The organism is Acidovorax sp. LjRoot118, from assembly GCF_964253575.1.
GTDB lineage: Bacteria > Pseudomonadota > Gammaproteobacteria > Burkholderiales > Burkholderiaceae_C > Acidovorax.
Genome location: NZ_CAXURB020000001.1, coordinates 4,651,835 through 5,099,681, shown reverse-complemented (window position 1 = coordinate 5,099,681; position 447,847 = coordinate 4,651,835). Strand labels below are relative to the sequence as shown.

At 65.7% G+C, this 447,847-nt stretch carries 409 protein-coding genes, 5 tRNA genes and 3 pseudogenes (1 of these 417 only partly in view); 207 read left to right on the top strand and 210 right to left on the bottom strand.

Annotated elements, in window-relative coordinates; all coding sequences use genetic code 11:
• The 4 genes from secA to ACSQ9E_RS23965 form a co-directional block, all read left to right on the top strand.
• Nucleotides 1-480, top strand: the 3' portion of a protein-coding gene (secA, locus tag ACSQ9E_RS23980; protein ID WP_436219378.1) for a preprotein translocase subunit SecA. 2,286 nt of this gene lie to the left of the window's left edge; the window shows 480 of its 2,766 coding nt (coding positions 2,287-2,766); its start codon lies beyond the left edge, outside the window; the stop codon is at nt 478-480.
• Between the two features lie 101 nt (nt 481-581).
• Complete coding sequence (gene argJ / locus ACSQ9E_RS23975; protein WP_436219377.1) at nt 582-1,811, top strand: bifunctional glutamate N-acetyltransferase/amino-acid acetyltransferase ArgJ; 1,230 nt, start codon at nt 582-584, stop codon at nt 1,809-1,811.
• 19 nt (nt 1,812-1,830) lie between these two features.
• Nucleotides 1,831-2,703 carry an ATP-binding protein gene (locus ACSQ9E_RS23970; RefSeq protein ID WP_436219376.1) on the top strand — a complete coding sequence of 291 codons (873 nt, stop codon included), beginning with the start codon at nt 1,831-1,833 and terminating at the stop codon, nt 2,701-2,703.
• Nucleotides 2,681-3,154, top strand: a complete 474-nt coding sequence (locus ACSQ9E_RS23965; RefSeq protein WP_436219375.1) for an NUDIX domain-containing protein — start codon at nt 2,681-2,683, stop codon at nt 3,152-3,154. The genes ACSQ9E_RS23970 and ACSQ9E_RS23965 overlap by 23 nt, the downstream gene beginning before the upstream one ends.
• Nucleotides 3,155-3,284: 130 nt before the next feature.
• On the opposite strand, the gene ACSQ9E_RS23960 is transcribed toward ACSQ9E_RS23965, so the two are convergent.
• The 8 genes from ACSQ9E_RS23960 to ACSQ9E_RS23925 form a co-directional block, all read right to left on the bottom strand.
• Nucleotides 3,285-3,506, bottom strand: a complete 222-nt coding sequence (locus ACSQ9E_RS23960; protein WP_057265295.1) for a DNA gyrase inhibitor YacG — start codon at nt 3,504-3,506, stop codon at nt 3,285-3,287.
• Between the two features lie 14 nt (nt 3,507-3,520).
• Complete coding sequence (gene zapD, locus ACSQ9E_RS23955) at nt 3,521-4,276, bottom strand: cell division protein ZapD (protein ID WP_436219374.1); 756 nt, start codon at nt 4,274-4,276, stop codon at nt 3,521-3,523.
• Nucleotides 4,277-4,365: 89 nt separating this feature from the next.
• Nucleotides 4,366-4,965, bottom strand: a complete 600-nt coding sequence (coaE, locus tag ACSQ9E_RS23950) for a dephospho-CoA kinase (protein WP_057204988.1) — start codon at nt 4,963-4,965, stop codon at nt 4,366-4,368.
• 3 nt (nt 4,966-4,968) lie between these two features.
• Nucleotides 4,969-5,877, bottom strand: coding sequence for a prepilin peptidase (locus ACSQ9E_RS23945; RefSeq protein ID WP_057204985.1), 909 nt, complete (start codon nt 5,875-5,877; stop codon nt 4,969-4,971).
• Nucleotides 5,877-7,097, bottom strand: coding sequence for a type II secretion system F family protein (locus ACSQ9E_RS23940; RefSeq protein ID WP_057204982.1), 1,221 nt, complete (start codon nt 7,095-7,097; stop codon nt 5,877-5,879). The genes ACSQ9E_RS23945 and ACSQ9E_RS23940 overlap by 1 nt, the downstream gene beginning before the upstream one ends.
• Before the next feature lie 28 nt (nt 7,098-7,125).
• Nucleotides 7,126-8,862: a type IV-A pilus assembly ATPase PilB gene (gene pilB / locus ACSQ9E_RS23935; RefSeq protein ID WP_057204979.1), complete on the bottom strand. Its 1,737-nt coding sequence runs from the start codon at nt 8,860-8,862 to the stop codon at nt 7,126-7,128.
• A 129-nt stretch (nt 8,863-8,991) separates the two neighbouring features.
• Nucleotides 8,992-9,068 (bottom strand) — tRNA-Pro (locus tag ACSQ9E_RS23930).
• A gap of 50 nt (nt 9,069-9,118) precedes the next feature.
• Nucleotides 9,119-10,048: a polyprenyl synthetase family protein gene (locus ACSQ9E_RS23925; RefSeq protein ID WP_057205233.1), complete on the bottom strand. Its 930-nt coding sequence runs from the start codon at nt 10,046-10,048 to the stop codon at nt 9,119-9,121.
• 226 nt (nt 10,049-10,274) lie between these two features.
• Between ACSQ9E_RS23925 and rplU the strand changes: the two genes are divergently transcribed.
• The 4 genes from rplU to proB all read left to right on the top strand — a co-directional run bounded on the left by rplU (nt 10,275) and on the right by proB (nt 13,354).
• On the top strand, nt 10,275-10,586 hold the full coding sequence (gene rplU, locus ACSQ9E_RS23920) for a 50S ribosomal protein L21 (protein ID WP_024814187.1): 312 nt from the start codon (nt 10,275-10,277) through the stop codon (nt 10,584-10,586).
• Nucleotides 10,587-10,601: 15 nt separating this feature from the next.
• On the top strand, nt 10,602-10,859 hold the full coding sequence (rpmA, locus tag ACSQ9E_RS23915; RefSeq protein WP_007854552.1) for a 50S ribosomal protein L27: 258 nt from the start codon (nt 10,602-10,604) through the stop codon (nt 10,857-10,859).
• A 181-nt stretch (nt 10,860-11,040) separates the two neighbouring features.
• Nucleotides 11,041-12,111, top strand: a complete 1,071-nt coding sequence (gene cgtA / locus ACSQ9E_RS23910) for an Obg family GTPase CgtA (RefSeq protein ID WP_436219373.1) — start codon at nt 11,041-11,043, stop codon at nt 12,109-12,111.
• 100 nt (nt 12,112-12,211) lie between these two features.
• On the top strand, nt 12,212-13,354 hold the full coding sequence (gene proB / locus ACSQ9E_RS23905; protein WP_436219372.1) for a glutamate 5-kinase: 1,143 nt from the start codon (nt 12,212-12,214) through the stop codon (nt 13,352-13,354).
• 175 nt (nt 13,355-13,529) lie between these two features.
• Here the strand turns inward: proB and ACSQ9E_RS23900 are convergent, their stop codons facing one another.
• Nucleotides 13,530-14,231 (bottom strand): RNA pyrophosphohydrolase, encoded by a 702-nt coding sequence (locus ACSQ9E_RS23900; RefSeq protein WP_057204967.1) that lies wholly within the window; start codon nt 14,229-14,231, stop codon nt 13,530-13,532.
• Nucleotides 14,232-14,323: 92 nt separating this feature from the next.
• On the opposite strand from ACSQ9E_RS23900, the gene ACSQ9E_RS23895 reads away from it, so the two are divergent.
• Together ACSQ9E_RS23895 and ACSQ9E_RS23890 are read left to right on the top strand one after the other, a co-directional pair.
• Nucleotides 14,324-16,066: a proline--tRNA ligase gene (locus ACSQ9E_RS23895; RefSeq protein ID WP_057204964.1), complete on the top strand. Its 1,743-nt coding sequence runs from the start codon at nt 14,324-14,326 to the stop codon at nt 16,064-16,066.
• Complete coding sequence (locus ACSQ9E_RS23890; protein ID WP_057204960.1) at nt 16,063-16,734, top strand: lytic transglycosylase domain-containing protein; 672 nt, start codon at nt 16,063-16,065, stop codon at nt 16,732-16,734. Before ACSQ9E_RS23895 ends, ACSQ9E_RS23890 begins: the two co-directional genes overlap by 4 nt.
• A 13-nt stretch (nt 16,735-16,747) precedes the next feature.
• Here the strand turns inward: ACSQ9E_RS23890 and ACSQ9E_RS23885 are convergent, their stop codons facing one another.
• The 6 genes from ACSQ9E_RS23885 to hemA all read right to left on the bottom strand — a co-directional run bounded on the left by ACSQ9E_RS23885 (nt 16,748) and on the right by hemA (nt 23,115).
• Nucleotides 16,748-18,079: a hemolysin family protein gene (locus tag ACSQ9E_RS23885; RefSeq protein WP_057205230.1), complete on the bottom strand. Its 1,332-nt coding sequence runs from the start codon at nt 18,077-18,079 to the stop codon at nt 16,748-16,750.
• 114 nt (nt 18,080-18,193) lie between these two features.
• A complete protein-coding gene (locus tag ACSQ9E_RS23880) occupies nt 18,194-19,201 on the bottom strand; it encodes an AAA family ATPase (RefSeq protein WP_436219371.1) in 1,008 nt (335 codons plus the stop codon).
• A gap of 185 nt (nt 19,202-19,386) precedes the next feature.
• Nucleotides 19,387-19,710 carry a Grx4 family monothiol glutaredoxin gene (grxD, locus tag ACSQ9E_RS23875; RefSeq protein WP_057204954.1) on the bottom strand — a complete coding sequence of 108 codons (324 nt, stop codon included), beginning with the start codon at nt 19,708-19,710 and terminating at the stop codon, nt 19,387-19,389.
• 52 nt (nt 19,711-19,762) lie between these two features.
• Nucleotides 19,763-20,614: a peptide chain release factor N(5)-glutamine methyltransferase gene (gene prmC, locus ACSQ9E_RS23870; RefSeq protein WP_057265130.1), complete on the bottom strand. Its 852-nt coding sequence runs from the start codon at nt 20,612-20,614 to the stop codon at nt 19,763-19,765.
• A 24-nt stretch (nt 20,615-20,638) separates the two neighbouring features.
• Nucleotides 20,639-21,727: a peptide chain release factor 1 gene (gene prfA, locus ACSQ9E_RS23865; protein ID WP_057265128.1), complete on the bottom strand. Its 1,089-nt coding sequence runs from the start codon at nt 21,725-21,727 to the stop codon at nt 20,639-20,641.
• 86 nt (nt 21,728-21,813) lie between these two features.
• On the bottom strand, nt 21,814-23,115 hold the full coding sequence (gene hemA, locus ACSQ9E_RS23860; RefSeq protein WP_057265126.1) for a glutamyl-tRNA reductase: 1,302 nt from the start codon (nt 23,113-23,115) through the stop codon (nt 21,814-21,816).
• 73 nt (nt 23,116-23,188) lie between these two features.
• On the opposite strand from hemA, the gene ACSQ9E_RS23855 reads away from it, so the two are divergent.
• Complete coding sequence (locus ACSQ9E_RS23855; RefSeq protein WP_436219370.1) at nt 23,189-23,467, top strand: hypothetical protein; 279 nt, start codon at nt 23,189-23,191, stop codon at nt 23,465-23,467.
• Between the two features lie 22 nt (nt 23,468-23,489).
• Here the strand turns inward: ACSQ9E_RS23855 and ACSQ9E_RS23850 are convergent, their stop codons facing one another.
• From ACSQ9E_RS23850 to ugpB, 6 genes are all read right to left on the bottom strand, one after another.
• The gene (locus tag ACSQ9E_RS23850; RefSeq protein ID WP_436220258.1) at nt 23,490-25,949 is read right to left on the bottom strand and encodes a DUF3772 domain-containing protein; all 2,460 of its coding nucleotides are present in this window, start codon (nt 25,947-25,949) and stop codon (nt 23,490-23,492) included.
• Between the two features lie 264 nt (nt 25,950-26,213).
• Nucleotides 26,214-26,981 (bottom strand): glycerophosphodiester phosphodiesterase, encoded by a 768-nt coding sequence (gene ugpQ / locus ACSQ9E_RS23845; protein ID WP_436219369.1) that lies wholly within the window; start codon nt 26,979-26,981, stop codon nt 26,214-26,216.
• A 5-nt stretch (nt 26,982-26,986) separates the two neighbouring features.
• Entirely contained in the window at nt 26,987-27,997 is a 1,011-nt protein-coding gene (gene ugpC, locus ACSQ9E_RS23840; RefSeq protein ID WP_436219368.1) for a sn-glycerol-3-phosphate ABC transporter ATP-binding protein UgpC, read from the bottom strand.
• 78 nt (nt 27,998-28,075) lie between these two features.
• Complete coding sequence (gene ugpE, locus ACSQ9E_RS23835) at nt 28,076-28,927, bottom strand: sn-glycerol-3-phosphate ABC transporter permease UgpE (protein ID WP_057204931.1); 852 nt, start codon at nt 28,925-28,927, stop codon at nt 28,076-28,078.
• 150 nt (nt 28,928-29,077) lie between these two features.
• Complete coding sequence (gene ugpA, locus ACSQ9E_RS23830) at nt 29,078-29,959, bottom strand: sn-glycerol-3-phosphate ABC transporter permease UgpA (protein ID WP_057204929.1); 882 nt, start codon at nt 29,957-29,959, stop codon at nt 29,078-29,080.
• A gap of 123 nt (nt 29,960-30,082) precedes the next feature.
• Nucleotides 30,083-31,393, bottom strand: a complete 1,311-nt coding sequence (gene ugpB, locus ACSQ9E_RS23825) for a sn-glycerol-3-phosphate ABC transporter substrate-binding protein UgpB (protein WP_436219367.1) — start codon at nt 31,391-31,393, stop codon at nt 30,083-30,085.
• A gap of 300 nt (nt 31,394-31,693) precedes the next feature.
• On the opposite strand from ugpB, the gene serA reads away from it, so the two are divergent.
• The 15 genes from serA to nudB all read left to right on the top strand — a co-directional run bounded on the left by serA (nt 31,694) and on the right by nudB (nt 50,994).
• A complete protein-coding gene (gene serA, locus ACSQ9E_RS23820; RefSeq protein WP_057204923.1) occupies nt 31,694-32,923 on the top strand; it encodes a phosphoglycerate dehydrogenase in 1,230 nt (409 codons plus the stop codon).
• 121 nt (nt 32,924-33,044) lie between these two features.
• Complete coding sequence (locus tag ACSQ9E_RS23815) at nt 33,045-36,959, top strand: DUF3683 domain-containing protein (protein ID WP_436219366.1); 3,915 nt, start codon at nt 33,045-33,047, stop codon at nt 36,957-36,959.
• Entirely contained in the window at nt 36,956-37,390 is a 435-nt protein-coding gene (locus tag ACSQ9E_RS23810) for an HIT family protein (RefSeq protein ID WP_436219365.1), read from the top strand. Before ACSQ9E_RS23815 ends, ACSQ9E_RS23810 begins: the two co-directional genes overlap by 4 nt.
• Before the next feature lie 101 nt (nt 37,391-37,491).
• Nucleotides 37,492-37,917 carry a gamma-butyrobetaine hydroxylase-like domain-containing protein gene (locus tag ACSQ9E_RS23805; protein WP_057205228.1) on the top strand — a complete coding sequence of 142 codons (426 nt, stop codon included), beginning with the start codon at nt 37,492-37,494 and terminating at the stop codon, nt 37,915-37,917.
• Between the two features lie 215 nt (nt 37,918-38,132).
• Complete coding sequence (gene ubiE / locus ACSQ9E_RS23800; protein ID WP_057204914.1) at nt 38,133-38,864, top strand: bifunctional demethylmenaquinone methyltransferase/2-methoxy-6-polyprenyl-1,4-benzoquinol methylase UbiE; 732 nt, start codon at nt 38,133-38,135, stop codon at nt 38,862-38,864.
• A 36-nt stretch (nt 38,865-38,900) separates the two neighbouring features.
• Entirely contained in the window at nt 38,901-39,947 is a 1,047-nt protein-coding gene (locus ACSQ9E_RS23795; protein WP_057204912.1) for a Tim44 domain-containing protein, read from the top strand.
• 75 nt (nt 39,948-40,022) lie between these two features.
• Complete coding sequence (locus tag ACSQ9E_RS23790) at nt 40,023-40,655, top strand: ubiquinone biosynthesis accessory factor UbiJ (protein ID WP_057204909.1); 633 nt, start codon at nt 40,023-40,025, stop codon at nt 40,653-40,655.
• The gene (gene ubiB / locus ACSQ9E_RS23785) at nt 40,652-42,235 is read left to right on the top strand and encodes a ubiquinone biosynthesis regulatory protein kinase UbiB (protein ID WP_436219364.1); all 1,584 of its coding nucleotides are present in this window, start codon (nt 40,652-40,654) and stop codon (nt 42,233-42,235) included. Before ACSQ9E_RS23790 ends, ubiB begins: the two co-directional genes overlap by 4 nt.
• A 41-nt stretch (nt 42,236-42,276) precedes the next feature.
• A complete protein-coding gene (locus ACSQ9E_RS23780; RefSeq protein ID WP_428002385.1) occupies nt 42,277-43,722 on the top strand; it encodes a sodium:solute symporter family protein in 1,446 nt (481 codons plus the stop codon).
• Nucleotides 43,723-43,841: 119 nt separating this feature from the next.
• Complete coding sequence (locus ACSQ9E_RS23775) at nt 43,842-44,189, top strand: FmdB family zinc ribbon protein (RefSeq protein WP_057265287.1); 348 nt, start codon at nt 43,842-43,844, stop codon at nt 44,187-44,189.
• A gap of 10 nt (nt 44,190-44,199) precedes the next feature.
• A complete protein-coding gene (locus tag ACSQ9E_RS23770) occupies nt 44,200-44,823 on the top strand; it encodes a DUF502 domain-containing protein (RefSeq protein ID WP_057204902.1) in 624 nt (207 codons plus the stop codon).
• 44 nt (nt 44,824-44,867) lie between these two features.
• The gene (gene aspS, locus ACSQ9E_RS23765; RefSeq protein WP_436219363.1) at nt 44,868-46,682 is read left to right on the top strand and encodes an aspartate--tRNA ligase; all 1,815 of its coding nucleotides are present in this window, start codon (nt 44,868-44,870) and stop codon (nt 46,680-46,682) included.
• A 133-nt stretch (nt 46,683-46,815) separates the two neighbouring features.
• A complete protein-coding gene (locus ACSQ9E_RS23760; protein ID WP_436219362.1) occupies nt 46,816-47,622 on the top strand; it encodes a curli production assembly/transport component CsgG in 807 nt (268 codons plus the stop codon).
• A gap of 223 nt (nt 47,623-47,845) precedes the next feature.
• Nucleotides 47,846-50,509 carry a chemotaxis protein CheW gene (locus ACSQ9E_RS23755; protein ID WP_436219361.1) on the top strand — a complete coding sequence of 888 codons (2,664 nt, stop codon included), beginning with the start codon at nt 47,846-47,848 and terminating at the stop codon, nt 50,507-50,509.
• Nucleotides 50,506-50,994: a dihydroneopterin triphosphate diphosphatase gene (nudB, locus tag ACSQ9E_RS23750; protein WP_436219360.1), complete on the top strand. Its 489-nt coding sequence runs from the start codon at nt 50,506-50,508 to the stop codon at nt 50,992-50,994. The genes ACSQ9E_RS23755 and nudB overlap by 4 nt, the downstream gene beginning before the upstream one ends.
• On the opposite strand, the gene ACSQ9E_RS23745 is transcribed toward nudB, so the two are convergent.
• Nucleotides 50,969-51,874 (bottom strand): LysR family transcriptional regulator, encoded by a 906-nt coding sequence (locus tag ACSQ9E_RS23745; RefSeq protein WP_057205221.1) that lies wholly within the window; start codon nt 51,872-51,874, stop codon nt 50,969-50,971. The genes nudB and ACSQ9E_RS23745 overlap by 26 nt on opposite strands.
• A gap of 126 nt (nt 51,875-52,000) precedes the next feature.
• On the opposite strand from ACSQ9E_RS23745, the gene ACSQ9E_RS23740 reads away from it, so the two are divergent.
• From ACSQ9E_RS23740 to ACSQ9E_RS23710, 7 genes are read left to right on the top strand one after another with little or no spacing between them, the layout of a single operon-like run.
• Nucleotides 52,001-53,476, top strand: a complete 1,476-nt coding sequence (locus ACSQ9E_RS23740; protein WP_436219359.1) for an FAD-binding oxidoreductase — start codon at nt 52,001-52,003, stop codon at nt 53,474-53,476.
• Between the two features lie 31 nt (nt 53,477-53,507).
• A complete protein-coding gene (locus ACSQ9E_RS23735) occupies nt 53,508-54,983 on the top strand; it encodes an aldehyde dehydrogenase family protein (RefSeq protein ID WP_436219358.1) in 1,476 nt (491 codons plus the stop codon).
• Nucleotides 54,984-55,012: 29 nt separating this feature from the next.
• A complete protein-coding gene (locus ACSQ9E_RS23730; protein WP_436219357.1) occupies nt 55,013-55,906 on the top strand; it encodes an extradiol ring-cleavage dioxygenase in 894 nt (297 codons plus the stop codon).
• Nucleotides 55,903-56,847, top strand: coding sequence for a fumarylacetoacetate hydrolase family protein (locus ACSQ9E_RS23725; protein WP_436219356.1), 945 nt, complete (start codon nt 55,903-55,905; stop codon nt 56,845-56,847). The genes ACSQ9E_RS23730 and ACSQ9E_RS23725 overlap by 4 nt, the downstream gene beginning before the upstream one ends.
• Before the next feature lie 26 nt (nt 56,848-56,873).
• Complete coding sequence (locus ACSQ9E_RS23720; protein WP_436219355.1) at nt 56,874-57,872, top strand: Bug family tripartite tricarboxylate transporter substrate binding protein; 999 nt, start codon at nt 56,874-56,876, stop codon at nt 57,870-57,872.
• Between the two features lie 9 nt (nt 57,873-57,881).
• Complete coding sequence (gene hpaH / locus ACSQ9E_RS23715; RefSeq protein WP_436219354.1) at nt 57,882-58,697, top strand: 2-oxo-hept-4-ene-1,7-dioate hydratase; 816 nt, start codon at nt 57,882-57,884, stop codon at nt 58,695-58,697.
• A gap of 10 nt (nt 58,698-58,707) precedes the next feature.
• Nucleotides 58,708-59,553 carry an aldolase/citrate lyase family protein gene (locus ACSQ9E_RS23710; protein WP_436219353.1) on the top strand — a complete coding sequence of 282 codons (846 nt, stop codon included), beginning with the start codon at nt 58,708-58,710 and terminating at the stop codon, nt 59,551-59,553.
• Nucleotides 59,554-59,560: 7 nt separating this feature from the next.
• On the opposite strand, the gene ACSQ9E_RS23705 is transcribed toward ACSQ9E_RS23710, so the two are convergent.
• The gene (locus tag ACSQ9E_RS23705) at nt 59,561-61,372 is read right to left on the bottom strand and encodes a response regulator (RefSeq protein ID WP_436219352.1); all 1,812 of its coding nucleotides are present in this window, start codon (nt 61,370-61,372) and stop codon (nt 59,561-59,563) included.
• A 132-nt stretch (nt 61,373-61,504) separates the two neighbouring features.
• Between ACSQ9E_RS23705 and ACSQ9E_RS23700 the strand changes: the two genes are divergently transcribed.
• From ACSQ9E_RS23700 to ACSQ9E_RS23665, 8 genes are all read left to right on the top strand, one after another.
• The gene (locus tag ACSQ9E_RS23700; protein WP_057204869.1) at nt 61,505-62,242 is read left to right on the top strand and encodes an endonuclease/exonuclease/phosphatase family protein; all 738 of its coding nucleotides are present in this window, start codon (nt 61,505-61,507) and stop codon (nt 62,240-62,242) included.
• Between the two features lie 2 nt (nt 62,243-62,244).
• Nucleotides 62,245-63,462, top strand: coding sequence for a cardiolipin synthase ClsB (clsB, locus tag ACSQ9E_RS23695; protein ID WP_436219351.1), 1,218 nt, complete (start codon nt 62,245-62,247; stop codon nt 63,460-63,462).
• A 118-nt stretch (nt 63,463-63,580) separates the two neighbouring features.
• Nucleotides 63,581-64,309, top strand: coding sequence for a GTP cyclohydrolase I (gene folE / locus ACSQ9E_RS23690; protein WP_057265281.1), 729 nt, complete (start codon nt 63,581-63,583; stop codon nt 64,307-64,309).
• A gap of 2 nt (nt 64,310-64,311) precedes the next feature.
• A complete protein-coding gene (locus ACSQ9E_RS23685; RefSeq protein WP_436219350.1) occupies nt 64,312-64,734 on the top strand; it encodes a BLUF domain-containing protein in 423 nt (140 codons plus the stop codon).
• Nucleotides 64,735-64,838: 104 nt separating this feature from the next.
• Nucleotides 64,839-65,720: a DMT family transporter gene (locus ACSQ9E_RS23680; RefSeq protein ID WP_436219349.1), complete on the top strand. Its 882-nt coding sequence runs from the start codon at nt 64,839-64,841 to the stop codon at nt 65,718-65,720.
• A gap of 2 nt (nt 65,721-65,722) precedes the next feature.
• Nucleotides 65,723-66,577, top strand: a complete 855-nt coding sequence (locus tag ACSQ9E_RS23675; RefSeq protein WP_436219348.1) for a DUF429 domain-containing protein — start codon at nt 65,723-65,725, stop codon at nt 66,575-66,577.
• Between the two features lie 4 nt (nt 66,578-66,581).
• On the top strand, nt 66,582-66,824 hold the full coding sequence (locus tag ACSQ9E_RS23670; RefSeq protein WP_082607907.1) for a hypothetical protein: 243 nt from the start codon (nt 66,582-66,584) through the stop codon (nt 66,822-66,824).
• 120 nt (nt 66,825-66,944) lie between these two features.
• Nucleotides 66,945-67,634 (top strand): histidine phosphatase family protein, encoded by a 690-nt coding sequence (locus ACSQ9E_RS23665; protein ID WP_305742004.1) that lies wholly within the window; start codon nt 66,945-66,947, stop codon nt 67,632-67,634.
• A gap of 47 nt (nt 67,635-67,681) precedes the next feature.
• On the opposite strand, the gene ACSQ9E_RS23660 is transcribed toward ACSQ9E_RS23665, so the two are convergent.
• From ACSQ9E_RS23660 to ACSQ9E_RS23605, 12 genes are all read right to left on the bottom strand, one after another.
• Complete coding sequence (locus ACSQ9E_RS23660) at nt 67,682-68,377, bottom strand: hypothetical protein (RefSeq protein WP_057265077.1); 696 nt, start codon at nt 68,375-68,377, stop codon at nt 67,682-67,684.
• Between the two features lie 30 nt (nt 68,378-68,407).
• A complete protein-coding gene (locus tag ACSQ9E_RS23655; protein ID WP_057204838.1) occupies nt 68,408-68,809 on the bottom strand; it encodes a response regulator in 402 nt (133 codons plus the stop codon).
• A gap of 24 nt (nt 68,810-68,833) precedes the next feature.
• Complete coding sequence (locus ACSQ9E_RS23650; RefSeq protein ID WP_436219347.1) at nt 68,834-71,065, bottom strand: ATP-binding protein; 2,232 nt, start codon at nt 71,063-71,065, stop codon at nt 68,834-68,836.
• Nucleotides 71,062-71,679 carry a biliverdin-producing heme oxygenase gene (locus ACSQ9E_RS23645; RefSeq protein WP_436219346.1) on the bottom strand — a complete coding sequence of 206 codons (618 nt, stop codon included), beginning with the start codon at nt 71,677-71,679 and terminating at the stop codon, nt 71,062-71,064. Before ACSQ9E_RS23645 ends, ACSQ9E_RS23650 begins: the two co-directional genes overlap by 4 nt.
• A 209-nt stretch (nt 71,680-71,888) precedes the next feature.
• Nucleotides 71,889-73,232 (bottom strand): tetratricopeptide repeat protein, encoded by a 1,344-nt coding sequence (locus ACSQ9E_RS23640; protein WP_436219345.1) that lies wholly within the window; start codon nt 73,230-73,232, stop codon nt 71,889-71,891.
• A gap of 44 nt (nt 73,233-73,276) precedes the next feature.
• Nucleotides 73,277-73,885 carry a hypothetical protein gene (locus tag ACSQ9E_RS23635; protein WP_436219344.1) on the bottom strand — a complete coding sequence of 203 codons (609 nt, stop codon included), beginning with the start codon at nt 73,883-73,885 and terminating at the stop codon, nt 73,277-73,279.
• A gap of 6 nt (nt 73,886-73,891) precedes the next feature.
• Nucleotides 73,892-75,295 carry an amidase gene (locus tag ACSQ9E_RS23630; RefSeq protein ID WP_057204828.1) on the bottom strand — a complete coding sequence of 468 codons (1,404 nt, stop codon included), beginning with the start codon at nt 75,293-75,295 and terminating at the stop codon, nt 73,892-73,894.
• 189 nt (nt 75,296-75,484) lie between these two features.
• Entirely contained in the window at nt 75,485-76,975 is a 1,491-nt protein-coding gene (locus ACSQ9E_RS23625; RefSeq protein ID WP_057204827.1) for an ABC transporter substrate-binding protein, read from the bottom strand.
• A 95-nt stretch (nt 76,976-77,070) separates the two neighbouring features.
• Complete coding sequence (locus tag ACSQ9E_RS23620; RefSeq protein ID WP_436219343.1) at nt 77,071-77,949, bottom strand: ATP-binding cassette domain-containing protein; 879 nt, start codon at nt 77,947-77,949, stop codon at nt 77,071-77,073.
• On the bottom strand, nt 77,946-78,986 hold the full coding sequence (locus ACSQ9E_RS23615) for an ABC transporter ATP-binding protein (protein WP_436219342.1): 1,041 nt from the start codon (nt 78,984-78,986) through the stop codon (nt 77,946-77,948). The genes ACSQ9E_RS23620 and ACSQ9E_RS23615 overlap by 4 nt, the downstream gene beginning before the upstream one ends.
• A gap of 15 nt (nt 78,987-79,001) precedes the next feature.
• Nucleotides 79,002-79,895 carry an ABC transporter permease gene (locus ACSQ9E_RS23610; RefSeq protein ID WP_436219341.1) on the bottom strand — a complete coding sequence of 298 codons (894 nt, stop codon included), beginning with the start codon at nt 79,893-79,895 and terminating at the stop codon, nt 79,002-79,004.
• Nucleotides 79,896-79,912: 17 nt separating this feature from the next.
• Nucleotides 79,913-80,875, bottom strand: coding sequence for an ABC transporter permease (locus tag ACSQ9E_RS23605; RefSeq protein WP_057204820.1), 963 nt, complete (start codon nt 80,873-80,875; stop codon nt 79,913-79,915).
• 230 nt (nt 80,876-81,105) lie between these two features.
• Here ACSQ9E_RS23605 and ACSQ9E_RS23600 point away from each other — a divergent pair, with 230 nt between their 5' ends.
• Nucleotides 81,106-81,363, top strand: a complete 258-nt coding sequence (locus ACSQ9E_RS23600) for a YfhL family 4Fe-4S dicluster ferredoxin (RefSeq protein WP_057204818.1) — start codon at nt 81,106-81,108, stop codon at nt 81,361-81,363.
• 6 nt (nt 81,364-81,369) lie between these two features.
• Here the strand turns inward: ACSQ9E_RS23600 and pth are convergent, their stop codons facing one another.
• The 7 genes from pth to ACSQ9E_RS23565 form a co-directional block, all read right to left on the bottom strand.
• Complete coding sequence (gene pth, locus ACSQ9E_RS23595; RefSeq protein WP_436219340.1) at nt 81,370-82,032, bottom strand: aminoacyl-tRNA hydrolase; 663 nt, start codon at nt 82,030-82,032, stop codon at nt 81,370-81,372.
• 937 nt (nt 82,033-82,969) lie between these two features.
• Nucleotides 82,970-83,602: a 50S ribosomal protein L25/general stress protein Ctc gene (locus ACSQ9E_RS23590; protein ID WP_057205494.1), complete on the bottom strand. Its 633-nt coding sequence runs from the start codon at nt 83,600-83,602 to the stop codon at nt 82,970-82,972.
• A 179-nt stretch (nt 83,603-83,781) separates the two neighbouring features.
• Nucleotides 83,782-84,756 carry a ribose-phosphate pyrophosphokinase gene (locus ACSQ9E_RS23585; protein WP_057205491.1) on the bottom strand — a complete coding sequence of 325 codons (975 nt, stop codon included), beginning with the start codon at nt 84,754-84,756 and terminating at the stop codon, nt 83,782-83,784.
• A gap of 50 nt (nt 84,757-84,806) precedes the next feature.
• Nucleotides 84,807-84,883: transfer RNA gene (locus ACSQ9E_RS23580), tRNA-Gln, on the bottom strand.
• Between the two features lie 24 nt (nt 84,884-84,907).
• Entirely contained in the window at nt 84,908-85,771 is an 864-nt protein-coding gene (ispE, locus tag ACSQ9E_RS23575; RefSeq protein WP_057205488.1) for a 4-(cytidine 5'-diphospho)-2-C-methyl-D-erythritol kinase, read from the bottom strand.
• 24 nt (nt 85,772-85,795) lie between these two features.
• Nucleotides 85,796-86,314: a lipoprotein insertase outer membrane protein LolB gene (locus ACSQ9E_RS23570; RefSeq protein ID WP_428002348.1), complete on the bottom strand. Its 519-nt coding sequence runs from the start codon at nt 86,312-86,314 to the stop codon at nt 85,796-85,798.
• On the bottom strand, nt 86,314-88,110 hold the full coding sequence (locus tag ACSQ9E_RS23565) for a tetratricopeptide repeat protein (protein ID WP_436219339.1): 1,797 nt from the start codon (nt 88,108-88,110) through the stop codon (nt 86,314-86,316). The genes ACSQ9E_RS23570 and ACSQ9E_RS23565 overlap by 1 nt, the downstream gene beginning before the upstream one ends.
• A gap of 29 nt (nt 88,111-88,139) precedes the next feature.
• Between ACSQ9E_RS23565 and mutM the strand changes: the two genes are divergently transcribed.
• From mutM to mutY, 3 genes are all read left to right on the top strand, one after another.
• Nucleotides 88,140-88,955, top strand: a complete 816-nt coding sequence (mutM, locus tag ACSQ9E_RS23560) for a bifunctional DNA-formamidopyrimidine glycosylase/DNA-(apurinic or apyrimidinic site) lyase (RefSeq protein ID WP_057205480.1) — start codon at nt 88,140-88,142, stop codon at nt 88,953-88,955.
• 159 nt (nt 88,956-89,114) lie between these two features.
• A complete protein-coding gene (locus ACSQ9E_RS23555) occupies nt 89,115-91,088 on the top strand; it encodes a dynamin family protein (protein WP_057205478.1) in 1,974 nt (657 codons plus the stop codon).
• Nucleotides 91,088-92,158, top strand: a complete 1,071-nt coding sequence (gene mutY / locus ACSQ9E_RS23550) for an A/G-specific adenine glycosylase (RefSeq protein ID WP_436219338.1) — start codon at nt 91,088-91,090, stop codon at nt 92,156-92,158. Before ACSQ9E_RS23555 ends, mutY begins: the two co-directional genes overlap by 1 nt.
• An 11-nt stretch (nt 92,159-92,169) precedes the next feature.
• Here the strand turns inward: mutY and rapZ are convergent, their stop codons facing one another.
• The 3 genes from rapZ to ACSQ9E_RS23535 are packed head-to-tail and all read right to left on the bottom strand — an operon-like array spanning nt 92,170 to nt 95,670.
• Nucleotides 92,170-93,048, bottom strand: a complete 879-nt coding sequence (rapZ, locus tag ACSQ9E_RS23545; RefSeq protein ID WP_436219337.1) for an RNase adapter RapZ — start codon at nt 93,046-93,048, stop codon at nt 92,170-92,172.
• Nucleotides 93,038-94,762, bottom strand: coding sequence for a DNA repair protein RecN (recN, locus tag ACSQ9E_RS23540; protein WP_436219336.1), 1,725 nt, complete (start codon nt 94,760-94,762; stop codon nt 93,038-93,040). The genes rapZ and recN overlap by 11 nt, the downstream gene beginning before the upstream one ends.
• Nucleotides 94,763-94,764: 2 nt before the next feature.
• Nucleotides 94,765-95,670: an NAD kinase gene (locus ACSQ9E_RS23535; RefSeq protein ID WP_436219335.1), complete on the bottom strand. Its 906-nt coding sequence runs from the start codon at nt 95,668-95,670 to the stop codon at nt 94,765-94,767.
• A gap of 200 nt (nt 95,671-95,870) precedes the next feature.
• On the opposite strand from ACSQ9E_RS23535, the gene hrcA reads away from it, so the two are divergent.
• From hrcA to greB, 7 genes are all read left to right on the top strand, one after another.
• Complete coding sequence (hrcA, locus tag ACSQ9E_RS23530; RefSeq protein WP_305742642.1) at nt 95,871-96,869, top strand: heat-inducible transcriptional repressor HrcA; 999 nt, start codon at nt 95,871-95,873, stop codon at nt 96,867-96,869.
• A 52-nt stretch (nt 96,870-96,921) separates the two neighbouring features.
• Nucleotides 96,922-96,998 (top strand) — tRNA-Ile (locus tag ACSQ9E_RS23525).
• A gap of 591 nt (nt 96,999-97,589) precedes the next feature.
• The gene (locus ACSQ9E_RS23520) at nt 97,590-98,651 is read left to right on the top strand and encodes a hypothetical protein (protein ID WP_057205470.1); all 1,062 of its coding nucleotides are present in this window, start codon (nt 97,590-97,592) and stop codon (nt 98,649-98,651) included.
• 327 nt (nt 98,652-98,978) lie between these two features.
• A tRNA-Arg gene (locus ACSQ9E_RS23515) sits at nt 98,979-99,055 on the top strand.
• Between the two features lie 210 nt (nt 99,056-99,265).
• Nucleotides 99,266-99,595: a hypothetical protein gene (locus tag ACSQ9E_RS23510; protein ID WP_057265041.1), complete on the top strand. Its 330-nt coding sequence runs from the start codon at nt 99,266-99,268 to the stop codon at nt 99,593-99,595.
• Nucleotides 99,585-99,779, top strand: coding sequence for a hypothetical protein (locus tag ACSQ9E_RS23505; protein WP_157421873.1), 195 nt, complete (start codon nt 99,585-99,587; stop codon nt 99,777-99,779). The genes ACSQ9E_RS23510 and ACSQ9E_RS23505 overlap by 11 nt, the downstream gene beginning before the upstream one ends.
• A gap of 52 nt (nt 99,780-99,831) precedes the next feature.
• Entirely contained in the window at nt 99,832-100,425 is a 594-nt protein-coding gene (gene greB / locus ACSQ9E_RS23500; RefSeq protein ID WP_436219334.1) for a transcription elongation factor GreB, read from the top strand.
• A gap of 26 nt (nt 100,426-100,451) precedes the next feature.
• Here greB and ACSQ9E_RS23495 read toward each other — a convergent pair whose 3' ends face one another.
• From ACSQ9E_RS23495 to ACSQ9E_RS23465, 7 genes are all read right to left on the bottom strand, one after another.
• On the bottom strand, nt 100,452-102,728 hold the full coding sequence (locus tag ACSQ9E_RS23495; RefSeq protein ID WP_057205462.1) for a RelA/SpoT family protein: 2,277 nt from the start codon (nt 102,726-102,728) through the stop codon (nt 100,452-100,454).
• A gap of 98 nt (nt 102,729-102,826) precedes the next feature.
• Complete coding sequence (gene rpoZ, locus ACSQ9E_RS23490) at nt 102,827-103,030, bottom strand: DNA-directed RNA polymerase subunit omega (RefSeq protein WP_005794722.1); 204 nt, start codon at nt 103,028-103,030, stop codon at nt 102,827-102,829.
• Nucleotides 103,031-103,049: 19 nt separating this feature from the next.
• A complete protein-coding gene (gmk, locus tag ACSQ9E_RS23485) occupies nt 103,050-103,670 on the bottom strand; it encodes a guanylate kinase (protein WP_057205460.1) in 621 nt (206 codons plus the stop codon).
• A 281-nt stretch (nt 103,671-103,951) separates the two neighbouring features.
• Complete coding sequence (locus ACSQ9E_RS23480; protein WP_436219333.1) at nt 103,952-104,620, bottom strand: hypothetical protein; 669 nt, start codon at nt 104,618-104,620, stop codon at nt 103,952-103,954.
• A gap of 126 nt (nt 104,621-104,746) precedes the next feature.
• Nucleotides 104,747-105,136 carry a type II toxin-antitoxin system VapC family toxin gene (locus tag ACSQ9E_RS23475; RefSeq protein WP_436219332.1) on the bottom strand — a complete coding sequence of 130 codons (390 nt, stop codon included), beginning with the start codon at nt 105,134-105,136 and terminating at the stop codon, nt 104,747-104,749.
• The gene (locus tag ACSQ9E_RS23470) at nt 105,136-105,348 is read right to left on the bottom strand and encodes an AbrB/MazE/SpoVT family DNA-binding domain-containing protein (protein ID WP_436219331.1); all 213 of its coding nucleotides are present in this window, start codon (nt 105,346-105,348) and stop codon (nt 105,136-105,138) included. The genes ACSQ9E_RS23475 and ACSQ9E_RS23470 overlap by 1 nt, the downstream gene beginning before the upstream one ends.
• A gap of 83 nt (nt 105,349-105,431) precedes the next feature.
• Nucleotides 105,432-106,349, bottom strand: a complete 918-nt coding sequence (locus tag ACSQ9E_RS23465; RefSeq protein WP_082604384.1) for a YicC/YloC family endoribonuclease — start codon at nt 106,347-106,349, stop codon at nt 105,432-105,434.
• A 75-nt stretch (nt 106,350-106,424) separates the two neighbouring features.
• Here ACSQ9E_RS23465 and ACSQ9E_RS23460 point away from each other — a divergent pair, with 75 nt between their 5' ends.
• The 5 genes from ACSQ9E_RS23460 to hemW all read left to right on the top strand — a co-directional run bounded on the left by ACSQ9E_RS23460 (nt 106,425) and on the right by hemW (nt 111,247).
• Nucleotides 106,425-107,441: a serine/threonine protein kinase gene (locus ACSQ9E_RS23460; RefSeq protein ID WP_008905072.1), complete on the top strand. Its 1,017-nt coding sequence runs from the start codon at nt 106,425-106,427 to the stop codon at nt 107,439-107,441.
• 82 nt (nt 107,442-107,523) lie between these two features.
• Entirely contained in the window at nt 107,524-108,426 is a 903-nt protein-coding gene (locus ACSQ9E_RS23455) for a PP2C family protein-serine/threonine phosphatase (RefSeq protein ID WP_057205454.1), read from the top strand.
• A gap of 141 nt (nt 108,427-108,567) precedes the next feature.
• The gene (gene rph, locus ACSQ9E_RS23450) at nt 108,568-109,296 is read left to right on the top strand and encodes a ribonuclease PH (RefSeq protein ID WP_436219330.1); all 729 of its coding nucleotides are present in this window, start codon (nt 108,568-108,570) and stop codon (nt 109,294-109,296) included.
• A 55-nt stretch (nt 109,297-109,351) separates the two neighbouring features.
• A complete protein-coding gene (gene rdgB / locus ACSQ9E_RS23445; RefSeq protein WP_436219329.1) occupies nt 109,352-109,951 on the top strand; it encodes an RdgB/HAM1 family non-canonical purine NTP pyrophosphatase in 600 nt (199 codons plus the stop codon).
• 18 nt (nt 109,952-109,969) lie between these two features.
• Nucleotides 109,970-111,247 (top strand): radical SAM family heme chaperone HemW, encoded by a 1,278-nt coding sequence (gene hemW, locus ACSQ9E_RS23440; protein WP_436219328.1) that lies wholly within the window; start codon nt 109,970-109,972, stop codon nt 111,245-111,247.
• Here the strand turns inward: hemW and ACSQ9E_RS23435 are convergent, their stop codons facing one another.
• Together ACSQ9E_RS23435 and ACSQ9E_RS23430 are read right to left on the bottom strand one after the other, a co-directional pair.
• On the bottom strand, nt 111,248-112,441 hold the full coding sequence (locus ACSQ9E_RS23435; protein WP_436219327.1) for an MFS transporter: 1,194 nt from the start codon (nt 112,439-112,441) through the stop codon (nt 111,248-111,250).
• Nucleotides 112,442-112,568: 127 nt separating this feature from the next.
• The gene (locus ACSQ9E_RS23430; protein ID WP_157421872.1) at nt 112,569-112,904 is read right to left on the bottom strand and encodes an I78 family peptidase inhibitor; all 336 of its coding nucleotides are present in this window, start codon (nt 112,902-112,904) and stop codon (nt 112,569-112,571) included.
• A 241-nt stretch (nt 112,905-113,145) separates the two neighbouring features.
• On the opposite strand from ACSQ9E_RS23430, the gene ACSQ9E_RS23425 reads away from it, so the two are divergent.
• The 3 genes from ACSQ9E_RS23425 (at nt 113,146) to ACSQ9E_RS23415 (ending at nt 115,387) form a co-directional block, all read left to right on the top strand.
• The gene (locus ACSQ9E_RS23425) at nt 113,146-113,346 is read left to right on the top strand and encodes a hypothetical protein (protein WP_436219326.1); all 201 of its coding nucleotides are present in this window, start codon (nt 113,146-113,148) and stop codon (nt 113,344-113,346) included.
• Nucleotides 113,347-113,369: 23 nt separating this feature from the next.
• Nucleotides 113,370-113,708: a hypothetical protein gene (locus tag ACSQ9E_RS23420; protein WP_436219325.1), complete on the top strand. Its 339-nt coding sequence runs from the start codon at nt 113,370-113,372 to the stop codon at nt 113,706-113,708.
• A 512-nt stretch (nt 113,709-114,220) separates the two neighbouring features.
• Entirely contained in the window at nt 114,221-115,387 is a 1,167-nt protein-coding gene (locus ACSQ9E_RS23415; RefSeq protein ID WP_436219324.1) for an ABC transporter substrate-binding protein, read from the top strand.
• 9 nt (nt 115,388-115,396) lie between these two features.
• Here the strand turns inward: ACSQ9E_RS23415 and ACSQ9E_RS23410 are convergent, their stop codons facing one another.
• Nucleotides 115,397-116,428 carry a Bug family tripartite tricarboxylate transporter substrate binding protein gene (locus tag ACSQ9E_RS23410; protein WP_436219323.1) on the bottom strand — a complete coding sequence of 344 codons (1,032 nt, stop codon included), beginning with the start codon at nt 116,426-116,428 and terminating at the stop codon, nt 115,397-115,399.
• A complete protein-coding gene (locus ACSQ9E_RS23405) occupies nt 116,412-117,347 on the bottom strand; it encodes a LysR family transcriptional regulator (protein WP_436220257.1) in 936 nt (311 codons plus the stop codon). The genes ACSQ9E_RS23410 and ACSQ9E_RS23405 overlap by 17 nt, the downstream gene beginning before the upstream one ends.
• A 179-nt stretch (nt 117,348-117,526) precedes the next feature.
• On the opposite strand from ACSQ9E_RS23405, the gene ACSQ9E_RS23400 reads away from it, so the two are divergent.
• Nucleotides 117,527-118,912, top strand: coding sequence for a hypothetical protein (locus ACSQ9E_RS23400; RefSeq protein ID WP_436219322.1), 1,386 nt, complete (start codon nt 117,527-117,529; stop codon nt 118,910-118,912).
• A gap of 24 nt (nt 118,913-118,936) precedes the next feature.
• Here the strand turns inward: ACSQ9E_RS23400 and ACSQ9E_RS23395 are convergent, their stop codons facing one another.
• The gene (locus ACSQ9E_RS23395; RefSeq protein WP_057205423.1) at nt 118,937-119,557 is read right to left on the bottom strand and encodes a hypothetical protein; all 621 of its coding nucleotides are present in this window, start codon (nt 119,555-119,557) and stop codon (nt 118,937-118,939) included.
• 158 nt (nt 119,558-119,715) lie between these two features.
• Between ACSQ9E_RS23395 and ACSQ9E_RS23390 the strand changes: the two genes are divergently transcribed.
• Nucleotides 119,716-120,231, top strand: coding sequence for a GlcG/HbpS family heme-binding protein (locus ACSQ9E_RS23390; RefSeq protein WP_436219321.1), 516 nt, complete (start codon nt 119,716-119,718; stop codon nt 120,229-120,231).
• A complete protein-coding gene (locus tag ACSQ9E_RS23385) occupies nt 120,228-120,680 on the top strand; it encodes a nuclear transport factor 2 family protein (protein ID WP_436219320.1) in 453 nt (150 codons plus the stop codon). The genes ACSQ9E_RS23390 and ACSQ9E_RS23385 overlap by 4 nt, the downstream gene beginning before the upstream one ends.
• 96 nt (nt 120,681-120,776) lie before the next feature.
• Here the strand turns inward: ACSQ9E_RS23385 and ACSQ9E_RS23380 are convergent, their stop codons facing one another.
• Genes ACSQ9E_RS23380 through ACSQ9E_RS23370 form a run of 3 tightly spaced genes read right to left on the bottom strand, consistent with a single transcriptional unit; the run spans nt 120,777 to nt 123,689 of the window.
• A complete protein-coding gene (locus ACSQ9E_RS23380; protein WP_436219319.1) occupies nt 120,777-121,868 on the bottom strand; it encodes a TRAP transporter substrate-binding protein in 1,092 nt (363 codons plus the stop codon).
• A gap of 7 nt (nt 121,869-121,875) precedes the next feature.
• Nucleotides 121,876-122,859: a tripartite tricarboxylate transporter substrate binding protein gene (locus tag ACSQ9E_RS23375; RefSeq protein WP_057205411.1), complete on the bottom strand. Its 984-nt coding sequence runs from the start codon at nt 122,857-122,859 to the stop codon at nt 121,876-121,878.
• Nucleotides 122,860-122,885: 26 nt separating this feature from the next.
• Nucleotides 122,886-123,689, bottom strand: a complete 804-nt coding sequence (locus ACSQ9E_RS23370) for a maleate cis-trans isomerase family protein (RefSeq protein WP_057205408.1) — start codon at nt 123,687-123,689, stop codon at nt 122,886-122,888.
• 179 nt (nt 123,690-123,868) lie between these two features.
• On the opposite strand from ACSQ9E_RS23370, the gene ACSQ9E_RS23365 reads away from it, so the two are divergent.
• Together ACSQ9E_RS23365 and ACSQ9E_RS23360 are read left to right on the top strand one after the other, a co-directional pair.
• Nucleotides 123,869-124,558 carry a GntR family transcriptional regulator gene (locus ACSQ9E_RS23365; protein WP_057205405.1) on the top strand — a complete coding sequence of 230 codons (690 nt, stop codon included), beginning with the start codon at nt 123,869-123,871 and terminating at the stop codon, nt 124,556-124,558.
• Between the two features lie 54 nt (nt 124,559-124,612).
• Entirely contained in the window at nt 124,613-125,557 is a 945-nt protein-coding gene (locus ACSQ9E_RS23360; RefSeq protein ID WP_436176893.1) for a LysR family transcriptional regulator, read from the top strand.
• Here the strand turns inward: ACSQ9E_RS23360 and ACSQ9E_RS23355 are convergent.
• The 5 genes from ACSQ9E_RS23355 to ACSQ9E_RS23335 form a co-directional block, all read right to left on the bottom strand.
• Nucleotides 125,515-126,705 carry an L-dopachrome tautomerase-related protein gene (locus tag ACSQ9E_RS23355; RefSeq protein WP_436176894.1) on the bottom strand — a complete coding sequence of 397 codons (1,191 nt, stop codon included), beginning with the start codon at nt 126,703-126,705 and terminating at the stop codon, nt 125,515-125,517. The genes ACSQ9E_RS23360 and ACSQ9E_RS23355 overlap by 43 nt on opposite strands.
• A gap of 147 nt (nt 126,706-126,852) precedes the next feature.
• Nucleotides 126,853-127,731 carry a 2-keto-4-pentenoate hydratase gene (locus ACSQ9E_RS23350; RefSeq protein WP_436219318.1) on the bottom strand — a complete coding sequence of 293 codons (879 nt, stop codon included), beginning with the start codon at nt 127,729-127,731 and terminating at the stop codon, nt 126,853-126,855.
• Nucleotides 127,732-127,870: 139 nt separating this feature from the next.
• The gene (locus ACSQ9E_RS23345) at nt 127,871-128,422 is read right to left on the bottom strand and encodes a hypothetical protein (RefSeq protein WP_057201514.1); all 552 of its coding nucleotides are present in this window, start codon (nt 128,420-128,422) and stop codon (nt 127,871-127,873) included.
• A 1,041-nt stretch (nt 128,423-129,463) separates the two neighbouring features.
• Nucleotides 129,464-130,261 carry a carboxymuconolactone decarboxylase family protein gene (locus ACSQ9E_RS23340; protein WP_436219317.1) on the bottom strand — a complete coding sequence of 266 codons (798 nt, stop codon included), beginning with the start codon at nt 130,259-130,261 and terminating at the stop codon, nt 129,464-129,466.
• Nucleotides 130,224-130,697 carry a (R)-mandelonitrile lyase gene (locus ACSQ9E_RS23335; protein WP_436220256.1) on the bottom strand — a complete coding sequence of 158 codons (474 nt, stop codon included), beginning with the start codon at nt 130,695-130,697 and terminating at the stop codon, nt 130,224-130,226. The genes ACSQ9E_RS23340 and ACSQ9E_RS23335 overlap by 38 nt, the downstream gene beginning before the upstream one ends.
• A 200-nt stretch (nt 130,698-130,897) precedes the next feature.
• Between ACSQ9E_RS23335 and ACSQ9E_RS23330 the strand changes: the two genes are divergently transcribed.
• A complete protein-coding gene (locus ACSQ9E_RS23330) occupies nt 130,898-131,794 on the top strand; it encodes a LysR family transcriptional regulator (RefSeq protein WP_428002331.1) in 897 nt (298 codons plus the stop codon).
• 103 nt (nt 131,795-131,897) lie between these two features.
• Here ACSQ9E_RS23330 and ACSQ9E_RS23325 read toward each other — a convergent pair whose 3' ends face one another.
• Nucleotides 131,898-132,803 carry a LysR family transcriptional regulator gene (locus tag ACSQ9E_RS23325; RefSeq protein WP_436219316.1) on the bottom strand — a complete coding sequence of 302 codons (906 nt, stop codon included), beginning with the start codon at nt 132,801-132,803 and terminating at the stop codon, nt 131,898-131,900.
• A gap of 169 nt (nt 132,804-132,972) precedes the next feature.
• Between ACSQ9E_RS23325 and ACSQ9E_RS23320 the strand changes: the two genes are divergently transcribed.
• The 9 genes from ACSQ9E_RS23320 (at nt 132,973) to ACSQ9E_RS23280 (ending at nt 141,905) form a co-directional block, all read left to right on the top strand.
• Nucleotides 132,973-134,115: an alpha/beta hydrolase gene (locus ACSQ9E_RS23320; protein WP_436219315.1), complete on the top strand. Its 1,143-nt coding sequence runs from the start codon at nt 132,973-132,975 to the stop codon at nt 134,113-134,115.
• A complete protein-coding gene (locus tag ACSQ9E_RS23315) occupies nt 134,115-135,332 on the top strand; it encodes an MFS transporter (RefSeq protein ID WP_082604115.1) in 1,218 nt (405 codons plus the stop codon). The genes ACSQ9E_RS23320 and ACSQ9E_RS23315 overlap by 1 nt, the downstream gene beginning before the upstream one ends.
• On the top strand, nt 135,329-135,862 hold the full coding sequence (locus ACSQ9E_RS23310; RefSeq protein ID WP_436219314.1) for a cyclophilin-like fold protein: 534 nt from the start codon (nt 135,329-135,331) through the stop codon (nt 135,860-135,862). The genes ACSQ9E_RS23315 and ACSQ9E_RS23310 overlap by 4 nt, the downstream gene beginning before the upstream one ends.
• Nucleotides 135,863-136,071: 209 nt before the next feature.
• Entirely contained in the window at nt 136,072-136,911 is an 840-nt protein-coding gene (locus ACSQ9E_RS23305; protein ID WP_436219313.1) for a 2Fe-2S iron-sulfur cluster-binding protein, read from the top strand.
• Nucleotides 136,898-137,890: an FAD binding domain-containing protein gene (locus ACSQ9E_RS23300; RefSeq protein ID WP_436219312.1), complete on the top strand. Its 993-nt coding sequence runs from the start codon at nt 136,898-136,900 to the stop codon at nt 137,888-137,890. The genes ACSQ9E_RS23305 and ACSQ9E_RS23300 overlap by 14 nt, the downstream gene beginning before the upstream one ends.
• Before the next feature lie 13 nt (nt 137,891-137,903).
• The gene (locus ACSQ9E_RS23295) at nt 137,904-140,096 is read left to right on the top strand and encodes a xanthine dehydrogenase family protein molybdopterin-binding subunit (protein WP_436219311.1); all 2,193 of its coding nucleotides are present in this window, start codon (nt 137,904-137,906) and stop codon (nt 140,094-140,096) included.
• Between the two features lie 44 nt (nt 140,097-140,140).
• Entirely contained in the window at nt 140,141-140,497 is a 357-nt protein-coding gene (locus ACSQ9E_RS23290; RefSeq protein WP_428002323.1) for a cyclophilin-like fold protein, read from the top strand.
• A 193-nt stretch (nt 140,498-140,690) separates the two neighbouring features.
• On the top strand, nt 140,691-141,284 hold the full coding sequence (locus tag ACSQ9E_RS23285) for a Csu type fimbrial protein (protein ID WP_057264944.1): 594 nt from the start codon (nt 140,691-140,693) through the stop codon (nt 141,282-141,284).
• A gap of 216 nt (nt 141,285-141,500) precedes the next feature.
• On the top strand, nt 141,501-141,905 hold the full coding sequence (locus ACSQ9E_RS23280) for a hypothetical protein (RefSeq protein ID WP_057201505.1): 405 nt from the start codon (nt 141,501-141,503) through the stop codon (nt 141,903-141,905).
• Nucleotides 141,906-141,914: 9 nt separating this feature from the next.
• On the opposite strand, the gene ACSQ9E_RS23275 is transcribed toward ACSQ9E_RS23280, so the two are convergent.
• Nucleotides 141,915-142,709 carry a glutamine amidotransferase gene (locus ACSQ9E_RS23275; protein ID WP_369819450.1) on the bottom strand — a complete coding sequence of 265 codons (795 nt, stop codon included), beginning with the start codon at nt 142,707-142,709 and terminating at the stop codon, nt 141,915-141,917.
• 365 nt (nt 142,710-143,074) lie between these two features.
• On the opposite strand from ACSQ9E_RS23275, the gene ACSQ9E_RS23270 reads away from it, so the two are divergent.
• From ACSQ9E_RS23270 to ACSQ9E_RS23260, 3 genes are read left to right on the top strand one after another with little or no spacing between them, the layout of a single operon-like run.
• On the top strand, nt 143,075-143,317 hold the full coding sequence (locus ACSQ9E_RS23270; protein WP_082604113.1) for a FeoA family protein: 243 nt from the start codon (nt 143,075-143,077) through the stop codon (nt 143,315-143,317).
• A complete protein-coding gene (gene feoB, locus ACSQ9E_RS23265) occupies nt 143,314-145,215 on the top strand; it encodes a ferrous iron transport protein B (protein ID WP_436219310.1) in 1,902 nt (633 codons plus the stop codon). The genes ACSQ9E_RS23270 and feoB overlap by 4 nt, the downstream gene beginning before the upstream one ends.
• A 1-nt stretch (nt 145,216) precedes the next feature.
• The gene (locus tag ACSQ9E_RS23260; protein ID WP_436219309.1) at nt 145,217-145,474 is read left to right on the top strand and encodes a DUF6587 family protein; all 258 of its coding nucleotides are present in this window, start codon (nt 145,217-145,219) and stop codon (nt 145,472-145,474) included.
• A 415-nt stretch (nt 145,475-145,889) separates the two neighbouring features.
• Here the strand turns inward: ACSQ9E_RS23260 and ACSQ9E_RS23255 are convergent.
• The 8 genes from ACSQ9E_RS23255 to ACSQ9E_RS23220 form a co-directional block, all read right to left on the bottom strand.
• Nucleotides 145,890-145,977 (bottom strand) — tRNA-Ser (locus tag ACSQ9E_RS23255).
• A gap of 19 nt (nt 145,978-145,996) precedes the next feature.
• The gene (gene ureG, locus ACSQ9E_RS23250; RefSeq protein ID WP_436219308.1) at nt 145,997-146,683 is read right to left on the bottom strand and encodes an urease accessory protein UreG; all 687 of its coding nucleotides are present in this window, start codon (nt 146,681-146,683) and stop codon (nt 145,997-145,999) included.
• On the bottom strand, nt 146,680-147,396 hold the full coding sequence (locus ACSQ9E_RS23245; protein WP_436219307.1) for an urease accessory protein UreF: 717 nt from the start codon (nt 147,394-147,396) through the stop codon (nt 146,680-146,682). Before ACSQ9E_RS23245 ends, ureG begins: the two co-directional genes overlap by 4 nt.
• A gap of 42 nt (nt 147,397-147,438) precedes the next feature.
• Nucleotides 147,439-148,035: an urease accessory protein UreE gene (gene ureE, locus ACSQ9E_RS23240; RefSeq protein ID WP_436219306.1), complete on the bottom strand. Its 597-nt coding sequence runs from the start codon at nt 148,033-148,035 to the stop codon at nt 147,439-147,441.
• Between the two features lie 27 nt (nt 148,036-148,062).
• Complete coding sequence (gene ureC / locus ACSQ9E_RS23235) at nt 148,063-149,781, bottom strand: urease subunit alpha (RefSeq protein ID WP_057201499.1); 1,719 nt, start codon at nt 149,779-149,781, stop codon at nt 148,063-148,065.
• Between the two features lie 71 nt (nt 149,782-149,852).
• On the bottom strand, nt 149,853-150,158 hold the full coding sequence (locus ACSQ9E_RS23230; RefSeq protein WP_057201498.1) for an urease subunit beta: 306 nt from the start codon (nt 150,156-150,158) through the stop codon (nt 149,853-149,855).
• 34 nt (nt 150,159-150,192) lie between these two features.
• Entirely contained in the window at nt 150,193-150,789 is a 597-nt protein-coding gene (locus ACSQ9E_RS23225; protein ID WP_436219305.1) for a HupE/UreJ family protein, read from the bottom strand.
• Nucleotides 150,790-150,812: 23 nt separating this feature from the next.
• Nucleotides 150,813-151,115, bottom strand: a complete 303-nt coding sequence (locus tag ACSQ9E_RS23220) for an urease subunit gamma (protein ID WP_055399013.1) — start codon at nt 151,113-151,115, stop codon at nt 150,813-150,815.
• A gap of 209 nt (nt 151,116-151,324) precedes the next feature.
• On the opposite strand from ACSQ9E_RS23220, the gene ACSQ9E_RS23215 reads away from it, so the two are divergent.
• Together ACSQ9E_RS23215 and ACSQ9E_RS23210 are read left to right on the top strand one after the other, a co-directional pair.
• Nucleotides 151,325-155,176, top strand: a complete 3,852-nt coding sequence (locus tag ACSQ9E_RS23215; protein WP_436219304.1) for a hybrid sensor histidine kinase/response regulator — start codon at nt 151,325-151,327, stop codon at nt 155,174-155,176.
• Nucleotides 155,059-155,988, top strand: coding sequence for a response regulator (locus tag ACSQ9E_RS23210; protein WP_436220255.1), 930 nt, complete (start codon nt 155,059-155,061; stop codon nt 155,986-155,988). Before ACSQ9E_RS23215 ends, ACSQ9E_RS23210 begins: the two co-directional genes overlap by 118 nt.
• Here ACSQ9E_RS23210 and ACSQ9E_RS23205 read toward each other — a convergent pair.
• Nucleotides 155,985-156,311, bottom strand: a complete 327-nt coding sequence (locus tag ACSQ9E_RS23205) for a plasmid stabilization protein (protein ID WP_436219303.1) — start codon at nt 156,309-156,311, stop codon at nt 155,985-155,987. The genes ACSQ9E_RS23210 and ACSQ9E_RS23205 overlap by 4 nt on opposite strands.
• Nucleotides 156,312-156,346: 35 nt before the next feature.
• On the bottom strand, nt 156,347-156,511 hold the full coding sequence (locus ACSQ9E_RS23200) for a hypothetical protein (RefSeq protein ID WP_157421862.1): 165 nt from the start codon (nt 156,509-156,511) through the stop codon (nt 156,347-156,349).
• Between the two features lie 205 nt (nt 156,512-156,716).
• On the opposite strand from ACSQ9E_RS23200, the gene ACSQ9E_RS23195 reads away from it, so the two are divergent.
• Together ACSQ9E_RS23195 and ACSQ9E_RS23190 are read left to right on the top strand one after the other, a co-directional pair.
• Nucleotides 156,717-157,613, top strand: coding sequence for a hypothetical protein (locus tag ACSQ9E_RS23195; protein WP_057264927.1), 897 nt, complete (start codon nt 156,717-156,719; stop codon nt 157,611-157,613).
• Nucleotides 157,614-157,883: 270 nt separating this feature from the next.
• Nucleotides 157,884-160,868, top strand: a complete 2,985-nt coding sequence (locus ACSQ9E_RS23190) for an EAL domain-containing protein (protein WP_436219302.1) — start codon at nt 157,884-157,886, stop codon at nt 160,866-160,868.
• Nucleotides 160,869-160,886: 18 nt separating this feature from the next.
• Here ACSQ9E_RS23190 and ACSQ9E_RS23185 read toward each other — a convergent pair whose 3' ends face one another.
• On the bottom strand, nt 160,887-161,519 hold the full coding sequence (locus ACSQ9E_RS23185) for an FMN-binding negative transcriptional regulator (RefSeq protein WP_436219301.1): 633 nt from the start codon (nt 161,517-161,519) through the stop codon (nt 160,887-160,889).
• Nucleotides 161,520-161,612: 93 nt separating this feature from the next.
• Nucleotides 161,613-162,512, bottom strand: coding sequence for a LysR family transcriptional regulator (locus tag ACSQ9E_RS23180; RefSeq protein ID WP_436219300.1), 900 nt, complete (start codon nt 162,510-162,512; stop codon nt 161,613-161,615).
• 74 nt (nt 162,513-162,586) lie between these two features.
• Between ACSQ9E_RS23180 and ACSQ9E_RS23175 the strand changes: the two genes are divergently transcribed.
• A complete protein-coding gene (locus ACSQ9E_RS23175; RefSeq protein ID WP_436219299.1) occupies nt 162,587-163,309 on the top strand; it encodes a glutathione S-transferase family protein in 723 nt (240 codons plus the stop codon).
• A gap of 52 nt (nt 163,310-163,361) precedes the next feature.
• Here the strand turns inward: ACSQ9E_RS23175 and ACSQ9E_RS23170 are convergent.
• A pseudogene (locus tag ACSQ9E_RS23170) lies at nt 163,362-164,063 on the bottom strand (DUF6597 domain-containing transcriptional factor); the annotation flags it as partial.
• A gap of 39 nt (nt 164,064-164,102) precedes the next feature.
• Nucleotides 164,103-164,807, bottom strand: a complete 705-nt coding sequence (locus ACSQ9E_RS23165; RefSeq protein WP_057201492.1) for a DUF3334 family protein — start codon at nt 164,805-164,807, stop codon at nt 164,103-164,105.
• Nucleotides 164,808-164,973: 166 nt separating this feature from the next.
• Between ACSQ9E_RS23165 and ACSQ9E_RS23160 the strand changes: the two genes are divergently transcribed.
• Entirely contained in the window at nt 164,974-166,161 is a 1,188-nt protein-coding gene (locus ACSQ9E_RS23160; protein WP_436219298.1) for an S-methyl thiohydantoin desulfurase domain-containing protein, read from the top strand.
• Between the two features lie 14 nt (nt 166,162-166,175).
• Complete coding sequence (locus ACSQ9E_RS23155) at nt 166,176-167,249, top strand: sensor domain-containing diguanylate cyclase (protein ID WP_057264917.1); 1,074 nt, start codon at nt 166,176-166,178, stop codon at nt 167,247-167,249.
• On the opposite strand, the gene ACSQ9E_RS23150 is transcribed toward ACSQ9E_RS23155, so the two are convergent.
• The 3 genes from ACSQ9E_RS23150 to ACSQ9E_RS23140 all read right to left on the bottom strand — a co-directional run bounded on the left by ACSQ9E_RS23150 (nt 167,246) and on the right by ACSQ9E_RS23140 (nt 170,707).
• Nucleotides 167,246-167,707 carry a (2Fe-2S)-binding protein gene (locus tag ACSQ9E_RS23150; RefSeq protein ID WP_436219297.1) on the bottom strand — a complete coding sequence of 154 codons (462 nt, stop codon included), beginning with the start codon at nt 167,705-167,707 and terminating at the stop codon, nt 167,246-167,248. The genes ACSQ9E_RS23155 and ACSQ9E_RS23150 overlap by 4 nt on opposite strands.
• A 20-nt stretch (nt 167,708-167,727) precedes the next feature.
• Nucleotides 167,728-170,001, bottom strand: a complete 2,274-nt coding sequence (locus ACSQ9E_RS23145) for a molybdopterin cofactor-binding domain-containing protein (protein WP_436219296.1) — start codon at nt 169,999-170,001, stop codon at nt 167,728-167,730.
• Between the two features lie 97 nt (nt 170,002-170,098).
• Nucleotides 170,099-170,707 (bottom strand): glutathione S-transferase, encoded by a 609-nt coding sequence (locus tag ACSQ9E_RS23140; protein ID WP_436220254.1) that lies wholly within the window; start codon nt 170,705-170,707, stop codon nt 170,099-170,101.
• Between the two features lie 147 nt (nt 170,708-170,854).
• Between ACSQ9E_RS23140 and ACSQ9E_RS23135 the strand changes: the two genes are divergently transcribed.
• The 6 genes from ACSQ9E_RS23135 (at nt 170,855) to urtE (ending at nt 178,088) form a co-directional block, all read left to right on the top strand.
• Nucleotides 170,855-171,313, top strand: a complete 459-nt coding sequence (locus ACSQ9E_RS23135) for an Lrp/AsnC family transcriptional regulator (protein WP_057201527.1) — start codon at nt 170,855-170,857, stop codon at nt 171,311-171,313.
• A 235-nt stretch (nt 171,314-171,548) separates the two neighbouring features.
• Nucleotides 171,549-172,811 (top strand): urea ABC transporter substrate-binding protein, encoded by a 1,263-nt coding sequence (urtA, locus tag ACSQ9E_RS23130; protein WP_057201488.1) that lies wholly within the window; start codon nt 171,549-171,551, stop codon nt 172,809-172,811.
• Nucleotides 172,812-172,933: 122 nt separating this feature from the next.
• Nucleotides 172,934-174,514, top strand: coding sequence for an urea ABC transporter permease subunit UrtB (gene urtB, locus ACSQ9E_RS23125; protein ID WP_436219295.1), 1,581 nt, complete (start codon nt 172,934-172,936; stop codon nt 174,512-174,514).
• Between the two features lie 16 nt (nt 174,515-174,530).
• A complete protein-coding gene (gene urtC, locus ACSQ9E_RS23120) occupies nt 174,531-175,679 on the top strand; it encodes an urea ABC transporter permease subunit UrtC (RefSeq protein WP_436219294.1) in 1,149 nt (382 codons plus the stop codon).
• Nucleotides 175,676-176,551: an urea ABC transporter ATP-binding protein UrtD gene (urtD, locus tag ACSQ9E_RS23115; RefSeq protein ID WP_436219293.1), complete on the top strand. Its 876-nt coding sequence runs from the start codon at nt 175,676-175,678 to the stop codon at nt 176,549-176,551. The genes urtC and urtD overlap by 4 nt, the downstream gene beginning before the upstream one ends.
• A gap of 844 nt (nt 176,552-177,395) precedes the next feature.
• Nucleotides 177,396-178,088 carry an urea ABC transporter ATP-binding subunit UrtE gene (gene urtE / locus ACSQ9E_RS23110; protein ID WP_057201484.1) on the top strand — a complete coding sequence of 231 codons (693 nt, stop codon included), beginning with the start codon at nt 177,396-177,398 and terminating at the stop codon, nt 178,086-178,088.
• Here the strand turns inward: urtE and ACSQ9E_RS23105 are convergent, their stop codons facing one another.
• Entirely contained in the window at nt 178,089-178,937 is an 849-nt protein-coding gene (locus ACSQ9E_RS23105) for a phosphatase PAP2 family protein (RefSeq protein ID WP_436219292.1), read from the bottom strand.
• Between the two features lie 213 nt (nt 178,938-179,150).
• Here ACSQ9E_RS23105 and ACSQ9E_RS23100 point away from each other — a divergent pair, with 213 nt between their 5' ends.
• The 3 genes from ACSQ9E_RS23100 (at nt 179,151) to ACSQ9E_RS23090 (ending at nt 182,362) form a co-directional block, all read left to right on the top strand.
• Nucleotides 179,151-180,242 (top strand): diacylglycerol/lipid kinase family protein, encoded by a 1,092-nt coding sequence (locus tag ACSQ9E_RS23100; protein WP_436219291.1) that lies wholly within the window; start codon nt 179,151-179,153, stop codon nt 180,240-180,242.
• 29 nt (nt 180,243-180,271) lie between these two features.
• Entirely contained in the window at nt 180,272-181,084 is an 813-nt protein-coding gene (locus tag ACSQ9E_RS23095) for a metallophosphoesterase family protein (protein ID WP_436219290.1), read from the top strand.
• Between the two features lie 192 nt (nt 181,085-181,276).
• On the top strand, nt 181,277-182,362 hold the full coding sequence (locus tag ACSQ9E_RS23090; RefSeq protein ID WP_428002282.1) for an adenylate/guanylate cyclase domain-containing protein: 1,086 nt from the start codon (nt 181,277-181,279) through the stop codon (nt 182,360-182,362).
• 4 nt (nt 182,363-182,366) lie between these two features.
• On the opposite strand, the gene ACSQ9E_RS23085 is transcribed toward ACSQ9E_RS23090, so the two are convergent.
• Nucleotides 182,367-183,095: a haloacid dehalogenase type II gene (locus ACSQ9E_RS23085; RefSeq protein WP_436219289.1), complete on the bottom strand. Its 729-nt coding sequence runs from the start codon at nt 183,093-183,095 to the stop codon at nt 182,367-182,369.
• 204 nt (nt 183,096-183,299) lie between these two features.
• Here ACSQ9E_RS23085 and ACSQ9E_RS23080 point away from each other — a divergent pair, with 204 nt between their 5' ends.
• From ACSQ9E_RS23080 to ACSQ9E_RS23070, 3 genes are all read left to right on the top strand, one after another.
• Nucleotides 183,300-184,532: an MFS transporter gene (locus tag ACSQ9E_RS23080; RefSeq protein ID WP_436219288.1), complete on the top strand. Its 1,233-nt coding sequence runs from the start codon at nt 183,300-183,302 to the stop codon at nt 184,530-184,532.
• A gap of 134 nt (nt 184,533-184,666) precedes the next feature.
• Nucleotides 184,667-185,899 (top strand): alanine transaminase, encoded by a 1,233-nt coding sequence (gene alaC, locus ACSQ9E_RS23075; RefSeq protein ID WP_436219287.1) that lies wholly within the window; start codon nt 184,667-184,669, stop codon nt 185,897-185,899.
• A 178-nt stretch (nt 185,900-186,077) separates the two neighbouring features.
• Nucleotides 186,078-186,593 (top strand): GAF domain-containing protein, encoded by a 516-nt coding sequence (locus tag ACSQ9E_RS23070; RefSeq protein WP_436219286.1) that lies wholly within the window; start codon nt 186,078-186,080, stop codon nt 186,591-186,593.
• Here the strand turns inward: ACSQ9E_RS23070 and ACSQ9E_RS23065 are convergent.
• The 3 genes from ACSQ9E_RS23065 to ACSQ9E_RS23055 form a co-directional block, all read right to left on the bottom strand.
• Nucleotides 186,583-187,485: a hypothetical protein gene (locus ACSQ9E_RS23065; RefSeq protein WP_436219285.1), complete on the bottom strand. Its 903-nt coding sequence runs from the start codon at nt 187,483-187,485 to the stop codon at nt 186,583-186,585. The genes ACSQ9E_RS23070 and ACSQ9E_RS23065 overlap by 11 nt on opposite strands.
• Nucleotides 187,486-187,689: 204 nt before the next feature.
• A complete protein-coding gene (locus tag ACSQ9E_RS23060; RefSeq protein WP_436219284.1) occupies nt 187,690-188,793 on the bottom strand; it encodes a M14 family metallopeptidase in 1,104 nt (367 codons plus the stop codon).
• A 215-nt stretch (nt 188,794-189,008) separates the two neighbouring features.
• Nucleotides 189,009-190,409 (bottom strand): tryptophanase, encoded by a 1,401-nt coding sequence (locus tag ACSQ9E_RS23055; RefSeq protein ID WP_436219283.1) that lies wholly within the window; start codon nt 190,407-190,409, stop codon nt 189,009-189,011.
• On the opposite strand from ACSQ9E_RS23055, the gene ACSQ9E_RS23050 reads away from it, so the two are divergent.
• Together ACSQ9E_RS23050 and ACSQ9E_RS23045 are read left to right on the top strand one after the other, a co-directional pair.
• Complete coding sequence (locus ACSQ9E_RS23050; protein WP_436219282.1) at nt 190,408-190,563, top strand: hypothetical protein; 156 nt, start codon at nt 190,408-190,410, stop codon at nt 190,561-190,563. The two genes, ACSQ9E_RS23055 and ACSQ9E_RS23050, sit on opposite strands and share 2 nt — an antisense overlap.
• 38 nt (nt 190,564-190,601) lie before the next feature.
• Nucleotides 190,602-191,075, top strand: a complete 474-nt coding sequence (locus ACSQ9E_RS23045; RefSeq protein ID WP_436219281.1) for an Lrp/AsnC family transcriptional regulator — start codon at nt 190,602-190,604, stop codon at nt 191,073-191,075.
• A 670-nt stretch (nt 191,076-191,745) separates the two neighbouring features.
• Here ACSQ9E_RS23045 and ACSQ9E_RS23040 read toward each other — a convergent pair.
• The 12 genes from ACSQ9E_RS23040 to ACSQ9E_RS22985 form a co-directional block, all read right to left on the bottom strand.
• Nucleotides 191,746-192,594 (bottom strand): urease accessory protein UreD, encoded by an 849-nt coding sequence (locus ACSQ9E_RS23040; RefSeq protein WP_436219280.1) that lies wholly within the window; start codon nt 192,592-192,594, stop codon nt 191,746-191,748.
• A gap of 69 nt (nt 192,595-192,663) precedes the next feature.
• The gene (locus ACSQ9E_RS23035; protein WP_436219279.1) at nt 192,664-194,025 is read right to left on the bottom strand and encodes an FAD-binding oxidoreductase; all 1,362 of its coding nucleotides are present in this window, start codon (nt 194,023-194,025) and stop codon (nt 192,664-192,666) included.
• A 108-nt stretch (nt 194,026-194,133) separates the two neighbouring features.
• Nucleotides 194,134-194,919: an ABC transporter permease gene (locus ACSQ9E_RS23030; protein WP_057201525.1), complete on the bottom strand. Its 786-nt coding sequence runs from the start codon at nt 194,917-194,919 to the stop codon at nt 194,134-194,136.
• A 104-nt stretch (nt 194,920-195,023) separates the two neighbouring features.
• A complete protein-coding gene (locus tag ACSQ9E_RS23025) occupies nt 195,024-195,854 on the bottom strand; it encodes an ABC transporter ATP-binding protein (RefSeq protein WP_436219278.1) in 831 nt (276 codons plus the stop codon).
• A gap of 74 nt (nt 195,855-195,928) precedes the next feature.
• Nucleotides 195,929-196,933, bottom strand: a complete 1,005-nt coding sequence (locus tag ACSQ9E_RS23020) for an ABC transporter substrate-binding protein (RefSeq protein WP_436219277.1) — start codon at nt 196,931-196,933, stop codon at nt 195,929-195,931.
• Between the two features lie 76 nt (nt 196,934-197,009).
• Nucleotides 197,010-197,873, bottom strand: coding sequence for a creatininase family protein (locus tag ACSQ9E_RS23015; protein ID WP_436219276.1), 864 nt, complete (start codon nt 197,871-197,873; stop codon nt 197,010-197,012).
• 38 nt (nt 197,874-197,911) lie between these two features.
• Nucleotides 197,912-198,382, bottom strand: a complete 471-nt coding sequence (locus ACSQ9E_RS23010) for a RidA family protein (RefSeq protein ID WP_436219275.1) — start codon at nt 198,380-198,382, stop codon at nt 197,912-197,914.
• Nucleotides 198,379-199,737 carry an amidohydrolase family protein gene (locus ACSQ9E_RS23005; protein WP_436219274.1) on the bottom strand — a complete coding sequence of 453 codons (1,359 nt, stop codon included), beginning with the start codon at nt 199,735-199,737 and terminating at the stop codon, nt 198,379-198,381. The genes ACSQ9E_RS23010 and ACSQ9E_RS23005 overlap by 4 nt, the downstream gene beginning before the upstream one ends.
• Before the next feature lie 10 nt (nt 199,738-199,747).
• On the bottom strand, nt 199,748-200,335 hold the full coding sequence (locus ACSQ9E_RS23000) for an NAD(P)H-dependent oxidoreductase (RefSeq protein WP_436219273.1): 588 nt from the start codon (nt 200,333-200,335) through the stop codon (nt 199,748-199,750).
• A 16-nt stretch (nt 200,336-200,351) separates the two neighbouring features.
• Entirely contained in the window at nt 200,352-200,654 is a 303-nt protein-coding gene (locus ACSQ9E_RS22995; protein WP_436219272.1) for a 2Fe-2S iron-sulfur cluster-binding protein, read from the bottom strand.
• A 278-nt stretch (nt 200,655-200,932) separates the two neighbouring features.
• Complete coding sequence (locus ACSQ9E_RS22990; protein ID WP_057265004.1) at nt 200,933-201,517, bottom strand: TetR/AcrR family transcriptional regulator; 585 nt, start codon at nt 201,515-201,517, stop codon at nt 200,933-200,935.
• Nucleotides 201,518-201,641: 124 nt separating this feature from the next.
• Nucleotides 201,642-202,169, bottom strand: a complete 528-nt coding sequence (locus tag ACSQ9E_RS22985) for a nucleoside deaminase (protein WP_179683766.1) — start codon at nt 202,167-202,169, stop codon at nt 201,642-201,644.
• 375 nt (nt 202,170-202,544) lie between these two features.
• Between ACSQ9E_RS22985 and ACSQ9E_RS22980 the strand changes: the two genes are divergently transcribed.
• Nucleotides 202,545-203,573: an isopenicillin N synthase family dioxygenase gene (locus ACSQ9E_RS22980; RefSeq protein ID WP_436219271.1), complete on the top strand. Its 1,029-nt coding sequence runs from the start codon at nt 202,545-202,547 to the stop codon at nt 203,571-203,573.
• Nucleotides 203,574-203,588: 15 nt separating this feature from the next.
• Here the strand turns inward: ACSQ9E_RS22980 and ACSQ9E_RS22975 are convergent, their stop codons facing one another.
• The 9 genes and pseudogenes from ACSQ9E_RS22975 to ACSQ9E_RS22935 form a co-directional block, all read right to left on the bottom strand.
• Complete coding sequence (locus ACSQ9E_RS22975) at nt 203,589-204,044, bottom strand: hypothetical protein (RefSeq protein ID WP_436219270.1); 456 nt, start codon at nt 204,042-204,044, stop codon at nt 203,589-203,591.
• Nucleotides 204,045-204,113: 69 nt separating this feature from the next.
• Nucleotides 204,114-204,536 carry a VOC family protein gene (locus tag ACSQ9E_RS22970; protein WP_436219269.1) on the bottom strand — a complete coding sequence of 141 codons (423 nt, stop codon included), beginning with the start codon at nt 204,534-204,536 and terminating at the stop codon, nt 204,114-204,116.
• Complete coding sequence (locus ACSQ9E_RS22965) at nt 204,533-205,513, bottom strand: isopenicillin N synthase family dioxygenase (protein WP_436219268.1); 981 nt, start codon at nt 205,511-205,513, stop codon at nt 204,533-204,535. The genes ACSQ9E_RS22970 and ACSQ9E_RS22965 overlap by 4 nt, the downstream gene beginning before the upstream one ends.
• 13 nt (nt 205,514-205,526) lie before the next feature.
• Entirely contained in the window at nt 205,527-206,558 is a 1,032-nt protein-coding gene (locus tag ACSQ9E_RS22960) for an ABC transporter substrate-binding protein (RefSeq protein ID WP_436219267.1), read from the bottom strand.
• A gap of 283 nt (nt 206,559-206,841) precedes the next feature.
• A complete protein-coding gene (locus tag ACSQ9E_RS22955; protein WP_436219266.1) occupies nt 206,842-207,888 on the bottom strand; it encodes a patatin-like phospholipase family protein in 1,047 nt (348 codons plus the stop codon).
• Between the two features lie 68 nt (nt 207,889-207,956).
• Nucleotides 207,957-208,328, bottom strand: a pseudogene (locus ACSQ9E_RS22950) (nucleoside deaminase).
• Nucleotides 208,329-208,398: 70 nt separating this feature from the next.
• Nucleotides 208,399-209,166: an ABC transporter permease gene (locus ACSQ9E_RS22945; protein ID WP_057264854.1), complete on the bottom strand. Its 768-nt coding sequence runs from the start codon at nt 209,164-209,166 to the stop codon at nt 208,399-208,401.
• 12 nt (nt 209,167-209,178) lie between these two features.
• Entirely contained in the window at nt 209,179-210,015 is an 837-nt protein-coding gene (locus ACSQ9E_RS22940; RefSeq protein ID WP_057201457.1) for an ABC transporter ATP-binding protein, read from the bottom strand.
• 104 nt (nt 210,016-210,119) lie between these two features.
• Complete coding sequence (locus ACSQ9E_RS22935) at nt 210,120-211,151, bottom strand: ABC transporter substrate-binding protein (RefSeq protein ID WP_436219265.1); 1,032 nt, start codon at nt 211,149-211,151, stop codon at nt 210,120-210,122.
• 319 nt (nt 211,152-211,470) lie between these two features.
• Here ACSQ9E_RS22935 and ACSQ9E_RS22930 point away from each other — a divergent pair, with 319 nt between their 5' ends.
• Nucleotides 211,471-212,289 (top strand): HDOD domain-containing protein, encoded by an 819-nt coding sequence (locus ACSQ9E_RS22930; RefSeq protein WP_057201455.1) that lies wholly within the window; start codon nt 211,471-211,473, stop codon nt 212,287-212,289.
• 58 nt (nt 212,290-212,347) lie between these two features.
• Here ACSQ9E_RS22930 and ACSQ9E_RS22925 read toward each other — a convergent pair whose 3' ends face one another.
• The 18 genes from ACSQ9E_RS22925 to ACSQ9E_RS22840 all read right to left on the bottom strand — a co-directional run bounded on the left by ACSQ9E_RS22925 (nt 212,348) and on the right by ACSQ9E_RS22840 (nt 233,928).
• Nucleotides 212,348-214,648 (bottom strand): NADP-dependent malic enzyme, encoded by a 2,301-nt coding sequence (locus ACSQ9E_RS22925; protein ID WP_436219264.1) that lies wholly within the window; start codon nt 214,646-214,648, stop codon nt 212,348-212,350.
• A 239-nt stretch (nt 214,649-214,887) separates the two neighbouring features.
• Nucleotides 214,888-215,205 carry a DUF6471 domain-containing protein gene (locus tag ACSQ9E_RS22920; RefSeq protein WP_057201453.1) on the bottom strand — a complete coding sequence of 106 codons (318 nt, stop codon included), beginning with the start codon at nt 215,203-215,205 and terminating at the stop codon, nt 214,888-214,890.
• Nucleotides 215,202-217,037, bottom strand: coding sequence for an ATP-binding protein (locus ACSQ9E_RS22915; protein WP_057264846.1), 1,836 nt, complete (start codon nt 217,035-217,037; stop codon nt 215,202-215,204). Before ACSQ9E_RS22915 ends, ACSQ9E_RS22920 begins: the two co-directional genes overlap by 4 nt.
• Before the next feature lie 75 nt (nt 217,038-217,112).
• Nucleotides 217,113-217,817, bottom strand: coding sequence for a PspA/IM30 family protein (locus ACSQ9E_RS22910; RefSeq protein WP_007861927.1), 705 nt, complete (start codon nt 217,815-217,817; stop codon nt 217,113-217,115).
• Between the two features lie 16 nt (nt 217,818-217,833).
• Entirely contained in the window at nt 217,834-218,688 is an 855-nt protein-coding gene (locus tag ACSQ9E_RS22905) for a hypothetical protein (protein ID WP_436219263.1), read from the bottom strand.
• A gap of 8 nt (nt 218,689-218,696) precedes the next feature.
• The gene (locus ACSQ9E_RS22900) at nt 218,697-219,587 is read right to left on the bottom strand and encodes a hypothetical protein (RefSeq protein WP_057264842.1); all 891 of its coding nucleotides are present in this window, start codon (nt 219,585-219,587) and stop codon (nt 218,697-218,699) included.
• Nucleotides 219,584-220,426 (bottom strand): ABC transporter ATP-binding protein, encoded by an 843-nt coding sequence (locus tag ACSQ9E_RS22895; protein WP_436219262.1) that lies wholly within the window; start codon nt 220,424-220,426, stop codon nt 219,584-219,586. The genes ACSQ9E_RS22900 and ACSQ9E_RS22895 overlap by 4 nt, the downstream gene beginning before the upstream one ends.
• A gap of 48 nt (nt 220,427-220,474) precedes the next feature.
• Nucleotides 220,475-221,278 carry an ABC transporter permease gene (locus tag ACSQ9E_RS22890; RefSeq protein WP_057201447.1) on the bottom strand — a complete coding sequence of 268 codons (804 nt, stop codon included), beginning with the start codon at nt 221,276-221,278 and terminating at the stop codon, nt 220,475-220,477.
• A gap of 10 nt (nt 221,279-221,288) precedes the next feature.
• Nucleotides 221,289-223,001, bottom strand: coding sequence for a phosphate ABC transporter substrate-binding/OmpA family protein (locus tag ACSQ9E_RS22885; RefSeq protein WP_436219261.1), 1,713 nt, complete (start codon nt 222,999-223,001; stop codon nt 221,289-221,291).
• 14 nt (nt 223,002-223,015) lie between these two features.
• Complete coding sequence (locus ACSQ9E_RS22880) at nt 223,016-223,711, bottom strand: hypothetical protein (protein WP_428002251.1); 696 nt, start codon at nt 223,709-223,711, stop codon at nt 223,016-223,018.
• 243 nt (nt 223,712-223,954) lie between these two features.
• Nucleotides 223,955-225,442, bottom strand: a complete 1,488-nt coding sequence (locus ACSQ9E_RS22875) for a nucleobase:cation symporter-2 family protein (protein ID WP_057201444.1) — start codon at nt 225,440-225,442, stop codon at nt 223,955-223,957.
• 332 nt (nt 225,443-225,774) lie between these two features.
• Nucleotides 225,775-226,542: a GntR family transcriptional regulator gene (locus ACSQ9E_RS22870; protein WP_057201443.1), complete on the bottom strand. Its 768-nt coding sequence runs from the start codon at nt 226,540-226,542 to the stop codon at nt 225,775-225,777.
• Nucleotides 226,543-226,588: 46 nt separating this feature from the next.
• Entirely contained in the window at nt 226,589-227,365 is a 777-nt protein-coding gene (locus tag ACSQ9E_RS22865) for an aspartate/glutamate racemase family protein (protein WP_436219260.1), read from the bottom strand.
• A 4-nt stretch (nt 227,366-227,369) separates the two neighbouring features.
• The gene (locus ACSQ9E_RS22860) at nt 227,370-228,854 is read right to left on the bottom strand and encodes an NCS1 family nucleobase:cation symporter-1 (RefSeq protein ID WP_428002250.1); all 1,485 of its coding nucleotides are present in this window, start codon (nt 228,852-228,854) and stop codon (nt 227,370-227,372) included.
• 221 nt (nt 228,855-229,075) lie between these two features.
• The gene (locus ACSQ9E_RS22855) at nt 229,076-229,768 is read right to left on the bottom strand and encodes a GntR family transcriptional regulator (protein WP_436219259.1); all 693 of its coding nucleotides are present in this window, start codon (nt 229,766-229,768) and stop codon (nt 229,076-229,078) included.
• Between the two features lie 14 nt (nt 229,769-229,782).
• Nucleotides 229,783-231,624: a methyl-accepting chemotaxis protein gene (locus ACSQ9E_RS22850; RefSeq protein WP_436219258.1), complete on the bottom strand. Its 1,842-nt coding sequence runs from the start codon at nt 231,622-231,624 to the stop codon at nt 229,783-229,785.
• A 169-nt stretch (nt 231,625-231,793) separates the two neighbouring features.
• Nucleotides 231,794-232,645, bottom strand: coding sequence for a transporter substrate-binding domain-containing protein (locus tag ACSQ9E_RS22845; RefSeq protein WP_436219257.1), 852 nt, complete (start codon nt 232,643-232,645; stop codon nt 231,794-231,796).
• A 2-nt stretch (nt 232,646-232,647) separates the two neighbouring features.
• Nucleotides 232,648-233,928 (bottom strand): C4-dicarboxylate transporter DctA, encoded by a 1,281-nt coding sequence (locus ACSQ9E_RS22840; protein ID WP_436219256.1) that lies wholly within the window; start codon nt 233,926-233,928, stop codon nt 232,648-232,650.
• Nucleotides 233,929-234,265: 337 nt separating this feature from the next.
• Between ACSQ9E_RS22840 and ACSQ9E_RS22835 the strand changes: the two genes are divergently transcribed.
• The 4 genes from ACSQ9E_RS22835 (at nt 234,266) to ACSQ9E_RS22820 (ending at nt 240,280) form a co-directional block, all read left to right on the top strand.
• Nucleotides 234,266-235,456, top strand: a complete 1,191-nt coding sequence (locus ACSQ9E_RS22835; RefSeq protein WP_436219255.1) for a hypothetical protein — start codon at nt 234,266-234,268, stop codon at nt 235,454-235,456.
• Nucleotides 235,453-237,228, top strand: a complete 1,776-nt coding sequence (locus ACSQ9E_RS22830; RefSeq protein WP_436219254.1) for an ATP-binding protein — start codon at nt 235,453-235,455, stop codon at nt 237,226-237,228. The genes ACSQ9E_RS22835 and ACSQ9E_RS22830 overlap by 4 nt, the downstream gene beginning before the upstream one ends.
• A 422-nt stretch (nt 237,229-237,650) precedes the next feature.
• Nucleotides 237,651-239,576, top strand: coding sequence for an SIR2 family protein (locus tag ACSQ9E_RS22825; RefSeq protein ID WP_436219253.1), 1,926 nt, complete (start codon nt 237,651-237,653; stop codon nt 239,574-239,576).
• A 491-nt stretch (nt 239,577-240,067) separates the two neighbouring features.
• Nucleotides 240,068-240,280, top strand: coding sequence for a hypothetical protein (locus tag ACSQ9E_RS22820; RefSeq protein ID WP_436219252.1), 213 nt, complete (start codon nt 240,068-240,070; stop codon nt 240,278-240,280).
• 160 nt (nt 240,281-240,440) lie between these two features.
• Here ACSQ9E_RS22820 and ACSQ9E_RS22815 read toward each other — a convergent pair.
• From ACSQ9E_RS22815 to ACSQ9E_RS22785, 7 genes and pseudogenes are all read right to left on the bottom strand, one after another.
• Nucleotides 240,441-240,718 (bottom strand): annotated as a pseudogene (locus ACSQ9E_RS22815) (gamma-glutamyltransferase); the annotation flags it as partial.
• A gap of 268 nt (nt 240,719-240,986) precedes the next feature.
• Nucleotides 240,987-242,669 carry a PAS domain-containing protein gene (locus tag ACSQ9E_RS22810; RefSeq protein ID WP_436219251.1) on the bottom strand — a complete coding sequence of 561 codons (1,683 nt, stop codon included), beginning with the start codon at nt 242,667-242,669 and terminating at the stop codon, nt 240,987-240,989.
• Between the two features lie 351 nt (nt 242,670-243,020).
• Nucleotides 243,021-244,814 carry a gamma-glutamyltransferase gene (gene ggt / locus ACSQ9E_RS22805; protein ID WP_057201432.1) on the bottom strand — a complete coding sequence of 598 codons (1,794 nt, stop codon included), beginning with the start codon at nt 244,812-244,814 and terminating at the stop codon, nt 243,021-243,023.
• 173 nt (nt 244,815-244,987) lie between these two features.
• Complete coding sequence (locus ACSQ9E_RS22800) at nt 244,988-246,244, bottom strand: M20 family metallopeptidase (RefSeq protein WP_436219250.1); 1,257 nt, start codon at nt 246,242-246,244, stop codon at nt 244,988-244,990.
• Nucleotides 246,241-248,025 carry a 2-oxo-4-hydroxy-4-carboxy-5-ureidoimidazoline decarboxylase gene (gene uraD / locus ACSQ9E_RS22795; RefSeq protein ID WP_436176966.1) on the bottom strand — a complete coding sequence of 595 codons (1,785 nt, stop codon included), beginning with the start codon at nt 248,023-248,025 and terminating at the stop codon, nt 246,241-246,243. Before uraD ends, ACSQ9E_RS22800 begins: the two co-directional genes overlap by 4 nt.
• Before the next feature lie 5 nt (nt 248,026-248,030).
• On the bottom strand, nt 248,031-248,999 hold the full coding sequence (gene puuE, locus ACSQ9E_RS22790) for an allantoinase PuuE (protein ID WP_057264816.1): 969 nt from the start codon (nt 248,997-248,999) through the stop codon (nt 248,031-248,033).
• Between the two features lie 4 nt (nt 249,000-249,003).
• Nucleotides 249,004-249,693, bottom strand: a complete 690-nt coding sequence (locus ACSQ9E_RS22785; RefSeq protein ID WP_436219249.1) for a GntR family transcriptional regulator — start codon at nt 249,691-249,693, stop codon at nt 249,004-249,006.
• Nucleotides 249,694-249,783: 90 nt separating this feature from the next.
• Between ACSQ9E_RS22785 and uraH the strand changes: the two genes are divergently transcribed.
• On the top strand, nt 249,784-250,134 hold the full coding sequence (gene uraH / locus ACSQ9E_RS22780; RefSeq protein WP_057201427.1) for a hydroxyisourate hydrolase: 351 nt from the start codon (nt 249,784-249,786) through the stop codon (nt 250,132-250,134).
• Here the strand turns inward: uraH and ACSQ9E_RS22775 are convergent.
• Nucleotides 250,131-250,682, bottom strand: a complete 552-nt coding sequence (locus ACSQ9E_RS22775; protein ID WP_436219248.1) for a hypothetical protein — start codon at nt 250,680-250,682, stop codon at nt 250,131-250,133. The genes uraH and ACSQ9E_RS22775 overlap by 4 nt on opposite strands.
• Between ACSQ9E_RS22775 and xdhC the strand changes: the two genes are divergently transcribed.
• A complete protein-coding gene (xdhC, locus tag ACSQ9E_RS22770; RefSeq protein ID WP_436219247.1) occupies nt 250,681-251,571 on the top strand; it encodes a xanthine dehydrogenase accessory protein XdhC in 891 nt (296 codons plus the stop codon). The genes ACSQ9E_RS22775 and xdhC overlap by 2 nt on opposite strands.
• A gap of 218 nt (nt 251,572-251,789) precedes the next feature.
• Nucleotides 251,790-253,085, top strand: a complete 1,296-nt coding sequence (locus tag ACSQ9E_RS22765) for a urate hydroxylase PuuD (protein WP_057201425.1) — start codon at nt 251,790-251,792, stop codon at nt 253,083-253,085.
• A 13-nt stretch (nt 253,086-253,098) separates the two neighbouring features.
• Here the strand turns inward: ACSQ9E_RS22765 and ACSQ9E_RS22760 are convergent, their stop codons facing one another.
• Nucleotides 253,099-254,970, bottom strand: a complete 1,872-nt coding sequence (locus ACSQ9E_RS22760) for an EAL domain-containing protein (protein WP_436219246.1) — start codon at nt 254,968-254,970, stop codon at nt 253,099-253,101.
• Nucleotides 254,971-255,082: 112 nt separating this feature from the next.
• On the opposite strand from ACSQ9E_RS22760, the gene ACSQ9E_RS22755 reads away from it, so the two are divergent.
• Nucleotides 255,083-256,426, top strand: a complete 1,344-nt coding sequence (locus ACSQ9E_RS22755; RefSeq protein WP_436219245.1) for a glycerate kinase type-2 family protein — start codon at nt 255,083-255,085, stop codon at nt 256,424-256,426.
• Nucleotide 256,427: 1 nt separating this feature from the next.
• Here ACSQ9E_RS22755 and ACSQ9E_RS22750 read toward each other — a convergent pair whose 3' ends face one another.
• A complete protein-coding gene (locus ACSQ9E_RS22750; RefSeq protein WP_057201423.1) occupies nt 256,428-257,465 on the bottom strand; it encodes a porin in 1,038 nt (345 codons plus the stop codon).
• Between the two features lie 245 nt (nt 257,466-257,710).
• Between ACSQ9E_RS22750 and ACSQ9E_RS22745 the strand changes: the two genes are divergently transcribed.
• Nucleotides 257,711-258,334 (top strand): Crp/Fnr family transcriptional regulator, encoded by a 624-nt coding sequence (locus tag ACSQ9E_RS22745; RefSeq protein WP_057201517.1) that lies wholly within the window; start codon nt 257,711-257,713, stop codon nt 258,332-258,334.
• A gap of 324 nt (nt 258,335-258,658) precedes the next feature.
• A complete protein-coding gene (locus ACSQ9E_RS22740; RefSeq protein WP_436219244.1) occupies nt 258,659-260,761 on the top strand; it encodes a diguanylate cyclase domain-containing protein in 2,103 nt (700 codons plus the stop codon).
• A gap of 6 nt (nt 260,762-260,767) precedes the next feature.
• Here the strand turns inward: ACSQ9E_RS22740 and xdhB are convergent, their stop codons facing one another.
• Together xdhB and xdhA are read right to left on the bottom strand one after the other, a co-directional pair.
• On the bottom strand, nt 260,768-263,194 hold the full coding sequence (gene xdhB / locus ACSQ9E_RS22735; RefSeq protein ID WP_436219243.1) for a xanthine dehydrogenase molybdopterin binding subunit: 2,427 nt from the start codon (nt 263,192-263,194) through the stop codon (nt 260,768-260,770).
• Nucleotides 263,191-264,687, bottom strand: a complete 1,497-nt coding sequence (xdhA, locus tag ACSQ9E_RS22730; RefSeq protein WP_436220253.1) for a xanthine dehydrogenase small subunit — start codon at nt 264,685-264,687, stop codon at nt 263,191-263,193. The genes xdhB and xdhA overlap by 4 nt, the downstream gene beginning before the upstream one ends.
• 255 nt (nt 264,688-264,942) lie before the next feature.
• Between xdhA and ACSQ9E_RS22725 the strand changes: the two genes are divergently transcribed.
• The 16 genes from ACSQ9E_RS22725 to ACSQ9E_RS22650 all read left to right on the top strand — a co-directional run bounded on the left by ACSQ9E_RS22725 (nt 264,943) and on the right by ACSQ9E_RS22650 (nt 281,151).
• Nucleotides 264,943-265,614 (top strand): GntR family transcriptional regulator, encoded by a 672-nt coding sequence (locus ACSQ9E_RS22725; RefSeq protein ID WP_436219242.1) that lies wholly within the window; start codon nt 264,943-264,945, stop codon nt 265,612-265,614.
• A gap of 90 nt (nt 265,615-265,704) precedes the next feature.
• A complete protein-coding gene (locus ACSQ9E_RS22720; protein WP_436219241.1) occupies nt 265,705-266,340 on the top strand; it encodes a flavin reductase family protein in 636 nt (211 codons plus the stop codon).
• 5 nt (nt 266,341-266,345) lie between these two features.
• Nucleotides 266,346-266,816: a nucleoside deaminase gene (locus ACSQ9E_RS22715; RefSeq protein WP_057201417.1), complete on the top strand. Its 471-nt coding sequence runs from the start codon at nt 266,346-266,348 to the stop codon at nt 266,814-266,816.
• Between the two features lie 183 nt (nt 266,817-266,999).
• Nucleotides 267,000-267,932 carry a LysR family transcriptional regulator gene (locus ACSQ9E_RS22710; protein WP_436219240.1) on the top strand — a complete coding sequence of 311 codons (933 nt, stop codon included), beginning with the start codon at nt 267,000-267,002 and terminating at the stop codon, nt 267,930-267,932.
• Nucleotides 267,933-268,012: 80 nt separating this feature from the next.
• Nucleotides 268,013-269,602, top strand: coding sequence for an ABC transporter ATP-binding protein (locus tag ACSQ9E_RS22705; RefSeq protein ID WP_436219239.1), 1,590 nt, complete (start codon nt 268,013-268,015; stop codon nt 269,600-269,602).
• On the top strand, nt 269,595-270,668 hold the full coding sequence (locus tag ACSQ9E_RS22700) for an ABC transporter permease (RefSeq protein ID WP_057201414.1): 1,074 nt from the start codon (nt 269,595-269,597) through the stop codon (nt 270,666-270,668). The genes ACSQ9E_RS22705 and ACSQ9E_RS22700 overlap by 8 nt, the downstream gene beginning before the upstream one ends.
• A 51-nt stretch (nt 270,669-270,719) precedes the next feature.
• Complete coding sequence (locus ACSQ9E_RS22695; RefSeq protein ID WP_057201413.1) at nt 270,720-271,640, top strand: ABC transporter permease; 921 nt, start codon at nt 270,720-270,722, stop codon at nt 271,638-271,640.
• A 189-nt stretch (nt 271,641-271,829) separates the two neighbouring features.
• Complete coding sequence (locus ACSQ9E_RS22690) at nt 271,830-272,999, top strand: BMP family ABC transporter substrate-binding protein (RefSeq protein WP_057201412.1); 1,170 nt, start codon at nt 271,830-271,832, stop codon at nt 272,997-272,999.
• 134 nt (nt 273,000-273,133) lie between these two features.
• A complete protein-coding gene (locus ACSQ9E_RS22685; protein WP_436219238.1) occupies nt 273,134-274,111 on the top strand; it encodes an aromatic ring-hydroxylating dioxygenase subunit alpha in 978 nt (325 codons plus the stop codon).
• The gene (locus tag ACSQ9E_RS22680) at nt 274,111-275,163 is read left to right on the top strand and encodes an adenosine deaminase (RefSeq protein ID WP_428002230.1); all 1,053 of its coding nucleotides are present in this window, start codon (nt 274,111-274,113) and stop codon (nt 275,161-275,163) included. Before ACSQ9E_RS22685 ends, ACSQ9E_RS22680 begins: the two co-directional genes overlap by 1 nt.
• 252 nt (nt 275,164-275,415) lie before the next feature.
• Nucleotides 275,416-276,990, top strand: coding sequence for a methyl-accepting chemotaxis protein (locus ACSQ9E_RS22675; protein WP_057201409.1), 1,575 nt, complete (start codon nt 275,416-275,418; stop codon nt 276,988-276,990).
• Between the two features lie 115 nt (nt 276,991-277,105).
• Nucleotides 277,106-278,239: a BMP family ABC transporter substrate-binding protein gene (locus ACSQ9E_RS22670; RefSeq protein WP_057201408.1), complete on the top strand. Its 1,134-nt coding sequence runs from the start codon at nt 277,106-277,108 to the stop codon at nt 278,237-278,239.
• An 80-nt stretch (nt 278,240-278,319) separates the two neighbouring features.
• On the top strand, nt 278,320-279,627 hold the full coding sequence (gene guaD / locus ACSQ9E_RS22665) for a guanine deaminase (protein ID WP_436219237.1): 1,308 nt from the start codon (nt 278,320-278,322) through the stop codon (nt 279,625-279,627).
• 23 nt (nt 279,628-279,650) lie between these two features.
• Nucleotides 279,651-279,953, top strand: coding sequence for a hypothetical protein (locus ACSQ9E_RS22660; RefSeq protein WP_436219236.1), 303 nt, complete (start codon nt 279,651-279,653; stop codon nt 279,951-279,953).
• A gap of 129 nt (nt 279,954-280,082) precedes the next feature.
• Nucleotides 280,083-280,655 carry a dCTP deaminase gene (gene dcd / locus ACSQ9E_RS22655; protein ID WP_057201405.1) on the top strand — a complete coding sequence of 191 codons (573 nt, stop codon included), beginning with the start codon at nt 280,083-280,085 and terminating at the stop codon, nt 280,653-280,655.
• A 142-nt stretch (nt 280,656-280,797) separates the two neighbouring features.
• Complete coding sequence (locus ACSQ9E_RS22650) at nt 280,798-281,151, top strand: hypothetical protein (protein WP_057201404.1); 354 nt, start codon at nt 280,798-280,800, stop codon at nt 281,149-281,151.
• On the opposite strand, the gene ACSQ9E_RS22645 is transcribed toward ACSQ9E_RS22650, so the two are convergent.
• From ACSQ9E_RS22645 to pcp, 3 genes are read right to left on the bottom strand one after another with little or no spacing between them, the layout of a single operon-like run.
• Complete coding sequence (locus ACSQ9E_RS22645) at nt 281,082-282,800, bottom strand: diguanylate cyclase (RefSeq protein WP_436219235.1); 1,719 nt, start codon at nt 282,798-282,800, stop codon at nt 281,082-281,084. The two genes, ACSQ9E_RS22650 and ACSQ9E_RS22645, sit on opposite strands and share 70 nt — an antisense overlap.
• Nucleotides 282,797-283,801 carry a delta(1)-pyrroline-2-carboxylate reductase family protein gene (locus ACSQ9E_RS22640; protein ID WP_436219234.1) on the bottom strand — a complete coding sequence of 335 codons (1,005 nt, stop codon included), beginning with the start codon at nt 283,799-283,801 and terminating at the stop codon, nt 282,797-282,799. The genes ACSQ9E_RS22645 and ACSQ9E_RS22640 overlap by 4 nt, the downstream gene beginning before the upstream one ends.
• Before the next feature lie 52 nt (nt 283,802-283,853).
• The gene (gene pcp / locus ACSQ9E_RS22635; protein WP_428002223.1) at nt 283,854-284,525 is read right to left on the bottom strand and encodes a pyroglutamyl-peptidase I; all 672 of its coding nucleotides are present in this window, start codon (nt 284,523-284,525) and stop codon (nt 283,854-283,856) included.
• A 138-nt stretch (nt 284,526-284,663) separates the two neighbouring features.
• On the opposite strand from pcp, the gene ypfJ reads away from it, so the two are divergent.
• The 3 genes from ypfJ (at nt 284,664) to ACSQ9E_RS22620 (ending at nt 289,485) form a co-directional block, all read left to right on the top strand.
• Entirely contained in the window at nt 284,664-285,554 is an 891-nt protein-coding gene (gene ypfJ, locus ACSQ9E_RS22630; RefSeq protein WP_057264778.1) for a KPN_02809 family neutral zinc metallopeptidase, read from the top strand.
• Nucleotides 285,555-285,629: 75 nt separating this feature from the next.
• Nucleotides 285,630-287,804 (top strand): SulP family inorganic anion transporter, encoded by a 2,175-nt coding sequence (locus ACSQ9E_RS22625; RefSeq protein ID WP_436219233.1) that lies wholly within the window; start codon nt 285,630-285,632, stop codon nt 287,802-287,804.
• A gap of 160 nt (nt 287,805-287,964) precedes the next feature.
• The gene (locus ACSQ9E_RS22620) at nt 287,965-289,485 is read left to right on the top strand and encodes a DEAD/DEAH box helicase (protein WP_436219232.1); all 1,521 of its coding nucleotides are present in this window, start codon (nt 287,965-287,967) and stop codon (nt 289,483-289,485) included.
• Between the two features lie 20 nt (nt 289,486-289,505).
• Here ACSQ9E_RS22620 and ACSQ9E_RS22615 read toward each other — a convergent pair whose 3' ends face one another.
• Nucleotides 289,506-290,348, bottom strand: coding sequence for a symmetrical bis(5'-nucleosyl)-tetraphosphatase (locus ACSQ9E_RS22615; RefSeq protein ID WP_428002221.1), 843 nt, complete (start codon nt 290,346-290,348; stop codon nt 289,506-289,508).
• 21 nt (nt 290,349-290,369) lie between these two features.
• Between ACSQ9E_RS22615 and ACSQ9E_RS22610 the strand changes: the two genes are divergently transcribed.
• Both ACSQ9E_RS22610 and ACSQ9E_RS22605 read left to right on the top strand, forming a co-directional pair.
• Nucleotides 290,370-291,674 carry a hemolysin family protein gene (locus tag ACSQ9E_RS22610; RefSeq protein ID WP_428002220.1) on the top strand — a complete coding sequence of 435 codons (1,305 nt, stop codon included), beginning with the start codon at nt 290,370-290,372 and terminating at the stop codon, nt 291,672-291,674.
• A 137-nt stretch (nt 291,675-291,811) separates the two neighbouring features.
• Nucleotides 291,812-292,102, top strand: coding sequence for an H-NS histone family protein (locus ACSQ9E_RS22605; protein WP_057201395.1), 291 nt, complete (start codon nt 291,812-291,814; stop codon nt 292,100-292,102).
• A 137-nt stretch (nt 292,103-292,239) separates the two neighbouring features.
• Here the strand turns inward: ACSQ9E_RS22605 and ACSQ9E_RS22600 are convergent, their stop codons facing one another.
• Complete coding sequence (locus tag ACSQ9E_RS22600; RefSeq protein ID WP_057201516.1) at nt 292,240-293,112, bottom strand: helix-turn-helix domain-containing protein; 873 nt, start codon at nt 293,110-293,112, stop codon at nt 292,240-292,242.
• Between the two features lie 119 nt (nt 293,113-293,231).
• Between ACSQ9E_RS22600 and ACSQ9E_RS22595 the strand changes: the two genes are divergently transcribed.
• From ACSQ9E_RS22595 to ACSQ9E_RS22575, 5 genes are all read left to right on the top strand, one after another.
• Complete coding sequence (locus ACSQ9E_RS22595; protein ID WP_057201394.1) at nt 293,232-293,636, top strand: hypothetical protein; 405 nt, start codon at nt 293,232-293,234, stop codon at nt 293,634-293,636.
• A gap of 172 nt (nt 293,637-293,808) precedes the next feature.
• On the top strand, nt 293,809-296,709 hold the full coding sequence (locus ACSQ9E_RS22590; protein WP_436219231.1) for an aconitate hydratase: 2,901 nt from the start codon (nt 293,809-293,811) through the stop codon (nt 296,707-296,709).
• 179 nt (nt 296,710-296,888) lie between these two features.
• Nucleotides 296,889-300,200, top strand: a complete 3,312-nt coding sequence (locus ACSQ9E_RS22585; protein WP_436219230.1) for an EAL domain-containing protein — start codon at nt 296,889-296,891, stop codon at nt 300,198-300,200.
• Nucleotides 300,197-302,758 (top strand): putative bifunctional diguanylate cyclase/phosphodiesterase, encoded by a 2,562-nt coding sequence (locus tag ACSQ9E_RS22580; RefSeq protein WP_436219229.1) that lies wholly within the window; start codon nt 300,197-300,199, stop codon nt 302,756-302,758. The genes ACSQ9E_RS22585 and ACSQ9E_RS22580 overlap by 4 nt, the downstream gene beginning before the upstream one ends.
• 37 nt (nt 302,759-302,795) lie before the next feature.
• On the top strand, nt 302,796-304,034 hold the full coding sequence (locus tag ACSQ9E_RS22575; RefSeq protein ID WP_436176989.1) for an FAD-dependent monooxygenase: 1,239 nt from the start codon (nt 302,796-302,798) through the stop codon (nt 304,032-304,034).
• Here the strand turns inward: ACSQ9E_RS22575 and ACSQ9E_RS22570 are convergent.
• Complete coding sequence (locus ACSQ9E_RS22570; RefSeq protein ID WP_436219228.1) at nt 304,031-304,384, bottom strand: MerR family DNA-binding protein; 354 nt, start codon at nt 304,382-304,384, stop codon at nt 304,031-304,033. The genes ACSQ9E_RS22575 and ACSQ9E_RS22570 overlap by 4 nt on opposite strands.
• A gap of 91 nt (nt 304,385-304,475) precedes the next feature.
• Between ACSQ9E_RS22570 and ACSQ9E_RS22565 the strand changes: the two genes are divergently transcribed.
• Nucleotides 304,476-304,934 (top strand): hypothetical protein, encoded by a 459-nt coding sequence (locus ACSQ9E_RS22565; protein ID WP_436219227.1) that lies wholly within the window; start codon nt 304,476-304,478, stop codon nt 304,932-304,934.
• Here the strand turns inward: ACSQ9E_RS22565 and ACSQ9E_RS22560 are convergent.
• The 7 genes from ACSQ9E_RS22560 to ACSQ9E_RS22530 form a co-directional block, all read right to left on the bottom strand.
• Nucleotides 304,906-306,087 carry an MFS transporter gene (locus ACSQ9E_RS22560; RefSeq protein ID WP_436220252.1) on the bottom strand — a complete coding sequence of 394 codons (1,182 nt, stop codon included), beginning with the start codon at nt 306,085-306,087 and terminating at the stop codon, nt 304,906-304,908. The genes ACSQ9E_RS22565 and ACSQ9E_RS22560 overlap by 29 nt on opposite strands.
• Before the next feature lie 178 nt (nt 306,088-306,265).
• Nucleotides 306,266-307,156, bottom strand: coding sequence for a tryptophan 2,3-dioxygenase (kynA, locus tag ACSQ9E_RS22555; protein WP_057203454.1), 891 nt, complete (start codon nt 307,154-307,156; stop codon nt 306,266-306,268).
• Nucleotides 307,157-307,159: 3 nt separating this feature from the next.
• Nucleotides 307,160-308,467: a kynureninase gene (kynU, locus tag ACSQ9E_RS22550; protein WP_436219226.1), complete on the bottom strand. Its 1,308-nt coding sequence runs from the start codon at nt 308,465-308,467 to the stop codon at nt 307,160-307,162.
• A gap of 25 nt (nt 308,468-308,492) precedes the next feature.
• Nucleotides 308,493-309,149, bottom strand: a complete 657-nt coding sequence (gene kynB, locus ACSQ9E_RS22545) for an arylformamidase (protein WP_057203456.1) — start codon at nt 309,147-309,149, stop codon at nt 308,493-308,495.
• A gap of 110 nt (nt 309,150-309,259) precedes the next feature.
• A complete protein-coding gene (locus ACSQ9E_RS22540; protein ID WP_057203457.1) occupies nt 309,260-309,595 on the bottom strand; it encodes a YkgJ family cysteine cluster protein in 336 nt (111 codons plus the stop codon).
• Between the two features lie 15 nt (nt 309,596-309,610).
• The gene (locus tag ACSQ9E_RS22535) at nt 309,611-311,044 is read right to left on the bottom strand and encodes a sensor histidine kinase (RefSeq protein WP_436219225.1); all 1,434 of its coding nucleotides are present in this window, start codon (nt 311,042-311,044) and stop codon (nt 309,611-309,613) included.
• The gene (locus ACSQ9E_RS22530) at nt 311,041-311,697 is read right to left on the bottom strand and encodes a response regulator transcription factor (RefSeq protein WP_057264750.1); all 657 of its coding nucleotides are present in this window, start codon (nt 311,695-311,697) and stop codon (nt 311,041-311,043) included. The genes ACSQ9E_RS22535 and ACSQ9E_RS22530 overlap by 4 nt, the downstream gene beginning before the upstream one ends.
• 95 nt (nt 311,698-311,792) lie before the next feature.
• On the opposite strand from ACSQ9E_RS22530, the gene ACSQ9E_RS22525 reads away from it, so the two are divergent.
• From ACSQ9E_RS22525 to ACSQ9E_RS22515, 3 genes are read left to right on the top strand one after another with little or no spacing between them, the layout of a single operon-like run.
• On the top strand, nt 311,793-312,014 hold the full coding sequence (locus tag ACSQ9E_RS22525; protein WP_157421849.1) for a hypothetical protein: 222 nt from the start codon (nt 311,793-311,795) through the stop codon (nt 312,012-312,014).
• A gap of 42 nt (nt 312,015-312,056) precedes the next feature.
• Complete coding sequence (locus ACSQ9E_RS22520) at nt 312,057-314,021, top strand: alpha/beta fold hydrolase (protein ID WP_436219224.1); 1,965 nt, start codon at nt 312,057-312,059, stop codon at nt 314,019-314,021.
• Between the two features lie 10 nt (nt 314,022-314,031).
• Nucleotides 314,032-314,421 carry a hypothetical protein gene (locus ACSQ9E_RS22515; RefSeq protein WP_436219223.1) on the top strand — a complete coding sequence of 130 codons (390 nt, stop codon included), beginning with the start codon at nt 314,032-314,034 and terminating at the stop codon, nt 314,419-314,421.
• A gap of 20 nt (nt 314,422-314,441) precedes the next feature.
• Here ACSQ9E_RS22515 and ACSQ9E_RS22510 read toward each other — a convergent pair whose 3' ends face one another.
• From ACSQ9E_RS22510 to ACSQ9E_RS22500, 3 genes are read right to left on the bottom strand one after another with little or no spacing between them, the layout of a single operon-like run.
• A complete protein-coding gene (locus ACSQ9E_RS22510; protein ID WP_436219222.1) occupies nt 314,442-315,122 on the bottom strand; it encodes an HD domain-containing protein in 681 nt (226 codons plus the stop codon).
• Nucleotides 315,123-315,133: 11 nt separating this feature from the next.
• Nucleotides 315,134-316,042, bottom strand: a complete 909-nt coding sequence (gene argF / locus ACSQ9E_RS22505; protein WP_057203464.1) for an ornithine carbamoyltransferase — start codon at nt 316,040-316,042, stop codon at nt 315,134-315,136.
• Nucleotides 316,043-316,075: 33 nt separating this feature from the next.
• Complete coding sequence (locus ACSQ9E_RS22500) at nt 316,076-317,272, bottom strand: aspartate aminotransferase family protein (RefSeq protein ID WP_436219221.1); 1,197 nt, start codon at nt 317,270-317,272, stop codon at nt 316,076-316,078.
• Nucleotides 317,273-317,518: 246 nt separating this feature from the next.
• On the opposite strand from ACSQ9E_RS22500, the gene ACSQ9E_RS22495 reads away from it, so the two are divergent.
• On the top strand, nt 317,519-317,854 hold the full coding sequence (locus tag ACSQ9E_RS22495) for a DUF3579 domain-containing protein (protein ID WP_057203466.1): 336 nt from the start codon (nt 317,519-317,521) through the stop codon (nt 317,852-317,854).
• A gap of 195 nt (nt 317,855-318,049) precedes the next feature.
• On the opposite strand, the gene rpsT is transcribed toward ACSQ9E_RS22495, so the two are convergent.
• A complete protein-coding gene (gene rpsT / locus ACSQ9E_RS22490) occupies nt 318,050-318,349 on the bottom strand; it encodes a 30S ribosomal protein S20 (RefSeq protein WP_057203467.1) in 300 nt (99 codons plus the stop codon).
• Nucleotides 318,350-318,642: 293 nt separating this feature from the next.
• On the opposite strand from rpsT, the gene murJ reads away from it, so the two are divergent.
• Entirely contained in the window at nt 318,643-320,208 is a 1,566-nt protein-coding gene (murJ, locus tag ACSQ9E_RS22485) for a murein biosynthesis integral membrane protein MurJ (RefSeq protein ID WP_057203503.1), read from the top strand.
• Nucleotides 320,209-320,297: 89 nt separating this feature from the next.
• Nucleotides 320,298-321,149 (top strand): SirB1 family protein, encoded by an 852-nt coding sequence (locus ACSQ9E_RS22480; RefSeq protein WP_057203468.1) that lies wholly within the window; start codon nt 320,298-320,300, stop codon nt 321,147-321,149.
• Nucleotides 321,150-321,185: 36 nt separating this feature from the next.
• On the opposite strand, the gene ACSQ9E_RS22475 is transcribed toward ACSQ9E_RS22480, so the two are convergent.
• Both ACSQ9E_RS22475 and ACSQ9E_RS22470 read right to left on the bottom strand, forming a co-directional pair.
• Nucleotides 321,186-322,022 (bottom strand): plasmid replication/partition related protein, encoded by an 837-nt coding sequence (locus ACSQ9E_RS22475; RefSeq protein ID WP_179683856.1) that lies wholly within the window; start codon nt 322,020-322,022, stop codon nt 321,186-321,188.
• A gap of 65 nt (nt 322,023-322,087) precedes the next feature.
• Nucleotides 322,088-323,170 carry a transporter gene (locus ACSQ9E_RS22470; RefSeq protein ID WP_436219220.1) on the bottom strand — a complete coding sequence of 361 codons (1,083 nt, stop codon included), beginning with the start codon at nt 323,168-323,170 and terminating at the stop codon, nt 322,088-322,090.
• A gap of 142 nt (nt 323,171-323,312) precedes the next feature.
• On the opposite strand from ACSQ9E_RS22470, the gene ppk2 reads away from it, so the two are divergent.
• Complete coding sequence (gene ppk2, locus ACSQ9E_RS22465) at nt 323,313-324,227, top strand: polyphosphate kinase 2 (protein WP_179683858.1); 915 nt, start codon at nt 323,313-323,315, stop codon at nt 324,225-324,227.
• A gap of 45 nt (nt 324,228-324,272) precedes the next feature.
• Here the strand turns inward: ppk2 and ACSQ9E_RS22460 are convergent, their stop codons facing one another.
• The 6 genes from ACSQ9E_RS22460 to ACSQ9E_RS22435 all read right to left on the bottom strand — a co-directional run bounded on the left by ACSQ9E_RS22460 (nt 324,273) and on the right by ACSQ9E_RS22435 (nt 328,233).
• A complete protein-coding gene (locus ACSQ9E_RS22460) occupies nt 324,273-324,656 on the bottom strand; it encodes a histidine kinase (RefSeq protein WP_179683859.1) in 384 nt (127 codons plus the stop codon).
• Nucleotides 324,653-325,177: a GAF domain-containing protein gene (locus ACSQ9E_RS22455; RefSeq protein ID WP_436219219.1), complete on the bottom strand. Its 525-nt coding sequence runs from the start codon at nt 325,175-325,177 to the stop codon at nt 324,653-324,655. The genes ACSQ9E_RS22460 and ACSQ9E_RS22455 overlap by 4 nt, the downstream gene beginning before the upstream one ends.
• A gap of 62 nt (nt 325,178-325,239) precedes the next feature.
• Nucleotides 325,240-326,244, bottom strand: coding sequence for a GlxA family transcriptional regulator (locus tag ACSQ9E_RS22450; protein ID WP_436219218.1), 1,005 nt, complete (start codon nt 326,242-326,244; stop codon nt 325,240-325,242).
• Entirely contained in the window at nt 326,226-326,855 is a 630-nt protein-coding gene (locus ACSQ9E_RS22445) for a DJ-1/PfpI family protein (RefSeq protein WP_179683862.1), read from the bottom strand. Before ACSQ9E_RS22445 ends, ACSQ9E_RS22450 begins: the two co-directional genes overlap by 19 nt.
• Nucleotides 326,856-326,877: 22 nt before the next feature.
• On the bottom strand, nt 326,878-327,654 hold the full coding sequence (locus ACSQ9E_RS22440) for a carbon-nitrogen hydrolase family protein (RefSeq protein ID WP_436219217.1): 777 nt from the start codon (nt 327,652-327,654) through the stop codon (nt 326,878-326,880).
• 15 nt (nt 327,655-327,669) lie between these two features.
• Complete coding sequence (locus ACSQ9E_RS22435) at nt 327,670-328,233, bottom strand: cysteine hydrolase family protein (protein WP_436219216.1); 564 nt, start codon at nt 328,231-328,233, stop codon at nt 327,670-327,672.
• 293 nt (nt 328,234-328,526) lie between these two features.
• Between ACSQ9E_RS22435 and ACSQ9E_RS22430 the strand changes: the two genes are divergently transcribed.
• A complete protein-coding gene (locus ACSQ9E_RS22430; protein WP_179683865.1) occupies nt 328,527-329,633 on the top strand; it encodes an extracellular catalytic domain type 1 short-chain-length polyhydroxyalkanoate depolymerase in 1,107 nt (368 codons plus the stop codon).
• A 19-nt stretch (nt 329,634-329,652) separates the two neighbouring features.
• Here the strand turns inward: ACSQ9E_RS22430 and ACSQ9E_RS22425 are convergent, their stop codons facing one another.
• Entirely contained in the window at nt 329,653-330,639 is a 987-nt protein-coding gene (locus ACSQ9E_RS22425; protein ID WP_436220251.1) for an AI-2E family transporter, read from the bottom strand.
• A gap of 173 nt (nt 330,640-330,812) precedes the next feature.
• Nucleotides 330,813-331,856, bottom strand: a complete 1,044-nt coding sequence (gene purM / locus ACSQ9E_RS22420) for a phosphoribosylformylglycinamidine cyclo-ligase (RefSeq protein ID WP_179683866.1) — start codon at nt 331,854-331,856, stop codon at nt 330,813-330,815.
• Between the two features lie 476 nt (nt 331,857-332,332).
• Here purM and hda point away from each other — a divergent pair, with 476 nt between their 5' ends.
• From hda to folK, 4 genes are read left to right on the top strand one after another with little or no spacing between them, the layout of a single operon-like run.
• The gene (gene hda / locus ACSQ9E_RS22415) at nt 332,333-333,031 is read left to right on the top strand and encodes a DnaA regulatory inactivator Hda (RefSeq protein WP_057203477.1); all 699 of its coding nucleotides are present in this window, start codon (nt 332,333-332,335) and stop codon (nt 333,029-333,031) included.
• A gap of 42 nt (nt 333,032-333,073) precedes the next feature.
• Nucleotides 333,074-333,778, top strand: coding sequence for an HAD family hydrolase (locus tag ACSQ9E_RS22410; protein WP_436219215.1), 705 nt, complete (start codon nt 333,074-333,076; stop codon nt 333,776-333,778).
• On the top strand, nt 333,775-335,427 hold the full coding sequence (gene pcnB, locus ACSQ9E_RS22405) for a polynucleotide adenylyltransferase PcnB (protein WP_436219214.1): 1,653 nt from the start codon (nt 333,775-333,777) through the stop codon (nt 335,425-335,427). Before ACSQ9E_RS22410 ends, pcnB begins: the two co-directional genes overlap by 4 nt.
• Nucleotides 335,428-335,441: 14 nt before the next feature.
• On the top strand, nt 335,442-335,942 hold the full coding sequence (folK, locus tag ACSQ9E_RS22400; protein WP_436219213.1) for a 2-amino-4-hydroxy-6-hydroxymethyldihydropteridine diphosphokinase: 501 nt from the start codon (nt 335,442-335,444) through the stop codon (nt 335,940-335,942).
• On the opposite strand, the gene ACSQ9E_RS22395 is transcribed toward folK, so the two are convergent.
• Nucleotides 335,939-336,667 (bottom strand): TetR/AcrR family transcriptional regulator, encoded by a 729-nt coding sequence (locus ACSQ9E_RS22395; protein ID WP_436219212.1) that lies wholly within the window; start codon nt 336,665-336,667, stop codon nt 335,939-335,941. The genes folK and ACSQ9E_RS22395 overlap by 4 nt on opposite strands.
• A 116-nt stretch (nt 336,668-336,783) precedes the next feature.
• Between ACSQ9E_RS22395 and ACSQ9E_RS22390 the strand changes: the two genes are divergently transcribed.
• Nucleotides 336,784-338,097 (top strand): aspartate aminotransferase family protein, encoded by a 1,314-nt coding sequence (locus ACSQ9E_RS22390; protein ID WP_436219211.1) that lies wholly within the window; start codon nt 336,784-336,786, stop codon nt 338,095-338,097.
• A 42-nt stretch (nt 338,098-338,139) separates the two neighbouring features.
• Here ACSQ9E_RS22390 and ACSQ9E_RS22385 read toward each other — a convergent pair whose 3' ends face one another.
• Entirely contained in the window at nt 338,140-339,123 is a 984-nt protein-coding gene (locus tag ACSQ9E_RS22385; RefSeq protein ID WP_179683872.1) for a tripartite tricarboxylate transporter substrate binding protein, read from the bottom strand.
• A gap of 91 nt (nt 339,124-339,214) precedes the next feature.
• Nucleotides 339,215-340,276 (bottom strand): CDP-6-deoxy-delta-3,4-glucoseen reductase, encoded by a 1,062-nt coding sequence (locus ACSQ9E_RS22380; RefSeq protein WP_436219210.1) that lies wholly within the window; start codon nt 340,274-340,276, stop codon nt 339,215-339,217.
• 43 nt (nt 340,277-340,319) lie between these two features.
• Between ACSQ9E_RS22380 and ACSQ9E_RS22375 the strand changes: the two genes are divergently transcribed.
• Nucleotides 340,320-341,267 carry an SDR family oxidoreductase gene (locus ACSQ9E_RS22375; RefSeq protein ID WP_436219209.1) on the top strand — a complete coding sequence of 316 codons (948 nt, stop codon included), beginning with the start codon at nt 340,320-340,322 and terminating at the stop codon, nt 341,265-341,267.
• Between the two features lie 30 nt (nt 341,268-341,297).
• On the opposite strand, the gene ACSQ9E_RS22370 is transcribed toward ACSQ9E_RS22375, so the two are convergent.
• The 9 genes from ACSQ9E_RS22370 to ACSQ9E_RS22330 form a co-directional block, all read right to left on the bottom strand.
• Nucleotides 341,298-342,197, bottom strand: a complete 900-nt coding sequence (locus tag ACSQ9E_RS22370; protein WP_436219208.1) for a hypothetical protein — start codon at nt 342,195-342,197, stop codon at nt 341,298-341,300.
• Nucleotides 342,198-342,376: 179 nt separating this feature from the next.
• Complete coding sequence (locus ACSQ9E_RS22365) at nt 342,377-343,090, bottom strand: DUF4124 domain-containing protein (RefSeq protein ID WP_436219207.1); 714 nt, start codon at nt 343,088-343,090, stop codon at nt 342,377-342,379.
• A 23-nt stretch (nt 343,091-343,113) separates the two neighbouring features.
• A complete protein-coding gene (locus ACSQ9E_RS22360) occupies nt 343,114-343,899 on the bottom strand; it encodes a hypothetical protein (RefSeq protein WP_436219206.1) in 786 nt (261 codons plus the stop codon).
• 30 nt (nt 343,900-343,929) lie between these two features.
• Nucleotides 343,930-344,451, bottom strand: coding sequence for a hypothetical protein (locus tag ACSQ9E_RS22355; RefSeq protein WP_436219205.1), 522 nt, complete (start codon nt 344,449-344,451; stop codon nt 343,930-343,932).
• Between the two features lie 262 nt (nt 344,452-344,713).
• On the bottom strand, nt 344,714-345,673 hold the full coding sequence (locus ACSQ9E_RS22350) for a chemotaxis protein (protein ID WP_057203486.1): 960 nt from the start codon (nt 345,671-345,673) through the stop codon (nt 344,714-344,716).
• A gap of 192 nt (nt 345,674-345,865) precedes the next feature.
• Nucleotides 345,866-346,162, bottom strand: coding sequence for an antibiotic biosynthesis monooxygenase family protein (locus ACSQ9E_RS22345; protein WP_436219204.1), 297 nt, complete (start codon nt 346,160-346,162; stop codon nt 345,866-345,868).
• Nucleotides 346,163-346,227: 65 nt separating this feature from the next.
• Complete coding sequence (locus tag ACSQ9E_RS22340; protein ID WP_436219203.1) at nt 346,228-347,088, bottom strand: LysR family transcriptional regulator; 861 nt, start codon at nt 347,086-347,088, stop codon at nt 346,228-346,230.
• A 15-nt stretch (nt 347,089-347,103) separates the two neighbouring features.
• Nucleotides 347,104-347,511 carry a hypothetical protein gene (locus ACSQ9E_RS22335; protein ID WP_057203489.1) on the bottom strand — a complete coding sequence of 136 codons (408 nt, stop codon included), beginning with the start codon at nt 347,509-347,511 and terminating at the stop codon, nt 347,104-347,106.
• Between the two features lie 116 nt (nt 347,512-347,627).
• Nucleotides 347,628-348,530, bottom strand: a complete 903-nt coding sequence (locus ACSQ9E_RS22330; RefSeq protein WP_436219202.1) for a LysR family transcriptional regulator — start codon at nt 348,528-348,530, stop codon at nt 347,628-347,630.
• A 108-nt stretch (nt 348,531-348,638) separates the two neighbouring features.
• Between ACSQ9E_RS22330 and ACSQ9E_RS22325 the strand changes: the two genes are divergently transcribed.
• Entirely contained in the window at nt 348,639-349,280 is a 642-nt protein-coding gene (locus ACSQ9E_RS22325) for an NAD(P)-dependent oxidoreductase (protein ID WP_436219201.1), read from the top strand.
• Nucleotides 349,281-350,527: 1,247 nt separating this feature from the next.
• Nucleotides 350,528-350,899: a hypothetical protein gene (locus ACSQ9E_RS22320; protein ID WP_235514680.1), complete on the top strand. Its 372-nt coding sequence runs from the start codon at nt 350,528-350,530 to the stop codon at nt 350,897-350,899.
• A gap of 603 nt (nt 350,900-351,502) precedes the next feature.
• Here ACSQ9E_RS22320 and ACSQ9E_RS22315 read toward each other — a convergent pair.
• Complete coding sequence (locus ACSQ9E_RS22315) at nt 351,503-352,165, bottom strand: hypothetical protein (RefSeq protein WP_436219200.1); 663 nt, start codon at nt 352,163-352,165, stop codon at nt 351,503-351,505.
• A 138-nt stretch (nt 352,166-352,303) separates the two neighbouring features.
• On the opposite strand from ACSQ9E_RS22315, the gene ACSQ9E_RS22310 reads away from it, so the two are divergent.
• The 3 genes from ACSQ9E_RS22310 (at nt 352,304) to ACSQ9E_RS22300 (ending at nt 355,348) form a co-directional block, all read left to right on the top strand.
• A complete protein-coding gene (locus ACSQ9E_RS22310) occupies nt 352,304-352,639 on the top strand; it encodes a hypothetical protein (RefSeq protein WP_157412585.1) in 336 nt (111 codons plus the stop codon).
• A 352-nt stretch (nt 352,640-352,991) separates the two neighbouring features.
• Nucleotides 352,992-354,689, top strand: a complete 1,698-nt coding sequence (locus ACSQ9E_RS22305) for a sensor domain-containing diguanylate cyclase (protein ID WP_057203493.1) — start codon at nt 352,992-352,994, stop codon at nt 354,687-354,689.
• 254 nt (nt 354,690-354,943) lie between these two features.
• A complete protein-coding gene (locus ACSQ9E_RS22300) occupies nt 354,944-355,348 on the top strand; it encodes a response regulator (RefSeq protein WP_057203494.1) in 405 nt (134 codons plus the stop codon).
• 63 nt (nt 355,349-355,411) lie between these two features.
• Here the strand turns inward: ACSQ9E_RS22300 and ACSQ9E_RS22295 are convergent, their stop codons facing one another.
• From ACSQ9E_RS22295 to ACSQ9E_RS22280, 4 genes are all read right to left on the bottom strand, one after another.
• On the bottom strand, nt 355,412-357,580 hold the full coding sequence (locus tag ACSQ9E_RS22295) for a hybrid sensor histidine kinase/response regulator (protein ID WP_082604269.1): 2,169 nt from the start codon (nt 357,578-357,580) through the stop codon (nt 355,412-355,414).
• 506 nt (nt 357,581-358,086) lie between these two features.
• Nucleotides 358,087-358,554 (bottom strand): MerR family transcriptional regulator, encoded by a 468-nt coding sequence (locus ACSQ9E_RS22290; protein WP_057203496.1) that lies wholly within the window; start codon nt 358,552-358,554, stop codon nt 358,087-358,089.
• Nucleotides 358,555-359,038: 484 nt separating this feature from the next.
• Nucleotides 359,039-359,410 carry a hypothetical protein gene (locus tag ACSQ9E_RS22285; protein WP_057203497.1) on the bottom strand — a complete coding sequence of 124 codons (372 nt, stop codon included), beginning with the start codon at nt 359,408-359,410 and terminating at the stop codon, nt 359,039-359,041.
• A gap of 486 nt (nt 359,411-359,896) precedes the next feature.
• A complete protein-coding gene (locus ACSQ9E_RS22280; RefSeq protein WP_157412587.1) occupies nt 359,897-360,451 on the bottom strand; it encodes a hypothetical protein in 555 nt (184 codons plus the stop codon).
• Between the two features lie 33 nt (nt 360,452-360,484).
• On the opposite strand from ACSQ9E_RS22280, the gene ACSQ9E_RS22275 reads away from it, so the two are divergent.
• The 4 genes from ACSQ9E_RS22275 to hxsA all read left to right on the top strand — a co-directional run bounded on the left by ACSQ9E_RS22275 (nt 360,485) and on the right by hxsA (nt 364,800).
• A complete protein-coding gene (locus ACSQ9E_RS22275) occupies nt 360,485-361,369 on the top strand; it encodes a competence protein CoiA family protein (protein ID WP_057203499.1) in 885 nt (294 codons plus the stop codon).
• A 160-nt stretch (nt 361,370-361,529) separates the two neighbouring features.
• Nucleotides 361,530-362,963, top strand: coding sequence for a His-Xaa-Ser system radical SAM maturase HxsB (hxsB, locus tag ACSQ9E_RS22270; RefSeq protein WP_082604270.1), 1,434 nt, complete (start codon nt 361,530-361,532; stop codon nt 362,961-362,963).
• Entirely contained in the window at nt 362,963-364,096 is a 1,134-nt protein-coding gene (gene hxsC, locus ACSQ9E_RS22265) for a His-Xaa-Ser system radical SAM maturase HxsC (protein ID WP_057203500.1), read from the top strand. Before hxsB ends, hxsC begins: the two co-directional genes overlap by 1 nt.
• On the top strand, nt 364,093-364,800 hold the full coding sequence (hxsA, locus tag ACSQ9E_RS22260) for a His-Xaa-Ser repeat protein HxsA (protein ID WP_082604271.1): 708 nt from the start codon (nt 364,093-364,095) through the stop codon (nt 364,798-364,800). Before hxsC ends, hxsA begins: the two co-directional genes overlap by 4 nt.
• A gap of 13 nt (nt 364,801-364,813) precedes the next feature.
• Here hxsA and ACSQ9E_RS22255 read toward each other — a convergent pair whose 3' ends face one another.
• Nucleotides 364,814-368,740 (bottom strand): AAA family ATPase, encoded by a 3,927-nt coding sequence (locus ACSQ9E_RS22255; RefSeq protein ID WP_436219199.1) that lies wholly within the window; start codon nt 368,738-368,740, stop codon nt 364,814-364,816.
• A 234-nt stretch (nt 368,741-368,974) separates the two neighbouring features.
• On the opposite strand from ACSQ9E_RS22255, the gene ACSQ9E_RS22250 reads away from it, so the two are divergent.
• The 5 genes from ACSQ9E_RS22250 (at nt 368,975) to ACSQ9E_RS22230 (ending at nt 380,112) form a co-directional block, all read left to right on the top strand.
• Nucleotides 368,975-369,247, top strand: coding sequence for a hypothetical protein (locus tag ACSQ9E_RS22250; protein ID WP_057201370.1), 273 nt, complete (start codon nt 368,975-368,977; stop codon nt 369,245-369,247).
• Nucleotides 369,248-369,293: 46 nt separating this feature from the next.
• Nucleotides 369,294-370,574, top strand: a complete 1,281-nt coding sequence (locus ACSQ9E_RS22245) for a metallophosphoesterase family protein (RefSeq protein ID WP_436219198.1) — start codon at nt 369,294-369,296, stop codon at nt 370,572-370,574.
• Between the two features lie 25 nt (nt 370,575-370,599).
• Nucleotides 370,600-374,082 (top strand): YhaN family protein, encoded by a 3,483-nt coding sequence (locus tag ACSQ9E_RS22240; RefSeq protein WP_057201368.1) that lies wholly within the window; start codon nt 370,600-370,602, stop codon nt 374,080-374,082.
• Nucleotides 374,083-374,145: 63 nt separating this feature from the next.
• Nucleotides 374,146-374,526, top strand: coding sequence for a VOC family protein (locus tag ACSQ9E_RS22235; RefSeq protein WP_057201367.1), 381 nt, complete (start codon nt 374,146-374,148; stop codon nt 374,524-374,526).
• 954 nt (nt 374,527-375,480) lie between these two features.
• Nucleotides 375,481-380,112 carry a DUF4347 domain-containing protein gene (locus tag ACSQ9E_RS22230; RefSeq protein WP_304439133.1) on the top strand — a complete coding sequence of 1,544 codons (4,632 nt, stop codon included), beginning with the start codon at nt 375,481-375,483 and terminating at the stop codon, nt 380,110-380,112.
• A 324-nt stretch (nt 380,113-380,436) separates the two neighbouring features.
• Here the strand turns inward: ACSQ9E_RS22230 and ACSQ9E_RS22225 are convergent, their stop codons facing one another.
• From ACSQ9E_RS22225 to ACSQ9E_RS22215, 3 genes are all read right to left on the bottom strand, one after another.
• Nucleotides 380,437-381,012 (bottom strand): OmpH family outer membrane protein, encoded by a 576-nt coding sequence (locus ACSQ9E_RS22225; RefSeq protein ID WP_235514373.1) that lies wholly within the window; start codon nt 381,010-381,012, stop codon nt 380,437-380,439.
• A gap of 352 nt (nt 381,013-381,364) precedes the next feature.
• The gene (locus ACSQ9E_RS22220; RefSeq protein WP_057201365.1) at nt 381,365-381,814 is read right to left on the bottom strand and encodes a transcriptional regulator; all 450 of its coding nucleotides are present in this window, start codon (nt 381,812-381,814) and stop codon (nt 381,365-381,367) included.
• A gap of 187 nt (nt 381,815-382,001) precedes the next feature.
• Nucleotides 382,002-382,181 (bottom strand): hypothetical protein, encoded by a 180-nt coding sequence (locus tag ACSQ9E_RS22215; RefSeq protein WP_436219197.1) that lies wholly within the window; start codon nt 382,179-382,181, stop codon nt 382,002-382,004.
• Between the two features lie 311 nt (nt 382,182-382,492).
• On the opposite strand from ACSQ9E_RS22215, the gene ACSQ9E_RS22210 reads away from it, so the two are divergent.
• Entirely contained in the window at nt 382,493-382,702 is a 210-nt protein-coding gene (locus ACSQ9E_RS22210) for a DUF3606 domain-containing protein (RefSeq protein WP_082604098.1), read from the top strand.
• A gap of 80 nt (nt 382,703-382,782) precedes the next feature.
• On the opposite strand, the gene ACSQ9E_RS22205 is transcribed toward ACSQ9E_RS22210, so the two are convergent.
• Complete coding sequence (locus ACSQ9E_RS22205; protein ID WP_057201391.1) at nt 382,783-383,457, bottom strand: response regulator; 675 nt, start codon at nt 383,455-383,457, stop codon at nt 382,783-382,785.
• 325 nt (nt 383,458-383,782) lie between these two features.
• Between ACSQ9E_RS22205 and ACSQ9E_RS22200 the strand changes: the two genes are divergently transcribed.
• The 3 genes from ACSQ9E_RS22200 (at nt 383,783) to ACSQ9E_RS22190 (ending at nt 384,519) form a co-directional block, all read left to right on the top strand.
• On the top strand, nt 383,783-384,016 hold the full coding sequence (locus ACSQ9E_RS22200; protein ID WP_082604097.1) for a DUF3072 domain-containing protein: 234 nt from the start codon (nt 383,783-383,785) through the stop codon (nt 384,014-384,016).
• Between the two features lie 82 nt (nt 384,017-384,098).
• Nucleotides 384,099-384,347 (top strand): hypothetical protein, encoded by a 249-nt coding sequence (locus ACSQ9E_RS22195; protein WP_057201364.1) that lies wholly within the window; start codon nt 384,099-384,101, stop codon nt 384,345-384,347.
• Nucleotides 384,348-384,360: 13 nt separating this feature from the next.
• On the top strand, nt 384,361-384,519 hold the full coding sequence (locus ACSQ9E_RS22190; protein WP_157412433.1) for a hypothetical protein: 159 nt from the start codon (nt 384,361-384,363) through the stop codon (nt 384,517-384,519).
• A 145-nt stretch (nt 384,520-384,664) separates the two neighbouring features.
• Here the strand turns inward: ACSQ9E_RS22190 and ACSQ9E_RS22185 are convergent, their stop codons facing one another.
• From ACSQ9E_RS22185 to imuA, 3 genes are read right to left on the bottom strand one after another with little or no spacing between them, the layout of a single operon-like run.
• Complete coding sequence (locus ACSQ9E_RS22185) at nt 384,665-387,763, bottom strand: error-prone DNA polymerase (protein WP_436219196.1); 3,099 nt, start codon at nt 387,761-387,763, stop codon at nt 384,665-384,667.
• Between the two features lie 28 nt (nt 387,764-387,791).
• Entirely contained in the window at nt 387,792-389,117 is a 1,326-nt protein-coding gene (locus tag ACSQ9E_RS22180; RefSeq protein WP_057201362.1) for a Y-family DNA polymerase, read from the bottom strand.
• Nucleotides 389,053-389,850 carry a translesion DNA synthesis-associated protein ImuA gene (imuA, locus tag ACSQ9E_RS22175; protein WP_057201361.1) on the bottom strand — a complete coding sequence of 266 codons (798 nt, stop codon included), beginning with the start codon at nt 389,848-389,850 and terminating at the stop codon, nt 389,053-389,055. Before imuA ends, ACSQ9E_RS22180 begins: the two co-directional genes overlap by 65 nt.
• 269 nt (nt 389,851-390,119) lie before the next feature.
• Between imuA and ACSQ9E_RS22170 the strand changes: the two genes are divergently transcribed.
• From ACSQ9E_RS22170 to ACSQ9E_RS22125, 10 genes are all read left to right on the top strand, one after another.
• Nucleotides 390,120-390,326 (top strand): hypothetical protein, encoded by a 207-nt coding sequence (locus ACSQ9E_RS22170; RefSeq protein WP_436219195.1) that lies wholly within the window; start codon nt 390,120-390,122, stop codon nt 390,324-390,326.
• On the top strand, nt 390,323-392,056 hold the full coding sequence (locus tag ACSQ9E_RS22165; RefSeq protein WP_057201360.1) for an exodeoxyribonuclease VII large subunit: 1,734 nt from the start codon (nt 390,323-390,325) through the stop codon (nt 392,054-392,056). Before ACSQ9E_RS22170 ends, ACSQ9E_RS22165 begins: the two co-directional genes overlap by 4 nt.
• The gene (gene xseB, locus ACSQ9E_RS22160) at nt 392,053-392,319 is read left to right on the top strand and encodes an exodeoxyribonuclease VII small subunit (protein ID WP_057201359.1); all 267 of its coding nucleotides are present in this window, start codon (nt 392,053-392,055) and stop codon (nt 392,317-392,319) included. Before ACSQ9E_RS22165 ends, xseB begins: the two co-directional genes overlap by 4 nt.
• 35 nt (nt 392,320-392,354) lie before the next feature.
• The gene (locus tag ACSQ9E_RS22155; RefSeq protein ID WP_057201358.1) at nt 392,355-393,263 is read left to right on the top strand and encodes an alpha/beta fold hydrolase; all 909 of its coding nucleotides are present in this window, start codon (nt 392,355-392,357) and stop codon (nt 393,261-393,263) included.
• Between the two features lie 511 nt (nt 393,264-393,774).
• The gene (locus ACSQ9E_RS22150) at nt 393,775-396,195 is read left to right on the top strand and encodes a catalase (protein ID WP_057201357.1); all 2,421 of its coding nucleotides are present in this window, start codon (nt 393,775-393,777) and stop codon (nt 396,193-396,195) included.
• Nucleotides 396,196-396,246: 51 nt separating this feature from the next.
• Nucleotides 396,247-396,747 carry a DUF4142 domain-containing protein gene (locus tag ACSQ9E_RS22145; protein WP_057201356.1) on the top strand — a complete coding sequence of 167 codons (501 nt, stop codon included), beginning with the start codon at nt 396,247-396,249 and terminating at the stop codon, nt 396,745-396,747.
• A gap of 48 nt (nt 396,748-396,795) precedes the next feature.
• Nucleotides 396,796-397,119, top strand: a complete 324-nt coding sequence (locus tag ACSQ9E_RS22140) for a hypothetical protein (protein WP_157412432.1) — start codon at nt 396,796-396,798, stop codon at nt 397,117-397,119.
• A gap of 1,225 nt (nt 397,120-398,344) precedes the next feature.
• Complete coding sequence (locus ACSQ9E_RS22135) at nt 398,345-398,914, top strand: heme NO-binding domain-containing protein (RefSeq protein WP_057201354.1); 570 nt, start codon at nt 398,345-398,347, stop codon at nt 398,912-398,914.
• On the top strand, nt 398,914-401,568 hold the full coding sequence (locus ACSQ9E_RS22130) for an EAL domain-containing protein (protein ID WP_057201353.1): 2,655 nt from the start codon (nt 398,914-398,916) through the stop codon (nt 401,566-401,568). The genes ACSQ9E_RS22135 and ACSQ9E_RS22130 overlap by 1 nt, the downstream gene beginning before the upstream one ends.
• Before the next feature lie 405 nt (nt 401,569-401,973).
• The gene (locus ACSQ9E_RS22125; RefSeq protein ID WP_436219194.1) at nt 401,974-402,198 is read left to right on the top strand and encodes a hypothetical protein; all 225 of its coding nucleotides are present in this window, start codon (nt 401,974-401,976) and stop codon (nt 402,196-402,198) included.
• Nucleotides 402,199-402,345: 147 nt separating this feature from the next.
• On the opposite strand, the gene ACSQ9E_RS22120 is transcribed toward ACSQ9E_RS22125, so the two are convergent.
• Genes ACSQ9E_RS22120 through ACSQ9E_RS22110 form a run of 3 tightly spaced genes read right to left on the bottom strand, consistent with a single transcriptional unit; the run spans nt 402,346 to nt 406,192 of the window.
• Complete coding sequence (locus tag ACSQ9E_RS22120; RefSeq protein WP_057201351.1) at nt 402,346-404,685, bottom strand: xanthine dehydrogenase family protein molybdopterin-binding subunit; 2,340 nt, start codon at nt 404,683-404,685, stop codon at nt 402,346-402,348.
• Nucleotides 404,682-405,719 carry an FAD binding domain-containing protein gene (locus ACSQ9E_RS22115; protein WP_057201350.1) on the bottom strand — a complete coding sequence of 346 codons (1,038 nt, stop codon included), beginning with the start codon at nt 405,717-405,719 and terminating at the stop codon, nt 404,682-404,684. Before ACSQ9E_RS22115 ends, ACSQ9E_RS22120 begins: the two co-directional genes overlap by 4 nt.
• Nucleotides 405,716-406,192, bottom strand: coding sequence for a (2Fe-2S)-binding protein (locus ACSQ9E_RS22110; RefSeq protein ID WP_200961091.1), 477 nt, complete (start codon nt 406,190-406,192; stop codon nt 405,716-405,718). The genes ACSQ9E_RS22115 and ACSQ9E_RS22110 overlap by 4 nt, the downstream gene beginning before the upstream one ends.
• Nucleotides 406,193-406,404: 212 nt before the next feature.
• Here ACSQ9E_RS22110 and ACSQ9E_RS22105 point away from each other — a divergent pair, with 212 nt between their 5' ends.
• Nucleotides 406,405-406,590, top strand: coding sequence for a hypothetical protein (locus ACSQ9E_RS22105; protein WP_157412429.1), 186 nt, complete (start codon nt 406,405-406,407; stop codon nt 406,588-406,590).
• A 155-nt stretch (nt 406,591-406,745) separates the two neighbouring features.
• Here ACSQ9E_RS22105 and ACSQ9E_RS22100 read toward each other — a convergent pair whose 3' ends face one another.
• Nucleotides 406,746-406,991, bottom strand: coding sequence for a hypothetical protein (locus tag ACSQ9E_RS22100; RefSeq protein ID WP_057201348.1), 246 nt, complete (start codon nt 406,989-406,991; stop codon nt 406,746-406,748).
• 59 nt (nt 406,992-407,050) lie between these two features.
• A complete protein-coding gene (locus tag ACSQ9E_RS22095; protein ID WP_082604096.1) occupies nt 407,051-407,548 on the bottom strand; it encodes a hypothetical protein in 498 nt (165 codons plus the stop codon).
• A gap of 677 nt (nt 407,549-408,225) precedes the next feature.
• Between ACSQ9E_RS22095 and ACSQ9E_RS22090 the strand changes: the two genes are divergently transcribed.
• The 3 genes from ACSQ9E_RS22090 (at nt 408,226) to ACSQ9E_RS22080 (ending at nt 409,819) form a co-directional block, all read left to right on the top strand.
• Nucleotides 408,226-408,465: a hypothetical protein gene (locus tag ACSQ9E_RS22090; RefSeq protein ID WP_057201347.1), complete on the top strand. Its 240-nt coding sequence runs from the start codon at nt 408,226-408,228 to the stop codon at nt 408,463-408,465.
• Nucleotides 408,466-408,573: 108 nt separating this feature from the next.
• Complete coding sequence (locus tag ACSQ9E_RS22085) at nt 408,574-408,924, top strand: nuclear transport factor 2 family protein (RefSeq protein WP_057201346.1); 351 nt, start codon at nt 408,574-408,576, stop codon at nt 408,922-408,924.
• A gap of 310 nt (nt 408,925-409,234) precedes the next feature.
• On the top strand, nt 409,235-409,819 hold the full coding sequence (locus tag ACSQ9E_RS22080; protein ID WP_057201345.1) for a cysteine hydrolase family protein: 585 nt from the start codon (nt 409,235-409,237) through the stop codon (nt 409,817-409,819).
• 187 nt (nt 409,820-410,006) lie between these two features.
• On the opposite strand, the gene ACSQ9E_RS22075 is transcribed toward ACSQ9E_RS22080, so the two are convergent.
• Nucleotides 410,007-410,267: a hypothetical protein gene (locus ACSQ9E_RS22075; RefSeq protein WP_436219193.1), complete on the bottom strand. Its 261-nt coding sequence runs from the start codon at nt 410,265-410,267 to the stop codon at nt 410,007-410,009.
• Between the two features lie 523 nt (nt 410,268-410,790).
• Here ACSQ9E_RS22075 and ACSQ9E_RS22070 point away from each other — a divergent pair.
• Nucleotides 410,791-411,837: an SDR family oxidoreductase gene (locus tag ACSQ9E_RS22070; RefSeq protein WP_057201343.1), complete on the top strand. Its 1,047-nt coding sequence runs from the start codon at nt 410,791-410,793 to the stop codon at nt 411,835-411,837.
• Between the two features lie 60 nt (nt 411,838-411,897).
• On the opposite strand, the gene ACSQ9E_RS22065 is transcribed toward ACSQ9E_RS22070, so the two are convergent.
• Nucleotides 411,898-412,230, bottom strand: coding sequence for a hypothetical protein (locus ACSQ9E_RS22065; RefSeq protein ID WP_057201342.1), 333 nt, complete (start codon nt 412,228-412,230; stop codon nt 411,898-411,900).
• A gap of 186 nt (nt 412,231-412,416) precedes the next feature.
• Between ACSQ9E_RS22065 and ACSQ9E_RS22060 the strand changes: the two genes are divergently transcribed.
• The 6 genes from ACSQ9E_RS22060 to ACSQ9E_RS22035 all read left to right on the top strand — a co-directional run bounded on the left by ACSQ9E_RS22060 (nt 412,417) and on the right by ACSQ9E_RS22035 (nt 416,725).
• Nucleotides 412,417-412,818: a hypothetical protein gene (locus ACSQ9E_RS22060; protein WP_057201341.1), complete on the top strand. Its 402-nt coding sequence runs from the start codon at nt 412,417-412,419 to the stop codon at nt 412,816-412,818.
• Nucleotides 412,819-412,845: 27 nt separating this feature from the next.
• Complete coding sequence (locus ACSQ9E_RS22055; RefSeq protein ID WP_235514372.1) at nt 412,846-413,460, top strand: hypothetical protein; 615 nt, start codon at nt 412,846-412,848, stop codon at nt 413,458-413,460.
• Between the two features lie 242 nt (nt 413,461-413,702).
• Complete coding sequence (locus tag ACSQ9E_RS22050; protein WP_235514371.1) at nt 413,703-413,996, top strand: hypothetical protein; 294 nt, start codon at nt 413,703-413,705, stop codon at nt 413,994-413,996.
• 189 nt (nt 413,997-414,185) lie between these two features.
• A complete protein-coding gene (locus ACSQ9E_RS22045) occupies nt 414,186-414,977 on the top strand; it encodes an SDR family NAD(P)-dependent oxidoreductase (protein ID WP_057201340.1) in 792 nt (263 codons plus the stop codon).
• A gap of 14 nt (nt 414,978-414,991) precedes the next feature.
• Nucleotides 414,992-415,546 (top strand): low affinity iron permease family protein, encoded by a 555-nt coding sequence (locus tag ACSQ9E_RS22040; RefSeq protein ID WP_057201339.1) that lies wholly within the window; start codon nt 414,992-414,994, stop codon nt 415,544-415,546.
• A gap of 153 nt (nt 415,547-415,699) precedes the next feature.
• On the top strand, nt 415,700-416,725 hold the full coding sequence (locus ACSQ9E_RS22035) for a hypothetical protein (RefSeq protein ID WP_436219192.1): 1,026 nt from the start codon (nt 415,700-415,702) through the stop codon (nt 416,723-416,725).
• A 549-nt stretch (nt 416,726-417,274) separates the two neighbouring features.
• On the opposite strand, the gene ACSQ9E_RS22030 is transcribed toward ACSQ9E_RS22035, so the two are convergent.
• Complete coding sequence (locus tag ACSQ9E_RS22030) at nt 417,275-418,642, bottom strand: cation:proton antiporter (protein ID WP_057201337.1); 1,368 nt, start codon at nt 418,640-418,642, stop codon at nt 417,275-417,277.
• A 506-nt stretch (nt 418,643-419,148) separates the two neighbouring features.
• Here ACSQ9E_RS22030 and ACSQ9E_RS22025 point away from each other — a divergent pair.
• On the top strand, nt 419,149-421,137 hold the full coding sequence (locus ACSQ9E_RS22025) for a response regulator (RefSeq protein WP_436219191.1): 1,989 nt from the start codon (nt 419,149-419,151) through the stop codon (nt 421,135-421,137).
• A gap of 97 nt (nt 421,138-421,234) precedes the next feature.
• On the opposite strand, the gene ACSQ9E_RS22020 is transcribed toward ACSQ9E_RS22025, so the two are convergent.
• Nucleotides 421,235-421,843 (bottom strand): histidine kinase dimerization/phospho-acceptor domain-containing protein, encoded by a 609-nt coding sequence (locus tag ACSQ9E_RS22020; protein WP_057201335.1) that lies wholly within the window; start codon nt 421,841-421,843, stop codon nt 421,235-421,237.
• 186 nt (nt 421,844-422,029) lie between these two features.
• Here ACSQ9E_RS22020 and ACSQ9E_RS22015 point away from each other — a divergent pair, with 186 nt between their 5' ends.
• From ACSQ9E_RS22015 to ACSQ9E_RS21985, 7 genes are all read left to right on the top strand, one after another.
• Nucleotides 422,030-422,926, top strand: coding sequence for a Ku protein (locus ACSQ9E_RS22015; RefSeq protein ID WP_057201389.1), 897 nt, complete (start codon nt 422,030-422,032; stop codon nt 422,924-422,926).
• 33 nt (nt 422,927-422,959) lie between these two features.
• On the top strand, nt 422,960-423,142 hold the full coding sequence (locus tag ACSQ9E_RS22010) for a DUF3606 domain-containing protein (RefSeq protein ID WP_057201334.1): 183 nt from the start codon (nt 422,960-422,962) through the stop codon (nt 423,140-423,142).
• A 7-nt stretch (nt 423,143-423,149) separates the two neighbouring features.
• Nucleotides 423,150-426,593 (top strand): DNA ligase D, encoded by a 3,444-nt coding sequence (gene ligD, locus ACSQ9E_RS22005; RefSeq protein WP_436219190.1) that lies wholly within the window; start codon nt 423,150-423,152, stop codon nt 426,591-426,593.
• Nucleotides 426,590-427,021 (top strand): GFA family protein, encoded by a 432-nt coding sequence (locus ACSQ9E_RS22000; RefSeq protein WP_082604094.1) that lies wholly within the window; start codon nt 426,590-426,592, stop codon nt 427,019-427,021. The genes ligD and ACSQ9E_RS22000 overlap by 4 nt, the downstream gene beginning before the upstream one ends.
• 518 nt (nt 427,022-427,539) lie before the next feature.
• Nucleotides 427,540-427,788 carry a hypothetical protein gene (locus ACSQ9E_RS21995; RefSeq protein ID WP_157412427.1) on the top strand — a complete coding sequence of 83 codons (249 nt, stop codon included), beginning with the start codon at nt 427,540-427,542 and terminating at the stop codon, nt 427,786-427,788.
• A 40-nt stretch (nt 427,789-427,828) separates the two neighbouring features.
• Nucleotides 427,829-428,506 carry a glycosyltransferase gene (locus ACSQ9E_RS21990; protein WP_082604093.1) on the top strand — a complete coding sequence of 226 codons (678 nt, stop codon included), beginning with the start codon at nt 427,829-427,831 and terminating at the stop codon, nt 428,504-428,506.
• 21 nt (nt 428,507-428,527) lie between these two features.
• Nucleotides 428,528-428,779, top strand: a complete 252-nt coding sequence (locus ACSQ9E_RS21985) for a hypothetical protein (protein WP_057201332.1) — start codon at nt 428,528-428,530, stop codon at nt 428,777-428,779.
• Between the two features lie 136 nt (nt 428,780-428,915).
• Here ACSQ9E_RS21985 and ACSQ9E_RS21980 read toward each other — a convergent pair whose 3' ends face one another.
• From ACSQ9E_RS21980 to ACSQ9E_RS21965, 4 genes are all read right to left on the bottom strand, one after another.
• The gene (locus ACSQ9E_RS21980) at nt 428,916-429,071 is read right to left on the bottom strand and encodes a hypothetical protein (RefSeq protein ID WP_157412426.1); all 156 of its coding nucleotides are present in this window, start codon (nt 429,069-429,071) and stop codon (nt 428,916-428,918) included.
• 223 nt (nt 429,072-429,294) lie between these two features.
• Nucleotides 429,295-429,912, bottom strand: a complete 618-nt coding sequence (locus tag ACSQ9E_RS21975) for an SAM-dependent methyltransferase (RefSeq protein WP_057201330.1) — start codon at nt 429,910-429,912, stop codon at nt 429,295-429,297.
• Nucleotides 429,909-430,703: a PIG-L deacetylase family protein gene (locus ACSQ9E_RS21970; protein ID WP_057201329.1), complete on the bottom strand. Its 795-nt coding sequence runs from the start codon at nt 430,701-430,703 to the stop codon at nt 429,909-429,911. Before ACSQ9E_RS21970 ends, ACSQ9E_RS21975 begins: the two co-directional genes overlap by 4 nt.
• Complete coding sequence (locus ACSQ9E_RS21965) at nt 430,691-431,674, bottom strand: acyl-CoA dehydrogenase (RefSeq protein WP_436219189.1); 984 nt, start codon at nt 431,672-431,674, stop codon at nt 430,691-430,693. Before ACSQ9E_RS21965 ends, ACSQ9E_RS21970 begins: the two co-directional genes overlap by 13 nt.
• Nucleotides 431,675-432,109: 435 nt before the next feature.
• On the opposite strand from ACSQ9E_RS21965, the gene ACSQ9E_RS21960 reads away from it, so the two are divergent.
• The 4 genes from ACSQ9E_RS21960 to ACSQ9E_RS21945 all read left to right on the top strand — a co-directional run bounded on the left by ACSQ9E_RS21960 (nt 432,110) and on the right by ACSQ9E_RS21945 (nt 436,233).
• The gene (locus tag ACSQ9E_RS21960) at nt 432,110-432,370 is read left to right on the top strand and encodes a hypothetical protein (protein WP_057201327.1); all 261 of its coding nucleotides are present in this window, start codon (nt 432,110-432,112) and stop codon (nt 432,368-432,370) included.
• Between the two features lie 52 nt (nt 432,371-432,422).
• On the top strand, nt 432,423-433,376 hold the full coding sequence (locus tag ACSQ9E_RS21955) for a N5-glutamine methyltransferase family protein (protein ID WP_057201326.1): 954 nt from the start codon (nt 432,423-432,425) through the stop codon (nt 433,374-433,376).
• On the top strand, nt 433,373-434,671 hold the full coding sequence (locus ACSQ9E_RS21950) for a phosphoribosylamine--glycine ligase (protein ID WP_436219188.1): 1,299 nt from the start codon (nt 433,373-433,375) through the stop codon (nt 434,669-434,671). The genes ACSQ9E_RS21955 and ACSQ9E_RS21950 overlap by 4 nt, the downstream gene beginning before the upstream one ends.
• 170 nt (nt 434,672-434,841) lie before the next feature.
• Nucleotides 434,842-436,233: an iron-containing redox enzyme family protein gene (locus ACSQ9E_RS21945; protein WP_436219187.1), complete on the top strand. Its 1,392-nt coding sequence runs from the start codon at nt 434,842-434,844 to the stop codon at nt 436,231-436,233.
• Between the two features lie 111 nt (nt 436,234-436,344).
• Here the strand turns inward: ACSQ9E_RS21945 and ACSQ9E_RS21940 are convergent, their stop codons facing one another.
• From ACSQ9E_RS21940 to ACSQ9E_RS21930, 3 genes are all read right to left on the bottom strand, one after another.
• On the bottom strand, nt 436,345-436,974 hold the full coding sequence (locus ACSQ9E_RS21940; protein ID WP_436219186.1) for an HAD family hydrolase: 630 nt from the start codon (nt 436,972-436,974) through the stop codon (nt 436,345-436,347).
• 383 nt (nt 436,975-437,357) lie between these two features.
• Nucleotides 437,358-437,699: a hypothetical protein gene (locus ACSQ9E_RS21935; RefSeq protein ID WP_057201322.1), complete on the bottom strand. Its 342-nt coding sequence runs from the start codon at nt 437,697-437,699 to the stop codon at nt 437,358-437,360.
• An 815-nt stretch (nt 437,700-438,514) separates the two neighbouring features.
• Nucleotides 438,515-438,964: an HAD domain-containing protein gene (locus tag ACSQ9E_RS21930; RefSeq protein WP_057201321.1), complete on the bottom strand. Its 450-nt coding sequence runs from the start codon at nt 438,962-438,964 to the stop codon at nt 438,515-438,517.
• Between the two features lie 1,052 nt (nt 438,965-440,016).
• Between ACSQ9E_RS21930 and ACSQ9E_RS21925 the strand changes: the two genes are divergently transcribed.
• The 4 genes from ACSQ9E_RS21925 (at nt 440,017) to ACSQ9E_RS21910 (ending at nt 443,777) form a co-directional block, all read left to right on the top strand.
• The gene (locus ACSQ9E_RS21925; RefSeq protein ID WP_369819447.1) at nt 440,017-440,142 is read left to right on the top strand and encodes a YgiT-type zinc finger protein; all 126 of its coding nucleotides are present in this window, start codon (nt 440,017-440,019) and stop codon (nt 440,140-440,142) included.
• 156 nt (nt 440,143-440,298) lie between these two features.
• The gene (locus ACSQ9E_RS21920; RefSeq protein WP_082604090.1) at nt 440,299-442,035 is read left to right on the top strand and encodes a TnsD family Tn7-like transposition protein; all 1,737 of its coding nucleotides are present in this window, start codon (nt 440,299-440,301) and stop codon (nt 442,033-442,035) included.
• 65 nt (nt 442,036-442,100) lie between these two features.
• Complete coding sequence (locus tag ACSQ9E_RS21915) at nt 442,101-442,436, top strand: helix-turn-helix domain-containing protein (RefSeq protein WP_082604089.1); 336 nt, start codon at nt 442,101-442,103, stop codon at nt 442,434-442,436.
• 21 nt (nt 442,437-442,457) lie between these two features.
• Nucleotides 442,458-443,777, top strand: coding sequence for a TniQ family protein (locus ACSQ9E_RS21910; RefSeq protein ID WP_157412424.1), 1,320 nt, complete (start codon nt 442,458-442,460; stop codon nt 443,775-443,777).
• A 19-nt stretch (nt 443,778-443,796) separates the two neighbouring features.
• Here the strand turns inward: ACSQ9E_RS21910 and ACSQ9E_RS21905 are convergent, their stop codons facing one another.
• Together ACSQ9E_RS21905 and ACSQ9E_RS21900 are read right to left on the bottom strand one after the other, a co-directional pair.
• A complete protein-coding gene (locus tag ACSQ9E_RS21905) occupies nt 443,797-445,026 on the bottom strand; it encodes an AAA family ATPase (protein ID WP_057201320.1) in 1,230 nt (409 codons plus the stop codon).
• A gap of 25 nt (nt 445,027-445,051) precedes the next feature.
• Nucleotides 445,052-447,316 (bottom strand): DDE-type integrase/transposase/recombinase, encoded by a 2,265-nt coding sequence (locus ACSQ9E_RS21900; RefSeq protein ID WP_057201319.1) that lies wholly within the window; start codon nt 447,314-447,316, stop codon nt 445,052-445,054.
• Between the last annotated feature and the right edge of the window lie 531 nt (nt 447,317-447,847).

The following is a 447,847-nucleotide window of genomic DNA, read 5'->3' as shown; positions in this document are numbered from 1 at the left end:
GAGCAGGTCGGCCGCGAGAACTTCACGCAGTTCGAACGCGTGGTGCTGCTGCAGAACTTCGACTCCAACTGGCGCGACCACCTGAGCTCGCTCGATTACCTGCGCCAGGGCATCCACCTGCGCGGCTACGCGCAAAAGCAGCCCAAGCAGGAATACAAGCGCGAAGCTTTCGAGCTGTTCCGCCAGTTGATCGATCAGGTCAAGAACGAAGTCACCAAGGTGCTGATGACCGTGCAGGTGCAGTCGCAAGCCCAGCTGGACCAGGCCGCCCAGGACATGGAAAGCCGTGCTGAAAGCATTGCCAATGTGACCTACACGGCGCCCACCGAAACCGGCGATGTGGAAACCACGTTGGAGCAGCGCCAGGCCGCAGGTGCCCAGGAGTTGCCTTTGCCCGAAGGCATGCGCGTGTCGCGCAACGACCCCTGCCCTTGCGGCAGCGGCAAAAAATACAAGGCATGCCACGGCAAGCTGGCTTGATCTTCTGACGATTGCAACACGGGCTTCGGCCCGTGTTTTCATTGGCGCGCCACGGTTTTCCGCATAATCGGACGCAGTTTTTCACGAAAGAGCCTCCTCCCATGCCTGTCCATCTTCTTGCCCCCGTTGCCGCCGATCTGCATGCGATTGCCGGTGTCCGCATTGGTGTCGCCGAAGCCGGTGTCCGCAAGGCCCACCGCAAGGACCTCACCGTGTTCCTGCTCGACGAGGGCGCCAGCGTGGCGGGCGTGTTCACGCAGAACCGCTTTTGCGCGGCGCCGGTGCAGGTCGGGCGCGAGCACCTGGCCGGCGGGCAGGGCATCCGCGCGATGGTGATCAACACCGGCAATGCCAACGCCGGCACCGGTGCCGACGGTCTTGCGCGTGCGCGTGCCACCTGCGTGGCCATGGCGCGCCAGCTGGACGTGGCGCCCGAACAGGTGCTGCCGTTCTCCACCGGCGTGATCATGGAGTCCTTGCCCGTTGACCGCATCGAGGCCGGCCTGCCCGCTGCCATTGCCGATGCGCAGCCCGACCACTGGGCGCGCGCCGCTGAAGGCATCATGACCACCGACTCGCTGCCCAAGGCTTTTTCGGCCCAGGTGCAGATTGCGGGCACGACGGTGTCCATCACCGGCATCAGCAAGGGCGCCGGCATGATCCGCCCGAACATGGCGACCATGCTGGGTTTCATGGCCACGGATGCCTGCGTGCACCCCTCGGTGATGCAGCAGCTGGCGCGCGAGCTGGCCGATGGGTCGTTCAACCGCGTGACCATCGACGGCGATACCTCGACCAACGATTCCTTTGTGGTCGTGGCCACGAACAAGGCGGCGCACGCTCCGATCACCGATCTGGCCAGTGCCGAAGGCAAGTCCCTGCAGGCAGCCATGCTGCAGGTGGCGCAGAAGCTGGCCCAGGCCATCGTGCGCGATGGCGAAGGCGCCACCAAGTTCATCACCGTGCGCGTCGAAGGCGGCAAGACCGGCGACGAGTGCCGCAAGGTGGCCTACGCCATCGCCCATTCGCCCCTGGTCAAGACGGCTTTCTTCGCCAGCGACCCGAACCTGGGCCGCATCCTGGCGGCCGTGGGCTACGCCGGCATTGACGACCTGGACCAGACCGGGATCGATTTGTACCTGGACGACGTGCACGTGGCCGTGAAGGGCGGGCGCAACCCGGCCTACCGCGAGGAAGACGGCCAGCGCGTGATGAAGCAAAGTGAGATCACCGTGCGCGTGGTGCTGGGCCGGGGTGATGCGGCCGACACCGTGTGGACCTGCGATTTCAGCCACGAGTACGTGACCATCAACGCGGATTACCGCTCCTGAACACGCGAGCCTCTGGCACATGAACCAAGCACTGGAACACCTGATCGCGCGCGCGGAGCAACTGATCACCCGCATCGAGGCGGCCTTGCCGCAGCCGCTGTCCGCGCCGGACTGGACGGCCTCGATCGCCTGGCGCTACCGCAAGCGCAGCAGCGGCCATGGCACGCTGGAGCCCGTGCGCCATGTGGCGGCCATGGCCCTCAGCGAGCTCAAGGAGATCGATGGTCAAAAGGACAAGATCGAGCGCAACACGCGCCAGTTCGTGCAGGGCAAGCCGGCCAACAACGTGCTGCTCACGGGCGCGCGTGGCACGGGCAAGTCCTCGCTGATCAAGGCCTGCCTGAATGCCTACGCGCCGCAGGGCCTGCGCCTGATCGAGGTGGACAAGGCCGACCTGACAGACCTGCCCGACATCGTGGACGTGGTCTCGGCACGGCCCGAGAAGTTCATCGTCTTCTGCGATGACCTGAGCTTTGAAGAGGGCGAACCGGGCTACAAGGCGCTCAAGTCCATCCTCGATGGATCGGTGGCCGCAGCCACGCCGAACGTGCTGATCTATGCCACCAGCAACCGCCGCCACCTGCTGCCCGAGTACATGACCGAGAACCTGACCTATACGCACAGTGAGGACGGCGAGGTACACCCCGGCGAGGTGGTCGAGGAAAAGATCTCGCTGTCGGAACGCTTTGGCCTGTGGGTGAGCTTCTACCCGTTCAGCCAGGACGAGTACCTGGCCATCGTGGCACAGTGGCTCTCGTCGCTGGGCGTGGATGCCCCGGAGATTGCAGCGGCATGCCCCCAGGCCCTGGTGTGGGCGCTGGAGCGGGGCTCGCGCAGCGGCCGCGTGGCCTACCAGTTCGCACGCGATTATGCGGGGCGCCAGGGTGGCTGAGTTCGTGGTTGGCGAGGCGGCGGTGCGCAAGCACACCGAGGTGGCGGTGGGCATCCTGGTGCGCCCGGACGGCGCGCTGCTGTTGTCCACCCGCCCACCAGGCAAGCCCTATGCGGGCTACTGGGAGTTTCCAGGCGGCAAGCTGGAAGCCGGCGAGACGGTGGAGCAGGCACTGCGGCGCGAGCTGGTCGAGGAGCTGGGCGTGAGCATCGGGCCCGCTGAGGTCTGGAAGGTCACCGAGCACGACTACCCGCACGCGCTGGTGCGGCTGCACTGGTGCAAGGTGTACGCATGGACCGGGGAATTCGAGATGCGCGAAGGCCAGGAGATGGCCTGGCAGCAGTTGCCCCTGGAGGTCAGCCCCGTGTTGCCAGGGGCCTACCCGGTGCTGCAATGGCTGTCCGAGGAGCGCGGCCTGGCGTTCGCGGCGCCGGAGCTTCCAAAAGCCTGAAGCCGAGGGCCCCTACCTGCTGCCCATACGGATTTGCCTTCAGCCGTATAACGAGGCGGGAAGCCGCAGACAGTGCTGTAGCACGGCAAGGCGGACCAACGAAGTTAGACGGCTGAAGGCAAATCCGTATTCAGTGCTGTAGCTTGGGGTCGCCGTACTGCGCGTCTGCTGGCGGCGCTTCGGCGGGCATGCGGAAGTCTTCGCTGGCCCAGGCGCCCAGGTCCACCTGCTTGCAGCGTTCGCTGCAGAACGGCCGGTAGGCGTTGGCGGGGCTGTAGATGCTGTCGCCCCCGCAGGTGGGGCAGACAACGATGCGGGCAGCGGTGCTGCCAGGGGGGGTTTTGGGGGCCATGGTGGGCGTCTCCTTCACGCGCACAGGGTCAGTTCAAACGCGGCATCCTCCGCGCAGGAATGCAGGCGGCCATCGGCCTCCTGGCGCATGAGCCGCACTGAGACGATCAGGCGGTTGCCGCTGATCTCGGGAATGAGCCCCAGCGATGGGTCCATGCGCAAGCGCAGCAACTGGAAGGTGCGACCCTGGGGCAGGTTCTGCTGGAACTGGCCGCGCTCGGCGGCCACCTTCTGCGGCACGCCCGAGTCGCGCAGCAGCTTGAGCAGCACGTAGATGGATTCGGCCATGGGCGCGAGGGTGGAGGCCCATTCCTGCAAGGCGTTCTGGCGGTAGGCCACGTCCCGGTGCTGCCAGGCGTAGTAGGCAGGCAGATCGAACCCGCAGGTTCCGCCCGGAATCCCGACGCGGCTGCGGATGCTCATCAGCCAGTCGTTCTCGGTGAGGGCATGGCCTGACTTGCCGTTCTGGGTGTTCAGGGCGGTGAAGCAGTGGTCGAGCTGCGCGATCACGGCGTCCAGCGCCGCCTCGGAGATGGAGGGGTTGCCGCGGTAGCCGTCGAGCTGGTGCTTGTGCTTTTCGATGTCCTTGAGCACGTCCGACTTCAGGTCGGCCCGGGCGGCCACATCCATGATTTCGAAGATCGTGACCAGCGCAAAATGGTGGTCCAGGGCGTGGGAGCGCGGGATCAGTTCGCCGAGCCGGCGAAACAGCTGCTCCAGACGCAGGTACGTTCTGAGGCGCTCGTTGAAAGGGTATTCGTAAAGGATCACGCTGGCGGGTTCCCGGGGCTCTCAGGGGTATTCTGTGGCACCGTTGGCGTGCACCCTGCAGAAACAGGGCGCAACAGGCTGCGCGTGCATCATAGCCCGAACAGCTGCCCAAGCTGCGCGGCCTGGGCCTGCAATTGCGTCAATGTGCAGTGCGGGCCGTTGAACACCACGGTATCGGCCGCTGCGCGGCGCACCGGACGGCTCGCCTGGTGGGAGAGGATGGCCTGCACGGCCTCCCTGGTGAGGCCGCTGCGCTGCGCCACGCGCTCGATCTGGGTTTCGGGAGGGCAGTCGATCACCACCACGGCATCAAGCTGCCGGGCCCAGCGCCCCGACTCCACCAGCAAGGGGATGTCGTGCACGATCAGCCGCTTGCCGTCCTGCAGGGCCTGGCGGGCTTCGTCGGCGCTGCGTTGGGTCACCAGGGGGTGCACGATGGATTCCAGGCGCACCCGTGAATCGCTGTCCGAGAAGGCCAGGGCGCGCATGCGTGCCCTGTCGAGCGCTCCGTCCGCATCGACATAGTCGGCGCCGAACGCCTGCCGGATCGCTTCGATGGCCGCACCGCCGGGCCCTGTGACTCTGCGCGCAATCTGGTCGGCATCGATCAGTGCTGCGCCCAGGGCGGCCAGCAGCTGGCCGAAGGTACTCTTGCCGCTGCCGATGCCCCCGGTCAGACCGATGCGCATGGGCTACAGCCCCATCAGGCCCAGCACCGCCTGGAAGACGGCGTCGGGGGTGAACACCATGGACACCAGGCCCGCGCCGACCAGGAAGGGGCCGAAAGGAATGTAGCCACCTTCGCGCAACCGGTTTCTGAATTTCATGAACAGGCCCACGATGGCGCCGATCACCGAGGCCATGAGGATGATGGGCACCAGGGCCTGCCAGCCAAACCAGGCGCCGAGCGCGGCGAACAGCTTGAAGTCGCCATAGCCCATGCCTTCCTTGCCGGTGACGAGCTTGAAGCCCCAGTAGACGAGCCACAGGGACAGATAGCCGGCAGCAGCACCTGCCACCGAGGCAGCAGGCGGTATGCCTGTCCACCCCACAGTGGAGGCAATCAGTCCAGCCCAGAGCAAGGGCAGGGTGATGTCATCGGGCAACAGGGTCGTATCCCAGTCGATCAGGGCAAGCGCCACCATGGCAGCGGCAAAGACACACCAGACCAGGGTCGGAGCCGACAACCCTCCCCAGTGGCCCAGGAAGGCAAACAGGGCTGCGGTGCCAAGTTCCACCAAGGGGTAGCGCACACTGATGTGAGCCCCGCACGAAGAGCATTTGCCGCGCAGGAACAGATAGCTCAGAACGGGAATGTTTTCGTACCACCGGACCATGTGCCCACAGGTTTGGCAGCGTGACCGGGGAACCATGAGATTGAATGGCTCTGCTGCGGGTGGCTGATGTCCTTCGACGGCTCTTTCCGCCTCGCTGCCAGGTGCCTGCCGCGCCGTCTGCTCTGCGGCGTATGCGGCCACTTCAGCATCCCACTGCCGCTCCATCATCTTGGGCAACCGGTAGATCACCACATTCAGGAAACTGCCGATCAACAAGCCCAGGACGCCGACCAACGCGGCGCTCCACCATGGATCCAGAAGCATTAAACGACCTGGCCGAGCTTGAAGATGGGCAGGTACATCGACACCACGATCCCGCCAATCAGTGTGCCCAGGAACACGATGATGATGGGCTCCATCAGGCTGGAAAGGCCGGCGACCATTTCATCCACTTCGGCTTCGTAGAAATCGGCGGCCTTGCCCAGCATGTGATCGATGGAGCCGGACTCTTCACCAATCGCGCACATCTGGATCACCATTGATGGAAAGATGTTGGCGTTGCCCATGGCTGCCGTGAGGCTGGTGCCGGTCGAAACTTCCTGCTGAATCTTTTCGGTGGCTACAGCGTAGACCGAGTTGCCCGAGGCGCCGCCGACGGAGTCAAGCGCTTCGACTAGCGGAACACCGGCGGCAAACATGGTGGCCAACGTCCGCGTCCAGCGGGCTACGCAGGACTTGTCAATCAACGCGCCAAAAATAGGTATCTTCAGCAGGGCGCGGTCCATGAACTTCTGCATCTTTTCGTTACGGCGCCATGCCTCCATGAAGAAATAGAAGCCGCCGCCAATAACCCCGAAGATCAGCCACCACCATTTGACAAAGACGTCGCTGATGGCCATCACGATGAGTGTGGGTGCCGGTAGCTCAGCCCCAAAGGATGAAAAGACTTCCTTGAATGCTGGGATTACAAAAATCATGATTACAGTCACCACGACAAAGGCGACGATCAGCACGGAAATCGGATACATCAATGCCGACTTGATCTTGGACTTGATGGCCTCCGTCTTTTCCATGTAGGTCGCCAAGCGATCCAGCAGCGCTTCCAGAATACCGGCGGCCTCACCGGCTTCCACCAGGTTGCAGTACAGGGTGTCGAAGTACAGGGGATGCTTGCGAAACGCTGCATTCAGCGACGTCCCTGTTTCCACATCGGTGCGGATGTCGTTGAGCAGCTTGGTGACGCTGGCATTGGTATTACCGCGGCCGACGATGTCGAACGATTGCAGCAGGGGCACGCCGGCCTTCATCATGGTGGCCAACTGGCGCGTGAACAGGGCGATGTCCTTGGGCTTGATCCTCTTGCCCGACTTCATCCGCCGTTTCTTGATCTTGGTCGGGAACACGCCCTGGCGGCGCAGCGTGGCCTGGACCTGGTTTTCGCCGCCCGCACGGATTTCGCCGCGCACGATCTTGCCGGCGCGGTCCTTGCCTTCCCACTCGAAGACGAAGTCCTTGATGTCCTTCGCTGCTGCTGCTGTCGCCATGGTATTCCCCGTCGCTATTCTGTAATGTTTATTCGTTGGTCACGGCCAACACCTCTTCAAGAGAGGTCTGCCCCAGCTTGGCCTTGTAAAGGGCTGCATCGCGCAGGGATCGCACCCCCTCCGACCGGGCCTGTTCGGCGATTTCCAGCGCACTGCCGTCGCGCAGGATGATGCGCTGGATTTCCTCGGTGATGGGCATCACCTGGTAGACCCCGACGCGGCCTTTGTATCCGTTGTTGCAGGCAGAGCAACCCACCGGACGGTAGGGGACCCAGGATCCATCCAGCTCTTCCTCGGAGTAGCCCGCATCCACAAGCGCCTCATGAGGAATGTCTGCAGGCACCTTGCACACGGGGCACAGTCGCCGTGCCAATCGCTGCGCAGTAATCAGGATCACGCTGGACGCGATATTGAAAGGTGCGATGCCCATGTTGCGCATGCGCGTGAGCGTCGTGGGGGCATCGTTGGTGTGCAGCGTGGACAGCACCAAGTGACCCGTCTGGGCCGCCTTGATCGAGATATCGGCTGTTTCCAGATCGCGGATTTCCCCCACCATGATGATGTCTGGATCCTGGCGCAGAAAGGACTTGAGCGCCACGGCAAAGGTCAGCCCGGCCTTGTCGTTGACGTTGACCTGGTTCACACCGGGCAGGTTGATTTCCGAGGGGTCTTCTGCCGTGGCGATGTTCACCCCCGGCTTGTTCAGCAGGTTCAGGCAGGTGTAGAGCGACACCGTCTTGCCCGAGCCGGTGGGACCGGTCACCAGAATCATGCCGTAAGGGCGGCTGATCGCGTCCATCAGGCGCGCCTTTTCTTCGGGTTCATAGCCCAGTGCGTCGATGCCCAATTTGGCGCTGGAGGGATCGAGAATACGGATCACGATCTTTTCGCCAAACAGTGTGGGCAGGGTGCTCACCCGAAAATCGATCACCCGGTCGGGGCCGATTTTCAGTTTCATCTTTCCGTCCTGCGGCACGCGCTTTTCGGAAATATCCATGCGCGAGATCACCTTGATGCGCGAGGCCAGCTTGTCCTTGATGGCAATCGGAGGCGATGTGATTTCGCGCAATTCACCGTCAATGCGAAATCGCACGCGGTACTGGTGCTCATAGGGTTCAAAATGCAGATCGGATGCCCGCATATTGAAGGCATCGAGCAACATCTTGTGCAGGAATTTGACAACCGGGGCATCCTCGACGTCGGAGGCGCCTGCATCGGCTGGATCTGCCGCTTCTTCGATGGGGACATCGTCGAACTCAAAATCGCCCCCGCTGGTCATGCTCTCCATCGACTCACTGGTCGATTTGGTGCTGCTTTCTACCAGTCGATTCAGTTTGTCATATTCGGCAATAATCCAGTCCACCCCCATCTGGGTCGTGAACTTGATTTTCTCGGCGGCTTCCTGGTCCGTGGGATCGGCCGTTGCAACGATCAGGCGGTTGTTGCGCTTGCTCAGCACCACCACCCGGTAGGACTGGCAGATTTTGGCGTCCAGCAGGTCCTTGGGCAGCCGCAGAGGGTCGATGGCTTCCAGGTCCAGCAACGGGGCGCCGAATACGGCCGATACCGTGTGGGCCAGGTCCGTCGCGGACACCACCCCCGAACCTGTCAATTCCGCAATAAAACTGGTGCGGCTGACTTGTGACTTTTTGTAAATATCTTCGGCTGCCTTTTGGGTCAGCTTTCCCGCAGACATCAACGCCCGCCCCAAGCCCGGAAGGGCTATTGCAGGTGTTTCTTTCTGAGCAGTATCTACAGCAGCCATGTAACCGGTAATGTGTTAAGGGTGGACAACGAGCCATCCTATCATCGCCTATTGGCATTGACCTGTACAGCGCTGCATATTGGCGCTGGCACCACACCTTGAGCGTGATTTTGTGCAGGCAGGAAGATGTGGTCGGGGTGAGAGGATTCGAACCTCCGGCCTCTACGTCCCGAACGTAGCGCTCTACCAGGCTAAGCTACACCCCGCATGGCGCCCGCAAGAGGCGCCGGGACCGCACGCTGCATGAGGGTGTGGCCTATGCGCGACGGTCCAGCAATTGCGATGCCAAGTGTAGCAAGCCGGCGGTGAAATCGTTGTCGGGCAAGGTCTTCAGGGCGGCGATGGCCCGGTGGGCTTCCGAGACGGCTGCGGCGCGGGTAACTTCCAGTGCGCCGGTTTCCCGGACGATGGCGACAATGGCTGGCAACTGCTCGGTGGACCCTTGCTCGATGGCTTCCCGGATGATGGTGGCCTGGGCGCTGGTGCCGCGCTGCATGGCCGCGATCAGAGGCAGGGTGGATTTGCCTTCGCGCAGGTCGTCACCGAGGTTTTTCCCCATCTCGCTGGCATCGCCATCGTAGTCGAGCACGTCGTCGATGATCTGGAACGCCGTGCCCAGCGCCTGGCCGTACATGGCGCAGGCTTCTTCGAGTTCGGGCGGGCTACCCGCCAGGATGGCGCCCAGCCGGGCGCTGGCCTCGAAGAGCTTGGCAGTCTTGGAGCGGATCACGCGCAGGTAGCCCTCTTCATCCAGCGAGGCGTCGTGCATGTTCATCAGCTGCTGCACTTCGCCCTCGGCGATCACGTTGGTGGCCTCCGAGAGGATCTCCATGACACGCATGCTGCCGGTTTCCACCATCATCTGGAAGGAGCGCGTGTGCAGGAAGTCGCCCACGAGCACGCTGGCCGGGTTGCCGAAGGCCTCGTTGGCCGTCGCGCGGCCGCGCCGCAGGGTGGATGCGTCCACTACGTCGTCATGCAGCAGCGTGGCGGTGTGGATCAGTTCCACCACGGCGGCCAGGCCAAAGCGATGCGCGCCGCGGTAGCCGAGGGCGCCACAGACCAGCAGCAGCAGCGCAGGGCGCAGACGCTTGCCGCCCGCCGCGATGATGTACTGCGAGATCTGCGCGACCAGGGGGACGGAGGAAGTGAGGCGTGCTGCAATCACCCGGTCCACCTCGTGCATGTCGGCGGCGATGAGCGTGAGTGCGGGCGTGGCGGCTGTTTGGGAATGGTCAGTCAAGATAGGAGCGCTCAGAGTGCAGCGGATTATAGGAACGGCCATGGCCTTCCCGTCCTGGCGATGTGCTGCGTACGGTGCAGATGTCGCTGGCTTGCTACGATCCATGGGCTATGCTAAACTAGCTGGCTCTGCAGAAATTCGTCTGCGGAACTCATATCAAGAGGTCAACATGTACGCGGTCATAAAAACCGGCGGCAAGCAGTATCGCGTTGCTTCCGGCGAAAAAATTAAAGTAGAACAGATTGCTGCGGACGTAGGCCAGGAAATTGTGATCGACCAGGTTCTGGCTGTCGGCAACGGCGCTGAACTGAAGGTGGGTACGCCCCTGGTGTCCGGTGCAACGGTCAAAGCCACTGTCGTGGCGCACGGCAAGCACGACAAAGTGCACATCTTCAAGATGCGCCGTCGCAAGCACTATCAGAAACGTCAAGGTCACCGTCAGCAGTTCACCGAACTGCAAATCGGCGTGATCGCTGCTTAACAGGGAGCTGATGTCATGGCACAGAAAAAAGGCGGCGGCTCTACGCGAAACGGACGTGACTCCAAGCCAAAGATGCTGGGTGTCAAGGCGTTCGGTGGTGAACTGATCAGTGCTGGCTCCATCATCGTGCGCCAGCGCGGTACCCGTTTCCACCCCGGTACCAACGTGGGCGTGGGCAAGGACCACACCCTGTTCGCATTGGTGGACGGCCACGTGTCGTTCGGCACCAAGGGTGCCCTGTCCAAGTCGACGGTCAATGTGACGGCCGCCTGAGGGTTTTCACCCCGGCAGCAAACGAAGCCCCGCCTGGTCGGGGCTTTGTTGTTTGGACAGCCTGGTACTTCCTGCCGGCGCGTCCTGTCGGCGTATTGCACGCCCCTCGAAATGAGCAAAGCCCTGCTGCTCCTTCACCGGTGATTTTCTTGCGCAGCGCTCTTTTGTAAACTGGATACCCATGAAGTTCGTCGATGAAGCCTATATTGACATTGCCGCCGGTGATGGTGGCAATGGCTGCGTGTCGTTCCGGCACGAAAAATACAAGGAGTTCGGCGGTCCCAATGGGGGCGATGGCGGCCGGGGCGGGCATGTGTTTGCCGTAGCCGACCCGAACCTGAACACCCTGGTCGATTTCCGCTACTCGCGCCGGCACGAGGCCAAGCGCGGCGAGCATGGCATGGGCTCCGACATGTTCGGCGCCGCTGGCTCGGACATCACGCTCAAGGTGCCCGTGGGCACCATCTTCACCGACGCCGAAACCGGCGAGGTGCTGTATGAGCTGCTCACCCCGGGCGAGGTGGTCACCATTGCCAAGGGCGGCGATGGCGGCTTCGGCAACATGCGCTTCAAGAGCGCCATCAACCGTGCGCCGCGCCAGAAGACGCCCGGCTGGCCCGGCGAGAAGAAGAACCTCAAGCTCGAACTCAAGGTGCTGGCCGACGTGGGTCTGCTGGGCATGCCCAATGCAGGCAAGTCCACCTTCATCGCCGCCGTGTCCAATGCGCGGCCCAAGATCGCGGACTACCCTTTCACGACCTTGCACCCCAACCTGGGCGTGGTGCGCGTGGCTCCCGAGCAGAGCTTCGTGATCGCCGACATCCCTGGCCTGATCGAGGGTGCCTCCGAAGGCGCGGGCCTGGGCCACCAGTTCCTGCGTCACCTGCAGCGCACCCGCCTGCTGCTGCACATCGTGGATCTGGCGCCGTTCGACGACGCGGTCGACCCGGTGGCGCAGGCCAAGGCCATCGTGGGCGAGCTCAAGAAGTACGACCAGCAACTGCACGACAAACCGCGCTGGCTGGTGCTCAACAAGCTGGACATGGTGCCGGCCGAAGCGCGCGAGGCGCGCGTGAAGGATTTCGTCAAGCGCTTCAAGTGGAAGGGCCCGGTGTTCCAGATCTCCGCGCTCACCCGCGAAGGCTGCGAGCCGCTGATCCATGCCATCTACCGGCATGTGCAGACGCAACAGCGCGTGGAAAACACGCCCGAGGAAATCGATCCGCGCTTTGCGGGCGATGCGCCCGACTGAAAAACCGGGCAGCACAGGCCCATGACCATGGGCCTGTACAGAACAATGCAGTGATGGCAGCCATCCTGGCCGCCCAGCGACAGAGGCAAAAGAAGCAAAAATGGTTTCCAGTGTGCTGCGGGATGCCCGCCGAATCGTCGTCAAGGTAGGCTCCAGCCTGGTCACCAACGAAGGCCGCGGCCTGGATGAGGCGGCCATCGGCGAGTGGAGCCGGCAACTCGCTGCGCTGGTGCGCGGCGAGGGCGGTGGGGTGCCGCGCGAGGTGATCATGGTCTCCAGCGGCGCGATTGCCGAGGGCATGAAGCGCCTGGGCTGGACCACCCGCCCGCATGAAGTGCATGAGTTGCAGGCTGCCGCCGCCGTCGGCCAGATGGGCCTGGCCCAGATGTACGAGACCAAGCTGCGCGAGCAGGGCATGGGCAGTGCCCAGGTGCTGCTCACCCATGCCGACCTGGCCGACCGTGAGCGCTACCTGAACGCGCGTTCCACCCTGCTCACCCTGCTGCGCCTGGGCGTGGTGCCGGTGATCAACGAGAACGATACAGTCGTCAACGACGAAATCAAGTTCGGCGACAACGACACCCTGGGGGCGCTGGTTGCCAACCTGGTGGAGGCCGACGCCCTTGTCATCCTCACCGACCAGAAGGGCCTGTACACGGCCGACCCGCGCCGTGACCCCGCCGCACAATTCGTGCACGAGGCCAAGGCCGGAGACCCCGCGCTTGAAGCCATGGCCGGCGGCGCCGGCTCCAGCATCGGCAAGGGCGGCATGATCACCAAGATCCTGGCGGCCAAGCGCGCGGCCGGCTCGGGCGCCTCCACCGTCATCGCCTGGGGGCGCGAGCAGGAAGTGCTCGTGCGCCTGGTCAAGGGCGAGGCCCTGGGCACCCTGCTGGTGGCGCAGACGCAGAAAAAGCAGGCCCGCAAGCAGTGGATGGCCGACCACCTGCAACTGCGCGGTGCCGTGCTGGTCGATGCCGGCGCCGCTGCCAAGGTGCGCGACGAAGGCAAGAGCCTGCTGCCCATCGGCATGACGGCCGTCGAGGGAGATTTCTCGCGCGGCGACGTGATCGCCGTGCGCGACCTGGCTGGCGTGGAGATCGCCCGGGGCCTGGCCAACTATGCCAGCGCCGAGGCCCGCCTGCTGTGCCGCAAGTCTTCCTCAGAGTTCGAACGCCTGCTCGGCTACGTGGCCGAGGCCGAGATGGTGCACCGCGACAACATGGTGCTGACAATCAAGTAGGCGGTCAGTAGGCGATCCACAGCCTGCCAGGGCAATTCTGGTCAGAAAAATGTCCCGGTCGGGGCGTATCTCCCGCCAGTACGCTCGGCTGCATGGGGCAGACACCCGGTATGGCTGCCTCGGGCGCGGAGCATGGCAAGCCGCCAAGGCCTGCCTGCACACGCATCGGTGCTTGTTATTTGGGCGTGGGAGGGAAGCTGCTGCTGCTCCCCGTGTCTGAAGAAATGGCAGGCAACTCTTCCAGCGCCATGGGCCGGCTGTTTTGTGGATCGGGGTCGAAACTCGCACCCGGCGGAAGCTCCATGCCCGGGTTCACCAGCAGTGAACCGGTGCGGAACATGGCACTGCCCGCGTGTTCATCGCGCGCACGCATGCCGCTGCGCAGGTAGCGGTTGCGCTGCTCGTTGCGGGGCAGGAAACGCGCCAGCTCCGTCAGCGCCATTTCGTAGACGCCGCGCTTGAACTCCACCACCACGTCCAGCGGCACCCAGTAGTCGTTCCAACGCCAGGCGTCGAACTCCGGGTGGTTGGTGGCACGCAGGTTCAGATCCCAGTCGTGTCCGACCAGTTGCAGCAGATACCATATCTGCTTCTGGCCCTTGTAGTGTCCGCGCGCATCGCGGCGGATGTACCGGTCAGGCACCTCATAGCGCAACCAGTCCCGTGTACGGGCCACCAAGCGCACGTGGTTGGGGTGCAGGCCCACTTCTTCGTGCAGCTCCCTGAACATGGCCTGTTCCGGGGTTTCCCCCCGGTCAATGCCACCCTGTGGAAACTGCCAGCTGTGGGTGCGGATGCGTTTGCCCCAGAACACCTGGTTCTTCTGGTTGAGCAGGATGATGCCGACGTTCGGCCGAAAGCCGTCCCGGTCAAGCATAATCAAACCCCAAATTTTTAAACTGTGTCCATTATGCACGGCGCTTTGAGCGCAGCAAGTGGGCTGCACCCAGACGCCCTCTGCCGAAGCCGATGAAAGCCTCCCAATTCTTTATTTCCACCCTCAAGGAAGCGCCTGCGGACGCCGAGGTGGTCAGCCACCAACTCATGACGCGGGCCGGCCTGATCAAGAAGCTGGGCGCCGGCATCTACAACTACATGCCCATGGGCCTGCGCGTGGTGCGCAAGGTCGAGGCCATCGTGCGCGAGGAAATGAACCGTGCCGGCGCCGTGGAGCTCGCCATGCCCGTGGTGCAGCCCGCCGAGCTCTGGCAGGAGACAGGGCGCTTCGAGAAAATGGGCCCTGAACTCCTGCGCATCCAGGACCGCCATGGCCGCGACTTCGTCATCCAGCCTACCAGCGAAGAAGTGATCACTGACATCGCTCGCCAGGAGCTGCGCAGCTACAAACAGTTGCCAAAGAATTTCTACCAGATCCAGACGAAGTTCCGTGACGAGCGCCGTCCCCGCTTCGGCTTGATGCGGGGGCGCGAGTTCACCATGAAGGACGCCTACAGCTTCGACCGCGACCAGACTGCTGCCAAGGCGAGCTACCAGGTCATGGCCCAGGCCTACCGCCGCATCTTCGACCGCTTCGGCCTGACCTACCGTGCCGTGGCCGCCGACAGCGGCGCCATCGGCGGCGACCTGAGCGAGGAGTTCCAGGTCATCGCCGCCACCGGCGAAGACGCCATCGTCTACTGCCCCGGCAGCGACTACGCCGCCAACATGGAAAAGGCCGAGGCCCTGGCGCCCGCGGGCCCACGCGGCGCCGCCACCCAGGCCCTCGCCAAGACCCCCACGCCCGGCAAAAGCACCTGCGCCGACGTGGCCCAACTGCTGAACGTTCCGCTGAACACCACCGTCAAGTCGCTGGTGCTGGCCACCGACGAGACCAACGATGCGGGCGAAATCGTCAAGACGCAGGTCTGGCTGCTGCTGCTGCGCGGCGACCATGACATGAACGAGATCAAGGCCGGCAAGGTGCCAGGCCTGGCGGGCTTCCGCTTCGCCACCCTCGGCGAAATCGAGGAGCACTTCGGCTGCAAGCCCGGCTACCTGGGCCCCCTGGGCCTGAAAAAGCCCGTGAAGACCGTTGTGGACCGCGACGTGGCCCTCATGGCCGACTGGATCTGCGGCGCCAACGAGGCCGATTTCCACATGACCGGCGTGAACTGGGGCCGCGACCTGCCCGAGCCCGACGCCGTGGCCGACCTGCGCAACGTCGTGGCCGGCGATGCCTCGCCCGACGGCAAGGGGGAACTGGCGATCGAGCGCGGTATCGAAGTGGGCCATGTGTTCTACCTCGGTACCAAGTACAGCCGCGCCATGAACGCCACCTTCCTTGACGAGAACGGCAAGCCCCAGCCGCTGGAGATGGGTTGCTACGGCATCGGCATCACCCGCCTGCCGGCCGCAGCCATCGAGCAGAACCACGACGAGCGCGGCATCATCTGGCCCGACGCCATCGCCCCCTTCACCGTGGTCATCTGCCCCATTGGCATGGACCGCAGCGAAGAGGTCAAGGTCGCGGCGGACAAGCTGTACGCCGAGTTCCTCGCGGCCGGCGTCGATGTGCTGCTGGATGATCGGGGCGAACGCCCAGGCGCCATGTTCGCCGATTGGGAACTGATCGGCGTGCCCCACCGCGTGGTGATTGGTGACCGGGGCCTCAAGGAAGGCCAGGTCGAGTACCAGCACCGCCGCGACAGCGCTGCCACCAAGGTGGCCATCACCGACATCTGGGCCCATGTGAAGGGCCGCATGGCGGTATGAGTGGGGTGCACGGCTTCGGTGGCGGGGGCCCTGGCCTGTCCCGTCGCACCTGCCTTGCCGCGTCGCTCCTGGGGCCGTCGGCGTGGCTGGCTGCGCCCACGCTGGCGCAAGCTGGGGGCCAGCTCGAAGAGCCGTTGATGGACTCGGTGCGCACCGCGCTGAGCTCGGCCATCGCCAACCAGGCCCCACCCGAGCCCGAGTTCTTCACCACCGACACCCGCCTGCACTACACCCGCTGGCTGGCCGCGATGAGCGACCGCCTGCGCCGGCGCAAGCCCGAGTGGGAGGTGCGCCGCGACTTTCTGCAGACCGTCTGGTACGAATCCAAGCGCGCAGGGCTCGATGTGTCCCTGGTGCTGGGCCTGATCCAGGTAGAGAGCGGGTTCCGCAAGTTCGCCGTCTCCAGCGTGGGCGCGCGCGGCTACATGCAGGTCATGCCGTTCTGGACGCGCGTGATCGGCGACGGCGACGCCGGCAAGCTGTTCCACATGCAGACCAACCTGCGCTTTGGCTGTGTGATCCTGCGCCACTACATCGACCGCGAGCGCGGTGATCTGTTCATGGCGCTGGGCCGCTACAACGGCAGCCGGGGGCGCCCGCCCTATCCGAATGCCGTCTTCGGTGCCCAGCGCAGCTGGGAGTATGTCGACCGGCCCGCAGCAGGCTGATCTCTCGCGGGAGCTAGACGATGGTTCCGGGGGTGTTGGCGTTGTCCTGGCTGCCGGCCTGCGACAGGCGCGAAACCATCACCTGGTCGATGCGGTAGCTGTCCACGTCCAGCACCTCGAACTTGTAGCCACCCCAGCTCACACTGTCCGTTCTGCGCGGTACGCGGCGCAGCATCACCATCAAAAAGCCGGCCAGGGTCTCGTACTCCTCGGCATGGGGCAGCTCGTCGAGCGACAGGGCGCGCAGCACGTCGCCGATGGGCGTCACGCCGTCGATGAGCCAGGAATTCTCGTCGCGCCGCACGATCTGCTCCTCGTCCAGTGGGGATACGAGATCGCCCATCACCGTGCTCATCACGTCGTTGAGGGTCACCACGCCCACCACCAGGCTGTACTCGTTGACGATGACCGCGAAATCCTCGTGCACCTGGCGGAACTGTTCGAGCACCTCGGAGAGGGTCAGCCGGTCCGGCACGATCAGCACCTTGCGCACCAGGCTGTCGTCGGCCAGCGAGATGGGCTGGTTGTTGAGCACGCGCTGGAACAGGTCCTTGGCGTCCACATAGCCCACCACATGGTCGATGTCGCCCTCGCACACCGGGTAGGTCGAGAACGGCTCTGCCGCGATGCGCAGGCGTATCACCGCGTCTGACTCGTCGCGCAGGAAAAAGGAGACCCGGTCGCGCTGCGACATGGCGCTCGACACCATGCGTGTGTCCAGCTCGAACACGTTGGTGATCACCTGCTGCTCACGCGCTGCCAGCACGCCGGCCCGGGTGCCGGCCTCCATCATGGCCAGGATGTCATCCGAGGTGATGCGGTCATCGCGCAGCGAAGACAGCCCCAGCACGCGGAACAGCGCATCTGCCAGCCGGCTGTAGAACCACACCACCGGGCGCAAAATCGTCATGCACCAGGCCATGGGCTTGGCCAGGCGCACCACCAGCCGCTCGGGCTCGGCCATGCCCAGGCGCTTGGGGAACAGGTCGGCAAACAGGATGAACAGCGAGGTGATGACCAGGAACGAGGCCAGAAAGCCCGTCGTCTGCGCATTGCCCTCGCTGAGCCACCAGCCGAACAGCGTGCTGAAATGCGGGCTCAGCGCCCCCTCGCCGACGATACCGCCGAGGATGGCCACTGCGTTCTGCCCGACCTGCACCACCGTGAAATAGTCGCCCGGCTGCTCCTGCATGCGCAGCACGCGATCGGCGCGCGCGTCGCCTTCGTCCGCCATCTGGCGCAGGCGCAGGCGGCGCGCGGCCGCGAGCGAAATTTCGGCCATGGAAAAGAAGGCGCTGGCTGCAATCAGCAGCCCGATCACGAAAAAGCTTTGGGTCAGGGACATGAAGAGCGACAGAACGTGGCGCTGCGGCACACCGGGCTACAGAGTGTATCTGCCTGCCCGGTGCACCACGGCGCCCTTTGGCGCGCTACCGCTGCGGGACTGCGGCCTGGCCGCCTACTGCACGAAGCCGATGCGCCCACGCCCGGCGGCGGCCCGCGGCAGATCGGCCACCTCCACCGTGGAGCGCCGTTCCAGCCGCGCATTGCCGAAACCGGTCATCAGCGCCCGGCGCATCTCGCGCGGTGGCATCGTGGCCAGCAGGTCCAGCACATCGCCCTGCGGCTCGGGGTCGATCAGGCGGCCCCAGTCGTGCCCGGCGCGTATGCCCTGGTAGAGGTTGCGCGCGATGGTGCGCGCCTGCGCCAGCGTGGGCGCTTCCACCTCGAACACGTTCATGCGGTTCAGGATCGGGTCGGGGATGCCCCGCGTGTCGTTGGCCGTGGTAATCCAGATGACCTGGCTCGCGTCGATGGCCACCTCGGCGAACTCGTCGGTGAAGCTCTGCGCCGTGTCGTGCTCGAGCAGGCTGTACAGCGCGCCCAGCGGGTCGTACTGCGCGTCCGACGCGGCCTTGTCGATCTCGTCGACCACGATCACCGGGTTCGCGTATTCGCCCTCCACCAGGGCCTCGAAGACCTTGCCGGGGCGTGCCCCCTTCCACTGGGCCGACGAGCCCGACAGCAGCCAGCCTGCGGTCATGGAGCTCATGGGCAACAGGTTCATGCCCGTGCCCAGCAACTCGGCCAGGTGGCGCGCGAAATGGGTCTTGCCGATGCCCGGGGGGCCCAGCAGCAGCATGGGCGTCACTTCCAGCCCGTCGCAGCTGTCCTGGGCCAGGGCCACATGGCGCTTCACGTCGTCCAGCACGTCCGTGAAGTTGGGCAACTGCTCGTAGAGGCTCACCATGTCGGGCACCCCCGAGGGCTTGACCTGGAAGCGTTCCGGCCCGCGCTCCAGCATGCGCTCGTAGACGGTGCGCAGGGTTTCGTACTCGCGCTGGTTGCCCGACTCCTGCAGCCGCGAGAGCTTGCGCTCGACGTCGCCGGGGTGGAACACATTGCGCATCTGGGCCACCGGCAGGCGCAGGGTGGGTGGTTGGGGAACAAGGCTATGGCTGGTCATCGCATGCTCTCCTTGTGAGTTGCAAAAGCGTCACGTCACACAAGTATTCAAGCACACAACATGCCCGGCCAAGCGCAGGAAAAGCCCTGACAACCGGTTTTGCGCAGCTGTTACCTTCGTTTGTTGCCGCCATGCAAAAGGCCGCCCGAAGGCGGCCCCACCGAAGGTGCCGGTACAGGGCGCAATTACTCGCCGGTGCCCAGCACCTGCTTGAGTTCACCCGATTCGTACATCTCCATCATGATGTCCGAGCCGCCGATGAACTCGCCCTTGACGTACAGCTGCGGGATGGTGGGCCACTGGCTGTATTCCTTGATGCCCTGGCGGATCTCGTCGTCTTCGAGCACGTTCACCGTGACCACGGACTTGGGGTCCACGCCACTGGCCTTGAGGATCTGGATCGCGCGGCCCGAAAAACCGCACATGGGGAAGCTGGCGTTGCCCTTCATGAACAGCAGGATGTCGCTGGATTTCACGAGGGCGTCGATGCGTTGCTGGGGGTCGCTCATGGGAATACTCCTTGAAAGGGCTGGCGGGCCTCGGAGACCCGCAATAACCAGATTATTTCACTGTCGGCCATTGTCCGCCGGAGCAGCGTGCTATGCCGGCCAGATCCATGCGGCTTTGCACCTCGCCGAACCCCTCGGCGCGCAGCAGTTCGCACACGGCATGCGCCTGGTCGTGGCCATGCTCCAGCAGCAGCCAACCCCCCGGTGCAAGGTGATTGGGGGATTGCACCACAATGGTGCGTATGTCGTCCAGCCCATCGACGCCGCTGGCCAGGGCCTGCAGCGGCTCGTGGGTCAAGGCGGCCAGGTGTGGGTCGGCAGCAGCAATGTAGGGCGGGTTGGAGACGATGGCATCGAAGCGGCCTTCCACGCCCTGCAGCCAGTTGGCCTGTGCAAACTGCACGGGCAGTGCCAGGCGGTGCGCATTGGCCTGCGCCACGGCCAGTGCGTCGGCGCTGGCGTCCACGGCCAGCACGCGCGCGGCCGGGCACTGGTGCTGCAGTGCCAGGGCGATGGCGCCGCTGCCTGTGCCCAGGTCCAGCACGCGGGGGGCGGGCATGGGGGAGATGATCTCCAGGGCCCAGTCCACCAGTGTTTCGGTGTCGGGGCGCGGGTCCAGCACGCGGGCGTCCACTTGCAACGCCAGGCCGTAGAACTCCTTGTGTCCCGTGAGGTAGGCCACCGGCTCGCCCGCCGCGCGGCGCAGGCACAGGGTCTGGTAGCGATCCGAGGCATCCGGTGCGAGCACATCGGTGTCGTGCGCCAACAGCCAGGCGCGGTCGGTGGTGGCGCGGCCCAGCACGTGCAGCAGCAGCAGTTGTGCGTCGATGCGCGCCAAGCCCAGGGTGCGGGCCTGGCCCAGGGCGTCAACCACGGTGGCGGGTGGATTAGCGGTGGTATCCATGGCGGCGAGGGCGGGTGCCGGCCGTCAGGCGGCAGCTCCCATCTCCAGCTCTTCGAGCTGCTCGGCCTCGCGCGCATGCGCCATGGCCTGCAGCACGTCGGCCAGGTCGCCCTCCATCACCAATAGCAGCTTGTACAGCGTGAGGTTGATGCGATGGTCCGTGAGCCGGCCCTGCGGGAAGTTGTAGGTGCGGATGCGGTCGCTGCGGTCGCCGCTGCCGATCAGGCCCTTGCGCAGCGCGGCCTCCTTGGCGGCGCGCTCGCTGCGCTCCTTTTCCTGGATGCGCGCCTGCAGCACCTGCAGTGCCTTGGCCTTGTTGCTGTGCTGGCTGCGGCCGTCCTGGCATTCGGCCACGATGCCGGTGGGCAAGTGCACCACGCGCACGGCCGAGTCGGTCTTGTTGATGTGCTGCCCGCCGGCGCCGCTGGCGCGGAAGGTGTCGATGCGCAGGTCTGCCGGGTTGAGCTTGATGGCCTCGGTCTCGTCGGGTTCGGGCATCACGGCCACCGTGCAGGCGCTGGTATGGATGCGGCCCTGCGTCTCGGTCGCAGGCACGCGCTGCACCCGGTGCCCGCCGGATTCGAACTTGAGGGTGCCGTAGACGTTGTCGCCTTCGATGCGCAGCACGATTTCCTTGTAGCCGCCGAGCTCGGCCGCGTTTTCGCTCACCACCTCGACCTTCCAGCCCACGTTGGCCGCGTAGCGCGAGTACATGCGCGTGAGGTCGCCCGCGAACAGGGCCGACTCGTCGCCGCCCGTGCCCGCGCGGATTTCCATGAAAGCATTGCGCGTGTCGTCCGGGTCCCTGGGCAGCAGCAGGCGCTGCAGCTCGTCCTCCAGCTGCAGCAACTCGGCTTCGGCGCCGGTGACTTCCTCCTGCGCCATCTCGGCCATGTCGGGGTCGGCCAGCATCTCGCGCGCGCCGGCCAGGTCGGCCTCGCGCTGCACGTAGCGCGCATAGCGGCCTGCCACCTGGGTCACCTCGGCGTGCTCGCGCGACAGCAGGCGGTACTGGGCCATGTCGCCCATGATGTCCTCGCGCGAGAGCAGGAAATCGAGCTCGCCCAGGCGCTGCGCATAGCGCTCCAGCTGGTTTCTGAGAAAAGTCTTCATGCGGTGAAAAAAGGGGAGGGGCTACGTGTTCGTAGCGGGCGCTGCCCTTGCGGCGGGCAACGTGCCTGGTGGAGTGGCGGGCGCCGCTACAGGCCGCTGTTCTTGCTTTGCGAGCGCAGGAACAGGCGCGAGACGGTCTGTGCCGTCTGGGCGCGCATCTCGGCATCGCCCGCATGCAGCTCGGCCATGGTGCCGTGCAGCATCTTCTGCGTGATGCCGCGCGACAGGGCTTCCAGCACTGCGTCCACGTCCTCGCCACGGGCCAGCAGCTTCTTGGCGCGCGCGATCTCGGCCGCGCGCCAGCTGTCGGTCTGGGCGTTGAGCTGCCGGATCAGGGGCACCACGCCGCCTTCGGGGTGGCGCTGGTCCATCCAATGCATGAAGCTCTGCACACCGGCATCGATGATGGCCTCGGCCTGCTCCACGGCCGCCTGGCGGTTGGCCTGGGCCGTCTGCACCACGCTGGCCAGGTCGTCCACGGTGTACAGGTAGACGTCGCCCAGGGCCTTGACCTCGGGCTCGATGTCGCGCGGCACCGCCAGGTCGACCATGAACATGGGGCGGTGGCGGCGCTTCTTGAGCGCGCGCTCCACGGCTCCGAGGCCGATGATGGGCAGGCTGCTGGCCGTGCAACTGATCACCGCGTCGAACTCGTGCAGCCGCTCGGGCAGGTCGGCCAGGCGCATGACCTCGCCGCCAAAGCGCGTGGCGAGCTTTTCGCCACGCTCCAGCGTGCGGTTGGCAATCGCGATCTGCTTGGGGTTCTTGGCCGCGAAGTGGGTGGCGCACAGCTCGATCATCTCGCCCGCGCCCACGAAGAGCACGCGGATCTTGCCCAGGTCTTCGAACAGCTGGCCTGCGAGGCGCACGGCGGCAGCCGCCATGCTGATGCTGTGCGCGCCGATCTCGGTGGAGGTGCGCACCTCCTTGGCCACCGCAAAGCTGCGCTGGAACAGCTGGTTCAGCGTGGTGCCCAGGGCGCCAGCGGTTTCGGCGGCGCGCACGGCGTCCTTCATCTGGCCCAGGATCTGGGCTTCGCCCAGCACCATCGAGTCGAGCCCGCTGGCCACGCGAAAGGCATGGCGCGCCACCAGGCTGTCTTCGAGCGAATAGGAGTGCGAGCGCAGCAGCGCCGGGCTCACGCCGCCGCTTTGCGCCAGCCAGCCCAGGGTATGGTCGATGGCCGCCTGCTCGCCCGCACAATAGATTTCGGTGCGGTTGCAGGTGGAAATGATCGCGGTTTCCACACCGGGGTGGCGGCTTTCCTGGCCCAGCGACTGGCGCAGGCCGTGCAGCGTGGGAGCGATCTGGTCGAGCGCGAACGCGAACCTGCCGCGCAAATCGAGGGGCGCGGTGGTGTGGTTGATGCCGAGGGCCCAGACTGCCATAGACGCTGATTATAAAATTGTTGGCACATCCCGGTACAACTGCCTGGGAAAGCCTTGATATGGGTCAATTGCCATGGGTCCTCTGGACACGCTCAACCACCTGCTGAATTTCCTCGCGCCCGCCGCCGCCATGGCCGTGCTGATGGTGCTGGGCGCCCGCCTGCTGGGCTGGAAATCCGGTGCATACCGCGCCACGTGGGCCCAGGCTGCTATCCAATTCGCAGTGGGCAGCGCCGTGCTGCTGGGCGGACTGGTGCTGCTGGGCCGCGACGGCAAGATGGCCACCTATGCCGCGCTGGTGCTGGCCTGCGCCACCTGCCAGTGGGTGCTGGGCAAAAGCTGGAAGGGCTGAGCCCCCTTTTCGCGCAGGCCGATCAGGCCTGTGCGACCGGCGCCAGCGGCGTATCTCCCCCTTGGGCACGGGTTCCATGCGTGATGGCCGTCGTAGCGGGTGGTGACAGGGCCAGACCCGCGTCGCGCAGGCTGTCCAGGATGGAGAACAGCAGGTCGCTGCGCACCCCGCCCGCATTGCGCGGGTTGCTCACATAGCCGATCGCCAGAAAGGTCAGCGTGCCGTTCAGGATGCCTTCGAGCTGCACTATGGGCTCGGGGTCGGCCATGATCCCTTCGTGGGCCGTGAAGGCCGCCAGGATCACCTCGCGCATGCGCTGGGCGTCGGTATCGAGCGGTGCCGGCAGGCGCAGCAACACGCGCCCGGGGGCGCCGGTGAGCGTCATGTTGCGCACGGTCTTGGTGATGAACTCGGAGTTGGGCACGATCACGGTGGAGCGGTCGCCGAGCTGGATCTCGGTGGCGCGCACGTTCACCCGGCGCACATCGCCCTCGGTCTCGCCCAGCACCACCCAGTCGCCCACGCGCACCGGTCGCTCGGCCAGCAGGATCAGGCCCGAGATGAAGTTCTGCACGATGGCCTGCAGCCCGAAGCCGATACCCACCGAGAGCGCGCTGGCCACCCAGGCAATGCGCTCCACGCTGATCCCCAGCCCCGCGAGGGCCACCGCGACCACCGCCACGCCGCCCACGTAGCCCAGCAGGGTGACGATGGAGCTGCGCATGCCCGGCTCCAGCGAGGTGTTCGGAAAGAACTGGTCGCTGAGCCAGCGCTTGAGGATGCGGATCATCACAAAGCCGGCGCAGGCGATCGCCAGCGCCGTCAGCAGCGCCTGCGGCGCCAGCGTGACGCTGCCCACCTGCAGGGTCTGGTTCACGCTGCCACCGCGGCGGAACACCTCGTCCGGCGCCGTGCCCAGCGGGGCCAGCAGGGCAATCACCATGTAGAACAGCAGCACCACGCGCAGCGCACCCGAGGCCACCACGGCGCTCTGGTCCAGCAGCTTGCCGTCGATGCCCAGGCCCTTGTGCAGGCGCTGTCCGAAGCCCCCGCGCGAGGACAGCACGGCCTGCGCCAGGTCTTCCACCAGTTCGAACAGGAGGTAGGTGGTGGCGAACACCACCCCGGTCCAGACCATCTGGCCGGCCAGCATGTGCGCCAGGGCCACAAAGCCCAGCACCAGCAGCACCAGGATGGCACAGGCCGTGGCGGCTGCCGCTGCCACCAACAGGCCCACCCAGATCGGCCGGGGCGTGGGCGGCGGCTCCTGCGCAGGGGTTTCGGTGGCCGGCGCGTCTCCGGTGGCCGGCTGCGCAGCCGCCGGCGCGCGCAGATGGCGCAGGGCGCATAGGATGACCAGCGCCATCAGCAGGGCCGACAGGGTGTGTGCCGACACCTCGGCCGACAGGCTGGCGCCCACCACGCGGTTAACCTCGATGATGAGCCCGCCCAGCAGGGCCGTGAGCGCCATCCACCAGGGGTAGGGGGCCAGGCGCGTGGCCAGCTCGTCCGACAGGGCCGTGAGGCGCCAGGAACTGCGCTTGCGCGAGATCAGTGCATGGCCCAGCGCGATCATGAAGGCGGCAAACACCACCAGTTGCATGGTCGCCCGCTCAAGCGCCTGCAGGCGCGGGCCCAGGCCGCCGTCCACCGTGAGGCTGCTCCACGCCAGTTGCGCCGCCAGCCCGAGCAGCAGGGTGTGCGCCACCACCGAGGCAAAGGCCAGCAGCGAGCGGCGCAGCCGGCCCTGTGGCAGGCGCGCCGGGGCCAGGCGCAGCAGAAGGCGTTCTGCCAGCCAGGTGCCGGCTATGGCCACGAAGAGTGCCATGGCCAGGCTCACTGCAAAACCTGTGCGGTGCCGGGGCTCCCAGGCTTTTTCCACCGCCTCCTGCATTTCGTAGCCCAGGGACTGCAGGCGCATCCAGTCGCTGGGGAACGAGCTGCGCACATTGCGCCAGAAGGTGCCGGTCAGCGGCGAGTCGATGCGTGTCGTCAGCGCCGTCTGGAACAGCTCGCGCCGCTGGCGGATGATGTCGGCGCTGCGCTGCTCGGCATCCACCGCGATCAGGCGCGCCAGCTTGAGTTCGGAGTCGATGCCGCTGCGCTCCTTGGTCAGCGCGCTGCGCTGCTGCGCCACGTCGGGCGCCTCGGCCGATGCGCCCTTGTCCGGCGCGGGGCCCAGGCCCGCAAGCCGGGAGTCGACGTCCGCCAGCGCCTCGGCGCGCCGCGCGGCCACCTGGCTCGCTGCCGTGCCGATGGCCGAGACATCGCTGAGCCATTGGCGGTAGTCGTCGTCTTCGCCGATCTTGGCCGGGATGGCCTCGAAGCGCTCGCGCAGCGCGTCCACGCTGGGCAGTTCGGGCTTTTCGCCCGCGGCGCTGCTGGCTGCGGCGGTGGGTGCCGCAGCTCCACGGCCCTGGGCCCAGGTGGACGGGAGGGCGAACGGTCCGATCAGTAGCGCCAGGAGGACGGCCAGCCGCATGCCGGGCAGGCGGCTGGAATGCCAGGGCGCAAGAAGGGAAGCCGTGCAGGCCGCAAGGCGGTCACGGAAGCGGTGCAATGTCATGCGTGCATTGTGGCGCGCCCACTGCACCGCTTGTGAGAGAGTGTGTTCCAGCCGCAGCAAGGCCGGAACACCTGTTCATACGGATTTGCCTTCAACCGTCTAACTTCGTTGGTGCGCCTTGCCGTGCTACAGCACTGTCTGCGGCTTCCCGCCTAGTTATACGATTGAATGCAATCCGTATTAGCCCGCAGGGCTGAACAGATCGACCCGGTCGGTGATGATGCCGTCCGTGCCCAGAGCGATCAGGCGCTGCGCGGCCCAGGGGTCGTTCACGGTGTAGCTCAGCGTGCGCATGCCCTGGCCATGCACGGTGGCCACCAGCGCGGCATCCCACAGCGCGTGGTTGCAGACGATGGCCACGCAACCCAGGCCGTGGGCTTCGTCCACGAAGCCCTGGCGGTGCACGTCGACCAGCAGTGCGCGCGGCAGCTGCGGTGCCGTGGCGCGCGCGCCCGCCAGCGCGGCTGGCTGGAAGGACGACAGCAGCGGTGGCACGGCCTGGCCCTGCCACAGGCGGGCGGCGGTCTCGGCCACCACGCGGCCGGTGGTCTCTTCCAGTCCGGGCGTGGGCTTGATCTCGATGTTCAGGAAGTAGGCATTGGCGATGCAGTAGCGCGCCAGGGCCTCCAGGGTAGGCAGGGGCTCGCCCGCATGGGCGCGCGAATGCCAGCCACCGGCGTCGAGCTGGGACAGGGCGCTCCAGTCCAGGTCGCCGCCGGTGCCCTGGCCATTGGTCGTGCGCTGCAGCGTGGCGTCGTGCATCAGGAAGGGCACGCCGTCGCGGCTGAGCTTGGCGTCGCATTCGAACATGCGGTAGCCATGCTGGGCCCCGAGGCGAAACGCTGCCAGGGTGTTCTCGGGCGCGAGCTTGCCCGCGCCGCGGTGCGCGATCCAGCGCGGGTAGGGCCAGGCGGAGGTCGCGTCGGCCTTGGTTGGCGCGTCACTCATGGCGCTCAGCCCGGAATGCGCTTGCCCGTGGAGACGTCGAAGGCGTGCAGGCGGTCGGCGCGCGGCACGACGTGGATGACCGAGTTGGGTGCTGGCGAATGCGTGCCTTCTTCTACGCGCACGATGAGCTGCTCGCCGTGTACGCGGCCGTAGATCAGGCGTTCGGCGCCCAGCAGCTCCACGGTTTCCACGGTGACCTCCCAGCCCTCGCTGCGCACGTCCAGGTGCTCGGGGCGGATGCCCAGGATGGTGCCGGGCTTGCCGCTCGGTGCGTTCTTGAGCAGGTTCATGGGTGGCGAGCCGATGAAGCTGGCCACGAAGGTCGAGGCGGGCGTGTGGTAGACCTCTTCGGGCGTGCCGAACTGCTCCATGTTGCCGGCGTTCATCACGATCATGCGTTCAGCCAGCGTCATGGCTTCGACCTGGTCGTGGGTCACGAACAGGCTGGTGATGCCCAGCTCGCGGTGCAGCTTCTGGATCTCCAGGCGCGTCTGGGCGCGCAGCTTGGCGTCCAGGTTGGACAGCGGCTCGTCGAACAGGAACACCTGGGGCTGGCGCACGATGGCACGGCCCATGGCCACGCGCTGGCGCTGGCCGCCCGAGAGCTCGCGCGGCTTGCGTTCAAGCAGGTGGCCGAGCTCCAGGATCTTGGCGGCCTTGTCCACGCGCGCCTTGATCTCATCCTTGGGCACCTTGGCGATCTTCAGGCCATAGGCCATGTTCTCGAAGTTCGTCATGTGCGGGTAGAGCGCATAGTTCTGGAACACCATGGCGATGTCGCGCTGGGCGGGTTCCAGGTCGTTCACGACGCGGTCGCCGATGCGCAGCTCGCCGCCGGAGATTTCTTCGAGGCCCGCCACCATGCGCAGCAGGGTGGATTTGCCGCAACCCGAGGGGCCGACGATGACGACGAACTCGCCGTCCTTGACCTCGGCGTTCACGCCATGGATGACCTGGTTGGCCTTGGGGCCGGTGCCGTAGCGCTTGACGATATTGCGAAGGGAGATGGATGCCATAACAACTTTGGGATCTGGGTTGTGTCTGGGCGGCACGGGTGGTGGCCGCCACGGTCATTGGGTTGCGGGGTGGTCGCCTTACTTTTCGGTATCGACCAGGCCCTTGACGAACCAGCGCTGCATGAACACCACCACCAGCGCGGGCGGCAGCATGGCCAGCAGGGCCGTGGCCATCACGATGTTCCATTCGTTGCCGGTATCACCGCCGGCGATCATGCGCTTGATGCCGATCACCACGGGGTACATGTCTTCCGAGGTGGTCACCAGCAGCGGCCACAGGTACTGGTTCCAGCCGTAGATGAACTGGATCACGAACAGCGCGGCGATCGAGGTGCGCGACAGCGGCACCAGGATGTCCTTGAAGAAGCGCATGGGGCCGGCGCCGTCCACGCGCGCGGCCTCCACCAGCTCGTCCGGCACCGTGAGGAAGAACTGGCGGAACAGGAAGGTGGCCGTGGCCGAGGCGATCAGCGGCACCGTCAGGCCCGCATAGCTGTTGAGCATGCCCAGGTTGGACACCACCTGGTAGGTGGGCCCGATGCGCACTTCCACCGGCAGCATCAGCGTGATGAAGATCAGCCAGAAGCAGATGCCCTTGAAGGGGAAGCGGAAGTACACGATGGCGAAGGCCGACAGCAGCGAGATCGCGATCTTGCCCACGGTGATCACGATGGCGGTGACGAAGCTCACCCACATCATGCGCGCCACGGGTGCGGTGGAGCCAGCACCCGAGCCGCCGCCGAACAACGTGTCGTGGTAGGTCTGCCAGAAATTGCTGCCGGGCAGCAGGGGCATGGGCGCCTGCACGATGTCCTGGGCGGTGTGCGTGGAGGCCACGAACGCCAGGTACAGCGGGAAGCCGACGATGATCACCCCCAGCACCATGATCAGGTGCGAGAAGAGTTTGAGGTAAGGACTGCGCTCTACCATGCGAGGGCTCCAGGAGAGAGGGGCGATGACGAAGAAAGATGGGCTGAAGGGAGCGCAAATGCGCGTGCCACCGCGGAACCGGCTTTGCCGGGCCGCTGGAGGCGCCCCCTCGAGGGGGAGGCGCCGCAGGCGCTTCGGGGGGGAGTCATTTCAGTACTGCACTTTCTTTTCCACGTAGCGGAACTGGATCACCGTCAGGGTCACCACGATGAACATCAGCACCACCGACTGCGCGGCCGAGCCGCCCATGTCCATGGCCTTGAAGCCGTCGTAATACACCTTGTAGACCAGGATCGAGGTGTCACGGCCCGGGCCGCCCTGCGTGGTCGAGTCCACGATGGCGAAGGTGTCGAAGAAGGCGTAGACCACGTTGATCACCAACAGGAAGAACGTGGTGGGCGAGAGCAGCGGGAACTGGATGCTCCAGAACCGGCGCCAGGGGCCGGCCCCATCGATGGCGGCGGCTTCGATGAGCGACTTGGGGATGGACTGCAGGCCCGCCAGGAAGAACAGGAAGTTGTAGGAGATCTGCTTCCACACGGCCGCCACCACGATCAGCGCCATCGCGTGGTCGGAGTTGAGCATGTGGTTCCAGTTGAAGCCCGACTGGCGCAGCATGTACGTCACCACGCCGAGCGAGGGCGAGAACATGAACATCCACAGCACGCCGGCCACGGCCGGGGCCACGGCATAGGGCAGCAGCAGCGCGGTCTTGTACGCCAGGGCGCCCTTCACGATACGGTCCGCGAAGATGGCCAGGATCAGGGACAGGCTGATGCCGCTGACCGCCACCAGGATGGAGAAAAACGCCGTGGTCTTGAACGAGGCCAGGTAACCCTCGTCCTGGAACAGGGCCTTGAAGTTGTCAAAGCCCACCCACTCGTTGGAGAAGCCGAAGGTGTCCTGCACCTGGAACGACTGCACCAGGGCCTGGCCCGCAGGCCAGAAGAAGAAGACGCTGATGATGACCAACTGGGGTGCCAGAAGCACCCACGGCAGCCACGCAGAGCGGAAGAGAACGCGTTTTTCCATGTCCAGACTCTCAAAAAGACAACCCGCCACCCAGCAAACCGGGTCGGTTTGCGCGGGAGGCGGGCTTTCGGCAGCGCCCCGGCCGGTGTGCCGGGGCTGCTGCCATGAGCGCTCGGGGAGCGCTTACTTGTTGGCGCGTGCGAAGCGCACCAGTTGCTCGTTGCCGCGGGTCACGGCGGTGTCCAGGGCTTCCTTGGGGGACTTCTTGCCGGCCCAGATCTGTTCGGTTTCCTCGTCGATGATGGTGCGGATCTGCACGAAGTTTCCGAGGCGGATACCGCGCGACTTGTCGGTGGCCTTGCGGATCATCTGCGTCACGGCCACGTCGGTGCCGGGGTTCTTCTCATAGAAACCGGAGGCTTCGGTCAGCTTGTAGGCCGCCGTGGTCACGGGCAGGTAGCCCGTGCGCTGGTGGCTGGCGGCTTGCACCTTGGTGTCGTTCAGGAAGTTCAGGAAGTCGGCCACGCCCTTGTACTCTTCGGCCTTCTTGCCGGACATCACCCACAGGCTGGCGCCGCCGATGGCGGTGTTCTGGGGCGCGCCCTTCACGTCGTCGTAGTAGGGCAGGGCCGCGATGCCGTAGGCAAACTTGGCTTCCTTGGCCACGCGGGCATACAGGCCCGACGAGCCGGTGATCATGGCGCATTCACCCGACGGGAAGGAGGCGTCCGGGGCATTGCCACGGCCCTTGTAGACGAAGCTGCCGTCCTTGGATGCCTTGGCCAGGTTCTCGAAGTGGCGCACATGCAGCGGCGTGTTGATCTGCAGCTGGGCGTCATTGCCGTCAAAACCGTTGTTCTTGGACGCGAACAGCGTGTTGTGCCACAGCGAGAAGCTTTCCAGCTGCGTCCAGCTGATCCAACTGGTGGTGAAGGGGCAGCTGTGGCCGCTTGCCTTGAGCTTGGAGGCGGCAGCGAACACTTCGGGCCAGGTCTTGGGCGGCTTGTCGGCGTCCAGGCCGGCTTTCTTGAAGGCGTCCTTGTTGTAGTAGAAGATGGTGGTGGAGCTGTTGAGCGGGTAGCTCAGCATCTGGCCGTTGGGCGCCGTGTAGTAGCCGGCCACGGCCGACACGTACTGGGTCGGGTCGAACTTGAAGCCGCCGTCGTTGAGCACCTTGGCCGCCGGCACGATGGCGCCCTTGCTGGCCATCATGGTGGCGGTACCCACTTCGAACACCTGGATGATGTGGGGGGCATTGCCTGCGCGGAAGGCCGCAACCGCACCGGTCATCGACTCGTCATACGTGCCCTTGTACGTGGGGACAACCTTGTACTTGGTCTGGCTGGCGTTGTACTGCTTGGCCAGGTCGTTCACCCAGTCGCCCAGGGCGGCGCTCATCGAGTGCCACCACTGGATTTCTACTTGTTGGGCCTGCGCGGGCGCACAGACGGACAGGGCGATGGCAGCAGACAGTGCCAGGTGCTTGAGTTGCATGGATGGTTCCTTCCGGGGATGGCGAAATGCACAAAGGGCGGATGCTAGGCACCCCTTGTGACAGTGATGTGTCGTTGTCGCACAGCACTGTAGTGGTCACAACTGGGGAAATCCCCTTGCACAGGTTGCAATGTGTCCAATTGTGACGCTTTTGTGACAGCATTTTGCCATTCACGGAGCCCTGCAAGGTTTTGTGCATTGCACCATCCTTGGTGCATAGTTGGTGCATGCGCTGCACACATCCGGTGCGCGACCGCATGCCCTGACCTGTTCCGATTTCATACGCAACCACCAACTGCCATGGCCAACAACTCTCTGGACAAGAACAAGATCAAATTCCTGCTGCTCGAAGGCATCCACCCGTCCGCGGTGGACGTGCTGCGCTCCGCAGGCTATACCCAGATTGAAACCATCTCCGGGGCCCTGTCCGACGAGGAGTTGAAGGCCAAGATCGCCGACGTGCACTTTCTGGGCATCCGCTCGCGCACGCAACTGACCGAGGAAGTCTTTGCCAAGGCCAGCAAGCTCGTGGCCGTGGGGTGCTTTTGCATAGGCACCAACCAAGTGGACCTCGATGCAGCGCGCGAGCGCGGCATCGCCGTATTCAACGCCCCGTATTCCAACACCCGCTCCGTGGCCGAGCTGGTGCTGGCCGAAGCCATCCTGCTGCTGCGCGGCGTGCCCGAGAAGAACGCCGTGGCGCACCGTGGCGGCTGGCTCAAGTCGGCCGACAACGCCTACGAGATCCGCGGCAAGACCCTGGGCATCGTCGGCTACGGCTCCATCGGCACGCAGCTGTCGGTACTGGCCGAGGCCCTGGGCATGCACGTGGCCTTCTTCGACGTGGTCAACAAGCTGCCCCTGGGCAATGCGCGCCAGGTGCACAAGCTGCATGACCTGCTGGCGCAAAGCGACATCGTGACCCTGCACGTGCCCGAGCTGCCTTCCACGCAATGGATGATCGGCGCCGCCGAGATCGCCGCCATGAAGCAGGGCGGCATCCTGATCAATGCTGCGCGCGGCACGGTGGTCGAGATCGAGCCGCTGGCCGAGGCGCTCAAGTCGCGCAAGCTGCTGGGCGCCGCCATCGACGTCTTCCCCGTGGAGCCGCGCACCAACAAGGACGAGTTCCTGTCGCCCCTGCGCGGGCTGGACAACGTGATCCTGACCCCGCACGTGGGCGGCTCCACCATGGAGGCGCAGGCCAACATCGGCCTCGAAGTGGCCGAAAAACTCGTGAAATACAGCGACAACGGCACCAGCACCTCGTCGGTCAACTTCCCCGAGGTGGCGCTGCCCGCCCACCCCGGCAAGCACCGCCTGCTGCACATCCACCGCAATGTGCCGGGCGTGCTGTCCGAAATCAACCGCATCTTCTCGGACAACCAGATCAACATCTCGGCCCAGTACCTGCAGACCAACGAGAAGGTCGGCTACGTGGTGATCGACATCGATGCCGCCTCGTCCGACCTGGCGCTGGACAAGCTGGCTGGCGTCACCGGCACGCTGCGCAGCCGGGTGCTGTTCTGAACGGCGCCTGAGGGGGTGCGCGGGGTGGGGCAGGGGCCCGCCCTGCGCCCGCCGGGCCTCTGGCGTAAAATCATGCCCCCGAGGCTCATGGGCGCGCAGCGCCCACCCCAGGTAGACCCCCATGAATGTTCCGATAGCGTTGGCTGCCTTGCAGACGCAGGCCGCCGAGCCTGTGCGTCTGCGCGAGATCCCCTATAACTACACCTCGTTCTCCGACCGGGAGATCGTGATCCGCCTGCTGGGGTCCCCGGCCTGGGAGGTTCTCGATCAACTGCGCAAGGAACGGCGCACCGGGCGATCCGCCCGCATGCTCTACGAGGTGCTGGGCGACATCTGGGTGGTGCAGCGCAACCCCTACCTGCAGGACGACCTGCTGGACAACCCCGGCCGGCGCAAGCAGCTGGTGGAGGCCCTGCAGCACCGCCTGGCCGAGATCGACAAGCGCCGCACCCCGGGCGACGACGCCGGGCGTGACCGCCTGGTGGGCGAGCTGGTGCAGGCCGCAGGCAAGGCCGTGGCCGCGTTCAACGCCACCTTCGTGCAGGCCACCGAGCTGCGCCGGCGCATCCAGCGCACGCTGGGGCGCCTGACGGCCAAGGACAACATCAAGTTCGACGGTCTCTCGCGCGTGAGCCACGTGACCGACGCCACCGACTGGCGCGTCGAATACCCGTTCGTGGTGCTGGTACCCGACACCGAGGTCGAGATGGCCCTGCTGGTCAAGGGTTGCATCGAGCTGGGCTTGACCATCATCCCGCGCGGGGGCGGCACCGGCTACACCGGCGGCGCCATCCCGCTGACCTGGAAGAGCGTGGTCATCAACACCGAGAAGCTCGAAGCCATGACCGAGGTGGAAATGCGCCGCCTGCCGGGCATGGACAGCGAGGTGGGAACCGTCTGGACCGAGGCCGGCGTGGTCACCCAGCGCGTGGCCGATGCGGCCGAGCGCGCGGGCTTTGTCTTCGCAGTGGACCCGACCAGCGCCGAGGCTTCGTGCATCGGCGGCAACATCGCCATGAACGCCGGCGGCAAGAAGGCCGTGCTCTGGGGTACTGCCCTGGACAACCTGGCCAGCTGGCGCATGGTGACGCCCGAGGCCCAGTGGCTCGAAGTGACCCGCATGGACCACAACATGGGCAAGATCCATGACGTGGAGACCGCCACCTTCGAGCTGCAGTATTTCGAGGCCGACGGCAAGACGCCGGTGCGCACCGAGCGCCTGGCCATTCCGGGCAAGACCTTCCGAAAGGAAGGCCTGGGCAAGGACGTGACGGACAAGTTCCTCTCGGGCCTGCCCGGTATCCAGAAAGAGGGTTGCGACGGCCTGATCACCAGCGCGCGCTGGGTGGTGCACCGCATGCCCGAGCACACGCGCACCGTGTGCATGGAGTTCTTCGGCAACGCCAAGGATGCGGTGCCCAGCATCGTCGAGATCAAGGACTACATGTTCGCCGAGCAAAAGCGCTCCGGCGTGCTGCTGGCCGGCCTGGAACACCTGGACGACCGCTACCTCAAGGCCGTGGGCTACGCCACCAAGAGCAAGAAGGGCAACGGTGGTTTGCCCAAGATGGTGCTGATCGGCGACATCGCGGGCGACAACGCCGACGAGGTGGCGCGCGTGACCAGCGAGGTGGTGCGCATCGCCAACTCGCGCAATGGCGAGGGCTTCATCGCCATCAGCCCCGAGGCGCGCAAGAAATTCTGGCTCGACCGCAAGCGCACTGCGGCCATCAGCCGCCACACCAACGCCTTCAAGATCAACGAGGACGTGGTGATCCCGCTGCCGCGCATGGCCGAGTACACCGATGGCATCGAGCGCATCAACATCGAGCTGTCGCTGCGCAACAAGATCAAGCTGTGCGATGCGTTCACCGACTTCTTCGAGCGCGGCAACCTGCCCCTCGGAAAGCAGGACGACGCCAACGAGATCCCCTCGGCCGAACTGCTTGAGGACCGCGTGGCCCAGGCCATCGCCCTGGTGGCCGAGGTGCGTACGCTGTGGGCCACCTGGCTGCAGAACGTGGACAGCCTGTTCCCCCAATTGCAGAACCACACCCTGCGCGCGAGCTGGAAGACCCAGTTGCGCGCCCCGCTCTCGGGCATCTTCGCGGGCGCGGCTTTCAAGCCCATCCTCGACGAGGCCACGGCCATCCACAAGCGCGTGCTCAAGGGCCGCGTCTGGGTGGCCCTGCACATGCATGCCGGTGACGGCAATGTGCACACCAACCTGCCGGTCAACAGCGACGACTACGAGATGCTGCAGACTGCGCACCGCGCGGTGGAGCGCATCATGGTGCTGGCGCGCAGCCTCGATGGCGTGATCTCGGGCGAGCATGGCATCGGCATCACCAAGCTCGAATTTCTGACCGACGAGGAGCTGCGCCCCTTCGCCGAGTACAAGCAGCGCGTGGACCCCGAGGGCCGCTTCAACAAGGGCAAGCTGCTGCGCGATGCCGCGCCGGTGCTGGCCATGGACGCCACCCCCGGCGGCCAGGCGCGCGACCCGGCGCTGCTGCACGCCGACCTGACCAACGCCTACACGCCGAGCTTCGGCCTCATGGGGCACGAGTCGCTGATCATGCAGCAGAGCGACATCGGCGCGATTGCCGATTCCGTCAAGGACTGCCTGCGCTGCGGCAAGTGCAAGCCCGTGTGCGCCACGCACGTGCCGCGCGCCAACCTGCTGTACAGCCCGCGCAACAAGATCCTGGCCACCTCGCTGCTGGTCGAGGCCTTCCTCTACGAGGAGCAGACCCGCCGCGGCGTGAGCATCAAGCACTGGCAGGAGTTCGAGGACGTGGCCGACCACTGCACGGTGTGCCACAAGTGCGAGAGCCCCTGCCCGGTGAAGATCGACTTCGGCGACGTCACCATGAACATGCGCAACCTGCTGCGCAAGATGGGCAAGAAGACATTCCGCCCCGGCAACGCGCTGGCGATGACCATGCTCAACGCCACCAACCCCGAGACCATCAAGTTCATGCGTTCGGCCATGGTCGGCGTGGGCTTCAAGGCGCAGCGCATGGCCGTCGAGCTGCTGCGCAAGGTGGGCCGCAAGCAGACCGCCAAGCCACCGGCCACCGTGGGCACCGCGCCGGTCAAGGAGCAGGTGATCCACTTCATCAACAAGAAGCTGCCCGGCGGCCTGCCCAAGCGCACCGCGCGTGCGCTGCTGGACATCGAGGACAAGGACTACGTTCCCATCATCCGCAACCCGAAGGCCACCACGGCCGAGGCCGAGGCCGTGTTCTACTTCCCCGGTTGCGGGTCGGAGCGCCTGTTCAGCCAGGTGGGCCTGGCCACGCAGGCCATGCTCTGGCATGCGGGCGTGCAGACCGTGCTGCCCCCGGGCTACCTGTGCTGCGGCTACCCGCAGCGCGGCAGCGGCCAGTTCGACAAGGCCGAGAAGATGATCACCGACAACCGGGTGCTCTTCCACCGCGTGGCCAACACGCTCAACTACCTCGATATCAAGACCGTGGTGGTCAGCTGCGGCACCTGCTACGACCAGCTGCAGGGCTACGAGTTCGACAAGATCTTCCCGGGCAGCCGCATCATCGACATCCACGAGTACCTGCTGGAAAAGGGCATCACCCTGCAGGGCAAGGGCGCCTACCTCTACCACGAGCCCTGCCACAACCCCATGAAGCAGCAGGACGCCCTGAAGACCGTGAAGGCGTTGGTGGGCGAGCAGGTGCTCAAGAGCGAGCGCTGCTGCGGTGAATCGGGCACGCTGGGCGTGACGCGCCCCGACATCTCCACCCAGGTGCGCTTTCGCAAGGAAGAAGAGATCAAGAAGGGCGAGGCCACCCTGCGTGCCAGCGGCGCCGTGGGCGAGAAGGACAACGTGAAGATACTCACCAGCTGCCCGAGCTGCCTGCAGGGCCTGAACCGCTACCAGGACGACCTGAGCAACGGCCTGCTCGAAGCCGACTACATCGTGGTCGAGATGGCACGCGAGATCCTGGGCGAGAACTGGATGCCCGAGTACGTCGAACGCGCCAACCAGGGTGGCATCGAGCGGGTTCTGGTATGAGCCAGGGGATTTGCCCCCTGTGCGCCGCCGAGGGCGGCACACAGGTCTGGCGTGGCACGCGCGTGCGTGTGATTCGCGCGGAAGAAGCCGGCTTTCCGGCCTTCTACCGCGTGGTGTGGAATGCCCATGTGGCCGAGTTCTCCGATCTGCCGGCCGCTGACCGCATGCACTGCATGGAGGCCGTCACGGCCGTGGAGCAGGCATTGCGCCAGCACCTGGCTCCCACCAAGGTCAATCTGGCGGCCCTGGGCAACATGGTGCCGCACCTGCACTGGCACGTGATCGCCCGCTTTGCCTGGGACAGCCATTTCCCGGCGCCGGTGTGGGCTGCGGCCCAGCGGCCCGGCCCAGCGGATGAGGAAGCCGCGCTGCGTGCGCGCCTGCCGGCGGCCGAGGCCGCCATGGTGGCGGCGCTGCAGGCACTGCAGTAACCGCGCAGCCCAGCGGGTTGCACGCTGTGCAGCCTGCGGGTGGGACAATGCAGGCCGGCCTGGCGGTCGTCGCCAAGGACGTTTTTCACAGGTGGATATCCATGGCAGGTTTGAAAGCGGGTTCGCCCACGCCCCAGGCGCTCACGGTGCATGGCAAGTCGCGGGTGCTCGAAGTGGTGTTCTCGGACGGCGCGGCATTCCGCATCCCCTTCGAGCTGATGCGCGTGTACTCGCCTTCGGCCGAGGTGAAGGGCCACGGGCCCGGCCAGGAGGTGCTGCAGACCGGCAAGCGCGACGTGGCCCTCGAAGGCCTGGAGCCCATCGGCAACTACGCCGTCAAACCCATCTTCTCGGACGGGCATGACACGGGCATCTTCACCTGGGAATACCTGTACGAGCTGGGCCAGCAGGAGGCCGCGCTGTGGGCACAGTACGAAAGTCGGCTGGCCGATGCCGGGGTGGACCGCGATGCGCCCATGGCCCCCAAGGGCCACGAGCACGGCGGCAGCGCCTGCAGCAGCCACTGACCTTGTCAGGGCGTGGCCAGTGTGGCCCGCGCGCACCACTGTCGCGCCAGAAACCCTGGCTTGCCTGCTCTGCTTAAGATAGCGAACCCGGTACGCATGGACAGGCTTCGCCTGCCTTTTGATGTTGCCGTCTTCAAAACCCTTGCGGCAGATGCCCCGTTTCAGTGCGGGGTTGTCGCTGTACCTTGGGCGCCCACGCGCCTAGCATGAATCCCATGAGCACCACCCATTTCGGTTTCCAGTCCGTCGACGAGCAGGAAAAAGCGCGCCACGTGCGCGGTGTGTTCGATTCCGTCGCCTCCAAGTACGACGTCATGAACGACCTCATGTCGGCGGGCCTGCACCGCGCCTGGAAGGCCTACACCGTGATGGTGGCCAACCTGCGCGAGGGCAGCCAGGTGCTGGACATTGCGGGCGGCACGGGCGACCTGGCCCTGGCGTTTTCGAAGAAGGTCGGCAGCACCGGCCGCGTGGTGCACACCGACATCAACGAGGCCATGCTGCGCACCGGGCGCGACCGCCTGATCGACGCGGGCGTGGTGCTGCCCACCCTGGTCTGCGATGCCGAAAAGCTGCCGTTTCCCGATACCCAGTTCGACGTGGTGAGCGTGGCGTTTGGTTTGCGCAACATGACGCACAAGGATGTTGCGCTCAAGGAAATGTGCCGCGTGCTCAAGCCCGGCGGCAAGCTCCTGGTGCTCGAATTCTCCAAGGTGGCCAAGCCGCTCACCAAGGCCTACGACTGGTACTCCTTCAAGGTGCTGCCGCAACTGGGCAAGCTGGTGGCTGGCGATGACTCGAGCTACCGCTACCTGGCCGAGTCCATTCGCATGCACCCGGGCCAGGAAGAGCTCAAAAGCCTCATGCAGCAAACTGGCTTTGGGCATGTGGACTATCACAACATGACTGGCGGCATAGTGGCCTTGCATGTTGGAATCAAGTGCTGAGCAGCAAAGTTCAGCCGTATACAAGATGGAGATGACATGATGAAACTGTGGTCTGTGGTTCTGGTGGCAATGCTGGCGTTCGCGCATGCGGATGCCGACGCCCGTCGCCTGGGTGGCGGCAACTCCGTGGGCAAGCAGTCCAGCAACGTGACGCAGCGCGAATCTGCGGCACCCGGCGGCCCCGCGCAAAACGCCAACAGTGCGGCCAGGCCAGCCGCGCCCGCTGCCGCGCCTGCCGCTGCAGCCCCCAAGAAGCCCTGGGGTGCCATGCTCGGTGGCCTGGCTGCGGGCCTGGGCCTGGCCTGGCTGGCCAGCTCGCTGGGCCTGGGCGCAGGCTTCGGCAACATCCTGATGATCCTGCTGCTGGCCGTCGCGGCCTTCGCCATCTTCAAGATGGTCATGCGCTCGCGCAACGGTGCTGGCAACCAGGGTGGTGCAGCGGCTGGTGGTTCGCCCTTCGCCTTCCAGGGTGCCGGTGCAGCCACGCCGGCTGCGGCCCAGGTGCCTGCGCAGTACAGCCCCAACAATGTCGGCAACGATGCATCGGCCCGTCCCTGGGAGCGCAACAGCATGGCCTTTGATGCAGCACGCGCCCAAGCCGGCGCCACCGGCGCGGGCACGGTGATCGGCTCCGGACTGACCGGCGCTGCAGCAGGTGCGGCCGGCTCGGCTTTGTCGGGTTCGCAGAACTGGGGTGTGCCCGAGGGCTTCGATACGCCCGGTTTCCTGGCTGCAGCCAAGCGCAACTTCGTGACCTTGCAGGCCGCGTGGGACCGCTCGGACATCACCACCCTGCGCTCCATGATGACCGATAGCATGCTCGAGGAGATCCGCTCGCAGCTGGCCGAGCGCGAGACGCACCGCGGTGCCGAGCCCAACCACACCGACGTGGTGATGATCGACGCGCAACTGCTGGGCATCGAGGAGCTGGACGATGGCTACATGGCCAGCGTGGAGTTCTCGGGCATGATCCGCGAAGAGCCCTCGGCAGGCCCGAGCCCCTTCCGCGAAGTGTGGAACATGACCAAGTCCCGCAGTGGCGCCAGCGGCTGGCTCGTGGCCGGCGTGCAGGCCCTGCAGTGAGCACGGCTTTGTAAATCACCCCGGATCGGTCCAAAACCCATGTTTTGGGCCGAGTTCAGGGAATAATCGGGGACTATGGCAACACAGTCCCCTTTTTCGTTCCTGGATGGCCTCTTTGAACGGCTGGCCGCCGGCCCGCAACCGCCGCAATGGCTCGTGCACGAGGTGCAGCAGCGGCTGGTGCTGTTCCTGAACCATGTGCTCATGCAGGAGAAGGAAGCCATGGACCGCCTGGTGCGCCAGCGCGGGCGCGTGGCACGCGTGCAGTGGCGCGCGTTCTCCATGGCGCTGGTGATCACACCGGCCGGCCTGCTGAACCTGGCCGCCGAAGGCGCCACGCCCGACCTGCAGCTCGAAGTGACCGAGACCTCGCCCCTGGCGCTGGCCCAGGTGGCGCTGCGCGGCGACAAGCCCGCCATCCGCATCGAGGGCGACGTGCAGCTGGCGGCCGAGATCAACTGGCTGGTGGACAACGTGCGCTGGGACCTGGAGGAGGACCTCTCGCGCGTGGTGGGTGATGCGCCTGCGCACACCATCAGCGAAGTGGCCCGCAAGGCCGCGCAGGCGCTGCGCCAGTTCGTGGGCTCGCGCGTGCCCCCAGCCGATGGCAGCGCCACCGCCGCCCCGTACCCGGCGCCTGCGGCCCATGTGCCCCCAGCCCCGGCAGGCAGCAGCAACAGCCCTGGCGCTGACCGGACCGGTCCATGAAGCGTTTTCTCCGGGGTGTGGCCATCCTCTGGGTGGTGTTCCGCTATGGGCTGGACGGGCTGGTGCTCGACAGTTTCCAGAAGCCGTGGCTGCGCCTGGTGTCCCGCGTCGTCTCCATCGGGCGCAACCTGGATGCCCCGCGTGGCCGGCGCCTGCGCGAGGCGCTGGAGCGCCTGGGCCCCATCTTCGTCAAGTTCGGCCAGGTACTGTCCACCCGCCGCGACCTGCTGCCGGCGGACATCGCCGACGAGCTGGCGCTGCTGCAAGACCGCGTGCCGCCGTTCCATTCCGACATCGCCATTGCCACCATCGAGCGCGCCTTCCGCCGCCCGGTGGACGAGGTCTTCACCTTTTTCGACCGCACACCGGTGGCCAGTGCCTCCATCGCCCAGGTGCACTTTGCCACGCTGCGCGACCGCCACGGCATCGAACGCGAAGTGGCCGTGAAGGTGCTGCGCCCGGGCATGCTGCCGGTGATCGAAAAAGACCTGGCGCTGATGCGCATGATGGCCGGCTGGGTGGAGAGCCTCTCTGCCGACGGCAAGCGCCTGAAGCCCCGCGAGGTGGTCGCCGAGTTCGACAACTACCTGCACGACGAGCTGGACCTGGTGCGCGAAGCGGCCAATGCGGCGCAGCTGCGGCGCAACATGTCGGGCCTGGACCTGGTGCTGATCCCCGAGATCTTCTGGGACTTCTGCCATGCCGAGGTGATGGTGATGCAGCGCATGAACGGCGTGCCCATCAACCAGATCGAGCGGCTGCGCGATGCGGGGGTGGACATCCCCAAGCTGGCGCGCGACGGCGTCACCATCTTCTTCACCCAGGTCTTCCGCGACGGCTTCTTCCACGCCGACATGCACCCTGGCAACATCCAGGTGAGCCTGGATGCAGCCACCTTCGGGCGCTACATCTCTCTGGACTTCGGCATCGTGGGCACGCTCACCGAGTTCGACAAGGAGTACCTGGCGCAGAACTTCACGGCCTTCTTCCGGCGCGACTACAAGCGTGTGGCCGAGCTGCACATCGAGAGCGGCTGGGTGCCGCCCGACACGCGGGTGAACGACCTCGAATCGGCGATCCGCACCGTCTGCGAGCCCTACTTCGACCGGCCGCTCAAGGAGATTTCACTGGGCATGGTGCTGATGCGCCTGTTCCAGACCTCGCGCCGCTTTCACGTCGAGATCCAGCCGCAACTGGTGCTGCTGCAAAAGACGCTGCTCAACATCGAGGGCCTGGGCCGCCAGCTCGACCCGGAACTGGACCTGTGGAGCACCGCCAAGCCCTTTCTTGAAAAATGGATGCTCGATCAGATGGGGCCGCAGCGCCTGTGGCGCGAAATCCAGGCCGAGGGGCCGCACTTTGCCAAAATGCTGCCCGAGCTGCCGCGCCTGCTGCACGACTACCTGCGCCACAAGCCCCAGGACCATCGGCGTGAACTGCTGGAGCTGATGGCGGAGCAAAAGCGCACCAACCGCCTGCTGCACGCCATCATCTACACGGGCGCAGGCTTCGTGCTGGGCTTGCTGGCCCTGGTGCTGGTACAGCAGTTGCAAGTGCTTTTCCGCTTCCGGATTTTTTAGGTTCCACTTCCCCACCCCTTCGCGACATCGAGGAGCATGCCGTGCTGTTGACCCTGGTCATTGTCTATCTGTTGATCACCATCGCCATCGGCCTCGTGGCGGCCCGGCGCGTGAAGAACGCGGCGGATTTCGCCATTGCCGGGCGGCACCTGCCGCTGTACATGATCATCACCACCACGTTCGCCACGTGGTTCGGCTCGGAAACGGTGCTGGGCATCCCGGCCAAGTTCATCGAGGGGGGGCTCGGGAACGTGGTCGAAGACCCCTTCGGCGCGGGCTTCTGCCTGATCCTGGTGGGCCTGTTCTTCGCGGGCAAGCTCTACCGCATGACGCTGCTCACCATCAGCGACTACTACCGCGAGCGCTATGGCCGCCTGGTGGAAGTCGTCTGCTCGCTGATCATCATGCTCAGTTACCTGGGCTGGGTCTCGGCGCAGGTCACGGCGCTGGGGCTGGTGTTCAACCTGCTGTCGGGTGACGCTATCAGCATCCCCATGGGCATGACCATCGGCGTGGTGTCCATCCTGGCCTACACGCTGTTCGGCGGCATGTGGTCGGTGGCGGTCACGGACTTCATCCAGATGATCATCCTGGTGGTCGGGCTGGCCATCATCGCGGTGTTCGCGGGCAACATGGCCGGCGGGGCCGACAAGGTGATCGAGTTCGCCTCGAACCGCGAACTGTTTCGCTTCCTGCCCGAGCCCAAGTTCCACGACGTGGTGTTCTTCATCGCGGCGGGCCTCACCATGATGTTCGGCTCCATTCCGCAGCAGGACGTGTTCCAGCGCGTGATGTCGGCCAACAACGTCAAAGCCGCCACGCGCGGCCCGGTCATCGGCGGCATCTGCTACATCCTGTTCGCCTTCGTGCCCATGTTCCTGGTGGCCAGCGCGCTGATCATCATGCCCGGCGAGACGGCGGCGCTGCTCAAGGAAGACCCGCAGAAGGTGCTGCCCACGCTGGTGATGGCCAAGATGCCCTTCATCATGCAGGTGCTGTTCTTCGGCGCGCTGCTCTCGGCGCTCAAGTCCACCGCCTCGGCCACCCTGCTGGCGCCCAGCGTCACCTTCACCGAGAACATCTGGCGCCAGTTCCGCCCCACGATGACGGACAAGGAACACCTGCGCACCATGCGCATCACCACCCTGGTGTTCAGCGGCTGCGTGCTGGCCTATGCGATCCGCATGCAGGGCACGTCCATCTACGAGCTGGTCTCGGGTGCCTACCAGGTGCCGCTGGTGGGGGCTTTCGTGCCGCTGGTGGCGGGCCTGTACTGGAAGCGCGCCACCACGCAGGGCGCCGTCTTCGCCATCGTGCTGGGCATGGGCGTCTGGCTGCTGCTGCTCAACACCCCCTGGGGTGAAGCGTTCCCGGCCCAGCTCGCCGGCCTGCTGGCCGCCGTCGTGGGCATGCTGCTCGGTTCGCTGCTGCCGCAACTGCTGGCCAACCGCCACGCCGGGCACCACCGCGTGGTGGGCGTGGAATAAGCCGGCGCAGGCGGGCCAAAGCCCCCGCAGACCCCGCATGCACGGGGAGAAGTGGGGTGCGCCGGCCTGCACGCCTATAATTGAAGGTTTTGCACTTTGCCTTCAACGACACGCCCGACATGCCTATCTACGCCTACAAATGCAGTTCCTGTGGCCATGCCAAGGACGTGCTGCAAAAACTCTCCGACGCACCACTCTCGGTGTGCCCGGCGTGCGGCGCCGAGGCGTTCTCCAAGCAGGTCACCGCTGCGGGCTTCCAGCTCAAGGGTTCAGGCTGGTACGTGACGGATTTTCGCGGTGGAAACACAGCCGGCGCGCCTGCGGCGGCACCCGCTGCCGATGCCAAGGGCGGCGATGCCCCCGCAGCGGCGCCAGCGGCCGCCAGCACGGACGCCGCCTCCAAGAAGGAATCCACCCCTCCTGCCAGCGCTCCTAGCGCCAGCACGGGCTCTACCTCCAAAACCTGAGTCTCAGCGGATGCCTTCCTTGCGCAAATGGTTGTTCACCGGTCTGCTGGTCATCGTGCCCGGTGTCATCACCGCGTGGGTGCTGCACTGGATCGTCAGCACGCTGGACCAGACCCTGCAGATCCTGCCGGAGAACTGGCACCCGGACAAGGTGCTGGGTGTGCACGTGCCGGGCTTCGGCGTGGTGCTGACCCTGGTGATCCTGCTGGTGGTGGGCGCGGTGGCCAGCAATTTTGCCGGCCGCAAGCTGGTGCAGTGGGGCGATGCCCTGGTGCACCGCATCCCGGTGGTGCGCTCGATCTACTCCAGTGTCAAGCAGGTCTCCGACACCCTGTTCGCCGAAAATGGCAACGCGTTCCGCAAGGCGGTGCTGGTGCAGTGGCCGCGTGAAGGCGTCTGGACGGTGGCCTTCGTCACCGGTGCGCCCAATGGCGAGATTGCGGCCTACCTGCGCGATGAATTCGTGAGCGTGTACGTGCCCACCACCCCGAACCCCACGGGCGGCTATTTCGTGATGCTGCGCAAGAGCGACTGCGTCGAGCTCGACATGAGCGTGGACTCGGCGCTCAAGTACATTGTTTCGATGGGCGTGGTGGCCCCGGTCGACCCGACCATCCAGCTGCCTCCCAAGTAACCCTTTCTCTCTCAATGCGCCCGAGGGGCGCCGGAAGTTCTGCCATGGCCATGCGTTCCCACTATTGCGGTCTTGTGACCGAAGCCCTGTTGGGCCAAACCGTCACCCTGTCTGGCTGGGTGAACCGCCGCCGTGACCACGGTGGTGTGATCTTCATCGACCTGCGCGACCGCGAAGGCTATGTGCAGGTGGTGTGCGACCCGGACCGCGCCGAGATGTTCAAGATCGCCGAAGACGTGCGCAACGAGTTCTGCGTGCAGGTCAAGGGCGTCGTGCGGGCCCGTCCTGGCGGCACCACCAACGACAAGCTCAAGACCGGCCAGATCGAAGTGCTGTGCCACGAACTGAACGTGCTCAACCCCTCGGTCACGCCTCCGTTCCAGATCGACGAGGAAAACCTCAGCGAAACCACGCGCCTCACGCACCGCGTGCTGGACCTGCGCCGCCCCTACATGCAGAACAACCTGATGCTGCGCTACCGGGTGACCATGGAGGTGCGCAAGTTCCTCGACGCCAACGGCTTCGTGGACATCGAGACCCCCATGCTCACCAAGAGCACGCCCGAAGGCGCGCGCGACTACCTGGTGCCAAGCCGCGTGCACGATGGCCACTTCTTTGCGCTGCCCCAGTCGCCCCAGCTGTTCAAGCAACTGCTGATGGTGGCCGGCTTCGACCGCTACTACCAGATCACCAAGTGCTTTCGCGACGAAGACCTGCGTGCCGACCGCCAGCCTGAGTTCACCCAGATCGATATCGAAACCTCGTTCATGGAAGAGCAGGACATCCGCGACATGTTCCAGGGCATGATCAAGACGGTGTTCCAGAACACGCTGGGCGTGGACCTGGGCGAGTTCCCGGTCATGACCTACCAAGACGCGGCCTACCGCTTCGGCTCGGACAAGCCTGACCTGCGCGTGAAGCTCGAATTCACCGACCTGACCGACGCCATGAAGGACGTGGACTTCAAGGTCTTCTCCGGTGCGGCCAACATGAAGGGCGGCCGCGTGGTCGCCCTGCGCGTGCCCGGCGGTGCCAAGGAAGGCACGGGCCTGTCGCGCGGCGAAATCGACGCCTACACCGAGTTCGTCAAGATCTACGGCGCCAAGGGCCTGGCCTGGGTCAAGGTCAACGACCTGTCCAAGGGCCGTGATGGCCTGCAAAGCCCCATCGTCAAGAACATCCACGATGCTGCGATCACAGAAGTCCTCAAGCGCACGGGCGCGCAGGACGGCGACCTGATCTTCTTCGGTGCCGACAAGGAAAAGATCGTCAACGACGCCATTGGCGCCCTGCGCATCAAGGTCGGCCACAGCGAGTTCGGCAAGAAGAACGGCCTGTTCGAAGACCGCTGGGCCCCGCTGTGGGTGGTGGACTTCCCGATGTTCGAGTTCGACGAGGACAACCAGCGCTGGAACTCGGTGCACCACCCCTTCACCAGCCCCAAGGATGGCCACGAGGACTGGATGGTCACGGCGCCCGAGAAGTGCATCTCCAAGGGCTACGACATGGTGCTCAACGGCTGGGAAATGGGTGGCGGCTCGGTCCGTATCCACCGCGCCGACGTGCAGCAGAAGGTGTTCGACGCCCTGAAGATCAGCCCCGAGGAAGCCCAGGAGAAGTTCGGCTTCCTGCTGGACGCGCTGCAGTACGGCGCGCCCCCGCACGGCGGCCTGGCCTTCGGCCTGGACCGCATCGTGACGCTGATGACTGGCGCCGAGTCGATCCGCGACGTGATCGCCTTCCCCAAGACCCAGCGTGCCCAGTGCCTGCTCACGCAGGCCCCGTCGCCCGTGGACGAAAAGCAGCTGCGCGAGCTGCACATCCGCCTGCGCAACGTGGACGCCGTCAAGGCGGCCTGAGCCGGGTCCACCCCGTCACTCCCATGACTGGGTATCTCTGACAAGAAGCGGTAGCGGCCATTGGCCGGTGCCGCTTTTTTCATGGCCCATGCCTACCGTGTCTTCCCCCTTTCGAATCGAGTCGAGGTTCCCCATGCGCTCTTCCGTGAAAGCCCCCCTGGCCCTGCTGCTCGTGGCCCTGCTGCTGGCCGGCTGCGGTGAAAAGAAGACCGAACTGGGCCAGGGCGGCTCGGTCGTGTCCGGCTCCGCCGGGCCTGCGGGCGCCAAGGATGCCGCCAAGGAGCTCACGCAGTGCACCCAGCCCGTGGCCACGCTGGCCCTGGCTGAGAACCCCAACGGCTACACCGTCTCCAGCAGTTACCAGCTGCCGGCATCGCCCGTGCCGCTGATCCGCCTGATCGCCCAGCAAAGCGGCTGCTTTCGCATCGTCGACCGGGCGGCCGGCCTGCGCGGCACGGTGCAGGAGCAGGAGCTCAAGGACGCGGGCATCCTGCGCAAGAACTCCACCGTGGCCAAGGGCAAGGGCTACGAGGCGCAGTACACGCTGACGCCGAGCCTGACCTTCAGCGAGCAGGACGCGGGCCGCAGCATCGCCGGTGTGATCGCCATGATCCCCGTGCTGCGCGACATCGCAGGCCTGGTGGGGCTGGCCGAGCAGGTCAAGTTCAAGGAGGCGCAGACCGCGCTCCTGCTCACCGACAACGAGACCACCGAGCAGGTGGCCGCCGCCACTGGCGCCGCGCGCACCACCGACCTGGGCGCGGCGGGCCTGCTCTGGGGGCGCATGGGCGGGGCCGGCGGCGCGGGCTGGAGCAACACCAACGAAGGCAAGGTCATCGCCGCCGCCTTCCTTGATGCACACAACAAGCTCGTGACCCAGGTACAGCAGCTGCAGGCCAAGGAACTGCCGCCACCCGTGGCGGCCAAGTCAAAGCCCTGACCTCGGGCCCAGGGGCCTGTTGACGATCTATCCGGTCCCCGGACAGGTCGTCTTGGCGTGCCCCGAAGCAAGGTCTCGCCGCATGCTGCGGAGTCCTTGCCGTCAGCCTTGCGCCAAGCTGGGCAATATATTTGCAAAAGGCATGCAATATGCTAGTTGGAGGGTAGCAGGCCCCGCCGCACAATGCAGCGTCACCGGGCCCATCGCGCAAAGGACTTTTCCCGTGCAATCCTCCCCGAATTCCTCCGAACAGTGGCTGCGCTACATGCCGTCCGCCCAGCACCAGCGCCAGGAGCTTCGCCTGGTCGAAACCGCCTGGGACCAGCTCTCGCTGCTTTCTTCGCTGTCGCTGCTGTCGTCCAAGGCCTCATCGGGCGGTGACCTGGCCCAGGCGCGCAGGGACTTCGCGGCCCTCTCCAGCGACCTGATGCAGGGACTGGTCAGCGAGGCCCTGAAAAACCGCACCGAAGACCTGGCCGCCCGCGCCCAGGTGTGCATCGACGTGCTGGTGCGCAACCTGTTCGAGCGCACGGCCGACATCGGCTTCTTTGCCACCGACGTGGGTGTGGCCGAGTACCTCGCCGACCCGGACCCGTCGCTGCGCCCGCTGATCGAGGCGCGCCTGGCCGAGTACGCCAGCAAGTACACGGTCTACGGCAACATCTTCCTTTTCGACACCGACCTGCAGCCCTGTGCCAGCCTGCGTGCCGTGAACCCGGTGGGCGGGCTCGACCAGGTGGATGCCGACGCCGCCTTCCTGCGTTCGGTGCTGCAAAGCGATGCGGGCTATGTCGAGCACCACGCCGTGCATGGCTTTTGCGGCACCGGTGCCGAAACCCTGGTCTATGCCCGGCGTGTGCACTCGGGCGGGCGCATCGTGGGCCTGCTGTGCCTGGAATTCAAGCTGGCTGACGAGATGCCGGCCATCTTCGACTCGGTGCAGCAAGAGGATGCACAGGGCACCCTGCAAGGCAGTGATGTGGTGCTGGCCCTGGTCGATGCTTCGGGGCGCGTGCTCGTGTCGGGCGACCCGCTGCAGCTGCCTGCCGGCTGGCTATTGCCCCAGGCGGGCAGCGCTGGGGTGCATGCGGTGCGCCATGCCAGCCGGCGCTACCTGATGGCCGTGCGCGATACCCAGGGCTTCCAGGGCTACCAGGGGCCGGGCTGGCGCGGCGTGGCGCTGCTGCCGCTGGATATCGCTTTCGACGAGGCCTCGCACGACGAGCGCAGTGCGCTGGCCAACGAGCTGTCGGGCCAGGCACAGCTGCTGTCGCAGGAACTGCGCGAGATTCCGCGGCGCTCGGCCGCCATCCAGTCGGCGCTGGAGCGCTCGGTCTGGAATGGGCTGCTGGAGCTCAACCAGATCGGCGATGCGGGTGATGGCGGTGGCCGGGATGCAGCGGCCCCGCGCGAGCTGTTGTTTGCCAAGACCCTGCTGTCCGAGATCGGTGCCACCGCGCGCAAGACCGCGCAGGCCTTTGCCAGTGCCCTGCAAGACCTCTACAGCGTGGTGCTGCGCTCCCTGCTGCGCGATGCCCAGGGCCGCGCCGCACTGGCCATGCAGATCCTGGACCGCAACTTCTACGAGCGGGCCAACGACTGCCGCTGGTGGGCGCTCACGCCGCAGTTCGCCCGCACCCTCGCCGCAGGCACCCAGGGCTGCAGCCAGGCCACGGCGGTGCTGGCGGAGATCAACAGCCTGTACACGGTGTATGCCTGCCTGGTGCTGTTCGGCACCGATGGCCGGGTCGTCGCCGTCTCGCAACCGGGGCAGGCCCACCAGGTGGGCACCCGGCTGGAGGAGGACTGGGCGCAGCGCTGCCTGCGCCTGCAGGGTAGCCAGGCCTACACCGTGAGCCGCTACGAGGCCAGCCGCTTCTACGCCGAGGGTCCCACCTTCGTGTATGCCGCAGCCGTGCGGGCCGATGTCGGCGACGGGATGGGGCGCAGTGCGGGTGGACCGGTGCTCGGCGGCATCGCCATCGTCTGGGATGCTGCCAACCAGCTCCAGTCCATCCTGGATGACTGCGCCGTGGGCACGGGCGCGCGAGACATGCTGGCCTTCGTCGATGCGCAGGACCGCCTGGTGCGCGCCAGCGGTGATGTGGCGGTTCTGCAGGCACCCGAGGCCATCGCCACCAGCCGACAGGGCGGACGCACGGCTGCGCTCGGCGGCCATCTGTACGGCATGGGCCAGGCGCGCGGCCAGGGCTACCGCGAGTTCCGCACCAGCGATGGCTACGACCATGGCCTGGGCTGCCTGGTGCTGCGCCACCTGTGCGAGCGCCGCCTGGCAACCCCTCCCGCGCCCATGGTCGATGCGCATGCGGGCGCTGCACGGGTGGAGGCCGGCCACCGCGTGCAGATGGCGACCTTCCTGATCGGCTCCCACTGGCTGGGGGTCGAGGCGGCCCAGGTCGTCACGGCCGCCCCTGACGTGGCGGTGCTCCATGGCGGGGGATCGCGCGTTCCTTTCCTGGGGCTCGCGCAGATCGGCGAGCGTGTCTACTCCGTGGTGGATCTGCGCAGCGTGGTGGCAGCGGGGCCGGGCGATGCGCCCGTGCTGCGTGCGGCCGACCCCAACCGCCAGATGGTGCTGGTGCGTGTGCCGCTGGAAGGCGGCGGCACGCGCGAGTTCGTCCTGCGCGTCGATGCACTGGGCGCCATGCTCGACCTGGACCGGCGTGCGCTGCGCCCCGTGGGCATGGCCGCCGGGCCTGCGGGCACTGCGTTGATCGATGCCGTGATCCCGGTCCCCACCGCCGGCGGCAAACAGGCCCCCGGCTTGCTGTGCCGCATCTCCCCGCAGTGGCTGCTGCAGTGCGCCCTGGGCGCGCTGGCCGAAGGCCCTGCGCACGACGTCGACGCGCTCGTGGCTGCGGCATGAGTGGCCAGGAGGCCGGGGAGCGGCCTTTCAAGCTGCCGCAGTCCGTGCTGGTCGTGGTGCACACGCCAGCCCTCGACATCCTGCTCATCCGTCGTGCGGACGGGGGTGAGCACTGGCAGTCCGTCACCGGCAGCAAGGACCGCGAGGACGAACCCTGGGAAGCGACCGCCGCGCGCGAGGTGCAGGAGGAAACCGGCATCGACGTGCGGGCCAGCGGCTGCGTGCTGAGCGACTGGCTGCTGGAGAACGTCTACGACATCTGGCCCCAGTGGCGCCATCGCTATGCGCCAGGCGTGGTACTCAACCGTGAACGTGTCTTCGGTCTGTGCGTGCCTGCAGGCACGCCCGTGGTGCTGAGCCCGCGCGAGCACGTTGCCTGGCAGTGGCTGCCCTGGCGCGATGCGGCGGACCGCTGCTTTTCTGCCAGCAACGCCGAGGCCTGCCTGCTGCTTCCCCGCTTCAGCGGCGCTGGGGCAGCACCTTGACCAGGTGCTCCGCAAAGCCCTCGGCCGCCGGGGACGTGGCGCGCTGCGTGGGGCTGTACAGGCACACGTAGCGCATGGCCTCGGGCGCCAGGATGCGCCGGCGCACCAGCCCGAGCGGCTTGGCCAGTGCGCCCACGTAGTCGGGTGCCAGCGTGGCGGCCACGTCGGCGGCGGCCAGGCCCAGCGCGGTGGAGATGTTGTCCACGATCTCCACCGGCGTCACGCGCTGTTCGCTGGGCAGGCCGGTGTGCATCTGCGCCACGCTGCGCTCGTGGTCGCGTCCGGCGGCCACCAGCGGGTGGGCATGCAGCTGCTGCCAGGTCACGCTGCGCTGGCGCGCCAGCGGGTGCGTGGGGGCGCACCACAGCACCCACGGGCTCTGAAACAGCTGCGTGCGCGCCACGTCGTCGCCGCAGGCCCGGTCCGGGCCCAGGGCCAGGTCGGCATCGCCGCTGGCGACCGCATCCACCAGTTTTTCCACCGGCACGTCGCGGATGTGGATGCGCACCTTGGGGCGCTCCTGCAGGTAGGCCTTGATGGCCTGGGGCAGGATCACGCTGGCCACGACCAGGGGCGCCGCAATGCGCACGATGCCCGCCGCGCGGTTGCGCACGTCGCTGGCGGCCGATTGCGCCATGCGCAGGTGCTTGAGCACCGACTCGGCCGAGCCCAGGAACTCGCGCCCGGCGCTGGTGATGGCCACGCGGCGCGTGCTGCGCTCGAAGAGCTTGAAGCCGAGCGCATCCTCCAGCTCGCCCACGAGCTGGCTCACGGCCGAGGGCGTGAGCGCCAGCCGGTCCGCCGTGGCCGTGAAGCTGCGCATCTCGGCCACGGTGACAAAGGCTTCGAGCTGGCGCGGCGTGAAGTGGGGCAGGGAGATGGCCATGGCCATTCATTAGACCATCTTCACAATCCATAAGAAAGCATTGATTGTGGTCCGCAAGGTCGCTGCAGATACTTCGCGGCAAGGCGCAGAACGCGCCAGCAACGAGACAAGCAACACCCGATGTTCTCCGCCCCCACCGCAAGCACCCTGGCCTCCCTGCGCGCCGCCTATGCCGGCCGCCTGTGGACCGAGCCTGCGGACACCGCACCGTTCCTGACCGACTGGCGCGGCAAGTGGAGCGGCCCGGCCCTGGCCGTCGCACAGCCGGCGGACACGGCCGAGGTGGCGCAACTGCTCGCCTGGTGCCATGCGCACGGCGTGCCCGTGGTACCGCAGGGCGGCAACACGGGGCTGTCGGGCGGGTCGGTCCCCGAGGCAGCAGGCCAGCCACTGCCACTGCTGCTGTCCCTGACCCGCCTGAACCGCGTGCGCCATGTCGATGCGCTGAACAACACCCTGGTGGTGGAGGCCGGCGCCACGCTGCAGCAAGTACAGGACGCTGCGCGCGCAGCCGGGCGCCTGTTTCCGCTGAGCCTGGCGGCCGAGGGCTCGTGCACCATCGGCGGCAACCTGGCCACCAACGCCGGCGGCGTGCAGGTGCTGCGCTACGGCAATGCGCGCGAGCTGTGCCTGGGGCTCGAAGTGGTGACGCCCGAAGGCGAAGTCTGGAACGGCCTGCGCACCCTTCGCAAGGACAACACCGGCTACGACCTGCGCGACCTGTACATCGGCTCCGAGGGCACGCTGGGCGTCATCACCGCTGCCGTGCTCAAGCTCTTCCCGCTGCCTTCGGCCCAGATGGTGGCGCTGGTGGCCGTGCCCTCGCCGGGCGATGCCCTGCAACTGCTGGCGCTGGCCCAGCAGCGCCAGGGCGCATCGCTCACCGCGTTCGAACTGCTGTCGGACACCTGCATGGCGCTGGTGCTGCACCATGTGCCGGGCAGCCGGCGCCCGCTGGCCGAGGCATCGCCCTGGTACGTGCTGCTGGAGATTTCTGTCACGGGAGCCGAGGCGGGTGCCCAGGCCCACGCGGCGCAGGCCATGGAAGATCTGCTGGAGGTAGCGATGGAGCAGGGTTTCGTGCTGGACGCGGCCCTGTCCACCACGCTTGCGCAGTTCGAGGCCCTTTGGGCGCTGCGCGAGAACATCTCCGAGGCGCAGGGCGCCGAGGGCCCGGCCATCAAGCACGACATCGCGCTGCCCATCTCGCGCGTGCCCGAGTTCATCGCCGGCACCGATGCCCTGGTGGGCGCTGCCTTCCCGCAGGTGCGCCAGGTCACCTTCGGCCACCTGGGCGACGGCAACCTGCATTACAACGCGTCGCCCGCCGCCGGCCCGCTGGATGCCGCCGCCAAGGCCGCCTTCCTGGCGCTCGAAGGCCCGTTGAACCGGCTGGTGCACGACGCCGTCCACGCCCTGGGTGGCTCCATCAGCGGCGAGCACGGCCTGGGCGTGCTGCGGCGTGATGAATCGGCGCGCTACAAGGCGCCGCTGGAGCTGCGCCTGATGCAGCGCATCAAGGCTGCGCTGGACCCCGCCGGCCTGATGAACCCGGCCAAGCTGCTGCCCGAAACCCCTGTGGCCCATCGCCCCTGATGGCCTTGTCATCCCCCTGGAGAAACGCCCTGTGAGCACCGACACGCTGAACGTCGCCGGCATCGCCGTATCGCCCCACCACTACATCGACGGCCAGCGCGTGGCGTCGGACCTGCGCTTCGACCTGCACTCGCCCATCGACCAGGCGCTGCTGGGCCGCATCAGCGAGGGTTCGCCCGCGCATGTGGATGCCGCCGTCACTGCCGCAGCGCGCGCCTTCCCGGCGTGGAGTGCGCTCACGGCCGCCGAGCGCAAGCCCTACCTCGACCGCTTCGCGGCCGAGATCGGCCAGCGCGCCGAGGCCTTCTGCACGCTCGAATCCAACGACGCCGGCGTGCTGCTTTCGCGCATGAAGCACGGCGTGGTGCCGCGCGCCATGCTCAACATCACGTGGTTCGCCGAGCATGCGCTGACCCTGCAGGACCGGCCCATCGAGACCGAGCAGGCCTCCCACCTCGTGCGCCACGACCCGGCCGGCGTGGTGGCCATCATCACGCCGTGGAACGCGCCGCTGATGCTCGCCACCTGGAAGCTCGGCCCGGCGCTGGCCGCGGGCAACTGCGTCATCGTCAAGCCGCCGGAATGGGCGCCGCTGACCAGCAGCCTGCTGGCCGACTGTGCGCACGCCGCCGGGCTGCCGCCCGGGGTGTTCAACATCGTGCAGGGCGCGGGTGCCAGCACCGGTGCGCGCCTGGTCAGCGACCCGCGCCTGGCACGCATCTCGTTCACCGGCTCGGTGCCCACGGCCAAGTGGATCGCGCAGTCCGCTGGCGCCAACCTCGTGCCCTGCAGCCTGGAGCTGGGGGGCAAGTCGGCCTTCATCGTGCTGGAAGATGCCGACATCGACAACGCCGCCGCCACCGGCGCGCTGATGTACCGCAACGCCGGCCAGGTGTGCCTGGCGGGCACACGCTTCCTGGTGCACCGCAAGGTGCACGACGCCTTCGTGACCGCGCTGCGCGGCTATGTCGAAAAGCTCACCGTGGGCGACCCGCGCGAGGCGGCCACCGAGGTCGGCCCTATCATCCACCCGCGCCAGGTCGAGCGTGTGCACGGCTTCGTGCAGCGTGCCGTGGCCGATGGCGCCACGCTGCTCTGGGGCGGTGCGCACCATGCCTTCGGCGCGCAGTACTACCAGCCCACGCTGCTTGCCGGTGTGCGCCAGGACAGCGAGATCGTGCAGAACGAGGTCTTCGGCCCGGTGCTCACCCTGCAAAGCTTCGACGGCGACGAGGAGGCCATTGCCCTGGCCAACGGCACGGACTACGGCCTGGGCGGTGTCTGCTACGGCGAAACCGAGCACGCCAGCGCCGTGGCGCAGCAGGTGCGCACCGGCTTCATCTGGGTCAACAGCTTCGGCATCCGCGACCTGGCAGCGCCCTTCGGCGGCATCAAGCGCAGCGGCGTGGGCCGCGAGGGAGGGGACTGGAGCTTCGAGTTCTTCTGCGACGTCAAGGATGTCGTCATCTCCAAGAAGCCCTTCCGCGCCAGCTTCAGCCACCGTTGAGCACTACCTACACACAGGAGACACACCCCATGGGAAGCATCGTTGGCGCCGCCATCGTCTCGCACCACCCCGGCCTGATGCAGTGCGAAGAGTTTCGCGTGCTGCAGGGCGCGGGGGCCGACTCGGACCTCATCCCCGGCTATGCACGCCTGCGCGAGAAGATCGCTGCGGCCCGGCCCGACGTGGTCATCATCTTCGACTCGCACTGGTTCACCACCGGCTACCATCTGGTGGACGGCGCGCCGCGCTACCAGGGCATGTTCATTTCCGACGAGATGCCCTGGTACCTGCACGGCGTGCCCTACGACTACCGGGGCCACCCCGACCTGGCGCTCGAGATCGAGGCCGTGTCGCGCGAGCACAAGGGCTACAACCGCGTCATCAACCACCCCGACCTGGGCAAGCAGTACGCCACCATCAACCTGGTCAAGCACCTGCGCCTGGAGCGCAGCGACACGCCCGTGGTCACCGTGAGCTCGTGCCAGAACTGCGACTGGCGCCACTTCCTGAAATCGGGCGAGGCGATTGCCGAGGCCGTGCGCCGCAGCGATCTGCGCGTGCTGTTGCTGGCATCGGGCGCGCTGAGCCACAAGTTCAATCCCATCGACTGGAAGCCGAACCATCCGCGCATCTTCCACGAGAGCAATGTCTCGCGCCCCGAGAACATCGTGAGCGACAAGGGCGCCATCGCTCTCATGGAGCAGGGCCGCCACGACATGGTGCTCGACCGTTGGCAGGACGAGTACCGCAAGATGCCCTGGGAGGCCTTCGGCGCGCACTACCTGCAGATGCTGGGCGCCATGGGCGGTGCCGACTGCCGCGCGCGCGGTGTGGCCCTGTCGGCCTACGAGAACGCACGCGGCACGGGCAACGTGCACATGTGGTTCGATGGCGAAACGCAAGCGGTGGAGGTGGCAGCATGAACTTCGAATTCCCGTTCACCGAACTGCCCGCCGTGATGCGCGGCCCGCGCGTGGAGCGCCGCCGCGTGCTGGTGGGCGGCAGCGCCTGCTGGGGCACCATGGTGGAAGAGGGCGCGCAGCAGGGGCGATTGCGCCTGGACGATGGCCGCGTGGTGGACCCGGCCAGCGTGCAGCACCTGCCGCCGGTCGCGCCCAGCAAGGTCATCGCCGTGCACATCTCGTACAGCTCGCGCAGCTTCGAGACGCGCAACCAGCCCAAGCCGACCGAGACGCCCACCTACTTCACCAAGCCACCGACCTCCGTCAACGGGCATGGATGCGAAATCCACAAGCCCGCCGACAGCCTGTACCTCAACTACGAGGGCGAGTACGCCGTGGTCATCGGCAAGACTTGCCGCAACGTGCTGCCCGACGAGGCCTGGGACTACATCGAAGGCTTTTGCCCCGCCCTCGACATGGGCCTGCAGAACTACCGCGACACTGACCAGGGCAGCATGCTGCGCGTGAAGGGGGCGGACACGCTGCTGCCCATCGGCCCCGGTATCGTGCGCGGCGTGAACCTGTTCGCACAGACGCTGCGCACCTACCGCAACGGCCTGGTGGTGCAGGAGGCGCACATCGGCGACGAGACCATCTGGGGCCCGCACTACGTGGTGGCTGACATCGCGCGCCACATCACCCTGGTGCCGGGCGACGTGATCCTGATGGGCACGCCCTGCCATTCGCGCTCAGTCGACCCGGGCGACCTGGTGGAGTGCGAGATCACGGGCCTGGGTCGCCTGGCGGGCACCGTGGTCGCCATCGATGCGCCGCGCGCCTCGGCACTGGGCGTGGGCCACCAGCCCACCGACAGCCCCGAGGTGCGGCGAGTGGCCTGCGGCTTCGACGAGCGCGTGCCCGAGCATCTGAAGGCCAATTACCGCCAGGCTGCGAAGAAGTAATCCATAAGAACCACCGGAGACAGAGCATGAAGAACCTTTCCCCCACAACATCCCGCCGCAACGTGCTGCACCTGGCTCTGGCCAGTGCAGCGGGCGCCGTGCCCTTCATGGCCCAGGCCCAGGCGCTCGACACCGTGAAGATCCTCGCCGGCTTTGCTGCCGGTGGCACGGTCGACACCCTGGCCCGGCGCGTGGCCACCCAGATCACGGGCGGCTACGCCAAGTCGGCCGTGGTGGAGAACAAGACCGGCGCGGGCGGGCAGATCGCCATCACCACACTCAAGGCCGCTCCGGCGGACGGCGCCACACTGCTGGCCACGCCCATGTCCATGCTGGGCATCTACCCCCACACCTACAAGAAGCTGCCCTACGACCCTGTGGCCGACGTGACGCCCGTCTCGCTGGGCGTGGTGTTCGACATGGGTTTTGCCGTGGGCCCGCAGGTACCCGCCTCGGTGAAGACCGTGCCCGAGTTTCTGGAGTGGTGCAAGGCCAACCCCACGGGCGCCAATTTCGGCTCGCCCGCACCGGGCTCGGTGCCGCACTTCGTGGGCGAGCTGATCAGCCGCGCCGGCAAGGTCGACATGCGCCATGTGGGCTTTCGCGGCTCGCAGCCGGCCATTCTGGACCTGCTGGGCGGGCAGATCGCCGCCGTCTCGGCCCCGGTGGGTGAGTTCTTGCCGCACCTCTCAGGCGGCAAGATCCGCGTCCTGGCCACCTCGGGCGCCACGCGCAACAAATTCATGCCCAATGTCAGCACGCTGATCGAGCAGGGCTACAAGGACATGGCCTACAACGAATGGTTCGGCTTCTTCCTGCCCGGCAAGGCGCCGGCCGACGTGGTGGCCAAGGCCAATGCCGCTATCCGCACCGCGCTGGCCGACAAGGACGTGGTCGCCGGGTTGGCGGCCATGGGGCTGGAGGCGCGTTCGTCCACTCCCGCTGAGCTGGCGGCGTTGCTGAAGGCCGATGGCGACAAATGGGGTCCCATCGTGAAAGCCATTGGCTTCACTGCAGAATCCTGAGGACTCCCCATGCTTGACGATGCATTGATCCAGCAGCTCGCTCTTGAGCTGCACCAGGCCGAGAAGACCCGCGTGCAGGTGGAGCATTTCTCCAAACGCCACCCCGGTATGACGGTGCAGGACGGCTATGCCATCTCGCGCGCCTGGGTGGCGATGAAGATCGCCGAGGGCCGCACGGTGCGCGGCCACAAGATCGGCCTGACCTCGCGCGCCATGCAGGTCGCCAGCCAGATCACCGAGCCCGACTTCGGCACCCTGCTGGACGACATGTTCTTCGCCGAGGGCGGCGACATCTCCATGCAGCGCTTCATCCTGCCGCGCGTGGAGGTGGAGCTGGCCTTCGTGCTCCACAAGCCGCTGCGCGGCGAGCCGGGGCGTCCGCCAGTGAACATCTTCGACGTGCTGGCCGCCACCGAGTACGTGGTGCCCGCCATCGAGATCATCGATGCGCGCATCGAGCAGCACGATCGCCACACCGGCGCGATGCGCAAGGTGTTCGACACCATCTCGGACAACGCGGCCAATGCCGGCATCGTCACCGGCGGGCGCCCCGTGCGGCCCGACGCGGTGGACCTGCGCTGGTGCGGCGCGCTGCTCTACAAGAACGGGGTGATCGAGGAGTCGGGCCTGGCCGCTGCGGTGCTCAACCACCCGGCCACCGGCGTGGCCTGGCTGGCCAACAAGCTTGCACCCTATGGCGAGGGGCTGGAGGCGGGCGAGGTGGTGCTGGGCGGCTCGTTCACGCGGCCCGTGGCGGCTGCCGCGGGCGACACCTTCCATGCGGACTATGGGCCGCTGGGCAATATCGCCTTCCGCTTCGTTTGAGGGGACTGCCTTGCATACACCCGTGAACACCTTCAAGCAGGCCCTGGTCGCGCGCACGCCGCAGATCGGCCTGTGGTTCGGCCTGGCCAGCGGCTATGCGGCCGAGCTCGTCGCAGGGGCCGGCTTCGACTGGCTGCTGCTCGACGGCGAGCACGCGCCCAACGACGTGCCGCGCATGCTGCAGCAACTGCAGGGCATCGCCAGCGCGCGCGCCATGCTGGGCTCTGGCCCGCACCCGGTGGCCCGGGTGCCGGTGGGCGACACGGCGCTGATCAAGCAGTACCTGGACATCGGTGCGCAGACGCTGCTGGTGCCCATGGTGGACACGCCCGAGCAGGCAGCCCAACTGGTACGTGCCATGCGCTACCCGCAGGACGATGGGCAGGGCGGCGTCCGTGGCATGGGCGCGGGCCTGGCGCGCGCCTCGCAGTGGATGCGCTACCCCGGCTATCTCAAAGAGGCCAATGCCCAGGCCTGCCTGCTGGTGCAGGCCGAGAGCACGCTGGCCATCGAGAACCTGGACGCCATTGCGCACACACCGGGCGTGGATGGCGTGTTCTTCGGCCCGGCCGACCTGTCGGCCAGCATGGGCCATGTGGGCAACCCATCCCATCCCGAGGTGCAGTCGGCCATCGAGGACGGCATACGCCGCGTGCTGGCCGCCGGCAAGGCCCCCGGCATCCTGATGGCCGATGAAAAGCTGGCGCGCCGCTATCTGGAGCTGGGCGCCGTCTTCGTGGCCGTGGGGGTGGACACCAGCGTGCTGGTGGCCGCCACGCGGGACCTGGCGGCGCGCTATGGGCGGGCGCTGCATCCCGCGCAGCTACCCTCGGCAAGCCCCTCGGTCTACGGCTGACAGCCCACTACATCGGCCGCAGCCTGAGCTTTTCCGCCGGATCGTGGGGCTCGGGCGTGGGCACGCCCAGGATTTCGTCGATCGAGGGCTCGTCGGGCATGTCCAGGATCTGGTCGGCCGACAGCTCTACCCGGGCGGCGATGGCGGCCAGCGCGGCAGACGCTGCCGCTTCGGGCGGTGGCGGCGTGCGTGTGCGTATCACCACGCCGCCAGGGCGCCGCTCGCCGTCCTGCCCCAGCACCGCACGGGTCGGGGCGTTGCCGCAGCGGGTGCGCACCGCCTGCACACTGTCCTGCAGGGCCTGTGCATCGGCAATGCGCTCCCGGTGGCGCAGCAGTACCTGCTGGGCCATGTCCGCCAGCTTGGAGTTCAGGGAGCTTTCGGCCAGCTGCAGCAGCTTGCGCACGGCCCCTTCGGCATCGCCCGCCAGGCTCTGGGCCATGGCTTTCTCGGCCGACTGGTTGATCTGGGGCAGGCATTCGCGCACCATGTCGCTGTACGCGGGGTAGACGTTGCAGGCATTGGCCATCAGCTCCGTGAGGCCGCGCGTGTTGGCATAGCGCATCCCGAGGGAGCGCACCCACTTTTCGCCGTCCGACAGGTCGATGGAGGTCGCGGCCAGCACGGCCAGCAGGCTGGCCAGGTTGCAGGCGGCCTCGAAATCGAAGCTGGCCTCGTCGATCTCGCGCGCCATGTCGCGCACCGCCGCCACGGCGGCCGAGAACTGCCGCTGCTGGATCAGCAGCAGGGTCTGGGCGATGCTGGAAAAGCGCTGGATGCGCGGGCTGTCCTGGTGGCGCTCCAGGATGCGGCCAAAGTCCGCCACGCAGCGTTCGATGCCCTTGCGGTCCTTGTCGGAAAAGTAGGAAAAGGCCAGCAGCACCAGGGCCTGGAAGTCGAACAGCTTGGAGTCGATACCCAGGATGGCCGCACGCGAGAGCACGCTGGCGGCCGTCTTGCGGTCGCCCATGTAGTACGACATCATGCCCAGCTTCTGCAGGCGCACCACCGAGTCGGGCGTGAGCGCGCTGGCCGTGCGGTAGGTCTCTATGGCCTCGGTGAAGTTGCCCAGTTCCACCTGAGCGCGGCCCAGCACGTCGTAGGCGTCGGCAAACGAGGCATCCTCGCCGATCAGGCCCTGCAAGGTGGTGATGGCGCGGGTGGCCTGGCCCGACTCGATCTGCGCGCGCGCCACACCAAGTTTGGCCCAGGGCAGGGCGCGCGCGGCGATGACGGCTTCGAACAGCGTGCGGGATTCGTCGTGGCGGCCCAGGCGCAGCAGCAGCTCGGTGCCAATGCGCGCGGCATACAGCCAGTAGGGCTTGCGCGCCTCGAAACGTTCCACGCACAGGCTGGATGCGAGCTCGAAGTCTTCCTGCTCGATGGCATCGAAAATGGGCTTCAAGTGGATCTTGCGCAGCCGCGCCAGGCTCAGCCGCTCGAACAGTGCACTCGGGGTGAAGGGCTTGAGCAGGTAGCCATCGAGCGCCGACTCGGCGGCCTCGGCCACTGCCGCATACGAGGCTTCGGCCGTGACCATGAAGAACACGGTGGAGAACGGCAGCAGTTGCGCACGGCGCAGGTCGTCCAGCAAGGTCTGCCCGGAGTCGCCAGATTCGCTGAAGAACTGGTCGCACAGCACATAGTCGAACACCGTGTGTTCCAGCCTGGCGCGGGCGTCACGCACACGGCTGCACTGCACGATCTTGGTGACACCGTACTCGCGCAGCTGCCCCACCAGAATGCTGCGCGAGGTGGCATTGCTGTCGATGATCAGCGCCTGGATGTCTGGCGTATCCGGGTCTTTGCCTGTGGCCATCTGCAGCTCGGGGTGGTGTAATTAAAAGTAACTGCTCACTGCAAGCACAGTGTATGCCCGGTCAGCGGAGTCTGCGATGCGGGTAAGCCCCCGGCCTGCCATGTGTCGGTTGCTTGCGACACAATCGGTGCCATGGACAACACAGACATCCTGCGGGTGGCGACCTACAACATCCACAAAGGGGTGCAGGGCATCGGCCCGGCCCGGCGCCTGGAGATCCACAACCTGGGGCATGCGGTCGAGCAACTGGATGCCGACATCGTCTGCCTGCAGGAGGTGAGGAAGCTGCACCGCGGGGAGGCGAAATACTTCCAGCGCTGGCCCGAGCTGCCACAGGCCGAGTACCTGGCCCCGGAGGGCTACGAGGCGGTGTACCGCACCAACGCCTTCACGCGCCACGGAGAGCACGGCAACGCGCTGCTCTCGCGCTGGCCCGTGATCGGCCACCAGCACGAAGACATTTCCGACCACCGTTTCGAGCAGCGCGGGCTGCTGCACGTCGAGGTGGACGCCCATGGTCGCAAGATCCACGTGATCGTCGTTCATCTGGGGTTGATTCCGGGCAGCCGTATCCGCCAGATCGAGCGGCTGCAGCGCTTCATCGAGCGCGAGGTGCCCGGCGGCACACCGCTGGTGGTCGCGGGCGATTTCAACGACTGGGGCCTGCAGGTCAAGCGCATGCTGGCCGGCTTCGGCCTGCATGAATTCGAGGACCCCCGGGCCTTCACCTACCCCGCGCGCCTGCCCCTGGTGCAGCTCGACCATGTCTACGTGCGCGGCCTCACGCCCCTGTCGCTGCATGTGCCGCGCGGCCGCATCTGGTGGCGCATGTCCGATCACCTGCCGCTGATCGCCGAGTTTCGTCTCTAGCCGTGGCCCTGAACCCGGCCCTTGCCGCCGACCACCGGGTGCGCCTGCTGCAGGGCGCGCAGGAGCTGTTTCCCGCGCTGGTCGAGGCCATGGACGCGGCGCTGTCGGACATCCAGTTCGAGACCTACATCTTCGATTTCACCGGCAGCGGTGCCAGCGTGGCCGAGGCGCTGATGCGTGCTGCGGGGCGCGGCGTGCGCACCCAGCTCGTTGTGGACGGGGTGGGCACTGGCGCCTTTCCTGTCGAATGGACGCAGCGCCTCTTGGCCGCTGGCGTGCAGTTTCGCGTCTATTCGCCGCTCGGGCCGCTGGGCCTGCTGCTGCCGCACCGCTGGCGCCGCCTGCACCGCAAGCTGTGCGTGGTGGATGGCTGCATGCTGTTCTGCGGCGGCATCAACGTGCTCGACGACCTGCACGACCCTAACCACGGGGCACTGGCCGCGCCGCGCTTCGACTTTGCCGTGCAGGCCACGGGCAGCCTGGTGGCCGTGGCCAGCGACACCATGGACCAGCTGTGGTGGCGCATGCAGGCCGTGCGCGACATGCGCGAGCGCCGCCTGCCCGAGGCCCTGCAGGCGTTGCGCTCGGCCAGCGCCGCTCAGCATGCGGCCCAGGCGGCACAGGAGGGGCCGGCCATGCGCGCGGCGCTGCTGCTGCGCGACAACGTGCGCAACCGCAGCCGCATCGAGAAGGCCTACCGCCGCGCGATTGGCGCGGCGCGCCACGAGGTGATCATTGCCAACGCCTACTTCCTGCCCGGCGGCAAGCTGCGCCGCGCGCTGCTGATGGCGGCGCGCCGCGGTGTGCGTGTGCGCCTGCTGCTGCAGGGGCGCTACGAATACTTCATGCAGTACCACGCGGCGCGGCCGGTGTATGGCGCACTGCTCGCGGCGGGGGTGGAGATCCACGAGTACGCGCCGAGCTTCCTGCACGCCAAGGTGGCCGTGGTCGATGCGCTGGGCGAGCGGCCCTGGGCCACGGTGGGCTCGTCCAATCTCGACCCGTTGAGCCTGCTGCTGGCGCGCGAGGCCAACGTGGTAGTGGAGGACGCGGCCTTTGCCGCCGACCTGCGCGAGCGCCTGGTGCGGGCCATGCAGCAGGCCGGCCGGCGCATGGAGCCGGCGCGCTACGCGGGCCGCCCGCTGCGCCAGCGCGTGCTCGACCAGGTGGCCCATGCGCTGATGCGCCTGGCCCTGTGGATCATGGGCCGCCGGTACTGATACCGATGGCAGGCTTTGCTGCTATACAAATAGTAGCTGTATCGCGATACGGGCCGGGCGGTAGCCAGGTAAAACCTTTGCCAGGCGTACCGCCCCGTTCACTGTTACGATGCCGGACATGTCCAGTCCCACTGCCGCTGATATGACGACCATCCCGCCCGACGAAGAAGGCACGCCCGTCTCCGTCAAGATCCGAGAGCGCCTTGCCGCCGCGCGCAAGCGCTTCCACGCCAACGACAACATCGCGGAGTTCATCGAACCCGGCGAGCTGGAGAAGCTGCTGGACGAGGTCGAGGTCAAGATGCAGGGCGTGCTCGACAGCCTGGTCATCAACACGCAAGGCGACCACAACACGCACAACACGGCACGCCGCGTGGCCAAGATGTACCTCAACGAGGTGTTCAAGGGCCGCTACGTTGCGCAGCCGCCGATCACCGAGTTCCCCAACGCCGAGCACTTGAATGAGCTCATGATCGTCGGGCCCATCACCGTGCGCAGCGCCTGCAGCCACCATTTCTGCCCGGTGATCGGCAAGATCTGGATCGGCGTGATGCCCAACGAGCACACCAACGTGATCGGCCTGTCCAAGTACGCGCGCCTGGTCGACTGGGTCATGGGCCGCCCCCAGATCCAGGAAGAGGCCGTAGTGCAGCTGGCCGACCTGATCATGGAAAAGACCCAGCCCGACGGCCTGGCCATCGTGATGGAGGCCAGCCACTTCTGCATGTCCTGGCGCGGTGTGCGCGAGATGGACAGCAAGATGATCAACTCGGTGATGCGCGGCGTGTTCCTCAAGGACCCCTCGCTGCGCCGCGAATTCCTGTCCCTCATCCCCGGAAAGAACTGACCATGCTCGTACGCCTGCTCTATGCCAGCCGCGCGGTGGACACCTCGCCCGCCGCCATCGAAGCCATCCTCACGCAGTCGCGCCAGCACAACCCGGGCAGCGGCATCACCGGGGTGCTGTGCTATGGCGGCGGCATCTTCCTGCAAGCCATCGAGGGCGGCCGCGCTGCGGTGAGCGACCTCTACGGCCACATCCAGCGAGATGCCCGCCACCAGAACGTGGAACTGCTGCACTACGAGGAGATCACCGAGCGCCGTTTCGGCGGCTGGACCATGGGCCAGGTGAACCTGTCCAAGATCAACCACTCGATCCTGCTCAAGTACTCCGAGAAGCCCGAGCTCGACCCGTATGCGGTGTCCGGCAGGGTATCGTTCGCGCTGCTCGAAGAACTCATGGCCACGGCCTCGATCATCGGTAGAGCGTAAAAGGGCCGGGCCTGCCGGCCTGTCCGTCATTCCAGACACCCTGGCCTGGGCCGCAGCTGCCGACGCGCTGCGGCTTTTTGCATTCCTTTTTCCGCCTTCCCACCGTGACCCTCAACGCCTTCGGCCTCATCATCCTGGCGGGCCTGATCCATGCCTGCTGGAACATCGTGGCCAAGAAGGCGGGGGGTGATTCGCGCTTCGCGTTCTTCACCTCGGTGCTGATGATGCTGTTCTGGGCGCCGCTGGGCTGGTACCTGGGGCGCGATGCGGTGCCGCTGTGGGGCGCGGTGGAGTGGGGCTTCGTCGCGGCCAGCGGGCTGCTGCACGTGGGCTACTTCGTCATTTTGCTGCGCGGCTACCGCAAGGCCGACCTCACCGTGGTCTACCCGCTGGCTCGCGGCTCGGGACCGCTGATGTCGTCGCTGGTGGCGGTCACGCTGCTGGGCGAGCGCATCTCGGCGCTGGGCGTGGCCGGCATCGCGGGCGTGGTGGGCGGGGTGTTCCTGATCGCGGGCGGCCCCGGCCTGCTGCGCGCCGCGCACGACCCGGCCGCGCGAGCGCGCGTGCACAAGGGCATGTTCTACGGCCTGCTCACGGGCGCCTTCATCGCCAGCTACACGGTGGTCGACGGCTATGCGGTCAAGATCCTGCTGATGTCGCCCATCCTCGTGGACTACATGGGCAACTTCGTGCGCGTGGCGCTGCTGGCGCCCGTGGTGCTGCGCGACCTGCCCACGGCCGGCCAACTGTGGCGCGCGCAGTGGCGCTTCGCGCTGCTGGTGGCCATGGTCAGCCCCGTGGCCTATGTGCTGGTGCTGTATGCGATGAAGGAAGCGCCCATGTCCCATGTCGCACCCGCGCGCGAGGTGTCGATGCTCTTTGCCGCGCTGATCGGTGGCCACCTGCTGGGCGAAGGCGACCGCGTGGCGCGCATCTGCGGGGCGGTGCTCATCGCGGCCGGCGTCACCGCGCTGGCGCTGGGGTAGCCATGCTGCTCGGGTGCGACTTTTCGAGCAGCCCCACGCGCCGCAAGCCCGTGGTGCTGGCCCTGGGCCGGCGCGACGGCGCGCGCGTGCAGCTCACGGAACTGGTGCGGCTGGAAACCCTGGCCGCAGTGGGCACCTGGCTGGCCGAGCCGCGCCACTGGGTGGGTGGGTTCGACCTGCCGTTCGGCCTGCCGCGCGAGCTGCTGCAGACCCTGGGCTGGCCGCTGCAGTGGCGGCCCAGCATGCAGCACTACCAGTCGCTCACCCGCCCACAGATCCGCGATGCCTTTGCCGCCTTCTGCGATGCGCGCCCCGTGGGCGGCAAGTTCGCGCACCGCGCGACCGATGGGCCCGCAGGCTCCAGCCCGTCGATGAAATGGGTGAACCCGCCCGTGGCCTACATGCTGCACGCGGGCGTGCCGCTGCTGCTCGGTGCCGGCGTGCACCTGCCCGGCCTGCATGCGGGCGACTCCACGCGCGTGGCGCTGGAGGCCTACCCCGGCCTGCTCGCGCGCGAGGTGCTGCAGCGGCGCAGCTACAAGAGCGACGATGTTGCCAAGCAGACGCCGGACCGCCTGATCGCGCGCAAGGACCTGCTGACCGCGCTGGAGCTGGGGCAGACGCGCCTGGCGCTGCGACTGAAGCTGAGCCACGCCCAGCGCGATGCCCTGGTGGCCGACGCCAGCGGCGACAGCCTGGACGCCGTGCTGTGCATGCTGCAGGCCGGCTGGGCCGAGCAGCGCCATGCCGAGGGCGATGCCCTCTACGGCTTGCCGCCCGGCTTGGACCCGCTGGAAGGCTGGATCGTCACCGCGCCCATGCCGGGTGGCAGGGTGGACGAGGGCGCGCCACAATGAAGGCATGATGCGAATTGCTGCTTGCGCACGAAATCACCGGCTGTGGGTCGGGGCGCTGGTTTGCGCGTTCGCATGCACCGCCGCACTGGCTGCGCCCGCACCCTGGTTCTACTGGCGCAGCAAGGTCGATGCTCAGCGCGTCTGCGCCCAGACCTCGCCCGGCAGCGGCTGGGAGAAAGACAGCCCGCCCTACGACGGCCCCGGCTGCGCCCCGCGCCGCAAGGTGCTCATCGTCCCGATGCGTTGAGGAGCGAAACAGGTGCAATCGCCCCTTGGTTGTCAAAAAGCATAGCGCCTGGGGACGGTCTGCATGCCGTTGGCAGGAGTATTGCTTGCAATACTGTGCATGCATTCGATAATGGACGGGATGACCGAACTGATCTTGATACGCCACGGCGAGACCGACTGGAACCGGGAACTGCGCTTCCAGGGCCAAGTGGACGTGCCCCTGAACGCCACCGGCCATGAGCAGGCGCGCCGCCTGGCCGAACGCCTGGGGGCCGAACGCCTGGCGGTGGACCACCTGGTCTGCAGCGACCTCATCCGCACGCGCCAGACGGCGCAGCCCGTGCTGGGCGCATTGCTGCCGCAGCTGCACATCGACAACGTGGTGGACGCCAGCCTGCGCGAGCAGAGCTTTGGCCTGGTCGACGGCATGCGCGTGGACGACATCAAGCTGCAGCATGCCGAGGCCTGGGAGAACTGGCTGCGCTTCGACGCCGACGGCGGCATGCCCGGCGGCGAGACCACGCGCCAGTTCCACACCCGGGTGATGGGCGCCGTGCGCCGCCTGGCGCAGGAGCATGCGGGCAAGACCCTGATGGTGGTGACCCACGGCGGCGTGCTCGACATGGTCTGGCGCACGGCGCAGGGCGTGGGCCTGCACGGGCCGCGCCAGAGCGATATCCCGAATGCGGGCTTCAACCGCGTGCGCCTGGATGGCGACGCCATCGAACTGCTGCACTGGGGCGACGTGCGCCACCTGGCCGACCTGCCGCCGCAGCCGGTCTACGACCAGGCCAAACTGCTGGTGGCGGCGGTGGACGGCGCTGACTGAGCCCAGGGCGCCGGCCCTCGTGGCCGGCTCTGATGGAAGACCCTGGTTCAGGCGCCGGGCAGGGTGATCTCCACCTGGTCCTGCGCCACCTGCACGGTGACGTCCAGGGGCCGGGCCAACTGGTGCAGCGCTGCCAAGTCGAGGGCCGGTGGTTGCGCCAGGCTGCTGCCCTGCAGGGGCGGCAGGTCCTGCGATGCCGATACCCCCTGCGCGCGCACGCGCACCCCCCTTGCGCCCGAGGGCTCCACTGTGATGCGGGCGGGCACGGGGCCGGGCCGCTCCGCCAGGTGGTAGAGGGCGGCCAGCACCACGTACAGCAGCGTGTGCCGTGCCGTGACCTGCTCGTCCCAGCCGGTTGCATCCTCGACCAGGGGCTCCAGTTCGGTGCCGCGCACCATCAGCATGGGCCGCGCCAGCTCGACGGCTTCGGCCACCAGTGCGCGCAGGGCCTGGCGTTCGTTGATCTGCAGGTCCCACTGGCGCAGGCGGCGGATGTGGTGGGCAATGTCGCCCAGTTGCTCCTCGATCTGCTCCACCCGCTCCACAGCCTGTTCGGGGGTCAGGTCGCCCTTGGCAAGGCGGCGCTTGAGCAGCATGGTCCCCATGCGCATCACGGACAGGGGGCTGGCCAGGTCATGGCGCAGCACCGGCATGGCACGCATCAGCACGGCATGCTGCAGGCCGGCGTCCATCAGCTCCCGGGCATGATCGGGAAGGGGCGGCTCGGAGTTCTTGGCGGGCATGGGTGGTGGATGGGGCTGGAGTGGCGGAGCTCAGGGAGCGGGAGGGGCCTGCAGCGCAGCGGCGCAGCGCGCCATCAGCGCGTCGAAGGCGTCGAAGTCGAGCGGCTTGCCCAGGATGTAGTCGAAAGCCCCCATCTGGCTGCCCGCCGTCCTGGCGTTGCCCGAGGCCATCCCGGTGATCGCAATGGCAAAGCAGGGGCCTGCGCCGTGCTCGGCCACGCTCGCGCGCAGCAGTGGCACCAGGTCCGAACCGTTCATGTCCGGCAGGTTCTGGTCCACCAGAAAGATCTGCGCAGGCCTTTCCCTGGCGAGGGCCAGGGCGCGGGCTGCGGTGGCGGCCGTGCGCACGGAATGGCCTTCCATGGACAGCAGTTCTTCCAGGAGCTCGGTGGCGTCCTGGTTGTCATCGATGACGAGGATGTCTAGCGGCATGGTGGTATCAGGGGCCAGCGGGTGTCAGGTGGAGGGGTCTGCAGGAGGGCGTGCCGGGCGCTGCGGCAGGTGCACGGTGAACACCACATGCGGCGCCTCGTGCGCATAGCCGATGCTGCCGCCGTGGCCCTGCACGATCTGGTGCGCGATGTACAGGCCCAGGCCCAGGCCGGAGCGGTTGCGCGCCTTGCCCACCGACGATGCCTTGAAGGGGGTGAACAGGTCGCCGGCCACCTCGGGTGCAATGGGCGGGGCCACGTTGCGCACCTGGATGAGCGGGCCTTCTGGCGTGGCCTGCATGTGCACCTCGACCGGGTGGCCTGCGTCGCCGTGGTGGCGCGCGTTGCTGACCAGGTTGGAGAACACCTGCGCCATGCGGTCGGGGTCGACCTCGGCCTGCAGGCTGGCGGGCAGGTGCCCCACCAGCTGCATGCCCGGGTGGGCCGTGCGCGCCTCGTCCATCAGGTCGGCCAGCAACTGCACCAGGTCGATGCTGGCGGGCTGCAGGTCCAGCCCCAGCCGGCTTTGCAGGCGCGACATGTCCATCACCTGGCTCACCAGGCGCTGCATGCGGCTGCTCGACGACTGGATGCGCTGCCCCAGCTTGCCGGTGTTGCCATCGGCGCCATTGTTCTTTTCGAGCACCCGCGCCGCCATGCTGATGGAGTGCAGCGGATCGCGCAGGTCGTGGCCGAGCACCGCCATCAGGTGGTTGCGGGCGTTGTTCAGTTCGGCGTGGCGGGCGTTCTGGGCGCGCACCAGCTCTGCGAGCAGTTGCCGTGCGATGTCCAGGTCATCGGCGGCCCAGTGTTCGGAGGTGGAGCGCACGATCTCCTTCCACAGATCGAACGAGCCGCGTGGTGTGAGGCGGGGGCCCAGGGGGCCTGGGCGAATTTCCTTGTCGGGCTTGCCGCCCCAGTGGATGGTCTCGATCTGCTCCTTGCGCAAGAAGACCAGCCAGCTGCCCCGCTGCAGATCCAGCGGCAGGGCCAGCACACCGCACCAGGGGGCCAGCTGCACGGCAATGGCCGGTGCCTCCAGCGGCAGGGCATGGGTGGCGTACAGGGTGCTGCCGGCGTGCGTGGCATCGAGCCATTGCAGCAGGGCCCGGGCGGCGTCGTCGCTGATGCCGCCTTCGGTGCACAGCTTGCTGTGCTCGGACACGATGATGGCGTCGGCATGCATCGATGCGGCCAGGGCGCCCGCATGGGTGCACAGCCCGGTGAATTCATCGTCGGAATGAAGCACGCTCTCCATGACCCGGGTGCGCAGCTCGGCCACCTGCAGCTGGCGCTCGGCCTGCTTGCGCGCCAGGGCCGCCTGGATGGTGGCGCCCAGCATCTGCGCCATCACGTCGCAGGCCATGCGCACGCTGTAGGGTACCTGGCGCGGCCCCATGTGGTGGCATGCCAGCAGGCCCCACAGCCGGTTGTTGATGACGATGGAAATGCTCATGGACGCGCCCACGCCCATGTTGCTCAGGTATTCGATGTGGATGGGCGAGACGCTGCGCAGAATGGCGGCGCTCAGGTCCAGCGGCTTGCTGCCTGCGGCCTGAGCCAGGGGCACCGGCGCGGCCTGCACGTCGGCGATCAGGCGCAGGGTGTTGGCCACGTACAGTGCGCGCGCCTGCGCCGGAATGTCGCTGGCGGGGTAGCGCCGGCCCAGGTAGGGGTCCAGGAAGTCGGCCCGAGATTCGGCCACCACGTCGCCGCTGCTGTCGGGGCGAAAGCGGTAGGCCATCACCCGGTCGAAGCCGGTGAGCGCCCTGAGTTCCTGGGTGGCCAGTTGCAGAAGGTCGTTGATGGCGGCACGCGGGCGGCGCAGCTTTTCCATGGCGCGGTGGGCCTGCATGGCAAAGCCCGTGAGCGCGTCGGACGATGCCTGGCGGGCCTCGAACTCGATCACCAGCAGCTCGTGCGACTGGTGCAGCACCACGTCGAAGCTGCGGCCTTCGATTTCCAGCTCGGTCGGCATGGGCAGATCGGCGGCGGCGCCCAATGCAGGCAGCCCCTCGTCGAGCAGCGCGCCGATCTGGGGATGCTGCGCCACCAGCGCGCTGCTGCGCAGCACATCGCCCGGCAGCAGCGCGTGTCCCAGCTGTGCCTGGGCGTTGCTGCTGGCATGGCGTACCACGCCGCTTGCATCCACGGCCACGAGCGCCCCGTGGGACTGGATCGAGCCCGGGATGTGGATGGGCTCGCGGTCGCAGTTTTCCAGCGTGGTGGGCTGCACAGGGGCCGCAGCGGAGGTCATGCTGGCGTTCCTTGTGTGGCGTCCATGGTGTCGAAGTGCGCCTGCAGGCCCTGGAAGGCGGCCAGCGCACCGTCGCACGCGGCCGCAATGGCCGGCGGCGAAGCCACGTGCGTGCGCAGCAGCGCCATGAATGCCTTCCAGCGCGCACCGGTGCCCGCGCCATCGCCTTGCAGATATCGCAGCGGGTGCGGCGCCAGCCGGGGCGCGAGGCCGCGATGGAGCACCTGCCCGCCGAGCTGCGAACCTTCGACCACATAGGCCATGCCCCAGCGCACGGCATCGGCCTGGCTGGGGTGGCGCGCCAGGGCCTGCTCCAGGCATAGCGCGGTGGTCGCACTGGGTCGTGGCCAGGGCAGGGTGGCTTGTTCAGCCGTATGCGCCAGGTCTTCGCGCAGCGCGGACAGCCGCGCTGCAGGCGCGAAGCCAAACCCGGGCGGGTGCGCCTGCAGCGCCTGCAACGCAGGCCACAGCGCCTGCAGCCAGGCAGCCAGTGCGTGGACGTGATTCTGGTAGTCGGCCAGGTTGGCTTCGGCACGGGCGATGGGCAGGCGGGAGTCGAGCTGGGCATGCCGCTCGGCGGTGGCGTGCCGCAGCGCCTGCAGCGCATCGGTCATGGCAGGCTGGGGCGGCGTAGGGGCAAGGGCGTTGTGGGGCAAGGTACGACAAACCGGTGAAGGGGCGCACTGCACCCCACGGGTGCCGTGCGCTCCCATTCTAGGACCGGATTGGCCTGCAGCGGGCCTGTGCAGGCAGGGGTTTGCCCCGTGAACGGCGTGGCGCCGTGGGGGTGGCATGGGCGGCTACAAGGGCAGGCGGTTTTGTCCTACATGCCGCCCAGTGCGCCGTCCAGGGCGAGTGCGCCGTACACCCCGCGCAGCTGCCGCGCCAGGCGCAGGGATTCAGGCTGCGCGTTGGCCTGGGGCTGCAGCAGGTTCTGCAGCGTGGCCCACTGGCCGCTTCGGGCCAGGGCGTCGAGGTAGATCTGGTGGAACAGGTCGCGCTGTGCATGGCTGCCGCCCACGGCCACCAGTTGCGGCAGAGCCAGGACCAGTTGCCATGCCGCTGTGGCCCAGTCCCCGCACGCGTGCGCCAGCAGCCCGTGGGCGGCGGGAACGCAGACCTGCTGCCAGACCCTGCGCTCGTGGGCCTCGGTGCGGCTGGCGGCGTGGGCCTCGATGTGCTGCAGCAGCGTGCGCGCTTCGTCCACACGCCCGGCGCGCGCCAGCCCGTAGAGGTACTGCAGGTCCAGAAAGGGCATGACCTGGTCCGACAGGCGCAGCGCGAGGTGGTCGGCCACGTCGGCCCAGCGCGCGCCCACGTCGACGCCGGCCAGCTCCAGCCGGGCCAGCAGGGAGACAGCGTTGATCTGGTCCTGCGTGTACTCCTTGACCACGCCCCACACCTGCTGGTCGTACAGCGCCAGCACCTCGGCATGGCGCTCCTGCTCCAACAGGAACAGCGCCTGGTGCCACCAGTTGTGGGTGACCATGAAGGAGTTCAGTCCCGTCCAGGTGTCGCTCACGCTGGCCATGAAATCGGTGCCCTCGGCGATGCGGCCCTGGGTCAGCATCACATGCGCCAGGGCGTGGTGGGCCCAGGGCTCCTTGCGGCACAGGGCCACCGCATGGCGTGCCGAGGCTTCGGCGCGGTCGAGCAGGTGGCACTGCTCCCAGCCAAAGGCCAGCATGCCGTGCAGGTAGGGCACTTCGGCAGCAGCGGGCAGGGCGGCCAGCGCAATGCGCAGCATGCCCGGCGAGTCGCCGCGGTTGAACAGGTGGTATTGCCCGAGCTTGAGCGAGGCCAGGTCGCGCGGGTGCAGCCGGGCCTGTTCCTCGTGCAGTGCAATGGCGCGCGGCAGGTCGCCATCGACCCAGGCGGCCACGGCTGCCACGAAGCGTTGCTCGCGCTCGCTCGCCTGGCCTGCCGCCGCCTGCGCGCGCGCCAGGTAGGGGCGTGCGTTGCGCGGCGCATCGGCCGATTCGGCGAACATGTGCAGCGCAGCGCAGCAGGCCTGCACGATGGCGCTCTCGTCCTGCTCGGCCGCGAGCACGTTCACGGCACGCGCTTCGCAGCGGATGAAGCCCTCGACGAAATCGTTCAGGGCGGCAAGGCTGCTCGGGTCGTGCAGGGTGACGGGGTTGCCCAGGCTGTCGGTGGCGGTGTGCATCGGTGCATTGTGCGGGGCAAGAAGCTAACCCGTCTTGCGGTCACTCATTTCCCGTGGATGAGCGCGAGGTAGGCGGTGCGCGTGGGGGCGGACACCGAGGCCACAAGCTGCTCGTGCGGCGTCTTGTGGCGCGCCAGCATGCGCGCCGTGGCAATCGTCTTGGATTTGCAGAACCAGTGGCAGGTGTGCTGCATGAGCAGCAGCTCGGCCGTCATGGCGAAGGCCTTGTCCTTGGGCTGCAGGTGCTCGCTGTTCTGCGCCACGCTGGCGATGCCGCGCGCGTGGATCGCCAGGGCGCGGCGCATGTCGAAGGTGGCGGCGGGCAGAATGGCCTGCGCAAACGGAATCGCCAGCGCCAGGCGGCTCACGCGGGCCTGGGCTTCATCCACCTTGGAGAAATCGGCGGCGAAGCGCGCGAACTGCTCGGCCAGCTGCGATTCGGTGGTCTCCAGCAGCGACCAGATCTGGCTGCGCCGCTCGTCGGTGCTTTCACCCAGGGCGCGCAGGTAGCCCTCGGTCAGCGCCTCCATGAGCTTCTCGATCTGGTAGTTGCCCAGGTGGCTGCCCAGCAGTGCAATGCGCTTGCGCTGCTCCTTGGCATTGAGCATGTAGACACCGCTGGCGATGAGGATCGACAGGATCAGGACATCCATGGCGACTCAACCCTTGGGCGGCTGGGGCCAGGGGCGCTGGGGCGCGCGGATCAGCTCGAAGGCGTGCGCAACCTGCAGCACCCCGAGGTCGTCGAAGCGCACGCCCGCAATCTGCAGGCCGATGGGCAGGCCGGCTTCGGTGTAGCCGCAGTTGACCGATGCGGCCGGCTGCTCGGACATGTTGAATGGCACGGTAAAGCCGATGTGCTCCAGCGGGCGCAGCGGGTCGTTGGTGGGCGAGGGCAGCTCGGCCTGGAAGGCGACGTTGGGCGCCACCGGCGAGATCACGTAGTCGAACGCGTTGCAGGCCTTGACGGCGGCCACGCGGGTGAGGTGGAACTGCTGGCTGGCGTTGAACACCGCTGTGCCCGACATGCCTTCGGCGCTGTCGGCCCAGGCGCGGATGTAGGGCAGCACCTTCTCGCGCCTCACGGCAGGCAGGGCCTGCAGGTCGGTGAAGGAGCGCATGCGCCAGAAGTGGTCCATGCCGTCGAGCATGGCCTGCGTCATGAAGGGCTGCATGGGCACGATGGTGGCACCGGCGGCCTCCATCAGGCGCGCGGCGTTTTCCACGGCGGCGCGCACCTCGGGCTCCACGGGCAGGCCGCAGCCAGCGTCCAGCAGCAGGCCGATGCGCAGGCCGCGCAAGCGCTCGCTGCCCTGGTCGAACTGGTTCCAGGCGATGTCCTGTGCGGGCAGGCCCATGCTGTCGCGGGCATCGGGCTGGCTGAGCACCTGCATCATCAGCGCGGCATCGGCCACGGTGCGCGTCATGGGGCCGGCGGCGCGGCCGGTATAGGGCGGGTCGATGGGGATGCGGCCCAGGCTGGGCTTGAGGCTGAAGATGCCGCACCAGCTGGCCGGCAGGCGCAGCGAGCCGCCGATGTCGGTGCCGATGTGCAGCGGGCCATAGCCGGCTGCAGCGGCGGCGCCACCGCCGGCGCTGGAGCCACCCGGGCCCTTGCTCAAATCCCAGGGGTTGCGCGCCAGCGGGTGAAAGCTCGACAGCCCCGAGGAGAGCATGCCGTAGTCGGGCATGGTGGTCTTGGACACGATGACGGCACCGGCTTCGCGCATGCGCGCGGCGGGGGGCGCATCGGCTGCGGCGGGCACCAGGTCCACCGCGGCCGTGCCGGCCGGCAACGGGTCACCCCGGGTGGCGATGTTTTCCTTGATGGTGGCGGGCACGCCGTCGAGCAGGCCCATGGGCTCGCCGCGCTTCCAGCGGGCCTCGGACGCACGGGCCTGCTCCAGCGCCGCCTCGGGGCGCAGCAGATAGGTGGCCTTGATGTGGGGCTCCCACGCATCGATGTGTTTGAGCACGGCCTCGGTGACCTCGACGGGGGACAGCGTGCGCTGGCGGTAGGCAGCGAGCAGGGCGTGGGCGGGCAGGTCGTGGAGGTCACTCATGGCAGGTGGCTGGGCAGGAGGGGAGGGCGCGGGGCGGCTGGGAAGGCACGCCAGGAGCGGTCAGCAAAAAATGAAGCAGGCGAGGTGCACGGCACCAGGCCCCGGAGCGCAGCAGGGGCTCTTGCGAGCCCCTGCCAAGCCTGGGTTGCCCGGGCAGTGCGTGCCACCGGGCAACCATCTTACGGTCTCTCAGGACCAGGAAAGTGACGAGATGTCGTTCACGAACACCGGCATGTCTTTCCAAAGGCCCTTGAGGTTCTTGTTGGCCACCGTGATCCACTGGTTCGAGTACAGGAAGGCGTGCACGGAGTCCTGCGCCAGCAGGCGCTGCGCGTCGCCGAGCAGGCGCGAGCGGTCGGCCGGGCGGGCAGCGTTCTTGATCTGGTTGAAGATCTCGTTGAACTTGGGCGAGTTGTAGGCCCAGTAGTAGTCGGGCTTGGCGAAATTGCCCAGGTCGAACGGCTCCACGTGCGAGATGATGGTCAGGTCGTAGTTCTTGCTGCCGTAGGTGCCGCTGAGCCACTGCGCCCATTCCACGTTCTGCAGCTTGGCGACGATGCCGATCTTGGCCAACTGCGCTGCAATCACCTCGCCGCCCTGGCGCGCGTAGGGGGTGGGGGGCAGCGTCATGGTCAGCTCCAGCGGCGTCTTCACGCCGGCCTCGGCCAGCAGCTTCTTGGCCTTTTCCACGTCGTAGGGGTTCACGCCCGTGGTGTCCACGTAGCCGAAGGCGCCGGGCACGTAGTGGCTGCCGATGGGCGCGCCATAGCCGTCGGCCGCGCCTTCGATCACGGCCTTGCGGTCCACAGCGGCAGCGATGGCGCGGCGCACGCGCACGTCATCCAGCGGCTTCTTACCGTTGTTGATGGCCAGGATGGTCTTGGCGCGCGAGCCGCTGACCACCACCTGGAAGCGCGGGTTGGCCTTGAACTGGCTCACGCTGCGGGGCGTGACACGCGGGAAGGCATCCACATCGCCTGCCAGCAGTGCGGCGACCTGGGCGGCCGGATCGGAGATGAAGCGGAACGTGGCGCGCTTGATCTTGATGCTGGCCGGGGCGCGGAAACCGGCCCAGGCTGCCAGCACGACGGAGGAGCCCTTGTTCCATGCGTTCAGCTGGTAGGGGCCGGTGCCCACGGGCTTGGTGGCATTGCCATCGGCGCTCTTGGGCTCGACGATGATGGACGTGGCCTGGCCCAGGATGAACAGCAGGTCGGGGTCGATGTCCTTGTTGAGCAGCACCACGGTGTAGTCGTCCACCACCTGCGTGGTGAGGTTGGCGAAGGTGCGCTTGTCCTTGTTGGTGCTTTTCTCGCCGCCTGCGCGGTCATAGGAGAACTTCACGGCGGCAGCGTTGAAGGGCTCGCCGTTCTGGAAGGTGACGCCGCGGCGCAGCTTGAAGGTGTAGGTCTTGAGGTCGGGCGAGACTTCCCAGCTTTCGGCCAGCATCGGCGAGACACTGCCATCGGCATTGATCTTGGTGAGCGTCTCGAAGATGTTGTACTGCACTATCTCGGCGATGGCCGAGGCGGCGCCGGCCGTCGGGTCCAGCCCTGGCGGCTCCAGCGTCATGGCCAGCACCACGGCGTCCTTGCGGCCCTGGGCGAGGGCGCCGAACGGGGTGGCGAGGGGCACGGTGGCGATGGCGCCAGTGGCAAGAACGGTACGGCGGTTCAGCATGTTCGGACTCTCCAGACAAAAAACTGACGAAGACCCCGGTGCAATTTGTTACCGGGGAGCACGGAAGCTTTGTACACCATTGGTGGCGCTTGTGGTTATGCGGTTTTCGCGGCTGCGGCCGCAGCGGCGCGTCGGGCACGCGCGCGGCCGGGCTGCACCTGGGGCACGGCGCCCACCAGCGAGCGGGTATAGGGGTGCTGCGCATTGCGAAACAGCTCGGCCGGCGAGCCGCGCTCGACGATGCGCCCCTGGTAGAGCACCACCACTTCGTCACACAGGTGGTTGACCACTGCCAGGTCGTGGCTGATGAGCATGTAGGTGATGCCGAACTGCTGCTGCAGGTCCTGCATCAGGTTGAGCACCTGGGCCTGAACCGAGACGTCGAGCGCGCTCACCGGCTCGTCGGCCACGATGAGCCGCGGGCGCGTGATGAGGGCGCGTGCGATGGCGATGCGCTGGCGCTGCCCACCCGAGAACTCGTGCGGGTATTTCCCGAGGTCGTTGGTGCGCAGGCCCACCTGCGCGAGCACCTGGCCGGCCTGCTCACGCTGCTCTGTGCGGCTGGTCTCGCCCTGGGCCTGCAGCGGCTCGGTGACGATGCGCTCCACCGTCTGGCGCGGGTCAAGCGAGCCATAGGGGTCCTGGAACACCATCTGGAAGTCGCGCCGCGCCTGGCGCAGCTCGGCCGGCGCCAGCGTGTGCAGGTTGCGCCCGAGCAGGTGCACCGTGCCGGCGGTGGGTGCATCGAGCGCCATGACCGTGCGCGCCAGGGTGGACTTGCCCGAGCCCGATTCGCCCACGATGCCCAGGCTGCGGCCCGAGGCGATGGAAAAGCTCACGCCGTTGACGGCATGCACCTTGCCCCGTGGCTTGAAGAGGTGCTCGCGCGGCAGGGTGTATTCGCGCACCAGGTCCGTGACCTGGAGCAGGGCGGTATCGGCGCTGGCCGGTGCCTGGGGCTGGTTGCTGCTCATGCGGCCACCTCGACGACCTGGATTGCCTGCTGCGCGCTCAGCGCCTGGGCGATGGCGTCGCGGCGCAGGCAGCGCACCTCGTGGTCTCCATCGGCATCGGTGGCCACCAGGGTGGCTGGGGGGCGTTCATGGTGGCAGGCATCCACGGTGTAGCTGCAGCGGCCGGCAAAGGGACAGCCGGCAGGCAGGTCCACCAGTTCAGGCACCGTGCCGGCAATGGTGGACAGGCGCGGGCGCTGGCCCGGCGCATGCACCGCGCCCAGGTGCGGGCGGGCGGCGAACAGGCCGCGCGTGTAGGGGTGTGCCATGGCCGAGAACACCGAAGCGGTGGAGCCGCTCTCGACCACGCTGCCGCCGTACATGACCATCATGCGGTCCACGTTCTGCGAGATCACGCCGAGGTCGTGCGAGATCAGGATCAGGGCCATGTTGCGCTCGGCCACCAGGTCGCTGATGAGGTCCAGGATCTGCTGCTGGATGGTCACGTCCAGTGCGGTGGTGGGCTCGTCGGCAATCAGCAGGTCGGGCCCGCAGGCCAGGGCCATGGCGATGGTGATGCGCTGGCGCTGCCCGCCCGAGAACTGGTGCGGATAGGCATCGAAGCGCTGGGCCGCATTGGGGATGCCCACGCGGTCGAGCAGGGATATCGCCTCCTTGCGGGCGTCCGCAGCACCCATGCCGCGGTGCAGGCGCAGCGGCTCGGCCACCTGGCGGCCGATGCTGTGCACGGGGTTCAGGGCCGTCATGGGCTCCTGGAACACCATGCCGATGCGGTTGCCGCGCATGCGGCACATCTGTGCATCCGTGCGGCCCACGAGCTCCTCGCCGTCGAAACGGATGCTGCCGCTGACCTGGGCGCTGTCGGGCAGCAGGCCCATGAGCGACATGGCGGTGATGGACTTGCCGCAGCCCGATTCACCGATCAGGCCCAGGGTTTCGCCGCGCTCCAGGGCAAAACTCACGCCGCGCACGGCGTCGGCAGGGCCCCGGTGGGTCTGCAGGCGGATCTGCAGGTTGGAGACTTCAAGCAAGGGCATGGCAGAAGGTCGTCTTCATCGTTTGCGAGAGAGGCGCGGGTCCAGCAGATCGCGCAGGCCGTCGCCCAGCAGGTTCAGGCCCAGCACGGCGAAGGCGATGGCCAGGCCCGGCCACACGGCCAGCAGCGGCGCCTGGAACATCAGCGTCTGCGCCTCGCTGAGCATGCGGCCCCAAGAAGGCTGGGGCGGCTGCGTGCCCAGTCCCAGGTAGGACAGGGCGGCCTCGGCCAGGATGGCGATGGCGAACTGGATGGTGGCCTGCACGATCAGCACCGACAGGATGTTGGGCAGCACGTGTTCGAGGGTGATGCGCCAGCTGCCCTTGCCGCAGGCGCGCGCGGCCAGGATGTACTCGCGCGACCACACGGCGTTGGCCGAGGCGCGCGTGACGCGCGCAAAGGTCGGTATGTTGAAGATGCCGATGGCGATGATGGAGTTGACGATGCCCGCACCGAACACCGCCGTCATCATGATCGCCGAGAGGATGGCCGGGAAGGCGAAGGTGAAGTCCGCCAGCCGCATGATGAGCTCCTCCACCCAGCCGCGCTTGGCTGCGGCCAGCAGACCGAGCGCCGTGCCGATGGACAGGCCGATGCCGACCGCGATCACACCCACCAGGATGGAGTTGCGCGCGCCTACCAGCAGCAGCGAGGCCACGTCGCGCCCGAAGGCATCGGTGCCCAGCCAGTGGGCCAGGGTGGGGGATTGCAGCTTGCCGGGCAGGTCCATCTCGTAAGGGGACCAGGGGGTCCAGACCAGGGAGAGCCCGGCGGCGACGAGCAGCAGCAGCGACAGCACGGCGCCGATGACGAAGCTGCGGTGGCGCAGTGCGCGGTGCCACCAGCCGGGCGGCGGCGTGCCGGCGGGCCGGATGGAAGGAGTGGAAGGAGTGGAAGGAACGGCGCTCATGGGGTTCGGGGTGTCGTTCAGATATCGCTGGCTTTGACGCGGGGATCGATCACTGCGTAGAGGATGTCCACCACGAAGTTCACGATGACCACCATGGCCGCCAGCAGCATCACGCAGTTGCGCACCACGATCAGATCGCGGTTGGAGATGGACTGGAAGATCAGCCGCCCCAGGCCCGGCAGGTAGAACACGTTCTCCACCACGATGGTGCCGGCCAGCAGGTTGGCGAACTGCAGCCCCATCACTGTGATCACCGGGATCATGGCATTGCGCAGCACATGGCCCCAGAGCGCGGCGCGCTGCGAAAGGCCTTTGGCGCGCGCCGTGCGCACGAAGTCCTCGCGCAGCACCTCGAGCACGGCCGAGCGCGTGATGCGCGCCAGAATGGCCGCCTGCACCACGGCCAGCGCGATGGCGGGTAGCAGCAGGGCCTTGAGCGCGTCGAGCGGGCTGCCGCCGGCATCTTCCGTCCACCCCGGGAAGCCCCCGGCCGAGAACCACTGCAGCTTGACCGAGAACAGCAGGATCAGCAGGATGGCGAACCAGAAATTGGGGATGGCGATGCCGATCTGCGCCAGGCCCATCACGCCCACGTCGCCCACCTTGTTGTGGCGCGAGGCCGCGTACACGCCCGCGATGAGCGCCAGCACCGTGGTGATCACCATGGCCATCAGCGCCAGCGGCACGGTGAGGGCCAGGCGTTCGAGCACCAGTTCCAGCACCGGCGTGCTGTAGGCGTAGCTGTTGCCCATGTCGCCCACCACCAGGCCGCTGACCCACTCCCAGTAGCGCTGCATGGCCGGCTGGTCCAGCCCCAGCTTGGTGGCCAGCGCCGCCACGGCCTCGGGCGAGGCGTCTGGCCCCATGAGCATCTGCGCCGCATTGCCAGGCAGGATCTCCAGCACCAGGAAGACGACGATGGAGGCGCCGATCAGCGTGGCCAGGAGCGTGATGAACCGCTTGAGAAAGAACAGTCCCATGGTGGGGTGTCGTGTGGGTAATGGTGGTTGTGCGTGGCGCCCTGGGCGGTGAATTCCCTGGCGTCACAATTAATGTGTATACACAGCATAACGGCAAAAACACCCCGCCGGCGGTGTTGTGTTGTGGTGTGGCTCGCAAGGTACATGCCCGGACCCACGATAATGTGCACCATGAAGCGCGCACTGTCTCCTCTTGTCGTGACCGCACCCCGCGTGCAGGGAGGCGTGCCATGGCGCTGATGATCACCGACGAGTGCATCAACTGCGACGTCTGCGAGCCGGAATGCCCGAACGACGCGATCTACCTGGGCCAGGAGATCTATGAGATTGATCCGCGCAAGTGCACCGAGTGCGTAGGGCATTTCGACGAGCCCCAGTGCGTGCAGGTCTGCCCCGTGGCCTGCATCCCCGTGAATCCGCAGCACGTGGAGACCCGCGAGACGCTGTGGCAGAAGTTCCAGCGGTTGCAGGCCCCTGCCCAGAACTGATATCTGTCAGCTGGCTGCGTCGGGCTGCTTGGCGGCAGCCGGTGGGGTGATGGTGGCAGCGCCCAGCTCGGGCGGGCGGGGCGGCTTGGGGCGCGGCGGCTTGACGGTGTGGATCAGCAGCGTGGCCTTGTCCATCTCGCCGGCCAGCATCGCCGGGTAGGCCTTGACCGAGTGGGTGATGCTGTCCTCGATCAGCGTGCGCTGGTCGGGCGCAGGTTTTTTGAGCACCCAGTTGGCCACTTCCGACTTCACGCCTGGGTGGCCGATGCCGACGCGCAGGCGCCAGTAGTCTGCCGAGCCCAGTTGCGCATGGATGTCGCGCAGCCCGTTGTGCCCCGCATGGCTGCCGCCGCGCTTGAGCTTGACCTGGCCCGGGGGGATGTCGAGTTCGTCATGCACCACCAGGACCTCTTCGGGCGCGATCTTGAAGAAGCGCGCGAGCGATGCCACGGACTTGCCCGACAGGTTCATGAAGGTCTGGGGCTGCAGCAGCCACACGCTCTGACCGTGCACGGTGGCCCGGGCGGCCAGGCCGTGGTAGGAGCGTTCCGGGACCAGATTCACCTTCAATTCGCGCGCGAGGGCGTCGATCCACCAGAAGCCGGCGTTGTGGCGGGTGGCTTCGTAATCGGGGCCTGGGTTGCCCAGGCCTACAAACAGCTTGATCATGGGGGGATTATCGGTGGCTTGCCGCGTGGGTTTTGTTGACTGTAGTTGCTGCGTGCCGTGGTTGAGGGCGGGAGCCGGGTCTCGGCCCGGCGGCCGAGGTACCTTTCTTTGAGTCGCCAAAGAAAGGTACCCCAAAGAAAGGCGACCCCGCTGCCCGTGTCCCCACTCGCCTGGCGGCGAGCGGGGCAGCCTGCGATGCTCGGTCCTGGGGTGACGCCGAAGAACTTCCTGCGCTCCCTCTGCGAGGCAGCTCCGGTCAAACAGCTTCGGCGAGCCAGATGACGATGCGCGTGTCCTTCGGCACGCGCCCACCCCAGGCCCTGCGCTTCTCGGCACGGTCAGAAGGGGGTGGGAACGGGCTCCAGTCGGGCCATTGCTTCGCTCGGCCTGTGGTCCTTCGCTGCGCTCGGCTCGCCAGAGCGCTCACCGAACACGTCGGCAGCGCGCAGCGCGTAACCGACACCCGGCGCAGCTGCGAAGCAGCAGCCGTGTTTGTCCCCGCTCCCCACCCCTGCTGGCTGCGCCGAGAAGCGCAGGGCCTGGGGTGGGTGCGTGTGCCGTAGGACACACGCACTTCGTGATCTGGCTTGCCGCAGCTGTTTGAGCGGAGTTCGAAGAACGCAGCGAGTTCTGCGGCACCACCCCAGGACCGAGCATCGCAGGTTGCCCGTAGCGAAGCGCAGGGACGCAGACTGGGGGTCGCCTTTTCTTGGCCCACCTTCTTTTGGCGACGCAAAAGAAGGTGGGTGCGCCGCCGGGCGCACATCCCGGCCTCCGCCCTCAATCCAGGCACAGTGCAACCACTGCAACCACTGCAACCAACTAACCAACCCAAGCAGAAGCACAAAACAAAAACGGCCCACCGAAGTGAGCCGTTCTTGTTGCTGGAAGCAGCGCCACCAGGGCAACGCTGATCCGGACAGGAAAAAGCCAAGAATTACTTCTTGCCCTTGCCCTTGCCCTTGGCATCCGCTGCAGGAGCGGCTTCCACAGGCGTCTCGACAACCACGACCGGGTTGGTCACGGAGACCAGCACGGGATTGTTCTGGCCACCGCGGATCACGGGGGTCACGCCCTTTGGCAGCTTGATGCTCTTGAGGTGCAGCGAAGCACCCTTTTCGAGCGTGGACAGGTCCACGGCGATGAACTCAGGCAGGTCCGAAGGCATGCAGGTCACGTCGAGTTCGTTCACGACGGGGTTCACCAGGCAGTTGTCGACCTTGACAGCCTTGGACTCTTCAGCGCCGCTGTAGTGCAGTGGCACCTTCATGTGCAGCTTGGTCTTGGCATCCACACGCTGGAAGTCGATGTGCAGCACGAGTTGCTTGTAGGGGTGGTATTGCACGTCACGCAGCAGAACCTTGCTGGTGGCGCCGGCCACTTCCATGTCCAGCACGCTGGAGTGGAAGGCTTCCTTCTTGAGGGCGTGCCACAGTGCGTTGTGGTCGATCTCGATCAGTTGGGGTTCGGCAGTACCGCCGTAGACGATGCCAGGCGTCTTGCCCGAATTGCGCAGACGGCGGCTCGCACCCGTACCTTGCTTGGCGCGCTCAAAAGCGACGAAGTTCATAACTAGCTCCTGAAAAGGACAGACCGCGACCAGTCTTGCCCTGTTTTAAAAAGGCCTGCTTTGCCCCAGGGGGTGGGCAGGCCACATTGCGTTCCCAAACCAACGGACAAGCCTCCCGAAGGAGGCTTGATGTCAACCATCTTGCAAAGCCGAGGGCCTCTTGCGAGCCCCGGGGCATGTCAGAACAGGTTGTCCTGGTCCGAGAACAGACTCATCACCGACTCGCCCTTGGCAATGCGCTGGATCGTTTCGGCGATCAGCGGGGCCACGGAGAGCTGGCGGATTTTTGCGCATCCCTTGGCGTTGTCGTTCAAGGGAATCGTGTTGGTCACCACCACTTCATCAAGGGCCGAGCCCTTGGCGATGCGTTCGATGGCGGGACCCGAGAAAATGGGGTGCGTGCAGTAGGCGTACACCTTCTTGGCGCCACGCTCCTTGAGCACCTCGGCGGCCTTCACCAGCGTGCCGGCGGTGTCGATCATGTCATCCATGATCACGCAGTTGCGGCCTTCGATCTCGCCGATCACGTGCATGACTTCGGACACGTTGGCCTTGGGGCGGCGCTTGTCGATGATGGCCAGATCGCAGTTGAGCTGTTTGGCCAGCGCACGGGCGCGCACCACGCCGCCGACATCGGGCGAGACCACGATCAGGTCTTCGTAATTCTTCTGGCGCAGGTCGCCCAGCAGCACGGGCGATGCGTAGATGTTGTCCACCGGGATGTCGAAGAAACCCTGGATCTGGTCGGCATGCAGGTCCATGGTCAGCACGCGGGCCACACCCACGGCCTGCAGCATGTTGGCCACCACCTTGGCGGTGATGGGCACGCGCGACGAGCGGGGGCGGCGGTCCTGGCGGGCGTAGCCGAAGTAGGGTATCACGGCGCTGATGCGCTCTGCCGATGCACGCTTGAGCGCATCGACCATGATCAGCAGTTCCATCAGGTTTTCGTTGGTCGGGGCGCAGGTGGACTGCACCACGAACACATCGCGCGCACGCACGTTCTGCTTGATCTCGACGGTCACTTCACCGTCTGAGAACCGGCCCACATCGGCAGCGCCGAGGGTGGTCCCGAGGTGTTGGGCAATTTCAGCTGCCATGCCAGGATTGGCATTGCCGGTGAATACCATGAAGTCGGGTTGATTGCCTTGCATGAGCGTCCCAGCGGTCTGAAAAAAAAGCCCGTACTACGCGAGTAGATATTTGGCAGGGGAAGAAGGATTCGAACCTTCGCATGCCGGAATCAAAATCCGGTGCCTTAACCAGCTTGGCGACTCCCCTACACGGGTCAACTGCTGAAAGCAGCTAACCGAAATTCTCGTCTGATGCCCACCCTGCCAGAGGATGAACCATCAAATTGTCACATGCCTTGATCTGCCAGTCGCCGGGGGCGCCTTGAAGATCCATCGCATGTGGCATTTGTGCAAACACAGCACTTCCTGAGCCTGTCATCCTGGGTCGCATCCCGCGCTGCGAAAGCCACGAAAGGGCTTGCGTAACATCGGGGCACAGTGCCTCGGCAACTGGCTGCAGATCGTTTCGACCGAAGTCAAAGTGTGTTGCAGCAAAGCCTAAGATTGTAGCACAGCCAGAATCACGTTTCAAACTCGACGAAGAAAAAATTGCTTTTGTCTCCAATCCTGCTGCGGGCTTGACGACCGCGAAGCGTGCTTGCGGAAGTTGCTGTGCATTCTCAAGCGGCGTGATTGTCTCACCAATTCCTTCGACAAAAGCGTTCGTGCCGCATAAAAAAAACGGAACGTCTGCGCCAAGGGCCAGGCCGATCTTCTGCAGCGCCTGGCGCGACAGGTTCAGGCCCCACAGCCGGTTCAGGGCCAGCAGCGTGCTGGCTGCGTCCGACGAGCCCCCGCCCATGCCGGCCTGCGCGGGGATGCGCTTGGTGATGCCGATGTGCGCGCCCTCGGTGCAGCCCGTGGCCGCCTGCAGGGCGTGCGCTGCGCGCAGCACCAGGTCCATCTCGGGCAGGGCCGGGCCCAGGTCTTCGCGGCTCAGGGCGCCGCCTGCGCGGCGCTCGAAGTGCAGGGTGTCGCACCAGTCGATGAGCATGAACACCGACTGCAGCAGGTGGTAGCCATCGGCGCGCCGCCCTGTGATGTGCAGAAACAGATTGAGCTTGGCCGGAGCCGGTACGTCGTACAGCGCGTGCATGGAAAAAAGGGGGCAGGGGGCGGCTCAGCGGCTGAAGGCGATGCGCAGCGTGGCTTCGGGTGCGGGGTCGTGGCGCCGGGCCACCAGCCGGCCGCCGGCGCTGCCCGAGAGGTCGGCCTGCCAGCCGGTGGCGGTGGCCTGGTTGCCATTGAGCCATTCGAAGATGGCAGCAACCGGGATGGCCGTGCCGGTGGCCTGGCGCAGCAATTCGTCGAGCGAGGTGGACTCGCGGGTTTCCTGCCCGGTGGTGAGCTGCGCGCGCCCCGCTTCCCACTGCAGCCGCGCCAGCGTGTTGCCCAGCGGGCTGGTGAGCACCAGCTCGCCCTTGTCGGGATTGCCCTGCAGGTCGAACAGCGAGGAGAACGATTGCGATGCCTGGCCTTCCACCTGCAGCGACAGGCGGCCCGACCACGATGCGGTGCCGGACTCGGCCGCCCGGGGCGGCTGGGCGCAGCCTGTGAGCCACAGCGTGCAGGCCAGGGCCAGCCATGCCATCCATTGGCGCAGCGCAAAGGGGTTGCCATTGCCGGCAAGGAGCCGCATCAGGGCTTCGCCCCCAGGCGCTTCAAGGTGTCCTTGAGGCTGTCGTTTTCGGGGTTCAGGCGCAGGCCTTCGCGCCAGATGCCCAGGGCCTTGTCGCGCTCGCCCATGCTCCAGACCACTTCACCCAGGTGGGCGGCGATCTCGGCGTCGGGCCGGGACTTGAACGCGGTTTCGAGCAGGCTGCGCGCCTTGGCCTTGTTGCCCATGCGGAACTCCACCCAGCCCAGGCTGTCGGTGATGAAGGGGTCGCCCGGTGCCAGCTCCAGGGCCTTGGCGATCAATTGCCGGGCCTCGGGCAGGCGCTGGCCGCGCTCGGCCAGCGAATAGCCCAGCGCGTTGTAGGCGTGGTGGTAGTCCGGCTGGCGCGCAATGATCTGGCGCAGCAGTTTTTCCATGGTGTCGAACTGGCCGACCTTCTCGGCCAGCATGGCCTGGTCGTACAGCAGTTCGCCGTCTTCCGGGGCCAGGGCCACGAGCTCGGTCTGAACCTCGTAGGCTTCCTTGAACAGGCGCTGGTCGCGCAGCAGCTGTACTTCGGCCAGCAGCTTCATGCGCTTGTCGTCCTCGGTCACGCCGGGCAGGGCGCGCAGCAACGCGCGGGCCTCGGCGATCTTGCCTTGCTTGGCCAGCAGTGAGGCGCGGCGGCTTTGCGCGCTGAACAGCTCGCTCGAATTCTCGATGCGCGCCAGCCAGCCCTCGGCGCCCGCGAAATCGCCCTTCTTCTCGGCGATCTGCGCGTACAGGAGGTAGGCCTGGTTGAGGCTGCGCTGGCGTGCTTCCCTGTTGATGTCCGGGCCCTCGATGAGCGTCAGGAAGCGTTTGAGCGAGGTTTCGGACAGGTCCAGCCGGTTGTCCTGCAACTGCAGCGTGGCCAGCACCAGCCAGGGCTCGGGCAGGTCCGGCTTGGCGCGGGTCACGGCTTCGAGCTGGACCTTGGCCTCGGCGTACTTCTGCTGGCCGAGCAGTACGCGCGAGTAGGCCATCTGCATCTCAGGCGTGGCCTGCGGCTGGCTGGCGAAATAACGGGCCACCAGCGCTTCCCCTTCGGGCACGCTCTCTTCCTGCAGCTCCATGCCCAGCCGGGCGGGACCTTCGCTGGTGGGGTCCAGGTCCTGGGCGGCACGGGCGCTGGCCAGCGCGCCGGTCTTGTCGCCGGCAGCCAGGCGCACACGCCCGATGGCAATGTGCGCGGCTGCCGCATTGGCTGGCTTGGCCAGCTCGTCTGCCAGGGCCTGCTCGACCACCTTGGCGGCCAGTGGCTTGTCGCTGGCACGGGCGAACATCTGGGGCACGATGCCCAAGATGGCGGGTTTGGCCTGGACGGGGGCCTGGGCCAGTTCCTGGCGCAGCAGTTCCGGGGTTTCGCCGATGCGGTTCAGGGCGATCAGTATCTGCAGCACATAGCGGTTGGCCTCGCGCGAGTCCGGCTGGGCTTCGCGCCAGGCCTTGGCGGCTAACAGTGCGTGGTCGCCCGCGCGTGCCTGCAAGGCCATGTCGGCGGCCCGCTGGTAAAGCTGGGGGTTGTTGGTGCGCCGCGCCGCTTCCAGCATGAGGGCATAGCCTGTGCCTGCCTCGCCGGTGCGGGCATTGATCTCGCCCATGAGGATTTCATAGAACAATTCTGCGTCCAGCGCAGGGTTGCTGCTGGGGGCATCATCGGGCGCCGGCTCGGCCGCCTGTGGCGCCGCAACGCCGGGTTGCTGGGCAAGGCCTGCCGTGGTTACTGCTGCAAGAGCAAGTGTCAGGACGGCATACCGAAAGTAGTTTGAAGGCACCATCGACCCATAATAATCCATGCATGACAACCTGTTTGTGAGGGCTTTGGATGCCTGAGTTGCCCGAAGTGGAAGTAACGCGGCGCAGTTTTGCGCAGGCCATCGCTGGCGCCCAGGTCACCGCCGTGCGCATGGGCAAGCCGCTGCGCTGGCCGTTGGGGGGCGATGGCGGTGCCTTGGTCGGGCGCAGTGTCTCTGGCGTGCGCCGCCGGGGCAAGTACCTGCTGGTGGACCTGGATCAGGGGGTGCTGCTGGTGCACCTGGGCATGTCCGGCAGCCTTCGGTTTGCGCAGGGCCTGCCGCCGCCGGGGCCCCATGACCATTTCGACCTGGTCACCACCCAGGGCACCTTGCGCCTGCACGACCCCCGTCGCTTCGGCGCGGTGGTGCACGCAGCGGGCGAGGCCGACCCGGTGGCGGCCAAGCTGCTCGGCGGCCTCGGCATGGAGCCCCTGTCCGACGATTTCTCCCTGGATGCCTTCAGCCGCGGCATCAAGGCCAGCCGCGTGCCCATTAAGCAGATGCTGCTCGGGGGCAAGGTCGTGGTGGGGGTCGGCAACATCTATGCGTCGGAGGTACTGTTTCTGTCGGGTATTCGCCCGCAGACACCGTCGGCACGCATTGGCCCGGCCAGAATGGGACGGCTGCATGCAGCCATACGGCAGGTGCTGGAGCGTGCCGTGGAGTTGGGCGGCAGCACGCTCAAGGATTTTTCCAACGCCGACGGCGCCTATGGCAGCTACCAGGCCCATGCCAACGTGTACGGGCGCGAGGGCGCGCCCTGCAAGGTCTGCGGCACGCCCATCAAGGCGCTTCGCCAGGGCCAGCGCAGCAGCTATTTCTGCCCACGCTGCCAGCGGGCATGACAGGGGCAGGCACCGTGCCGGCCGGTTGCCGCTTGTGCGTAAAAATGGCCCGGCCTGGCCGGGGTGGTACATAAGCACCATCCACAGCTATGGCTGGCGCGCAGTCGATGCTATATTTTGTTTGTTCAGAAACAGTCGTTATCGAACGCCGGGAGCAAAGTGGGACCTTCATTCAACGAGCAGTTTGACCAGCATGGCGCGTGGAGACGTGCGTTCGCTCAGCAGCTCAAGCAGCTGGCCGAGTGGATGTCCTCCCACGAGCTGATGGACGCGTCCGTCCAGGAGCGACTGCAGCGCCTGGAGAGTCAGGTCCGCACCGACAAGGTGATGGTTGCGTTCGTTGCCGAGTTCTCGCGCGGCAAGTCCGAGTTGATCAACGCGATTTTCTTCGCCGACTATGGCCGACGCATCATGCCCGCCAGCGCGGGGCGCACCACCATGTGCCCCACCGAGCTGGGCTACGACGCCGAGTTCGCCCCCAGCCTGCGCCTCTTGCCCATCGAGACACGCCTGCAGATGCACGGCCTGGCCGAATGGCGCATGCGGCCCGATCGCTGGCACGAGATCCCGCTGGATGTAAACGACGCCGACCAGATCGCCAAGGCCCTCGAAAAGGTGGCCGAAGTGCGCCGCGTGAGCCTGGACAACGCCCGCGCGCTGGGTTTCTGGCACGACGATCTGGTGGACGAGAACCCGATCCCCGATGCCAATGGCCTGGTCGAGGTGCCCATGTGGCGCCACGCCATCATCAACATTCCCCACCCCCTGCTCAAGCAGGGGCTGGTGATATTGGACACTCCGGGCCTGAACGCCGTGGGGGCCGAGCCCGAGCTCACCGTGAACCTGATTCCCCAGGCCCATGCGGTGGTGTTCATCCTGAGCGCCGACACCGGGGTGACCCGCTCGGACCTGTCCATCTGGCGCGAGCACCTGGCCACCTCGGCCGAGAGCATGGACGCCCGCCTGGTCGTGCTCAACAAGATCGATACCCTGTGGGACACGCTCAACTCCGCCGAACAGATCCAGGCGCAGATGGACCGCCAGCGCAGCACGGCCGCCGAGATGCTGGGCGTGGCGGTGGAGAAGGTGGTGCCTGTTTCCGCGCAGAAGGGCCTGGTCGCCAAGATCACCGCCGACGACCTGCTGCTGGAGACCAGCGGCCTGCCCGTGCTCGAAGAAGTGCTGGCCAAGGGCATCATGGGCCAGCGCCAGGCCATCCTGCGGGCGGCCGTGGCCACGGGCGTGGCCGGCCTGCGCGCCGAGACGGCGCGTGTCATCAACATCCGCCGGCGCGACCTGGACGACCAGATGGCTGAGCTGCGCAGCCTGCGCGGCAAGAATGCATCGGTCATCGAATCCATGCGCCAGCGCATCGAGCAGGAGCAGCACGAGTTCGACCTCTCCGCCTCCAAGATCCAGGCCGTGCGCGCCGTGCACCTGAAGCTCTTGCGCGATGTGTTCCAGCAACTGGGCTCCAAGGCCCTCAAGGTGGAACTGGCCGAGCTGGCGCAACTGCTGCAGCAAAAGGGCCTCAAGCTCGGCGTGAAGAAGATCTACGTGCAGACCTTCGACAAGCTGCGCGGCACGCTGGACAAGGCCCAGGCCTCGGGCACCGAGATCCAGGCCATGCTGGGTGGCACCTTCCGCCAGCTCAACGCCGAGTTCGGTTTCTCGCTGCAGGTGCCGCCGCCGCCGCAGCTGGAGCATTTTGCGCACGACCTGTCGCAGATCGAGCAAAGCCACCTGCAGTACCTGGGCCTGGGCAACTCGCTCAAGCTGGCCCAGCCCGAGTTTTCCGAGCGCCTGGTGCGTGCCCTGGCCATGCGCCTGCGCACCGTGTACGAGTCCGCCGCCAACGACCTGGAGCTGTGGAGCAAGTCCGCCACAGCGCAGCTCGATGCGCAACTGCGCGAGCGGCGCCGCAGCTTCGCCCGCCGCATGGAGGCGGTGGACCGCATCCAGCAGGCCGCCAGCGGCTTGGTGGAGCGCATCGCCGAGATCGAGCAGGGCGAGGGTGAACTCATCCAGCTGGAGCACCGCCTGCAGGAGCTGACCTCGCAGCTGATTGCGCCACCGGACGCCGAGCAGGCCGCCGCCGAAGAGTCCCCCGTGGACGTGGCCCTGCCGCTTTGATGAACGCGCGGGTGGATGGGGTGGCCCAGCGCGTGGTGCGCTGGCAGGCGTCGGCCGGGCGCAACCACCTGCCCTGGCAGAACACGCGCGACCCCTACCGGGTCTGGCTGTCCGAGATCATGCTGCAGCAGACCCAGGTGAGCACCGTGTTGGGCTACTACGCCCGCTTCCTCGAAAAATTTCCCAACGTGCAAGCCCTGGCTGCGGCCCCGCAGGACGAGGTCATGGGCCTGTGGAGCGGCCTCGGTTATTACAGCCGGGCGCGCAACCTGCATGCCTGCGCCCAGGCCGTGGCGAACCTGCACGGCGGCGCCTTCCCGCGCACGGCCGAGGTGCTGGCCACCCTGCCGGGCATCGGCCGCTCGACGGCCGGGGCGATTGCCTCCTTCTGCTTTGCCGAGCGCACGCCCATCCTCGATGCCAACGTGCGCCGTGTGCTCACGCGGGTGCTGGGCTTCGACGCCGACCTGGCGGTTGTCAAGAATGAGCGCCTGCTCTGGGACCATGCCGAGGCGCTGCTGCCCGTGGACGACCTCGCCAACGCCATGCCGCGCTACACCCAGGGCCTGATGGACCTGGGCGCCTCGCTGTGCAGCCCGCGCGCGCCCGACTGCCTCCCCTGCCCGCTGCTGGACATCTGCGTGGCCGGGCAGGCCGGCGATGCCGAGCGCTACCCCGTGCGCACGCGCAAGCTCAAGCGCCGGGCCGAATCGTGGTGGCTCCTGGTGATGCGCGATAGCGAGGGCCGCGTGTGGCTGGAACGCCGGCCCGATTCGGGCATCTGGGCCGGGCTGTTCTGCCTGCCGGTGTTCGCCGACGAGGCGCACCTGCACGACCACCTAGCGCACCTGCCGGTGCCTGTGGCGCCGGGGCAGACCGAGGGGCTGGGCGGCTTCATGCACGTGCTGACGCACCGTGACCTGCATCTGCACCCCGTGGTGCTCACGGTGCCCGTGGCACGCGATGCGGCCGGGGAGGGCGGCTGGTTCAGCGCCAGCGAGTGGGAAGAGATGGGGCTGCCTGCGCCCATCCGCAAGCTGCTGGGCAATCTCTTCGGCGGCCTGCTGTAGGGCGCGCTCGCTCAGCGCCCGTCGAGTTCGCGGTGGCGTCGCAGGGTGGCCCAGCGCTTGCCAAAGGCCTCGGCCAGGCGCTCCACCAAGTACACCGAGCGGTGCTGCCCACCGGTGCAGCCGATCGCCACGGTGACATAGCTGCGGTGGTTGCGGTCCAGCATCTCCAGCCAGTGGGCCAGGAAGCCCTCGATGTGCCCCTGCATCAGCGACACGTCCGGCTGCGCGCGCAGGAAGTCGGCCACCGGCGCGTCCAGCCCCGTCTGGTCGCGCAGCTCAGGCTCGTAGTGCGGGTTGGGCAGCATGCGCACGTCGAACACGTAGTCCGCATCCACCGGTATGCCGCGCTTGAAGGCGAACGACTGGAACACCAGGGTCAGCTGCCCTGGCGCCGTCGCCATCAGCGTCTTTACGTAACTTTGCAGTTGTGAGGAGCGAATGGCGCTGGTGTCGATGACGTGCGCCTCCTCGCGCAGGTCGGCCAGCAGCTCGCGCTCGAGCTCGATGATCTGCACCAGCGCGCGCCGGCCCTGCTTGAGGGTGTCCTGGGTCAGTTCGTCGTGCGACAACGGGTGGCGCCGGCGCGTTTCGGAAAAACGCCGCACCAGCGTGTCGATGGTCGCATCGAGGAACAGCGAGTGCACCACCACGCCCTGCTTGCGCAGTCGGTCAAGCTCCAGCGGCACCAGTGGCAGGGAGGTGGCGCTGCGCACGTCCATCGCGATGGCAACCCGGTTGCCGTGGTGGCGGTGCTCCAGCGCCACGAAGGCCGGCAGCAGCTCGGGCGGCAGGTTGTCAACGCAGTAGTAGCCCGCATCCTCCAGGGCATGCAGTGCCACCGACTTGCCGGAGCCGGACATGCCCGTGATCAGCACAATCTCAAGCGCCATCGGTTGCCTTTTTCGTGTTCTTCCTCTTGGGGCTGCGGGCGGGCGGCGCAACTGGCGCCGGTGGCGGAGCGACATCGAGCATCTCGCGCGCGTGGGCCACGGTGGCCTTGCTGGAATCGTCGCCGCCCAGCATGCGGGCCACTTCGGAGATGCGGTCCTTGCCCTGCACGGCCACCACCTGGCTGGCCGTGCCCTTGGCGCCGCTGCGCTTGGAGACCACCAGGTGGTGGTCGGCGCGCGCGGCCACCTTGGGCAGGTGGGTCACGGTGAGCACCTGGCGGTCGCGCCCCAGTTGCTGCATGAGCCGGCCCACGGTGTCAGCCACGGTCCCACCCACGCCCGAGTCCACCTCGTCGAAGATCAGTGTGGGCGCCTCGCCCAGGGCGCTGGTGGTGACCGAGATCGCCAGCGATATGCGCGACAGTTCACCGCCCGAGGCCACCTTGCCGATGGGCCTGGGGCTTGCGCCCGGGTGGCCCGCCACGAGGAAGGCCACATCGTCCGTGCCATGGGCGGCAGGCTCGGCCAGCTTGCCCAGGGCCACCTCGAACTGGCCGCCGGCCATGCCCAGGCCCTGCATGGCCTGGGTGATGGCGGCCGACAGCCGGGGGGCGCCCTTGGCCCGCGCCAGCGACAGGGCGCGCGCGGCGGCCTGGTAGGCACGGGCGCTGGCGGTTTCGGCCTTTTCCAGGGCCACCAGGTCGGCTGCGGCGTCGAGCTGCTGCAGCTCGGCCTTCCAGCCGTGCAGCAATGCGGGCAGCTCCACTGGGCTGCGCTTGTAGCGCCGCGAGAGCGTCATCCACAGCGACAGGCGCGCATCCACGGCGGCCAGGCGCTCGGGGTCCAGGTCGTTGTGGCGCAGGTAGGCGTGCAGCGAATGCACCACATCGCCGGCCTGCGCCACGGCGGAGTTGAGGATATCGGCGGCGCTGGCGAATTCGGCTTCGAGGTGCTCGTGGTCCTGCAGCAGGTCCTGCGCGCGGGAGAGGCCTTCCAGCGCACCGCCGCCATCGTCGCCGGACAAGGCGGCGATGGCGGCGTTGGCCGCATCCATCAGCGCCGAGGCATTGGACAGGCGCTTGTGCTGCGCGTCGAGCTCGGGCCACTCTTCATCGCCTGGGGCCAGCTTGTCGACCTCGGCGATCTGCCACTGCAGGCGTTCGCGTTCCTGCTGCAGGGTGGCCTGGGCGGCGCGGGCCAGGGCCAGGGCCTTCTGGTCTGCCCGCCACTGGTTCCAGCGCGCAAGCGTCGCCCGGTCGCTGGTGCCCGCGTAGGCGTCGAGCAGGCCGCGCACCGATTCGGGCCGCGTCAGGCTCTGCCAGGCATGTTGGCCGTGGATGTCGAGCAGCAGCTCACCGAGCGCGCGCAGTTGCGTAGCGGTGGCGGGCGTGCCGTTGATCCAGCCGCGGCTCTTGCCCTGGGTGTCCACGGTGCGGCGCAGCAGCAGCAGTTCCTCGCCCTCCAGCCCGGCTTCTTCGAGCCAGGGCCTGGCGGCGGGCGGTGTGTCGAATTCGGCACACACGTCGGTGCGGGGGCAGCCTTCGCGCACCAGCGCGGCATCGGCCCGGGCGCCGAGTACCAACTGCACGGCGTCGATGAGGATGGACTTGCCGGCGCCGGTCTCGCCGGTGAGCACGGTGAAGCCACTCTGCAGCTCCAGCTCCAGCGATTGGACGATGACGAAATCACGCAGCGTGATGCGCCTCAGGGCCATGGTCAGGAGCCCCCTTCGTTCCAGCGCAGCTTCTTGCGCAGGGTGGCAAAGTAGTTCCAGCCCAGCGGGTGCAGAAATCGCACGCAGTGTTCGGAGCGCTGCACCAGGATGCGGTCGCCGTGCAGCAGCGAGGCCAGCGACTGCATGTCGAAATTGGCGCTCACGTCGCGGCCGCTGACCACCTCGACGGCGATCTCGGTGGCGTCCGAGAGCACGATTGGCCGGTTGGACAAGGTGTGCGGTGCGATGGGCACCAGCACCCAGCCGGGGATGGAGGGGTGCAGCATGGGGCCGCCGGCCGACAGCGCGTAGGCCGTGGAGCCCGTGGGCGAGGCGATGATCAGGCCATCGGCCCGCTGGTTGGCCACGAAGCGGCCGCCCACTTCCACGCGCAGCTCCACCATGCCCGAGGTGGCGCCCCGGTTCACCACCACGTCGTTCATGGCCAGCGCCTCGAAGACCACCTGGCCGTCGCGCACCACGCGGGCGTGCATCAGCGGGCGCAGGTCTTCCTCGTACTCGCCGTGCAGCATCGGGGGCAGGGTGGCCTGGTAGGTGTCGAAGGGGATGTCGGTGATGAATCCCAGTCGCCCCTGGTTGATGCCGATCAGCGGCGTCCTGTGGCGCGCCAACTGCCTTCCGATGCCCAGCATGGTGCCGTCGCCGCCCACCACCAGGCCCAGATCGCAGCGGGCCCCGATGGTGTCCACGTCCATGGCGGGGTAGCCGGACAGGCCGGTGTTGGCGGCGGTCTCGGCCTCCAGCGCCACCTCGCAGCCCTGACCCGTGAGGAACTGCGCAATGTCCTGCAAGGCCTGGCGCGAACTGTCGGTCATGGAGGAGGCACCCGTGCCCGATGCCTGCTGGTACTTGCCGATGAGCGCTACATGGCTGAAATTGGAGGTCATCGTCAAATTACATCATTGTTGTAAGAACACGGGGCTTGGGCGGGGCCTTGCGTGCGCCACCATTGGCCGGGAAGGCACCGTACGAACGGCCCAGGCCGTACAGGGTGTTTAATGCTAGTGCATTCCATGCGGACTGCTCCGTACAACGATAGACGAAACCCGACAGGGAATCACCCACTTCCCTCATTAAAATCGACCGCATGCTCGATGACCGCGCCAAGTTGTTGCTCAAAGCGCTCGTGGAGCGATACATAGCCGATGGGCAGCCCATCGGCTCGCGCACGCTCTCGCGCGCTTCCGGCATGGACCTGTCGCCGGCGACCATCCGCAACGTGATGGCCGACCTCGAAGAGCTGGGCCTGATCGCCAGCCCGCACACCTCAGCGGGGCGCATTCCCACGGCCAAGGGCTACCGCCTGTTCGTGGACACCATGTTGACCGTGCAGCGTGACCCTTTGATTTCACCGCCGCTGGCGCCTGAGCAGCCGCAGAAGGTGATCGCCAACGCCGCCAACCTGCTGTCCAACCTGTCGCAGTTCGTGGGTGTGGTGATGGCGCCACGGCGCACCTCGGTGTTCCGGCACATCGAATTCCTAAGGCTGTCGGAGCGGCGTTTCCTGGTGATCATCGTCTCGCCCGAGGGCGACGTGCAGAACCGCGTGATCTTCACCGACATCGACCACTCCCAGTCGCAGTTGATCGAGGCCGCCAATTTCCTCAACGCCAACTACGCCGGCCTGGCCATGGAGCAGGTGCGCGAGCGCCTCAAATCCGAGGTTGACGCGCTGCGCGGCGAGATCGGCACGCTGATGCAGGCCGCCGTCAACGTGGGTTCCGAAGGCGAGGCGCAGGACGAGGTGGTCATCTCCGGGGAGCGCAACCTGCTGTCGGTAAGCGATTTTTCCAGCGACATGGGCAACCTGCGCCGCGCCTTCGACCTCTTCGAGCAGAAGACGCAGATCCTGCGCCTGATGGATTTTTCCAGCCAGGCCGAGGGCGTGCGCATCTACATCGGTGGCGAAAGCCAGGTCGTGCCCTTCGAGGAACTCTCCATCGTGAGCTCTCCCTACGAGGTGGATGGCAAGGTGGTCGGCACGCTCGGCGTGATCGGCCCCACGCGCATGCCCTACGACCGCATGATCCAGATCGTGGACATCACCTCCAAGCTGGTGTCCAACGCCCTCAGCCACCGCCGCTGAGCGCCTGGATACCCCCTACAATACCGCGTGCCCCATCTTCGGTCAGGTACACGGGGCGTTAGCTCAGTTGGTTAGAGCAGAGGACTCATAATCCTTTGGTCGCGGGTTCAAGTCCCTCACGCCCTACCATATCCCGTTTAGGTTTTCTGCTATTGTTTTCGGAGCGTTTTGTTCCGCAAAACAGGGGCTGTTCCGCAAAACCTGTTTCGACGGCTTCACGTGCCGCCTTGCCTTGTGACGGATGCCGTCGGCCGCCTGGCCGCTGTGGTAAGCCCCAACATGGCCTGTGCGGGCTTCGTTCCGGTGTCGCCATCGGCCCCGGCGGCCACCTTGGCGTGGGAAGCCCTCATCTGATGTCGGCCTTGCCCTTTTCCATGGCCTGCGCTGGCAAACTATGTCTTGTAGGACTTTGCGCCGATCGGGTGTCCGCATGTAACTTGTGCTCCACGTCACTGCGACGACACCAAGTCATCGATACATTCAAGGACACGCGATGTCACGCTTCTTGCAAGCCTTGGACTGGCCAGGGCGCTGGGGCGTCGCTGCCTGTGCCAGCACGAGGGTTGGGTCGTCCTGGTCTGCGAGGGGGTGGGTGTGCCGAATGGAGCCTGCCGACACTGCTCAGCCATTTTTATTTTTGGAGTCCATTCGATGCGGTATCTAATTGTTTTGTTTTTAGCTGCAGTGACCACGTTTGCCCAGGCTGCAAACTTCGTTTCGATGCACCAGTCTGCACACAGAATTGCCCTGTCTCTGTCGTCCGGCAGCAGCGGCTATACCTTCGACACCAAGGTCGGCTTCAAGGAGCAATACGCTCCTACCGGCGTGACGGGCTGCGCCATCGGTTTTGGCACCGGCGGCTGCGCTTTCCCTGGCGGCGGATCGCTGTCCCTGCCTGAGTTCACTGGTTTCCAGATGCAGAACCAGGAATTCAAGATCTTCATTCCCGCAGGCACCCGTTCATTCCTGTTCTCGGGCTATGCGGCCCAAGGCACCCAGTCGGCCTTCGTGCTGCGCTACGGCAAGGAGCCGACCCGAGTCGCCGCCCTGAGCGGTAGTGAGTACCAAGCGGCACAGACCGGCGAGCGCATCGACTCCTCGTTCACACGCCTGGTCAATGAAGACGTCGATCATTTCGTCGTGCACGACGGTGGTGGCACCCTGCGCTTCGTGGGCGGCCAGCTCGATGCCAACCGCAGCAGCACCGACCAGGGCAAGTGGCTCTACGTGCGCCAGCTGAGCGGCTCCGCGCTCTACGACTACCAGGGTGCCCTCGACGTCGACATGCCCAAGTACGCGGCCGGCTACGCCAAGATCTCCTGGACCACCAGCGCCTTTCCAGACCCCGTTGACGCCGCAAGCCCTGGCGGTGGTGGTGGCACCACCAATCCACCGGTTACCGGCACGACGGTCACCACCTCGGTGCTCTCCACCACCGGCCAGCCCCTCAGGCTGGACATCACGATGACCCAGTCGGCCACTGAGGTCGCTGCCAATCCGCAGATCAGCACCTGGGTTGCCGCACGCATTCCCGCCAACGGCCTTTTCTACACGACGGATGTCTGGTTCTTCCGCAAGGTCGATGGCTGGGCCCAACTGGTGTTGCCGTTTCCTGAGACGGTGGCTTACTCGAGTCTGGGCACCAACGCCACGAGCTTGAAATTCACGCCCTCGCTGGACCTGACGGACACGGACCTGCGCGCCTTCAATGTCGAGGTGTATTTCGGCTACAAGACCAGCACCGGCGCTTTTGTGAGCAAGGGCAAGATCTGGCCCCAGTAAATCGGTCGGCGCAGGCGCGCCGCTCACCTGGTTCCGCAAAGGCCCTTCGGGGCCTTTTTGCATGGGACTGCCGAGCAGGGGGGGGCAGGGCGGCAACGCTCAGTGCAGGCTTGGTGCAAGCGCGGCACTGCAGCAGGGCGCGGCGCAGACCCATGCGGGGCGGCAGGCCAATAAATTTGGCGTTTTTGCCTGAAGGCACCTCCGGGGTGCACTACAATACAGGCAGCAGACGAGTTCTGTGAAAGCCTTGGGATCTTTCTGGTGGCGAACACAGAAAGCAGTGATTTTTTGAAATGTTGAAAAATCCATGCTATAATTTGAAGCTTAGCGGCTGTAGCTCAGTTGGATAGAGTACTTGGCTACGAACCAAGGGGTCGTGGGTTCAATTCCTGCCAGCCGCACCAACAGGTAAGCCCTGATATCGCAAGGTATCAGGGCTTTTTCCTTGGTGGGTCCTGCTCTCATGCCGCATCTGGCCAGATGCCGCCGGGGGGCCTTGGAGGGGCCTCGCTCTTTTCGCACGCACCTCACGCCGTCTTCCTACACGTCACCCGCTCCGGCCGGCGCACCCTGTGGGGCAGAGTTCACTGCAAAGAACTCCGCCTCCCACAGCCATGCCCGCCCACGCCGTCACCTGCCAGTTCCAGCGCGATCCTGGATCCGAGCGCCTCGCCTCCACACCGGTGGAGGCGGATGCGGAAGCTGTACTCTTCAGTTGGACAGATCAGGAGGGCCGGGGCTACGAAGTGTTGCTGCGCGGCGGTGACCGGCTGGTGGCCACGCTCCGGTTCGATGCGCAGGAGTGCGATGTCGCCACCGAGGAACTGCACCTGCAATGCCGGGCGCTGGGACTGGTGTGGGAGACAGTGACTTCCGCGTCGGGTGAAGGTGTGTCGGTAGCCGAAGAGATGTCCCCCCGGGGAGCTGACCACCATGGCCACTGATCCCAAGGACCATCCGCAGCACCGCGCGCCCGAGCACCTGCCCAGGCCATTCGTCAGTGCACCGCATCCTTCCCCGCCCCGGCAGCAACCCGGCACGGTGCCATCGCCAGACGGGGCCGGGGCTTTTGCGGGCGAAGTGGAGAACGAAGCCGACGACCCCGTGGGCAAGCCCCCCAGGACCTGAGGGACGCCAAGGCGCGCGGCGGTCCACGCCGCGGCGCAGGTAACATGCCACCATGAGCAAGGCTTTCACCAAGGAATCCGACACGCAGGCCGATGACGACGAAGGGCCGGCGCTGCCTCCCATTCCTGCCGGGTCGCGCAACTACATGACGCCTGCGGGCTATGCGCGGCTGCGCGGCGAGCTGCTGGACCTGATCGACAACGAGCGCCCGAAGATCGTCGAGGTGGTGCACTGGGCGGCCAGCAACGGCGACCGCTCGGAAAATGGCGACTACCTCTACGGCAAGAAGCGCCTGCGCGAGATCGACCGGCGCATCCGCTTTCTCACCAAGCGGCTGGAGGTGGCCGAGGTGGTGGACCCACTGGTCCATGCCGGCAGCGACCAGGTGTTCTTCGGCGCCACCGTGACCTATGTGGACGAGGAAGACGCCACGAGCACCATCACCATCATGGGCATCGACGAGGCCGACAGCGGCCAGGGCCAGGTGAGCTGGGTGTCGCCCGTGGCGCGCGCCCTGCTCAAGAGCCGGGTGGGTGACGAGGTGCCTTTGCCCACGCCGGGCGGCGTGCGTTCGCTGGAGGTGCTGGAGGTGCGCTACGAGCGGCACGATCCCCCGCCTCTGGCGCAGGATGCAACGGCCTCCTGACCGCCGAATCGCAGCGCCAGCGAGGTTCAGGCTGCCGGAGTGATGCGGCTGGCGCGGATGACCGCCGGGGTGCGGCGCAGGTTGCGCAGGGCGGCTTCGATATGGGCCTGGTCGCGCACGGCGACGATGAAGCGCAGGTCGGTGGTGTCCAGCGCCACTTCGTCGTCCATGTCCACGTGGGTGATGTCTGCCTCGGCACTGGCCAGGTCGGCGGCCACGCGGGCCAGCACGCCCTTGCTGTTGGTGATGGTGACGACGATGCCGGTCTCGAACATGCGCACGGGCTCGTCGGCCCAGTCCACGGCGATGAAGCGCTCGCTGTCCTTGTGCTGCAAGCGCTTGGCCACCGCGCAGTGGGTGTTGTGCACCACCAGGCCCTCGCCCCGGCCCAGGTAGCCCACGATGGCATCGCCCGGCACGGGGCGGCAGCAGTGGGCGTACTGCACCGATGCGTTCTCGCTGCCGTCCAGGGTGACGGCGCCCTGCGACAGCCGCTCATGCGAGGTGTAGCGCTCGCGGCTGAGCAGCAGCGCGTCGGGCCGGTGGCCGTGCTCGCTCATCAGCACCATGAGCCGCTTGGCCACGATGCTGGCGATGCGCTTGCCCAGGCCCAGGTCGGTCATGAGCTCGCTGCGCGTGCGGTTGCCCGTGAAGCGCAGCAGCTTGTCCCACATGGGCTGGGTTTCGGCATTCACCGGGGGCAGCTGCTCCAGGCCTTCGGAGCGGATGGCCTGGGTCAGCAGCTTCTCGCCCAGGCCCTCGGACTCGGCATGCGCCAGGGTCTTGAGGTAGTGGCGGATCTTGGAGCGCGCGCGCCCCGTGCGCACAAAGCCCAGCCACGCCGGGTTGGGGGTGGAGATGGGGGCGGTGATGATCTCCACCACGTCGCCGTTCTTGAGCTCGGTGCGCAGCGGCACCTGCTCGTTGTTGATCTTGGCGGCCGTGGTGCGGTCGCCCACGTTGCTGTGGATGGCGTAGGCAAAATCCACCACCGTCGCACCCCGCGGCAGGGCCATGATCTGGCTCTTGGGGGTGAACACGTAGACCGCGTCGGGGAACAGGTCCACCTTCACGTGGTCCCAGAACTCGGCGGCGTCGCGCGTCTCGTTCTGGATGTCGAGCAGCGACTGCAGCCACTTGGTGCCAAGGCGCTCGGCCGAGGTGCCGTCGCCGTCCTGTGCCTTGTACAGCCAGTGCGCGGCCACGCCGGCCTCGGCGATGACATGCATCTCGTCGGTGCGCATCTGGAACTCGATGTTCACGCCCGAGGGGCCCACCAGCGTGGTGTGCAGCGACTGGTAGCCATTGAGCTTGGCAATCGCGATGTGGTCCTTGAACTTGCCTGGCACCGGCTTGTACATCTGGTGCAGCACGCCAAGGGCCGTGTAGCAGTCGGTCACCGTGGGCACGATGACGCGAAAGCCGTACATATCCGTCACTTGGGCAAAGCTCAGGTGCTTCTGGTCCATCTTCTGGTAGATGGCGTAGAGCGTTTTTTCGCGGCCGGCCAGGCGCACCTGCATGCCGATGCGCGAAAAGGCGGCGTCCACCTCGGCTTGCACTTTCTGCACCAGGTCGCGGCGGCGGTTGCGCGATTTGTTCACCGCCTTGGCCAGCGTGGCATAGCGCCAGGGGTGCAGGTGGCGGAACGACAGGTCCTGCAGCTCGCGGTAGGTCTGGTTCAGCCCCAGGCGGTGGGCGATGGGGGCGTAGATCTCCAGCGTTTCGGACGAGATGCGGCCCCACTTGCTGCGCGGCATGTCCGACAGCGTGCGCATGTTGTGCGTGCGGTCGGCCAGCTTGATGAGGATGACGCGCACGTCGCGCGCCATGGCCAGCAGCATCTTGCGAAACGACTCGGCCTGGTTTTCCTCGCGGGTGTTGAACTGCAGCTTGTCGAGCTTGGTCAGTCCATCGACCAGCTCGGCCACCGGCGCGCCAAAGCGCTCGATCAGGTCCACCTTGGTGACGCCGCAGTCTTCCATGGCGTCGTGCAGCAGCGCCGCCATCAGGGCCTGGGCGTCGAGCTTCCAGGTGGCGCACTGGGCGGCCACCGCGATGGGGTGGGTGATGTAGGGCTCGCCGCTGTTGCGCAGCTGGCCCAGGTGGGCCTCGTCGGCGAAGCGGTAGGCCTGGCGCACCTGCTCGATGCTATGGGCGTCCAGATAGTCGAGGTTATCGGTGAGCGCGGCAAAGCTGGCGGCCGCTGCATTGGCCGCTGCCGCAGATGCACTGACTGGCGCGTGGGTGTCGCCAGGCCGGGCATGCGCTGCTGCCGAAGGAGTGTTGAACACCGCGTTCATGCCTTAAATGTAGCGCGGGTGCGCAATACGGGTCGCCGAGGAAAAAAAAAGCACCGCATGAAAGCGGTGCTCTCGGGGGCCGGTGCCCGGAGAAAGACTCAACCAGGAACCTTCTTGAGCATTTCCAGGCCGACCTTGCCTTCGGCGATCTCGCGCAGGGCGGTCACGGCGGGTTTGTTGCGGCTTTCGATGCGCGGGGCATGGCCCTGGCTCAGCATGCGGGCGCGGTAAGTGGCGGCCAGCACGAGCTGAAAGCGGTTGGGGATCTTTTCCAGACAGTCTTCTACGGTGATGCGTGCCATCGGTGGGTACTCCGGGGATTCAGGTGATATTGAGCGACTGGAAGGTGTCAGCACGGGCGCGTCGCTGGGCGGCGTACTTCAGGCGCTGGGCGTGCACGACGGCTTTCAGGTCGAAAAGCGCGCGCTCAAACAACTCATTGATTATAACGAAGTCGAATTTGCTGACCTGTGCCATCTCGGTAGCCGCGTTCCTGAGGCGGACTTCGATGACATCCGGAGAGTCCTCGCCGCGGCGTTCCAGGCGCGAGCGCAGCTCTTCCCAGCTCGGCGGCAGGATGAAGACCAGGAGCGCATTGGCAAACGCCTCCTTGATCTGCAGTGCGCCCTGGAAATCGATTTCCAGGATCACGTCCGAGCCCTGGGCAATGCGCTCCTCGATGGCCTTCTTGGAGGTGCCATAGCGGTTGCCGTGCACATGCGCCCATTCCACGAAGGCATTGCCCTCGACCATGGCGTCGAACTCGGACTGCGAGGCGAAATAATAGTCGCGGCCGTGCTTTTCCTGGCCGCGCGGTGCCCGCGTGGTGTGCGAGATGGACAGGTGGACGTGCGAGTCCAGCTCCAGCAGAGCCTTGACGAGGCTGGATTTGCCGGCGCCGCTGGGGGCTGCCACTACGATGAGATTTCCTGGGTAGTCCATAGGTGATGTGCGCCAGGCGCTATCAAAACATGAGTTTCGTTCGATATCTTGCACTTGAAGCGAGGGAAAATCCCTGGCCGTTGATTCTTATGGATCTTCATGCCACTGTGCTGCAGGGCCTGGCCGTGCAGCAAGACCAGGCAGTGCGTTCTCCGCGGCAGTGTGCAAGCGCATGGATTTTAGCTGGCTGCCTTGTCTGCTTTGTACTTTATGCCGGCCACCTTCGCGCCTGGTTTGCCAAATCGCGGCAAGTGCCTTGTCGATGGGGAAGGGAATTGCCGTCAATCGGTAAATAGATGCACTTCAAGGTCGAAGTCGAAGCTCAGTTGAATGGGGGGGCGCAATAGCCGGAAATGCCTCCAGGCGCCGGGTACGAATTCTGTATCCGTGGTCATGGCCGCGGCGGGAAGGGCTTCTTGGTGAATCGCCAGAAGTCGAGCGTGTGCACAGCGCCGATAGCAATACGACAGCGAAATCATCAGGTGGTCGGCCACAGCCTCCATCTGGTTGTTGAAGTGCCGGAGCAAGTGGACGTAGGCGGCTGTCAGTGATTGGTGGGCGCTGAGATCGCCCTCCAGCGCTGATTGCCTCTGTTCTTCGGTATTCATCAGCGCTATGAGGGGGTCATAGCTTGTGTCGGTTGCCAACAGGCGTGCCAGGGGATGGGCTTCTCCACCTTCTGGGTTGGGAGAATGATCCAAGCGGACCGCATTGCGCACGTTCAGCTCGGTATATCGAACAAGATGCTGGTATACGTATGAAATCAGCAATGACTGTTGATCGGGCGTCTGGAGGTCGAGCGTGACACCCTTGTTGCGCAAGGTTGTGAGCATCAGCCAGGCTTCGGCTTGTACATCCTCGGGAGAGTGTTCTCCACGGGTGTGCCGACTGATGCGCCGCCAGGTGTGCTGGTGGGATCGGAGGAATTGGGTGACTACATCTTCACTCATGTAGCCCCATGTTCTGCCCACTTGTACTCATCCGTATGACATCGAGCAGCCGGCAAAAGTTTGCGGCGAACTGGCAATTTTCGGAAGGTACCGCAGCCTTCAACCTGCAGTCATGAACTGGGGCACCTACGCCGTCTTGGCAAAGAACGCCACGTCCGGTAACCCCTTGAAGTGCGCATCGCAGGTCAACAGTTGTGCACGCTGTTGCCGCGCAGTGGCGTAGACGATGGCATCGGCCGTGGCGAGCCGGTGTTCGCGGTGAAGGTCCGCAGCGAGCAGGGCGATGGCGGTGTCCAGCGGCACGACGGTGCATTTCTGCGTATAGGCAATCACCTGGTCTGCCTGCTCCTCACCCACCTCGCGCACCAGCCACTTCGACAGTTCGAGTTGCACGATGGTCGGCACAATGCACTGCGGCCTCTCCGGGAACTGGCTGCCCAGCTTCTGGCCCAGCACGCTGCCAGTAAGCCATTCAATCCAGGCGGACGTATCGACCACGCGCAACTGCGCCGCCATCAGTACCGGTCCTCGCGTTCGCGGTATCCGTCGGTATTGGCGCCCTTGGCAATGCCTGCCAATTGGCCAAGCTCCGGCACGGGCATCACCAGAACGCCCTTGCCCTTGGGGATGAACACGAACTCCTGCCCGGCATGCCAATGCTGCTCATCACGCACGGCTTTGGGGATGGAGATCTGGAATTTGCTCGACAGGGTCGCGGTCACCGGCATCTTTGTACCTCATCGGTATCGATAGGACTTTGGTAAGAATACTGGATGCGCAGGATTTGCGCCAGCGGGCGACCGCGAAGGCCTTACTCGATGTTCTGCACTTGCTCGCGCATCTGCTCGATCAGGACCTTCATGTCCACGCTGATGCGGGTCAGGTCCAGGGCGGCCGATTTGGAGCCCAGGGTATTGGCCTCGCGGTGCAGTTCCTGGATGAGGAAGTCCAGGCGCTTGCCGACTTCGCCGCCCTTCTTGAGCAGGCGCTCGATCTCCTCCAGGTGGGAGTCCAGGCGGGTGATCTCCTCGGCCACGTCGATGCGGATGGCGAAGGCCGTGGCCTCGGTCAGGGCGCGGTCGCGGGCGGCCTCTGGCAGGGTGGCGCCATCGGTCAGGGCCATGGCTTCCTTCCAGCGCTCCATGAAGCGCTGGCGCTGCTGCTCCACCAACAGGGGCACCATGGGCACGGCCTGCTCAGCCAGGGCGCGCAACTGCTTCAAGCGGTCGAGCAGCATGGCGGCCAGGCGCTTGCCCTCGCGCTCGCGGGCCGACATCAGCGCGGTCAGGGCCTCTTCGGCGAGAGCGGGCACGGCCTCGCTCCAGTCCTCGTTGCCCGAATGGGCGTTGGCGCACAGGCGCAGCGCATCGGCCACGCTCAGGGGCGCGGCGTTGGGCAGCCAGGACTTGACAGAGTCCTGCAGGGAATTCAGGCGCTGCAGCAGCCGGGCAGGGGGGTCCTGCAGGGTGTTGCTGTCTTCGTTTTCCAGCGCGGCGCGCACTTCCACCTTGCCGCGTTTCAAGCGCGCGGTCAGCAGGGCGCGCAGGGCGGGCTCCATGGCGCGCAATTCGTCGGGCAGCCGGAACGACAGGTCCAGGAAGCGGCTGTTGACCGAGCGGATCTCCAGCCCCAGGCGGCGCGCCTGGGTGGCGCGGCCCTCGGTTTCAGCGCCAGCGGCGGATGTGCCGTGCTGCGCGCTGGCGTATCCGGTCATGCTGTAAACTGGCATTGGACTTTTTGATGGTTGCTTGCGATCCGGCGATTATCCGGGTTCCGCCCTACCCCCGAGTCATCTTCGCAAAATATGTCAAAAATCAAACCGGCCCCCTTGCCACCCGATACCGCGATTGGTGGTTACCGTGTGGTGCGTCGGTTGTCGTCCGGTGGTTTCGGTGTGGTCTATCTGGCCCTCGATGCCGAAGGCCAGCAGGTCGCCATCAAGGAATACCTGCCTTCGTCCCTGGCCACGCGCGCCCCGGGCGAGCTGCTGCCCAAGGTGCAGTCCGAAAAGCTCTCGCTCTACCGCCTGGGCCTCAAGAGCTTCTTTGAAGAAGGCCGCGCGCTGGCGCAGATCTCGCACGCCTCGGTGGTGAGCGTGCTCAACTTCTTTCGCGAGAACGAAACCGTCTACATGGTGATGAACTACCTGGAGGGCGCCACCCTGCAGGACTTCATCATCACCGCGCGCGACCTGAAGACGCAGAAGGTGTTCCGCGAGTCCACCATCCGCTCGCTGTTCGACGAGGTGCTGCGCGGGCTGCGCATCGTGCACCAGCACAAGATGCTGCACCTCGATATCAAGCCGGCCAACATCTTCATCACCGACGACAACAAGGCGGTGATGATCGACTTCGGCGCCGCGCGCGAGGTGCTGTCCAAGGAGGGCAACTTCATCCGCCCCATGTACACGCCCGGCTTTGCCGCGCCTGAGATGTACCGGCGCGACTCGTCCATGGGCCCGTGGACCGACATCTACGCCATCGGCGCCTGCATCTATGCCTGCATGCAGGGCTTTCCGCCCAACGAGGCGCCCCAGCGCATCGAAAAGGACCGCCTGTCGCTGGCACTGACCAAGCTGCGCGGCGTGTACTCCGACAACCTCATCGAGGTGGTCGAGTGGTGCATGGCGCTCGATCCGCTGTCGCGCCCGCAGTCGGTGTTCGCCCTGCAAAAGGAGCTCAGCCGCGAAGGCGAGCGCCGCTACACCAAGCTCACGGTGGCCGAGAAGATGCGCCTGCAGCTCGACACCCTGGTGTCCGACACCAAGAAGAATGTTCAGAAGGTGGGTGAAGCCACCGGTATCGGAGCCAAGCCCAAATGAAAACCACCCACGCAAAGCGGGTTCGGGCGGGATGCATATTTACTAACGATGCATTGGTGCATCCTTGTTTGCGTGGGCCACTATGAAGTTCTCCGTATTCCAGATCAGCCGCCGCGGCGGCCGCGAGAAGAACGAAGACCGCATGGGCTATTGCTACACGCGCGAATCGGGCCTGTTCGTCCTGGCCGACGGCATGGGGGGCCACCCCGAGGGCGAAGTGGCGGCGCAGATCGCGCTGCAGACCATCTCGGCGCTGTTCCAGCGCGAGGCCAAGCCCCAGCTCAAGGACGTGCAGGAGTTCCTCTCGGGCGCGCTGCTGGCCGCGCACCACCAGATCCTGCGCTACGCCACCGACAAGGGCATGCTCGACACGCCGCGCACCACGCTGGTGGCCGCCGTGCTGCAGGCCGGCACGGCCACCTGGATCCACTGCGGCGATTCGCGCCTGTACATGGTGCGCGACGGCGACCTGCTCACCCGCACCCGCGACCACTCGTACATGGAGCTGCGCAACAACCCGCCGCCGGGGCTTGAGCGCATCAACCGCAACGTGCTGTTCACCTGCCTGGGTTCGCCAACCAAGCCCATCTACGACATCACCGGCCCGGTGTACCTGGAGCAGGGCGACCGCATCCTGCTGTGCTCCGACGGCCTGTGGGGCACGCTCAGCGACGAAGAGATCGCCAAGCAGATGGCCCGCCAGACGGTGTCGCACGCCGTGCCGGAGCTGGTGGAAGAGGCCCTGCGCACCGCCGGTGACAGCAGCGACAACGTGACCGTGGTGGCGCTCGAATGGGAGACCCCCGATGCGTTCGAGTCCACCCAGGGCGTGTCCACCGACAGCATCAGCGACGACGTGTTCGCCTCTACCATCCAGGCGGGTCCGCTCGACGGGCTGGTGGACGACCTGGACGACGCCGCCATCGAACGCTCGATCGCCGAGATCAACGAAGCCATCCGCCGCTCTGCCGCGCGCAAAACCTGAGTTCCATGGGCTGCGGGCGGTGTGCGGCGCCGTGGAGAACGGCTCTTGTGCGGCCGGCCGCTGGCTGACGCACCGACCTGACCCGCAGGCCTGCCCGCGTGCGCAGCGGGCGACTGCCTTCTTTTGACACCGGAAATTCACATGACCACCTACCTTCGCACCGGCGCCCGTGCCGTCGACCAGCTGCGCCCCGTGCGCATCACGCGCCACTACACCATGCATGCCGAGGGCTCGGTGCTGATCGAGTTCGGCAACACCAAGGTGCTGTGCACCGCATCGGTGGAAGAGCGCGTGCCCCCGCACAAGCGCGGCAGCGGCGAAGGCTGGGTCACGGCCGAGTACGGCATGCTGCCGCGTGCCACCCACAGCCGCAGCGACCGCGAGGCCGCGCGCGGCAAGCAGAACGGCCGCACGCAGGAGATCCAGCGCCTCATCGGCCGCAGCCTGCGCGCCGTGTTCGATCTGAAGCTGCTGGGCGAGCGCACCATCCAGCTCGACTGCGACGTGATCCAGGCCGACGGCGGCACCCGCACCGCCGCCATCACCGGCGCCTGGGTGGCCGCGCAGGACGCCGTCACCAAGCTGCTGGCCGCCGGCAAGATCACGAAGTCGCCCCTGGTGCAGCCCGTGGCCGCCATCTCGGTGGGCATTGTCGAAGGCACGCCGCTGCTAGACCTGGAATACGTGGAAGACGTGGGCTGCGACACCGACATGAACGTGGTCATGACCGGTGCCGGACACTATGTGGAAGTGCAGGGCACGGCCGAAGGCGCGGCCTTCACCCGCAAGGAGATGGATGCGCTGCTGGCCCTGGCCGAAAAGGGCATTGCCGAGCTGATCACCCTGCAGCAGCAGGCACTGCGCGACTGATCCAATTCCCTCCGGGCTGGCCGCTAGTCGGCCCTGACAACAACGATTTTTCACGATGAAACTGGTCCTCGCATCCAACAACCGCGGCAAGCTGGCCGAACTGCAGGCCATGCTGGCACCGCTCTCGGTCGAACTCGTGCGCCAGGGCGACCTGGGCGTGGGCGAGGCCGAGGAGCCGTTTCGCACCTTTGTCGAAAACGCCCTGGCCAAGGCGCGCTTTGCCGCCGCGCACACCGGCCTGCCGGCCCTGGCCGACGATGCCGGCCTGTGTGTGGACGCCTTCGGCGGCCTGCCGGGGGTGGACACCGCCTACTACGCCACGCAGTTCGGCTACGAAAAAGGCGACGACACCAACGTGCGCGCCATCCTGGAGCAGATGCAGCACATCGACCAGCGCCGCGCCGCCATGGTCAGCACCCTGGTGGCGGTGCGCAGCCCCGAAGACCCCGAGCCCCTGATCGCCGTGGGCCGCGTGGTCGGCGAGATCACGCGCGAGCCGCGCGGAAGCAACGGCTTCGGGTTCGATCCCGTGATGTTCATCCCCGAGTTCGGCAAAACCTTTGCCGAGCTGCCCGTGGAAGTGAAGAACGCCCACAGCCACCGCGGCCGATCTGCCCAGCAGATGCTGGCGCTGATGCGCGAGCGCTGGTTCTGAGCACCCCTCCGAATTTCCATGACCCACATCCCCATCGTCCCCGACACCGAGGCGGCCGAGCCCGCCGTGGTGCGTGACATCCAGCACTACATGCGCGCGGGCCTGCTGCAGCTGCAGAGCCTGCCGCCGCTGTCGCTGTACGTGCACCTGCCCTGGTGCATACGCAAGTGCCCGTACTGCGACTTCAACTCGCACGAGTACCGGGGCGCTGCTGCAGGGGCCGATGCAGGGCACGCCGCGCCCGGCCAGGTGCCCGAGCAGCGTTACATCGACGCCCTGATGGCTGACCTGGAGGCCGCGCTGCCCCTGATCTGGGGCCGCACCGTGCACAGCATCTTCATCGGCGGCGGCACGCCGAGCCTGTTCTCGCCTTCGGCCATCGACCGCTTGGTGGGCGGCATCCGCGCGCGCCTGCGCCTGGAGCCCGATTGCGAGATCACCATGGAGGCCAACCCCGGCACCTTCGAGAAAGACCGCTTCAAGGCCTTTCGCGCTGCGGGCATCACGCGCCTGTCCATCGGCGTGCAGAGCTTCAACGACCGGCACCTGAAAGCCCTGGGCCGCGTGCACGACCGCGCGCAGGCCCTGGCTGCGGTGCAGGAGGCGTCCGAGGCCTTCGATACCTTCAACCTCGACATCATGTACGCCCTGCCGGGGCAGACCCCGGCCGAGCTGGAGGAGGACATGGCCCTGGCCCTGTCGCTGAATCCGCCGCACATCTCCATCTACCACCTCACCATCGAGCCCAACACCTACTTCGCCAAGTACCCGCCGGCCATCCCCGAGGACGACCAGGCCTACGCCATGCTCGACCGCATCACCGAGATGACAGCCCAGGCGGGGCTTTCGCGCTACGAGATATCGGCCTATGCGCGGGCCGGCCACCAGTGCTGGCACAACACGAACTACTGGCAGTTCGGCGACTACCTGGGCATTGGCGCGGGCGCGCACAGCAAGCTCAGCTTTGCCCACCGCGTGGTGCGCCAGGTGCGCTTTCGCGACCCGGGCCGCTACATGGACAACGCCCTGGCCGGCCACGCCGTGGCGCAGGACGAAGAGGTGCGCCGCGCCGACCTGCCGTTCGAGTACATGCTCAACGCCCTGCGCCTGCGCGAGGGCTTCGCGCTCAAGGATTTCACCGAGCGCACCGGCCTGCCCGTCACCGCCATCGCCAAGGCGCTGGACAAGGCCGAGGCCAAGGGCCTGATCGTGCGCGAGCCGGGCGGCCAGGTGCGGCCCACTGAGCGGGGCTTCGACTTTCTGAGCGACCTGCAGGAGCTGTTCCTGGCCGACTGATCAGGCGCTGCGGCGGTCGCCCTGCAGCCGCCACAGCCCGAACAGCCCCCCCAGCGCCACCAGCGAGATGCCGAAGGCCAGCCACAGCGCCGCATGGGGGCCGGCCGAGGTCAGGATGGCGGCGAACACCGGCGGTGCGGCGGCGAACGACAGGTTCAGCGGCATGGCCAGCCGCGCCGACGCGCGCGCATACGCAGCGGCCGGAAACACCAGCAGCGGCAGCGTGGCGCGGCTCACGGCGATGACGCCGCCCGCCATGCCGTAGACCAGCGCGAACAGCAGGGCGCCGGTGAAGCTGCTGGTAAGCATCAGCACGATGAAGCTCAGCGGAAACAGCGCCGCTGCAGCCAGGCCCGTGGCAAAGCCCGACCAGCGCCTGCCGCCCAGAAAGTCGAACAGCCGCCCCGCCCACTGGGCAATGCCGATGAAGGCCGCCGCCGCCAGCGCGCTGGCGTGGCTCAGACCCGACGCCTCGAACAGGATGATGATGGTGAGCGCAAAGCCCCAGGTCACGAAGCCATTGGCGGCAAAGCCCACGGCCAGCAGGGCGAAGCGGGGCCGGTCGATGGGGACGGGCTCGGCCGGCACCTGGGTGGCGGTGGTACCCCTGGGCCGGCGCGCCAGCACGGCCCAGTGCAGCGGCAGGCAGACCAGCAGCACCAGCGCGCCAAAGGCCAGCGTCGCCGCGCGCCAGCCCCACTGGGCCTGCAGCAGCCCCGAGAGCGGCCAGAAGAGGGTGGAGGTGAGGCCCCCGGCCAGGATCAGCACACCCAGCGCCCGGCGCGCCTTGTCGCCCGCGATCTCGGTCACCGCGATCTGGGCCGGCGTGCTCAGCATGCCGGCGCCGGCCAGGCCCAGCACCGCCCACGCCAGCAGGTAGGACACGGGGCCTTGCGCCAGCCCCACCAGCGCCAGGCCCAGTGCGCCCAGCAGCGAGCCCAGCACCATCACCGGGCGCGCGCCATGGCGCTCGAACACGGCGCCCAGCGGCCACGAGGCCAGGGCCATCACCACCAGCATGGCCGTGGGCCCGGCCATCACCAGTGGCAGGCCCATGCCCAGCTCGGCCGCCATGGCCGGCCCGGTGACCGCCGGCAGCCAGAAGGTGGAGCCCCAGCCGATGAGCTGGGTGAGCGACAGCGCGGCAACGGCGCGGACAGTGGGGGAAGGAGCGGTGAACGAGCGCAGCGGCATCGGGCGGGGACCTGCGGCGCGAAGGGGAGGAATAGGGAACAAAAGCCGGGGGAACGCTGCGCCGCAGGAATGATAGCCGGCCCCGCGAGGTCCCGCCCGGCCCTGGCCACTGCCCGCAGCGGCTTGTTCAACCGCAGCGCACGGTGGTGATCTTGCCGCTTGCGTCAATTACCAGGTTCAGTCGCTCGGCATTGAACTCCATGGTCACAGGCTGGTTGTCGCGCAGCACGCGCGCCATGGCTGCGCCCGAGGCCACGCGCGCCTGCTCGACAGTGCTGGCCGTGGGCTGCTTGCCCTTGGCACCCTGTGCCGGTGCGGCGTTGCAGGTGCCGCCCCTGGGGCCGGGGCCTACCGAGGGTGTGTCGGCTGCTGGCGGACGCGCGGGCGTGCCGGCGCAGCCCGCCAGCAGGGCCATGCACAGGCCAGCGCAGGCGGTGAGAAGGGTTTGGTGGCGGTGGTGCATGGAGGGTCTCCTCGAATGGACAAAAAGGGGCGCACGGGGCGCGCGCGGCCTTGCCACCATAACGCCTGGCGAGCCCCTCATTTGTGACGTGGCGTAACCACGGCGCCAGCGCCTACAGGGAGACAGGGCATTGCAGGACATTTCCTACACATGTGACATCGGCTATCCGACCCCGGGTTCCCGCCGAAAGTGCGCCAATCGTTCCATAGCCCAGTCTTTTCCCGAACGCGAGGATGGAACCATGCACTTCGATGACCTCTACACCCGGCGCCTTGAACGGATCGGCGAGCCGGACCCCCTGCAGATGGGCCAGCCGATGCGGGCTGCCACGCAGTCCCAGCAGAGCGAGTACCTCATGGTGGGCAAGGCCGACATGGCCCATGTGCAACGGGAGCCTCAGTTCGGGGACACGCTGCATCGCGAATTCCAGGCGATGGGCTGATGGCGTTCAAGAGTACAACCACCATGCTTGCCGCCGCCCACCCCAGCCAACGCACTAACTTGGCACCCAATGACGACGACAGCCTGCAGGTCAGCCTTGTCCTGCACATCGCGCACGACGGCGCGCAAGGCTACCGTGCCCGCATGTTCGACGAGCAGGACCAGGTGGGCAGCCCCACCTACCACTCGCGCATCGAAGAAGCCATCCGCTGGTACGGCGAACATTCGCCTGTCGCGGGCGTGCAGGCCTTCCGCATCTGGTTCGGCGGCTGGTGCGCGGGCAGCTTCAGCCTGGCAGACATGGAGCAGGATGCCGAGAGCATCGCCGACCGCCTGCAGGTGCTGGCCCTGGTGGTGCGCTGAACCCCGGCGTCTTTACGGCGTGAGGAAGTAGTACCAGATCCAGGGGGCGTAGACGAGCTCAGGCGCCCATGCCACCGCAATGATGCCGTTGTAGAGAGGGCAGTTGTACCGGTCCGCGTAGTAGCCCGCGAACGGGATGAAGGTGCCAGCTGCCGAACACCCCGGTAGCCCGTCAGCTCGATGAAGGCATCCGTTCGCGTCAGGTATCCAGGCGGCTGGGAACCGACCTGCGCCCCGCTGCCCTCCCCGGCCTGTGCCAGGGCTCCATGCGACACCACCAAAGCCATCAGCAGCAAGAGCAGTTTCTGCATGGTGATTCCCCAGGAAATATTCATCCATGAGCCCATGCTGCTGGCCATCATGCAAGCCCATGTGGCCAGCAGTGGCTAATTTTCCTCGGGTTCGAAGCTGACAGAAGGCTGTCGGCGGGTCGCCGGTGCTGGTATAAACGCGCTCGGTCACCGGCGCGCATGCGCTGGCATGCCCACAACGACAAAGACCCGAGGAGACACATGAACCCGAGCGCTGCCGCGACCCCTGTCCGCCCATGGACTGTTTCGAGCCCTGTTCTCCGTGCTGGCGCCCTGTTCGCCGTGCTGGCCCTGGCGGGGGGGGCGCAGGCCGCCCCCATCGTGGTCGGCCAGGTGGCGCCGCTGTCGGGCCTCAAGGCCAGCGACGGACGGGGCTACTCGGCAGGCATGCAGATGTACTTCAACCACGTCAACAAGGCCGGTGGCATCAACGGCAACACCCTGGTGCTGGCGCGCAAGGACGACACCGGCCGCGCCGACCAGACCTTGGCCGCAACGCAGCTGCTGCTGGCCGAGCAGCGCCCGCTGCTGCTGGCGGGCTACATGGGCGCCGGCAACCTGGCGGCACTGCAGAAGTCGGGCCTGCTGGCCAAGGAAAAAATCGCGCTGGTGGGCTACCGCAGCAGCACCTTCCAGCCTGACTCGCCCCTGCTCTACAACGTGCGCGCCGGCCTGCGCGACGAGATCGGCAAGATCGCCGAGCACCTGGCCACCGTGGGCATCACCAAGCTGGGCCTGCTGTACGAGGAGGGGCCCGACGCCCCCGCGCTGCTGGCCAGCGCTGAGGAGGCCGTGAAGAAGAACGGCGGCAGTCTCGTGGCCAAGGGTTCGTACGAGATGGACACCCTGCGCATGGAGAACGCCAACAAGCTGCTGCAGGCGGCCAAGCCCCAGGCCATCATCCTCATCACCAGCGGCGCCGCCGCTTCGGCCTTCATCGAGAAGTACCGGCTGGAAGGCGGCACCGCCCGGCTATTCGCCTCCTCCGACGTGGACCTGGAGCAACTGGCCAAGCGCCTGGCCGAAGAGCACATGCAGGGCATATCGATCGCCCAGGTCACGCCCAACCCGTACCGCGCATCGAGCAAGCTGAGCAAGGAATTCCGCGAGGTGCAGGCCAAGAGCGGCGACCCCGACGTGCCCGTGAGCTACGCCATGATGGAAGGCTACATCGCCGCCAAGGTGATCGCCGAGGCCGCCCGCCGGGCCGGCGCCAAGCCTACGCGCGAAAACCTGGCCGCTGCCTTGGACAGCATCGACAGCCTGGACCTGGGTGGCTACACCGTGGGCTACCGCCCCGGCCAGCGCGCGGGTTCGCGCTTCGTGGAGCTGTCCATCGTGAGCGCTACCGGCCGCATCCGGCAATAAGGATCGGCTTCAGCGCAACACGGCGCTGCTGTGGCGCACCAGTGCCTCGTTGCCCTGCCGGTCTGTGGCGATCTGCTGCGCGAAGGTGGCCACTGTGCCGCCCGCGGGCAGCAGGTGCTTGTCCCTCAGCACCGCGGCGAAGCCGCCGGCACCGAGTATGCGGTTGACCGCCTCGTTCAGCCCCTGCACCACGGCGGGCGGGGTGCGCGCGGGGGCGAACAAGCCGAACAGCGAGCTCAGATTGGCGCGCGGGTAGCCCAGCTCGGCCAGGGTGGGCACCTCGCGCAGCGCCGGCATGCGCGCGGGCGAGCCCACGGCCAGTGCGTGCAGGCGGCCGGCGGCCACATACTCGAGCTGCTGCGCCGCGAGGTTGGACGACAGCACCTCGAACTGGCCCCCCAGCGCGTCGTTGAGCTGCGCACCGCCGCCCTGGTAGGGCACGTGGGTGATGTCGGCCCCGCTGTGCAGGCGCGTCTGCACCAGCACCATGTGCCCGGTGGTGGCCACGCCCGAACTGGCCCAGCGCACGGCGCCGGGCCGCGTGCGCGCCAGGGCGACCATCTCGGTGAACGAGCGCGGGCCCAGGGCCGGCGTGCCCATCACCAGCACCGGCGTGTGCATGATGCCTACGACCGGCATCACCAGGCCGAGCGGATCGCGCAGGCCGCCGGGCACCAAGAGCGGCTGCAGCGTGACCGGCGTGATGGCCGAGAACGCCAGGGTGTGCCCGTCGGGCGCGGCGCGGGCCAGCAGGTCGATGCCCACCGAGCCGCCGGCACCGGCGCGGTTGTCCACCAGCACCGGCACGCCCAGGGCGCGCGCCAGCGGCTGCGCCAGCGCCCGCGCCGTGGCATCGCTTACGCCGCCGGGCGGGTACACCACGATCAGCCGCACCGGGCGGCTGGGCCAGCGCGGTGCGGCTGCTGCATGCACGGCGGGTGCTGCAGCCACCAGGGCCGCGCCGCCCGCAGCCCAGCGCAACAGGTGGCGGCGGGGCAGGGTGGCTGTGGTGGGCCGCAGCGGCTCAGGCCGTCGCAGCAACTCTGGCCCTTCCGGCCGCGATCTTCGTGACCAGCTCGACGAAGGCCCCCGTGGGGCCGTGGCAGTCGCTCTTGCGGTACGCCAGCGTCAATGGCGCGCCCAGCTTCACCGCGCGGGCCAGCGGCCGGTAGACGATGGCGTTGTGGTGCGTGCCCTGCATGGACGAGGGCACCACCGAGATGCCGGCCCCTGCGGCCACCAAGTTCAGGTTGGTCATCATGCGGTCCACCTCAGAGACCACGTTGATGGCCACGCCCTCGCGCGTGCACAGCTCCAGCAGGTTGGCATACAGCCCCGGCGCGCCGGGCTTGCGCACGAAGATGAACTTCTCGCCCTGCAGCTCCTTGAGCTGCACGGGCAACTGCTTCTTGCCCACAGGCGCCTGCGCCAGCGGGTGGTCGCGCGGCATGGCCAGCACGGCGGGCTCCTGCAGCAGGGTCTTGAGCACCACCCCCTTGGGCCAGGCCACAGGCACGCGCAGAAAGCCGCAGTGCAGGCGCGAGGAGGCCACCGCCTCGGTGATCTCGGCGGCGTTGTTCTCGCTTACCACCAGCTGGATGCCGGGGTAGGTGGCGCGGCACATGCGCAGCGCCTCGGGCGTGAAGTCGTGCGCCGCCGACGAACTCGTGAAGCCGATGGAGAGCATGCCCTGGCTGCCATCGGCAAAGGCCAGCATGCGCTCCTGCATGGCCGCGCAGTCGCGCAGCAGGCGCGTGGCCTCGGCATAGAAGAGCTGGCCCGCATCGGTCAGCGTCACGCCCTTGGGGTGGCGCAGGAAGAGAGGTACCCCAAGCTCCACTTCCAGCCCTTTGATCTGCTGGCTCAGCGGGGGCTGCTGCATGCCCAGGCGCTCGGCAGCGCGCGTGATGTGCCTGGCATCCGCAACGGCCACGAAGTAGCGCAGGTGCCGAAACTCGATATTCATAACGTATGGACCACAGATTATTCAGGTGTTTGGCATGTGTAGCCTACGCTCCTAGGATACGCCCTGTTCCCTGCAACCGGCCTCGTCGGTTTCCCTGTGGCGGGCTTCGTGCCCGCCTGTGCATTGCGCACAGGAGCACGCTTTTGACACAACAACAACCGGAGACAAAATCCATGCGTTTCACCACCGGCTCGCGCAGCCCGGTCGCTTCGTCGACCCTGTCCGTCCTTTCCACCCTGTCAGCCATCACCCTGCTGTCCGCCTGCGGCGGCAGCGACAGCCCCGCATACCCGCCCGAAGCCAAGCCCGTTGCGGTGGCTTGCCCGGCCGAACTGCCCACCACCGCCACCTGCCAGGGCGGGCGCGATTCGGCCGGAGCCTACTACCTCATCGCCACGCCCAAGGACTGGGGCGGCAACCTGATCCTGCACGCACACGGTGGGCCCGACCTGGCCGCCCCCACGGCCGAGCGCGCGCAGGAAGACCTGGTGCGCTGGGCCATCATGGTCAAGGCCGGCTACGCCTGGGCGGGCTCCACCTTCCGCCAGGGCGGCGTGGAAGTGCACGCTGCAGCCGAAGACACCGAGCGCCTGCGCCGCATCTTCAACGAGCATGTGGCGGTGCCCAAGCGCACGGTGCTGCACGGGCAGTCGTGGGGCGCGGGCGTGGCCGCCAAGGCCGCTGAGATGTTCACCGCGCAGACCGTGGGCGCGCAGCCGTACGACGCAGTGCTGCTCACCAGTGGCGTGCTGGCCGGCGGCACGCGCTCGTACGACTTCCGCCTGGACCTGCGCGCCGTCTACCAATACCTGTGCAACAACCACCCGCGGCCCACCGAGGCGAGCTATGCGCTCAACCTCGGCCTGCCCGCCACGCTGACCCTGGCGCGCGACGACTTCAACGCCCGCGCCAACGAATGCCTGGGCCTGGACAAGACCGCCGCCCAGCGCACGCCTGAGCAGCAGCGCAAGGTCGAGACCATCGAGAAAGTCATCAAGATCCCCGCCAGCGCCATCTCGGCCCACCTGAGCTGGGGCACCTACCACTTCCAGGACGTGACCGCCAAGCGCACCGGCGGCGCCAGCCCCTTTGGCAACACCGGCGTGGTCTACAGCGGCTCGGCCGACGACGCTGCGCTCAATGCCGGCGTGCTGCGCTACCGCGCCGACCCGGTCGCCGTGCAGCGCTTTGCCGACGACACCGACCCCAAGGGCACGATCCCCGTGCCCGTGCTCACCACCAAGTGGATCAGCGACCCCACGGCCTTCGTCGAACTCGACGCCTACTTCAAGACCGTGATGGACCGCGGCGGCAGCGGCGACCGCCTGGTGCAGACCTTCGTGACCACCGGCACGCACAGCTACATCAGCGACCCGACTTACCCGGCCCTGGTGACCTCGCTGCTCGACTGGGTGGAGACACGCACCAAGCCCACTCCCGCCAGCGTGGCGCAGCGTTGCACGTCGCTCGAAGCGCGCTTCGGCACGGGCTGCACCTTTGCGCCGGCCTACGTGCCCGGCGCGCTGGAGACGCGGGTGCCGGCGCGCACGCGGCCTTGAAGCTCAGGCCCAAAGGCGCGGTTGTCAGGCAGCCGTAGAGAAGCTGTCAGCCAGCCGCGCCTCCACCACCGCGTTGCGCGACTGCTTGACGCAGCGCTGCTGCTGCTCACCACCATCGCGCAGACATTGCAGCGCATGCGGGCCCACCCAGACCTGAGCGTCCGGCTTGCCGGGGTTGGCCGAGCGCCCTGGCACGGCCGGGCCGAAGGGCATGGCGGGGTTGCACCAGCGCAGCACGGCGTTGCTGTAGTGCTTGCGCACGAAGCGGCCCAGCGTTTTGTAGCGCCGCTCGACTCCCTGGGCGGCCTGCGCGCTGGCGCTGCCCGTGGCCACCGCGATGCGCCCCTCGAAGAGCACACCGTCCGCAAAGATTTCGGAGCGCAGGAACTGCACGGTGGCGTACTCCGATTCGCAATACCAGTCGTTGCAGCCGGCGATGTAGCGGGCTTGCAGCGCTGCTTGGTCATCGGGCGACCAGAGGATGCAGTAGTTGCCGCGGATGGCGTCGAGGTCGCGGAAGGTCTGCGGCGCCGCAGCCTGCCAGCGTGGCCCGTCGATCAGCAGCACCGCAGGGTCGGCCAGGACCTGCGCAGCGAACTCGCGTTCGTCGGCAGGGTGCATCACAAAGCGCAGCTGGCTGTTCATGGGCGGATTATCCGGTGCATGCGCGGGCAATTGCCCGCCCCATGGGCTTCTTCAAACCTCATTTGAAACTGAAAGCGGTTCGCACCGGCTTATCAGCGCGGCACCCGGCTCCTACAGTTTGCCCACCATTAACCCTGGAGGTGGAAACGATGCGAACGGTGAAATCTTTGTCCCTGCCCATGAAGGGCCTGCGCCATGCCGGCATGGCTTCAGCCCTGGTGCTGGGGCTGTGCTTGGGTGCGCAGTCGCAGGCCCAGCCGGCGGTGCCCGACTACGGCCCGGCCCTGACCCTGGACATGGCGCGCAAGGCCATGTCGGCCGCCGACGCGCTGGCGCGCGGCAATGGCTGGAATGTGGCCATCGCCATCCTGGACAGCGGCGGCCAGATGGTCATGTACCAGAAGTTCGATAACACCCACCATGCCAGCATCGCCGTGGCGCAGGGTAAGGCCCGCACGGCGCTGGACATGCGCCGCCCCACGCGCGTGCTGGAAGAGGCCGTGGCCTCGGGCGGCGGTGCCCTGGGCCTGCTGTCGGCCCGTGAGCTGACCCTGCTGCAGGGCGGCGTGCCCATCGTCAGCGGCGGCAAGATCGTGGGCAGCATCGGTGTCTCGGGCGTGGCTTCGGCCAACGACGAGAAGGTGGCCTTCGCAGGCGCGGAGGCATTGAAATGATGCGGCAAACCCTGCTCTCTGGTGCCATGGCCCTCGGCCTTCTGCTGCTGGCCTCGCCGGCCATGGCGGGCCTGGCCGAAGACGCTGCGGCGGCCAGCGTGGACATCTATGCCCGCATGACGGCCAAGGACGCGCCGGGCTTCCTCAGGTACCGGCCCCCGGGCGGGTTCACCGAGTTCACGCCTTCGTCAAAGGAGCTGCAGCGCCTGGAGCTCAAGCCCTTCACGGACCTGTTCTCGTCGGACATGCGCATCAATCTGCGTGCCGAGGACATCAAGGTGCAGCTGATCGGCGATGTCGCCGTGGTCACCGGCACCCGCATTGGCTACGTGGCGGCGCCCAACACCACGCCGGTGGAGGTGCGCTACGCCCTGACCATGGTCTGGGCACGTACCAACGGTGCGCTGCAGCTGCAGCACCTTCACTACTCGCCACTGGCTGCCAGGTAGTTGGAGAGGAGGACCGCCGGCACGGGCCTGACCGGCCCTTGCATCGCAACAGGCATGCTCCGGGCACCATTAGTACCCGGGGTATTTTTCTTCGGATCAGCGCGATTGGAAGATGGCGCCATCGGCCTGCAGGGCATACGGCGCAACGCGCGCCTTGTACGCCAGCAAGCTGTCGATGACCTTCTTCGAATCGGCGTCGGCCCTGGCGCTTTCGGCCAGCTCCTGCGCCGTGGCGGTCTTCAGGGCCGCCAGCACCGATGGCGGCAACTGCCTGAGCGCCGTGCCCCGGCCTTCCAGTGCGCGCATGGCCACGGCATTGCGGTCCTGCGCGCGGGCCATGGAGCGCAGCGCGGCGGCTTGGGCCACCTGGCGCAGGATGTGCTGCAGGTCGGCGGGCAGCGCCATGAACTTCGCGCGGTCGATGAAGGAGTGCATCACCACGTCGGGCTCGTGCCAGGGCGCGTAGTAGTGCGGCGCGTACTGCGCCAGCGGCAGCGTGGCGTCGATGGCCGGGCCGACCACGTCGGCCGCATCGATCCTGCCCTCGGCAAAGGCCGCGACGATCTGGCCCAGCGGCAGGTTCACCGGCACCGCGCCCACGCGCGCCAGCACCCGCCCCGGAAAGCCCGCGATGCGGATGCGCACGCCCTTCAAGTCCTCGGGCGTCTTCAGCTCCTTGGCGAACCAGCCGCCCATCTGAACGCCGGTGTCGCCCACCGCCAGCGGCAGCACGTTGTGCTGCGCCAGGATGGACTCGAACAGCGCCTGCCCGCCGCCCTCGGCCAGCCAGGCGTGGTTTTCCAGCGCCGTCAGGCCGAAGGGGATGGCGGTGAAAAAGTCGATGGCCGGCACCTGGGCTGCGTAGTACTGCGCGGTGGTGTGGCCGATCTCGAATCGGCCCTCCTTTACCGCCTGCAGCAGCCCGGCGGGCGCGCCGTGTTTGCCGGGGTCGATGACCTCGATGGCCAGGCGCCCGCCCGATGCGGCGCGCACGCTGTCGGCAAAGTCCACGGCGGTTTCATGCAGCAGCGGCAGCGCGGTGGGCCACGAGGTGCCCATGCGCCAGCGGATGGGGGCGGGCGATGCCGCCTGGGCGTGCACGGCGGGCGCGGCGGCCAGCGATGCGGTGGCCAGCGCGGCAGCCAGTGCGCGGCGCCGGGGCAGGGGGCTGGTGGTGTCGTTCAGCATGGCGCATTCACTCCGCAGTGATCTTCTTGTCGGCCGCCAGGCGGGCCCACTTGGTGATCTCGGTGCCCAGGTAGGCCTGCGCCTCCTCGGGCGTGCCGCCTGCGATCTCGGTGCCCAGCGCGGCGAGCTTTTCGCGCACGTCGGGCGTGGCCAGCACCTTGGCCATGGCGGCGGCCAGCGCGTCGCGCACGGGGCGGGGCAGGGCGGCCGGGCCCATCAGCATGTACCAGGCGCCGATCTCGTAGCCGGGCACGCCGGCCTCGGCCACGGTCGGCACGTCGGGCAGGGTAGCCACGCGGCTGCGCGTGGTCACGGCCAGGGCCCGCAGCTTGCCCGCGCGGATGTGCTGCAGCACCGTGGGCACGGTGTCGAAGTTCACGTCGATCTGGCCCGAGATCAGGTCAGTGAGCGCCGCGCCGCTGCCCTTGTAGGGCACATGCGTCATGCTGGTGCCCGTGGCCAACTGGAACAGCTCGGCCGCGAAGTGCTGCTGCGTGCCCTGGCCCGACGAGGCGTAGTTGACCGCGCCCCTCTTCGCCTTGGCCATGGCGATGAACTCCTGCAGCGTCTTTGCGGGCGACGAGGCCGGCACCACCACCACCTGCGGCACGCTGCCGATGAGCACGATGGGCGCGAAGTCCTTGCCCGCCGCATACGGCATTTTGGGCGTGATGGCCGGCACCATGGCGTTGGAGCTCACGTGGCCCAGCAGCAGGGTGTAGCCGTCGGCCTTGGCCTTGGCCACCACGCCGGCGGCGATGGTGCCGCTGGCGCCGGCGCGGTTTTCCACCACCACGGGCTGCTTGAGCAGTTCGGACAGGCGCGGTGCGATCTGCCGCGCGATGAGGTCGGTGCCCCCGCCCGGTGCGAAGCCTACGACCAGGTTCACCGGCCGGGATGGATAGGCCTCCTGCGCGCCGGCCGGCAAGGCCAGGGCAGACAGGCAGGCGGCGGCGGCCACGATGGCGCGGCGGCGGTCGATATTTTTCATGGTCTTGTCTCCTCGCACCGCAGGGCTCAGTGGTATTCGGTCAGGCTGCCGAAACCGGGGAACTGGTCCTTGATGCCCATCTTGCGCAGGGCCGACCAGTAGATGACGGGGCCCGATGCGAACACCGGCTTCTTGAGCCACTTCTCGGCGTCATTGGCCACGCGGGCATAGGCCAGGTTGGTGCCCAGCTGCAAAATGGCGTCGGGCTTGGCGGCCTCGCAGCGCAGCGTGGCCTCGGCTAGTTGCTCGTAGGTCTGCGAGGCGACGTGGATGATGCTCTTGCACTTGAGCCCCTCGACGTGCACCACCTCGAAGCCGCGCGCGGTGAAGTAGTCGATGGCGTTGGTCTCGATCACCGGGTAGTAGGGCGTGAGCAGCGCGATGCGCTTGGCGCCGCACAGCTTGAAGGCCTGCTCGGCCGACTGCGCGCCCATGGTCACGTCCACGCCCGAGGTCTTCTGCAGGTGCTCCAGCAGTGCAAAGCTGCCTTTCTCGCCGCCCATGTAGCTCTGCGAGGACATGCCCAGCACCAGGTGGTCGATCAGTGCCTCGTTCAGGCGGCGCACCGAGTCGTCGAGGTTGGCCGTCACATTGCGCATGATGATGGACCAGTCCTCGTCCTGCTGGATCTTCTGGTTGGGCACGTAGTAGCGGTCGACGGCGTTGATCACGCCGCGCGGGCGCATGTCCATCATTTCGTTCTCCACGTTCACGTTCGGGCCGGGCGTCATCACGCCAATCACACCGCGCGGGCCGAGCGCATTCACATAGCGTTGCTCGTCGTGGGTGGAACCGTCGATTTCACGGATACCTTGCTGAAATGCATTCATTTTCTGTCTCCTGGGATTGAATGAGGGGTTGATTGGGGTGTTCATTGGCCGAATGAATGCATTCGAATGTAGGGAGACGGCCTGGGAATGTCAAGCAATTTGAATTCAAAGAGGCAAAATTCATCCTGAAATAGGCGTAATTTCCGCTGATGATGCTAAAAATGAATTCATAATTACCCATGTCCAAAGAATTCGTCCACACCACCCTGCTGGAAGACCTGCGCGAAGTGTTCGTGCGCGGCGAGGTGCCGCCCGGCCAGAAGGTGCCCGAGGCCGCGCTGTGCGAGCGCTTCGGCGTATCGCGCACGCCGTTGCGCGAGGCGCTCAAGGTGCTGGCCGCCGAGGGCCAGGTGGAGCTGCTGCCCAACCGGGGGGCGCGCGTGCGCGAGCTCTCGCTCGACGAGGTGGAGGGCCTGTTCGCGGTGGCCGGCGCGCTGGAGGCCCTGGCGGGCGAGCAGGCCTGCCAGCGCATCACGCAGCCCGAGCTCGACGCCCTGGCCGGCCTGCATGCGCAGATGCGCCAGGCCTATGACCAGCGCGACATGGCGCCGTACTACGCGCTCAACCGGCAGATCCACGAGGCCATCGTGCAGGCCGCGCGCAACCCCGTGCTGGTGTCGCAGTACAGCATCCTGAACGCGCGCATCCGCCGCATACGCTTCGCCTCGCCCATGACGCCCGAGATCTGGGCGCGCGCCATGGCCGAGCACGAAGGCATGCTCAACGCCCTGCAGCGGCGCGACAGCGCGGCCATGGCCAGCATCCTGAAAACCCACCTGCAGCACAAGAGCGAGGCCATCGTGCAGGCCATGCGCGAGGTCCTGGCCGCTGCGCCCGCGCCCCGGCGCGCGCGTGCCGCGGCCGCCTGAGATTGCACGGCGGCGCGCGGGCACCACCACCACACCAGCGGGAGACGACAGGCCATGAAGATCCAGAACGTCGAAGACATCCGCGTGCTGGTGGAGACCGCGCGCGGCGGCTCGCTCACCGCCGCAGCGGCCGTGCTCGGGATCACCCCGGCTGCGGCCAGCGCCATGCTCAAGCGGCTGGAGGCGCAGCTCGACGCGCGCCTGTTCGAGCGTTCCACCCGCGCCATGCGCATCACCCCGCAGGGCCAGACCCTGCTGGACTACGCCACGCGCGCGCTGGAGTTGCTGGAGGAGGGCGAGGCACAGCTGGCCAGCGAGAGCCGCTCGCTGGTGGGCACGGTGCGCGTGGCCGCGCCCTCGGACCTCACGCGCAGCGTGCTGCTGCCCTGGTTCGATGCCTTCGTGGAAAGCCACCCCGGCGTGCGCGTGGCGCTGACGGTGAGCGACCGCGTGCAGGACGTGCTGCGCGACACGGTGGACATCGCCCTGCGCTACGGCGCGCTCAGCGACTCGGGCCTGGTGGCGCGCCAACTGCACACCACGCGCCGCGTGCTGTGCGCGGCGCCCGCCTACCTGCAGCGCCACGGCGCGCCGCAAACGCCCGGGGACCTGGCGCGGCACAACTGCCTGACCTTCCACCTGGCGGGCAAGCGCTACGACGCCTGGCGCTTCGAGCAGGCCGGCCACTGGACCGAGGTGCGTGTGGACGGCGACCGCGACGCCAACGACGCGGCCATTGCCCACCAGTGGGCGCTGGCGGGCGCGGGGCTGCTCTACAAGTCCGAACTCGACGTGGTGCATGACCTGGCCTCGGGTGCGCTGGTGCGCCTGCTGGCGGACTGGCATGGCGAGCACTACCCGCTCAACGCCATCCTGCCCAGCAACCGCTTCGTGCCGGCGCGCGTGCGCGCGCTGGTGGACTTTCTGGCCCAGCGCTTTGCCGGGCTGCAGGCGGATCAGAAGCCCGGCGTGCCGGGCGCCAGCGGCCTGAAGCGGTAGACCAGGTACGGCGCCTTGTTCTTGCCCACCTTGTCGGCCTGCAGTACGTCGGTCAGCGGCAGCTGCGCAGCGCCGGTGTACATGTAGCCGTCGTGGTTGTAGGTCACGCCGTCGGGCCAGACCATGCCGGGGTCGGTCACCAGCCGCGTGTACTTGCGCGTGCCGGGCGGGATGACGCCCACGGCGCGCTCGCCCACCTCGGTGAGGTACAGGTTGTCCCGGGCGTCGATGGACAGGCCGCCGTTGAAGGGCTTGTCGGCATAGGTCTCGACCTTGGCGCCCAGCTGCTCGGGCGTGAGGCGCGCATCGAGCAGGTCGCGCATGCGGATGCGGTACATCTTGTAGGCGCTCAAGGGCGCGAAGTACAGCCACTCGCCCTTGCGGTCGAGCGCGATGCCGTCCACCCCCACGCCCAGCGCGAAGCTGCCGGCCGTGGGCTGGCCCACGTCCCAGGTGATCGGGTCCTTCAAGGGCAGTACGCTCTCGTGGCCCTGCAGCAGGCGGCGGCTCTGGCCAGTCTTGAGGTCGACCACCACCAGCGCGGCCTTGTCGCCAACGCCGTTGGAGTTCTCGCCGATGGCCTCGTCGGCGATCACGATCACCTGGCGCCGCAGGTCGACCGCGAAGTCGTTGTGCTGCGACTCGGTCACCGTGGCATCGCCGGTGATGGGGATGACCTTGTGCAGGCGGTTGGTGCGCGTGTTCCAGCCCACGAGCTTGGGCACCAGGCCGGCCGGGCGGCCCGCGGCCTGGTCGGTGGTCTTGGCCGAATCGAGCATCCAAAGGATGCCGCTGGCATCGGTGTGCAGGCCCAGCACCCAGTCCAGGCAGCGGTTGAAGTCGCTCTTCCAACTGCCGTCGGCGTGCTTGCAGCTTTGCCAATCGGCGCTGGGGTAGGGCGTGGTGCTGCGCCGGTCTGCGTTGAGCAGCGCCACCTGCACCTTGGGTCCATAGAACGGGTGGTAGCCCACGATGAGCCGGCCGTCCGGCATCTGCGTGATGCCGCCGATACCCGCGGCGTCGAGCCGGGCGTGGATTTCGAGGGTTTGCTGGCCCGTGGCTTGGGGGCCCGCCTGCGCCAGCGTGGCGGCGCCCAGTGCGGCGCATGCCATGGCCAACGCAGCGCGGTAAAAAATGGTCGGGTGCATTCGATCGGTCTCCTGTCGTTGTTGTGCGTGCGGGATGGAGGTCCATCCCGCACGGCCAGCTTAGGAGCGATCACGGCCGGGATAAAGCGCCCTGGGGCGCAAACAGTTTCGGCGTTCCGTTGAAGAAGATGCCGGATCAGTGCCGGGCTACTTGAAGGTCACGCGCACCGGCGCCGCACCCGGCAACCCGTCGTAGGTGGCCGTGACCGAAAGGCCTGCGCGCGGCGGCAGCAGCGCCGAGAACGAGCCCAGGCTCACCAGATCGCCCGGCTGCAGCGTGATGCCCTCCTGCTGCAGCGCGGTGGCCAGCCAGGTGACGGCGTTGAGCGGGTGCTCCAGGATGTCGCTGCCCTTGCCGCCACCCAGGCGCGCGCCCGCGCCATCGGTGAGCGAGACGTTCATGTCCGCCAGGGCCTTGAGCAGCGCGTAGCGCTCGCCGCGGTAGGCGGGTATGGGCAGCGGCGTGCCGGCAATGCCCAGGCGTGCGCCCACGTTGATGGCCGTGACGCCCGCGCCGTTGAGCTGCGGCGGCGCCTGCACCATCAGGTCGGGCAGCTCGATGAAGGGGATCACCTGGTCGATGGCGTCCAGCACCTCTTCGGGCGTCTTCGCATGGTTGATGGCAGCGCTCTTGACGCGCACCAGCATGTCGGCCTCGTACAGCGCGCGGGCGCCGAAAGCCGCCTCCACCGTGGCGCCGCTCTGCAGCACCATGCCGTCATAGAGCTTGCCCCACACCGGCTTGTCGGTGTTGAAGCGCTTTTGTACCGCCGGGTTGGTGAGCCCCGCCTTGTAGCCCACCACCTTGCCCATGCGCTGCGCCAGCAACTGGTTGAACTTGCCGCGCGTGCAGGCGCCATCGGCGTCCGAGAGGTTCACCGGGTTGGGTGCCGGGGTGCGCGCCACGTAGTGCGCCAGCAACTCGGCGGCCTGCGCATCGGTCAGGCAATCGGCGTGGGCGGTGGTGGCCGTGCCCAGCGCCAGCAGGGCGGCGGCGGTGGCAAGGGCTTGCTTTGTCAAGGGCATGGGTTGTCTCCTGTCGTTGTGTGCCATCGGCATCTCGGGCGGCAATGCCCAGCAGGACCAGGATGCGGCCGAGACCGCCATCCGGGCGCTGGGCTTCGAGGTCAGGGCCTGAAAAGGCCCTGAACAGGTCCTTGGGCTTTCAGCGGTCCACGTACTGCGCGTCGAAGCGCTTGCGCGCCGCGAGGTGGGCGTCGGCGCAGGCGCCGGTGGCCGGGTCGGCTCGGCACACGGGGCTGGGCTGGAAGTAGCGGGCCCAGGCATCGGCGCGGCGCTGCTGGCGCTCGGATTCGAGCCGGGCGGCCAGGGCCTGGGCGGTCTTGAGGTCGTCGTCGGCCTTCTTCTGGCCTGCGTCCTGCACCGGCGCAGCAGGCTGCGGGGCCTCGGCCTGCGGTGGTGCGGTCTGCGCAGGCAGTGGCGGCGCAGGTTCGGGGGCGGGCGGTGCTGGTGGCGGCGCAGGCTGGGCCACCGCAGGTGGCGGGGCGGCCTGCGTGCTGGTACTGCTGCTGTCGTCGCCCACAGGCCGTGGCTGTGTCAGCACGGCCGGTGTGGCTGGTGGCGGTGGGCGCTGGCCGACGATGGCGTCGTGGGCAAACAAGGCGGCCAGACCGCCGATGAACACGCCCAGCGCGATCCTGGCAACGTCTGGCAAAAAGGGGCCCCTGCCGGCCGCGGGTGACGAATCTGGTTGCATGGCACACCTCCTGAGGGCAGTGTAGCCGTGCGTGCGCCGGCACATTGGTCAAATCGCAGGCACCGCGTTGAAACCCGCGCCGGCACTGGGCCCGGCGGGCATGCACAGGTGTTATCCACAGAGTCATCCACGCTGGCTGTGGACTGCTGCACTGGGCTGCGTGGCAAGGTGTACCGGGGAGGTGCGCGGCGCCGCAGTCGGGCCATTGCCAGCCATGCGCCAGGGCCTGAAAAGTGGCCGGCCCACCGTGCTGCGGCGCGCGGCGGTGGGCTGATGAAAGAACAGGCACCGTATCGCAGCCCGCGCCAGTGCTGGCTTTGCGGTGTATTCATCAGGGTTTTCCACAGGGTCATCCACGGTCGCTGTGGATGGTGTGTCAACGTACGCAAGCCGCGCTGTCGGCGCGCCTCGTGGCGGACTTGGAGGGCGGCTGCTGATGAATTCGCAGGCACCGCGTTGCAGGCCGCGCCAGTGCTGGCTCTGGCGTGGCTGCACAGGGGTTATCCACAAAGTCATCCACGCCGGCTGTGGACTTTGCGGACGCCGTTTGCGCCCCCGGCGCGGCCATTGGTCAATCCGCAGGCACCGCGTTGCAAGCCGCGCCGGCATTGGCTTTGCGCGGCATGCACAGGCCTTTTCCACAGGGTCATCCACGGTGGCTGTGGACTGGTTCGCCCGCCCAGGCCTGGGACGCATGGCAAGGGCGCGGGCGGGGTTGACGGCGGGCGGGCAATCCGGTGGTGCTGGCGCAGCGCTGATGAATTCGCAGGCACCGCGTTGCAGGCCGCACCAGTGTTGGATTTGGCGTGCATGCCCAGTGCTTGTCCACAGGGTCATCCACGCCATCTGTGGACGGTGCGCGCGCATACGGGTGCCCTGCCGCACCCCCTGCGCGGGGCATTGTTGAAATCGCAGGCACCGCGTTGCAGCCCCCGCCGGCATTGGCTTTGCGCCGTATCCACCGGTGTTTTCCACAGGGTCATCCACGGTGGCTGTGGACTGCGGGCGCGGTGTCGGCGCTGCTGCGCGAGTTGCCTGCCGCTACTTGCCACCCCGAGCAGCCAGGGCCCGCACCAGGGCCCCGTCGGCGCGGGCCGCATGGGCACCGTCCACGCGGTCGGCCAGCACCTGCGCGAGCTGGCGCAACTGGCCGGGCGTGAGCCCCACGTTCATGCTGATTCCCATGTGCGACTGCAGCTGCGATTCGGCGCCGGCCAGGGCCGAGAGCATGCCCACCGTGGCGATTTCGCGGCTCTGCCAATCCAGGTTGTCGCGCTCGAAGATGTCGCCGAAGAGGTGGGTCTTGAGGTACTGGTCGATGGCCGGTGCGAAGTCGAACAGCGGGCCCTTGACGGGCGCACCCACCAGGCGCGTCTGGTTGGCCGTGCCGGCTGCCAGCAGGGCATCGCCCTGGGGGATGGGCCGGCTGGGCGCGCTCCCGGGGGCGTCCTGCAGGCCGCGCTGGCGGCGGGCCTCCAGCACTTTCAGGAGCTCGCCCAGCGCGTTCAGGCTGCGCGGGAAGCCCGCGTAGGCATACACCTGCACCAGAACTTCGCGCGCGTCGCCCACGGTAAGGCCCGCGTCCAGGCCCTGGTTCAGCGCAGGGCCCAGGCGCGCGATGTCGCCGGCCGCTGCGAAGGCGGCGATGGGCACGATGGCCTGCTGGCGTGGCGAGAGCGTCTCGCCGGTCTGCGCGGTGGTGGGTTGCATGGCCTTGGGCTCCTGGGGGCTGGTGGATGCGTGGCCCGGTGCAAGGGCCAGGCCGGCCAGCAGGCCGATGGCTGCCAGCCGGCCCATGCGCTCAACGCGCCGTGGTGGTGTTGCTATGGTATTGCTCATCGCTGACCTTCTCCATCCATTCGACGTTCTTGCCATCTGCCATGCCGGTCACGGCCAGGTGGGTCATGGCCGTGCTGGGCGCGGCGCCGTGCCAGTGCTTCACGCCGGGCGGACACCAGACCACGTCGCCGGGGCGGATCTCCTGCACCGGCTTGCCCCATTCCTGCGTGCGGCCGATGCCCGAAACCACCACCAGCCGCTGGCCTGCGGGGTGGGTGTGCCAGGCAGAGCGGGCGCCGGGCTCAAAGGTGACCTGCGCGCCCGAGGCGCTGATGCCCTTGTCGGCAGGCCAGACGGGATCGACGCGCACGCGGCCGGTGAAGAAGGCATCGGGCCCGGCGGCGGAGGCCTGGGCGCCGGCCCGCGTGATCTGCTGCGTGCTGGTGGCGGCTAAAGCGGGTGACTCGGTCGCGGCAGCCGCGCCGCCCTGGGCCATGGCCAGGGCGAAGGCGGTTCGCATGAGGGTGGGGTTCATGGGCTGGGGCTCCTGAAGGATGGAAATGGGGGAGGGGATCTGAGGGGCGCGGGAGGCCGGCTGTGACCACCACTGGCCCGCTGTAGTGACTGTAGGCACAGGCCATTGGGGTGAGAAGATGCCAAAATCGGCATGCACTTGTGCAACACATTCACCAATCCATGGCCTCTGGCGAAAACCTCAACGACCTGCGCGCCTTCGTGGTGGTAGCGCGTGAGCGCAGTTTCACCCGCGCCGCGGCGCAACTGGGCCTTTCGCGCTCGGCGCTCAGCCATGCCATGCTGGCGCTGGAGTCGCGCCTGGGCGTGCGCCTGCTGGCCCGCACCACGCGCAGCGTCTCCACCACCGAGGCCGGGGCGCGGCTGCTGGCCACGGTGGCCCCGCGCCTGCAGGAGATCGAGGCCGAGCTGGGCGCTCTGAGCGCCATGCGCGACAAACCCGCCGGCACCGTGCGCATCACCGCACACGACCACGCCATTGCCACGGTGCTCTGGCCCCGCCTGCAACCGCTGCTGCTGGAGTACCCCGACATCCGCATCGAGTTCAGCGTGGACTACGCCTTCACCGACATCGCCTCGCAGCGCTTTGACGCGGGCGTGCGCGTGGGCGACCGGGTGGACAAGGACATGGTGGCCGTGCGCATCGGGCCGCCGCTGCGCATGGCCGTGGCGGCCTCGCCGGCCTACCTGGCAGGCAAGGCGCTGCCGGTCACGCCGCACGATCTGACACTGCACCAGTGCGTGAACCTGCGCCTGCCCACGCACGGCGGTCTGTATGCCTGGGATTTCGAGAAGGACGGGCAGGCCCTGGCCGTGCGCGTGCAGGGCCAGGTGGTGTTCAACAACACCCAGTTGATGCTGCAGGCGGCGCTGGACGGCCTGGGCTTTTGCTACGTGCCGCTGGAGCTGGTGCAGCCGCACGCCGAGCACGGCCGCCTGGTGCCGGTGCTGCAGGACTGGTGGCCGAGCTTCTCGCCCTACCACCTGTACTATGCCAACCGCCGCCAGACGGCGCCCGCGCTGGCCTTGGTGATCGAGGCACTGCGCTGGCGTGAATAGGTGAAGAGTGCAGCAGCGGCATGGGCCATGCAACCATCACCCTCACAAGTCGGCCGCAGCGCACAACAGAAGTCTTGGCCGAACGGGTGTCTCGTTTGGCGCGCTAGCCTGCTCGCGAGCCGCTCAGGCGCAGCGCCTTCACCACCAGCGAAAACGCGGGTGAGGGCTGGCGCTTGCTGGGGTAGTACAGGTGGTAGCCGGCAAACTTGGGGCACCAGTCCTGCAGCACGCGCACCAGCCGCCCCGATGCGATGTGCGGCATCAGCTCATCTTCGGGCAGCAGGGAGATGCCCAGCCCGGCCAGCGCCGCGTCGACCTGCGGCGCGGAGGTGTTGAAGATCAGCGGCCCATCGACACGCACGTTCATCTTGCGGCCGCGCTTTTCAAAATCCCAGACATACAGACCGCCCGAGGTCGGCATGCGCTGGTTGATGCACTGGTGACTGGTGAGGTCCGCAGGCGTCTTGGGAATGGGGTTGGCCGCGAAGTACCCGGGAGAGGCGACCACCGCCATCTGCAGCGGCGGGCCGATGGGCACGGCGATCATGTCGTTGTCGATCGTGTTGCCCATGCGGACACCAGCGTCGAACCGGTCGGCCACGATGTCGCGAAAGCTGTAGTTCACGTCGAACTCCAGCTTGATCTCGGGGTACTCGCGCAGCAGCGGCGCGAGCTTGGGCAGCAGAACCGTGTGCAGCACGTTGTCGCCACAGGTGATGCGCACTGTGCCTGCGGGCTTGTCCCGCAGCTCGGTCAGCGCGTCGAGCTCGGCCTCGATTTCCTCGAAGCGGTGCCCGATGGCCTTCATGAGCCGCTCGCCGGCCGATGTCGGCGCGACGCTGCGGGTGGTGCGCGTCAGCAGCCGGATCTGCAGGCCCTCTTCGAGCCCGCGGATGGCCTGGCTGAGGGCGGATTGGGTGACGCCCAGCGTGCCCGCAGCGCGCGTGAAGCTGCCCTCGCGCGCGACCGTCACGAAGGCCAGCAGATCGTTGAAATTGCGTCGTGGCATCGATGGCGCTCCCTTGCGACTTGGCATCTGACTTGTTATCCAGGCTAATAAATGTATTAAGCATTCATTACCTAGTCAATGGATGCCCTGGCCGGCACACTTGCCTGCAAGCCCCAGCGCACCAGCACAGGCAGCGCGCTGCGCACCCACAGCACCAGGAACTCCGGCCATGAACCATCAAGCAGACCACACCCATCCATCCACCGTCGAGCCAGCCGGGCCATCGCCCGATCGGCGCGAATTCCTGAGGATCGCTGGCACCAGCGCAGCAGCAGCCGGCATGCTGTCGACGGCGGGCGGCACGGCATTCGCCGCTGCGCCGATGGGCGCAGCGCTGCCGTCGGGCGCCGACAACTTCTACACGAGCAACCAGGTCATCGTGCAGCAAGTGAGTTTCAAGAGCCAGTACCGCATGACCGTGACCGGCACCCTGTTCGTGCCCAGCACGCTGGACCGCAAGAAGCGCACCCCGGCCATCGTCGTCGGCCACCCCATGGGTGCAGTGAAGGAGCAAAGCGCCAATCTTTACGCAACGAAGATGGCCGAGCGGGGCTTCGTGGCTCTGTCGGTGGATCTGGCGTTCTGGGGCGGCAGCGAGGGCCAGCCGCGCAATGCGGTGTCTCCCGACATGTATTCCGAAACCTTCAGCGCCGCAGTCGACTTTCTGGGCAGCCAGGCATTCGTGGACCGGCAGCAGATCGGCGCCATCGGCGTGTGCGGCAGTGGCAGCTTCGTCATCAGTGCCGCCAAGATCGATCCGCGCCTGAAGGCCATCGCCACGGTCAGCATGTACGACATGGGGGCGGCCAACCGCAATGCGCTCAACCACTCGCAAACGCTGGCGCAGCGCAAGCAGATCATCGCTGCCGCCGCAGCGCAGCGCGACGTGGAGTTCAACGGCGGTGCAGTGCAGTACACCGGCGGCACGGTGCTCAGGCTGAAAGCGGACACGCACCCCATTCAGCGCGAGTTCTTCGACTTCTACCGCACTGCGCGCGGCGAGTTCACGCCCCTGGGTGCATCGTCGCAGACGACGACCATGCCAACGCTGAGCAGCAACGTGAAGTTCATGAACTTCTACCCGTTCAACGACATCGAGACGATCTCGCCCCGGCCGCTGCTGTTCATCACCGGCGATCAGGCCCATTCCAAGGAGTTCAGCGAAGACGCCTATCAGCGCGCTGCCGAGCCCAAGGAACTGCACTACGTGCCAGGTGCCGGCCATGTGGACCTGTACGACCGGGTGACCCTGATCCCATGGGACAAGCTGGCATCGTTCTTCGACCGCCACCTCATCAAGGCCCGGGCCTGATGGCGGCCCCTGCCATCACCGCGAGCGCCGGCATCCCGCTTGACCAGGAAGGCGGTGGTCGCCCTGCGCACTGGGGCGGAGTCTTCGCGATGACGCTGTGCGTCTTTGCGCTGATCGCTTCGGAATTCATGCCCGTGAGCCTGTTGACGCCGATGGCGTCGGACCTGCAGGTCACCGAGGGCATGGCCGGGCAGGGCATTGCCATCTCCGGCGCGTTTGCGGTGCTCGCCAGCCTGTCGATCCCGGCGGTTGCAGGGCGAATCCATCGCAAGGCGCTGCTGCTTGCGCTGACGGCGATGATGTGTGTCTCCGGCGCCATTGTCGGCCTTGCGCCCAACTACCTCACGTACATGGTGGGCCGGGCGCTGATCGGCGTGGTTGTCGGCGGCTTCTGGTCCCTGTCGGCTGCCACCGCCATGCAGCTGGTTCCACCGTCCAAGGTGCCCCGCGCGCTGGCCATCTTCAACGGCGGCAACGCACTGGCCACGGTCATCGCCGCGCCGCTGGGCAGCTACCTTGCGTCCATCATGGGCTGGCGCGGGGCCTTCTTGTGCCTGGTGCCCATCGCTGTGGTCGCATTCGCCTGGCAGTGGTTCAGCCTGCCACCCATGCCGGCCTTGCCGCGCGCAGGGTCCGGCAACGTGCTCAGGCTTTTCAAGAGCCGGCGGGTCGTGCTCGGCATGCTGGCGGTGGGCATCTTCTTCATGGGACAGTTCGCACTGTTCACCTACCTGCGACCGTTTCTTGAGGCGGTGACAGGGGTCGGTGTGTCGATGCTGTCCTTCATCCTGCTCGCGCTCGGCGCCGCAGGCTTCATCGGCACCCTGTTCATCGGGCGATTTCTGAAAGCAGGTTTCTATGCCACCCTGGCCATCATCCCGGTGGTGATGGCTGCCATCGCGCTGCTGCTCACGACCCTGGGCGGTTCCGTGGTCGCCACCACGGTGCTCCTGGCCCTGTGGGGCCTGGTGGCCACTGCGGCCCCGGTCGGCTGGTGGACCTGGATCGCGCAGACCCTCCCGCAGGACGCCGAGGCGGGCGGCGGGCTGATGGTGGCGGTGGTCCAGCTGTCCATCGCACTGGGGTCCACCGCCGGCGGACTGCTGTTCGACGGCAGTGGTTACCAGGCTACTTTCGTCTTCAGCGCCACACTGCTCCTGGTCGGCGCATTCCTCGTAACCATGACGGCGCGTGCGAGCCACGCGGGATCCGCATGACGCAACACCATTGCCTGCACGCCCCAATGGCACGAGCCCACCGATCCTCGCAGATGCGTGCCGCCGGCGTGGCCGCCGCGCTGCTCGTGTTCGGCTCAGGCAACGCTGCCGGACAGGCGCGGCCCACCGCGCCCTTGGCAAGCCAGGCAGACGCAGCACGGGCATCCGACACCTCAAAGGCAATACGCATGCAGCTCTCCGTTGGAAACCGTCGTTTCACGCTCACGGTGGCCGATACCGATGCCGCTCGCGCATTCGTCAGCCAACTGCCACTGACTCTGGACATGCCAGACCTCAACAGCAATGAGAAGCACGCCAAGCTGCCCAAGGCACTGCCAGCAAATGCAATTCGACCGGGCACGATAAGCAACGGCGACCTCATGCTGTACGGATCGGACACCCTGGTCCTTTTCTACCTGGGCTTCGAATCTGCCTACTCGTACACGCGCCTTGGCCGTGTCGATGACCCGAGCGGGTTGGCGCAGGCGCTCGGTCAGGGCACCGCTCGCATCACGTTCTCTCGCTGGTAGCGGTCACTCCATTGCGCGCCCACCTTGCATTGCAGGGGAATTATTAGCCACGGTAATAGCAGCAATAAGCAATCGTTCGGTAGTCAAACACCCGGCTGCTCGACAAACTCGATGTGCGGCAAAGAACGATGAGAACAACACGCCCAGCCACTTCGGCCAGCGCCCCTGCGTGGCCTCCACGAATGCGGTTTTCAAGAAGGACACAGTCCATGCCCCACGAAACACACAACGATCTGCCAACGGAAATCAGTGCCGACGAGGCCGCCCTGGTGCGGGACATGCCTGAGCTCAAGGGCGTCGGCCAGGCGCGGCGCACGTTCATGGTGCAGACCGGTGGCGGCGGCATCGGCCTTTTTGCCGCCAACCTGCTGGCCACGGAGTCCGCGCTGGCGCAACTGCCGCCGGTGCCGGGTGCGGCGTCTGCGCCCATCGTCGCGCAGAACGTCGTGAACGTTGCGTTCAAGGTCAACGGCACACCGCAGACGTTGCAGCTCGACTCGCGCGTGGTGCTGCTCGATGCGCTGCGCGAGCGGCTTGCGCTCACCGGCTCCAAGAAGGGGTGCGACCAGGGCCAGTGCGGCGCCTGCACGGTGCTGGTCGACGGGCAGCGCGTGCTCTCGTGCCTGACCCTGGCCGCCACGCTCGAAGGCCGGGAAGTCACGACCATTGAGGGCTTGGCAAAGGGCGACCAACTGCATCCGATGCAGGCCGCATTCATCAAGCACGATGGCTTTCAGTGCGGCTACTGCACATCGGGGCAGATCTGCTCAGCCGTCGGCATGTTGAGCGAGGCCCAGCGCGGGCAGGTCAGCCATGCCACCGAGAACGTCGGCAGGACAACGACCCGCCTGACGGACGACGAGATCCGCGAGCGCATGAGCGGCAACATCTGCCGCTGCGGCGCGTATCCAGGCATCGTCGCCGCGATTCAAGAAGTCCATTCGGGCCGGCAGGCAGCCCAGACCTGGGGCTTTGCCACCGAGGCGCAGCTTGCGATGGCATCCACCGCTTCAAGCCCTTCGAAGGAGGACGGCCATGAGACCGTTTGAGTATGTTCGCGCCGCAGATTCCGCTGCCGCTACCGCAGCGGTGTCGGCCATGCCGCAAGCCCGGTACCTCGCCGGTGGCAGCAACCTGCTGGACCTGATGAAGGAGGACATCGAGCGGCCCACGCGGCTGGTGGACATCACGCGGCTGCCGCTGCGCGAGATCCAGCGCACGCGCTCCGGGCTGTCCATCGGCGCGCTGGCGACCAACAGCGAGACCGCCAACCACCCGCTGGTCCGCGAGAGCTACCCGTTGCTGACGCAGGCGATCGTGGCAGGTGCCTCCGGGCAGTTGCGCAACATGGCGACCAACGGCGGAAACCTGCTTCAACGCACGCGCTGCAACTACTTCTACGACACATCGATGCCCTGCAACAAGCGCGAGGCCGGCAGCGGCTGCGGCGCACGGGAGGGCCTGAACAAGATCCACGCGATCCTGGGCTGGAGCGAATCGTGTGTGGCGACCTACCCTGGCGACATGGCAACGGCCTTGTACGCGCTGGATGCCAAGGTGCGTGTGCGCTCACCCGATGGGCGTGAGCGGCTGATCGCCATCACCGACTTCCACCGGCTGCCGGGCGACACGCCGCAGCGCGACAACAACCTGGAGCACGGCGATCTGATCCTGGCCATCGAGCTTCCCGTGCCGTCGGGCGACTTTGCGCGCCACTCGCACTACCTGAAGGTGCGCGACCGAGCCTCGTACGCCTTTGCAATGGTCTCGGTGGCCGCCGCGCTGCAGCTGGACGGCGCCACGATACGGCAGGCGCGCGTGGTGCTGGGCAGCGTCGCCCACAAGCCCTGGCGCAGCGCCGAGGCCGAGGCCGTGCTGGTCGGCCAGCGCGCCGATGAGGCCACCTTTCAGCGTGCGGCCGAAGCCGCGCTGCGCGATGCGCGGCCACTGGCGCACAACGCCTACAAGGTGGAACTGGGTCGTCGTTCTGTCGTGCGGGCGCTGATGCGCGCGTCGCGACTGGCTTGAGGAGAAGATCGCCATGGCACGCCATCTGGGCAAAGAAACCACCCGCGTCGACGGACTCGCCAAGGTCACAGGCCAGGCGAAGTACACCGCCGAGTTCCAGATCCCGAATGTCACCTACGGCTTCATCGTGCTGAGCACCGTTGCCAAGGGGCGCATCTCGGCCATCGACACACGGCAGGCAGAGCAGGCGGGAGGCGTGATCCGCGTCTTCACGCACCTGAATGCGGGCCGGCTGGGGCCGCCACCGGCCGCCGGGGCGGCACCCGGATGGGCGTGGCCGCTGCAGTCGGACCGGGTGTTCTTCAACGGCCAGCCGATTGCCCTGGTCGTTGCGGAGACCTACGAACAGGCCCGGCACGCGTCAAGGCTGGTGAAGGTCAGCTACCAGACCGAACCCCACAACACCGACCTCGCCACGGTGCTGGAGCGGGCGCAGCCTGACCCTGCCTCGGCCAAGGCCGTGCCCCGCGGCAACCCGGTGGCTGCCATGCAGGCGGCGCCGGTCAAGGTGGCGGCGGAGTACCGCATCCCCATCCACCACCACAATCCGATCGAGCCGCACGCGGCCATTGCCTTCTGGCAGGGGGATCAACTCACCATCTTCGACAAGACCCAGGAGGTCTTTGGCGTACAGAAGCACCTGGCCGCGGGCCTGGGCGTGCCGGCCGAGAATATCCGCGTGGTATCCCCGTTCGTCGGTGGGGCCTTCGGCGCATCGCTCAAACCCAATTACTACCCCTCCCTGACGGCGATGGCTGCACGCGAGCTCAAGCGCCCGGTGAAGGTGGTCTACACGCGGGCGCAGATGTTCACCGGCCATGGCTACCGGCCCCACACCATCCAGAAGGTGACGCTGGGGGCAGACCGCGACGGCAAGCTGTCGGCCATCATTCATGAAGCCTTTCACAACACCTCTTCGTTCGAGCCGTTCTCGGACGCCACCACCAGCTTTTTGAAGCAGGTGTATGCATGCCCGAATCTGCATGCGCCGCTGAAGGTGGCCGCCACCGACCTTGCCACGCCCACGTGGATGCGCGCACCGGGCGCCGTGAGCGGCATGTTCGCCCTGGAAAGCGCGATGGACGAGCTGTCGTACGCGCTCAAGATGGACCCGTTGGCGCTGCGCCTGGCCAACTACGCCGAGGTCGACCCCGAAAGCGGCAAGCCTTTCTCGAGCAAGGCGCTGCGCGAGTGCTACCGCCTGGGCGCAGAGAAGTTCGGCTGGGGCAGCCGCAAGGCCGAGCCCCGCTCGATGCGCGATGGCCGGCTGCTCGTCGGCTGGGGCATGGCCTCCAGTGTCTGGGGCGCCTTCCAGCAGCCGGCCAGCGCGCGCATTGTGTTTCGCGCCGACGGCACGGCAAGCGTCACCAGCGCAACCAGCGACATCGGGCCTGGCACCTACACCGTCATGACCATGATCGCGGCCGAATTCCTGGGGCTGCGGCTGGACCAGGTGCACTTCGAGTTGGGCGACACGCGCCAGCCCAAGGCACCGGCGCAAGGCGGCTCATGGACCACATCCAGCGTGGGTTCGGCCGTGCGGGGCGCTGCCCTGGCTATCACAGCGAAGCTCCTGGAGCTGGCGAACCGGGATGCAACATCTCCACTGCGGGGGAAGGCCCCTGACGAGGTGGAGATGTTCGACGGGGTTCTGCGCCCCAAGGGCGATGTGTCGCGCTCGGTGGCCATTGCCGACCTGATGCGGCGCACCGGCACGAACGAGATCGCCGAGACCTGCGATTCGACGCCATCGCCAGAGCGCGCCAAGTACGCATCGCTCGCGCACGGCGCCCAGTTCGTCGAGGTGAAGGTCGACCCCGACCTTGGCACCGTTAAGGTCACCCGCGTCATCGAGGTGACCGCCTGCGGCAAGATTCTCAACCCGCTGGCCTCGCACAGCCAGGAGATCGGCGGCGTGGTGTGGGGCATCGGCATGGCTTTGGAAGAAGCCACCGAGATCGATCACCGCTACGGCAGGATCATGACGGCCAGTCTGCAGCATTACCACGTGCCCGTGAATGCGGACATCCATGCCATCGAGACCATCTTCGTCGAGGAGGAGGACACCATCGTCAACCCGCTGGGTGTGAAGGGAATGGGCGAGCTCGGCATGGTGGGCATTCCCGCTGCCATCGCCAATGCGGTGTTCCACGCCACCGGCAAACGCATCCGCGATCTGCCGATCACGCCCGACAAGCTGCTGTGACAGCCGGGCGCTCCGGCCGCAAGGTCTGGCCTGGTTGAGCCTTCATGAAAGTTGATTTCATCCTAAACGGTGCGGTGGTCGCGACGGCAACGCTCGACGGCAACGCGAGTGCGGGCGATTTTGCGTTGCTGCTGCCGCTGGATTTGGTGTTGGAAGACTACGAGGCAACCGAGAAGATCGCAGGCTTGCCTCGGGCACTGGCCATCGGCGGAGCGCCTGCGGCCCACAGGCCAGTCGCCGGGGACCTCTGCTTTTATGCCCCATGGGGCAACCTGGCGATCTTCTACAAGGATGGGCAACTCTCGGACGGCCTGGTCAGGCTGGGGCGCCTTGAACCGGGATGGGACCCTGCGTGGCTCTTCGACGATCCCGCTGTGCGCTTGGTTGTCGCTGCCCCCTGAAGACCCGCTTCACGCCAGACTTTCCCCACTTCTGGCCGTCTGAGGAGAACCCTCTACAGATTCCATTTACAAGCTGATACGATTTGCGCATACCGAGCCGGGTGCTCCGTGGGATGTGCACCCCATGGTGGAATCCACGGGCGTTGTCCCGCAGGCAAGGTGCATTGGGGGACATTTTTCGAGGAAACACGCGATGGGCGCGGGCGGACGAAGACAACACGGGTGGGCATTCGGGCGGCTCGCAGCAGCGGCCCTGGCCCTGGCGGCGGGGCCGTTGGTGGCGGGCACCCTGGGCGGTACTCTGCAAGCGCAGATGCAGCTCACGGCAGGCTGCATGGTCGCCGGCAGTTCCGGTGCCACTGCGGGCGTGAACTTCGGCACCCTGGACTTCGGCACGCGCCCTGGCACCTTCACGGGCATCGTCACGGCCACCCCTTCGGGGGCCGAGGGTGTGTCCGGCCCTACCCAGCTTGTCTGCTCGCCCGAGGTGCTGGGCATCAGCATCCAGGTCGGTCCCGGCTCCTATGCGGGCCAGGGTACGGGCATCGGCACCGGCCCGCGCGCCATGCGCAATGGCAGCACCGCCGCGTACGTGCCCTACGAGCTATACCGCGACGCCGGGCACACGCAGCCCTATCCCGCCGGAACGGCCATCACCGGCGTCAACGTGCCGGCCAATGGCGCTGCGTTCTCGTTGCCCATCCACGGCCAGATCAACAAGTCGAATCCGGCGGCGCTGCCTGCGGGCATGTACACCGACACGCTGCAGGTCACTGTGACCTATTAAGAGCGGCTAACAAAACTCTTCTGACGTCGTTGGTCCGCCTTGCCGTGCTACAGCACTGTCTGCGGCTTTCCGCCTGGTCATACGATTGAATGCAAACCCGTATAAGCCAGCGCTGGGGCGGAAGATGGGCACGTGCACGCCTCGCGCCTGGCCTCCATTTTGTGCTGCCGCATGCCATGATGCATGCCAGACAACTCAACTTGGCAAGGTGTATCGATGGGGCCCGCACAAGAGTTCATCCGAACCTTCGTCGCTGCAGAGCGGCAAGAGCGCTACTTGGCGCTTGCCAGCAAGCCATCCCGAAGACGCGACTTCATCTCGGCGCTGGCGCACGACGGGCGCCACCTGGAGCGCAAGTTCATGCAGCAGATCCCGGCGGTAGACGCCGTTGCCGCCAAGGTCGCTGCGCTGCTCAAGTCGCTCGGCGCAGGCCCGCGCTGCTTCGTCGTTGCTGCAAGCCATGGCGAATTCGACAACTGCGCGACAGACACCGCGCCAGTGCTCGAAGCCCTGGTGGGCAAATCCACGGACTGCATCGTCTTCTTTCCCGGCGCCGGCCTGGCCTACTACGAGAACCACGAGGGTGAGTGCCACGTGCTTCGCCGCCCAGCCGCACACTGAACAGGTCGATCAGGCGCTTTGGCTCGATGCCTCAAGCGCCTGCACCATGGCTGCAAACCGGCCGAGCACGCTGCTGGCGTCTGGCGTGGTGCTGACCAGGCCGCTGTCCAGTTGGCTGGATGCATCGCGCGATCGGTTGACGTGCCCGACATACGCACGCATCGCTGCCGCCGAAAACTCGGGGTGGAACTGCACGCCCCACCCGCAGCCGCCCACGCGAAAGGCCTGGTGCGGCTCCAGATCGCTTCGCGCCAGCAGCACTGCCTGGTCGGGTAGCCGCAGCACGGACTGGTAGTGGACCAGTTGCGCAGGGAACCGATCGGGCAGGCCCGCCAGCAATGCGTCCTCGCGCGCGTCCTGGCTCAGGTGGATGGACTGTGTTCCCACTTCCGGCCCGCCAGGCAGTTCATCGACCTTGCCGCCGAACGCATGGGCGAGCAACTGGTGCCCGTAGCAGATGCCGAGCACCGGCACCCCGGCCTCGACGCAGCGCTTCATCCACAGCGCCAACTGCTCGCTCCAGGGAGCGCGGTCGGTCACCATGGCATGCGAGCCACTCACTACCACCCCGGCCACTTCCGAAGGGTGGGGCAGGGCGGGCGCGGGCTGCTGCGCGTCGATCCGCCGCATGGGCAGCGCTGGCGTCGCCTGCCCGAGACCCGCAGCGATCCAGTCGTCGAAGTCACCCTCTGATTCCCTGAGGCCTGGGAAGGTGTTGCCAGCGGAAATGATGAGCAACGGTTTGCTGGCGGGCTGCGTGCAATCGGGGCTGGCGCGGTCGGGCATGGCAAATGGGATGGGCACGGGAGGCACGGTGAACGGCGGGGAGCCGCATTATGGAGCCGCCTCCCGCGCGGGCCCCTTCATCGACCTCCAGCCACCATCACCTGAAAACCATCGCTGCAGGTCACCGTGACCTACGCAGCCTTGCCAGCTAGCGAGCGGGCCGCGTTGCAATGGGGGGCGCTGTTGCAAGGCCCGGGGGGCGAGAGACATTTGCGGCCTGCCCAGGCGCTGCGGAACCTGCGGGGGTTGCGGGGATTCATCGCCGACGCGGGCATGGTCTATCAAGTCGGGGTTAATATGTAAATAGTAATAATTCTCGTCCAACTTCGGGTTGAGGCTCCGGCGTGCTGAGCGCGGGTTCGCCGTTCGCATTTTCCCCTCCCATGAAACTACCTGATCTTCCCAATGGCGCCCGCGCCGTGGTGGAGGGCGTTGCCTCCTCCCATCCCCTTATCGATGCCGCAGCGCTGCGACGGCTGGGAGAGCTCGGTTTCCTGGAGGGCGAGCCGTTGACCGTGCTGCGCCGCGGCCCTGGCGGGCTGGAGCCCATCGCCGTGCAGATCGGTGATACCCAGTTTGCGCTGCGCATGCTGGAAGCCCAGTGCATCGAGGTGCGCCCGGTATGACGGGCCAAGGCGTTTCTCCCGTTGCCACCGCCGGCGCCCTGCCGAGTCTGGCCCTGGTCGGCAACCCCAACTGCGGCAAGACGGCGCTGTTCAACCTGATGACCGGTGCGCGCCAGAAGGTGGCCAACTACGCTGGCGTGACAGTCGAACGCAAGACCGGCACCACGCAGCTGCGCGACGGTCGCACCGTCGCGGTAATCGATCTGCCCGGCACTTACAGCCTGACGCCGGCCACCCCCGATGAGCAGGTGACGCTGGAAGTCATCGAAGGCCAGCGTGCGGGCGAGGCGGTGCCCGATTTGATCGTGGCGGTGGCCGACGCGACCAATCTGCGCATGAACCTGCGCCTGGTGCTGGAAGTGCGGCGCCTGGGCCGGCCCATGGTTCTGGCCCTCAACATGGCCGACGTGGCGCGCTCGCAGGGGCTCAAAATCGACCTGCAGCGCCTTTCGGCCGAGCTGGGCTGCCCGGTGGTGGAGACGGTGGCCGTCAGGCGCGACGGCCATGCCGCGCTGATGGCTGAGATTGCCGCGCAGCTCACCCGCCAGCCGGGTGGCGCGCCGGTGCTGGCCCCCGTGGCCGCACAGGCGGCGGGCACGGCGAGCGACCTGCAGCGCGAGGTGCGCCGCATCCTGGCGGCCGCCGCGCCCGCCGGGGGGCGCAACCAGCGCGTGCAGAACCGGCTCGACGCCGTTGTCATGCACCCGGTATGGGGTCTGGCGGTGCTGGCGCTGCTGCTGTTTCTGATGTTCCAGGCCGTTTTCTCCTGGGCCAACCTGCCCATGGACGCCATCAAGGACCTGATGGCCTGGCTGTCCGCACGGATCACCGAGAACATGGCAGACGGCCCGCTGCGCAGCCTGCTGGTCGATGGCGTGATCGCCGGAGCAGGCGGGGTGCTGGTGTTCCTGCCGCAGATCCTGATCCTGTTCTTCTTCATCCTGGTGCTCGAGGACTCGGGCTATCTGCCGCGTGCGGCCTTCCTGCTGGACCGGCTGATGGGCAAGGTGGGGCTGTCGGGCCGTGCTTTCATTCCGCTGCTGTCGAGCTTTGCGTGCGCGGTGCCGGGCATCATGGCCACGCGCACCATCGGGCCGTGGAAGGACCGCCTGGCCACCATCATGATCGCGCCGCTCATGACCTGCTCGGCCCGGCTGCCGGTGTACGCGCTGTTGATCGGTGCCTTCATCCCCGCCACGCCAGTGGGCTGGTTCGACCTGCGCGGGCTGGTGCTCTTCGCGCTGTACGTGGCGGGCGTGGTGTCGGCCATGGCCGTGGCCTGGCTGTTCAAGCGCCTGTGGATGAAGAGCAGCTACCAGCCGCTGATGCTGGAGCTGCCGCCCTACCGCATGCCCAGCCCGCGCAACCTGCTGCTGGGCCTGTGGGAACGGGCGCGCATCTTCATCGTGCGCGTGGGCACCATCATCTTCGCGCTGACGGTGGTGCTGTGGTTCCTGTCGAGCTATCCGGCGCCCCCGGATGGTGCCACCGGCGCCGCCATCCAGTACAGCGCTGCGGGCTGGCTGGGCCGGGCGCTGCAGCACGTGTTCGCGCCCATCGGCTTCAACTGGCAGATCTCCATCGCCCTGGTGCCCGGCCTGGCCGCGCGCGAGGTGGCGGTGGGGGCCCTGGGCACGGTGTATGCGCTGTCAGCGGCCGGCGACTCGGTGGCCGATGCGCTGGCGCCGGTGATCGCGCAGAGCTGGCCGCTGGCCACGGCGCTTTCGCTGTTGGCCTGGTTCGTGTTCGCGCCGCAGTGCCTGTCGACGCTGGCCGTCGTGCGCCGCGAGACCAATTCCTGGCGCTACCCGGCGCTGATGGCGGGCTACCAGTTCGCGCTTGCCTATGCGGCCGCATTCGCGACCTACCGTATCGCCCTGATGATGGGAGGAGGCTGAGATGAACGGACAGATGCTGGTCGTGCTGGTGGTGGTGGCCGCCTGTGCGCTGTATGCGGGCTGGAGCCTGGCGCCGGCCATTGCCCGCCGGGCGCTGGCGCAGGCCGCGCTGCGGCTGCCGCTGCCGGGCTTCATGGCCCGTTATCTCGGCAAGGTGGCGCTGCGCGCCAGCGCAGGTTGCGGCTGCGACGGCTGCGATGCCCCGCCCCCTGCAGCCAGGGAGCAGCCCATCCGCATCCACCGGCGCCCAGGGCCCTGAGGCCAGGGCTTGCCGCGGCCTCACGCTAGGAGCGGGCGCAGCAGAAGGCATCGAAGCGAAACGCTCGAAAACCGAGGATCGCTGGGTAGTACCGACAAGCCCAGGGTGGCCCCCTGGGCGCCGGAGGTGATACCCGGCGAGACCGGTTTGTCGGGCGTTGCAGCCGATGCTCCTTCTGCCGCGCACGCTCCTCAGCCCCAGGTGGGCGCACCCTGCGTTCGAGGCGGCCTTTCCATTGAGGAACCTGGCGGTCGATGCCATGGCGCACCATCAGGCATGGCGCACCATCAGGTCCAGTGGTGGCCTGCATGTTCAAGGCTTGTCGAACTGCGCCAGTTCAGTCAATTCCGCGCCAGGGTGCAAACAAAGCGCAAAAAACAAAAGCGCCTCGTGAGGCGCTTGTCTTCTAGCTATCTGGCGGAGACTGTGAGATTCGAACTCACGGACGGTTGCCCGTCGGCAGTTTTCAAGACTGCTGGTTTAAACCACTCACCCAAGTCTCCGGGAGGGAAGGCGCGTATTCTAGCCGGCCGCAGAGGTCGCTTTGGTCAGCATGCCTTTGGTCTCGATGAAGCGCACCACCTCGGCCAGGCCCGCGAGGGTTTTCAGGTTGGTCATCACGAAGGGGCGCAGGCCCTGGGGCGTGGTGCGCATGCGCACGGTGTCGGACTCCATCACCGACAGGTCGGCGCCCACGTGCGGCGCCAGGTCGGTCTTGTTGATGATGAACAGGTCGCTCTTGGTGATGCCGGGGCCGCCTTTGCGCGGGATCTTTTCGCCGGCAGCGACGTCGATCACGTAGATGGTCAGGTCCGACAGCTCGGGGCTGAAGGTGGCGGCCAGGTTGTCGCCGCCGCTCTCGACGAAGACCACGTCCGCATCCGGGAACTGCTCGAGCATGCGGTCGATGGCTTCCAGGTTGATCGACGCGTCTTCGCGGATCGCCGTGTGCGGGCAGCCGCCGGTCTCCACGCCCAGGATGCGCTCGGCGGGCAGGGCGCCGCTCACGGTCAGCAGGCGCTGGTCTTCCTTGGTGTAGATGTCGTTGGTGATGGCGATCAGGTCGTAGTCGTCGCGCATGGCCTTGCACAGCATTTCGAGCAGGGTGGTCTTGCCCGAGCCGACAGGGCCGCCGATGCCCACGCGCAGCGGGGGCAGGTGCTTGGTGCGGCGGGGGATGTGGTGCAGGGGGCTTGTCGTCGTGGTCATGATCTGAAAAGGCGTGAATACTGGGTTTCGTGCCGGGCCGAGAGGATGGCCAGCATGGGTGAAAAAGCCTGGCGCTCGCCGTCGGGCAGTGCCAGCGCGTGGGTGGCCGCACCGGGTATGGCCTGGGCCAGCCGGGCCAGGATGCGCTGGCCCGCGCTCTGGCCCAGCGACATGGACTTGAGCGCGGCCTGCACCATGTTCTCGGCCCAGCCGAAGGCAAAGGCCAGCAGCACATCGTAGACCGATGCCTCGGTGGTAGACGCTGCCAGCGCGAAGGCCACGGGATAGGTGGGGGGCAGGGCGGCCAGGGCCTGCACCGCCGGCATGCGCGCCGCGTCGCCCTGGTGCTGGTTGCGCAGCCAGTCGGCCAGCGAGCGGCCCATCTGCTCGGTCTGCAGGCGCAGCTCGCTGGTCTCGCGCGTGTGCAGCACCCAGTCGTTGAGTTCGCGCACATGCGCCATGTCGCCCTGGCGCCAGGCACCCACGGCCTGGGCCACCACGGCCATGTCGCCGCGCGCCTGGGTGATGTGCAACTGGTCCAGCAGCCAGGCGGCCACGGCCGCCTCGGAGGCCACGCCGGCCGTCTCGATGGCGCTTTCCAGCCCCTCGGAATAAGAGAAGCCGCCCACCGGCAGCGCGGGCGAGGCCAGCCAGATCAGCTGCAGCAGGCTGGCAGCTGGCAGGGCGGTGGGGGCTGGGGGCTCGCGCATCATGGTGGTGATCGTCGCTGCTGGCGGTGCCGGGCGGCGGGCCGCTCAGTGGGCATGACCGTGGCCGTCGCCATGGTCATGGTCATGGGGGTGATCGTGTGCGTGCCCAGCGTGTGCACCGTGCCCTTCGTGCGCATGGCCATGGTCGCCATGGTCATGGCCGTGGTGGCCGTGCCCGCCGCCATGCCCCGCCGCATAGGCGCCGCCCTCGGGCTCGAAGGCCATGTCTTTCGCGTGCACGATCAGGTGCATGGCGCGCAGCATGTCGGCCAGCACATGGTCGGGCTCGATCTTCAGGTGGTCGGGCTGCAGCTCGATGGGCACGTGGCGGTTGCCCAGGTGGTAGGCGGCGCGCGTCAGGTCGAACGGTGTGCCGTGGTTCTTGCAGTGGGTGATGTAGAGCACCGCCTGCGGCGCGGCCAGCACGCGCACCAGCGAGCCGTCTTCGGCCACCAGCACATCGCCGCCGCGCACAACCGTGCCACGGGGCAGGAAGACGCCCAGTTCGCGCCCGGCAGAGTCGGTGGCCGAAAAGCGGCTTTTCTGGCGCACGTCCCAGTCGAGCTCCACCGTGGTGGCGCGCTTGAGCAGCACGGGGGCCAGGCCGCGGCCCTGGGCAATGAGTTTGGAGGCCTGGATCATCGGATCAAATAAGGGTGCGGTGTCGGTTCAAAAGAGGAAATAGCGCTGCGCCATGGGCAGCAGCGTGGCCGGCTCGCAGGTCAGCAACTGGCCGTCGGCGCGCACCGTGTAGGTCTGTGCGTCCACCTCCATGCGCGGCGTGTAGTGGTTGTGCACCATGTGCTGCTTGCGCACGCCGCGGATGTTGCGCACGGCGACCAGCGTCTTGGCCAGGCCGAAGCGCTCGCCGATGCCTGCATTGAGCCCCGCCTGCGAGACGAAGGTCAGCGAGGTGCGCGCGATGGCACCGCCGAAGGCACCGAACATCGGCCGGTAGTGCACCGGCTGCGGCGTGGGGATGGAGGCATTCGGGTCGCCCATGGCCGCCATGGCGATGAAGCCGCCCTTCAAGATCAGCGCCGGCTTCACGCCGAAGAAGGCCGGTTTCCAGATCACGATGTCGGCCCACTTGCCGACCTCGATGGAGCCCACCTCGTGGCTGATGCCGTGCGCGATGGCCGGGTTGATGGTGTACTTGGCCACATAGCGCTTGATGCGCGTGTTGTCGTTGCGCGCGCTGTCGCCGTCGAGCGAGCCGCGCTGCGCCTTCATCTTGTGCGCCGTCTGCCAGGTGCGCAGGATCACCTCGCCCACCCGGCCCATGGCCTGGCTGTCGCTGCTCATCATGCTGATGGCGCCCAGGTCGTGCAGGATGTCTTCGGCCGCGATGGTCTCCTTGCGGATGCGGCTCTCGGCAAAGGCCAGGTCCTCGGCGATGCCGGCATCGAGGTGGTGGCACACCATGAGCATGTCCACATGCTCGTCCAGCGTGTTCACCGTGTAGGGCATGGTCGGGTTGGTGGACGAGGGCAAAAAGTTCGCCTCGCCCACCACGCGCAGGATGTCCGGCGCATGGCCGCCGCCCGCGCCTTCGGTGTGGAAGGCGCAGATACCGCGCCCGCCCACGGCGGCGATGGTGTTCTCGACAAAGCCGGATTCATTGAGCGTGTCGCTGTGGATGGCGACCTGCGTGTCCGTCTCTTCAGCCACATCCAGGCAGTTGCTGATGGCCGCGGGCGTCGTGCCCCAGTCCTCGTGCAGCTTCAGGCCAATGGCTCCCGCCTCGATCTGCTCGCGCAGCGGCGCCGGCAGGCTGGCATTGCCCTTGCCCAGAAAGCCCAGGTTCATCGGAAAGGCATCGGCCGACTGCAGCATGCGCTCCATGTTCCAGGTGCCGGATGTGCTGGTGGTGGCCAGCGTGCCCGTGGCCGGGCCCGTGCCGCCGCCCAGCATGGTGGTCACGCCCGAGGCCAGGGCCTCCTCGATCTGTTGTGGGCAGATGAAGTGGATGTGGCTGTCGATGCCGCCCGCGGTGACGATGTTGCCCTCGCAGCTGATGACCTCGGTGCCCGGGCCGATGATGATGTCCACCCCCGTCTGCGTATCGGGGTTGCCGGCCTTGCCGATGGCCACGATGCGCCCGCCCTTGAGGCCGATGTCCGCCTTCACGATGCCCGTGTGGTCGATGATGAGCGCATTGGTCAGCACAGTGTCCACGGCGCCGCCGTCGCGCGTGCGCTGGCTTTGCGCCATGCCGTCGCGGATGGTCTTGCCGCCGCCGAACTTCACCTCTTCGCCGTAGCCTCCGGCGCGCAGGGTGTAGTCCGCCTCCACCTCGGCGATCAGGTCGGTGTCGGCCAGGCGCACGCGGTCACCCACGGTGGGGCCGAACATCTCCGCATAGGCGCGTCGTCCAATGGTTGCCATGGTTCAAAACCTTTTGCTGGTGCCCGGCGCGGGGCTGGAAAGGGGGGTGGAGAAAAGGGCAGGGCGCTGCATCACAGCGGCCCCTGCACCAGCCCGCGAAAGCCGTACACCGTGCGGTCGCCCGCATAGTCCACCAGCTCCACGGTGCGCTCCTGCCCGGGCTCGAAGCGCACGGCCGTGCCCGAGGCGATGTTCAGCCGCATGCCGCGCGCAGCCTCGCGGTCGAAGCCCAGGGCGCCGTTGGTCTCGGCAAAGTGGTAGTGCGAACCGACCTGGATGGGCCGGTCCGCCGTGTTGCGCACCAGCACGGTCAGCGTGCGGCGCCCGGGGTTCAGGGCGTGTTCACCCGCGTCGATCAGCAGTTCGCCTGGGATCATGGTGGCGTGTCCTTGTCTGATGAAAAGGGAGGGGTCAGGCCAGTTGCAGCAGCATGGCGCCGCCCAGGGCGGCCACGCCGGCACCGGCCGCGCGGGTCAGCCACACGGTGCGGTGGCGCAGCGCCCAGCCCGCAGCCAGGCCCGCGCAGTGCAGCAGCACCGTGGCGCACAGCATGCCGGCCAGGGTCTGCCAGGCGCTGTCGCTGCCGGCCAGTTCGTAGCCGTGGGCCAGGCCGTGGAACAGCGCGAACACGCCCACGCCCAGTGCCGCCGCCAGGCCCGGCACGCGCAGGCGCGACGCCACCAGCAGCCCCGTGGCCAGCAGCGAGGCAGCGATCATCGGCTCCACCGCCGGCAGGGCCACACCCTGCAGGCCCATCACCGCGCCCACCAGCAGCAGGCTGGCAAAGCCCAGCGGGCCCCACAGCAGCTCGGGCCCGGCGCGGCGCGCGGCCAGCGCGCTCCACAGGCCCACGGCCACCATGGCGGCCAGGTGGTCCAGCCCGAACAGCGGGTGGGTGAAGCCGCTGAAGAAGTCGTTGTGCACGTGCGCGCCGCCATCGGTGTGGGCGCTGGCGGCCGTGGCCAGCGTGGCCAGGGCGATGAGGGCAAAGGAGCGGGATGCACGCATGAATTGGGTCTCCAGGAAGAAACTTAGACGATGGGTTGATGGACCGTGACCAGCTTGGTCCCGTCCGGAAAGGTGGCCTCGACCTGGATGTCCGGGATCATCTCGGCGATGCCGTCCATCACGTCGGCACGGGTCAGCACCGTGCGGCCTTCGCTCATGAGCTGGGCCACGGTCTTGCCGTCGCGTGCGCCCTCCATCACGGCGGCGCTGATCAGGGCCATGGCCTCGGGGTAATTCAGCTTCAGGCCCCGCGCCTTGCGGCGCTCGGCCAGCAGGGCCGCGGTGAAGATCAGCAGCTTGTCTTTTTCGCGGGGGGTGAGTTCCATGGTCTTGGAGGTGTGGTTATCGGGTAGGGCGGTGCGATGCCGTGCCGTGCGCTGGCGCAAGGGCCGGCCCTGGTCCGCACCATCATAGTGAGCAAGCCCCGTGCCGGCCATACGTCGATTGGCGCATCCGATCCCTTGGGCGTGGCGCCAGTGGCATGGAAACTGCACCATCACAGGGACTGCCGCCCCGCATCTCTTGACGCTCCTCCATGCCACCCACCACCGCCACCATCGCCTCGCCTGACGCGGGAGTTCCCGTACAGGGCGGTACGGACGTGGACGCCCAGGCCCCGCAGCAGGTCGTCAAGGTCCGGCGCGACTACAACAGCTGGGTGGCCACCGAGACCATGGAAGACTACGCGCTGCGCTACACGCCCCAGCGCTTTCGCAAGTGGTCCGAATGGCGCGTGGCCAACACCGCCTTCGGCGCGGCATCGTTCCTGATCCTCGAAGCTGTGGGCGCCACGCTGCTGGTGCAGTACGGCTTCGTCAACGCCTTCTGGGCCATCGTCGCCACGGGGCTCATCATCTTCCTGGCGGGCCTGCCCATCAGCGTCTACGCCGCCCGCTACGGGGTGGACATGGACCTGCTCACGCGCGGCGCGGGCTTCGGCTACATCGGCTCCACCCTCACCTCGCTGATCTACGCCTCCTTCACCTTCATCTTCTTCGCGCTCGAGGCGGCCGTCATGGCCTATGCGCTCGAGCTGGCGCTCGACATCCCGCCCACCTGGGGCTACCTGATCTGCGCCGTGGTGGTGATTCCGCTGGTCACCCACGGCGTCTCGGCCATCAGCCGGCTGCAGGTGTGGAGCCAGCCGCTGTGGCTGGTGATGCTGGTGGTGCCCTTCGTCTATGTCATTACGCACGATCCTGGTGCGTTCTTGGGCATATCGCACTATGGTGGTGAATCCGGGCGCGGCACTACCTTTCAATTGCCCTTGTTTGGTGCAGCACTCACGGTCGGCATTGCGCTCATTACCCAGATGGGGGAGCAGGCCGACTACCTGCGCTTCATGCCGGCCAGCACCCCCGCCACGCGCGGGCGCTGGTGGCTGGGGGTGCTGGCCGGCGGGCCCGGCTGGGTGGTGCTGGGAGTGCTCAAGATGCTGGGCGGCGCACTGCTGGCCTACCTGGCCCTTACCCACATGGTGCCGGCCGACCGCGCGGTAGACCCCAACCAGATGTACCTGGTGGCCTACGAATACGTCTTCCCGCACTACGGTTGGGCGGTGGCGGCCACGGCGCTGTTCGTGGTGGTCTCGCAGATGAAGATCAACGTCACCAACGCCTACGCGGGCTCGCTGGCCTGGTCCAACTTCTTCTCGCGCCTCACGCACAGCCACCCGGGGCGCGTGGTGTGGGTGGTGTTCAACACCCTCATCGCCTTCATGCTGATGGAGATGAACGTGTTTCGCGCCATGGGCGAGGTGCTGGGCCTGTACTCCAACATCGCCATCGCCTGGATCATGTCGGTGGTGGCCGACCTGGTCATCAACAAGCCCCTGGGCCTGTCGCCCAAGGGCATCGAGTTCAAGCGCGCACACCTGTACGACATCAACCCCGTGGGCGTGGGCTCCATGGCGTTGGCCTCCGTGCTGTCCATCAGCTCCCACCTGGGCCTGTTCGGCCCGCTGCCGCAGGCCTTCTCGGCCGTGATCGCCATGGCGGTGGCCTTCGTCACCGCGCCGCTCATTGCCTGGGCCACCGGGGGGCGCTACTACATCGCGCGCCGCTCTGAGGCGCCGGCCCTGGCGGATCTGCAGGCCGTGCCCATGCATGGCCCGGTCAGCGGCCAGGTGGCGGCCGACCTGGGCGGCGCCCTGCGCTACTCCGTGCAGCGCTGCGTGGTCTGCGAGCGCGAGTACGAGGCGCCCGACATGGCCCAGTGCCCCGCCTACGGCGGCGGCATCTGCTCGCTGTGCTGCACGCTCGACGCGCGCTGCGGCGACCTGTGCAAACCCCATGCGAGCATGGCGGTGCAGTGGTCGTCTGCCCTGCGCTGGGTGCTGCCGCGCGCCATCTGGCGCTACCTGGATACGGGCCTGGGCCACTTCCTGCTGCTGATGCTGGTGATTGGGCCGCTCCTGGCCTCCGTCATGGGGCTGCTGTACCACCAGGAGCTCAACACCATCGCCCAGGCCATGACCGACACCGAGGTGCTGGCCGCTCCCGAGGTGGCGCTGCGCTCGGGCCTGCTCAAGGCCTACCTGGCGCTGCTGGTCATCTCCGGCATCGTCGCCTGGTGGCTGGTGCTGGCGCACAAGAGCCGCCAGGTGGCGCAGGAGGAATCGAACCGCCAGACCGGCTTGCTGGTGCGCGAGATCGAGCTGCACCGCCAGACCGACGAGGCCCTGCAGAACGCCCGCAGCGTGGCCGAGCAGGCGCGCCAGGTGGCCGAGGAAGCCCAGCGCGCCGCCGACCAGGCCAACCAGGCCAAGAGCCGCTACATCAGCGCCATCAGCCACGAGATCCGCACCCCGCTCAACTCCATCCTGGGCTATGCCCAACTGATGGGCGAGGACGCCGGCGTGCCCCCACACCGCAAGCAGGCCGTGCACGTCATCCGCCGCGGCGGTGAGCACCTGCTGTCGCTGATCGAGGGCACGCTCGACATCGCGCGCATCGAATCGGGCAAGCTTACCCTCGACGTCACGCCCATGCGCTTTGCCGATGGCCTGCACGAGATGGCCAGCCTGTTTGAGCTGCAGGCCGCCGCCAAGGGCCTGGCCTTCCAGTTCGACGTGCAGGGCGTCATCCCCGAGGTGGTGCGCGCCGACGAAAAGCGCCTGCGCCAGATTCTCATCAACCTGCTGGGCAACGCCGTCAAGTTCACCGCCCACGGCCGCGTCACGCTGCGCGTGCGCTATGCCCGCGAAATCGCGCGCATCGACGTGCAGGACACGGGGCCGGGCCTGAGCGCCGACGAGATCGAGCGCATCTTCGAGCCCTTCGCGCGTGGCGGCAGCGCAGGGGCCGTGGCCGCCACGCCCGGTGCCGGCCTGGGCCTGACCATTGCCAAGATGCTCACCGCGCTCATGGGCGGCGAGCTCACCGTCACCAGCGAGCCGGGGCTGGGCTCGGTGTTCCACGTCAAGCTGTTCCTGCCCGAGGTGCATGCCGATGCCCTGGGCAAGGCCGCAGCAGCGCCCTTGGCGCGGGTGCAGCGGGTGCGCAGGGGCTACGCAGGCGAGCGCCGCCGCATCCTCGTGGTCGACAACGAAGAGCCCGACCGCGAGCTGCTGGTGCAACTGCTCGAACCCCTGGGCTTCGAGCTGCGCCAGGCCGCCAGCGGCCACGACGCGCTCGACCTGCTGGCCACCGGCTACCGCCCGCACGCCATCTTCATGGACCTGGCCATGCCCGGCATCGACGGGTGGGAGACCCTGCGGCGCGTGCGGCAGATGCATTTGCCTGAAGTCCACTGCGCCATCGTGTCTGCGAATGCCTTCGACAAGGCATTGGACAACGACGTGGACATCCGCCCAGAGGACTTCATCGTCAAGCCGGTGCGCCACAGCGAGCTGCTCGACTGGCTGGAGCGGCGCCTGGCGCTGCAGTGGCTGGGCGAATCCGGGCCCGCGCCAGCACTTGCCGCTCCCAACGCGGCTGCGGCGGGCGGTGGGCTGCTGACCTACCCCGATTCGGGCGCTCTGGCTGCGCTGTCGCAGGCGGTGTCGCTGGGCTACTACCGTGGCATCCTCAACGCCCTGGAAGACATCGAGCGCCACCAACCCGCCCACGGCGCTTTCGTGCATACCATGCGCGGGTTGGCCCGGCAGTTCCAGTTCGACGCCATGGGGCAGATACTTGAGCAGGCACCACCGAGAACACCGCAGTACCCACCACCGGACTCCTGGCCGCATCTTCCCCCGCCGACGCGCTCGACCGGGGTGACAGCGACGTCGTGCTCATCGTCGACGACGTGCCCGACAACCTGGCCGTGCTGCACGATGCGCTCGACGAATCGGGTTACACCGTGCTCGTCGCCATGCATGGCGAGGCCGCGCTGCAGCGCGCTGCCCGGGCCCTGCCCGACATCGTGCTGCTCGACGCCATGATGCCCGGCATGGACGGCTTCGAGGTCGCGCGGCGCCTGAAGGCGTCGCCCCTGACGGCGCACATCCCCATCATCTTCCTGACCGGCCTGACCGAGACCGAGCACCTGGTGGCCGCGCTGGAGGCGGGTGGGGTGGACTACGTCACCAAGCCCATCAAGCCGCGCGAAGTGATGGCGCGCATGGGCGTGCACCTGGGCGCCGCGCGCAAGGCGCGGGCAGATGCCAGCCAGGCGCGCGAGGCGCGCAACGCGCTCGACGCCTTCGGTTATGCCAGCATCACCGTGCGCGCGGTGGACGGGCGCATCGTCTGGCAGACGCCGCTGGCGCGCGAGCTGCTCAAGGCCTATTTCGGCGAGGCCAGCCCCTGGGCGCCCGAGCAGGTGCAGGCCTGGCTGCGCCGCCACGTGCTGGCCGAGAACGCCGCCGAACTGCTGGCCCATGCCCAGGCCGAGCCCCCGCGCCTGGCCATCGACCAGGGAGCGCGCCGCCTGACCTTCCGCCTGCACCAGCAGGCCGGCGACAGCGAGGGCGGGGGCGACTGGCTGATCGTGATGCGCGAGGTGTCCGACGCCAAGATCATCGAATCCATGAGCCTGGCCTTCAAGCTCACCGCGCGCGAGGCCGAGGTGCTGTACTGGGTCGTCAAGGGCAAGATCAACCGCGACATCGGCGACATCCTGGGCGCCAGCCCCGCCACCGTCAAGAAGCACCTGGAGCGCGTGTTCGCCAAGCTCGGCGTGGAGACGCGCACGGCGGCGGCGGGCATGGCGATGAACCGCATCCGGCAGCTGCACCCGCAGTTCGAGGGTTAGCGGCCTACAGCCTTCTCCAACTGCGCCTTGTTCATCTTCGAGCGGCCTTTGATGCCCTTGCGTTTGGCGTCTTCATAGAGCTGCTCGCGCGTGCGGCCCTGCGCGCCCTGGTGCGAGCGCTGGCCGCCGCGTACCGGAGCGGGTGTGTCCTTCAGGGTCTTGGGGTTGGCCTTCTCGGCCTCGCCGTGCTGTGCGCGTTCCTTGTTCACGGTGCGCGCGGCAATCTGCTCGGCCGTGCGCTCGCTCTTGCCGCGCTCGAGCAGGCTGTCCTTGATGTGGCTGTACTGGCGTTCGCGCTTGGCGCTCCAACGGGTCTGGGGCATGGGGTCCTCCATGGTGGTGTGTCCAGAACCCCAATCTATGCGCCATGGCGCGCGGCCCGGATAGGACGGCCCATTGGCCCGGTGTAGGACAGGCCTACGACCCCCTGCGCCCTGCGCACCCGCGTCACGATGCGGTTGCGCGCCATGGGTGGCACGCCCAGGTGTCGCGCCAGGGCCTGTTCGCGGATGCGTGCGGCCACGCATACAAGGCTTCGAACTCCATCGATCCCAGAGAGACGCGCCACTACCCGCCAGGGAGACAGGCCTGTCAGGCAACTTCGCACCAGGCCTGTCCGAAAAAAAGAGACAGGGTTTCCATCCCCGCCCCGACTCAAGAAAACCGGAGCGGCCTCTACAGTGGAATTGCGCTATTTGCCAATTTTTTCTTGTCACCGAGGCCCGATCATGTTTGAGTCCATCGCCACAGCTCCCGCCCCCACCGTGCGTGTGCATCCGCCGCTGCCGTCGCGGGCCTTTGGCGTGGCATCCAAGGAGCGCGAGGCGCGCACTGCCTTGCGCCCCACGCGCATGGACGCGCTCAACCGCCTGGCCGCCAAGGAAGAACGCCTGCCCTTCTGGGTGCGCCTGGTCAGGAACGAGGCTGACCTGCGCAAGGCCGTGCACATCCGCCACGCGGCCTATGCGCGCCATGTGCCCGACCTGGCACACCAACTGCAGGAGCCCGAGGCCACGGACTATGAGGACGGGGTCGTGGTGCTGCTGGCCGAGTCCAAGCTCGACGGCTCTCCCTTGGGTACTGCACGCATCCAGAGCAACCGCTTTCGCGCGCTCAGTGTGGAGCAGTCGGTCGAGCTGCCGGCATGGATGGACGGCATGCACCTGGCCGAAGTGACGCGCCTGGGCATCGTTGGCGGCACCATGGGCCGCTTGGTGAAGACGGTGCTCATCAAGGCCGCCTTCCAATACTGCGAGCGCCAGGGCATCGAGCAGGCGATTGCCGCTGGCCGCGCCCCCATCGACCGGCACTATGAGCAACTGCTGTTCGAAGACCTGTTCCCTGCCACGGGCTTCATTCCCCTGGCCCACGCGGGCAACCTGCCGCACCGGGTGATGGCCTTCGACATCGACAGCGGCCCGGCACGCTGGCAGCAGGCGCAGCACCCGGCGCTCAACTTCTTTTGCCACACCCGCCATCCGGACATCGACATGGGCCCGGTGCCTGTACATGGCCTGCCCGCCAGCAACAAGCCGGCCGTGGTGGCGCCGACCCCGCGCCGTGTGTCGGCCAGTGGCCGAGGACGGGAACTGCCCCCGCGCATGAGCAACCGGGCATTTGCCTGAGCAACCCCACCCCCGGTGGGTGGGGTGAAAGCTGCGCCCCGGGCCCTCCAAAAAAATCACCTGTTGGTAAAAAGGCCACACCTGCCGTGGCCTTTTTTGTGTCCGTTGCTTTGTAAACTCGCACAAAAAGGGGGAACGCGCAAAGACTTGCGATGCAGGCCGTGTGTTCCGTGACAAGATGGAAGATTGCGCGTGGTCGCGGCCTTGCTCGACCCTGTACCACGTGCCATCCAGCGCGTGGCCGTGGGGGCTGCGCAACCACACAAAACCATGGGGTCACCGCGATTGCAGGAGCACGCACGGCAAGGGGTTCGGCGCGGCGTAGTCTTTGTGGACTGGCTGCTGCGCACGATGTCCATCTACATCATTCCCATCGCCATGGCTGGCGTGGCGGTGTGGGCGTTGCTGTTCTGGCAGAGCAATTACCTGTCGGCCGGCGGCCACACCTTGATGATGCGCGTGCTGCCACAGGCGGCCGCAGAACTCACCCCTGAGCAGGCCCTGGCCGCGCTGGCGAACCGGCCACTCAAGTCCTTCCACGATACCAACCTGTCCGAGGCACCCGTATGGCTGCTGGTGGACCTGCCGGTCTCGATGGCGCAGCCACCCTCGCTGCTGTTCCCCTCGCGCCACGCCGTGGCCATGGCCTGCTGGGACGGCACGAGCCTGGTATCGCTGGGCCAGGCCACGCGTGAGCAGGCCAGTGGCAGCCTGATCCCCATGAAGGCGGGTTTTGGCCTGCCCGAGGCCAGCGCGGGCCTGCGCGTGCTCTGCCGCGCTGCGTTCGTCGGGCCTGCACGCCTGCAGGCCGACTGGTGGGCACAGGCCGATCTCCAGGCCTCGGTGCTGGAGTTCCACCGCAACCTGGGCCTGCTCGAAGGTGGCCTGGTGGTGCTGGGCATGTTCGTGCTGATGACGGCGCTGATCAACCGGCAGTCGCTGTACGTGCTGTTTGCCGCCTGGTTGGTGGTCACGCTGCGGGTGGGGGCCATCTCTGCCGGCTGGGACGTGCAGTGGCTGGGCCACCTGGTGCCCACGCCCTGGCTGTTTCCGACCCGTGCGCTCACCGTGGCGGTGTACGGTTTTCTGACCATCACGCTCTACAAGAGCCTGTTCCAGGAAGACCTGGACCGTTCGCGCCTGGGGCCCTGGATACGCGGCGCGCAGTGGGCCTGCATTCCCCTGCTGCTGGCCGCCGTGTTCCTGCCCTACGGCCTGTACCTGCAGATGATGTGGGTGTCCACCGGCCTGGGCCTGTTGCTGATGACGGTGAGCCTGGTGCGCATCGTGTTCAAGACCCGCTCGCGCGTGGCCATGTGGTACGGCGCATCGCTTGGGGTCACCTTCCTGTCGAGCTTTTCGGAGATCGTGGCGGCGGCCTATGGCATGAAGGTGCTGGTGGGCACCGTGAACCACGTCACGGCAGCCCTGTCGTCGAGCCTGCTGGCGGCGCTGGCGATTGCCGAGCAGATGCGCCAGGAGCACGTCAAGCGCCTGGAGGTGCAGGCCCAGCTGCAATATGCCTACGAGGCCATGCCCATCGGCCTGTTCACGCTCGATCTGCAGGGCCGCTTCCTGAGCGCCAACCCTGCGCTGGTGGACATGCTGGGCGATGGCCTGCTGGAGAACGGCGGGCGCACCTGGCGTGCGCAGTTCGGCGACGCGGCCTGGCTGCAGCTCGACCAGATGGTGCACAGCCAGTCCGAAACAGAAACCGAGTTTGCCGTGAACGGGCGCGATGATGGCGAACTGACCCGGCGCTTCATGGTGCGTGCCACCCAGGCGCGCGGCCGCATCGAAGGCTCGCTGCAGGACGTGACCGAGAAATCGCGTGCCACCGAGAACCTGCGCGTGCTGGCCCACCACGATGCGCTCACGCGCGTGCTCAACCGCCGGGGCATCGAGCAGGTGCTCGAATCGGCCCTGGCGCAGCGCAACCAGGGCAAGCCGCTGGCGCTGGCCTACCTGGACCTGGACCGCTTCAAGCTCATCAACGACCTGTTTGGCCATGCGGCTGGCGACGATGTGCTGCAGCAGGTGTGCGCGCGCGTCTCGCAGATGCTGTCGGGCAACATGCAGATCGGTCGCGTGGGGGGCGATGAGTTCCTGATCGTCTTTCCGGACACCCACATCACGCTGGCCCGGCTCATCAGCCAGGGCATCGTTGCCAGCATCTGCACCAGCCCCTACCGGGTGGGGGCGCGCTCGTTCCACGTGCGCGGCTCCATCGGCCTCATCGAAGTGGCGCCGGGCAGCACCATCCGCGACGTCGTCTCCACCGCCGACCATGCCTGCCGCGATGCCAAGCGCGGCCTGCAGCAGGGCCTGGCGGTGTACGAGCGCGACGCGCCCGGCCTGATTGCCCACGAGACGGAGATGAAGCTGGTGGAGCGCCTGTCGTCCGATGAGCGCATCGAGGGCCTGTACCTGGAAATGCAGCCCATCATGTCGCTCACGGCCCCCACCGAGTCGCTCAACTTCGAGGTGCTGCTGCGCATGCGCGATGCCAGCGGCGCGCTGGTGCCCACACCGCGCCTGATCGCCGCAGGCGAGCACAGCGGGCGCATGGGCGTCATCGACCGTTGGGTGCTGGGCACGGTGTTCGAGTGGCTGGGCAAGCACCATGGCCAGCTGGGGCGCACCCAGTTCGTGTGCCTGAACCTGAGCGGTGCTTCGCTCAACGACGAGGCTTTCATCGACGACGTGTTCGCGCTGTTCGACGAGCACCCCCACCTGGCCAGCTGGCTGTGCCTGGAAATCACCGAGAGCGTGGCCCTGCACGACCTGGAGAACACGCGCCGCTTCATCAGCCAGGTGCGCTCTTACGGCGCCAAGGTGGCGCTCGACGACTTCGGTGCCGGCTACACCTCGTTCTCGTACCTCAAGGACCTGCCCTCCGACCTGCTCAAGATCGACGGCAACTTCATCGTCAACATGAACCGCCACCCGGCCAATGTGGCCATCGTCGAGGCCATTGTGAGCCTGGCGCGCAACCTGGGCATGAAGACCATCGCCGAATGGGCCGAGGACCAGGCCACGGTGCAGACCCTGGCCGAGATCGGCGTGGACTACGTGCAAGGCTTCATCGTGGCGCGGCCCCAGTCGCCCGAGGTGCTGCTGACTGCGTCCTCTGCCGCCAGCTTCATCGAAGACCCGCAGCTCCTGCAGTTCGTGCAGATGCTCGGTGCTTCGGGCCCACCATCGGGGCAGGGCGGGCTGTTCGGCGAGCGCCGCTCCGACTCCTCTGGCCACTGACGCCCGCAGCTGCGGCGGTCAGGGCACGATCAGCCGCGCCACATCGCGCGCCATGCCTGAGGGCTCGCGCTCCAGGTGCTCGACCAGGCTGCGCCGGTCGGCCTCGGTGCGTTGCTGCGACAAAAAGCGCTTGCCTTCCAATGCCGTGATTTCGATCTCGAACCCCACCAGGTGCCGCGCCGCGCCCTCCACGTAGTCGGGAGCGGCCATGTCCAGCGACCAGGGCTCGACGCGGCTGGCCTCCTGCGCGGCGGTGAGTGCGGTCAGGTGGGCGAGTACCCATTCCGGGTCATCCTCCACCCAGCGCAGGCGCCCGCGCACCTGCACGGCCACGTAGTTCCAGCTCGGTGCCAGGCGTGCGCTGCGCTGGCCATTCACGTACCAGCGTGGCGAGATGTAGGCGTTGGGGCCCTGGAAAAGCGCGATCAGGCTGTCGCCTTCGCCCATCTGCTGGCGCAGGGAATGGCTGCGCACCACGTGGCCCCGCAGGCAGGCCACAGCTCCGTCGGGCGTATGCAGCTCCAGTGGCAGCAAGTGAACGTCGCTGGCACCTGCCGCGCTGGTGGTGACCAGGGTGGCCAGCGGATAGGCCGCCATCAGTGGGTGCAGCGTGGCGGGGTCGTTCTCGGCGAAAAGGGGCAGGGTGTGCATGGCGATGGAAATCTGGCGGGCAGTGGTGGCGCCCAGTATGGGTTGCCGCGCGCCCGGGGTATTGAACGTTGCGGCCAAGCCCGCTTGGGGCCCTCATTCCAGCACCAGCGTGCGCGCCAGGTGGGCATACACCGTGGCCACGCGGCTCAGGTGCCGCGCCTCAGGGTGGGTGAGCAGCCACAGCCCGGTTTCGCATTCATCGAGCGCCTCGGTCAGCGCCACCAGGCCTGGATGCGCGTGGGCCAGGAAGACCGGCAGCACCCCCACCCCCAGCCCCAGTGCCACGAGTTCCATCACGGTGAGGATGCTGTTCACGCGGTAGCTTGCCACCGCCTTCGGAAAATGCCGCTTGCGCCACAGCACCGAGGTGTGGTCGGGCAGTGCATCGTCGGGCGCCACCCACAAGGCCTGTCCTGCCTGGATATCGGCATAGCGCTGCATGGGCCCCTGCCGGGCGGCGTACAGGGCCATGCGGATGGGGCCCACCTGCCGGCCCACCAAGTGGGGCGGCGGGCGGCGCGTGGCGCGTACGGCAATGTCCGTGTCACGCCGGGTCAGGCTGGCAAGGTCGTTGCCGGCGTGCAGCTCGAACTGCAGCAGCGGGTGCTGCCCCTGCAGCGCCGCCAGCGCAGGCGCCACCAGGCCGTGCAGGATGGTGTCGGTGGTGGTGATGCGCACCGTGCCCGACACACGCTCGGGTTGTATCTGCGCGGCGGAGCGGGCCGATTCAAGGGCCGACTCCAGGTGCTCGGCATGCCCGGCCAGGGTCTGGGCCAGCTCCAGCGGCTGGTAGCCCGTGCGCGAGCGCGTGAACAGCGCCTGCCCCAGCCCGCGTTCGATGCGCTGCAGCGTGCGGAACACCGTGGACGGGTCCACGCCCAGGCGTTCCCCGGCACCTGCCAGCGTGCCGGCGCGCACCAGGGCCAGCACGTTCTCCAGATCGCTGGCACCCAACTGGTAGGGCGTGGCTTGTTGTTGCGTTGGTGCAATCATGGTTTGCGGCGATGCGTATTTTGATTTCGTCGGCGCAATCATAGATTCAGGGCTCCCACCCTTCAAGGACCACCATGCCGCACCCACTCACCCTCATCAGCCATCCCCTTTGCCCCTATGTCCAGCGGGCCGCCATCGCGCTGGCGGAAAAGGGCGTCGCCTTCGAGCGCATCGACATCGACCTAGCCGACAAGCCCGCCTGGTTCCTGGCCATCTCGCCACTGGGCAAGACGCCGGTGCTGCTGGTGGATGGCCAGCCGGTGTTCGAATCGGCCGTGATCTGCGAATACCTGGACGAGACCACCGCGCCCCGCCTGCACCCGCAGGACGCGCTGGCCCGGGCGCGGCACCGCGGCTGGATGGAGTTTGGCTCGGCCGTGCTCTCGGCCATCGGCACGTTCTACAACGCCCCCGACGACACGGCGCTGGCCAGTCGGGCCGGGGAGATCCGGCGCCTGCTCGCGCAGGTCGAGGTGCAGTTGGGCATGCAGCAGGAAGCGGGCCCTTACTTTGCGGGAGAAGCTTTCACGCTGGTCGATGCGGTGTTCGGCCCCGTGTTCCGCTACTTCGATGTGTTCGATCCGATCGGTGACTTCGGTGTGTTCACAGGCCTGCCACGCGTGGCGGCCTGGCGCGCGGTGCTGGCGGCCCGGCCTTCGGTGCAGGGCGCCGTGGGCGCAGATTATGCGGACCGGCTTCGCGTGTTTCTGCGTGCGCGCCAGGGGGCGCTGGCCCGGCGGATGGAGCTTGCCATACCGCTTCCACCACCGGCACGGCCTCGGGCAGCGCAGGCGTGAAGCCACCGAGCCGGCGGAACTGGCGCGTCATGTGCGCCTGGTCGGCATAGCCCGCATCGTGCGCCAGGCCGGTGAGCGAGGGCGCTCGCCCCGCCTGCACCAGCGCCATGGCGCGCTGAAAGCGCAGAATGCCCGCCAGGCTGCGCAGCGGCAGGCCCACGGTGGCCAGCATGTCGCGGCGCAGGGTGCGCTCGGACACGGCCAGGGCGCTGCACATCGCCTGCAGGGGGGCGCCAGGGTGCATGCGCCACCAGCGCAGGGCTTGCAGTGCACGGGCCTGGGCCGGCCCGGGCGGCCCCGCGCGCTGCGACAGGCGGTGTGCCGCCTGCACCAGGGCGGCCTGCAGGCCAGGGGTGTCGGTGGCGGCCAGCAAGGCAGACGCCAGATCGTTGCCCAGGGCGCGCTCTACCGCCGCGCCGGTCAGTACCTGGTTGAGCAAGCCGGCCGGATCCAATGCCAGGCAGGCGCCGCCCCAGCCGAGCCGGAAGCGCACGCCCGCGCTCCAGACCGGGGCGCGGTGGGCCACGGTGCCAGGGCGGTCAGCCGGGCCGGCAATGGCCAGGCGGACGGTGGCGATGCGACCGCTGCCATCCAGCACGGCATGGGCCACCAGGTCCATGCGCCCATCGGGCAGCACAGTCTGGCGGCGGGGAGCGGCGGGACGGTAGCACCATAGCGCCTCGACCCGCTCGGGGTCCAGCGAGCCCAGATGCAACTCTTCGTACGGCAGGGGTTCCTGCGGCGGGCGTTGCATGGTTGGCGTCGGATGCTCGCTGGCCGACGGCGGGGCGGCTTACATGCCCAGCGACTTGAGCAGCTCGTCCGTGGCGGAATCACCGCTGTCGCCCGCCGGTGCGGGGGTCGGGGCGGTCGCGTTTTGCGTGCCCTGGGCGTTCTGGGACATCAGTGCATCGGCGTCGGGCGTGTCCTGTGCCTCGAAGTCCACCATCTTGATGAACTCGGTGCGGTCGATGGCCAGCTCCAGGTAGAAGATGTTGTTGCTGGCGGTGTAGAAGGTCACGCGCCGGGCCTCGGGCTTGTCCAGGTTGGCGTCCACGCTGAGCATCACCTGCTTGTTGAGCACCAGCATCTTGGGCTGGTTCTGGGTGATGTGGGTCTGCAGCTCGCGCCGCACCTTGCCGGTGAAGTCGCCCACCACCTGGTTCATGAGCTCGCCCATCACGTTGCTCACTTCGTCCGAGGTGTAGGAGGTGACCAGGTCGTCCTTGGACATACCCATGTTCAGCAGGTAGCTCGAATACAGCTCCATGGCCGCCTGGGCCGAGAAATTGATGATCACCAGCCCCGAGAAGCCGCCGTCGAACAGCACGAAGCAGCCGATGTCGGGTTTCAGGCAGGTCTTGCTGATGCGCTGCACCATGCCCGAGTAGTGGATCTGGCTGTGGGTGGCGACATTGAGCACGCGGGTGACCGAGTTGCACAGGCTGATCAACAGGTCTTCGGTGCCGTAGATGACGGAGGTTTCGGTGTGGCTCATGGTGTTCGCTCGGGTGCGCTCGGGAAAATGGGGCTGTACGGAGCATAGGCGAAGCGGCCGCACCCGGCCAGAGTGCTTTCCAGGCGCTGTGGCGCCGCTGTATGCTGCGGGTTGACAATCAAGCGGCATGGCGTATCGTGCCAGCCATTCAAAGGGGAGGATTCCAATGGGCGCTGTGTATACCTATGGGCTGGACGATCTGGAGGCCATCGCAGCGGGTGCTGCAATTCTTGCAAGTGGCGGCGGAGGCAGTTACGGCGACGCCTGCACCATCCTCGGGCAGCTTGCGCAGCAAGGCACTTTTACGCCGGTGACCGTCAAGGACTACGATGGCGCCACCCCTGCCTGCGTGCTGGCCATCATGGGCTCGCCCGATGCCGCCGACGGGCTGACCCTCACTGCCATCCAGAACTCCATCACCAACACCTCGCAGGTGTTCGAACAGGCCACCGGCTGGCCGCTGGGCTGCGTGATTCCGGTCGAAATCGGCCCCATCAACTCGCTGGTGCCCCTGATCGGGGCCGGAATGTCCCGCGGCACGATCTACGTGGTCAATGGCGACGGTGCAGGCCGCGCGGTACCCGAGCTGCCGCAGACCACCTTCACGGGCAGCGCGCAACTGGCTCCCTGCCCCTGCGCGCTGGCCAGCGACGCCCCCCCTTCGCCGCTGGTCGAATCGGCCGTGCTGGGTGCGCCCACGGCGGACAAGGTGGAAACGCTGGCGGGCGGGGTGGTCGGCGGTTTTGGCGGGTACTCGGGCATCGCCATGTGGCCATCCAACAAGGGCAATGGCTATGCGCTGTCGGGCAACTACATTCCCGGCACGCTGGAGCAGGCGCGCCAGCTGGGGCTTTCGCTGCTGAAGGCGCAGACGCCGCCTTCCACGGCGGCCGTGGCCGCCAACATCACCCAGCTGACCGGGCGCGCGGCCCAGGCGGTGCTGACCAATTTCTACATCACGGCGGTCACGCAATCCACCTCCAGCACTTCCTCGCTGGACTCAGGGGTCATTCGCCTGGACAATGCCCAGGATCCCAGCCAGAGCACGGCAACACACTACCTGTACAACCTCAACGAGAACCTGATCATGTACAGCACGGCGAGCATCTCGCCCGACATCATCGCGCCCGACTCGATCTGCTACTACTCCGAAAGCACGGGCCGGGGCTTCTCCAACGCCAGCGACGACCTGGCGGTCTACTTCAATGCCGCCACCGGCCAGAGCACGGGCAAGCAGGTCAGCGTGATCCAGGTGGCCACGGCACCCCAGCTGTACAGCACGCCGGGCGTGGTGGCATCGTTCGCAGCGCTGCTGCGCAACATCGGCTACGCAGGCGCGATGCCTTCGGCCTGAACCGGCTGGCCGCCATGGGTGAAGCAGACCTGAACCGGGAGCGGCTGGAGCTGGCCCTGGAAGCGGCCGGCCTGGACCTGTGGGAGAACGATCTGGTCACCGGCAACGTGACCCGCAAGGCCACCAAGACCTTCCTGGAGCTGGGCTTCACCGAGGAGGAGATCGTCTCGGGCCTGCAGGACGTCTACGGCCTGTTCCACCCCGATGACCTGGGGACGGTGCAGCAAGCCGTGTCCGACCACATGTCGGGCATCACGCCGCAGTACCGCTGCGAGTTCAGGTTGCGCGCCAAGAGCGGCGAATGGGTCTGGTATGCCAACTACGGCCGCATCATGGACGGCCATACCGATACCCCGGGCAAGCGCCTGATCGGAGTGACCTTCAACATCGACGACCGCAAGCGCAAGGAAGACGAGATCGCACAGATCAACCGCCAGTTGCGCGAGCAGAACGCGCTGCTGCAGCAGCTCAACACGGCGCTGGAACAATTGGCTGCCTGCGATGCGCTCACCGGCCTGTCCAACCGGCGCACGCTGATGGACCTGGGCGCCCGCGAGTGCCAACGCACCGCGCAGCTGGGCCAGCCGCTGTCGCTGATGGTGGTGGATATCGACCATTTCAAGGCCGTCAACGACGCCTGGGGCCATCTGGCGGGTGACCGGGTGATCTGCGCGGTGGCCCAGGCCTGTCTGGCGCGCTCGCGCATGGCGGTGGACATCGTGGCCCGCTACGGGGGCGAAGAGTTCGTCATCGTGCTGCCGGGCATCGATGCCCCCGGTGCTCTGCGCCTGGCCGAGCTGCTGCGCCAGGGCGTATCGGACCACAACGTGCCCGTGGATGCGGAGGGCGCCTGCGTCACCGTCACGGTGAGCATCGGCTTGGCCACCCTGTACGCCGAGCCCGGCGCGGGCTTCGAGGAGCTGGTCAACACCGCCGACAAGGCGCTCTACCGGGCCAAGCAGGCGGGCCGCAACAACGTACAGGTGGCCGCACCGTCGCCCCCAGCCCGCGCCGACATGCTCATCGTGCTCGATCCCGAACCCGAACCCGATCCAGACCCCGCCCAGGGCCGGGCGCTAGCCAGCTAGCCCACCTTGCCGCCAGCGGCCTGGTGGATCGCTGCGCGGATGCGCGGATAGGTGCCGCAGCGGCAGGCATTGCCCGACATGGCCGTGTCGATGTCCGCATCCGTGGGGCGCGCGGTCTTGCCCAGCAGCGCGCAGGCCGACATGAGCTGGCCGCTCTGGCAGTAGCCGCACTGGGCCACATCCAGCGCAATCCAGGCGTTGCGCAGGGCCTCGGCCTGGGGGCCGACCAGGCCTTCGATGGTGGTCACGTCGGCCTCGCCCACCGCCGACAGCGGTGTGACGCAGGCGCGCGTGGGCTCGCCGTTCAGGTGCACGGTGCAGGCGCCGCACAGCGCCATGCCGCAGCCGAATTTGGTGCCGTTCATGTGCAGCTCGCCGCGCAGCACCCACAGCAGGGGCGTATCGGGCTCGGCGTTGACGGCGACGGCCTTGCCGTTGATGCGAAGGGTGGTGGGCATGGATGGGGCTCCTGTAGGGGTCAGGCCAGGCGCAGCGGCAGGCTGCGCAGGCGCTGGCCGTTCAGCGCGAAGAGGGCGTTGGCCACGGCGGGGGCGATGGGCGGCACGCCCGGCTCGCCCACGCCCTCGGGCGGCTCGGCGCTCTGCACGATATGCACCTCGATGCGCGGGCACTCGGCCATGCGCAGCAGGGGGTAGTCGTGGAAGTTGGCCTGCTGCACCTGGCCCTTGTCCACGGTGATCTCGCCATGCAGCGCAGCCGTGAGGCCGAAGACCACGGCGCTCTCCATCTGCTGGGTGATGAGGTTGGGGTTGATGGCCGCGCCGCAGTCGATCACGCAGACCACGCGGTGCACGCGGATGGCCTTGCTGTCCGCCGCCACCGACACCTCGGCCACCTGCGCCACGATGGAGCCGAAGGACTGGTGCAGCGCAATGCCCCGTGCGCGTTTCGCGCCCGATGCATCGGCTGCCAGCGGCTGGCCCCAGCCCGCCAGCTCGGCCGCCTTCTTCAGCACATGCAGGTGGCGCGGGTGCTTTTGCAGCAGGCTGGCGCGAAAGGCCACCGGGTCCTGCCTGGCTGCAGCGGCCGCCTCGTCCATGAAGCTTTCCTTGAAGAAGGCCTGGTGCGAATGCCCGACCGAGCGCCAGAAGCCCACCGGCAGCGGCAGCGCGATGATCTCGTGGGCAATGCGTGCGTTGGGCCACTCGTAGGGCTGATCGAAGGCGCCTTCCGAGGTGGTCTTGTCCGGCCCGGCCCCGGGCAGGCCGAAGATGCGGCCGAGCACCTGCGGCACGATGGCCTGGCCCACCGAGAGGTTGTCCCAGGCTACCAGCCGGCCCTCGCCATCAAAGCCGGCCTTGAAGCGAGCCATGCATGCGGGGCGGTAGAAGTCGTGCTGCGTGTCCTGCTCGCGCGTCCACAGCGTCTGCACCGGCGCGCCACCGGCCTCGCGCGCAATGGCGGCGGCCTGGGCCACATAGTCCACCTCCAGCCGCCGGCCGAAGCCGCCGCCCAGCAGCAACTGCTGCACGTCCACCTTGTCCTCGGCAATGCCCAGCACCTTGGCCGCAGCCGTGCGCGCCAGGTCGGGTACCTGGGTGGAGGTCCACACCGTCGCCGCTCCGTCCCTGAACTGCACCGTGCAGTTGATGGGCTCCAGTGCCGCATGGGCCAGGTAGGGCGCGCGGTAGTCGGCCGTGAGGGTGCGCGCAGCACCCTGCATGGCCACCTCGGCATCGCCGCTCTGGTGGTAGCCAAAGCCCCTGGCCTGGTCCAGCGCCTGGGCCAGTTGCGTGTACACCGCCGCGCTCGACAGGGCGGCCGCCGGGCCGTGGTCCCATTCCACCGTGACGGCGGCCACGGCCTTGCGCGCATGCCAGGGCGTGTCGGCGATCACGGCCACGGCGCCGGTGCCGCCGTTCAGGGCGTCCATGGCCAGCACCTTCTTCACGCCGGGCAGCTTCTCGGCGGCCGCGCCGTCCATGCGCGCCACCTTGCCGCCGCGCGTGGGGCACATCACCACGGCGGCATGCAGCAGACCGGGCGGATTCGCGTCGATGCCGAACACGGCGCTGCCATCAAGCTTGCCGCGCGCCTCGATGCGCGTGAGCGGCTTGCCGATGAGGCGGAACTGCGCCGGCTCCTTGAGCGCCACCTTGCCCGGCAGCGGTTGCTGGGCGGCCAGGGCCGCCAGCTCGCCGAAGCTGGCGCGCTGGCCCGCGGCATGCTCGACCACGCCGGCCTGCACACTGCACTCGGTGGCCTGCACGTTCCACTGCGCGGCCGCCGCGCGCACCAGCATGGCCCGGGCGCTGGCGCCGGCCTCGCGCATGGGCCGCCACAGGTCCTTGATGCTGGACGAGCCGCCGGTCATCATCACGCCCACCTCGCGCATGGTCTTGGCGGTGAGCCAGCCGGCCACGGCCTTCATGGAGCCATCGTTGTCGGGGTGGAAGGGCAGGCCATCGACCACCGTGGCCAGGTTGTTGTAGATGTCGTCGATGGGCGCCATCTCCAGCCGAACCTGGGCCCAGTCGGCATCGAGCTCCTCGGCCAGGATGGCGGCCAGCCCGGTGTGTGTGCCCTGGCCCATCTCGGCCTTGGCCATCATGATCGTGACGGTGTTGTCGGCACCGATCTTGAGCCAGCCGTTGAGCGCTGCCTGGCCGCCCGCCGTGGGCAGGGGCGCGCCCGTGCGCAGGCGCTGGCGCGGGGGCAGCGCGCCCCAGCCGATCACCAGCGCGCCGGCCGTGGCGGCGCCTCCCCAGAGCACTGTGCGTCGTTTCACCATGGTTGTTGCCTGCCTCTCGTCGGAGCGATGGGTAGGGGGCCATCGTATACCGGCAGGGGTCCCGGCGCGACGCGCCCAGGCGACACAAGGGTCCGATTCAGCGCGCAGGCAGTGCCGCAAAGGCCGGCAACCGCTCCGCCTGCTCGGCATAGGCCGTCAGCGCCGGGTAGCCAGCCGCCGCCACGGTGTCGGGCACCATCATCTGCATGAAACCCCAGGCCACGGCGCTGGTGAGGCCCGCGTCGCCGATTTCCTGCGCGGGCGCGGGCAGGGGCTCGCGCGCCAGTTCTGCCTCCAGCAGCGCGCAAGCGGCCAGCAACTGGCCGGTCACGCGCTGCAGCCAGGGCGTGTGCAGCTTCTCGGCGGGCCGCAGCTGGTGCTCGTAGACGATCTGCACCGCCTTTTCGCATGCGGCCAGTGCCAGGCCTGTGAGGTGCAGCGCGCGCCGCAGCGCCGGGCCGCCTGCGGGCTGCAGCCGGTGCAAGGACAGCGTGGCCGCCCACTGCAGTATCAGCGTCGAATCCATGAGCACGCCGCCGTCGTCGCAGACCAGGGTCGGGGCCTTGACCACCGGGTTGATGCTGCCGAACGCATCGAAGGTGCTGAACACCGACAGCGGCAGGTGCGTGAACGGCACATCGAGCACCGTGAGCGCGATGGCGACGCGGCGGACATAAGGCGAATCGAGCATTCCAACCAACTGCAGCATGGGTTTGTTTCCTGAAAAGACCGTGAACACGCTCCAGACGATAGCCCCCCACGCGCTGCACGGGAAGGGCAGGGCATCGGAACAATGGGCACCAAACCGATGGATGATCGGCCCCGGCGCAACCCCTTTTCCACACGCAGCACCATGCAACTCGACAAGAAAGACTGGCTCATCCTCGAAGCCCTGCAGACCGACGCCCGCCAGAGCCTGGCCGCCCTGGGCAAGCGCATCGGCCTGTCGCAACCGGCCATGAGCGAGCGCGTGCGCAAGCTCGAAGACGCCGGTGTGATCGAGGGCTACGGCGCCCGGGTCAACCTGCGAGCCATCGGCGTGCGTCTGCAGGCCCTCATCCGCATACAGACCACGCATGCCGGCATCGCGCCCTACGTGAAGCTGTTCGAGGCCATGCCCGAGGTGCTCGAAGCCGACCGCGTGACCGGCGAGGACTGCTTCATCGTGCGCTGCGCCATCGCCGAGCCCGAGGACCTGCAGCGCGTGGTCGATGCGCTGGCCCGGCACGGCGGCGTGACCACCTCGCTGGTGCTGTCCAGCCCGGTGCGCAAGACCACCACCGTGCATGCGCTCAAGCGGCCGGCGCGCTGAGCGGGCGGTGGCGTATGCCGAGGAGACGGTCTTTGCTCTGCTTTTAGTAGCTGAAAGCGACCTGGCAGCTTAGGTGAAGTGGCGATTTTTGCCCCGTTTGTAACTGGCCGTGTACGCCACCCGGCGTATTTCCCATCCGGGGGCCTGTCTCCAGAATCCATTCCATCGACCGATCCATCAGCCCCACAGGGCCATCGGGCGAAGCGGTTTGAACCCCTCTACTGGAGAAGCACACATGCAACGTCGTTATTCCCTCAAGGCCCTCGCGGCCGTCGCTGCGCTCGCTGGCCTGTCTGCCCTGCCAGCCCATGCCCAGGACACCATCAAGGTCGGCATTCTGCACAGCCTGTCGGGCACCATGGCCATCTCGGAAACCGTGCTCAAGGACACCGTGCTGATGGCCATCGACGAGATCAACGCCAAGGGCGGCGTGCTCGGCAAGAAGCTCGAACCCGTGATCGTCGACCCGGCCTCCAACTGGCCCCTGTTCGCCGAAAAGACCAAGCAGCTGCTCGGCCAGGACAAGGTCTCGGTCATCTTCGGCTGCTGGACCTCGGTGAGCCGCAAGTCCGTGCTGCCCGTGGTCGAGGAAATGAACGGCCTGTTGTTCTACCCCGTGCAGTACGAGGGTGAAGAGCTCTCCAAGAACGTGTTCTACACCGGCGCCGCGCCCAACCAGCAGGCCATCCCCGCAGTGGACTACCTGATGAGCAAGGACGGCGGCAGCGCCAAGCGCTGGGTGCTGCTGGGCACCGACTACGTGTACCCCCGCACCACCAACAAGATCCTGCGCGCCTACCTCAAGTCCAAGGGCGTGAAGGACAGCGACATCGACGAGAAGTACACCCCCTTCGGCCACGCCGATTACCAGACTATCGTCGCCGACATCAAGAAGTTCAGCCAGGGCGGCAAGACGGCCGTGGTCTCCACCATCAACGGTGACTCCAACGTGCCCTTCTACAAGGAACTGGGCAACGCCGGCCTGAAGGCCAAGGACGTGCCTGTGGTCGCTTTCTCGGTGGGCGAGGAAGAACTGCGCGGCGTGGACACCAAGCCGCTGGTGGGCCACCTGGCCGCCTGGAACTACTTCCAGTCCATCAAGAGCCCGGCCAACACCGAGTTCATCAAGAAGTGGGGCGACTACGCCAAGGCCAAGGGCATCGCCGGCCACAAGGACAAGCCGCTCACCAACGACCCGATGGAAGCCACCTACATCGGCATCAACATGTGGAAGCAGGCTGTCGAAAAGGCCAAGAGCACCGATGTCGACAAGGTCATCGCCGCCATGGCCGGCCAGACCTTCAAGGCACCGTCGGGCATCGTCTCCAAGATGGACGAAAAGAACCACCACCTGCACAAGAGCGTGTTCATCGGCGAGATCAAGGCCGACGGCCAGTTCAACGTGGTGTGGAAGACGCCTGGCCCGGTCAAGGCCAAGCCATGGAGCCCCTACATCGAAGGCAACGACAAGAAGCCTGACGAACCTGCCAAGAAGTAACGGCATCGCCCAAGGCGGACAGGCGCCTTGCAAGGGGAGGGGCGCTGCCGTGCCCCTCCCTTTTTTCTTTCCGGGCGCGCCCCGCCTCGCGGGGTGCCTCCACAGGCATTGACTGACGCACTATGTTCAGATTTCTTTCGATGGCATGGCTGTGCCTGCTGGCGTGGGCCGGCCCCGCGCAGGCACTCACGGCCGAGCAGGCGCTGGCCATGGCCGCCGGCGACACCGACGACCGCGTGGCCGCCGTGCAGCAGGCCATCGTGCAGCCCGACGAGCGCATCGCCGCCTTCCTCAAGGCCTTGGCCGATGACGAGGTGAAAGTCGTCGGCGCGGGCAAGGCCGCCATCATCGTGCGTGATGGCAAGGGCATCGACCCCGCCACCGGCACCGACATGCCCGTGCCCGACGACGCCGAAGACGTCATCAACAACAACCGTATGCGCGGTGAGATCGACACCGCCATGGCCGGCTTGGCCCTGTTCGGCAAGGACGACGCCAAGCGCCTGGCTGCTGCCAAGGCCCTTACCCGCGAGCCCGACGCTGGCCGCCTGCCGCTGCTGGACAAGGCCCTGGCGCAAGAGACGCAGCCTGCCATCAAGGCCCAGCTGGAACTGGCCCGCTCCGCCACCCTGCTGGGCAGCGAAGACGCCGCCCAGCGCATCGCCGCCGCGCAGGCCCTGTCGCTGAGCGCCACGCCCGACACGCGCCTCTTGCTCAACGAGCGCGTCACGGTGGAAGAGGACGCCAAGGTCAAGGCTGCGCTGCAGGCCGCCCTGAAAGCCATCGACGGCGAACTGGCCTGGGGCGAGCGCCTGGGCGCTGCGTTCTCGGGCATCAGCCTGGGGTCCATCTTGCTGCTGGTGGCGCTGGGCCTGGCCATCACCTACGGCCTGATGGGCGTGATCAACATGGCCCACGGCGAGCTGATGATGATCGGTGCCTACGCCACCTATGTTGTGCAGGGCCTGTTCCAGAAGTACCTGCCCGGCGCCTTCGACTGGTACCTGGTGGCCGCGGTGCCGCTGGCCTTCGGTGCCTCGGCCCTGGTGGGCGCGGTGCTCGAACGCAGCGTGCTGCGCTTTTTGTACGGCCGCCCGCTGGAGACGCTGCTGGCCACCTGGGGCATCAGCCTGGTGCTGATGCAGCTGGTGCGCACGATCTTCGGCGCGCAGAACGTGGGCGTGGAAAACCCCGCCTGGATGAGCGGTGGCGTACAGGTGCTCTCCAACCTCACCTTGCCCTACAACCGCCTCGTGATCATCGGCTTTGCCATCGCCGTGCTGCTGTCCATGGGCTGGCTCATCGGGCGCACGCGCCTGGGCCTGTTCGTGCGTGGCGTCACGCAGAACCGGCCCATCGCCTCTTGCATGGGCGTGAACACCGCGCGCGTGGACACCATGGCCTTCGCGTTGGGCTCGGGCATCGCCGGCCTGGCCGGCTGTGCCTTGAGCCAGGTGGGCAACGTCGGCCCCGACCTGGGCCAGAGCTACATCGTTGACGCCTTCATGGTCGTGGTGCTGGGCGGCGTGGGCCAACTGGCCGGCACCGTGTACGCGGCGCTGGGCCTGGGCGTGCTCAACAAGTTCCTCGAAGGCTGGGCCGGCGCCGTGCTGGCCAAGATCGCCGTGCTCGTGTTCATCATCATCTTCATCCAGAAGCGACCGCAGGGCATCTTCGCGGTGAAGGGCCGCACCGCCGACTGAGCGGGCAAGCAATACCATGACCACCTCAACGCCTTCTCTACAATTCCCCGCACCAGCCCCGCTGCTCACGCGCACCGGCTGGTCGGCCTTCATCGTCGCGCTCATCGTGGTGTGCGCCCTGGCGCCGCTGCTCAACCTGGTGGTGCCCGCCGGCAGCGTGTTCCACATGAGCGACTACGCCGTGGCGTTGCTCGGCAAGATCATGTGCTACGCCATCTGCGCGCTGGCCATGGACCTGATCTGGGGCTACACCGGCATCCTGAGCCTGGGCCATGGCCTGTTCTTTGCGCTCGGCGGCTACGTGATGGGCATGTACCTCATGCGCCAGATCGGCCGCGACGGCAACTACAAGAGCGAGCTGCCCGATTTCATGGTCTTCCTCGACTGGAAAGAGCTGCCCTGGCACTGGATGCTGTCCGACAGCTTCGTGGCTACGCTCATCCTGGTGGTGGCCGTGCCCGGCCTGGTGGCCTTCGTGTTCGGCTACTTCGCCTTCCGCTCGCGCATCAAGGGCGTGTACTTTTCCATCATCACCCAGGCCATGACGTATGCGGCCATGCTGCTGTTCTTTCGCAACGAGACGGGTTTTGGCGGCAACAACGGGTTCACCGACTTCAAGCGCATTTTGGGCCAGCCCATCGCCACGCAGAACATGCGCATGCTGCTGTTCGTGCTCACGGGGCTCACCTTGCTCGGGTTCTTCCTCATGGCGCGCTGGCTGGTGCGCAGCAAGTTCGGTCGCGTGCTGCAGGCCGTGCGCGACGCCGAGACGCGCGTCATGTTCTCGGGCTACTCGCCGCTGCCCTACAAGCTCACCATCTGGACCATCAGCGCCATGATGTGCGGCGTGGCCGGCGCGCTGTATGTGCCCCAGGTCGGCATCATCAACCCCGGTGAGATGAGCGCCGCCAACTCCATCGAGATCGCGGTGTGGGCCGCCGTGGGTGGCCGCGCCACGCTGATCGGCCCCATCGTCGGCGCCTTCATCGTCAACGGCGCCAAGAGCTGGCTCACCGTCACGGCGCCGGAGTTCTGGCTGTACTTCCTCGGTGCCCTGTTCATCGCGGTCACGCTGTTCCTGCCCAATGGCGTGGTGGGGCTGGTGAAGAAATTCGGTTTCGGCAGCAAGAAGAACAACGACGACAAGAAAGGAGGCACGCAATGACCCCGGACCTGATGGAAGAGGGCGCGCGCCGCATTGCTGCCAAGGCCGCCCCGGTGGCCTCCGGCCAGACCGAATCGGGCGGCCGCGCCGCCGGCTTCTCGCGCATCGCCACGCCCGGCGAGGTGGACGTCACGCACGGCCGCATTTTGTACCTCGAAGACGTGAACGTGAGCTTCGACGGCTTCAAGGCCATCAACAACCTGAGCCTCGACATCGCCCCCGGCGAGCTGCGCTGCATCATCGGCCCCAACGGCGCCGGCAAGACGACGATGATGGACATCATCACCGGCAAGACCCGGCCCGACAGCGGCACGGTGTACTTCGGCAGCACCATCGACCTGCTGCGCCACAACGAGCCCGAGATCGCCAGCCTGGGGATAGGCCGCAAGTTCCAGAAGCCCACGGTGTTCGAACAGCTCACCGTGTTCGAGAACCTCGAACTGGCGCTCAAGACCCACAAGGGCGTGTCGTCGAGCCTGTTCTTCAAGCTCGACTCCGCCCAGTCGGACCGCCTGGCCGAGATCCTGCACACGATTCACCTGGCGGGCAGCGTGGCGCGCATGGCTGGGAATTTGAGCCACGGGCAAAAGCAGTGGCTGGAGATCGGCATGCTGCTGATGCAGGACCCGAAGTTGTTGCTGCTCGACGAACCGGTTGCGGGGATGACGGATGACGAGACGGCGCGCACGGCCGAGTTGTTCCTGACCCTGAAGGGCAAGCACTCTCTGATGGTGGTGGAGCATGACATGGGGTTCATTCGCACTATTTCTGAGATCGTTACGGTCTTGTGCGATGGGTCTGTGTTGGCGCAGGGGACGCTGGACCAGGTGCAGGCGGATGAGCGGGTGATTGAGGTTTATCTGGGGCGGTGATGGGTTCGTCTGTGCTTCCTGTTGTGGCCGCATGCTTTTTCCAAGGGCGGAGGCCGGGTCTCGGCCCGGCGGCCGAGGTACCTTTCTTTGCTTCGCCAAAGAAAGGTACCCCAAAGAAAGGCGACCCCGCTGCCCGTGTCCCCACTCGCCTGGCGGCGAGTGGGGCAGCCTGCGATGCTCGGTCCTGGGGTGGCGCCGAAGAACTCCCTGCGCTGCCTCTGCGAGGCAGCTCCGGTCAAACAGCTTCGGCGAGCCAGACAACGATGCGCGTGTCCTTCGGCACGCGCTCACCCCAGGCCCTGCGCTTCTCGGCACGGTCAGAAGGGGGTGGGAGCGGGCTCCATACGGGCCATTGCTTCGCTCGGCCCAACCTGCCTCGCTGCACTCGGCCTGGGCAGAGCGATCGCACTCACATCGTCGGCAGCGCGCAGCGCGTAACCGACACCCGGCGCAGCTGCGCAAGCAGCAGCCGTGCGGTACCCGCTCCCCACCCCTGCTGGCTGCGCCGAGAAGCGCAGGAGCTGGGGTGGGCGTGTGTGCCGAAGGACACACACGTTTCGTCATCTGGCTTGCCGCAGCTGTTTGAGCGGAGTTCGAAGAACGCAGCGAGTTCTGCGACGCCCACCCCAGATCCGAGCATCGCAGGTTGCCCGCAGCGAAGCGGAGGGACGCAGACTGGGGGTCGCCTTCTCTTTGGTGACTTTCTCTTGGCGACGCAAGAGAAAGTTACTGCGCCGCGGGGCGCACACCCCGGCTCCCGCCCTTTGAGCAGATAGCCGAAGCAACCACCACCTCGAACCGCAAAGCAACCCTGTCCCGGCGCACCAGACATAGGCCAACCAACATGCTCACCGTCCAAAACATCAACCAGTACTACGGCGGCTCCCACATCCTGCGCGACGTGAGCCTCACTGCCGAACCCGGCAAGGTCACCGTCCTGCTCGGCCGCAACGGCGTCGGCAAGACCACCCTGCTCAAAAGCCTCATGGGCCTCGTCCCCATCAAGAGCGGCGCCATCAGCTTCGATGGCAAACCCATCGACAAGGCCACCCCCTACGACCGCGCCCGCGCCGGCATCGGCTTCGTGCCGCAGGGCCGCGAGATCTTCGGCCGCCTCACGGTGGAAGAGAACCTGCGCATGGGCCTGGCCTACAAGAGCGGCTCCACCCCCGTGCCGCCGCACCTGTACGAGCTGTTCCCGGTGCTCAAGCAGATGCTGCGCCGCCGTGGCGGTGACCTCTCGGGCGGGCAGCAGCAGCAACTGGCCATTGCGCGCGCACTCGCGCCCGGGCCGCGCCTGTTGATCCTGGACGAACCCACCGAAGGCATCCAGCCGAGCATCATCAAGGACATTGGCCGCGTCATCCGCATGCTCGCCGACAAGGGCGAGATGGCCATCCTGCTGTGCGAGCAGTACTACGACTTCGCGCAGGAGCTGGCCGACCAGTACCTTGTGATGGAGCGCGGTGAGGTCATCGCGCGCGGGCCGGGCAGCGAGATGGAAGCCAAGGGCATCCGCAACCTGGTGGCCATTTGATCAGGCTGCGGTCGTGCAGGCCACATCCCCCCGGTGCCGCCAGCGCGCAACGCCCTCGATCACCAGCACCGTGCACACCATCCAGGTGCCGCCCAGCAGCCAGCCGGCCAGCACGTCGCTGGCGTAGTGCACCTGCAGCACCATGCGGCTCCAGCCGGTGGTGAAGACCAGCATGCCTGCCAGCACCACACAGGGCACATGCCAGCGCGGCGGCAGCAGGCGCGTGGCAAGGTAGGCCAGCAGGGTGTAGGCCACCATCGAGGCGCTGCTGTGCCCGCTGGGAAAGCTGTAGCCATCGGCCTGCGCCACGCCATGGTGCAGGTGCTCGGGCCGGGCGCGTTCAAAAATGCTTTTCAAAATGCGCGTCAGCGCCCCGTTGCCTGCCAGGGCCGCCAGCCAGCCGGTGGACAGCAGCCGGTGGCCGCGCCACCACAGGCCGGCCGCCACCAGGGCCGTGAGCGTCGTGAGCACGGCGGTGTCGCCCAGGTGGGTGAGGGTGGCAAAGAAACGCAGCACCCCGGTGGCGGCATGCAGGCGCAGGGCGTTGGCAATGGCGTCGTCCACCGCGCCCCAGTCGCCGTCTTGCTCGCTGCCGCTTTCGGCCAGCTCGGCGATCACGCTGCCGGCCAGCACCATGGCACAGGCGGCGCCCACCATGCCCGCCAGCAGGGCCCAGCGCGGGTCGATGGCCATGGGCAGCGTGCGCTGCAGCAGCGGGCCGCAGCGCTGGCGCACGGTGCGCAGGCCCCACAGGGCCAGGGGCCCGGCCAGGCTGGCCAGCACCAGGCCGGCCAGCCACCAACCCAGAGGGTGGTTGGAGATCAGGGTGCCGATGGCGGTGGCTTGCATGGGATCGGCTGGCAACAGCAGCAGTTGTAGGTGGGGAGTCGGGTCGATGCTGCCTGTTGTACCGCAGCGCGCATCACCCCTTCGCGCCGGGCGTGAATGTAGGACAAGGCGCCGACAGCTTCACAGCGCCGTGGCTGACAGTGGCGCGCCGGTGGCCAGGGCACCATGGGTGCAGCGGCGCCATGCCGTCTTATCGGAGCCCGCCTTTCATCCATGACCACTGCCCCTCGCCCCCCTGCCGTCCACCCCCATGGGCGCATCCACCTCGTGGTGCCCAAGCGCCCGGGTGCTGATTTGGACCTGGTCCGCGCCAAGCTCGAAGGGGCCTTTGCCGCCCATGCGCATGACGTGGTGTGGCATGTGCCTGACGAGCGTGGCGACATCGTCGACCTGGCCTACAAGGCCGTGCGCGATGCGCAGGCCGATGGCGGGCTGGTCGTGGCTGCCGGGGGCGACGGCACCATAAACGCAGTAGCTGCGGCGGCCCTGCGCGAGGCTGTGCCCATGGGCGTGATACCCATGGGCACGTTCAACTACTTCAGCCGCGAGCATGGCCTGGCGCTCGACCCCGAGGTGGCCGTGCAGGACATGCTGCACGCCATGGAGCGCAGCGACATGCGCCCCGTGCAGGTCGGCTTCGTCAACGAGCGCATGTTCGTGGTGAACGCCGCCGTGGGCCTGTACCCGCGCCTGCTGGCCGAGCGCGAGATGGCCTCCAAGCGCTTTGGCCGCTCGCGCATGGTGGCCATCCTGTCCGCAGTGTGGAGCATGTTCCGCCCCGCCGGCGGGCGGCGCTGGCGCGTGATCATGCGCACGCACGAAGGTGCCCAGGCCCAGCAGGAGGAGCACCTGGTCACCACCCTGTTCGTCGGCAACAACCCGCTCCAACTGGACCGAATGGGGCTGGAGCAAGCCCAATCCGTGGCCGATGGCGGGCAGCTCGGCGTCGTGCTGCTGCAACCGCAGGACCGCTGGGCCGTGGCCCGCACGGTATGGCACGCGGCCACCGGCCAGCTGGCGCGCGACAACGCCGTGACCAGCATCGCCTGCGCCGAGATGACGGTGGCCCCCGCCAGCTGGCGCCCCGCGCAGGTGAAGGTGGCGTTTGACGGCGAGCGCGAATGGATGGCGCCGCCGCTGCGCTTTCGGGTACACGACCAACCCCTGTGGCTGGTCACGCGCACCACGCTCGACCGGGATGGCGCCGCCGCTGCGCAGCATGAGCAGGTGGCCGTCGAACCCGCTGCTCCCGCTGTCGTCCCTCTGCCTGCGCTGGGTGCAGCAGCAGCCGTGGCGGCTTCCTGATCTTCTGCAGCGCCTGTACCCTACGCCCCATGTCCGTTCTGATGCACCTGTCCGACCTGCACTTCGGCGCGCACGAGCCCGTCGTCTGCCGGGCGGTGCAGGCCCTGGCGCGCCAGCTCGGGGTGTCGGTGGTGGTGGTCTCGGGCGACGTCACGCAGCGCGCCACCGCCCCCCAGTTCGCGCAGGCGGCCAGCTTCATCCGTGGGCTCGATGCCGGCGCCACGGTGGTGCTGCCCGGCAACCATGATTTGCCGCTGTTCGCATGGTGGCTGCGCTGGGGCCGGGCCTACAAGCGCTTCGAGCACGAGTTCGGCAAGGACCTGGAGCCCGTGCGGCACCTGGGCCGCTTCTTCATCGTCGGCGTGAACACCACCCGGCCCTGGCGGCATGAGCGCGGCAGCCTCTCCAGCGCGCAGATCGCGCGGGTCGAGAAACAGCTGGCCGAAGCCTACGAAGAGCCCTGGCGCATCGTCGTCGCCCACCACCCGCTCACCGCGCGCAATGCGCAGGACAAGGAACACCGGCCTGCGCGCGCCGAAGAGGCCCTGCTGCGCTGGCGCGACGCCGGTGCACAGATGCTGCTGTCCGGCCACGCCCACGCCGCCGGCCTGCTGCAGCCGCTGCCCGGCCTGTGGGTCAGCCAGGCCGGCACGGCCGTATCGCACCGCCTGCGCCATGGCTACCCCAACAGCCTGGTCATCCTGAGCTACGAGGCCGACGCGCACGACTCCGACAAGGTGCTGCGCTGGGCTGCGCGCTGGGACTACGACCCCGCGCGCGCTGCCTTCCACTGTGTGCAGCGCCAGTGGGTGGATGACCCGACAGGGGCTTTGGCAGTTTGAATGCCCGCACAGTGCGCACGCGCACGAGCTGCTGTGCTGCTGTGCCAGGCCCGCCGCGCCCACTCGCTGGTTGTTTTTCCTGGTCGTTTTCCCGCGGGCGGCTTGACCGATGGCCCGGCGCGCCCCTATTCTGGCTGGCGGGTGCCTCCATGGCCCCGGCCCTTCTCATTGGAACCCTTGCGCTTGCCGCCCATGCACAAAGAATTCAACCACGATGCCCTGCGCCGCCTGCAGGCGCTGATTGCCCGCGAAACCGGCGCCACGCTGAGTGAGTCGGCCACGGCCGAGATGGCCGCCATCCTGCGCGGCAGCGAGGGGCCCGATGGCGTGCTCAATGAAGGCCTGTCGGTGGCTCCGCGCGAGGTCACCATCCTGCTGGCCGACCTGCGCGGCTTCACGGCGCTGTCGGCATCGCTGCCTGCGGGCGTGGTGATCCCTGCGCTCAACCGGTGCCTCGCCATGCTCAGCGAGGTGGTCTTCAAGCATGGCGGCGCCATCGACAAGTTCATGGGCGACTCCATCATGGTGCTCTTCGGCGCACCCGTGGCGCGCGAGGATGATGTGGACCGCGCCCTGATGTGCGCGGTAGAGATGCAGATGGCCATGCGCGACCTGAACCTGGCCCACATGCGCGAACGCCTGCCCGAAGTCTTCCTGGGCATCGGCGTGAACACCGGCACGGTGATGGCCGGGCGCTTCGGGTCGGATGTGTACTCCGAATACACCGTCATCGGCGAAGAGGTCAACCTCGCTTCGCGCATCGAGGCCTTCAGCCTGCGCGGGCAGGTGCTCATCAGCGAGGCCACCTACCAGCGCTGCTGGGGGCTGGTGTCGGCGTCGGCCCCCATGCAGGTCTACGTCAAGGGGCGCCAGCAGCCTGTGGGCCTGCGCGAGCTGGTGGCCATCCCCTCGCGCAAGCTCAAGGTGCCGCGGCAGGAGTTTCGCCGCAGCCACCGCGTGGACACGCGCCTGCCCTGCCTGTGCCAGCGCATCCAGGACAAGATCATCGTGCCGCAGATCGTGCACGCGGCCATCCGCGACATTGGCTACCACGGTCTGCTGGTCGAGATGACCGAAGAGCTGGCCCTGCACAGCGAGCTCAAGCTCGAATTCGATTTGACCCTGGTCGAATACCACGCCACCGACGTCTACGCCCGCGTCATCACCTTGAAGCCCGAAGGTGGCCAGTGGCTGGCGGGCCTGGAGTTCACCTCCATCAGCCCCGAGTGCCATGCCAAGGTGCAGATGTTCGTGCAGCTGCTGGTGGCTGCGCGGTAGGCCTTCAGCAGCCGAGCTGCGTGGCCAGGTCGGTGAGGCGCGTGCTGTGCAAGTCGTTCCCGGCCTGCGCCGAAACATCCTTGGGGTGCGCCGCCCCAAACTCCAGCGGCCGCTCCACATAAATGGTGCGCAGCCCACAGCCGCGTGCCGCCGCCAGGTCGTCGTGGTGCGCCGCCACCAGCGCCACCTGGGCGGGCTCCAGGTCAAAGGTGCGCGCCACGCCCAGGTAGGTGTCGGGGCTGGGCTTGTAAGCGCGGAACACCTCGGCGCTCAAAATGCAATCCCACGGCAGGCCCGCGCGCTTGGCCATGTTGGTCAGCAGGCCGATATTGCCGTTCGACAGCGTGGTGATGGTGAACTTCGTCTTCAGCCGCGTGAGCCCGGCCACGCTGTCGGCCCAGGGGTCCAGCCGGTGCCACACGCGGTTCAGGTGCCAGCGCTCGGCCTCGGTCAGGTGGGTCAGGCCAAAGCGCGGCAGCATCTCGTCCAGAATCATGCGGTGCAGCTCGTCGATGCGCGTCCAGCCCAGCTCGCCGCGCATAACCCGCGCCATGGCCGGCTGGTAGCCGCTGCGCCAGGCAATGGCAAAGGCATCGCCGTCGATGGCCGGGTACAGCGCCTGCATCTCGCGCACGATGCTGCCGTGCCAGTCCACCACGGTGCCAAAGATGTCGAAGGCCAGCACCTTCACCGTGCTGGCAAGTTCGTCTGCGGTGCTCTGGGGTGCGGTCATTCGCTGGCCTTGGTTGGGAACGAAGGTCCCAGCGTAGCAGTCTTGCCGCCAAGGCCCGCTACCAGCGCATTTCTCCCGTCCGTGCTATGGTTACAGGATTCGGGTTTACCCCCGTAACTCCGTTTCTTCCCCACCCCGTGCTTCTTCTGCGCCGCCTGCCAATTGCCGGTGCGGCGTAGCCCTGTTGCCGTTGCTGCTGCCGCCATGACCGCGCCCCTGTCGCCCTCCACGTCGCCCATCGCTCACACCCCCACCGACGACCGCACCCTGGTGCGCGCCGTGCTGGCCCTGGGGGTGGGCGGCTTTTCCATCGGCACGGGTGAATTCGTCATCATGGGCCTGCTGCCCGAGGTGGCGCGCGACATCAACGTGAGCATTCCGCAGGCCGGCCACGTCATCAGCGCCTATGCGCTGGGCGTGGTGGTGGGCGCGCCCGTGCTGGCCGTGCTGTGTGCCAACTGGGGCCGGCGCGCGCTGCTCATGGCATTGATGGTGGTGTACGCGCTGGGCAACTTCGCATCGGCCCTGGCACCGGGCTATGGCTCGCTCAGCGCCATGCGCCTGTTCACCGGCCTGCCACACGGCACCTACTTCGGCGTGGCGGCCCTGGTGGCCGCCGCGCTGGCACCCCCGGGGCGCCGTGCGCGCGCCGTGGGCTGGGTCATGCTGGGGCTGACCACCGCCACGCTGGTGGGCGTGCCCATTGCCGCCGCGCTGGGCGAGCATTTCGGCTGGCGAGCGGCCTTCGTCTTCGTAGGCCTGATCGCCATGGCCGCCGTGGTCATGGTGCGCCTGTGGGTGCCCGAGATGCCCGCATCGCACGGTGCCAGCCCCCTGCGCGAACTGGGCGCCCTGGCGCGCAAGCAGGTGTGGTTCACCCTGGGCATCGGCGCCATCGGCTTTGGCGGCATGTTCGCCGTGTTCAGCTACATCAAGCCCACCCTGCTCGAGGTGGCCGGCATGCCGCCCGCGCTGATGCCCTTCGTGCTCGCGCTGTTCGGCCTGGGCATGGTGGTGGGCAACATCGTCGGCTCGCGCATGGCCGACAAGGCCCTCATGCCCACCGTGGGCAAGGTGCTGCTGTGGTCCATCGTGGTGCTGGCGCTGTCCGTGCCTGCGGCCCACCACCCCGTCACGGCTGCGCTCTCCACCTTTTTCCTGGGCACGCTGGTCGCCATCGGGCCCGCACTGCAGATCCGCCTGATGGACGTGGCCGGCCACGCGCAGACCCTGGCCGCCGCGCTCAACCACTCGGCCTTCAACGCCGCCAACGCGCTCGGTGCGTGGCTGGGCGGCATGTCCATCGCAGCCGGCCTGGGGTGGACCTCCACCGGCTGGGTCGGCGTGGTGCTGGGCATCTGCGGCGTGGGCATCTTCGCGTGGTCCATGTCGAGCGAAAAGGCCACCACACGCGCTAGCGCGGGCCTCAAAGCCTGAGCGTAGCAGCGGCGCTACAGCGCCGCCATCGGCAGAATGGCCACCGCGTTCTGCGTTACAGTGAACGCGGGCCAACCCCATTGTTGGCCACGTCGCTCGGACGGTTCCGGGCGCTTACGTGAAAGTTCACCAGCATGTCTGCTTCTCAGGGCAAGCGCCGCTTTGCGCGCATCGATCGCCTACCCCCCTACGTCTTCAACATCACGGCCGAGCTGAAACTGGCCGCCCGCCGCCGTGGCGAAGACATCATCGACATGAGCATGGGCAACCCCGATGGCGCCACCCCGCCGCACATCGTGGCCAAGCTCACCGAGGTGGCCCAGCGGCCCGACACCCACGGCTACTCCGCCAGCAAGGGCATCCCCCGCCTGCGCCGCGCCATCAGCCACTGGTACAAAGACCGCTACGCAGTCGACATCGACCCCGACACCGAGGCCATCGTCACCATCGGCTCCAAGGAAGGGCTGGCCCACCTGATGCTGGCCACGCTGGACCGCGGCGACACCGTGCTCGTGCCCGACCCGAGCTACCCCATCCACATCTACGGTGCCGTCATCGCCGGGGCCGACATTCGCAGCGTGCCCGTGGCACCCGACGTCGACTTCTTTGCCGAGCTCGAAAAAGCCATCCGCGGCAGCTACCCCAAGCCCAAGATGATGATCTTCGGCTTCCCGAGCAACCCCACCGCGCAGTGCGTGGAGCTGTCGTTCTTCGAGCGCGTGATCGCTCTGGCCAAGAAGCACGACATCCTGGTGGTGCACGACCTGGCCTACGCCGACATCGTCTACGACGGCTACCGCGCCCCCAGCATCATGGAAGTGCCCGGCGCCAAGGACGTGGCCGTGGAGTTCTTCACCCTCTCCAAAAGCTACAACATGGCCGGCTGGCGCGTGGGCTTCATGGTCGGCAACCCCGACCTCGTGGCCGCACTTGCCCGCATCAAAAGCTACCACGACTACGGCACCTTCACCCCCCTGCAGGTCGCGGCCATCGCCGCGCTCGAGGGCGACCAGCAGTGCGTGAAAGACATCGCCGCCCAGTACCAGCGCCGCCGCGACGTGCTGTACAAGGGCCTCACGGAATCCGGCTGGGCCGTGGATTGTCCCAAGGCCAGCATGTACATCTGGGCCCGCCTTCCCGAGCCCTACCGCGCCCTGGGCTCCCTCGAATTCGCCCGCCAGCTGCTCGACAAGGCCAAGGTCTGCGTCTCGCCTGGCATCGGTTTTGGGGACCAGGGGGATGAATACGTGCGCTTCGCCCTGATCGAGAACGAGGCCCGTATCCGCCAAGCCGTGCGCGGGATTCGGGCGATGTTCAAGGCCGATGGGTTGTTGAAGGTGCCTGCGGTGGCGGCGACGACGGCTTGATGCTGCAGTGACGGCCGCCTGATCGGAGTTGGCAGCGCGCGGGCGGAAGGGGATGGGCGGTAACCAGGTCGTCCGCTCCTCCTGCGCCGCAATTTTTCGGTCATGTGTGATTCGATACGCAACAGATTTTCGCTTACGGCAGCCTGCCCGGTCGCGGTTTAGACTGGCAGGTATGCATATGTTCGACTACCACCCCGACGACCTGGACGTCACCATTTCCGAAATGCTGGTTGCCACCAGCGACTCTGCCGACCACGAACTTCCCGAGGTGGTTTCGGCGGTGCTGAAACTGCTGCGCAAACGCCTGGGCATGGACGTGGCCTTCGTCTCGCAGATCGCAGACGGTCGCCGCACCTTCAAGGCGGTGGACAGTGCGCCCGATTTCGCTCCAGTCGTGGCTGGCATGTCCGACCCGGCCGAAGAAAGCTGGTGCCAGTATGTGGTCGAAGGCCGACTGCCAGAAAAGATCGAGAACGCCGTCCCGCTCGTCAAGGCAGGCAAGGCGCCCGACCCCGGGTTCGACATCGGCACGCATCTGAGCACCCCTGTACGCCTGGCCGATGGCCAGGTCTACGGCACGCTTTGCTGCTTCAGCCGGGGGGTGCAGAAGGATGCAGATATTGATCGGCTGCGCTACACCGCCAACCTGTTGAGCGAGAAGTTGTCGCCTGGCGCAATACAGATCACCGGCTGAATCTGCTCAGTGGCACATCGCTACTATCCGCAGCTATTGTCATTTCCATGGCATGCAGGAGCGCGGCGAAGCGCTGTGCATTTTCCGGTACATGCTCGACCATGAAAAATTCGGCGTAGTAGTTTCGGGCGAGCAGCGGTCTATTCTTCAACAAGTGCCTTTTTATATCGGTGAGCGTAGACGCAGCTCCGGCTCCCTTCGCCTTGACATACATGCGCATGGCTGCAGCCTTCAGTTCCTTCGTATGTGTCGCTTTTCTGAGATATTCCAGCATCAGATCTTCGAACCAATTCTCCGCAAGTAGAAACACCATGTGTCCTTGCTCAAGCTGATCTTGATTCATCGTGGTCAATGCCAAATCCAAGTTCTGTGAGTGGATCACTTCCCGATAGAAAATCCGAAACCTGTTTAGAAGATCGCTACCTGACAAGTCCTGCGAAGGCCCTAGCAATGCATAGCAGGGGGCTCCTCTACTCAGCGTTACTCCAGAGATGAAGTTCACGCCAAAGCATGCTGATACTGACAGCAGCAGGTTAAAGTCACTAGCCTGGTTTAAAGGAATTAACGCGTCACAGATTTCCCGCCAGTGAAGTTTTCCACTACGAAAGTGAAGCCCGAAATCGTCTTCACCGTGTGCCTCTACATGCAGGATTGGACGCAGGCCTTCATACTCAGCACGCGTCGCCAGACTCGCAACAACCTCTCGAAAGTCATCGGGTGTCGCCACTTCGGAGTACGAAACAGTGATCGGCGTTTTCGAGTCTTCAAGCTGTCCGCGGAGATACCCTGCCAGCTCGCGGCCGGTCAGAAATTCGCTGGTTGCAAGCGATTCAACAATAGCAATATGGTTGACCTTGAACGTGTGCGATCGAGCAGCTTCATTGGCTTCCATTTTTGAACTATAGGTGTTATTCGGGGCATGGGTTCAGCATGTGAACTCTCCCTGGATCGCCCATATCGCGACGCATCCCCACTAAAGCATAAACCCTCTCCCGCCAAGTCACCAGAACTGCACTGACATGTGCGAAGGCGGGGAATCGGTCCGGGAATGCCGTACTTCAACTGCAATCCAGCGCGCCTGGGCCCCAGCCCCTCATCAACCCTTCCGCAACCCCTGCAGCGTTTGCAACAGCACCACCCGCGTCTGCCCTAGCACCATGCCCTTCCACTCCTCGTTGTCGCAGTAGAACGCATCACGCAGCTGGGCGCGGATCTCGCGCTGCTGCGCTGCCGGGGCCTCGGGGTGGCTGCGCAGCCAAGTGTCCGCGCGCAGGCGCAGCAGCATGTCCGCCTCGGGCAGGGTGCCGAACTCCAGGCCCATGGGTGCAATGCGGGCGTTGGGGCATTCGTCGAAGGCGGTGGTGACCACGGGGCCAGACACATCGGCCGAGGCCGAGTCGCCGGAGAACGGCGAGAACACGTCGGCGCCCCACCATGACTGGGCCAGGGCCAGGTCTTCGGGCGTGTTGCGGCCGGGGTAGATCTTCTCGCCGTGGCCGTAGGGGCCCAGGCCGGTGTGTACGTCGATCCAGCCCAGGTGCGTGGCGGCTGCCGCGTACTTGCGCAGGATGGCGCGGATGGTCTTGTTGCTCCACGACGGCGCGGTGCCGCCGTAGAACAAGCCGTCGGGCGAGGTGTACTGGCCCTTGAACACGGCATTGCGAAACGCGGGCAGGCCGTGCCGGGCAATGTAGGCGTCCACAGCCGCGTCGTCGGCGGGCGTGGGCGGCCAGGTGGCGGGCAGCATCAGCGGCTCCACGTCGGCATACGCCGCGTTCACCGGCAGCGGCGCGCTGAAGTCGATGTGGTTGCGGTTCAGGTCGATGTTGTCTTCGTTGGTGCGGTGCAGGTGCGAGAACCCGTGCGGGTTGACCGCGTGCACCAGCAGCAGCGCCACGCCGGCCTGCTGCAGCCGCGCCAGCAGGTCGGCATCGTGCAGCGTGGCCACCTGCGTGCCCGATCCGCAGAAGCCCTCGGGCCCGTGCGTGCCCGAGGTGACGAGCAGGATCTTTTTTGCATCTATGGCGCCGAGCAGCGCCACGTCGGTGGCCAGCTCTTCGCCCAGCGCGCCGCGGTGATCTGGGTGCACGAAGGATTCGACGGTCGCGCCGCTCTGGGCGGCGGCATCGAGGAACTTGGTGCGGGCTTCGGCATACGTGCCCGAGAAATACCGCGTGGCGGCGCTGGGTTGTATTGGCATGGTGTGGGGGGCGTGGGCTTTGAAGAAGACGGTCTTGAACAAAAGGATTGTGATCAATCCGTGGCGTACTTGCATACGCACGTCGCATGGTTGTTGTGGCCGGCACAGGGGCACGGCGGTTGCAATCCGAGCAGCAAGATTAACGCCATCCCACCAGGCCGGCACGGGCTTGCTGTCTGCAGCCTTCACCAGGCTGTGCTGCGTTGCAGCGAGCCTCAGCCTGTGCTCTCAGGCGCCCAGCGAAACCGTGCGGTGAAGTTGCGCAGCAGTTCAGGCTCGTAGGTGAAGTCCATCCCTCGGATGGCGTGCGCGCGCCGTGCCACCGTGGCCAGTGCGTCTGCCACATAGTCCATGTGGTCGTTGGTATAGACCCTGCGCGGGATGGTCAGCCGCATCGATTCGAGCGGGGCTTTTTCCTGCTTGCCGGTGAGCGGATCGCGCCCCAGCAGCAGCGACCCGATTTCCACGGCCCGCACGCCGGACTCGATGTACAGCTCACACGCCAGTGCATGCGCGGGAAACTGTCCGGAGGGTATGTGCGGCAGCAGCGCGGCGGCATCCACGAACACGGCATGCCCCCCGGTGGGGTACTGGATGGGCACGCCCTCTGCCCGCAGTCGCTCGCCCAGGTACGCCACCTGCCCGATGCGGTAGGCCAGGTAGTCCGGGTCCATCGCCTCTTCCAGACCCACGGCCAGCGCCTCCATGTCGCGGCCCGCCAGGCCGCCGTAGGTGATGAAGCCTTCGCTGACCACGCAGCGCTCCTGCACGGCGCGGAACAGGTCCTGGTCGTCGCGGAACGCGCAGAACCCGCCTATGTTGACCAGCCCGTCCTTTTTGGACGACATGACCGCGATGTCGGCGCAGGCCATCATCTCGCGCACGATTTCGGGGATGGTGTGCTGCGCGTATTGCGCCTCGCGTTGCTGGATGAACCAGGCGTTCTCGGCGAAGCGGGTGGCGTCGATCACTACCGGAATGCCCGCCTGCCGCGCCATGTGCGATGCGGCCCGCAGGTTGGCCAGCGCAACGGGCTGGCCGCCGGTGGTGTTGCAGGTTACGGTGGCCACGAGGGCCGCCACATTGGCAGCCCCTTCGGTCTCGATCAACCGGGCCAGCTCGGCCAGGTCGAAGTTGCCCTTCCAGTCGTGGTACTCCCGGGTATCGAGCGCTTCCTTGTTGAGCGCATTGAGCGCGCGCGCCCCGGCCAGCTCGATATGCACCTTGGTGGTGTCGAAGTGGAAGTTCGACAGGAACACCGGCTGTTGGGAGACGCGCCGCTTGACCAGCTCGGGGTAGAGCATCTGCTCCGCGCCTCGCCCCTGGTGGGCTGGCACCAGGTAGGGGTAGCCGAAGACTTTGTCGATGGTGTCGACCAGCCGGTAGTAGCTGCGGCTGCCGGCATACGCCTCGTCGGCGGCCATCATGCCGCTCCACTGGCGGTCGCTCATGGCGCCGCTGCCGCTGTCGGTGAGCAGGTCGATGTACACGTCGTCGCTGCGTAGCAGGAAGGGGTTGAGCCCTGCCTGCAGCAGCGCCTGTTCGCGGTGCTCGCGCGTGGTCATGGCGATGCGCTCAATGGTCTTGATGCGAAAGGGCTCGGGTATGCGTTTCATGATCGTTGATTCCACAAAAGGGGCAGAAGGTGCAGAGAAAGCTCATTGCGCCGATAAGCGATGCAAGGGCTTTTTGTTGCGAACAACGATCAAATTGTTCTTTTATTGGCAGGGAACGGGTTTGCGTATTCGTGAGCGCGCGTTTGAAAAATGAGGGATTGTTGTACGATTTGCCGCATAAATGAGAACCTGTTGCATATGCTCAAACTCGACCGCATCGACGTGCGCATCCTGGCCCTGCTGCAAGAGCACGGGCGCATGTCCAACCTTGAGCTGGCCGAGGCGATAGGGCTGTCGCCAGCGCAGTGCAGCCGGCGCCACCATCGGCTGGAAGAGGGCGGAGTGATCGCCCGGTACGAGGCACGCCTTCGCCCTGCCGCGCTGGGCTTGACGGTGACGGCCTTTGTGCACATCGGAATGGAGCGGGGGCACATGCGCGACCTCAAGCTCTTTCGGCAGACTCTGGCCGGTATGCCCGAGGTGCTCGAATGCCATTCGGTCACCGGCGATGTGGACTATGTCCTCAAGGTCATCGCGCGGGACCTGGACGGGCTCAATGTGTTCCTCACCGAGCGGCTGGTGGCGTTGCCGGGCGTCAACTTCGTCAAATCCAGCGTGTGCCTGGAAGAGGTGAAGCCGCGATCAGGGCTGCCCTTGCCCGACTAGAGATGCGTCCACCGCGCTCGCTGCGCCGTTATCGGACGTGCGGGCGCGACGCGGGGTGGATGGCGTAAGGCGTTTGCGAAGGCTCCGGGGCATTGACAATGCAGGGGCCAGGCAGGCATGCAAGCCGCTTTGCGCGCCTTCTGCCAAACGGTCAGTTGGTAACGGCGGCAGCGCCGGGTGCAGACCCGGGAGCAGAACTTGGAGCAAGCGGCGCCTGAACCTTGTCGCCCCCGACGGGTCTGGCTGCAGCACCCTCTCGGTCATCGCTTCGGGGACCGAAGTAGTAGAAGGCGATGAACGCAAAGAACAGGGCGATGGCCACTGCAGCCCCCCACTTCACTGCGGTAGGCGTTCGCACGCTTTGAAGAGGCTTGGATCCGGATGGGGGTGCTGCAGCGGGGGACGTGTCGGTTTTCATAGTCAGCCGCCGTACTTAACGAGTGCCGCCCGAATCGGCCTGGCGCGCCTGCAGCGCCGGGCGGGGCAGGGTCGATGCGGTGAAGCGAGGGGATGGGGTCTTCATGGGATATCTCCAGCAATGGCATGGCAAAGCGCCATGAATGCCCATTAAGGATTTGGCCCGCCCACTCAACAGTAGGACAGCAGCACATCGCCTGGTCAGCTTTGGCAGCCAGTCCACCGCCTGCGTCGCAGGCTCATGAGCACCGGCTTACATCGCCCAGATGCGCGGCGCCTCGCCCTGCAATGTCCACATCTCTTTCCTCCAGGCCATGCGCACGGCCTTGAGCAGCTTCATCGCCGGCTCCACCTGCGGGGCCAGTACGCGCACCACCACCATCTGCGCGTTGGGGCTGGTGGCGCCTGCGGTGGCGGTCAGTGTCGGGTGTGCATCCATCACCGCGCGCGCCGCGTCCAGCGCCGCATCGCGCCGGTTGCGGTCCAGCGCGGTGCCGGCGGCGAAGAACATGCTGGCCATGCAGCGCTGGCCGGCCAGGCCCAGGGGGCTTTGCAGCAGGCGCTCGTCGGCCGCGTCGATCACGCCGCGCTCCAGCCACAGGCCGGGCACGGTGAGGTGCTGCACGAAGCGGCCCTGCACAAAGGGCTGGTCGGCATGGGGCAGGCCCAGGGCGGTGACGTCCCAGCCCATGCATTCGGCGCCAGGGGCCAGGTTCAGGGTGAGGTGGTTCTCGGCATTGCAGGCGCTGTAGCACAGGGCCTCCAGCGGCAGCCATTCCAGGCGCCCTCCGTCGGCCACGCTCAGGTGGCTGCGCTGCAGCGCCAGCGGGCCGGTGGAGCGGTAAAAACGAGTCGCGCCCGGCGTGGTCACCAGGCCGTGCGCGCCCGGGCCCACGGTGGCCGTGATGTCCAGCGTGTCGCCGCCCACCAGGCCGCCGGGCGGGTGCACCAGCACGTTGTGGCAGATGCCTTCCCCCTCCGGGTACAGGCTTTGCAGGATGCGCAGCGGCCCATCGTGCTGGTAGCGCGCCACGGTGCGGGTGGCGTTGGGGGTTGGGCCTTCAACGGTGTAGTCGAGCTGCAGGCGCGCGTGCCAGGACATGGATGGAAGCTGCTATTAAATGAATAGCTGATTATGCCTTTGCCCCGCCTGCAGCCGCTGCGCCAGGGACTATGCGGCTTTGGCCACCGGTGGTACCCAGCTGCGCAGTTTGCCGGGGTTCAGTAAACCCTGCGGATCAAAGCGCTGCTTGATCCCCACCACGGCCGGGTCCAGGTTGTTCTGCTTGCCGTCTTCCACGATGTAGACATGCGGGTTGTTGATCTGCACGCCATGGTCGCGGTAGATCTGCATGATCTGGTTCAGCCGCTCTTCGGTGCTGTAGCGGATCAGCTGCAGCCCGCTGCAGTTGAAGGCGCCTTCCTTGGTGCGCAAAAACTCCAGGTGCATCATCACCTCGCCGCCCAGGGCCTTTTCCAGCGCCTTGACCTGCTCGATGCGCGTGGCGGGGGTGAAGCCGCTCTGGATGTAGGTGAGCGACTTGTCCACCTTCAGCGCGTGCAAGGTGGTGTGGTTCCATGTGTATTCGAGCAGGGTCTTGTGGCTCTTGTCCACCTCGTCGGCGGTCTTGCGGTAGCTGACGCTGCCGCCGTATTTGGCGGCCATGTCGCGCATGCCGTCTTCGGAGTGCGGGGCCACCAGCAGCATCACCGCGTGGCAACCCTTGGGCAGGTGCTCAGCCAGGCTGGTGAAGTAGTCGGGGATGGGCGCAGCCAGAAAGCACACCTCCTTCTTCTCCAGCCCCGGCGCAGCGCCGAAGCGGTCGGCAAACTCCAGCGCAGCATCGAATTCGGTGAAGGTGACGATGCACTCCGTCCACGCCACGGTGGGGGTCAGGGCCACCTCCAGCTCCAGCACGATGCCGTTGGTGCCGTAGGTGTGGTGCAGCAGCATGGCCTCGGGGCCGCGCAGCTCGATGACCTGGGGCTCGGGCTCCACCGTCATGGCGCGCACCGCCAGCACGTTGCCGGGCGCGGCCAGCGGGCCGTGGTTGATGGAGCCTGCTCCGCCGAAGCCGCCGCCGAACAGCCCGCCCAGCGTGGCGCTGCGGTAGGTGGAGGGCAGCCAGCGCAGCTCCTGCCCCAGGGGCTTGGCCTGCGCGTCGAACTCCGACAGGCGGATGCCCGCCTGCGCCCGGCCCACGCCGCCACGCACCCAGCCAAAGCCGTTGTAGCCCGACAGGTCCAAAATCACCCCGCCATGCAGCGGCGTGCTCTGCCCGTAGTTGCCGGTGCCGCTGCCGCGCACGGTCAGGGGGATCTGCGCCTTGGCACAGGCCGCCACCACCTGGCGTATCTCGTCCTCGGTGCGCGGGCGCACGGCGATGTCGCCGCGCTTGCCGGCCAGGTCGCGCTTGAGCACGGGGCTGAACCAGGCAAAGTCCTGCGACAGGCGGCCCACGCGCAGCGGGTCGGCAATCCAGTCCAAGCCGGGCAGTTGTTCGGGCAGTTGGTGGGCGGTGGTGGTGGTCATGTCTGTCTCTCCTGTCGGTGTGGCGGGTGGTGTGTGGCGGGCAAAGCGCGGCCCCCACCACGCGTGCGCGGTGTCAAAAAATGGATGCAGTCCGAGTGAGTACTGGGGTCAGTCGTGCGAGTTTTCGCTGGCGTGCCAGCTGCCCAGGGCCAAGCGGGTGCCCCAGGCCATCAGCGCGAACAGCGCCACGCCGGTCAGCGAAATCAGCAGCAGCGCGGCGAACATGCGCGGTATGTTGAGCTGAAAGCCTGCCTGCAGAATCTGGTACGCCAGGCCCGCGCCCTGGCCGCCGGTGCCGGCCACGAACTCGGCCACCACGGCGCCGATCAGCGCCAGCCCGCTGGAGATGCGTAGCCCGCCGAAGAAGTAGGGCAGCGCGCTCGGTATGCGCAGGCGCAGCAGGGTCTGCATGCGCGTGGCGCGGTTGAGCTGGAAGTAGCTTTGCAGGTCAGGCTCCACGCTGCGCAGGCCCAGCGTGGTGTTGCTGATGATGGGGAACAGCGCCACCAATGCGGCGCAGATCACCATCGACGCAGTCGGGTCCTTCACCCAGATGATGATCAGCGGCGCCACGGCCACGATGGGCGTGACCTGCAGCAGCACGGCGTAGGGGAACAGGGCCGTCTCGATGCGCTTGCTCTGCACGAACAGAAACGAGATCAGCACGCCCGCCACGGTGGCCACGCCAAAGGCCAGCACCGTGATTTTGACGGTGACCCAGAGCGAGCCGCCCAGGGCCGCCCAGTCGGTGAACAGCGTCTTGAGCATGAGCAGGGGCGACGGCACCAGGTAGGGCGGCAGCTCCAGCGCCGTGACCAGGCCCTGCCACAGCGCGATGAGCACCAGGCCCACCAGCAGCGGGTAGACCACGCGCTGCACGCGCGGCTGGGCCATGAGGGGCACGCGCGGGGCGGCGGGTCTGGGGGCGCGCGCAGGCTGTGCGCTGCGCTCGGCAGGGGCGGCGGCAGGGGCCACGGAGGCTGCGGGGTAGGGCGTGCTCATGCCGTGGTCTCCTCGGTGTCGGCGCTGGCGCGCAGCAGGCTGTCCTGCAGCAGCTTGGCGTAGCGGCTGAATTCGGGCGACACCATGAAGTCGGCCGTGCGCGGGTAGGGCGCGTCGATGGTGAACTCCTCCACCACGCGGCCGGGGCGCGCGGCCATCATCACCACGCGGCTCGACAAAAAGACCGCCTCGTGGATCGAGTGCGTCACGAAGATCACGGTGAGCTTCTTCTTGCGCCACAGGTCCAGCAGGTCGGCGTCGAGCTTGTGGCGCGTGATCTCGTCGAGCGCGCCAAAGGGCTCGTCCATCAGCAGCAGGTCGGGCTGGGTGACCAGGCCGCGCGCGATGGACACGCGCATCTGCATGCCGCCCGACAGGGCGCGCGGCAGCGCGCTGGCAAATTTCGACAGGCCCACCAGGGCCAGGGCCTCGGCCACGCGGCCATCGGCCTCCTGGCGCGGCACGCCGGCCAGGTCCAGCGGCAGGCGCACATTGGTCTGCACGCTGGCCCAGGGCATGAGCGTGGGCGACTGGAAGACGAAGGCCATCTTCTTGCCGCTTTCGTCGAGCTGCGCCACGGGCTTGTGCCACAGCTGCAGCCGGCCGTCGGTGGGCTCCAGCAGGCCGGCCACCATCTTCAGCAGCGTGCTCTTGCCGCAGCCCGAGGGGCCGAGCAGGGTGACGAACTCGCCCTCTTCGATGGTCAGGTCCACCGGCAGCAGGGCCTGCGTGCCGTTGGGATAGGTCTTCTCGGCCGACAGCACCTGCACGGCGGGCGTGGGGCGGTGGGCCGTTGTCGGAGAAGGGGTGGGCTCGGCGGAATGCATGGGATGGCCTTTCGATGGATGCGGCCCGCCCTGCTGCGCGCGGGGCAGGGCCGCTGTTTCAGGGCAGGGTGGGCTTAGGGCAGAACCTTGAGGTCCTTGACGAAGCTGGTGCTGTACGTGTCGGCCAGCTTCACCTTGGCGGGGTCGATGAGCTTGGACTCGACCAGGAAGTCGTAGCTCGCCTTGGCGCGTGCGTCGGTCATGGTGCCGATGCCCATGCTGGCCGCGTCACCGCCCGTGACCATGCCCATCTCCTTGAGCTTGGCCACGCTGTAGGCCAGTTGCTCGTCGGTCATGTTGGGGTTGTCCTTCTTGATCAGGGCGTTGCCGGGGGCGGGGTCGGCCAGGTAGCTCTTCCAGCCTTCCATCGACGCCTTCACGAACGAGGCCACGGCGGCGCTGCGCTCCTTGAGCGTCTTGTCCATGCAGCTCACAGTGGTGGCGTAGGCGGGGTAGCCCTGGTCGCTGAACATCAGCGTGTTGGCCTTGACGCCGGCCTTGGCGATGGCAAACGGCTCCGACGTCAGGTAGCCCTGCTGGGCGGTGTTCTTGTCGGCCACGAAGGGCTGGATGTTGAAGGTGTAGGGCCGCGTCTGCGAATCGGTGAAGCCGTACTTGGCCTTCAGCCAGGGCCAGTAGCCGCGCTGGGCGGACGAGGCGATGAGGATGGTCTTGCCCTTCAGGTCCTCGAACTTCTTCACGTCGTCATGGGCGATGAGCACCTGCGGGTCTTTCTGGAACACCGCTGCCACCGTGGTCACGGGCACGCCGCCCTCGCGCATCTGGATCATCTGCAGGTCGCTCGATCCCATCACGCACTCGGCCTGGCCGGCCGCCATCATCTGCACGATGTTGACCTGCGGGCCACCCATCTTGATGCTCACGTCCAGGCCGTACTTTTTGTACAGGCCCGTGGCCACCGCCTGGTAGAAGCCGCCGTGCTCGGCCTGCGCGTACCAGTTGGTCATGTAGGTGAACTTTTCCTGCGCGTGCGCAGTGCCCGACATGGTGCCGACGGCACCAACAGCGAGCAGGGCGGCTGCACCAAGTTTGGAAAGGCGGGAGGCGGTCTTCATCATGGCAGTTCTCCGGTAGGGTGATAGGCGGGGATGGAACGGGGGCGTCAGGGATGGCGGTGTGCGGGCTTCGCAGGTTTCAGGCCAGTGCGGACGAGGCCTCTACATGGCCCGTGTGGTTGGCGCGGCCCCAGGTGGGCTCGGGGCGGGCGGCCCACTGCAGGTGGTGCAGCTCGGTGATGGCGGCGGCCCAGCTCACGGCCAGCGAGTCAAGGATGGCGTGGCCTTGCTCGGCCGTGGCGGGCAGCGGGTCGCCGATGATGCCGCTGGGCCCGAAGTCGCGCGCGCTCCAGGCGCAGGCAGGGCGGCCGTCCGGCGACAGCAGGGGCGAGTCGAACACGGGCGGGTAGTTCACCACCGCGCGCTCCATGTGCACGGTGTCGGGGGCCAGGGCCAGCATCAGCGCTGTCTCGGCATGGCCGGCATGCATGGCCAGCTTCTTCTCTTGCTCGGACAGGTACTTGCCCGCCACATGCGGCACACGCCAGGTGAAGCTGGGCACCACGATGAAGTCGCCATGGCGCAGGCGCAGCTCGCGCGCGCACATCTCCATCACCTGCGGCTGGCCGCCGTGGCCGTTGACGAACAGCAGCTTGCGAAAGCCCGCGCGGTAGACCGACTCGCCCACCTCGTTCATGGTGGCCAGCAGGGTCTCGCCGGAGAGGGTGATGGTGCCGGGGAAGTGCAGATGCTCCTCCGACTTGCCGTAGGTGATGGGCGCCATGGCAAAGGCCGGCACCCCGGCCGGCAGGCGCGCCAGGGCATGGCCCACCACGCCGGCGCTGATCACCGTGTCCACTGCGCAGGGCAGGTGCGGGCCGTGCTGCTCGGTGGCGCCCGTGGGCAGCACGATGACGGTGTTCTCCTTGTCCGGCAGGTCGACGATCTCGGTCCAGCTCAGATAGGGCAGGTAGCGATGGGGCGGGTTGTAGCCGTGCAGCATGGGTGGGCTTTCGTGAGGGGGGTGTGGGGGGCGAGGGGTCAGCGCAGCGGCAGGTACGCCGTGGCTTCGACTTCGATCAGGATGTCCGGGGTCGGCAGCATGCCGCTGACCTCGATCACAGTGGAGGCCGGTGGCTCGCCCGGGAAGAACAGCTTGCGCACGCGGCTGTACTGGGGAAAGTGGTCCAGGTTCTTGAAGTACTGCACCAGCTTGAACACGTCCGACATCTGCCCGCCAGCGGCCTCGATGGTCAGGCGGATGCGGTCGAGCACGTACCAGCTCTGCGCGAGGATGGGGCCCTCCTTGGTGTCGCTGCTGAACTCGCCCGTGCGGCCGACCAGCGTGGCCGCCTCGTCGGGGATGTCGGCATAGCCGCGCACGATGCGGCTGGCCGCGGGGTCCACGGCGATGATCCCGGACAGGAACACCAGGTCGCCCGCGCGGCGCCAGGCGGCGTAGCGGGCCAGGGGCTGGGCGATGCATGGGGTGTTGGGTGCGTTGTCGCTCATGCAAGGCTCCGTGCAGGGATGGGGGTGGATGGGGCGGGCGTGGCACCGGCCGCAAGGGCTGGTGTGGTATCCGCCACGTGCCAGGCGGCGCTGGCGTGGCCGCTGGTGACGCGGCCGTTGCGCAGCACTACGCGGGGCTGGGTGCGCGAGGGAAAGCCCCAGCGGTCGGCCTGGTTGAAGACGATCAGGTCTGCCGCGCTGCCGGGCTGCAGGGGCAGGGCGTCGGGGCCGCGGCGCAGCCAGTCGGCACGGCACAGCGCTTCGGACCAGCGGTCAAACGGCGCATCGAGCTGCGCGGCCAGCACGCCGGTGGCCAGGGCCTCCAGCGGGTCGAAGCTGCCCACGGGGCAGAACGGGTCCTGCACGTTGTCGCTTGCCACCAGCACCGGTATGCCGCGCGCATGCGCCTCCTTCACCAGCGTCAGGCCGCGCTGGCGCGGCGTGCGGCCGGTGGTGGCGTCCTGCAGCAGCAGGTTGGTGATGGGCAAGGTGACCAGGGTGATGGAGCTCGCCGCCACGGCGTCGAGCGTGGCCAGTGCGGTGGCCTCGTCCTGCGCGGCCAGGGCGCAGGTGTGGCCGCAGACCACATGGCCTTCGAACCGCAATTCCTTGAGCAGCGCGGCCGTGGTGGCCAGGCCCAGGGCGCCGGGGTGCAGTTCTTCGTCCACATGCAGGTCCACGTTGAGGCCGTGGTGCTGCGCGGCCTCGAACAGGTGACGCAGGGCCTGCGGGTCCCAGTTGGTCGAATGCACGAAGCCGCCCAGCAGCGCGCCGGGGCCGCTGGAGGCCACGGTGGCGGCCAGCTGCATGGCGGTGGCACGCTCGGTGTACAGGTGCAGGGGGATCAGGCCCACGCGCTCCAGCGTGATGCGGCCGGCCCATTCCTGCGCCAGCTCGCGCAGCACTCCCCAGGCCAGGGGCTGGGATTCGGGCTCCCACCAGTCGCAGTGGGTGCGCACATGCACCGTGCCGGCCTCGTGGGCCCACTGCAGGGCACGGCTGGCGCGCTGGCGTATGTCGGCCTCGGTCCAGCCCTGGCGGTCGACCATCATGGCCTCGATGGCGCCCAGCAGCCCGGGCTTGACGGTGCCCATGCGCGGCAGGGTGAAGGCCTTGTCCAGGTGGGTGTGTGCATCTACCAGGCCGGGCAGCACCAGTGCGCCGGCCAGGTCCCAGGTGGTGCCGGCGGGCAGGGGGCGCGCGGGGTCGTGCGGCACCATGGCCTGGATGCAACCCTGGGCCAGGTGCAGGTCGGCCAGTGCGGGCTGGCCGGCGCTGGTGGGCCAGGTGCGGGGCAGCAGCCAGAGCGGCAGGCGGGCGTTCAAGATGTGGTCGGGGGCGTTGGAGGCGTGCATGCTGTCCCCCTTATGCAAAGCGCGCCATGGCCTGGCCTACACGGGCCTTGAAGGCCTCCAGCCGCGGCGGCGTGGCCACGTTCATGTGGTAGTAGGCGTGGTAGTCCACCCGCGCCTTGCCGCCGGTGAGCAGGCGCATGTAGCGCGTGACGGACTTGCGCGGCGGGTCGCCCATGAGCAGCGCCGTCCAGCGCGGGCGGCCATAGGTCACCACGGCCGAGATGCGCTTGATGTGCGTGAGCGAGGGCTTGACGTTGTGCGGGTCGCTGATGTCGAAGGCCACGCCGGGCATCAGCACCCGGTCGAAAAAGCCCTTGAGCATGGCCGGCATGCCGAAGCACCAGGTGGGAAAGCAGAACACCACGGCCTCGGCCCTCAGCAGCCGGTCCACATAGCCCTGCACGGGCAGGCGGTTGCTCGGCACCTCGTGGTAGCCCAGGCGCTCTTCGCGGCTGAGCACGGGGTTGAAGTCCTCGGCGTACAGGTCGCAGTCGTCCACCTCATGGCCGGCCGCGCGCAGGTTGCGCACCACCTCGTCGTGCAGGGCGGCGTTGTAGCTGGTCTCCACCGGGTGGCAATAGATCACGAGGATGCGCATGGCGGGGTGTCCTTCTTCAAAGGTCGAGCGTGAGCGTGGGGCCGTGGCTGCGCGCGCAGCACACGGCCACATGGGTGGCCTGCTCTTCGGGGCTCAGGCAGCTGTCGCGGTGGTCCGGGGCGCCTTCGAGCCAGCGCGTGGCGCAGGTGCCGCACACCCCTTGCTCGCACAGGGTGTCGATGGCGATGCCGGCGAGCTGCAGCACGTCGGCCATGCTCTCGCCAGGCTCCACGGGCAACCGCATCTGGCTGCGCGCAAGCACCAGTTCAAAAGCCGGTTCCGTGGCGGGCAGCGGCGCTGCCGTGGCTGGGTTGTGCATGTTTTGACCACTTGATTTGATCGATTGGTCAAACTATTGCAAGTGCTGTGCCAGGAGGGTGACCTGGATCAAGGCACTGTTGTGGGGCTTCTGCTGCTTGCCTATGCAGGGTGTGCGAGGCAAGGCTGCGCAGGTCTTTGCGATGCGGCGCGCCTTGATTTGGGATGGGCTGCTAGGCGCAAAGCACAGCCATAGCCCGTGCTATGGCGAGCATTTGCAACGACGCAGACCGCCCAAAGCGAGGTGTGCCGCGCGCAAGGGACCTGTGCAGCCTTGCCTTAGTCTGGTGCGAGGCCGCAGCCCAGCAGCACAAATGTGGTGAGCTGGCGCACGATGGGCTCGCGGTCGATGGCTTCGTCGGGCGCCAGGCCCAGCATGATGTGCACCTGCACGCCGTAGTCGGCGTAGTGCTGGGTCATGCCCCAGATCTGCATGAGCAAAAGGCGCGCATCCAGCGGGCGCATGCGGCCCTCCGCGATCCAGCGGTCGATCAGCTCCACCTTCTGCTGGGTCGACTTGACGGCCACGGGCCAGTACTTGCCCAGGTTGCGCCCACCGCCCAGCACCTCGGTGGTGAAGATGCGCGACAGGCCGGGGTTGTCCAGCGCGTAGTCGAGCTTCTTGCGCACATAGCTGCTCAGCACCTTCTTGGGGTTGTCGCTCTGGCTGTCGAACTGGAAGGCGCCCGACCAGCCGTTGAGCACCGAGTACAGCAGCTCTTCATACAGCTCTTCCTTGCTGGCGATGTAGTAGTGCAGCTGCGGCTTGGTCAGGCCCGCGCGCTCGGCAATCGCCTTGGTGGACGCACCCTTGAAGCCGTGGCGGCTGAACTCGGCAATCGCCGCCTCGCGGATCGCGCCCATGATGCGCTCGCGCCCCTGCTTGGAGCGGCTGAGCAGGGTGCCCGAGACGACATTGCTGCCGGTCTCGATGTCGGCTTCGTTCACGGGCGGGGCGTTGGTCGGCATGGTGGGCGATTGTCGCTGGTCACGACTTCCAGAAGCCCACATGGGGTGCGCTGGCCTCTTCGATCAGTGCCGGGCCGATGCACTCGATGGCGTGTGGCGAAGCGGCGAACACGTCGCGGCAGGAGAGCTCGGCGTCGCGCTGCTCGGCCCGCTCGCCGCGAAACTCGCGCAGGCGCACCGCGTCGATGCCGAACACCACGCGGCCGATGCCCGACCAGAAGATGGCGCCCGCGCACATCACGCAGGGCTCTGCCGAGGAGTAGATGGTGGCCTGGGCCAGCATCTCGCGGCTGAAGCGCGGGCTCAGCTGGCGCACGGCGTTGGTCTCGGCGTGGCCGGTGCAGTCGCCGGTCTCGGTGGTGTTGCAGTAGGCCTCGGAGATCAGTTCGCCGTCGCCGCTGATCACCACCGCGCCGAAGGGCCGGTTGCCGCGTGCGCGTGCGGTGCAGGACCAGGCGATGGCCTGGCGCAGGTAGGTGCCGTCGGTGGCATCGATCACCGCAGGGTCGTCGAGCTCATGGGGGGCGGCGGACATCAGGGCATGCATGGGTTGTCTCCATCAGGGGGTTGCCACCGCTATGCATTTGGCATGCCAAGAACATTGTGTGACAAGCATGCATTGCTTCGCCAGGCCCCGTGCAGCGGGCGTTTGGCAGGGGTGATCCCCCATTTGGCGTAGGCCCGCAGGCATCGTTATTGCATACTGTGCGGGCAAGAGTAGAAGCGTTCACTGCGCGGCGGGTCGGGAGGTTCTCCCGCCATGCCTGCGGCCGGAAATTGCTCTTGAAGCCCGCCCCAGTGGCATGCCAGCGCATGGCGTGCAAGGCTTCAAGAGACCGGTTGTGCCGCGCGCGCAGGCCAGTCTTTCGATGCCGTGGGGGCGGGTGGATTTTTCTATCCATCCCACTTCAGGAGAACTGCCATGACGACGACTGCCACCACTGCGACCACTGCCATTACGGCCACCGACACCTACGCCCTCGCCGAGCTCGACAAGGAAACCCGCATGGGCGCCCTGGGCTCCGAGACCGGCGCGCGCGAGATCCGCCGCATCGACCTAGCCGACTTCGCCCACCGCCAGGACGCCATCGCCGATGAACTGTGGGACGCTGCGGTCGATGTCGGCTTCTTCCAGGTGGTGAGCCACGGCATCGACCTGGCCGAGGTGCGCAAGGCTTTCGCGATGACCGAGCGCTTCTTCGCCCTGCCCGAGAGTGTGAAAGCCCGGTACCCGCTGCGCAAGGCGCTCAACGTGGGCTGGGAGAGCCGCGCACAGGTGCGCCCCTCCACCGGCACGCCGGACCAGAAGGAGTCGTACCAGATCACGCGCCCGCACATGGAGGGCCTGTGGCCCACCGATGAGGAGCTGGCGGGCTTTCAGGCCACCATGCTGGCCTTCGAGGGGCAGTGCTGGCAGGTGGCGATGCAGGTGCTGTCGTGCTTTGCGCTCAAGCTCGGCTTCGCGCCGGACTTCTTCGCCCACGCGCACGACCCCTCGAAAGCCAGCTACCAGAGCACGCTGCGCCTGCTGCACTACTTTGCCACGCCACCCGAGCAGCAGGCCCACCTGGGTCTGTGGCGTGCCGGCGCACACACCGACTTCGACTGCCTGACCCTGCTCTTTCAGCGCCAGGGGCAGGGCGGCCTGCAGGTGTGCCCCGGCAAGGAAATGGACAGCCAGGCCTGGACCTCGGTGACGCCCGACGAAGAGGCCATTACCTGCAACATCGGCGACATGCTGATGCGCTGGAGCGATGACCAGTTGCCATCGAACTTCCACCGCGTGAAGAACCCGCTTCCCGGCGAGTACATGGGCCCGCGCTACAGCATCGCCTTCTTCGCGCAGGCCAACCGCGACGCCATCATCGAAGGCCCCGGCCGCAAGTACCCGGCGATTGCGGCCGGCGACTATCTGAACCAGCGCGTGGCCGCGAACTTCAAGGCGTATTGAGCGGGTCGGTCAGTCTCAGGGGCGCAGCAGGTAGAAGGCGGCCACGGCGACCACCAGCGCCGCCACGATCCAGACAACGCCCTGGCTGCCGCCGCGCGGCTGCTCACCGGGGGACAGGCCGTGCGGGCTGCCGCTGCCGGTGGATGCGGCCAGTGCATCGACCCGGTCCTTGGCCTCCTTGAGGCCAATGCCTGCATGCGCGCGCAGCAGGCGAATTGCTTCGATCTTGTTGCCGGCGGCCAGTGCCTGGCGCACGGGGTCGGGCACGTGGCTGCTCGCGTCCGATGCAAAGCCCATGGAGTGCGCCGTGGGCGCCGCATGGTGCCCCTGCTGGTGCGCGTCGATGAGGTCCTTGGCTTCCTTGAGCCCCAGGCCTTGCACCACGCGCAGTTGCTTGATGGCGTCGATGGTGCGGCCCGCGTCGAGCAGGGCCTGCACATCGGGCGGTAGAAGGAATCCGGTCGAAGGCATGGGGGCTCCAGTCCGTGGCACTCGGACCGTTGTACCACGCCCCCTGTGCAAGCCCCGTGCAGGTGCGCTTCAAGATGCCCGTGCGACCGTGCCGTCGGGCAGGCCGAAGGCGCTGAGCCGGAACACATGGTCTTCCGGGTCGGCCAGCACCGCCTGCCACTGGCCGTAGTAGGTGGCATAGGGTGGCTTGACCATGTGCCCGCCCAGTTGCACGGCCATGGCGCTGGCCGCAGTGACGGCATCGGGTGAATCGAGCATGAAGGTGGCATAGCCCGTGACCGGGTCGGCCGAGCCAGCGGACCGCTCGCGATCGGCCAGCCCGAGCAGCGCATACGCCCCGTGCGCGTTGAAACCGAGCTGGAAGTGCTCCGTCTCCACCGCACGGTAAATGGGCGAGCGGGTGCCAGCGGCCTCGGGCAGGTGCAGCAGCGCCTGGTAGAACTGCAACTGGGCCTCGATGTCGCGGCAGAACAGGTTGAACCAGAGCTTCATGCCATCACCGCCGCAGCCTTGCTGTCCGCCAGGCCATAGGTCTTGCGGTACATGACCTGCAGGTGCTCGCCCACCGTGCAGGGCTCGAAACGCGGTGCCTCGCCCTCGGGCACACAGGTGGCGACCGGAGCCACGCGCGCCTCGTAGTCGGGCGTGTAGAAAAAGGGGATGGAATGGCGCGGCGCACCGCCGCTGTGCACGTTGCGCACGCGGTGCGGGTTGGAGCGGTACAGCCCGTTGGTCCATCGCGGAATCATGTCGCCCAGGTTGACGACCAGCGCACCCTCGACCGGCGTGGCGGCCGTCCACTCGCCGCCGGGCAGCTTCACTTCCAGCCCGCCATGGCGGTCCTGCGCGAGCAGGGTGATGGCGCCCCAGTCGGTGTGCTCGCCAGCGCCAAAGGTCAGCGCATCCGCCCCCTCGGGGTGCGGCGGGTAGCGCAGCAGCCGCAGCGTGAGCATGGGGTTGGCGTGCGTGTGGTCGAAGTAGTCCTCGGGCAAATCCAGCGACAGCGCCATGAGCTGCATGAGCCGCAGCGCCAGTTGCTGCATGGCGGCGATGTAGGCGCGGCACTGGCCGCCGAGTGCGGGCAGCTGCGCGGGCCACTGGTTGCTGCCATACGAGTGGTAGCCGCGCTGCACGTAGGGGTGGTCGGCCGCGTAGTCGAGCCCGCAGTAAAAGCTCTCCTTGAGGTCGGGGCGTGCACCTGCATCCAGCGTCTGTCCGCCCAGGCTTTCGTAGCCGCGCATCGATGGCGAGCGGTGCAGCGAGATGGCTTCCTTGTCGGCCAGGGGCAGGTCGAAAAACTGCTGCACCAGCGCGAACTGGCGTGCGATGAGTTCCTGCGGCACGCCGTGGTTCACCACATAGAAGAAGCCCGGCCCCATGCAGGCCTGGCGCAGCGAAGCAGCCACTTCGGCGCCGCGCGGGGCACCGGTGTGCAGCGCCCCTGTGAGGTCGATGAGGGGGATGCCCATGGCAATGCCTCGGTCAGCCCTTGAGCTTGCGGTCTGCTGCCGTGGGCAAAAAGCGCTCGGTCCAGATGTCGGCCACGGCCAGGCTCGATTTGAGGCCAAAGGCCGCCACCGTCTCGTCGATGGTGGCCTGCAGGCGCGCCGGGGTGGCGGCGCCCCAGCCGTTGGCGCGGGTCTCGGCCGTCTTCATGGTGCCGTCCACGATGAGCTGCAGGCGTTCGAGCTCGATGGCCTCGTTGGCCAGCGGCTCGCGCGCCTTGATGGCTGCGGCGCCCGCCTTGGGGTCGGCAATGGCCTCGATCCAGCCGCGCGTGGTGGCCTTCACAAAGGCCTTCATCGCATCGGGCGACTCCTGCATGGTCCTGGGGCTGGCCACCAGGCCGTTGCCGTACGACTGCATGCCGAAGTCCGAGAAGCGGAACACCGTGACCTGTTCGGGCCCCATGCCGCGCGCCTTGAGGTTGAGCAGCCCGGTGAAGAAGAAATAGGCCGCCGCGTCGAAGTCGCCCTTGACGAAGCGCGTGTCGCCGATGTCGGGCGCCACGTTCTCCCACTTCACGCCGCCCGTGTCGAAGCCCTGGGCCTTGGCGAACACCGGAAACAGCTTGCGCGACGCATTGAACGGCTGGCCGAGGATGGTCTTGCCCGCCAGGTCGGTGGGCTTCTTGATGGGGCCGTCCTTGCGCACCATCACTGCGTTGGGGTTCAGGTCGTACTGGATCGCCACGGCGGCCAGCTTGGCGCTCGGGTTGGCGGTGTTGAACTCGATCATGGTCGACAGGTCGGCCGAGGCCACGTCGTACGCCCCGCCCGCCACCAGGCTGATGGCCGACGCCGAGCCGTTGCCGGTGTCGATGGCCACGTCCAGCCCCGCATCCTTGTAGTAGCCGCGCTGGTGCGCGAGCAGAAAGCCCGCGCCCGAGGCCTCGATCTTCCAGCCCAGGTTGAACTTGAACTTCTGCAGGTTGCCCTGGGCGAATGCCAGGGGAGAAGCGGTGCCGACAAAGGCGGCGGCGCCGGCGGCTTGAAGCAGGGAACGACGTTTCATCATGAGGGCACTCCGTCACAGGTGGGTCGGAACCACCGGCGGTGCCAGCAAGGCGGGTGCATGGGAGAGATGAACGAAGCCGGTGCACCCGCGCGCTTGAAGACACAGCCGGCGCCCATGCGGTGCATGGGCAGCGGTCTTCAAGAGCAATTTCCGGACGCCCGGGCCGTGCGCGGCACCGTGGCGGTGCAGGCGCGAGCCGTGGCGGTGAACGCTTCTACTCTTGCGGAGTTAGGTGCAACTTCTGTGCCACGGCATGTGCCGGGGCGGAGGGTGGGATGGCCTACTTCGGCGCCGGGCACCCCTCGCCCATCCCCGCCATGCCCGCCAGCCGCTGCAGGCGCGAGCGGTTGTCCAGGCAGGCCTTGTGCTCGGCCTCAATCACCTGCTGGCGGGCCTGCTGCGCGGCGCGGGCGCGCTCGGCCTGCAGCTGGGCAATCCGCTCACGCAACTGCGGCATGGCGGCCAGGGCTGCCTTTTCGCCTTCGAGGATGGCGCTGGCGCGCTGGCTGAAGTCTGCCGCGCCGATGTCCAGCACCAGCGGGCGGATGACCACGTCGGCGCGGGCCAGTTCGGCCTCGCCCAGCTTCTGGCCCATGATGGCGATGGACTGGCCCAGCGTGCCCAGCATGTCGCCGGGCGACTTGCCGCGCGCCTTGTTCGATATGTCCACCGCCACCACCACGTCGGCGCCCAGCTGGCGCGCCGCATCTACAGGCACGGGGCTCACGATGCCGCCGTCCACGAAGTGGTACTTGCCGATGGTGACGGGCTGGAACACGCCGGGCACGCTGCTCGATGCGCGCACCGCCTGGCCGGTGTTGCCGCGGGCGAACACGGTGCGTTCGCCATCCTCCAGGCGCGTGGCGACCACAGCGAAGGGCTTGGCCAGTTGCTCCAGCGGCTTGCGGCCGACCTGCTCGTTCACGTAGTCTTCGAGCTTCTTGCCCAGCACCAGCCCGCCGGTGGAAAACTGCAGGTCGCGGATCTTGGCCTCGTCGAGGGCCACGGCCTTCTCTTGCATCTCGAAGGCGTTCATGCCGCTGGCATACAGCGCGCCGACCACGCTGCCCGCGCTGGTGCCAGCAATGTAGGCGGGCGCGAAGCCATTGGCCTCCAGCATCTTGATCACGCCGATGTGGGCAAAGCCCTTGGCCGCGCCGCCGCCCAGGGCGATGCCGACCTTGATGGGGGCCGGGCCGGTGGCCTGCATGACAGGCGCTGGCGCGGCAGCTGCCGGCTGGCTCGGGGCGGTACCGCCGCCGCATGCGGTCAGGCCGGCCACGGCCAGTGCGAGCGCCAGGGGGCGGAAAAAGAAGTCCAGGCGCATGCGAAAGATCCTGTGGTCGACAGGGCGGCGAGTATAGCGATAGCCTCTTTCCGCAGTCGGGCCCAGGGTCAGCGCCAGAAGTCCCGATGCAGGGCCGTGATCTCTTCTTCAAGCGCAGGCACCGGCCCCACCACCTCGGTGGCGCGCTGGCCGGCGGCAAAGACCGAGCGGCAGGGCAGATCCAGTGTCGGGTTATCGAGGTGGTCGCCGGTCAGCGCCTAGATTGCGGCCCCGCCAGCCCTTCACGCACAGCTGATTTCTCGGTTTCAGTGGACTCTGGTGCACTGCGCCAGGTAGGCGCCGGGGTAATTGGCCGCTGCCGTGTGCGCCAGCGTGCTCTCGGCATGGTTCACGGTATCGATGTTGCCCTGCTCGGCCAGCGCGGTCTGGCCATCGGGCGCAACCAGCAGGGCGCCGAAGGGGTGGCGGCCCATGTCCATGGCGCGCTGCGCCACGGCGTTGGCCCGGCGCAGCAGCGTGGCCGCCTGGGCTTCGCCCAACGCCGTCAGGTTACTCACCCTGCGAGCCCCGGTGGGCCCAGCCGGTGGTGCGCTTTTCGATCCAGCTAAACAGTTCGTACATCACCATGGCCATGGCGCCCACCACCATCAGGCCGGCGAAGGCCAAGCCCATCTGCATGGACGAGCCGGCGCTGATCAACAGGTAGCCGATACCCTCGTTGGCAGCGGTCATCTCCGAGACGGTGGTGCCCACGAAGGCCAGGGTGATGGCCACCTTGAGCGAGCCGAAGAAGTAGGGCATGGAGCGTGGCAGGCCCACCTTGGTGAGCACGTCCCAGCGCTTGGCGCCCAGCACGCGCAGCACGTCTTCCAGTTCGGGCTCCAGCGTGGCCAGGCCGGTGGCTATGTTCACCATGATCGGAAAGAAGCTGATCAAAAAGGCCGTGAGGATGGCCGGCCCCACACCGATGCCGAACCACACCACCAGGATGGGCACGAAGGCCGCCTTGGGCAGGGCGTTGAAGGCCGTCATCAACGGGTACACGGCGGCATACGCCAGGCGCGAGGAGCCAATCACGAAGCCCAGCAGCACACCGACCACGATGGCGATGCCAAAGCCCGCCATGGTGACCCAGTAGGTGCGCCAGGCATGGCCGGCGATGACGCTGGCGAACTCCACCAGCTGCGTGGCGATGGCCCAGGGGCTGGGGAAGATGAATTCCGAGACGTTGAAGGCCGAGCAGATGATCTGCCACAGGATGATGGTGGCCGCCAGCAGGATCCAGGGCGACCAGCGTTCGAGGTTCTTGTTGTGCATGGGGAAGGAGGCCTATTGCGGGATGGGGGCGGCAGGCTTGCCTGCACCCTGGCGTATGGCGCCGATATGGCCGCGCAGCTCGTGCACGATGTCGCTGAACTCCTTGGTGTAGGTCAGCTCCAGGTCGCGCGGGCGCGGCAGCTCGATCTCGCGGCGCACCACAAAGCGGCCGGGGCTCTTGCTCATCACGTACACCGTGTCGGCCAGGAAGACCGATTCACGCAGGTCGTGCGTCACCAGGATGACGTTGAATTTCTGCTCGGTCCACAGGTCGCGCAGGATGCACCAGAGCTCTTCGCGCGTGAACGCGTCGAGCGCGCCGAAGGGCTCGTCCAGCAGCAGCATCTTGGGTTCGTGGATCAGCGCGCGGCAGATGCTGGCGCGCTGCTGCATGCCGCCCGACAGCTGCCAGGGGAACTTGTCCTCGTAGCCGCCCAGGCCCACCTTCTGCAGCAGCTTGCGCGCACGCTCTTCGTATTCCTTGCGCTTTTGCTTGAAGTGGCTGCGGTAGGGCTCCACGATCTCCAGCGGCAGCAGCACGTTGTCCACCGTGGTGCGCCAGGGCAGCAGCGAAGGCGCCTGGAAGGCCATGCCCGAGATCTTCAGCGGCCCGGTCACCGGCTGGCCGTCGATCAGGATCTTGCCCATCGACGGCATCTTCAGGCCCGTGGCCAGTTTCATGAAGGTCGACTTGCCGCAACCCGAAGGCCCGACGATGGCGATGAACTCGCCCTGGCGGATCTGCAGGTCGATGGCCTCGACGGCAAAGTGGTTCTGCGCGCGCAGCTCGTCGTTGTAGGCGAGCCAGACGTCACGGAAGTCCACGAAATAGGAATCGGCAGCCGTCATTGGATGGTGTTCTTGTAGGGCTGGGCCCGCCAGCCCGTCAAAGGCGGCAGGGCGGGCGGGGCGGAGGGAATGCATCGGCCAGCGGCTCGCCGCTGGCCGCGGGGTCACTTCTTGGGAAGGATGTTCAGCTCGGCTGCAGGGGGCAGGAAGCTGTCGTTCCACACATCGTCGGCCTTCACGCGGGTCTTGGTGTTGAAGGCATCGGACACCTGCGAGGCCATCAGCGACAGGCGGCCGGGAACGGCCTTGCCGAAGCCTTCGCTGCGTGCGTCAGGGCTGTTGATCACGGTGTCGATGGCCAGCTGCAGGCGGCGCGTTTCCAGCGGCACGTTGACGATGCCGTCACGGGCCTTCACGTGCTCGATGGCGGCGGCCGGGTTGGCCATGACTTCCTTGGCGCCCTTGGTGAAGGCCTTGAGGAAAGCCTTGATCGCCCCGGGGTTCTCCTTGATGAGCTTGGGTGAGGCGATGATCACGTTGCCGTAGAGCTTCACGCCGAAGTCGGCATAGGGCAGCACCACCACATCGGCCGCCTTGGCGCCGCGCGCCTCCAGGTTCAGCAGCGAGGTGAAGGTGAAGCCGGTGATGGCGTCCACGTCGCCGCGCACCAGCATGGTCTCGCGCAGCGGCGGGTCCATGGCGGTCCACTGCACACTGCCCACGCCGTTGGCCTTCTGGAAGATCGGGAACGCGCGGCGGCCGGCGTCGAACACCGGGGCGCCGAGCTTCTTGCCCGCCAGGTCGGCCGGCTTGGTGATGCCGCTCTTCTTGAGCGCCATGACCGAGGCCGGGGTGTTGTTGTAGACCATCATCACCGCCACGGGCTTGTTCTGAGCGTCGGGGTTGTTGGCGTGGAACTCCATCACCGCAGCCAGGTCGGCAAAGCCCATGTCGTAGGTGCCCGAGGCCACGCGCTGCACGGCGCCGCCCGAACCGTTGCCGGCGTCCACCGCCACATCCAGGCCCGCCGCCTTGAAGTAGCCCTTGGCCACCGGCTGCAGGAACAGGGCGGCCGGGCCCTCGAAGCGCCAGTCGAGCTGGAACTTGATGGGCGTGGTGGCCTGCGCATGGGCCAGGGAGAAGCTGCCGGCGGCGACCAGCAGCACGGCGGCTTGCAGGAGGGAGCGTTTGTTCATGGGTAGGTTTCCTGTCGGGAGTGGCAGAGAAGTGAAAAGGCGAAACGCGCTGGCGGCCGGTGTGCACCGCTGGTGTGCGATGCAGAGCAAACAGCAAAAACGATGCCCGCTTTCAGGGGAGCGGGACCGGGGTGTGGCCTATTGTTCGCCAGATTGGTGCATGTGGCCCTACAGGCTTTCCCGAAATGGTGCACGCCGGCAGCGGGCATCGTCGGCAGCCCGCGCCAGCGCGCGCATTGGTGCAAACGCGCACGCCACATGGGCGCGCCAGTGGTACAACGAAAGTCCATTCTTAGCGAACGGCTTTGGGAGGCCCCTCATGGCAAATATCCAGGATTTCTTCGAGAACGTACAACTGCCCACCATGCCTGACGTGGCGCGCGAGCTGATCGCCACCATGAAGGATGACGACATCCCCTTCGAGAAGGTGCGCGCGGCGATCTCCAAGGACCCGGCCCTCACGGCCAAGCTGATCCGCCTGGCCAACAGCGCGCGTTTCGGCCTGCCGCGCCAGGTGGCATCGCTCGACGATGCCATCACCATGGTGGGCCTGAACCAGGTGCGCACCCTGGCCCTGGCGTCGTGCATGTCCGGCGTGTTCAAGGACGCCTCGGGCGTGGACGCCGAAGCGTTCTGGAAGGAGAGCATGGCTACCGCCGGCTACGCGCAGTGGCTGGCGCGCACCCTGGGCTCGGACGTGCAGGAGTCGTGGCTGGCCGGCTTTCTGGTGCGCCTGGGCGAGCTCATCATCGCGCAGAAGATGCCCGAGCAGATTCCCGCCATCGAGCAGTTGCCGCACCATGCGGGCGGGCGCTGGGAGCGTGAGCGCTCGCTGCTGGGCTTCACCGAGGCGCAGGTGACGGGAGAGCTGGCGCGCCGCTGGCGCTTTCCGGACACCATCGTGCGGGCGCTGGAGACGGCCGAAGACCCCGTGGCCTCCGTACCCTTCTGCCGCCTGGGCGGCATCCTGCACGTGGCCACCCTGCTGGCCGAGATCGGGCTGGAAGAACCCAAGTCGCCCGCCGACACCATCGCCAGCCTGCCCGCCGAGGTGACCAAGGCCCTGCAGCTCGACCCTGACTGGCTGGTGGAGCACCTGCCGCCCGTGGCCGGCTACGTGGACGTGTCCATCCGTTAGACAAAAAAAGCCCCAGGGCGTGGTCCTTGGGGCTTTTGGGCGCGGGGCGGGCTTTCGCCTACTTGGTCGTGCGCGCGCCTGCGTTGGCCGCGGCCAACGCCGTCATGTTGACCACGCGGCGCACGGTGGCCGAAGGGGTCAGCACGTGGGCCGAAGCCGCGGCACCCAGCAGGATGGGGCCGATGGTCGTGCCCTGGCCGCTGGTGGTCTTGAGCACGTTGAACAGAATGTTCGCGGCGTCCAGGTTGGGGCAGATCAGCACATTGGCCGAGCCCTGCAGCGTGGTCTCCAGCAGGCTGCTGTGGCGCACGCTTTCGGACAGCGCGGCGTCGCCGTGCATTTCGCCGTCGCACTCGATGTGCGGCGCGGCCTGCGCGAACAGGTCGCGCGCCAGGCGCATCTTGCGCGCCGAGGGCCGGTTGGACGAACCGTAGTTGGAGTGCGACAGGAAGGCCACCTTGGGTGGCAGGCCAAAGCGCTGTACCTCGTCCGCAGCCATCTGGGCAATGGCGGCCAGGTGCTCGGCGTCAGGGTCTTCGTTGATGTAGGTGTCGGCGATGAACAGCGTGTGCTCGGGCAGCATCAGCGCGTTCACCGTGGCAAAGCCGGGTGCATCCTTCTTCACGCCGATGATGTCGCGGATGTGCTCCAGGTGGCTGTCGAACTTACCCACCATGCCGCAGATCATCGCGTCGGCATCGCCGAGCTTGACCATCAGCGCGGCGATCAGCGTGTTGGAGCGGCGCACCGCGGCCTTGGACGCCTCGGGCGTGGCGCCCCGGCGCCCCATGAGCTGGTGGTAGGTCTCCCAGTACTGGCGAAAGCGCGGGTCGTCCTCGGGGTCGCAGATCTCCACATCCTTGCCTGGCTGCAGGCGCAGGCCGGCCTTGGCGATGCGCGTGGCGATCACGGCCGGGCGCCCGATCAGGATGGGCTTGGCCAGGCCTTCGTCCACGGCCACCTGGGCGGCGCGCAGCACGCGGTCGTCTTCGCCTTCGGCATAGGCCACGCGCTGAGGGTTGGCCTTGGCGGCGGCGAACACGGGGCGCATGAACATGCTGGTCTGGTAGACGAAGCGCGTCAGGCTCTCGCGGTAGGCCGCGTAGTCGGCAATCGGGCGCGTGGCCACGCCCGAAGCCTCGGCGGCCTTGGCCACGGCGGGCGCGATGCGCAGGATCAGTCGTGCGTCAAACGGCGTGGGGATCAGGTAGTCCGGGCCGAAGGACAGCTCCTTGCCCGCATAGGCGGCGGCCACCTCGTCGCTCATTTCGGCCTTGGCCAGGTCGGCGATCTCGCGCACGCAGGCCAGCTTCATGGCCTCGGTGATCTTGGTGGCGCCGCAGTCCAGCGCGCCGCGGAAGATGTAGGGGAAGCACAGGACGTTGTTGACCTGGTTGGGGTAGTCCGAGCGGCCCGTGGCGATGATGCAGTCGGGGCGCACGGCCTTGGCCAGCTCGGGGCGGATCTCGGGCTCGGGGTTGGCCAGCGCCAGGATGATGGGCTTGCTGCCCATGGTCTTGACCATCTCGGCCGTCAGCACGCCAGGGGCCGAGCAGCCCAGGAACACGTCGGCACCGTCGACCACGTCGGCCAGGGTGCGGGCCTCGGTCTTTTGCGCATAGCGCTGCTTGGAGGCGTCGAGCCCGCCGGGGCGGCCTTCGTAGATCACGCCCTTGGAGTCCACCATGAAGACGTTCTCGCGCTTCACACCCAGGCCCACCATCACGTCCACGCAGGCAATGGCAGCAGCACCCGCGCCCGACACGGCGATCTTCACCGCGCCGATCTCCTTGCCCACCAGCTCCAGGCCGTTGAGCAGCGCAGCGCTGGAGATGATGGCCGTGCCATGCTGGTCGTCGTGGAAGACCGGGATGTTCAGCCGGTCCGACAGCTTCTTTTCGATGTAGAAGCACTCGGGCGCCTTGATGTCCTCGAGGTTGATGCCGCCCAGCGTGGGCTCCAGCGCCGCGATGATCTCGACCAGCTTGTCCGGGTCGCGCTCGGCCAGCTCGATGTCGAACACGTCCACGCCAGCGAACTTCTTGAACAGGCAGCCCTTGCCCTCCATCACCGGCTTGCTCGCCAGCGGGCCGATGTCCCCGAGGCCCAGCACGGCCGTGCCGTTGGTGATCACGCCCACCAGGTTGCCGCGCGAGGTGTAGTCGAAGGCCTTGGACGGGTCGGCCTCGATGTCGAGGCAGGGGTAGGCCACGCCCGGCGAGTAAGCCAGCGACAGGTCGCGCTGGTTGGACAGGGGCTTGGTGGGGGTGACCGCGATCTTGCCCCGGCTGGGGTTGCGGTGGTATTCGCGAGCGGCGTCGCGCAGTGCCGCTTCAGCAGCGGAAAGGTTCTGTGTCATACGGAAATCCTGGAGGAGATTCTCAGCAAATGCCAAAAATGAGCTTACTCCATGGCGAGTGCGATGAGAGTGAGGGTTAATGCGTTGATTGCATGGAGTCCAACCCAGGTTCCATCGATGAAATGGTCGAAGGTTGAAGGCCTGACCTTGCCCGGGTGGGGCAGGTGAGGCGGCGGGGGCGGTGGGCCCCGGTGCATGGCAAAAATCGGATTGTCTTCCTTTTCAGAAAGCCAATAGGCTTATCCAGGTTTGGACAGCCGTGCCTTTTTGTTGGCCTCCACCTTGCGGGTGGCCGGCGCCAGGCCGGGGATTTCCAGGGTGCTCAGGTCCAGGTGCGTCACGCCCATGCTGCGCAGCAGCAGCAAAAAGTCAGACGCCTTGAACGCACCCCGGCTCTGGCGCGTGGTGAGGTTGTTCGGGGTTTGCTCGATGCCCAGCTCGGTGAGCAGCTCCGACACCTCCTGCCAGCCCCAGCGCTTGTCGTTCTTCGCGGCGGTCAGGGCCTTGCGCACCTGCTCCTTGGCGAGGGTGTGGACATGGTCGCTGTCGCTGCTCATAGGCGCAACTGGCTGCGCACGCGCTTCATTTCGGCGTGCAGTTCGTCGGTGGTGCGGTGCTTGAACTTCTCGGGCAGCAGGCTGCGGCGCGATGCCTCGGAGATGGCCAAAAGCTCCATGTACTCGATCATCAGCGTGTCGCGCGTGGGCATGTAGTCCACCGCAGCCTGCAAAAACACCTCGCGCGTCAGTCGGCCATCGGCGCGCTCGGCCAAGTCGATGGACAGCAGCGTCAGCGCTTCAAGTTCGGCGTTCGAGAACTCGGTGTCTTCCAGCGCGGCCTCCATCCAGCCTGCGCCGGCGCCATCATCTTCGTCATCGTCCTGCGGCGGCTCTTCGATCGCCTTGCCAAAGCGCTTCAGGATCACGCGCACGATGTTCGCGCGCTCGGCCCCGTTCTCGGGGAAGAACAGCGGTATCTTGGTGTCGAAGCGGCCGGGCCGCTTCATGTCGGCATCAAGCTTGTCGGGCCGGTTGGTCATCATGATGAACAGCACCTGGCCCCGGTTGTCGGTGTCCGACATGAACTCCTTGAGCCGCGCCGTGACGCGCGACGAGGTGCCGCCGTCCTCGTCGCCTTCGCCGCCCAGGCTGCGGTCGCCCTCGTCGATGATCAGCGCGATGGGCCCCATGGCCTTGACCATGGCCAGCACCTTCTCCAGGTTGCTCTCGGTCGCGCCCACCCACTTGGAGCGGATGTTCTTGAGCATCACCGCCGGTATGCCGGCCTCGCGCACGAAGGCCTTGGTCACGAAGGTCTTGCCCGAGCCCATGGGCCCCACCACCAGAATGCCCATGGGGATGCGCGCCACGTTGCCCGAGCGGATGGCGGCGGCAATGGCCGCCAGCTCGGCCTTCACCATGGTCATGCCGCCCACGCCTTCGAGACCGAATTTCGGCTCGACGAACTCGATCAGGCCAAAGCACTCCTGCGTCACCAGCTCGCGCTTGCGCGTGCGCAGCAGCGCCGCGATCTCCTCGAAGGCGTTGCCCTTGGCTGGCGCCTTGCTGCCCGGCTGCAGCAGGTGGCGTATCTGCTCGTTGGTCTGCCCGCTGGTCAGCTTGGTCAACTGCTTGGCGCGCGCCTCGGCGTCCTCAGTGCCAGCGATCAGCTCCTTGATCAGGGCCTCGCGCTCGGCATCGTTGGGGGCTTGCGCATTGGCGTCGTTGCCCAGCAGGCCGAACAGCTGTACCAGGCGCAGGCCCGAGGCCTGCTGCGCCAGCCGCGTGACCTGACCGGCATCGAGCGAGCTGTCGGCCATGCGGATGGTGGTTTCGCGCTCGGCCTGGCCGGGCATCGGTATCTCGACGGTGGCGATGCGCGGGTTCGACAGGATCTGCGCGTTCAGCTCGGCCAGCGATTCCACCAGCAAAAACACCACGTTGTCGCTGTCGCCGATCTGTGGGTTGAGTGACCAGCGGTGCAGCTTGGCAATCGCCTGCCGGTCCTGCATGGTCATCATCGACGGGTCGCCCGCCGGGAACAGCGAGCCCGCGTAGTGGATCACCACCGCCGTACCGCTCTCATGCATCAGCGCGGCCTCGATGCCTTCCAGCGGCTCGGCCTCGGCGTCGAACGCACGGCCCGCCAGCGCCTGCGTGCCCGAGGCGATGCTGTGCGAGAGCACGCGTTTTTTCTTGCCCTCCAGCAGCGAGCGGAACAGGTACTGCTCCAGTTCGACGAACTTGCCATCGAGCAGGATGCGGTCGTAGATGTTGCGGTACAGCACGAAGACCGAGGCATCGCCACTCAGGTAGCGCCGGCGCACGGTGTCGACCCAGGCCGGCGTGGCGGGCGTCGCGGTCGTGGCGGGGGAGGAGGGTGTGCTCACAGGATTCCTTGGGCGTGGCGGGCGCGCCGCCCCAGGGCAGCGCGCGGTGGACTGCGGTGGCGGCTGAAGAGCGCTTTACATCTGCTTGGCGCCAGCGCCTTGGGCGCGGGCGGCCTTGAGCTGCGCCAGCTGCGCTTCGGCCGTGGCGCGCGAGGCACCCTTTTGCAGGCCCTTCATGCGCACGTCCAGGTCGGCGCCGCGCAGCTCGTCGCCCAGGTTGGCTTCGGAGATGACGTTGGCGATGTGGCCGCGCACGTTGTCCAGCGCGCGGATCTCGGCGTCCACCGACAGGCCTTCGAGCTGGCTGTGGATCTGGATCTTGGCCTTGGCGCCGGCCAACTTGGCCAGGTTGCGGTCGCGCTCGTCCTCCACGCGCTTGATCTCGCTCTTCATCTCGAGGAGGGCGTCCTTGATCTTCTCGGCCTCGGCCATGGCCGTCTCGGCCTCGGCCGTGAGCTCGGTCACCGACTGGTCGTTGTCGTTCTTCATCTGCAGGATGCTCACCGCCAGGTCGTCCTGGTTGGTGTCCATGGCCTGTTGCAGGTTGGCTTCGAGCTGGGCCTGCTTCTGCTTGGCGTTGTGCAGGCGTGTGGTCACGTCGTCACGCTGGCGGATGATGGCGCCCGCCGCCTTCTTCAGGCGGTCGTAGTTGGCCTTCATGCTGTTGATCGAGTTCTCGTACGCGATCTCGGGGTTGTTTTTCTCGATGCCCGAGACGAACAGCGAGAGAAAGCCGGTGAACAGGTTGCTCAGGCGGCCGAGGAAGTTGGAAGAAGCCATGGTGCAGGTTCCTTGCTTAGCTGTTGTTGACGTTGTCGAAGAAGATGCGGTGGTCCTGGGCAAACGCGGCAAAGCCCTGCTCGACCTGTGCCAGCATGGCCGCGCGCTGCGCGGGGTCGATGAAGTCGAAGGCGGCGTTCACGCCCTGGGTGGCCCACTCGAAATGGTCGGCCTCCACGGCGCCGCCCTCGCCCGAGTGGATGCCCACCCAGGACAAGGCCTTGTGCTTCGTGCCGCCGATGTCCACCTCGGCGTGGAACAGGCGCTCGGCCAGGCCGCCGCCGGCCTCGCGCAGGGTGGCGCCGATCACGGTGAACTCGCGGTCGGCCAGCAGCTCGCTGCCCAGGTGGTAGCCCATGGCGTGGAAGATGGATGCGAGCGAATCGTCCTGCCCGCCGCCATAGCCGCGCAGCACGCCCTGGTTGAGCGCCTTGAGCCAGGCCGGCTCGGCTGCCAGCGCGTTCAGCGTGGCCATGTCGGCCCCCGGCATGGTGGTCTGCACGATGCCCTTGAGGAAGGCCTGCGCCAGGCTGCGGTGCGGGTCGCGCGCGCGGGTGGAGTGGTCGTCGAACTCGTCGCGCGCCGCGTCGAAGATGTAGCTGGCCACCAGCACGTTGCGGTCGGCCGCCGGCAAAAAGGGCTCGGCCGGGTCGGTGAACAAATGCCGTGCGCAGCCGATCTTGCCCGCCAGCGACGCCACGCTGCAGCCGAAGTAGCCGTTCCAGGCGATGTAGCGCGCGAAGAAGCGCACCAGCCGGTCCGGCTCGCTGGAGACGATGGCGGCCTTGAGCGTGGCCTCCATCAAGCGCGTGTACTCGTCGAAATCGACGAGGGTCTGCAGGTGCGATTTCTGTACGGTGGTGGTCGTCATGGAAGGGGTCATTTCATGGCTTGTGCCGTGGGGCGGGGCAGGGGAGCGGCAGCGGCTTTTGCCACGGCGGGGCTCGGCACATGGACGCCGATGGTGTCCAGCTCTTCGCTGATGTCGGCCTCCAGGTTCTCTTCGATCGCCAGGCGGTCCACGCTCTCGCGCAGCCGGGCCGATGCATCGGTGGCCATGGGCATCGACACGGCTTGCTGAAAGACCTCCTCGATGATGTCCGGCATGGAGACCATGGCCGCCTCGATGGCGAACATGCGGCTGCTCAGGCGGCTGCTGCTTTCCATCAGCCGCTGGTAGTCCTTGCGTGCCTGCAGCAACTGGCGGCGCTCGCGCTCGCCCGTGGTCGCTTCCAGCTGCTCCTCCACGCTGCGCAGGCGGTCGGCGATCTCCTTCTTGCTCAGTTGGCTCTGGCGCTCGTTGGCGCTCACGATGGCCAGCCAGCGCGCCAGGTAGTCGCGCGTCACGTCCTTCAGGCGGTCGATGTCTTCCACGCTCAGCGCGCAGGTCTGGCTCTTGACCATGCGCTCCAGCGCGTCGATGCGGTCCAGCGTCTGCAGGTAGACGCGCATTCGCTTGGAGCTGGGGTCGCATTCATTGCGGTCGCCCAACTCCTTGAGCAGGCTGTCCACCTGCGCCTGGTAGCGCAGCGTGGCGTACTTGCGGCGCACCGCGTAGCGGAAGGTGGACATGCCCGGCACGTACAGCAGGGCCAGCCCCTCCACGGCCGCATACGCCGTGCCCACGAAGACGAAGCCCGGCAGCCCGTACGGGAAGGACATCAGCACCGCCAGCGCGGCCGCGCCCAGCGATGCCGTGACGTTCCACTTGCTGGTCAAAAACTCCTGGATGTACGGGGGCTCTTCCCGTTCGCCCGGGTCGAATTTCATACGCTCAGCGTGATCTGGCCATGGCCCTTCGCGTCGCGCAGCGACGTGAGGATGCGGTCCTGCATGCGCAGGGTCTCGGTGGACCGCGACCAGGCCTCCGAGCGCGGGTGCTCGGCGTGGATGGCGAAGTCATCGGCAATCTTTGCGGGCTGAGGCGAGAGCACGATCACCCGGTCGCCCAGCGCCAGCGCCTCGCTCACGTCGTGCGTGACGAAGACCACCAGGCAGGGGTTGGCCTTGCACAGCGACAGCAGCAGGCGCTGCATCTCCTCGCGGGTCTGCGGGTCCAGCGCGCCGAAGGGCTCGTCCATCAACAGGATGCGCGGGCGCAGCACCAGGGCGCGCGCCAGCGCCACGCGCTGGTTCTGCCCGCCCGACAGTTGCGCCGGGCGCATGGCCTTCTTGTCGGCCAGGCCCACGGCGGCAAGCATGGTGTCCACGCGCTCCTTGATCTCGGCCTGGCTGATGCGCCCCTTCCACAGCTTGAGCGTGAACGGAAAGGCCACGTTGTCCCACACCGTCAGGTCGGGGCGGTTGGCGTACTGCTGGAACACCGTCACCGCATCGTCGTGCTGGTCCAGGCACTCCTGGCCGTCGATGTCCACCCGGCCCTGGGTCGGCGTCTTCACGTTGAACGGGCGCACCCCGCCCATCATGCGCATCAGCGTGGACTTGCCGCAGCCCGAGGGGCCCAGCAGCATGTTGATGCTGGGGTTCTCCAGTTGCAGGTCGATGCCGTCGATCACGCGCAGCACGCCCTTGCCGTTGGCGGCAGGGTACTCCTGCACGATGCCGCTCATGTGGATGGAAATGCTTGCAGCGCTCGGGGTCGATGTCATGCTTGGCTTTGTTGTATCAGTTCTTATTGGGGGTGCATGCCTGGGCCGTCAAACGCTCTGTTCCCATGGGAACATTTTTCGCTTGGCCCAGGTCATCAGGCGGTGCGTGATCAGCGCCAGCGCGATGATGGTGATGATGCCCGCGAACACCTGGTCCATGGCCGAGAAGCGGCGCGCGTTCTGGATCAACTGGCCCAGGCCCTCCTTGGCGTTCACGTACTCGGCCACGGTGATGTAGGTCCACATCACCGAGATGGCGATGATGATGCCGTCCACGATGCGCGGCATGGCCATCGGGATCACCGCGCGGCGGATGCATTCCCACGGCGTGGCTCCCAGGTCGCGTGCGCTGATCCAGTACGACTGCGGCACCGAGCGGATCGCGTCGCGCACCAGCGGTATCAGGTAGACCACCGCGCCCGAGAACAGGAAGACGATCTTCATCTCCTCGCCAATGCCGAACCACATCACCATGATGGGCAGCAGCGCCACGATGGGCGCCGAGCGGAACGGGTCGATCAGCGGCGACAGCGTGGCGTTGATGCGCGGCGATGCCCCCATCAGAATGCCGATGGGCAGGCCGATCAGGATGACCAGAATGCCCGCCACCACCAGCCGCCCGCCCGACCACAGCACCGAGGTCAGCAGCAGGCTCTCCTGGCGCACGGGGTCCCACGCCAGGCGCGAGAAGGCCATGGCAACCTCCCACGGTGCAGGCAACCGGTTCGAGTTGACCAGGCCCGATGCGCTCACCAGCGCCCAGGCCACCAGCACCACCACCACGGCGCCCACGCCCAGCATGCGCTGGGTCTGGGGCGAGATCGGATGGCTGGGGTTCCAGAATTGGGCCATCGCCGGCCCCTCAGCGTGCCAGCACGGCGATGCGGGTGGCGCGGTTCATCTGGCGGCAGGTGTCCAGGTCCACCTCCAGCGCGCCGGGGTTGGCTTCGTTGCAGATCGGGTTGTTCGAGCCATTGCCCACCACCTTGAAGCGCGCGGCCGGAATCTCCCACTGCGTCACCACGTACTTGGTCACTGCGTCGGCCCGCGCCTTCGACAGGCGCTGGTTGGCCTGCGCACTGCCGGTCGAATCGGTGTTGCCCGAGATCTCGAAGTACGCCGAGCCATTGCTGTTGATGAAGGGCACCACCTGGGTGTCGATCACCTCCTGCGCCTTCTTGGTCAGCTCGGCCTGGCCCACCGGGAAGTTCACGCTCACCGGCTTGGTCAGCGCGGCGGGGCGCGTCTCGGCCTTTTGCATGCCGGCCGTGTCGAAGGTGAACTCCGGCTTGGCGGCGGCGGCGCGCGCGGCCTGGTTGTCCTTGAGCAGGGCGTTGATGAAACGGTAGTCGAACGAGTTCTGCGGCGAAACCACGGGCGAGTTCGGGTTGGCCAGCGAGCCGGCGGCGCGGTAGATCGCGTCGAACTCGCGGTACACGCGCTCGTAGTGGTTGGTGTCGCCCGCCAGGCCCAGAATGCGGGCGTTGTCGTCCAGCCCCGTCCATACCAGGTTGGAGAACAGGCTCGAGATGAAGGGCATCCCCTCCTTCTTGGCCAGTTGGTCGAAGAAGGGCTCGGTGCGCACCAGCGCCTCGGCGGCGCCGGCCGGGTTGGCGCGGGCGGCGGTCACGCCGTCCATCCAGCCCTTGACGAAGCCCTGGAAGGCCTGCTGGCTGGCAGGGTCCTGCAGCATTTTCTGGTTGCAGACCATCACGTCGTAGATCAGGTTGGTGGCCACCTTGGTGGAGTACACCACGCGCGCACCGGGCGTTGCCTTGACGGCCAGCGACAGGTCCGGGTCCCACAGCACGGCGGCGTCCACGCTGCCGGCAGCGAACGCGGCGCGCACGCCGGGTGTGCCCTCGTCGGCGTTGATGTAGACCACGCGGTCGAGCACGTTGGCCTTTTGCTTGGCGCTCAGGCTCGAGTTGTTGATGGCGTTGATGAACAGGCCGTGCGAAGGCGTGTACTTGAGCAGCGCCACCTTCTTGCCCACCAGGTCCTCGATGCGCTTGATGTCCGGGTCGCGGGCGATCACGGCGTCGGCGCCCTGGGTGTTGTCCACGATCATGATGGCGCGGCCATCGAGCTTGGTGTTGATTAGGTTGGGCTGCTCCTGCGCCCAGAAGTCCGAGGTGCGCCAGGCGCACTGCGCCGTGTTGCTCTCGAAGATGGTGGTCAGCGTCGGGATATCGTCCTGGATGATGAACTCCACGTTCACCCCGGCCTTCTGGAAGATCGAGCCCGGCTGCGTCTTCAGGCTGTTGCCGTTGGCCACCAGGGCCGGCGCATAGCCGTGAAAGCTCACGATGCTGACCTTGAGCGGGTTGCCGGCCGAGCCCAGCGCACCGCCCTTGGGCGCCGCCACGGCGGGGGCAGACGGCGTGTTGCCGGCCACCACCGCAGGCGCGGCCGTGCTGCCCTGCGGGCTGCTGCTGCCAGCCGGGGCCGACGCCTCGGTGTTGCCCAGCTTGTCCTGCACCCACATCTTGCCGCCCATGTTCCACAGGACGGATCCCGCAGCCCCCACGACGATGACCGCGATCAGCGCCTTACCCATGCCAGTCAATTGCATTGCCAACTCCTACTTTATTTTTGAACCTGTGATTGGCCCGAGAACGTGATCACGATCTGCCCCAGGCGGTTCATTTCTGCATCCAGCCGGGCGGATTCCCTCTCCCCGGCCTCCTGATTTGTCCTGGCCGCCGCTCGCACATCGGCCGTCTGCTGCGCGGCGCGCGCCACGCCCCGGTCCAGCAGCGCTGTCAGCTCGGCAATCTGCTTGCGCACCTGGGCGCTCTTGTCCTGTTCTTCGGCCTGGATGGCAGCGATCTCGCGGTCCGCATTTTGCAGTGCGGAAGCCACTTGCTGCGCAATCTTTTGCTTGGCGATGGCCAGCGCCTTGACCTTGCGTTGCGCGTCCAGCACGGAATCGTCCACCGTCCAGGTCTCGTCGGCGTCGTCCATGGCCTTGATGGCCTGCTTGCGCACCTCCATCGGCATGCTTTCCAGCCCCGCCATCAGCTTGAGCAGCTTTTCGGCGCTGTAGGACACGGTGGGCACGTTGGCCTCTCGGTACAGGTCGGCAAAATCCTTTTGCTCGGCCACCACACTCTGCTCGGGCGCCAGCGCGGGTTGCTGCTGCGCGGCGGGCGCGGGCGCAGGTTCGGGCTCCGCCTCGGGCTCGGGGTAGGCCTCGGCGGGCGTGTACCGGGTGGTGTCCTCCTCCGGGTCGAGCGTCACAAGACCGGTGGCCGCCAACATTTTGCTGAATTTTGTGCGCATTGGATTCCTTGCAAAGGATCAATGTAACGTACCGCACTGTACGTCAGGTTGCATGGGTGCAAGTTGCGAACTTGTGTGGCCGAAGCACAACCCGCCCCAGAGGGAAAATGTTCGCCGGCGGACTGTCCCCCTTTTCCATCGGTGTTGCATGGGTTTCTCTTGCAAAGCGGTCCACACCGGGCCCTGGAAACAAAAAAGCCCCCGGTGGTCAGCCGGGGGCTTGGTTGATTGGGGCGAGCCGGATCAGTGGGCTTCTGCCTGGCGCGCTGCGTTCACGGCAGCGCTGGTGTCCTTGCTGGCGCCGTTGAAAAATACATTCAGCGCCACGGCCGTGATTGAGGCCAGCAAAATGCCCGATTCGATCAGCGGATGGATGGCATGCGGCATCCACTGTCGAAAGCTCGGCGCGATCAGCGGGATCATGCCCACGCCGATGGATACGGCGACGATCATCGCGTTGAAGCGGTTGGTCTTGAAATCCACCCCGCCCAGGATGCGGATGCCCGTGGCCGCCACCATGCCGAACATCACCAGCCCCGCACCGCCCAGCACCATGGTGGGCAGCGACTCCACCAGCGCCGCCATCTTGGGCAGCACGCCCAGGATGATCAGGATCACGCCGCCAGCCACGCAGACAAAGCGGCTCTTCACGCCCGTCACCGCCACCAGCCCCACGTTCTGCGAGAAGCTGGTGTACGGGAAGGTGTTGAACACACCGCCCAGCAACGTGCCCAGGCCATCGGTGCGCAGGCCCCGCGTCAGGGCGGCCTGGTCGATCTTGCGGTCGGTCATCTCGCCCAGCGCCAAAAACATGCCGGTCGACTCGATCATCACCACCACCATCACCAGCGTCATGGTCAAAATCAGGATGGGGTCGAACACCGGCAACGCGATCTCGAACGGAAGCACCAGGTCGAACCAGTCGGCCTTGCCCACCTTCTCGAACGACATCATGCCCATGGCGGCAGCGGCCACCGCCCCGATCACAATGCCCAGCAGCACCGAGATGTTGGCGATGAAGCCCTTGGCAAACTTGGCGATCAGCAAGATGGACACCAGCACCAGCGCCGAAATGCCCACGCCCGTCAGGTCTGCATAGCGCGGGTTGGGCACCGTGGGCACCACCGCAAAGCCCTTGGGCACGGGCGGCAGCGACGAGCCGGGCGCCCCGGCGGCCGACTGCGCCTCGGTCAGCCATTTGATGTGGTCGGGGTTCACCACGTTGGGCGCTGTGGGCCCCACGGGGTTGCCAAAGATCCAGTTGATGCCCACGCGCATCAGGCTGATGCCGATGACCGCGATGATGGTGCCCGTGACCACCGGCGGAAAAAACCGCAGCATGCGGCTGACCATGGGCGCGATGAGGATCGATATCACCCCCGCCCCGATCACCGAGCCAAAGATCAGCCCCGCCCCCGCCGTGCCGCTGGTGCTCTGCGCCATGGACACCATCGGCGCCACCGAGGCAAAGGTCACCCCCATCATCACCGGCAGCTGGATGCCGAACCAGCGCGTGGCGCCCAGCGCCTGGATCAGCGTGACCAGGCCACAGACGAACAGATCGGCCGAAATCAGCTTGGCCACCTGGTCGGGCGTGAGGTTCAGCGCCCGGCCCACGATCAGCGGCACCGCCACCGCCCCGGCATACATCACCAGCACATGCTGCAGCCCCAGCGCCCCCAGGCGCGCTATGGGCAGTTGTTCATCCACAGGGTGCACGGACGGTTGCATGGCGAAGCTCCTTCGGGTGGGTCGGTCTGTCGGGTGTCGTTGGAATGCGGACGGCCCACGCCAAAACGTGTACAACCATCCATACAAAAAGTGTATACACGATATGGCGACAACCTTATCCCGGTAAACCCTAGGGCAGCGCAAAGCCAAGCCCATTGCGCGCCGCGCACGCTGCTTTGAGCGGTCTGCGTTGTTGCAAATGCTCGCCATAGCGCCACTATGGCTGCGCTTTGCGCCTAGCAGCCCATCTCAAATCAGCGCACGCACCATCGCAAAGACTCGGCTTTGCGCTGCCCGAGGAAGTCGCAGACGCTGCTGTCGTTGGGGGAAGATCAGGCCAGCAAGGCCTTGACGAGGTCGAGCTGCCGGTCCGGCCGCCCGGTGTCCAGCGCCAGATTCGCCTCGATGCGCTGCAGGTGCTCGGTCATGCTGGCTACGGCGGCCTGCACGTTGCCGCCCTTGCACAGCGCCAGAAAGTCGGCATGCTCCTCGGACGAGCAGTGCGGGTCGTTCGACGAGTCGTACAGCATGGCGATCAGCGAGCTGCGGGCCACCAGGTCGCGCACCAGCTGCGCCAGGGTCTGGTTGCCGGCCGCCTCGGCCAGCACCACGTGGAAGTCGCCCAGCAGCTTTTCGCGCACCCGGCCCGTGGTCGTGCTCTCGCGCAGCGCCGCCCGCTCAAAGCGGATGTGCTGCTCCAGCATCTGGTAGTCGGCCGGCGTGGCGCTGGCGATGAACAGGCGCACCACCTCGGCCTCGAGCACGCGGCGCACGCTGAACACCTCGCGCGCCTCCTGCACGCTGGGGCGGCTCACGAAGGCGCCCTTGTCGGGGATGATCTCGATCAACTTGTCCTTGGACAGCATCACCAGCGCCGCACGTATTTTGGTGCGGCTCACGGTGTACACACGGCCCAGCGCCTCCTCGCGCAGCCAGGTGCCCGGGGGCAGGCGCTTTTCGACGATGGCGGTGGCCAGGTCCTGCGCAATGCTCTCGGTGGAGGCCAGGCGCCCGTCCGCCGCTGCCGCTTCGGGCGCTGGTTCGGCAGCAGGCGTCAGGTCGGCGGGAAGGGCTGTGGGGCTCGTACGGGCGCGGGGCATGGTGGCCGATTGTGGCCTGATTGGCCGGGTTGCAGTGCAGCAAGCCTCAGGCGGCGCGGGATATGCGGGCTGGCGGCACCGCCGCCACGGGCGCCAGCGCAAACCCCGCCAGCACCCCGGCCATGGCCTTGGGCAGGGGCCGCGCCAGCTCGCCGTGCTTGCTGGTGCGCAGGCCCAGCAGCACCAGCGATTCGACCATCGACGTGGCAGCCGCCACACCATCGATCACCGGCACGCCCAGCGTCTGGCTGATGTGCTCGCACAGGTCGGCCATGCCCGCGCAGCCCAGCACCAGGGTGTCGCAGCCGTCCTCGGCCAGGGCGCGGCGGCACTCGTCGGTGATGCGTTCGCGCGCGTTCGAGCCCGGCACCTCCAGCTCCAGCACCGGCAGCTCGCAGGCGCGCACATTGGCGCAAAAGCGCTGCATGCCGTAGATCTCGGCCAGGTGCCAGGCCTGGCCCATGGTGCGGCCCAGCGTGGTCACCACTGAAAAGCGCGAGCCCACCATGCTGGCCAGGTGCATGGCCGCCTCGGCAATGCCCACCACCGGGCCACGCGCCAGCTCGCGTGCGGGTTTCAGGCCCGGGTCGCCAAAGCAGGCGATCACATAGCCGTCCATCCCCTCGCGCTCGCCCGCCGCAATCTCCTGCAGCAGGCCGGGCACGGCCAGCGCCTCATCGTAGTGGCTTTCGATGGAGGCCGGGCCCATGGCGGGGCTCACCGCCACCACCTCGGTGCCCGGTCGCGCCACGGCGCGCGCGCAGGCACCGATCTTCTCGGTCATGCTCCAGGTGGTGTTGGGGTTGATGATCTTGATGCGCACGGGCTCAGCTCTTTCGGTTCAATGCAAGGTAGATGACGAAGCCCAGGCCCATGCCGATGAACCAGGCGTAGTTGGCGGCCGGCCGCAGCACGGGCACCATGACGCACAGGATGGGCACCAGGGCAGATGGGATCAGCGTCCAGATCGCGCGCGGGTTGTAGCCCTTGCTGTACCAGTAGGCGCCGCGGCTGTTCATGGTGTACAGCTCGTCCACCAGCACCTGCTGGCGCCGCACGAAGTAGTAGTCGGCGATCAGGATGCCGAACAACGGCCCGATGAACGAGCCCAGCACGTCCAGCGTGTAGTGGATCACCTCGGGGTTGGCGTACAGGTTCCACGGCGTGATGAAGATCGAGCCCACCGCGGCGATCATGCCGCCCGTGCGCCAGCTGATGTGCTGCGGCGCCACGTTCGAAAAGTCGAACGCTGGCGACACGAAGTTGGCCACGATGTTGATGCCCACCGTGGCGATCATGAAGGTCAGCGCGCCCAGCACCACCGCCGTGGTGCTGTCGATCTTGCTCACGGTGTGCACCGGGTCGGTGATCAGTTCGCCAAACACCGGCAGCGTGGCCGCCGTGGTCACCACCGTCAGCAGCGAGAAGAACACGAAGTTGACCGGCAGGCCCCAGAAGTTGCCCTTCTTCACCGCGTCAAAACTCTTGCCGTAGCGCGAGAAGTCGCCAAAGTTCAGCATCGGCCCGCTGAAATAGCTCACCACCAGGGCAATCGCCGACAACATCACCGGCAGCGCATCCCAGCCCTGAAACTTCACGCCCCCCAGGTTCAGGTCGATGTTCTTCCAGCCCGCCTTCCATACCAGCCAGCCGCACAGCACCGCCATCACCACGTACACGGCAGGTCCTGCCCAGTCGATGAACTTGCGGATCGCCTCCATGCCGTGCCAGAACACCAGCGCCTGCAGCACCCACATCACCATGAACGCCAGCCACCCCAGGCTCGACAGCCCTGCAAACCCGTGCTGCGCCACATCGGCATACGGCGCCAGGTTCGGGAAAAAGTGCAGCGCCAGCAGCAAGAAGGCCCCCGACGCCAGGTAGGTCTGTATGCCGTACCACGCCACCGCAATCAGCCCGCGGATGATGGCGGGGATATTGGCCCCCAGCACCCCGAACGACGCCCGGCAGATAACCGGGTAGGGCGTGCCCGTCACCTGGCTGGGCTTGGCCACCAGGTTGCAGAAGAACTGCACGATGACGATGCCCACCAGCAACGCCACCAGCACCTGCCAGCTCGACAGGCCCAGCGCGAACAGGCTGCCGGCCGTGATGTAGCCGCCCACGCTGTGCACGTCGGACATCCAGAACGCGAAGATGTTGTACTGCCCCCAGGTCTGGCGCTTCAGGGGCGCCAGGTCCTCATTGGTCAGGCGCGGGTCGTAGCCCGGCTTGATCAGGGCGTTGTCATGGTGCGGCCCGGCGGGCGCTGTGCCCCCGGCCAGAGGGGTGCTGCTGACGGCTGTGTTCACGGGTGTCTCCTCGTGTGGAAAAGGACGGGTTCCAGACATCTGCGGCCTGGTTGAAAGTTGCACCCTATATTTGTATACAAAAAATGGATGCAATAAAACACCGTCTGAACGGGAAATGCCTGGGGTTTACCCGTGGGTGTTTCGCAGCGCCCAAAAGAAAGCCGCCCGGGCCTTGGCGGCCGGGGCGGCAATGAGAGAAGGGGAAAAGGCGAGAGGGCGGTTCAGCCGTCCGTGCCAGCCCGAGGGCCCGCCAGCGGTGTCAGCGAATCGCGCAGCCGGTCGCGCACCAGCGGTTGCCCTGGGTTCAGCGCCGCCTCCACATGGCCGATGTGGGCAAGCAGCCGCTCACGCGCCAGGGCCGTGTCGCCGGCTTCGAGCGCTTCGACAATCGCCTCATGCTCGGCGCACGACTGGCTGGCCTCGTGCCGCGACTGGTAGAGCGATGCCGCCAGCGTGGTGCGCGCCGTCAGGTCGCGCAAAATGTCGCTCAGGCTGCGGTGGCCCATGCTCTCAGCCAGGCAGACGTGAAAATCGGCCAGCAAAAAGGCGCGCGTCGCCGCATCCGCCCCTTCGATGGCCAATTGTTCCTCGGCAATGTGGGCGCGCAGCCGGGGCGTCACCGACTGCAGTGGCCGCCCCGCATCGGCCAATATGCCCGACTCGATGATGCGCCGAGCCGAGAACGCGTCGCGCGCGTCCTCCACCGTGGGCTCCACCACGTACCAGCCCCGGCGCGGGCGCACCTCCACAAAACCGCGCGCCTGCAACTGCATCAGCGCCTCGCGCACCAGGGTGCGGCTCACGCCGAACAGGTCGGCCAGCTCCTGCTCGCCCAGGCGCTCACCGGGGGCGAGCTTCTGGGCCAGGATGGATTCCACCACCTGTTGTGCGATCTGGGTCTGGCTGATGCTCATGGGCGTGGTGGTCGTCAGTAGGGCGAGGCCGGCAGGCGGGCCCGGTTGGGCGCGGGGGAGGCTTCGAGGGTGAAGCCCGCCACCGTGCGCGACAGGTGGTGGGCCTGGTCGTTGAGCACTGCCGATGCGGCGGTGGATTCTTCGACCAAGGCTGCATTTTGCTGTGTCGCGCGGTCCATCTCTGCAACCGCCTGGTTGATCTGGCCGATGCCGGCACTCTGCTCGGTCATGGATCCATTGATTTCGCCCACGATCTGCGCCACGCGCTGGATGCTGTGCACGATCTCGTCCATGGTCTGGCCTGCCGCGCGCACACGCTGCGTGCCCGTGGCCACGCTGGCGCCCGAGGTGTTGATCAGCGCGCGCACCTCCTGCGCCGCCGTGGCGCTGCGGTGCGCCAGGCTGCGCACCTCGCTGGCCACCACGGCAAAGCCCCGGCCGTTCTCGCCGGCGCGCGCAGCCTCCACCGCAGCGTTCAGCGCCAAAATGTTGGTCTGAAAGGCGATGGAGTCGATCACGCCGATGATCTCGCCAATGCGGGCGGATGCGCTGGAGATCTCGTCCATGGTGCTCACCGCGCCGGCCACCACCTCGCCACCGCGCGTGGCGGCGGCACTGGCCGCGCGCGCCAGCTGCGCCGCCTGCGCAGCGGCATCGGCCGACTGCTGCACGGTGGCCGTCAGTTGCGACAGCGAGGCCGACGTCTCCTGCAGGTTGCTGGCCGATGTCTCGGTGCGGTGCGACAGGTCGTGGTTGCCGGCCTTGATCTCGTCGGTGGCCGTCTTCATCGACTCCACGCCCTGGCGCACGTCCAGCAGCACCGCACCGATCTTGTCCACGAAGGCGTTGAACGACGAGGCGATCTGCGCCACCTCGTCGCGCCCGGTCACGGGCAGGCGGTGGGTCAGGTCGCCGCCGCCAGAGCCGATCTCGTCCATCGCATCGCGCACCTGCGACAGGCGCCGAAACGACTGCGCGGTGAGCAGCGCGCAGGCCCCGGCCGCCAGCAGCGCCAGCAGCACCGTGGCAATGGCCGATGCGCGCAGCACGCTGGCCAGCCCTGCCGTGGCTTCGGCCTTGTCCAGCGCCACCACCAAAAACCAGTCCGTGCCCGGCACGGGCAGGGCGCGCAGCAGCTTGGCGGCACCACCAAGGTCCACCTCCAGCGCATGCGTGGCGCCCGGCAGCGCCGCCACCACCGCCGGGGTCAGCGCGGGCGACAGCTCTGCCGCGGGCTTGAGCATGCGCTGCGCATCGGGGTGGGCCAGCACCAGCCCGTCCTTGTCGATCACCATACCCAGGCTGCTGGGCGTGGGGTGCACGGCCGCCACCACCTCCTGCACGCCCTTGAGCGGCACGGCCCCGCTCACTGCGCCCTGCGCCGCCCCATCGCGCACGATGGGCGCCGCGAACGACACGAAGGGCTCGCCCGTGGAGGCATCGCCATAGGGCTTGGTGACCACCAGCTTGCCTGCCGCCACTGCGCTTTTGTACCAGGGGCGCGCCGTGGGGTCGTAGGTGGGCGGCGTGGTGGCGCTGCTGGACACCCAGCGCTTGTCCTGCCAGCCCGCCGTGGTGACCGGGAAGCCGCCCGCCTTGTTCATGTGCAGCACGATGCCCTGCGGGTCCCCGGGCTCCACCGCAGCGGCGGTGGCTTGCACAGCCATGGCCTTGGCAGCCACCCATTTCTCGATGGCCAGCGTGTTGCCCGAGGCAATCGCCGCCAGGTTGTCCTCAATGGTCTGCAGCGTGGCCGAGCGCACGATGGAATAGGTGGCCGCCCCCGTCAGCGCCAGGGCGGCAGTGACGGCGACGGTGGTGATGAGCAGGATGCGGGTGCGAAGCGAGGTGATCATGGGGGGTGCTTCTGGCGGTGGATGGGAGGCGTGCCTTGATTCAGGCCGGGTGAAAGAGGGGGCGCATACGGATTTGCCTTCAATCGGATATCTAGGCGGGGAGCCGCAGACAGTGCTGTGGCACGGCAAGGCGACCCAACGACGCTATACGGTTGAAGGCAAATCCGTATCAGCCCTTGGTGTCGCGGAACATGTCGGGGGACAGACTGTGCTTGAACCACTGCATGGCATTCACCATCAGCGCCTGCGACGACCTGGCCTGCACCAAAAAGGCATCCACCCGGGCCAGCAGGCGCGGCTCGCGCTTGCGCACCCCTTTGTGGCAGGGGCTTTGCCGCAGCACGGCCAGGCGGCGAATGCGCTCGCGCAGGGCCGTGTCGGGTATCGATTCGGCCACCACGTTGCCGGCCGCAAAGGCGTCGACGGCGTGGCGCACATAGGCATCGAGCAGCGGGGCCGAGCTGTCGAACAGCACCGGCGTGGCCTGCGGCACCTGGGCCTTGAGCTCGGCCTCCTCCAGGCTGCCGCGCACCACGCCCACGCGCCGGCCCTTGAGCGCAGTGGCAGCATCTGCAGTGCCCGGGGCAGCCGCTTCGCCGAACACGCCGATGTAGGTCGGCGCGTACGCCGCAGAAAAATCGATATCGCGCTCGCGCTCGGCCGTCTTGCCCAAGCTGGCGATGATGATGTCCACCCGGTCTTCCAGCATGGCCGCCATGCGGTCACTGCTGGCCACGGGCAAGGTCTTCAAGCTCACCCTCAGGTCGGCCGCCAGCATGCGCGCCACGGCAATGTCGAAGCCGTCGAGCACACCATTGCGCGTAAAGCCAAACGGCGGAAAGTCCTGCGGCACCGCCACGCGCAGCACCTTGCTGCGCAAGATGCGATCGAGCTGGTCCGCCGGTGCGGCGTTGCCCTGTGCCAGGGCAACAGTGCCCCAGCACAGGCTGCCCAGGCCGGCGGCGGCAGCGCCTGTCAGCACCAACTGGCGGCGGTTCAGGGAATGATGGCGCGGCTGCACGCTCACTCCTTGAGCGATTCGACGGCCTTGCCGTCCAGCACCGCATGGGCGCGCTCGCGGTCGATGTCGCCCTCCCACGCGGCCACGGCCACCGTGGCCACGCAGTTGCCGATCAGGTTGCCCAGGGCCCGGGCAATGCCCATGAACCAGTCCACCGACAGCACCAGCACCAGCCCGATGGCCGGGATGGCCGGAATCGCCTGCAGCGTGGCCGCCAGCACCACGATGGCCGAGCCCGGCACCCCGTGCGCGCCCTTGGAGGTGACCAGCGATATCGCCAAAATGGTCAGCAGGTCGGCCATCGAGATCGGCGTGTTGGTCGCCTGCGCAATGAACACCGCCGCCAGCGTGATGTAGATCGAAAACGCGTCGAGGTTGAACGAATAGCCCGTGGGGATCACCAGCCCCACCGTCGAATCGCGAATGCCCATGTGCTTGAGCTTGGCCATGATCTGCGGCAGCACGCTGTCCGACGAAGTGGTGGCAAACACCACCGCCAGCTCTTCACGCAGGTAGCGCAGCAGCTTGAACAGGCTGAAGCCCGACACCCGCATGATGAGCCCGAGCACCACCACCACGAAGATCGCCACGGCCGCATAGAACAGCACCACCAGCATGCCCAGTTGCTTGAGCGAGCCGATGCCGTACTTGCCCACCGTGAACGCAATCGCACCCAGCACGCCCAGCGGCGCCAGCTTGATGATGATGCCCATGGTCTTGAACAGCACGTGCGACAGGTCTTCGATCAGCACCGTGACCCGCGCCCCGCGCTCACCCAGCATCGCCAGCGCACAGCCGAACACGATGGAGAACAGCAGCACCTGCAGCACATCGCCATTGGCAAACGCGCTGACCGCCGTGTTGGGTATCAGCTTGAGCAGAAAGTCGGTGAACCCCCCGCCCGTGAGCTTGCCCGCGTTCTCGACATAGGCGCCCATGGCCTTCGGGTCCAGCGCCTTGGGGTCCACATTCATGCCCACCCCGGGCTCGAAGATGAAGGCCAGCGCCAGGCCCAGCACCAGCGCCACGGTGGTCACCACCTCGAAGTAGATCAGCGACTTGATGCCCACCCGGCCCACACGCTTCAAGTCCCCCGTGCCAGCGATGCCATGCACCACCACGCAGAACACGATCAGCGGGATCAGCATCTTGATCAGCTTGATGAAGCCATCGCCCAGGGGCTTGAGGGCCACGGCGGTATCGGGCCAGAGCAGGCCCACCACAACGCCGGCTATGAGGGCCAGGATCACCTGGCCAAAGAGGGATTTGAAAAACCGCGCCATGCCCTGTCTCCTTCAGTTGTTTCTTGAAAGCAAATCTTGCATACAAGAACTGTAGGCAAGTTGGGGCGTGGGCGTATGAGGGTATGCCCGTAGCGCTGTCGCCTTGAAGATGAAAAGGCTGTAGAGGCGTTTAGGATGGTGCTGACCGCAAACCTATAACGTGCATGGCTTGCGATTCGTTGATCAATTTTGTGCAATGCGGCGTCTTCATCTACTACTGTGCACAGTGAGGCGGATCTTGCAAAGTTGAGTGCTACGATCTAGATTGATCACTACTGGGAGTTTTACCGAGGGCTCGCATAAAACGGTTTTTGGTTTGCCTCGCTACTGGAATCCAATGACATCAACGATTTCGCCAAGTGACGTTTACGACAAGGATCTCAACTTCTTGTTCGGCTCAGGAGCATCGTTCGGGCTATTTCCAACACTTGCCTTGGGAATGCAGAAAGATGATGGGAAGCCTTGGTCATTGGAAGATCTTGCAAGTCACTTTGAAAACACGGGTGACGAGCGGCTCATTCCTCTTTTCATGCACTACTACCAAGCGTGCATCAATCCGGCTCAAAAATTCACTGTCGATTCGGCTCTGGGTGATGCAACCCGAGAGTGCGTCGTCGAGAACTACTCTATTTTCCTCAAGGTTGTTCTTCAGATTCTTCAGCATCGCAAAGCGCTGGAGAAGCGTTGCAACCTCTTCACAACGAACTATGACGGCTGTTTCCCGCTGGTCGCGGACAGAATTCTTGAAAAAGGCGACATCGATTTCGTGTTGAATGATGGAGCGCGAGGGTTCAGCCGACGCTTCCTCCAAGCGCGTAACTTCAACACCTTCGTGTGTCAGACCGGGATATTCGAACGCCACCAAACCAGCATTCCGCAAATCAACCTTGTGCATGTACATGGATCCGTCTACTGGAGGAAAGTTGGTGACCAAATAGTCGTGGAATATGAAGACGATGCTTTGGGCGGATTGTTGAGTGTTGCTGCGCTAAAAAAACTGCATCCGTTTTCGGCAGTGTTAGATAACAAGGCCGCCACACTTGCCAGCCTGCCATTCCCTGCGTTCACGAAAGCCGAGCGTGATGCCTTTTGGGTGGCGTACAAAAAACTGCCCATCGTTAACCCAACAAAATGGAAATTCCACGAAACAGTGTTCGAGGAGCATTACTATCAAATGCTGCGAATGCTTAGCTACGAGCTCGAAAAGCCAAACGCTGTCCTGATAACATTCGGCTTCTCATTCGCGGATGAACATATCCTTAACCTCGTTAAGAGGTCGTTGTCAAATCCACATCTGCAAGTTTTCGTCTGCTGCTATAGCGCAAGTACACGCGATTGGCTGAGCGAAGTGTTTCGAATTCATCAGAATGTACGCTGTCTTGCGCTCGAGGATGGTGTGATGGACTTCACCGCATTCAATGAGCGCGTCTTTTTCATTGACCCCCCGGTGTTGGCGACGGAGCCTCCTCCGACGGTCGTCGCAGAGGCCGCCACTGTGTTTCCTGCATCTAGCGGTGATGCAGTATGAGCATACAAGTTGGAGAGGTGATCGCGGTCAATGGGGTCAAGATCACACTCAAGATTGACGAGGACTCTAGCAAGGAGACGTTGTTCTACGCGGGCGAAAAGTATAAGGGCGTCTCGATTCGAGAGTACATCTCCATTCAACGCGGCTTCAGGAGTATTGTCTGTGTCGTAGAAGGCGAATATCTGGACGAAAGTCGTGTGGAGAGTGACGGTAAACGTGTAGGGTACATACGCAAGGTGGATGCTCGACCCATAGGCTACTTTCATAAAAACCAATTCCGACAAGGCATTAAGTACATGCCGATGATTCGCGATCCGGCGTTCCTGCTTCAGGAGGGTAAGATCGCGGAAATCTTCGGACGCTACGCTACGGGTTCGTTCACGGTGGGACGGATGCTCAAAGAAGACGTACCAATCAGCCTGCCATGGCAACGGCTCTTCAACAGCCACATCGGTATTTTCGGCAATACCGGTAGTGGAAAATCTAATACGCTTACAAAGCTATTCACAGTCCTCTTCGCGCAGAAGGCTGCAGCGATTGGGGAAAAAAGTAAATTCGTGATTCTCGACTTCAATGGCGAGTACACAACTGGCCAAATGGTTTCGGCCGATAAAAAAACTGTCTACAAACTATCGACTCAAGGAAACGGTGCTGCCGGTGCCCAAGGGGATCGCTTTCCTCTCCGCGAAAATGAGTTTTGGAGCGCGGAGACATTATCGCTGCTCTTTCAAGCGACTCAGAACACTCAAAGACCATTTCTCAATCGAATGATTCAAGGTCGGCGACGATATCAAGCCAACGAACATTCACTTTCTGCCTACGCAAAGTTGAAGTTCCGAGATGCGTTCTGTGCTGGCGAGTGCAGACCCGCCACCCTTGACCTCATGCGTAGCATCGCACGGCTTTTAGCCTTTGAGCCACTAGTCACTCTGCTTAGAGGCATCTCGTGGCACTCCACCCAAAAACGATTTATGAGCTCCGGCGCTTACTTCGGCACCGATGGGATGGCTTACGCAGTACATCTCGCGCCCACGATTGATAGCATCGATGCGTCGGCACTGGACGCATTTGATCAACTCATTCTTAGAGCAAACCTTCAACTCATCGGTGACCTCAATAGCGGCCATGTCCAGTTCGAGCACATTCAGCCGTTGCTCAAGCGGATTGAATCCTCGCTCAGCAGCTTGCGCAAGGTTTTAACGATCAGCGACATCCAGCCAGTCGAAAGACTGATGACTGTTATTTCCTTGAGGCGGTGCAATGCAGAGGCGAAGAAGGTGCTGCCTCTACTGCTCGCAAAACACTATTACAACGATCACAGACAAACGGTTGCTCATCCGCCGAACAAGACTGTCCATCTCATCATCGACGAAGCCCACAACATCCTTTCGGAGCAGTCCTCGCGCGAACATGAGAGTTGGAAAGACTACCGGCTTGAGTTGTTTGAAGAGATCATCAAGGAGGGGCGGAAGTTTGGCGTATTTGTCACGATTTCTAGTCAACGACCGGCGGACATTTCGCCTACAATCGTCTCACAGTTACATAATTTCTTTATTCATCGCCTAGTCAATGAGCGTGACCTATTTTTAATTGACAATACCATCAGCACACTGGATAGCCTCTCCCGCGGCCTTATTCCTAGCTTGGCCCAGGGTTGCTGTGTTGTCACCGGCACCTCGTTTGAACTTCCCATGATTCTTCAGATCGATCGCCTCGAGAGAGCAAAGCAACCAGATAGCGAGGATGTCAATCTAGAAGCACTCTGGTCGTAGAGGTGCTGCGAGCAAAATCATCATGTATTGCGATAAAATGTAGCGTTACTAAATGTGCATGTCATCGTGACATCGAACGGTGGTTTGCCATAAATAGCATGGCGGTGAAATTTTACGCGTCTGCGCTCTTGGAACTGGCATTAAAAATAATTGAGCAGGAGTGTTCTGTCTTTACCTATTGCGCAGTAAAATTTTGCTGTCACCCGCCCCATGCCATATTGGTCATCGCAGGCCATTGTTCTCCATTTTTGTTGAGCGTTTAGGCTCCATTGGTCCTTTCAGCTTGCTCTTACGGAGGTGGTCTCGGCATTCTTCGTAACCATCGCTTGCGGCATAGCACATGCTTTGGCATAGAGTATTCAATTTGCAACTAAGTAGGGGGAGTGATGGGAGCAAAAAGCGAGCGCAGTCAGCGTACAACTATGGCTGTCGCGAAGCCGAGTGCGTCGAAGGGATCAAAGGTAAAGGTCCTTGCGCAGGCTGAGACTGACGCCGAAGAAAAGTGGCTGCAACACTGCAATGAGCAAGCTCTGCAATTGATCGAGCGGCAGGGGCGCAGCAATCTTGGATTGGTGCCTTTCGTCGGTGCCGGCGTGTCTATGGCGTTTGGATACAGCAATTGGTACAATCTTTTATTAGGCAATGCCCCGCCAGACGCCATGCCTAGCATTAAGGCACTGCTGGACAAAGACGACTATGAAGGTGCTGCTGAAAGACTGCTAAAGGCGCTTGGTCCCGACGGATTTCAGAATATGGTTGCCGTTGCCGCCGGTGATCGCGCCATCGACGAACGCCGTTTGCGTACCGGTAGCTTGGCGCTGATGACATTACTAGGCCCAGGGCCAGTTATCACAACAAACTTTGACCGCGTGCTGGAATCGGCGTTTAAGGTCAACAGCCGTCAGTTTGACTCCGTCGTCTCCGGTCCCCGTCCCGATCTCATCGTCGATGCGCTGCACGGCAATCGTCATGTACTTATCAAGTTGCATGGCGACTGGCAAGATCGCGTCGGTCGCACTTTCACCAAGTCAGATTATGATGCTAATTACGTTACCGATGAGTCGGAGCAAAAACGCACGCTGCTTGACAGCGTATTAACGCTTTTGTTTAGCAGTCGGTCATTTCTTTTCGTCGGTGCAAGCCTTAATTCTGATCGCACAGTTGAGGTGCTTCGTAAGGTCCACGCGGACGTGGCAGGCGTCCGGCACTACGCAATTTTGTCAGTCCCTAGAAATAAGAAACTTCTGCGCCAGAAAGAAGTGCAACTACGCAAGCTCGGTATCATGCCTTTGTGGTATCGTGCGACTAGCCCAAATGATCATGACTCACAGGTCCAGCGTTTGATGGAACAGATCGTCGAGCGAATTTCGGTGCGAAACATTGTCGCGATTCCTACATCTGATAATGCGGGTGCCAAGGCTCTGCGGCGCAAGCGTTTTCCAGCCAAGTTAGTCCCTGCTCTTAGCGAGTTGGATGGCCACTTTAGCCGAGTCGTGAATCTGATCCATGATGGCCGGCTCAACTTCTTCTTGGGTTCGGGTTCGCTTTGGCCGACAAAACTCATGGCAAACGATTTCTATAATGGACTGGCCGTTACTTTCGAATGTGAAGCGCTTAAAGACAGGCGCAGCGCGTTGACGCAGCACATTCTTGACCGTTACGGTAGAGACACTCTTGAAGCAGAAATCGACAAGACTCTAGATCCTTCTGAGCTGCAACCGCGCGAGGCTCACGAACTATTCGGTGCATGGGCCGCGTTGAGGACGGCTCAGGGCGGCCGCGTGCCCTGGCCCTGGGTCTTCACCACCAACTATGATGACCTCTTGGAGCAGGTGCTGCGGGCTGATAAGGTGCCACACCATATTTTTGTCTATCAAGCTGATGGCGAGTGGAAGGGAAGATTTTGCCACCAGCGCCCGGATGGCAGTCTGCGCTGCATTGACCAGCCTGATAGCATTGTCTCGCTTGACGAAGGGCTTGTTGTTGTTAAGCTCAACGGCGGCAAGGTGCCTGGCCTAGTTCGCAGTTACGTCAGTACTGCGGTCGACTATGTGCAACTCGCCGCGCGTATTCCTGCTGTATTGCCCGAAGTCATGCGCCGACGCTTACAAGACTGTCCAATGCTTTTCATGGGGCATAGCCTATCTGAGCCAGACGTAGAAGCGCTGATCCGTTATGCCCATTTAGAGCGACGCGGCGCTCGCTCCTGGGATGTTGTCACGAGCGACAGCATGTCCGTCGATTACTGGCTTGAGTGTGGAGTGGTGCTCATCCAACAGAAAGTCCATCTCTACGTTCAGGAGCTTTACCGAAGGCTCACTGCCGCACGCGGCCGAAGTGGCGCGTAGCGGATGGGATTTGGCAAGTGCTGGGCTTCGGTGCAATCACCGACTGGCCCTTGGTACCAGCGGTTCACTGTCTTTAGAGGGCACGGGCCCGGGCGCTTTGACCATTATTGGGGGGCATGGTGTCCGGCAACGAAAACTTGGCCCGGCACGATATTTGACCCCGCGCTGGTGCGTGAGGTGGCTAGTTTCCTGGCCTGCCTGCCTCCCACAGGAATTTGCCAAGCGCTATGCCCCCGAGGACATGGATGCCGCCACATCTACCCAAGACCTGGGTGCGCGATGGTGCGTAGGGGCTCGACTGCATCCTCATGCATTGCGAGCCGCTCAGGACCTTCTGCCGCGACATGGCCGCGAAGGGGCACGAGGTGTTCCACTGGCTCTCCTGCCCCTACGATGCTCAGCACGACCGAGTAGCCGGTGGTCGGTGCGCAGGCTAGGCTTTGGGATTCGGCCTGGAGCCGATTGTGCAACACAGAATGAGAGGGTGATCGATGATGTCCCGCAGAAAGCCCGACCCGCTTGAAACCGTGGTGCGTTTCGTGTGCGGCGCTTTGGCAGGCGCACTGGTCGGCTTCTGGATAGGCGTTCGGCTCGACCTGTCGGGATTCTTGGCCATGCTTGGCATCACCATGGTCTTCTGCATGGTGTTCGCAGTCTGTGCGGTGCGCTATGGCGATGGTTTCTGGTACAGCCTATTGAAATGAAGGGGCTGCTGGGTGCGGACCATTTAGCCCACCTTAACCTTGCAGCGCTATGCCCACCGGGGCTCTCTAGATACCGCAAAGAAAAAGGCCACGCCCTGTGAGGGGCGCGGCCTTTTCCATGTGACGGCCCGTCAGGCGGGTCAATCACTCGATCACTCAATCAATACCCCAACGTCTTCCCATCCGGATTCCGCGGATCCGAGTACCCATAAAGCGCTCCGCCACGCAGCTGAATCGTCTGCGTGCGGCCCGTCGATGGCTTCACAGCGATGTTGTGGCCGCGCTGCTTGAGCAGTGCCAGGGTGTCGGGCGACAAACCCTTTTCCACGCGCAGTTCATCAGGCGTCCACTGGTGGTGCACGCGCGGTGCGGCGGTGGCTTCGGCGGGGTTCATTCCGAAGTAATCGTGTTCACCAACGTCTGCAGCACCACAGTGAGGCAACACCCTCGGGTACGGCAGCCACTTTGGCCACAATGACGGGCAGGCGTTGGGGCTGGCTTGCAAGCCCGTCCAGGCCTCATACAGCAAAGGAAAGAAAAACCTCCATGGGAATGGCCAGCTGTTTGCCTCGGTATCCCCTGAAGACCTTCTGCGCTTCCAGGCCGATCCTTCCAAATGGCAGGAGTACCTGCACTCCGAAGCCGATGACCCGCCAGGCTGGTTCGATGTGGAGACGGCTTGCCACGCCAATGCTGTGTGGTGACCCTATGGCGCGTATTTCGGTCGCTGCTGGTCAGCCGCGCAGGAAGTCGTCTCTGGCACCTTTTGTTGAAACACGCACACGCCCGATGACTGGCTTTTGGCCTGGTACATTGCGGTGTCTGCGGCGCGCAGGTATTCGTCCACCGTCGCCAGCCTGGATGCACTACTGACAAGTCCAATACTCGCGCCACTGATCACGGTGTGTTCGCCGACCACATAAGGCGCTGCGAGGGCGGCGGCGATCTGTTGAGCGCGGTTGTTGGCCTCAGCGGGATCAATGGACTCCAACAGCACATTGAATTCGTCGCCACCCATGCGGGCGACCAGATCAACCGCCCGCACGCAGGATTCGAGCCGCCGCGCCACCTGCTGCAACAGCCGGTCGCCCACATGGTGCCCGTAGTTGTCATTGACGGCTTTGAACCCGTTGAGATCCAGCAGCAGCACGGCGAACATGGTGGCTCCATCGCGTGTGGGCACGCCATCACCATTCGCAGCCTCGTTCTGGTGCAGCGCCATGAGATTCGCGAGGCGATCGCGGAACAACGGCCGGCCGGGCAAGCTGGTCAGCGCATCGTAGGAACTGCCACGGTCAGCCAGATCGCTCAACGAGCCCGCCATGCGCACCGCAACGCCGTCTTCAAACTCGGCAAGCCCGCGCCAATTGACCCACACCAGCCGTCCATCCGCGTGGAACGCGCGGAAATCCACCGAAAAGTTCGGGCTGTTCCCCGACAGATGCCTGCGGTAGGCCGCCTGCACGCGCGCGCGATCTTCGGGATCGATGAGTTGCCCCAGAAAGCTCCAGCCGCCGTCGTGTACAAGATCGCCGCTACCCAGCCCGACGATCTGGTGAAAGCGCCCGGACACATGCAGGGCGTCAGTTCGCAAGTCCCAGTACCAGATGCCGTCATTGGATCCAAGGGTCGCCAGCGAATAGCGGTTTTCGGAGCGCAACAACTCAAGTTCGGTGTTCTTCTGCTGGGTGACGTCGATCATCAGGCCGATCATGCGGTTCGGCCGCCCCGGCTCGACCACTGCGCGGCACAGGTCGCGCACCCACACCACCTTGCCGGATTTTGCAATCAGCCGATAACTCATCTCGTAGGCATAGCTGTGCGTCGCGTTGTAGGCGGCATCATCGATAAGCACGGCCTGCGCGAGATCATCGGGATGCACATGCGCCCGCCAAAAGCCCGGGTCAGACCGCCACTCCTCCACGGAGAAACCGAACAAGCGTTCGACCTGCGGGCTAAGGAAAGTATTGCCCACGCCGATTTCAGCCTCCCAAACTACGCCATCAATGGTTTCCAGTAAGCGCAAAAAGCGCTGGCGAATCTCCACCAGCACCTGCTCGGTGACCTCGGTGATCTCGATCAGGACACCCTGGCGGCTGATCACCCGCTCCGCTGCATCCGTCTCCGGGTGGAGTTTCAGACGCACCCAGCGATAGCTCGCGTCGGCAAATCGCAACCGGAACACCGGCATGCCCGAGCGCATGGTGCCAATGTCGCCGGGATGCACAAATTCAAGCAGAGACCTGCCGAGCGCTGCCTCCACCGAATGGCCGGTGAGCGTTGTCCACGCCGGGTTCAGGTAAGTGATCTCCCACAGCGCATTGGTCTGCACCACCGCCTCGGGTAGCAGTTGCAGCAGTTTTGCGGACGGCGTGAGAGTGGCAGGCATGCGGGGCTGTCGCAAAGGGAGTCAGGTGAAACCAACGGATAGGATAATCAACCACACCAGATCCAAGTATGGCAGGGGTTTTGGGCAGGCTCGTGCCATAAACCTGAAGCTCTCCGGCTTTTTGCCGATGCTGGCCATCACCATGGGCTTCTGCCTGGTGTTTGCGTTCTGCGCAGTCCGCTACGGCGATGATTTTTGGGCCAGTGTGTTGAGGCGATAGACCCGGCACAGGCACAACAATGACAAAGGCCACGCCCCTCACAGGGCGCGGCCTTTGTTCGTTGGTGCCTTGTTGGGTGAGCTATGGATCAACCATGACGGGCCTGCGGAGCGGGCAAGTCAGGCCGTGCATCAATACCCCAACGTCTTCCCATCCGGATTGCGCGGATCCGAGTACCCATACAACGCCCCGCCACGCAACTGAATCGTCTGCGTACGCCCCATCGACGGCTTCACCGCGATGTTGTGGCCGCGCTGCTTGAGCAGTGCCAGCGTGTCGGGCGACAGACCCTTTTCCACGCGCAGCTCATCGGGTGTCCACTGGTGGTGCACGCGCGGTGCAGCAGCGGCTTCGGCGGGGTTCATGCCGAAGTCAATCGTGTTCACCACCGTTTGCAGCACCGTGGTGATGATGCGCGCGCCGCCGGGGCTGCCGGTTACCAGGGTGGGCTTGCCGTCCTTCAAGACCAGGGTGGGGGTCATGGACGACAGGGGGCGCTTCTTGGCGGCCACGGCGTTGGCGTCGCCGCCGACCAGGCCGTAGGCATTGGCCACGCCGGGCTTGGCCGAGAAGTCGTCCATCTCGTTGTTGAGCATGATGCCCGTGCCCTTGGCGACGATGCCGCTGCCGAAGTTGGTGTTCAGCGTGTAGGTCACGGCCACGGCGTTGCCGGCCTTGTCCACCACCGAGTAGTGGGTGGTCTGGTCGCTTTCGTACGGCTGGGGCTGGCCGGGCTTGATGCTCTTGCCGCTGCGTGCGGTGTTGCCATCAATGCCCTTGGCCAGCGACTCGGCGTAGCGCTTGGAGGTCAGGCCCTTGAGCGGGATCTTCACGAAGTCCGGGTCGCCCAGGTACTCGGAGCGGTCGGCGTACGCCAGCTTCATGCTCTCGGCCATGTAGTGGATGGTCTGGGCGCTGTTGGGGCCCCACTGGGCCAGGGGCAGGGGCTCCAGCATGTTCAAGATCTGCACCAGGTGCGGGCCGCCGGAGGAGGGTGGCGGCATGGTCACGATCTCATAGCCGCGGTAGGTGCCGCGGGTGGGCACGCGCTCGGCCACCTTGTATTCGCGCAGGTCCTGCAGCGTGAGGGCGCCGGCGTGCGGCGCCATCTCGGCAGCGATCTTCTGGGCGATCTCGCCTTCGTAGAACGCCTTGGCACCCTGCTGGCCGATCAGGCGCATCGACTGGGCCAGGTCTTTCTGCACCAGGGCGTCGCCCACCTTCAGGGGCGCGCCGTTCTTCCAGAAGATGGCCTGGGTGGCGGGCCACTTGCCCATGTTCTTCTTTTCCTGGTCCAGTATCTTGGCCAGGGTCTCGCTCACCGGGAAGCCCTTGTCGGCCAGCTCGATGGCGGGGGCAATCACGCGCGATAGTGGCAGGGTGCCCCAGGTCTTGAGCGCATGCTCCATGCCGGCCACGGTGCCGGGCACGCCCACGGCGTAGTGGGTGAACAGCGACTTGCCGTCCACCACATTGCCCTTGGCGTCGAGGTACATGTCGCGCGTGGCCTTGTTGGGCGCCACTTCGCGGAAGTCCAGGGCCACGCTCTTGCCGGTCTTGGCGTCGTGCACCATCATGAAACCGCCGCCGCCCAGGTTACCCGCATTGGGCAGGGCCACGGCCAGCGCGAAGCCGACGGCCACGGCCGCGTCCACCGCGTTGCCGCCGGCCTTGAGGATGTCCAGGCCGATCTGCGAGGCCAGCTCCTGCTCGGTGGCAACCATGCCGTTGCGCGCCACCACGGGGTGGAACACGTCCATGTCGAAGTCATAGGCGGCGCTGGCGGCCTGTGCCGCTGCGGTCTGCTGCACGGCGGCCACTGGCGGGGCCGAAGCCGTAACGGCTGGGGTGGTGCTGCCGCAGGCGGTCAGGCTGGCCAGGGCCAGTGCGACGCTGCTGGCCAGCAAGGTGTGGCGGATGCTCATTGGTAGGTGCTCCTCTGTTATTGATCTTTATGTCTATCCGGGTCTTGGAATGACAAACGGGCGCACTCCTTTTGGAATGCGCCCGCAGCAAGTGTAGGACTGGCACGCATGGCGCGCCTGTACTGGCTTATGCCAATCAGATACTCACGCCATGCAAGGCAGGTATCGGTGGCTCAGGCCAGCAAGTCTTTCAGCGTGCGCGCAATCACCTTGGTCGCACGGCGCAGGTCTTCCAGGTCCAGGCGCTCGTCGGCGCGCTTGGCGTGCGATTCGAGCACGGTGCGTGGGCCGGCGCCGTAGATCACGCCGGGGATGCCGCGCTCCACGTACAGGCGCACGTCGGTGTACAGGGGCGTGCCCAGGGCGGGCACTGGCTCGCCCAGCAGCTCTTGCGCGTGCTTCTGGATGGCATCGACCAGGGGCTTGTTGCCGGCCAGCGGCGTCATGGCGTTGGCCAGCAGCAGGCGGCGGATGTCCACCGAGATGCCGGCGCGCTCAGCCGCTGCCTGCTCGATCACGCGGCGGATGTTGGCTTCCACCTCCACCGGGTTCTCTTCGGGGATCATGCGGCGGTCGAGCTTGAACGTAACCTTGCCGGGCACCACGTTGGTGTTGGTGCCACCTTCGATGCGGCCCACGTTCAGGTAGGGATGCTTGATGCCTGCGACGTTGGAGGTGACCTTCAGGTATTCCTGGTTCTGCGCGTACAGCGCGTTCAGGATGTGCACGGCGCCCTGCAGTGCGTCCACGCCGGTGTGGGGCACGGCGGCATGGGCCATCTTGCCGTGCACCGTTATCTCCATCTGCAGGCAGCCGTTGTGGGCGGTGACCACTTCGTACGAGAAGCCGGCCGCTATCATCAGGTCGGGCTTGGTCAGGTTGTTCTTGAGCAGCCAGCCCGGGCCGAGTTCGCCACCAAACTCTTCGTCGTAGGTGAAGTGCAGTTCCACCGCGCCATGCGTTGGCTTGGCCACGGCTTCGAGCGCGCGCAGCGCGAAGGTGAAGCTGGCGAAGTCGCTCTTGCTCACGGCGGTGGCGCGCCCGTACATCTTGCCGTCCACGATCTCGGCGCCGTAGGGGTCGTGCGTCCAGCCTTCGCCGGGGGGCACCACGTCGCCGTGGGCGTTGAGGGCGATGGTCGGGCCCTTGCCCTCAGTGCCGAACTTGCGGCGCACGATCAGGTTGGTGATCGACTCCATGCCGTAGGCCAGCACCTCGCCGGATGGCACGGCGTGCTTTTCGGCCTCGTAGCCAAAGTCACGGAGCAGCTCGGCCGTGCGCTCGGCGTGGGGCGCGTTGTTGCCTGGGGGCGTGTCGGTGGGCACGCGCACCAGCGCCTGCATGAAGCGCACTTCCTCGTCGAAGTGCTGGTCGATCCACGCATCCAGGGCGCTGTAGGTGGAGGTCAGTGGAGCGGTGGTGGCGGTCATGCGGGGGTTTCCTCGGCGATCTGGTTCAGTACATGCGTGAAGGCGTCCACGGCCAGCTGCATGTCGTTGTTGGTGGTGGATTCGAGCGGGTTGTGGCTGATGCCGGCGTTGAGCCCGCGCACAAAGAGCATGGCCTGGGGCATGATTTCGTGCAGCTTCATCGCGTCATGCCCGGCGCCGCTGGGCATGCGGAACACGGGCACGCCCAGGGCGTCCACGGCGCGCTCCCAGCGGTGTTGCCAGGCGGCGGCGCTGGGGGCGGCGGCGGCGCGCATCGATTCTTCCAGCGTGTAGCGCATGCCGCGGCGCGCGGCGATCTGGCCCAGCTGGTCGAGCACGTCTTTCACCAGCGCATCGCGCTGCGGGTCGGTGGGGGCGCGCAGGTCCAGGCTGAACTGGCAGCGGCCCGGCACCACGTTGATGGAGCCGCCGGGCACGTTCAGCAGGCCGATGGTGCCCACCGAGTCGCCGTCCTTGGCGGCGCGCTGCTCGATGTACAGGGCCAGCTCGGCCACGGCCACGGCGGCGTCGCGGCGGCGGTCCATGGGGGTGGTGCCGGCGTGGCTGGCCATGCCGATCATCTCGCCCACATAGCGCACGCCGCCGTTGATGGAGGTGACCACGCCCAGCGGCAGGTCCAGCTCGTTGAGCACCGGGCCCTGTTCGATGTGCACCTCGATGAAGCCGAGGTACTGCGCGGCGTCGCGCTGCAGCTTGGGGATATCGGCGATGCACAGGCCGGCATGCTCCATGGCGGCGCGCATGGTGACGCCGTCGGCGTCCTTCTGGTCCAGCCAGGCGGGGTTGAAATGGCCGATGAGCGCGCCCGAGCCGAGGAAGGTGGCCTTGTAGCGCTGGCCCTCTTCTTCTGCGAAGCCGATGACCTCGATGCCGAAGGGCAGGCGCCTGCCGGCGCGGTGCAGCTCGCGCACGCAGGCCATGGGCACGAAGATGCCCAGGCGCCCGTCGTACTTGCCGCCGTTGCGCACCGTGTCGTAGTGCGAGCCGGTCATCAGGTACTTGCCTTGCGCTGCACCGGGGGCAGGGTGGTAGCGGCCCACCACGTTGCCCACGGCGTCGACCTCGACCTCGTCGAACCCGCAGTCGCGCATCCAGTGGCTGATGCGCTGGGCGCAGGCGCGGTGCGCGTCGGTCAGGTAGGTGACGGTGAGCTGGCCCTTCTCGGCAAAGCCGGGGTCCGAGTGCTGGGCCAGGGTCTCCTGCCAGTCCCACACGTCGTTGCCCAGCGCGGGCTCGGCGCCGAACTTGTCGTTCAGGCGGATCTCGGCGATGCGGTGGATGTTGCGCAGCGCCTCGGCCAGCTCGAAGTCGGTGTGGTTGTCGAGCCGGCGCGCAAAGGTGGCGATGATCTCCTGGCGTGGCAGGCCCGCGCCGCGCGGCCCGCGCACCGCCAGGATGAAGGGGAAGCCGAAGCGCGTGTTGTAGTCGGCATTGAGCTGCTGGATGCGCGCGAACTCCTCGGGCGTGCACTGGGCCAGGCCCGCCTTGCTCTGCTCGTTGGTCGACTCGGCCGTGAGGCTGTTGGCCACCATGGCTTTGCCCGCGAGCTCGGGGTGGGCGCGGATCAGCGCCAGCTGTGCAGCCTGCGGCGCTGTGCGCACCGCCTGGGCCAGCGCGTGGCGCAGGTGCGCCAGCGAGCGGAAGGGGCGCTGCGCAAGGGCCTGCTCGGCGATCCACGGCGAGTGCTCGTACACGCCGTCCAGCCATTGCAGGGCGTCGGCCGGGGTGGCCGCGTTGAGTTGGTCAAGGGTGAGTGCCATGGTGGTCAGGCCTTGGTGGTGACAGTGGTGTCGTTGAAGGGGTGCACCTGGGCCCAGTGCCGCGCGATGTCCACGCGGCGTGCCACCCACACCTTGTCGTGCTGGGCGATGTGGTCCAGAAAGCGTTGCAGCGCCGTGATGCGGCCGGGGCGGCCCAGCAGGCGGCAGTGCATGCCGATGCTCATCATCTTGGGCGCGTTGTCGCCAGCGGGGTCGCCTTCGGCGTACAGGGCGTCGAAGGTGTCCTTGAGGTACTGGTAGAACGGGTCGGCGTGCGAGAAGCCCTGGGGCAGGGCAAAGCGCATGTCGTTGCAGTCCAGCGTGTAGGGCACGATGAGCTGCGGCGCCACGCTGCCGTCGGTACGCTGCACCTTCATCCAGAAGGGCAGGTCGTCGCCGTAGTAGTCGCTGTCGTATTCGAAGCCGCCGAAGTCGGCCACCAGGCGGTGGGTGTTGGGGCTGTCGCGCCCGGTGTACCAGCCGGTGGCGCGCTGGCCGGTCATGCGCTCGATGATGGCCATGGCCTCGGCCATGTGAGCGCGCTCCACCTCTTCGGGGATGTGCTGGTAGTGGATCCACTTGAGGCCGTGGCAGGCGATCTCGTGGCCGGCCTGCACGAAGGCCTGGGTCAGCTCGGGGTGGCGCTGCAGCGCGCTCGACACGCCGAACACGGTGAGCGGCAGGTTGCGCTTGTCAAACTCGCGCAGGATGCGCCACACGCCGGCACGCGAGCCGTATTCGTAGATGCCCTCCATGCTCATGTGCCGCTCGGGGTAGCTGGCGGGGTTGAACATTTCCGACAGGAACTGCTCGGAGCCCGCGTCGCCATGCAAGGTGGCGTTTTCGCCGCCCTCTTCGTAGTTGAGCACGAACTGCACGGCAATGCGCGCCTGGCCGGGCCACTGCGCATGGGGCGGGTTGCGGCCGTAGCCGACGAGGTCGCGGGGGTAGGGCAGGGTGGAGTCGTAGGTCATGGTGTCAGTGGACTTGCGAAGCGGTGACGGGGGCGAGCGCCATGGCCAGGTCGCTGGCGGGGCGCTTGCGGTCGAAGGTCAGGCTGGCCTCGACATGTTCGAGGTGCGACTGCATGAGGGCCACGGCATGGTCTTCATCGCGCGCGGCCAGGGCCGTCACGATCTCGCCATGCTCTTCGTGCGAATGCTCGGCGGCGCTGGCCGACTGGTACATCAGCGTGATCAGCGCGCAGCGCGAGATCAGGTCGCCCAGCAGGTGGGCCAGCACCTCGTTGCCCATGAGCTCGGCCATGCGCACGTGAAAGTCGCCCAGCAGCTCGGTGCGGCTGCTGGCATCGGCCGTGCCCATGGCCGCCTTCTCGCTGGCCACGTGGGCGCGCAGGGCCTTGATCTTGGCGGGCGTGACGCTGCGCACGAAGGCGCGGGTCATCTCGGTTTCGAGCATGCGGCGCACGGCGAACACCTGGCGTGCCTCTTCGACCGAGGGGGTGGAGACGAAGGCGCCGCGCGCGGGCTCCAGCGTGACCAGCTTGTTCTGCGCCATCTGGAACAGCGCCTGGCGCACCAGCGTGCGCGAGACGCCAAAATGGTCGGCAAGCTTCTGCTCGGCGAGCTTGGTGCCCGGCTGCAGGCGGTGTTCAACGATGGCGCGGGTCAACGCCTCGACGATGGCACTGGTGGATGAAGATTCCATGGCGACATGATAGGAGGATTGGCCAAAAGTGTATACACTTTTAGTCTACAGGTCGCATTTTTACGGCCTCCATCCTTCAGGAGATTCCCTATGGGCTTGAGCACACATGTTCTGGACACGATGCACGGCTGCCCTGCTGCCGGCATGGAAGTGGCCCTGTATTCCACCCACGGCGACGCCGCCACCTTGCTGCAGCGCCTGGTGCTCAACCACGATGGCCGCACCGATGCGCCGCTGTTCGACAACGCCAGCGTGCGTGCCGGCACCTACCGGCTGCGCTTTGACGTGGCGGGGTACTTCAAGGCCAAAGGCGTCACTTTGCCCGAGCCGAACTTTCTGAACCAGGTGAGCCTGGACTTCGGCATTGCGCACGAAGACCAGCACTACCACGTGCCGCTGCTGGTGAGCCCGTGGAGCTACTCGACGTACAGGGGCTCTTAGAGCTGGCCTTCGGTGAGGGTATCGAGTTGGAACTTGCCGCTCTTGTCCCACAGCCAGGTCTCGGTGTAGGTCACCTTGCCCATGCGGGTGGGCACCGGGAAGGGGGCGGCGGCGCGGATGGTGCGCTCGATCTCCTTGACCACCTCGGGCGCATGGCGCGGGGCGCGCAGCCAGTTCACCCGCGTGACCTTGCCGGTGCGGTCGATGTCCACCTCGATCACGCCGATGGCGTACAGCTGGGGTTGCAGCTTGCCCTTGAAGATGCGCTCGGCGTTCATGCCGTAGAGGTGGGTGGCGCCGTCCTGCCGGTAGGCGCGGGGCGTGGCGGCCGCCGAGGGGCGGGCCGAGCCCGCGGTGGCCGGCACCGGGCCCTTCACGCCCTGGATGTCGGTACTGGTGGGAGGGCGGCTCTCTGGCGTGGCTGGTGCGGGTGTGGATTCGGGCGCAGACTTGCAGGAAGCGACCAAGGCGCCAACAGCGGCCATGATGCCCGCCAGCAGCCAGTGGCGGCCTTTGCCGGGGCGTTGATTGGGCGGGGTATCGGGCATGGTGGGCTGGTGGTGTAACGAAAGGACGGCGGCAGTGGAGAACTTGCTTTTGTTGCTGGAAGGCCTTGCGGCCGAACCGGCGTGTCTGGTGACAGTGGAGTCTACCCAAGGCTCCGTGCCGCGTGAATCGGGCGCGTGGATGGCCGTGTTCGCAGGCAGGTTGGTGGGCACCATCGGCGGCGGCCACCTGGAGCACCAGGCCATCGCCGAGGCGCGCCGCCGCCTGGCGGACCCCAGCGCCGCGAACGACCCGGCACCGATGCGCTTTGCCCTGGGCCCGGCGCTCGGCCAGTGCTGCGGTGGCGTGGTGTACCTCGAATTCGAATGTGTGGCCGCGCAGGACGCACCGGTCCTGGCCCGGCGCCTGACGGCCGATTTGCACCCGGTGGCGCTGTTCGGCGGCGGCCATGTGGGCCATGCCCTGGCGCGCACGCTGGCGCCGCTGCCCTTTGCGCTGACCTGGATCGACAGCCGTGACGGGATTTTCCCCGCCGCGCTGCCGCCCAACGTGCACTGCGAACATTCCGAGCCCGTGCAGATGGCCATGACCGCGCTGGCACCCGGCTCGCGCGTGCTCATCATGAGCTTCAGCCACGCCGAAGACCTGGACGTGGTGGCCGCCTGCCTCAAGCGCCAGCGTGAGCGCGGCGACCTGCCGTTCATCGGGCTCATCGGCAGCAAGACCAAGTGGGCCACCTTCACCAGCCGGCTCACGGCGCGGGGCTTCAGCCCGCGCGAGCTGGCGCAGGTGACCTGCCCCATCGGCGTGCCGGGCATCCCCGGCAAGGAGCCCGAGGTGATTGCCGTGGCCGTGGCGGCACAGCTGTTGCAGTCGGTTGCCGCAGCCCAGGCTGTCGCAAATCCGCTGCAAGGGTATTCACAGGCCTGAAAGGCCGGCGACAGGACTGGAATCGGGAACAATTCCTGCATACACTTTCACACAGGATCTGAACCGGCCGTTTGGCGTGGTTCGGGGCCTTTGGGTCGCAGCGGTGCCCCGGCAGACATTGCCAAGGTGCGCGACCCCATCTTCTGCTCAGAGCGCCCGCAGTGGTGAGCAGGTTGTACAGCGGTGTGTTCCCCCCACGCCGCCAAGGTTGAGAAAAAATGGAAAACTACCTTCTCGACTGGGCCAACCTGCTGCTGCGCTGGGTCCATGTCATCACCGCCATCGCCTGGGTTGGCTCGTCGTTCTACTTCGTCTTTCTGGACAGCAGCCTCACGCCGCCCGAAGACGAGGACCTCAAGAAGCAGGGCGTGAGCGGCGAGCTCTGGGCCGTGCACGGCGGCGGGTTCTACCACCCGGTCAAGTTCGCCGTCTCCCCGCCCGAGCTGCCCAAGCACCTGCACTGGTTCTATTGGGAAAGCTACAGCACCTGGCTCAGCGGCTTTGCGCTGTTTACCCTGTCCTACCTGTGGAGCGCGGGCACCTACCTGATCGACAAGTCGCGCATGGACTGGGCTCCGCCCGCGGCCATTGGCGCGGCGCTGGCCTTTTTGGTGGTGTTCTGGCTGCTGTACGACGGCATCTGCCGCATCTTCGGGCAAAAGAAGAACGGCGACGCCATCGTCGGCGGGCTGGTGCTGGTGCTGGTGTGCATCGCCTCGTGGCTGGCCTGCCACCTGTTCGCCGGGCGTGCGGCCTTTTTGCTGGTGGGGGCGATGATCGCCACCTCGATGAGCGCCAACGTGTTCTTCTGGATCATCCCTGGCCAGCGCACCGTGGTGCGCCAGATCCGCACCGGGCAGAACGTGGACCCGATCCACGGCAAGCGCGGCAAGCAGCGCAGCGTGCACAACACCTATTTCACGCTGCCGGTGATCTTTGCGATGCTGAGCAACCACTACAGCTTTACCTGGAGCCACCCACAGAACTGGCTGGTGCTGATCATCATGATGTTTGCGGGCGCCGCCATCCGCCAGTTCTTCGTGATGCGCCACGGCTACAAGCTCGGCCGCAACCCGAACCCGCTGCCCTATGCGCTGGTGGGCGTGGTGGCCCTGGTCGGCGCGATTGTCTGGATGCGGCCCGCGCCGGTACCAGCGCCCGCGCCCGTGGCTGCCGCCAAGCCGGCGGCGGTGGCGGCCCCTGCGGCCTCCAGCGCCTCCACGGCTTCGCAGGCTGCGCCTGCTCCTGCGGCACCCGCTGCGGCCGGCGGGGGCAGCGACTTCGCTGCCGTGCAGACGGTGCTCGAACAACGCTGCTATTTGTGCCATGGCGCCCAGGTGCAGATGAAGAACATGCGCCTGGATTCACCGGCCCTGGTCAAGCAGCACGCCCAGGCGGTCTACCAGCAGGCCGTGGTGCAAAAGCTCATGCCCATGAACAATGCCACGCAGATGACCGACGCCGAGCGCGCGCTGATCGGCCGCTGGTTCCAGGACGGCGCGAAGGTGCCCTGATGCTGCGCTGATATCAGGCCGCCAGAACGCTTTGCAGAGCGCGCAGGGCGTTGTGCGGCGGCCCGGGCAGCTCGCCGCCGTGCAGCACCACGCCGGTGGATGCGAGCTTGGCCTCGTGCTTGGCCACGGCGGCCAGGTTGGCCACCTCTTCGGCATGGCGGTAGGTGCCGGGCTGTATGCGCACGGCGCCAATGGCCAGCGTGGTGCACGGAAAGAAGCGGCGCACGCCGTGGCGGTCTTCGGAGTGGATGCCGCCCATGGCACGCGCGCCGTCGTCGAACAGGGTCAGCGCCTCGCGCGCGAACTCGTCCACGATGTTCTTGCAGCGCTGCAGCCAGTTGCTGCTCTGGAAGATGAGCATGAAATCGTCGCCGCCCACATGGCCCACGAAGTCGCGCCGCGCGTCGCAGTGCGTGGTGGCCAGGCGCGCCACCAGGCGGATCATCTGGTCGCCGCGCCAGTAGCCGTAGTGGTCGTTGAAGGGCTTGAAGTTGTTCAGGTCCGCATAGCAGGCCACGAACTCGGTGCCGCTCTCCAGCAGGCGCTGCATGTGCATGCTGATGGGGATGTTGCCGGGCAGAAAGGTCAGCGGGTTGGCGTGGCGTGCGGCCTCGATGCGTGTCTCGGTCACCGCGCGCACCAGCTGGTCGCCGGTGCCCAGGCCCACGTAGCGGCCGTTGTCGGTGACGATGTAGCCATCGCTCAGGTAGCGCTGGTCCTGCGAGGTGAGGATGCCCACGAGCTGGTCCACGTCGCAGTCGAGCTCCACCACGCGCGGCGTGCTGTTGGCAAAGACGATGCAGGGCTTGCGGCCATGCACTTCGCGAAAGTACAGCGTGGCGTAGTGGTTCATGAACTGCTGGCGGTTGATCAACGCCACGGGGCGCGTTCCGTCCACCACGGCCAGCGCATGCAGGTCCACCCGCTCCTGCAGCAGGGCGGCCACCTCGTCGTTGCTGGTGGCCGGTGTCACGGTGGGTGCCTGCACCACCATCAGGCTGCGCAGAATGCCCGGGCGCGCCGTCTGGCCCAGGTGCGGCAGCACGGCGACGCGGCGGTCCTGCAGCACGTCGAGCGCGGGGCCGTCGATGGCCTCGCGCGGGGTGCGCGCCGGGCGCCCCAGCACCCAGCCCTGGCCGTAGGGGATGGCCAGGTCGCGCAGGGCGCGCAGGTCGTCGCGCGTCTCGATGCCCTCGGCGATCAGCGTGGTGCCGAACACGTCGGCGATGCCCTTGATGGCTTGCAGCATCTGCAGGTTCTCGGGGTGCTCGCTGATGTCGTGGATGAAATAGCGGTCGATCTTCACGAAGTCGGGCTTGACCTCGGACCACAGGCGCAGGCTGGAGCGCCCGTCGCCGAAATCGTCGAGCGCCAGGCGCGCGCCGCAGGCATGCACCTCGCGGATGGCCTCGCGCAGCGCGGGCATGTCGGTCACGCGCTCGTGCTCGGTGATCTCGAACACCAGCATGCGTGCGCTCACGCCGAAGGCGCGCACCGTCTCGCCCAGGCGGCGCTCGCCACAAAGGGCCACGGCATGCACCAATGCATCGGCGCTGATGTTCACGAACAGCCGTCCGGGCGCACCATGGTCGCCCCAGTCGCGCAGCGCCGTGAAAACGCACACCAGCTCGAAATCCAGCAGCAGGCCCTCGCGCCGCGCCAGGTCCAGCAGCACGTCGGGCGTGTGCAGGGCTGAGCCCTCGGGGCCGCGGATCAGGGCCTCATGGGCAAAGATGCTGCCTTCGCGCAGGTCCCCGAGCGGCTGGAACACGCAGTACAGGCCGCCACCGCGCATCAGCCGCGCCAGCGGTCCCGACCCCAGCCGTGCGGCGGGCGACAGCAGCGCGAGCATGCGGTCGAGACGTTCTTGCTTGGGGTGCGCCATGGTTGCAATTTGTCACTTCTAGGGGGTTCACCATACCGGGCGGGTGTGACATTTGCGTTACAGCGGCCCCGGGTTTACACCGGTCCGCCCGAGGCCACGCACAATGTGCACCATGCCCGACATCTCTCTTCCCCAACCCGGCCTGTTGCCTGATTTTCACACCGATCCGCGCGGCTTTCTGCGGGGCCTGTTCGACGTTGCCGTGCGCAGCGCCCAGCCCCTGCACGGCATGCGCGCCTGGCTGCCAGCGCCCCCGCGCGGGCGCACCCTGGTGCTGGGGGGCGGCAAGGCCGGTGGCGCCATGGCCCAGGCGCTCGAAGCCCTGTGGCCGCACGACGCGCCGCTGTCGGGCCTGGTGGTCACCCGCTACGGGCATGTGCCGCCGCGGCCCGAAGGCCTGGTGCAGCGCATCGAGGTGGTCGAGGCCGCGCACCCCGTGCCCGACGCCGCCGGCGAGGCCGCTGCCCAGCGCCTGCTGGATCTGACCGAGGGCCTCACCGCCGACGACCTGGTGCTGTGCCTGATCTCGGGCGGGGGCTCCTCGCTGCTCACCCTGCCGGGCGAGGGCCTCACGCTCGATGACAAGCAGCGCATCAACCGCGCGCTGCTCGAGAGCGGGGCCGACATCGCCGAGATGAACTGCGTGCGCAAGCACCTCTCGCGCATCAAGGGCGGGCGGCTGGCGGCGGCCTGCGCGCCAGCGCGCGTGGTCACGCTGACCATCAGCGACGTGCCGGGCGACGACCCTTCGGTCATCGCCAGCGGCCCCACCGTGCCCGATGCCACCACCTGCGCCGATGCGCTGGCCATCCTGGTGCGCTACGGCATCGAGGTGCCGCACCAGACCCTGCAGGCCCTGCGCGACGGTGCGCTGGAAACCCCCAAGCCCGGCGACGCCGTGTTCGAAGGCCATGCCGTGCACCTGGTGGCCACGCCCTGGCAGGCGCTGGAGGCCGCAGCTGCGGCGGCGCGCGCGGCGGGCGTGGATGCCGTCATCCTCTCGGACGAGATCGAAGGCGAGTCGCGCGACGTGGGCAAGGTGCATGCGGCCATGGCGCGCTCGGTGGCGCGCCGGGGCCAGCCGTTCACGAAGCCCTGCGTCATCCTCTCGGGTGGCGAAACCACGGTCACGGTGCGCCCGCGCGCGCCCGATGCCCCGCGCGGGCGTGGCGGTCGCGCCGGGGAGTTCTGCCTGGGGCTGGCCAAGGCGCTGCAGGGCGAGCCATCGGTCTGGGCCCTGGCGGCCGACACCGACGGCATCGACGGCGTGGAGAACAACGCGGGCGCCTTCGTGGTACCCGACACCTTGCACCGCGCCCACGCGGCGGGTGCCGACATCGAAGACGCCCTGCAGCGCAACGACGCCTGGGGCTACTTCGCGGCCCTGGGCGACCTGCTGGTCACCGGGCCCACGCACACCAATGTGAACGACTTCCGGGCGATCCTGGTGCTATAGCTCAAAACCTGTGGCGCACGCCCAGGCCAAAGCTGTTGCCGGTGGTGCGCGCCGTGATGCGGTCGTTCATCAGCATCGCGTAGAGGTCGGTGCGCTTGGATAGGAAGTGGTCGTAGCCCAGCGTGAAGGTCTTGCGCGACACATCGGTGGCCGTCATCTCGGTTTGGGCCCACGAGGCCAGCACCTTGCCAGTGCTGAACACCGGTACGGCCACGCCCAACTGCAGGGTCTTGGCCTTGTTGGTGGTGTTGTCGGCTTTGGCCTGGCCGTAGCTGGCGAAGGCCTTGACCACGGTGAAGTCGTAGGCGCCACCCAGCATCCAGTCGGCCTTGGTGGTGCCCAGGTAGGTGTTGGGCACGGCGGGGTTGCTGACCTGGTCGCGCTCATAGAAGCCGGTCAGCGTGAGCGGGCCGTTGAAGTACAGCGCGTTCAGGCCAATGTTCTTCTTGCCGTTGTCATTGGCGACCTCACCCACCTGGTAGTGCGCGTTCACGGTGAGCCCACCCATGCTCGGCGTGCTGTAGATGATTTCGTTGGACCAGCCCGTGTCCGACGGCGTGGTGGCCGTCCAGCCGGTGCCGTTGAACAGCGGCACGTTCATGTGCAGGATCAGCGGCGCGAAGGTGAACGAATCGCCCATCGGGTTCGACAGGATCGAGGGCAGGAAGTTGGGCGCCAGGCCCCGGCCCACGGTCACCGTGCCGAAGCCGCCCGACAGGCCCACGTTGGCATCGCGCGAGAAGAAGGTGTCGTTCACGAAGCGGCCCTGCACTCCGCTGTCCACCTTGATGAACGAGGTCAGCGCGAAGTTGGCCTTGAGGCCGCCGCCGAGGTCTTCGGTGCCCTTGACGCCGAACCACGAGGTGGTCATGCCACCGCTGTTGAGCACCGTGGCGCGGCCGGCATCACCCGCGTTGCGCAGGGAGCCGACGAACACGTCGGTCAGGCCCATGAGTTGCACTGAGCTCTGGGCGTGGGTGGCAGCAGTGGCGCACAGCAGGGCGCCACCGAGCGAGAGGGCAATCAGGTTTGTTTTCATTGTGTACTCCTGGGGTGAGGGGGCACCGGGTAGGCGGTGCTTCGGATGCAGTCCTGCTATGGGTGCACCTTGGTGCACGGGCGGGAGCAGCGGCGGGGACTTCGCAAGTTCCATGCCCCTGATGAACAAGTGCTTACAGAAAACGGACAGCCCCCTGGCGGGCAGGGACCAGGCATGCGGCATGCATGGCGCCGGTTTGATCTTGCTCAATGTGCCCGCTGCCCCGGCGCGGCACAGTTCGGGCCATGCTGCCCTCTTCGCTTCTTTCCCTGCCTGCACAGTTCCAGGTCGCTGCGGCCGGTGACGTGCTGCGGCACCGCCACCAGACGCTGGACACCGCAGTGCACCTGGAGCGCGGGCGTGTACTGCTCGGGGTGTGCGAGCGCGGCCAGATGCGCCACCAACTGGGTGTGGTGGAGGCGCCGTTCTGGCTTGACGCCGCCTCGGCGCTGCTGGGGGAGCCCTGCGCGGTGGACATGGTGGCGCAGACCCAGGTGCAGCTGCGCCATCTGCCGGTGGACGTGTTTCGCAGCCACTGCGAGGCGCTGCCCCCGGCAGCGCAGGCTCTGTTGCGCGACATGGCCACGGGCTACCTGCAGCAGTCGGGCCTGGCGGTGAGCCGCCTCGCGCAGGACGCCCAGGCGCGCTGCGCGCAGTGGCTGCTGCAGAACGCCGAGCCGGACACGGGCGGCGCCATGAGCGTCACCCTGCACCAGCGCAAGCGGCTCATTGCCGCGCAACTGGGCATCGCCCCCGAGACCTTCTCGCGCGTGATGCGCCACCTGCGCGAGCACGGCCTGGTGGCCGGCACCGGCAACGTGCTCAGGCTGCCCCAGCCGATGGCGCTGCAGTCGGTTGCAGGCGGCTGAGCCAGGACCGCTAACCCCCTGCTGGCGGCGCAGTCCATGAAACTGGCGCGCCGCAAAACCAGTGCTCCCGTGCAAGGGCCGCCCCGCCGCACCGGGAGCGTCCCCCTCCCGACTCGCGCAGCGAGTCGAGAGAGGGGTGAAGGCGCGAAGCGACTCATGGGGTGTTTTCTCTCAGGGTTTTTCCTTGGGGGCATGTGAGGGTTCCACCCAAGCCCCTACGGGCGGGTGCTGCGTATATTCGTTGGAAGCCCTGTTGTTTCCCACAGTTCCCATGCCCGCCTCCCTCATCGTCCGCACCTGCAGCACTCCCCACCGGGACAGCGCATGACGCCACCCGCGAACCCCGTCGCTGCCGCGCAAGAGCCTGCCTTGAGCCTGCCGGGCTCCCTGGTGCTGCGGCTGATGGCGGTGGCTGCGCTGGTGGTGGTGCTGGCGAGCGCGGCGTCGGTGTGGCTGGTCTCGCGTGCCGCAGGCCAGGAGGCCATGCGCCGCGTGGTCGGCCAGCAGACCGACGAGGTGGAGGTGGTGGCGCGGCTGTTGGCCAGCAAGATCGAGCAGAGCCAGAAGGTGCTGCGCACGGTGGCACAGGGCATCACGCCGGCCATGCTCGAATCGCCGTCGTCGCTGGACTGGCTGCTGCAGCAGGGCCTGCCTGCGGTGGGGTTCTTCGACGCCCTGCAGGTGGCCCGCAAGGATGGCGAGCTCCGACTCAACATCCGCGCGGGCCAGTTGATCAAGGCGGCCGACCTGGACCCGGCGGAGCGCGATGCCCTGCGCCGCACGCTGATCGATGGCAAACCCCAGGTGTCGGAGCTGATTGCCGGGCGCACCAGCAATGCGCGCATCCTGTTCACGCTGCCGTTGCACAGCGAGGAGGGCGCCGTGTTGGGCGTGGTCGCGGGGGCGCTCAGGCTGCAGTCGCAGGGCCTGCTGCCGCAGTCCATGGCGCTGCCGGCGCGCGATGACTCGCGCCTGGTGGTCTTCACCCGCGACGGCACCATCCTCTCGCACACCGACCCCGCGCGCATCATGGGCCAGGTGCGTGACGAGCCGGGCCTGGCCCCGGTGTTCGCCGAGTGGCTGCGCCGCGCGCAGCCCGTGGTCGGGCGTGGGGTCACCGAGGTGCAGCCCGACCACATCGTGAGCGTGGCCGGCATGCCGCTGCCGCAGTGGTTCGTGGCCCGGGTCAGCAATTCGCAGGCGCTGCTGGCGCCGCTGCAGGGTGCCCAGCGCGATGCCTGGTGGCTGGCCGCCGCAGTGATTGCCCTGGGCGTGCTGCTGCTGGCCACTGCCATGGCCTGGATGGCCCAGCCCCTGGCCCAGCTGTGCCGGGGCGCGCAGCAGCTGCTGCGCCACGATGCCCGGGGCGCCATCGAGTGGCCCGGTGGCCGGGGCGAGGTGGGCGCGCTGGTGCGGGTGTTCGACGGGCTGGCGCAGCAAAAGCGGCAGCAGGACCACCTGCACGCCCTGCTGCACGGGCAGTTCCAGGCCATCCTGCAGAACGCCTCGGTGGGCATCGTCATCACGCGCCATGGCGTGCTCGAAGTGGTGGGGCGGCAGGCCTGCCTGACGCTGGGCTACGCCGAGGGTGAACTGCAGGGCCGGCCGGCACGCACGCTGTATGGCTCTGACGCCGACTATGCCCGCCTGGGCGAGCGGGTGCAGTCGGCCTTCGCGGCGCATGGCACCTTCGATGGGGACGTGTGCTTCGTGCGCAAGGACGGCAGCCCCGTCTGGGCGCGCGTGCAGGGCCGCAAGGTGAATTCGGAGGCCCTGGGCGGGGGCACGGTGTGGATGCTGGAGGACATCACCGCCGCGCGCGAGGCCCAGTACCAGCAGGCCTGGGAGCTCACGCACGATGCCCTCACACAGTTGCACAACCGCTCGGCCTTCGACCACCGCCTGGCCCTGCTGCTGGCCGAGCGCTCGACGCGCACGCGAACCATCGGCGCACCGGGCGCACCGGTGGCCGATGCACCCGACGACGGGGTGATGCTGTTCCTGGACCTCGACCATTTCACGCTGGTCAACGACGTGGCGGGCCACGACGCGGGCGACGACGTGCTGCGCCACGTGGCCCGGCTCATCGAGACCCAGGTGCGCCAGGTGGGCTGGTCTGCACGCCTGGGCGGCGACGAGTTCGCCGTGGTTCTGCCCGGTTGCCCGCTGGCGCGCGGCCAGGCCGTGGCCGAACAGCTGCGCGCCACGGTGCAGGCCTGGGAGCCGTCCTACCAGGGGCGCAGCTTCACGCTGGGTGTGAGCATCGGCCTGGTGGTGCTCGACGCCCACCTGCACGACGTGGCCTCGGTGCTGAATGCAGCCGACATGGCCTGCTACGACGCCAAGCGCGCCGGGCGCAACCGGGTCGAAACCCGGCATGCGCGCGACATGACCTCATCGGGCCGGATGGCCCTGGGACCGTATTGATGCCCCTCAGCCGCTGAGTTTTCCGAGCGCGCGCAGCACGTTCTCGGCCGTGGCGGGCGCCGTGAGCTGCACCGGCGCGCGGTCGTCCTCGCCGCCGCTGCGCGTAGCCGCCACGGCATTGCGCAGCGCCTCGTAGACGCTGATGGCCAGCATGAAGGGCGGCTCGCCTACGGCCTTGCTGCCACCCACGTTGTCCTCGCGGTTGGCCTCGGGCCAGAGGTTCACGCGGAAATGCGCGGGGATGTCGCCCGTGGCCGGGATCTTGTAGGTGCTGGGGGCGTGCGTCGCCAGGTAGCCCTTGTCGTTCCACACCAGCTGCTCGGTGGTGAGCCAGCCCATGCCCTGCACGAAGCCGCCCTCGATCTGCCCGATGTCGATGGCCGGGTTGATGCTGTGGCCCACGTCGTGCAATATGTCCACGGCGATCACGCGGCTCTCGCCGGTCAGCGTGTCGATCACCACCTCGGTGCAGGCCGCGCCATACGAGAAGTAGTAGAACGGCCGGCCCGTGAGCGTGGTCTTGTCGTAGTGGATCTTGGGCGTGCGGTAGAAACCGTCGCTCCACAGCTGGATGCGGTTGGCATACGCCTCCTTGACCACGTCGTCGAAGGCGCGCACCTTCTTGGGCGAGATCACCTGCCCGCCCGCGAACTGGATCGCGCCCGCGCCACAGCCATCGAGCCCGCAGACATAGGCCGCCAGGTTGTCGCGCACATGGCGCGCGGCGAACTGGGCCGCGCGGCCGTTCAGGTCGGTGCCGCTCGACGCGGCGGTGGCGCTGGCGTTGGGCACCTTGCTGGTGTCGCTGGCCGTGACCAGCACGCGGTGCAGCGGCACGCCCAGCTCGTCGGCCACGATCTGCGCCACCTTGGTGTGCAGGCCCTGGCCCATTTCGGTGCCGCCATGGTTCACCTGCACGCTGCCGTCGGTGTACACGTGCACCAGCGCGCCGGCCTGGTTGAACAGGGTGGCCGTGAAGCTTATGCCGAACTTGACCGGCGTGATCGCCAGGCCGCGCTTGAGCACGGGGTTGGCCGCGTTCCAGGAGGTGATGGCGGTCTGGCGCTCGCGGTAGTTCGCGTCGCGCTCCAGCTGGGGCATGAGCTCGTGCAGGATGTTGTCCTCCACGGTCATCTGGTAGTGGGTCACGTTGCGGCCCTCGGCCGCATCGCGGCCGTAGAGGTTGCGCAGGCGCACGTCCTGCGCGTCCAGACCCAGGGCGCGCGCGATGTCGCCCAAGATGGCCTCGATCACGATCACGCCCTGCGGGCCGCCGAAGCCGCGGAAGGCGGTGTGGCTCTGGGTGTTGGTCTTGCAGCGGTAGGAGGCGATCTCCACGTCGCTCAGGTAGTAGGCGTTGTCGCTGTGGAACACGGCGCGGTCGGCCACCGGGCCCGACAGGTCGGCCGAGAAGCCGCAGTTGGCCGCCATGTGCAGGTTCAGCCCCGTGATGCGGCCCGTGCCGTCAAAGCCCACGTCGTAGCGGTAGGCGAACGGGTGGCGCTTGCCGGTGACCATGAAGTCCTCGTCCCGGTCCAGGCGCAGCTTGATCGGGCGGCCCAGCTTGTGCGCGGCTACGGCGGCCCACACGGCCAGGTGGCCGGCCTGGGTCTCCTTGCCGCCAAAGCCACCGCCCATGCGCCGGCACTCCACGCGCACCGCGTGGTTGTCGATGCCCAGGGCATGCGCCACCCAGTGCTGCACCTCGCCCGGGTGCTGGGTGCTTGAATAGACCCACCACTGTTTCTGCTCCAGCGGCATGGCGTAGGCTATCTGGCCTTCGAGGTAGAAGTGCTCCTGCCCACCGACGTCGAAGGTGCCTTGCAGGCGGTGCTCTGAGCCGGCAAGGCCTGCCGCCGCATCGCCCCGGCGCACGAACACCGGGGGCAGCACATAGCTTTCGGCGGCCAGCGCGTCCTGCACCGTCAGCACGGCCGGCAGCGGGGTGATGTCGAGCTTGACGGCGCGCACGGCGCGGCGCGCCTGCATCACCGTGTCGGCTACCACCAGGCCGATGACCTGGCCGATGTGTTGCACCGTGTCCATGGCAAACACCGGCTCGTCGTGCGCGAAGGCGGCCAGCATCTTGTCGCCCGGCACGTCGGCCGACAGCACCACGCCGCGCACGCCGGGCAGTGCCAGCGCGGCGCTCGCGTCCACGCCGTTCAGGCGCCCGTGGGCCACGGTGGAGAGAATGGGCGAGGCGTAGAGCGTGCCCTTGATCTCGGGCAGGTCGTCAATGTAGTGGGCCGCACCGGCCACCTGGGCGCGTGCGCTTTCATGGATGTGCGAATGTCCCATGGCGCGCAGGGTTGCGGGGGGCGTGGCCGCCAGCGTTGCCGCCACGGGCTGGTCGGCGTGCGCATCGGCCTGCACCGCCACCGGGTCGTCCACCGCGTCGCGGCTCACGGGAGAGGGGTCACGCTGGTTCATACGCTGGCCTCCAGTCGGAAGTTTTCCACGCTCACCGCGTCCTGGCCCTGGCTTTCGAGCCAGAAGCGCTGCAGCAGGCTGGCCAGCACGGTGCGCCGGTAGGCGCCGCTGGCACGCATGTCGGAGATGGGGCTGAACTCGGCCTGCAGGGCATCGGCCGCCTTCTGCACCGTCTCGGCCGACCAGGGCTGGCCGGTTAGGGCGGCTTCGGTCTGCCGCGCGCGCGCCGGGGTAGCGGCCACGCCGCCCGCACCGATGCTGGCTCGTCGCACCACGCCGGCCTCGATGTCGAGGTTGATGACCAGGCAGACCGCCGAGATGTCATCGTCGAAGCGCTTCGATATCTTGTACGCGCGCAGCGCCTCGGTCACACCCGGCCGCGGCACCACGATGCGCACCAGCAGCTCATCGGGCGCGATCACGTTCTGGCGGTAGCCGGTGTAGAGGTCTTCCAGCGCCAGCGTGCGCTCGCCGCGCGTGCTGGCCAGCACGATCTGCGCGCGCAAGGCGATCAGCAGCGGCATAGAGTCGCCGATGGGCGAGCCATTGGCCACGTTGCCGCCCAGCGTGCCCGAGTTGCGCACCGGCAGGCCCGCGAAGCGCGTGGCAAAGCTGTGCAACTGCGGCCACTGGCGGGTGAGTGCGGCAAAGGCGTCGGTCAGCGATACGGCGGCGCCGATGGTGATCTGTTGCGCGTCTTCACCGAGATGCAGCAACTCGGCCGCGCGCGTCACGTCCAGGATCTGCGCGTACTGTTTGTGCATCTTGGTGACCCACAGCCCCACATCAGTGCAGCCGGCCACCACCTGGGCACCGGGGTGCGCGGCGCGTGCGGCCAGCAGGGCGGGCAGGGTGGTGGGGGCCAGGTAAGCCGTGCCGTCGGCCGCTGGTGCCTGCAACTGGGCCAGTTGTCGCAACACCTGCGCCTCATCGACGGCCACGGGGGGCAGGGAGGCCATCTGCTGGGCCGCGTCGAGGATGGGGCGGTAGCCCGTGCAGCGGCACAGGTTGCCCGAGAGTTCTTCCTGCGCCAGCTCGCGCGTGATCGGCTGGCCGTGGCAGACATGGTTCTGGTACATGCCGAACAGGCTCATCACGAAGCCCGGCGTGCAAAAGCCGCACTGCGAGCCGTGGCACTGCACCATGGCCTCTTGCGCTGGGTGCAGGGTGATGGCTTTCTCGGCCGACGGGGCCGGGCCGGCGGGGCGGATCAGCGGGTCCTCGGCCAGGTCTTCCACCGTCCACAGCGCCATGCCGTCCACCGAATGGGCCAGGCGGATGCAGCTGTTCACGGCGCTGTAGTGCAGCTTGCCATGTCGTTCTTCGCCCAGCACCACGGTGCAGGCGCCGCAGTCGCCTTCGCCGCAGCCTTCCTTGGTGCCGGTGCAGCCCAGGTCCTCGCGCAGCACCTCCAGCAAGGTGCGGTCGGGTGGTACGTCGTGCAGCGCCGCGGGCTGGCCGCGGCGGATGAAGCGAAGAGGTCGGTGGGTCATCGTCATGCGTGGGTGCTCAAAAACGGGCAAATCGGTCAGAAGCAGAGCGTATGCGCGCCTGCCAGGGACCGCATATGCCAGAGCGTATAACGAGGATGCCTGCCGCGCTATGACTGCGCGCCCATCGGGGGCAAAAAAAGGCGGCTACCGCCACACCCCGTGGGCACCGGCCGGCTGCCGTGGCACAGTGGCTGCTGGCTACACTGCTGCGCCTCCCCCCGCATCACTGCACACCACCGCGCACCCTTTCTGCCCATGCCCGCTGCAACGCCTCCCCGCCCACCTGCCGCAACCCTTGACCAGCCGGTGTACGAGGCCGTGCTCGACGCCGTCATGCACGGCCGGCTGCGCCCTGGCGAGCGCCTGGGCGAGCCTGCACTGTGCGAGCGCTTCGGCGTGAGCCGCACGGTGGTGCGCCAGGCCCTGCACCGGTTGGCCGAACTGCGCATCCTGGACATCGTGCCCAACAAGGGGGCGACGGTGGCCCGCCCCGGCCCGAAGGAGACGCGCGACATCTTTGCCGCGCGCCGCGTGGTCGAGGCCGGCATCGTGCGCATGGTGGCCGCGCGCATCACGCACGGCGAGGTGCAGCGCCTCAAGCAGCGCATGCGCGCCGAGCACGAGGCCCTGCACCAGCAGGACCATGCGCGCTGGGTGGCGCTGGCGGGGGGCTTTCACCTGGCGCTGGCGGAGCTGTCGGGCAATGCCGAGCTGCAGCGCATCCTGACCGAACTCATGACGCGCTGCTCGCTGATCGTGGCGCTGTACGAGGCGCCCGGCGAGTCCACCTGCGAGCACGAGGAGCACGAGCAGCTCGTCGAGCACCTGGCCCTGCGCGATGCCGCTGCCGCCGCCGACGCCATGGACCGCCACCTGTTGGCGCTGGAGGCGCGCCTGTCCCTGCCAGACGAGGTGCCGCCGGGCTGATTTGGGAAATCGTATACGATTTTTTGAAAATCATTGAAAGCAAGTCAAATGGTTTAAAATTTCGTATACGATTTATTGAAGCGCCGTGCCATGGACATCGACTTTTCGCAGATAGACGCCTACCAGCGCTACAAGCTCATGGCCAGCCTGATCGTGCCGCGCCCCATCGCGCTGATCACCACGCTGGGCGAGGACGGCACGGTCAATGCGGCGCCGTTCAGCATGTTCAACATGCTGGGCGAGGACCCGCCGGTGGTCATGGTCAGCATCAACCGCTTGAAGGACGGCCTGCTCAAGGACACGGCGGCCAATATCCTGCGCACCGGCGAGTTCGTGGTGCACATCACCGACGAGGCCATGGCTGCGCAGATGCACGCCTGCGGCGACAGCCTGCCCCCGGATGAAAGCGAACTGGCGCACGCCGGCCTCACGCCGGTGCCCTCGCGCAGCGTGGCGCCGCCGCGCATCGCCGAGGCGCCGGTGGCCTTCGAGTGCGTGCTGCACGAAACCCTGGAGACCGCCAGCCGCTACGTCTTCATCGGCCGCGTGCAGTGGCTGGGCGTGCGCGAAGGCCTGGTGGACACCGAACGCTGGCGCGTGCGCCTGCAGGACTTCCATCCCGTGGGGCGCTTTGGCGCGAGCTTCTACGTGAAGACCGGCGAGCGCTTCGCCATCGGCGCGGACACGCCAGCGCAGGCGCGCAGCACCGCCATCGACGAGATCTGAGCGCCATGGATGCATCCGCCTTCAGCGCGCAGGACCACGCCGCCATGCGGCTGGCCATCGAGGCTTCGCGCGCTGCGCTTGCGGCGGGCGACAACCCCTTCGGCGCCACGCTGGCGTCGGCCGAGGGCGCGGTGCTGTTCACTGCCCGCAACAACCAGAACACCACGCGCGACTGCACCGGCCATGCCGAAATGGTGCTGGTGCGCGAGGCCTCTGCGGCGCTCGGCCCCGATGTCCTGCGCGGTGCGACCGTGTTCGCGAGCGGCGAGCCCTGTGCGATGTGCGCCGGTGCCATGTTCTGGGCCGGTATTGCGCGCGTGGTCTATGCGGCCAGCCAGGACGACATCGCCCAGGCCTTGGGTGGGCCGCAACTGGCAACGCCTTGTGCTCAATTGCTGGCACAGGCGCGTCCTCCAGTCGCGGTGGAGCACGGCCTGCTGCGCGAAGAAGCTGCGGCCGCATTGCGCGGGGCCTGACCCGGGCCTCTCGCGGCCGCACAGGGATTTCCAGGGGCACGGTGCAGGGGCTGTGCGGTGTACAGTGCGCCGACACTTTTTGCCCACCCCACAACGCCTCCACTCCCCACACCGCGCAGCGCAGCGCATCCAACGCGCGCAGCGGCATACGTGATGGCGTATGACAAGAATGCAGGCCCCTGTATGCGAGACCACGCCCTTTTCGACAAGATAGACCTCCATCTCATAAGGGTCTTGCACACCGTGTTGACTGAACGCAGCGTATCGAGGGCCGCCGTCCGCCTGGGCATGCACCAGCCGGCGGTGTCGGCCGCGCTCAAGCGGCTGCGCGACTTGGCGGGCGATCCGCTGCTGGTGCGGTCGGGCGCCAGCATGATGCCTACCGACGCGGCGCTGCGCATGGTGGAGCCTGCGGGCGCCATCCTGCGCTCGGCCGAGGCGCTGTTCTCCGATGCCCGCGGCTTCGATCCGCGCACCGCCACCCGCACCTTCCGCGTTGCCGCCAGCGACTACCTGGACCCGCTGTTCCTGCCCCAGCTCGTGGCGCGCATCAAGGTCGAGGCGCCGATGTGCCCCATCGAGATCCTGCCCCTGTCGGGCGACACGCACTACCACGCCCATCTGGCGCAGGGCGACGTGGACGTGGTCATCGGCAACTGGCCCCAGCCCCCGGACGACCTGCACATGGGCCGCCTGTTCGGCGACGAGGTGGTGTGCCTGGTCAACCGCGACCACCCTGCCGTGCGCCGCGGCTGGGACGCCGAGAGCTGGCTGGCCGCCGAGCACATCGCCCCCACGCCCACCCACCCCGGCGCGCGCGGCGTGATCGACCTGCACCTCGATGGCCTGGGCCTGGCGCGCAACATCACCGCGCGCTGCGCGCACTTCAGCGCCATACCACCCATCGTGGCATCGAGCTTGCTTGTGCTGACCACCGGGCGCCAGTACTGCGAGCGCTATGTGGACCACCTGCCGCTGGCCATTTTGCCGGCCCCCGTGGAGTTCCCGCGCCTCATGTACTACCAGCTGTGGCATGCCCGCACGCACCATTCTGCAGCCGCCGTGTGGCTGCGCGACTGCGTGAAGGCGGTGGCTGCATCGCTACGAAAAGAATAGCTTCGCGTTCATGCTGAACAAGCGATGGCAGGCAGTTTCAACCCCATAACGACCCACCAAACTGAGAGACAATCCACCGCATGAGTTCACCACCTCTTCCCAATGCCCCGGGCTTGGCGCCCCGGCTGCAGCTCACGGGCATCACCAAGCGCTATCCCGCCGTGGTGGCCAACAGCGGTGTCTCCCTCACGGTGCAGCCGGGCGAGATCCACGCGGTGCTGGGCGAAAACGGCGCGGGCAAGTCCACGCTGATGAAGATCATCTACGGCTCGGTCAAGCCCGACGAGGGCAGCGTGCATTTCAACGGCCAGGCCGTGCAGGTGCGCAACCCGCAGGAGGCGCGGTCCCTGGGCATCGCCATGGTGTTCCAGCACTTCAGCCTGTTCGATACACTGACCGTGGCCGAGAACGTCTGGCTGGGCCTGGACAAGAGCCAGGACCTGGCCGAGGTCACGCAGCGCATCACCGCCAAGGCGGCCGAGTACGGCCTCGACATCGACCCCCTGCGCCCCGTGCACACGCTGAGCGTGGGCGAGATGCAGCGTGTGGAGATCATCCGCGCGCTGCTCACCAACCCCAAGGTGCTGATCCTCGATGAGCCCACCTCGGTGCTCACGCCCCAGGCGGTGGAAAAGCTCTTCGTGGTGCTGCGCAAGCTCGCGGCCGAGGGCTGCAGCATCCTCTACATCAGCCACAAGCTGCACGAGATCCGGGCGCTGTGCACCGCCTGCACCGTGCTGCGCGGCGGCAAGGTCACGGGCGTGTGCAACCCGGCCGAGGAATCGAATGCCTCGCTCTCGCGCCTGATGATCGGTGCCGAGCCGCCGGCGCTGGAGCACCGCACCGTGCAGACCGGTGCCACCGTGCTCAACGTGCAGGGCCTGTCGCTGCCACGCGCCGACCAGTTCGGCGTGGACCTGGTGGACCTGGCCTTTGAGGTGAAGGCTGGCGAGGTGGTCGGCATTGCCGGGGTCTCCGGCAATGGCCAGAAGGAATTGCTCTACGCGCTGTCGGGTGAAGACCAGCGCGCCGAGCCGGCCAGCATCCAGGTGTCCGGCCAGAACGCCGGCCGCATGGGCCCGAGCCGCCGCCGCGCGCTGGGCCTGCACTTCGTGCCCGAGGAGCGCCTGGGCCGCGGCGCCGTGCCCACCATGGGCCTGGCGCACAACCTGCTGCTCACGCGCACCAATTCGGTGGCGGGCAGCGGCTGGATCAAGGTGGGTGCACTCGAATCGCATGCGCGCGCCATCATCGAGCGCTTCCACGTCAAGGCGGGCGGGCCGCATGCGGCGGCCAAGTCGCTGTCGGGCGGCAACCTGCAGAAATTCATCGTGGGCCGCGAGATCGACGCCAAGCCCCGCCTGCTCATCGTCTCGCAACCCACCTGGGGCGTGGACGTGGGCGCCGCCGCGCAGATCCGCGGCGAAATCCTGGCGCTGCGCGATGCCGGTTGCGCCGTGCTCGTGGTCAGTGAGGAGCTGGACGAATTGTTTGAAATCTGTGACCGCCTGCATGTCGTGGCCAAGGGCCACCTCTCGCCCTCGGTGCCGCGCGCCGAGGCCACCGTGGAGCGCATCGGCGAGTGGATGAGCGGGCTGTGGCATGCCGACGTGCAGGGCCACCTGGCGCAGGCCGCAGTGGCCGCTGGCGGGGAGCACCACCATGCTTAAGCTCGAACCACGCCCCCAGGCCTCGCGGCTGTGGACCTTCGGCTCGCCGCTGCTGGCGCTGGCCTTCACCGTGCTGATCGGCATCATCCTCTTCGCTGCACTGGGCAAGGACCCCGTGCGTGCGCTGCAGATATTCTTCTGGGAGCCGATCAAGACGCCCTACGCCATCGGCGAACTCATGGTCAAGGCCACGCCGCTGCTGTTGATTGCGCTCGGCCTGGCCGTGTGCTTTCGCTCCAACGTCTGGAACATCGGCGCCGAGGGCCAGTTCGTCATCGGCGCCGTGGCGGCCGGCGGCATGGCGCTGCTGGCCGACAAGACCACCGGCCCCTGGATCGTGCCGGCCATTTTGCTGGCCGGCGTGCTGGGCGGCATGGCCTGGGCGGGGCTCACGGCGCTGCTGCGCGACAAGTTCAACGCCAGCGAGATCCTGGTCAGCCTGATGCTGGTCTACGTGGCCACACTGGTGCTGGGCTACCTGGTCTACGGCCCGTGGAAGGACCCCATGGGCTACAACTTCCCGCAGACCAAGACCTTCGAGCGCGTGACGCAGATACCGCGCCTGATGCAGGGCTCGCGCATGTCCATCGGCCTGCTGCTGGCCTTGGCCGGTGCGGCCGCGCTGTGGGTGTTTCTGTTCCGCACCCGCGCCGGTTTTGCCCAGCAGGTGGGCGGGCTGGCGCCGGCGGCTGCGCGCTACGCGGGCTTCTCGTCGCGCCGTGCGCTGTGGGTGGCGCTCCTCATCTCGGGTGGCGCTGCCGGCCTGGCCGGCGCGCTCGAAGTGGCCGGCCCCATCGGCCAGCTCACGCCCTATGTACCGGCGGGCTACGGCTTCGCGGCCATCATCGTCGCCTTCGTCGGGCGGCTGCACCCGGTGGGCATGATCCTCTCGGCGATTTTGATGAGCATGTTCTACATCGGCGGCGAGCTGGCGCAGTCGCGCCTGGGCCTGCCCAAGTCGCTCACCGGCGTGTTCCAGGGCCTGCTGCTGTTCACGCTGCTGGCCTGCGACACGCTGATTGCCTACCGCGTGCGCTGGGTCGGTACGAAAGGGGTGAAGGCATGAACCACCACCACAGCCTCTGCGTGAATCTCTCGGCCAGGAAGGAAGCTTGATATGGAATCCTATGCACTGCTCATAGGCGCCACGCTGAGTGCGGGCACCGTCCTGGCCATCGCGGCGCTGGGCCTGTTGATCAACGAGAAGGCCGGCATCGTCAACCTCGGCGCCGAGGGCATGATGCTGTGCGCCGCCATTGCCGGCTTCGCCACCGTGGTGCACACCGGCAACAGCTGGCTGGGCTTCGCGGCCGGCATGGCCGCCGGTGCCGTGCTGGCCGCCATCTTCGGCGTGCTGGTGATCTGGCTCAATACCAACCAGTACGCCACGGGGCTGGCACTGAGCCTGTTCGGCGTGGGCTTCTCGGCCTTCCTGGGCATCAGCTACGTACAGGCCAAGCTGCCCGAGATGCCCAAGTACGCCATCCCCGGCCTGTCCGAGGTGCCGTTGCTCGGGCCCGCGCTGTTCCAGCAGCACCCGGTGGTCTATCTCACCATGCTGCTGGTGGCAGCCCTCATCTGGTTCCTGTACCGCTCGCGCGCCGGCCTGGTGCTGCGCTCTGTGGGCGAGTCGCCCGAGTCGGCCCATGCGCTGGGCTACCCGGTGCGCCGCATCCGCCTGGCGGCCGTGGTGGCCGGCGGCGCGCTGTGCGGCCTGTCGGGGGCCTACATCTCCACGGTCTACACCCCCCTGTGGGTGGAGGGCATGGTGGCGGGCCGCGGCTGGATCGCGCTGGCGCTGACCACCTTCGCCACCTGGCGGCCCGCCCGCGTGCTGCTCGGGGCCTACCTGTTCGGCGGCGTGACCATGCTGCAGTTTCATCTGCAGGCCACGGGCGTGCAGGTGGCCAGCCAGTTGCTGAGCATGCTGCCCTATGTGGCCACCATCGTGGTGCTGGCCCTGATATCGCGCAACCCGGCGTGGATCCGCATCAACATGCCCGCCTCGCTGGGCAAACCTTTCTACCCGGGTTCGTGAATACGGGCGCATGCCTTCCCGTGGGGCACGTGCTCGGCTTGGATCTTGCATCCTGCCGGGCGCTGGAGCCTTTCGGGCCGCACCTCCCCCAAAAACCTTTGGTTACCGCCCGGTAGATCACCCCATAATCGCTGTTTTCGTTCCCCCGCTGTTGCAACACTTTCTTTCTTCTCTTCAAAAGGAACCGACATGACTGATCTGCAGAAACGCTCCCTGCTCAAGGTGGCTGCGCTCTCCGCTGTAGCCGCTGCCGCACTGGTGGGCTGTGGCAAGAAGGAAGAGCCCGCCGCTGCGGCGCCTGCGCCCGCCCCGGCGCCCGTGGCCTCTGCGCCCGCGCCCAAGCCCGAGCCACTGAAGATCGCGTTCGCCTATGTCGGCCCCGTCGGTGACGGCGGCTGGTCGTTTGCCCATGACAATGGCCGCAAGGCCATCGAGAAGGAATTCGGCGACAAGGTAGTGACCAGCTTCGTCGAGAGCGTGCCCGAATCGGCCGATGCCGAGCGCGTGCTGCGCGACTTGGCCGGCCAGGGCAACAAGCTGATCTTCGGCACCACCTTCGGCTATATGGAGTCGATCCAGAAGATCGCCCCCGACTTCAAGGACGTGAAGTTCGAGCACGCCACCGGCTACAAGACCGCCGACAACGTGCGCACCTACGACAGCCGCACCTACGAAGGCGCCTACATGGCCGGCGTGATCGCCGGCGCCATGACCAAGACCAACACGCTGGGTGTGGTGGGCTCGGTGCCAATCCCCGAAGTGATCCGCAACATCAACAGCTTCACGCTGGGTGCGCAGTCGGTCAACCCCAAGGTCAAGACCAAGGTGGTGTGGGTGAACGAATGGTTCAGCCCACCCAAGGAAACCGAAGCCGCCACCTCGCTGATCAATGGCGGCGCCGACGTGCTGTTCCAGAACACCGACTCGCCTGCCGTGCTCAAGACCGCCCAGGAAAAGGGCAAGCGCGCCTTCGGCTGGGACAGCGACATGACCGCCTACGGCCCCAAGGCCCACCTGGCATCGGCCGTGATCAACTGGGGCCCGTACTACATCAAGGCCACCAAGGACGCGCTGGAAGGCAAGTGGGCCACGGGCCAGAGCTGGTGGGGCGTGAAGGAAGGCGCGATCGACATCGTCTCCATCGCCGAAGACGTGCCTGCCGACACCAAGGCCAAGGTCGAAGCGGTCAAGAAGGGCCTGGCCGACGGCAGCTTCCAGATCTGGAAGGGCCCCATCGTGGGCCAGGATGGCAAGGAAGTGGTCGCCAAGGACGCCGTCGCCGACGACAAGTTCCTGAGCGGCGTGAACTTCTACGTCAAGGGCGTGGAAGGCAAGATCCCCGGCGGCGACAAGAAGTAAGCAGCCCCGTCACCAGGCCCTGGCGGCCTGGTCCAGGAAAGGGAACGTGCGCGGCACGTTCCCTTTTTCGTTGGGGCCGTACAGAATGTCCAAAAGGGCTGTACGCGGGCCCTCGAACAACAAGAACCATTCCCATGATCGAAACCACCCTCTGGCACCCGGTGGCCCTGTCGCACGCGGTGGAGCAGGCTCCGCTGGCAGTGCAGTTGCTGCAGCACGCCCTCGTGCTCTGGCGCGATGGACAGGGCCAGGTTCAGGCCTTCACGGACCGCTGTCCTCACCGGGGTGCGCGCCTGTCCCTGGGCCGGGTACAGGGTGGCCGCCTGGAGTGCCCCTACCACGGCTGGCAGTTCGCGGCTGACGGGCAGTGCGTGCACGTGCCGGCGCTGCCGCAGTTCACCCCGCCCGCCACGCACTGCGCCCGGCGCCATGGCGTGGTCGAAGCCAACGGCCTGGTGTGGGTGCAGCTCGAAGCGGGCGATGCCGTGCCGCCCGCCTTCGAGGCCGAGGGCGATGCCCGCCTGCGCAAGCTCAACTGCGGCACCTACGACGTGGCCACCAGCGCCCCGCGCATCGTCGAGAACTTCCTGGATATGGCGCACTTTGGCTTCGTGCATGACGGCTGGCTGGGTACGCGCGAGGCCACGGCCATCGACGACTACCGCGTCGAGCCCACGCCCACGGGCCTGCGCGCCACGGGCTGCAAGGCCTGGCAGCCGCAGTCCAACCTGCACTCGACGGCGCCAGCCCAGGTGGAGTACACCTACGAGGTCACGGGCCCCTACACCGCAGTGCTGACCAAGGTGCCCGAGGCCGGTACCACCGCAGTGGCCGGCTGGCGCGAGTCCATCGCGCTGTTCGTGTGCCCGCTCACGCCCGAGACCAGCCGCGTGTGGTTCCGCCTGGCCGTGGCCGATTTCGAATCGCCCGACGAGAAGCTGCAGGCCTTCCAGCACACCATCTTCACCCAGGACCAGCCGGTGCTGGAGTCCCAGAACCCGCAACGCCTGCCGCTGGACCTGCGTGCCGAGTTGCATACCGCCGCCGACAAGGCATCATCCGCCTACCGCCGCTACCTGCGCGCGAGCGGCATCACCTTTGGAGTTTGCTGATGTTCAAGGTTCCCCCCATCCCCGCCGCGCGCATCCCCGAGCTGCTGCGCGCCATGCCCAAGGCCGAGCTGCACATCCACATCGAGGGCTCGCTGGAGCCCGAGCTGATCTTCGCGCTGGCGCAGCGCAACGGCCTCACGTTGCCCTACGCCGATGTGGAGGCGCTGCGCAGCGCCTATGCCTTCACCAACCTGCAGAGCTTTCTGGACATCTACTACGCCGGCGCCAGCGTGCTGCTGCACGAGCAGGATTTTTACGACATGGCGCGCGCCTACCTGGTGCGTGCCGCGGCCGACAACGTGCTGCACACCGAGCTGTTTTTCGACCCGCAGACGCACACCGAGCGCGGCGTGGCGATGGAAACGGTGATCAACGGCCTGCACCGCGCCTGCGTGGATGCGCGCAAGGACCTGGGCATCAGCGCCACGCTGATCCTGTGCTTCCTGCGCCACCTGAGCGAGGAATCGGCCTTCGAGACGCTGGAGCAGGCCCAGCCGTTTCTGGACAAGATCGTCGGCGTGGGCCTGGACAGCAGCGAGGTGGGCAACCCGCCCGAGAAATTCGCGCGTGTGTTTGCCCGCTGCCGCGAGCTGGGCCTGCACCTGGTGGCCCATGCGGGCGAGGAGGGCCCGCCGGCCTACATCTGGAGTGCGCTCGACGTGCTCAAGGTCGAGCGCATCGACCACGGCGTGCAGGCCGTCCACGACGCCGCGCTGATGCAGCGCCTGGCCCAGGACCGCATCGCGCTCACCGTGTGCCCGCTGTCCAACCAGAAGCTGTGCGTCTTCCCCAACCTGGCCGACCACAACCTGGCGAAGCTGCTCGATGCTGGCCTGGCCGCCACGGTCAATTCGGACGACCCGGCCTACTTCGGCGGCTACATCAACGACAACTTCACCCAGGTGTTCGCTGCCACCGGCATGACGGTGCGCCAGGCCTACCAGCTGGCGTTCAACAGCTTCGAGGCCAGCTTTGCGGGCAACGCCGACAAGCGCGTGTGGGAGCACAAGCTCAAGGAGCGCTTCGAACGCTTCATGGAACACGACTACTGATCCAGGAATGGCAGGAGTATCCAAGGCAGTGCAGGCCGCATTTTTTGTGCACTGTTTGTGTGCAGAACAACAACGCTGCTGTTGGGTCTGGCGCATCAGTTGCACATGGATTTCGGGTAAACCCTAGAATTACAGGTTTTTGTAAGCATTTGTTGGCCCCCTCCGGGGTCGGCAACTGCCCAGAATGCGGCCTTTGGGAGACCGCATCTCTTTTGTGCCTACCCCTGCGCCTTTCCATAACGGAGTCTCTCCATGTTTCTCAATCAGTTGTCCATCGGCAAGCGCCTCGCGCTGGTGCTTGGGGCGATCCTCGCGCTGTTCCTGCTCAGCTCCATCGTGGCCGTCGTCCGTCTGGGCCAGCTTGGCACAGAGATCGACACCATGGTCAACGACAACATCAAGACCGAGCGTGCCGGGGCCGACTGGCTGCGCCACACCACCTCGGGTGTGCAGCGTGCCGCAGCCATCGCCAAGAGCAGCGATGCTGCGCTGATCCCCTACTTCGCGCCGGCCACGGCCACCTCCATCCGTGAGACCAACGAGCTTCAGAAGATCATCGAGGCGCAGATGGACACGGCCGAGGAAAAGCAGCTCTTCACCAAGGTCGGCGAGCTGCGCAAGAGCTACCTGGCCGCGCGTGAAGAGGTGAGCAAGTTCAAGCAGGCCGGCGATGCGGAGAACGCCAACAAGGTGTTCACCGAGCGCTTCGAGCCCACCTCACGCGACTACCTGGCCGGCGTGCAGCAGATGGTGGACGCGCAACGCGCCCAACTGGATGCCGCAGGCAAGCGCGCCGAGGGACTGCGCGCGCAGACCACCCTGCTGCTGCAGGTGTGCACCGCCATCTCGCTGCTGCTCGGCGCCTTGCTGGCCTGGCTGCTGGCCATCAGCATCACTCGCCCCTTGCGCCAGGCCGAAGCCATAGCCGAATCCATCGCCGGCATGGACCTGACCGGTGCACCCCAGGCCGGCTACGCCAATGACGAGACCGGCCACCTGCTGCGCGCGCTGGACGCCATGCGCAGTGCGCTGAACGGCTCGCTGCAGCAGGTGCGTGGCGTGGTGGACAGCATCTCCACCGCCAGCTCACAGATCGCCATTGGCAACCAGGACCTGAGCGCGCGCACCGAGCAGACGGCCGCCAACCTGGAGGAGACGGCCAGCTCCATGGAAGAGCTCACCAGCACCGTGCGCCAGAGCGCCGACTCGGCCGTGCAGGCCAACCAGATGGCCGCCTCGGCTGCCCAGGTGGCGCAGCGCGGCGGCGAGGTCGTGGCCCAGGTGGTGAGCACCATGGACGCGATCAACGCCAGCAGCAAGAAGATCGCCGACATCATCGGCACCATCGACGGCATCGCCTTCCAGACCAACATCCTGGCGCTCAACGCCGCCGTGGAAGCCGCCCGGGCCGGCGAGCAGGGCCGTGGCTTTGCCGTGGTGGCCAGCGAAGTGCGCAGCCTCGCCCAGCGCAGTGCCGAAGCGGCCAAGGAGATCAAGACCCTGATCGGCCAGTCGGTCGAGAAGGTGGAGTCGGGCGCTGCGCTGGTGCAGAACGCCGGCAGCACCATGGGCGAGATCGTGAGCTCCGTGCGCCGCGTGACCGACATCATCGGCGAGATCAGCGCCGCCGCATCGGAGCAGAGCCAGGGCATCAGCCAGGTGAACGTGGCCGTCAGCCAGCTCGACCAGATGACGCAGCAGAACGCGGCGCTGGTGGAGGAATCCACCGCCGCCGCCGAGAGCCTCAAGGACCAGGCCGCGCGCCTGGCCGAGGTGGTGGGCGCCTTCCGCCTGGGTGCGCCATCGGGCGCGCTGCGACTGCGCTGAGAAAGCGCCGCGCCAGCGCCGGCGCGGCCCGCTGGCTACAATACCGCCCTTGCAAAGGCTGCTGTCCCGGCAGCCTTTTGCTTTTTCTGTCATCGGGACCATGTAGAGGACTACCATGTACAAAAACCTCGCCACCGCATTGCGTGCGGTCTGTGTGAGTGCGCTTTTCAGCGCCGTTTCCATCTCCCCCGCCTTTTCTCAATCCCCTGGCCAGCCAGCGGCCGCAGCGCCCAAAACCGAGCCGATCAAGGCCGGCTTCGTCTATGTCTCGCCCATCACCGCAGCAGGCTGGACGAAGCAGCACGACGATGGCCGCAAGGCGGTGGAGGCCGCGCTGGGCAACCAGGTCAAGACCACTTTCGTCGAGAACGTGGCCGAGGGGGCCGACGCTGAGCGCGTGATCCGCGACCTGGCGGCCACGGGCCACCAGATCATCTTCACGCCCAGCTTCGGCTACATGGAGCCCACGCTCAAGGTCGCGCAGGACTATCCGAACGTGAAGTTCGAGTCCATCACCGGCTACAAGACCGCTGCCAACGTGGCGGTGGCCAATGCGCGCTACTACGAGGGCCGCTACCTGGCCGGCATCGCGGCGGGCCGCATGAGCAAGACCGGCGTGGCCGGCTATGTGGCGGGCTTTCCCATTCCCGAGGTGCTACAGGGCATCAATGCCTTCACGCTCGGCATGCGCTCGGTGAACCCCAAGGCCACGGTCAAGGTGGTCTGGCTCAACGTCTGGTTCGACCCGCCCAAGGAGCGCGACGCAGCCATGGTGCTGTTCAACCAGGATGTGGACGTGATCGCCTTCCACACCGGCTCCACCGCCGTGATGGCCGCCGCGCAGGAGCGCGGCAAGATGGCCGTGGCCTACCATTCCGACATGCGCGGCGCGGGGCCCGACGCGCAGATCATCGCCGTCACCCACCAGTGGGGCCGGTACTACACCGAGCGCGTGCGCGCCGTGCAGGCCGGCACCTGGAAGAGCGGCACCGTGTGGGGTGGCGTGCGCGAGGGCATGATCCGCGTGGGCGACTTCGGCCCCAAGGTGCCTGCCGCCGTGCAGCAGGAGGTGCTGGCCGCGCAGAAGGCCGTGGGCGCCGGTACCTTGCACCCTTTCCGTGCCGGCAAGGCGCCGGTGCGCGACAACGAGGGCAACGAGGTGATCGCCGCCGGCCAGGTGCTCGGCGATGCGCAGATCCTCAAGATGAACTGGCTGGTCGAAGGCGTGCAGGGCAAGCTGGCCCACTGAACCCGCCTTGCCCGAGGGCGCATATCCAATATAGGCGGCAGCATATGCAACGGCCCCCCTCTGCCGCTAAGCTTGCGCCCATGCGTGTCTACCGTTCTGCCCTTTTGCGTTTTGCCGACGATGGCTCGGCCCTGTACGACGAGGACGGCCTGCTGGCCATTGCCCCCGATGGGGAGGGCCGCCAGCGTGTCGTGGCTGCCGGCCCCTGGCAGGCCCTGGCGTCCGCCTACGGGCAGGGCGCGGTCGAGCACCTGCCGGGCCGCATTATCGCGCCGGGCTTCGTGGACATGCACATCCACTTCCCCCAGACCGACGTGATCGGCGCGCCGGCCGATGGGCTGCTGCCCTGGCTGGAGAACTACACCTTTCCGCACGAGTCGCGCTTCATCGACCCGGCCTATGGCGCGCAGGTCGCAGGCTTCTTCGTCGAAGAGCTGCTGCGCAACGGCGTGACCACCGCCCTGACCTTCGCCACTTCGCACCCCGCCAGCGTGGACGCACTGTTCACCGAGGCGCAGCGCCAGCAACTGCGCCTGATCACCGGCAAGGTGCTGCAGGACCGCCACTCGCCCGACGGCGTGCGCGACCTGACGGAGCAAAGCCTGATCGACACCGAGGCGCTGATCCGGCGCTGGCATGGTGTGGACCGGCTGGGCTATGCCATCACGCCGCGCTTTGCGCCCACCAGTACGAACGAGCAGCTCCAGGGCGCGGGCGAGCTGGCGGCGCGCCACCCCGACGTGTGGATCCAGTCGCACGTGGCCGAGAACCTCGATGAGGTGCGCTGGGCGCGCGAGCTGTTCCCGGCCTCGCGCAGCTACCTTGCGGTGTACGGCGACTACGGGCTGATGCGCGAGCGCGCCGTGTATGCCCACTGCATCCATTTCGACGACGACGACCGGGCGCTGATGCGCGACACCGGCACGGTGGCCGCCGTCAGCCCCACCAGCAACCTTTTCCTGGGCAGCGGCTTCTTCGACTATGCAGGCGCCGACCGCGTCGGCTTTGGCTACGGCCTGGCCAGCGATGTGGGCGGGGGCACCAGCTTCAGCCCGTTTCGCACCATGCTGGCCGCCTACTACGTGGGCCGTGAAGGGCAGACCAAGCCCGGCCTGAGCCTGTCGCCCCAGCAGCTGTGGTGGCAGCACACCGCAGGCGCTGCGGCAGCGCTGGGCCTGGCTGGCGTGGTGGGCAACCTGCAGCCGGGCTGCGAGGGCGACTTCGTGGTCATCAACCCCGCCGCCACCCCGCTGCTGGCGCGCAAGACCTCCCATGCGAACAATCTGGACGAGCTGCTGTTCGCGATGATCGTGCTGGGCGATGACCGGCTGGTCGAGCGCACGGTGATCAGCCAGTCGTTGCCGGATGTGCAGGCTGCAGGCACCTGATCGGCGGCCCAGCGTCTGGGACCATGTTGCATAACCTGTCCTGCACCGTTTCCTTTCTTGTACTGGCGGCGGGCCTGCTGGCCAGCGGAGCTGCCTGGGCCCAGTTGGCGAGCGACAGCACCGCTGCACAGCGGGCGCAGGAAGCCTGCCGCTCCGAGGTGTCGAAGTTCGAGGAGGCCATCGGTTTCATTCGCCGCTCACAGGGCAACCAGGCGGCAGCGGACCTCAAGGAGAAGCTGCTGCCCGCCAAGCTGGAGAGTGAAATCCTCTTCAAGGAAGGCTACTGCGGCCTGGCGCGCCACATCCGCGAGAAAAAGCTGGGGTGAAGTGCCCGGCGCGCCGGGCAGTGGGGGTGTGCTTCCTGGCAGGAAGCATGCAAAAAAGCCGTGTCCACAGGGTGACGTGCAGGGCCCGCAAGGGCGTCCTGCCTAGAATACGGCGCAGGAGTTAACCCAATGAGCATCAAAAGCGACAAATGGATCCGCCGCATGGCGGCCGAGCACGGCATGATCGAACCCTTCGCGCCCGGCCAGGTGCGCGAGGCCGAAGGCCGCAAGATCATCAGCTATGGCACCAGCAGCTATGGCTACGACATCCGCTGCGCGCCCGAATTCAAGGTGTTCACCAATATCCACAGCACGGTGGTGGACCCGAAGAACTTCGACGAGAAGAGCTTTGTCGATTTCCACGGCGACAGCTGCATCATCCCGCCCAACAGCTTTGCGCTGGCGCGCACCATGGAGTACTTTCGCATCCCGCGCAACGTGCTCACCATCTGCCTGGGCAAGAGCACCTATGCGCGCTGCGGCATCATTGTCAATGTCACGCCGTTCGAGCCCGAGTGGGAAGGCTATGTGACGCTGGAGTTCTCCAACACCACGCCGCTGCCCGCACGCATCTACGCGGGCGAAGGCTGTGCGCAGGTGCTGTTCTTCGAGAGCGATCCAGACGACGTCTGCGAAGTCTCGTACAAGGACCGGGGCGGCAAGTACCAGGGCCAAGTGGGCGTGACCTTGCCCAAGGCCTGATCGCCTGCAAGGTCGGGCGTACCGCCCGGTGGTCCCGTCCTACAGGGGTAGGGCACTTCGGCTGAAGTGCAAGCGTTGGTAAGTTCCATAGCATGGATGCATGCCTGCGGATGTTCGCAGGGTCCGTGTGAAGGAGTCCAACATGATTGACTTTGTTGAACCGTCCGCACCCCGCGCCACGGCGGGTGTTGACCTGCCCAGCCTGCCCGATCTTCCGAAAGCCCGCCATGCCGACCTGGGTGAGGCCGATATCCATTACTGGCCTTGTGAGGTGCTGGATGCGTTCATCCTGCACATGGCCAAGCGTGGCCACTGCGTGAACACGGCCATGATGCTGGGCCACCCGCCCTATGCGCAGGAGCAGTTGAACATCGCACGCCAGCACCATGACGGCGAACTCGATGGGCTTGCCGACCGGCTGGGGGGCTATTTCAGCGCCTGCCCGGCCTCGGGCTCCACGCACACCCTGTTGCGTCCCTGGCCCTTGGCTTCGTAAAGCGCCGCGTCGCTGCGGCGCAGCATCTCGTGGGCATTGTCGGGCCCCTCGCGCAGGCTGGATATGCCAGCGCTCACCGTGATCCGCCCCACCAGAGGATCTTCCTGCGCCGCCATGCCGTCCACGATCGACTGGGCGATCGCGCGTGCGCCTTCCACGGCGGTGTCGGGCAGTACCACGGCAAACTCCTCGCCACCGAGCCGCGCAATCACGTCCGACGCGCGCAGGCGCTGCTGCAGCGTCTGTGCCAGCCGGCGCAGCACCTCGTCGCCTGCGTCGTGCCCGAAGCTGTCGTTCACGCGCTTGAAATGGTCCACATCGACGCTGACCAGGCTCAGGGGCCGGCCGCTGCGGCGCGCCAGCGCCAGCGCAAACTCCATCTTGCTGTCGAAGCCCCGGCGGTTGAGCAGGCCGGTGAGTGCGTCGGTGCGTGCCTGCAGGTCCAGCGCGCGGTTGGCGGCTTCCAGCTCCAGGGTGCGCAGGCGCACCTGGTCCTCCATGGCTTCGTGAGCCGCCATGAGGCGCTGCGTCATGCTGCTGAGCGCGGCGGACAGCTGGTGCACGTCACGGTTGTGGGTGACCAGGGGAATGGTGGCGCCGGGCTTGCCCGATTCCACGAGGCTGGCGGCATCGGCCAGCGCGTAGAGGTCTTCGCTCAGGCGGCGGGCCGCGATCCAGGCAATGGCTGCGGCCAGCACCGCCGCCAGCAGGCCGATTGCCAGGGCCATGTGCACCGTGCGGTCCGCGTCGGCAAAGGCGATTTCCACCGGTTCCCGGGCCACGATGTGCCAGCCCAGGTCGCTTGCCGCGTTGCGCGCTTCCATGCGCACACTGGCGGTAAGGTAGTTCTTGCCATCGGCCCAGGGCACCACGGTCGCAGACAGGGCGCCTGATTCCCGCGTGGCCACGGTCAGCGGCACGGGCAGATGCTGGCCGCCGGCTTCGAGCTGGCTGCGGTATTCCTGGGGCGAGAAAATGAGTTTGCCGGCGCGGTCAAAGACGAACAGGTCCACCGAGGCACCCTGGATACCGACGGGGGCCAGGCTTTCAAGTACCTCGCGGGTCCACTCCCAACTGCCGTGCATTCCCAGCACACCCAAGGTGGCCCGCCCCGCGTGGATGGGGGCAGCGAAGTCCACGAAGCGGTAGGGCTCGCCCGAGGCGTTGGGCGGCAGCAACTGCTCCAGCAGCTTGGCCGGGTGCACGTCGCCCACGTGCAGCTCCTGCAGGCCGGCGATGAACCAGGGGCGCTCGCGCACGCTCTGGCCTTCCAGAAGTCCCTTCGTGGCGGCCCTTACCACGCCCTGGGCGTCTGCCACGCCGATCCACAGGCTGTAAGGGTCGATGGCCTGGGTGCGCGCCAGCAGTTGGTGCACTTCGGGCGAATCGAGCCCCTTTTGCCATATGCCGGGTGCATCGGCCAGTACCTGCACGGCCCGGCTGCGCTCCAGTAACCCGTTGGCAAGCTGGCGGCTGGCGTTATCGGCCACGGTGCGCAAGGCATGGCCGGCATCGCTTTGCGCGCGCCGCTTGAGCAGTTCGCCGAAACCCAGGGACAGCAGCACGGCCAGCCCGATCACCAGCAGCGCAAACACCAATGAGATCTGCGTGCGCAGGCTCTGGCCGCGAAAGCGGGTGGGGGGGCTCATGGGCTGCCGCTCCCCGGCTGGGAATGTGCTCCTGATCCCGTGTTTGCGCCGATGCCCGAATGCGCGGTGCGGGTGGCGCGCAGCACCAGGCGGGCAGCCGCCAGGTCCCAGCCGGCCCAGCCGCAGCTCTTGAACAGCACGGGCCCGGTGCGGGGGCGCGCGCCTTGCCGCACCATGTCCTGCAGCGTAGGCAGGCGCGCCACGTCCAGCCCGGCCTGCAGCAGGTCGCCGGCCTCGTGCCCGGCATCGGCCGTGTCCACCACCACCGTGCCATGCTGCGCCATCCATCGGCACAGCCCGGGCGACAGCTCTGCCATGGTGGGGGTGTAGGCGCCGACCGCCGCGATGAAGGCATCGGGCCGGGGCTGGGCGCTCAGGACCACGGCCGTGCCAGGGGTGCATGCGGCCACCAGAGGGCAGTGGGCCATGGCCGCGTCGGCGTCCTGCACGACCCGGGCCTGGGCGCCCAGGGCGCGGGCCGCCTGCGCCAGGGCCTCGGCACTGGCCGCGCTGCGCGATGCCACCCAGACCTCGCGCACACCCAGCACTTCCACAAAGGCCTGCACATGGGCCAGGCCTTGCACGCCGGCACCCACCACCAGCAGCGGGCCCTGCGGCACCGGCGCCAGGCGCTGCGCCGCCAGCAGCGAGACGGCGGCCGTGCGGCGCGCCGTGACGGTGGGGCCGTCCAGCACCACGCGGCGCTGGCCGGTGGCTACGTCGAACACCACCACATCGCCCTGGATGGTGGGCTGGCCGCGCGCCGCATTGCCGGGGGTGAGGGTGATCAGCTTGGCCATGGCGACCGTGCGGTCGCTGGCCGGCATCACGAACAGGCTGGCGCCGCCTGCCAGCGCCAGCACGCTGCGGGGCGGCACCTGGATGCCGTCGTCCACCAGCAGGGCGGCTATTTCATCGGCCAGCGCTGTCCAGTCCAGCAGGTCGGCGGTGGCCTGGGGCCCCAGGGTGGAAGAGGGTTCAGAAAGCGGGGCGGGGCACATACCGGGACTGTACACAGCATGCGCGGCCGGTGGCACAGGGCGTACCCGGCGGTCAGTGGGTGGCGCCCGCGCCCAGGACGATGTCCTGCCGGGCGAGGACGGCCGCCCACAGCGCGGCATGCAGGCCGCGCACCATGTCACGCAGCGCCAGATGGGGCGTGCCCTGTCCCGGTAGCCAGGGCACATGCACGAAGCCACCGCGCATGCCGGCCACGCCTTCGCGCGCCAGGTGGTGCATCAGCCCGTAGAGCACATGGTTGCAGACGAAGGTGCCGGCCGTCTGCGATACCTCGCAGGGCACGCCGGTCTGCTGCACCGCGCGCAGCATGGCCTTGACGGGCAGGCTGGCAAAGTAGGCGGCCGGGCCACCGGGGGCCACGGCCGCGTCGATGGGCTGCGCGCCCTGGTTGTCGGGGATGCGCGCATCGTCCACATTGATGCCGATGCGCTCGATCGACAGGGCCGCCCGTCCGCCCGCCTGCCCCAGGCATACGGTGAGCGCCGGCTGCAGCTGCCGGTGCAGTGCCGTCAGCCGCTGCAGCGCCAGCCCGAACACGGTGGGCAGTTGCGCGGCCACCACGGTGTGCCCGCCGATGCGCTGGCCCTGCAGTGCCTGTGCCAGCAGCCAGCTGGGGTTGATGGCATCCCCACCGAAGGGATCGAATCCCGTCAGCAGGATGACGGGGTTGCTTGCGCCGTGGGGGTTGTGGGGGTGGTGCAGCATGGGGTGGGGCGCTCACGTACGAGAAACAGACTGCATGGTAGCGCGCTGCTCTCCTACTTGTGCTGGCTCCCGAGGAGGGCGCGCCGCGCGTAACATGCTGTCCATGCCTCCGTCCGGTGGGGGCGCTGGAGAACAACGATGAAATGGGAAGGCAATCGCGAGTCCGACAACGTAGAGGACCGCCGGGACGAGGGCGGTGGCGGTGGGGGCGGCTCGCCCATCTTTGGCGGGCGCAGCATCGGCATCGGCACCATCGTCATCGCCCTGGTGGGCGGCTGGGTGCTGGGCATCAACCCGCTGACCATCCTGGGCCTGCTCAGCGGCGGTGGTCCGCCCGCGCAGGTGCAGCAGCAACAGCAGGGCCCGGCGCACCGCCCCCCGGCCGACGACACCATGGCGCGCTTCGTCTCCACCGTGCTGGCCGATACCGAGGACGTTTGGCAGGGCGTGTTCCGCCAGGGCGGCGGCACCTACCAGGAGCCGCGGCTGGTGCTGTTCCGCGGCTCCACGCCCACAGCCTGCGGCGCGGGCCAGGCGGCGATGGGGCCGTTCTACTGTCCGGCCGACCAGAAGGTGTACATCGATCTGGGTTTTTACGAGACCCTCAAGAACCGCCTGGGCGCGCCCGGCGATTTCGCGCAGGCCTACGTGATCGCGCACGAGGTCGGCCACCACGTGCAGAACCTGCTGGGCATCAGCGGCAAGATGGACCAGATGCGCGGCCGCGTGAGCAAGACCGAGTACAACGCCATGTCCGTGCGGCTGGAGCTGCAGGCCGACTGCTTTGCCGGCGTGTGGGCGCACCACGCGCAGGCTGCCCGCAAGATCCTGGAGCAGGGCGATGTGGAAGAGGCCATGAACGCGGCCGCCAAGATCGGCGACGACGCCCTGCAAGGTGCCGGCGGTGGCCGGGTGGTGCCTGAGAGCTTCACCCACGGCAGCAGCGCGCAGCGCCAGCGCTGGTTCAACGCCGGACTGCAGAACGGCAGCGTCAAGGGTTGCGACACCTTTGCCGCCCGCAATCTGTGATGGACATCGCTGCACAGGTCTGCGGTGAGGTTCGCGGGGGCTGAACGCGGTCCCTCCCTCCTTTTTGCGCACGCCATGCCACCCGAGTCGCTGTCCCATCCGCCTGTAGCCGGGCAGGGGCCCTCACCGGGCGCTGCCAGCCACCCGCCCTCGGGCGCGGTGGCGGCATGGTCTGCTGCGGCTGTCACGGTGCCCCATGCGGTGGGCCTGGGCTTGTTGGCCTTCGCGCCGCTGGCAGGCGGCTACTCGCTGGCGGCCCTGGCCCTGTGGTCGGCCGCCTTGCCCGGATTGCTGCTCACCGTGCTGGCGCCACGCCCGGGGGTCGTCTATGCGCCGACCACCGTGGTGGCCCTGCTGTTCGCCGCCGTGGTGGCCACCGCCTACGGCGCAGCCGGCACCCTGGGCCTGACGGCGCGCCAGGTGCTTGCCGTCAGCGGTGCCACCGTGGCGCTGGCGTTTGGCTTTCAGTGGCTGTTGGGGGTGCTGCGCCTGGCCTCGGTGGCGCGCTTCCTGCCGATTTCGGTGACCCATGGCTTTGCGGCGGGCGTGGGCCTGTCCATGGTGGTGGGGCAACTGCGCAATGGCCTGGGTGCGGGCGCCGGGTGGGGTTGGGACCTGCGTACCTTTTGGCACGCCGTGGCCGCCCTCGCGGTAGTGGGCCTGGCGGTGCTGCTGCGCCGGCGCTGGCCGCGCATGCCGGGCCTGCTCACGGCCGTGGTGCTGGTGGCACTGGCCGTGGCCGTGGCGGGCCTGTGGGGTGTAGGCATGGGCAACGTGTTCGCACCGGCCGTCAGCCAGAGTGCCTTTGCCGGGCCGCTGTGGCCCGACTGGACGGGCATTCCCTGGCTGGAACTGGCGCACCGGCACGGCTCTGCGCTGGTGGTGCTGGCCCTGCTGATGGCGCTGGTCAACAGCCTGGAGATCCTGGTCTTCAACCAGGAACTGGAGCTCGACCACGGCCTGCGCGGCAACCCCAACCAGGCGCTGCGGCGCGAGAGCCTGCTGGGCGTGCTGTGTGGCCTGGTGGGCATGATCCCCGCGTCCACCAGTGCCTCGCGCTCGCGCATCGTGCTGGCGCAGGCCGGTGCCTCGGCCAGCGCCCCGCGCTGGCATGCCGGCATCATGCTGGTGGTGGCCTTCACGGGTGCCTGGTGGCTGCACTGGGTGCCCATGGCCTGTCTGGCCGGCGGGCTGGTGCTGGCCGGGCTGATGCAGGTGCCCCTCCTGCTGTGGTCGCCAGGCTATGCCCGGCGTTCGCGCGTAACCTGGGCCCAAAGCTGGCTGGTGGCGCTGGTGTTCGCCGTCATGGGCGGTGTGGGGGCTCTGGTGGCGGGGCTGGTGGTGGCCACCTTCGTGCTGCTGCGCGACTCGGCGTCCAAGGTGCTGCGCCACGTGCGGCTCGATGGGCAGTTGCGCTCGCGCCGCCTGCGCCGCGCGGGCTCCGACACCTGGCTGGCGCCGCGCATGAACCAGGTGGCGGTGTTCGAGCTGCAGGGCGTCATGTCCTTCGGCGTCGCCGCGCACCTGGCCGAGCAGGTGCGCCTGATGCTGCAGCCGCGCCACCGCTGGGTGGTGCTGGATGCCAGCCGCGTGCCGGCCTGGGACAGCACGGCCCTGGCCCAGCTGCGTGCGCTGGTGCGCGACCTCTCGCAGCAAGGCGTGGCCTGCGCCGTGGCGGCGCTCGACCGCGTGGCGGCCGAGCACGCGGGCACCGGCGTTCGCACCTTCGCCGATGGCGACCGGGCCCTGGAATGGGCGGAAGCCGCCATCCTGGCCGAGCGGCCCGAGCACGAGCGGCCTGTTTATCCCGAGCAGGATGTGCTCGGCGAGATCGGTGAAGGCATGGACGCCGAGGCCCGGCTGGCGCTGGAGGCCCTGCTGGAGCCACTGCCCATGGCGGCCCATGGGGTGGTGTTCAACGCCGGGGACACCGACCGCGACCTGCTGGTGGTGCAGTCGGGCCACATCACGCTCGTGACCCAGTGGCCGCCCGAGCGCGGCCTGCGCCTGGCCACCGTGGGGCCGGGCATGGCCTTCGGGGAGATGGCTTTTCTCAACGGCGCGGCCCGCACGGCCAGCGCCGGGGCCGAATTGGGGCCTGCGCAACTGGCGCGGCTGTCGCGCGCGCACTTCGACGCCTGGGCGCACCGCTACCCCGAAGCGGCGCTCACGGTGATGAACAACATCGCCCAAATCGGTGCCCGCCGTCTGGCGGTGACCACGCGCCAGCTGCGCGCGGTGCTGGAGTGAATTCCTGAATATTGCCATCTGTGAATTGATGGTTATTGGTTTGGTGCTATCGAATTAAAAGCACCAAAGCCAGTCCTCTGGCGGCATGGCTCGGTGAATACACCCTTGCTTACCACCCCCATGGTGTGTTTGGGCCACCGGTGCGACAATAGAGGGCTAAATGACAAGTTCTTTTTCCAATCTATCGCTGGCCGAGCCGCTCTCGCGCGCCGTGGCCGAAATGGGCTACGAGTCCATGACGCCCATCCAGGAGCAGGCCATTCCGGTCGTGCTCACCGGCCAGGACGTGATGGGCGCAGCCCAGACCGGCACCGGCAAGACGGCGGCGTTCTCGCTGCCACTGCTGCAGCGCCTGCTCAAGCACGAGAGCAGCTCCACATCCCCGGCCCGCCACCCCGTGCGTGCGCTGGTGCTGCTGCCCACGCGCGAACTGGCCGACCAGGTCGCCCAGCAGATCGCGCTGTACGCCAAGTACACCAAGCTGCGCAGCACCGTGGTCTTCGGCGGCATGGACATGAAGCCCCAGACCCTGGAGCTCAAGAAGGGTGTCGAGGTGCTGGTGGCCACCCCCGGCCGCCTTCTGGACCACATCGAAGCCAAGAACGCGGTGCTCAACCAGGTCGAGTACGTGGTGCTCGACGAGGCCGACCGCATGCTGGACATCGGTTTCCTGCCCGACCTGCAGCGCATCCTGTCCTACCTGCCCAAGCAGCGCACCACGCTGCTGTTCTCGGCCACGTTCTCGCCCGAGATCAAGCGCCTGGCCAGCAGCTACCTGCAAAACCCCATCACCATCGAAGTGGCCCGCCCGAACGAGACGGCCTCCACAGTGGAGCAGCGCTTCTACAGCGCCAACGACGATGACAAGCGCCGTGCCATCCACCAGGTGCTCAAGACCCGGGGCATCAAGCAGGCCTTCATCTTCGTCAACAGCAAGCTCGGTTGCGCCCGCCTGGCGCGCAGCCTGGAGCGCGAAGGCCTCAAGACCACCGCTCTGCACGGCGACAAGAGCCAGGACGAGCGCCTGAAAGCCCTGGAGGCCTTCAAGAAGGGCGAAGTCGATCTGCTGGTGTGTACCGACGTGGCCGCCCGCGGCCTGGACATCAAGGACGTGCCGGCGGTGTTCAACTTCGACGTGCCCTTCAACGCCGAAGACTACGTGCACCGCATCGGCCGCACGGGCCGTGCCGGCGCCTCGGGCCTGGCGGTCACGCTGGTGTCCGGCAGCGATGCCCGCCTGGTGGCCGACATCGAAAAGCTCATCAAGAAAAAGATCGAGCTTGAAGCCGTCGAGTACGAAGAAGACCAGCCGCGCGGCCGCATCAACGACGGCCGCCGTGCCTGGCGCGAAGCGGGCGAGACCGGTGACGGGCGCGATGCCATTGCCTCCGCCGCTCCGCGCCGCGAACGGGAGCGCGAGCACCGTCCGGGCCGTGAAACCCGCGAGCCGCGCGAACAGCACCGGGGCTTCCGTCCTGCGGTGGCATCGCGCGACCCGTTCTTCGAAAAGCCCTACGAATCCAGCGCGGCGGCCGATGCCGCGCCCGCCTGGGAGTCCGCCAAGTCGGCGCCCCGTAGCAGTGTGTCGGCCAACATCAAGCCCAAGCGCAAGGTGGCGGCGCTGTTCAAGGCGGTAGCTCCTGCCACTGAAGATCAGGCACAGGCCGTCACCACCGACTGAAGCAAAGGCCGGTCACGCCATCAGCCCGGCTGCTGCGACTGCTCGCAGTGCACCTGCAGCAGTTCGCGGTCGGCCAGCGTGGCGCCAAAGCGCATGGCGCTCAGGCAGCCGCCCCATACGCAGCCCGTGTCCATCGCCAGGGTGTCCGGGCGGTCCAGCAAACCCAGCGTGGACCAGTGCCCGAAGGCCAGCAGCGTACTTGCCGCCCGCCTGCCTGGCACGTCGAACCAGGGCATCAGGCCTTCGGGGGGCTTTTGCGCACCCTCGGTGCTTTCGAAATCCATCACCCCATCGGCCGAGCAAAAGCGCAGCCGCGTCATGGCGTTGACGATGGTGCGAAGGCGGTCCATGCCCGTGAGCGCGGGGTCCCAGCGGTCCGAGCCATTGCCGTACATCTGATGCAGAAAGTCCGACAGCCCCGGGCCGCGCAGCACCTGCTGCACTTCGCTCGCCAGGGCCAGGGCCTCGTCCACCGTCCAGGCGGGCAGCAGGCCGGCGTGCACCATCGCCAACCGCTCGCCGGCATGCAGGTGCGTGCGCATCAGCGGCTGCCGGCGCAGCCAGTCCAGCATGGCGTCACGGTCATCGGCTTTGAGCACCTGCTCCAGCGTGTCCTTGCGCGAGGGCTTGCGTGCCCCATGGGCGGCGGCCAGCAGGTGCAGATCGTGGTTGCCCAGCAGCGGGCGCAGCGCATCGCCCTGCTGCATGCAGCGGCGCAGCACGGCAGCCGACTCCGGGCCCCGGTTCACCAGGTCGCCCAGCAGGTAGACCGTGTCGCGGCTCGCGGAAAAGCCGATCTCGTCCAGAAGGCGCCCGAGCGCGCTGTCGCAACCCTGGATATCGCCAATACAGTAAAGTGCCATCGTGTTCCTATGCCTTGAATCATGGATTTTCTGCTGATTGCGCTGCTCACGCTGCTCAATGGCGTATTTGCCATGTCCGAGCTGGCGCTGGCATCGAGCCGCAAGTCGCGCCTGGTCGCCATGGCCGAGGGCGGCGACAAGGGGGCGCAGGCCTCGCTCACGCTGCTGGAGAACCCCACCCAGTTCCTGTCCTCCGTGCAGGTGGGCATCACCTCCATCGGCATGCTCAACGGCATCATCGGCGAAGCCGCGTTCAGCGATGACCTGGCGCGCTGGCTGCTGGCGCTGGGCATGCCCGAGCGCGCCTCCGGCATCACGGCCACGGCGCTGGTGGTCACGGTGATCACCTTCATCACCATCGTCTTCGGTGAGCTGGTGCCCAAGCGCATCGGCCAGCTCTACCCCGAAACCGTGGCCCGCCTGGTGGCTCGGCCCATGACCTGGGTGGCCCTGGTGGCCAAGCCCTTCGTGCGGCTGCTGTCGCTGTCCACCCAGGGCGTGCTCGGCCTGCTGCGCATCGACAATAACGCCGGCCGCGCCGTGACGGAGGAAGAGATCGTGGCCAGCCTGGAAGAAGGGCGCGATGCCGGGGTGATCGAGCACCACGAGCACCAGATGGTGCGCAATGTGTTCCGCCTCGACGACCGGCCGCTGACCTCGCTGATGGTGCCCCGCACGGACATGCAGTGGCTCGATGCCCGGCTGACCGTGGCCGAAGGCCTGCGCATGGCCGGCACCGGTGGTGACCATGGTGCCCATTCCTGGTACCCCGTCTGCAGGGGCTCGCTCGATGAGGTGGTGGGCCTGATCAGCGTGGCGCGCCTGCTGGAGCTGGGCGTGGAGGCCCCAGGCGCCATCGAGCAGTACGCCCTGCCGGCCGCCTTTCTGCCCGAAACCCTGAGCGGCATGGAACTGCTGGAGCAGTTCCGCGCACGCTCGGGCCGCATGGTCTTCGTGGTGGACGAATATGGCGTGGTGCAGGGCATCATGACACCACGCGATCTGCTGGAGGCGATTACCGGAGAACTGCAGCCCGGGGCTGCGACGGATGCCTGGGCCACCCAGCAAGAGGACGGCATGTGGCTGCTCGACGGCCTGATGCCCGTCAGCGAACTCAAGGCGCGGCTCGATATTCGCGATTTACCGGGAGAGGAGCGCGGCCGTTACAACACACTGGCGGGATTGCTGATGGCTGAAACAGGCCATTTGCCGGCAGTGGGCGAACGCATTGCCTGTGCCGGGTGGATATTCGAGGTGCTTGGCCTGGAGGGCAAGAGAATCGACCGTGTATTGGCGCAAATGGACCTGGCCGATCGGTCCGGCTGATTACCTGGGGCTGTGAAATGATTTTCACTGGTGAGGGGTTTCAACGGTTTGTCACGAATTTTTTCGCAAACCCTGAAAATTTTGCCCATTATTCCTATAATGGGGCCTTCCTTGTCCACCTAGCAGCCACACATACCATGACAACCAGCTACAAAGAACTCCTCAAGCAACGCGACGCCCTGGAACAGCAAATCGGTGAAGCCCGCAAGCGCGAGTTGTCGGACGCCGTATCGCAGGTGCGTGCGCTGGTGGCGGAGTTCGGCCTGACCGCACAGGACGTGTTCCCCAGTGGCCGTGCACGCAGCGCAAGCGCTGGCACCAAGGTGGCTCCCAAGTACCGCGATCCATCCACAGGCCAGACCTGGACGGGCCGTGGCAAAGCCCCCAAGTGGATTCAAAACGAGAACCGCGAAAAATTCGCCATTTGAGCGATTGAATCCATTGGACAGCGGCCCATGGCCGCGTTGCATAAAAAAGCCCGCATCTGCGGGCTTTTTGCGTGGTACGCACCATAAACGTGCGATCCGGCTGGCTGTGTGGGGGCGCGCCCGCGGCTGGCGCCTGATCAGATGGGGGCGGCAGCGATCTCGCGCAATACCTGGGCCGTGAATTCGTCGGCCGGAAAGAATGATTCCACGGCCAGTTCCTGCAGGGTCACATCCACCGGGGTTCCAAATATGGTGGTGGTGCTGATAAACGAAAGTGTTCCCCGGGCGCTTTGAAAGCAGAAGGGCATTACCACACCCAGCAATTCCCCGTCGAGCACCAGGGAGCTCGATTCCTCGGGCGCGGGGTATTCCAGCAACTCGGCCTGCAGTGCGATGAGCACGGGGTCCGCCGTGGCCTGTATTTGCTGGCGCAGGCGCTCGAACAGGTGGGCCCGCCACTGGGCCAGGTTGGCGATGTGCGGTGCCAGGCCCTTGGGGTGCAGGCTGAGGCGGAACACATTCGCCGGCCCCTTCAGCAGTTCAGGGCTCACGTGGTTGGCCAGCAGCGCCTGGGCAGCGCGGTTGGTGGCCACGATGTTCCAGCAGCGATCCAGTGCAATCGCGGGGCAGGGTTCGTGGCCCTTGAGCACCAGTTCCACCGCTTTGCGCGCGGCAGCCAGGGCCGGGTCGTCCAGCGCGCGCTCGCGGTACATGGGCGCATAGCCGGCCGCCACCAGCAGGGCATTGCGCTCGCGCAGCGGGATGGCCAGGCGCTCGCACAACCGCAGCACCATCTCGCGGCTGGGGTTGGTGCGGCCTGTCTCCATGAAGCTCACGTGGCGGGTGGAGATGTCCGCCTCGTCGGCCAGCTCCAGCTGACTCAGGTGGCGCTGCTGGCGCCAGGTGCGCAGATGGTCGCCGAACGAGGCAGGCCCCGGAAGGCTGCGGTGGCCCCCGGCCGCAGGCCGGTGGGGCAGGGTGGGGCGTGGGGGGCGGTGGGTGCTGGTCATGCCCTCCATCCTAGGGCCAGTTGGCATGCCGGCCATTACCTGGCATGTCATCGACGCGGTGCAGCCCGGCCGCGACCATGGAGGCTCCTTCAACCCGAAAAGATCCCAAGGAGTCCACCATGTCCGTTCTGTCCTCTCCCTCGTTCCTGCGTGCCGTGGTCTGGTTCGATGCCGCCACGGGCGTGCTGCTGGCCGCCCTGCACCTGGCGCTGACCGAGACGCTCGCCGAGTGGCTCGGGCTGCCGGTGGGGCTGGTCTCGGCCAGTGGCCTGGCGCTCCTTGCCTATGCGGTTCTGGCCATGGCGATTGCAAGCCAGCGCAACACCCCCCGCAGCCTGCTGTGGCTGTTGATCGTGGGCAATGCCGCCTGGGCCCTCGCCAGCCTGGCACTGCTGCTGTCATCGGCCATCGCGCCCAGCGTGTGGGGCCAGGCCTATCTGGTCGTGCATGTGGTTTCGGTGGGCCTGCTGGCCGAGCTGCAATGGTTTGGCATGCGCCGCTTGCCGTTGCCTGCAATGGCTTGAATGCTCTGTATTGAATAGCGCTTGGCGCTCTTGCGCGTGTACCGGAGGGGCCCTGTGAGGCCCCTTTCCCATGGCGATGGGCGGCAGTTGCCGCCTCCCTGCATACCCCCAACGTTGGCTCCGCCGCGTGGGACTGACAGAATAGGCCTTGTCGCTTACACAGGAGTCAGCCATGGCCACATCGACCAAGTCGTCGCCCCAGCCCGCCCGCCACGCGTTTGCCAACACGCTCAAGAGTTTCAAGACCGCGTCCGGCAAGACCGGACAGCTCTATTCCCTGCCAGCCCTGGCCAAGCAGTTTCCGCAGATCAACCGCCTGCCGGTGTCCATCCGCATCGTGCTCGAATCGGTACTGCGCAACTGCGACGGCCGCAAGGTCACGGCCGAGCATGTGCACCAGCTCGCGCACTGGGCGCCCAAGGCCGAGCGCAAGGACGAGATCCCCTTCGTCGTATCGCGCGTGGTGCTGCAGGACTTCACCGGCGTGCCGCTGCTGGCCGACCTGGCCGCCATGCGCAGCGTGGCTGCCAGGCTGGGCAAGAACCCCAAGAAGATCGAACCCCTGGTGCCAGTCGATCTGGTGGTGGACCACTCCATCATGGTCGACTACTACGGCAAGAAGAATTCGCTCGACCTGAACATGAAGCTCGAGTTCCAGCGCAACCGTGAGCGCTACGAGTTCATGAAGTGGGGCATGCAGGCCTTCAGCACCTTCGGCGTGGTGCCGCCGGGCTTCGGCATCGTGCACCAGGTGAACCTGGAGTACCTGGCGCGCGGCGTGCACAAGACCAAGGCAGGTGTGCACTACCCCGACACCCTGGTGGGCACCGACAGCCACACCACCATGATCAACGGCATCGGCGTGGTCGGCTGGGGCGTGGGCGGCATCGAGGCCGAGGCCGCCATGCTGGGCCAGCCCGTGTACTTCCTCACGCCCGACGTGGTGGGCTTCGAGATGACCGGCCAGCTGCGCGAGGGCGTGACCGCCACCGACCTGGTGCTCACCGTGACCGAGCTGCTGCGCCAGCACAAGGTGGTGGGCAAGTTCGTCGAGTTCTTCGGCGAGGGCACGCGCACCCTGGCGCTGCCCGACCGGGCCACCATCGGCAACATGGCACCCGAGTACGGTGCCACCATGGGCTTCTTCCCGGTGGATGAGAAGACCATCGACTACTTCCAGGGCACGGGCCGCACCAAGGCCGAGATCGAGGCCTTCGAGGCCTACTTCAAGGCCCAGGGCCTGTTCGGCGTGCCGCTGGCCGGCGAGATCGACTACTCGCAGGTCGTCAAGCTCGACCTGGGCAGCGTGACCCCCAGCCTGGCCGGCCCCAAGCGGCCGCAGGACCGGATCGAGCTGGGCAAGGTCAGCAGCCAGTTCGCCGACCTGTTCAGCAAGTCCAATGCCGAGAACGGCTTCAACCGCCCGGCCGAACTGCTGCTCACCCGCCACCACATCCACCGTGGGCAGGATATGGTTCAAGAGCTGGCGCCCAAGGACAAACCTGCTCCCGCAGGCGCGCCGCGCTCCCTGGCCGAGATGGAGGGCAACAAGCCCGCGCTGGCCACGGCCCATGCCGACGCAGCGGCCACCATGCCCACCAAGGGCGCCGACCCCACGGTGGGCAATGGGGACGTGCTGATCGCCGCCATCACCAGCTGCACCAACACCTCCAACCCCAGCGTGCTGCTGGCCGCCGGCCTGCTGGCCAAGAAGGCGGTGGAGGCGGGGCTCAAGGTCCAGCCGCACATCAAGACCTCGCTGGCCCCCGGCTCGCGCATCGTCACCGACTACCTCACCGAGACCGGCCTGCTGCCCTACCTGGAGAAGCTGGGCTTTGCGCTGGCGGGCTACGGCTGCACCACCTGCATCGGCAATGCGGGCGACCTCACGCCCGAGCTCAACGACGCCATCACCAGCAACGACCTCATCTGTGCGGCCGTGCTCTCGGGCAACCGCAATTTCGAGGCGCGCATCCACCCCAACCTCAAGGCCAACTTCCTGGCCAGCCCGCCGCTGGTGGTGGCCTATGCCATCGCCGGCACGGTGCTCAAGGACCTGATGACCGAGCCCGTGGGCAAGGGCAAGGGTGGCCGCGACATCTACCTGGGCGACGTCTGGCCGACGAGCGAGGAAGTGCACAAGCTCATGAAGTTCGCGATGAACGGCAAGGCCTTCCGCGAGAACTACGCCAAGGTTGCCACAGACCCCGGCAAGCTCTGGGAAAAGATCAAGGGCGTGAGCGGAAACTCGTACACCTGGCCGGCCAGCACCTACATCGCCGAGCCGCCGTTCTTCGCCCAATTCACGCTCGAGCAGGGTGCCGCGACGGCCTCCGCTGTGCACGGCGCGCGCATCATGGCGTTGTTCGGTGACTCCATCACCACCGACCACATCTCTCCTGCGGGCTCCATCAAGGCCACCTCGCCCGCCGGCCAGTGGCTGCAGCTCAACGGTGTGCAGAAGGCCGACTTCAACAGCTACGGCGCACGCCGCGGCAACCACGACGTGATGATGCGCGGCACCTTCGCCAACGTGCGCATCAAGAACCTCATGCTCCCGCCCACGGCCGATGGCTCGCGCGAGGAAGGCGGGGTGACCGTGTTCCAGAGCGAAGGGCCGCTGCAGGGCGAGAAGATGTTCATCTTCGACGCAGCCATGCAGTACATGGCGCAAAAGACACCCACGGTGATCTTCGCGGGCGAGGAATACGGCACCGGATCGAGCCGCGACTGGGCCGCCAAGGGCACGCAGCTCTTGGGCATCAAGGCCGTGGTGGCGCGCAGCTTCGAGCGCATCCACCGCTCCAACCTGGTGGGCATGGGCGTGCTGCCCCTGCAGTTCAAGGGCACGGATTCGTGGGAGTCGCTGGGCCTGACCGGCAACGAAACCATCAACGTGCTGCCCGACCCCGCGCTCACGCCCCAGAGCGACGCCACCCTGGTGATTCGCCGGGCTGACGGCAGCAGCCAGGAGGTGGTGGTCACGCTGCGCATCGACACCCCCATCGAGGTGGACTACTACCAGGCGGGCGGCATTCTGCCGTTCGTGCTGCGCCAACTGCTCGAAGGCTGAGGGCTGATGGCATCTGGGCGGTGGTGTTCGCATCGCCCGGGCATGGAGCAGGTGGGTGTGACCGGTGCCAGGTCACGGTTGTGGCGCGCATACCGCGCGTTGCGGCAGAAATCGTCGCTGGCGCTTACAGGCCGATACACTGGTGAGGTGCAGCGGACGCCCTACCCCCCACAGTTCCTATGAACTCCCCAGTCCACCGTTCCCCGCGGACGCTCGTCTCGGAGGCTCCCGCCGTCACGGTGGTGCTGGCCGTGGCGGTGCTGGCGCTGGTGATGGTGTCACTGAGCGGCATCCTGGGAGACGGTGTGGGTCTGCAGCATGGGCTGGAGCCCTTCATGGAGCTGGTGGCCATCCTGCTGGCGTTGTTGGTGGTGTCGGTGTCCCTGCATACGCTCGACGCGCATGGCCAAGGCCATGCGAATGTGCTGGTCGCCGGTTTCGGGGTGGCGGCGGTCTGCAATTTCCTGCATGGCGTGCTGGCCCATGCCACGCCGCAACCAGCTTCGACCCTGGCGGCGGACATGGCGCTGTGGCTTGGCTCCTGGGTGCGCGTGGCCGAGTGCGCCGCGCTGGTGCTCACGGCACTGCGCGTCTCCCTGCCCGGGCCTGCCAAGGTGTGGGCCGTGGCTGCGGGTGCGTTTTCCCTGGTGCTGGTGTGGGCGGCTGCGGGGCCGCTGCCGCAGTGGTTTTCTGCGGCCTCGGGCGGCATGTTGCCGGCGTTGATGGCCGGATTGCTGTGCGCAGGCCTGGTAGGGGCTGCCGTGCGGCTGCACGGCGATGCGAAGGGCGACAACCGCACGCGGGGACGCCTGCTGGCATGGGCTGCTGCCACTTTCGCGGTCGCGGAACTCATGGTGGGGCTCTCCGGCGTGGCGCAGGTCGGCTGGGCCAGCCTGCTGGCCATTGGCGTGCGTGTGGTGGGCTATGCCCTGCTGTACCAAGCCGTGTTCGTGGCGGGCATGCGCCAGCCCTTTGATCGGCTGTACGAGGCCGAAGCCCAGTTGCGTGAAAGCGAAACGCGCCTGCAGCTGCTGGGCCGCAACCTGCCGCTGAGTGTGCTCTACCAGGTGGTGCGCGAGGCCGATGGCCGCATGCACTTCGTGCACATCGGCGATGCCATCGAGCGCCTGAACGGCCTGCGCCCTGAGGATGTGCTGCGTGATCCCGGCGTGCTGTACCAGCAGATCCTCCCAGAAGACCTCCCCGCGCTCGAGGAGGCCAGGGACCAGTCGCTGCGCAGCATGGGGCCCATGGAGGCCACCTTTCGCATGCGTGTGTCTTCGGGGGCGGTGCGCTGGATACACCTGAGCTCCTCGCCCCGACCCCTGGATGGCGGGCGCGTGATCTGGGATGGCGTGCAAAGCGACATCACCGCCGAGCGCGAGGCCGAGCAGGCGGCCCACGCGCACGAGGTGCAGATGGCCAACATGCTGCGCCAGGTGCCCGGCGGCGTGGCACGGCTGGACCGCGAGTACCGCGTGCTCTATGTGAACGAGCAACAGGCCCGGTGGCTGCACCGCACACCCGAGCAGTTGCAGGGGCAACTGCTCCCGGACGTGATCCCCGCAGCGGTCATGGCGCGCATGCAGCCCCAGTTGCACAAGGCATTTGCCGGAGAGACGGCCGTCTTTGAAAACCGCATCGACGCACTGGACGGCCCGCAGTACCGCCACACCACCCTGGTGCCCGAATCCATCACGGAGCAGGGGGTGGTGGCCGTGGTGGTCTTCGCCTACGACCTGACCGAGCTCAAGCGCATCGAGACCGAGCTGGCCCAGCAGAAGGCCCACCTGGCCCGGGTGGTGAACGCCATGCCCGACATGGTCTTCCTCAAGGACGCGCAGGGTGTCTACCTGTCCTGCAACCCGGTGTTCGAGCGCTTTGCGGGCAAGCCCGAGCGCGAGATCATCGGCTGCACCGACTACGATCTGTCCCCTGCATCGGCGGCCGAGCAGTTCCGCGCGTATGACCGGCGTGCCATGCAGGCCTGGCAGCCCCTGGTCTACGAAGAGCAGCTGACCTTTGCGGAAGACGGTTACCAGGGGTATTTCGAGACCATCAAGACGCCCATCCGCGACCTGCATGGCCGCGTGACGGGCATCCTGGGCGTGTGCCGTGACATCACCGACCGCAAGCGCGCAGAGCAGGAGATCGAGCGCCTGGCGTTCTACGACGCCCTCACGGGCCTGCCCAACCGGCGCCTGCTGCTGGACCGCCTGCAACGCTCCCTGGCCGCCTGCCAGCGCAGCAAGAACCTCGGGGCCCTGCTGTTCATCGACCTCGATAACTTCAAGGACTTGAACGACACCCTGGGCCACGACATGGGCGACCAGCTCCTGTCCCAGGTCGCCACCCGCCTGGTGGGCAGCGTGCGCGAAGCCGACACCGTGGCGCGCTTCGGCGGTGACGAATTCGTCGTCATGCTGGACAACCTGAACCCCGAACTGGCCGAAGCCGCCGCCCAGGCCGAAACCGTCGCCGAAAAACTCCTGGCCAGCCTGAACCAGCCCTTTGCCCTCGGGGGCCAGCAGCACTACAGCACCCCCAGCATCGGCATCACCCTGTTCGGCGACGAACGCCTGTCGGTGGACGAACTCCTCAAAAGGGCGGACCTGGCCATGTACCAGGCCAAGGCCGCAGGGCGCAACACCCAGCGCTTCTTCGACCCCGACATGCAGGCCGCCGTCAACGCCCGCTCCAACCTGGAAGCCGACCTGCGCCAGGGCCTGGCCCGCAACGAACTGCTCGTGCACTACCAGCCCGTCGTCGACCACCAGGCCCGCCTGGTCGGAGCCGAAGCCCTGGTGCGCTGGCGCCACCCCCAGCGCGGCATGATCAGCCCCGGCGACTTCATCCCCCTGGCAGAGCAGACCGGACTCATCCTCCCCCTGGGCCAATACGTGCTGGAGACCGCCTGCAGGCAACTGCACCGCTGGAGCCAATCGCCCACCACAGCCCACCTGAGCATCTCCGTGAACGTCAGCGCCCGCCAGTTCCGGCAACCGGGCTTCGTCGCCGAAGTCCTCGGTACCCTGAAGGACTGCCAGGCCAACCCCCGGCTGCTCAAGCTCGAACTCACCGAAAGCCTGCTGCTGGGGGACATCGAAGACACCATCGTGCGCATGGAACAGCTCAAGGGTGAAGGGGTCGGGTTCGCGCTGGACGACTTCGGCACCGGCTACTCCTCATTGAGCTACCTCAAGCGGCTGCCGCTGGACCAGATCAAGATCGACCAGAGCTTCGTGCGCGACGTGCTGAGCGACCCCAACGACGCGGCCATCGTGCGCACCATATTGGCGCTGGCCAAGAGCCTGGACTTGCAGGTGGTGGCCGAGGGGGTGGAGACGACGGGGCAACTGGGGTTCCTCAGGCTGCATGGCTGCGAGGGGTTCCAGGGCTATCTGTTTGGCAGGCCTGTGCCGGTGGACATGTTCGAGCGCGAGCACCTGCCCGAGCCCCCGGTGCCAGCCCCTGCCGCCCAAGCCCCATGACTGCCGTACCGGGACCCAACCTCGCAGCATCCACCTCCGTCGCCAGCGTGCTGTGGGTGGACGGCGATGCGCTGCACGCACGGGCGGCCATCGCCGTGCTGGCCCAGCGCTGCCCGGGCTGGCACGTGGTGCACAGCCCCTCGGCCGACGCAGCCTCCCTGCTGCTGGCTGCGCAGACCTGGGATGCATTGGTGCTGTGCCTGGATCCGCAGATCCAGGAGCTGCCCAGCCTGCTGGAGCTGTGCGCGGGGCGCCCCGTGCTGCTGTGCCTCGATGGGGCGCAGGAAGCCCTGGCCGCGCGCGGTTTTCGCTGCGGCCTGGGGGACTATGCCCTGCGCGCTGCGGACGGTGGCCATCTCCCGGAGCTGGTGCACCGCCTGTGCGCGCTGGTGGGCCGGCAGGGCACGGCGGCCGTCCCCGGGGCGGTGCAGCCCATGCGCATGGTGGATGCGCGCATCTGGCACGAGGCACTCACGCTGCTGCAGGAGCAGCGCCTGGGCCTGCAGGTCACCCTGGCCAGCATGAGCCAGGGCATCTTCAGGACCGGGCCGGACGGGCGCATCAGCATCTACAACCAGCGCGTGCTGGAGCTGCTGGACCTGCCCGAATCGCTGATGGCCGCCCGGCCCACCCTGGCCGAGCTGACGCAGCTGCAGGCCCAGCGCGGCGACTTCGGCGCGGGCTATGGCCTGGTGGACCACCGGGGCCGCGACTACATCGCACGCTCCGTGGTGGACCCCTCGCCCGAGGTGTATTGGCGCACCACGCGCGATGGCCGTACCTTCGAGGTGCGCACCACCCGGCTGCCCGATGGCGGCCTGGTGCGCACCTTCACCGATGTGAGCGACTACGTGCGCGTGCAGAACGAGTTGCGCGAGAGCGAGGCGCGCTTTCGCGGTCTGAGCGACCTGTCGTCCGACTGGTACTGGGAGCACGATGCGGACGGCCGCTTCGTGCAGCTGGCCGGTGACCTCAGCGTCAACGGCATCCCCCTGTCGAGCGTGATGGGCCGCACCCGCTGGGAGATCGGCGCGCTGAACATGACCGATGTCGAGTGGGACGCCCACCGCGCGGTGCTCGCGGCGCAGCAGCCGTTTCGGGACCTGGAGCTGCAGCGCCAGCGCCCCGACGGCAGCATGCACTGGATCTCGGTCAGTGGCGTGCCGGTGATCGACGCAGAGGGTGTGCTGCGCGGCTACCGGGGCGTGGGGCGGGACATCACCGAGCGCAAGGAGGCAGAGCTGCAGATCGAGCGGCTGGCCTTCTTCGACGCGCTCACCGGTCTGCCCAACCGCCGCCTGCTGATGGACCGCCTGCAGCGCGCCACCGTGGCAGCCGGACGCAGCCATGCGCACGGTGCGCTGCTGTTCATCGACCTCGACAATTTCAAGGACCTCAACGATACGCTGGGCCATGACACCGGCGACCAGTTGCTGGTGCGCGTGGCCAGGCGCCTGCTGGAGAGCGTGCGCGAGAGCGACACCGTGGCCCGCTTCGGCGGCGATGAATTCGTGGTGCTGCTCGACGGCCTGCACACCGACGTGGCGCATGCCAGCAGCGAGGCCGCTGCCATTTCGCAGCAGATACTGACGGCCCTCGGCCGGCCCTACGACATGGAGGGCGTCAGCCACCACAGCACGCCCAGCATCGGCATCGCGCTGTTCGGGCAGCACCCGAGCACGCCGGATGAGCTGCTCAAGCACGCTGACCTGGCCATGTACCAGGCCAAGGCGGCGGGGCGCAACACCCAGCGCTTCTTCGACCCGGACATGCAGGCCGCCGTGAGCGCGCGCGCGGCGCTGGAGGCCGACCTGCGCCGCGGCCTGAACCAGCAGGAGCTGCTGCTGTATTGCCAGCCCGTGGTGGATGGAACCGGCAAGCTGCTCGGTGCCGAGGCCCTGGTGCGCTGGAACCACCCGCGCCGGGGGCTGGTGCTGCCGGGCGAGTTCATTGCGCTGGCCGAGCAGACGGGGCTCATCCTGCCGCTGGGCCAGTGGGTGCTGGAGTCTGCCTGCGCACAGCTGGTGCAGTGGTCGCACAGCGCGCTCACGCGGCCCTTCTTCCTGTCGGTCAACGTCAGCGTGCGGCAGTTCCGCCAGCCCGACTTCGTGGCCCAGGTGCTGGGCGTGCTGCAGGCCAGCGGCGCCAACCCCGAGCGCCTGCGCTTCGAGCTGACCGAAAGCCTGCTGCTCACCGACGTGGAGGACAGCATTGTCCGCATGGAGCAGTTGCGCCGCCATGGGGTGGGCTTTTCGATGGACGACTTCGGCACCGGCTACTCGTCCCTGTCCTACCTCAAGCGCCTGCCGCTGGACCAGCTCAAGATCGACCAGAGCTTCGTGCGCGACCTGCAGACCGATCCCAACGATGCCGCCATCGTGCGCACCATCCTGGCGCTGGCGCGCAGCCTGGACCTCTCCGTGGTGGCCGAGGGGGTGGAGACTCCGGGCCAGTTCGAGTTCCTGCAGCGCCATGGCTGCCAGGCCTTCCAGGGCTACCTGTTCGCGCGCCCCATGCCGGCCGAGATGCTGGAGCGCGCGCTGCTTCCTGCGCAATGACAAACGCAGGGCGCACCGAGCGGGCGACAATCGGCGCATGAAGAAACAGGTGCTGGTGGCGGGTGGTGGCATAGGGGGGCTGGCAGCGGCCCTGGGCGCATCGCGTGCCGGATGGGATGTGCGGCTGTACGAGCGCGCCGCCGCCTTCAGCGAGGTGGGGGCGGGCGTGCAACTGGGGCCCAACGTGGTGCGCCGGCTGCAGGCCTGGGGCCTGCAGAAGCCGCTGCAGGCCGTGGCGGCTTTCCCGGCCCGTCTGCAGGTGCGCAGCGCGCTCTCGGGGCGCGCTTTGGCCGAGCTGCCTCTGGGCGCCACGGCCATTGAGCGCTATGGCGCCGCCTACGCCACCATCCACCGTGCCGATCTGCATGGGCTGCTGCTGGCCGCCGTCACCAAGTACACCGACACCCAGTTGAACCTGGAGCATGCCATCGAGGCTTTCACCGACGGCAGCACGGCAGTGAACGCCATTCCCGGTGCCGAGACCGCCATCACCGTGCACACCAGCCGGGGCAAGGAGGTGGAGGGCGATGCGCTGGTAGGGGCCGACGGCCTGTGGAGCGGCACGCGCCTGCAGCTGCTGGGCGATGTGCCGCCACGCGCCACGGGCCACCTGGCCTACCGCGCCCTGGTCCCGCAGGACGCCCTGCCCAATGCCCTGCGCACCCAGCAGATCACCGCCTGGCTGGGCCCGCGCCTGCATGTGGTGCAGTACCCCGTGCGGCGCGGCGAGCTGCAGAACCTGGTGGTCATCATCGAAGGCCCGGCGCCCGAGGACATGCAGGGCTGGGACCATGCCGCCAATGCCGCCGACCTGGAGCAGGCCCTGCAGGGCGCCTGCCCGGCACTTCAGCATGTGGTGTATGGCGTGGCCGCAGCCGGCGGTGGCTGGCGCCTGTGGCCGCTGTGCGACCGCCCGCCGGTGCGCGGCCCCGGCGATATGGCGCAGGGCCTGGTGGCGCTGCTGGGTGACGCCGCCCACCCCATGGTGCCTTACCTGGCCCAGGGCGCAGGCATGGCCATCGAGGATGCGGCCGAACTGCAGCGGGCCCTGTCCATGCACGACCTGGAGGTGCCGCTGCGCCTGACCCGCTATGCCCTGAACCGCTGGCAGCGCAATGCCCGCGTGCAGGCCCGTGCCACGCGCAATGGCCGCATCTTCCACGCCATGGGGCCGGTGCGCTGGGGGCGCGATGCCTCGCTGCGCCTGCTGGGCGCGCGCGTGCTGGACCTGCCCTGGCTCTACCGGGGCGACGGCTCGGTGGCCAGTTCGCTTTAAGAAGCCGCCAACGGGCAGTCCGCCAGCACCCGCTCCGCCAGCGTCTGGCGCAAGGCCTGCAGCGCGGCGATGCGTGCGTCGATTTCGAGCAGCTTGGCGGACAGCACTTCGGTAACGGCGGGCGCCGGATCGGGTGCGTCCCAGATCGCGGGCAGGCGGTCGCCGATCTCCGCGAGCGTGAAGCCCAGTTGCTGCGCCGTGCGGATGTACTGCACCAGCATCAGCACCTCCTCGGGGTAGTCGCGGTAGCCATTGGGCAGGCGGCGTGCGCGGATCAAGCCCTGTTGCTCATAAAAGCGCAAGGCCTCGCGGCTCAGTCCGGCGGCGGTGGCGAGTTCTCCAATCAGCATGGGGCGCGTTTTTCCAAAAAAAGTGCTTGACCCTGAAGCGTACTTCAAGGTGGAAGCTCGGAGCCTTCTTCACTCCGATCTTTTTTGCACCATGCATATCCCCGCATTTTCCTCGCCCCGCTACCTGAGCATCGTGCGCGCTGGCGGCTGGTACGACCTGTTCGTCACCTGGCCTTTTGCGCTGCCGTGGACCTTTGCCTGGCTCTATGGCCTGCTGACCTCGGTGTCCACCACACTGGGCCTGCCCGGTACCCTGCACCCGCTCGATGGCACGCACATGCTGCTGGCCAATCTGCTCGGCTCGGTGGTGGTGGTCTGGTCCATCGCGCGCATTGCGGCACCCAGCATGCTGCTGGGCCGGCTCGATGGGCTGGCGCGCTTGCTGTTTGCCGCCTGGCAAATCCATGCGGTAGCCCATGGCGCCAGCGCCATCGTCCTCGGATTCACCGCATTCGAGTTGCTGTTCGGCGTGCTGCAGTGGTGGCGCGTGGCGGGGCAGGGGGCCGTGTGCCCGCCGCAGATCAATGCGCGGGCGCCGGCAGCAGTCTGAACGACACCACCCCGGCCGCCAGCAGCGCCGAGATGGTCAGCATCACGGCCACGTAGGGATCGACGCCGTGCGCAGAGGCCAGCGAGGCCGCCAGCCCCGTGAGCCACTGCATCAGCGCCACGCCCAGGAACAGCGCCATGGTGAACACCGCCATGGCGCGCCCGGTCATGGCCGCCGGGTAGGCCGAGCGCACGTCCGCATACTGCAGCACCATGTAGCCCGACAGCAGGCCCACGGCGATGGGGCCGGCCACGTCCAGCCATTCCTGGTGCAGCAGGCCGATGGCCAGGAACAGGCCGGACAGCAGCACGGTAAAGCCCATGATCCAGCGCCTGCGGTGTGCCGGCCCTGGGTCCAGCCGCCCGAAGAAGGCCGGACTGAAGAGGGACACCAGAGACGCAATGACGGCCACGTTGCCGCTGGCCACCAGCGAATAGCCGTGCCGCTCGATCAGCAGCGGCCCCAGCCACAGCCCGCGCAGCGTGAGGAAGGAGGCATAGGTGGTCAGCGCCAGCAGCATGATGCCGGCGGTGTGCGGCAGCAGGAACAGCGCCCCGAAGCCGCGCACGGCGGAGCCTATTGACTCGCGCGGTGTGTTTTCCAGATGCTGCGGCTGCGCCGGCTCATGCACCTTCCACCAGATCAGCAGCCAGGCCAGCACGGCCAGGCCCGCGAGCACGCCAAAGCCCATGCGCCAGGACGAGTGCTGCACCAGCCAGGCCAGCGGGGTGCCCGTGAAGAGCATGCCCAGGCCGCCCACGCCCATGGCCACGCCCGACACCAGGGCGAAGCGGGCCGCAGGAAAGTAGCGCGCAATGAACACGGTGCACACCAGGAAAGCGGGCGCGCAACCCACGCCGATCAGCACCTGCCCGAGCAGCACGGCGCCATAGCCCGGGGCCAATGCCGACAGCAGCGAGCCCGCAATCGTCAGCGGAAAAGCCGTGAGCAGTGTGCGCCTCACGCCGTACAGGTCGATGCCCACCCCCATGAACAACTGCATGCTGCCGAACGCAAACGCAAAGGCCCCCGCAAACGCCCCCAGTGCCTGCGCCGAGAGCCCGAATTCCGCACGCAGCCCGGTGGCGATGATGGCGGTGATGGTGCGAAAGGCCTGGCTCAGCGCAAAGCCCGAGACCAGGGCCAGCAGCATGACCCAGGCGACACGGGGTGCGAGCAAGGGTGGTGGTGGGGACGTGTGGGCGGACTCTGTGGTCTGGGGCGGCAAGGGGGGTCTCCGGGAGGGCGCGCACGGCGCGTCGCCCCTGCCGAGGGTACACGGTGCGCCAGTGATTGGCTGTCCCCCATGCGGAGGGGGACGCCTTCCGGGGTCAGAGGTCCGTGCGCAGCTTCCAGATCTCGGGGAACAGCACCACGTCGAGCATCTTGCGCAGGTAGCTCACGCCGCCCGTGCCGCCGGTGCCGCGCTTGAAGCCGATCACGCGCTCCACCGTGGTCACATGGCGAAAGCGCCACAGGCGAAAGGCATCTTCCAGGTCGGTGAGCTCCTCGCCCAACTGGTACAGGTCCCAGTGCTTCTCGGGCGCGCGGTACACGGTGAGCCAGGCCTGCTCCACCCCATCGCTCTCGGCGTAGGGCAGGGTCCAGTCGCGCTCGGTGTGGCTGGTGGGCACGGCGATGCCGCGGCGCGCCAGCAGGCGCAGGGCTTCGTCGTACAGCGACGGCGCCTCGTAAGCGGCCTGCACCTGGGCCAGCAGGTCGGCGCGGTGCTCGTGCGGCTTGAGCATGGCGCGGTTCTTGTTGCCCAGCGAGAACTCGATGCTGCGGTACTGGTAGCTCTGGAAGCCACTGGACTGGCCCAGGTAGGGCCGCATGGCGCTGTACTCGGGCGGCGTCATGGTGGCCAGCACGTCCCAGGCATGCACCAGCTGCTCCATGATCTTGGAGACGCGGGCCAGCATCTTGAAGGCCATCTGCAGTTCGTCCCGGGCGATGTGGCCGATGGCAGCGCGCAGCTCGTGCAGCATGAGCTTCATCCACAGCTCGCTGGTCTGGTGCTGCACGATGAACAGCATCTCGTCGTGCGCGGGCGACAGCGGCTTTTGCGCCGTCAGGATGGCATCGAGCTGCAGGTAGTCGCCATAGCTCATGGATTGGCTGAAGTCGAGCTGGGCGCGCTCTTCGTGCACGATGGATTCGGGCACGCCGCTGGCGGGGGCTGCTGCACCAGGCTCTGCAGGGGTGTTGGAGAAGGGGCACATGGCTCAGGTCACCGCGTGGATCTGGTTGAACTCGGGGCGCTGCCACTCGGCCGCGTCGAGCACCTGGCGCAGGTGCTCCACTGCATTCCACACGTCCTCGTAGCCGATGTACAGCGGCGTGAAGCCAAAGCGCAGGATGTCCTTGTGCGGGCCCTGGCCGCCGTCGCCCTTGCGGAAGTCGCCGATCACACCGCGCGCGATCAGCGCCTGCACGATGGCGTAGGCGCCACTGCCCTGGCCATTGAGGCCCTGGCCCTCGTCGCGCGTCAGGCACACCTGCGAGCCGCGTCGTGCATGCTCGCGTGGCGTCGCCAGGCCCAGGCCGTGGCCCGCGCAGCGCTCTTGCACCAGGTTGATGAACAGATCGGTCAGCGCCAGCGACTTGGCGCGCAGCGCGGCCATGCCGCCCAGGGGCTGGGCCGCGTCGAACACATCCAGGCCGCACTGCAGGGCCGACAGGCTGATGATGGGTTGCGTACCGCACAGATAGCGCGTGATGCCGGGGGCGGGTTTGTAGTCCGGCGTGAACTGGAACGGCGCGGCATGGCCCCACCAGCCCGACAGCGGCTGCCAGAAGCGGTTGGCATGGCGCGGGTGCACCCAGGCGAAGGCTGGCGCGCCCGGGCCGCCGTTCAGGTACTTGTAGCCGCAGCCGATGGAGAAATCGGCGCCCGCGCCGTTCAGGTCCACCGGCACGGCGCCCGCGCTGTGCGCCAGGTCCCACACGGTGAGGATGCCGGCGGCATGCGCAGCCGCCGTGGTGGCCGCCATGTCGTGCATGGCGCCGGTGCGGTAGTTCACGTGCGTGAGCATCAGCACCGCCACGTCGGCCGTCAGCGCGGCGGTGATCTCCTCGGGCTCCACCAGCACCAGCTCCAGCCCGCGCTCCTTGCACAGGCCTTCGGCGATGTACAGATCGGTCGGGAAGTTGCTGCGCTCGCTGACCACGCGCTTGCGCGTGGGGCTGTCCTCCCGGGCGATGTTGAGCGCGGCGCTCAGCACCTTGTAGAGGTTGATGGAGGTGCTGTCGGTGCACACCACCTCGTCCTTGCCCGCGCCGATGAAGGGTGCGAGCTGGTTGCCCAGGCGCTGCGGCAGGTCGAACCAGCTGGCGGTGTTCCACGAGCGGATGAGGTCGGTGCCCCATTCGCGCGTGACTACGTCGGCCACGCGGGCCGCGGCGGCCTTGGGCAGCACGCCCAGCGAGTTGCCGTCCAGGTAGATCACGCCCTCGGGCAGGCTGAAGTGCCCGCGCAGCGGGGCCAGGGGGTCTTGCGCGTCGAGCGCGCGGCAGTCTAGCAAGGTGGTCATGGCAGTTGCAGTGTGGTTCTCGGAATCAGGTCAGTGCGCGAAGGACGGCGCGTACCGGGGAGGCATCGGCCGTGGTGAGCTTGAGCGGCAGGGCGATCAGCTCATAGTCGCCCTCGGGCACCTCGTCGAGCACCAGGTTCTCGAGCACGCGCAGGCCGCGCTGGCGGATGACCTGGTGGCTGTCCAGCGTCTTGCTGTCAGCCGGGTCGATGCTGGCCGTGTCGATGCCCACCAGCAGCACGCCCAGGTCGGCCAGGCGCGCGATGGTGGCGGGGGCGTAGGCGGCCAGGGCCCCGTCCCAGCGGTCCACCGGCATGTGTTCGTAGGTGCGCACCAGCACGCGCTGGGGCAGGGTGGCATCCACGGCGTGGGCGATGTGCTCCCACTCGATCAGCGGGCTCCGTCCGATGGCGTGGATCACACGGCAGGGGCCCAGAAAGGGCTCCAGCGAAACATCGCCGATGGTGGCGCCATCGGCGTCGTAGTGCAGCGGCGCATCGGCATGCGCGCCCACATGGGGCGACAGGGTGATGGCGCTCACGTTCACCGGGCAGTCTGGCCCGATGGTGGCGCACCACTGCTGCGAATAGGCCGTGTCGCCGGGAAACACCGGGCTGCCCGCATGCACGGGTGGCGAGATGTCCCAGAGCGTGCGTGCGGTGGGGGTGTGGCTGGCTTGCATGGGACAAAGTTTGCATGTCCCGCAAAACCCGTGGTGTCGGTTAATTCCAACAGCAGGGTGATTTTTGTTGAAGCCTCAACTACTTTGCCTGTGCCGCCCTGGTAGGGCCTTCAGAAAATGATGCCGTCTTGCAGGGGTTGCATCCCGTGGCGCATGCGCGCGCGGTTGCACGCATGGTCGCCGGCCTCGAACTCGCGGCAGGGCGAGGGCCGCCACTCGTAGATGCCGCAGGCCGCCTTGTCGCCCACCTTGCCGGTCAGGGCGGCACAGCGCGCGGGCACGTGGTCGGTGCCGCGCATGCGGCAGGTGCTGCCGGTGACCTCGACCGCCAGTCCGTTGGGCACTGTGCCGCCCATGGCCTGCGTCTCCTCCACCGCAAAGTCCACGCGAAAGCTGGCGCAGCAGGCGCCGCAGGTCAGGCAGGGGTGGATGGACTCGTCGGGCATGTGGAGGGGGAGGGGTCAGGCAGGGCGCGGGAGAGGAATGCTAACGAAAAAGCCCACACCCTGCCCGTTCAGCCCGTCGCCAATCTGCACCTGCCCACCCATGCGGCGCGCCGCCTGCCGCACGATGGCCAGGCCCAGGCCCGAGCCATTGGCGGCATGCCCTGTGCCACGGTAGAAGCGCTCGAACACCTTGCCGCGCTCGGCCGGCGCAATGCCGGGGCCGTCGTCCTGCACCGACAGGTGCAGCATGCCGGATCCGCGGCGCAGGCCCACGGCCACCGAACCGCCTGCCTGGGCATAGCGCACCGCGTTGTCGATCAGGTTGTGCACCACCGATTCCAGGGCCGTCGCGTCGAGCCGCGCCGGCACGCTGTCGGGTGCGTCCAGCGACAGCTCGATGCGCTGCGCCATGGCGGCGGGTGCCGCCTGCGCCAGCGCGGCACGCAGCCATTGCGCCACGTCCATGTCGCGCGGGGCCGGGCGCTGGGCGTCGTCGAGCGCGGCCAGGTCCAGCAACTGCTGCGCCAGATGCGAGGTGCGCGCGATGGCCTGCTCCAGGTGCGCCTGGGCCTCGGTGCGCTCGGCTGCGCTCTCTGATCGCGCCATCACATGGGCCTGCGCGGTGATCACGGCCAGCGGGGTGCGGATCTCGTGGGCAGCGTCCTGCACGAAGGCGCGCTCGCGCTCCACCTTCTGGCGCAGGCGGGCGAGCAGGGCGTCGAGCGACTGTTCCAGGGGCTTGAGCTCGCGGTGCCGGGCATGAAAGCCCACGGGCTGCAAGTCGTCGCTGCCGCGCTGGGCAATGCGCCGGGCCAGTTGCTGCAGCGGCCGCAGGCCGTTGCGCACCGACAGCCATACAGGCAGCAGCACGAAGGGGGCCGCCAGCAGCAGGTAGGGCACGAGGGTGCGGCCGTTGTAGTGCAGGTAGTCCGCGTCGGCGCGCTTCGGTTCCAGGATGCGCAAGGTCCAGCGCGCACCGTGGCCCGTATAGATGCGGTAGGGCTGGCCCTGCACGGTGGTCTCCGTGAGCGACGAGCTTCCGTGATCGCGGGGTAGCGGCAGGTCCATGCCCTGCAGCCCGCTGGCGGCATAGACCAGCCGGCCCGAGGCACCATCGCGCAACTCGTGCATCAAGGCCCCGGGCAGCAGGCCGGTCTGGCGGCGGCGCACATTGGTCCAGTGGTCTGTCGAGGCCAGGGCGGCGGCCGCATGTGACGCATCCGGCAGGTCGGCCAGCGACTCCAGCACGGCGTCGCCGTACTTGAGCATGCCCGGGCCGTAGGTGATGGCCTGCTTGTACTTCAGGTAGTTGTAGCCCAGCAGCACGGCCCACACCAGCACGAAGGCCACCATGACCGAGGCCACGCTGCGGCGCACCAGCGTGGGCTCTGACAGCCGCTGCCACAGCACGCGCAACCGCTGGGAATGGTGTGGCGCCACGCTGCTCATGGCTGCAGCAGGTAGCCCACGCCGCGCACGGTGCGTATCAGCTCCGCGCCGATCTTGCGGCGCAGGTTGGACACATGCACCTCGATGGCGCCAAAGTCCATCGGCTCGCCCAGTGGGTCGAGCCGCTGCGCCAGCACGCCCTTGGGCACCACGGCGCCGGGCTCGCGCGCCAGCTCCAGCAGCAACTGGAACTCGCGCGGCGACAGGTCCAGCGGCACGCCACCGCGCTGCACGGTGTGGCGCCGGGGCTCGATCACCAGGTCACCGAGCGTCCAGCAGTCGCTGGCCTGGCGTGCGCTGCGCCGCAGCACGGCGCGGATGCGCGACATCAGCTCGGCCGTGGCGAAGGGCTTGACCACGAAGTCGTCGGCCCCACCATCGAGCCCGGCCAGCCTGTCCTCCACCGCCGAGCGCGCGGTGATGACGATGATGGGCACCTGCTCGCCCTGGCCGCGCCAGCGCGCCAGCAGATCGAAGCCGCTGCCGTCGGGCAGGGTCAGGTCCAGCAGCACGCAGTCGATGGTGGTGGCGTCCACCGTGGTGGGGGCGTCCACCGCGCGGCGCAGCCACTCGCTGCTCAGCCCCTCCACCTTCAGGGCAGACTGCAGGGCGCGGCCCAGGTCCAAATCGTCCTCGATCAGCAGGATGTGCATCGCGCGATTGTGGCGCCTGCGGGCTTAAGGCCGGCCAAAGGCGGCGGCAGCGGGCTTTGGCATTGCCACAGCATGGGCTGGACAGAATCCACCGCATGACACTTACCCACTTCCATGCGTTGCTGGCACTGCCCTGGCTGGCGTGCGCCCCTCTGGGCGGCGCCCCCGCAGGGCCGGCCCTTGCCCCGCTGGCCTGGTCGTCCACCGACCACTGGACCCGGCAGGGCCGCACCGCCCCCTGGCTGCCGCCGCCGGTCCGCGAGCATGGCCCAGGCGCTGGTGCGGTGCTGCCGAGCAGCGCCTTTGGCTGGGCTTAAGCAAAGGCCCCGCACAATCGGTGGCATCCTGGGGAGCCCCGCATGCTGCTGATTCGATCGCTGAGTTGTCTGGCCCTGCTGGCGTCCCTGGCGGGCTGCGCCACGGGGCCCACGCACCCGTCCTTGGCCGGCGCGCCCCTGCCCGAGCTGATTCCCGTGCATGACTTCGTTGCCAACCGCCAGGCCACGGGCAGCTACCGCGTCTCGCCCGATGGCAAACACCTGGCCTGGACGGGGACCGAGGGCGTGAGCCCCGCCATCTGGGTGCGCACGCTCGGCAAGGATGATGCCCGAGCGTTCCCGATCCGCGCGCGCTTCTTCCGCTGGACAGCGGACAGCCAGTACCTGGCGGCCGTGGTCGATGGCTCGGGCGACGAGAACACGCATGTGCATGCGGTGGCCGTGCACCGCCAGGGCTCAGCCTGGGTGGACCTTACGCCGTTCGACAAGACCGCGTCCCACCTGCTGCAGACGGTGGAGGGCGGGCCCGACCTGATGGTCACGACCAACCGCCGCGACAAGAAGGTGTTCGACCTGCACCGTGTGGACCCGCGCACCGGTGCCCACACCGTGGTGGCCACCAACCCGGGCAACGTGGCCTCCTGGGGCGTGGACCGGCAGGGGCGCCTGCGCACACGGCTCATCGTGTCGGACACGGCCAGCCAGCTGCAGCGCCCCGGCGCGGCGGCAGACAGTGCCTGGACCTCCATCGCCGAATGGGGCCGCTTCGAGGGCCTGCGCCTGCTGGAGCCCGATGCCAGCGGCCAAGCCATGTGGGCACTGTCCAACCGCGGGCGCGACAAGGTGGCGCTGGTGCGCATGGACCTGGCCACCGGCGCCGAGACGCTGGTCCATGCCACGCCCGAGGTGGACCTGGACTACGTGCTCATCAGCCGCACCACACAGCAGCCGCTGATTGCCTATTCCATGCCCGGCTACCCCCGGCGCGAGGTGTTCGACGCCGCGCTGCGCCAGCGCCTGGCCGTGCTGGACAAGGGCCAGAACGCCGAGATCGCCGTGACCAGCAGCGACGACCAGGAGCGCACGCTGACGGTGGCCGTCACCACGGAGCGCAGCACCAGGAGCTACCTGCTGCCCGGCGAAGGGGGAAAGCCTGTGTTCCTGGGCGAAAGCCGCATGGCCCAACTGGCCTCGGCGCTGACCGCCACGGAGCCCGTCTCTTTTGCCAGCCGCGACGGGCTCACCCTGCACGGCTACCTGACCCTGCCCGCCGGCGTGGCCGCGAAGAATCTGCCCATGGTGCTGCTGGTGCACGGCGGCCCCTGGGCGCGCGACCGCTGGGGCGACAGCGCCGCCAGCCGCAGCCTGCAGCACTTTCTGGCCAACCGGGGGTATGCCGTGCTGCAGGTCAACTACCGGGGCTCGTCGGGCTATGGCCGCACCTTCATGGAAAAGGCCATCGGCGAGTTTGCCGGCAAGATGCACGATGACCTGGTCGACGGCGTGCAGTGGGCCGTGCAGACCGGCGTAGCCGACCCGCGGCGCGTGGCCATCTACGGTGCGAGCTACGGCGGCTATGCCGCCCTGGTGGGTGCGACCTTCACGCCCGAGGTGTTCGCCTGCGCGGTGGACGTGGTGGGCCTGTCGCACCTGGCACGCTTCATGGAAACCGTGCCGCCTTATTGGGAGATGGGCATGGTCGGCTGGCGGCGCTACATCGGCGACCCCGCCAAGCCCGAAGACCGGCGCTTGATGGATGCCAAGTCGCCCCTGTTCAAGGTCGGTCCCGCCACCAGCCCCTTGCTCATCATGCACGGCGTGAACGACCCGCGTGTGAAGCTGGAGCAGTCGGAGTTGATGGTGGCCGCCCTGCGCCGCGCCGGGCGGCCGGTGGACTACGTCACCTTCCAGGGCGACGGCCACGGCAACCAGAAGTGGAGCAACAACCTCACCATGTACCGCAAGACTGAGGACTTCCTGGCCAGTTGCCTGGGCGGGCGCACGGGCGGGTTCGATTACTACCAGCTGGCTTCCTGGGCTTTCTGAAGGAGGATGTATGGATCGACGGGGAATGGCCATGGTTCAGCGGGCCCGGTGCCTGGCCCTGGCCGGCGTGGCTGCCGCCGCCCTGGTGGTCGGCAGTGCGCTGGCCCAGCCCGCAGTGCCGGCGCAGGCGGATGGTCAGGCTGGGCCGGTGCTCACGCGGGCGCGGGTCGTCTCTGTCCAGCAGGAGCCGGGAGGGCCGCTGTACGTGCGCCTGAAGCTGCTGCCCCGCTCCAAGCTGCCCTTCACGACGCAGCGCTTCACGGTGGTCGACCGCACGCTGCTGGTCGGTATTGCCGAAGGGGCCTGGGTCAAGTTCACCGCCAAGAGCGTGGAGGGCGAGAACACGCTGACGTCCATCCAAATCGCCGAGGAGTGCAAGCGCTTTCAGCCCTGTGATTGAAGCGCCAGCGTCGGCGCTCCTCACGCGTAGAGCGTGCCGTTTTTCAGGGCGGTCAGGGCGTTGGCGAGGTTGGTGCGGGCCTGGGCTTCATACCGCCCATGGAACCAGTCGGTGCCATAGATGCGCGGCCGCTCCAGAAAGCCCCGCAGCACCGCGCTGCGGCCCGCCACATAGCGTGGCCAGCGCACGAAGAAATACTCGCGCCGCACATTGCGCTCGAATTGGCGGTACACCGCGTCGCTCTTGCCGAGCACGGCCAGGTCGATATCGACGACCCACTGCGCATCGCCTGTGAGCGGGCCGGGGTTGTGGCGTGTGTCGAGGATGAACTGGTGCACGGCCTGCACCAGTGGGGGCGGCAGAACCTGCGCGGCCAGGAAGCGGCTGGCCCAGTCGGCGCTCTTCTCTTCATTCAGACGGCCCCAGGGCCGGTAGACGGCATCGTGGAACCACAGCGCCAGCGCCACGGCATGGGGCTGCTGCAGCGCGTCGGGCAGGGTGGTCTGCACCGCCTGCAGTTGGCGCAGGCAGGCCCACAGGTGCGTGGTGTCATGGTAGGCGCGTGGCCAGCGCGCCCAGGCCAGTACCAGGCGCCGGCCTTCGCTGCGCCAGGCGGGCGTATCCCGGCCCAGGGCCTGGCCCAGCGATTGCCAGTGCGCCAGCAGTTCGGCGCAATGGGCGGGCTGGCGGCGCCAGGGCATGGTGAAGAGACTCAGGCCACTTTGCCCAAAAGCAGGTACTCCATCAACGCCTTCTGCGCATGCATCCGGTTCTCGGCTTCATCCCAGACAACCGATTGCGGCCCGTCGATCACATCGGCTTCCACCTCTTCCCCCCGGTGCGCCGGCAGGCAGTGCATGAACAGCGCATCGGGTTTGGCGGCGGCCATCATCTCGGCGTCCACGCACCAGTCGGCGAAGGCCTTCTTGCGCTCTTCGTTCTCGGCCTCGTAGCCCATGCTGGTCCACACGTCGGTGGTCACCAGGTCGGCGCCCTTGCAGGCTTCGAGCGGGTCGCTGAAGAATTGGTAGCTGCCGGCGGTGGCACCGGCCAGCTTCTCGTCCACCTCGTAGCCGCGCGGCGTGCTCACATGCACCTTGAAGCCCAGCAGCGCCGCCGCCTGCAGCCAGGTGTTGGCCATGTTGTTGCCGTCACCCACCCAGGCCACCGTCTTGCCCTGTATCGAGCCGCGGTGCTCGATGAAGGTGAAGATGTCGGCCAGGATCTGGCAGGGGTGGAACTCGTTGGTCAGGCCGTTGATCACGGGGACGCGCGAGTGCGCCGCGAAGCTTTCTATCTTGGTCTGCTCGTAGGTGCGGATCATCACCAGGTCCACCATGCGGCTGATGACCTTGGCGCTGTCCTCGATGGGCTCGGCGCGGCCGAGCTGGCTGTCGCCCGTGGTCAGGTGCACCACGCTGCCGCCCAACTGGTACATGCCGGCCTCGAAACTCACGCGCGTTCGGGTGCTGGCCTTCTCGAAGATCATGGCCAGCGTGCGGTCCACCAGGGGGTGGTGCTTTTCGTAGGCCTTGAACTTCTTCTTGATGAGCGCGGCACGCTCGAACAGGTAGGTGTACTCGTCGGCGCTGAGATCGTTGAACTGCAGGTAATGTTTCATGGCATTGCGGCGCGCTGCATGCGCGCCCAGGGTTTATTCGGCCAGCAGGGCTTTGACCAGCGGGACCAGCTTGGCGACGATCTCGTCGGCCTCGGCGGTGGACAGGATCAGTGCGGGCACGAGGCGGATCACCTTGTCGGCCGTCACGCTCAGCAGCAGGCCGGCTTCGGCCGCCTGGGCCACCAGCACGCCGCAGGGCTTGTCCAGTTCCACGCCGAGCATCAGGCCCTGGCCGCGCACTTCCTTGACCCCGGGCAGGCTGCCCAGTTCGCGCACGAGCGCGGCCTTCAGGTGCTCACCCACGGTGGCTGCATTGTGCAGCAGACCGTCTTCTTCCATGATGCGAATGGTTTCCACACCGGCGCGCATGGCCAGCGGGTTGCCACCGAAGGTGGTGCCATGGTTGCCCGGCTGCAGCACGTTGGCGGCCTTGGGGCCGGCCACTACGGCGCCGATGGGCACGCCCGAGCCCAGGCCCTTGGCCAGGGGCATCACGTCCGGCACAATGGCGGCCCACTGGTGCGCGAACCACTTGCCGGTGCGGCCCATGCCGCACTGCACCTCGTCGATCATCATCAGCCAGCCGCGCTCGTCGCACAGCGTGCGCAGCTGCTGCAGGTACTCGACGCGCATCGGGTTGATGCCGCCTTCGCCCTGGATGGTCTCGAAGAACACGGCCACCACGTTGGGGTTGCCCTCGGTGGCCTGCTTGATGGCCTCGATGTCGTTCAGCGGCACGCGCACGAAGCCTTCCACCAGCGGGCCGAAGCCGTTGTGGATCTTGGGGTTGCCGGTGGCCGACATGGTGGCGATGGAGCGGCCATGGAAGGCCTTCTCGTAGACCACGATCTCGGGCTTGGCGATGCCCTTGTCCACGCCGTACTTGCGCGCGATCTTCAGCGCTGCCTCGTTGGCTTCCAGGCCCGAGTTGCAAAAGAACACGTTGGTCATGCCCGACAGCTCCACCAGCTTGGCCGCCAGGGTCTCCTGCAGGGGGACGTGGTAGTAGTTGGAGGAATGCATGATCTGGCTGATCTGGTGCTGCAGCGCGGGCACCAACTGGGGGTGGTTGTGGCCCAGCGTGTTCACGGCGATGCCGCCCAGGCCATCGAGGTATTCCTTGCCGTTCACGTCCCACACGCGGCAGCCTTGACCGCGGGCCAGCGCAATCGGCACGCGGCCATAGGTGTTCATCACGTGGGGCGAGGCGGCCTCAATGAAAGCGGTCATGCAGAAATCTCCTGGCGGTGCGGTGAGAGGGTGGGCTTGTCCACCCCGAAAACGAAGCACGATTCTAGGGGCCATGCGATGACCCGCTGTTGACGATTGCGCATCACTGCAATGCGCGTGGCCGGCGATGCCTTGTGCGCTGGTAGGAAATAGGGAGGTAGCTCTTATATAAGAGTTAGAATGCTACGCTGCAGTGCAGCATGCAGTGATCCTGTGGCTACCGGCTGTCCATTACACTTCGACCCGATGGTTTCCCCCACCTCCAAAGAGATCTTCATCCAAGGCGTCACCCACGACGGGAAAACCTTCCGTCCCAGCGACTGGGCTGAGCGTCTGGCGGGGGTGATGAGCAGTTTTCGCCCCGGTGGGGCGCGGCCGGGTAGCCACCTGAGCTATTCGCCCTGGTGCATTCCCACCACCCTCAATGGCATCAAGTGCGTGGTGGTGCACCGTGACCTGCGCGACCACGAGCCCATGGCCTGGGATTTCGTCGTCAACTTCGCGCGCGACAACAACCTGCAGGTGGCCGAAGCCTGCCTGGTGCCGGATGCTCCGGTGCTGCCCCCTCCCGTCAAGCCCTGAAAGGGCGCCCGCATTGCAAGCATGAAGGCCCCTCGGGGCTTTTTTTGTGCCTGGACGGGGCATGGCATCTGCCGCATTCGCGCCCCGGAAACGAAAAAACCGCCCAGAGGGCGGTTCGTTCGTTTTTTTGCTGGCAGCGCACCCGTTACAAACGGCGAACGGCGCGGGCCGTTCGGGCTGTTTGCCTGAAGAGGGTCAGGCGGCCAGGGCCAAGGCTTTCACCTTGGCAGACAGACGGCTCTTGTCGCGAGCGGCCTTGTTCTTGTGGAAGATGCCCTTGTCGGCCACGGAGTCCACCACGGCTTGCATCTTGGCGAACAGTTCGGACGCCTTGGTCTTGTCACCGGTCAGAACAGCCTTTTCGACGTTCTTCACAGCGGTACGGTATTTGGAGCGCAGCGAGGTGTTCGCGGCGTTGAGTTTCGTGTCCTGACGGACGCGCTTGCGGCCCGACGCCAGGCGCGGGTTCTTCTTCTTGGGTTTAGCGGATGCCATTGATGTGTTTCCTTAAGGTCTGAGGATGATGCCAGCAAAGCCCGCGATTATAGCCCAGTCGGCCAACCGGGCCCAGAGGGCGGCATATGAACGCCCGAAACAGGGCTTTTGGTAAGCGGGTGAAACACTGGGCGCCACTTCACACCCGCCTCGCAGACTTCATCTTCACTTCACGGTCGCCGCCAAGACTGCCTCGTCCATTCCACGCGGAGACTCTCTTGGCCCCCCTTTTGCCCAACCCTCCGGCGGTGGCCGCCGCCGCCCTCCACCCGCCAACGCATACACTCCCGGCGGTGTCATTGCTCAAAGCTGCTTCCACTGTCTCCCTGCTGACCCTGGCCTCCCGCGTGACGGGCCTGGCGCGCGATCTTCTGATGGCCTCCTTCTTCGGGGCCAATGCCCTGACGGACGCCTTCAACGTCGCCTTCCGCATCCCCAACCTGTTTCGCCGCTTCTTTGCCGAGGGGGCGTTCAGCCAGGCCTTCATCCCGGTGCTGGCCACCAGCAAGGCGCAGCAGGGGGAAGACGCCACGCGCGTGCTCATCGCCAACGTGGCCACGGCCCTCACTTGGGTGCTGCTGCTGACCTGCTTGCTTGGCGTGGCGGGGGCGCCGGTGCTGGTCTGGGCCCTGGCCAGCGGCATGCGCCAGAGCCCCGAGGCCTACGACGCCGCAGTGCTCATGACGCGCTGGATGTTCCCCTACATCGGCTTCATGTCCCTGGTCGCGCTGTCGGCCGGCGTTCTGAATACCTGGAAGCACTTCACCGTGCCCGCAGCGTCGCCGGTGCTGCTCAACCTGTCCATGATCGGCGCGGCCCTGCTTGGCGCGCCCCAACTGGAGGCGCGCGGCATCGAGCCCATCTACTCCATGGCCGGCGGGGTGCTGCTGGGCGGCGTGCTGCAGTTGGCGGTGCAGATCCCGGTGCTGGCACGCATGGGCCTGTTGCCGCGCATCGGCGTGACCTGGCGCGCCATCCGCATGGCATGGGCCGACCCGGGCGTGCGCAAGGTGCTGTCGCTCATGGGGCCCATCCTGCTGGGCGTGGGCGTGGCGCAGATCTCGCTGATGATCAACACCCAGATAGCGTCCTACCTGAAGCCGGGCAGCGTCACCTGGCTGTTCTATGCCGACCGGTTGATGGAGTTCCCCACAGCGCTGCTGGGCGTGGCCCTGGGCGTGGTGCTCACCCCGCAGCTCACGGCGGCCAAGGCTGCGGGCGATTCGGACAAGTATTCCGCCATGCTCGACTGGGGCCTGCGCATCGTGGTGCTGCTGGCCGTGCCCTGCGCTGTGGCCCTGCTCACCTTTTCCAAGCCGCTGGTGGCCACGCTGTTCCACTACGGCAAGCTGGCCGACAGCGATGTGGGCCAGATCGCCATGGCCCTGTCGGGCTACGGCGCGGGCCTCTTGGGCTTGGTGGCCATCAAAGTGCTGGCGCCGGGCTACTACGCCAGCCAGGACGTGCGCACGCCCGTGAAGATCGCCATCTCGGTGCTGGTCATCACGCAGTTGCTCAATGTGGCGCTGGTGCCTTGGATCGCCCATGCGGGCCTGGCCCTGTCCATCGGCCTGGGGGCCCTCATCAATGCGCTGTGGCTGCTCATCGGTTTGCTGCGGCGCGGCAGCTACCAGCCGCTGCCGGGCTGGGGCCGTTTCATCCTGCAGGTGGTGGCTGCAAGTGCCTTGCTGGCCACCCTGCTGGTGTGGTCGTCGTACCATTTCGACTGGCTGGGCCTGCGCGCCGCCAAATGGCAGCGCATCGGCCTGCTGGCGGCGCTGATGGCGGCATCGGCCGCGCTGTATTTCGGCGCGCTGTGGGCGGCGGGCCTCAAGCTGCGCAAGATGCTGCGCCGCTGAACCGGCAGACCTGTGGCCCCGCGAAATAACCCTGTACCGCGTGACTTTTGCCGCTTGACGCGGCGGGGGCAGAACCGTACAACCTTGCCATGCCACTGAGCCTGACCATTCCCACCTCGCTGGAATACTTTGCGTCGCTGGTGCAAAGCGACGACCACTTCCCCTTGCTGGAGGCCGCCGCCAGCCTGGCGCAGGACGAGTACCCCGAATTCGACGTCCAATTGTTGCTGGGCGACGTGGACCAGCTGCTGGCGCGCATCAAGCGCCGCCTGCCGGCCGATGCGCCCGCGCTGCAGCGCCTGCGCACGCTTAACCAGTTCTTCTTTGCCGACATGGGGTTTGCCGGCAACATCAACAACTACTACGACCCCGAGAACAGCTACCTCAATGCCGTGCTGCGCACGCGCCGGGGCATTCCCATCAGCCTGGCCGTGCTGTGGATGGAGCTGGCCCAGGGCCTGGGCCTGCATGCGCGCGGCATCGCCTTCCCGGGACATTTCATGGTCAAGGTGCTGCTGCCGAAGGGGCAGGTGGTGCTGGACCCGATCTCTGGCCAGTCCCTGAGCCGCGAAGAGCTGGGTGAGCGGCTGGAGCCCTACAAGCGCCGCAACGGCCTGGTGGACGACTACGACGTGCCCCTGGGCCTGTACCTGCAGGCAGCCACGCCGCGCGACATCATCGCGCGCATGCTGCGCAACCTCAAGGAGGTGCACCGCACCCAGCAGGACTGGCAGCGGCTGATCGCGGTGCAGGACCGCCTGATTGTGCTGCAGCCCGAAGCCTGGGGCGAGTGGCGCGATCGCGGGCTCGCGCACGCCGAGCGGGGGAACCTGACCGAGGCCATTTCCGACCTGGAGACCTACCTCCACCATGCGGACGACGGCCTGGACCTAGACCATGTGGCCGACCGACTGAGCGCCCTGCGCAGCGCGAACGAGTAGGCCGCGAAAGCGCATTCGCGCTTTCCTGGGCGCCAATCAGCCCTGCAGCCGGGTCAGTTCTGCGCGCAGCGCCTCATTCTCGGCGGTCAGTTCGGCCACGCGCAGGCGCAGCGCCTGCAGTTCGCCGCCTGCATCGGATGCCTCGTTATCGGGCGCCGCTTCTTCCTTCTCTTCGCGCGGCTTGCGCTGCTTGGCATCGCGCACGCGCTTGGCGGCCTGCTTGAGCTCGTCCTTGCCGCCCTTGGCGGCGGCCACCTGCTCTTCGGCCGGCAGCGTCGCCACAGCGGCGGCGGTGTTCAGCGAGATGGTGCCGGACTTGACGGCCGCCACCAGCTCGGGCGCCGCCTGTTTCTGGATCTTTTCGATGGCCACCACCTGGCTGCTGCTCAGGCGCGCCGCCTTGGCAATGGCCTCGCGGCTGCTCAGGGTCTCGGAGGGCACGTCCGGTTCGGGGGCGGGCGGCGGCGGCGCTGCCACCGGGCCGTCGGACGACCAGGGCAGGTCGGCCTCGTCCACCGGCTCGGGCGGGATGGCGGCCGCACGGCTGCGGCGGGCGGCCACGATCTCGCGCTTGCGCAGGGCGAGCACGCCGCGCTGGAAGTCCGAGACGCTGCGCCGGCCCAGGTGCTGGTCGATCATCCACAGGTGCACGTCTTCCATGCTCTGGAAGTGCGTGTTCTGTACCGTCTGGAAGGGCAGGCCGTGCTTCTGGCAGATGCCGTAGCGGTTGTGGCCGTCCACCAGCACGTCGCCCCAGAGCACGAGGGCATCGCGGCAGCCCTCGGCCAGCAGGCTGCGTTCCAGGGCGTCGTGTTCGTCGCGGGTCAGGGGATCGATGTAGGCTTTGAGTTCTTCGTTGACGACGATGTTCATGGTGGCGCGAAATCCGGGGAGCGAGGCAAGGGGCGGGATTGTAATGGCCCGCCCAGTGGCGCTTCCTACCGGTCCCGGGTGCCCCGCAGGGCGATCCATGCCGCCACGGCCGTGAACACCACGAGGATGCCCACGATGATCCAGAAGCCGTGCGGGCTGTCCGCCAGCGGCACGCCGCCCACGTTCATGCCCAGGAGGCCGGTCATGATGTTGATGGGCAGGGCCAGCACCGTCACCACGGTCAGCACGAACAGGCTGCGGCTGTTGGCCTCCTGCACGTTGGCCGCCACCTCTTCCTGCAGGAGCTTGATGCGCTCCTGCAGGCCCTGCATGTCGCGCAGCACCACCGAGAATTCTTCGGTCGAGTCGCGCAGCTCCTGCGCGTCCTCGGCGCCCATCCAGGCCGGTGGGTTCTGCAGCAGGCGGAACAGGGCCGCCGGCTCGGGTGCCAGCAGGCGCTGCAGCCGCACCAGCAGCCGGCGCAGCACACCCAGGCGCGCGCGCTTGTGGTCCAGCCGGCCGGCCAGCAGCTCGTCTTCGATGCGGTCGATGCGCTGCGTGACCCCGCGCACGATGTCCACCAGCCCCCCGGCCTGGGTGCGCATGAGCTGCTCCAGCAGGGCCACGCTGGAGCGCGGCGATTGCCCGTCGCGCACCGCTGTGCGCAGCGCGTCCACCGAGCGCAGGGGGTGGGCGCGGGCCGTCACCACCAACTGCGGCGCCACGCTGATCCACAGCGTGGCGATGTCGAAGGGCTCGAAGGCGAAGTCGAAATGCGCGTCGTTGAGCACCGCGATCAGGGTGTCGTCGTCGCGCTCGATGCGGGTGGAGTGCGAGCCGTCCTTGAGCGCCTCGAAAAAGGCGTCGGGTAGCCCGGCATGGCGCTCCATCCAGCGCACCGCCTGGGTGTGGCTCAGGTTGAAGTGCAGCCAGACGAAGGGCTGGGGCTCTGCCTCCTCGGCCGGGTCGGCGGGCGTGTGGCCTTCCTGTGCCTGGGCATCGGCAAGCAACTGCAGCCATTGCGCGGCCTCCACCGAGTCGATGGCCTGTGCAGGGCCGCCGCTGGCGTCCATGCGGTAGCCGCAGATCAGGCCTGCCGCATCGCCCCCGTAGTTCTGGCCGGCAGTGCCGGCGGCAGGTGTGTTCATGGGCAAGGGCGGCGCAACAACAAAGGCATGGTCGGGAATGCTGCCGTTACGACATGACAGCGATGTGACACTTCATGCGGGTGTCATGCATTTGTCACCGGAAGGGCGCATCATGGGGAACCCTATTTGCTCCTTCGAAGCCATGTTCCAAAACGCACCCATCGATGCCCAGGACCTGATGCAGCGCATCGCCAACGACCTGATCGACAGCTACGACGAAGAGCTGGAGCTGGAGATCGAGGACCGCAACGTGGACGATGCCGGCGACCTCGTTCCGACCGACAGGCATGCGCGCCAGCAGTATTTCAAGGAGCTGTTCCGCCTGCAGGGCGAGCTGGTCAAGCTGCAGGACTGGGTGCAGCACAGCCGCCAGAAGGTGGTGATCCTTTTCGAGGGACGCGACGCGGCCGGCAAGGGCGGCGTCATCAAGCGCATCACCCAGCGCCTGAACCCGCGCGTGGCCCGCGTGGCGGCACTGCCCGCACCCAACGACCGCGAACGCACGCAGTGGTACTTCCAGCGCTATGTGGCGCACCTGCCTGCCGCTGGCGAAATGGTGCTGTTCGACCGCAGCTGGTACAACCGCGCCGGTGTCGAGCGCGTCATGGGCTTTTGCTCGGACGATGAATACGAGGAGTTCTTCCGCACCGTACCCGAGTTCGAGAAGATGTTGGTGCGCTCGGGCATCACGCTGGTCAAATACTGGTTCTCCATCACCGACGAAGAGCAGCATCTGCGCTTCCTGGGCCGCATCCACGACCCGCTCAAGCAGTGGAAGTTGAGTCCCATGGACCTGGAAAGCCGTGTGCGCTGGGAGGCCTACACCAAGGCCAAAGAGACCATGCTCGAACGCACCCACATCCCCGAAGCCCCGTGGTGGGTGGTACAGGCCGTGGACAAGAAGAAGGCGCGCCTGAACTGCATCGCGCACCTGCTGTCGCAGCTGCCGTACCAGGATGTGCCGCACCCGCCCGTGGTGCTGCCCGACCGCGTGCGCAACCCCGAGTACCTGCGCCAGCCGGTGCCTGCAGGCATGTACGTACCCGAAGTCTACTGAGGCCGTGCCGGGCTGGGGGAATCCGGCCCATGCGGCAAATCAGCGTCAGGCCTTCTTCAGCAGCTCGATGGTGGAGATCACGTCCTTGACCTTGAAGGGCTTGAGCAGCACGCGGCGCACGCGCAGCGCCTTCATCTGCTCTGCGGTGGTGGCGTCCACCTCCGAGGTGGTCACGGCCACCGGCACGGACGAGGCTACGGCCAGCTGCGAGGCGCGCACGCTTTCCAGCAACTGCACGGCTTCCTGCAGTTCTTCCAGCGACACGATGACGCCTGCAAAATCCCGCTGCGCCAGCTGCTGCTGCGCGGTGCGCACGCTCGCCACCTGCCGCACCTCGGGCAGCGACAGCTGCCGTGCGGTGGAAACGATGATGCTGCCAGTCAGCATGCTGGGCTCCACCAGCAGGATGCCCTTCGCTGCGCCGCTCATGGATTCCGATCCCCGTTGCCAGGCGCTGGCTCGGCTTGGCGCCGCATGAGCTCCTCCACTGCCAGGTCGCGCAGCGAAGCCAGTATGGCCAGGTCCACCCGGTCCAGGTCGCGCGGCTGTTGGTCGATGATGCACAGCGTGCCGATGCTCTCGCCGCTGGGCAGTTTGAGCGGGGCGCCCGCATAGAACTGGATGCCCGGGCCACCCGTCACCAGCGGGTTGTCGGCAAAGCGCTGGTCCTGCGCGGTGTCGGGCACGACCATGGTCTCGTCCTTGAGGATGGCGTGGGCGCAGAACGAGATGTCGCGTGCCGTTTCAGGGGCATCCAGCCCCACCTTCGCCTTGAACCATTGGCGCTCGGCGTCGATCAGCGAGATCAGCGCGATGGGCATGTCGAACTCCTGCGCCGCAAAGGCCACGATGCGGTCGAACCGCTCCTCCGGCGGCGTGTCCAGGATCAGCAGCTGGCGCAGGGCCTGCAGGCGGTCGTCTTCGTTGGCAGGGGTGGGCGGCTCTTGCATGTCGATCAGGCATTCCAAATGCACGGAATGCCATTATGTTCCGCGATAGCGCAAGCCTGCGGTCAGTGGTGGGTTGCCGCGTCCCGGGCCGGGGTGCCGGGTCGGCCGAACTGGTGCCAGGCGCGGCGCAACTGCGTATCCGAGCTGAACCCCGCGAGCGCTGCCGCCTGCGTCACGTTGTGGCCCGACTGCAGTGCCGCCTCGGCGGCGGCCAGGCGGATGCGGCGCAGGTACTGCAGCGGCGCAATGCCCGCATGCTCCAAAAAAAGCCGGTTCAGGTGCCGCGGCGAGGTATGGGCCACCTCGGCCATGGCGGTCACGTTCCAGGGGGCCTGGGGCTGCTGGCCCACGGCATCCTGCACGCGGTGCAGCGGGCCGTGCAGGTGGTTGCGGTGGTGCAGAAAGGGCGAGAGCTCCGGGTCCTGCGGGCCGCGGCGCAATGCCACCACCATGGTCTGTGCCACCTGGGCGGCCATCGCCGGGCCGCAGGTGTCGGCAATGCGGTACAGCACCAGGTCGATGCCGGTGGTCACCCCGGCACTGCTGTGCAGCGCGCCGTCGTGCACGAAGACGCGGTTGGACACCACGTCGCAGTGCGGGTCTACCATGGCCAGCTCGCCCAGGTGCTGGTGGTGCGTGGTGGCGCGCCGGCCGGTCAGCAGCCCGGCGTGTGCCGCCAGCACCGCGCCCGCGCAGATGGTGACCAGCTCCAGCCGGCCCGCAGCCAGGCGCATGCCGCGCAGCCAGTGCAGCAGGTCTCGGGCCTCGCTGTTGTCTACCGCGATGGCCTTGCCCGGCAGACCCACCAGCACCACCCAGGCCGGCTGGGGCAGGGTGGCGGGAAGGGGGTCCAGCCCGGTCAGCATGGCGCCCACCGAGGTCACCGCCTCGGGCGTGGGGCTGGTGAAGTGCTGCACGAAGCGCTCGGGCTGGCCCTGGGCGCGCAGCAGCTGGTTGGCGATGCGCAGCGCCTCGGCCGGGCCGGCCCAGTCCAGCACCAGGCTGCCGGGCAGCAGGGCGAAGTAGACGTGGATCGGGGCGTTTGTGTTCAGGGTTCCGGGTTCCATGGGGTATCCATCTGGCGGGCGGTGCGCTTGGACAGCGCTGGCCCTGCCAGGCGCGCGACCAGATGCAGGCTCATGTCGATGCCTGCGCTGATGCCGGCCGACGTGACCAGCGCACCCCGGTCCACCCAGCGCACATTCTCCTGCACGTCCAGCGCCGGGAACTGCGCACGCAGGTCGGCGATGTCCTCCCAGTGCGTGGTGGCCGGACCCTCGGTGAGCACGCCGGCCGCCGCCAGGATGAAGGCGCCCGTGCAGACCGAGGCCGTGATCTGCGCACCCGCGGCGGCCTGGGCCACCCAGGTGCGCGTCTCGGCGCAGGCGGCCGCGGTATCGACCACCCCGCCGGGCACGATGAGCACGTCCGGTGCGGCCGCCGTGGTGAAGTCCGCGTCGGGCAGCACGCGCAGGCCGGCCCGCGCCTGCACCGGCTGCAGGCTGCGCGCCACGCACTGCACGGCAAAGGGCGTGGGCGTGCCCGGCTGCAGGCGCTGCTGCATGCGGCAGGCGGTGGTGAAGACTTCATAGGGGCCGCCAAGGTCCAGGGCTTCGACATCGTCGAACACCAGGATGGCAACCTGCAGGGGGCGTGGGGAGGCGGAAACAGTGGTCATGGAGTGAACAAAGGTTAAAAGGTCAAGGGGCCTGCCGGGCGAGCACATAGCGCGGGTAGGTGCTGCGGGCGCCAGCAGCCAGCGCCGGGTCCATGTCCACCGTGCAGAAGGGTCGGTTCTCGCTGGTCTGCGCGAGCAGGGCGCCATCGGGGCTGATCGCCCAGCCAGCGCCACCGTAGCTGCCTGCACCCGTATCAACCCGGTTCGACGAGAGGCTGTAGGCTCCGGTTCGCACCGCCGCAACGGTGCCCACGGCCAACCACTTGGCGGTGGTTGCCGCTGCCGTGGCGCGTGGCGTGAGGATCGCCTCCACGCCCAGGGCGGCATAGCCGGCGTAGGTGTCCAGCGCCCAGAGTTCGGTGCAGATGCTCAGGCCGAACGCCAGGGGGCCGGTGGAGAAGCGCGCAAACTCGGCATCGCCGCGCTCGAACCAGGTGGCCTCCCAGCCCCCGGGCTCATCGGGCAGGTGGAACTTGCGCCGCAGTGGTTGGTAGCCGCCCTGGGCTGACCAGGCAAAGCCCTCGTTGTAGTGGCGCCCGTCCACGGTGACCGGGCGGGCGCCTACCACCCAGGTGGCGCCCAGTTCGTGCAGCCTCGCCGTCCAGGCATCGCTGAGCGCAACGGCCCCCGCCCACCGGGTCGGGTCGAATGGCGTGGATTCCCAGACCGGTTCCGCGAAGGCGAATTCGGGCAGCAGCACCAGCTCCGAGCGTTCGCTGCGCACATGGGCTGCCAGGGATTCCCACGCCGGTTCCAGCAGCGCTGGCTGGTAGGGCAGTTCACAGACGGTGGCGCGCATGGTGGTCTCCCGCGCTCAACCTGCCGCTGCGGCGGCCAGGGCCTCGTCCACCGTGCGCAGCGTGGCAAAGCGGCCTGCCAGCACGGTGGCGGTGCGGGCCTTGATGTCGGCGGCGGGCAGTGTGCGGCCATCGGGCTGCACCATGTCCCAGGTGAGCGTGGCGTCGGTCACGAAGTCCACCTCCCAGCCCAGGTCCGAGGCGTGGCGCGTGGTGGTCTCGCAGCATTGCTCGGTGCGGATGCCGCTCACGATCAGGCGCTGGATGCCGTGGCGGGTAAGCCAGACATCCAGGCCGGTGCCCACCAGTGCACTGTGGCGCGACTTGGTGAAGGTGGCGGCGGCGTCGAAGGCGGCCAGGCCGTCGAGCGCCCGCACATGGCCGGATTCGACGGCGAAAGCGTTGCTGGCATCGGCCGGGCCTTCGCTGTGGAAGATGCGTACCACGGGCACGCCCTGCGCCACGCTGCCCTCGATCAGCGCGTTCTGCGCCTCCAGGTAGGCCGGCAGGTCGTTGGCCGTGAAGTAGGGGCGCTGGCGGAAGGATTCCTGCACATCAATCACAATCAGACAGGTTTTCATGGTCAAGGCCTTCGGGTTCGGGTTGGAATGGCGTTATTTTTCATGAGTGTTGCGACGAAATCCCGCCGGCCCTGGACATCTATCGATCAATTTCAGCCATAATTTTCGTGCTGGTCAACTATTGTGGAGACCTGGTTGTGCCAAATACCCTTGGTCTTTGAATGCAGCCGGCATCAGCCCTTGTTGGCATGGCCTGGATGCTATTGATTGCATAGCGTCAGGCGCGTGAAGCCATAAGCTGCTATGGTGCATAGGGTTTTCCCTATATATGGATAGCACCAGCACATCTGCCCATGGCACGCCGTTCCCGTCTCTTCTCGCTGTCAGCGCTCACCCGCGCCTACCAGCGCAACCTCAAGGCCTTTGAAAAGGCGGCCAAACCCATGCGTGCGCAGGCGGTGACGGCGCTGCGGGCCGTGCCCAAACTGGCCAAGAAGGCGGCCAGGCCACAGCCCATCCGCTCTGTGGCGCCGCGCCCGCGCAAGCCCCAGCCCGTCAGTGGCGAGTGGCTGGCAGGCATTGCGCCGGGGCCGGCGGGAGCGCGGCGCTTCCATCTGTACATTCCGCCCGCGCTGGCGCTCAAGAAGGGCGAGACACTGCCGCTGCTGGTCATGCTGCATGGCTGCGGGCAGACCGGGCGCGACCTGGCCGCCAGTTCGCGCATGAACCGGCTGGCGGCGCGCAAGCGCTTCCTGGTGCTCTACCCCGAGCAGGAGCGGCTGGCCAATGCCCATGGTTGCTGGAACTGGTTCGAGCGGCGCAATGGCAAGGCCGCTGCCGAAGCCGCCACCCTGCTGGCGGCCGTGGACCAGGTGGCGCGCCGGCATCCGGTGGACCTCAATCGCGTGGCGGTGGCAGGCCTGTCGGCCGGCGCCAGCATGGCAGCCCTGCTGGGCGCTACGTACCCGGAGCGCTTTTGCGCCGTGGCCATGCATTCCGGCGTGGCGCCGGGCACGGCCGAGTCGGCCGCCACGGCCATGGCTGCCATGCACGGCAAGCGCGAGGCGCACCTGCCCGAGCCGCCGGGCGCCAGCGCCCTGGTACCGGGCCTGCGCATCGACGGCACGCCGCTGCCACCGCTGCCCCCGCTACTGATCCTGCACGGTGATGCCGACGGCGTGGTGTCCGTGCGCAATGCGGTGGCCACGGCCACGCTGTGGGCCGAGTCGCTGGGCGCACGCGCCGGCACGGCGCGCATGCTGCAGCGCGGCAAGCGCCATGCGACGCGGGTGACTGAATACCGGGCACGCGCCCGCTCGGTGGTGGCGCTGCGCGAAATCGTGGGCCTGGGCCATGCCTGGAGCGGCGGTACCCCCAGCCTGCCCTACAGCGACCCGCAAGGACCGGACGCATCCACCCTGGTGTGGGCCTTCGTGGAAAAGCAGTTCGCGCGCAAATGACCGGGCCGCGCCGGCTGGCTCATACCAATCGCGCGGCGACCAATTCCTTCTTCAGGTAGGCGTAGAACAGCGGGGCCGCCACCAGTCCGGCGGGGCCGAACACGGCCTCGGCCACGAACATCACGCTCAGCAGCTCCCACACGCCCATGTGCGTGCGCCGGCCCACGACCTTGGCGTTGATCACGTACTCGGCTTTGTGGATCAGGATCAGGAAGCCCAGGCAGGCCGCAGCCGCCATGGGCGACACCGAGAGGCCGACGATGGTGATCACCGCATTGCACAGCAGGTTGCCCACGATGGGCACCAGCCCGGCCACGAAGGTCAGCGTGATCAGCACGGGGGTGTAGGGCAGCTCCAGCCCCCACAGCGGCAGGATGAACAGCAGGAACAGGGCCGTGAGCAGGGTGTTGAAGCTTGCGATCCAGAACTGCGCGGCCACGATCTGGCGGAAGGCCTCGCCCAGCAGCGTGATGCGCTGCTGCAGGGCAGCGGCCAGGGGCCCGCGCGGCGGCGCCGGCGGCCGCACCGCCGCGAGCGAGCCGATCAGCAGGCCCACGTAGGCGAACAGCAGCCCCGCCAGCCAGGCACGCCCGGCCATGGCCAGCGCGCCGGCCTTGGCCCCCAGGTAGCTGGCGATGATGCGCTGGATCTCGGCCGCACCTTCGGGCAGGTGGCTGGCCATGTCGGTCGGCAGCTTCAGCCGCAGCTCCAGCACCGTGCGCGCCATGTAGTCGAGCAGTTCGCGGTATTGTTGGGGGGCCTCCACCAGGTAGCCGCGCGAATGCGTGACCCCTATCGCCAGCAGCACCAGCGGCGAGAGCATGACAACGGCGGCCGCAGCCAGCTCGGCCAGGCGCGGCAGCACACTGGACGGCGATGCGCTGCGGCGCCGGGCCAGCTGCGCCAGCCACTGCGCGAGCGCCCGCGTGGCCAGGAAGCCCAGGCATACGCACAGCAGGCCGGGCAGCAGATTGCGCCACATCACCAGCAGCAGCGCACCGGCCATCAGCAGGTAGCTGGCCAGTGCCACGCCGCGCGGCAGCGGGCCGAAAGGGGCAGGGGCGTTGATACCTGCCCCCTTGAAGGGCACGGCGGGCGTGCCGGGGGAATGGGCAGGCACGATGCCCGTGCCCGCTTCAGGCGGTTCCAGTGGTGGCTGCGCCATGGCGCGCGGCCGACTCAGGCGACGACCACGGCGGCGCCGTCACCGCGTGGTGCAATGGCGCCAATGGTGTACACCTTCTCGCCCGCAGCCGCCAGCGTGGCGGCCGTGGCGGCGGCGTTGGCGGCATCCACCACCACCACCATGCCGATGCCGTTGTTGAAGGTGCGGTTCATCTCGATGTCGTCGATGCCGGCCGTCTTCTGCAGCCAGGCGAACAGCTCGGTCTGGGGCCAGCTGCCCTTGGTGAGGTGGGCGGCGGTGCCTTCGGGCAGCACGCGCGGGATGTTCTCCAGCAGGCCGCCGCCGGTAATGTGGGCCAGCGCCTTGATGGGGTGGGCGGCCAGCGCAGCCAGCACGTTCTTCACGTACAGGCGGGTGGGTTCCATGATGGCCTGCTTGAAGGGCTTGCCGTCCAGCGTGGCGGGGGTGTCGGCGCCGGCGCGCTCGATGCACTTGCGCACCAGGCTGAAACCATTGGAATGCACGCCGTGGCTGGCCAGGCCCAGCACCACGTCGCCGGGCTGCACGTCCTTACCGGTGAGGATCTTGGATTTTTCGACCGCGCCCACGGCAAAGCCGGCCAGGTCGTATTCGCCTGTGGGGTACATGCCGGGCATTTCAGCGGTTTCGCCGCCGATCAGCGCGCAGCCGCTCAGCTCGCAGCCCCGGGCGATGCCGCCCACCACAGCCGCTGCCGTGTCCACGTCGAGCTTGCCGCAGGCAAAGTAATCGAGGAAGAACAGGGGCTCGGCGCCCTGCACCAGCACGTCGTTGACGCTCATGGCCACCAGGTCGATGCCCACGGTATCGTGCATATTCCACTCGAAGGCCAGCTTGAGCTTGGTGCCCACGCCATCGGTACCGGAGACCAGCACGGGCTCCTTGTAGCGCTTGGGCACCTCGAACAGCGCGCCAAAGCCGCCGATACCGGCCAGCACGCCTTCGCGCATGGTTTTCTTGGCCAGGGGCTTGATGCGTTCGACCAGCGCGTCGCCCGCGTCGATGTCAACGCCGGCGTCTTTGTAGGAAAGGGGGGTGGGGGTGGCGGAGGAGCTCATGGATGGTGTGGTGCTGGTAGGCCCGCACGGCGGGCTGGAATCCGGGGATTTTAAGGGGCATGCTCCGCCGCTGGCTCTCAGCCCTGTCGAAACGGGGGCTTTGGAGGGCGGCGCGACAGGTTTGCCCGCCACGCCGCTGGCGCCCAGCCAGGCGGCGATGCCCTGCTAACGCAGGGCCGGCAGCGCGTTGGCGGCGATCAGCACCACCAGGCCCCAGGCGAGCAGCGCGGTGTGCTTGCATCATGGCGCTGGCAGGAGACTAAAATCGGCCATATTGTCGCTGCCGGGATCTTTCGCAAGAGGCGTCCCGGGGCGATGCAACGGCCCCTGTGCCGCCACTTTTGCCGCGTTCCGCCGCAGTCACCTACGGCCAGACATCTTTCAATGCCACCTGTGATGCCGCTGCTGATCTTCTCCCTGCCCGCCGCTTTCGCGCCCACCGCCACGGGCCGGCCCCTGCTGCCTGGGTGCCGCGCATGAAGCAACTGGCGCTCGACATCGGCCTGGCCACGGGGCCCACGCTTTCCCGCTTCTTCCCCGGCCCGAATGAGGCCTCTTTGCAACACCTGCGCCTGGCGGCCGGGGTCGGCAGCAGCCAAGCCACCCGTTCGCCGGTGCCCACCTACCTGTGGGGCGAATCCGGCAGCGGCAAGTCGCACCTGCTCAAGGCCGTGCGCCAGGCGCTGCGCGACCAGGGCGACAGCGTTGGCTGGCTCGACCCTGCCGTGGCCGAGCCGCCCGAGTTCGACGAGGGCTGGTCCGCCGTACTCATGGACGACGTGCACCTGTACAGCACGGCCCAGCAGGCGACGGCCTTCAACTGGTTTGTCAACGCCATCAGCCCGGCCAGCGGCAGCCAGCGCTGGGTGCTGGCCGCCGGCAGCCTGCCGCCGGCAGACCTGCCGTTGCGTGACGACCTGCGCAGCCGCCTGGGCTGGGGCCATGTGTTCCAGCTGCAGCTGCTGGGCGAGCCCGAGCGGCGCGCCGTGCTGCGCCAGGAGGCCGACGCGCGCGGCGTGTTCCTGGGCGACGAAGTCATGGACTACATGCTTAACCGCTTCTCGCGCGACCTGGGCAGCCTCATGCAACTGCTCGACCAGCTCGACGCCTTTGCCCTGCGCACCCAGCGCGCCATCACCATTCCGCTGCTCAAGACGATGCTCGAGTCCGAATGACCCCGTGTATCCACCTGCTGGCGCCTGCCCGCACCTGACCGAATGACTACCCCCGCTTCCCTTGCCAGCCGCCCCCGGCTCGCGCTGTTCGACCTGGACCACACGCTGCTGCCGCTCGACTCCGATTACGAGTGGGGCGAGTTCACCATCCGCATCGGCTGGAACGACCCGGTCGAGTTCGCGCGCCGCAACGGCGAGTTCTATGCCGATTACCAGGCAGGTACACTCGACGTACACGATTACGTGCGCTTTGCCACCGAGGCCGTGCGTTTGCGCGGGCCCGATGCTGCGGCCGCCGCCCATGAACGGTTCATGCGCGAGGTCATCACCCCGGCGATACAACCCCAGGCCCTGGCCCTGGTGCAGCAGCACCTGGACGCGGGGGACGAGGTACTGATCGTCACCGCCACCAACGAGTTCGTGACCACCCCGATCGCCAAGGCGCTGGGGGTGGGCGAGCTGCTGGCCGTGCAACTGGTGCGCGATGCGGCTGGCTGGTATACCGGCGAGATCGACGGCGTGCCCACCATGCGCGAAGGCAAGGTGACGCGCATGGAACAATGGCTGGCCCAGCGCCAGCTCACCTGGGGTGATGTCGAGAGCACGTTCTACAGCGACTCTATGAACGACGTGCCCCTCCTCGAAAAGGTCGACCACCCGGTCGCCACCAACCCCGACCCGCGCCTGCGGGCGCTGGCCCGGGAGCGCGGCTGGCGCATACTGGACCTGTTTACTGCACACCCATGATCAAGAAGTTCATCGACAAACTGCTGGGCAAATCGACGCCCGGCACCTCGGGCGGCAAGCCGCATTTCGGCAAGCGCGAAGAGGTGCCCGCCACCGTGCACGGCATCAACCCCGAGCTGGTGGACCGCCGGGCGGCCGAGGTCGTGGCCACGCTCAAGCAGGCCGGCTACGAGGCCTACATCGTCGGTGGCGCGGTGCGCGACCTGCTGCTGGGCCTGCGCCCCAAGGATTTCGACGTGGCCACCAATGCCACGCCCGAGCAGGTCAAGGGGCTGTTCCGCCGCGCTTTCATCATCGGCAAGCGCTTTCGCATCGTGCACGTGGTGCATGGCCGGGGCCGCGAGCACGAGGTGATCGAGGTGTCGACCTTCCGCGCCTACTTGGACAACGCTGCGGCCGGCCAGGTCGCCGGCAACGAGAAGACCAGCAAGCAGCAGCTGTCGGGCATGCAGCATGCCGTGGACGCCAGCGGGCGCGTGCTTCGCGACAACGTCTGGGGCCCGCAGGACGAGGACGCCACGCGCCGCGACTTCACCGTCAACGCCATGTACTACGACCCGGTCAGCCAGATCGTGGTGGACTACCACAAGGGAATCCAGGACGCCAAGAAGAAGACGCTGCGCATGATTGGCGACCCCGCCACGCGCTACCGCGAAGACCCGGTGCGCATCATCCGCGCCGTGCGCTTCGCGGCCAAGCTCAGCGCCCTGGGCTTCACCATCGAGGCCAAGACCGCCGCGCCCTTGGTGCAGTCGCAGACGCTGCTCGCCGATGTGCCGCAAAGCCGCATGTTCGACGAGATGCTCAAGCTCTTGCAGACCGGCCATGCCATCGCCACCGTCGCGCAGCTCAAGAAGCTCGGTATGTCCAAGGGCATCTACCCGCTGCTGGACGTGGCGGTGGAACGCGCCGAGACCCCGTTCGTGAGCGCCGCGCTGGCCGACACCGACCGCCGAGTGGGCGAGGGCAAGCCCGTGGCGCCGAGCTTCCTGCTCGCCTGCGTGCTGTGGGAAGACGTGCGCAATGGCTGGGATGCACGCATGACCAACCAGCGCCAGCACGCGCTGCCGGCGCTGCAGGAGGCCATCGACGAGGTGTTCGACAAGCGCATCGGCGACGTGTCGGGACGCGGCAAGCTGGCCGCCGACATGCGTGAGATCTGGGTCATGCAGCCGCGCTTTGAAAAGCGCGTGGGCAGCACGCCCTTCGGCATGGTCATGCAGCCGCGCTTTCGCGCCGGCTTCGACTTCTTGCGCCTGCGCGCCGACGTGGGCGAGATCGGCGAGGCCCTTGCTGAATGGTGGCAGGACTTCCAGGCCGCCGACGACGACCGCCGCGAAGACCTGATGGACCAGGCCCGCGAAGAACAGAAGGCGCGCCAGCGCGTGAGCCAGCCCACGGCGCGCCGCGTGCCCAAGGCATCGCCGGACGGCGAGGGCCAGGGCCCGGCGGCCTCGCAACCCAAGCCACGTGCGCCCCGGGCTGCCGCTGCCGATGGCGGGCAGGACGATGCCGACGATTTCGCGCCCGACCAGGGTGGCGACGCGATTCCCCCGGACGGCAGCGCCCCCAAGAAGCGCCGCCGCCGTCGCCGCAAGCCCACGGGTGGTGGTGGCGGTGAAGGCTCTTCCACGCCTGCGTCAGAGTGAGCCAGGCCGCCGGCATGGGCGCCACCACAGCGGTCTTCATCGGCCTGGGCGCCAACCTCGGTGACCGGGGTGCCGCCCTTCAACAGGCGCTGGCCTCCCTGGCCGCGCTGCCGCAGACAGAGGTGCGCCAGGTCTCCTCGCTGTACCGCAGCGCGCCGGTGGATGCCGATGGCCCCGACTACCTGAACGCCGTGGCCGAGCTGGCCACGGAGCTGACCCCCAACGCCCTGCTGCAGGCCCTGCAGGCCATCGAAGTGGCAGCGGGCCGCGAACGCCTGTACCGCAATGCGCCGCGCACGCTGGACCTCGACATCCTGCTCTATGGCGACGAGGCCATCACCACGCCCGATCTCACCGTGCCGCACCCGCGCATGGGGGAACGTGCCTTCGTGCTGCTGCCCCTGTCCGAGCTGGCGCCTGCGCGTGTCACGCCAGGCCAGTTGGCGGGCGTGGCCAATCAGCGCATTGAGCGCACTGAAACCTTGCTCTGGCCAGTGGCAGGCTCCAGTAGCTAAACATTCCGGGGCAACCGCGCGGCCAGCCCCTGCACCACCACCTCCGTCCAGGCATCGAAGCCCGCATCCAGCGGGTGCGTGCTGCCGCTGCTCCAGCGCACCACGAAGGCGCGGTTGGCCATCTGCGGCAGGTGGCGCGCCAGGGTGGGGCAGGCATCGCCATCGATCTGCGCCAGGCGCTCCTGGTGGCCTGCGGCCCAGCCGTCGGGGTCGTCATCGGGCTGCGGCGCCAGCTCCAGGGTCACGAAGCTGACCATGGCGGCAATCACCACGTTGTAGGCATCGAACAGGCCCTGGTCCGCGAACCCGGCCGATTCCAGCAGCGCCAGGATGCGGTCCAACAGCAGCGGGTCCAGGCTGGCGTTGGAGACCAGCTGCGCACCGAGCACCGGGGCAATGCGCGGGTGCCGGTGCACGGCCCGCCGGTAGCGCGAGAACAGGGCGCGCAGTTCCGTCCGCCAGTCGCCTGCCGCGTCGGGTGGCTCCAGCGCGCCCACGGCGGCCGTCACCGCGCCGGCGATCAGCGCGTTGCGCCCACCCGGCACATGCCAGTACAGCGCCGTGGGGTACACGCCCAGCGAGCGGGCCAGGTCGCGCACGCTGAAGCCCTCGACCCCCCGCTGGTCGATGAGCGCCAGGGCGGCTGCCAGCACGCTCTCGCGCGACAGGGGCGTGCCGGCTGCGGCATCGGGGGTAACGGGGGCTTTGGTGCGGGCGCGGGGCATCGGGAAAGGGCGGAGACAGTTGCCGGATTGTCGGGCATACGGCAGCGCCGAACGCTGCTACTTGCCAGATCGCGATCCGACATTCATAATTTCTTGTACACCGTACAGGAGATCGCATGAACGCTACCGATTCCCCCGTGGACCACGCCCTGTTCCAGGCCGTGGAGAACTACCGCACACGCAACCCGCGCAGCGCTGCCCTGCTGGCCGACGCCGAAACGGCGCTGCCCGGTGGCAACACGCGCAGCGTGCTGTTCCATGGCCCCTTCCCGCTGAGCATGGCGCGCGGTGCGGGCTGCAGGGTGTGGGATGCCGATGGCCACGAATACATCGACGCGCTGGGCGAGTTCACGGCGGGGCTCTACGGCCACTCGCACCCGGTGGTGCTCGCCGCCATCGAAGAAGCACTGCGCGGCGGCATCAACCTCTCGTCCCACACGGCGCGCGAGGGCCTGCTGGCGCAGGAGATACAGCGGCGCTTTCCCTCCATGGAGCTGATGCGCTTTGCCAATTCGGGCACAGAGGCCAATCTGCTGGCCCTGGCCGCCGCCAAGGCCCACACGGGGCGCAGCAAGGTGGTCGTGTTCGACGGGGCGTACCACGGCGGCGTGCTCACCTTCGCGGGCGGGGGCTCGCCGATGAACGTGCCGCACGACTTTGTCCTGGCGCGCTACAACGATGCCGACAGCGTGCGCGCGCTGGTGGCCGCGCAGGGGGCGGACATCGCGGCCATCCTGGTCGAGCCGATGCTGGGGGCCGGCGGCTGCATTCCTGGCGAGCCGGCCTTCCTGCAGGCGCTGCGTGATCTGGCCGACGATTGCGGTGCTCTGCTGGTGTTCGACGAGGTCATGACCTCGCGCCTGTCTTTCGGTGGCCGGCAGGCGCTGCTGGCCATCCGGCCGGACCTCACCACGGCGGGCAAGTACCTGGGCGGGGGCATGTCGTTCGGGGTGTTTGGTGGGCGCCGCGACGTCATGGAGCGCTTCGACCCGCGCCGCCCTGACGCGCTGGCCCACGCCGGCACCTTCAACAACAACGTGCTCACCATGGCCGCCGGCCATGCGGGCCTCGCGCAGGTGCTGACCGCCCAGGTGGTGCAGGCGCTCAATGAGCGCGGCGAGCAGTTGCGCGCGCGCTTCAACGCGGTGCTGGAGCGCCATGGCGTGGACATGGCCTTCACAGGCACCGGATCGCTGATGACCCTGCACGCCACGGCCGCGCCGGTGCGCTCCCCCGCCGATCTGCAGGGCACCGACGGGCGCGCCAAGGACCTGGTGTTCTTCGGCCTGCTGGAAGAAGGCGTTTTCATGGCGCGGCGCGGGCTGATCGCGTTGTCCCTGCCCGTGGGCGATGCCGAATGCGATGCCATGGTGGCCGCGCTGGAGGCCGTGGTGGCAAGGCACCGCAACGTGCTGGCGGCCCGGGCATGAAAAAGCGCCCCGTGGGGCGCTGAAGAAGGGGCGGCGGGGCGGTCAGTCGACCTTTGCCCCAGAGGCCTTCACGACCTGCTGGTACTTGGCGCGCTCGCTGGCCATGAACGCCTCGAACTGCGCGGGCGTGGTGGGCACGGGCTCGGCCAGCAGCAGGCCGAAGCGCGTTTTGGTCTCGGGCGCATTCAGGGCTGCCACGAAGGCCTTGTTGAGCTTGTCGATCACCGGCTTGGGCGTGGCTGCAGGGGCCACCAGGCCCCACCAGGTATCGATGGAAAAGCCCTTGAAGGTGTCCGACAGCGGCGGTACGCCGGGCAGGTTGGGGCTGGCGGCCAGCGAGGTCACGGCCAGGGCCTTGAGCTTGCCGGCGCGGATGTTGGGGGCCGCAGCCGCCAGGTTGTCGATGTTGAAATCCACCTCGCCGGCCAGCAGAGCCAATTGCGCAGGGTTGGCGCCACGGTAGGGAATGTGCAGCGCGAAGATGCCCGCGCGCTGCTTGAACATCTCGCCCGCCAGGTGGCCGGCGCTGCCGTTGCCGCCGCTGCCGTAATTGAGCTTGGCAGGGTTGGCCTTGGCATAGGCGACCAGGTCCGCCAGGTTGTGGATCTTAAGCTGCTCGGCCTTGGCGGCGTTGATCACCAGCACGTTGGGCACGCGCACCATCTGCGTGATGGCGGCAAAATCCTTGGCCGCATCGTAGGGCATGCGGCTGTACAGCCAGGGGTTCACGGCGTGCGTGGCCGTGGCCGAGATGCCGATGGTCAGGCCGTCCGGCGCCGCCTTGGCGATCGCGTCGGCACCGATGTTGCCGCCCGCGCCGCCCTTGTTGTCAATGATCACCGTGCCCAGGGAATCGCGCACCCGCTCGGCCAGCGCGCGCGCCGTCACGTCGATGGGGCCGCCCGGTGCGTAGGGCACGATCAGGCGGATCGGCTGGCCCGAGTCCTGGGCCATCGCGGCGTGTGGAAGGGCAGCGGCCACGACGGCGGCGCTGGCGAGAAGGGTGGTGAGGTTTCTGCGGTTCATGGTGCCATTGTGCAAAAAATGGAGCGGCCACTACAAAAAAAGGGGCCAGCCATCGTGAAATACCCCCATCGCCCGGGGTGTTGTCACCACCTCAACCGTGCTTGTCGGCCTCGGAGGTGAAGGCGTCCGCAAAGAACTCTTCGGGCGGCAGGCCACGGTGGGCACTGTAGGCGTCGCGTGCCGACTCGACCACGATGGGCGCGCCGCAGGCATACACCTGGTGGCCCGAGAGGTCGGCAAAATCGTCCATCACTGCCTGGTGCACGAAGCCTGTGCGGCCGCTCCAGCCGTCTTCGGGCTGGGCGTCGGAGACCACGGGCACGTAGCGCAGGTTGGGCATCTCGGCCATGCGCTCCAGCACCCAGTCGGCCATGTACAGGTCCCCTGGGCGGCGCCCGCCCCAGTAGAGCACGGCAGGGCGTGAGCTGCCCTTGAACTGCAGGTGCTCGATCAGCGCCTTGGTGGGCGCAAAGCCCGTGCCCGAGGCCAGCAGCACGATGGGCTTGTCCGAGTCCTCGCGCAGGAAGAAGCTGCCGAATGGCCCTTCCACGCGCAGGATCTCCTTTTCCTTCATGGCGCCGAACACATGGTCGGTGAAGCGCCCGCCCGCCATGTGGCGGATGTGCAGTTCCACCCCCGGTGCGTCGCCCTGGGTGTGGGGGGCATTGGCCATGGAGTAGGCCCGGCGCGCGCCGTCGCGCAGAATGAATTCGATGTACTGCCCTGCGTGGTACCGGAAGGTGTCGGCCGCAGGCAGCTGCAGTCGCAGCTGCATCACGTCGTGCGACTTCTTGGTGAGGGTGGACACGCGCACCGGCATCTTCTTGACCGGGTAGGCGCTCTCGTCCGTGACCTGGCGCGATTCGAGCACCACGTCGGACAGGGGCGTGGCGCAGCAGGTCAGCACGAAGCCGGCGGCCTCCTCGTCGGCCGTGAGCGCCTTGGACTGGTGGTTGGCGTGGAACACCGCGCCGCTGAGCTTCTTGCACTTGCAGGAGCCGCAGGCACCGTCCTTGCAACCATAGGGCAGGCCCACGCCGCTGCGGATGGCGGCGGACAGGATGGATTCATCGCCCTGTGCGGCAAAGGCGCGGCCGCTGGGCTGCACGGAAATCTGGAAACTGGACGCGGGGGCCGCCTCGGCGCTGTTCATGTTGTGGGTATCCTTGGAACTTGTCTTCTTCGCGGACCCGATTTTGCCCTCAAACCAAAGCCCCCTTGGCGCCCTGCCGGCGCGCTTTCGCCGTGAGCGCCTGTTGATCGTCGGCTGTGGCGACGTGGGCCAGCGCGTGGTGCGCCAGCTGCAGGCGCCTGGTGCCGCTGCCCCGCGCCTGCGCGTGCTGGCGCTCACCTCCAGCCCTGACCGCGTGGCGGACCTGCGTGCACAGGGCATCACCCCGCTTTTGGGCAACCTGGACAATGCGGCCACCCTGCGGCGCCTGTCGGGTGTGGCGACCCGGGTGATGCAACTGGCGCCGCCTCCGGGTGACGGCGCTGGCAGCGGTAGCTGGTGGCGCGACCCGCGCACCGTGGCGCTTGCACGGGTGCTGCGGCTGCGCAGCCTGCCTGTGTCGCTGGTATACGCCTCCACCAGCGGGGTGTATGGCGACTGCCAGGGCGTGCTGGTGCCAGAGACCCGGGCCCTGGCCCCTGCCACGCCGCGCGCGCAGCGCCGCGTGGATGCCGAGCGCGCCGTGCGCCACCTGGGCCGTGCGGGCGTGCGCGCCAGCATATTGCGCATCCCCGGCATCTACGCCCCCGACCGCGCAGGCGGCACGCCCGAGGCGCGGCTGCGCAAGGGCACACCGGTACTGGTAGCCGAGGACGATGTCTACACCAACCATATCCATGCCGACGACCTGGCCCGCGCCTGCCTGCGCGCGCTGTGGAAGGGGCGCCCGCAGCGCATCTACAACGTCAGCGACGAAAGCCACCTGAAGATGGGCGACTACTTCGACCTGGCGGCCGACCTCTATGGCCTGCCACGCCCGCCGCGCCTGCCGCGGAGCACGGCGCAGACCGAGCTGCCCGTGGTGCTGCTGAGCTTCATGAGCGAGTCGCGCCGGCTGGACAACCGGCGCATGCTGCAGGAGCTGGGCCTGCGGCTGCGCTACCCCAGCGTGGCCGAGGGCTTGCGGTCCTGAGCTTTACCAGACACGGCCACGACCTTTCACTCAGGGCCTTTCGGCACTGTTCGACTGCTGGCGTGCGCGCCAGTCCTTGGGGTCAGGCGCATAGCTTCCAGGGGCCATCTGCGCTGGGCGTGTCTCACGGTTGCGGCGTTCCTCCTCCGCGCGGCGGTCACGCTCGGCCTGCTCGCGGCGAGCCTGGTCGCGGCCGGCCTGGTCACGCCGCTCTTGGTCCCTGCGGGATTGCTCGCGGTCCCGGTCGCGCTCTCGTTCCCGTTCTCTGTCCCGTTCACGCTCGCGTTCCTGCTCGCGCTGCTGGTGGTAGCGGCGGTCGCGTTCGATCTGGTCGCGCAGCGCGGCTTCGCGGTACTCCTGTTCCAGGCGGTCCTGTTCGCGCTGTCGCTCGCGTTCCCTGCGGTCGCGCTCCATCTCGCGCGCCATGGCCTCCAGGCGCAGTTCATTGTCGCGCCGCGCCTCTTCCTCGATGCGGCGCATGCGCTCCAGGTCCTGCGCAGAGGTGGGGCGTGCGATCGCGGGCGGCGTGCTACCGGGGTGGGGCCGGACGGTCGCGGGCGGTGGGGCCGCTGTCGAGGTCTTCGCCGCCTTCGGAGCGCTGCCCGCCGCAGCGGATCCGGGTGGAATGGGCGAGGGGTAGCTGGCCAGGTCGACATGCTGCAGACCTGGCAGGCCCGATGGGCGGTGCGCACCCACGGAGGCCGTGGTGGGAGGCAGGGGCGCCGCCACCGTCGAATCCTGTACGGGTGCGGCGGCAGGGCTGGGTAGAGTCGCCGGGGGTGGCGGCGGCTGTACGGGAGAGGGATGGCTGGCCAGACGGGCTCGCTGCAGGGCAAGGGGATGTGCCGGGTAGGTGCCGCGCGGGGCGCAGGCGGCCAACGCCGCAGCGATCAGGGACAGGCATGCCAGGCGCACAGGCAAAGGGGTCATGGAGCTCCTTGGACAATCGCCAAACTGCGGCGGTGTCCGCTCTAGACGCGCGATGGGACCGGGCGGTTGACGCCAGCGCCTGCGGTATTTGGGTGAGTGCCAGGGCCGCGCGCAGTGCCGTGCGGCGGACGTGCCTGGGAGGAGGTGGAACAGCGCAGGGCTGGGCTGCCCCGCAGGCCTCAGCAGGGCGCCTGTCCGCCGTTGGATCTGCAGACCCCGCCGGGTCCCGGGAAGCGCCCCGGGCCGTTGCGCGGATAGGTATTGCCCTGATTGTCCGTGCAGCGGTAGTCCGAGCACTGCGTAAGGCGCGGAGGCGGCTTTTGCGGCACCGTGGGGAACGGCGCGGGGTAGCCGATGCCGTAGCGCGGCGGTACCACCACCACGCGCGGTTGTGCGGCGCGGGCGCGCTCTATCTCGGCATAGCCTTGCGGGCCCAGGCAATCGAGGTCCATCTGCCGCTGGGCGGCTTCCAGGCGCTGCCCGTGTTCCTGCGTGGAGCGCGGGCCTTCGCCGGCCAGCAGGTCGTAGTTGCGGCGCGAGCGCGCGCACTCGGGAGAGCGCGCGTAGTCCTGGGGTAGCGGGGCATTGGCGGCGCGTGCGCGCTGGAGGTCTGCAGCGCGCTGTGCGTCGGCCTGCGCGGCCTCATTCTCGGCCTGTAGCCGTTGCTGCTTGCGGTCCAGCGCTTCGGCAGAAAGTTGCCGGTCCAGCAGGATCTCTTCGGGCGTGCGGCGGGGCTCCACCTCGCGGGCCGCCTCGCCGCCGCTGCAGGCCCCGTCGGTGTACGTCACCTTGCCGGTGCGCGCATCGGTACAGCGGGTGACCTGGGCCTGCGCACCCAGGCAAAGGCCTGCCAGGAACAGGCCGTAGAGGGCGGGTCGGAGGATGCAGGCCATGGTGCTTCGCAAGCTGCGGCCCCTCAGGGGGTGGAACGCAGGCTGGCGCCGCGCCAGCCGGTCAATGTCGGGCTGAGGCCGGACTGGACCGGTTGGCTCTCGTTGCGCCTGCGGTCCGCGGCGGTACGGTTGTCGCGCTCGACCTGGTCGCGCTCGTGCTCGCGCTGGGCCTGCTCCCGGCCGCGCTCGCGCTGCCGTTCCTTGTCCCGTTCTCGTTCCTGGTGGTAGCGGTGGTCGCGCTCCATCTGGTCGCGCAGGTCGGTCTCTCGGCGCAGTGCCGCCTCCCGGTACTCTTTGTCGCGCCGGTCCTGCTCACGCTGGCGCTCGCGTTCGGCATAGGCCTCCGGGCCCATGCAATCCATGTCCATGCGCCGCTGGGCGGCCTCCTTGAGTGGGCCATATTCCCGCGTGGAACGATGGTCCTGCTGGATGCGCAGCAGGTCGTAGGCACTCCGGGAGCCCGCGCACCCGGGCGACCTGGCATAGTCATACCGCCGCGGGGCATAGTCGGCGAATGCGCGCTGGAGGTCGACCGCGCGCTGAGCATCGGATCGCGCGGCGGCATTGTCCGCCTGCAGCCGCGGCCGACTGTGCTCCGGCGCTTCGGCGTAAAGCTGCTGGTACCGCAGTACCTCTTCAGGCGAGGGGCGTATCTTGACCTCGTGTGCGGCCTCGCCGCTGTTGCACACTCCGTCGGTGTAGGCGACCTTGCCGGTGCGTGCATCGGTACAGCGCTTCGCCTGGGCCTGCACGCCCAGGCACAGCCAAGCCGCGCAAAGGCCGACGACAAGGTGGCGAGCCCGGATCATGTGGCGTCTTGCTGAGCCGCTAACCGTTGCTCAGGGCTGTTCCTTGCTGTTCGATTGCTGACGTGCGCGCCAGTCATTCGGCGCTGGCGTGTAACTTCCGGGGGCCATCTGCCCTGGGCGTGCCTCGCGATTGCGGCGTTCCTCCGCAGCACGCCGGTCGCGTTCGGCCTGCTCGCGGCGAGCCTGTTCCTGATTGGCCTGGTTGCGGCGATCCTGGTCCCGGCGGGCGTTGTCACGGTCGCGATCACGGTCCCGGTCGCGGCGTTCACGGTCGGCCTGCTCGCGCCATTGCTGCTGCGCGCGTTCACGTTCCCGCTCGCGTGCCCAATCGCGCTCGTCGCGCCGGTTGCCGTAGTACGCCGGTGGCGGCGTCACGTACACGGGCTGCGGCGAATGGTAGACCGGCGGCGAGTCGTAGATGATCGTCGACGAGCTCGGCGGGTAGTAGGCAGGGCCTGGCGCGTAGTACGGGTCGCCCGGTACCGTGGCACAGCCAGTCAGCACGGCGCCCAGGACCGTGGCGGAGAGAACGCGGGCGATGGTATTTGTCATATGGATTCAGACTCCCGGCGCACAAGGCGCGTTCCGCGTTGCAGGTAAAGCCCACGAAAACAACACCAATCAGGTGTTACATCGCACAGGCAGATTGCAACTTGACGTTTGAGCCCTGTATTTGGTTGACCGGCATCCAGTTTGCCGCAGACGGGCGCGCGGCGATAGCCCTCCCGGGTAGGCCAAAGGCTACTTGCCTGGTAGGTGGCGTGAAATCGTTCACGCAAAAGAAGGGGCAGCGGCCTCGGCCGCCGCTGGGGGCTTATTTCGGCAGCACGCGGCGAATGGTCTCTGCCAGGTCTTCCGCCACGAACTTGGCCACGTAGCCGTCGGCACCCACGCTGCGCACGTGGTCTTCGTTGGCCGAGCCCGACAGCGAGGAGTGGATGACCACCGGCAGGCCGTGGAAGCGCGCATCCTGCTTGATGTTGCGGGTCAGCGTGAAGCCGTCCATCTCGGGCATTTCCAGATCGGTCAGCACCATGGCCACGCGGTCCAGCACCGTCTTGCCTTCGGCCTCGGCGCTCTTGGCGATCGCGTTCAGGCGGTCCCAGGCTTCCTTGCCGGACTTCACCATCTCGTAGGGTGCGTGCAGCACCTTGAGCTCCTGCTCGATGAGCGAACGCGCCACGAAGGAGTCGTCCGCCGCCAGGATGATGCTGCCAGGCTTGAGCTTGAGCTTTGCGCCCACCTTCTCTTCGGTGACCTCGTGGCCGTCCGACGGGGACACCATCTGCAGGATGGCTTCCACGTCCAGCACCTGGGCCAGGCGCGATTCGTCGGTGTTGCCGTCCAGCCGGGCAATGCTGGTCACCAGCTTGCCGGCAGCGCCGCTGGTTTCGGCCGAAAGCACCTGCTTCCAGTCCAGGCGCACGATGTCTTCCACCGACTCCACGGCGAAGGCCTGGGTGGTGCGGGCGTATTCCGTCACCAGCATGATGTTCAGGCCCGTCTGGGGCTTGCAGCCCACAATGGAGGGCAGGTCCAGCACGGGGATCACCTGGCCGCGCAGGTTGACCACGCCCAGCGAGTGGGCCGTGGTGCCCGCGATGGGGGTGATGCTGGGCATGGCCACGATCTCGCGGATCTTGAACACGTTGATGCCGAAGAGCTCGGACTTGCCCAGGGCACTGTCGGTGCCCAGGCGAAACAGCAGCAGCTCGAATTTGTTCGTGCTGGTGAGGTTGGTCCGCTCGTCGATGTCCTGCTGCACTGCTTTCATGGGGATGTCCTTTGCGCGGATACGCGCGTTTACAAATTCTAGGATCAGAACGGTGTGCGCAGCACGTTAAATTGTCAGGTCGTACCCGAATGGGGTCTGCCCGCCCCCAAGCGTCGCGGCGCCGAGACATCTGCCCATGCACGCCCCATGCCAGCCCCCGCCCGGCGTGGCGCAGAGGCTCCTCGCATTGTGCTACAGGCCTGCCACCGGGCTGTAGTGCAGCACGGTGGGGAAAGGGTCATAGAAGTGGTGCAGCAAGGCTTTCCACTCCTGGTACTGCGCGGATTGGCGAAAACCCACCTCATGGTCCTCCAGCGTGGCCCAGCGCACCAGCAGCACATAGTCATCCCGGCGCTCGATGCAGCGCTGCAATTCGTGCGATTGGTAGCCGGGCATCGAGGCAATGATGCGCTGTGCCTGGGCAAAGGCCTGCTCGAAGGCGCCGGTCTGGCCGGGGCGGATGGTCAATTGGGCAATTTCCAGGATCATCGGGGGGCCTGTTGGTGTGGATGCAGCCCCGGTTGTACCGCAACGGGCACCGGTGCCAGGGCTTTCTACGCCACGCTCGACAATGGGGCCGGTGCGACCGCCCCTGCGGCCAGAACACCGAGCAGGGCCAGCATGGGCGCGTCGGACGCATCGCAGGCCAGGCCCATGTGCCGGTCGAAGGCCAGTGCCCCGTCCAGCGGCCGTACCACCGCGTGGCGCGCATGGGCAGCGTGCGATTGCGGTACCACCGCCAGGCCGATGCCGGCGTCCACCATGTGCAGCAGCAGTTCTTCGCGCTCTGCGCTGGCGCGCACCGCGAGCGCAATGCCACGCTCGGCCAGCAGGCGGATGAACGACTGGTGCAGCGGGCAGTGGGGCCATTCGATCAGCGGCAGGCCCTTGAGGTCTGCGACGCCAAAGCGTTTCTTGAAGCGCAGCGGGTGCTGCGCGGGCACCAGCATCACATAGGGCTCGCGCCACAGCGGGAAAAAGGTATCCCCGGGCGCCTTGCAATGCTCGGCCACCAGGCGCAGCCGGGATTCCTCGGCGCTGGCGGTCAGGCGGACCAGGGCGTGAGGCAGGTGCTGCTCCAGTTGCGCCAGCAGCGGCGCAGCCGGGCCCACGAGCAGGGTGTCCTGCAGGAACACGCGCAGGGTCTCGCGCGGCGCCTCGCGGAAGTCGCGCACCATGGCGCTCGCTTCTGCCAGCAGGCTGCAGGCGCGCGGGTACAGGCGGTGTCCTTCGGAGGTGGGTGCCAGGCCGCTGCGGCTGCGCTCGAACAGCACGGCATCGAGCGCATCTTCCAGCCCCTTGATCGCCATGCTGATGGACGGCTGCGCCACAAAGCAGCGCCGCGCGGCCGCCGTCACCGAGCGTTCCTCGTAGGCGGCCACGAAGTAGCCGAGCGCGCGCAGGTCAAACAGCATGCTTCAAAGGCGGTTTCAGACCGGGGTGATGGTGGTGACGGTTTCTCGGAAATAGTCCACCTGGCCCGCCACCGAGTGGCTCACGATCCAGGTCAGGCTTTCCACCTCCCGCTGTTGTACCGCATAAAAGAAGCGCTGGTGGAACTGCGTGAGCACCCACTCGTTGCCCAGCGGCTGGCTGTGGGTGTGCAGGATCTGCGTGCCCCGGGGGAACACCTCCACCGCCAGGCGCTGCAGCATGGCGATCAGGCCCTGCTTGTCGCTGGCCACCTGCCAACGGGTGTCCGCGCCATCGCGGTAGTGGTCGATGCGCAGGTCCACGTCGTCGGCCACATGGCCCAGCAGCGTGGGCACGTCGCCGTTGGCAAAGGCGGCGATCACCTGGTCGATGGGGTAGGTGGGGGTGGCGGGGTTCGTCGTCATGGCAAGGCTCCTGGGGGAAAGAAAGAAGCCGCGACTGTAGGCAGGCCACTGCGCCGGCACAACGATGGAATTTATGGTCCGCACCGATAAAAAATCGATGGATCCCCAGGCCTCATTCATTCCAACATGCCAGGCACCTGGCGCAGGTAGGCGTGCAGCGCCGCGATCGCCTGGCGCACCTTGGCGGGCTGGGCATCGCGCTGGGGCGTCACGGCCCACACGTCGAGCGTGCCCAGGTCCCACTGCGGCAGCAGGCGCACCAGGCGCCCGGTCCGCAGGGCGTCGTGCACATCGCTGCTGCCCAGCATGGCCACGCCCAGGCCGGCCTCGCACATCTGCTGCAACGAGAGCTGGTTGTTGCTGGCGATGCGCGGCTCCATGCGCAGCGCGCGCGCCTCGCCCAGGGTGTTGCGCAGTTCGGCGAACATGGCTTCGCCGTCGCGCACCAGCCCGAGCCAGCTGTGCGATAGCAGCGCATCGGGGTGCGCAGGCATGCCGTGCCGCGCCACCCAGTCGGCCGAGGCGCACAGGTAGACATTCATCGCGCACAGGCGCCTTGCCGCCCAGGTGGAGTCCTGCAGCCGGCCAAAGCGCACGGCCAGGTCGATGCGCGCGTTGATGAGGTCAATGGGCGAGTCGTCCACCAGCAGCCGCAGCCTGAGGGCCGGGTTGGCCGCCAGCATCTCGCCCAGTGCCGGTGCGATGTGGCGCGCAAAGCCCACCGTGGCCGACAGGCGCAGCTCGCCACTGGGTGCATCGCGCGAGGCGGCCAGCTCGGCGCGCGCCTGGTCGGCCGCCGCGCACATGGCCGCACAGCGCGCGTGGTAGCGCTGGCCCGCCTCGGTCAACGCCAGCTGGCGGGTGGAGCGGTGCAGCAGCGTGACGCCGCCATCGCTCTCGAGCTTGCGCACCTGCTGGCTCACGGCCGAGGTGCTCATGCCCAGGGCACGTGCGGCTCCGCTCATTGAGCCGTGCTGCACCACGGCGGCGAACACTGCCATGCGTTTCAGATCGTCCATAGGGCTTTTGTGAAGCTGTACTTCAAGGTGAAGGCGATTTTTGCCCTCTACCGGCTTGTTTGACAAGCCCCTATTCTCACTGCATCGACTTCAACCCAAGGAAATGACATGAACATCGCATTGATTGGCGCCACCGGCTTCGTCGGCTCGGCCGTGCTCGAAGAACTGCTGCGCCGCCAGCACAAGGTGACCGCCCTGGCCCGCAACCCCGGCAAACTGGCTGCGCGCGACGGCCTCACCGTGGTGCATGCCGATGCCCAGGACGCCACCCAGGTCGCCAAGGCCGTGGCCGGCCAGGACGCCGTGGTCAACGCCTACAACCCCGGCTGGACCGTGCCCGACATCCACGACCAGTTCCTCGTCGGCACGCGCGCCATCTATGCAGGCGTCAAGCAGGCCGGCGTCAAGCGCCTGCTCGTGGTGGGCGGCGCGGGCAGCCTGTTCGTGGCACCCGGCGTGCAGCTGGTGGATACGCCCAACTTTCCGGCCGAGTACAAGGCAGGCGCCCTGGCCGCGCGCGAGGCGCTGAATCTGATCCGCCATGAAACCACGCTGGACTGGACCTTCCTGTCGCCCCCCATCCTGCTGGCTCCCGGTGAACGCACCGGCCAATACCGCCTGGGTACCGATGCGCCGCTGATGAACGGCGAAGCCCCCCGCGGCATCAGCGTGGCCGACATGGCCGTGGCCATCGTGGACGAACTGGAGAACCCGCGCCACGTGAAGCAGCGTTTCACCGTGGCCAGTTGATCCCCGCGAGGTATTCCTGCCAAATAAAGTCGTAAACCCACAAATAAAGTCGTAAACCATCGTTGAGCACTGGCGCGGCTCTTAGCGGGGGAGGGGCTATTTGCGAATGTCGTAAACCCTTCCCAGCCCGGACGGTAGTGGAAAGGTCATACGTACCAATCCAGGCAGTGTGCCAACGGCATCAGATGTTTGCGCCAGATTGATGCTGCGCGGCAAGCTTATTGATAAAGTCTGCGATCTTGCTAATAGCGTTACGGTGGTGTGGTCGGGTGCCGTAACCGAACCAACTGACTACAGCAAATAAAGTCCGTTGGATGAAAAGAAGGTCCGTCGGGCATTTACTGCATTGTGGAAATCAGCGGGGCTCCTGCCGCCCCATGGCATGAGGTCGACTGTCCAAACGGCTTGAGCGGAGCTATTGCACTGAAGGCAGCAAGCTGGAGCCTTCATAGGGCCAAGCGCCAGTGGCTATTGCGGCCCAGATGGCGTCACTCACATCCTCCGAAACCTGAACCAGGCCTCGGGCTGCGTTTAGCACCATGAGCGACCTCAGCAGTTGGTCTTCCTCAGGTGGATTACACAGGTGGTAGCTCCGTCCTGACTCCGTTTTGACTATTGCCCTGGGCAGGTCTATGGCTTGCAGCAAGGAGGTGACACGTAGTGGCCCGGAATCAAGTTGGGCGGCAATGTGTAGGGTTCCATTGCCCCGCCGCAGGATACGCCAGTGGTGCAGTTCGACCTCGGGTTGCGAAAGGACATCCGGCGCCGGACGCTCGTTGACAAGGTGAAGCTCCATGATGAACCTCGTTGTTCGTCCAGAGACAAGCAGGATAGCAAAGTTATGGCCTGCACCAAGGTGTCCCTCAAAAGCCTTGATTCGGCCGCGTTGGCCGCACTTCAACAGGTAGGACCTGCAGCCCTCGCCCTGTCTTGCCTAGGAATTAAGCACTCCATCAAGACCCGCGCCGGTGCAGGCTCTGCAGGACATACCACGGAGATATCCACAGCTTCATCCACGGCTTGAGTGGACATTCTTCTGTGGGAAGGCTGTTTGGCCGTCCATCCCCTGAAAATGTCAGCATCGGAGCTTGAACTGCAGCGCATCGAGGCGCACTGGCCACTGCTTTTGCTGAAGATGGGGCAGGGCCTGGACCAAAGCAATGCACGAACACCGTGGCCTTGATTCTGTACTGCCCTTGAAGCCCCGGCTCCTTGGAGGTATGTTGCTCCCATTGCAAGGAGCGACCATGTCAATCGACCGTTCCACTTATAGCGGAATCCCTGCCGACTTCCCGATAGTCGCGATCCCTTCTGCTCTCTCTGGCGCGCATCCAAAGATGAGCTTGACCGAAGAGGATGGAAAGTTTTACGCCCCAGGTACCTCACCCTCCGAGGTCGCTACCGCCTTCGAGGTCTGTGAGGACTTGGTCGTGCAGATGGTGCCCTACTGCGAGCGCAAACTGACTGCGTTTCAGGGTGATCAGGAGGCTACGCTGAGAGCTGTTTATCGGAGCCTGCTCAGCAAGAAGTGGTGCACAGATTTGCAGTCCGAATGGATTGTGCGCAAGACCGCCGAGCGTCTCGGTTGGCATCTGTCCCCGTCGACCCTCGCTGCATGAGGGTTACCGCAAAGCCATTCCTTACCTGACCCGAGTACCTCGCCTGGTAACACGGTCAAAAGTGAACACATGCTCTTGAGGCGCCTCAACGCAGCAGCCGAACAGCCTGCGTCTCTTATGACCTTGACCGTATCGGAGTTCCACCGCTGCAGCGCACACTGGACAGTTGGCCGTGTAGCGGACCAAGCCAATGACTCTTCCCTGATCAACCCTGAAGCTCTCCAGCTGAGCGGGCTCCTCTGTCAATCTGACCAGGCCATCGGGTGCAGGAATGATGCGATCTTCAAGCAGCCACCAGGTGGTCCGAATCTGATCCAGCATGAACCAGCCGATTCCGAACGCAAAAATCGCAAACGCAAGATCTGCGGTTCGAAGCGGCCGATCCATCAATAGATGGAGCCCACCTGTCGCCACAAGCAAAAGCAGCAATGTTCCTGGCACAAGGACGGTGCAGCCAAACAGCAGACCTCGAGCCGACTTGACCTTGAACGAACCTTTGCCCAGCAGCAGATGGGCCAGGTACGAGGACTTGACAGTGCCTGCATGCGAGTAGATGCGTACACCGCCATAGCTGAGCCCTCAAACCAACATTTCGCTATCAGGTCACCGACATGCGGCACCAGTAGCGCATGGTGATGGGCTCGCTAAGTCGCTACATGTAGCGGAGCGTTTGCGCAGGCAAGTCAGTCCGCCACTCGCAGCCACCTGAACCTGCGTTCCCAGCTTCAGGTAAAGCACCCCGTCCGCGCCCATGCGCCAGGGCTCCCTCTGGCCTGCCGCGCCAGTAGGCAGTGCCAACTGCGGCACCAGTCGCCATGCCTGCCCGCCCAGAGTGAGCGTGAACGCCCCGTCGCTGCTGCCTGGCTGCACGGCCAGCGTCGAACCAGGCATCGCCGCGCTGAAAATGCCCTGTGCCTGAGCGGTGCTAAGCAGCGCAGGCAGCAGAAGTTGCTTGGGCCCACTGCCTGCCTGGAACACGATGCGGCCCTGTTCGTCTACCCCGATGCGGTGCGTGCCTGCGCCTGCCCCTGTGCCGACACCCGCGCCCGTCCAGTCGGGCTTGAGCACATAGGTGGTGCCGCCAAAGCCCAGTTGCAGTACACCCTCGGCACCCGGCTTCAGCGTGGCACCCGGCAGTGCTGTGGTCACAGCGCTGGCCAGACCCGCCAAGTCGGCCACCGCAGGCGCAAATTGCACCACCACGCCGCCACGCACCAGCGAAGCAAGCCCAGGGGCGTGAAGGTCAGGCCATCGGGCTGCGTTCATCCACGGTGAGGGGTAGCATGGGCCCCGGCCAAACACAGACCTGCACTTGCGCGTCAACTCCAAGACGGTGCGGTGCGCATCGACAACAGACTCCTGTAGCGTCAGCTCAAGCCCTTGGCAATGGGGCGCGAGGCTTGGATGTTCGCAGTCATTGAACTGGCCGGACAACGCGCGGCTGTGATGATGAGCTTGGTGCAGTCGGCCCGCGTGTGTCGCCGCGAGCGCTGTATCTATCTGCGCGATGTTCTCAAATGTTTCGGGCGCAGCTCAACAGCCGCATCGAGGACCTACAGCCGCATCCTTGGCAGCCCACTTAACACCGTAGCTTGGCTGCCACAAGATAAGGCGACTGGACGCTGCCAGTTCACGAGCGCCCAAACGCTACAGAAGATTTCGTTATTGGAATTGCTTGCCACTGAAAGCGCATACCCAGGTTCTGGCGTGATCCAGCGCCTCCTCTTCGGTGTCGAATGATTCAGCAGGGGAGACGAACTCCGTCTTGCCATCTGGCAGTTCTACGGAAGCGACTGACCATTTCGTTTGTCGCACAAGAAGCACCCAACAACTGTTGTACGCATCGCATCGAAGCCTGTGCTCAGTAGTGATGATTCTCATGCAATCGAAAATATCAGAAAGGGCGCGCCCTCGCTTGAACTGCTTCCAGATCGATATGATTTTCATTGTCATTTAATTCTTGACAATATTCCTAGAATTGGCCAATCCGTAGTGCTAGGATCTTACGTCTGATTCTCGGTAGTCTCTGCAGAAACAGCCTTTGGAAGGTCCATGTGCCAGAGGATGTTTTGGCCGCTTCAGTGAGGTCAGCATGACAAAACTCGCGCTATTTCGCCAACTAGGCCTGCGGACCCAACTCTCTTTGGTCTTCGCTGCTCTTGTCGTTGTCCTGACATTGGTTCTCTCGGCAGGGTTGGGCGGGATGCTTCGCTCTAGCGTGCAAAAGGACGCGAGCCAGGTGCTCCATACCGTGGCTGAAAATGCAAGTCGACAGCTGTCACAAGGCCTTTTTGAGCGTAGTCGCGTGGTACAGGTGCTTTCCAAAGCGAGAGGCATCTGGGAGAAGGGCCTTGACTCGCCAGAGGTACGCGAGCTTCTTGCCCGCAATCAGGCAATTGACCCCTACAGTTTGTGGATCGGAGTCGCTGACGCTGAAGGGCACGTGAAGGCCGCAACCCAGGGTTTGCTGGAAGGCAATAGCGTTCGAGAGCGTCCATGGTTCATCGCTGGCCTTGCTGACCTTCACGTTGGCGACGTGCACCCTGCAAAGCTGTTGGAGAAGCTTTTGCCGCCCAATGCGTCCGGCGAGCCTCATCGCTTCGTCGATTTTGCCGCTCCGATCGAACTGGGCGGCACGACCGTGGGGGTGCTCGGGATGCACGGCAGTTGGGAATGGACGAGAGATGTGTTGGAAAGTCTTGCGCCCACGGTCACCCAAGCTTCGTCGATTGAATTGTTCGTTTTCGACCGCTCAGGTGCGCTGATCTACTCACCTCCGGCGTACAGAAGTGAACTGGAACGTGGAAAGCAACGACTGCCTGTACCGCCGTCTTTCACAGATGGCTTGAAGAAGCCAGCAGCGGTGTCATCGTGGGTCGATGGGAAGAGCTACCTTACCTCGTCGGTACCTTTGCAGCCGCGAAACCAAGCGAGTGATCTTGGATGGAATATTGTTGCCAGGCAACCTGTGGACATAGCCTTTGCAGATGCCAATAGGGCCGTCAATGCCACGCTTTTTTTCGGCGCGTTCGCGGCGTTGGCTGCAATTCTGCTGGCATGGTTTGCTGCACGACGCCTTAGCGAAGACATCAAAACTCTGTGTGAAGCAGCGAGCGAGGTGGAAGCCGGAAAGCTTGGCGCGATGATCCCGCTTGTCGACCGAAATCGCGATGTGAAGCAGCTGTCATTTGCTTTGCGAGGGATGACAGCGCGACTGCTCACGGCCAACACAGAAATGGAAAAGCAGGTCCTCGTTCGGACTGCTGAGCTGGAAGCGGCGAACCGGGCGTTGGACCTCCAGGCGCGTACGGATGCGCTGACAGGCTTGTTGAATAGACGCGGGTTTACTACGCAGATCGAGTTTGCAGTGGCCCTGGCGATCCGAAGTGGACGGCCGTTGAGCCTCGTATCGGTGGACGTGGACTATTTCAAAAAAGTGAACGACACGTTTGGTCATGACGCGGGCGACGAAGTGCTGCGACGATTGGCTCAGGTACTCGAGCAGCGCGTAAGGGCCTGCGACATCATTGGCCGGCTAGGTGGTGAGGAATTCGCGGTTATCTTGCCTGACACTGACAGCCTTGGCGCACGCACTCTCGCCCAAGCGATCGTTGACAGTGTCGCGGCACAACAGATGCCACTCGTTGGGCGAATAACCGTAAGTGCTGGAGTGGCGAGCTTTCGCGCGCCGCAGGATTCCTCCAGGGCGCTTCTGCGCAGAAGCGACGCCGCGCTTTATGATGCCAAGGCTCAAGGCCGCAATCAGGTGTGCGTCGAGGACGTAGCGTGATTGGCGCATAACTCAGCTGCGAATGGCTCTGGAAGTCGCGCGCGTTCACCTAGAAGCGTTCCCCCCTGGCGCATTGAATAGTCGACTCTCCTGCGCTGGACTTGGGTGGGATGCAACTTCTGGCTATTGGTGCTGCGCTCAAAATTCATTTTGCGTCAGGGTGCTTCTAAGTCGTCGCGTCAGACAAAAAATGTAACATTTCGCCAGTCCCAAAACGGCCCCAAGGCGCACAATCTGCCATTTTTGGGGGGGCTGTGAAGGACATTCTCGTGGTTGATAGTTCGAAGGAGTCACTTGAGCTCATGGTCGAACTGCTGGAACAGTCTGGCTATGGCGTACGTCAAGCCACGACCGGACGGGCTGCTCTTGATCACATGCTTCAGCGGCTTGCGAATGTCGTATTGATCGACGAAGACCTTCCGGATTACACCGGTGTAGAGTTGTCTCACCGTCTTAAAGCAGCGGCCAAAGCAGCATGGGGTGCCGAATGCATCACGATCGCGATCCGGGGGGACATCGAACACCGCGAGGTCGCTGACTGGTCAGGGACCGACCACCTTGTGCTCAAACCCCTCAATTTCGATCTTTTCGATGCGCTGATTGCAGACTGTTGTGATGCCAGGTATGTCCCGGTGCCCAACAGGCGCTTACTTCAGTAGCTAACCGCGCATGGAGGACAACCGCTGGCCACCAATCCGCACGCCGTGCGCGGCTTGGTGCGTCTAGGTTGCGGATTTGCCGATGGCGGCATGCAGCATTTGGGGCGTGCAGGGCTTGGGCAGCACATCAAAGCCCAGCTGCGAGATGCGCGCCAGTTGCTCGGCATACCCCGTCATCAGTAGCACCCGCTGCGCAGGCCATTTCTCGCGGATGAGCCTTGCCAAGCCCTCTCCGTTGAGCTCGCCGGGCATCATCACGTCAGTCAGCACCAGGTCGGGCCGCTGGCCCTCCTGCAGCAGGTAAATGGCCTTATCGGCGCGGTCCACGCGGGTAACGGTGCACCCCAGCGACTGCAGCAGGGGGACGAGGGACTCGGCCACCTCGTCGTTGTCCTCCACCACCAGCAGGCGCATGCCGAGGGGCTTGAAAGAGGGATCGACGGCGGGCTCCTGCGTGGATGCCCTGTAGACCGTGCAGGGCAAGTACAAACTGACCTTGGTCCCCTTGCCCACCTCGCTGGCAATTTCCGCGTACCCACCTACGCCCTGGCAAAAGCCATACACCTGGCTCAGGCCCAGGCCCGTGCCTTCGCCCACGGGCTTGGTGGTGAAGAAGGGTTCGAACACCTTGTCCAGGTTGTCTTGCGCAATGCCGCTACCGGTGTCGGATACCTCAATGACGACCATCCCGGCTTGAGCACCCTGCGCCCCTTGGGCTTCTTGCGCCGGTTGTGCCCCTGCGGGCCGGGGCCCGGCATTGCGCACCTGGATCGACAGCGTGCCCCCCGAGGGCATCGCGTCGCGCGCGTTGATGCTCAGGTTGAGCAGGGCCAACTCCAGCTCGCTCATGTCCAGGAACACGGGCGCGGTTGCGGGGTCCACCTGCACGTCCAGCCGCACTCGGCTGCCCAGCACCGGAACGATCAGGTCCTGGATGGCCGGGAGCTTGTGCTGCAGCTGCACGTACTCGGCCACCAGGGGCTGGCGCCGCGAGAAGGCCAGCAGCTGGCGGGTGAGATTGGTCGCCGACTTCACGGCCCGGGCAATGGATTCGATCTGCCGCAGGGCCGACTCCGGTGCCGTGCGCTTGAGCAGGTGCAGGTTGTTGCTTATCACCATCAGCGCGTTGTTGAAGTCGTGCGCCACGCCGCCGGTCAGCCGGCCCAGCGCCTCGAGCTTTTGCGCCTGGCGCAGCGCCTCTTCGGCACGCTGGCGGCTTTCGGTTTCACGCTCCAGGTCCTGCAGCGTGTTGTGCGCAGCGCGGGCGCTTCGCAGCGCCGCCCGCGCCGTGACGACCAGGGCAGCCACCGGCAGCGCCCCCATGGCGAACAACAGCGCGAGCTGCTGAAACAGCTCGCGCAGCGGCACGTTTAGCCGCATCGCCGTGGACACGTACAAGGGGTAGTCACCCACCTTGCGGTAGGCGATGACGCGCTCCTTCTGGTCTATCGGCGAGGAGCCACGCAGGCGCCCTGAGTCCTCGCCAGCGCGCAGCCGCTGCATTACCGGCGCGTCGGGATGCAATTTCACCGGTATGTCGGCGCTGTAGGGCCAGCGGGTGTAGATCTCGCCGTCTCCCCGGAAAAGACTCACCGCCAGGTTGGGCTCGTCTGCCACCAGATCCCCATAGAAATCGTAAAAGTACGACGTGAGCAAGGCCACGTTGATGACCCCGCCAAATTTGCCGACGTCGTCCTCGAAGGGGATACTGACATTTAGCACCCGCTCGTTGGACGTGCGGGTCACGAGCGGCCTGGAAAGATGGGGCCCCGTGCGGCCCCGCAGATGCTGCTGAAAATACTCACCATCGGACAGATCGACCCGCGGGAACGGGAACATGCGGCTGCTGGCGATGGGCCGGCCCTGGGCATCTAGCACCAGGAGGGACTGGATCTGGGGCTGGTCCATGCTGCGCCTGCGCAACTCTTCGTGCAGGAAGGCCTCAATGCTGTGCAACGCCTGCGGATTCTTGCCATTGACCAGGGAGAAGGCCTTTTCGGCGACCGCCTCTGACGTAGCCATCACCTTGGAGGCATGCTCATGTGCAACGCGAAGGGACCGAGACACCCGTGCATCGGTCTCGTCGGTGGCACGCAGGAACCCCACCACCCCGAAAATGGCGTAGATCACCAGGGGCACTGCCACGCTCAAAAACGCCATCCGGCGCAGCCAGCGCACCGACTCTGCTGCCTCTTTCGAGCCCTTGTCGCTGGCTCTTTTTAGTGTCCACATAGGTTGTTCCTGGCGAGCGGGGTCAATTAAACCGGGATGGACGGATCCGTTCTGCGCAGCGACGTTGAAATACGGCGCACAGGACCTCGCATCAGCGAGAAATGCCGAGCTACCACTCACGAGGGGGGCCGGACAGACCAACGCGTCATGCGCGCTCGCCATTTACCCTGCGCTGCTTCGTGCGAATACCAATCGGTATGAATGGTAACTGCAAAGTCACTAGCGCGCTTATGGGCTGGTTCCGGAGGCAGTCGCGGGGTCAGTCCGGGTGCCCTGCTTGTTGATCCAGGCCGAAGTGACTCACTAACCCCAGTGCTGTATCGCCTACCTGAGGCATGTCGTCGGTGCCTGACCGTTTTGCAAATTGCTGTATGACGTTCAGGGCGCTGACACCGCACCTGAAGAGGCTGATCGATCGGGACACGCCCCACCCGGCCAACAGCGGGCGTTCAAGCTGCTTGTCTATCCACTGGCATGGGGTCTGCTCGCGTTAAGGCACGGGCAGCCTAAGAGCCGCAGCATCCTTTGGGCTTTGCTGGACCGGTAACACCCAGGCTCAGGTCCGTCAAGATGGTGCATTTGGGGGCGGGCCCACCGATGCAATCGTCAGAACAAGCCTGCACGAACTTGACCAAGCTGCGCTCCAGGTTTCTCAGCTCCTCCAACTTCGCTTGCACCGCGCTCAGATGCCGTTGAGCAATGTCTCGCGCTTCCACGCAATCGCGTTCATCGCTGGTGGAGAGCGACACAAGGGCACGGGTTTCCTCTATCGAGAACCCGAAGTCCCGGCAGTGCCGTATGAGCGTCAGCACCTCCTGGACTTTCTCGTCATACGCACGGTGGCCACTCGGCCGCCGTGTGGCGGGAGGTATCAACCCGATTTCCTCGTAGTACCTCAGCGCAGACACATTGAACCCCGTGCGCTGGGCCAGCACACCAATGCTCAATTGCCCATCGCTCGACAGGGTATTCATTCGATTCTCCTTGCATCTCAAGTTACTTGAGGTTCTAGAGTCAGTGTACGGGAATGTCCCCGGTAAGCTTTGAGAGAAATACCATGAAAAAACCCATTTTGGCCGCGCTCGGATTGGCAGGCGCATGCGTTGCGTGCTGCTCCGTTCCCATCGCCGTTACGCTGCTCAGCGGGCTGCCCGCCGCTGGATTGGCGGGATGGCTGCTGGGCGAATGGACTGGACCACTTATCGCTGCGGTGTTGGCCGCGTTGATTGTTGGTGGTGCATGGGCTTGGAAGGTTCGACGCACAAATGCTGTTTGCGCGACCAATAGCGCCCCAGCGTGCTCCATCGACCAAGCCGGATGCGGGCCGAAATCGCGCCGGTCTTGAAGTATGTTCGCTCTTGGGTGATTAAAGGCAGCTTTGGGCAAGGGGCGAACGGCTGCTTTGGGTCCATTTCCGTCGTTCGCGTGACCCCATAGCAGTCGTTCGCGCTTCTGGAATCAACGTATGTCAGGTGGTTTGCCCATCGCTGATTCGCGCAACCATCGGAAAGACTCGCCCTCATACTGATCTGGCAAATCGAATCGCGCCTTGCCGGTGTCGATGTCCTGGAATCGCATCAGTATCTTTATGCTCCCGGTGCGCACCAGAAGCGACCAGGGAGATCTACTAAAAAGCTCGGCGACTGGAAGTCGCTCGCCGTCGCTATCCAAGTACCACGGCGAATCGGTGTCAGCTTCACGCTGATCGTGATCTCGCAGCCAAGCACGTTGGCTCTCGGATAGAACAAGCCGCCCGTTTAACTCTGTCGCGGATGTGCACTCGAAGTCCAAGACTTGGTCTTTACACTGGAGCTTGAGGGGTTGCTGCATGGAGTGCTCACACGGAATGACTGCTTTTGGCCGAGGCTGTGTGAAAACGCGCGTTACGCCCTCGGCTTGACGACCCACCAAGAAATCGACCGCTCAGATCGGCCTACAACGCACGAGCTGGATGCGCGCAAGGGTTGAAGTACCCCCGCAAAAGTCGTCTATCGACGTTTTCACACAGCCTCGGCCGATAGCGGAATTCAGTTTGGTCGCGCAAGTACTCTGCATCACCCGATACGGCGACTCGGCAAAGCTAAACAGAAGCTCATGTCAGCAATCTGGAGATGACCACGAGAGCCGAATTGTGTGTCCAGCTCCCGCCGTTCCAGCTGTCCAACTCACTTCGTCCCCACCGTCCAGTAGCGACCGAAATACGCAACTGCGGACCGTCATCGACGAAAGCAACTTTTGATCAAAAACTAGCTTAGGAAGTGACTTCGTCGTTGACATGGTCACGAGGTGTGGTGAGGTGAGCCAGCGTGAATTGGTTTAGTGATAGATCATGTCCGGTGTATGCAAGTAGACGTACTCGATCTCCTGGCTAAGGACCCCCAGGGCCGGTTCAACCGGTTGGTCAACGGGTTGTAGAGCAGTTGGGCTCGTCTGCTCGCCCGGGACGTAGGCCTCCAAAAACCATCTGGCACGGTGTCGGCCTTTCGGTGAGTGCTTGCCCAGTCGGATGGCACGCGCAAAGCCCTTGCTCTCGAAGAAGGCCTCAACGCTGCGTTCCCGGCTCTCGAGGTAGGCATCGAATTGGACGCCTTTGACCCTTTTGGACGCCGCAGTGAAGTCATCTTGCTCTGGCCAGTCACAGGCTTCGGCGAGCTCCTGTGCATCGAACTCACGGAGTTGGATGTCCTTGGAGTTGGCTTCCGCCTTGATGGACTCGGCGACCAAGCCACGCAAAAGGGCCATCGCCCCGTTGTCATCGCGCTGGGTATCCAGCCAGTCCCGCAAGCACGGCAGCAGCTCTCGCAAGACGGGTTCGGGCAACCCGTTGGCAACCGGTTCAGGGATGGTTGGCAGGTTATCGGATCGCAACACTGGGTTTTCCTCCACTCAACTCTTGGACCTCCCATGTTGTCACTATTTGCCCTGCACACCTCCAACCGTTTTGTTCATGTGACCGAAGTCGAGCGCGGCTTGGCCTGCGATTGCCATTGCGCTGTCTGTGGCGAGGTGGTTCTCGCCCGTCAGGGCGATGTCCGGGAGCACCATTTCGCGCACAGCTCCAACGCCGAGCCCTGCGCATCCGGCTACGAGTCAGATCTGCACCGGTTTGCAAAACGGGTGATCGTCGAGGCCGGCGGCCTGGTGGTTCCTGTCACTGCGGCCATGTCCATGACCCTGGGCTTTGGCGCGCGGCTGGAGCCCTCGCTTCTTCTGGCGTGCACAGACATCGAGGAAGAAGTCACCGTTGGAGATCTTCGGCCGGACCTCCTGGCTGCGACGACCGCCGGTGTGCAAGTGGCCATCGAGATCGCATACTCATCATTTTGCGATGCAGCGAAGCGTCAGGCATACGAGCGGCTGCAACTGCCCGCACTCGAAATCGACTTGCAGTCATTCACGCCAACCGCGTTTGATGTTGGTCAAGTCAAGCGGGCAATCTTGGCAGCCGCCGAAGGCAAAACCTGGCTTTGGCCGGAGCCTATGGACATCGAACCGGCGGCGCTTGGAGAAACTGTGCCCGCACACCCAGATGTCACCCCGCCACGCCCATTCCTGCCCGAAGAGATTGTGACGATCCAGGGGCGCTGGATCTCGGTCAAGGAATTGCCAAGTGGCGACGTCGCCCTGAAGGCGGTTCGCTACGACCCGGAAATCGTCTCCGTTGTGCGCACGGTCGCTCGAGCTCATTTCGGGCGGTACCGAGGAACTCACCACAACTGGGTGATTCCGCGCTTCAGGGCTGAGGCTGCACGAGCACAGTTGAGGATGATCGCCGCGAGCCTGTCTTAGCGGTGTCATTGAAAAGTGTTGCGCCGAGCCTATTTGTTGCACAATGTTTCGAGCCAATTTGCGCAGAGGGGGAAACCTTGTTCACGTCGAATGGAGGGGCGCATCAACAGAGGTCGCACTACATGCCTACGATTTACCAGGCCAGGGACGGCAGGGCGTGATGCTGTACACGCCACACGCTCTTACTTACCGCCGCAGGGTGCTTCCGGACGGTGGTGTCGTTGCGACGGCGAGCACGGGCGACTTTGCTGTGTTCGAGGCTGATGAGTTTGAGATCTTTGCCACCTCGCCAGCAAAGTTATCGTTGATCCGACAAGCCGAACTTCGCGCGAAGTTTCTCCTTGGCGACAAGCAACCCTCCGAGGGAATGCGCCGGTTGATGGCGTCAAGGATCGCGATGAAGCGCGAGGTTGGAAGCTCGGGCCCCTCACTGCACATCATCGTCCCAACGCTGCAATGCGCCCATTCCTGCCAGTACTGCCAGGTCAGCAGGTCACTGGACGACCAAGGGCACACAATGTCGATAGTGGACCTGGATGCCGCATGCGACACCGTACTGCAGAGCAGTGCTCCTAGCCTGACCATCGAGTTCCAAGGCGGAGACCCGCTGCTTCGATTCGATCTGGTGAAGCGTGCCGTCCTTCGCATCCATGCAGCGGCTGGGAGCGGGCGCCGGATACGCTTCGTTGTCGCCTCGACGTTGCACCAGCTCGATGGCGAGATGTGCGACTTCTTCAAAGCGAACGGGGTATATCTGTCCACCAGCATTGACGGCCCGCAAAAGCTCCACAACTTCAACCGGCCCATACCGGGGCGCAATGCCTATGAGCGCACCCTGGCGGGCATTGCGCTCGCGCGCGAGCGCATAGGCTCCGACTCTGTCTCTGCCTTGATGACCACGACGAAAGCCTCGCTGGCCTTCCCCGAGGACATCGTCGACGAGTACGTCAGGCAGGGGTTCCGTGAGATCTTCCTCCGCCCGCTCAGCAGCTACGGCTTTGCGAAGCGCAATCAGCAACTGCTTGGCTATTCCACGGACGACTTTCTCCGGTTCTATGAACGGGGACTGAAGCGGGTGATCCACTGGGCAGAGCAAGGCGTCGAGATCAGGGAGGTCTACGCATCCATCTTGCTGAACAAGATGCTGTCGACTTTCGATGCCGGCTACGTCGATCTTCAAAGCCCGACCGGGGCTGGCTCCAGTGTCCTGGTCTACAACTACGATGGCTTCGTGTACCCCTCTGACGAAGCGCGCATGTTGGCCGAAACCGGTGACCATTCGCTTCGCATGGGACGTATCGGGTCCTCACTTGAAGAACTGCTCAATTCTCCTGTGCGACGCCAGCTCATCGAGGCCAGCGATGTGGATCGCGTGGAGCACTGTCGCGATTGCGCATACAACACCTACTGCGCACCGAACCCGGTCGACGCGCTGGCGCAGCATGGAGTGCTCTCTGTCCCCGCACACCTCACTGAGCACTGCCAGCGGCACATGCGCCTTTTCGATACCGCGTTCATGGCCGTTCGGTCTGCTGACGAGCAAGCCTTGGCCCGCATGCAGGCCTGGGCGCAGCCCGTCGTCACGGAGATGTGATGCGCAAGATCTCCGCAAACATCGAGCCTGGCTGCACAAGCGACGTGCACCGCGTCGTTGAGCTCGAACACCTCGCGGCCGTGTGGGAGCCGGAACTCCGCTTCCTGGTGCTGGCCCAGACAAGCGAAGATCAGCGCCGCGTCGTCGGACTGCGATCGGCGGGGCTGAGCAATGTCGCCTGGTTGGCTGGAGCTGGACTCCAAGACGGCGACATCGTGGTCCCGAGAGGCGCGAAGTCCGAGCTTATCGTGCTGTTGAGAAGGTCCGATGCGCACCATGCCCTGTTCATGACGAACCGGTGCAACAGCTACTGCCTGATGTGCTCGCAGCCTCCTACCAAGGAGGATGACAGCTGGCTCATAGAAGAGGCTCTGCAAGCGATCAGGCATCTGGACTGGGCCCCCAGAGTGATCGGCCTCACCGGTGGCGAGCCTTTGCTTCTGAGGCATGGGCTGCGGCAGATCCTTGATGAAGTCGGGCGTAGGTTTCCTGAGACGGTCGTTGAGGTGCTTACCAACGGCCGGATGTTTAGTGACCGGGCCGTGGTGAAGGAAATCCTGACCGGACTGCATACCCTTGTGCGGTGGCTGGTCCCGCTCTACGGACACGCGAATTTCCTGCATGACTTCGTCGTGCAATCGCCAGGTGCGTTTGACGAGACGATCGCCGGTCTTTTGGCGCTGCAGGAGTATGGCCAGACCGTCCAACTGCGCTCCGTGCTGATTCCTTCTGTATTGGAGAACCTGCTCGAGCTCTCCAACTTCGTTGTGCGTAATCTTCCATTCGTCAGGGAGTGGGCGCTGATGGGGTGTGAGCCCATTGGATTCGCTCTGGCCAATCGAGAACAGTGCGAGGTGGATCTCACCGCCTGGGCTCCGGCACTTGAGCAAACGTCTCGCACACTTCGAACCTATGGCGTGCGGCACGTTCTGATGAATACCCCGTTGTGCTCATTGCCGCAATCGCTATGGCCGTGGGCCCACAAAAGCATTTCTGATTGGAAGAACGTTTACGCCCAAGAATGCGACGGCTGCTCGGTCCGCAAAGACTGTGTCGGCCTGTTTGCCTGGCATGAGCGCGGCTGGACGCCGGCCCCACTAAAAAGAATCGAGACAAGCGAGGTCAGCCTATGAGCAAGTTCATCCGCAACCTGACGCTGTTCATGGCAAGCTTGCCGCTGTTGATGACGAAGAGCGTCTCTGCAGCGCCATCGCCCAGAGCGGAGTTGGAGCCGCTGGCCAACGATGGTGCAGTGCCACTGCGGCCGCTGAATACTGAGGCTGACAACCTATTCGCAGGGCATCGCTCGCACTCAAGCCACAGGTCCCATTCCAGCCACAGCTCGCACCACTCTGGATCGGGAGGAGGGAGCTCGAGCTATCGCGCGCCTGCGTATGTTGCGCCCAGTCCGGCTCCAGCCTACGTGGCGCCAGCTCCTGCACCGGCCTACGCTCCATCGCCGCCGGCGGTCAATCGATTCGTGCCGGAGCCTGCGCCTCCTCCATCGGGGACGAATCGCTCCTTGGCGGGATCAGGGCACGATGCGACATCCTCTGGCAACAACCATTTTCCAAGCAGCCTGGCGCCGATGGGACCGGGGGCCAAGGCGTCTCACCCCCCAGGCGATCTGACGCATCCAGAGAAGCTGCGCCTGCAGCTCATGCGGGTGCAGATAAAGCTGCGAAGTCTTGGGTTGTATGAGGGGCCCATCGATGGTGTGATGAGTTCCAGCGTGCAGGAGGCGTTGAGGTATTTTCAGGATCTGAAGGGCTTGCCTAAGACTGGGACCATGAGTACTGCAACGCTGAATGCGATGGGAATACCTGCTTCGAATTAACTGTTCGATATGGCTACGAGCCGTTGGTATAGAGGACTCCAAGAATCAGAACTGCCGACTCGACTTGTGCGAATCCTGGATGGGGTTTGCCAACCGAAAACACATCGGAAACGCCCAGTCCACCGATAGTTTCGAATTGCCTGAGATGTCCTAGATCGCCTGGAAGTGCTTTCCCGACTCGCTTGAAAAGCATCGTCTCATCTGAAACCTTCAACGCCACATAGTGATCCAGCCATTGGTCGAAGGTTGACAGACCCAGGGTCTCACCACCGAGCGCAGTCTGCCCCTCCAAGGCGAGTGGCACCGCACTTTCCTTTTTCACTTGGTAAGCACTTTTGACTCTCTTGAGGAGTGTCCCCAGGTCGACTTGCTCGGCTTCTCCGTTCCCTTGCTGTGTAGGTTTGACATCCACGTGGAAAAGCATGCCCTTCACCTGATGAAGAGCTACCTCAGATGCATTGACGGTGACCGTGTTACGCCCAGATCGAGGATCAGGTGTTTCGGTCGCAAGCCCGATATAGCTGCTGTGCTTAGACCGATGAAGACGCCTTGCAAAAATCACGTTCTCGCGCCTGGCGATTACAAGGCTTCGATCCGAGACTTCGCTTGCAGTGGCCTCAACTATGGCCACGCTCTGCACAGTAGAAGCGAAGCCAAAGTTCATTGTCCGGAGGAAAAAAGCCGCTTTGTCCTCAAACCAATCCGATGACAGCGTCTCCAGTTCGGTCTCCTGGGAGCCTCCGTAAGCGCTCCCGAGCACGAACGCCTTCAAGCTCGGTTGAATAGGAAGATTGAACTTTGGAATCTGCTCCAGATAGAGTGGTTCAAGATTTGGAGTCGGATGCTTATGAGGCTCGCGCCTGCAGAAGGTCCTAAAGTCTTGATGTGCCGACTCGACCAGATCGCAAAGCCGGTCCAGGTTTTGTAGCTCCGTCGAGACTTGAGTGGGCGTTATGGATGTTTTAAGGTGATGGTGAGAATTGTTAAGTAGCGACCAGGTGGTGGACTTCGGGTCCAGCGCTGGATCCTTCGAAAGTGCTACCACATGCTTTGATTTGAAGAGGTCGATCGAACCGGCTTTGACGGCGCTCTTCAGGTCGTTGGCAAAATCACCTAGGGTAGGCTTGAGATTGTGTGAGGCTGAGGCTGGCTTTCCGATATCGTCAAAAAAGTCACCCAATCGTGCTTCGATGAACTCGCGGCATTTTGCTGCATAGTCCTGCGCAAACGCCGGGACTGTCCAATGGGAGTCGACCGCGTTTTTCTTGGCTTGAGCGACCTCCAGCACACTTGGCGCCGTAGCTAAAGTTGGCCGCTGCCAAGTAGCAGGATGGACATCACGGTGCTCGACCAGTACTTGTGCTGCCTGACATTCCCGGACGACATGGCCCGCGAACTTTTTATCGTGAGTTGTGAGGAAAGGTTGAGCTCCATGGGCTACCAGCTTTACCAACCCACCAGCGAGTCTTTCCTTGTTGTCACCGTCAAGCAATTCCTGTGGGTCATCGAGCACGACGAGGTTCAGACCGCCTCGCTCTTTGCGCATGTAGTCCCAGTAGGCGAAGTAGAAAGCGATTAGGGTTGCACGGAGTGCAGAGGCATTGGCCACATGCTGAGCTGGTGCAGATGCCCCATCGCTGCCGATGCGAAACTCCAGCTGACCATCAGGCTTCATGCTGGTTGCTTTTAGATCGTGGTTGGCATTGGGATAGCCAGCTTGGTAGATGGTTTTTCGCCAAATTTCGGTCACGGAGTGGAGCTCGTTCTGAAGGCTATCAACCTGCTTCTCAGCAAGAGCTCCCAGCTTGAAACACTCTGCGAGCGATGCATCTGCGACGCTGTATGCCTCCAACCGCGCTTCCAGGGCACGCCGTTCTTCTAGGTCTGCCTTCAATCTTCCGCAGGCGCGAAGAGCCGTATTTAGAGGCTCGACGCTCTCGATGAGCTTCTCCAAGTCCCTCAGGCGACCCCGGAGTGAAGTCGGGACTAAGGGAGATTCTTGGGACACTAGCCCAACGACCTCCCTAGTAAAGTTGTGGATCAACGTCCCATTGGTTTGTGCCCAATCAGATGTGCGAAGCGCTGTGTCTAGTCGAATGATGGAGCGCTGCAGCGTGGGCATCTCAGGAAGTTTTTGAGACAGGTTTTCTACCGTAGTGAGTTCCAGGCCGGGGACAATGTCTCGCCTGGCATCGCATGCAGCTGTGGCAATTTGCACTAAAGGAAATAACGGACCTTGGAAGGCCTCACTGCTCAGTGTTTCGTCGACGAGTGCCTGGCGAATCAACTGGAACGGCTTGTCGCTCAAATCGCGCTTGAGCTCCGCGGCCAATGTTTCACCCAGTGCCGATGAGAAATGGGCAACCGTTGAGTTGGACCATCTTTCTAGCGTTTGAGAAACAAAATTGAAGTCCTTTTCCAGCGCTTCGCTGAGGTGAGATTGGACCGACAGGCCAGTCACAGGGTCGATAGCGTCAACTAGATCTCCTCCGCACACTATGCAGGTCGCGAGGTCCGGATCTGTCATTCCGTGATCTGAGTACCATTGCGCGATAGCAGCATAGATTCGATGGCGTGCAGCTTTATCCGATGATTGAGAAAGCTCCAGAAGTACTTGTGCTTGGGACAGGGCTTCGGCGATGAGGCTTCGCGCGTCGGACTTTTCTTCTGTTGTGAGCTTTCGTAGAGAGGAGAGGCGGCGCGCAGACTCTGAAGTCTTGAGCGCCTCTATGGAAATACGAGCCTCAATGACATCATGCTCCAGAGCTTGGCCTTGCGCTTCGGGATTGAAATCAGCGCCAAGTATGCTTTGCGCCGCCGAAAGTGCAGATGCTTTCTTGAGTTGGAGTCTCTCCTCAACTTCCTTCAAGGCTGCTTCTGTCGCTGAACCTACGGTTGGAGAGGGCAACTCAGCGGCGATCTCCAACTCGGGATGCTTTGCAGCGATGTCGTTCAAGTCTTCAAGACTACGAGAAAATTGCGCGTCAACTTTTTCAATATCCTTTCTGCGAGCCTTGGTCTCCTCACCGCCAATGCGCTCACGCACTTTCTTCACGTGTTTGGCCAAGTCGGTGAAGGGTGCGAGTCCAGTCAATTGCGCTACTGCTTTGCCAAGTTCAGATTGAGAGCCAAGTTGTGAAAACGGAAGCAAGGCGGGGATTACCGTGCCGATTCTCAATGCGTGGCTATCAAGCCCCAAGGAGGCGAAGTTGGGAGGAGTCTCCTCAATTTTCCCCCTTGGTGTCCTGGTCTGTGTGCGCCGTACTTGGTGCAACTTGCCAGTGCCAGTCTCTCGAAGCGTGAGCTCCACCCAAGTGTCAATTGGGATTGATGATTGCTCTAGTTTTTCCATCGAGGCTGGCGGAAGCGGCGTCACTGGAGACGACTTGTAGTTTGAGACCTCGTTGTCCCCTTCATGGAGCAACTCGAAGCTGAACTCTTGGTCACTTCTTTCTGGGGCACGCTGCGGGCGGAGCAGCATGCCAGTTAGGCACCACACAACTGCATTCAGAAGGGACGTCTTGCCTGCTCCATTAAACCCCTCAAGGATTGTGATGCTTGGCGAAATCTCAAAGTCAAAGTCTTTTGGCGCTTCCTTTTTTGTCCCATAAACATGAATCCCTGCAAAGCGATGTGCCTGCAGACGGGTGAGTGTGTATGAGGATTTGGGACCTGCTGCAGGCACGGTCACCGCAACGGGCTCTGGTAGAGCAAGGCTTGGGCTTGCCACGATTGCTTCGATGTCGAGCTGCTGAACGTTGCTTGCCCACTTCAGCCGGTTCTTTGCATACCAATTCATGATCGCTCGGCTGGAGGCATCAGGTAGCGAGAAAACCTCGCCATCCGAACCCACGCTAACGGAACCGCCACCTATCAACTCGAAGAGCAATGACTCGACGGAATGAAGATGCAATGACTTTGCACTCGAATTCTTGTCCAAAATGACTCCTCCCGACGGCTGGCCTTCAATTCTGTTGGCCTATGCAGAATGCAGCGGCATTCAGGGTTTGCAACGCTAAACGTGATGCTTTCATACCGTCTGAGATTGTGCTGTGCCAGCCAAATTGCGCAATGAGTACATTGCCATGCATGTCCCTTTTGACAAGCGGTGGATTGGCATGTATTGCTCAGAATTTCAGTGCTGTAATTCCATCCAGTCATGCACAATCACTGCATGGAACTCGACCAGATCGCCATCGCCTTGTTCGGCGCCCTCGCAGCCTGGCTGTCCCAGGCCCGTAGCGAGAAGCTGCGGCGCTGGGCCTGCATCTTCGGCATGCTTGGCCAGCCTGCCTGGTTCTATGCCGCTTGGAAGGCCGACCAGTGGGGCATCTTCCTCGTGAGCGTGATCTACCTAGGTGCGTGGCTGCGCGGCGTCTGGGTCCACTGGATCGCTCCACCGCCTGATTCGGGCGTCGGCACCATCCAGATCGTCCCGCGCAAGTGAGGCAGTCGCTCAGTCCGGCCGTGGGCAATCAACAAGAGACTCGCTCGTGAAATTCATCCACACCGCAGACCTGCACCTGGACAGCCCCCTGCGCGGCCTGTCGTCCTATCCCGATGCCCCCGCCAAGCGCCTGCGTACCGCAACCCGCGATGCCTTCGAGCGTCTGGTCGCAGTGGCCATCGACGAGAAAGTGGACTTCATGGTCATCGCCGGCGACGTCTACGACGGCGACTGGAAGGACTTCAACACCGGCCTCTTCTTCGTACGCCAGATGGGCCGCCTGCGCCAGGCCGGCATCCCCGTGTACCTGCTCTACGGCAACCACGATGCCGACAGCGAGATGACCAAGGGCCTGGAGCTCCCAGACAACGTCCACGCTTTCGGATCGCGCAAGGCAGAGACCTTTCGCATCGAGGCGCTCAAGGTTGCCCTGCATGGGCGCAGCTTCAAGGTGGCCGCCACCACGGAGAATCTGCTCCCCGGCTACCCCATGCCCGTTGCCGGATGGCTCAACATTGGCGTATTGCACACCGCGCTCGAGGGCCTCACCGAGCATCCCAAGTACGCCCCATGCTCCGTGGCCGAGCTCCAGGCCAAGGGCTACCAGTACTGGGCCCTGGGCCATGTGCATGAGCAGCGGATCGAGCGCGGCGACACCACCATTGCCTACCCAGGAAACCTGCAGGGTCGTCATATCAAGGAGGCTGGCCCGCGCGGAGCACTTCTGGTCAGCGCCGAAGGAGGCGAGATCACCGAGATCGAGCGGATCGAAGTCGACGTGCTGCGCTGGCATGCCCTGATCGTGGATGTCAGTGCCTGCGAAAACCTGCGCAGCGCCGTCCGGCTGGCGGGCCAGGCGTTGGACGACCTGCTCACCAGCTCGCCTGCTGGCCTGCCCTTGGCGGTCCGCGTGAGCTTCACGGGCCAATCCGGGGCCCACGCGGCCCTGGCCAGCGACGAGGGACAGCTGCGCCAGGAGATGATCGCCCAGGCCGTGGCGCTGGACCCTGACCGCATCTGGATCGAAAAAGTGCGCGTCGACACTACGGCGCCAGCGACACAGGCCGCCGGCCTGGAGGGCGAAGCCCAGGACGCGCTCAACGCACTGCAGGAGTTGGCAGCCTCAGCCCATGCCGACCCGGAGTTCCTGCAGTCGCTCCAAGCCGACTGGCAGGCCATGCTGGAGAAGCTTCCGCACGACGTGCTGCAGGCATCCCTCGAACTCGCAGAGCTTCGCCAGGCGGAGTCATCGCTCATTGCCGAGCGGGTCCGCCAGTCCACCCCCGTACTCATGGCACGGGTAGCTGGCGCCAGCGCCGCTGCCTGACCCACCTATCCAGCTCGACACCTCCATGCGCATCCGCGAACTCAAGCTGATCCGGTACGGCAAATTCACCGACCGCCACGTGTCGCTGCCCCAGCAGCCCAGGGACATTCACCTCATCGTAGGGCCCAACGAAGCCGGCAAGTCCACTGTCCGCTCGGCCATCGGAGACTGGCTGTTTGGTATTCCCGTCCGAACGTCGTTAGGGTTCCTCCACCCGATGTCGGAGTTGCGTATCGGCGGCGTGCTGGAGCGACTGGCTTCGGGCACCGCAGAGGGCCAGCAACTGGCCTACGACCGCACCAAGGGCAACAAGAATACCGTGCGCTCGCCCGACGACGTGGCGCTGGCGGATGCGGTGCTGCAGCCCTGGCTGGGAGGGATGCAGCTCAACGCCTTCCAGCGCATGTATGCGCTGGACCACTCCACCCTCGTCGAAGGCGGTGCTGGCATCCTGTCGGCATCGGATGACGTCGGGCGGCTGCTGTTTCAGTCGGCCGCTGGCATTGAAGGCCTCGCCAACGTCCTGCAGAAGTTAGAAGCGGAAGCGGATGCTTTGTGGGGCCCGAAGAAAGCCGGTTCTCGGATCTACTACCAAGCACTCCAGAGCCATGAAGCTGCGAGCGCAGAGCTGAAGCAGGCCGTTCTCAAAACCAAAGATTGGAAAACCCAGCACGACGCCTTGCTCGCAACGGAGCAGGCCCTTGCCGACACACGTCAGCGCGACCGGGACACCCGCCAGCAGTTGAACCAACTGGAACGCATTCGCCGCGTACGGCCCATGCTGCAGGCGCTGGATGCCGCCCAGACCCAGAAGGAAACACTCGGCCTCACCGATGCAGTTGCGCTGCTGCCCGAGAACGCAACCATCATCATTCGGGATGCGGCCCAGGCCATGGCCCTGGCGCAGTCAGACAGCCAGCGTCTCGAGCAGGAATGCTCCGCGCTGCGCACGCAGCTGGAGGGCATCCTCGTCGACCAGACCCTGCTGACTCTCGACGCGGATATCACCGACCTCAACGAACGCAGGCTGCAGTACCGCAGCCACAGAACGGACATCGTCAAGCGCGCCGAAGAGATCCAGACCCACTGGACTCGGGTGATAGAGCTCGCTGGCGGTTTGGGTTGGGCGACCGATACCGAAGACGCTGTGCGCAAGCGCCTGCCAGCCTCGACCACGCGCAGCCGCCTGGTGAGCCTGCTCAAAGAGCGAGGCACATTGAACCAGCAACTGCGCAGCGCCCAATCCGCGCTGACCGATCGCGAGCAGCAGATGGAGCAGGCGCAGCAAGCGCTGGAGCGGCTGGTTGCGCGCGAGGTACATCCAGGGCTGGCGGGCACCGTCGAGAAGGCGCTGAAGCTTGGCGACCACGCCGGAGCAGTCTCCCAACTGGGTCAAAAGGCGGATGCACAGAGAGCATCCCTTGCGACTGCTCTGGTCGGCCTTGGCAAGTGGCGAGCAGAGCCGGACGCTCTCGCAGGCATGCTCGTGCCCGAGGACACAGTTGTGCAGGGCCTGCTGGATGAGAGCCGCACTGGAGTCGCAGAGGCCCAGGCGCTGCAAGACGCGGCAGCGACGAAAGCAGAGGAGTTGCAACGGCTGGAGTTGGAGCTGCAACAGTTCGTCCAGGACTTCCAACCGGTGACCCGAGAACAGGTAGACGAGGCCCGCCAGTCACGAGACCAGGAATGGCGGGCGATCAAGGCCGCGCCAAGCGAGCTCACCGCCAAGGCCCATGCCTATGAGCAATGGGTGAACAAGGCCGATGGGCTCGCTGACACCCGGCTTGATCGTGTCCAGCATGAAGCGACCCACCGGTCCAGGGCCGAACGCATCGAGCATGTGCGCTTGGAGCTGCAAGGGCAGCAGGCGCGGCTGCAGGCGGCAAATGACCGGATCGAGGCCCGAACGCGCCAATGGCAAACCCTGGCGGAGGCGAGTGGACTGCCGCAACTGCCGCTGGAGATGGCGCCGGCGTGGCTGCGCCAACGCAGGACGATTCTGGAAATCAGTGCCGAGCTGGGCCAACTCGACCAGCAGCACAAGGATGTGGTGACCGCCGGTGTCGAACTCGCAACTGCCCTCTGGTCGATGCTGGGCAGTGCCGCGGAAGAGACCGAGATGCCCACCCTCCACGACGGCCTGCAGCGAGCACGCAAGCTGCTGGCCGCCGTCGACCAGGCGCAAGGCCAACGCAGCGCGCTGGAGCAGCAGGTGGCCGACGCCCAGAACAGCGTTCCCAGACTGCAAAACCTGGTCCAGCAAGCGCAGTCAGCGTGGAGTGAGTGGGAGACCGCCTGGCAGGCGGCCGTGAAAGCCGCAGGCTACGAGAGTGCGGCGACTGCTGGCCAGATCGAAGCGGAGTTCGAAGCAATCCAGGAGGTTGAACGGTTGCTGACCCAGATCCGTAGTATTCGCAGTGAGCGCATTGAACCGATGCAGATGGACCTCGCCGATCTGAAAGCGTCCGCAGAGGCCCTTGCTCAGCGTGTCGCCCTGGACTTGGTCGAGCAGGATGCCGACGTGATCGCCCAGGAACTCTTCGCGCGTCTCACGAACACCAGGCAGTCCGAGAAGACGCAACGCGAACTGCGGACCAGGCAAGCCCAGGTCGAGACCGAGCTCGCCGAGGTCCAGCAGCACCAAGCAAATCAAAACGCGCGCTTGGCGCCATTGATGGCCACGGCAGGTGTTGACGATATCAACGCGCTCGCCGCGGCAGCCGAGCAGTCCGAACAGCGCCGAGCCTTTGAAGCCAAAGTCAGTGCAGCCCAGTCCGACCTGGTGCACGGCGGTGATGGACTTGGCCTGGACCAACTCCGCCAAGAGGCGCAAGGCGTCGCTCCCGACGAGCTGATGGCCGAGATCGAGCGACTGGGCGCACAGTCCGCGCAACTGGTGGAAGAGATCGCCCAGTTGAGCAGCCAGCACGGAACCCAGCGCAAGGCCTTTGAAGCTCTGGACGGCACAGACGCCGCAGCGAAGGCCGACGCACGCCGCCAGGAGGCGGTCGCTTCCATGGCGGATGCGGCCGAGCGTTACCTCAAGCTGCACACGGCAGCGCGCCTGCTGAAATGGTCGATGGAGAAATTCCGAGAAACGAGGCAAGGCCCGATGCTGGCCAAAGCCTCTGCAACCTTCAACACCCTGACCCTGGGTTCGTTCGAGCGCCTGCTCGTTGACTCCGCTGACGAGAAACCCAAGCTCTTCGGGATCCGCCCCAACGGCGCCCAGGTTGAAGTATCGGGAATGAGTGAAGGATCCCGGGACCAGCTGTATCTGGCACTGCGCCTCGCGGCCCTGGAGCTGCAGATCGAACAAGGTCTCAACATGCCGCTGATCGCGGATGACCTGTTCATCAACTTCGATGACCGGCGCACCGCGGCCGGGCTTCAGGTGCTCGGTGAGCTGTCGAGGAAGATGCAGGTGATCTTCCTGACTCACCATGATCACCTGGTACCCCTGGCCAGGGAGGTGCTCGGTGACGAGCTCAATGTGGTGACGCTCTGACTATCTCAAACATCAGGCCTGCGCAGTAGTCCGTCGGTCACAATCGCCTGAAGGAGTCCACCCATGAGAATTGCGAGCATTGATCATCTGGTCCTCACCGTGCGCGACATTACCAGGACAGTCGAGTTCTACAAGCGCGTTCTCGGAATGGAGCATGTCATGTTTGAAGGCATTTTCAACGCCCTGCACTTCGGAAGCCAGAAGATCAATCTGCACCCGTTTCGCGCGGAGTACCTGCCCCACGCCGACATCCCTGCGCCAGGAACAGGCGACATGTGCCTCATCTGCGAAGGAGCAATTGCGCAGGTCGTTCAAGAACTCACGACGCACGGCGTTGAAATCGAAGTGGGGCCGGTCGAACAAACAGGGGCAAGAGGCCCGATGACGTCGGTTTACATCAGAGACCCGGACAGGAATCTCGTCGAGATTGCCTGCTACCAGTAGATGCTCCATGCCCTGCAGCGTATCCAAAACCAAGGCTTTGTGTTTCGCCTTCCTGGATGAGGCATGACCTTTCCGTCAATCGGACGGGGCTTTGGCATGCCGGTTTGGTCAATTGTCGAACGACTGCTTCTGTGCACGGTGCAACACCCGCTTTGGGCCGAGGCTGTGTGAAAACGCGCGTTGCGCCCTTGACCTGCCAGTCGACTCAGAAGTCGACCGCTCAGATCGGCCTACAACGCACGATCTCGATGCGAGCAAGGGTTGAAGCACCCCTGCAAAAGTCGTCTATCGACGTTTTCACACAGCCTCGGCCCAGAGCGGAAGTTCACGGCTATCGAAAGCTGGCGGTCAAGATGGGATGGCCGCCCGCTACCGTCGATGGTGGTCGGTTGCGGGATCGGCGGCCGTCGCACAAGCCACCGATCGCGCAACGGATTTGGGCCATCTGCCGCTTCCGTTTGGATCATGGCTGCCCAGCCCGTGGATCCAGTGCCCTGGCCCGTACACCGGGTGGCGGGCGTCTTGCACCCTTGGACTTCCTGGGTTGGAACAACCGGACAAGAGTGCGGTAACGCCCAGTCAAGTTCGGCCCGCACGCCACCCTAGCATCCTGGACTGGCAGGCTCCATGGGAGTGCAGAGGGATGGTTGCCACCGTTCTCGCAGCGTGCAGCGTGTTGATCCCTGTCGAGGCGCGAAACAGTCGCTGGCTTACAGCGCGAAGGCACTCATGGAGACTTGCCATCGTTAGAGCTCCCAACGTGATGTTCCCGTCAGCGTAAAGGCGCTCACTCAAGCCATGACTATTCAATGCTTGCTACGCTCGCCGCTACTGGCCAAAATGCCCGCCGAGAATATTCATACTTGCGCGCCACGCAGGCGCTGAGATAGCAGACTTATGTCGTCGATTCCATTGGCAAATACACAGTTTGAACCAATTCAGGGCAGTGCCTTGGTGTCCACCGCCGGTGTCACGCGGCTCGCCGGTGGCGATGCAGCCGGGAATGCGGGGGCCGCAGTCCCGCCCGGTGCGCACCTGGTCTTCATCGACAGCCAGGTGCAGGACGCAAGCTCTATCGCCCAAAGCCTGCCGGCAGGCACGCAGGTGGTGATGCTCGATGCAAGCCAGGACGGATTGGCCCAGATGGCAGCCTACGTGGCTGGGCGGCAAGGTTTCGAGTCGATCTCGCTTTTCTCGCACGGCGGCCCCGGTGCCGTGCAGGCAGGCTCCGCATGGCTCACGTCCGCCACCGTTTCCGCGCACGCCGATGACCTGCGGGTGATTGGCCAGGCGCTGACGGAGCAGGGCGATCTGCTGTTCTATGGCTGCAAGGTGGGGGCAGGCAGTGAGGGACAAGCCCTGTTGGACAGCATTGCGGCCATCACCGCTGCCGATGTTGCAGCCTCGGGCGACAACACGGGCGCGGCGGCCCTGGGCGGCAACTGGAATCTGGAGCGCAGCACGGGCGCCATCGAGGCCGCCGGGCTGCCAGACGCTGCCGCCTTGGCTGGCTTCAGCACGCTGCTCGCCGCACCGACCTACGAAACCTTCGATGGAGTGGTCCTGGACGATGGCCAGCAAACCACAGTACCCCAGGGACAGAGCTTTCAAGTCAATGGCTGGACGCTGTCGATTCTGGGCCGTGATGGCAACAACGACGCTCAGGGCCTCATGGCGGTGACCAACCAATCCAGCACCACCACACTGGCCGACAACAACAACGACAAGGCGATGGTGTTCTCGGGTCCGTACGACAACACCTTTGGCAATGCGGCAGCGGTGCTCAAGTCCACCACCGGCGAGGAGTTCTCCCTTCAATCCATCACTGTGGAAAATTTCGCTAGCAGTGGCACCGATTACTCCCTTGTGGGCTACCGCAACGGTGTGCAGGTAGCTGGGGCAAAAATCGATTTTCAGGTAGCGTCACCTCTCTCGGGTGGAAGTGTCGTGTCCGTTACAGGGAGACCATGGACTGCGCTGGACGAGATCCGCATCGTTCGCACGAATGGCCAGACGGACATTTCGATCGCTGTCGACGATATCGCAGTGTCCATGGCGGGCCCCATCAATGCCGCGCCCGTCATCGGCAACATCAACGGAGACGCGGTCACCTTCACCGAAAAAGGCAGCCCGGTGCTTTTGGACGCTGGCAGCGATGCCGTGGTGACCGATACCGACAATGCCAATTTCGACGGCGGCAAGCTGAGTTTCAGCATCGTCACCAACAACGTGTGGGCCCAGGACACGCTGGCCATAGTCAACCAGGGTACCGGTGCGGGCCAGATCGGCGTCTCCGGCAATACGGTGCTGTATGGCGGCGTGGCGATCGGCACCTTCAGCGGCGGCTCTCTCAACAGCCCCCTGGAAATCAGCCTGAACAGCAACGCCACTGCGCAAGCGACCCAGGCGCTGGTTCGCAGTGTCGAATACAACAACACCGATGCCAACGACCCCTTGACATACCTCCGCACGGTGCAGGTGACGTTGCATGACGGCGTGGACGCCACCAGCGCTGGAGCAAACATCGCGTTGCAGGTGCAGGCAGTGAACGACGCGCCCACGCTCACCGGCAGTGCACTCTCGCCCACCTACACCGAGAACGGCAGCGGCGTGGCGCTGTTCAACGTCAGCGCCCTGAGTGCGGTGGAAAGCGGCCAGCGCTTCAAGTCGCTGGTTCTTACGGTGAATCAGGTGAGCGATGGGGCCAGCGAGGTGCTGCGCATCGATGGCACCAACGTCGCACTGACCCACGCCAACACCTTGTCGACCGCCACCAACGGCATGCAGGTGTCGGTGAGCGTATCGGGTGGCGTGGCCACGGTCACGCTCACCAAGGGCAGCCCTTACGTCAACGCATCGGCCCTGCAGACGCTGCTCAATGGCATCACGTATCGCAACGGCAGCGAGCACCCCACGGCCGGCACGCGGGTGGTCACCCTCCACCAGGTGCAGGATGACGGCGGCACCGCGAACGCAGGCGCGGACACCACCCTGGTGTCGCTGGCGTCCACCGTCACCGTGGCGGCGGTCAACGATGCGCCGATCGTCACCACCAGCGGCGGCAGCGCCGCCTTTGCCGCTGGCGACAACACGGCGTCGACGCCGGTGGCCATCGACAGCGGCCTGACGCTGAGCGATGTGGACCACACCACACTGGCCACCGCGACGGTGAAGGTTGCCGGCAACTTCAGCGCGGGACAGGACGTGCTGGCCTTCGTGAACGGCAACGCAGGCCTCTTTGGCAACATCACCGGCACGTACAACGCGGGCACGGGGGTGCTGGAACTGGCTTCCGCTGGCGCCACGGCAACCCTGGCCCAATGGCAGAGCGCCCTGCGTGGGGTGACCTATACCAACACCGCGGTCACGCCCGGCACGGCTGCCCGCACGATCAGCTTCGAGGCCAACGATGGCGTCACGCCCAGCGCGCTGGCCACCCGCACAGTCACCGTCACGGCCGTCGACCAGACCCCGGTGCTTTCCACGTCGGCAGGCACCACGGCATACACCGAAGGCCAAAGCGGGGTGGTGATCGATGGCGGGCTGGCGGTGTCGGACCTGGACAACGCCACACTGGCCGCGGCCACGGTGCGCATCACCAACAACCACCATGCGGCCGAAGACCGCCTGCAGTTCGTCAACAGCAATGCGGCCACCTTCGGCAACATTGCCGCCAGCTACGACAGCGCCACGGGCACGCTCACCCTCGCGTCGGGCGGTGCCATCGCCACGCTGGCGCAGTGGCAGGCGGCACTGCGCGCGGTCACCTACAGCAACACGTCCGCCGACCCCTTGCAGGATGTGCGCACCATTTCCTTCGTGGTGAACGATGGCAGCAAGGCCAGCGCGGCGGGCGCGCGGCTGGTCAGCGTCGCCCCCGTCGCGCCAGAGCCCCCCGAGCCGCCCGCGTCGAACCTGGTCGATGGGGTGCCCGTGACCAGCGCACCTGGCGATGGCGGCAGCGTCGTCATCACCATCCCCGTGGTGCCGTCCTCCCGGCCCGACAGCGTAGCCACACCAAACCCGGCGCTGGCCGATATCCCCCTGGTCAAGGGGCCCGATGGCCACCCCATCGTGCAGGTGGGCGTGCCCGTGGGGGTGGGCTTGCAGGCCGAGGGACTGCCCATCGCCGTCACCGGCACCGCAGCCCTGGCCGAGCTGGGCCTGCGCATCGAACGTCTGGCAGCGGGCAACACCGAGCTGACCAACAACGGGCAGGTCTTCTACGCCAGCATGGACCCCAGCGAGCCCCTGACCGTACAGACCATCAAGGTCACGACGGGCGCAGGCTTCGACCCCAAGGTTCCCCTCGTCATCAGCGGCAGCACCCTGGCCGCAGACGGCAAGCAGGCCGTCATCCTGGACGCCCGAGCGCTGCCGGCCGGCTCCCTGGTGCAGGTGGACAACATCGACTTCATTGCCGTCGTCGGCGCGGTGCGCGTGGTGGGTGGCCAGGGCCAGAACGTTGCCAGCGGCGATGGCTCCAGCCAATGGATCGTGCTGGGAGCGGACGACGATGTCCTCCACGGAGGCGGCGGCGATGACGTGGTCGGCAGCCAGGGCGGCAACGACCGCCTGTACGGGGACGCCGGAAACGATGTCATCGTCGGCGGCAAAGGCGATGACCACCTGGAAGGGGGAACCGGCAACGACGTGCTGATCGGCGGCCCCAGCGATGCGGGCACCTGGCAGTTCGCGCTGGCGGGCGATGGCCGACTGCACGTGGGCTACGTCGCCAGCCAGGCGCTGCTCAGCGAACTGCCGCAGGCATCCTTGTCGGTTAATTTGCAGGGCGCTGCGGTCATCGACCCGCGCCTGGCGCTGCTAGGCCACGACTACGGCAAGCTGGAGACCACCAGCCTGCTGTTCAAGGCGCTCACCGGTCAGCTCCCGACGCTGGAGGCGATGAACGCCCTGACCGGCACCGCTTGGAGTCGGTCCGATCTGCTGCAAGGTGCATGGAACTGGTTTGAGGGCACCCTGCCTGCAAATGCCAGCACCGCCGACAAGGCCCAGGCACTGATCACCCAGACACTGGGTGGGCCGCAGGCCACCGCCCAGAACCTGAAGATTGCCGTTGACTTCCTCGGGCAGGGAGGGACGTGGGCCCAGGCGCTGGACTTTCTGGTGCACCTGCCCCAGGTCATGGCATCCATCACCACACAGACCGCCTCCGGTGCCCAGCTCAGCCTGGTCCAGAACGCTGTGCTGTCCGAGGCTGGCTGGAGCGCCGAGAGCGGCAACGACACGTTGATTGCAGGCACGGGCAACGACGTGCTGATCGGTGGCGGGGGCAGCGACATGCTGGACGGGGGCGAGGGCACGGACATGGCCGTGTTTATCGGCACACTCCAGCAGTACCGCTTCACCCTGCAGACCAACGCCACTGGCCAGCAGGAGGTGCTGGTGCGCGATACCGCCAGCGGCGACGTGGACACGCTGCGCAGCATCGAACTTCTGCAGATCGGGGGCCAGGCCTACCGTACCCCGGTGGCGCCCCCCGGCGCAACGGAGTATCCGATGGAAGGGCACCTTGACGCGGTGGGCGCGGCAGAGATCGCGCTGGTGGGGCTGCCCGCTTTTTGAAACTCGCCCTCCCTGCCCCTGCCCACGCGCTTGACGGGTTCATTGCCGGCGCATGAGGTGCGGGAAAGCCCCTGCGAAGCATGCGACGCATGGCAATGGACCGAGATCACCCTGGCAGGGAGCGAAAGCACTTCGGCTTTGAATCTGGCCCCCTTTTCGCCGTTTGGAAGCGGCCCCCAAGGCTAGCTGACGCAAAGTCAGCTTTGGGCCCCAAGCAGCCTTTCATCGAGCTGTCGGCACCAGTCCGCTGATAAAAGAGCCTGTCATCAATCGTCAAGTTTGCGAAGCTCGCCCAAAATAAGTGGCGTTCGTCGTGAGCACCTATCACTGCGCCGCAGGGGCAGCAGTCGCGAGCGCTTTCATCACCTCGTTAGTGATGTCCACCGTTGGCGCAGCCATAACGGCATCCTGCAGTATCAGGTCGTACTTTTCCTGCTTGAAGATCTGGCGGATCGCACGGTGTGTCAGCTCCCATAGCTCGGACTTCTGCTCGTTGCGGCGCTGAGCTACCTCTTCATTGAACTCACGGAGCTTTCGCATGAGGTCGCGTTCCTGATCGATCAGTTCGCGCCGCCTGCGACCGATATCGTGTTCGGACAGCGTGGGTCCTTCCTTATCCAGTTGGTCGGCCACGGCCTTGAGGTGAGCTCCCAACTCATCAAGTTGCCTCTGTCGAGGGAGGATTTCGGCAGCCAGCTTGTCCTCCATAGCCCTGGCGGGGAGCGACAGGAGCATCACACGCTCGAAGTCCACGTAACCGATCTTAAGTTGCTGAGCCAGCGCGGATGAAGGAGCCAGAGAGATCATGCACGCCGCCACCGCGCCGGTGGCAAAGACAACCGCTGTACGGCGGGCCACCGCGCAGGTAGCCACCGAAAACGTCAGGATAAGTTTGTTCATCAGATGGCGCTCCGACGTGGATGTGAAAGCACTGGATGTTATCCGGCGCCCCAGTAAACAGCCGTTCCTACATTCAACGCTCAGACGTCATTTGGCAGCTCTGCAGGTTTCAAAAGCCTCTGTGTCGATTCTCTGTGAAGACGGTACACCGACCGTCCGCTTCTGGCCGAGGCTGTGTGAAAACCCAACCCGCAACCGCTGCCTAAAACTAAAATGTGCACAACGGGCAAGCCTTGCCGCTTCATCGCGTGATGTCGGACTTCATCAATGAGAAGCCGGATGCATCTTCTCGGGATCGAAGGTCTGGAAGGCCAGCGAGATGGTCTGAGGCCACTGAAGCCGCGCGAAAAAGCTATTGGGCCTCGGCCAGCAAAGCCAAGGCTTTGCGCTTGCCAAGGTTGAGAACCTCGTGGATCCGCAGCAGTTGCGCTGCGCGAGGAAATGCCTTTCCTGTCTCCCATCGGTAAACCGAGAGGTGGCCTGCCTGAAGCAACTTGCCCATTTCCTTGGCCGTGAGGCCCAATTCGGCGCGCTTGGCTGCCAACGCCTCTGGTTTGAAAACCCATTTGCGGCCGCTTTTGCGCGCGGGTGCCTCTTCTTCCACGGCCGCCTTCGCTGGAGTCTTGACTTGTCGCTGTGCGGCTTTGAGCTGCGACGTCAGCGCCTTCACGTCACGCTTCAGCGCGGCTATCTCGGAGCGATGGGATGTCAGTGCCTTTCGCATACCCTGGATCTCTGGCTTGAGTTCCTTGCGGGCCATGCGCACAACTTCGGCGCGGAATGCATTCGAGAAAGTATTCATGGGCGCATTGTGTATGAATCTGGCACGACACTTGAAACGGCACCGCACATGGAAGGCCGCCAAAAGACTCAAGCCTTGACGGTTAGTTGGCTGTACAGGCACTAGGCCACAGCCGCAGCAGTTTTGTCGGCGTTGCGCTTTGACGCTTTGGGATACGGCGGCCTTGAACTTGGCGCCGGCTACAAACTTAGGTGCCGTTGATGCAGTTGTCTTCAACGCGGCGCCGGTGGATGGATTCTTGCCTTTGCGGATCAGGCGCTGATACTTGCAAGCAGGGCGCAACCAGGTGTACGGGTGCGACTGAATCTTTTTGTGCGATGCCCGCGAACAGCACAATACCGATGACAAGCGCGATGCGAAGCTGCATGGGTATATCTGGAACTGAATTTGGGACAGTGGCCGTGGGAGGCATGGCACGCGGATGCTATGACTGCAAAGCGGCCATGCGACATCCATGTACCGCGTGGCCCTACAGTGCCCACGTTGCGCCAAGACGAGTGCCTTGTCCATGCGCTGGGAACAAGGCCGGCACAGCCACCGCATAGGCCGGATCCATGGGCGGCGAGGAGCCCGTGTTTCGAGTCTGCCTTCGCAGCAGAGGTGCTGTTCGCCTACACCAGACGCCGGAGCATGTGCCTAGCATGTTAAGGAACAAACCGACTACATAGGACATATCCGATGACGCAATCGAACTCCCAACCAGACCGCATTGATGTAGACGACGCTGCTTCACTTGCTCGTTGGACACGTGAGCTTGACACCACTGAAGAGCAACTCAGGGACGCAATCGCCAAGGTAGGCGACAAGGCAGCGGATATTGAAATGCATCTCAAAGGCGCGCGAAGCACGACCAACGTTGATCGCGTTCAGCAAGCAGATGCCAAATAGCTGAGCCGTAACAGACATAAGCACGCGTTTGCTCGTGCGTATACGCGCTTATCAAGCCAAGCCCATACCGGTCAGGCTGGTCAATCGATGAGCCCGTGCTTGAGTGCGTAGTAGGTCGCCTCGCTGTTGCTCTCGAGCCCGAGTTTCTTAAAGGTTCGAGTCCGATAGGTGCTTACAGTCTTGGTGCTGAGGTTGAGAAGCTTCCCAATGGAGGCTACGTCCTCCCCTTGAGCGAGTTTCAGAAAGATTTGAAGCTCTCGCGTCTTCAACGTCTCATGGGGCAAACCTAGGCGGGGCTTGAAGACCTCCTGCGCAAGCAACTCGGCGACATCGTTGGTAAGGTAGCGCCGACCATCTCCAATCACGCGTATTGCTCGTACCACCTCGTCGGGATCACAATCCTTGTTGAGGTATCCATCTACCCCCTGCTGCAGGAGCGTGATGGCGTATAGCGACACCGGCAGGCCCGAGAAAATGAGGATGCCCGTGTCCGGCGAGCGCGCCTTCAAGCTGGCCAGTGCATCCAACCCACTGAACTGAGGCATGGTCAAGTCCAGCACCAGGACATCAATGCTGTGGTCGCGGACCAGGTTCATCGCTTCACGCCCGGTGCCAGCTTCGGCAACGATGTGAATGTCTTCATGGCTTTCGAGGTATTCGCGCAAGCCTCTGCGCACGACCGCATGGTCATCCACCAGTGCGACCTTGACCTTCTTTTGCGCAACCCTTGCTTTTGCGAAATCTGCATGCAGCATTTGATCCCTCATAACTACTCTTGTTGTCACCTGGAAACCGCAAGCACTGTAGCAATGCGAAGCGCCATGATCGATCCGACTATGCTGATTGCAATGTAGGAAAACTCCGAAAGACGTCAGCTCTTGAAGGCAATGTGATGGCGATCTGGATGGCTCCTTTGTGACGTCGGTGCATGTCGACAAACGTGGAGAGCTACCCGCTAGCGATGGAGGTGTCGCTGTCATCGATAGCTGTATGAAATAACAGTATCGAGCTTATTTCCTACAACCAGTTCAAGGGCGGCGTCGCATGCTGAAGGCTCCTACAACCCACTGGAGCAAGAGCATGACCGACAAATCCACGCAGTCCTTAGCTGACCAAGGCAACATGGAAAAGGACCCCATAAATTGGGTCACAGGCGATGAGGCAATGACCGGAGCGCAACGGTCGTATCTGCACACGCTTGCAGAAGAGGCCGGCGAGGCAGCAGACGATTCGCTGACCAAGGCGGAAGCCTCCCAGCGCATTGAAGAACTTCAGGCTGCTACTGGACGCGGACGCGCGCAGGCAAAAGCTTAGCGTTTCATGTTTTGCTGTACGAGCTGCGTAATCAGACTCTCCCAATCTGGCGTGACCCTTGTCCCTGAAAGAAAGATCCACCATGAGCGATTGGCTTGACTGGGTTCAGTGGCCTGCGTTTACCGCATCAGTGCTTGCGGCCTGGCTCGTAGGGTCCAAGGCGGCAAGTCGCCGCAACGCAGGGTTTTGGGTGTTTCTAGCCAGCAATGCTCTGTGGGTAACCTGGGGCCTGCACTCGCACGCCATTGCTCTGATTGCGTTGCAGATCTGCCTTGCAGCCATGAACATCCGCGGCTTGGCGAAAACCGGTGACGTGAGCGAGCCGAAGTAAGAAGGGCACAACCATGACCACACAACCCGGCTTCTTTCAGCAGTCCAAGAAGCCACATCTGCAGCCAGGCCGGAGAGTGCTGTTGCTGGTGGGCTTCATCAACCCCATGGAGTTTCCTGGCGCTGAAAACCTCGTACCGGCTGCACTGCAGGCGGCGCATGCCACAGCATGACTGAAGAATCGGATTGTCGCCAATGGCGTGACAGCCATCTACGCGAATGACAATTGGCTCATCGTGTGACATCTTATAGCTCTGTCGCCGACACGTTGGAACCGCCTGGTGCCCTACTGAGCGCAACCGACTCGTGATGGTCAGGCTACTTGAAGTCGCGGCTTCCCAACCGCCCGAGCCTGCCCAACCAAGGCGTTAGATCGACCAGCCTGTCCGCGATCAGATTGGTCACCTGCCCCCGCCGCTGCCACATCCCTTTGACCGCGAGCAGCCGCGACTCCAGCAGCACTTGCCTCTGCTCATCTCGTACCGATGACCAAACGATCACCTGCACGGTCCCAAACTCGTCTTCCAAAGATACGAAGATCGTGCCCTTGGCTGTGGACGGCTGCTGCCGTAGCGTCACGATGCCAGCCGTGCGGATCACCCTGCCGTCCGGGATATGGCGAAGATCGCGCGACGACAGCAGTTTCTTCGCGGCCATCCGTGGCCTCAGCAGCGCCAACGGATGCCGGCGCAAGGTCAGCCCGGTGGATGCGTAGTCCCATACGATTTCCTCGCCCTCCGGGGCCTCCTGCAGCTCCAGATACTCCTCGTTGATCGGTGCGTCCTGCAGCAGCTCCGGCGTCGAGTGCAGGCCTGCAGCGTCCCACACTTGCTGGCGGCGGTGGCCCGACAGGCTGAGCAGCGCATCTGCTGCTGCCAACAGCTTCATCTCGTGCTGTTCCAGTCGCGCGCGCATGGCCAAGTCTTCCGCACTGTCAAATGGGCCGTTTTCACGGGCCTCGACGATGCGCGCGGCCGAAGTAGCGTGCAGGCCTGCCACCATGTGCAGGCCAAGCCGCACGGCAGGGATTGCGGGCAAGTCCTCCAGCGTCGATTCGACGGCGCTGTGCATCACGTCGATCCTCCGCACTTCCACGCGGTGTCGCTTGGCATCCTGTACCAGCTGGCTTGGCGTGTAAAAACCCATCGGCTGCGAGTTGAGCAGTGCCGTCAGAAAGGCTGCTGGCTCATGCCGCTTGAGCCAGCAGCTGGCGTATACCAGCAACGCAAAGCTGGCCGCATGACTCTCGGGGAAGCCATATCCGCTGAAGCCCTTGATCTGCTGGTAGATCGACTGGGCAAAGGGCTCGTCATATCCTCGCGCCCTCATGCCCTGGATGAGCTTGGTCTGGTACTTCTCCAGCCCCCCGCGCTTCTTCCAAGCCGCCATGGCCCGCCGAAGGTCGTCTGCCTCGCCTGCTGTAAAGCCGGCAGCGACCATCGCCACCTGCATGACCTGTTCCTGGAACAGCGTCACGCCCAGGGTGCGGCTGAGCACCTGCTTCAAATCCTCACTTGGATAGATCACAGGTTCCAGGCCCTGTCGGCGGTTGAGGTACGGATGCACCATACCGCCCTGGATCGGGCCGGGGCGCACGATGGACACGGAGATCACGAGGTCGTAGAAGCACCGTGGCTTGAGCCTTGGCAGCATCGACATCTGCGCACGACTCTCCACCTGGAAAACGCCAACCGTGTCCGCCCGAGAAATCATCTTGTACGTTTCACGGTCCTCCACCGGAATGTCCTGCATCCCGAAGTCGTACCCCTTGCGCCGGCCCACCAGGGTCAGGGCTTTGCGGATGGCCGTGAGCATGCCCAGGGCCAGTACATCGACCTTGAGCAAACCGACTGCATCCAGGTCGTCCTTGTCCCATTCGATGACCGTGCGGTCTTCCATGCTCGCGTTCTGGATCGGAACCATGCGGCTGAGCAGACCCCGCGTGAGCACAAAACCACCGGGGTGCTGTGATAGATGCCGCGGAAAGCCAATCAGCTGGCTCGTCAGCAAGATAAGCTGCTTCACCGCCAGGTCGTTCTCGGACAACCCCAACTCCTCGAAGCGCTCCAGCCGCACACCTTCGCCGTCCCACCACTGGTGACCTTTAGCCAGGGCATCCACGGTTTCCAGGCTGAAGCCAAGTGCCTTGCCGACATCGCGTATCGCTGACTTGGGTCCGTACGTCACCGCAATCGCGGCCAGTGCAGCTCGGTCCCTTCCGTATTTTGTGTACAGGTACTGGATCACCTCTTCGCGCCGCTGATGCTCGAAATCGATATCGATGTCCGGCGGCTCGTTGCGCTCCCTGCTGATGAAGCGCTCGAACAGCGTCGACATGCGATCAGGGTCCACCTCGGTCACGCCCAGGCAGTAGCAGACCACGCTGTTCGCAGCGGACCCACGGCCTTGGCAGAGGATGTGCTGGGAGCGCGCGAAGCTGACGATGTCGAACACGGTGAGGAAGTAGTGCTCGTAGTGCAGGTCGCAGATCAGCTCCAGCTCGTGCTCGATCTGCGCTTGCACCTTGGCGGTGATGCCGTGTGGCCAGCGGCGGCCGGCGCCTTCGTAGGTGGCTTGGCGCAGGTAGCTGGAGGGGGTGTGGCCCTCGGGTACCAGTTCGTCAGGGTACTGGTACCGCAGTTCGTCGAGACTGAAGGTGCATCGCTCGGCCACGCGAATCGTCTCTGCCAGTAATTCATCGGGGTAGGTCTGTGCCAAGCGCAGGCGGCTTCGAAGATGGCGCTCGGCGCTGCGCTGCAGCTCGTAGCCGCACTCGGTCAGGGGCCGTCCTACCCTCGTGGCGGTCATCACATCCTGCAGTGGCTTGCGGCTGCGCCGGTGCATGTGCACATCGCCCATGGCCACCAGCGGTATGGCAGTCAGCGCAGACAACTCCCGCATGCGGTGCAGCCACAGCTCGTCATCGATGCGGCGGTTCAGGTCCACGCCAATCCATGTTCGCCCGATGAAGTGCGTCAAGGTCCAGCGCCCCAGCTCCTCCAGCTGCTCGTCCGTCCCTGTCCGGTCTGGCGTCACCATCACCAGGCAGTCGGCCAGAGCATCGCCTTCGATGGTTGAGCGTTCAAGAAGGTAGGTGCCTTTCTCTGCGGTGCGCCGCAGCCGCGTGATGAACTGGCACAGGTTGCCGTAACCATCGAGGTTCTGCGCAAGGATCACCATCGTGAAGGGCAGGGCGGCCTGCACCTTGAACTGCGAGCCCACCAGCAACTGCAGCCCCTCCTTCTTGGCTGCGACATGCGCGCGCACCACACCGGCCAGCGTGCATTCGTCGGTGATGGCAATGGCGCTGTAGCCCAGCTCCTTGGCGCGCTCGACCAGCTCGTCAGGCCAACTGGCACCGACAAGGAACGTGAAATTGGAAACGCAGCGCAGCTCTGCGTAGAAGGGAAGCGCCATGACTGTTGCCTGAAGGTCGATGCATCGTTCAGGCGTACAGGCCGTGAAGGAACCAGCCTGTCTCATCCTCGGCCAGGCGGCGTTGGAAGATCCACAGCACGCCGGCGTGCCGGCTCAAGGCGATCCAATAGTCGCGCTGCACGTTGAGCTGGCCGGCAGGTGCGCTCGTAGCCGCCGTAGGCTCTCGGTGCCACCAGCCACCTTCAACGCGGTCCGGGCCCAGCAGCAACTGCAGTTGCCCCTGGTAGATCGGGCGGTGCTCCCGCTCGGCCAGGCGAAGCGGTTCGGGCAGCACCCACGCGGGCAGTGGCAGCTCGTGGCAGGCGAGCGAAGCGCGGGGGCGCGCCATCTCCGCACCTTGCCAGCACTGCATCCATTCGGGGCGGTGATCAGCGTTTAGGACTGGGCGCACTACGCGATCCTTGCCCAGGCGGGCCTGCACGCGCTCCAGCACCAGGGACGTGGCTTCGCCCTGGCGGATGGTCTCAGGCAGGAGCGACTTGCTCTCCTGCTTGATGGGGATGGTCTCGGAAGCAAGCAGCTCAATGTCACCGGCGGGGGCCAGCAGCTCGACCTTGGCCAGGTGCTCGCTGAGCAGCCGGCCCAGGTGGTCCACGTTCTGCGTGGCCTCCGCGGTGCGTACGGTGATCTCGCCGCCAGTGCCTGCGGTCTTGGCGCGCATCGCGTCATGGGCCCAGCGCAACGTGAACGAGGTGACGCCCATGTGCCTGGCAGCGAGCCAGCCGGACATCTGGAGTAACAAGCGACGGGCGCCAAACATCAGCGCCATCGCATTCTCGACACGGAACATGAACTCCAGGCGGGCACTGAAGGTCTCGGGTAGTTGCTGCCACTCGCAGACCTCCGGGCGCAGTCCGTAGGCCTGGTCCAGGCTGTGAAGCAGCTCCTTGTCGAACCGCCGACCAAGGCCACCCCGGGGCAGCTTGCGCACATCGCCCAGCGTGCGTGATCCGAGGCGGTGCAGCGTGCCCTGATGGCGCGCCACCGCAGTGATCGTCTCCAGCGGCAGCTTGTCGAGAATGGATGGCAGCGGGCCTGCAAAGCCATCCACCACGCGCGAACGCACCAGCGCCAGTGCGGCCGTGCCCGTCGGGGCCCAGGCGAAGGCTTCAACGCCCAACTCACTGGCTTCCGATTCGATGCGCCCTCGCAAGTGCGACAGGCCGCCAAACAGGCGTGCGCTGGCCCCGACCTCCACCAAGACCACTTCTTCGCGCACGGCCACCCTCGGAGAGAACTGCAGCGCCCAAACAGCCAGGGAAGGCAGGTCAATGGCGGTGCAGGACTCGGTGCTGGTCTTGTGAGGTAGCAGTGCGGCCCAGATGCCGATCATCGGTGGCCTCCTCTCTGCGCAGGGGGATGGCGAAATCGGTGTCCAGGCGACGCAGTCGCGGCGGCAGCACCTGGCTCAGGCGGCCGGGGATGGCCTGCAGTTCCAGCACACCGGGGCATGGCGTGCCACGGCGTTTGAGGATGCGCACGTCGATGTTCCAGCCTGTGCCGAGCGACACCAGGGTGCGCAGTGGCGCCGGCGAGGCCTCTCGCTGCGCGTTCAAGGGCCGAAAGAGAAAGACGGGCGACTGACAGGACTGGGCGTGCACCTGCAGGCGCCTAATCTGGTCCGCGCGGACCTGAGGGAGCCAGGACAGCACCGCGCCGCGGGGATTGGACCTCACCAATTGCTCAGTCACCCACAAGCGTTCGGCTGGAGTCTTGGCCTGGATCCAGACGATCTGGTCGGCGGGCACTCCGAGCTGAGCCAGGCCACCGGCATGGGGCTGCTGGGGCGGGGCTACGAGCAGTATTTGGCCGCCGTTCTGGACCAACCTGGGCAAGCATCGGCCCAGCAGGCGCCATTCGCACAGCGGTGCTTGGGCCGTGAGGACCTCGGTCAGGGCGCGTGTGGGCCAGCCACCCCCGGGCAGGGAAGCGTCCAACAGCTCAAAACCTGTAGAGATTGTCGGGTGGCCGTCTTGCACCAGGTCGTCGCCCAGCCACACTGACTCCCGCACCGAGATGGGCAGACTCTGGGTGTCGAAGGACTGGGAAGCGTGGGCGGCAGGCATGGCAAAATACTGTAATTAAATACAGTATATGGACAGACTTACTGACATGAAAAGAGGGTTCCGACGGCGGTTGAAGGCCATTGCGGGCGGTTCGCACCCAAATCGATAGCGGGGAAATCAGCGTCTGCGCTGGAGGATCAAAAGAATCACCAACGTGGAAAAAATTTGCGATGACTAAGCGGAGCGTGCGGACGAAACCCTGGTGCAAGGTCAGGATGCTGCAATGCCCGAAGTGCCTGAAAGGCAGATTTCTGTATAAGAGCTCAACGATGGAAACCGATCAGCCTGCCCCCATGAATCGCTGTGGCTACTGTGGATCTACCAACTACCGCAGGGTGGTCGAGCGCGATGCCCAAGGCTTGATGCGCTACGGCGAGCGTTTATTGTGCTCGGGATGCACGCGAGAGTTCACCGACCTGGATGCCTGGCGGCAAGGCGCATCGGATGCGTCCCCGCCGCTGTCTGCAGCGGCATGACCGACACCTACCTTGTCTCATCATTCGCGGACAAAGACCGCGTCAAGGCGCTGGGCGCACGTTGGGATCCGACTCGCCGACAGTGGTTCGTGCCCGAGGGCCGAGACCTTACGCCTTTCGCGCAGTGGTTGCGTGCTGCAGATGTGCCAGCACCCGTAGTCTCGCGTGATTTGCTGGCGCCTTCCCCGACCGTGTCCAGGGGCTTGGCGGTCCCTGAAAAACAGGGGGTATCGCTGTCTCAGTTGCTGCAAGGCGTCTCGGGGGCGGTAGCGCAGGCTTTCAAAGCCGGGGTTTGGACGCTTGTTGAGGTGGTAGATACGCGTATTCGCAACGGCCATGTGTACCTTGAGGTCTCCGAGCGCGACGTTTCGGGAGTCATCACCGCCAAGGCCAATGCCGTCATCTGGGCCGGTACGGCCAGCCAGATTCTCCCCAAGTTCGAGTTGGCGACCGGTGCCCAGATCGGGCCAGGTATCAAGCTGCTGGTGCGTGCACGGCCCGTGTTCAAGCCGCAGTTCGGTTTCAGCATCGAGATCGATGCCATCGACTCTGACTACACGCTGGGTGACCTGGAAGCCCGCAAGCGTGAAATACGCGAGCGCTTGCAGCACGAGGGCTTGTTCGAACTGAATCGACAGTTGCCAACTCCGTGGGATTACCACTTGGTCCTGGTCGTGGCACCGGAGGGGGGAGCCGGCTTGGGCGACTTCCAAGCTGAGGCGAAGCGGCTTGAGGCCGGTGGAATCTGCCGTTTCGTATACGTCCACAGTCGATTTCAGGGCGATGGTGCTGCTGCAGAGATCCGCATGGAATTGCTTGGCGCGCTGGAGCGCATGGATCAAGAGGGCTTGCACCCCGACGCCGTGGCCATCATCCGCGGTGGTGGGGCCATCAACGATATGGCTTGGCTCAATGACTATGCGCTAGTGCGCGCCGTCTGCGAACTGGATGTTCCCGTGCTGACTGGCATAGGGCACGAGCGAGACAACACCGTGCTCGACGAGGTCGCCAATATCCGTTTTGACACCCCTTCCAAAGTCATCGCGGGCATTGAGCGACTCATTCTGCAGCGAGCTCAGGAAGCCAAGGGCCTGTTTGCCGAACTCGTGGGGGAAGCCAGGCGCGCTATGGGCAACACGCGGCGCGTTGTTGTGGAGCATTACACCGCCATCGAGACTGGTGCGCGGCAGCAGATCGCTCTCAGCCGGCAACGCTCTGCCGAGATGCTGGCGCAACTGAAGCTCGACGCAATCCAGGCAGTGCGAACGGGTGCAGAGCAGACTGAGCGCGACATGGCCGATGTGCGTCGCTTGGCAACGCAGCAACTGGGCCAGGCACGCAGCCGGGTGCCCGCGCTTCTGGCTGAAATCAGCAGCGAAGCACGGCAAACGCTGCAAACGGCGAGAGCTACGATCAAGGCGGACAGAACCTTTGTGATCGACCGCGCTGTGGCAGATTTGCGCTACACGAAAGACACCACTGCAAGAGCTTTTGAAGACATAGGTACGCAGGCCCGCAAAGCTGTAGTGGAGGCCAGAACCGGATCCCAGGCACTCATGCGAGAGATTGCTGGCCAAGGACCTGAAAAGACTTTGGGTCGAGGCTTTGCATTGGTGCGCGATGCTACCGGCCAGGCAATCACCAGTGCGAAAAATGCCAGCGGAAAGATCACTATCCAATTCAGAGACGGCACGCGAGATGCAACGCTGCGCAAGGACAATAAGACATGAGCGAAACCTTTAAAGAATCTTATGGGGTGCTGCAAAAGCACGCTCAGACCCTGCGAAAGCAGAGCGACCCGAACATCGACGACCTGCTGCGGATAGTCGAGGAATCAGTAGCTGCGTACAAAGTGTGCCAAGCGCGCATCGATGCTGTGGAGCAGGCGCTGGAGAAGGCGCTGGGCTCGGCCAAAGAGCCCGCGGCGGCGACCACCTCGGGATCCACAGCAGCTGGTGGTTCCTCCGACTCCGACGATGACATCCCCTTCTAGCCGTTGACCGGCGACCGATGCGCGAGGAAATACCAATGAAACGCATGGAACCACTTCGTCACGTTCGGGCCGGCGTGCTCGACATCGCATACTTCGAGCAAAGCAACACCGCCGGGCCGCCTGTGGTATTGATGCATGGCTTTCCGTACGACATCCACAGTTACCGAGAAGTAGCTCCTTTGCTGGCGGATGCAGGCTGCCGCGTGCTGGTGCCTTACCTGCGCGGGTATGGCGGCACGCGGTTTGTGAACGCGTCCACCTTGCGATCCGGCGAGCAGGCTGCGCTTGGAGCCGATTTCCTCGGGTTCCTCGACGGCCTTGGCATTGAGCGGGCTGTGCTTGCAGGCTACGACTGGGGTGGCCGGGCCGCGTGTGTGGTCGCCGCGCTGTGGCCCGAGCGTTGCGCGGGTCTGGTCTCGGTGAACAGCTACAACATCCAGAACATCGCCAGGGCCATGGAGCCGGAAGCACCTGAAAAAGAGCTGCGGCTCTGGTACCAGTACTACCTCCATGGCGAGCGCGGTCGAGCTGGGCTTGAGCAAAACCGCAGTGCATTTTCCAAGCTACTGTGGCAACTGTGGTCACCGACCTGGCGCTTCGACGATGCGACTTTCGAGCAGAGCGCTGCCGCCTTCGACAACCCGGATTTCGTCGAAGTGGTAATCCACTCGTACCGGCACCGCTACGCCTTGGTGCCTGGTGATCCGGCCTATGCAAACATCGAAGCGAAGCTTGCCCAGCAACCCGTCATCACCGTTCCATCTATCACCTTGGATGGCGCCGACGACGGGGTGGGTCCGCCTGCGGATGCGTCGGTACATGCAGCACGCTTCAGCGCTCTGCGCGACCATCGAATCCTGGACGGCGTCGGCCACAACCTACCGCAAGAAGCACCTCAGGAATTCGCCATGGCGGTGCTGGAACTAGTCAGGGACAAAGGCTGACCGCGCTGGCGCATCACTTCCGAAATCCAGGCCCAGCCGTTGACGTGGCTATTTGGAAGACTGGCTGCGCCTGCCCTTGATGATTCCAAGTTTGGCCTGCCAGCACTCGGCGCATATCCAGACGGAAGGTCGAATTTCGCATCCGCCTTGGATACTGCGTTGGTCCTTGTGCACAGCACATTCACGCGTTGTGTCCGAGACCCGGCTGTTCGGAAGTTTGAAGAGTGGCTGAGTCATAGCAACATCCTTGATTTAGAGCGAGACTGCAGCTTTTGGGTTCAGGCCCTCGTAGGACAACGCCAGTTGCCCACCCTTCAATACGCGCAGTTTGCCAGCCGCAACAAAACGGGTGACGCTGACAAGTCGCTCGGGCTGACCATCATTTAGTTGCAACTTGGCTGCTCCGCCGGGCTATTTCTTTGTGCTGATCGGTTGAGCCAAAGTCCTACACACCGTCACGGCGAGGACCTTAACCTGTGCCTTCCCCACAACCCAGTGACGAAGGTACACAATGCCCAAAGATCCTACGCGTGCTGCCAAGGGCGCTGCCGCGCCTGTTCCATCAACTGCTGCAGCACCTGCCAGAAATACGGACAGCGCGCCTTCCGCTCTCGGGCCAGCTGCTGACGTTCTCTCTGCGAAGGCGGGAGAAACCAACGACCTCGCCTCCGCGAAACCATACAACGCCAATAAAGCAGGAGAGCATGGTTTCACCAACGGGGTGAGCCCTGCGCCAGGTGCTACTGTGGAGCCGGCCTCGCGGCTGCCATCAGGTAGCACCGTGTCGGAAGCAAACAGCAGTGCCAAGACTGGGACGGTTGCCCCTGAAGGCGTCAATGCGACCATCGCACCGCTCGACCGCGTGCGCGTCGATTCCGCCGGCCAGGTGCTCACCACCAACCAGGGTGTGCCAATCGCCGACAACCAAAATTCTCTCAAGTACGGCGAGCGCGGCCCGGTGCTGCTCGAAGACTTCATCCTGCGCGAGAAGATCACGCATTTCGACCATGAGCGCATCCCCGAGCGCATCGTGCACGCGCGCGGATCTGGTGCGCACGGTTTCTTCGAATGCTACGAACCCCTGACGGACCTCACGCGCGCCGCGCCGTTCAAGGAGGCCGGCAAAATCACCCCCGTGTTTGTGCGCTTTTCTACCGTGCAGGGTGAGCGAGGCTCCAAGGACACGGCGCGCGACGTGCGCGGCTTTGCTGTCAAGTTCTACACTGACGAAGGCAACTGGGACCTAGTGGGCAACAACATGCCGGTGTTCTTCATCCAGGACGCGATGAAGTTCCCGGACCTGGTGCATGCTGTCAAGCCTGAGCCACACCATGCGATGCCCCAGGCTGCCAGCGCGCATGACACCTTTTGGGACTTCGTTTCGCTGATGCCCGAGTCCACGCACATGCTGATGTGGGCCATGTCGGACCGAGGTATTCCGCGCAGCTACGCCACCATGCAGGGCTTTGGCGTTCACAGCTTTCGCTTCGTGAATGCCGCGGGCGAGTCGGTATTCGTCAAGTTCCACTGGAACCCGAAGGCAGGCACCCATTCGCTGGTGTGGGACGAAGCGGTCAAGATCTCCGGCGCCGATCCAGACTTCCACCGCCGTGATCTGTGGGAGCGTATCGAGGCGGGCGCTTATCCCGAATACGAGCTCGGCGTGCAGGTATTCACGGAAGAGCAAGCGGACAAGTTCAGCTTCGACATCCTGGACGCGACTAAGATCATTCCGGAAGAGCTGATCCCCGTACGCCCCATCGGCCGCATGGTGCTCAACCGCAACCCCGACAACTTTTTTGCCGAGACCGAGCAGGTGGCCTTCTGCACCGCGCACGTGGTGCCGGGCATCGATTTCTCCAACGACCCTTTGCTTGCGGGGCGCATCCACTCATATGTGGACACGCAGATCTCGCGCCTGGGCGGCCCCAACTTTCACGAGCTGCCCATCAACTCACCCATCGCCCCGGTGCATAACAACCAGCGTGACGGCATGCACCGCCAGGCCATCCATCGCGGCAAGGTCGCGTATGAGCCTAACTCGCTGGGCGGCGGCTGTCCGTTCCAAGCCGGTGCAGCTCAAGGCTTTGTCTCCGTGCCCGCCAGGATTCAGGCCAAGGAGTCCCAAGGCAAGGTACGCGCGAAACCTGAAAAGTTCGCGGACCACTATACCCAGGCAACTCTGTTCTTCAACAGCCAGACTCCTGTGGAGCAAGCCCACATTGCGGCCGCGTTCCGCTTTGAATTGAGCAAGGTGACGGTGCCAGCGATCCGTGAGCGCATGGTTGCCTCCCTGCGCAATGTGTCCGATGACCTCGCGCAGCAGGTGGCAACGGGTCTTGGCATGGCAGCATTGCCTGAAGCAATGCCCCGGGCGCTGGCTAAAGCACCAAAGCCTGAGGTTTCCAAATCGCCGGCCTTGTCCCTTCTCGCTCGACCAGGTGACGGAAGCATCAAGGGACGCAAAGTTGCCATTCTTGTTGCTGATGGCATTGTTGGCAAAAGCGCGGTCGCGCTGCACGAAGCCCTTTTCGCCCAAGGCGCCGTACCGCGCTTCGTTGCGCCACGCATTGGCCCGGTCAAGACCAGCGACGGTGTGGCGATTAATGCCGACGCTTCACTGGAGAATGAGCCCGGGTTCCTCTTCGATGCACTGGCTTTGCCCGATGGTGAAGCAGGTGTGCAGGCATTGGCGGGGGATGGTCACACTGCGGAATTCATCAAGGATCAGCATCGCCACTGCAAAACCATCTTGGTGATGCCGGCCTCGGCAGCTCTGATGCTCAAGGCGCAGATTCCAGCAACTCTGCCGTCAGGCGACCCGGATCCTGGAATGTTCCTTGGAGCATCGGCCACCGACTTCAACTCGTTCATCCAGGGGATAGCGCGACATCGGCACCCAGAGCGGGAAACTGACCCGCCAATGGTTTAACAGACGGGCCCACTCGGGCCCTTCCTTGCGTCCTTTCACCGGAGATAACTCATGAATACAGTTCGAGTTGCAGCCGCCGCATGTGTGGCCGTTTTGTCCCTTGGCGCTCATGCGGAAGTTAGCAAGAAAGATCAAGAGTTCTTCACCAAGGCTGGTGGTGGAGGGCTTTACGAAGTGGAGGCCGGAAAGCTTGCGCAGCAAAAGGGCGGATCTGAAGCAGTCAAGTCCTACGGCGCAATGTTGGTCAAAGACCATGGTGCGGCCAATGAAGAGCTGAAGGCACTGGCGAAGTCGAAGGGAGCCGTGCTGCCTGAGGCGGTCCCCGCCGACAAGCAAAAAAGGCTGGAGAAGATTGCAAGCGCAAAGGACTTCGACAAGGAATTTGTGAAAGAGGTGGGCATTGATGACCACAAAATGGATGTTGCCCTGTTTGAGAACACCAGTAAGCGCGCCGATGACGCAGAGGTCAAGGCATTTGCCTCAAAGACACTGCCCACATTGAAGGCACACAAGGAACACGCTGAAGGTCTCAAGAAAGCGCACAAGCATTGATGCCGGGAGCGCAAGGCGATTTCGGTGAGTGGAGTTGACCGAGGACCTATGGAACAACATCCAAGTGAAGCGCATTCGCAACTGGCGTCCATCCAAGATTTGGAGGCGGCCATTGCGCGCCAATCCCAAATGCTTGCAGGCTTGGCAGCAGAGGCGGAACGCAATCACTCCACAATTGCTGCCTTGATTGCGCTGGGTCAGGCCCTAGTCGAATCTCACCCCACACCTTCGGCCGTGGCAAAAAGCTTTCTCGACCAGATCGACCTGGTCGGTAGTGTCATCTCGGGTGAGCAGGCAGAACGGTATCGTGACGACATCCAGAAGCTCAACATGTTCATACTGGATGTTGTCAATCGCCGCCGCCATCCTTGATTGCGCTGCGCAGGTTCCTGATTGATTGCACCAAAAGTGAAGCCCACAGACCCGTCCGATTCGACCGCAGGCCTCGCACCGCCATTTAAGTGCGTGTGCAAGGGGGCGGGGGTGATTGTGGGCGCAGCCATCGCCCTCGATATTTTTTGCTTGCTTATAGGCTTCCACTTCTTCGGGCCAAAGAATGGCGAGAGGTGGGGCGCGGCATCCAGGCTGGTTGGGGAAAAACGGCACTGGACCTTGGTTCACCTCAGGGCGCACGATAAATGAGGTCCGCGCCGATTCTCCCCGCGCGCATTAGATGCTGGAGATACGGCGTCCACTGAATATCGAACGTCCGGGAACAACCATCCTGTGGAGTTCGACGGGGTGAACTCGAACCCCCAATGACAGCTGGTGCCGCGGTAAAACCATCGTTTTCTACGGCAGGGGACGGTCTTTGCGATTAGGGTCCACTGCGAGGGACGCCTTGCGATCGCGCTCCCTCTGCTCCTCCACCAACTCTTGCTCTACAGGGTCTAACTTTTCCGCTGGAGTGTCGTCATCTTCGTCCTCTGACAGCGTAGTAGCTGCGGTATTCCGGACATGGCCGGCGACGCGGAAAGGCCACGATGCATTGGGCTTGAAACTGTCAAGATTCATAGTCTTCTCCGGTATAGCGAGTCAGGAGCTCGCACTGGCTATACATTGTTTCAGCTCCTTGAGAAATGGAAGTCAGACAATGCCTTCCAAAGTTAGAGCTCTGCGTGCGACGTCGGTTCGTGTCAGGGCTTGCATGAGTCGTGAAGCCTCCTCGGGCAATTCGCGCGCCAGAAATGCCACCGTGCCATGTTGAGCGTTAGCGACTTACCAGCAATGGCCGAAATGCTTTACCTGGTGCCTTACGCCGGTCTAGAAGGGGTGCCGGTGGCCATCGAGCTGATGCTCGAAAGCGTCGCGCCCCGTTGCAGCATCAGCGTCGAGCATGTGTGCGAGGTGCTAGCCCGACGCAATAGCCCCATCATTCAGTGAGCGCCTCGTGCAAATAGAATCTTTTTGTTACTATTCCTCCAGGTCTCTAACGGGATATGGCGCTTATCTCGATGTGGGTGCCACGCTAGACCGCGTTCCTGAAAAGCTAGCACGGAACATGCACCGAAGCTAGCGTCAAGTCAGCGAGCAACGGTGTTCTAGTGGAAGACGCCGTTCCGCGCCTTGCGGTGCCATGTGATCAAGGAGTCGTGCGATGTATGGACTGGTCAATCAGGCACTCGAGGATTTCGTCGTACAGGGGTTTGGCAATTCAGCGTGGGAAAGGATTCGCCAAGGTGCTGGTATCGACCATGACATGTTTATTGCGATGGACGGCTACCCCGACGACACGACATTTAAGCTCGTCGGTGCCGCTTCGGAGGTCTTGGGCCTCGAGGCTGCGCAGGTACTTGAAGCATTCGGTAAGCACTGGGTTCTCTATACCGCGGAATCGGGCTATGGCGAGATGCTTGCCATGTTCGGTTCGGATCTCCGAGCGTTCCTCAACAACCTGGACAATCTTCACAGCCATGTGGGCATGAGTTTTCCAGCTTTGAGGCCGCCCTCATTCACGGTAGAAGAGATTGAAGGCAGCGCGGGTTTGCTGTTGCACTATCGAAGTGAGCGCGTGGGATTGGCGCCGATGGTGGTCGGGCTTCTGAAGGGCCTGGGTAAGCGCTTTTCTCAGGGCATCAGCGTTCAGCAGACTGCCTTTAAGGGGGCGGACGACCATGACATCTTCCGCATCGACTATGTTGACGTTGACCCATCGCTCGCACAGTGATGTCCGCCCTTGAACTCACGCTAACACCTGAACAGTTCGCAGCTGCGTTCCCTTTTCACGTCGCGTTGGACGAGCAACTGCGAGTGCTGCAGACCGGAGCGGTTCTGCGCCGCCTCTGCCCGGCATTGATAGAAGGCGCCGCGCTCGACGGACACTTCACGGTTCTTCGTCCCGTCCTAAAACGTCTGGACTACGACGCGATCCGCCTGCATGGGAAATCGCTATTCGTATTGCAGCATCTCGCGGGGCCGTTGCGCCTGCGAGGTCAGTTTGTCGTGCAGGATCGGCGACTGGTTTTCCTTGGCTCGCCTTGGGTGGCGGAAATGGTCGACATAGGCCGGCTCGGGCTGTCGCTCAGTGATTTCGCGGTACACGATCCCGTCGTCGACCTGCTGTTCCTCCTGCAGACTAAGAACAAGTCCTTAGCGGACGGGAAGGAGCTTTCGCAACGACTTCGCGCCAGCCAGCAACGGCTTGCAGAAGCCCAGGAGCTGGCGAAGCTTGGCAATTGGGTGCTGGATCCGGAGACGGGCAAGATGGACTTCTCCGAAGAGGCGCGCCGTATCTATGGGTTCACCTCACCCAACGAGAACCCCACTTTGGCTCGCCTAATGGCGCTCGTGCCAGGGGTTCAGCGGACTGCGCTTAACGAGGCGATCCAACAAGCCGCGCAGGGCGATGCCCCTCTCGAGCTGGAGCATCGCGTGAACGCACGTGACGGGGACGAACGGTGGATCCACGTCACCTTGAGAGGGTCCGTGCAGAACGACGTAACCACCGTCCGCGCCGCAGTGCGCGACAAGACTACTAACAAAAGGTCTGCCTTGCGTCTCGCGTTGGCACACGACGTCGCGCAGCATCTGGCCGCAGACGCCGAGCCTGAGGACGCGATGGCTTTCATACTGTCGTCGATTGGCACACAAATGGATTGGGCGGCCGCGGTGTGCTGGGGTGTGGATGCCAACTCCCGAATTCGATGCCTGGGCGCCTGGGCGGCGTTGGAAGATTCGTCATCGCACGAGTTCAGTGCGGACATGCGCGTCTACACCGGAACGCGACCAGACGGAACCCTCGACGCCGCATGGGCCGCCGGAAAACCCCTCTGGCGCGTGATCCACTTAGCCGAATCATCACAGGCTCGGGATCAGTTCGCCGCGCGCTGCGGCCTGAATGCGGCCGTGCTCATCCCGGTCGTTGCCGGGACGCAGCTCGTTGCGCTTGAATTCTTCAGCCGCGCTCCGATCGCCAACGACCGCGAGACAGAGGGTTTCATGCAGTCGATTGCGAGTCAGTTGGCTCAGTACTTGCGCCGAAAGCAAGCCGAGGCAGCGTTGCGGCATGCGGCTCACCATGACGAGTTGACCGGCCTAGCAAGCCGCGCGTTGCTTCAGGAGCAATTGGCTCAGGCCTTGCAGCGCGCGGCAGAGCGGAGAACCAAGGTCGCAGTCCTGTTCATGGACCTCGACCGTTTCAAATCCATCAATGACAGCCTTGGCCACAGTGCCGGCGACGTGCTCCTGCGAGCTTGTGGGAAACGCCTGCAGGAGGGTGTTCGTCTCACCGACACCGTGGCTCGATTCGGCGGTGACGAATTCGTGTTAGTGCTTGAGGGGCTGGACAACGCGGGCGAGGTGCTCGCACCGCTGGCGAAAGTCGTGAGCTTGTTCAGCCGCCCCTTCGAAGTCAACGGGCGCGAGCTGCCAACCACAGTAAGCATCGGCATAAGTCTGTTTCCAGACGACGGGCAGGATGTCGAGACCCTGTTGATGAATGCCGACGCGGCGATGTATCGAGCCAAAGGACTGGGTCCAGGAAACCATCACTTTTACTCTTCGCAAATGAGCGCACAGGGCACCCAGCAATTGGCGCTGGAGAGTAGTTTGCCTCGCGCTCTGGAGAGAGGCGAGCTGTTCCTCGTGTACCAGCCCAAGCTCGATCTGACTACCGGGCTTGTCACGGGTGTGGAAGCCCTGATGCGTTGGAGTCACCCAACGATGGGCCTTGTCTCTCCTCTGCATTTCATCCCTATCGCGGAAGAAATCGGACTGATTGACAGCATGGGGCACTGGGCGTTGGAAGTCGCTTGCCGGGATGCGAGAACGTGGAATGATCAGGGCCACCCCATCCAAATAAGTGTCAACTTGTCGGCACGGCAGCTCAACCGCCCCCTATTGGCCGACGAAGTGGCGCAGGTCCTCGCAAGAGCCGGTCTCCTGCCCGTTCAGCTTGAACTCGAGATCACCGAAAGCGGAGTCATGGACAATCCCGCTCAGGCCGCGCTTAGACTGCGCGAACTACGCACTCTCGGCGTCTCCCTGGCGATCGACGATTTCGGCACGGGGTACTCCTCGTTATCGTACCTGCGCAACTTCCCTTTGAGCACGCTCAAAATTGATCGTTCCTTCATCAAGGATTTGCCGATTGACGCTGACGCTTCCGCACTGACTGCGGGCATCATCGCCTTAGCGCGCAGCCTGCGTATGAAAGTGGTCGCCGAAGGCGTTGAGACCCTGGAGCAGTTGAGCTATCTGCGCGCCAATGGCTGCGATGAAATTCAGGGCTACTACCTCAGCAAGCCGATCACCGCAGACGAAATGAGTCGATTTCTTGAGCGGGATTTGCGCACTTTTGTGACCCCGAGCGTGACGGTTTAGACCCGCGCCGGGGACAAGCAATAGACTGTTCGCAATCGTCCTTGTGAAGGGCTACCAACTCCCCAGCCGCGGCCCCACCCCGGGGCACAGGGTACATACGTCACCCCACTTTCCAGGCTTGCTGAAGCCACGTTGGAACCCTGGCGTTCCGCTTCGGTCGGGACGCCAACCTCCGATCCTCAGGCTGAGTTAACGGCGCGTACATTCGCCGCCCACCTAAAACGTGCCTCGTGCCGCCATCCATGCCGCCAACCCAGATCAGGCGCGCGTTGGGGTGATCGCAACAGATAGACCTCATGAATGTCATGAGCTCCCTGGTCTTCGCGGCATCAGTGGTCGATTTGCATGGTCTGAACTTCAGCGCACGGCGCCTGCTAGGATGCGAAAAAATAAACGGGTCTTGCCATGCCTTTGGAATTGCTGCGTGAAATCGTGACTGGAGCGCTTCCGCTCGAAGTCGCGGGTGAGGTAGAAATCGACAAGGTGCGCGTCCTCGCCGCAGCCGGGATGATTTTGGCTCAGCTGCCCGAAGTGGACCAACCCGGAACAGCACAGGTGCTTGAAGTAACTGGCTTTGGACGCGCGACGTTGAAGGCCAAAGGCGGCCCTCGCTCGAATACTGAGGTTTAAGGGCGCTTCTGCCGGCACTCGATCACACTGCCGAAGATGTGGTGCGGCGGATGTAAGCGCCCATAGGCAACTGTGCCAGTAGTGCAGGAACCTATTGATGATGCTTATTGCCATTACCGTACCACGGCGACCTTCTTTCTGGCCCATTCAAGCGTTCGGATTGGGTGCGCTGAACGGGTAGTCGCTTTGCTGCGCTGGGTCGTCGAGCTGCATGACCTTGTCCGGCGTCATCGGCGTACTTCGCACGCGCTTGCCGGTGGCATGAAAGATGGCGTTGGAGATGGCAGCAGCGACGCCCACCTGGCCGATTTCACCCACCCCTTTGGCGCCAAGCCGGCTCACGATCCGGTCATCCTCATCGACGAAGATCACGTCAATGTCGTGGATGTCCGCCTGCACCGGGATGTGGTACTCGGCAAAGCTGTGGTTCATGAAGCGACCCAGTGAGTTGTCGGAATGGGCTTCCTCATGAAGAGCCTGGCTGATGCCCCACACCACGCCGCCGTAGATCTGGCTGCGGGCCGTCTTTGCGCTGATGATGCGGCCGGCTGCAATGGCGCTCACCACGCGCGTCACACGGACGGTGCCCAGCTCTTCGTCCACCCGCACCTCGCAGAACACCGCAGAGTGGGTAGCCCTCGAATATTTGCGCTGCTTGAGCATGTGCGGCAGCATCAGGTACTTCTCTTCAAGAGGCTCGCCGCCAGCAGCTGCAAGGATCTGCGAAAGGGGCAGCTGCGCTCCTGACACCCCCTTCAAGCGCAGAGTGCCGCGAAAGAACTCCACGTCTGCGAAGCGCGCCTTGGCAAACGGCGAATCGTCCAGGCCGCGCGCAATCTTGAACAGCCTCTTTTGCAGCTTTTCACACACTCCTTCCACGGCCGACCCCACCGTGGCCACGTGCGATGAGCCCCCCTCGATGGGCGCGACCGGTAGGGTGGAGTCTCCGAGCTTGAAGGTCACGTTCTCTAGCGGCAGACCAAGGGCCGCGGCGGCAATCTGCGCCATCACGGTGTAGGTGCCCGTGCCAATGTCGCTCGCAGCGCTGCTTACTTCCAGTCTGCCGTCAGAGTGGAGCACTGCCCGGGCGCGGGCGAACATCTGCATCGCATCCCAGACACCCGTCGCCATGCCCCAGCCGACCAATTCGTTTCCCTCCCGCATGGAGCGTGGCTTCAGCGGGCGTTTTGCCCAGCCGAAGCGCTCGGCGCCCTGTGCATAGCAGGCCCTCAGCTCCTTGGTGGAATGTGGCAGGTCCCTGGACGGGTCGCGCTCGGCATAGTTCTTCAACCGCAGCGCCAGGGGGTCCATCCTGAGCGCGTAGGAGAGTTCGTCCATCGCGATTTCGAGCGCGTGCACGCCATGGGCGGCGCCGGGTGCGCGCATGTCGATGGGGCTGTAGCGGTCTAGGTCAACGAGCTTGTACTCCAGGCGAACGTTGTCGCTCGTGTACAGCTGGCCCGACCAGTTGACCACCACCTCGACGTAGTCTTCCAGGCGCGATGTCTCTGCAACCGCCTCGTGGATGACGGATTGAAGCTTTCCATCGTGGTCGGCGGCGAGCCGCACGCGCTGCACGGTTTCCGGCCGGTGCCCGAAGGTGAACATCTGCTGGCGGGTCAGCACGAGCCGTACGGACCGCTCGGCATGGAGCGAAGCCATGACCGCGAGGATGAGGTTGTACTGCGGCCGCAGTCCCGATCCGAAGGCACCCCCGACAAATGGATTCTTGACCGTGACCTTGTCCTTACCCAGGCCAAACACACGCGATACCACCCATCGGCTGTTCTGCGATCCCTGCGTCTTGTCGTAGATGGTGAGGTGCCCTTCCTCGTCGCGGATCACTGTGGTGGCGTGCATCTCCATGGGGTTGTGGTATTCGGCTCCGCTGTAGTACTGCGCATCGATCTTCACTGGTGCCGCCGCAAACGCGGCGTCCGCATCCCCCTTGGGCTTGGGTGGGGGCACATAGCCGGCCTTGAACCCCTTGGGCTCGTGGGCCCGGTGAAGCGCGGCCATCAGGTCGGCTTCATGCTTTTCGACTTCGTACTCGACCTCCACCAGCTGGGAGGCTTCGCGGGCTGCCTCGAAGGTTTCCGCCAGCACCAAGGCGATGGGTTGCCCGCTGTAGAGGATCGCATCGCTGTGCAGGGGCTTGAACGGCGAGCCACCCGGTGCCGTCATGTCCTTGTAGAAGATGTCCATGGACCGGGTTTTGGGCCGGTTCTCATGCGTCAGGATGTCGCGCACGCCCGCCACGGCCATGGCGCGTTCGAGCGCGAAGCGGGCAATGCGGCCCCGGGTGATCGTGCTGTTCACCACCACGCCAAACAGCATGCCCTGCACGAAGTGGTCTGCCGCATACAGCGCTTGGCCCGTGACCTTGGCACGCCCGTCCGTGCGCGAAATGGAGTCTCCAATCTGGACATAGCCCGTTCCGGCTTCCGCCATGGGCTGCTGAGAACTCTGATTGATCGTAAATGTCATGCGGCATCTCCTGTCGCGGTGCTGCCTGGCAACAGGCTGGTTTGCCCGGCCAGGGCCATTTCAAGGGCGCGCACCACGGCGCGCTGGGCCATGGGGATTTTGAAAGCGTTGCTCCCGGGTCCGCTGCCCTGCGGGACCGCGCCAGCCAGCAGGGCCGCACCCGCTTCGGAAAATACCGTGCGCTCGGGCTTTTTCCCCTGCAGCAAGGCCTCCGCCTGCGTTTGGCGCCAGGGCTTGTGCGCAACGCCGCCGACGGCGATTCGTACTTCGGCGATCCGGCCACCCTCATCCAGGTGAAGTGCCGCAGCCACCGACACGAGAGCGAAGGCGTACGACGCTCTTTCCCTGATCTTGAGGTAGGCGCTGTGCCGGGCAAACTGGGGGGACGGGGGAAGCTCGATGTGCGTGATCAACTCGCCCTGTTGCAGGGTGTTGTCGATTTCGGGACGGTCCCCGGGCAGCCGGTGGAACTCGGCGAATGGAATGCTTCTAGCACCAGTGGGGGACTGGACGTGCACCACCGCGTCCAGCGCAGCGAGCGCGACGCACATGTCTGAAGGGTGGGTGGCGATGCACTGAGAGCTAGCGCCCAGGATGGAGTGCTGGCGCGCCAGGTTGCCTATTGCCGAGCAGCCGCTGCCGGGCTCGCGCTTGTTGCAGGGCGTGCCGGTGTCGTAGAAGTAATAGCACCTGGTGCGCTGCAGCAGGTTGCCCCCATCGGTGGCCATGTTGCGGATCTGTGGTGACGCGCCCGAAAGGATGGCAGCCGAGAGCATGGGATACCTGTGGCGCACCAGCGGATGGTATGCCGTGGCCGCGTTGCGGGCCAGCGCGCCAAGCAACACCCCGCCGTGCTGCGTTTCCTCGATGGCGCTCAGCGGCAGCGGGTTGATGTCAACGAGCGTCCGCGGGTGCGCCACGCCCTCCTTCATCAAATCGAGCAGGTTCGTGCCCCCGGCAATGAACGCGCCCTCGCGGCTCGCCGCCAGCGCCTGCGCCATGTCTGTGGCCGCCAAGTAGGTGAAGCCTTTCATTGCGTTCCTCGCTCGCCCAATGCGACTTCGCTCACCGCGCTGAGAATCTGCACATACGCACCGCACCGGCACAGGTTGCCGCTCATGAGTTCGCGCACCTCGTCGCGCGTACTGGCATGGCCCTCCTTCATCAGGCCCACGGCGGAACACAGCTGGCCAGGCGTGCAGTACCCGCACTGGAAAGCGTCATGCGCCACGAACGCCTGCTGCAAGGGGTGCAATTGGCCGTCCCTGGCAAGGCCCTCCACGGTGGTCACCTGGGAGCCATCCCGCATGACAGCCAGGGTCAGGCAGGAGTTGATGCGCTCGCCATTGACCAGCACAGTGCAAGCACCGCACTGGCCATGGTCGCAACCCTTCTTGACCCCCGTGAGGCCGAGCTTGTCGTGAAGGAGGTCCAGCAACGTGACCGATGGCTCGATGTCGAACCTGCGGGTTCGGTCGTTGACTGTCAGGGAAATGGAATGCGGCATGGGGCGGCTCTTTTGACGAATCTGGGACATCGATTCTTATGAGTGGCGCTAGGTGACCCTGTCGGACAACAAGCCATCCCGTTACTCGGCTGCGTAGTTCGGCTGCTGCACGAGATTCAACACCGAGTGGTTAGAGCACTTCTTCACCAAAGCCGGACCAAACGCTATCAACGACATCCCGCCCTCCCGAGGCTCGAATCGCTAGGCCAGCCGTGGAAAACGAGATTTCTCGTCGAAGCGAGCCTGGGCTCGATGGCGACATGGGGCCGCTAGGGGCCCATCCGATGCTGGCGAACGTTGCACTCATGAAGAAGAAGCACTTCACGCTCAGCGAACGCCAGATCCTCGAGCAGATCGGCGATCGCGAACGGAGTACCCGGGCTAGCTGGCAGCGTTGAGGCAAGGCCGCAGCAGCGGACTTACGCGGGCTCATTGATCCGTAACTGCCTGCGCTGATGGGCTTGCATCTTGGGCAAGCTTAAACAGCCGGGATGGTTCTATGCAGCCTTTACAGCCCTCCCACGGTGCATTCTGGTGCACTCGCTGCTGAGACCTACTTGGTATCACCCATCTTGCCTTGAAGCACCGCCAGCAGGTGCTGTTTCGCTTCGGCGAGCTGTGCTTTGTCGGTGTCGTGGACCTTCTTAAAGAATGCGGCGCACTCTGGCGAGCCTGCTGCTTCGGCGTCCTTGATGTACTGGTCGTAGGCCATCAGTGCCTGGGCCTTGTTCTGAATCAAGGTGATCCAGTCGTAGGCGAGGTCGCTGAGAGGATGTGGATCATTGGGTTTTTCTTGCATGGGTTTCTCCAAAAGTTGAGGACAGCAAAGAGGCATTGAAGATGCCCCGCATGCAGTTCTTAGCGACCGTCCTTGTCGGAATCACCGGGAACTGCCCGCTCCACAGCGTTGCTCACCCGGTGCCATGCATCGCGGGTCGCGTGCTTCGCCTTCTCCCATTCAAGTGAAGACCGCCCGCGGATTCCGCCCCAGTCTCTGCCAAGCTCGGGTTCGATGTCTTCGTACGTGCGATTCGGGTACCTGGCATAGGAATCCACGCCATACTGAAAGGCAGGTTGATACTCCTCGTAGGTCGATCCGCTGCCATAAGGACGCGAAGAAAAGTTCTCGCGCCAGTAGGTGTCTTCCGCTGCGGGATTCACTGCCTTGCTGCCCATAACGGCGCCTGCCACGACGCCCACCACTGCCCCTATGGCAGCGCCTGCTGGCCCAGTCAGACCGCCTGCCAGGGCGCCTGCAGCGGCTCCACCGGCAATCCCTCCTGCTGCGCCTCCGACGACGGCGCCAGCGCCAGGTTTGTTCTCGGGATCAAGTGGACTGGTACGAAGCTCGCTCATGATGGTCTCCTTGGGGTCACCCGCAGACTGCTCGATTGAGGCCTGCCGGGCTGGGTTGGAAAACTGTCAAAGTACGGCCTGCAAACGCAGGTGAGACTAGGCAGACACGCCAACTTCCCGGCAGGGATCTCCTACAGAGGGCCCCGCCCGCTGCGCCCTTTCCTACGCGGCAGTTCGCACGATGCCGACACCCATACATTCGTCTGCGGCGCACCATGAATGTGTTCGCCCACCCTACGGTCGGCGCCTCATCAGGAAATGCTATGTCTCAACACCAAACTCAGTTGTCGTCGCAGAACGACGGCAATCAGTCTGATCGCAACCAGGCCGGACAGGTGCCGCCAAGTGGCTTGAACAAAGGCGATCGTGGTGTCGTGGATTCGCCGCCCACGACGTCCGAACAACTGAACTTTGACGATGGGAGTGAGGACCACCCGCGCGGTAACACCAGGCGCACTGGTGGAACTTGGGTTATGCCAGACCACAATACAGGTGATCAAGGCGATGTTGGCAAAGCGCCTAGTGCGGGCTTGTCAGACGGTAACGGCCCCAGCGTTCCGGATCCCAAGGATAAAACGCCTCAGGCCTGATCTGCCAACGGCGATGACTGCGCCGGTTCTACCCTGGCCACTTACCGCCCTGGGTAGCGTCGAGATTCCAATGGAGGATATGCCGCAATGCCAAAGCGCTTATGGACCATCACGGCCGAAAACGATGAAGGCACCGAAATTTATCTCTCGGACCTCTTCGAAACTGAGCCCTCGCGCTCTGCATTGGCCCGAGGCCTCTGCACTCTCGCGATGGAAAAGGCGGGCGGTTCTATACCGGACGGCCGGGAGGGCGCCACAGCGGAAGAACGGCTCGCCGAACTGGGTTACACGATTACCGCCATCACAGGCAAAGACCCTACGCGCTGAGCACCGCGCCACCGCAGCCGGCCTCCGATTTGCGCGTGAGGCAAGGCTCACCGTGGTTTCTGAGATTTCGTGCCGGGGGAGAAACCAATCAAAGCCAGGAGAGCATGCATGAAGGACGCCAACAAGGAAACTTTGAGACAAGCCAACGCGGCCATTTCGCGACTCGACTTTGAGGGATTTCTCGCACTCTGCACCGAGGATACGGAATGGGCATTCGTGGGCGATAAAACGCTGCGGGGCAAGGAAGCCGTGCGCCAATGGATGCCAACGGCGTATCCAGAGCCACCAATATTCCAGGTGCAGCACATGGTGGCCGACGGCGACTGGCTCACCGCCATTGGCGAAATCACTTTGAAGAACGACGCCGGCGAGTTCGTACGGCACTCCTACTGCGATGTGTGGCGCTTCAAGGATGGCAAGCTGCACCAGTTGCAAGCTTTCGTGATTCCTGTGGAGTGAACCGTTGATGTGCTGTCCGCATCTATTGGGTCACCTTCATAACGCCCCTGCGGTGTGCGGCACGGTGAAGGTGCGCGACTGGAATGCGCAAGCGGATGAGGTGCGCGCCCATTGCCATTCGTTCTACCGCGATGGGCACCTCCACATTCATAGAGCCAATCTGGGTATCACTGCCCAACCTACAACGCTGCTGGGGGCTTCCGTCCATCGGTGACGGGACAGGACGTGGCACTGGTCCAGGATCTCCCTGGCCGCCATGAACATGCGCGGCCTGGCAAAGACCGATAACGAGAGTGAAGTGAGTTGAGGAATGCAGCGAAGCTACTTTCAACAGGCCAGAAAACCACATCTTCGGCCCAGCCCGAGGGTGCTGCTGCTGGTGGACTTCATCAATCCCATGCAGTTTCCTGGGGCTGAAAAGCTGGTGCCGGCCGCATTGCAGGCCGCGCAAGCCACAACGCGGCTCAAAAAGCGCTTGGCCGCCAGCGGCGTGACGGCCATTTACGCCAACGACAACTACGGGATCTGGCGCTCGGAATTCAAAGACCTTCTTACCGCCTGCAAGGCTCTGCCTGGGGCGCGCGGGGAAATGGCCACGCTGCTGGAGCCTGGGGACAACGACCTCACCATCCTCAAGCCGCTGCATTCTGCGTTCCATAGCACTCCGCTAGAGCACCTGCTCAAGCAGCTCAAGGCGCGCGAATTGATTGTTGCCGGGTTGGCTGCCGATATGTGCGTGCACCTTACGGCGATGGATGCGTACATGCGTGGCTATAAGGTGTGGGTGCCGCGCGACTGTACGGCCGCGGAGAACGAGGAGTTCAAAGAGGCTGCGCTGCGGCAAATGTCGCAGGTGCTCAAGTGCTCTGTGCGAAAGTCCTCCTCCATTACCTGATTGGAGGACTCACGCTTTGACGGCGTATCAAGACAGTGCGCGGGAAGATGCCAAGCCAAGAGCTTTCACCGCCTCGTGCACGCGCGCGAGATAGCCTTGAGGGTTTGGCAGAAAGACAATTGCTCAGCATTGTTTTGAGCTGCTCGAACCAATACGCTAGCTCTTGGTGCCCAAGCGCCACTGCCGCTCATCCGACACGATGGCTTCCGATAAATCGCGCCACGAGCGGATCAGCGGGTACCTGCGCCAGTGCCAGTGCCAGCTCCGCTGCCTGTGCCCGCTCCGGCGCCAGTACCTGCTCCTCCGCTGCCTGCTCCGGAACCTGCACCCGCGCCTGGTCCAGTTCCAGCGCCTGTGCCGGCACCTCCATCGCTGCCAGGGTTGCCGCTACCAGCGTTTGTGTTGCCAGCAGGGCTCCCAGAAGCAGCGCCTGATGTCGTACTTCCAACGGAGCCGGTACCCGCATCACCTGCCGCTGTGCCTCCGCTGGGCGCCATGCTGCCGCTGCTTGTAGAGCCGGAGGGAATGCTGTCTGCAGAGCTTGGCGTCGGCGCGGATGCTGGGCCCATCGATGAGCTAGGCGTGGTACCAGTCTGCGGGGTCTTGTTGCGATCACAAGCTGTCATCGCAAGCATGGAAGCCGCGATCAGTGGCACAGCGATCCAGCGGCGTGAAACAGGGTTGGAACCTTGGTGAGAATGGGTCATAGTTGTCTCCTTAGAAGGGTAGCAAGGCGCCACCTGCACGCATGCTGAAACTGGCAAAGGTGTTTCAGAGTAGGACGGTGCCGATAGACAGCTTTTTAACCGATGGCTGCTGTCGGTATGTGCCTGTTAGTGGCTTGGTCCTACAGCGCTTCGTGCACCCTCGCACTACAACGATGAACCGCGATCGCGAGCCACGGCCCAGGCGATGCCTGCAAGCTCCGCCTCAGGCGTGATCGCAGTCCCGTACCAACCCGAGCCAGAGCCATGACGACACCTGTAGAAATCTCCCCCAATGCTGTAGTTTCTTCAGCGCCAGCATCTGTCTCAGCGCATCGGGGCATCGTGGTGGTGATCACGGGGGCCTCTAGCGGCATCGGGCATGCCACTGCACTTGAATTTGCCAGCCGCGGTGCCCGCTTGATCTTGGCCGGGCGTGACCAGGAGACCCTGTCACCTGTGGCCATGTCCTGCATGGCCGCAGGCGCCCACGGCGCCCTCGGCGTGCCGACGGATGTCACCGACGCCGATGCCATGGATCGCCTGGCTCAGGCGGCACTGCTGGCGCATGGGCGCATCGACGTGTGGGTGAACGGCGCTGGGGTAGGTGCCATTGGCCGATTTGACGAGACGCCGCTGGCATCGCACCGGCGCGTGGTCGAGGCCAATCTGATGGGCCATATGAATGGGGCCTATGTGGCATTGCGCCACTTCCGCGAGCGTGGGCGCGGCACGCTCATCAATATGATCTCGGTGGGCGGATGGATCCCTGCCCCCTATGCTGCGGCTTACACCGCCAGCAAGTTCGGTCTGCGCGGCCTCTCAGAAGCGCTGCGCGCTGAGGTGTCCAGCCTGCCGCACGTCCACGTGTGCGACGTGGCCCCCACATTCGTGAATTCGCCGGGGTTGTCCCACGGCGCCAACTACACCGGTAGCAACATCCAGCCGCGCATCCCTTTGGTGGACCCGCGCAGGGTGGCGAGTGCCGTGGTATCACTGATAGACCGACCGCGCGCGGTGACCTGGCTCGGTGCGGGTGCGGGACCGGGGCGGCTGGCCCATGTGCTGGCGCCTACCTGGGTGGGTGCCACCATGGAACGGGTCACGCGCTGGGCACTGCGCCGTGCCAAGCCCGCGGCGCGCTCCGATGGCAACCTTTTCTCGCCCTCGCGAGACACCGCTATCGACGGGGGTCAGCGCGACGCTACCCACAGTGCAGCCGCCAACCTCGTGGCGCTTGGCCTAGTAGGTCTGGCCATCGGTCTTTGGGTTGGAAGTCAGCGATCCGAACGGCAACGGACGACCGGGCGCTGAGCTTCGGCACCGGCTCACGCACGCAAGCACCTTTTCTTGGCTGAGCTGCGGGTTGCTAGCCTACTCCCCCAAGCCCTGTTCAAGCCGCTGCACCACGGACTCCCGAAATCGCTGCAGCTGGGTGGCTACCCGGGCCTGCAACTCTAGCGCCACGTCTTCGGACATGGGCTCTGTACGCCGGGAACTCGTGCGCGCCATGTCGATGGCGCCTTCCATGAACTCCTCGAAGGCCTCGGGCTGGTTCAGGAACTGCTGCGCATACAGCATCTCCAGCAGGTAGCGCTGAGCGGAAAGTCTGGCGCTTTGCTCCATCAGCTCCGTGTGAAAGGGTTCGGCCAAGCGGTCAAAAAGTTCTGCCATGCGCTCTGGCAGCTCGTCTTTCGGCGTCGTCATGTCGGTCTCTCCCAGGCTTGGTTATTAGAAAGGCGTAAGGGTTTCGCCTTCACTACTACACAGGGTAGTCGATGGGGAGCGTCCGGTTCGAACACAGGATGTTGTCTGACTTACATCCAGTGCAGGGGGCCCGACCATCGCCTTGTCCAACCAGAAGCTCGTCCTGTCTGCTACTGAGTACACACCATGTTTCTCAAACTAGTTACCGACGCGCCGTATCCGGATGAACGCACCGCCCTGGGAGCGCTCGACGCCGTGCGGATGGTTTGCGCCCTGGGCGGCGTGGAGCCCCTTATGGCTTGGCGAGACCACGTTGCCTTGCAGACTTGGCACGGCCACTGGTCTGCCGATGGCATGGTGTCCGCCGCAGAACGGGAGGGCGCTGCGCTATGGGAGTCGGCCTTGGTCGCCACCCGGCGTGCGCTGAAATTGCCCCTGGGGGCACAGCTCGATATCGAGTTCGTGTTCACACACCGCATGCCTCTGGCCGAGCAACATGGCCCGGACCGCTATCTGTGGCGCCGCAACTGGGCTTGCTCGCTGGATGAATGGGCCCGGACGACCTTGACCAAAGTGCATCGCGTGTAGCTGCAATGTGCCGTGCATGACTGAAGTATGCCCCCCCTCGATTGGCGGGGCTTACCGCGGTCTCATCAGCGGCAGATCTACGAAGAAATCAAGAGCCGTGCAGCGGCGAAAAGGAGGTACTGCAAGCAAAGATATGGTGCGTTTTTGTTGAAGGTTCAGCTGATTTCCATCGACATATTCTCAAAAACATGGCGCATAGCCAAAGCAACTATGAGCAACCTTACTCACCCCAACAGCAAGCGCGGCCTCGATTTCGCACATGTGGCTTTGAATCTGGCCACGCAATGGCAGGGCCCTGTCATCATCAAGGTAAGAAGCTATCGGGCCCTGGTTCTAAGCGGCCTGGAAACCTTCAGGGCAGATGCGCTCGAGGTTCCGCAAGCGACCGGCTTCATCGAACTGATCGGTCCGCGCTCAGGCACCGCCGCGACATCTCTCCTCGTCGGATTCTCAAACCAGGACCAAGGGCCGATCGGCACTTTCGAGCTTCGCAGCAACGAAGCAGTGGGAACCTTGATCCTGCCGGGGAAGCACTTCACTTCCTGGCTGGAAATTGCCAAGGCCCCCAATGCCCACTTCCGAATAGGCGGAGATGGCCAGCGCAATGCGTTGGCGTCAGATGCGGCGCTGCTGCACTTCTAAAACGGGAGTGCATAGAAAACACCCGCAACTGTTCGAGAGTGCTGCGCGCACAAGTGAGCGCATTGATCTAGCTGCTACAAGCAATTCGCCCATGGTCGGGAGGGGTGGAGAACCGAAGCTACGCTGTGTGAACTCGGTGGCGCTGGCATCGGATGTCACCTCGACCGTAGCTCCGTGAACGGTCGCAATCGCGCGCACTACGTACAGGCCAAGCCCCAGGTTGGCCCCCACCTGGGCACTAAATGCGTGAGCGCCGCCGAACTCAAGATGGCCAAGCAGCTTGTTGCCGCGATGTCCGGCAAGTGGAATCCGGCGACTTCAAGGACGAGTTCCGCATCCAGGTGATGAAGCACTTGGAGAAGAAAGCCAAGGCTGGCGAGGGCAAGACCGTGGTGAAGCCTGAAGAGGAAGCGCCACAGTCCGGTGACGAGGTGATAGCCCTCACCGCACTGCTCAAGCGCAGCCTGAAGGGCGGCGCCAAAGACGGCGCTAAAGCACCTGCCGAGAAGACTCCCGCGAAGCACGCGGCTGCCTAGCGGGCTCCAGTGAAAGCCGCCCATCGAAGAAAAGCCAGTTCACCAGAGCTACCAGGCCATGGCGCCAGGGCCTCTTTGCACTTCCAGATCATCGCGCCACGTAGGACTCCGCACCCTGTGCGTTGGGCTGGTTCCTGACGAGCCGTGCAAGGGCGCAATTCCACAATGGCTCGTTTCAGGAGTCGTACTATGTCCAACCCCTATCGCCCCCTTGCCGTCGTCACTGGAGCCTCCTCCGGCATCGGTTTCCACCTGGCCCGCAACTGTGCCGAGAACGGCTTCGACCTGGTGATTGCAGCGGACCAGGCGCTGGACCAGGCGGCCAGCGACCTGCGCATGCTGGGGGCCAACGTCGAGGTGGTGCAGGCCGAGCTCGCCAGCCGCCAGGGTGTGGACGCGCTGGTCGAGGCCATCGCCGGACGCCCGGTGGATGCACTGCTGGCCAATGCCGGGCATGGACTGGGCAAGGGCTTTCTGGAGCAGGATTTTGCCGATGTGCAGCATGTCATCGACACCAACATCACCGGCACCCTGTACCTGCTGCACAGGATCGGGCACCCGATGCGCCGGCGCGGCAAGGGGCGCATACTCATCACCGGATCCATCGCCGGCTTCATGCCAGGCAGCTTCCAGGCCGTCTACAACGGCACCAAGGCCTTCATCGACTCGTTCGCCGCGGCACTGCGCAACGAGCTCAAGGACTCCGGCGTCACGGTCACCTGCCTGATGCCGGGCGCCACCGACACCGAATTCTTCGCCCGCGCCGACATGCTGGACACCCAGGTGGGCGCCGATGATGGCAAGGCCGACCCGGCGGATGTGGCCAAGGTCGGCTTTACGGCCATGATGGACGGCGAGGCCGACGTGGTGCACGGACTCAAGAACAAGCTGCAGGCCATCATGGCCAAAGTCACGCCCTCCCAGGTGCTGGCCGAGCAGCACCGCAAGATGGCCGAGCCGGGTTCCGCGCTCAAGGACTGAGGGGCAGGCATTCCATGAACCAGCAAGTCCTGACCCAGGGCGATGGCACCGATGCCCTGGGCTCGATGCCATCGACGAGCAGTCCCTCGTATGCGGACCGCTCGGCACTGCAGACGGCGTTCGACCATTTCGCCTCGCGCGTGACGCGCTGGGCGGGGTCGCCCGGCATCTTCTGCGCGGCGCTGATCACCGTGGCGCTGTGGGCGGCGGCCGGGCCCATTTTCCACTTCTCGGAGAACTGGCAACTGGTGATCAACACCGGCACCACCATCGTCACCTTCCTGATGGTGTTTTTGATCCAGCAGAGCCAGAACAAGGACAGTGTGGCCATCCACCTCAAGCTCAACGAGCTGCTGGCGGCCAACCGCGAGGCGAGCAACCGCATGATCGGCATCGAGGACCTGGACGAACAGGACCTGCGCGACGTGGCCAGCTTCTATGTGCGTCTGGCCGAGCGCGCCAAGGTCGCTGGCTCCAACAAGGAGGTGCACTCCATCGACGAGGAGGGCATGCCGGCCTCGCAGGCCGACAGGGCGCAGGGTGGCCCCCGCACACAGATGGGGCAATGAGCCAGGGCAAGGCGCGCTGTAGCAGCCTGAAACGCCGGTATCCAACCGATTCCATTCACAGGCGTTTTGCCTACATGGGTACGCACCAAAACGGAACACCTCGCGCGTTGCCCGCTGCCTACCCTAGGGGCATCTCAACAGGAGGCAAAAGCCATGACCACCACCGCCTATGAACCGGGCTCCGACCGACTGGTCGCACAACCACTGGAGGGCGAAGTTTCTTTGCGAGACGCAAGCGGCGTGAGCTGGGCAGCCATCCTCGCGGGGGCTGCGGGCGCCGCATCGCTGTCTCTCATCCTGCTGGTACTGGGCACCGGGCTCGGGCTGTCGTCGGTATCACCGTGGGCGCAGTCAGGCATCGCCGCCACCACCTTCGGTATCTCCACCATCCTGTGGATCACGCTCACGCAGATCGCTGCGTCAGGCATGGGCGGCTACCTGGCGGGGCGGCTGCGCGTCAAGTGGCTGGGGGTGCACACCGACGAAACCTATTTCCGCGATACGGCCCACGGCTTTCTGGCCTGGTCCGTGGCCACGCTGGTGACGGCGGCCATGCTGACCTCGGCCATCGGCGCCATCGTGGGCAGCGGGGTGCAGGCGGGTGGGGCCGTGGCGGGTGGCGCAGCCACCACCGCAGCCGCTGCCGGTACGGGGGCCGCCGCTGCAGCTGCCGGTACGGGGGCCGCCGCTGCAGCTGCCGGCCAGGCATCGCAAAGCGACTCGTCGCCGAGCTACCTGGTGGACTCGCTGTTCCGCAAGACCGTGGCGGCGGCCGGTCCGGCTGCAGCCGCATCGGCACCCATTGCAGCGGACGCTACCGCCGCGCCGGCCGCGTCGAGCCCGCAATCTGCATCCACCTCCACCGCCGAAGTGGCGCGCATCTTCGCCAACAGCCTGAGCGCTGGTGCCCCACTGCCCGCAGATGACGTGAAGTATGTCGCCCAGGTAGTGGCCCAGCGCACAGGGATCTCGCAGCAGGACGCTGAAAAGCGCGTGACGGAAACCTACACCAAGGCCCAGGCCAAGCTGGCCGAGGCCAAGGCCAAGGCCACCGAAGCGGCAGACACGGCGCGCAAGGCCTCTGCCTACGGTGCTCTGTGGCTCTTCGTGTCCCTGCTGGTCGGCGCCTTCGTCGCCAGCTTCGCGGCCACCTTCGGCGGTCGCCACCGCGACCTGTAATCCCCGCAATCAACCAACCCCCAAGGAGTTTCCCATGCGCTCTCTGCTCTTGTTGTTCCTCGGTGTCCCCATTCCGATCATCATCCTGATCGCGATCTTCCTTCGCTGACCAGCAAGAGAGCCTTCGGGCTCTCTCCTTTTCTGGCGAAGGTGCCGCTCCTGCAGCATAACGACGTTGATGCGTGTGACAGCGCTGTATCCGCCGCCTCGCCGTGAGCGGTGGGTAATTGGGGCTTTGGTTCCCATGAACGGTCTCAGCCACATCGTCTCTGCAAGAGTGTGGCCGGCTGCAGCATGAAAGACTTCAAGATCCGCTCTCATGAACGAGCATTGCGCCTATCCATCTCACGGACATGATCAAGACGCTTTGGACTTGCGTGTTCCTGTAAAAGGTGAACCCTCATACCAGGATCTTCTACAAGCACGCAGTGACCGAAAACCTTCTCCGGCATCCCGCACTGAAGCATCGCCTCAAGGGGCCGCTGGTCTGCTTGGCTGATTGCGCCAAATTGGTCGAGCACGATTCAGAACGCACCACCGACCCAGCCCTCACTCCTGCACCGCACGTTTTGCCTCCTTGCGCTTCTCATAACCCCGCATCAGTGGCGTGACCGAGACCCCGTGCAACAACATCGATACCACGATCACCGCCAGCGTGATAGCCAGCAGCCGCTGGGCGATGACGGGGTGCAGGTCGTGGGTGATCGCGTACATCAGGTAGTACACCGAGCCGATGCCGCGGATGCCGAACCAGGCGATCAGCCGGCGCTGTGAGCGCCGCATCCGCACGCCCACCAGCCCGGCGTAGACCGACAGCGGCCGAATCACGAACAGCAGCAGCGGCACAAACCACAGCACTTCGGCGCCAAAGTCCACCACGGCGAGCAAAGCACCGACCACCAGCACCACAGCCACTTCGGCAAGGCGTTCGAGCTGGGAGTTGAAACGCGCCACCGACTCCATCAGGTAAGTGGGCAACTCTTCGATGGGCGGCGTCTCTGGCGAGCGCTCGGCGGCCTGCGCATCGTCTTTGGCCTTTTGCTCCTTCTTGGCAGGCTTGGCGTTTTCAACAAGCCCCGGCGCCACCTCTGCCACCGGCTGCGCGGCCACGCGCCGCAGCGCTAGCCCCGCCGCAAACACGGCCAAAAAGCCGTACGCGTGGCACAGCATCGCCACCCCGTAGGCCAGCCCGATGAGGCCCAGCACCATGAACTCATCCGGCCCCAGCGCCTCGCGCCGACGGATGCGCAGGTACAGGATGGCGCGGCCCACGACGGCGCCCAGCGCAAAGCCGATGCCCACGCCGCCCACCACGGCCCAGAGCACGTCCACCGTCCACCAGCGCCAGCCGCCGTCGCCCAGGTCGTGCAGCGACAGCATCCCCAGGCCTAGCATCACTATGGGAAAGGCCGTTCCATCGTTCAGCCCTCCCTCGCCCGTCAGACCAAAACGCAGTCGGTCGCGGTCTTGCGGGTCTGAGACCTGTACGTCCGACGCCAGCACCGGATCGGTGGGCGCCAAAATCCCGCCCAGCAGTACGGCAGCGCCCAGCGGCAAGTTCAACAGCCACACGCCAACGGCCGTAATCGCTCCCACGGTGATCAGCATCGACACCGTGGCCAGCTGCAGCGGAATGCGCCAGCGCGCGTCGCGCAGCGGCAGCTCCAGCTTTAGGCCCACAGTAAACAGCGAGATCAGCACTGCGACTTCGGTCAGGCGCTCGATCAGCCCCGCGTCCTTGATCGGATCGAGCGTGAGCAGCTCCAAGCCCCAGGGGCCGATGCACACGCCCACGCCCAAGTACAGGATGGCCGAGCTGAGCGGAACGCGCGCGATGAAGGAACTGGTCAGCGTCATCACCACGAGCAGAAGACCCACCAGCGCAAAGCTAAGGGCGGGGAGCAGTACTTCGTTCATTGGCTGCACGCAGCCTGTGGGCCGGCACCGAGGGCCTTGAAAAGCGGGCTGCGGAGTCCGGCGGGAACGTAAAGGGCGACACAGTCGCTCCAGCTCGCTGCCGCGACGTGGGGATTGTGTGGGTTCGGGGTTGAGTGCATATGCAAGATTGAAAGCCGTACAGCCCCATGGATGCCAGCGTGGGTCGCACTTGCATGTCAGAACGCGCCGCGAATTAGGCGTGCTGTAGCCGGATGCCAAGATCCGGTATTTTCCTGGCAAGTTACAGGGTCGCGCACGATCTCTTACCACGAAGGCTCTGCGCTCGTAAACTCCTGCGTAGGGCTCCATACCCCGTATGAAGCCTACACGCGTGTGCGGCGATGGACCACAACAGTGCGAGGGGTTCAGCTCAGGTTTGAAACGCTCTAGCTGGTGAAGACTACTGTTGGCGAGTCTCCACATTTCATGCGTCCACTGCTTATACCGTGTCGAATATCCATTTACCTCTCACGCCACGCCAGTAAATGCGGCAGCGGATCGACGAGTTTGACTGGTCGGCGACTCCGCTGGGGCCGTATGCCTCCTGGTCTCCAGTTCTTGTTGCCATGCTGGAGTTAGTGCTCAGTTCCCGCCAACCCATGTTTCTGGCCTGGGGGCAAGAACAGACATGGATCCACAACGATGCGTTCATCTCGATAGCCGGCAGCAAACACCCACGGGCTTTGGGTATGCCTGCGCGGAAGGTCTGGGCTGAAGCCTGGGCAGACCTGGGCCCGCACTTCGAGCGTGTGCTTGTAGGTGAGTCAATTGCGCTCAGGGGATTCCATGTGGGGCTTGACCGCCAGGGCACGGTGGAAAACGCGGTGTTCGATTTTTCATACACCCCGGTGCGCTCTGAAGCGGGCGGGGCAGTGGCCGGGCTCTTCGGCGTTTGCATCGAAACCACCGCACAAGAGGAGTCGCAAAAACGGCAGCTCGCTATGGCCGACCGGGAGCGAACACGAATCCTGGATATGAGCCGCGATCTTTTCGCGGTGGCTTCATTTGAGGGACGGCTGCTGTCCATCAATCCGTCGTGGAGCCGCCAACTCGGGCGTTCTGAGGCTGAGCTTTTGGCGACGCCGTTCGCTCAAATCATCCATCCTGACGATCTGCAGGAGACCGCTAGCGTCATTGAAGCACTGGTGGCAGGTCGCCCTGTCCACCATTTCAAAGTTCGCTTGCTCAAGGCCGACGGTGTCCCCATCTCCTATGCTTGGTCGGCAGTGCCGGAGTTGGATCCACCGAACGGCACTTTCTATACCGTAGGTCGCGACATTACCGATGAGCGAGCTGCTCTGGCCGAACTTCTAGCTGCCCGGGATGCCCTGCGACAATCTCAAAAAATGGAGGCCGTGGGGCAGCTTACTGGTGGCATCGCCCATGACTTCAACAATTTGCTAGGCGGCGTCAGCGCAAGCTTGCAGGTTTTGCAGAAGCGCCTGGATGCGGGCAAGTTGGATGACGCCCGGCGTTACATCGACCTTGGGATGAAGTCCGTAAGAAAAGCTGCATCGCTCACCCAGCGGCTGCTCGCCTTTTCAAGGCGACAGACCCTCGATCCGAAGCCCATCTACATCAACCAACTCGTCTCCGGCGTAGTCGAGATGATTCAAAGGACTCTGGGACCAGCCCTCGAAGTGGAAACCCACTTTGCGGCAGAGGCATGGGCGTCGATGATCGACGCGTCGCAGCTGGAAAACTCACTGCTGAATCTGTGCATCAATGCACGTGATGCCATGCCAGACGGTGGGCGTTTGCTCATAAAGACATCAAACGAGGTGCTCGATTCGCGACGTGCCCGCGAGCTCGATCTCCAGGCAGGGAGCTACGTAGGCTTGCAGGTGCGTGACACGGGATACGGCATGGATGCAGATGTGAAGACACGTGCGTTCGATCCGTTCTTCACCACCAAGCCGCTGGGACAGGGTACAGGCTTGGGACTTTCAATGGTGTATGGGTTCGTCCGCCAATCGGGTGGACAGGTCGTGATCGAATCGGAGGTGGGTGTAGGCACTACGGTATCTATCTACCTGCCCAGGTACAGGGGCGCGGTTGAAGCGGATGAAGAAGACATACCTGTCGAGCTAATGGTACAAAGCTCGGGAGAAATGGTACTCGTGGTCGAGGACGAGCCGACGATCCGGACGCTGGTGCTGGAAACACTCAAGGACGCTGGATACAACGCCCTGGGTGCGCAGGATGGCACCGAAGGCTTGCACATATTCAAATCGGTGGCGGGAATACAGTTGCTGGTGACCGACGTCGGTCTGCCGGGAGGAATGAATGGGCGTCAGGTCGCTGACATGGCACGCACCACGCGGCCCGATCTGCCCATACTGTTCATCACCGGCTATGCGGACAAGGCGACAGTGGGAAATGGCCTGCTTCCGCAAGGCATGGAGGTGATGACCAAGCCTTTCGAGTTGGAGACGCTCGTTGGCAAGGTGCGCGAGATGCTTGATCTGAAGTAGCGAACGCCAAGGCGGACTTCTGGCAACCCAGTGGCGCTGCTACGTTGCGCGGCGGTTTGCCCCAGGTGCAACGGATCAACACACACCCGCCGCGGGGTTACCCTTTGCCTAGGCGATGGGTTGTGAACTCCATGAGGTCATCAAGCAGAGCCTTCATCTGGGCCACGCTGCGAAGGACGACCGGCGCGTGGCGTACGTCGCCCGGCCACTTGCGCAGCTCCACCGTGGCTGCGCCCGCTATCGTGCTGAGGGGCCCCCGTAGGTCATGCCCCAGTACTCCCAGGAAAAGGTCGCGTGCCTTGTTCAGTTCTGCAATGAACACTTCGACGGACTCAGCAAGTGCCTGGTCAACTGCCTCATCGAACCGAATCACCTCGTCTATATCCTGCAGCTGCGCCCCTCGGCCCGATGCGCGCCAGAGCCTCAAAACCGTGGCCCTCAGTGCACGGTATTCAGCCACCATCTGACCCACTTCGAACCCCTGTCGCTCACGCTGCCGTGCATGGCTTCGAGAGGGCACTCCCGCCGAGGTGGAGGCCAGTTGGCTCTTTCCTTCAGACTTTCTGCGCCGTTCTTCCTCATCCTGAGGCAATTCCATGTTGCGCACCAGCTCTTCCAGGATTTTCTTGCCGTGGTCTTCCAGCCCGACATCGTCAAGGTCCTGCGCAGCGGGGCAACTGATTGCGCGCAAAATCGATCCACGCATTCAGGATGGCGGTGTGGTTCTCGGTGATAAATTCTGCAAGTCGCATAACGCGTTGTCCCTGGCTACACCTAACCGATAGATGGTGCGATGGCCTACGAAACGCGTGAGAAAGCACCTACGTGGGCAAATAGGGGCGGATCGCAAAATTTTGACCACCCGGGATCCCCGCGCGTGGAGAAGATCAGCATGGCAACTGGAAGCCGCACCCTCTGGAAAGGTGCCATCACCTTCGGTCTCGTCCACATCCCGGTGGGCCTGCACACAGCCGCCACCAGCGAGGGCGTGGACTTCGACTGGCTGGACAAGCGCACCATGGATCCGGTTGGCTACAAGCGCATCAACAAGCGAACGGGCAAGGAAATCGACAAGGACAACATCGTCAAGGGCGTGGAATACGAGAACGGCAAGTACGTCATCATCAGCCCCGAAGAAGTCGAAGCGGTGTTCCCCAAGACCACGCAGACGATTGAGATCGAGCGCTTCATCGACGCCAACGAGATGCCTTTCATCTTCCTGGAGCGGCCGTACTTCGTGGCGCCGGTCAACAAGAGCGACAAGGTATATGCGCTGCTGCGTGAGACGCTGATCTCCACCGGCAAGATCGGCCTGGCCAAAGTCGTCATCGCCACGAAGCAGCACCTGGCCGCGCTGGTGCCTTCGGGCCCGGCACTCGTACTCAATCTGCTGCGCTGGGGCGACGAGGTCAAGGGCCTCGACTCCCTGGAACTGCCGCCTGCCGGCGCAAAGAGCGTGAGTGCCGCCGACCTCAAGATGGCCAAGCAACTCGTCGCCGAGATGTCCGGCAAATGGCACCCCGACGACTTCAGGGACGAGTTCCGCATCCAGGTGATGAAGCTCGTCGAGAAGAAGGCCAAGGCCGGGGAAGGCAAGACCGTGGTGGAGCCCGAAGAGGAAGCGCCACAGTCTGGTGGCGAGGTGATCGACCTGACCGCGCTGCTCAAGCGCAGCCTGAAGGGCGGCGCCAAGGAAGATGCGAAGTCCCCTGCCAAGAAGGCCCCCGCGAAGAAAGCAGCTGCCAAGAAGGCACCAGCGAAAGCCGCCCCTCAAAGAAAAGCCGCCTGACGGCCAGAGATCACCAACCCAAAGGAGACGACCATGTCCGATGACAAGACAAAGACCGGGGGCCAGGACCGCACCCGCATCAGCCTGAGCGAAGACTACGAAGTGCGCGACTGGGCCAAGAAGTTCGGTGTGACCGCCGACGAGCTCAAGGCCGCGGTGAAGGCTGTGGGCAACGACGCCAAGGCAGTCGAAGCGCACCTGAAGGGCAGCCGGTGAGCATGCGGTGCGCGTTGCGACCTGGAACATCAACCACGTCAACAAGCGCATAGACCTGCTTGTCGATTGGCTGCGGCGCACGCAGCCAGACGTGGTGGCGCTACAGGAACTCAAATGCCCCACAGCGCAGTTCCCCACCGCAGCCATCGAAGCGGCGGGTTACAGCGCCGTGGTGGTGGGCCAACGCGCCTGGAACGGTGTGGCCCTGCTGTCTCGCGGGCAGGAGCCCTTGCCGGTGATCACCACACTGCCCGGCGACACGGCGGACAAGGAGGCACGCTACTTAGAAGCCGCCATCAACGGCGTACTCTACGCCTGCCTGTACCTCCCCAACGGCAACCCGCAGCCCGGCCCCAAATTCGACTACAAGTTGCGCTGGTTCGAGCGCCTGCGGCTGCGCACGCAGGAGCTGTGGAATTGTGGCTACCCCGTGGTGCTGCTGGGTGACTGGAACGTTGTGCCGACCGATGCCGACATCTACAAGCCCGACACCTGGCGCGACAACGCGCTGCTGCAGCCAGAGCCTCGTGCGGTATACGCCTCCATCTTGGCCCAGGGCTGGACCGATGCCCTCGCACAGGTGCACAAGAAGGGGGTGCCCTTCACCTTCTGGGACTATCGCCGCAAGCGCTGGGAGCGGAATGCCGGCCTGCGCATCGACCATATCCTGGCAGGGCCAATGCTCAAGGTGGTGGACGCCGGTGTAGACCGCGACGAACGTGGTCGGGAAGGCGCCAGCGACCACGCCCCCGTGTGGGCTGAACTGGCGGTGCAGAAGAAGGCTCCCGCACGCCGCAAGACCTTAGCGGCAGCCAGCCCGGCGCCAGCGAAGATGTCAAAGGCCCCGCCGGCATCGGCGCCGGACACCCCCCTCGCCAAATACAACGCGAAGCGCGACTTCAGCAAGACCGCAGAGCCTGCAGGTGTGCACAAGCCCACTAGGCGCGGCAAGAAGGCAGTCCCATCGGATGCGCTGCACTTCGTCATCCAGAAGCACTGGGCCTCGCGCCTGCACTACGACTTCCGGCTGGAGCTCGATGGCGTCATGGTCAGTTGGGCCGTGCCTAAGGGGCCATCGTACGATCCGGCCGCCAAGTCCATGGCGATCCACGTCGAAGACCACCCGATCGACTACAACACCTTTGAAGGCTCCATACCCAAGGGCGAGTACGGCGCGGGTAAGGTCATCGTATGGGACCGCGGCACATGGGATCCCGTGGGTGATCCGCGCGACGGCTTGGCCAAGGGCAAGGTGATGTTCAAGCTGCACGGCCAGAAGCTGGCCGGGTTGTGGGAGCTGGTGCGCATCTCCAAGCCCGGCGAGAAAAAGCAGGACCAGTGGATGCTGTTCAAGAAGCGCGGCGACGCATGGGCAAGGCCAGGCACCGAGTACGACGTGATCACCGCGCTGCCTGATAGCGTGGTGGACAAGCCCCTTGGATTGATCGAGGAGCGGGAGCCGAGGGAAGCTACAGCACCCCGGCGCAAAAGCGCAGCGGACACCGACACCGCACTCAAGGCGGCCCGAAAAGCCAAGCTGCCCGCCAAGCTTGCGCCTCAACTCGCCACTCTTGTGTCCTCCGTACCAGAAGGGGACTGGGTCATCGAGACCAAGTTCGACGGCTACCGTGTAATGGCCCGCATCGACGGCGACGACGACGACGTGCGCATCTTCACGCGCAACGGCAATGACTGGACCGACAGGCTGCGCCCCATCGCCGATGCTGTTGCCCAGCTGGGCCTGACCAGCGCCTGGCTGGATGGCGAAATTGCCGTGCTCAACGACGCCGGTATTCCGGACTTCAACCGCCTGCAGAACGCCATAGACAGCGCCCAGGTTACCGACATCGTGCTGTTTGTGTTCGACGTGCCCTTCCTCGGCGACATGGACCTGCGCGCTGTGCCGCTCGCAGCGAGAAGGGCCGTGCTCAAAGAGCTCTTTGACGAGCGTGAGAGCGATACCGTGCGCTTCAGCCAGTCGTTCGACGTGGCGCCTGTTCAGTTACTGGGAGCTGCCTGCCAAATGGGCTTGGAAGGCGTGATGGCCAAGCGCGCAGACGCACCCTATGTGTCAGGTCGCACCGATACCTGGGTCAAACTCAAATGCCAGCATCGTCAGGAATTCGTGGTGTTGGGCTTCACCGAACGCGCAAACGCCACCAAGGAGGTGGGCAGCCTGCTCCTGGGGTACCACGATGACGGGCAGTTGCGCCATGCGGGTTCGGTTGGTACGGGCTGGGATTCGGCTGCGGGAAGGGAGCTGCACACCCGCCTGTCCAAACTGGAGGTGAAAACGCCGCCGGTGAGTGCGGCTGAGGTCAAGCCGGGACGCTGGTCCAAGCGCAGGGCCGGGAGCGAGAGGTGGGTGAGGCCGACCATGGTGGTGGAGGTCGCCTTCGGCGAGTGGACGCCCGACCAGCATATCCGCCATGCGGTCTTCCGAGGCATCCGCACGGACAAGCCAGCCAGCGAGATCGTTCGGGAGCGAGCCAAGGCGGCGCCCGCAAACGCAGGCTCCATCGCGGCCGCCACGCCAAAAACGAAGTCGAAGGCCAATAGCCTGAAGATCAGCAACCCGGAGCGTGTCATCGATCCCACGACCGGGCTGCGCAAGATCGACCTGGTGCGCTACTACGAGAGCATTGCCGAACGGATGCTGCCGCACTTGAAAAACCGGCCGGTGTCGCTGGTGCGCGCGCCCACCGGCATCACCGGAGAGTTGTTCTTCCAGAAGCATTCCGAAAGCAAGATGCCCGGCGTCAAGGACCTGGACCCTGCCCTGTGGCCTGAGCATGCAGCGTTGTTGGCGGTCGATTCAGCGCAAGGGCTGATCTCCGCGGCGCAGATGAATGCCGTGGAGTTTCACACCTGGAACTCGAAGATCGCGCGGATCAACCAGCCGAACCGGTTCATCCTCGACCTGGACCCGGGCGAAGGCGTGACTTGGCCCATGCTGCAGGAGGCGGCCGAACTCACGCGGGTGATGCTGACCGAGCTGGGGCTGGAGAGCTGGCTCAAGACCAGCGGGGGCAAAGGCCTGCACGTCGTGGTCCCTATCACCCCGAAGCTCGAGTTCGATGAGGTGAAGGCGTTCTCTCAGGCCGTGGTCAAGCACATGGCCAAGGTCATCCCGTCCAAGTTCGTGGCCGTCATGGGCGGCAAGAACAGGGTGGGCAAGATCTTCATCGACTACCTGCGCAACGGGCACGGGCAAACGACGGCGTGCGCGTTCTCGGCGCGGTCACGGCCAGGCATGGGTGTCTCAATGCCGGTGGCCTGGGAGCAGATCAGGGAGCTCAAGGGCGGGGCGCAGTGGACCATCGCGACCGCCCGTGAATACCTGAGCTTCCAGCAGGAGGACCCTTGGCTTGACTACTGGAAGAAGAAGCAGGCCATCACCCGCGCATCCCAGATCCTCAGTAAAACCATCCCCGACTTGAAACGATCATGACAAGCCCTTCATCGACATCGAAGATCCGCTCTGGCGGTTGCCATTGCGGCGAAGTGCGTTACGAGCTGCAGGGAGACGTGGCCAATGCCACTTTATGCCACTGCACGCTGTGCCGCGCGACAACGGGGGCGCCGGTGGTCGCCTGGTGCAGTGTTGAGGCGATGAATTTTCGGTTCACGCAAGGCTTCCCGCGCAACTACCGGTCAACGCCGCGTGGCATGCGCACCTTCTGCGCCAAGTGCCGCACACAACTGACTTTTCGTGAGGATGGGGAGACGTGCATTGACGTCACGACAGCCAGCTTGGACGATCCGAACGCAGAAGCCGTTTCCCCCCGAGACCAAACCTACGCGCGAAGCCAACTTTCCTGGATGGGTAGCGCGCATGCATTGCCTTACTTCAGCACCACAAGGCAACATGAACGATGAGCGAGATTCATCCAGTCCGACAGGCATTCAACTGCAGTCTCAATGCCTAGCCCGACGAAAGGCTGTACCGAGGAACGATGCATCCGGGTCCGCGAGCTCCGGCGTTCCGGTCTGACGTTCAGAACCGACCGATGTGCTACTGCAAGGGTCGGGTCTGACAATTTTAATGACGCCCGCGAATTGGAGAACGAGCTGCGTCTGACGAACCTCTACGCGTGGAGATCCGATTTGCGGCGCTGGCCTGCTTGCGCCGCCGGGAGCTAATTTTGCTTGCCGGCTTCGTCCCCGTGGGCACGAATGGTGATCGGACTGGCCCTGCGCTGCGCAATGCGGCGCTGACGATACCCTCGCTACTCGCCCGCGGCACCTCACAACGCTGTTGATTGCAAATCTGCCCTTGAAGGGCAAGGCTGCTTTGCAGGCATGCGCCGCACCATGACATCTGCTGAAGGAGCCGTCCGACATGAAGCCCAGAAGGCAAACGTTAGCGTTGCTTCCATCACACGCAGGAGGCCGAAATGGCGACCGAACAGAACCATGCCACTACTTCTCGCAACTTGGCCGGCGAGTTTCCCCAACCTGTTTCGCCATGGGAGAACCGTGGGCTACTTTGGGCCGAAGTGGTGGCGACGGCAGCTTTTGCCACATGGCTGCTCATAGGTGGATTGGTTCCTGAGGAAATTGCCCGGGTTGAGGCGGGGGCCCGGGCGCAGACAGCGCCGTCAGCCATCTCGATTTCAGTCGCCGCAACCGAGGTGAAACCATGACCGGTTTTAACCGTTTGCTCGTAGCGCGAGGTGTCCGGCGATGATTGCGGTTGTCGTTCCCGCTCACAACGAAGAAGAACACATTGCGCAATGTCTGCGCTCCCTTACTGTGGCAGCTCTATGCCCCACCTTGGCGACCGAGCCGGTGATCGTCATAGTAGTGCTCGACGACTGCTCTGATGGCACTGCGCGCATTGCCCGAGGGTTCGCGCGTGTGCGGACCTTACAAAGTAGGGCTCGAAATGTTGGCGCGGCTCGTGCAATTGGAGCGCAAGCGGCACTGGCTGCAGGGGCGCGATGGCTTGCCTTCACCGATGCGGACAGCGAGGTAGCGCCCGATTGGATCAGTCAGCAGCTCGGGTTGCAGGCAGACGCCGTTTGTGGAACGGTCCAGGTGCGCGACTGGGGCGCTCACAGCGATGAGGTGCGCGCACGTTTCCAATCGTTTTACCAGGACTGCGATGGCCATCGACATATCCACGGCGCCAATCTAGGCATCACGGCCGACGCCTATCACCTGTCCGGCGGTTTCCTACCACTGGCCACGGGCGAGGATGTAGCCCTGGTACACCGCCTGCTGGAGCGGGGTCTGTCGATCGCGTGGACTGCCGCAGCGCGCGTGACCACCAGCTCTCGAAAGCATTTTCGGGCACCTGGAGGCTTTGGCGCCACGCTAATGCAACTGAGCGGTGCCCTGGTGACGCCGTCTGCATCCTGAACTTCGAGGGACATTTCAACCATGGATGACTGGCTTGACTGGGTACAGTGGCCCGCTTTCTTGGCATCGGTGCTGGCTGCATGGCTGGTCGGTTCCAACGACGCCAGTCGCCGCAACGTCGGGTTCTGGGTGTTCCTTGCGAGCAATGTCCTGTGGATGGCTTGGGGCCTTTATACCCATGCCATGGCGCTCATTGCGCTACAGGTGTGTCTGGCTTTCATGAACATCCGGGGACTGTTCAAAACCGAAGACAAAAAAGATGACGAGGGCTAGCCGCCACCTCCTGCCAACCTACCACGACATTCGGCCGCTGAGCGTGAGGAGTTCAGGGACGGTGCCTTGCGACGAAGGTTGCGGATGCAAAAGGGCTCAGTAAAATCAATGCCAGGCGCTTTACTCCATCCCTCGGCTACGCAGGTCTGTTCGGGCTGGGCGCAGAAAGCGCGGCGCGGCCATATCCGGTGATCTCGCGAACGATCGCTGAGCCCGCCTTGCCCACTTCGGGTAGATCTGCAACGACCATGTCGGCCGCTGCCAGCACCCTCAGCTTGTCGATTTGTGCCAAGTCGCTCACTTCCAGCGGGAGCGACCCGCGAGAGATTTCGCGCAAGTATTCCAGCGGCATACCATCACCCCCGAAGAGTTCTCAGGCATCGCATGGTAGCAAAAAGGACAATTCGAAAATGGCGATGAAATGCGCGCACGAGGGAGTGCCATCAGCCATGACGGGATTTGGAAGAACGCCACGTAAGGCGCCCGGGCAAGGCACCGGGCAGGATGACTTACTACTACTCGCGACGACCCTCTCTTTGGGCTACGCTCTGCCGCGCGCTTGACCAGATTTCCAGGCAGAAGTCCGCATCGCGCCACTGGGCCAAACGCGGCATCTGAAGGTGTCCGTGCATGATCTCGTGCACGCGCGCCCCGCCCAACGGGAAGCTGTCGAATGGATGTAGCCAGTGACAGGAAGCAACGGTGGCAGCCGAGCCAGAAGCGAGCAGAGTGGCGCGGCATCGCTGCGCTAGACGCTCGATATCGGTCTCTTGGAGGTAGTACAGGAACTCGCCGAGCACGATCAGTTCGAAGCGCCCCTCAGGCCATTGGTTAGGCACCCAGCCTTGTGCGACCTGGGCGTGGGCGAAGGGCTTGAGCCGGTTGGCCGTGTACTCCACTGCTCGCACTGCTCCGTCCCAGGCCAGAAGCCGGTCGCAGCGCTGCGCCAAAAACTCGGAAACAAAACCGCCAGCGCAGCCCGGTTCGAAAATGGACTCGTATCGCGCATGCGGCAAGCTGGCCAACAACAGGTCGCGCTTGCGAGCCTCGTACCAGCTACCCTCGAAATGCCAGGGGTCCGGGCCCCGGGCGAACAGCGGATCGAAGAAGTTTTGCGGGGCGGGTGCAGTCATAGCACAAAGAAGTATTCGGTGTTCCAGCTCGCGCGGTCAACGATCTCCGGGTCCAGCACTGCGGGCAGGCTGGGCGAGCGGGGCATGAGCTGCGAGCGGTGGCAGGCCAGTGCGTGGAGCTTGCGCGCATGCGAGTCTCCATCAATTCCCACGCCAGCGAGGCGGGTCCAGTCCACCTGCGGATCCCAGGGCTCGGCCCAGTGCCACATCCACACCGGCGCCTCCAGCAGCGCGGCACCTTTGGCCTGGCAGGCTGCAGCGCAGGCACGGCCACAAGCTTCGTGGTCCGGGTGTCCGTCCAGGCGCCAAGTGGTCACGACCACATCCGATGGCTGCACCAAGTCAGCCAATCGGGCTTGCAGGTTGCCGGCTTCCCCGGTAAGCCCGCCGTCGGGCAAGCCCAGGCGTAGCACGGACTCGGTCGAAACGCCGAGGAGCTGCAGGCCGGCGGCGCTTTCGTGTCTGCGCTGCCGGGCCAAAGCCCCTGCATCGTTACCGTCCGCAGCGCGATGGCTGCCCTCGCCATCTGTCACCGCCACCACCAAGCAGGCGCCCCCGCGGGCCACATGGCTGTGCAGCAGGGCACCGCAGGCAAGAATCTCATCGTCGGGGTGGGGTGCCACCACTATCAAGCGCTGCCATTTGCCCACCAACTCGCTGGTGGACAATCGAGGGATTCGTTCCTCCCGCAGCCAGGACTCCCAGAACCGCGTGTCCACGCACGGCTCGCTGATGAGGCGAGTGGCCGGGGGGAGGCCCTCGGCTGCAGCGGGATGGTTCAGAGTGCCCATGGGTAGTTCTCTTGCGCCAGCACTGCGCTGGCAAGGGCCGCATCGTCGCGGTATCCGTGACTCTGGCGAATGAAAACCGGCAGGTCTGCCGCAGCGCGTGCAAACGCCGCGTCGCGGCAGTAGGGCGTTGCGCCCAGCGCGCGCCCGGCTTCCTCCAGCACGCAGTGGGCCGCAGCCTCTGCTGCTTGGCGTACACGCAGTGCCGTGGCCATGGCCTCCGCGTGCGGGTTCGCATCGATCCAGGCGGCGCTCTCGCGCAGCAGCGCGGCCATACCTGCCAACACCCGATCCACCTTGCCGAAGGCTGCAGCGCGGTATGCGAAAGCCGGGTGCTCGGACGACTGACCGCGCATACCGCGATATAGGGAGTCGGCCACGGCCAGCGTGCCGCCATACCAGCAGGCGGCAATGCCTGCACCCCCATGCCAGAAGCCGGGCCTGCGCAGGTAATCTCCAGGCGCGCCCACCAGTGTGGCAGGCGTGGCATCGAACGCCACCTCCGCGCTCAGCGTGTCGGCCATGCCCACGGCCTGCCAGGCGCCGGTGTTCATGCGGATGCTGGCGTGGCCGAGTTCGACGGCGACCAACTGGCTCTGGTCCAGCCCCGGCAGCCATGCGGTCAGCAGGGCGTGGCTGACCCCCTGTGCACCGGAGCACCAGGCCTTAGCGCCGGACAGTTTGGCCAGACCGCTGTCGCCTTGTGGCAGAACTTGCACCCGCTGTCCGGGGACCTCGGCCGCCCAAACCGCCCAAGTCTCGTTGGTCTCGCCTCGATCATGGCCTAGCTCTAGCAGAATGGCCAGTGCATCGCAGTGCCCCTCATACAGCTTCGCTAGTGACAGGCTGTGCTGCGCCACGTGACTCAGCGCCTGCCAGCGCTGCAGCGTCGAACCCGCGCCCGGTCGGGGCAAGCGAGCGAAGCCCATGCCGACCAGTTGCCGAAGCTGTGTGGCAACGGACAGTGCTGCCATACCGGGCAAGGCCTGGGCGAGTGAGGACACGGCGGCGAGCGCATAAGGGTGGGCACGGCGGTCAGGGATGGGCATGCGGGCAAGAGTCGATCTGTTGCTGATTCCGCTCAATTTGGCGGTACGACACTCGTTACCCGGTCAGCAAGCGGCGCCCACTTCTGTGGGACAGACCCCTGACCGCTCGCGCGCAGAGCAAGCGCCTATCCCCATACCTACCGAGTCGAACCCGAAGAGGATGGGATTTGGAGTCGGGCCTCCTCATGGGAGCAAAAGGGCGCGTCCCAGGAGCACGCCTCAGTGGCGCTCGTTGCTTTTCAAGTTCGAACCGACTTCCGTTCAAGTTGCTCTTCCACACCCCGCCGGCGGCAAAGTGGGTCGAGTGGGCCGTCATTCGCTTTGCAGTTTTTCCTACACACTTGTGCAGTCCTTCATTCCATGATCGTCGCTGTAGCGTTATGGAGGTTCTTCATGTTCTTCTCCCCGCATTCCACTTTTCGCGCGGCGACCTTCATCGGTGCCGGCTTATCCATGGTCGCCTACGGCGCATCGGCTTCCGTCGGGCTGACAGAGCCAGCAGAAGCGTTTGCTGGGGAGGAGGCGGGTTCTCAGAGGCAACCGATCAAAGTTGGCCCCGAAGGCGACCTAGCTCAATGCTTGGGGCACCGGCTGGAGGTCCATCTGTTCAAGGGATGCTGAACGATCGCATGGTAACGGCTACTTCGACCAGCCCTGAATAACGCTCAACATCATGAATGATCACCGCGTTGCCCGGTTGGTAGACCTGGGCAATTTCCTGAAGTCAAGGCACTACGAATTCACTACTCCCACGCCATTGACGCACCATCGCGTGCTGCGCAATCGCGTTGAAAAAGCTGCGCGAGATTTGCGTGACATATTCGGCTGGAATTTGCCGTTCGATGGCGCGTTGCTGCCACTGCCATTGCGTGACAAGCTTGTCAGCGAAGGACTCACTCAACAGCAGGATACGGGCATGTACCAAAGCATGGTGCGCGTGAGCAGCTTGGGCGGTGAGCTATACGCCCATTCGCGGTTCCCTACCTCGGAGGCGGATGCCGTTTTCTTTGGCCCCGATACCTACCGTTTTGCGGCACTGATTGCTCAAGAGCTGGCTGCCCACCCGTTGGGAGCGTACGGTCGCATCTTGGACATGGGCTGCGGTGGCGGGCCTGGCGGCATTGTTGCGGCGCGCTCTGCAGGCGGCAGTGTTGATGAATTGGTGCTTGCCGACATCAATCCTGAGGCCTTGGCGCTGGCCAAAGCCAACGCACGCCTTGCACAGGTGGAGTTCTGCACCTTCGTCCAGTCTGACCTGTTCCAAGGCATCACGGGCGACTTCGATCTGATCGTCTCCAACCCGCCGTACCTGGTCGATGCAGACAAGCGCACCTACCGGCATGGCGGCGGCAATTTCGGCGAAGGACTGTCGCAGCGCATTCTGGAGCAATCTATCGCTCACCTCAGGCCTGGCGGTCGCCTTATCCTCTACACCGGCAGTGCCGTGGTGCAGGGGGTAGACGCGTTTTCCGAATGGGCCGCCGGCATTGCAGCACGCACGGGCTGTGCATTCACGCGCCGCGAGATCGATCCCGATGTCTTTGGCGAAGAACTCGACCGGCCGGAGTACGCAGGGGTGGACCGCATCGCCGCCATCGGGCTCGTGGTGCAAAGGCGGCCGGCGTGAGGATTCTGGGCATCGGTGACTGCAACGACTTGGCTGCCATGTACGGCGGCATGCAGGCACGCGGCCACGAGGTGCGGGTGTTCGTGCGCGACCCGGCCAGCCACGGCGTGTTTGCCGGCATGCTCACGCGCACCCATGATTGGCAAAGGGAGCTGGGCTGGATCAGGGAGGCAGGGCCCGAGGGCCTGATCCTCTTCGAGACGGCGGACCAGGGCGCTCAGCAGGATGCATTGCGCAGGGACGGCTTTCAGGTCATCGGCGGCAGCGCCCTGGGCGACCGGCTGGAGGCCGAGCGCGAGTATGGCCAGGCCGTGCTGCGCGAGGCGGGCCTCTGCACCGCGGCCAGCCACTCGTTTACCAGCTACCGTGAGGCCTCGGACTTCATCACCTCGCGGCGGCAGCGCTACGTGCTCAAGTTCAACGGCGCCAACAGCCCGCGCACGCGCAACTACATCGCGCAGAAGGGCGACAGCAGCGACCTGGCCGCGCTGCTCCATTTTTACAGCGCGCACGAGGCACCCTTACCGTCCCCGGACTTCGTGCTCATGGAGTACATCGATGGCATCGAGATCGGTGTCGGCGGGTATTTCAACGGCGCGGATTTCCTGGAAACCGCGTGCATCGACTTCGAGCACAAGCGATTCTTTCCGGGTGAGTTGGGCGAGCTGACAGGCGAGATGGGTACCGTGGTCAGCTATGCCGGCAGCGGCAGGCTGCGAGACCAGGTGCTCAAGCCCCTGGCAGGCGTGCTGCGCGATGGCGGCTACTGCGGCTACATCAACGTGAACCTGATGGCCAATGCAGACAGCCTCTGGCCGCTGGAGTTCACCAGCCGCTTCGGCTACCCCGGCTACGCCATCTGCGAGCGCCTGCACCGGGAGCCGTGGGAAGGCATCTTCCAGAAGATGCTGCACCGCTCGGCCACGCGGTTCGAGACGGCGCCGGATTTTGCCGTGGGCATCGTGTTGACGGTGCCGCCGTTCCCCTACACCCAGGGATACGAGGAAATCTCCAAGGGCATTCCCGTGATCCTGGACGAGGACCTGTCGATGGCAGAGCGCGCGGCCATCGCCTTTGCCGAGGTGGAACTGCGCCAGGGCGCGCTCATCACCAGCGGCACCAGCGGCTATGTGGGCGTGGCCACAGGCTGCGCGCCTACCGTGGCGGCGGCCAGCGCCAGCGCGCTGGCGCTGGCGCGCAAGGTCTACGTGCCCAACCTGCGCTACCGCGAAGACATCGGTGTGCGGGTGTCGGACGAGGCCCTTGGCAACCTGCACCGGTGGGGCTATTTGTAGGCACCAGAGGCCGGCCGTAGGAGGCCGCCCACGCGGATCGGAGCGCTGGCCCGATGGTGGCGCAGGCGGCGATGGCCCACCCTCAGGGACATACCTACACACAATACGCCATGTACCTTCATCTGCAGGAACGCCTTCGTTCCGAACCGACCATCGCCCCTCTCGTCCCCATGGCATCCGCCCCGGCTGCGCTCCATGCGCCTCTCTATGACCGTCTGGCCAACCACATTCCGACGCCACCGGAGCGCGAAGCGGCAGCCGATTTTCTGCGCCGCACCCTGCAGGACGTGGCTGCGCACGCGGACGATCTCCCTGACAACCCCGCCGACCTGACGGCCTGGATGGAGGCCAATATCCAGAAGGTACACGGCCAGTACCAGGCCTATCTGGACGAGCGAAAGGCCGGCGCGCCGCGCCGCTATTTCACGAACCGCGCGCATGCCCTGTACTTTCTGCGCAATGTGGCGCCCACCAAGCTGGTCGATGGCTCCTGGCTGTATGGTCTGTGCGCCCACGCCGACAACTCCCGCCTGTCCGACCTGGTCACCACCTATGTGGAAGAACTGGGTGATGGCCTGGCCGACAAGAACCATGTGAAGCTGTACCGCGCCTTGCTGGCCAACTATGGGCTCGACCCAGTGGACGACCTGCCCGACGCGCTTTACCAGCAAGGGCTGGTGCAGGTGGCACTGGGCTGGAATGCGCAGGAGTTTTTGCCCGAGATCGTGGGCTTCAACCTGGGATATGAGCAGTTGCCCCTGCACCTGCTCATCACCTCCTTCGAGCTCAACGAACTGGGCATCGACCCCTACTACTTCACTCTGCACGTCACGGTCGACAATGCCGACACCGGGCATGCCAAGCGCGCCTGCGTAGCGGCGCTGGAGGCCGCGCCGCGCATCGACGATGGTGGGGACTACTGGCGCCGGGTGCGTGCCGGCGCCAAGCTGGGCAACGTGGGCGCCAGCACACTGGACGTGATCAGCGGTTTCGACATCGACAGCGAGGTGGTCGCCATCCTGGCGCGCAAGGCGCCGTCGGGACATGGCGCGCACTCCGACTTCTGCAAGGTGGCGGGTCGCAGCGTGAACGACTGGCTCTCCAGTGCCGACGACCTGCCGCAGTTTCTGGCCGCACTGGAGCAAGCCGGCTGGATCAAGCGCAACCAACCGGTGACCGACAGCCGCTTCTGGCACCTGCTGCAGGGCGAGCGTGCCGAGATGTTCGGCGTGTTCTCGCCCTACGAACTGCAGGTGATCCACGACTGGATCCGCGGCCCGGCCAGTGCCGACGGGGCACCCTTCGAGACAGGCGCCACGCCCGGTACGGGCAAGCGGCAGATGAGCTTTCGCGTGGCCGAGCGGCTCAAGGCCGCCAAGGGTGGGCGGTCCGAGCCCGCTGCGGCGGGGCTGGACACGGACCTGGAAATCTTTGAGCAGCGCTACCCCACGCTCGGCACGGCCGAAAAGCGCGACTTGCTGGTCCAGGCCATGTCGCCGGCCCTGCACTGGACGCCGGTGGGCCTGCTGGCCACCAGGATGTTCCTCAACCGTTCAGTCTAGTCAAAAACGGGGCCTAGCTGGATTGGGTTCCCGATCGAGAAGGCGTCTGGTTACGCCCTTCATCCAGCCCAGCATCTCAGCAGCGTCCGCGATTTGAGGCGCCGTGTAGACCTACGCTGCCCCAGAACGCAACGTGCGACTAGGATCGAGCATCCACTCGCTGAACTTCCACAAATCACCGTGTGAGGAATGAAACTCGTCGAGTTCCGGCCCGACGTTGGGCGTCCCATTGAGGCCCCTGCAGATCAGAGCGCGATGAACACTCGGCGCGATCCCTCGGAAGTACGGTAGGAAGTCGTCAACGAAAGCCAGTGGCGCAAGCTGCTCAATGGCGTCGGCCTTCGGGCTTCGTTGCTCTGCTGAGCGTCCTGTCGCGATCACACGCTCAATGGGAAACCCCGTGTCCCTCAGATTCCTGAGGCGGGCCCCTTCAAATTGGTGAGCAAGCGCAGAGACGCAGACCAGTTCGTACCCCGCGTCATGAAGCCGATGGCATGCTTCAACCGCCAGCTTCAGAGGTGGAAGAGAAGACCAAAATTGCTCGTTCATGCAGGCCCGCAGAGCGGCCAGGCGTTCACCTTCAAGAAATTCGACGGCCCACCGATCGAGGGGAGAGTAAGCATCCTTGTCCCGCTCCAGAGGTCGACGACCAAACGCGCGCTCCCAGACAGAGGCATAGGCCAAGCCGTAGTCGAGGAGCACCCCATCCGCGTCCAGGGCGATGATTGGTTTGGCGCTCATATCAGTGCTCCTGTAGGAAGTCTGGGAGTTGGAGCCGTGTCACTTCCGGGTGTTCCTCAACCGACCAATCATGGCCATGTTTGCAAACACGGCCATGTTACGAGCTGAGCAAGGCTAGCGCCAACGGCTGGTCTTGTTCTCGCACGAAGAAACGAGGTGGTGGCGCTCATTGGTCTGCCTCGGGCGGAATTGGAACCCATGGCAAGCCCTGGCGCCATGACTGCACATCCACGAACTCCCGCTCGCAGCCCGTGCAGCGAAGCCGCTGCGTCGTGCGCATTGCACCGTTGGCATCGCGCGCGATCACCTTGCGGTAGTTGGTCGCGCTGCAGATGCCGCAGCAGTTCCTGGGTGATGGGGAAACGGGTTCCATGCCTGCAGTACTACCCACGATCATCCACGACGTTGAACTCGAACCTGAAATTGACAGCGACCGTGTCGGGTAGCGTCAACACCAGCCGGGTTTCCTGGGGATGGAAGATGGTCTCGCCATCGCTATCAACAGCGCCTTGGCTGACCGAGAGAGTCTCGATCTTGCTGGTCAGCGTCTCGCGGGTTGCATCCCAACCGAACTGACCGAGGCGCAGCTTCTGGCGCTGCAGCCAGGTCCAGATTTCTACAAGCTCGGCTTCGACCTCTGGCTGCTGACCGCGGCTGGTTTGGGCCAGGGCGGAGAACTCGTACTGTTGGTCGCGCAGGACCCATTTGAATTGGAAGTGTTTCATCGTTGGGTGGCAAGAATGAAGGGATTGTCCCAAATGCGCCAGATTGGCCGCGCACCAAAGACAAAGGGCCGGCCTTCTCTGGGTCTGCCCAAGGGAAGACCCATGCGAGGTTCTCTTGCCCATGTTGCTTGCAGGACCTGACTCGCGTCAGGCAATTGTCCCTATCCACTCTTGTGCCGGCGCAACCTGACCATGAGAGCCCAGGACAGACGACGTCGCTGTTCGAGGCATTGGAGGCTTCTCTAGTCAGGCAGGACACCCTGGGGCAGAATGTCCTTGAGAGCCATTACCCGGCTAAGGTGGACTACTCCATTACCCGAATCTTGAACTTCCACGGGCATTTGCACCGGCAGGTGGTGCCCCAACCGAGACCACCCACTTCGTGAATGTGGGCTGGGACGTCACACAAGGACCGCCATGCCTCTGAATCCCAAGATCGTTAAACGGCGATCCCACAAGTCTGGACGAGCATGCATCGATAGCCGCTACCGCTTCCCTTTGCCGGAGATCGGGTGGAAGGTTGGCGCCCGCGTGTATTTCTCGCGGATGGATGCTGGCAAGGGGTTCATGGTCAGCATCAAACCAGGGCCGCTACTGAACGGGCGGATGCTCTCCAGTCGGATTCAGCGCATCGGCTTTACAGAGTCTGCCAAAGTCCACAAGAATCCCCGCCGGAGTTGGCCATGAAACTGCTCGTGTGCTCGGACCTGCATCCCCTCAAGCGCAGTTGGATCCGGTGCGCACAATAGGAATTCTTGTGTGCGGTCCAGGCCATATGCGTGAAGTGAGTGAACGCGCAAGCATGATGCAACTGATCAGAGAGTCAGCAGTCGCTGCACCAATTCTCTGGAAGCCTGAGCCGTCAAGCCGGTCTTCCCGTTGACCAGAAACAGGGCGCGGTTGAAGGGCCTGTACAGCCAAGACCTGTCATCGACGGCCAGCCAAGGGCTTGCAACCCGCCCATTGGCCCGAAGCCACGCATTGCACTCAGCCTCCCGCTCGAAACTCACCAACGTATCCGGAACATCGTTGAGCGCCGGAAAGTGGGGCGTCACTCCGATGACCCGATGCGAGATGTCCGCAGAAAACCGCCGAGCCAGATCCTCAGGTCGGTGTTGATGCCGCCAGGTGCTCGTAATGACGATCTCAACATCAGGAGCATGTCGCACTGCCTCTTCGAAAAACGGGAGGCAGCAGAAGTGCTTGGACTCGTGGCAGAACTCCGGGTGCAGCACACCATCGAAGTCAAGGAACAGTGTTCGCATGTCATCAGAGTACTGCGCACGGACTTGAATGCCAACGAAACTTGTATCCACCAAGGTGGCTATAGGGCTGTAGCTGAGGCAAGGCGCCTACAGAGTAGCTCGAAGCAAGCACGGCGATTTGCAGCGGGCGATCATGCCGGTGAAAATCTACCGTGCATAGGTCTTCAATCTGTGCCCGGATGGTGAGCGTGCAAGCGTTGGGTGCCTCGCGACGGTAGGGCATCCGGCCATGCAGGTGCAGGGAGAAAACCGTATGGCGACATCCCTGGCCCATCTGCAGCACTCGAGAGGTTCTCAGGCATCACGGGCAAAGTCAGGCGCATTCAAGCGTGCGCTGCAGCAATTAGTTAGACCAACTGCCCAGATGTCCTCGTATTGATTGGAACGACATGGCCCAAACATCCTCCAGTAGCTGTTTCAATGCTCAAGAATCTTCTGGGCGTGACGATCTCCGGGGCAGGTTGCCAGCCGAAGTGCGCCAGGGCTACGAACCCGACGATGGCCCTCTCTCGCCAGCACAGATAGCTGCGGTGCAAGCGGTGGCCGATGAGGCACTGCCCAAAGGCGCTGTGGTCAGCAGGCGTTGTCTGTTTCCTCAAGCTGGACACAGGAACCTTTGACATGGGGTGGCCGGCGACCGTTTCACCGTGGGACCGAGTACTCCGCCGAAGCCTAAAGCCAGACGCAATACTTCGAACGCGACTTCTACGTTAGCGAATTTGGCATGTTAGCTGCACAGCTAACATGGCCAAAACAGCTAATAACAACTAAGTTGCGTTAGGTGTGCCATCGGAGGCCCGACCTCCTCAGCTATGCCCCATCAGTTTAATGAGGTCGCATAAAAAGGGCGGCGGTACATCGCTGGCAGGAGATCGGGGAAGGCAGGATCGAACGAAACGCGCCTCCGATCAGTCATGGAAAAATGTTGGATGCCATGGATCATCAACAGTTTCGTTTGAGAAGCAGGGACTATGAAATGCGGAGCTTGTACCGGCGAACGTCTCGTTCACGAAACACGCGATGTAGAGCGTGAGCATTGAGTCGTGACCCTGATGATCAAAGACGTGTCCGGCAGGTTCTGCTCCGACTGCGGAGAGGTTGCCATGGACCGAACCGAGGCTGGTGCGTACATGGAGAGACTGAAAGAGGCTCAAGCTTCAAACGACCCAGGTGGCTAGAACATACATCTGCCGAAAGCTGATGCGCTTGCGCTGAAGGCGCCCCTTGAATTGCGCGAGCGAAAGCACACGTCACCAACAGGATTAGATCCCACGAACCGCTCGCGAGGCCTACGCTGATCTGCAGTGCCATGATGTCTTTCAAGGAGTTCATCCATGACGGAGCGTCTCGACCTTTTCCCGGCTGCGCCACTGTTGCTTCGGTTGCCAGATGAGTCTCTCTTTAGCTTGGTGAGTCGCCATCATTTTCTCTGGGGAAACTCAGTCGCGTCTACAACCAGCAGACAGTTCTTCTCACATGCGCGAAGTGCTGCTCACCATGACTTCCTCAATTGGCTCCAAAGTTTTGTCGAGCGCACGGGTGGGGTCTATGGCGACGTGCGGCATGTAGCAATCAATCTCACTCTACTGAAGTTCTATCAGCCATTTCTATCCCAAGAAGAGGTGAGCAATGCTGTCGAATACCTCTCGCATGGCAGGATAGCGCTCCTCCGACTCCGGCTTGGAATCTATACGAGCGGATTCCGTGCCAACCATCCTCTTAAGGCTTGTGTCGGTTGCATGCAGGAAGACATGCATAGTTGTGGTTGGACTTACTGGCACATGAAGCATCAGTATCCAGGTGTCTGGATTTGCACTAAGCACGGAATGCCGCTCCAGCAATCCAAGTCAATCGGAGTCGGACGGTTTCACTGGGTGCTGCCCCGGTTGGATGATCTTCACGATTGCATCGCTAACGCCGGACTATCGGCCACTCATCACCTTGAGGTATTCGCTGGCTTCGCGGATCTGGTTGAAGCGGCAGTTTCAGAGGGCACTCGGTCAAAACTTGAGGTGGATCGTTTTCATGAACGCTATCGCGCGGAGTTCATGAACCGCGGATGGGTGTCGGAGGGTGGCCAATTGCGTCTAAAAGCGATTTCAGCTTCATTCGTGGACCACCTGCGTTTCTTTCCGGACCTTGATGAGCTAGCAGGCTTTCCGCGGACAGTCCAGCAAGCCTCTCCACAACTAAGCCGCTTGCTAAGCAGTCCGCAAAACAAAACTCATCCATTGCGCCATCTTGTGATGATCCACTGGTTGTTTGGAACATGGGAAAAGTTCTCGCGCTTCCATCCCGTCGGACGGGTTGCCCCGACGGTAGGACAGGCTCAGTCGCGCAGCGACGAGGTAGTAGACATTCGCAAGGAGGAACTCTATCTTTTGTTACGCAACATAAATGTTTCGTTGAGGGCTGCTGCTTCCCGCATTGGGGTCGATACGCAAACCGCGTTGGCATGGGCAGCGACGATGGGCCTCGCCATACATCGGCGGCCAAAGATCTTGCATCCAGATGTGCGCGAGCAAGTGATTCGTCGGCTGCGTAGTGGTGCAGATAAATCTGTGGTCGCCTCCGAAGCGGGCGTTTCCGTACAGACCATAGCGCGACTGTTGTTGGCAGAAGTCGGTCTGCACCGAACTTGGATGGATGTGAGGCACGAGAGGGCACGTGGCCGAGCGAGGAAAATCTGGACCAAGCTGCTCAAGACATCCGGTGGTGTGGGCGTCAAATGGATGCGTGCGATGGAACCGGCCGTCTACTCTTGGCTGTATCGTAATGATCGCGCATGGCTGAATGAACATAAGCCCTGTCAGAGTCCTCAGCGCCGTCAGAATGCAACCTCTGTCGACTGGAAGGCAAGAGACGAGCTGTTGTGCGTTGCGGTAGAAAAGGCGTGTCTCACGCTGCTGTCCGAGCATGGTGAGCGCCTCAAGCATGCCAACCAGCTGTATCCACTGATTCCCCAACTGCACTCCAAGCGCAGACAGCTGGACAAGTTGCCTCTGACGAGGAGGGCGATAGAGCGGGCTCTTGTAGCGCGACCTCCTGGAGCAGGTGACCTCTTCACTTGATCAAAAACCCGAACCGTCGAACTAGGCTCTTGATATGCAGATATGCATTGAGTTATGCTTAACGCATGGATTCATTTGAGCTCAAGGCCCGAGCTGAAAACGCCCGTCGCATCTGCCAGTTGCATGGCATCTCTCAAGCCGAGATCGCCGCCCATGTTGGAGCAAGCCAGTCTCAGGTAAGCCGGATTCTGAGCGGCGAGAACATGAGAACGTCGCGACTTTTTGAAGACGTTTGCCTTTTTGCTGAAAGGTTTGAGGGAGGCGTTACGGCTGAGGTCGTGCGTTCGAACCAAGAGCTGATCGACGCGCTGCAAGGCACATGGGACGGCTCTGCGACTCACGCACGAGCACTTGCATCTGTCATTCGCTCGTTGGCGGTTTTACGTCCGCCGCCTCGTTGAAAGAACCATTTGGAGGTCGATATGTCCACACTTGTCCAACTTTCACCATTTCCTGAGGAATTGGATCGTGGCTATCTTGGGCGTTTGATGTTGGCCAATGGATGTATAGACACATGTTCGGCGTTTAATTTGATAGAAAGGCACTTTCAAATTGAGCGCGGATCACGTACAACGCATGATTTATTAAGTCGTGCTGCTCAAATGGATTCACGGCATTTCGGGTTACGTCATACCACAATGCCGCTGACCGATGGTATATCGATGTTTCGGGGGGCGGAGTGCTTTCCTGAAACTACATTGAAGCCTGAGCGTAGCTCTAAGCGAAGAAAGGTTACCACCAATTTTTGCGAAGAGTGCATGAAAGCTGACGTCAAATTCCACGGGATAAGTTACTGGCGCCGGGAACACCAGACACCTGGACATCTTTGGTGCGAAAAACATCAGAGCCCACTTAGATTTATTTATACGGCCGAGCCCGGATTGCGTACACCGAGCTTCTATGTCGATCAGGGCGGGAAGGTGTCCGACGGCCTGGTGGTCGAAGCACAGAGGAACTATGGTGTACAACAGTACCTATTGCTAGTCGATGCCCTTTATGAGCGCGAAAAACCTCTAGACGGAGATAGTGTCCATGCTGCAATCTTTGAAAGAGCCGCCAATCTTGGGATGGGTATTCGAAGGAAAGATACAGCGCGCGTATTTATAGATGACCGGGTGAGGGATCAGTTTCCCGCAACATGGTTAAATAATGTTTTTGGCGATTTATCCAATCGAGATCTGGGTTGGTGGATGAATAATGGTGATCGGCAGGTGCATTCGAAATTGGTGCTTATTGCAGCTCTTTTCGAGTCATGTGAGCAGGCATATGAGACGATTGCTCAGGTGGAGTGTAAGCTTATCAAAATGGATGCTGGTCGGGTATTCGCTACTGTGGGCGATGAGCGATCGCGCGACGCTCTCAATGCATATCGGAATGCTTCAGGGATCTACAGCGCAGTCTCGCGCGATAGCGACGGTTTTCCAGATGCACGAATGCTGAAGAAGATGGGACTCCCTGATCTTGAGATGGATGGGGTGGCGGTGCATTTGGTCAAAAAGGGGCTTGAGCGATTTTTTCTCGAACAAGGTTCGATCGCGGACAGTGCGGAGGTGAGCGGTCTTTCCGTGCAAGCGATGGAACAGTTGATTAGAAATTGCGCACCGAACATGTGGGGTGTACTGAGAGCAATGAACGAGGGCTTCGTCCAACCGCAATTCCGAGCGGATATATTAAGAAAGCGCGCGGCGACCAGTCGAAGCTTGAGAGTCTCGGCTAAGGGATTTGTGGGGGCAAGAAAATAACGGCTGATCGCCCAACCGACTATGGTCGCTTGCTCCAGAAATTTTGCCAAAAAGTCTGGTCCCTGGCGGTAAGATCTTCGTATCGGGCCATCATCAGGGGATTGTTGCTTCTCAGTGCGATGACTGCCGGCCCTATCGGCGATAGAAGTGTGTCTGCAGCAACCTCAAAATCTTCAATGCGAAGATCATCGTCTTTACGCTCGAAAGCTACTCGGTGTGCTGCTACCCAAAGAGCGATGATCAGCCTTTGCACGCCCGCTGTCTTCTCCACTATGAGGGTTGCAACATCGTCGGTAATCTGCAGAGGGGTGGCGACATACTGGTAGGTTGAAAGTGGAGCCAGGAAAGTGTTCTTGAATGCCGTGCTTAACGGATCGGCGAAGTGCTTGAAAGCATGAAAACCTGACGTGACAAACCGCTCAGTTGTGCTGAGGCGTTTTGTCAGCGCTCCGATGCCATCAGGCGTACCTGACACAAGAAGCGGAATTTGCCAGACATTCATGAGGTTCAGGAGCCATCTCAGAGACTGATCCTCCTGGACGCTGAGTTCTTGAGTTGCGTCCCGGCTCTTGACCCTTCTGCGAACCTCCAACGGCGAAAGCTTAAAGAAATTTTGAACTTCATCGAGATGCAGGAAGCCCAGGAAATGGGAGCTTGCCACTTGGCGCCATTCTTCAAGCATCGCCATTCCTGAGCGCGGACTTTTCCTTTGCAGCGAGTCCTCGAATCGATCGCTGCCTGTTGTACGCATCCATGCGCTCATCAAAGCCACCGCTAAGTCTCTTGGCTTTCCTCCTGGAGGAACGTCAGTGGATATCCAAGTCACCTGGGTATGAGCACCGGCTATTTTGGGGAAAGACTCGTGTTCAATGATCCTAGGGAAGAGATGCAGAGCTCGCGTGATAGCCTCTGTTTTTCCAGCGCCTGAGATGCCTTCCACAGCTGCGCCAAACGCTGGGGAGCCACTTCGCTTCCATATCTGCGACGCTTCCCCGCCCTTGAGGGTCCACGTGCTTGGAAGGGTTGGATCGGTATGCTTGTAGTTCTGCCGTATCATCAAATCCATGGTCTGATGCGTTTGTATGCCCTCCAGGCTCGGCAGATGAAGTCTTCGCAGGTCCTGCAGCATGTGCAAGCGTATGTGCCGGGGGATAGATCCAATGTCGCTAGGCGGACGCGCTGGCAGGTCAACAAGCTTTCTTCTGGCTTCCTCGGGGGACAGGATTGGCCCCAAACCTTTGATCAGCATGTTCCCTGCATAGGGATCGTATGAGCTAGGATGTGATTTCATGTGGCGCCGCATTCATTTGGGAGTAGATGTCGGTCATCATTTCCTCGTGGCATTGCTGAGCTTCGGAGCGAACCTCAGGAGTACCACAGATGCCCGCTGAGCCAAGATCGGACGCGGCGGCGATGCCTTTTTCCATAGCCCGAGCTTCCTTGATTGTTGGCACAGGACCCCTAGTTTGGGCGAGCGCATCTTGTGTTTGTTTGGCCGCACGGGCTTTGATGTTGTCCATACGTTGCAGGGCTTTGACGCTCTCGACAACGGCCTGATGGTTGATATCAGCGGACTGCAGCAGTTGATAGGCGAATGCATCAGCCTTCTCATCACGGGTTAGTCCTGGAGCTGCCAGAGAGTGATCCGAGATGGCGAGTTCAAGCATCCCATCCCCCGACCGGTTTGGCGTCCAAATTAGTGAGTTGGAGCCGGGGTAGGGATAGGCCGTGATACGTTGCACGCCATGGTTGCGCGCGTACGTTGACCATTGCTCTTGCTCGGCCTCTGGGCATGAGTAGTAGTCCCCGTCAAAGCAAACGCCACGCTTCGTTATCCATGCGGCTTCTGCTGGGAGCAGGCGCGAAACCGATTCGACGAACGGCACCACTTTTCGGTAGCCGATGCCGACCGCATGACCCCACCGCCATAGTCCGGCCGGCGAAGGGTAGACGCCATCGGCAATCATGTGTGCGTCAACACGCTTCTTTCGATCAGCAGTCAAGTTGTAGCGGAAGAAGCACTCGGAGAGAAAGTGCATGTAGTGCTGAACGGTCATGGTTGCCTCAGAAGGGTTCGACCTTCTGAGGTCGTACTCTTTGCGCCGTGCATCCATCGCTCCAGGCATGAAGTTGTATTGAACGTCCTTCATGATTCGATGCATGACCTCTACGACGCCTTTTAGATCTGGCCGGAACGGAGGGGCGTAGCTCAAATTCATCGTCACATCTGCCCCCGTCGCCTTGGCTGCTATCGATAGGTATTCACCGCGGTCGCACATCAGTCTGTAGGGAATGGTCGGGAGTGGATCCAGCGACTGTCGCATCGCGTAATTCCACAGTGTTGCCATGACCTGCGTGGGGGCGACAATGTTCAGCAGGCTAATACGGGCAGTCGTCCAGCTAGGGCCGGAGAGGCAGACGTAGAAGCCAACCACAGCCGTTGACCATACGTCTACGATGACATAGACAATCGGTCTGCCAATGATCCAGGCGGGGTTGATTGAAGACCGGAGGTAGATGTCGCCAATCGTCGAGTCGATCGCATAGACATGGCCAGGCCCGGCAGCGTCCTGCCAACTGACTCCGGACAACCCGCGCAGACTGCGTTGGAAGTGGCCAGCACTCGTCTTTTGGAGAATCTTCTCCAGCCATTGCACTTCTTCGGTGAGAACGCGCTTGACTTGGGTTTTACTTGGATACTCGCCCGGCAAGGGCGGCACCACCTCGATGTCCCCTTTTTCATTGAAGCAGTACTTTTTACTAAAGCCATCTTTGATGATTCGGTCATACCTTTCACGCATCGACTTTTTCGGCGTTGGCTGGCGTTTGTCGACCGCAATGATGATGTCGCTCCATGCTTTGCTCATGCCCGGTTGCATAGGTTCGCCCCAGCATCCGAAATACTTATGGTGAATCCGTTGCGCCTGTGTTTTGCGCCCAGATTTTTTTCGCGTACCGCCTTCGTCGACGTAGCGCTTTTCACCCGGTGCGCCGCATCGGTCGTATCCAAGTAGCAGGCTCTTCGTAGTGAGGCCTAGAACGCACAGGAGTGACCAAAGATCTCTGACGTGTCTCTCACTAACCCCGTGCCTGTCCATAGCATCTCTTATAAGCCCTCCTAGACCGCGATGCACAAGGAGCGACTCTTCCAAACGCACGTAGTCCAGGAAGCTCGCCATGACCTCGCATCGATGCTGATACTCTTCGTTGTGTCTGAGCGGTTCATCCTGCTCGTGGTATTTCGAGGGCAGTTTCAGTTCGATTGGGACCACACTGTGATCTGCAAGCAACTGCATCAAATCTGTCTTGCGAACCCACTTCAGTTGGCCCATCAGTTGGGGCTGCTTTGGACGGTTTAAGCGTTTAGGATTCTTGGACTTTGGACGACCACCCGGCTTCCTGAAATTAGGGTCGTCCGGCTTCATCAAGACAATGACCGTGTGCTCGTAGGGACCATTGAGGATGACGCGGTACAGGCCGGCGTTTAAGCCGCACTCAGAGACGAGCAAGTGAAATGCTTGGTTGTGCGCTAGATCCATGCAGTCCTCCCGGATGCGATAGGGTTGAGCGAGACAAACTCCGCTGAACTGATTTGACTCAGCGGCTGGTGAGGTCGCCAACCTCTACGCAAATCAATGGGAAGTTCACCTCGCCAGACTGCTTGCCACAGCGCCTTTTGGGCTGGGTACTGATCCCCGCCAAGCTCATGCGCGAGTTGGCTGGTGACTAGAGTCTGGGAAGAATCGCACATGGCGCGTGCGACTGTGCATGCGAGTTGAATGTGACTATCGGGGGATTCGTCGGCGAGCCCCCAACTAGATGTCCGGAGCAGAGTCAAAGCCACTGATTTTGCGTATGTCTCTGAGGTGATTAGTAACCACCTGACTCCACGTACTTCCCAGTAAGTTTTCTCCAGCCGCAGTAGCTCAACAGCTCTCTTGCTCAAGTCGGAAAATGATCCTGGTTTCCAGGAGACGGCCAACAGCTCCAAGAAACCCCCACCGTTGAGCAAGACCAAGAGTAGATCGGTGGTTGGGATCCAGATGGCATGGTCGTCCTTGTCATGGACC

What these genes read in the sequence shown, in the direction of transcription:
- ACSQ9E_RS22410 (WP_436219215.1), top strand. Translation starts at nt 333,074, where the DNA reads ATGACTACCCCCGCTTCCCTTGCCAGCCGCCCCCGGCTCGCGCTGTTC.
- hemA (WP_057265126.1), bottom strand. Translation starts at nt 23,115, where the DNA reads ATGGCAGTCTGGGCCCTCGGCATCAACCACACCACCGCGCCCCTCGAT.
- ACSQ9E_RS23160 (WP_436219298.1), top strand. Translation starts at nt 164,974, where the DNA reads ATGGGCGCTGTGTATACCTATGGGCTGGACGATCTGGAGGCCATCGCA.
- ACSQ9E_RS22625 (WP_436219233.1), top strand. Translation starts at nt 285,630, where the DNA reads ATGCCACCCGAGTCGCTGTCCCATCCGCCTGTAGCCGGGCAGGGGCCC.
- rpsT (WP_057203467.1), bottom strand. Translation starts at nt 318,349, where the DNA reads ATGGCATCCGCTAAACCCAAGAAGAAGAACCCGCGCCTGGCGTCGGGC.
- ubiB (WP_436219364.1), top strand. Translation starts at nt 40,652, where the DNA reads ATGAAGCGTTTTCTCCGGGGTGTGGCCATCCTCTGGGTGGTGTTCCGC.
- xdhA (WP_436220253.1), bottom strand. Translation starts at nt 264,687, where the DNA reads ATGACCCACCGACCTCTTCGCTTCATCCGCCGCGGCCAGCCCGCGGCG.
- ACSQ9E_RS21940 (WP_436219186.1), bottom strand. Translation starts at nt 436,974, where the DNA reads ATGAGCGCCAAACCAATCATCGCCCTGGACGCGGATGGGGTGCTCCTC.
- ACSQ9E_RS23150 (WP_436219297.1), bottom strand. Translation starts at nt 167,707, where the DNA reads ATGCCCACCACCCTTCGCATCAACGGCAAGGCCGTCGCCGTCAACGCC.
- ACSQ9E_RS23280 (WP_057201505.1), top strand. Translation starts at nt 141,501, where the DNA reads ATGGGGCCCGCACAAGAGTTCATCCGAACCTTCGTCGCTGCAGAGCGG.
- ACSQ9E_RS22580 (WP_436219229.1), top strand. Translation starts at nt 300,197, where the DNA reads ATGACTGCCGTACCGGGACCCAACCTCGCAGCATCCACCTCCGTCGCC.
- coaE (WP_057204988.1), bottom strand. Translation starts at nt 4,965, where the DNA reads ATGCGCATCGGTCTGACCGGGGGCATCGGCAGCGGCAAGAGTACCTTC.
- ACSQ9E_RS23855 (WP_436219370.1), top strand. Translation starts at nt 23,189, where the DNA reads ATGGGTCCTCTGGACACGCTCAACCACCTGCTGAATTTCCTCGCGCCC.
- alaC (WP_436219287.1), top strand. Translation starts at nt 184,667, where the DNA reads ATGTCTGCTTCTCAGGGCAAGCGCCGCTTTGCGCGCATCGATCGCCTA.
- ACSQ9E_RS22140 (WP_157412432.1), top strand. Translation starts at nt 396,796, where the DNA reads ATGGAACAACATCCAAGTGAAGCGCATTCGCAACTGGCGTCCATCCAA.
- ACSQ9E_RS22875 (WP_057201444.1), bottom strand. Translation starts at nt 225,442, where the DNA reads ATGCAACCGTCCGTGCACCCTGTGGATGAACAACTGCCCATAGCGCGC.
- ACSQ9E_RS23310 (WP_436219314.1), top strand. Translation starts at nt 135,329, where the DNA reads ATGACGCAACACCATTGCCTGCACGCCCCAATGGCACGAGCCCACCGA.
- ACSQ9E_RS23815 (WP_436219366.1), top strand. Translation starts at nt 33,045, where the DNA reads ATGAATGTTCCGATAGCGTTGGCTGCCTTGCAGACGCAGGCCGCCGAG.
- ACSQ9E_RS23230 (WP_057201498.1), bottom strand. Translation starts at nt 150,158, where the DNA reads ATGATCCCAGGCGAACTGCTGATCGACGCGGGTGAACACGCCCTGAAC.
- ACSQ9E_RS23650 (WP_436219347.1), bottom strand. Translation starts at nt 71,065, where the DNA reads ATGACCTCCGCTGCGGCCCCTGTGCAGCCCACCACGCTGGAAAACTGC.
- ACSQ9E_RS22620 (WP_436219232.1), top strand. Translation starts at nt 287,965, where the DNA reads ATGACAAGTTCTTTTTCCAATCTATCGCTGGCCGAGCCGCTCTCGCGC.
- ACSQ9E_RS22870 (WP_057201443.1), bottom strand. Translation starts at nt 226,542, where the DNA reads ATGCCCCGCGCCCGTACGAGCCCCACAGCCCTTCCCGCCGACCTGACG.
- puuE (WP_057264816.1), bottom strand. Translation starts at nt 248,999, where the DNA reads ATGACCTACGACTCCACCCTGCCCTACCCCCGCGACCTCGTCGGCTAC.
- aspS (WP_436219363.1), top strand. Translation starts at nt 44,868, where the DNA reads ATGGCCATGCGTTCCCACTATTGCGGTCTTGTGACCGAAGCCCTGTTG.
- ACSQ9E_RS23770 (WP_057204902.1), top strand. Translation starts at nt 44,200, where the DNA reads ATGCCTTCCTTGCGCAAATGGTTGTTCACCGGTCTGCTGGTCATCGTG.
- ACSQ9E_RS22925 (WP_436219264.1), bottom strand. Translation starts at nt 214,648, where the DNA reads ATGACACAGAACCTTTCCGCTGCTGAAGCGGCACTGCGCGACGCCGCT.
- ACSQ9E_RS23050 (WP_436219282.1), top strand. Translation starts at nt 190,408, where the DNA reads ATGATCGTTGATTCCACAAAAGGGGCAGAAGGTGCAGAGAAAGCTCAT.
- hda (WP_057203477.1), top strand. Translation starts at nt 332,333, where the DNA reads ATGAAGCAACTGGCGCTCGACATCGGCCTGGCCACGGGGCCCACGCTT.
- ACSQ9E_RS22560 (WP_436220252.1), bottom strand. Translation starts at nt 306,087, where the DNA reads ATGCTGCTGGCCCTGGTCTCGGGCTTTGCGCTGAGCCAGGCCTTTCGC.
- ACSQ9E_RS22945 (WP_057264854.1), bottom strand. Translation starts at nt 209,166, where the DNA reads ATGCACAACAAGAACCTCGAACGCTGGTCGCCCTGGATCCTGCTGGCG.
- ACSQ9E_RS22135 (WP_057201354.1), top strand. Translation starts at nt 398,345, where the DNA reads ATGTATGGACTGGTCAATCAGGCACTCGAGGATTTCGTCGTACAGGGG.
- ACSQ9E_RS21960 (WP_057201327.1), top strand. Translation starts at nt 432,110, where the DNA reads ATGATCGTCGCTGTAGCGTTATGGAGGTTCTTCATGTTCTTCTCCCCG.
- xdhC (WP_436219247.1), top strand. Translation starts at nt 250,681, where the DNA reads ATGGTGGGCTGGTGGTGTAACGAAAGGACGGCGGCAGTGGAGAACTTG.
- ACSQ9E_RS23665 (WP_305742004.1), top strand. Translation starts at nt 66,945, where the DNA reads ATGACCGAACTGATCTTGATACGCCACGGCGAGACCGACTGGAACCGG.
- ACSQ9E_RS23180 (WP_436219300.1), bottom strand. Translation starts at nt 162,512, where the DNA reads ATGATTGCACCAACGCAACAACAAGCCACGCCCTACCAGTTGGGTGCC.
- ACSQ9E_RS23015 (WP_436219276.1), bottom strand. Translation starts at nt 197,873, where the DNA reads ATGCTGCACGGCTACAACCCGCCCCATCGCTACCTGCCCTATCTGAGC.
- ACSQ9E_RS22825 (WP_436219253.1), top strand. Translation starts at nt 237,651, where the DNA reads ATGGCTGTCGCGAAGCCGAGTGCGTCGAAGGGATCAAAGGTAAAGGTC.
- ACSQ9E_RS23270 (WP_082604113.1), top strand. Translation starts at nt 143,075, where the DNA reads ATGAAACTACCTGATCTTCCCAATGGCGCCCGCGCCGTGGTGGAGGGC.
- ACSQ9E_RS22530 (WP_057264750.1), bottom strand. Translation starts at nt 311,697, where the DNA reads ATGCACATCCTGCTGATCGAGGACGATTTGGACCTGGGCCGCGCCCTG.
- ACSQ9E_RS22200 (WP_082604097.1), top strand. Translation starts at nt 383,783, where the DNA reads ATGACCGACAAATCCACGCAGTCCTTAGCTGACCAAGGCAACATGGAA.
- ACSQ9E_RS22750 (WP_057201423.1), bottom strand. Translation starts at nt 257,465, where the DNA reads ATGAAAACAAACCTGATTGCCCTCTCGCTCGGTGGCGCCCTGCTGTGC.
- ACSQ9E_RS22285 (WP_057203497.1), bottom strand. Translation starts at nt 359,410, where the DNA reads ATGCAGCAACCCCTCAAGCTCCAGTGTAAAGACCAAGTCTTGGACTTC.
- ACSQ9E_RS23475 (WP_436219332.1), bottom strand. Translation starts at nt 105,136, where the DNA reads ATGGCGGCGCAGTTGCGCGTGGTCGATACGTCCGCCTGGATTGAATGG.
- ugpB (WP_436219367.1), bottom strand. Translation starts at nt 31,393, where the DNA reads ATGCAACTCAAGCACCTGGCACTGTCTGCTGCCATCGCCCTGTCCGTC.
- ACSQ9E_RS22610 (WP_428002220.1), top strand. Translation starts at nt 290,370, where the DNA reads ATGGATTTTCTGCTGATTGCGCTGCTCACGCTGCTCAATGGCGTATTT.
- proB (WP_436219372.1), top strand. Translation starts at nt 12,212, where the DNA reads ATGGTTTCCAGTGTGCTGCGGGATGCCCGCCGAATCGTCGTCAAGGTA.
- ACSQ9E_RS23565 (WP_436219339.1), bottom strand. Translation starts at nt 88,110, where the DNA reads ATGGATTATTATGGGTCGATGGTGCCTTCAAACTACTTTCGGTATGCC.
- ACSQ9E_RS22120 (WP_057201351.1), bottom strand. Translation starts at nt 404,685, where the DNA reads ATGACATTTACGATCAATCAGAGTTCTCAGCAGCCCATGGCGGAAGCC.
- grxD (WP_057204954.1), bottom strand. Translation starts at nt 19,710, where the DNA reads ATGAGCGACCCCCAGCAACGCATCGACGCCCTCGTGAAATCCAGCGAC.
- ACSQ9E_RS23370 (WP_057205408.1), bottom strand. Translation starts at nt 123,689, where the DNA reads ATGAATGCATTTCAGCAAGGTATCCGTGAAATCGACGGTTCCACCCAC.
- ACSQ9E_RS23185 (WP_436219301.1), bottom strand. Translation starts at nt 161,519, where the DNA reads ATGCACACCCTGCCCCTTTTCGCCGAGAACGACCCCGCCACGCTGCAC.
- rapZ (WP_436219337.1), bottom strand. Translation starts at nt 93,048, where the DNA reads ATGGCGCTTGAGATTGTGCTGATCACGGGCATGTCCGGCTCCGGCAAG.
- ACSQ9E_RS23630 (WP_057204828.1), bottom strand. Translation starts at nt 75,295, where the DNA reads ATGAGTGACCTCCACGACCTGCCCGCCCACGCCCTGCTCGCTGCCTAC.
- ACSQ9E_RS23190 (WP_436219302.1), top strand. Translation starts at nt 157,884, where the DNA reads ATGGGGTCACCGCGATTGCAGGAGCACGCACGGCAAGGGGTTCGGCGC.
- urtB (WP_436219295.1), top strand. Translation starts at nt 172,934, where the DNA reads ATGTTCAGATTTCTTTCGATGGCATGGCTGTGCCTGCTGGCGTGGGCC.
- urtA (WP_057201488.1), top strand. Translation starts at nt 171,549, where the DNA reads ATGCAACGTCGTTATTCCCTCAAGGCCCTCGCGGCCGTCGCTGCGCTC.
- ACSQ9E_RS23375 (WP_057205411.1), bottom strand. Translation starts at nt 122,859, where the DNA reads ATGAAAAATATCGACCGCCGCCGCGCCATCGTGGCCGCCGCCGCCTGC.
- ACSQ9E_RS23080 (WP_436219288.1), top strand. Translation starts at nt 183,300, where the DNA reads ATGACCGCGCCCCTGTCGCCCTCCACGTCGCCCATCGCTCACACCCCC.
- rph (WP_436219330.1), top strand. Translation starts at nt 108,568, where the DNA reads ATGACCACCTACCTTCGCACCGGCGCCCGTGCCGTCGACCAGCTGCGC.
- ACSQ9E_RS23520 (WP_057205470.1), top strand. Translation starts at nt 97,590, where the DNA reads ATGCACCAGTCTGCACACAGAATTGCCCTGTCTCTGTCGTCCGGCAGC.
- rpoZ (WP_005794722.1), bottom strand. Translation starts at nt 103,030, where the DNA reads ATGGCACGCATCACCGTAGAAGACTGTCTGGAAAAGATCCCCAACCGC.
- feoB (WP_436219310.1), top strand. Translation starts at nt 143,314, where the DNA reads ATGACGGGCCAAGGCGTTTCTCCCGTTGCCACCGCCGGCGCCCTGCCG.
- ACSQ9E_RS21970 (WP_057201329.1), bottom strand. Translation starts at nt 430,703, where the DNA reads ATGGGCACTCTGAACCATCCCGCTGCAGCCGAGGGCCTCCCCCCGGCC.
- ACSQ9E_RS23670 (WP_082607907.1), top strand. Translation starts at nt 66,582, where the DNA reads ATGATGCGAATTGCTGCTTGCGCACGAAATCACCGGCTGTGGGTCGGG.
- nudB (WP_436219360.1), top strand. Translation starts at nt 50,506, where the DNA reads ATGAGTGGCCAGGAGGCCGGGGAGCGGCCTTTCAAGCTGCCGCAGTCC.
- ACSQ9E_RS22145 (WP_057201356.1), top strand. Translation starts at nt 396,247, where the DNA reads ATGAATACAGTTCGAGTTGCAGCCGCCGCATGTGTGGCCGTTTTGTCC.
- ACSQ9E_RS22595 (WP_057201394.1), top strand. Translation starts at nt 293,232, where the DNA reads ATGTCCGTTCTGTCCTCTCCCTCGTTCCTGCGTGCCGTGGTCTGGTTC.
- ACSQ9E_RS22020 (WP_057201335.1), bottom strand. Translation starts at nt 421,843, where the DNA reads ATGCGTGGATCGATTTTGCGCGCAATCAGTTGCCCCGCTGCGCAGGAC.
- ACSQ9E_RS23020 (WP_436219277.1), bottom strand. Translation starts at nt 196,933, where the DNA reads ATGATGAAGACCGCCTCCCGCCTTTCCAAACTTGGTGCAGCCGCCCTG.
- ACSQ9E_RS21945 (WP_436219187.1), top strand. Translation starts at nt 434,842, where the DNA reads ATGGCATCCGCCCCGGCTGCGCTCCATGCGCCTCTCTATGACCGTCTG.
- ACSQ9E_RS21955 (WP_057201326.1), top strand. Translation starts at nt 432,423, where the DNA reads ATGAATGATCACCGCGTTGCCCGGTTGGTAGACCTGGGCAATTTCCTG.
- ACSQ9E_RS23105 (WP_436219292.1), bottom strand. Translation starts at nt 178,937, where the DNA reads ATGCAAGCCACCGCCATCGGCACCCTGATCTCCAACCACCCTCTGGGT.
- ACSQ9E_RS23165 (WP_057201492.1), bottom strand. Translation starts at nt 164,807, where the DNA reads ATGAGCCACACCGAAACCTCCGTCATCTACGGCACCGAAGACCTGTTG.
- ACSQ9E_RS21990 (WP_082604093.1), top strand. Translation starts at nt 427,829, where the DNA reads ATGATTGCGGTTGTCGTTCCCGCTCACAACGAAGAAGAACACATTGCG.
- kynU (WP_436219226.1), bottom strand. Translation starts at nt 308,467, where the DNA reads ATGACCACCTTGCTAGACTGCCGCGCGCTCGACGCGCAAGACCCCCTG.
- ACSQ9E_RS23135 (WP_057201527.1), top strand. Translation starts at nt 170,855, where the DNA reads ATGCAACTCGACAAGAAAGACTGGCTCATCCTCGAAGCCCTGCAGACC.
- ACSQ9E_RS23260 (WP_436219309.1), top strand. Translation starts at nt 145,217, where the DNA reads ATGAACGGACAGATGCTGGTCGTGCTGGTGGTGGTGGCCGCCTGTGCG.
- urtE (WP_057201484.1), top strand. Translation starts at nt 177,396, where the DNA reads ATGCTCACCGTCCAAAACATCAACCAGTACTACGGCGGCTCCCACATC.
- ugpC (WP_436219368.1), bottom strand. Translation starts at nt 27,997, where the DNA reads ATGGCATCCATCTCCCTTCGCAATATCGTCAAGCGCTACGGCACCGGC.
- ACSQ9E_RS22645 (WP_436219235.1), bottom strand. Translation starts at nt 282,800, where the DNA reads ATGAGCCCCCCCACCCGCTTTCGCGGCCAGAGCCTGCGCACGCAGATC.
- ACSQ9E_RS23205 (WP_436219303.1), bottom strand. Translation starts at nt 156,311, where the DNA reads ATGCCCCAGACCCGTTGGAGCGCCAAGCGCGAACGCCAGTACAGCCAC.
- mutM (WP_057205480.1), top strand. Translation starts at nt 88,140, where the DNA reads ATGCCTGAGTTGCCCGAAGTGGAAGTAACGCGGCGCAGTTTTGCGCAG.
- ACSQ9E_RS23795 (WP_057204912.1), top strand. Translation starts at nt 38,901, where the DNA reads ATGATGAAACTGTGGTCTGTGGTTCTGGTGGCAATGCTGGCGTTCGCG.
- ACSQ9E_RS23030 (WP_057201525.1), bottom strand. Translation starts at nt 194,919, where the DNA reads ATGGCCCAGCCGCGCGTGCAGCGCGTGGTCTACCCGCTGCTGGTGGGC.
- ACSQ9E_RS22935 (WP_436219265.1), bottom strand. Translation starts at nt 211,151, where the DNA reads ATGAACAAACGCTCCCTCCTGCAAGCCGCCGTGCTGCTGGTCGCCGCC.
- ACSQ9E_RS22295 (WP_082604269.1), bottom strand. Translation starts at nt 357,580, where the DNA reads ATGTGGACACTAAAAAGAGCCAGCGACAAGGGCTCGAAAGAGGCAGCA.
- ACSQ9E_RS22060 (WP_057201341.1), top strand. Translation starts at nt 412,417, where the DNA reads ATGTTTCTCAAACTAGTTACCGACGCGCCGTATCCGGATGAACGCACC.
- ACSQ9E_RS22705 (WP_436219239.1), top strand. Translation starts at nt 268,013, where the DNA reads ATGAGTTCACCACCTCTTCCCAATGCCCCGGGCTTGGCGCCCCGGCTG.
- ACSQ9E_RS22785 (WP_436219249.1), bottom strand. Translation starts at nt 249,693, where the DNA reads ATGGAATCTTCATCCACCAGTGCCATCGTCGAGGCGTTGACCCGCGCC.
- ACSQ9E_RS23660 (WP_057265077.1), bottom strand. Translation starts at nt 68,377, where the DNA reads ATGCCCGCCAAGAACTCCGAGCCGCCCCTTCCCGATCATGCCCGGGAG.
- ACSQ9E_RS22155 (WP_057201358.1), top strand. Translation starts at nt 392,355, where the DNA reads ATGAAACGCATGGAACCACTTCGTCACGTTCGGGCCGGCGTGCTCGAC.
- ACSQ9E_RS22920 (WP_057201453.1), bottom strand. Translation starts at nt 215,205, where the DNA reads ATGAGCAGCGACAGCGACCATGTCCACACCCTCGCCAAGGAGCAGGTG.
- ugpE (WP_057204931.1), bottom strand. Translation starts at nt 28,927, where the DNA reads ATGGTAGAGCGCAGTCCTTACCTCAAACTCTTCTCGCACCTGATCATG.
- ACSQ9E_RS23605 (WP_057204820.1), bottom strand. Translation starts at nt 80,875, where the DNA reads ATGGGACTGTTCTTTCTCAAGCGGTTCATCACGCTCCTGGCCACGCTG.
- ACSQ9E_RS22340 (WP_436219203.1), bottom strand. Translation starts at nt 347,088, where the DNA reads ATGCTGTTTGACCTGCGCGCGCTCGGCTACTTCGTGGCCGCCTACGAG.
- urtD (WP_436219293.1), top strand. Translation starts at nt 175,676, where the DNA reads ATGACCCCGGACCTGATGGAAGAGGGCGCGCGCCGCATTGCTGCCAAG.
- ACSQ9E_RS23025 (WP_436219278.1), bottom strand. Translation starts at nt 195,854, where the DNA reads ATGCATTCCGCCGAGCCCACCCCTTCTCCGACAACGGCCCACCGCCCC.
- ACSQ9E_RS22435 (WP_436219216.1), bottom strand. Translation starts at nt 328,233, where the DNA reads ATGAAAACCTGTCTGATTGTGATTGATGTGCAGGAATCCTTCCGCCAG.
- ACSQ9E_RS22480 (WP_057203468.1), top strand. Translation starts at nt 320,298, where the DNA reads ATGCCACTGAGCCTGACCATTCCCACCTCGCTGGAATACTTTGCGTCG.
- ACSQ9E_RS23960 (WP_057265295.1), bottom strand. Translation starts at nt 3,506, where the DNA reads ATGGCCCCCAAAACCCCCCCTGGCAGCACCGCTGCCCGCATCGTTGTC.
- ACSQ9E_RS22130 (WP_057201353.1), top strand. Translation starts at nt 398,914, where the DNA reads ATGTCCGCCCTTGAACTCACGCTAACACCTGAACAGTTCGCAGCTGCG.
- pth (WP_436219340.1), bottom strand. Translation starts at nt 82,032, where the DNA reads ATGATCAAGCTGTTTGTAGGCCTGGGCAACCCAGGCCCCGATTACGAA.
- ACSQ9E_RS23305 (WP_436219313.1), top strand. Translation starts at nt 136,072, where the DNA reads ATGCCCCACGAAACACACAACGATCTGCCAACGGAAATCAGTGCCGAC.
- ACSQ9E_RS23245 (WP_436219307.1), bottom strand. Translation starts at nt 147,396, where the DNA reads ATGATGCGCGAGCCCCCAGCCCCCACCGCCCTGCCAGCTGCCAGCCTG.
- ACSQ9E_RS22605 (WP_057201395.1), top strand. Translation starts at nt 291,812, where the DNA reads ATGACAACCAGCTACAAAGAACTCCTCAAGCAACGCGACGCCCTGGAA.
- ACSQ9E_RS23625 (WP_057204827.1), bottom strand. Translation starts at nt 76,975, where the DNA reads ATGCTGAACCGCCGTACCGTTCTTGCCACTGGCGCCATCGCCACCGTG.
- ACSQ9E_RS22345 (WP_436219204.1), bottom strand. Translation starts at nt 346,162, where the DNA reads ATGATCCTGGAAATTGCCCAATTGACCATCCGCCCCGGCCAGACCGGC.
- pcp (WP_428002223.1), bottom strand. Translation starts at nt 284,525, where the DNA reads ATGCTGCACCACCCCCACAACCCCCACGGCGCAAGCAACCCCGTCATC.
- ACSQ9E_RS22040 (WP_057201339.1), top strand. Translation starts at nt 414,992, where the DNA reads ATGAACCAGCAAGTCCTGACCCAGGGCGATGGCACCGATGCCCTGGGC.
- ACSQ9E_RS22225 (WP_235514373.1), bottom strand. Translation starts at nt 381,012, where the DNA reads ATGAACAAACTTATCCTGACGTTTTCGGTGGCTACCTGCGCGGTGGCC.
- ACSQ9E_RS22025 (WP_436219191.1), top strand. Translation starts at nt 419,149, where the DNA reads ATGCGGCAGCGGATCGACGAGTTTGACTGGTCGGCGACTCCGCTGGGG.
- ACSQ9E_RS22565 (WP_436219227.1), top strand. Translation starts at nt 304,476, where the DNA reads ATGCATATCCCCGCATTTTCCTCGCCCCGCTACCTGAGCATCGTGCGC.
- ACSQ9E_RS23385 (WP_436219320.1), top strand. Translation starts at nt 120,228, where the DNA reads ATGATGCGGCAAACCCTGCTCTCTGGTGCCATGGCCCTCGGCCTTCTG.
- mutY (WP_436219338.1), top strand. Translation starts at nt 91,088, where the DNA reads ATGAACGCGCGGGTGGATGGGGTGGCCCAGCGCGTGGTGCGCTGGCAG.
- ACSQ9E_RS23655 (WP_057204838.1), bottom strand. Translation starts at nt 68,809, where the DNA reads ATGCCGCTAGACATCCTCGTCATCGATGACAACCAGGACGCCACCGAG.
- xseB (WP_057201359.1), top strand. Translation starts at nt 392,053, where the DNA reads ATGAGCGAAACCTTTAAAGAATCTTATGGGGTGCTGCAAAAGCACGCT.
- pcnB (WP_436219214.1), top strand. Translation starts at nt 333,775, where the DNA reads ATGATCAAGAAGTTCATCGACAAACTGCTGGGCAAATCGACGCCCGGC.
- ACSQ9E_RS22510 (WP_436219222.1), bottom strand. Translation starts at nt 315,122, where the DNA reads ATGCCCTGGCGCCGCCAGCCCGCCCATTGCGCCGAACTGCTGGCGCAC.
- ACSQ9E_RS22325 (WP_436219201.1), top strand. Translation starts at nt 348,639, where the DNA reads ATGAACATCGCATTGATTGGCGCCACCGGCTTCGTCGGCTCGGCCGTG.
- ACSQ9E_RS23320 (WP_436219315.1), top strand. Translation starts at nt 132,973, where the DNA reads ATGAACCATCAAGCAGACCACACCCATCCATCCACCGTCGAGCCAGCC.
- urtC (WP_436219294.1), top strand. Translation starts at nt 174,531, where the DNA reads ATGACCACCTCAACGCCTTCTCTACAATTCCCCGCACCAGCCCCGCTG.
- ACSQ9E_RS22440 (WP_436219217.1), bottom strand. Translation starts at nt 327,654, where the DNA reads ATGCGCGCCACCGTCTGTGAACTGCCCTACCAGCCAGCGCTGCTGGAA.
- ureC (WP_057201499.1), bottom strand. Translation starts at nt 149,781, where the DNA reads ATGGCAACCATTGGACGACGCGCCTATGCGGAGATGTTCGGCCCCACC.
- ACSQ9E_RS23220 (WP_055399013.1), bottom strand. Translation starts at nt 151,115, where the DNA reads ATGGAACTCACCCCCCGCGAAAAAGACAAGCTGCTGATCTTCACCGCG.
- ACSQ9E_RS22715 (WP_057201417.1), top strand. Translation starts at nt 266,346, where the DNA reads ATGGATGCATCCGCCTTCAGCGCGCAGGACCACGCCGCCATGCGGCTG.
- ACSQ9E_RS23465 (WP_082604384.1), bottom strand. Translation starts at nt 106,349, where the DNA reads ATGCCAGTTTACAGCATGACCGGATACGCCAGCGCGCAGCACGGCACA.
- ACSQ9E_RS23635 (WP_436219344.1), bottom strand. Translation starts at nt 73,885, where the DNA reads ATGGATGTCCTGATCCTGTCGATCCTCATCGCCAGCGGTGTCTACATG.
- ACSQ9E_RS23055 (WP_436219283.1), bottom strand. Translation starts at nt 190,409, where the DNA reads ATGAAACGCATACCCGAGCCCTTTCGCATCAAGACCATTGAGCGCATC.
- ACSQ9E_RS22615 (WP_428002221.1), bottom strand. Translation starts at nt 290,348, where the DNA reads ATGGCACTTTACTGTATTGGCGATATCCAGGGTTGCGACAGCGCGCTC.
- ACSQ9E_RS22150 (WP_057201357.1), top strand. Translation starts at nt 393,775, where the DNA reads ATGCCCAAAGATCCTACGCGTGCTGCCAAGGGCGCTGCCGCGCCTGTT.
- ACSQ9E_RS22835 (WP_436219255.1), top strand. Translation starts at nt 234,266, where the DNA reads ATGACATCAACGATTTCGCCAAGTGACGTTTACGACAAGGATCTCAAC.
- ACSQ9E_RS21975 (WP_057201330.1), bottom strand. Translation starts at nt 429,912, where the DNA reads ATGACTGCACCCGCCCCGCAAAACTTCTTCGATCCGCTGTTCGCCCGG.
- ACSQ9E_RS22965 (WP_436219268.1), bottom strand. Translation starts at nt 205,513, where the DNA reads ATGGGCATCCCCCTCATCGACCTCACAGGGGCGCTGCACACCGGTGCC.
- uraH (WP_057201427.1), top strand. Translation starts at nt 249,784, where the DNA reads ATGGGCTTGAGCACACATGTTCTGGACACGATGCACGGCTGCCCTGCT.
- ACSQ9E_RS22250 (WP_057201370.1), top strand. Translation starts at nt 368,975, where the DNA reads ATGGAACTCGACCAGATCGCCATCGCCTTGTTCGGCGCCCTCGCAGCC.
- rpmA (WP_007854552.1), top strand. Translation starts at nt 10,602, where the DNA reads ATGGCACAGAAAAAAGGCGGCGGCTCTACGCGAAACGGACGTGACTCC.
- rdgB (WP_436219329.1), top strand. Translation starts at nt 109,352, where the DNA reads ATGAAACTGGTCCTCGCATCCAACAACCGCGGCAAGCTGGCCGAACTG.
- ACSQ9E_RS22765 (WP_057201425.1), top strand. Translation starts at nt 251,790, where the DNA reads ATGGAAAACTACCTTCTCGACTGGGCCAACCTGCTGCTGCGCTGGGTC.
- ugpQ (WP_436219369.1), bottom strand. Translation starts at nt 26,981, where the DNA reads ATGAGTGACGCGCCAACCAAGGCCGACGCGACCTCCGCCTGGCCCTAC.
- xdhB (WP_436219243.1), bottom strand. Translation starts at nt 263,194, where the DNA reads ATGAACCAGCGTGACCCCTCTCCCGTGAGCCGCGACGCGGTGGACGAC.
- ACSQ9E_RS23380 (WP_436219319.1), bottom strand. Translation starts at nt 121,868, where the DNA reads ATGCTGAACGACACCACCAGCCCCCTGCCCCGGCGCCGCGCACTGGCT.
- ACSQ9E_RS22970 (WP_436219269.1), bottom strand. Translation starts at nt 204,536, where the DNA reads ATGAAGCTCTGGTTCAACCTGTTCTGCCGCGACATCGAGGCCCAGTTG.
- ACSQ9E_RS22910 (WP_007861927.1), bottom strand. Translation starts at nt 217,817, where the DNA reads ATGGCTTCTTCCAACTTCCTCGGCCGCCTGAGCAACCTGTTCACCGGC.
- ACSQ9E_RS21900 (WP_057201319.1), bottom strand. Translation starts at nt 447,316, where the DNA reads ATGGATCTAGCGCACAACCAAGCATTTCACTTGCTCGTCTCTGAGTGC.
- ACSQ9E_RS23965 (WP_436219375.1), top strand. Translation starts at nt 2,681, where the DNA reads ATGCGGGGCGCCAGGGTGGCTGAGTTCGTGGTTGGCGAGGCGGCGGTG.
- folK (WP_436219213.1), top strand. Translation starts at nt 335,442, where the DNA reads ATGGGCGCCACCACAGCGGTCTTCATCGGCCTGGGCGCCAACCTCGGT.
- ACSQ9E_RS23420 (WP_436219325.1), top strand. Translation starts at nt 113,370, where the DNA reads ATGCTTGCCGCCGCCCACCCCAGCCAACGCACTAACTTGGCACCCAAT.
- ACSQ9E_RS22820 (WP_436219252.1), top strand. Translation starts at nt 240,068, where the DNA reads ATGATGTCCCGCAGAAAGCCCGACCCGCTTGAAACCGTGGTGCGTTTC.
- ACSQ9E_RS22445 (WP_179683862.1), bottom strand. Translation starts at nt 326,855, where the DNA reads ATGACCACTGTTTCCGCCTCCCCACGCCCCCTGCAGGTTGCCATCCTG.
- guaD (WP_436219237.1), top strand. Translation starts at nt 278,320, where the DNA reads ATGCGTGTCTACCGTTCTGCCCTTTTGCGTTTTGCCGACGATGGCTCG.
- ACSQ9E_RS22495 (WP_057203466.1), top strand. Translation starts at nt 317,519, where the DNA reads ATGGTTTCCCCCACCTCCAAAGAGATCTTCATCCAAGGCGTCACCCAC.
- ACSQ9E_RS23040 (WP_436219280.1), bottom strand. Translation starts at nt 192,594, where the DNA reads ATGTCCTGGCACGCGCGCCTGCAGCTCGACTACACCGTTGAAGGCCCA.
- ACSQ9E_RS22045 (WP_057201340.1), top strand. Translation starts at nt 414,186, where the DNA reads ATGTCCAACCCCTATCGCCCCCTTGCCGTCGTCACTGGAGCCTCCTCC.
- ACSQ9E_RS23535 (WP_436219335.1), bottom strand. Translation starts at nt 95,670, where the DNA reads ATGACCTCCAATTTCAGCCATGTAGCGCTCATCGGCAAGTACCAGCAG.
- ACSQ9E_RS23300 (WP_436219312.1), top strand. Translation starts at nt 136,898, where the DNA reads ATGAGACCGTTTGAGTATGTTCGCGCCGCAGATTCCGCTGCCGCTACC.
- ACSQ9E_RS23215 (WP_436219304.1), top strand. Translation starts at nt 151,325, where the DNA reads ATGCCACCCACCACCGCCACCATCGCCTCGCCTGACGCGGGAGTTCCC.
- ACSQ9E_RS22450 (WP_436219218.1), bottom strand. Translation starts at nt 326,244, where the DNA reads ATGGAACCCGGAACCCTGAACACAAACGCCCCGATCCACGTCTACTTC.
- rplU (WP_024814187.1), top strand. Translation starts at nt 10,275, where the DNA reads ATGTACGCGGTCATAAAAACCGGCGGCAAGCAGTATCGCGTTGCTTCC.
- ACSQ9E_RS22800 (WP_436219250.1), bottom strand. Translation starts at nt 246,244, where the DNA reads ATGACCGCCACCACCGCTCCACTGACCTCCACCTACAGCGCCCTGGAT.
- ACSQ9E_RS22115 (WP_057201350.1), bottom strand. Translation starts at nt 405,719, where the DNA reads ATGAAAGGCTTCACCTACTTGGCGGCCACAGACATGGCGCAGGCGCTG.
- ACSQ9E_RS22310 (WP_157412585.1), top strand. Translation starts at nt 352,304, where the DNA reads ATGTTCGCAGTCATTGAACTGGCCGGACAACGCGCGGCTGTGATGATG.
- ACSQ9E_RS22700 (WP_057201414.1), top strand. Translation starts at nt 269,595, where the DNA reads ATGCTTAAGCTCGAACCACGCCCCCAGGCCTCGCGGCTGTGGACCTTC.
- ACSQ9E_RS23360 (WP_436176893.1), top strand. Translation starts at nt 124,613, where the DNA reads ATGAAGATCCAGAACGTCGAAGACATCCGCGTGCTGGTGGAGACCGCG.
- ACSQ9E_RS23425 (WP_436219326.1), top strand. Translation starts at nt 113,146, where the DNA reads ATGCACTTCGATGACCTCTACACCCGGCGCCTTGAACGGATCGGCGAG.
- hxsB (WP_082604270.1), top strand. Translation starts at nt 361,530, where the DNA reads ATGCTGTACACGCCACACGCTCTTACTTACCGCCGCAGGGTGCTTCCG.
- hpaH (WP_436219354.1), top strand. Translation starts at nt 57,882, where the DNA reads ATGCTTGACGATGCATTGATCCAGCAGCTCGCTCTTGAGCTGCACCAG.
- ACSQ9E_RS22900 (WP_057264842.1), bottom strand. Translation starts at nt 219,587, where the DNA reads ATGAAATTCGACCCGGGCGAACGGGAAGAGCCCCCGTACATCCAGGAG.
- ACSQ9E_RS21925 (WP_369819447.1), top strand. Translation starts at nt 440,017, where the DNA reads ATGATCAAAGACGTGTCCGGCAGGTTCTGCTCCGACTGCGGAGAGGTT.
- ACSQ9E_RS22895 (WP_436219262.1), bottom strand. Translation starts at nt 220,426, where the DNA reads ATGACATCGACCCCGAGCGCTGCAAGCATTTCCATCCACATGAGCGGC.
- hrcA (WP_305742642.1), top strand. Translation starts at nt 95,871, where the DNA reads ATGCTCGATGACCGCGCCAAGTTGTTGCTCAAAGCGCTCGTGGAGCGA.
- imuA (WP_057201361.1), bottom strand. Translation starts at nt 389,850, where the DNA reads ATGCCTGCCGCCCACGCTTCCCAGTCCTTCGACACCCAGAGTCTGCCC.
- ACSQ9E_RS21905 (WP_057201320.1), bottom strand. Translation starts at nt 445,026, where the DNA reads ATGCTGATCAAAGGTTTGGGGCCAATCCTGTCCCCCGAGGAAGCCAGA.
- ubiE (WP_057204914.1), top strand. Translation starts at nt 38,133, where the DNA reads ATGAGCACCACCCATTTCGGTTTCCAGTCCGTCGACGAGCAGGAAAAA.
- greB (WP_436219334.1), top strand. Translation starts at nt 99,832, where the DNA reads ATGAGCAAGGCTTTCACCAAGGAATCCGACACGCAGGCCGATGACGAC.
- kynA (WP_057203454.1), bottom strand. Translation starts at nt 307,156, where the DNA reads ATGTGCCCCTTCTCCAACACCCCTGCAGAGCCTGGTGCAGCAGCCCCC.
- ACSQ9E_RS23775 (WP_057265287.1), top strand. Translation starts at nt 43,842, where the DNA reads ATGCCTATCTACGCCTACAAATGCAGTTCCTGTGGCCATGCCAAGGAC.
- ACSQ9E_RS22010 (WP_057201334.1), top strand. Translation starts at nt 422,960, where the DNA reads ATGTCCGATGACAAGACAAAGACCGGGGGCCAGGACCGCACCCGCATC.
- ACSQ9E_RS23330 (WP_428002331.1), top strand. Translation starts at nt 130,898, where the DNA reads ATGGCCTCTGGCGAAAACCTCAACGACCTGCGCGCCTTCGTGGTGGTA.
- ACSQ9E_RS22110 (WP_200961091.1), bottom strand. Translation starts at nt 406,192, where the DNA reads ATGCCGCATTCCATTTCCCTGACAGTCAACGACCGAACCCGCAGGTTC.
- ACSQ9E_RS22670 (WP_057201408.1), top strand. Translation starts at nt 277,106, where the DNA reads ATGTACAAAAACCTCGCCACCGCATTGCGTGCGGTCTGTGTGAGTGCG.
- ACSQ9E_RS22905 (WP_436219263.1), bottom strand. Translation starts at nt 218,688, where the DNA reads ATGACGACCACCACCGTACAGAAATCGCACCTGCAGACCCTCGTCGAT.
- ACSQ9E_RS23940 (WP_057204982.1), bottom strand. Translation starts at nt 7,097, where the DNA reads ATGGCGACAGCAGCAGCAGCGAAGGACATCAAGGACTTCGTCTTCGAG.
- ACSQ9E_RS22940 (WP_057201457.1), bottom strand. Translation starts at nt 210,015, where the DNA reads ATGACGGCTGCCGATTCCTATTTCGTGGACTTCCGTGACGTCTGGCTC.
- ACSQ9E_RS22460 (WP_179683859.1), bottom strand. Translation starts at nt 324,656, where the DNA reads ATGAGCGGCGCAGCGAAGGGCATCCTGCTGGTGGAGCCCAGCATGCTG.
- ACSQ9E_RS22980 (WP_436219271.1), top strand. Translation starts at nt 202,545, where the DNA reads ATGACGACGACTGCCACCACTGCGACCACTGCCATTACGGCCACCGAC.
- ACSQ9E_RS23340 (WP_436219317.1), bottom strand. Translation starts at nt 130,261, where the DNA reads ATGAGCAATACCATAGCAACACCACCACGGCGCGTTGAGCGCATGGGC.
- ACSQ9E_RS23295 (WP_436219311.1), top strand. Translation starts at nt 137,904, where the DNA reads ATGGCACGCCATCTGGGCAAAGAAACCACCCGCGTCGACGGACTCGCC.
- ACSQ9E_RS22855 (WP_436219259.1), bottom strand. Translation starts at nt 229,768, where the DNA reads ATGAGCATCAGCCAGACCCAGATCGCACAACAGGTGGTGGAATCCATC.
- ACSQ9E_RS23850 (WP_436220258.1), bottom strand. Translation starts at nt 25,949, where the DNA reads ATGCGGCTGGCCGTCCTCCTGGCGCTACTGATCGGACCGTTCGCCCTC.
- ACSQ9E_RS22520 (WP_436219224.1), top strand. Translation starts at nt 312,057, where the DNA reads ATGCTGCTGATTCGATCGCTGAGTTGTCTGGCCCTGCTGGCGTCCCTG.
- ACSQ9E_RS22475 (WP_179683856.1), bottom strand. Translation starts at nt 322,022, where the DNA reads ATGAACATCGTCGTCAACGAAGAACTCAAAGCCTACATCGATCCCCTG.
- ACSQ9E_RS23675 (WP_436219348.1), top strand. Translation starts at nt 65,723, where the DNA reads ATGCTGCTCGGGTGCGACTTTTCGAGCAGCCCCACGCGCCGCAAGCCC.
- ACSQ9E_RS22180 (WP_057201362.1), bottom strand. Translation starts at nt 389,117, where the DNA reads ATGATCGGCATCTGGGCCGCACTGCTACCTCACAAGACCAGCACCGAG.
- ACSQ9E_RS22830 (WP_436219254.1), top strand. Translation starts at nt 235,453, where the DNA reads ATGAGCATACAAGTTGGAGAGGTGATCGCGGTCAATGGGGTCAAGATC.
- ACSQ9E_RS23435 (WP_436219327.1), bottom strand. Translation starts at nt 112,441, where the DNA reads ATGCCGCTGCGCTCGTTCACCGCTCCTTCCCCCACTGTCCGCGCCGTT.
- ACSQ9E_RS22535 (WP_436219225.1), bottom strand. Translation starts at nt 311,044, where the DNA reads ATGAGCAGCGTGGCGCCACACCATTCCCAGCGGTTGCGCGTGCTGTGG.
- ispE (WP_057205488.1), bottom strand. Translation starts at nt 85,771, where the DNA reads ATGCACGCGCTGTACGACGTACCGGCTCCGGCCAAGCTCAATCTGTTT.
- ACSQ9E_RS22330 (WP_436219202.1), bottom strand. Translation starts at nt 348,530, where the DNA reads ATGGACGATCTGAAACGCATGGCAGTGTTCGCCGCCGTGGTGCAGCAC.
- ACSQ9E_RS23570 (WP_428002348.1), bottom strand. Translation starts at nt 86,314, where the DNA reads ATGCGGCTCCTTGCCGGCAATGGCAACCCCTTTGCGCTGCGCCAATGG.
- ACSQ9E_RS22070 (WP_057201343.1), top strand. Translation starts at nt 410,791, where the DNA reads ATGACGACACCTGTAGAAATCTCCCCCAATGCTGTAGTTTCTTCAGCG.
- ACSQ9E_RS22125 (WP_436219194.1), top strand. Translation starts at nt 401,974, where the DNA reads ATGCCTTTGGAATTGCTGCGTGAAATCGTGACTGGAGCGCTTCCGCTC.
- ACSQ9E_RS22720 (WP_436219241.1), top strand. Translation starts at nt 265,705, where the DNA reads ATGGACATCGACTTTTCGCAGATAGACGCCTACCAGCGCTACAAGCTC.
- ACSQ9E_RS22695 (WP_057201413.1), top strand. Translation starts at nt 270,720, where the DNA reads ATGGAATCCTATGCACTGCTCATAGGCGCCACGCTGAGTGCGGGCACC.
- ACSQ9E_RS22195 (WP_057201364.1), top strand. Translation starts at nt 384,099, where the DNA reads ATGAGCGATTGGCTTGACTGGGTTCAGTGGCCTGCGTTTACCGCATCA.
- ACSQ9E_RS23640 (WP_436219345.1), bottom strand. Translation starts at nt 73,232, where the DNA reads ATGCACACCGCCACCGACAGCCTGGGCAACCCCGTCACCCTGCACGAC.
- ACSQ9E_RS22360 (WP_436219206.1), bottom strand. Translation starts at nt 343,899, where the DNA reads ATGATCCGGGCTCGCCACCTTGTCGTCGGCCTTTGCGCGGCTTGGCTG.
- ACSQ9E_RS22050 (WP_235514371.1), top strand. Translation starts at nt 413,703, where the DNA reads ATGCGTGAGCGCCGCCGAACTCAAGATGGCCAAGCAGCTTGTTGCCGC.
- ACSQ9E_RS22850 (WP_436219258.1), bottom strand. Translation starts at nt 231,624, where the DNA reads ATGATCACCTCGCTTCGCACCCGCATCCTGCTCATCACCACCGTCGCC.
- ACSQ9E_RS23100 (WP_436219291.1), top strand. Translation starts at nt 179,151, where the DNA reads ATGACCACTGCCCCTCGCCCCCCTGCCGTCCACCCCCATGGGCGCATC.
- ACSQ9E_RS23925 (WP_057205233.1), bottom strand. Translation starts at nt 10,048, where the DNA reads ATGCACGAGGTGGACCGGGTGATTGCAGCACGCCTCACTTCCTCCGTC.
- ACSQ9E_RS22080 (WP_057201345.1), top strand. Translation starts at nt 409,235, where the DNA reads ATGCAGCGAAGCTACTTTCAACAGGCCAGAAAACCACATCTTCGGCCC.
- ACSQ9E_RS23805 (WP_057205228.1), top strand. Translation starts at nt 37,492, where the DNA reads ATGGCAGGTTTGAAAGCGGGTTCGCCCACGCCCCAGGCGCTCACGGTG.
- ACSQ9E_RS22055 (WP_235514372.1), top strand. Translation starts at nt 412,846, where the DNA reads ATGCCCCCCCTCGATTGGCGGGGCTTACCGCGGTCTCATCAGCGGCAG.
- ACSQ9E_RS23760 (WP_436219362.1), top strand. Translation starts at nt 46,816, where the DNA reads ATGCGCTCTTCCGTGAAAGCCCCCCTGGCCCTGCTGCTCGTGGCCCTG.
- ACSQ9E_RS22500 (WP_436219221.1), bottom strand. Translation starts at nt 317,272, where the DNA reads ATGACCGCTTTCATTGAGGCCGCCTCGCCCCACGTGATGAACACCTAT.
- ACSQ9E_RS22290 (WP_057203496.1), bottom strand. Translation starts at nt 358,554, where the DNA reads ATGAATACCCTGTCGAGCGATGGGCAATTGAGCATTGGTGTGCTGGCC.
- ACSQ9E_RS23085 (WP_436219289.1), bottom strand. Translation starts at nt 183,095, where the DNA reads ATGACCGCACCCCAGAGCACCGCAGACGAACTTGCCAGCACGGTGAAG.
- ACSQ9E_RS21910 (WP_157412424.1), top strand. Translation starts at nt 442,458, where the DNA reads ATGTCCACACTTGTCCAACTTTCACCATTTCCTGAGGAATTGGATCGT.
- ACSQ9E_RS22380 (WP_436219210.1), bottom strand. Translation starts at nt 340,276, where the DNA reads ATGAACAGCGCCGAGGCGGCCCCCGCGTCCAGTTTCCAGATTTCCGTG.
- ACSQ9E_RS23705 (WP_436219352.1), bottom strand. Translation starts at nt 61,372, where the DNA reads ATGGCCACAGGCAAAGACCCGGATACGCCAGACATCCAGGCGCTGATC.
- ACSQ9E_RS22660 (WP_436219236.1), top strand. Translation starts at nt 279,651, where the DNA reads ATGTTGCATAACCTGTCCTGCACCGTTTCCTTTCTTGTACTGGCGGCG.
- ACSQ9E_RS22995 (WP_436219272.1), bottom strand. Translation starts at nt 200,654, where the DNA reads ATGCACAACCCAGCCACGGCAGCGCCGCTGCCCGCCACGGAACCGGCT.
- ACSQ9E_RS22685 (WP_436219238.1), top strand. Translation starts at nt 273,134, where the DNA reads ATGATCGAAACCACCCTCTGGCACCCGGTGGCCCTGTCGCACGCGGTG.
- ACSQ9E_RS23335 (WP_436220256.1), bottom strand. Translation starts at nt 130,697, where the DNA reads ATGGCCCAGGGCGGCGCGGCTGCCGCGACCGAGTCACCCGCTTTAGCC.
- uraD (WP_436176966.1), bottom strand. Translation starts at nt 248,025, where the DNA reads ATGGCACTCACCCTTGACCAACTCAACGCGGCCACCCCGGCCGACGCC.
- ACSQ9E_RS23350 (WP_436219318.1), bottom strand. Translation starts at nt 127,731, where the DNA reads ATGCCCTTGACAAAGCAAGCCCTTGCCACCGCCGCCGCCCTGCTGGCG.
- ACSQ9E_RS23600 (WP_057204818.1), top strand. Translation starts at nt 81,106, where the DNA reads ATGGCGCTGATGATCACCGACGAGTGCATCAACTGCGACGTCTGCGAG.
- ACSQ9E_RS22840 (WP_436219256.1), bottom strand. Translation starts at nt 233,928, where the DNA reads ATGGCGCGGTTTTTCAAATCCCTCTTTGGCCAGGTGATCCTGGCCCTC.
- ACSQ9E_RS23290 (WP_428002323.1), top strand. Translation starts at nt 140,141, where the DNA reads ATGAAAGTTGATTTCATCCTAAACGGTGCGGTGGTCGCGACGGCAACG.
- recN (WP_436219336.1), bottom strand. Translation starts at nt 94,762, where the DNA reads ATGGCCCTGAGGCGCATCACGCTGCGTGATTTCGTCATCGTCCAATCG.
- ACSQ9E_RS22185 (WP_436219196.1), bottom strand. Translation starts at nt 387,763, where the DNA reads ATGGCGCTTCCCTTCTACGCAGAGCTGCGCTGCGTTTCCAATTTCACG.
- ACSQ9E_RS23685 (WP_436219350.1), top strand. Translation starts at nt 64,312, where the DNA reads ATGCTCGTACGCCTGCTCTATGCCAGCCGCGCGGTGGACACCTCGCCC.
- ACSQ9E_RS23510 (WP_057265041.1), top strand. Translation starts at nt 99,266, where the DNA reads ATGCCCGCCCACGCCGTCACCTGCCAGTTCCAGCGCGATCCTGGATCC.
- ACSQ9E_RS22690 (WP_057201412.1), top strand. Translation starts at nt 271,830, where the DNA reads ATGACTGATCTGCAGAAACGCTCCCTGCTCAAGGTGGCTGCGCTCTCC.
- ACSQ9E_RS22235 (WP_057201367.1), top strand. Translation starts at nt 374,146, where the DNA reads ATGAGAATTGCGAGCATTGATCATCTGGTCCTCACCGTGCGCGACATT.
- ACSQ9E_RS21985 (WP_057201332.1), top strand. Translation starts at nt 428,528, where the DNA reads ATGGATGACTGGCTTGACTGGGTACAGTGGCCCGCTTTCTTGGCATCG.
- ACSQ9E_RS23470 (WP_436219331.1), bottom strand. Translation starts at nt 105,348, where the DNA reads ATGCCGGTGACCGCGACCCTGTCGAGCAAATTCCAGATCTCCATCCCC.
- pilB (WP_057204979.1), bottom strand. Translation starts at nt 8,862, where the DNA reads ATGGCTGCTGTAGATACTGCTCAGAAAGAAACACCTGCAATAGCCCTT.
- ACSQ9E_RS22890 (WP_057201447.1), bottom strand. Translation starts at nt 221,278, where the DNA reads ATGGCCCAATTCTGGAACCCCAGCCATCCGATCTCGCCCCAGACCCAG.
- ureE (WP_436219306.1), bottom strand. Translation starts at nt 148,035, where the DNA reads ATGATCCAGGCCTCCAAACTCATTGCCCAGGGCCGCGGCCTGGCCCCC.
- gmk (WP_057205460.1), bottom strand. Translation starts at nt 103,670, where the DNA reads ATGGACTACCCAGGAAATCTCATCGTAGTGGCAGCCCCCAGCGGCGCC.
- ACSQ9E_RS23395 (WP_057205423.1), bottom strand. Translation starts at nt 119,557, where the DNA reads ATGAACAGCCAGCTGCGCTTTGTGATGCACCCTGCCGACGAACGCGAG.
- ACSQ9E_RS23175 (WP_436219299.1), top strand. Translation starts at nt 162,587, where the DNA reads ATGCCGCACCCACTCACCCTCATCAGCCATCCCCTTTGCCCCTATGTC.
- ACSQ9E_RS22065 (WP_057201342.1), bottom strand. Translation starts at nt 412,230, where the DNA reads ATGACGACGCCGAAAGACGAGCTGCCAGAGCGCATGGCAGAACTTTTT.
- ACSQ9E_RS22000 (WP_082604094.1), top strand. Translation starts at nt 426,590, where the DNA reads ATGACAAGCCCTTCATCGACATCGAAGATCCGCTCTGGCGGTTGCCAT.
- ACSQ9E_RS23610 (WP_436219341.1), bottom strand. Translation starts at nt 79,895, where the DNA reads ATGAGCGCCGTTCCTTCCACTCCTTCCACTCCTTCCATCCGGCCCGCC.
- ACSQ9E_RS22215 (WP_436219197.1), bottom strand. Translation starts at nt 382,181, where the DNA reads ATGCAGCTTCGCATCGCGCTTGTCATCGGTATTGTGCTGTTCGCGGGC.
- ACSQ9E_RS23945 (WP_057204985.1), bottom strand. Translation starts at nt 5,877, where the DNA reads ATGCTTCTGGATCCATGGTGGAGCGCCGCGTTGGTCGGCGTCCTGGGC.
- ACSQ9E_RS23880 (WP_436219371.1), bottom strand. Translation starts at nt 19,201, where the DNA reads ATGACCAGCCATAGCCTTGTTCCCCAACCACCCACCCTGCGCCTGCCG.
- ACSQ9E_RS23495 (WP_057205462.1), bottom strand. Translation starts at nt 102,728, where the DNA reads ATGAACGCGGTGTTCAACACTCCTTCGGCAGCAGCGCATGCCCGGCCT.
- ACSQ9E_RS23010 (WP_436219275.1), bottom strand. Translation starts at nt 198,382, where the DNA reads ATGAGCGACAACGCACCCAACACCCCATGCATCGCCCAGCCCCTGGCC.
- ACSQ9E_RS23895 (WP_057204964.1), top strand. Translation starts at nt 14,324, where the DNA reads ATGAAAGCCTCCCAATTCTTTATTTCCACCCTCAAGGAAGCGCCTGCG.
- ACSQ9E_RS22760 (WP_436219246.1), bottom strand. Translation starts at nt 254,970, where the DNA reads ATGGCGCACCCCAAGCAAGAACGTCTCGACCGCATGCTCGCGCTGCTG.
- ACSQ9E_RS23900 (WP_057204967.1), bottom strand. Translation starts at nt 14,231, where the DNA reads ATGCTTGACCGGGACGGCTTTCGGCCGAACGTCGGCATCATCCTGCTC.
- hxsA (WP_082604271.1), top strand. Translation starts at nt 364,093, where the DNA reads ATGAGCAAGTTCATCCGCAACCTGACGCTGTTCATGGCAAGCTTGCCG.
- ACSQ9E_RS23155 (WP_057264917.1), top strand. Translation starts at nt 166,176, where the DNA reads ATGGGTGAAGCAGACCTGAACCGGGAGCGGCTGGAGCTGGCCCTGGAA.
- ACSQ9E_RS23505 (WP_157421873.1), top strand. Translation starts at nt 99,585, where the DNA reads ATGGCCACTGATCCCAAGGACCATCCGCAGCACCGCGCGCCCGAGCAC.
- ACSQ9E_RS23585 (WP_057205491.1), bottom strand. Translation starts at nt 84,756, where the DNA reads ATGCAAGGCAATCAACCCGACTTCATGGTATTCACCGGCAATGCCAAT.
- ggt (WP_057201432.1), bottom strand. Translation starts at nt 244,814, where the DNA reads ATGAGCATCCGCCACACCTTGCTGGCCAGCAGCGTCGCACTGGCCCTG.
- ACSQ9E_RS23415 (WP_436219324.1), top strand. Translation starts at nt 114,221, where the DNA reads ATGAACCCGAGCGCTGCCGCGACCCCTGTCCGCCCATGGACTGTTTCG.
- ACSQ9E_RS23730 (WP_436219357.1), top strand. Translation starts at nt 55,013, where the DNA reads ATGGGAAGCATCGTTGGCGCCGCCATCGTCTCGCACCACCCCGGCCTG.
- ACSQ9E_RS22810 (WP_436219251.1), bottom strand. Translation starts at nt 242,669, where the DNA reads ATGCCTGCCACTCTCACGCCGTCCGCAAAACTGCTGCAACTGCTACCC.
- ACSQ9E_RS21915 (WP_082604089.1), top strand. Translation starts at nt 442,101, where the DNA reads ATGGATTCATTTGAGCTCAAGGCCCGAGCTGAAAACGCCCGTCGCATC.
- ACSQ9E_RS23070 (WP_436219286.1), top strand. Translation starts at nt 186,078, where the DNA reads ATGTTCGACTACCACCCCGACGACCTGGACGTCACCATTTCCGAAATG.
- ACSQ9E_RS22315 (WP_436219200.1), bottom strand. Translation starts at nt 352,165, where the DNA reads ATGAACGCAGCCCGATGGCCTGACCTTCACGCCCCTGGGCTTGCTTCG.
- ypfJ (WP_057264778.1), top strand. Translation starts at nt 284,664, where the DNA reads ATGAAATGGGAAGGCAATCGCGAGTCCGACAACGTAGAGGACCGCCGG.
- ACSQ9E_RS22370 (WP_436219208.1), bottom strand. Translation starts at nt 342,197, where the DNA reads ATGACCCCTTTGCCTGTGCGCCTGGCATGCCTGTCCCTGATCGCTGCG.
- ACSQ9E_RS23460 (WP_008905072.1), top strand. Translation starts at nt 106,425, where the DNA reads ATGTCAAAAATCAAACCGGCCCCCTTGCCACCCGATACCGCGATTGGT.
- ACSQ9E_RS22430 (WP_179683865.1), top strand. Translation starts at nt 328,527, where the DNA reads ATGGCACGCCGTTCCCGTCTCTTCTCGCTGTCAGCGCTCACCCGCGCC.
- folE (WP_057265281.1), top strand. Translation starts at nt 63,581, where the DNA reads ATGTCCAGTCCCACTGCCGCTGATATGACGACCATCCCGCCCGACGAA.
- serA (WP_057204923.1), top strand. Translation starts at nt 31,694, where the DNA reads ATGGCCAACAACTCTCTGGACAAGAACAAGATCAAATTCCTGCTGCTC.
- ACSQ9E_RS23355 (WP_436176894.1), bottom strand. Translation starts at nt 126,705, where the DNA reads ATGCACCCGACCATTTTTTACCGCGCTGCGTTGGCCATGGCATGCGCC.
- ACSQ9E_RS22030 (WP_057201337.1), bottom strand. Translation starts at nt 418,642, where the DNA reads ATGAACGAAGTACTGCTCCCCGCCCTTAGCTTTGCGCTGGTGGGTCTT.
- ACSQ9E_RS23000 (WP_436219273.1), bottom strand. Translation starts at nt 200,335, where the DNA reads ATGCGCATCCTCGTGATCTATTGCCACCCGGTGGAGACCAGCTACAAC.
- ACSQ9E_RS21965 (WP_436219189.1), bottom strand. Translation starts at nt 431,674, where the DNA reads ATGGCAGCACTGTCCGTTGCCACACAGCTTCGGCAACTGGTCGGCATG.
- ACSQ9E_RS22885 (WP_436219261.1), bottom strand. Translation starts at nt 223,001, where the DNA reads ATGCAATTGACTGGCATGGGTAAGGCGCTGATCGCGGTCATCGTCGTG.
- ACSQ9E_RS22710 (WP_436219240.1), top strand. Translation starts at nt 267,000, where the DNA reads ATGCGAGACCACGCCCTTTTCGACAAGATAGACCTCCATCTCATAAGG.
- ACSQ9E_RS23740 (WP_436219359.1), top strand. Translation starts at nt 52,001, where the DNA reads ATGTTCTCCGCCCCCACCGCAAGCACCCTGGCCTCCCTGCGCGCCGCC.
- ACSQ9E_RS22930 (WP_057201455.1), top strand. Translation starts at nt 211,471, where the DNA reads ATGGCAAATATCCAGGATTTCTTCGAGAACGTACAACTGCCCACCATG.
- ACSQ9E_RS22590 (WP_436219231.1), top strand. Translation starts at nt 293,809, where the DNA reads ATGGCCACATCGACCAAGTCGTCGCCCCAGCCCGCCCGCCACGCGTTT.
- ACSQ9E_RS22015 (WP_057201389.1), top strand. Translation starts at nt 422,030, where the DNA reads ATGGCAACTGGAAGCCGCACCCTCTGGAAAGGTGCCATCACCTTCGGT.
- ACSQ9E_RS22320 (WP_235514680.1), top strand. Translation starts at nt 350,528, where the DNA reads ATGTCAATCGACCGTTCCACTTATAGCGGAATCCCTGCCGACTTCCCG.
- hxsC (WP_057203500.1), top strand. Translation starts at nt 362,963, where the DNA reads ATGCGCAAGATCTCCGCAAACATCGAGCCTGGCTGCACAAGCGACGTG.
- ACSQ9E_RS23700 (WP_057204869.1), top strand. Translation starts at nt 61,505, where the DNA reads ATGGACAACACAGACATCCTGCGGGTGGCGACCTACAACATCCACAAA.
- ACSQ9E_RS22540 (WP_057203457.1), bottom strand. Translation starts at nt 309,595, where the DNA reads ATGCCCGACGAGTCCATCCACCCCTGCCTGACCTGCGGCGCCTGCTGC.
- ACSQ9E_RS23145 (WP_436219296.1), bottom strand. Translation starts at nt 170,001, where the DNA reads ATGGTGAAACGACGCACAGTGCTCTGGGGAGGCGCCGCCACGGCCGGC.
- prfA (WP_057265128.1), bottom strand. Translation starts at nt 21,727, where the DNA reads ATGAAGACTTTTCTCAGAAACCAGCTGGAGCGCTATGCGCAGCGCCTG.
- ACSQ9E_RS22985 (WP_179683766.1), bottom strand. Translation starts at nt 202,169, where the DNA reads ATGCATGCCCTGATGTCCGCCGCCCCCCATGAGCTCGACGACCCTGCG.
- ACSQ9E_RS22085 (WP_057201346.1), top strand. Translation starts at nt 408,574, where the DNA reads ATGAAGGACGCCAACAAGGAAACTTTGAGACAAGCCAACGCGGCCATT.
- ACSQ9E_RS23810 (WP_436219365.1), top strand. Translation starts at nt 36,956, where the DNA reads ATGAGCCAGGGGATTTGCCCCCTGTGCGCCGCCGAGGGCGGCACACAG.
- ACSQ9E_RS22740 (WP_436219244.1), top strand. Translation starts at nt 258,659, where the DNA reads ATGACGCCACCCGCGAACCCCGTCGCTGCCGCGCAAGAGCCTGCCTTG.
- ACSQ9E_RS23345 (WP_057201514.1), bottom strand. Translation starts at nt 128,422, where the DNA reads ATGCAACCAGATTCGTCACCCGCGGCCGGCAGGGGCCCCTTTTTGCCA.
- ACSQ9E_RS23620 (WP_436219343.1), bottom strand. Translation starts at nt 77,949, where the DNA reads ATGAGCAGCAACCAGCCCCAGGCACCGGCCAGCGCCGATACCGCCCTG.
- dcd (WP_057201405.1), top strand. Translation starts at nt 280,083, where the DNA reads ATGAGCATCAAAAGCGACAAATGGATCCGCCGCATGGCGGCCGAGCAC.
- ACSQ9E_RS22880 (WP_428002251.1), bottom strand. Translation starts at nt 223,711, where the DNA reads ATGCGCACAAAATTCAGCAAAATGTTGGCGGCCACCGGTCTTGTGACG.
- ACSQ9E_RS23315 (WP_082604115.1), top strand. Translation starts at nt 134,115, where the DNA reads ATGGCGGCCCCTGCCATCACCGCGAGCGCCGGCATCCCGCTTGACCAG.
- argJ (WP_436219377.1), top strand. Translation starts at nt 582, where the DNA reads ATGCCTGTCCATCTTCTTGCCCCCGTTGCCGCCGATCTGCATGCGATT.
- ACSQ9E_RS22220 (WP_057201365.1), bottom strand. Translation starts at nt 381,814, where the DNA reads ATGAATACTTTCTCGAATGCATTCCGCGCCGAAGTTGTGCGCATGGCC.
- ACSQ9E_RS23430 (WP_157421872.1), bottom strand. Translation starts at nt 112,904, where the DNA reads ATGCACCACCGCCACCAAACCCTTCTCACCGCCTGCGCTGGCCTGTGC.
- ACSQ9E_RS22390 (WP_436219211.1), top strand. Translation starts at nt 336,784, where the DNA reads ATGAACGCTACCGATTCCCCCGTGGACCACGCCCTGTTCCAGGCCGTG.
- ACSQ9E_RS22990 (WP_057265004.1), bottom strand. Translation starts at nt 201,517, where the DNA reads ATGGGCGCGATCCGCGAGGCGGCGATTGCCGAGTTCAGCCGCCACGGC.
- ACSQ9E_RS23065 (WP_436219285.1), bottom strand. Translation starts at nt 187,485, where the DNA reads ATGGAAGCCAATGAAGCTGCTCGATCGCACACGTTCAAGGTCAACCAT.
- ACSQ9E_RS22355 (WP_436219205.1), bottom strand. Translation starts at nt 344,451, where the DNA reads ATGACAAATACCATCGCCCGCGTTCTCTCCGCCACGGTCCTGGGCGCC.
- ACSQ9E_RS22745 (WP_057201517.1), top strand. Translation starts at nt 257,711, where the DNA reads ATGCTGCCCTCTTCGCTTCTTTCCCTGCCTGCACAGTTCCAGGTCGCT.
- purM (WP_179683866.1), bottom strand. Translation starts at nt 331,856, where the DNA reads ATGAGCTCCTCCGCCACCCCCACCCCCCTTTCCTACAAAGACGCCGGC.
- ACSQ9E_RS23095 (WP_436219290.1), top strand. Translation starts at nt 180,272, where the DNA reads ATGTCCGTTCTGATGCACCTGTCCGACCTGCACTTCGGCGCGCACGAG.
- ACSQ9E_RS23005 (WP_436219274.1), bottom strand. Translation starts at nt 199,737, where the DNA reads ATGCACGCCTCCAACGCCCCCGACCACATCTTGAACGCCCGCCTGCCG.
- ACSQ9E_RS22455 (WP_436219219.1), bottom strand. Translation starts at nt 325,177, where the DNA reads ATGCAAGAGCCGCCCACCCCTGCCAACGAAGACGACCGCCTGCAGGCC.
- ACSQ9E_RS22240 (WP_057201368.1), top strand. Translation starts at nt 370,600, where the DNA reads ATGCGCATCCGCGAACTCAAGCTGATCCGGTACGGCAAATTCACCGAC.
- ACSQ9E_RS22650 (WP_057201404.1), top strand. Translation starts at nt 280,798, where the DNA reads ATGATTGACTTTGTTGAACCGTCCGCACCCCGCGCCACGGCGGGTGTT.
- ACSQ9E_RS22640 (WP_436219234.1), bottom strand. Translation starts at nt 283,801, where the DNA reads ATGTGCCCCGCCCCGCTTTCTGAACCCTCTTCCACCCTGGGGCCCCAG.
- ACSQ9E_RS23615 (WP_436219342.1), bottom strand. Translation starts at nt 78,986, where the DNA reads ATGCCCTTGCTTGAAGTCTCCAACCTGCAGATCCGCCTGCAGACCCAC.
- ACSQ9E_RS22570 (WP_436219228.1), bottom strand. Translation starts at nt 304,384, where the DNA reads ATGCTGATTGGAGAACTCGCCACCGCCGCCGGACTGAGCCGCGAGGCC.
- ACSQ9E_RS23480 (WP_436219333.1), bottom strand. Translation starts at nt 104,620, where the DNA reads ATGAGTGAAGATGTAGTCACCCAATTCCTCCGATCCCACCAGCACACC.
- ACSQ9E_RS22210 (WP_082604098.1), top strand. Translation starts at nt 382,493, where the DNA reads ATGACGCAATCGAACTCCCAACCAGACCGCATTGATGTAGACGACGCT.
- ACSQ9E_RS23720 (WP_436219355.1), top strand. Translation starts at nt 56,874, where the DNA reads ATGAAGAACCTTTCCCCCACAACATCCCGCCGCAACGTGCTGCACCTG.
- ACSQ9E_RS22095 (WP_082604096.1), bottom strand. Translation starts at nt 407,548, where the DNA reads ATGAGCGAGCTTCGTACCAGTCCACTTGATCCCGAGAACAAACCTGGC.
- ACSQ9E_RS22675 (WP_057201409.1), top strand. Translation starts at nt 275,416, where the DNA reads ATGTTTCTCAATCAGTTGTCCATCGGCAAGCGCCTCGCGCTGGTGCTT.
- ACSQ9E_RS23365 (WP_057205405.1), top strand. Translation starts at nt 123,869, where the DNA reads ATGTCCAAAGAATTCGTCCACACCACCCTGCTGGAAGACCTGCGCGAA.
- ACSQ9E_RS22425 (WP_436220251.1), bottom strand. Translation starts at nt 330,639, where the DNA reads ATGGCCGGTGCGCTGCTGCTGGTGATGTGGCGCAATCTGCTGCCCGGC.
- ACSQ9E_RS22170 (WP_436219195.1), top strand. Translation starts at nt 390,120, where the DNA reads ATGGAAACCGATCAGCCTGCCCCCATGAATCGCTGTGGCTACTGTGGA.
- ACSQ9E_RS22975 (WP_436219270.1), bottom strand. Translation starts at nt 204,044, where the DNA reads ATGCCTTCGACCGGATTCCTTCTACCGCCCGATGTGCAGGCCCTGCTC.
- ACSQ9E_RS22395 (WP_436219212.1), bottom strand. Translation starts at nt 336,667, where the DNA reads ATGCCCCGCGCCCGCACCAAAGCCCCCGTTACCCCCGATGCCGCAGCC.
- ACSQ9E_RS22575 (WP_436176989.1), top strand. Translation starts at nt 302,796, where the DNA reads ATGAAGAAACAGGTGCTGGTGGCGGGTGGTGGCATAGGGGGGCTGGCA.
- ACSQ9E_RS23035 (WP_436219279.1), bottom strand. Translation starts at nt 194,025, where the DNA reads ATGACCACCACCACCGCCCACCAACTGCCCGAACAACTGCCCGGCTTG.
- ACSQ9E_RS21995 (WP_157412427.1), top strand. Translation starts at nt 427,540, where the DNA reads ATGGCGACCGAACAGAACCATGCCACTACTTCTCGCAACTTGGCCGGC.
- ACSQ9E_RS22165 (WP_057201360.1), top strand. Translation starts at nt 390,323, where the DNA reads ATGACCGACACCTACCTTGTCTCATCATTCGCGGACAAAGACCGCGTC.
- argF (WP_057203464.1), bottom strand. Translation starts at nt 316,042, where the DNA reads ATGAAACATTACCTGCAGTTCAACGATCTCAGCGCCGACGAGTACACC.
- ACSQ9E_RS23285 (WP_057264944.1), top strand. Translation starts at nt 140,691, where the DNA reads ATGGGCGCGGGCGGACGAAGACAACACGGGTGGGCATTCGGGCGGCTC.
- ACSQ9E_RS22470 (WP_436219220.1), bottom strand. Translation starts at nt 323,170, where the DNA reads ATGAACACACCTGCCGCCGGCACTGCCGGCCAGAACTACGGGGGCGAT.
- ugpA (WP_057204929.1), bottom strand. Translation starts at nt 29,959, where the DNA reads ATGGAAAAACGCGTTCTCTTCCGCTCTGCGTGGCTGCCGTGGGTGCTT.
- kynB (WP_057203456.1), bottom strand. Translation starts at nt 309,149, where the DNA reads ATGCAAGCCAGCCACACCCCCACCGCACGCACGCTCTGGGACATCTCG.
- ACSQ9E_RS21935 (WP_057201322.1), bottom strand. Translation starts at nt 437,699, where the DNA reads ATGAAACACTTCCAATTCAAATGGGTCCTGCGCGACCAACAGTACGAG.
- ACSQ9E_RS23195 (WP_057264927.1), top strand. Translation starts at nt 156,717, where the DNA reads ATGTTTGAGTCCATCGCCACAGCTCCCGCCCCCACCGTGCGTGTGCAT.
- ACSQ9E_RS22600 (WP_057201516.1), bottom strand. Translation starts at nt 293,112, where the DNA reads ATGACCAGCACCCACCGCCCCCCACGCCCCACCCTGCCCCACCGGCCT.
- ACSQ9E_RS23885 (WP_057205230.1), bottom strand. Translation starts at nt 18,079, where the DNA reads ATGTCCCTGACCCAAAGCTTTTTCGTGATCGGGCTGCTGATTGCAGCC.
- ACSQ9E_RS22365 (WP_436219207.1), bottom strand. Translation starts at nt 343,090, where the DNA reads ATGGCCTGCATCCTCCGACCCGCCCTCTACGGCCTGTTCCTGGCAGGC.
- ACSQ9E_RS23400 (WP_436219322.1), top strand. Translation starts at nt 117,527, where the DNA reads ATGCGTTTCACCACCGGCTCGCGCAGCCCGGTCGCTTCGTCGACCCTG.
- ACSQ9E_RS22275 (WP_057203499.1), top strand. Translation starts at nt 360,485, where the DNA reads ATGTTGTCACTATTTGCCCTGCACACCTCCAACCGTTTTGTTCATGTG.
- ACSQ9E_RS21930 (WP_057201321.1), bottom strand. Translation starts at nt 438,964, where the DNA reads ATGCGAACACTGTTCCTTGACTTCGATGGTGTGCTGCACCCGGAGTTC.
- ACSQ9E_RS23790 (WP_057204909.1), top strand. Translation starts at nt 40,023, where the DNA reads ATGGCAACACAGTCCCCTTTTTCGTTCCTGGATGGCCTCTTTGAACGG.
- ACSQ9E_RS22515 (WP_436219223.1), top strand. Translation starts at nt 314,032, where the DNA reads ATGGATCGACGGGGAATGGCCATGGTTCAGCGGGCCCGGTGCCTGGCC.
- ACSQ9E_RS21920 (WP_082604090.1), top strand. Translation starts at nt 440,299, where the DNA reads ATGACGGAGCGTCTCGACCTTTTCCCGGCTGCGCCACTGTTGCTTCGG.
- ACSQ9E_RS23645 (WP_436219346.1), bottom strand. Translation starts at nt 71,679, where the DNA reads ATGACCGATGCGCTGCAGGCGCTGCGGCACGCCACCGCCGAGCGGCAT.
- ureG (WP_436219308.1), bottom strand. Translation starts at nt 146,683, where the DNA reads ATGACCACGACGACAAGCCCCCTGCACCACATCCCCCGCCGCACCAAG.
- ACSQ9E_RS22205 (WP_057201391.1), bottom strand. Translation starts at nt 383,457, where the DNA reads ATGCTGCATGCAGATTTCGCAAAAGCAAGGGTTGCGCAAAAGAAGGTC.
- ACSQ9E_RS22960 (WP_436219267.1), bottom strand. Translation starts at nt 206,558, where the DNA reads ATGAAACGTCGTTCCCTGCTTCAAGCCGCCGGCGCCGCCGCCTTTGTC.
- ACSQ9E_RS23325 (WP_436219316.1), bottom strand. Translation starts at nt 132,803, where the DNA reads ATGCCACGACGCAATTTCAACGATCTGCTGGCCTTCGTGACGGTCGCG.
- hemW (WP_436219328.1), top strand. Translation starts at nt 109,970, where the DNA reads ATGACCCACATCCCCATCGTCCCCGACACCGAGGCGGCCGAGCCCGCC.
- ACSQ9E_RS22680 (WP_428002230.1), top strand. Translation starts at nt 274,111, where the DNA reads ATGTTCAAGGTTCCCCCCATCCCCGCCGCGCGCATCCCCGAGCTGCTG.
- ACSQ9E_RS23590 (WP_057205494.1), bottom strand. Translation starts at nt 83,602, where the DNA reads ATGAACTTCGTCGCTTTTGAGCGCGCCAAGCAAGGTACGGGTGCGAGC.
- ACSQ9E_RS23725 (WP_436219356.1), top strand. Translation starts at nt 55,903, where the DNA reads ATGAACTTCGAATTCCCGTTCACCGAACTGCCCGCCGTGATGCGCGGC.
- ACSQ9E_RS23090 (WP_428002282.1), top strand. Translation starts at nt 181,277, where the DNA reads ATGCACAAAGAATTCAACCACGATGCCCTGCGCCGCCTGCAGGCGCTG.
- ACSQ9E_RS22525 (WP_157421849.1), top strand. Translation starts at nt 311,793, where the DNA reads ATGACACTTACCCACTTCCATGCGTTGCTGGCACTGCCCTGGCTGGCG.
- ACSQ9E_RS22100 (WP_057201348.1), bottom strand. Translation starts at nt 406,991, where the DNA reads ATGCAAGAAAAACCCAATGATCCACATCCTCTCAGCGACCTCGCCTAC.
- ACSQ9E_RS22385 (WP_179683872.1), bottom strand. Translation starts at nt 339,123, where the DNA reads ATGAACCGCAGAAACCTCACCACCCTTCTCGCCAGCGCCGCCGTCGTG.
- ACSQ9E_RS22955 (WP_436219266.1), bottom strand. Translation starts at nt 207,888, where the DNA reads ATGCGCCTGGACTTCTTTTTCCGCCCCCTGGCGCTCGCACTGGCCGTG.
- ACSQ9E_RS23060 (WP_436219284.1), bottom strand. Translation starts at nt 188,793, where the DNA reads ATGCCAATACAACCCAGCGCCGCCACGCGGTATTTCTCGGGCACGTAT.
- ACSQ9E_RS22190 (WP_157412433.1), top strand. Translation starts at nt 384,361, where the DNA reads ATGACCACACAACCCGGCTTCTTTCAGCAGTCCAAGAAGCCACATCTG.
- ACSQ9E_RS22755 (WP_436219245.1), top strand. Translation starts at nt 255,083, where the DNA reads ATGCCCGACATCTCTCTTCCCCAACCCGGCCTGTTGCCTGATTTTCAC.
- ACSQ9E_RS22335 (WP_057203489.1), bottom strand. Translation starts at nt 347,511, where the DNA reads ATGACGACGAACCCCGCCACCCCCACCTACCCCATCGACCAGGTGATC.
- ACSQ9E_RS22585 (WP_436219230.1), top strand. Translation starts at nt 296,889, where the DNA reads ATGAACTCCCCAGTCCACCGTTCCCCGCGGACGCTCGTCTCGGAGGCT.
- prmC (WP_057265130.1), bottom strand. Translation starts at nt 20,614, where the DNA reads ATGGATACCACCGCTAATCCACCCGCCACCGTGGTTGACGCCCTGGGC.
- ACSQ9E_RS22725 (WP_436219242.1), top strand. Translation starts at nt 264,943, where the DNA reads ATGCCCGCTGCAACGCCTCCCCGCCCACCTGCCGCAACCCTTGACCAG.
- ACSQ9E_RS22350 (WP_057203486.1), bottom strand. Translation starts at nt 345,673, where the DNA reads ATGAAAGCAGTGCAGCAGGACATCGACGAGCGGACCAACCTCACCAGC.
- ACSQ9E_RS23455 (WP_057205454.1), top strand. Translation starts at nt 107,524, where the DNA reads ATGAAGTTCTCCGTATTCCAGATCAGCCGCCGCGGCGGCCGCGAGAAG.
- ACSQ9E_RS22775 (WP_436219248.1), bottom strand. Translation starts at nt 250,682, where the DNA reads ATGCCCGATACCCCGCCCAATCAACGCCCCGGCAAAGGCCGCCACTGG.
- ACSQ9E_RS22035 (WP_436219192.1), top strand. Translation starts at nt 415,700, where the DNA reads ATGACCACCACCGCCTATGAACCGGGCTCCGACCGACTGGTCGCACAA.
- ACSQ9E_RS22090 (WP_057201347.1), top strand. Translation starts at nt 408,226, where the DNA reads ATGCCAAAGCGCTTATGGACCATCACGGCCGAAAACGATGAAGGCACC.
- ACSQ9E_RS23225 (WP_436219305.1), bottom strand. Translation starts at nt 150,789, where the DNA reads ATGCGTGCATCCCGCTCCTTTGCCCTCATCGCCCTGGCCACGCTGGCC.
- ACSQ9E_RS22305 (WP_057203493.1), top strand. Translation starts at nt 352,992, where the DNA reads ATGACAAAACTCGCGCTATTTCGCCAACTAGGCCTGCGGACCCAACTC.
- cgtA (WP_436219373.1), top strand. Translation starts at nt 11,041, where the DNA reads ATGAAGTTCGTCGATGAAGCCTATATTGACATTGCCGCCGGTGATGGT.
- ACSQ9E_RS23890 (WP_057204960.1), top strand. Translation starts at nt 16,063, where the DNA reads ATGAGTGGGGTGCACGGCTTCGGTGGCGGGGGCCCTGGCCTGTCCCGT.
- ppk2 (WP_179683858.1), top strand. Translation starts at nt 323,313, where the DNA reads ATGTTCCAAAACGCACCCATCGATGCCCAGGACCTGATGCAGCGCATC.
- ACSQ9E_RS23970 (WP_436219376.1), top strand. Translation starts at nt 1,831, where the DNA reads ATGAACCAAGCACTGGAACACCTGATCGCGCGCGCGGAGCAACTGATC.